Raw genomic sequence first — 461373 nt, 5'->3', positions numbered from 1 at the left:
GGGCAGGGATGGCACCGGTGGCAACTTGCAGGTCGAGGATGTGGTCGTAGAAAGTGAAATCGCCTACGGCAACGTAATCAGCGTTGGCCGCGGCTTGGTGTTTCCAGTTTTTCTCGCGCAAGTCTTTAGCAACAGCCAGCAATTCTTGCTCGCTGATTTCTTTGCGCCAGTATTTTTCTTGTGCGAATTTCAATTCGCGGAAGGCACCGACGCGCGGGAAGCCTGAAAAATGCAATGTTGTCATGTTAACTCTCCTGGTTGGAATTTTGAATCAGGCCGGTATGGCCTGAATGTTCGATATTGTAAATCAGAATGGGGAGGCCGTCTGTTTTATTAACGCGGACGCACGCCCAAAATATGGCAGATGGCGTAAGTCAGTTCGCTGCGGTTGAGGGTGTAGAAGTGGAAGTCTTTGACACCTTCGCGCGAGAGGACTTTGACCATGTCGATGGCGATGCTGGCGGCAACAAGGTTGCGCGTGCCTTGGTCGTCATCCAAACCTTCGTACATTTTAGACAGCCAGCTTGGGATTTTGACGTTGGTCACTTGGGCCATTTTGGTCAATTGTTTGAAATTGGTTACGGGCAGGATGCCGGGAACGATTTCAACGTCGATGCCCATCATCACGCAACGGTCACGAAAGCGCAGATAGCTTTCCACGTCGAAGAAGAATTGGGTAATAACGTTGTTTGCACCCGCATCGATTTTGCGTTTCAGATTGATTAAGTCGGCTTGTGCGGATTTGGCTTCCGGGTGCACCTCTGGATAGGCCGCTACGGAAATATCAAAGTCGGCAACGGAGCGCAACAGTTTGACCAAATCTTCGGCATAGAAAGGTTTTTTCTCATAGCCGGGCGGCTCGTCGCCACGCAGGGCGACAATGCGGCGGATACCGCTGTCCCAATAATCTTTGGCGATTTGGCGCAACTCGTCAGGGCTGGCATCGATACCGGTCAGGTGGGGGGCGGCGTCAAGGCCGGTTTCTTGTTTGATGCGTTTAACGATACTGTGTGTGCGGTCGCGTTCGCCGGAGTTTGCGCCGTAGGTTACGGAAACGAATTTCGGATGCAAGGTTTGCAGGCGATGGATGGAATCCCACAGCATGGTTTCCATTTGTTCGTTTTTCGGCGGGAAAAATTCGAACGAAACGTTGATGTCGCCTTTTAAATCAGAAAGGCTGTTGTTTAAAGCGGCGATTTCTCGAGCGTGATTCATGGTTATGCACCTTCTGCATATCTTTTATTTGTTGTCAGACTGCATAATAAATTTGAGGTTGGTATGAGTCAATTTCGAAATTTTCCGAAATTGTATGAATAGATTTAATAAAGACCTCAGGCCGTCTGAAAAACAGCCTGAGGTCTTGTTTGATGAAAAGGGAAAAGGTTATTCCGCTTCATCTATCCAGGCTTGTTGTACAGCTTCGAGAATGCGCTCGCCGCAACGCGCCGGATCATCGTCAAATTCAGGCAGAGCCATAATCAAATCACGCAGTTGGGTGAAACGAACGGTTTTCGGGTCGATGCTGTCACCGTGTAAATCGTAGAGTTCTTCGGCGATGCGTTGGGTGTCTGTCCATTTCATGATGTGTTCCTTTATTGGGTTTCGATTATTGCCAATTATTTTAATCAAGAAGAAGTCGGACTGCCAGATTGTTTTACGGAAGAAGGGCAGATAAATGATGACGCTATTTTTTAACAAAATAGCATAGTTGCGTTAAAATACGGCAAGACACTTAAAACTCACGGCAATCTGCCGTTTTATACTTTCTATTCCGTTTTGAATGATTTGGTTTCCATGCAAAATTTACATTTCGCTCTGCAACCAAATTTTTTGGAACGGCTCTTAAGACAATCCATCGCTTAAAAATAAAAGGAAAAAAGATGAATAACGCACTCAACGCCAAGCTGTCCAAACTGATTTACGCGCTCGCTTCCGATGATCCGGAGTATATGTCCAAAGCAGGTGCATTTGACCGTTTGCTGTTGTTGGTTCGCGAATTTTATCGGATGCTGGATGAAACAGAAGGTTTGAAGCAGCTGGTGTTTCGTCTGTATTACGGCAAACACTATGGCTTGATTAAACTGGATGCTGCTTCACACAATGACGATGCAGGTGCATTGAGGTTGAAACGTTGGATGGTTTATTCGCGCATCGCAGAACGTATCGAAAATTGCGGCAAGCATTTGTCGGTCGTGCTTGAAGATACGGTGTTGGAAAATGGCGCGGACAAATCGCGTTATATAGATGAAGCCAATGCCATTATCGAGCGTTTCGGTTTGGTAAGGGATGAGGCAGCACTTTCGGCGATTGAGGCAGAGGAAGCTTTGAAGGCTGAGGCTGAACTGCAGACAGTCAACAAATCTCAGAACGCTGCTCCCCGTTATAACGGCAATCTACATCAAATCAGAATGCAAGAAAAAATTGAGAATTACTCCGCTACGCAGAAAGTGGCTTCCATGCAAATTTCGCGTATGCGTTTTATTTTTCCTCATATCAAATAGTTTGCCGCATAAGCAACAGGCCGTCTGAAAACCATGAATTTGTGGTTTCAGACGGCCTTTTTCATTAAGCCTTGTTCTAGTGGTCTTCACGTGCATGGTTGATCGTATATTTGGGAATTTCTACGACCAAATCTTCATCGGCAACAACTGCCTGACAGCTCAAGCGTGAATCGGCTTCCAAACCCCATGCCTGGTCGAGCAGGTCTTCTTCCAGTTCACTCGGCTCTTCCAAGCTGTCAAAACCTTTGCGGATAATCACGTGGCAGGTTGTGCAGGCACAGGATTTTTCACAGGCGTGATCGACTTCGATATCGTGGTCGAGCAGTACGTCAAGGACGGTTTGGCCTTCCGGTGCGTCTTCGATAACCGCGCCTTCGGGGCATAATGTCGCGTGTGGGAGTACGGTAATTTTTGGCATTTTTATTGTCTCGGTTGTTTAAGAGTGGTTGTGGTTAAAGTGGTTTCAGACGGCCTTGGGTATTCAATATTCAGGCCGTCTGAAAAATGGGTTTATAACATGATGCCTTTACTTTTTAAATTTTCCAGACATTCGTCCAAGTAAGCATCATCATGTTCGGCATAAATCGGCGAAGTGGCTGTTTCAGCCGCGTGCGAATGGTATGGGGCAACGGCTTTGCCGCGATATAGCGGATCTTTCCATAAAACATCCGGTTTGTAACCGCGCTTTTCCATCTCTTCCATAATCAACGCGTGATACAGATAGAGTTTGTAGGGTGAGTGGATAAAAACGTAATTAACCGTCGCATGCGGCCTGCCCCAGCCCGCTCCGCGTAAAGCAGCGCATTCGCGGTGTTGCCCCAAAAGCTGGGCGCGGGGGAGTAGGGGGATAAGGGTTTGGTGCCAGAGTCGCATAGAAGTAATCAGGTCGTTTGGGATATTAGATTTTCAGACGGCCTCTTTATACAAGGCCGTCTGAAACCATTTGCCGTCAAATATTATCAACGCTTTGCCCTGTCAACGCGCGTTGGATGTTGCGGTTCATGCGCTTGGCGGCGAAGTTGTCGGTGCTGTGGCTGAGTTTGGCGACGGCGGCGCGGATGTCTTCGGCTTTACCGTCTTTCAGATAGCTTTGCAAAGCGGCGATGTCTTGTTGAATCTGTTGCAATTCTTCGGCTTCCAATAAATCGCTGTCCAACTCAAGGGCGGCATTGACGGCGTCGGTCAGGCTTTCGGCTTCGACTACGGCTTCGGCGCGTGCGCGTGCAGCCATGTCTTCGGCGGCGTTGCTCATGCTGTCTTTGAGCATTTGGGTAATGGTGCCGTCGTCTAAGCCGTAGGAGGGTTTGACTTCGATTTGCGCCTGTACGCCGGTGCTTTGTTCTTGTGCGGAAACAGACAGCAAACCGTCGGCGTCAACTTGGAAGGTTACGCGGATACGCGCTGCGCCTGCGGCCATCGGCGGAATGCCGCGCAGGGTAAATTTGGCCAGGCTGCGGCAGTCGGAAACGAGTTCACGCTCGCCTTGTACGACGTGTATCGTCATGGCAGTTTGACCGTCTTTGAAAGTGGTGAAGTCCTGCGCGCGCGCGGTGGGAATGGTGGAGTTGCGCGGGATGATTTTTTCGGCAAGGCCGCCGTAGGTCTCCAGGCCGAGTGATAAAGGTGTAACGTCCAGCAGCAGCCATTCGCCGTCGGTTTTGTTACCGGCAAGGACATTTGCCTGTATGGCGGCACCGAGTGCAACCACTTCGTCTGGGTTGAGGTTGTTCAGCGGAGTTTGACCAAAGAATGTGGCGACCGCTTGTTGAACATGCAACATGCGGGTTGAACCGCCGACCATAATCACGCCTTTAATGTCGGCTTTGGTCACGCCTGCGTCTTTCAGTGCTTGTTTGACCGGCACTATGGTTTTTTGCACCAGATTTTGGGTCAGATTGTGAAACTCTTGGCGGGTAATGACAGTATGGACTTTATGGCCGTCTGAAAGTGTGGTTTTGATGACGGCTTCGGTTTGAGTGGTCAGTTTTTCTTTGGCGGCACGGACAAGGGAAAGCAGAAGCTGGCTGTCTTGTTCGTTGAGTTTGGAAAGGTCGTTTTGTTCCAGCAGGTGGCAGAACAAGCGATGGTCGAAGTCATCGCCGCCCAATGCGCTGTTGCCGCCGGTGGCTTTAACTTCAAACAGACCTTTGGTCAGTTGCAATACGGATACGTCGAATGTACCGCCGCCCAAGTCGTAAACGACAAACGTGCCTTCCGAGGCGTTATCCAGCCCGTAGGCGATTGCGGCGGCGGTCGGCTCGTTGAGGAGGCGCAATACATTCAAGCCTGCCAAACGCGCGGCGTCTTTGGTGGCTTGGCGTTGAGCATCGTCGAAATAGGCGGGTACGGTAATGACGGCGCCGACCAAATCGCCGCCCAATGTTTCTTCGGCACGCGATTTGAGGGCTTTGAGGATTTCTGCCGATACTTCGATAGGCGTTTTCGCACCTTGACGGGTGTTTAATTCGACCACGCGCTCATTGGGTGTAAATTGATAGGGCAGGTATTGCGCGTCTTGCGTGAGGTCGGTAAGGGTGCGGCCGATCAGGCGTTTGGCGGAGCTGACGGTATTTAGCGGATCGGTTTTTTGGGCAGAAAGGGCGTTTTTGCCGACTTCTACTCCGCCATCCAAATAACGGACAACCGAAGGCAGGGTGGTACGGCCGTCTGAATCGGGCAGACAGACTGCGCTGCCACTGCGTACGGTGGCCACCAAGCTGTTGGTTGTACCTAAATCAATGCCTACGGCGAGGCGGTGTTGATGGGGGGCGGCGGACATGCCGGGTTCGGAAATCTGCAAAAGAGCCATGATTGTGTGCCTTCTGATGCTGTATTTATTAGGATGGGGCAGATTTTAGCAGATTTTTGGCAGATAGTTGAGTGGTTTGCTAGGAAATAACCCTAAGGCCTAATGTTGTTTTTTAATTGAAAAGAAAGTGGATTTTGAATCCGGACTTGTATTTTTTAAGAAATGCGGATAAAATTCAGCCTCTTTGCCTTGCCTTTTACTTCGCATGGTGAAAGGCTGTTTTTAATCATCCATAAGGAGATAACATGCGTCATTACGAGATCGTGTTTATCGTTCATCCTGATCAAAGCGAGCAAGTGCCTGCTATGGTTGAGCGTTACAAAACCATGATTACCGAAGCCAACGGTAAAATCCACCGTTTGGAAGACTGGGGTCGCCGTCAATTGGCTTACCCGATCAACAAAATCCACAAAGCACACTATGTTTTGATGAATATCGAAACTACTCCTGAAGTGGTTGAAGAGTTGGAAACTGCTTTCCGCTTCAATGATGCCGTACTGCGTCACCTGACCATCAAAACAAAACACGCTGTAACTGAAGCTTCCCCAATGCTGGGCGGCGAAAAAGCAAAAAACTTGCTGAACGGTGCGGCTGAAGAAGTTGCAGCAGCCGAATAAGATTGAATAATCTGATTAAGCTTACCGCACGTATCTTACAGGTTCAGCCTTTGAGATATACGCCGGCAGGAATTCCTGTTTTAGATATTGTGTTGCAACATGAATCTTGGCAGGAAGAAAACGGACAGAAATGTCTGGTCAAGTTTGAAATTCCCGCACGGATTTTAGGTAAGCAGGCTGAGGAATGGCAGTATCGGCAAGATGCCGTCATCGAGTCGGAAGGTTTTTTGGCGCAACGCAGCCAACGCTTCCCCAAGCCGGTACTACGCATACAGAACATTAAAGAATATAAAGGTTAAACGACAATGGCTCGTCAATCATTCAAACGTAGAAAATTCTGCCGCTTTACGGCTGAAAAAATCCAAGAAGTTGATTACAAACAAGTTGATTTGTTGAAAGACTTCATCTCTGAAAACGGCAAAATCATCCCTGCCCGCATTACTGGTACTAAAGCACACTACCAACGTCAGTTGGCTACTGCTGTGAAACGTGCCCGTTTCCTGGCTCTGTTGCCTTACACCGATCAACACAAATAATTTTGGAGTTTAAATCATGCAAATTATTCTGTTAGAAAAAATCGGCGGTCTGGGTAACTTGGGTGATATCGTTACCGTTAAAAACGGTTACGCACGCAACTTCCTGATCCCTGCCGGTAAAGCAAAACGTGCAACCGAAGCCAACATGAAAGAATTCGAAGCACGCCGCGCTGAATTGGAAGCCAAACAAGCTGAAATCTTGGCTGATGCTAAAGCCCGTCAAGAAAAACTGGAAGGCCAAACCATTACTGTTGCTCAAAAAGCCGGTGTTGATGGTCGTCTGTTCGGTTCTGTTACCAATGCTGACATCGCTGAAGCGATTGTTGCTACCGGTATCCAAGCTGCTAAAGCAAACGTACGTCTGCCTAACGGTCCTTTGAAAGCTGTTGGCGAATACGAAGTTGAAGTGGCTCTGCACACCGACGCTGTTGCTAAAATTACCGTTGCTGTTGTTGCAGCCGCTGAGTAATTGATTCATTCAAGGCCGTCTGAAAATCAAGGGTTTCCTTGAATTTCAGACGGCCTTGTTTATCTGCTTGAGCCGAAGTAAGTAAATATCGATTTTTCTATATTTTTTAAGTCTGTCTAGAAATATAGCGGAAGAGATGATGTATTGGCCGAATATTCATTCGTGTTCGGGTTTGTCGTATTATTTAGTAAAGAGATTATTTATGAATAAAATCAAAATCTTTGGGATAGGTCTGACTGCTTTGGCTTTAGCTTCATGCGGCACTCCGCAAAAGCCTGCTGTTGATACGGCAAAACCTGTCGAGCCTGTTTCCTCTGCAAAACGCCCTGTATTTGATGCAGCGGCTGAATCTGTTGCCAGCAGCGGTTTTAATGAAAACGTCAATGTTCAGCAGTTTATCCAATATGAAGTGAAAAACCGTCGTTTCAGTGCGGAAGAATTGCGTAACTTCTTCAATGGCGTGGTGTATAAAGGCAATATTATTACCATTATGTACCGCCCAAGCACTTCGCGTCCTTGGTATGAATTCCGCACCGGTAACTCCGGTGCAGTCAAATTTAACGGCGGCAGACAATTCTATGCGGCAAACCGTGCCGTAATTGATGATGTGGCACGCAAATACGGTGTTCCTGCCGAATTGATCGTGGCGATTCTCGGTATTGAAACCAATTATGGCAAAAATACGGGCAGCTTCCGCGTTGCCGATGCTTTGAGTACATTGGCCTTTGATTATCCACGCCGTGCCGAATTTTTCCAAAACGAATTGAGCGAACTTTTGCTGATGGCAAAAGAAGAAAAAGAAAATATTTTTGATTTCAAAGGCAGCTATGCCGGCGCGATGGGCATGCCGCAATTTATGCCTTCCAGCTACCGTAAATGGGCGGTGGACTATGATGGTGACGGTCATCGCGATATTTGGAATAATGTCGGCGATGTGGCGGCTTCTGTCGCCAATTATATGAAACAGCATGGCTGGCAGACTGGCGGTAAAATGATTGTGCCGGTCAGTCTGACGATTACGCCGCACTTGCAGGCGATTATCGATGAGAAAACTGCTTTGACACGCACTGTCGCAGATTTCAAAGCCTTGGGTGTCGTGCCTCAAGCTGCTGTTGCCGATAATGAAAAAGCTGTGTTGTATGCTTTGGAAACCAGCCCTGGCGTATTTGAATACTATTTGGGCCTGAATAACTTCTACACCGTATGGCAATACAACCACAGCCGTATGTATGTAACAGCGGTACGCGATATTGCGAATGCAATCAATAACAATGGCCTGTAAGCCATAAGAAAACCACCCTTCGGGGTGGTTTTTAAATATCGAGAATTTGTAAAGTGAGTTAAGCCATCAGTCTGATTTTCATGGCGTAACGTTTTTTACTGTGTCCTGAAACAAATTGTCCGCCTCGGGCAGGGGATAAAAATGCATTGCCTTCTGCGGTTGGCTCTGCACAAGTATATTGGCCGTTTCGATCGCTCCAGAGTGCGTACACAGGCAGATTGTGGGTACGGATATCCAGTTTCAAGCCGTCAAATGCAACGTGTGCATCTTGGTCGGAGGAAACAAATTCGGTATGGGAGATATAGTCGGCATCGTATGGCGCGCCGTTGAAATCAAATTGTGTGCCGGCGGCGGTAAAGTAGGGGTGAAATCCTGGAGAAGTGCGGACGGGTGATTCGCCGTAATTGCAGACGGTTAGGATGGCGATGGCTTCATTTTCATTAGGCAGGCTGTAATCGAGCAACCATTCGACGTGTTCATAGCCTTTTTCTGTGCTGATTAATTTCAAGCCGATATCCGATTCATTTTGATGGCGGATTTCCCAGTCTGAGGTTCTGCCGAAACCATGTTGGGCCAGATGATTTTTGCTGTCAGGTCCGAATTGGGGTAAGCAGACGTGCATGCCGCCGCGTAATTTTGTGTCATCGCCCACTTGAACGTTGGTTTTCGGAAATAAGACTTCCCGTCCTTTTAGAATCAGGGAGTCAATATATCCGCCCATTGTATTGATTTGCATGGTGGCTGATTGGTTGCGTAGTATGATTTCAGACATGATATTTTAAACTTCAAATTACTTATTATTTATGTAGTATTCTAACATTGCAATAACATGCTGTCGCCGTCGGCTGTATAGAAAATCCTTAATAAAAATCAAAAAAATGCTAGAATATATGCCATTTTCTGAGGCCGTCTGAAAAGCGGAGAATTCTTTTCAGACGGCCTTCCGATTTATTTCCCGTAGAGAAACAACATGGCTTATCAAGTTCTTGCACGAAAATGGCGTCCGAAAACCTTTGCCGATTTGGTCGGTCAGGAACACGTCGTCAAAGCCCTGCGCAACGCGCTGGACGAAGGCCGTCTGCACCATGCGTATCTGCTGACAGGGACGCGAGGTGTGGGTAAGACTACGATTGCCAGGATTTTAGCCAAGAGCTTGAACTGCGAAAATGCCGTGCATGGCGAGCCGTGCGGTCAGTGTGAAAGCTGTACGCAAATCGACAGTGGCCGTTATGTGGATTTATTGGAAATCGACGCGGCATCGAATACCGGTATCGACAATATCCGCGAAGTGTTGGAAAACGCGCAATACGCGCCGACTGCGGGTAAATACAAAGTCTATATCATCGACGAAGTGCATATGCTTTCCAAAAGCGCGTTCAATGCCATGCTGAAGACTTTGGAAGAGCCGCCTGAACACGTCAAATTTATTTTAGCGACCACCGATCCGCACAAAGTCCCCATTACCGTATTGAGCCGCTGTTTGCAGTTTGTTTTGCGCAACATGACAATCCAGCAGGTTGCCGAGCATTTGGCACATGTTTTGGACCGTGAAAACGTTCCTTATCAGCCGCAGGCCTTGCAGCTTTTAGGACGCGCCGCCGCCGGCTCGATGCGCGATGCGTTGAGCCTTTTGGATCAGGCGATTGCCATGGGTTCGGGTAAAGTGGCCGAACAAGATGTCCGCCAAATGATCGGAGCGGTCGATAAACAATACTTGTTTGAATTGCTTGAAGGAATCATCAATCAAAACGGTGAGGCCTTGCTGGAAAAAGCTCAGGAAATGTCCGCCAGAGCGATTGGTTTTGATAGCGCATTGGCAGAATTGGCCATGCTGTTGCAACGTTTGGCTTTGATTCAAACTATTCCTTCCGCCTTGGCAAATGACGACCCTGAACGTGAAACCTTGCTTCGTTTAAGTCAAGCCTTGAGTGGCGAGCAGATTCAGCTTTATTATCAATGTGCTATTCATGGCAAACAGGATTTGCCGCTGGCTCCGGATGAGTATGCTGGTTTTGTCATGACGCTTTTGCGCATGCTTGCATTTGCGCCGTTGGCCGCTTCGGGTTGCGATACGCAAAGTCAGATTGAACACACGGATTTGCATTCCGACCATCAGAAAGCTGAGGCTGAAAAAAAGCCTTTTCAGCTGCCGAAATCTGAGCCGATAGCAGCACCGGCGGTTGAGGAAGAGGCTGTTTTTGCCAAGCAGGATACCGTTGAAAAGCCGTCTGAAGAAACCGTTCAGTCTGTTCGGCAACAACAGACGGATGTACCGCCTTGGGAGGAAATGCCGAGCCAAGTATCGACTGAGCCGCCTCAAACTCAAACGGCGCAGATGCAAGAAACTGCGGAGCCATTGCCTGTTGCAAAAGTTCAGACGGCCCCTGAGCCGGAAACATATCCGCACATGGATGAGGAAATTCCGCCTCCGTATTTTGATGAAGCATATGTATATGAAGATTCACACCGTGCTGATGTGATGGAAGTACCGCAGCCGGTTGCGTCTGCTGAGTCTGAAGAAGAGGAGGGAGATGAAGAAGAGCTTCAGTTCGCTCCTTTGCCTGAGTTTAAAACAGAGAATTGGCACAGCATTATCGAACGCTTCGCCCGTAAATTAGGCGCGGCGCAGATGTTGGCGCAAAATGCGGCATGGACGAATTATGATGCGGAAGCAGGATTAATCATGCTGTCGTTGACGGATGAGGCCAAAGCCACTGCCAATAAAGAGCGCTTGGATAAAATCTGCCAGACGTTGAGCGAGGCCTATCATCTTGGCAATTTAAGGCTGCAAACCGAGCCTTGGCAAGATGATAAAGGCTGGGAAACGCCGGTGATGCGCCGCAAACGTATTCAAGAAGAAGGGCGGCAGCAGGCGCAAGATTTGCTGGAAGCGGATACGACGGCGCAGAAAATCTTGCAAACCTTTGAGGCGCAATGGCTGCCGGATTCTTTAGAGTTGGCAGGACATTCTTAACATACTGATATACAAGGCCGTCTGAAAGGCAATAGCGTTTTCAGACGGCATGAGTAAAACCCATTTATTCAAACCCATAGGAGTAAAACATGTTTGGAAAAGCCGGATTAGGCGGCCTGATGAAACAGGCCCAACAAATGCAGGAAAACATGAAAAAGGCACAAGCCAAGCTGGCTGAAACCGAAGTTGAAGGTGAGGCAGGCAATGGTTTGGTGAAAGTCGTGATGACCTGTTCCCACGTTGTCCGCAAACTTGAAATCAGCCCTGATTTGATTCAAGAGGCTGCTGACGATAAAGAAATGCTGGAAGATTTGGTATTGGCCGCCATCAATGCCGCTTCTGAAAAAGCCGAAGAAACCACCAACAAAACCATGGGCGCATTCACCCAAGGCCTGCCTGCAGGCATGGGAGATTTCTTCCGCTAAACCCGCGCCGCAAAGCAAACAAAGGTCGTCTGAAACACCAAAAATCAGTTTCAGACGGCCTTTGGATTATCTGTTCTGCAGATTGAAATCAACATATCGGCAGTTATTCCGCTTATTGCATTCAAATCAGCTCAATCAATATTAAAACCAACCGATACACTAAACAAAATGAAACCGTCCCTTCCCATCCGCTCACTTCTTTTAAGCTGTATACTCGCCGCAGCAAGCGCAAACAGCCTTGCCGCTGAAACTGTCATTACTTCTCCGGATAAGCAGTTCAGCGTCAGAAAAATCTGCAACCACAAAACCCAAGAATGCTCTTTCTTTGCAGGCAAAAAAGCCATCGAAAAAAATCTCCCTGAAGACAGGATAAGCCATGAATGGCTTGGCAATACTTTCGCATTAAGAATCAGCTTCGGGTCGTATGATTCCTACACCACCTTCGCCGACCGCACCCATAAGCCCCATACGCTTTCCTCCGTCATTGCCGCCGACGGCAAAACGCAATGCGCAGTGACCGCAGATAATAAAGGCGTTTCTTTCTATTCGTTATTTCATGAAAAACCGGTCAAATTCATTGCCGCAAACGACAAAAAATTCGGCTTCACCCGAGATGTTGCCACGCTGGAATCCGTTGTCAAAGCAGAATTCAAAGGCAAGAAAGTCCACATGACGTATATGAACAAAGCCGAACGCAATGTCTCGGTCGTTTTGGACAATCCGTGTGTGAAATGATGTGTCAAGTTTAAGGCCGTCTGAAAAGACGCTGTCCATTTCAAAACGAAACAGCCCGAAACCTGACTGAAAAAGGTTTCGGGCTGTTTGCATTTGTTCGCCAGACGAAGCGGGTAAGGCGTAAGGCGTGCCAGTTTTGGGGATAGAGACCTTTGCAAAGGTTTCATGAGGGTTCAGGGCTTTTTTGGAAAAGAACAATCGTTCCTTATTGATGTAAAAAAGCCTGAACAGAAGTTCAGGCTTTTAAAATTTGGCTCCCCGACCTGGGCTCGAACCAGGGACCTGCGGATTAACAGTCCGTCGCTCTACCGACTGAGCTATCGGGGAATGGGGCGTATTATAATGGCTGGAAAAAATGTGTCAATCCATATTTTCAAGAAAATGGTGCAAAATATTTCAAATGTTTGAATGTTAAAAATATTTTGTAATCAAGTTTCACAGGCTTCCAGCCGTTTCAGACGGCCTTTAGTATTTGGCGTTAACCAATTTGCCGTTTTGGAATACTTGCTGCTGCATCAGGGTGCCGTTGTAGGCGTAAGTGGTCAGCGAGCCGTTGCTTGGTGTGGCGCGGAACTGCATCAGCTGGTTGCGGCTGAGGACATAGGGGTCCGTGCGTTTTTGGCTGTTGTCGCTGTAAAAGTCTTGGACGACGTATTCGTTGTTGCGTTTGCTGATCAGTTGACGATGGAAGCCGCCTTTGACTGCGCTGTTGCTGGGCGTACCGTGTGCATCAAAATAGGTCACGATTTGTTCTTCTGAGATACGGATGCCGTCTGAATCCGTGCCTTTGGTGGTTTTGGTTTTGTCCAATCCGACAGGGATGTTGATGGATGTACCCAGGCCGACATGGCGGCCGATGCCGGTACCGACGCCTAAGCCGACGGAAACGCCGGGTGTGCCGACTGTACATGCGCTGAGTGAAGCGGCCAAAAGGGCAGGTAAGAGAACTTTTTTCATAATGTGTATCCTTGTAATAAGAAATGTTTGTAATGTTGGAAGTATAGTATTTTTGCGGGGTGGCTGGTGTTAGTATTGGTAAAAGGGCGCAAGGCCGTCTGAAAAACAAGATAGAAACGGATATATCATTCTGGTGTAGAATGTGCCGGAATAATGATTTAATAAGAATGTGAATGAATAATGAAAACTTTAAAATTTACGAAGATGCACGGCTTGGGCAATGATTTTATGGTGGTCAATGCCATCGAGCAGGATTTTGATCCGTTGGCTGCGCCGTTGGCCCAATGGGCAGACCGCTATCGCGGCGTGGGGTTTGATCAGTTTTTGGTGGTGGAGAAGCCTTCTTCTGATGCGGTCGATTTTCGGTATCGTATTTTCAATGCGGATGGTCGGGAAGTAGAGCAGTGCGGCAATGGTGCGCGTTGTTTTGCGCGTTTTGTCGCGGATAAGGGTTTGACGGATAAAACGGAAATTTTGGTCGAAACGGCCAAAGGGATTATTGTGCCGAAGCTGTTGGATAACGGTTTGGTTACCGTCAACATGGGTAAACCGCGTTTCATGCCGTCTGAAATTCCGTTTGTGCCTGCGCATAGCGAAACGGAAGATGCGCTGACACATATTGTCTTGGTCGGTTTGGAATCTGTACCGGTAAGCTGCGTGAATATGGGTAATCCTCATGCAGTGATTTTGGTTGACGATGTTGAGGCTGCGCCGGTGGAGCATTGGGGCAGTGCCATTGAATCGCACGAGCAGTTTCCTGAACGGGTCAATGTCGGTTTTATGCAGATTGAAGATGAGTTGTCCGTCCGCCTGCGTGTGTTTGAGCGCGGGGTGGGGGAAACTCAGGCTTGCGGCACTGGAGCTTGTGCGGCCGTGGTGGCCGGCGTGCGCAATGGCCTGCTGAAAGCAGGTGCGCCTGTGCGTGTTACTCTGCCTGGGGGCGAACTGTTTATCAGTTGGGAAGAAGGCGGCGATGTGCAAATGACCGGCCCTGCTGAAACCGTTTTTGAAGGCGAGTTGCAGTATTCATGATGGTTTCTTGGGATTTTTGGTTTGCCGTTGCGTATGCTGCGGTATCGTTGGCGTTTATTTTTCGCGCGCAGCGGTTTCAATGGTTGTGGGCTGCGGTGTTGTTGTGGCTGGGGATTTCGGTACTGGGTGCGCGCCTGTTGCCCGGAATGTGGGGCTTTACGCATACAGGCCCTTTGTTCATCCCTCATTTTTACCTGACCGCCGCCAGTGTTTTCTTCTTTATTGACGATTGCAGTAAAACGGAAGACGGAAAGTTTTGGTCGGCAGGCGAATATGCCGGTTTAACCTTATTTGCCGTTTCCAATGTCGTCATGACTTTGGCTTTTGTTTTCCTGGCTTGCGCGGTTTATTTCATCTTGCCGCTGGCAGGCTCGGTTTTTGCATGGGCGGCCTTGCTGAAAATTTATGCTTTGAAACCCATTTATTGGTTTGCATTGCAGGGCGTCCTGATGCTGGTGTTTTATCTGCACAGAGTGGTTGTTTGCAAGCAGTCTGCCTCTCTTTTCAGTATGCGGCAGATGTGGGCAGGCTGGATGGTTGCCGTCGTGATGCAGGCTGTGGTTGTCGTTGCATTGATTTTTGAGCGAAGTGGATATTGACCGCGCTTGAACCAAAAGTTATAAAGAAAGAAATTTTCGATATTGGTTTTTCAGACGGCCTGAGTTTAATATGCAGGCTGTATTACATCTAAATCAGGAGCAGGAAATGAAAATTGCAAATAATATTACCGAGCTGATCGGCAACACACCTCTGGTGAAACTGAACCGCCTGACCGAAGGTTTAAAAGCGCAAATCGCCGTTAAACTTGAATTCTTTAATCCGGGCAGCAGTGTGAAAGACCGTATTGCTGAATCTATGATTGAAGCGGCCGAGAAAGCCGGTAAAATCAATAAAGATACCGTTATCGTCGAGGCAACCAGTGGCAATACCGGTATCGGTTTGGCCATGGTGTGCGCGGCCCGCGGTTATAAATTGGCCATCACCATGCCTGAAAGCATGAGTAAAGAACGCAAAATGCTGCTGCGTGCGTTTGGTGCAGAATTGATTCTGACCCCTGCTGCCGAAGGCATGGCAGGCGCTATCGCCAAAGCCCAATCTTTAGTGGACGAACATCCGAGCACTTATTTCATGCCGCGCCAATTTGATAATGAGGCCAATCCTGAAGTTCACCGCAAAACCACTGCCGAAGAAATTTGGCGTGATACAGACGGCCAAGTTGATATTTTCGTGGCCGGTGTGGGTACTGGCGGTACGATTACCGGCGTGGGCGAAGTATTGAAAAAACACAAACCCGAAGTTCAAATCGTGGCTGTCGAGCCTGAAGCTTCCCCGGTATTGAGTGGTGGCGAAAAAGGCCCTCATCCGATTCAAGGTTTGGGTGCAGGCTTTATCCCCAGCGTTTTGAATACGACTGTTTACGACAGCATTTCCAAAGTACCTAACGAGGCAGCGTTTGAAACTGCACGCGCTATGGCCGAAAAAGAAGGCATTTTGGTGGGTATTTCTTCAGGTGCGGCAGTATGGAGCGCTTTGCAACTGGCCAAAAAACCTGAAAACGAAGGCAAGCTGATCGTTGTCTTGTTGCCATCATATGGCGAACGCTATCTTTCTACACCTCTGTTTGCCGATTTGGCATAATATAGGATTGTTGTTAAAAGGCCGTTTTCAGACGGCCTTTTTTGCGTATGGGCTTGAGATATCGTATGAAATCTGTTGTAATTCAGTTAATCTGTTTTGAATACCGTTATTCAAAAGTTGGTTTCTTCAACGAATCATGCTTATAATGCGCATTATGAAAAAATACATTCTTCCTATCCTTGCTGTAGCGGCACTTGCCGGTTGTGAATCGATTTATGTTCCGACTTTGAAAGAAGTGCCAGTTCGACCAACCAACGTCAAAAAACCTAAGGCTGATTCACAAGTTTCAGCTACCGGTTATCATTTGGCTCCTTCGCATTGGGCAGATGTTTCCAAGATTCATGATGAAGCACGCCGCTTGAGTACCCAAGTGAGCCAAGGCAACCTGACCAAAGTTCAGGCCGCCCAATATTTGAACCGCTTCCGTATCCAACAAGTGGGACGCAACTCCGTTGATGACAGTATGTATGAAGTCTATCTGCGTTCCGCCGTTGACAGCCAACGTGGTGAGATTACTACCGAGCAATCCAAACAGTATATCCAAGGTGCTTTGCGCGGTTGGCAACAACGCTGGAAAAACATGGATACCAAGCCAAGCAATCCTGCGTTTACCAACTTCTTGATGGAAGTTATGGGTATGCAGCCTTTGAAATAAAAAGTCATAAACCGAGAAGGCCGTCTGAATATTCAGACGGCCTTCTTTTTGCATTTTATATCGGTATTGTTGAACTCTATCTAATCAAGAGCCAAACAGCTTGTCAGCCGCTTGACGGGCTTTTTCTTTGATGTCTTCGGTCAGGTAGTTTTTCATTTGGGAATAAACCAACGCAATGACGGCAATGTCATCACTGAAGCCAAATGGAATCAGAAGGTCGGGAATGCTGTCGATAGGGCTGAGGAAGTAAACCAGTGCGCCGACAATAATCATTTTGGCGCGTTTGGGTGTATGTTCGGATTCCCAGAGATAATAAAGCGCATAAAGCTGGCGGACGACAGGTTTGCCCAAGCGTCCGGCAAAGCGTCCGAGTTTTTTCATGAAGCCGGATGTGTCTAAATTTCGACGGCGGAAGGAGGGGATGTAGTCTTCCGGATCGGGTGTGTTTTGATGAGGGGAGTGTGTCATGATGCAGCTTCCTTATAAGGTATGGAAACATTGTTGGTGTTGCACTGTATTTTAGTCCATCTAGGGATGGATGAAATGTCTTTGAATGTATAACTATGTAAGAGTAGTGGTGATAATGCAATGGTAATAAGTTAAGAATGGCTTATGCCTTTGTAAAGATTAGGTATCAAGAGTGAGAATTTATCTCACAATAGATACAATTCTCAAACAATAATGATGTTATCGTAAGTGCTTTGATGGGGAGATGGCTTAATTGCAGGAAAGTAACAAAAAAGGCTAGCCACGCAAAAAAAAATCTAAGAATGATTGTTTGATTTTATTAGTCTTTTGGTAAAAATCATTAGAGCATTCATAAATTGCACTGTTCAAAATGAGATAAAACAGGTAAATTATGGTTTATGTAGCTTATTGTAGTGCTGAGCTATAGGTTTTGAGCTGATAATAAATCTAGAGGAACTGACCATGTCCGCCAAATCACGCCCGGTATTTTTGGAAATTCCGAATATCCGATTGCCCATACCGGGGATTGTATCTATTCTTCACCGTATCAGCGGCGTCGGCTTGTTTGTGATGCTGCCTGTTCTCTTGTATTTCTTCTCTGGAACGCTGGATCGCGAAGCGTCGTTTGAAGCATATCGTTCTGCTATCTCCAATCCGTTTGTGAAGCTGATCCTTATCGGTCTGTTGTGGGCATATCTGCACCACTTTTTCGCCGGTATCCGCTTTCTGTTTTTGGATGTACATAAAGGCTTGGAATTAAATACTGCCCGTGCTACTGCTAAAGTTGTATTTGCTTCTGCTTTGATTCTGACCGTCGTTTTGGGAGCTTTGTTATGGTAGAACGTAAATTGACAGGTGCGCATTACGGTTTGCGCGATTGGGCAATGCAACGTGCAACTGCGGTCATCATGTTGGTGTACACCGTGGTTCTTTTGGTTGTTTTGTTTACGTTGCCTAAAGAGTATTCGGCATGGCAGGCATTTTTTGATCAAACTTGGGTGAAGGTGTTTACCCAAGTGAGCTTCTTGGCCGTATTTTTGCATGCGTGGGTAGGTATCCGTGATTTGTGGATGGACTACATTAAGCCTTTCGGCGTGCGTTTGTTTTTACAAGTTGCCACCATCGTTTGGTTGGTAGGCTGCTTGGTGTATTCAGTTAAAGTAATTTGGGGGTAAATATGAGTTTTCCTGTTCGTAAGTTTGATGCCGTGATTGTTGGCGGTGGTGGTGCAGGTTTACGCGCAGCCCTCCAATTGTCTAAATCTGGTTTGAATTGTGCTGTTTTGTCTAAAGTGTTCCCGACCCGTTCTCATACTGTAGCGGCTCAGGGCGGTATTTCTGCTTCATTGGGTAATGTGCAGGAAGACCGTTGGGATTGGCACATGTACGATACCGTGAAAGGTTCCGACTGGTTGGGCGACCAAGATGCGATTGAGTTTATGTGTCGCGCCGCGCCTGAAGCGGTGATTGAGTTGGAACACATGGGTATGCCTTTTGACCGCGTGGAAAGCGGCAAAATTTACCAACGTCCTTTCGGCGGCCATACTGCCGAACACGGTAAACGCGCGGTAGAACGTGCTTGCGCGGTTGCCGACCGTACCGGTCATGCGATGTTGCATACGTTGTACCAACAAAACGTCCGTGCCAATACACAATTCTTTGTGGAATGGACGGCGCAAGATTTGATTCGTGATGAAAACGGCGACGTTGTCGGTGTAACTGCCATGGAAATGGAAACCGGCGAAGTTTATATTTTCCACGCTAAAGCTGTAATGTTTGCTACCGGCGGCGGCGGCCGTATTTATGCGTCTTCTACCAATGCCTATATGAATACCGGTGATGGTTTGGGTATTTGTGCCCGTGCAGGTATTCCGTTGGAAGACATGGAATTCTGGCAATTCCATCCGACCGGTGTGGCCGGTGCAGGTGTGTTGATTACCGAGGGTGTACGCGGTGAAGGCGGTATTTTGTTGAACGCCAACGGTGAACGCTTTATGGAACGTTATGCCCCAACCGTAAAAGACTTGGCTTCCCGTGACGTGGTTTCCCGTGCAATGGCAATGGAAATCTACGAAGGTCGCGGTTGCGGTAAAAACAAAGACCACGTATTACTGAAAATCGACCATATCGGTGCAGAAAAAATTATGGAAAAACTGCCGGGCATCCGCGAGATTTCCATTCAGTTTGCCGGTATCGACCCGATTAAAGACCCGATTCCTGTCGTGCCAACTACCCACTACATGATGGGTGGCATTCCGACCAATTATCATGGCGAAGTTGTCGTTCCTCAAGGCGATGAATACGAAGTGCCTGTAAAAGGCCTGTATGCCGCAGGTGAGTGTGCCTGTGCTTCCGTACACGGTGCAAACCGCTTGGGTACCAACTCCTTGTTGGACTTGGTGGTATTCGGTAAAGCTGCCGGCGACAGCATGATTAAATTCATCAAAGAGCAAAACGGTTGGAAACCTCTGCCTGCTAATGCCGGCGAATTGACCCGTCAACGTATCGAGCGTTTGGACAACCAAACCGGCGGTGAAAACGTTGATGCCTTGCGTCGCGAGCTGCAACGTTCTGTTCAGTTGCACGCCGGCGTGTTCCGTACCGATGAGATTCTGAGCAAAGGCGTTCGAGAAATCATGGCGATTGCCGAGCGTGTGAAACGTACTGAAATCAAAGATAAGAGCAAAGTGTGGAATACCGCGCGTATCGAAGCTTTGGAATTGGATAATCTGATTGAAGTAGCGAAAGCGACTTTGGTGTCTGCCGAAGCACGTAAAGAATCGCGCGGCGCGCACGCTTCAGACGACCATCCTGAGCGCGATGACGAAAACTGGATGAAACATACCCTGTATCATTCAGATACCAATACTTTGTCTTACAAACCGGTACATACCAAGCCTTTGAGCGTGGAATACATCAAACCGGCCAAACGCGTTTATTGATGAGTTTTCAGACGGTCTTTATCTTGGAGGCCGTCTGAAACCTAACCATACCCACATTGAACTGCCTGAATCCATAATACAAAATCATTGGGCAGTTTATGAGAAAAGGAACACTTCTCATGGAAAAAATGAGTTTTGAAATTTACCGTTACAACCCGGACGTTGATGCCAAACCGTATATGCAACGTTACGAGTTGGAATTGGAACCAACCGACGTTAAACTTTTGGACGCTTTGGTGCGCCTGAAAGCACAAGACGATACATTGTCTTTCCGCCGTTCTTGCCGCGAAGGTATTTGCGGTTCTGACGGTATGAACATCAACGGCAAAAACGGCTTGGCATGTTTGACTGATTTGCGCAGCCTGAAACAGCCGGTCAAAATCCGTCCTCTGCCGGGTCTGCCTGTTATCCGCGACCTGATTGTGGACATGACCCAATTCTTCAAACAATATCATTCCATCAAACCTTATGTTGTCAACGACAATCCGATTGATGCGGACAAAGAGCGTTTGCAAACTCAGGAAGAGCGTAAAGAGTTGGACGGTTTGTACGAATGTATTTTGTGTGCCTGCTGCTCGACTGCTTGCCCGTCATTCTGGTGGAATCCTGATAAATTCGTCGGTCCGTCTGGTTTGCTGAATGCTTACCGCTTCATTGCGGACAGCCGCGATACCATTACTAATGAACGTTTGGATAATCTGAACGACCCATACCGTTTGTTCCGTTGCCACACCATTATGAACTGCGTAGACGTATGTCCTAAACACTTGAATCCGACCCGAGCCATCGGTAAGATTAAAGAGATTATGTTGAAACGAGCCGTTTAAGAAATGATGGTTTTTGACGATATTGCCAAACGGAAAATCCGTTTTCAAACCCGCCGGGGGTTGTTGGAATTAGATTTAATCTTCGGTAGGTTTATGGAAAAAGAATTCGAGCACCTGAGTGATCAGGAATTGTCCGAATTTTCCGAAATCCTCGAATTTCAAGACCAAGAATTGCTTGCCTTGATTAACGGACATTCGGCGACGGACAAGAAGCACCTGATTCCCATGCTTGAAAAAATCAGACAGGCATGATGTGTTATAGAGCTTGTTTGCGATACCGATCCGAACAAGCTCTTTCCATACGGAGGCCGTCTGAAAAAAAGACCGTGCCGCTTAGACGGCAACGAAAGCCCCAACCTACAAAGGAGTTTAAGAATGTCTAAATCAGTCAAGCTCACCACCCCAAATCAAGAGGCTTTGGAGCTGCCAGTATTGGAAGCAAGTATCGGCCATGATGTGGTTGACATCCGTGCGTTGACAAAAAATACAGGTCTGTTTTCATTTGACCCAGGATTCGTATCCACTGCAAGTTGCGAATCCAAAATCACTTATATTGACGGCGATAAAGGTCTGTTGTATTACCGTGGTTATCCTATCGAGCAGCTGGCCGAAAAATCCGATTACTTGGAAGTTTGCTACCTGTTGATCTACGGCGAGCTGCCTACGCCCGAGCAGAAAAAAGAATTTGATGCCACAGTCAGCCACCATACTATGGTGCATGAACAGTTGACTTGGTTCTTCCGCGGTTTCCGCCGTGATGCGCATCCGATGGCGATGATGGTGGGTGTGGTTGGCGCGCTGTCTGCGTTCTATCAAGACAGCTTGGATATTACCAATCCTGAACACCGCAAAATCGCGATTTACCGCTTAATCTCCAAAATTCCGACCATTGCGGCAATGTGTTACCGTTATTCCAACGGTTTGCCGTTCAATTATCCAAAAAATAACCTTTCCTATGCTGAAAACTTCTTGCACATGATGTTTGCCACACCATGTGAAGAATACAAACCTAATCCAGTATTGGCCCGCGCGCTCGACCGCATCTTTATTTTGCATGCCGATCACGAGCAAAATGCGTCAACTTCAACCGTGCGTTTGGCAGGCTCTTCAGGCGCGAACCCGTTTGCCTGTATTGCTGCCGGTATCGCTTGCCTGTGGGGTGCTTCACACGGCGGTGCAAACGAAGCCGTCTTGAAAATGCTGGATGAAATCGGCGATGTTTCGAATGTTGCCGAATACATGGAAGGCGTGAAACAACGCAAATACCGCCTGATGGGCTTCGGTCACCGCGTATACCGCAATATGGACCCGCGCGCCAGCATCATGCGCGAAACCTGCTATGAAGTTTTGAAAGAGTTGGGTTTGGAAGACAGTCCGAAATTCAAACTGGCAATGGAATTGGAACAAATTGCACTGAAAGACCCATTCTTTGTCGAACGCAAACTGTATCCAAACGTCGATTTCTACTCCGGCATCGTCTTGTCCGCGTTAGGTATCCCGACTGAAATGTTTACCGTTATCTTTGCGTTGTCCCGCAGTGTAGGCTGGATTTCACATTGGCATGAAATGATTAGCGATCCGACACTGAAAATCGGCCGCCCACGTCAACTGTATACCGGTGCGGAACGTCGTGATTATGTTCCGGTAGATAAGCGCTAACAGACGATATATTAATATATTGTTGAAAAGTCGTTTGAAAAAATCGAATTGTTGTTTTCAATGAGGTTGACCCGTAATTAATTAAGTTGATAACAGGTAATTTGATTTAAAATAGGGTAGAATAAAGTGTCATTTCAGACGGCCTGAATTCCGTTCGGAGAACACGGGATTCTACCCTTTGTTTATATTTTAAAGAAAAGAGCTCACGCCATGATGGACGAAAAACTCAATTTCTCTTATCTGTTTGGTTCTAATGCGCCATACATCGAGGAGTTGTATGAAAAGTTTCTGGAAAACCCGGAATCTGTCGATGAAAAATGGAAACAGTATTTTACAGATTTGAGTAAACAGCCGGGCGCAGTCGCTGTCGATGTTGCCCACACACCGATTCGTGAATCATTTGCCACTTTGGCTAAAAAGAAAATTGCATCTGCTGTTGCAGGCGGTGTGGATGAGGCAATGATGAAAAAGCAAGTCAGCGTTTTGCGACTGATTTCTGCCTATCGTATTCAAGGCGTGGGTGCGGCCCAACTTGATCCGCTCAAACGTATTCCCCCTCAAAACATCGAAGCACTCGACCCTAAATTCCACGGTCTGTCTGATGCCGACATGGCGCTTCAATTCAATATGGGCGAGGGCGACTTTTCCGGTCAAGGCAAATTGCCCCTTTCCCAAATCATCAGCAATCTGAAACAAACCTACTGCGGCCACATTGCATTGGAATATATCTATATTCCGAATACTGAAGAGCGTCGTTGGGTGCGCAATTATTTTGAAAGCGTATTGTCCACACCGCATTACAATGCCGATCAAAAACGCCGCATTTTGAAAGAAATGACTGCCGCCGAAACTTTGGAACGTTATCTGCATACCAAATATGTCGGTCAAAAACGTTTCGGTGTCGAAGGTGGTGAAAGCGCGATTGCCGGTTTGAACTACCTGATTCAAAACGCCGGTAAAGACGGCGTGGAAGAAGTCATCATCGGTATGGCACACCGTGGCCGTCTGAATGTTTTGGTTAACATTTTGGGCAAAAAACCGGCCGATCTGTTTGCCGAATTTGAAGGCCGTGCCGAAATCAAATTGCCTAGCGGCGACGTGAAATACCACATGGGCTTCAGCTCCGATATCGCCACTCCGCATGGCCCGATGCATGTTTCTTTGGCGTTCAACCCGTCACACTTGGAAATTGTTAACCCGGTAGTGGAAGGTTCTGCGCGCGCCAAACAAAAACGTTTGGGCGAAAACGGCCGCGATAAAGTTTTGCCGGTATTGATTCACGGTGACTCCGCATTTATCGGTTTGGGTGTTAACCAAGCAACATTCAACCTGTCTAAAACACGCGGTTATACCACCGGCGGTACTGTTCACATCGTGATCAACAACCAAATCGGCTTTACCACTTCCGATACCCGCGATACCCGTTCAACCGTACACTGTACCGATATCGCAAAAATGGTTTCCGCTCCGGTTATCCACGTGAACGGCGATGACCCTGAACGCGTTTGCTTTGCCATCCAAGCCGCTTTGGATTACCGCAAAAAATTCCATAAAGACATCGTGATCGACGTTGTCTGCTACCGTAAATGGGGCCACAACGAGGGCGATGATCCGACCCTGACCCAACCGATGATGTACAAAAAAGTATCGCAACACCCAGGTGCGCGTGCTTTGTACACCGAACAACTGATTGCCGAAGGCGTGGTCACCCAAGCTGAGGCTGACGGTTACATCCAAGCCTACCGTGATGCTTTGGACAAAGGCGAACATGTTGAACAAACAACGCTGAGCAACTTCCAACGCACGCAAATCGACTGGAGTAAATACCAAGGCAAAGATTGGCGCGAAAAAATCGAAACCGGTTTGCCTGCCGCCGACATCGAGCGTCTTACCGAGAAATTCACCGCCGTACCGGAAGGCTTTGCCCTGCATCCGACTGCAAAACGTGTGATCGAAGCGCGTAAAGCCATGGCATCCGGCAAACAGCCTATCGACTGGGGTATGGCCGAAACCCTCGCGTACGCAAGCCTGCTGACCAAAGGTCATGGCGTGCGTATCTCCGGTGAGGACTCCGGCCGCGGTACATTCTCACACCGTCATGCCGTTCTGCACGATCAAAAACGCGAAAAATGGGACGACGGTACTTATGTTCCTCTGCGCAACATGGGCGAAGGCTTGGGCGAGTTCCTGGTTATCGACTCTATCTTGAACGAAGAAGCCGTGATGGCGTTCGAGTACGGCTTTGCCTGCTCCGCTCCTGACAAGCTGACCATTTGGGAAGCTCAATTCGGTGACTTCGCCAACGGTGCGCAAGTAACTATCGACCAATTCCTGTCTTCAGGCGAAACCAAATGGGGTCGTTTGTGCGGCCTGACCACCATCCTGCCACACGGCTACGACGGTCAAGGCCCCGAGCACTCTTCTGCACGCGTAGAACGTTGGTTGCAACTGTGTTCTGAGAACAATATGCAAGTTATCATGCCGTCTGAAGCGTCGCAAATGTTCCACCTCTTGCAACGCCAAGTTTTGGGTTCATACCGCAAACCGCTGGTGATTTTCATGTCCAAACGCCTGTTGCGCTTCAAAGGTGCAATGAGCCCGCTGGAAAACTTCACCGAAGGTTCGACTTTCCGTCCGGTTATCGGCGATACTGCCGAACGCGCAAGCAACGACAGCGTGAAACGCGTAGTCTTGTGTGCCGGTCAGGTTTACTATGACTTGGAAGCTGGCCGTGCCGAGCGTAAACTGGAAGATGATGTTGCTATCGTCCGCGTTGAGCAGCTGTATCCGTTCCCATATGAAGAGGTTAAAGCTGAACTGGCGAAATATCCGAACGCAAAATCTGTGGTTTGGGCGCAAGAAGAGCCGAAAAACCAAGGCGCGTTCTACCAAATCCGCCACCGCATCGAAGGCGTTATCAGCGAAGAGCAAAAACTGTCTTATGCCGGTCGTCCAAGCAGCGCATCGCCTGCAGTGGGCTACTCAAGCAAACACATTGCTCAATTGAAACAATTGGTTGAAGACGCTTTGGCGTTGTAAGCCTAGCAGCATTCCGTCTGAGGCTGCTCAGGCGGAATGCCCATATGCAGAATTAAAAACACACAACAGGCCGTCTGAAAGGGCCATTGGAGACACAAAATGATTATTGATGTAAAAGTACCTATGCTGTCTGAAAGCGTATCTGAAGGCACGCTCTTGGAATGGAAGAAAAAAGTTGGCGAAGCAGTTGCGCGTGACGAAATCCTGATCGATATCGAAACTGACAAAGTGGTTTTGGAAGTACCTTCTCCGCAAGCCGGCGTATTGGTAGAAATCGTAGCGCAAGACGGTGAAACCGTTGTTGCTGACCAAGTTTTGGCCCGTATCGATACAGCTGCCACTGTCGCCGCTGAAGCACCTGCCGCCGCGCCTGCAGAAGCTGCCCCAGCAGCCGCTCCAGCTGCCGCACAAAACAATGCCGCTATGCCTGCCGCTGCCAAACTGGCTGCCGAGACCGGTGTTGACGTGAACGCATTGCAAGGTTCCGGCCGTGACGGTCGCGTCTTGAAAGAAGACGTACAAAATGCCGCTGCCAAACCTGCCGCAGCCGCTGCTCCTGCTGTTGCACTTCCTGCCGGCGCACGTCCTGAAGAACGCGTACCAATGAGCCGCCTGCGTGCCCGTGTTGCAGAACGCCTCTTGGCTTCTCAACAAGAAAACGCCATTCTGACTACATTCAACGAAGTCAACATGAAACCAATCATGGACTTGCGTGCGAAGTACAAAGAAAAATTCGAGAAAGAACACGGCGTAAAACTGGGCTTCATGTCCTTCTTCGTTAAAGCCGCTGTTGCCGCTCTGAAAAAATATCCGGTTGTGAATGCTTCTGTTGACGGCAAAGACATCGTGTACCACGGCTACTTCGACATCGGTATCGCGATTGGCAGCCCACGCGGTTTGGTTGTGCCTATCTTGCGCGATGCCGACCAAATGAGCATTGCCGACATCGAACAAGCAATTGTTGATTACGCGAAAAAAGCCAAAGACGGCAAAATCGCTATCGAAGATCTGACCGGCGGTACATTCAGTATTACCAACGGCGGTACTTTCGGTTCTATGATGTCTACCCCAATCATCAACCCGCCTCAATCTGCGATTTTGGGTATGCACGCCACTAAAGAGCGCGCTGTGGTTGAAAACGGCCAAGTTGTTGTCCGTCCAATGATGTATCTGGCTCTGTCTTACGACCACCGTATCATCGACGGCCGCGAAGCTGTATTGACCTTGGTAGCCATTAAAGACGCATTGGAAGACCCAGCCCGCCTGCTGTTGGATCTGTAATCGTTTCAGACGGCCTTTTATTTATTAATGAAAAGGCCGTCTGAATTTTTATTTAGATGTAGCGTAATGTAGTATCGTGCTACAATAGGCTCAACGAACGATTGAGGCCGTCTGAAACATTTGATTCGAATGAATCGACAGATATGGACTTTCAGACGGCCTTTTCTTAAAACCATCAAAACGCAGTCATTCAAAATAAAAAAGAAACAAAAAGTATCGTTTTTATTTTGAGATACTGCGAAAAGCAAAGGATGACACGATGTCTCAATATGATGTAGTAGTGATTGGTGCAGGCCCGGGCGGATACGTTGCCGCCATCCGTGCCGCGCAACTGGGTTTCAAAACCGCTTGCGTTGATGCAGGCGTCAACAAAGCTGGCGATGCCCCTGCCTTGGGCGGTACTTGTTTGAACGTAGGCTGTATCCCTTCTAAAGCCCTGTTGCAATCCAGCGAACATTTCCACGCAGCGCAACACGAGTTTGCCGAACACGGTATCACTGTCGGCGACGTAAAATTCGACGCGGCCAAAATGATTGAGCGCAAAGATGCCATCGTGACCAAACTGACCGGCGGCGTGAAATTCCTGTTCCAAAAAAACAAAGTAACCAGCTTGTTCGGTACAGCTTCCTTTGCCGGTAAAAATGGCGATGCTTACCAAATCGAAGTCGATAACAAAGGCGAGAAAACCGTTATCGAAGCCAAGCACGTCATCGTAGCCACCGGTTCCGTACCGCGTCCGCTGCCACAAGTCGCCATCGACAATGTGAACGTATTGGACAACGAAGGCGCATTAAACCTGACCGAAGTGCCTGCCAAACTCGGCGTGATCGGTTCCGGCGTGATTGGTTTGGAAATGGGTTCCGTATGGAACCGCGTGGGTGCAGAAGTTACCATTCTTGAAGCTGCTCCGACCTTCCTGGCTGCCGCAGACCAACAAATCGCCAAAGAAGCCTTCAAATACTTTACCAAAGAGCAAGGTTTGAACATCGAATTGGGCGTGAAAATCGGCGACATCAAATCTGAAGGCAAAGGCGTTTCCGTTGCTTACGAAACTGCTGCCGGCGAAGCCAAAACCGAAGTATTCGACAAACTGATCGTTGCCATCGGCCGTATTCCAAACACCAAAGGCCTGAACGCCGAAGCCGTAGGCTTGGAAAAAGACGAACGCGGCTTTATCAAAGTGGACGGCGAATGCCGTACCAACCTGCCTAACGTATGGGCAATCGGCGACGTGGTCCGCGGCCCGATGTTGGCACACAAAGCCAGCGATGAAGGCGTTGCCGTTGCCGAGCGCATTGCCGGTCAAAAACCGCATATCGACTTCAACAACGTACCGTTTGTTATTTACACCGACCCTGAAATCGCTTGGGTAGGTAAAACCGAAGAGCAGCTCAAAGCCGAAGGCGTGGAGTACAAAAAAGGTACTTCAGGTTTCGGCGCAAACGGTCGCGCATTGGCCATGGGCAAAGCCAAAGGTACGGTTAAAGTGTTGGCAGATGCCAAAACCGACCGTATCTTGGGCGTACACATGATCGGCCCGGTTGTCAGCGAATTGGTTACCGAAGGCGTGACTGCGCTCGAATTTTTCGCCAGCAGCGAAGACATCGCCCGCATTATCCATGCCCACCCAACCTTGTCCGAAGTGGTTCACGAAGCTGCCTTGGCGGCCGACAAACGCGCTTTGCACGGTTGATAGACATTAAGGCCGTCTGAAACTTTTCAGACGGCCTTAAGGCCTTCGACAAATTGAATGTTTCGATAGCTTCGTTTTCTGATTTATAATTCCGTCAGACAAACACACAGCATTTACATTCATTATGAACAAAGAAATAGTCGGTATTTTCTTTATACCGGCGGGCATCATCAGCATGTGTATGGCTGCATTGTGGCAGATGTATGTGATGATGACCGAAACTTATACGCTCAACCGTTTCAAAGATAAAGAATTGGTTTGGCGCGTGGCATTGTTGTTTATCAGTTTCAGCCTTGCCGTTTATCTGCTCTGCCCGAATTCGCGTAAAAAAGGCATTGTCTTTTTTATTCTCGGAGGAGGCGGTGCAACCATGTATCTGCTGGCGCGGATGTGGTTGCCCTTCAGTAAATAGTAGGGCCGTCTGAAAATATGGGATTGGCCGCAGGGCGATTCCTAAAACCCACTCACCTTAAGGAGAAATCCATGAATTTACACGAGTATCAGGCTAAAGAACTGCTGGCTAGCTACGGTTTGCCCGTACAAGGCGGTATTTTGGCACACAACGGCGAAGAAGCCGCTGCAGCTTACGACAAATTGGGCGGCAAATTCGCTGTTGTCAAAGCACAAGTACACGCCGGCGGCCGCGGTAAAGCGGGCGGCGTAAAAGTCGTTAAAAGCCGCGAAGAAGCTAAAGAAGTGGCTGAAAGCCTGATTGGTACCAACTTGGTAACTTACCAAACCGATGCCAACGGCCAACCTGTCAACAGCGTTTTGGTTTGCGAAGACATGTATCCGGTTCAAACCGAGCTGTACTTGGGCGCAGTGGTTGACCGTTCTACCCGCCGCGTTACATTCATGGCTTCTACCGAAGGCGGCGTGGAAATCGAAAAAGTTGCTGCCGAAACTCCAGAAAAAATCTTCAAAGTAACCGTTGATCCGCTGGTCGGCCTGCAACCTTGCCAAGCTCGCGAAGTTGCCTTCCAACTGGGCTTGAAAGACAAACAAATCAACGAGTTCGTCAAACTGATGACCGGCGCGTACAAAGCGTTTGTCGAAAACGACTTCGCCCTGTTTGAAGTAAACCCATTGGCAGTCCGTGAAAACGGCGACTTGGCCTGTGTGGACGGCAAAATCGGTATCGACAGCAACGCGCTCTACCGCCTGCCGAAAATTGCCGCTTTGCGCGACAAATCTCAAGAAAACGAACGTGAGCTGAAAGCTTCTGAATTCGACCTGAACTATGTTGCCCTGGAAGGCAACATCGGCTGTATGGTTAACGGCGCAGGTTTAGCGATGGCCACTATGGACATCATCAAACTGAAAGGCGGCCAACCTGCCAACTTCTTGGACGTTGGCGGCGGCGCAACCAAAGACCGCGTGGTTGAAGCGTTCAAACTGATTCTAGAAGACAAATCCGTTAAAGGCGTATTGATCAACATCTTCGGCGGTATTGTACGTTGCGACATGATTGCGGAAGCCATCGTGGCAGCCGTTAAAGAAATCAACGTCAACGTGCCTGTCGTTGTTCGTTTGGAAGGTAACAACGCCGAACTCGGCGCGAAAATCCTGAACGAATCAGGTCTGAAACTGACTTCTGCAGACGGCCTGAATGACGCAGCCGAAAAAATTGTTGCAGCCGTAAACGCCTAAGGAGAAAAGAATGAGCGTATTGATTAATAAAGACACTAAAGTATTGGTTCAAGGTTTCACCGGTAAAAACGGTACTTTCCACTCCGAACAAGCTCTGGCTTACGGCACTAAAGTTGTCGGCGGCGTTACCCCGGGTAAAGGCGGTCAAACCCACCTGAACCTGCCTGTGTTCAACACCATGAAAGAAGCCGTTAAAGAAACCGGCGCGGACGCATCTGTAATTTACGTTCCCGCTCCGTTTGTGTTGGATTCTATCGTTGAAGCCGTTGATTCCGGCGTAGGCTTGGTCGTTGTGATTACCGAGGGCGTTCCGACTCTGGACATGCTCAAAGCCAAACGCTACTTGGAAACCAATGGCAATGGCACCCGCTTGGTCGGCCCTAACTGCCCTGGCGTGATTACTCCGGGTGAGTGCAAAATCGGTATTATGCCGGGCCACATTCACCAACCTGGCCGCATCGGTATTATTTCCCGTTCCGGTACATTGACTTATGAAGCCGTGGCACAAACCACCAAACTGGGCTTGGGTCAATCAACCTGTATCGGTATCGGCGGCGACCCGATTCCGGGCATGAACCAAATCGACGCGCTGAAACTCTTCCAAGAAGACCCAGATACCGACGCCATCATCATGATCGGTGAAATCGGCGGTACTGCGGAAGAAGAAGCAGCCGAATACATCCAATCCAACGTAACCAAACCTGTTGTCGGCTACATCGCAGGTGTGACCGCTCCTAAAGGCAAACGCATGGGCCACGCCGGTGCGATTATTTCCGGCGGTAAAGGTACTGCCGAAGAGAAATTTGCCGCTTTCGAAAAGGCCGGCATCGCCTACACCCGCAGCCCTGCCGAATTGGGCACTACCATGCTGGAAGTGTTGAAAGTAAAAGGTTTGGCATAAGACTTAAGTCTTTAAGCTGAATGGAAAAGGCCGTCTGAAGTTTTCAGACGGCCTTTTTTAATTTCATTTGGTTGTTTTTACATATTTGATACTTAATTTGATTGGAATTAATGCGATAACCGGAGAGAAATGTTTATAATTGATTAACAGATAAACAGTCTGTAACCATATCAACCTATCTCAAGGAGAAAAACATGAAAAAACACGATTTTGAAGCACGTCGCGAGGCTTTGCTGAAAGACATCCGAGAAGTGATGGATGATGTGGAAGAGTTGTACCGTGACGGTGTGGAAGCCGGTTCGGAAGAGGGCGGCAAAGCCCGGGCCAAATTGGAAGAGAAATTGGCCGCGGCCAAAGAACGTTTGAGCCGTTTTGAAGAAGAGGCCGGCGAACGTTTGCGCCATCATGCCGAGCGTGCGCGTGAGAAATACGAGCGGTTTGAAGAGGCGGCCCAGGAGCGTTTTAAAGAAGGCAAAGAGCGCTTTGCCGAATTTGAAGCCGATGCGGGCGAGCGCTTGAAACGCGGTGCCAAACACGCTGATGAAGTGGTGCATGAGAAACCATACTATGCGATGGGTTTTGCCGCATTGGCCGGTTTGGTTGTCGGTGTGTTGTTGAACCGCCGTTAATGTGAATATGTTAAGGCCGTCTGAACAGGCGTACACATGAAATCTTGGATTTCATTGCGCCGTACAGACGGCCTTAGCCTTATGTTTCCTGAGAAAAAGGATAATCGAGATGGGAATTCGCCAGCGTTTTGAACATGGCAAGGCTTTGTTGAATCAGGGCGCGGATTTGCTGCTGCTGCGTTTGCAGGTATTGAGCTTGGATTTGACGCGTCAGGCGGAGAATGTGTTCCGTTTGGCGGTTTGGCTGGTGTTGTCCGGCGCGCTGTTGATGGTGGGCTTGGTCGGTTTGCTGTTCGGCTTGAACCGCGTGCTGTCGGATGTGGCGGCGTTATGGGTGTTTTTTGGCATTTTCTTCGTGAGCCTGCTGATTATTGCTGTATTGTTCCGCAAAGTATCGGCAGATTATCGCGAGCAGGGCAGTCGTGTGGCTGAGACCTTGCAGGATATTCGGACGGACATTGCGTATTTGCGCGGTGAGATAGACAAGGGGGCGGACGATGAAGCAACAGGTGCATAGAGTTTTTTAAGAATATTAGAGCATGTTAATTTTATTGCAAATGCAGTTATAGATAGACATAAAAATATTCTCGTAGCTTTTAAGATACTCTTGAAACCTTAGTTAGGCACTTGCTATCTAATGATAAGGGATTGTCCTCGAATAATCAGTAAAGAGAGATTTGTTCTGGTTATCTATAGCAGGGTAGTTCCAGTAATATTAATTTTGGGATAGAGTTTTATCAGTATATGAAGGTTGTTAGAAAATTTAAATGATAGGCAATCACCATTTTCATCCAAATATAGCTCCGACAGATCTTCTAGATAAAGATCAATGACAATATAATCTTTTCTGTAAAACAAGAGTCTGACAGAATTTACTGTCAGATCAAAGCTTAAAGTAACTCGTTCATCACCGTTAACAAACTTAACGGTCTGAATAACATCGTCTATTTCGCAATCAAACCCATAAATAGACATAAACTCATTACAATTTGGAATCACTAATTTAGCATTATTCATTTTGGTTCCCTTCTTTGAGTATTATGGTAGCAGAAGATTTCGAGTTGTTATTTATTATTGGAAAAAGGCTCTCAAATTTTTAACTTTTAAGGGCAGTTACATCTTCTTTTGTTTAATCATTTTGTTTTCCTGAAAAGAGATAATTGAGATAACGTTGTCAAATCTGGTGGCTTTGAGGATATTTTTAGGTATTTTTTATGAAGCTGTTGATTATACTGTATCATTTTAAACAGTATCGGCAGATTATCGGGAGCAGGGCAGTCGTGTGGCTGAGACCTTGCAGGATATTCGGACGGACATTGCGTATTTGCGCGGTGAGATAGACAAGGGGGCGGACGATGAAGCAACAGGAGTATGAAGAAGCGCGCGAGCTGCTGATTTTGGAAGCCAAGCTGGTGCGGTTGCGGATTGAGGCGGAAAATTTGAAACTGCGTAAAGTGGAAGAACGGGAGGCGTGGCAGTCTGATCGTTTGATGATGTTGGCCGATGTGGCGTTTCAGTTGAGCCAAACGCGTTTGCTGTCTCAACGCGCTTTGTTGTCTACATCACGCCGGCGGCATTGGATTTGGCTGGTATTGGCGGTCGTATTAGGCTTGTCGAGATAATCGAGGGCAGAGGGGTAGTCTAAACATTGTCTGTGATGAGGTGTCGGATTGTGTGAGCCGCTTGTTGAGGACGCTGTGTTGTTGTGTTGCCGAGATTTAAACTTTATCTATGTTGAGTATTTTTTACAAAAGACACCGGCCGTCTGAACATTTCAGACGGCCTCAATGTTTGGAGTTTCAGATATAATGGCGGCAATTTTGAAATTGTTAAATGAAGGATAAGTGATGAACCGTTTGTATCCCCACCCGATTATCGCCCGCGAGGGCTGGCCGATTATCGGCGGCGGTTTGGCTTTGAGCCTGTTGGTGTCGATGTGTTGCGGCTGGTGGTCTTTGCCGTTTTGGGTGTTTACTGTATTTGCCCTGCAGTTTTTCCGCGACCCTGCGCGTGAGATTCCGCAAAATCCTGAAGCGGTGTTGAGTCCGGTTGACGGCCGTATCGTGGTGGTCGAGCGCGCACGCGATCCGTATCGTGATGTCGATGCTTTGAAAATCAGTATTTTTATGAACGTGTTCAACGTGCATTCGCAAAAATCGCCTGCCGATTGTACAGTAACGAAAGTGGTTTATAACAAAGGCAAATTCGTGAATGCGGATTTGGACAAAGCCAGCACGGAAAATGAACGTAACGCGGTGTTGGCGACTACGGCCTCTGGTCGTGAAATTACTTTTGTTCAAGTGGCCGGTTTGGTGGCGCGCCGTATTTTGTGCTACACCCAAGCCGGTGCGAAACTGTCCCGTGGCGAACGCTATGGCTTTATCCGCTTCGGTTCGCGCGTGGATATGTATCTGCCTGTCGATGCGCAGGCGCAAGTGGCGATTGGCGATAAAGTAACCGGCGTCAGCACTGTATTGGCGCGTTTGCCGCTGACTGCGCCGCAAACTGAATCTGAGCCTAAAGCCGCAGCTTCTCAAGCTGCCCCGGTTGAAACAGTGGCAAACCCATCTACCGAACAGCAGCAAATCGAAGCAGCGGCGGCCAAGATTCAAGCGGCTGCGCAAGATGTGTTGAAAGATTAATGGCCGATTTTAAAATTGGTTTAAAGTAAGAAAAAGGTTTTCAGACGGCCGTCTGAAAACCTTTTTTGTTTATCTATCTGATTTTAAAACTTCACGTTTACACCGCCGGTAAAGCTGCGGCCCATTTGCGGCGTATCAGAGAGGAAGCTGCTGTGGGCGTAAACGGATTGGTTGAGCAGGTTGTCGGCTTTGACGTACCAATTCCACTCGCCATAGTGCGTATTGCGGCGGTAGTTTGCGCCGAGGTTGAGCATATGGTGTCCGGGCGTGCGCGTTTCGTAGCGGGCGAGTTTGTTTTGGGCGAACACGCGGTAGTAGTCCAAATTGGCATCGATGCGGTCGGTCAGCGCGGCTTTCAGGTGGACGCCGAGGCGCGCAGCTGGAACGCGGGGTGCGTTTTGGTCGTCCTGTGCGATGAAAGGACGGTTGCCGTAGGCATCTTCCCTGCCGGGTAGGGACGGTAGGTTTTTCAGACGGCCTCGTACATAGTCGCCGGAAAGTCCGATGCGGTAGCGCGGCGTGGGCTTGAAGTAAATTTCGCCTTCCGCGCCGTAGAAGTCGGCGCCGGATTGGTTATAGCGTACGAGCTTCATTTCGCTGTCGTCTTCGATGGATTTGGGGCCGCGCCCGTCGTTTAAGGTTTGGGCATAGATGTAGTTGCCGAAGCGGTTGCGGTAGAGTGCCAGATTGTATTGCCAGCGGTCGCCTTCGTAGCCCAGCGCGAGTTCGATGTTGTTGGAACGCTCTTTGTTGAGGTGTTTGTTGCCGACTTCAAAGGTATTGGTGGCGACGTGTTTGCCGTGTGCGTACAGTTCTTGCGTTGACGGCAGGCGTTCCTGATGGGAGGCGGTCAGGCTGAGTTTGTGATGTGGCGTGAAATACCAGTTGCCCGAAAGCGCGAACGAGCGGGCGGTTTGGCGGTGTGCGCCGAGGTCGGGCAGGGGTTGGTTGTAGTAGTTTTCCCGATCAATCAGGGCTTTGTCGTATTGGATGGAGGCTTTTTGTTTTTCCACGCGTACGCCGCCTTCAAGCGAGAAGTTGTCCCAGTTCGCCTGTTCTACGCCGAAAAAGCTGTAATGGCGGACATTGTTGTCAATCAGCATCGGTTGTTGGACGGTTTCGGGAATGGCGGAGAGCGCGCTGGATTTTTGTCCCAAATATTGCACGCCCCAGCTGCCTTTCAGACGGCCTATGGGTTGGTGGCGCAACTCGATGCGGGCGTTGTGTGTTTTGTTGTTGAAGAAGTTTTCTACTGCATCGCCTGCTTTTTCGTCGTGGTGGTAGTCGTTGCGGTTCAGGTGTACGCGCAGGGCTTCAAAACCGGGGAATGGCTGCTTCCATTCGGCGCGGAGTTCGTAGCGTTTGTTGCGCAGGTCTATCCACGGTTTGCCGTTGTGGGCATGGGCGTGTGCATTATCGTCGTCATGAAAGCCGCAGCTCAAGCCCGGGTTGTCGTAATCGATGTCTTCTTCGGTCAACAGGTGCGGATAAAGCTGCAAATAGCGTTTGTTAATCAAACTCTTCTGCCAGATGATGTCGGCGTGGCAGTCGTCGTAGAGATGGCTGTGGGCAGGCAGGCCGTATTGGTCGCGACGGTCGCTGTACGCTACGCCGAGGAAACCTTTATCCCCAACCCAAGACAGCCCGATGCTGCTGGTTTTTGAATCGGCATGGCTGTCTGGCAGTCGTTTCAGACGGCCTTCTTCTTTGTAATAGCGCGGTACGGCGTAATCGCCCGATTTTCGATACAAGCCTTCGGTATGCAGCACAAAGTTTTTGCCCAAGCCGATATTGATGCCTGCGGACGTCAGTTTTTCCAAATTGCCGCTGCTCAAACGTAATCCGGCTTCACCCGATACGCCGTTTTCAGGCATTTTTTCGGGGATTTTGCCATCGGCAACGTCGACCAAACCGGCCACATTGCCCGAGCTGTACAAGAGCGTAACCGGGCCGCGCAGGATTTCGACCTGTTGCGACAAGGCGCTGTCCACCATCAGGGCATGGTCTGGCGAGAAGTCCGCCATGTCGCCCGTTTCGCCGTGATGGTTCAACACTTTAATCCGTCTGCCTGTTTGACCGCGTATCACAGGCGCGGACGCGCCGCCGCCGTATTGCGAGGCATGAATGCCCGGTACGCCGTCCAAAGCATCGCCCAAGTTGACGGCTTTTTGGCGCAAGGTATCGCCGGAGATGATTTTGTCGGAGGCGGTCGAAGCGTGCAGCAGCCCCGAAGTGGCGCGCGGACGGCTTTTACCGACGACGGTAACCTCGTCCAAGTCAACCGACTGCTCGGTTTCATGCGCTTGGGAGAGGATAGGGGCGCTGATTAAAAGAATAGATAAAACAATGGGTTTGAGTGTGGTTTGTGTCATTTTAGTTTCTCATCATATTTCGAAAGGCTGTTATTATATAACATTTCATTATTAATATGATAAGATTTTTGAGAAAAAAGGCCGTTTGAAAACGAAGCGTGGTTTTCAGACGGCCTTTGGCTTGTATGCAGGTTTAAATGAAAACGGAACAATCTCTCTGCTGCCTAGTTCTAGTAAGACAGAAAATCACGGCAGATAGTTTGCTTCCATTGGAAGTATTACTTGGTTTCGGCGGCTTTAGCGCCAGCGGTCTCTGCAATCAAATCCAAGAATACCAACGGCTTTTTGCCGATATTTTTCAATGCATGGGACTGGCCGGGGCGGGCGATGGTAATGTCCCCTGCGCCGACTTCGGTTTGTTTGCCTTCGCTGTCGGTAAACAGACCTTTGCCGGATACGATGATGTAAACATCTTCATTGCCGGTGTGTTTGTGTTGGCCGATAGAAGCACCCGGCGGTAATGTAAGCCAGCCGATTTCTTTAAATGCGTCTTGGTCGGCGGTTTGATGGCGCGTGAAGGCAAAGCTGCCGAGCAACGGGCCTTGGCCTCCGGCTGCGTTTTCGCGGTTCCATTCTGCTAAGTCGGCTTTTTTGTACACTTGGATGCTGCGGTCGGTGGGGGTGGTTTGTTCGGCGGCTTGAGCGTTTAGAGATGTGCCGAGCAGAAGGGCGGCAGATAATGCGGCAAATAGCGGTTTCATGGCGGTTCTCCGTTTGTCAGGTTGAGTCAGATAATGCGGATTCCGTTTTCAGACGGCCTGCGGGGTTGAAACGATTAACCCCGCAGGCTTCCCCCAAGATTTATTTCACGTTGCGCAGATAGTTCAGCAATAAAGGAACAGGGCGGCCGGTCGCGCCTTTTTCACCGCCGGATTTCCATGCCGTACCCGCGATGTCGAGGTGTGCCCATGGATAGTCTTCGGTAAAGTAAGACAGGAAGGTAGCGGCGGTAATCGTGCCTGCACCGGGCGTGCCGATGTTTGGAATGTCGGCGAAGTTGGATTTGAGTTGGTCTTTGTAGGTTTCAAAGAGCGGCAGTTGCCATGCTTTGTCGTCCACGTTGCGGGAAGCGGCCAGCAGGCTGTCGACCAAATCCTGGTTGTTGCCCATCACGCCGCTGACGTCATGACCCAAGGCGATGATGCACGCGCCGGTCAGGGTGGCGACATCGATGACGGCTTTGGGTTTGAATTGTTCGGCGTAAGTGAGCGCGTCGCACAAAATCAGACGGCCTTCGGCATCGGTGTTCAACACTTCGATGGTCAAGCCTTTCATGCTTTTCACGACGTCGCCCGGTTTGTTGGCTGCGCCGGAAGGCATGTTTTCGCAGGTGGCGACGACGGCAATCAGGTTGATCGGCAGTTGTAGTTTGACGGCGGCGCAGAAGGTACTGATGACGGTTGCCGCGCCACACATGTCGAACTTCATTTCGTCCATGTTCAGGCCGGGTTTGAGGGAAATGCCGCCGGTGTCGAAGGTAATGCCTTTGCCGACCAATACCACAGGCGCGGCTTCTTTGTCGGCCGCGCCGAAATAGCTCAGTTCGACCAAATATGGGTCTTCGACGCTGCCTTTGGCGACAGACCAGAACGAACCCATGTTTTCTTTGATGTAGTCTTTTTCAATGATTTTGGCGTGTGCGCCCAGTTTTTCGGCTTCGGCTTTGGCGGTACGCGCTAAAAATTCGGGCGTGCATTCGTTGGGGGCAGCATTGCCCAAGTCTCGGCAGAGGCTTTGTCCGTAAACCTGCGCTTCGGCGACGCGCAGGGCTTCTTTGACGGCGGCTTCGTGTGCGGTGTGGAACACGGCTTGCGAGAATTTGGCGGGCTTGGCTTCTTTTTTATAGCGATCGAAACGGTAGGCGGCGTTGCCGAACGCGATGGCAAAAGCTTCGGCAACGGCGGCGGCTTGCGCTTCATCGAAGGCATGGATGTCCGCATTGACCGTTTCTTGGTTTTGCGCCCATTTGGCGGCTTCGGCTGCGGCTTTGTTCAATGCGGCGCGGTCGGTTTTTTCGAGGCGGGCGACGGCAATGGCTTGCAAACCGTTGTCCGTCGGGATTTTGGTGTCGGCGAAATTTTGACCTTCTTCAAGGGAAGCGAAGAGGGCGAGGGCAGTCGGGTTGCTCAGTTGCGATGCTTCGGCGCAGACAAATAATTGCGCACCTGCCTGTTGAGCCTGCAAAGTTTCGGCTTTTGTGCTAAATTTCACGTTTATTCTCCTGATTGGAACGGTTGTCGGTTATTCAGACGGCCTGTTGACCAACCGTCCGAACAGATGAAAATCATTGTACTCCATTTGTGTCATGCCGTCTGAAGCCTTATGAATAAATATGGGTTTCCCATAAACCGTATACCACGCTCAATCTTATGATTTACCAAAGAAACTTTATTAAAGAACTTTCCTTTACCGCCGTCGGCATCTTTGTCGTCCTCTTGGCGGTATTGGTGTCCACGCAGGCGATCAACCTGCTTGGCCGCGCAGCCGACGGGCGTGTCGCCATCGATGCTGTGTTGGCCTTGGTCGGCTTCTGGGTCATCGGCATGACGCCGCTTTTGCTGGTGTTGACCGCATTTATCAGTACGTTGACCGTATTGACCCGCTACTGGCGCGACAGCGAAATGTTGGTCTGGCTCTCCTGCGGATTGGCGTTGAAACAATGGATACGCCCGGTCATGCAGTTTGCCGTGCCGTTTGCCATTTTGATTGCCGTCATGCAGCTTTGGGTGATGCCGTGGGCAGAGTTGCGCAGTCGTGAATATGCCGAAATTTTGAAGCAGAAGCAGGAATTGTCTTTGGTGGAAGCCGGCGAGTTTAATAACTTGGGCAAGCGCAACGGCAGGGTTTATTTTGTCGAAACCTTCGATACCGAATCCGGCATCATGAAAAACCTGTTCCTGCGCGAGCAGGATAAAAACGGCAACGACAACATCGTTTTTGCCAAAGAGGGCAATTTTTCGCTGACCGACAACAAACGCACGCTTGAATTGCGCGACGGCTACCGTTACAGCGGTACGCCCGGCAAAGCCGACTACAACCGCGTTTCCTTCCAAAACCTCAGCCTGATTGTCAGCACCACGCCCAAACTTATCGACCCTGTTTCACACCGCCGTACCATTCCGACCGCCCAACTGATTGGTAGCAGCAATCCCCAACACCAAGCAGAATTGATGTGGCGCATTTCGCTGACCGTCAGCGTTTTGTTGCTGTGCCTGCTTGCTGTGCCGCTTTCCTATTTCAATCCGCGCAGCGGCCATACTTACAATATCTTGATTGCCATCGGTTTGTTTTTGGTTTACCAAAACGGGCTGACCTTCCTGCGCAATGCCGTGGAAGACGGCAAAATCCATTTCTGGCTCGGACTGCTGCCCATGCACATCATCATGTTTGTGATTGCCGTCGTCCTGCTGCGCGTGCGCAGTATGCCTAGCCAACCCTTCTGGCAGGCGGTTGGCAAAAGTCTGACATTGAAAGGCGGAAAATGAACCTGATTTCACGTTACATCATCCGTCAAATGGCGGTTATGGCGGTTTACGCCCTCCTTGCCTTCCTCGCTTTGTACAGCTTTTTTGAAATCATCAACGAAGTCGGTGATCTTGGAAAAGGCAGCTATAACGGCGCAAAATTGGGGCAGTATGTTTTAATGCAGATGCCTGCGCGCGCCTATGAATTGATGCCGCTTGCCGTTTTGATCGGCGGCCTGATTTCCCTCAGCCAACTGGCTTCCGGCAGCGAACTGACCGTTATCAAAGCCAGTGGCATGAGCACCAAAAAGTTGCTGTTGATTCTGTCGCAGTTCGGTTTGATTTTCGCCATTGCCACCGTTGCACTTGGCGAATGGGTTGCCCCCACGCTGAGCCAAAAAGCCGAAAACATTAAAGCCGCTGCCATCAACGGCAAAATCAGCACCGGCAATACCGGCCTTTGGCTGAAAGAAAAAAACAGCATCATCAACGTGCGCGAAATGTTGCCCGACCATACGCTTTTGGGCATCAAAATTTGGGAGCGCAACGATAAAAACGAACTGACCCAAGCGGCAGAAGCAGAATCCGCCGTTTTGAATCCTGATGGCAGCTGGCAGTTGAAAAATATCCGCCGCAGCATATTGGGCGAAGATAAAGTCGAGGTTTCCACCGCCGCCGAAGAAAACTGGCCGATTTCCGTCAAACGCAACCTGATGGACGTATTGCTCGTCAAGCCCGACCAAATGTCTGTCGGCGAATTGACCACTTATATCGACCATCTGGAAAAAAACAACCAAAATACCCAAGTCTATGCCATCGCATGGTGGCGCAAGCTGGTGTATCCTATTGCCGCATGGGTGATGGCGCTTGTTGCCTTCGCCTTTACGCCGCAAACCACGCGCCATGGCAATATGGGCTTGAAACTCTTCGGCGGTATCTGCCTCGGTTTGTTGTTCCACTTTGCCGGACGGCTCTTCGGCTTTACCAGCCAGTTGTACGGCGTGCCGCCGTTTTTGGCCGGTGCATTGCCGACGGTTTTGTTTGCACTGTTGGCGGTGTATCTGATACGCCGTCAGGAAAAAAGATAAGGCAAAATCAACTTCAGGCCGTCTGAAAGGCAATCTTCAGACGGCCTGAGTATTTTGTGTGCAAAAAACAAGATGCTAAAGTAAAATAATACCTTTCCAAACCAATACGGCTATTGAAAATGTCCCAAACCATCTGCTTGAATATGATTGTCAAAAACGAAGCGGCAATCATCGAAGAAACACTGGCCAACATCACCGACCACATCAAACTTGACTACTATGTCATCAGCGATACCGGCTCGACCGATGATACCGTCGGCGTGATCCGCCGCTTTTTCGATGCAAAGGGCATCGCGGGCGAGATTCATCATGATGGTTGGCAAAATTTTGCATACAACCGCAATCAGGCTTTGAAACACGCAAAAGGTAAAACCGATTACGTGTTGATTTTTGATGCGGACGACCGCTTTGAAGGCAAATTGGAATTGCCCGAGCTGACCGCCGACCGCTACCGCCTCCGCATGAGAAATGCTACGGGCAGCGTGATTTATTACCGTCCGCTGTTGTTGCGCAATGACGGCACATTCTACTGGCGCGGCGTGTTGCACGAATTTATTGAAACCGATAAACAAGATACCAGCGAAGCCACGCTTCATGGCGACTATATGGTTCTCAGCGGCCGTTTCGGCGCGCGCAGCAACATGGCGAACAAATACCTGCTTGACGCCGTTTCTTTGGAAAAAGCGTTTTACAGCCCCGAAGATGAAGACCTGAAACCGCGTTACGCCTTTTATGCGGCGCGTTCTTATTGGGATTCCGATATGCCCGAGCGCGCGAGCGAATGGTTTAAAAAACGCATCGAGTTGGGCGGTTGGATCGAGGAAGTGACGGTTTCTTACCAACAGCTGGGCGAGTGCTACAAATTAATGGGCAAACGCGATGAAGCCTTGGCGACTTGGCTGGCAGGCTACGATTACAACCCGCGCCGTGCCGAGTGTCTCTATCTTGCGCAAACCATGCTGCGTCAGGAAGGGAAATACCGTATTTCCCATGCAATCGGCCTGATGGCGAAACGCATTCCGTTCCCGACAGACGATATTCTTTTTGTCCAAAACAATGTTTATCATTTGGACATCGACTATGAATTGTCGGTTACCGCCTATGCGGCCGGCGATTTGCGTCAAGGCTATGAGTCTTGCCGTCACTTGCTCTTGCTGAATGTGCGCGAGGCATTGACCACGGTGACCATGCAAAATATGTGGCTCTACCGCGAACACGCGCAAACCGAAACGCGCGAAGTGTTGGAGCAGCTGGTGGCCGTCATGCAGCCTTATGCCGTGCAGGGCGGACGTTTGGCGGAAGTAACCGAATATTTTGCCGATATTTTGAAAAACCGTTAATCAGGACTTTGACCCAGCTGTCAGGCCGTCTGAAAGGAAATTTTTTGAGCAAGCGCAATCTGTTTTCCGTCGATAAATCTTTGGAAAAGCCCGAACGCGTCCTCTTGGTCGGCGTGATGTTGACGGCGGACTATTCCGGCGCAAACGAAACGCGCGAGCGCGGCTTTCAGACGGCCTTGACCGAAGCGGCAGAATTGGTGGGCGCGGCCGGCGGCGATTTGGTTTCTATCGAAACTTCACGCCGCGACAAACCGCATCCGGCTTTGTTTGTCGGTACGGGCAAGGCGGAAGAATTGGCGGCAGCGGTTAAGCAGTATGATGTCGGGCTGGTTGTGTTCAACCACGAACTCACGCCGACACAAGAGCGTAATCTGGAAAAAGAGCTTCAATGCCGCGTCCTCGACAGAGTGGGTTTGATTTTGGCGATTTTTGCCAAACGCGCCCAATCGCAGGAAGGTAAGTTGCAGGTAGAGCTGGCTCAGTTGAACCACTTGAGCGGACGGCTGGTGCGCGGTTATGGACACCTGCAAAGTCAGAAGGGCGGTATCGGCTTGAAAGGGCCGGGCGAAACCCAGTTGGAAACCGACCGCCGTTTAATCGGACAAAAAATTACGGCATTGAAAAAACAGCTTACCGATGTCCGCAAACAACGTGCCACGCGCCGCAAATCGCGCATGAGCGGCCGTCTGAAAACCTTTGCCATCGTCGGCTATACCAATGCCGGAAAATCCAGCCTGTTTAACCGTTTGACTAAAGCAGACGTATTGGCGAAAGACCAGTTGTTCGCCACCTTGGATACCACTGCACGCCGGCTTTTTCTGTCGCACGAGGCGAGCGTGATTTTGACCGATACCGTCGGCTTCGTCCGCGATTTGCCGCACAAGCTGGTGTCGGCGTTTTCCGCTACTTTGGAAGAGACGGCGATGGCGGATGTGCTGCTGCACGTCGTTGATGCGTCCAATCCCGATTTTGAACGGCAGATGGATGATGTCAACGACGTCTTAGAAGAAATCGGCGCGCATGAAATTCCGCAATTGGTGGTGTACAACAAAATCGATTTACTGCCGTCGGGTATGCGTGAAGCAGGCATTTTGCGCGACAATTCCGGACAGGCAGTCGGCGTGAATGTTTCCGTTGCCGAAAGTTTGGGCTTGGACGGTTTGCGCGAAGCGATGATTGAATTGGCCGTACAGCCGAATGCTTGATAGTATGGAATGAAACAAGGCCGTCTGAATCTTCAGACGGCCTTACCGTAAAATTCTAAATCTGAGGATTATGCCGACAGAGGGCTTTTCTTTTTGAACACGCTTTCGTAAAGCATCCAAGCGGCGAGGCTCAGGTATACGGTGCTGGACAAAATGCCGATAACGGCAAAAATAGGCATAAGGCGATCAATCATGGTGAGGTTTCCCAATAAGTTAGTTTTATAAGTAAATGTGTGTTTTTTGATTTCCGTCTTCGCGGAATGCCTAAAGTATGCTGCTTAAATGGATTGAGGTCAACAAAGAATGTATCGGGATTTTTAAAAAAGTTCCATTTTTACATTAAAATAATCGGAAGTTTTTAAAGATAAACGGTATTTATATATTACCGTTCATCGTTTGATGAACGGTCAATACTTTGTTTTCCATATTTTTTATAAAATCCGACAGCCTGTTAATTCAAAATTGAATGAAAAGAGGCGGAAAAACGCTTTTTGCTAAAATGTAACACCCAGGGACGGTTGTTTCAGGCCGTCTGAAAAATAAATCGAACACATGATGACATCTCCCACACACTCCCAAAAAAACTGCTTTCATTGCGGACTTGAAGTCCCCGAGCATCTGCATCTGACGGTTCGTTTTGAAGACGAAGAACACGAAACCTGCTGCGCCGGCTGCCAAGCAGTGGCGCAGAGCATTATTGATGCCGGTTTGGGCAATTATTACAAACAGCGTACCGCCGACGCGGAAAAATCCGAATTGCCGCCGCCGGAAGTGTTGTCGCAATTAAAGCTGTACGATTTGCCTGAAGTGCAGGCGGATTTTGTCGAGGTAGGCGTTGGGGATGAACGCGAGGCGGTGTTGATGCTGGGCGGCATTACCTGCGCCGCGTGTGTGTGGCTGATTGAGCAGCAGTTGTTGCGCATGAAGGGCGTGGTGCGTGTGGATTTGAATTACAGTACCCACCGCTGCCGCGTGGTGTGGGACAGCGCCCACATCGAATTGTCGGATATTTTGCTGAAAATCCGCCAAACCGGTTATACCGCCGCGCCTTATGATGCACAAAAAATCGAAGCGCAGGCGCAGAAAGAGCGCAAGCAGTTTATCGTCAGATTGGCCGTGGCCGGTCTGGGCATGATGCAGACGATGATGTTTGCCCTGCCGACTTATTTTTACGGCGGCGACATCGAGCCGCTTTATTTGGAAATCCTGCATTGGGGCGGCTTTTTGATGGTGTTGCCCGTTGTGTTTTACAGCGCGTTGCCGTTTTACCGCGGCGCATGGCGCGACTGGAAAAACCGCCGTGTCGGCATGGATACGCCGATTGCCATTGCCATTGTGATGACCTTTATCGCCGGTATTTACAGCCTGGCCACCAACGCAGGGCAAGGCATGTATTTTGAATCCATCGCCATGCTGCTGTTTTTCCTGTTGGGCGGGCGTTTTATGGAACAGATTGCCCGACGCAAAGCAGGCGATGCGGCGGAGCGGTTGGTCAAACTGGTTCCGGCATTTTGCCACCGTTTGCCGGCTTATCCGGAAAGCGAAGCCATCGAGGAAGCCGCAGTCGTCCGCCTCAATATCGGCGATACGATTGTTGTGAAGCCCGGCGAAGTCATTCCGGTGGACGGTACGGTTTTGTCCGGCGAGAGCGAAGTCAACGAAGCCATGTTGACCGGTGAAAGTTTGCCTATCGTGAAAAGGCCGTCTGAAAAAGTAACCGCCGGCACGCTCAACACCAGCAGCCCTTTAATCATCCGCACCGACCATACCGGCGGCAACACGCGCCTGTCCCATATCGTCAAACTGCTCGACCGTGCGCTGGCGCAAAAACCGCGTGCCGCCGAGTTGGCCGAAAAATACGCGTCCAGTTTTGTGTTTGGCGAACTCTTGCTTGCTATTCCCGTTTTTATCGGCTGGGCTTGGTATGCCGACGCGCACACCGCCTTGTGGATTACCGTCGCCCTGCTGGTCATTACCTGCCCGTGCGCCTTGTCGCTCGCGACTCCGACCGCGCTGGCCGCTTCGACCGGTGCGCTGGCCAAAGACGGCATTCTCATCAGCGGCAAACAAAGTTTGGAAACCCTTGCCCAAATTGACGATGTCGTGTTCGACAAAACCGGTACGCTGACCAAAGGGCAGCTTTCCGTCAGCCGGATGTTGTCCGCAGGCCGTCCGAACGAAGCCCAAGCCCTTGCCGTTGCCCAAGCATTGGAGCAGCAATCCGAACACCCCATCGCCCGTGCCATTTTGAACCATATGCTTTCAGACGGCCCTGTATCCGCGCTTGATGTGAAAGTGCAGCAACGGGTCAACCGCATTGGACACGGTGTCAGCGCGCAAATCGAATTGGATGGCGAAACCCAAGTTTGGGCTTTGGGCAAAGCAGCGTTTGTTTCGGAAATCGCCGGTAATCTGCCCGAAACATTTGCCCATATCGACCACACGGGCGGCATTATTTTCTTGGGCAATCAAAGAGGTTTTCAGACGGCCTTTTTGCTGGAAGACCAAATCAAAGACAGCGCCGCCGAAATGTTGCAAAACCTGAAACAGCACGGCATCCGTCTGCACCTTTTAAGCGGCGACCGACAGGCTGCCGTCGCCCAAGTTGCGCAAGAGCTAGGCTTGGATGCCTATCGTGCCGAAGCCACGCCTGAAGACAAGTTGGCCTATGTGGAAAATCTGCAAAAACAAGGGCGTAAAGTTATGATGATCGGCGACGGTATCAACGACGCCCCCGTCCTCGCCCAAGCCGACGTGTCGGCCGCCGTGGCCACGAGTGCCGATGTGGCGCGAGACGGTGCCGATGTGGTTTTGCTCAATGACGATTTGAATGTTTTGCCCGTGATGATGGAACAGGCACGCCGCACCCATCAAATCATCCGCCAAAACCTGACTTGGGCGAGCGCATACAATCTGGTTGCCGTTCCGCTGGCCGTATTTGGTTACGTGACCCCTTGGATCGCCGCGCTCGGCATGAGTTTCAGCTCGCTGCTGGTGTTGGGTAATGCCTTGAGATTGTTGAAAACCAAAAAGGCCGTCTGAAAACGGCAAATCCATTGCCTAAACGAAAGAATACGCCATGCCTAAAGCCACTTTTTATACACACGTCGCCCGACCGGCCGCCTTTGCCTGCCGCCTGATTGCGCGCGCTATACGCGATGGCGGGCAGATTTTGGTGTGGTCGGATTCTGCCGCGGCAGTGCAGCAACTCGACATTGATTTGTGGCAGCAGATTCCCGAAAGCTTTATTCCGCATGAAGTCTGGCTGCCTACCGACCCCATGCCGTCTGAAACGCCGGTATTGCTTGCGTTTGGAAATGCACTGCCGAATATTCCGAAAGATTGCACGGTTTTAAACCTGTCTGCCGATTTCTGGAGCCAAGCCCCGGCCATTCCAAACCGTATCCTTGAAATTGTGGGCAACAGCTTAGAAGATTTGGCCGAAGCCCGAGACCGTTTCCGAGCTTATCGTCAGAGCGGATTTGAGATTGAGCATTTTTCGAGAGAAGGAAAGGATTGAGTTTTGAAGATATTCAAGGCCGTCTGAATATAAACAAAGGGACATTTTGATGATGTCCCTTTGTTTTTTAGATTGATTATCGGAAGGCTTCATGCCATATGCCATAAAATATGAGGCAACAGCAGAAAGCGTAGAAATAGTGGAAAAAGCGTTCGAAAAGGGAAGTATTGGCAAGATACCATTGAACAGACTGATGGTGGTGTTGGGGATTTTTGAGGATTAAGTTAGGGAAACGGACAATCAAAGGTACGGTAAGCAAGTCAAACAGATTGAGGAAGATAGTAACCAATAATGAAAAACCGATTGTCTCATGAAATACGTCGAATGGCTGCAATGACAGGGTGTGTGCAAATAGGGAGGTTAGGGCAGATTTGTTGGACATCCATAAATAAAACAGCCCACCGATAGACAGGTAAAGCGCAAGACGGACCCATATGGATAGTTTGCGTGGCAAATAAAGGATGAAGAATAAGTTGAGCAGGATAAAGAAAATAGGAAAACCGGATTTCATGGGTTTGTTTGCTTACAGTTTGGTATTTAAAGCTGCTAAGAGAAACGCATTATTGATTGTATGAAAGGCCGTCTGCCATTCTATTTTATGGCTTTCTGAAAAAGATTTGCGTAAGGGCAAGGGTTTCAGACGGCCTTAAGTTTTTTGAAGTCAAAATCCCATGGTTCAGAATTAGGTTTTTGCGGCCGCGCTGGCGAAATAGCGGTTGGATACCGGATTGAAGATGAGGAGCAGCAAAACAAGGTGGAGTATGGATTGAATAATGATTTGTTGGGAACTATAGCTCGCCATATCGCTATACACCATGATCAACGAAGCGGCCGCCAACACAACAGCCAGCCAACGGGCAGAACGGTTGCCTGAAAGCAGACCGACGGCAATAAATACCGGCAAGGAAAGGAGTATGAAGTATAGGGGCATAGACAGCCACCAAGGCAGGAAAGGGAATGCTAAGGCTGCACCCTCTATCAGTAAATCGCCCGAATAAATTGCAAGAGCAACGGTGGTAAAGCAAGTAAGGGCAGTTAGGATGAAATAGAGAACGGTGGCGATGGTAACAGGGATTGGACGTTTCATGTAATAAAAGCCTTGGATAGAATATCGGGGATAAGGATTAAAATCGGTATCGGCCAAACCTTGTCATTGAAGGTAATGGCCGTCTGAAAGCAGGCTATTCGTCTTTCTCAAATGAAGAAAGCTTGATAATGGCAGGCTGGAAGACTGCAACCAAATAGATCATGATAGGGAGGATAAGATACGTAAAAGGAATATCTGCGCGCAATAGTGCAATTAGAAAGGCAAGGTATAATGTCAGCAGGGCAAGGAAAATAACGCTCTTTTTCCATGTCGCTTGGCGGATTTCTTTTGCAGTCGGCTGCTTATAGCGGACTTTTTTGTGGCAGGTCGGGCACTCTTTAATGCTTTTCAGTCCTTTGAATGCACTACCCCGAATCGGATTGGAACAATGAGGACAAGAGAATGGGGACGGTTTCATTATTTTTTTATCGGGCTGTATAAGGCATTGCCCATCCGGAAAAGCGGGTCGGATGGGCAAAGTATATGTTTATTCGTCTTTTTCAAAAGATGAAAGTTTGTTTTGAATCGGGATAATATAGTAGACAAGAAAGCCTATAACTAATGCCGTACTGATATATGGGGGGAATGTACCAAACAGGCTGATCAGTATTGCCGCTACGATACAGACAACTACTACAAAAATAGCGAAAGGTTTCAGCAAAGCTTTGAAATATTCGCCAACAGGCGGCTTTTTGAATTTGACTTTTTTATGGCAGGAAGGGCATTCTTTGACTGCGGCCAAACCTTTAACCAATCCGCCTTGGATCGGGGCATGGCAGTGTGGGCAGGGGAGTGAAGGATTAAGATTGTTCATTGTGTTCAACCTGACTTAGGGTTTGGAAAGGTGGTATCGATATTGCCGATACCACCGCTATTTATCGGAAACAATAGGCTTATTGGGCGTATTTTTTGCTTAAAGCTTCGGCTGCTTTTTGTAATTCTTGATTGGCTGTACGCAGGGTTTCTTGCAATTTTTGAGATTTGTCTTGGAAATCTTTGGCAAATTTGACTGCTTCTTTATCTTTACTATCGATAGTCAGTTCAGAAGCATACTTGCTTCCATAAATCATAAACTCATTAATTGTACTGTTGACTTGCACAGTTCGATCTAAAACTGCTTTGATTTCAGGATCTTTGATATCAATAGCAGCTGCACTTTGATGGAATTGTTCCAGTGCGGCAGTCAGTTTTTTTATCTGCTCGATAGTCTCGGCTTCTTTATTCTGTCTAGCCAACTGTTGCAATTCTTGACCTATTCGACCAATTTTTTGAGCTTCCTCACCAGTAATGAAGTTATTGAATTTTTGCAATTCGGCAAGACCGTCTGGAGATTTTTTATCGGAAATAACGATAGGCTCGGCCAGTTTAGGATCTGCTTCCGGGAATTCACTCAGGGCTTTTTCGTATTTGTTGGCCGGGCTAGATTCGCTTTGGGCAACTTGTTCTGCCGGTTTGTCGCTGCTGCCTTTATTGCTGGAGTCGCCGCAGGCTGCCAGTAGGGAAGCGGTCAAGATCAGCATACCGAATTTGTTTAATACGTTCATATTAGGATTCCTTCTTAAGTTAGGGGAAACGGGAAAATTTGTTTTTATTGATGAGTGTAGATAATTATTTGTACTTTTGTTCTATTTTATTACAAATTTGTTCTATTTTATTACAAATTTGTTTATTTTTCATAAATTAGGTTAAGTGGTATGTTTTTGGAATTAAACGGCAAAGATGGATGGTTATAAATTTTTGAATGTATAATGAAATTAACAAGGGTAATAAGGTTGGCTATGCTGTTTTGAACTAAAGTAGATTTTTTTATTAGGATATTGTTGGTTGATGCGATAGGAATAAAAAAAGGCCGTCTGAAACAATAAGTTTCAGACGGCCTTTTGATTGGCTGGAATTAGTTGCCCAAGTCGAATGCTTTATGCAGAACGCGGGTGGCCAGTTCCATGTATTTTTCGTCAATCAGGACGGATACTTTGATTTCGGAAGTTGAAATCATTTGGATGTTGATGCCTTCTTCTGCGAGGGTGCGGAAGATTTTGGCGGCTACGCCGACGTGTGAACGCATGCCCAAGCCGACTGCGGAGACTTTGCATACGGTGTCGTCGCCGTCGATGTAGGCTGCGCCGATGCTGTCTTGACGTTGTTGCAGGATTTCGATGGTTTGTTTGTAGTCGCTGCGCGGTACGGTGAAGGAGAAGTCGGTTGTGCCTTCGCTGCCGACATTTTGGATGATCATGTCGACTTCGATGTTGGCATCGGCAACTGCGCCGAGGATTTGGTAGGCAACGCCGGGTTTGTCGGGTACGCCGCGTACGTTGATACGGGCTTGGTTTTTGTCGAATGCGATACCGGTTACGGCTGCTCTTTCCATGTTGTCGTCCTCTTCAAAGGTAATCAGGGTGCCGTCGCCGCCTTCTTGCAGGCTGCTGAGTACGCGCAGGCGCACTTTGTATTTTCCGGCGAATTCTACGGAGCGGATTTGTAAAACTTTTGAGCCGAGGCTGGCCAATTCGATCATTTCTTCGAATGTGATCGTGTCCATGCGGCGTGCTTCGGGTACGACGCGCGGATCGGTAGTGTAAACGCCGTCTACGTCGGTATAAATTTGGCATTCGTCGGCTTTGAGGGCTGCGGCAAGTGCAACGGCGGAGGTGTCGGAGCCACCGCGGCCGAGGGTTGAGATATTGCCTTCGCTGCTGATGCCTTGGAAACCGGCTACGATAACGACTTTGCCCTCGGCGAGGTCGGCACGCATTTTTTCGTCATCGATGCTTTCGATGCGGGCTTTGGTGTGGGAAGTGTCGGTTTTGAGGGCAACCTGCCAGCCGGTGTAGCTCTTGGCGTCAACGCCGATGTCTTTCAGGGCCATGGCCAGCAGGCCGATGGTTACTTGTTCGCCGGTGGCAAGGACGACGTCCAGCTCGCGCGGATCGGGATGTTCTTGCATTTCGTGCGCCAGGGCGACCAGTCGGTTGGTTTCGCCGCTCATGGCGGATACGACGACTACGATGTCGTGTCCTTCGGCGCGGGCTTTGGCGACACGTTTGGCTACGTTTTTGATGCGTTCGGGCGAGCCTACTGATGTGCCGCCGTATTTATGTACGATTAACGCCATGTTTCGTGCTTTCTTGTGGGGTTTGTCGGGCAGCTTGGTTTGCTGGGAAAAGGGTTATTATTACTATTTTTTACATGAAATTCAAGGATGGGACGCGCTTTTTTGAGTAAATGCGCATAAATGGACGGGGTTAAAAAAGGCCGTCTGAAATCTTTCAGACGGCCTTGCTGCTTATCGGGACAAAAGGGCGGCCTTTTGGTGTTGGACCAATTCGGCAATGCCTTTATGGGCGAGGGCAATGAGTTTGCCCAATTCTTCGATGCTGAACGGCGCGCCTTCGGCCGTACCTTGGATTTCGATGATTTTGCCGGATGCGGTCATGATGATGTTGACGTCGCTGTCGCAGCCTGAGTCTTCGGGATAGTCTAAGTCCAGAAGCGGTACGCCGCCCACCGCGCCGGCGGAAACGGCGGCAACGGCTTCGCGGATGGGGTTTTCGCTGATGAGGCCGTCTGAAAGGAGTTTGTCCACGGCGATTTGCAGGGCAACGTAGGCGCCGGTAATAGAGGCGGTACGCGTGCCGCCGTCTGCTTGGATGACGTCGCAGTCAATCAGGATTTGGCGTTCGCCGAGTTTTTCCATATCGACGACGGCGCGCAGCGAGCGACCGATCAGGCGTTGGATTTCTTGTGTGCGGCCGGACTGTTTGCCTGCGGCGGCCTCGCGGCGCATACGGGAGGCAGTGGAAGCAGGCAGCATACCGTATTCGGCCGTTACCCAGCCTTGTTCTTTACCACGCAGGAACGGTGGGACATTTTCGTCGATGGAGGCGGTGCAAATCACTTTGGTGTTGCCGCACTCGATGATGCAGGAGCCGTCGGCGTGGGGAAGAAAGTTTGGGGTGATTTTGATGTTGCGCAGGCTGTCGGCGGCGCGGTCGGTGCGTGTGTAGTCGCTCATGATGGTCCTTTGGGGAAATAAAAAACAGGTTGCCTTGAATTATAGAGGAATTTGGCGGCAAAGGCCGTCTGAAAATCGGCGGTCGGGTGTGTTATAGTATCCGTACTTTCACTCGTATTTGGAAACGGAGTAAAACCATGGCTACAAGACGAAATATTCAAATCCACAGCATGACCGGCTTTGCCAATGCCGCAGGCGAATGTGGCGGTAAGCGGATTAATTTGGAAATCCGCGCGGTCAACCATCGTTATTTGGATGTCCAATTCCGTATGCCGGAAGAGTTGCGCTATTTGGAAGGCGCGTTGCGCGAGCAGATTGCCGCGGCCGTGGCGCGCGGTAAATTGGAATGCCGCATCCAGCTGCAGGATGCCTCTTCGGGCGGACAGACTTTGGAGGTCAATCAGGATTTGGTTGCCCAACTGGCGCATTTGAACAAAACTTGGCGTAAGGAGCATGATTTTGCCAAATTGAGCGTGGCCGATGTTTTGCGTTTTCCCGGCGTTTTGGCGGGTCAGGGCGAAGATGCCGAAGCTTTGGCCAAAGGCGTTAAAGATTTATTGACCAGCGCTTTGAAAGAGTTTGCAGCCGCCCGCAAACGCGAAGGCAAAAAACTGGGCGAGCACCTGCTGCAACGTCTGGACGGCATGGAAGAGATTGTGGATGCTTTGAACGAATTGTTCCCCAGCCTGCTGCAGGCGCATATGGACAAAGTCAAAACCCGTTTGGCCGAAGCCGTCGGCAATATCGACAACGACCGCTTGCAACAGGAATTTGCTTTATTCATCCAAAAATCCGATGTGGATGAGGAATTCAGCCGTTTGCGCACCCATATCGCCGAAGTGCGCCGCATCGTTACCGAAGGCAAGGGCAGCGTAGGCAAACGTTTGGATTTTCTGATGCAGGAGCTCAACCGCGAAGCCAACACTTTGGGCAGCAAAGCCATCGCCGCCGAGTGCACGCAAGCGTCGGTTGAACTGAAAGTCTTAATCGAACAAATGCGCGAACAGGTTCAAAATATCGAATAAATCGATAACGAACAGATAAAACAAGGCCGTCTGAAAAGTTTCAGACGGCCTTTGTGTCGATATGAGGCGGAATAGGTTTGGTTTGTTTTTAAACACTATTGGAGTCGGGTTTCCTGTTTCGTGACTATCATTGCGCAAAAGAGTTAACATGTGTTAAATTATGGCAATTATTGTCATGATAAGAACATACAAAGGAGTAAAAACATGAACTTTCTGACCGCTATCAGTCGGCAAATGACCCGCTTCACCGCCCTGATCATCATTCTTGCCTCCATCATCGCCTTTATCGAACCTGCCACTTTTTCGTGGGTAAAAGGCGATACGCAAGTCGTCGTACTCGGCATCATCATGCTCGGCATGGGCATGACTTTGGGCAAAGAAGATTATCAAATTCTGGCGCAGCGTCCGCTCGATATTTTTATCGGCGCAATCGCCCAATACACGATTATGCCCCTGCTTGCCATCGGTATTGCCAAAGCCTTCAATCTTTCGCCCGGATTGACGCTGGGTTTGGTTTTGGTCGGTACCTGCCCGGGCGGCGTTTCGTCCAATATCATGAGTTTTTTGGCTAAAGGCGATGTTGCTTTTTCAGTCGGCATGACCACGGTTTCCACCGTCCTCGCGCCTGTGATGACACCGCTGTGGATGACTTATTTGGTCGGACAAACCGTTGAAATGGACGGCTGGGGCATGTTCAAATTTATGCTGCTTGTAACGCTTTTGCCTGTTGTCATTGGTTCGGTGGCCAATATTTTGCTGCACAAAAAACACTGGTTTGAAGACGTGCGCGCGATTATGCCTGCTGTTGCCGTTGCCGCATTCGCGTGTATTGTCGGCGGCGTTGCGGCCGTCCACGGCCACCGCTTCGCCGAATCCGCCTTGGTCATGATACTCGCCATCGCCGCACACAACATCGGCGGCTATATCCTCGGCTATTACAGCGGCGCGTTAACCGGCATGAATACTGCTAAAAAACGCACCCTTGCCATCGAAGTCGGCGTACAAAATGCCGGACTTGCCACTGGTTTGAGCGCCAAATTTTTCCCCGGTAATGCCGAGTCTGCCGTTGCCGCCGCCGTTGCCTGCGTTTGGCACTCCGTATCGGGAACGATTTTGGGCAATTTGTTTGCCTGGTGGGACAAGCGTCAGCAATAAGCTGGTAAACATTGCCAAATAATAAAAGGCCGTCTGAAAAGGTTTCAGACGGCCTTTTGATTGTTTTTGAAATCAATGCGCTTTATGTGTCGTGCTGTACACGATTTTGTCTGTTAACGCCATGGCGAGGGCGGAAATCAGGAAACAGATGTGGGTAATGCACTGCCACATCATTTGTTTTTCGGTCAGGTTGGCGGCGTTGAGGAAGGTTTGCAGCAGATGGATGGAGGAAATGCTGATGATAGACATTGACAGCTTAACCTTCAAAACCGATGCGTTGACATGGCTGAGCCATTCGGGCTGGTCGGGGTGTTCGTTAACGTGGAGGCGGGAAACGAAGGTTTCGTAGCCGCCGACAATGACCATGGTCAGCAGATTGGCAATCATCACAACGTCAATCAGGTTTAACACGGCCATCATGATGGTGTTTTCATCCATGATGCCGAGATTGGTGACCAAATGCCATAAGGATTTGAGGAATTTGTAGGCGTAAATGCCTTGGGCGACAATCAAGCCCAGATAAATCGGCAGTTGCAGCCAGCGGCTGGCGAAGATGAAATGCGCGAAGATGCCCATTCGGTCGCGGGGCGTGTGTTTGGTCGGGGTAGGATGTTCCATAATATGTTGTGTTCGGGAAAGACAGGGGGCGGCATTTTAATGGAAAAATTTTCAAGCTGCAATCTTATTAGTGGCTGAATTTAAAAAGAAAGGCCGTCTGAAAACAGGATGTCGGCTTCTTGTTTTCAGACGGCCTTGTAGGTTGTCAGGTCGGGCAAACACGCGCAAAATCGCTTTGCTTTTTAGAGATGGACATTATGCTTGCAGATTCGTTTTTTTATTATCTGGTGTTGGTCGGTTTTGCCGCAGGGCTGATGGACGCGGCGGTTGGCGGCGGCGGGCTGTTGCAGATTCCTGGCTTGTTCAACCTATTGCCAAATACCACGCCTGTAGCTTCAGTGATGGGCATCAATAAATTCGCTTCCTGCTGCGGCACGTTGACCGCGACGGGGCAATACCTGCGCCGAATCCCCGTGCCGTGGAAAATGCTGCTGCCTGCCGCGGCGTTGGCGTTTGCCGCTTCCTATCTGGGCGCGAAAACGGTGGTGTATTTCCCCGTGCAATACATGAAGCCGGCAATGTTGGTCATCATGATTGCCATGTGTCTGTACACTTTTTTGAAAAAAGACTTGGGGCAGACGGTGCGTACTGAAAAGCTGACGCGCCGCGAAACTTTATGGGGCTTGTTTTTCGGTGCGTTAATTGGGTTTTACGACGGCATTTTCGGGCCGGGAACGGGCAGCCTGCTGGCTTTCGTGTTCGTCCGCTTTTACGGCTATGATTTTTTAGCGGCGAACGCTTCGGCGAAAGTCATCAATTCGACCACCAATCTTGCCGCGCTGACGTTTTTTATCCCCCAAGGCCATGTTGTGTGGGCATGGGCGATACCGTTGGCGGTAGCGAATTTGTGCGGCGGCGTGGTTGGCGCGCGCTTGGCAATACGCGGCGGAACTAAGCTGCTGCGTTACGGGTTTATGTTGCTGCTGTGTCTGACCATTGGGAAGTTTGCTTTGGATTTATTGGGTTGATATCGAATGAAAAAAGGCCGTCTGAAAGTTTCAGACGGCCTTTGCGTTTTACAGTTTAACCGAATGCTCGCGCGTTTCGTGGAACACGATGTCCGGCCAGCGTTCCTGCGTCAGATTTAAGTTGACGCGGTTAGGGGCGAGGTAGGCGAGGTTGCCGCCTGCGTCTATCGCCAGATTGCCTGCGTTGGCTTTTTCAAACTCCGCCAGCTTTTTCTTGTCTTCGCACGATACCCAGCGCGCCGACCAGATGGATGCGTTGTCGAACACGGCTTCTACGCCGTATTCGTTGGCCAGCCGCGAGGTAACGACTTCAAACTGCAACACGCCGACCGCGCCCAAAATCAAATCTGCGCCGCTCATGGGTTTGAAGACCTGCACCGCGCCTTCTTCGCCGAGCTGTTGCAAACCTTTTTGCAGTTGCTTGATTTTCAGCGGGTTTTTGATGCGGACGCTGCGGAACAGTTCGGGCGCGAAGAATGGGATGCCGGTGAACGCCAGTTGTTCGCCTTCGGAGAAGCTGTCGCCGATTTGGATGTTGCCGTGGTTTGGGATACCGATGATGTCACCGGCGTAGGCTTCTTCCACCAGCTCGCGGTCGTGCGACATGAAGGTTACCACGCTGGAGGCGGCGATTTCGCGGTTGATGCGCAGGTGTTTCATCTTCATGCCGCGCTCGAATTTACCGGAGCAGACGCGCAAGAAGGCGATGCGGTCGCGGTGTTTTGGGTCCATATTGGCTTGGATTTTAAAGATAAATCCGGAAAACTTCGGCTCGTCCGGCTCGACCATGCGCACGGTCGCATCGCGCGGTTTCGGCGCAGGCGCCCATTCAATCAATGAATTGAGGATTTCCTGAATACCGAAGTTGTTAATTGCCGAACCGAAGAATACGGGCGTGAGCTCACCGGCGAGAAATTCGTCGAGATTGAACTCGTTGGAAGCGGCCTGCACCAATTCGATTTCGTCGCGCAACTGTTGGATTTCCAACGGAAAGCGTTGTTCCAATTCAGGATTGTCGATGCCTTTGATGATGTCAAACTCGTGCGGCAGGCGCTCGCCGCCCGCTTCAAAGAGATAGATTTCATCGTTCAGGATGTGGTACACGCCTTTGAAGTTTTTGCCCATGCCGATTGGCCAGGTGACGGGCGCGCAGCGGATTTGCAGGATGTTTTCCACTTCGTCCAGCAATTCCAAAGAGTCGCGCACTTCGCGGTCGTATTTGTTCATGAACGTCACAATCGGCGTGTTGCGCAGGCGGCAGACGTTCAAGAGTTTGATGGTTTGCGCTTCCACGCCTTTGGCCGCGTCGATGACCATCAAGGCGCTGTCAACGGCGGTCAATACGCGGTAGGTGTCTTCGGAGAAGTCTTGGTGTCCCGGCGTGTCCAAGAGGTTGACGGTGTGGTCTTTGTAGTCGAACTGCATCACGCTTGATGCCACGGAAATGCCGCGCTGCTTCTCGATTTCCATCCAGTCGGAAGTGGCGAATTTGCCGGTTTTCTTGCCTTTTACCGTACCCGCGCTTTGAATCGCACCTGAAAACAGCAACAGTTTTTCGGTCAGCGTGGTTTTACCTGCGTCAGGGTGGGAGATGATGGCAAACGTGCGGCGGCGGCGCACTTGGTCGAGGATTTCTTGGGACATGGTTTTCTTTGCAAAAAGTTTCAGGCCGCTTTTTCAGACGGCCTGAAGGATATGGGTGTTGGGAAACAGGCTAAAATAAGGGCGTGTGCAACACGCCCTGCAATAGATTGAAAGATGCGGAATTGTACAAAAAAATGCTTGATAATTCAATGTTTGCACCAAACCAAAGGCCGTCTGAAAAGTTTCAGACGGCCTTCGGTTATGAATCGATGATTAAATATCCATCGGTTTCCATTCCGCGCCTTTTACCGGCGGCAGCCATGATTGCGTACCGCTGGAGGCAAATCCCCACAAGGTGTCGGGGAGGCCGTAATGGTCGGCGCGTGTCGGGTCGAGTTGCGTTTCAATTTCAGCTTCGCGGCCTTCGCGGATTTGCGTGGCGATGTGCGGATTAATCATCACGGTTTTGCCCAAGGCGATAAATTCTGCCCAGCCGGTTTCATAGGCGGCCAAAATTTGGTCGGCGGTAAACAGGTTGCCCACGCCGATAAGCGGCAGTTTGCCGTTGATGCGTTCGTGGATAAACTGCATACGGGTTTGGGCGGTATCGCCGCCGCGACGGATTTTTTTATCAAATTCCCACAGGGAAACGTGCAGATATTGCAGCGGTTTTTGTACCAATGCGTCAATCAGTGCGCCGGTTTCGGTCATGGTTAAGCCGTCATCGCCCGGTTCTTCGGGGGAGAAGCGGTAGCCGATAATGAAGTCGTCGCGCTGGTGTTTTTCACGGACGGCAACCACGGCATCGACAACGGCCAGTGGGAAGCGCATTCTGTTTTCCAAGCTGCCGCCCCATTGGTCGTTGCGGCGGTTGCTTTGGGCAGAGTAAAACTGTTGGATTAAATAGCCGTTCGCGCCGTGGATTTCCACGCCGTCAAAACCGGCGCGAAGCGCCAAATCGGCGGCTTGGGCGAAGGAAGCGATGAGTTCTTCCACTTCTGCGGCACTCGCTTCACGCGCACCTTCTTCCTCGCTGGCGGACGCGCTGATTTTGTCGAGACCGTCCAAAAGGTCATCAATGGCTTTGGAACCGCCGTGATGGATTTGCAAAATCGCTTTTGTACCTTGTTGTCGCAGGATTTGTGCGGTTTCTTTCAGGCTGTCGAGGCAGTGTTCACCTGTGGCTTCAGGTTGGCCGTGAAAGGCTTTGCCGTCTTTTTGAACCAAAGTGGCGGCAGTGATAAACAGGCCCATATCGCCTGCGCGGTTGCTGAGGAAGGTGCGCTCTTGGTCGCTGATCAAACCGTCGGCTTGTGAGCCGAAATGGGTCATGGGGGCGACGACAAGGCGGTTTTTGATGGTTACGCCGTTATTGAGGGTGTATGTTTGAAAGAGTGGGGCATATTTTGGATTCATGAGATTTTGCTCTTGATAAGTGAATAGTTGGCAGAGAGTTGGGCCATTCGGGAAATTATCAAGTAAACAGGCCGTCTGAAAAGTTTCAGACGGCCTGTTTATTCTTTAAGCCTTAGGATTAAAGATTAGGATTAACAATGATTTTTACTGCGGATTCGTTGTTGTGGATCAAGCGCTCGAAGCCTTCGGAAATCAATTCGTCCAGTTTGATGCGTTGGGTGATGAAAGGCTCAAGGTTGATTTTGCCTTCTTCAACCAATTTGATGGTTTCGGCGTGGTCGTTGCAGTAGGCGATGGTACCGCGTACGTCCAGCTCTTTCATCACAACGCTGTGGACGTTGATGGTAGCGGGGTGGCTCCAAATGGATACGATGACGACTTTCGCAGTCGGACGGCAGGCTTCGACCATGGTGTCCAGCACTTTGTTCACGCTGGTGCATTCGAATGCGACATCTACGCCTTCGCCGTTGGTCAGTTTTTTCACTTCTTCAACGACATCGACTTCGGACGGGTCAAGGATGTAGTCGGCCACACCGGCTTCGCGTGCTTTGTCTTTGCGCGCTTTGCTCAATTCGGTGATGATGACTTTGATGCCTTTGGCTTTCAGTACGGCAGCCAACAGCAAACCGATTGGGCCTGCACCGCCGACCAATGCGACGTCGCCTTCTTTCGCGCCACTGCGTACATAAGCATGGTGGCCGACAGACAGAGGCTCAATCAAAGCAGCTTGGTCTAATGGGATTTTGTCGGAAATAGGGTGCACCCAACGGCGTTTGACGGCGATTTTTTCAGACAAGCCGCCACCGCAGCCGCCCAAGCCGATGAAGTTCATGTCTTTGGAGAGGTGGTAGTTGCTGCCTTCGCCGGTCGGTACGTCGTCGCGGATGATGTAGGGTTCGACCACAACGTGTTGGCCGACTTTGATGTCGTCCACGCCTTCGCCTACGGCATAAACCACGCCGGAGAACTCGTGACCCATAGTTACTGGCGCAGACTCGCCGGAGATTGGGTGCGGATGGCCGCAAGGCGGAATGAAAATCGGGCCTTCCATGAATTCGTGCAGGTCGGTACCGCAGATACCGCACCAAGCAACATTGATGCCGACAGTACCCGGAGCGACGGTTGGCTCGGGAATGTCTTCGATACGGATGTCGCCTTTGTTGTAAAAACGTGCTGCTTTCATTGTAACGCTCCTTTTTTAAAGTGGAGGCCGTCTGAAAAAGACGGTCAATTGGGGAAAGGGAAGCAGTGTGGCGTGTGAAGTATTTTTATTGATATGTTTTATGTTTGTTATTTTACTACTGATAATATGGAAATGGTTTGTCTTTGCTCAAATTAAAGTTTGTAAATGAAAAAAAGGCCGTCTGAAATGGATGATCTGTTTTCAGACGGTCTGGGGTCAATGGTTTGAATGCGTTATGGTGTAGGATTGTTACTTTTGCCGCGCTTCAAATGTTTTTGGTAGGCGATGACGTAGTCGGCCTTGCTCAAGCCCGCCAATACGCGGATGTGGGCGGCGGCGGATTTAGACATGGATTCCAAGGTATAGCCGCCCTCCAGTACGGAAACGACGCGTCCCTGGCAGCTTGCCGTTGCTTGGACGATTTTGTGCGTCAGCCAGGCAAAGTCGGCTTCATGCAGGTTCAGACGGCCTGTTTCGTCTTGTTTATGCCCGTCAAAACCTGCCGAAAGCAACACCAACTCGGGGCGGAAGGCCGTGAGCTTGGGCAGCCATTGTTCGCGGATGGTCGTACGGAAGATACGGCTGCCTGTGCCCGGTTTTAGGGGCGTATGCAGCATATTCTTATTGCCGGCGTATTGTTCCGCCTGAGGGAAGGGGAAGATGTCGGTTTCAAACAGGTTGAAAAACATCACGCGCGGATCGTCTTGGAGAATCTCCGCCGTACCGTCGCCGAAGTGGACGTCAAAATCGATGACGGCGATGCGTTGCAGGCGGTATTGGGCAATGGCGTGCATCACGCCGGCGGCAACGTTGTTGATCAGGCAAAAGCCGCCGGCGCTGTTGCTGTGGGCATGGTGGCCTGGCGGGCGGATGGCGCAAAAAGCATGCCAGGCCTTTTTGTTCATCACCATATCGACTGCCTTGACGACGGCGCCGGCCGCAAAACGGGCGGCTTGGAGGGAGTCGTGGCAGATGACGGTATCGTCGTCGATACGGTGGATTTTACCGGGGAGCGGCTGGGCGGCTTCCAACTCGTGCAGATAGTTGCGCGAGTGGACCAATGCCAGCTGCGCATCTTTGATTTCCGGTGCTTCGGCGGTTTGCAGGCGACGCCAAATGCCTTCTTGTTTTAAGGCGGTTTGAATGGCGCTGATGCGTTCGGGCCTGTCGGGATGGTTGGGCCCCGGCTGGTGCTGTAGGAATATCGGATGCGAAATCCATACGGTGCGGGCGTTTTTGCCAAACAAACGGCGCAGGCGAGTACTGATGCGCCAAAGGATTTTTTTGAACATGGAACAGTATGTGTCGGACAAGTCGTAAAGACTGCTAAATATGGTTAATAAATACGGAAATACTTGGAAATTTTTCAGACGGCCTTTAGAATAGCTCAATTTTGCAGTCCAACCAATGTGTTTGATTGCAGTGTGCAGTTTTTTACTTAATCTAAAACTTGAAAGAACGGATATATTATGAATCAAGCAGTGGCTCAATTTGCCCCTTTAGTGCTGATCATGGTGGTGTTTTACTTCCTGATTATGCGTCCTCAACAAAAGAAATTCAAAGCGCACCAAGCGATGTTGGCCGCTTTGAAAGTCGGCGATAAAGTCGTTTTGGCGGCAGGTTTCAAAGGTCGCGTGACCAAAGTCGGCGAGCAATTCTACACTGTCGACATCGGCCAAGGTGCGAAAATCGAAGTGGAAGTTGAGCGCAACGCGATTGCCGCGAAAGCCGAATAATCCGTTTTTTTGCAAAAAGCCGCCTCATTTTCCGAGCGCGGCTGTTTGCCTTTATAAATAAAGCAAAGGTTTACCATGAACCGTTATCCTTTATGGAAATACCTGCTGATTGCGTTCACGATTGTGGTTGCGGCTGTTTACTCGCTGCCCAACCTTTTCGGTGAAACGCCTGCTGTACAGGTATCGACCAACCGACAAGCCATCGTGATCAACGATCAAACCCAGTCTAAAGTGGATGCCGCGCTGAAACAGGCGGGTATTCAGACTGATGGTATGTTCATCGTCGACAACTCGCTGAAAGTGCGTTTCAAAGATACCGAAACGCAATTGAAAGCGCGCGACGTCATCGAAAATACTTTGGGCGAGGGCTATATTACCGCGCTCAACCTGTTGGCAGACAGCCCTGAGTGGATGGCGAAAATCAAAGCCAATCCGATGTTCCTGGGTCTGGACTTGCGCGGCGGCGTGCATTTCACCATGCAGGTGGACATGAAAGCCGCGATGCAGAAAACGTTTGAACGTTATTCCGGCGACATCCGCCGCGAATTGCGCCGCGAAAAAATCCGTACCGGCACGGTGCATCAGACTGAAAACGGTCTGACCGTGCCTCTGCAAGATGCTGCCGATGTACAAAAAGCCTTGCCTCAGTTGCAAAAATTGTTCCCTGAAGCCACGCTGCTGCCGGACGGCAACAATATCGTGCTGACTTTGTCTGAAGAGGCAATCAATAAAGTACGTTCTGATGCGGTTAAACAAAACATCAATACGTTGCACAACCGTGTGAACGAATTGGGCGTAGCCGAACCGGTTATCCAACAATCCGGCCTTGACCGTATTGTCGTACAGCTGCCGGGCGTGCAAGATACTGCCAAAGCCAAAGACATTATCGGCCGTACCGCAACTTTGGAAGTGCGTATGGTGGAAGACGATCCGATCAAATTGCAAGAAGCTTTAAACGGCAATGTGCCGACCGGTTACGAATTGCTGTCAAGCGGTGGCGATCATCCGGAAACTATCTTGGTCAACAAACAAGTTGAACTGACCGGCGACAACATCAACGACGCGCAACCTAGCTTTGACCAAATGGGCGCGCCTGCCGTGAGCCTGAGCCTAGATAGTGCGGGCGGTAGCATTTTTGGCGAATTGACTTCGGCCAATGTGGGTAAACGTATGGCTATGGTGTTGATCGACCAAGGTAAATCCGAAGTCGTTACCGCGCCTGTCATCCGTGCCGCCATTACCGGCGGCCGCGTGGAGATTTCCGGCAGCATGACGACAGCCGAAGCCAACGATACTTCATTGTTGCTGCGTGCCGGTTCGCTGGCCGCGCCGATGCAGATTGTCGAAGAACGTACCATCGGCCCGTCTTTGGGTAAAGAAAACATTGAAAAAGGTTTCCACTCTACCTTGTGGGGCTTTGCCGCTGTTGCTGCATTCATGGTGATTTACTACCGCTTGATGGGTTTCTTCTCTACCATTGCCTTGAGTACCAATATCTTGTTTTTGGTGGGTATTTTGTCTGCCATGCAGGCAACGCTGACCTTGCCGGGTATTGCCGCCTTGGCCTTGACCTTGGGTATGGCGATTGACTCCAACGTGTTGATTAATGAACGTATCCGTGAGGAATTGCGTGCCGGTGTCGCACCGCAGCAGGCCATCAACCTCGGTTTCCAACACGCTTGGGCAACCATTGTCGACTCCAACTTGACCTCTCTGATTGCCGGTATCGCTTTGTTGGTATTCGGTTCCGGCCCGGTACGCGGTTTTGCGGTTGTACACTGTATCGGTATTCTGACTTCGATGTATTCATCCGTGGTCGTGTTCCGTGCTTTGGTCAACCTGTGGTACGGCCGCCGTCGCAAATTGCAAAATATTTCCATCGGTTCGGTATGGAAGCCGAAAGCTGAAATGGCAGAAGGCAAGGAGTAAAACATGGAATTATTTAAAATCAAACGCGATATTCCGTTTATGAGCTACGGCAAACTGACGACTTTTATTTCGTTGGTTACGTTTATTGCCGCCGTGTTCTTTTTGGTAACCAAAGGCCTGAATTTCTCCGTCGAATTTACCGGCGGTACGGTGATGGAAGTCCAATATCAGCAGGGTGTTGATGTGAATAAAACACGCGAACGCCTCGATACGCTGAAAATGGGCGATGTACAGGTTCAGGCATTGGGTACGAACAAGCACATCATGATCCGCCTGCCGAACAAAGAAGGAGTAACCTCCGCCCAGTTGTCCAACCAAGTGATGGATTTGCTGAAAAAAGACAATCCTGACGTTACCTTGCGCCAAGTCGAATTCATCGGTCCTCAAGTCGGCGAAGAATTGGTCACTAACGGTTTGATGGCATTAGGTTTCGTGGTGGCAGGTATTATTATTTACTTGTCCATGCGTTTTGAGTGGCGTTTTGCAGTATCGGCGATTATTGCGAATATGCACGATATCGTGATCATTCTCGGCTGTTTCGCCTTCTTCCAATGGGAATTCTCATTGACTGTCTTGGCAGGTATTTTGGCAGTTTTGGGTTATTCCGTGAACGAATCCGTGGTGGTGTTTGACCGTATTCGTGAAAACTTCCGTAAGCCGCATATGCGCGGTCATACTGTGCCGGAGGTCATCGACAACGCGATTACCGCCACCATGAGCCGTACCATCATTACCCACGGTTCGACCGAGGCAATGGTTGTTTCTATGCTGGTGTTCGGCGGAGCGGCCTTGCACGGTTTCTCTATGGCGCTGACCATCGGTATCGTGTTCGGTATTTACTCTTCCGTATTGGTTGCCAGCCCGCTCTTGCTAATGTTTGGTTTGAGCCGTGAGAACATTGCCAAAGAAGTGAAGAAAAAAGAAGAGGTTGTAGTCTAAACACTGCAATAATTCAGTAAAGGCCGTCTGAAAATTGATTGAATCAGTTTTCAGACGGCCTTTTGTATTTAAATTTCAGAATGTTTTATTTTGATGAAATCAGAGGGGATAAATGTGAAAGAAAAAGAAAAAAATATGGACGATATAATTTTGTGATGAATCAAGTTTATTGTCTGATATGCCCTTAATTGCTTGTCAGTGCCAATATTTTAAAACATAATACTTTTGCCCCCAGTACTGGAGTTTTACTACAAGTACATGATTTAAAAAAATCTGTCGGGTGTGCAGACCCTGCCAATCAACCTCAAATAAGGAAGGTTAAGAATGAAAGTAACCAGTTTCGGCGAAGTGCTGTGGGACGATTTTCCAAACGGAAAAGTATTGGGTGGCGCGCCCTTGAATGTTGCTGTCCGTTTGCAGTCTTTAGGTATCGATGCTGCCATCATCAGCCGTCGCGGTGATGATGCCGACGGCGAGGAATTGCTGCGCCAGGTCCAAAGCAAAAACGTCAATACTGATTATTTGCAGGTTTGCCACGAATGCGCGACCAGTTTGGTAAAAGTGCATTTGGACAAGTGCGGCAGTGCGTCTTATGAGATTGTTTATCCTTGCGCGTGGGACAGAATTGCGAATAATAATGCGGCAATCAAGCGAGTGGCGGAATCCGATGCGTTCGTTTTCGGCAGCTTGGCAACCCGTGACGAGGTTTCGCGTAAAAGCTTGGACGCTTTATTGAAAGAAGCCAAATTCAAAATTTTTGACGTTAATCTGCGTAAGCCGCATTACGATATTGACCGCTTGTTGGAGACCATGAAACAGTCAGATATGGTCAAACTCAATGACGATGAGCTGTATGAGTTGGCTGCGGCTTACGGCTCTCCTTATCACAGTATCGAACAAAATATCGGCTATCTTGTTAAGCTGACCGGTGTCAAAATCTTGTGTGTGACTTTGGGCAGCTATGGTGCGGTTTTGTATAAGGACGGCGAGATGTACCGTCATTGCGGTTTCCGCGTTAAAGTGGTGGATACTGTCGGCTCGGGCGACAGCTTTCTTGGCGGTTTGACTTACAAATTGTTGAACAATGCGCCTCCTCAAGAAGCCATTACTTTTGCTTGTGCGTTGGGCGCGTTGGTTGCTTCGCGTCATGGTGCAACGGCGGATATTTCTTTGGAAGAAATTGAAGCATTTATGAATCCGGCTTGATGCTTCGATAATAGATATAAAAAGGCCGTCTGAAAAAACATTAAATCAGGTTTTCAGACGGCCTGAGTGTTTTTAGGCTTTACCAATAAGTGGTAAAGCATTCCAGGTTGGTATTTTTCGGGCCGCTGCCTTCTTCGGTCGGCGAACCAATCATCATCAGACCGATGATTTTGTCTTTGTCGGTACACTCAAATGCTTCGCGCAACAATGGGCTGTTGACCCACATGCCAGTAATCCAAACATTGTCGAAGCCCTGGGCTGATGCGGCCAGTTGCAATGCGTAGGCGGCGCATCCGGCGGTCAGCATTTGCTCCCATTCGGGTTTGGGTTTTGCCACTTCACGGTTTGGCACGAATGTAACGCCGATAATCATGGGCGCCATGTTGCCGACGCGTTCGGCTTTTTTCATGGCGTCATCGCCGAAGTTGAGTTCGGTAACGGTCTTGCTCAAAAGCCCGCGGAAACGTTCCAAGCCGGCCTCGCTTTGAATAACGGTAAAGCGGTAGGGGCGCATATTGCCGTGATCGGGCACTTGGGTTGCCGCTTGCAGCATTTGTTCCAGTTGCTCGGCATTGGGTGCCGGAGCCGTCAGTTTTTTGGAAGAGCGACGTGTGGTCAGGAGATTTAAGGCATCCATGTTTTATTCTTTCTTGTGAACTTGAATGAGAATAATTATATAGCGGAAAGATAAATAAATCAGCAAAAGACTGAGGCCGTCTGAATTCAGGTTCCAGACGGCCTTTTGGTTTTACAGGATACCGTTGTTTTGCGTATTTTCAGTAATCAGTGCTTTGCTGAGTTCGTCGGCGGTGTAGCTCTTACCGCTTTCAAATACAAAGCTGTCGATATTATTGTTGGCAATATCATGGATGGTCAGGGTTTCGCCTGTATCTTTGATGGTTAAGACCCAATCATCGCCGGTTTTCAACTGTAAATCTTTCAGCGTCAGCCCTTCTTTAAAACGGACTTGGGTATCGCTGCCTCCATACGGATTAAAGGTGTCGTTGCCGCTGTTTCTGCCAAACATGATAACGGTGTTGTCGGCACCAGGATCGGTAATGGTGTCGTTGCCGCCGGCCGTATCAACGATGTTGATGCCTCGGCCCAAAGTAATGGTTTCATCGCTGCGGTTGCCCCTGTATTCGACAACAGAAGTGTAACGCGACAAATCTAAATCGCTGTTGTCGCTATCGGCATGGATGGTGTGGTTGAAGTTGTTGTACACATCCCGGTTGAGTTCTTCAACGGGTTGGCCGGTGTATTGGACGATGTTTTTGTTGCCGATCATGTGCGGGATAGACAGTTTGAAGTGGTTGATCAGCTCGCCCGTGCTGTATGAGGTATTGCCGTCAAACTGAAACTCGGAAATCGCCCCATAGATACCGCTTTGGTTTTTGATGGTCAAAACATCGTCTGTGCCTTTGATGCGGATATGCCAAGTGTCGCCATCCAGCAGGGGAGGAGATACAAATTGGTTGCTGTCGGGCAGGTCGGCAATCCCGGTTTTGTCGTAACCTTTTTCAACGGTAATTTCAAGGTCGTCAATGGTAATGCCGCCGCTAAATTTCACGGTGTTGGCGTTGAGCGTGTGCAGGCCGGCCTCGTTGTCGAAACCGAAGTTGTAGTCGAAAATGGTGTCGTGTCCGTAACCTTTTCCGAAAACATAGGTGTCGTTGTGTTCGCCGCCTTCCAGATAATCATTGCCTGCGCCGCCGTCGAGTAAGTCGGCACCTACATGGGCATAAAGTTTGTCGTTACCGTTGCCGCCGTAGAGTTTATCGTCGGAAGCGGGTTCGTTGCCGTAATAGGTTTCGCTGTGTTCGCGCAAGATGTCATCGCCGTCGTGGCCATAGAGGATGTCGCGGCCGTCATTGCCGCCGTCGATTTCATTGTTGCCTGCATCGCCATGCAAGGTATCGTCGCTGTTTGTACCGACAAATTTGATGGCTTCGGCCTTCAGCGCTTGGAAGGCTTGTTGGAACTGCGTGGCAGTGTAGGTTTGGTCGCTGAACTGGAAACGGTCGATGGAAATGCTGCCATCTGCGCCGATTTGGTTTTGAATCAGGGCTGAACCTTGCTCCGACGTAATTTCCCAGCTTTGGCTGCCGTCGTCGTTATGAATGGTCTTCAGGTTGAGCTTGGCATTGTTCAGGCCGTCTGAAAACTTGAGGGTATTGATGCCTTGGTTGTCAATAATGGTATCGTTGTCGCCGTAGATATAGGTATCGTTTCCGGCGCCGCCTTTCAGGATGTCTTTGCCGTTGCCGCCCACCAAAACATCATCGCCAGCATCGCCATTGATGGCATCATTGCCGTCGCCGCCATCCAGATAATCGTTGCCGTCGCCGCCATTGAGGTTGTCGTTGCCGCCCATGCCGTAAACGGTATCATCACCGCGTCCGCTATTGAGGCGGTTGCGGCCTTCGTTGCCGGTCAGGATGTTATTGCTGTTGTTGCCGGCGGCAAAAATATTGGCTGTGCCGGTCAAGGTAACATTTTCAACGTGGGTGGCGGCAGTATATGAAATGCTGCTGAATACGGTGTCTTCGCCGCCACCAGCTTGTTCAATCACCACGTCTTTTGCGTTATCAACATAGTAAGTGTCATTGCCGTCCCTGCCTTCCATGGTGTCGGCACCGGCTTTGCCGTCGATAATATCGTCGCCGGATGTGCCGATTAGGTGGTCATTACCGTCGCTGCCATCGATGGTCCGGCCGCTTTCGGTATGACCTGCTAGGGAAAGGTCAAAATATTTGGCAAAGCTGTTCACATCCAGTTTTTGTGTGCCGATGATGAATTGGGAGACTGCCGGCGTTGTACCGTTTTGCGTGTATTGGTTTTGGATGGTTAAAACGGCATTGCTGTTTTTCACGGCAATCAGCCAGTCTTGACCGCCGGTTTCGTTGTTTCGGACTTCGACGGTTAAATCGTTAAGGCTCAGGTCGGTATGGAAGCGGATACTGTTGTGACCTTGGTCGTCGATGACGGTGTCTTGTTCGCTTTTGGCAGAGAAAAGGTAGGTATCGTCGCCTTCGCCACCTTCAAGCACATCGTTGCCTGCTTCGCCGTTGAGGGTGTCATTGCCTGCTTCGCCGAAAAGACGGTCGTTGCCTTCGCCGCCGTTGATGAAATCGTTGCCGCCGCCGCCGTAAACGATGTCGTCGCCGCGCCCGCTGTTGAGTCGGTTGCGGCCTTCATTGCCGATGAGGATGTTGTTGCTGTTGTTGCCTGCGCCGAAGATGTTGGCCGAACCGGTCAAAACAAGGTTTTCAACGTAGTTGGGGAGGGTATAGCTGACGTTGCTGTAAACCGTATCATCGCCGCCGTTTGGGTCTTCAATGATTGTATCGTCGCTGCGGGTGACATAATAAACGTCATCCCCGGGCGTGCCTGTGGTTGTTTGGGCAAGGGGGGGAGGTTGTAATTGCTCTGCATGTCGTAATTCAAATTGCGCATTGCAGATGCGGGTTGCTTTTTCGGTTGTCATGATATTTTCTTTAGATATTGATGAGAGTAACAAGGAAGTAAACGTATCCGGCATATGTCCGGTATTGCTTAATTTGTATTGTGTTTAGGCTATATATACTAGTGCCGAAATTTGATAAAAACAACAAAAACATTAAGATATGACAATAATTAGAGAGCCTTGTCGGGCCGTGTTTGCCGTCCCTTCTTTTACTAAATGGTTTTGCCCTGTTTGATTGTTTTGTGCCTTCTATACCACACATTGATTTCTATAGTTTCAAACTATGAAGAGTGTAAAAAGGCCGTCTGAAAAAAAGAAGCAGGTTTCGCATTGCAAAACCTGCTTCTGATTTTTCAGACGGCCTGTCTGATTACAGCGTACGGGCAACTTCGACGATGTCGAAACATTCGAGTTGGTCGCCTTCCATAATCTCGTTGTAGCCTTTGATCATCAGACCACATTCGAAGCCCATGCGGACTTCTTTGACGTCGTCTTTGTAGCGTTTCAAAGAAGACAGTTCGCCGGTATGGATGACCACGTTGTTGCGGATGAGGCGGACATGGGAATCGCGTTTGACCACGCCGTCGGTAACCATACAGCCTGCAATATTGCCGACTTTGGAAACGGAGATAACCTGACGGATTTCAACCGTACCGGTGACTTGCTCTTTCTCTTCCGGAGAGAGCATACCGCTCATGGCGGCTTTCACGTCGTCGATGGCATCGTAAATGATGTTGTAGTAACGGATTTCCACGTTTTCATTTTCAGCCAGTTTGCGTGCGGAAGCATCTGCACGGACGTTAAAGCCGATGATGAATGCGCCGGAAGCGATGGCCAAGTTGACATCTGATTCGGTAATGCCGCCCACGCCGCTGTGCAACACGTTCACTTTCACTTCGTCGGTGGACAGTTTTTTCAGGCTGCCCGCCAAAGCTTCGTAAGAACCTTGTACGTCTGCTTTGATGATGACGGACAAGGATTGGGCTTGGTTTTCGCCCATGTTGTTGAACATGTTTTCCAGTTTCGCGGCCTGTTGTTTGGCCAAGCGCACGTCGCGGTATTTGCCTTGACGGAAGAGGGCGATTTCGCGCGCTTTTTTCTCATCGGCCAATACCATTGCATCTTCGCCTGCATTCGGTACGTCGGACAAGCCGAGGATTTCGACAGGGATAGACGGTCCGGCTTCATTGATGGCTTTGCCGTTTTCGTCAACCATTGCACGGATTTTACCGAATGCAGTACCGGCCAGCAGCATATCGCCTTTTTTCAGCGTACCGCTTTGCACCAAGAGGGTGGCAACCGCGCCGCGGCCTTTGTCCAAACGTGCCTCAACGATGATACCTTTGGCTGGTGCATCGACAGGGGCAGTCAGTTCCAATACCTCGGCTTCGAGCAAGACGGCTTCGAGCAAGGCATCGATATTGATGCCTTTTTTGGCGGAAACGTCGATAAATTGTACATCGCCGCCCCATTCGTCTGGCACGACTTCGTGCGCGGTCAACTCTTGGCGGATGCGCTCTGGATTGGCGGCTTCTTTATCGATTTTGTTGACGGCAACTACTATCGGCACGCCTGCGGCTTTGGCGTGGGCAATCGCCTCGATGGTTTGCGGCATCACGCCATCGTCGGCTGCGACCACAAGAATCACGATGTCGGTTGCTTTCGCACCGCGCGCACGCATGGCGGTAAACGCTTCGTGACCCGGAGTATCCAAGAAGGTAATCACGCCGCGCGGGGTTTCAACGTGGTATGCACCGATGTGTTGGGTAATGCCGCCCGCTTCGCCTTGTACCACTTTGGCACGGCGGATGTAGTCCAGCAGGGAAGTTTTACCGTGGTCAACGTGACCCATGACGGTAACCACCGGCGGACGCGGCAATGCTTCGGCTTCCACGGCTTCCACGCCTTCATCCAAGAATGCTTCGGGATCGTCGGCGGCGGCAGGTTTACCGATGTGGCCGAGTTCTTCTACCACAATCAGGGCGGTGTCTTGGTCGATGGATTGGTTGATGGTGACCATCATGCCCATTTTCATCAGGGCCTTGACCACTTCGACGCCTTTAACGGCCATTTTGTGCGCCAAATCGGCAACGGTAATGGTTTCGGGAACCAAGACTTCGTGTACGACAGGTTCGGTCGGTGCTTGGAAGGCGTGTTGGTTCGGCTCGAGTTTGAGTTTCTTGCCTTTTTTACCGCTGCGTACGCGCTCGTCGTCGCCGTTGCGCGCATTGTTGCGGTCACGACCGCCTTTGCCGCCTTTGCCTTTGGCGTTGCGGCCTTGGTTCTCTTCGTCACGATCACGGCGGTCGTCTTTTTTATTGCGCACGTTGTGTTCGGATTTGCCTTCACCGGATGGGGCTTTGGTTTTCTCGGCAGATTTGTTGCGTTCGCCTGATTTGGATTTGGCTTCTTTGGCAGATTTTGCTTCTTGCTCGGCCTGTTGTTTCATGGCTTCGCGGCGTGCTTGACGCTCTTGTTTTTCTTTCAACAAAGCCTCTTGATGCGCACGCAGTGCGGCGGCACGGCGGGCTTCTTCATCGCGTTGAGCCTGTTCTTCCTCGCTGACGACAGGTTGCGGTACGGCAGGCGCGGCAGGTTTGGCTGCCTTTTTCGCTTCTTTGCCTTTACCGCCTTTGTCTTGTTTGGCTTTGGCAGGTTTTTTGGCTTCGGCCGGTTTTTCAGCTTCAACGGATTTTTCAGACGGCTTGTTGTCTGCTTTGGCTTCTACTTTAGCTTCTGCGGCTTCAACCGGTTCGGCTTCTTCTTTTTTGGCTTCGGCAGGCTTGCTTTCTGCTTTTGGTGCGGCTTTGGCTGCTTTCAGTCTGGCTGCTTCGGCCTCTGCTTTGGCGCGGGCTTCGGCTTTTGCGGCTGCTTCTGCTTCAGCTTTGGCTTTTTCTTCGGCAGCTTTTGCGGCTGCTTTTTCTGCTTCGGCTTTTTGGTTTTCAGCCGCTACTTTGGCTTTGGCTTCCGCGGCCAATTCTTCGGAAGAAGGAATGGTAACGGCACGGCTGCGGCGGCGTGTTTCCACTTTTACGCCGTCAACGGTGCTAACTTCGGTTTTTTTGCGGCGGATGCTGATGGTGCCGCTGTTGCTGCCGTTTTTCTTTTGCAGGTAAGCGGTCAGCAATTGTTTGTCGTCAGTGGTCAGGCTGTCATTACCGCTGTTTTTGTTGACGCCGGCTTCTTTCAATTGTTTAAGCAAATCATCGACGGGGCGGTTTAGTTCGGCGGCAAATTGTGCTACGGTTGTATTACTCATTCAGTACCCCCTTAGTTGTTTTCTTCAGTAAACCAGTGTTCGCGTGCAGCCAAAATCACTTTTTTGGCTTCTTCTTCGTCAACACCGGTAATTTCGACCAATTCGTCAACAGACAATTCGGCCAGATCATCGCGTTGGGTCACGCCTGCTTCGGCAAGCTTGCGCAACATATCGGAATCTATGCCGTCCAGATTGCGCATGTCTTCAGACACTTCGCCCAGTTTTTCTTCTGCCGCGATGGTCATGGTCAGGATGGCGTCGCGTGCGCGGTTGCGCAGGGTTTCAACGATTTCTTCGTCAAAGCCTTCGATGGCGAGCAATTCTGCCGCCGGAACGTAAGCCACTTCTTCCAATGTGGCAAAACCTTCTTCAACCAAAATATCGGCGGTTTCGTCGTCGATGTTCAAGTGGGTGGTGAAGAGGTTGCGGATAACCGCGTCTTCGGCGGCATTGCGCTCGTCGGCTTCTTCAACGGTCATGATGTTCAGCTGCCAGCCGGTCAGGATGGAAGCCAGGCGGACGTTTTGACCGCCGCGGCCGATGGCCAGCGCCAGTTGGTTTTCATCAACAATCACGTCAACGGCGTGTTTGTCTTCGTCAATCACGATGCGGCTCACTTCGGCAGGAGACAGCGCGTTCATCACGAATTGGGCTGGCTCTGGAGACCACAAAACGATGTCGATGCGTTCGCCGGACAATTCGTTGCTCACGGCGTTAACACGGGAACCGCGCACGCCGATACAAGTACCTTGTGGGTCGATGCGTTGGTCGTTGGCTTTAACGGCAACTTTAGCGCGTTGGCCGGGGTCGCGTGCTACTTCGCGGATTTCCAACAGGCCGTCTGCAATTTCAGGCACTTCGTTGGCGTAGAGTTTGGCCAAGAAGTCGCCGCTGGTACGGCTCAAAATGACTTGTTTGCGGCCGGTATTGCCGATTTCGTCCACACGCAGGAAGAGGGCGCGGATACGGTCGCCGCTGCGGAAGTTTTCGCGCGGAATCATTTCTTCGCGTGGAATCAGTGCGTCAAGTTTGCCTGCTACGACTTCAACGATGATGCCGTGGCGCTCGACGCGTTTTACCGTACCGGAAACGATGTCTTCTTTAGAAGCGAGGAACTCGTTCAGGTTTTGCTCGCGCTCCGCATCACGGATGCGTTGCAGGATGATTTGTTTGGCAGTTTGCGCGGCTTGGCGGCCGAAGCCTTCGTTTGGCAGCTGCTCTTCGTAGTATTCGCCGATTTGGATGGTGGTGCCGGGAATTTCTTCTTGGATTTCCTCGATGGTTTTTTCTACGTCGGGGTAGGTATAGTCTTCATCGGCAACAATCAGCCAGCGGCGGAAGGTTTGGTATTCGCCGGTATCGCGGTCGATTTCGACGCGCACGTCCATGTGCTCGCGGTCGGCTTTTTTCTTGGCGGCAGTAGAGAGGGCGAATTCAAGGGCTTTGAATACGACTTCCGTTTCAACGTTTTTTTCACTTGCCAGCGCTTCGGCCAGCTGTAACATTTCGCGACTCATTTTCTAGAATCTCCAAGTAATCGGTTTTTAAAATTTAAATTCGGGGCGCAAACGGGCTTTGTCGATGTTGCTCAATTCGATTTGGGCAGTTTTGCCGTCGAAAGAGACGGTAACGATGTCGTTTTCGCAAGATTCGATGCGGCCGATGAAGTTTTTCTGACCATCAATCGGCAGGCGTGTTTTGATTTTGGCGTTTTGGCCGGCAAAGCGCACGAAATCGGCGGCTTTTTTCAACGGTCGGTCAAGGCCAGGGCTGGAGATTTCCAAGCGTTTGTAGTCGATGTCTTCAACCATGAACACGCGGCTCAGATGGTTGCTGACAGTGGCGCAGTCTTCGACGGTGATGCCGCCTTCTTTATCAATGAAAATGCGCAAATCGCCTTGCGCGGTCAGTTCAAAATCGACCAGCTCGTAGCCCAAGCCGGGCAGGGTTTTATCAAGAATGCTTTGAATATCCATGCTTCTCCAGAAGTACATAAACAAAAAAATGGCCGCGCGGCCATTTTTCGTGTGATTTGAAAAATTGGCCTATTATAACTGTTTTCCAGATAAAAGAAAAGCATTGATTTGGTGTGGATTTTTTGAAGTGATTGCTTAAATGGAAGAGATTGGGATGAGGCCGTCTGAAAAGGAAATTGTTGACAAGTTTTGATGTGGTGTTTCCGAAATTATTTTGGAAAACAAAGAATTGGTATTGCTTTGTTTTCAGACGGCCTTGGATTTCCTGATTTTTCGTGCTTGCACAATGTGCAAGGCGGTTCTACAATTTCTTCATACCCTCCGAATAAGAAAGATGGCCGCTATGTCCGCACACCCGATTTATAATTTTTCCGCAGGTCCTGCCGTATTGCCGGAAGCCGTATTGCGTACCGCGCAACAGGAAATGCTCGACTACAACGGTACGGGTTTCCCCGTGATGGCGATGAGCCACCGTTCGGATATGTTTTTGAGTATTCTGCATCATGCCGAACAAGACTTGCGCCAGCTTTTGAATATTCCGTCCAACTATAAAATCCTGTTTTTACAGGGCGGTGCGACCACACAATTCAATATGGTGGCCATGAATTTGGCGCACGGTTTTGCGACTGCCGACGCGGTGGTAACGGGCAACTGGAGCCGTATTGCCTATGAACAGATGAGTCGGTTGAGCAATGCCGAAATCCGTTTGGCCGCGCATGGCGGCGAGCAATATGCCTATAAAAACCTGCCTGCGGTTGAGGATTGGGATGTCAACCCGAATTCTGCGTTTGTTCATTTTGCGATTAATGAAACCGTAAACGGCTTGCAGTATCAAAACGTCCCCAAACTTTCAGACGGCCTGCCGCCGCTGGTGTGCGATATGTCGAGCGAGATTTTGTCGCGTGAGTTTAATGTATCCGATTACGGCCTGATTTATGCCGGCGCGCAAAAAAATATCGGCCCTGCCGGTGCGACCGTGGTCATTATCCGCGAGGATTTGCTGGAGCGTTGTCCGAACGATATTCCCGATGTGTTCAACTACCGTTCGCACATCAACCGCGACGGTATGTACAACACGCCGTCCACCTATGCGATTTATATGTCGGGCTTGGTGTTCCGCTGGCTGCAAACGCAGGGCGGTGTGAAAAAAATTGAAGCGGTCAATCGAATGAAAGCGCAAACCTTGTATGAGGCGATAGACGGCAGCGGCGGTTTTTACATCAATGATATTCATCCTGATGCGCGTTCCAAAATGAACGTGGTCTTCAAAACCGCAAGCGAAGATCTGGACCGCCGCTTTGTGTTGGAAGCCGAGTTGCAGGGCTTGTGCCTGCTCAAGGGTTATAAAACCGTCGGCGGTATGCGCGCCAGCATTTACAATGCGATGCCGCTTGAAGGTGTGAATGCGTTGGCCGAATTTATGAAAGAATTCCAACGACGTTACGGTTAAGATGAAGATATAAAAAGGCCGTCTGAAACTGGGTTTCAGACGGCCTTTTGATTTAAACAAGCCTTATTCGGTCACTTCTTCAGTAATGCTGTCGCGGTAGATGGTGCTGTCGTAAGTCGGCACGGGAGGCGGCAGCAGGTTGTCAAGTGTCAGCGCGGACGGGTTCAGCGTCGGGTAGCCGCTGAAGGTTACGGAATAACCGCCGTTGCCGGTACTGCGGACTTTGGCATGTGCGCCCAATGGGAAAGTGGTTTTGTTGGTGATGTGGCCGAATGGGAAACCGGTCAACACAGGAATCTTGGCGGTGCGCGAAATGTGGTTGACGACGGCGGAGAAGTCGTAGCTGGAATCGTACGCGTCACGGATGGTGCCCATGCGGAAATCGCCGAAGATGATGGCGCGTTGTTTTTGCAAAACACCTGACAAATAAAGCGTATTGAGCATACGCTCGATGCGGTAAGGCTGCTCGCTGACGTCTTCGATAAAGAGGATGCCGCCTTGAATATCGGGCATGTAAGGCGTACCGGCGAGGGAAGCGAGAACGCTGAGGTTGCCGCCCCACAATGTGCCTTCGACGTTGACATCGGCGCGTTGGATGGTCGGAACATCAACGATGTTGACGTTGTTGGTCGTGCCGCGGATGAATGAATCCATGGTAAAGACGCTGGGGTCTGCTTTGCCGAATTCGCTGTACACCATCGGGCCTGCAAAGCTCATCATATTGCCTTTGGCCAACAGGGCGAGTTGGACGGCGCAAACGTCGCTGAAACCGAAGAACAATGTGCCGCGTTCGCGCATTCTGGCACCGAGTGAGGCGAAGTCGATTTGTGGCAGGATGCGTGCCGCGCCATAGCCGCCGCGTAGGCCCATCAAGACTTTAGGCGTTTCGACACGGCCGACGGCAACGTCTTGGAAGTCGGCGGCGCGTTGGGTGTCGCTGCCGGCAAAGCGTTGGTAACGGCGGCTGCCTGCTTGTTGGTTGGTCACGGTAAAGCCTGCATTGTAGAGGCGGGTCAGGCCGGTGGTTACGCGGTTGGGGTCTTCGGCGAAGCCTGACGGCGCAACAACGCGCAGGAGGTTGTCGCCGGAACGTGGCGGATGGGGTTGCTTAGGTTGCACGGTTTGGGCTTTCGCGGTGGTGGAAGTGGTTTTGGTTTGCGGTGTGGTGGTCGTGCCTGTACCGCAGGCTTGCAACAACCCTGCGCCTGCCGCGGCAGAGCAGGTGCGCAGGAAATGGCGGCGCGTGGTGGAAGTCATTGAGGTTTTCCTTTCGTTATATGTTCAGATGGCCTGAAGCTTGGCATGTCGGGCCTTGCAGGCCGTCTGAAAGTTTAAGCGATTAAGTTTTTGATTTGTTGCGGCCAATTTTCGGGCAGGGTCATGCCGTGTTCGCGTACGGGTGCGGCCCAAATCGGCGCGGGGAAGTTAGCGTCGTTTTCAAAGCGGGCGATGACGTGCCAATGCAGATGGGGTACAACATTGCCGAGGCTGGCCAAATTGATTTTGGCCGGGCGGAAGACTTGGCGCATTGCGGCTTCAACCTGATACACCATTTCCATGATTTCGTTGCGTTCGGCAGGGGAAAGGTCGGTCATCTCGGAAACATGGTTATTCCAAATAACGCGGCAGAATGCCGGTGCGCCGGCTTCGTTGTGAACGGCGATGACGCGCAGGTTTGGCGTTTGCAGCAAAATATCTTCGTTGTCGGCAGTGCAGATAGGGCAGGTCATGGGTTTTTCTTTCTCAGTCTGAATAGGAATCGGATGATTTCAATCAGGATTTTTAGAATGAGGTAAATAGCAGTCAGCGTGATGAATGCGAAAAGCCACGGTTTGGGTATAAACCACCAAAATAAATAGGAAGGCGTGATTAAGTCGTCACATTCTTCGGCACTCTCAATGTGATCGCACAATCCAAAGTTAAAATAATCATTGACATCATGAAAGGGCGAATAGGCGAACATAAGTGCTTTTGGCGTCACATAAATCAATGCAATGATAGCAATCCAAAAGAATGGTTTGAGATATTTGAGTACAGTCATGGGTGAAGTGTTATAAAAATTTTGCTGCGCCTCGGTTGGCAAGCTCGTCGGCTTTTTCGTTTTCTGGGTGTCCGGCATGGCCTTTTACCCACGTCCAGCGGACATCGTGCTGTTGAACCAAACTATCCAGCTCTTTCCATAAATCATCGTTTTTAACCGGTTTTTTGGCGGCGGTTTTCCAGCCGTTTTTTTTCCAACCGTGTATCCAGCTTTCCATGCCGTTTTTGACGTATTGCGAGTCGGTGCAGATGATGACTTGGCAGCGGCGTTTTAAGGATTTCAGGCCTTCGATGACGGCGGTCAGCTCCATGCGGTTGTTGGTGGTTTCGGCCTCGCCGCCGAACAGTTCTTTTTCGTGCGTGCCGTAGCGCATAAACACTCCCCAGCCGCCTGCGCCGGGATTGCCTTTGCATGCGCCGTCTGTGTAGAGGTAAACGGGTTTATCCATGGGCATGTCTTTGTCGAATAAGGCGGTATCATAACATAAGGCCGTCTGAAATATCGGCAAATACGGTTTGCGCGTGTAAAATACCCTGCACTTTATCACTCGTATAGAAAGCAGGCAGATATGGGATTGTTCAGCGGCCTTTTGGGCAATGCTTCGCAAAAAGACACCGATGCGGTGGAACGCGATTTGGCGAATATCCTGATTGATGGCGAACAGGTAAGAATGGCATTCAGCCTGGTGCGCGATTTGATTGTGTTTACCGAATATCGGCTGGTGTTGGTGGACAAGCAGGGTTTGACCGGCAAGAAAGTGTCTTACCGTTCGATTCCGTATCGTTCCGTATCGCGCTTTTCTGTGGAAACCTCGGGTCATTTCGATTTGGATGCCGAGCTGAAGATTTGGATTTCTTCTAGCGAGGCGCCAACCGAAACCTTGCAGTTTAAAAGCGACAAGAGCGTGATTGCCATTCAAAAAGCTTTGGCAGAAGCTGTGTTGAAACCGTCAAAATAGAAAGGAAATATGATGAGCGAACAGCAAGAATTGTTTTGTTACAAACAGATGCCGGTGTGGACGGCGGACGAGATTCCCGAAGCCTTGTTGTCCAAACACAATACCGCCGCTGGTACCTGGGGCTGTCTCAATGTCCTCCAAGGCCGTCTGAACTTCAATGAATTGGACGAAGCGGGCAATATTACGGCCACACATGAGCTGACGCCTGAGAGCGGCGATTGGATTATTCATCCGCAAGCATGGCACTTTATTGCGCCGCAAACGCAAGACACGGAAATCCAACTGTCGTTTTACTGCGAGGCGGCGGACTATTTCAATAAGAAATACGGCATGAGCGCGACACATTCGGCCGTCCGCGCCGCCGAAGGCATCGTGCCCGTCGGCAAGGTTTTGGATATGGGCTGCGGCCAGGGGCGCAATGCGCTGTATCTGGGTTTGAAAGGTTTTGACGTTACCGCTGTCGATAATAATCCCCATGCGGTTCAAAACGTGGAAGAGCTGGCGCGTATTGAAGAGTTGAATGTCCGTGCGTTTGAATACGACCTCAACGCCGCCAATATTCAGGAAAACTTTGATTATATGGTGGCGACCGTGGTGTTTATGTTCCTGATGCCGCATTATGTTCCTGACGTGATTGCCAATATGAAGGAACATACCAACCCCGGCGGCTACAACCTGATTGTTTCTGCGATGGATACGGAAGATTTCCCTTGCCCGATGCCGTTCCCGTTCAAGTTTGGCGAGGGCGAGTTGCGCGAATACTATAAGGATTGGGAATTGGTGGAATACAAGGAAGAGCTGGGCTCGATGCACGCGAAAGACGAATTCGGCAATCCGATTCAGTTTAAATTCGTTACCATGCTGGCGAAGAAACCGCAATAAAGGTTTTGCCGTCAAAAGGCCGTTTGAATTCAGTTTTCAGACGGCCTTTGCCGTAATCAATCCACAATCCTTTTACCCAAAATCACCACGTCTGCCAACATGGTTTCCAAATCGCAGACTTGCGGCAGCCGCCCCCATTCTTCAAAACCGAAACGGTGAAACAGGTTCAGGCTCGGATAGTTGTGGCCGAACACAAGCGCGATGACGTTGCGGATGCCTAAGGACGGCGCGCGTTCGAGCATATGGCGCAACAGGATTTTGCCCACACCTGCGCCGCGCATATCGTGGCGGACATAAATGCTGACTTCCGCGCTGATGTGGTAGGCGTAGCGCGGATGGTAGTCGCTGAAACTGCCCCAGGCCAATACGGTGCCGTCGGTATCGTAAAGGGCGTAGATCGGGCGTTTGTCCGTGTGCGCGGCAAACCACATTTCGCGTTCGGCAACCGTGGTCGGCGACAAATCGGCCGTGGATTGGCGCGTGGCCACGGTGCTGTTGTAAATATCGACGATGGCGGGCAAGTCTTGGCGCAGGGCAGGGCGGATGGTGTATTGCATTTCAGACGGCCTTTTATTGAATCAATTTGGAGATGGTCTTAAAGGCCGGATGTTTGGCATCGCCGAGCAGTTGGAACAAAATACTTTCGACATTGGAAACGGTAATGCCTTGACGGCTCATTTGCGCCAAACCATTGTCGCGGTTGGCTGTTGTGCGCGAGGCGGTGCATTCGAAAGGCAGGGATATGGCGTAACCTTGCGCTTTCAAATCCAAGGCCGTCTGAAGCATACAGATATGCGCTTCTGCGCCCACTAAAATAACGTGTTTAATGTCGTTTTTGCGTAAGATTTCCTGAATTTCGGGCAAAAACGCCGAAAATCGGGTTTTCTCGACAACAGGCGTGCCTTCGGGCAACAGCAGCGATACGGCGGACACGGTGTTGCCCAAACCTTTCGGATATTGTTCGGTTACGGCAAAGGGTACGTCCAAAGCCGTCAAGCCCTGAATCAGCAGGCGGCAGCGTTCCAACATTTCGTCCGCTCCGGAAAGGGCGGGCAGCAGGCGTTCTTGAATATCGACAATCAGACAAAGCGTATTTTTGGGGTTCATGGCTTTTCCTTTCAGACAGCCTTTACAGCAAAATCGTTGAATCAGAATGCAATCATATAACAAGCCGCTGGAAAAGTATTGCAGCTTGCCCTGTTTTAAAGCCCGAAATTCTTTTAAAATACCGCCTGATTTGAATTGATAGAGACCGACAACATGAATTTATACCAAACCGTCGAACGCGAAGCCGCCGCCGCCTTTGCCGCCGCAGGCATCGCCGACAGCCCCGTTGTTTTGCAGCCGACCAAAAACGCCGAACACGGCGATTTCCAAATCAACGGCGTGATGGGTGCGGCGAAAAAAGCCAAACAAAATCCGCGCGAATTGGCGCAAAAAGTGGCCGAAGCATTGGCCGACAACGCCGTAATTGAAAGCGCGGAAGTCGCCGGCCCGGGCTTTATCAACCTGCGCCTGCGCCCCGAATTTCTTGCCCAAAACATTCACGCGGCCTTGAACGACGCGCGTTTTGGCATAGCGAAAACCGACAAACCGCAAACCGTCGTTATCGACTACTCTTCGCCCAATCTGGCCAAAGAAATGCACGTCGGCCACTTGCGTTCCAGCATCATCGGCGACAGCATTTCACGCGTGTTGGAATTTATGGGCAACACCGTCATCCGCCAAAACCACGTCGGCGACTGGGGTACGCAGTTCGGTATGTTGGTCGCTTATTTGGTCGAGCAGCAAAAAGACAATGCCGCGTTCGAGCTGGCGGATTTGGAGCAGTTTTACCGCGCCGCCAAAGTACGTTTTGACGAAGATCCAGCCTTTGCCGACACCGCGCGCGAATATGTTGTGAAGCTGCAAGGCGGCGATGAAACCGTGTTGGCGTTGTGGAAACAGTTTGTCGATATTTCGCTCTCGCACGCCCAAGCCGTTTATGACACACTGGGCCTGAAACTGCGCCCCGAAGACGTGGCGGGCGAATCAAAATACAACGACGATTTACAGCCCGTGGTCGATGATTTGGTCGAAAAAGGCTTGGCAGTCGAAGACGATGGCGCGAAAGTCGTGTTTTTGGACGAGTTTAAAAATAAAGAGGGCGAACCTGCCGCATTTATCGTGCAAAAACAAGGTGGCGGCTTCCTTTATGCTTCCACCGATTTGGCGTGCCTGCGCTACCGCATAGGCCGTCTGAAAGCCGACCGCCTGCTGTACGTCGTCGACCACCGCCAAGCCCTGCACTTTGAGCAACTCTTTACCACCTCCCGCAAAGCAGGCTATCTGCCGGAAAATGCAAAAGCCGAGTTTATCGGCTTCGGCACGATGATGGGCAAAGACGGCAAGCCGTTCAAAACGCGCAGCGGCGACACTGTAAAACTGGTTGACCTGCTGACCGAAGCCGTCGAGCGCGCCACCACTTTGGTAAAAGAGAAAAATCCTGAATTGGGCGCAGACGAAGCCGCTAAAATCGGCAAAACCGTCGGCATCGGCGCAGTCAAATACGCCGATTTGAGCAAAAACCGCACCAGCGATTATGTGTTCGACTGGGACGCCATGCTTTCGTTTGAAGGCAATACCGCTCCTTACCTGCAATACGCCTACACACGCGTGCAAAGCGTATTCCGCAAAGCCGGCGAATGGGACGCAACCACGCCAACCGTTTTGACCGAACCTTTGGAAAAACAACTGGCCGCCGAGCTGCTGAAATTCGAAGACGTACTGCAAAGCGTGGCAGATACCGTGTATCCGCACTACCTCGCCGCCTACCTCTATCAAATCGCCACCTTGTTCAGCCGCTTCTACGAAGCCTGCCCGATTTTGAAATCAGAGGGCGCAACCCGCAACAGCCGCCTGCAACTGGCGAAGCTGACCGGCGACACGCTGAAACAAGGCTTGGAGTTGTTGGGTATTGATGTGTTGGATGTGATGTAAGTTTTTGAATGAAAACGATGAAAGGCCGTCTGAAACTTTGCGGATTGCAAGGTTTCAGACGGCCTTTTTTATGCTTTGAAAAATATTGTGATACCGTTGTTTGAACCTAAGCGGTTTTGAATTTGCTCAGGTAATGCGCTTAGACGGCCTTATCTTTATTTCAAATTGCTTGCTAACAACCAAGCCTGTGCTTCAGTGGCGTCGCTGAAATATTTGGGATGTTGGTTGGTCAAGAGGCTGGAAAGGCGCGCGCCGAGTTTGATCCAGATGTCGTCGGTAATGACGGCAACGCGGCCGAAGTCGGTTTCATGTTGGTTGAGGAATTTGATTTGTTCGACTGCCATATCGATGGTGAAGTCTTTCAACATGGACAAGTCCAACAGGATGTCGGGCAGATGGACTTTTTGTTTTGCGGCCAACAAGGCTTCTTCCAATTGGCGGAAATCGTCCAAAGTGAACTCGTTGTACAGCGCTACGTTTAAGCCGTAAGATTGTTCGCGGATGGAAATCATGGTGTTCTCCTTGTTAAATTATTGCTTCATCAGAAATTTTTTGATTGAGGCCGGAGTAAAGCTGCTGAACACGCCGCCTGCAACAATGATAACCATGCCGGCGGCTTCCTGCCAAGTGATTTTATCGCCGAAAAGCAGTACGCCGGACAGGGCGGAGAAAACGACGGTCAGGTAGGAAAGCGAGGCAACGGTAAATTTCTTGCCGACCTTGTAGGCGCGGGTCATAGCCAGTTGGGCAATCATGGCGGAGATGCCGATGCCGGCCAGATAGGGCAGGGAAGAGACGGTCAGCGGATGCCAGCCTGTGATGGTGCTCCAGACTGCGCCCATAATCAGGCCGGTAAGCGAGAGGTAAAACACCACGCGCCAGCCCGGTTCGCCCAAAAGCGAGAGTTCGCGTACCTGCAAATACGCCCAGCCCGACATGGCGCCGCCTGCCAAACTGACCAGCGCGGCAAACTCCTGTCCGCCTTGAAAAGAGGGGTTGAGCAAGAGGATAACGCCGATAAAGCCCATAACCAAAATGGCTTGGGTATAAAGCGTAATCCGTTCTTTTAAAATGAAGAATGAAAAAATGGCCAGCCAGATGGAGGAGGTGTAGTTGAGCGTGACGCCTGTTGCCAGCGGCAGATGCATGACGGAATAAAACGTGCACATCATGGCAAGAGTGCCGATGACGCTGCGGTTGAGATGGGTTTTCCAATACGGCGTGGAAAACGTGTTGCCTTGCGCTTTGGCCATGATGCCTAAGAACAGGGTGGAGACCAGCATGCGCCAAAAGACCAGCTCGCCGCTGGAAAAGCCGAATTGCGTTGAGGCGGCTTTGATGGAGAGGTTCATGACGGTAAAGCCTAGCGCGGCGATAACCATCCATGCCGAGCCGAGCGGATCTTTTCTGACGGTTTCCATTTGATGGTATGTAAAGCGGTTTTATTAATAAGAGAATATTATACAGGCCAATCAGGCCGTCTGAAAAATATCGTTGGGTTTCAGACGGCCTGTAGATTAAGAAATGAGAATTATTATTGAACAATATAGTGGGTTTTTGTAGAATGGAGACCCTGTTTTCAAGAAAGGCTTGTTATGAAAGTTGCCAATATTGCTGCCGTATTGCTGTCCGCTTTGTTTTCCGTTGCCGTTTCTGCCGCGCCTTTGGGAGAGGTTTCTTCTGAAAACGGTAAGATTTTCAGCGGTGAAAATTACATGGTCGTTAAGAAAGACATGAAAAAAGGGGAGCAGATTAAGCCGCACGATCATCCGGGTTTTAAAACGTTGATTTTTGCCGTTGGAAAAGGAAGCTTTGACGTAACCTTGAATCAGAAGGAAAAACATACGGTCGGCGCAGGCTCGGTGTTGCGGTTTGGCGGCGATGTCGTGATTGAGGCCGTTGCAACGGAAAATGCGGATGTGGCGATTACGTTGATTAAGTAAGCCGATAGATGATAAAAGGCCGTCTGAAAAATGATGTTTCAGACGGCCTTGTTTATTCAGTCAACCGTTGCCATTAAGCGCAAATCAAATAGATGAAGCCGGAGCCGAAGATATCTGCCAAGGCGTGAATCAGGAAAAACGGCAGCAGGTTTTTGACTTTGTATTTGTAGAAGAAGTAGTACATCAAGCCGAAAACGACGCCGATAACGGTTGCCCAAAGCATGCCTTGGTAAGTATGGAAGGAGATGCGCACCAAGGTCGAATAGGCTAATGCCTGCCATTTGTATTTGTCTTCCACGCAGGTCAAGAGGCCGAGAAAACAGAATTCCTCATAAAATCCGTTTAAAAGGCCGTAGAGGATGGCCATCGGCGCAAGGGCGGCAAATTTATCGAAGATGGATAATGGTTTGATGTATTGGAAGATTTCAGTGGTAAAGTAATTGTAGCCGCCGCTTAATGAAGTTACCGCATCGGCGGTTAAGCCCATCAGGATAAAAATCACAGGCGTCCAAAACAACACGCCTAAATTAAAACGAATCGGCAATTGTTTGAAGTCGAAACGGCGGATAATGAGGTAAATCAAAGCAATAGCAAGCAGTGTCAACTGCAGGCTCATGTTTTCCGAATAAGCCACGCCGGTTACCGCAGTATCGCGTGCCTCTTCGGCAACGGCGGCCGTTTCCACTTGCGGCATCAGGCTGGCGATATAAAGTTGGGTGGAGCGGTAGGCAAATTGACCGAACAGGATAGTGGTTACAATCAGCATATCAAACCAGCGCAGATGGCGCAAAGGCTCTTTGGGGCGTATGGTGGCGAGTATGCTCATATTCTCCTCTTTAATCTAATAAATAGCGGTGCGCAATAGTTACATAAATATACAAAAATCGTCAACAATTATCACAATAAAACATGAATTAAAAATCAGGCTGTTTCAGACGGCCTGAAGTGCTTCCAAAATGCCGTATTTTCTAAAGGGTTTGTCTTCAAAAATATGGCATAATCACTTTATTGCAAACCAAGGAATCTTATCGTGAGTATTTCTCTGTCCCAATATCTGCTCTACCTGCAATATATGTTGGTAGGTATCGCCATGACTGTTGTTTTTGCTGCCGTATATCTGCGGATTACACCCGTTGAAGAATTGCGCCTGATTAAAAACGGCAACCTTGCCTGCGCCTTATCATTTGGCGGCGCGTTGGTCGGTTTCTGTCTGACACTGGCGTCAAGCATTGCCCACAGCGTCAGCTTCATCGATTTTATCCTGTGGGCCCTTGCCGCAGCCGTAATTCAGATTTTTGTCTATTTCGCCGCCACCATGATGATTAAAGGAGCTACCGCAGAACTCATCGGCAACAATGTCGCCGTCGGCGCGTTATTTGGCGCAGTGTCCATTTCGATTGGCATTTTGAACGCTGCTTGTTTGACTTAATTTTGGGCTTGATCGCAAAAGATGTACTCATCTCAAATCTTGTCTGGAAAAAACAGCGGTAGATTTTTTTGACGGATAATGTCTTATGTCTGATGGTATTAGGGAATGATGAGATTTGGGAGGCATCAAAAAATTCAGACGGCCTGTTATATACAAGGCCGTCTGAAACGTTTTAACTACTTCGTTAAATTAGAATGAGTATTGCAATCTTACACCTGTTTCTCGGGTGCGGTTTTTAGGTTCGATCGCGCCCAATTGAACGAAGCCATAGTCTTCTGTAATGGTGAAGTTTGAATCTTTGACTTTCCAGCCGCGATAGAACGGGGTTAGGGTGATTTTAGAACCGTTAGCGAATTTTTTAGATACAGGTACTTCAACCTCAATACCTTGTCCGCCACCTTGTTTCATTCTGGTTTCTTCTCGATCTGGCTCGTAAGAATACTGGCGGCCCTTAACGGCACGATTGTAGGCAATACGAGGAGAAATCTCAAAGTTTGCAGGAAGGGCAACATTCACACCGGCATTGATTTGCGCATATGTAGTTCGGTTTTTGCGGTCATAATCATCAGGATCGACACGTCGGCTCAAATCTCTCAGAACACGGTGTCCCAAGCCTGCACCTGCAGTCAGGCTGAAGCGATCATTAATCGGATGTGTATATTCATATAAGGCACGGATATCGTATGCACGACGTGGGGCATCTTTGAGTGTGGCAGAACCATAACCTGTGGATTCACCAAATCCATTTTGGAAACTTCCTGTGTAATCTGATTTACCACGGGAATAACGGCCTTCCAATTTTGCCGCATGGCGATCGTTGAAACGGTATTTAACCCCCGCATTAATAGACCAAAGATTGCCTTTTTGTTGCATTAAGCGACTGCCATCTTTTTCATATTCACGATAGGTTTCGTTGTAATATTCGCTACCAACGGTAAATTCAACAGGGCGGGCAGCCTGTGCGCTTACTGCAGCAGACAGTGCCAATACAGCAAGACAGAAATGAGCAGAATTTTTCATGTAAATTCCTTTTAGTTTGGAAAAATCAGTGTGATAATTTAGTACCATTGCATGGCAAAGTTTATAATATTTAATGAATATTAACAATGCCGATGGGGTAATATATTTGCTCTTATTATATTTTTTAATGATTTATCGTAAATATTTGTCTTTTTTATGAGACAGTATGGATAAAAAAACCTGGAAAACGTGTAAAACTGAGTCGCAAGAGGTTTAATTTCGAATTTTCAATAAGTTAATATTTCTATAGTTATTATTCGGTTTGCGATAAAAGTATATGCAGCCACCCACTCTATTCCCATGCATAAAGACATTTTGAATGTTAATATCGTATGACATTCTATTTATATAAAATAAGTGATATAACCGACCAGGCAAATTGACCTGGCTGCCCATAAGTTATCCCTTCTTCTTAAAATAAGGAACTGCGATGTTCAACTTTATCAAGAAACAGTTTATCGACGTCATCCAATGGCCGAATCCTGACGACAGCCTGCTGATGTGGCGTTTTCCGATTGCCGATGAGGAGATCCAAAACGGTGCGAGCCTGACTGTGCGTGAGGCGCAGATGGCGATGTTTGTCGATGAGGGCGTAACCGCCGACGTGTTCAGTCCGGGGCGTTACACGCTTAATACGCAAACGCTGCCGGTGTTGACCAACTTGAAAAACTGGGACAAGCTCTTTGAATCTCCGTTTAAATCTGACGTTTACTTTTTCAATACCAAACAACAGCTTGCACGAAAATGGGGTACGTCCCAACCTGTTACCGTACGCGATGCCGAGTTTGGCGCGGTGCAACTGCGTTCGTTCGGTATGTATTCTTACCGCATCAGCGATCCGGCAAAATTTTTCAAAGAAGTCAGCGGTGTGGCGGCGCAATACAGCGGCGTAGATTTGGAAAACCAGCTGCGCAATATTGCAGTCACCCAATTGGCGGCTGCATTTGGCAGCTCCGGTATTCCGTTTTTGGATATGGCTGCGAACCAAGTTTTGCTGTCGCAAAAAATTGGCGAATTGCTCGGTGCGGAATTTGCCAAGCTGGGTTTGGCGCTGGAAAACTTTACGGTTGAAAGCATTTCCTTGCCTGCTTCTATCCAGGCTGCGTTGGATAAGAAAATTTCGATAGGCGTTATCGGCGATTTGGGACGCTACACCCAATATCAAACCGCCGAATCCATCCCGCTTGCGGCACAAAATGAAGGCGGACTTGCCGGAATCGGTGCAGGTTTGGGCGTGGGTGCCGGTATTGGTCAGGCGATGGCGGGTGCCATGTTTGGCATGATGCAGCCGAATGCGCAACAGGCTCAGCAAAATGTTCAGCCGGCTGCCGAAGATCCGCAGGCGAAATTGTTAAAACTCAAGTCTTTGCTCGATGGCGGTTTGATTTCGCAAGAAGATTTTGACAAAGCCAAGGCTGAAGTGTTGAAACAGCTGATTGGTTGATCAATTGAAGGCCGTCTGAAAAATATCATTCAAAAGAAGCGTTGAGCTGCTTCTGTGAAAAGGTTTCAGACGGCCTTTCAAATGATTTGATTAAGCCTGTCCGACTTCAAAAACGTTAAGGCCGTCTGAAACATCCCAACTCATCCTGAAAAAGCAAACTCATGTCTCAAACTCCTTTCTTCAAAACCGACTGCCCAAGCTGCGGCGCGCCTGTCGAAGCGCATTCTGCTTCTGCCGTGACGCTGGTGTGCGGCTATTGCAACAGCATGCTGGTGCGGAAAGATAACGGCGTTGTCGACTCCGGCCGCGATTCCGCGTTGCTGGAAGATTTTAGTCCGCTGCAAATCGGAACCAGCGGTACATTTGTCGCACAACGCTTTACCTTGGTCGGACGGCTTCAGGTGCAATACGACGATGGCGCGTGGAACGAATGGTATGCGCTGTTTGACGACGGCAGGGCCGGTTGGCTTTCTGAGGCGGGCGATTTGTATGTGATGACCATGCCGGTCGAAATCGATAGTCCACCGAGATTTGAAGACACGCAAGCCGGGTTTAGCGAGCTGATTTTTCAAGATAAACGCTATATTGCCTCCGATGTCCGCAACATCAGCTTGAAACATGCGGCCGCGCAGGGTGAGTTGCCGTTTGTTTTGAAAGAGGATACAGAAAATCGGGTTTCCGACTGGCGTTGCGAAAACCTTTTCATCACGCTCGATTACAGCAGCGAAACACCTGAAGCCTTCTTCGGGCGGATGGTAAACCTAGATGATTTGAAGCTGGAAAACACGCGCCACGAAGATGAAATTAAAGAAAGCGCAGGCCGTCTGAAAGGCAGTATTACTTCAGAAAATTGTCCTAACTGCGGCTCGTCCATTCATTGGGTGAACGGTCTGACTTCTCATCTGAACTGTCAAAGTTGCGGCAGTGAATTGGCAGTCGGCAAAGATAAAGCGGAGCTTATTACCGCCAATAATCTGCGTTTGTCACAAAATACGATGTTTACTTTGCCTGTCGGCTCGACAGGCCGTCTGAAAAATAAAGAATTTCATGTTATCGGCGCAATCCGATATTTAGAAACAGATGCGCAGGAAACATTTGATAACTTGTTCAAAAATGCCAAGCATACACTGACACCGGAAGGGCAATGGACGGAGTATCTGCTTTACAACCCTACACAGGGTTTCTTATGGTTGGTTGAATCTGATGAAGGTTGGAATATTTCCGAAACCTTGAACGATTGGCCGCGCCTCGACCGCAACCGCCAACCGCAAGGCTATGGCAAACTTTATGACTATGGCGGACAGGTTAAGGTTGCCAGCGGGGCGTTTTATTGGCGTGTCCGAAACGGTGATTTGAACTATTACAGCGATTACCGAGACGGACAAAGCCGTAAGCTTGGCTCCGAACTAAACAATCACGAAATGGCATGGACTAGAAGTGCCCCAATTGCTTATCGGGAAATTGCAGATGCGTTTAATCTGACCAGCCAAGCTCCGCATTACACTGCAAACATGGCGGCGGACGGCATTGATAAATCATTAAGAATGATAATGACCGCCATCTTGGTTGTCGTCAACCTCCCTGCGCTTTTGACCGGCGACAGTTCTGCCGCACTTACCGTCATCTTTGTAGGATGCTGGTTGTTGTGGAGCATGGGTAAAAAAGACGAGGACGAGGATTAATATGTCAAGAATCACTTACATCATTTTCAGCACCATCATCATCGTCATCTCCATGATCATCAGCTACGGCTCTTCCGACTCCGACGGCTCGCGTATGCACTCCGGCGGCTATTACGGCGGCAGCGGTTATTCCGGAGGCCATAAATGACCCATGCGCCCGGTAATCATGGCCTATTGGACTTATATGGCTGCGATGAAGCCATCTTAAAAGATGAAGGCCGTCTGAAAACCGCTTTGACAGCTGCTGCACAAGCCGCAGAAGCCACCATATTGACCGAACATTTCCATACCTTCGGCGGCGCAGGCGGCGTAACCGGCGTTTTACTGCTTGCCGAGTCTCATATCAGTATCCATACTTGGCCTGAACACCGCTTTGCCGCCATAGACGCATTTATCTGCGGCGGTATGAAATTGGAAAAAGTGAAGGAAGTGTTGTGCAGGGGGTTGGCGGCGGAAAGGGCGGTTTGGACGGTTGCACAACGTGGCGAAAGTATATTGGACGATATACAACCATCGGTTGAACAATAAAATCTGTCAGGCCGTCTGAAAAAAATTGGCTGATAGTAAATTAGATAACAAATTTTGTATAAAAAGGCTTTTAAACAAAATGCTTAAAATAAAAGATTGGAAGAGAAACAGAAGTTTACCATTGGTTATTTACTTGCTTGCAGGTTTGTTTTTGCTAGGAGTAGAAAGTGCCGAAGCAAAAAAATTAACACATGATCGTACCGAGTATTGCCGTAATCAAGTTTATGTCAGTAATAACCAAGGCGCATCCCTGCAAGCTCAACCGGACGATAAGGCATCTTCAATCGCTAAATTGCACCATATGCAATACCTTTGCGTTGTCGGTAATGACAACAAAAATACCGAAGAAGGATACTCTTGGATAAAAGTAAAAAAAGTACCTTTGGCAATCAAAGAAAACCAAATCAGTTGCCATGATATGAGCCTACCTGACAACTGCACCAAACCTACCGATTTCCCGACTGAATGGAAAATCAAACCGCCCAAAGGCAAAAAATGTCGTCTTTCCACTCATGTTGATGATGAAGGTCAGTTGCTTATTGTCGCAAAAGGCGTTTGCCCGACCGGATGGGCAAAAGAGAGAGATGTACAATTTTTTGCCGATCAGTAAACTTGGCTTTAGTTAAAGAAAACAAAGTTCATCATATGGCAGAACAATCAAGAAAAAAGATTTAACTTATTCTTTATTAAAAGACAGGCCGTCTGAAAGCATATTCAATCCGTTTTCAGACGGCCTTAAACCTTGTGCTGATTAAACTGAAATATTGACGTTATATGGAAAAAACGCCTTTTTTTAAAACCGATTGCCCAAGCTGTGGTGCGCCTGTAGAGGCATATTCCGCTACTGCCGTGACGCTGGTGTGTGGCCATTGTCACAGTATGCTGGTTGCTAGAAGCGGTAAGGGGAGGAGCGGATATTTTGTTGCCAATTCTGGGCGTGATTCTGCGTTGCTGGAGGATTTTAGTCCGTTACAGATTGGAACGAGAGGCGTTTTTGATGATCGGAAATTTACGCTGATTGGGCGATTGCAGGTGCATTACGATGTCGGCGCATGGAATGAATGGTATGTTTTGTTTGATGACGGGCAGACCGGCTGGCTTTCCGAGGTTGGCGATTTATATGCGATGACATGTTTGCTTGCCCAGAAGAGGAAACGGGGGCCGAAAAATTTTAAGTCGGTGAAAGCCGGTTCCAGTTCGTTGATCTTTAATGGCCAAACTTTTATTGCGTCAGACGTCCGCACCATACATTACCGTAATACTGATGCGCAAGGCGAGTTGCCGTTTAACCTATCTGGGAATCAAGCGACAGGCGAGGTTTGCGACTGGCGACGGGGCAATTTGTTTTTGACCTTGGATTATTCGACTTTTCCAATGGACTCCTACTTCGGACGCATAGTCAGTTTGGACAGTTTGAAGCTGGAAAATAAGCGTAGTGATGATGAAATCCGTGAAAGTGCAGGCCGTCTGAAAGGAGAGATTCTTTCTGAAAACTGTCCTCATTGCGGCGCTCCTGTCCATTGGCCAAGTGGTGTTACTTCTTTCCTTTTGTGTCAGTCTTGCGGCAGCAGTTTGAACACGACAAAAGATACTGTTGCGTTGATGAAGGCAAATGTCCAAAGGAAAGAACAAGAAAACCTGTTTACGCTTTCCATTGGTACGAAAGGCCGTCTGAACGATACAGAATATCTGATTATCGGGGCTGTAAGATTTGCCGAAATATCGTCCTATAACCAAAATCAGTCCGAATACTGGACGGAATATCTGCTTTATAACACTCAACGAGGGTTTGCCTGGCTGATTGAGTCTGGAAAACGCTGGCGGCTGTCAGAAACCTTACACACATGGCCGGACTTTGATTCAAGTGGCAATCCTGCCGGTGAAATGTTGATTGATCATTACCGCGGTCAGGTCGAGGCAGCGGCTGGCGCTTTTTATTGGAAAGTCAAACAAGGCGATTTGCTTCATTACAAGGAATATAGCGGCAAGAAAAGTTATGGCCGGAATGTCATTCTGTGTTCCGAGCAGAGCAAGGATGAAATTGTCTGGAGTAAAAGCAGTCCTGTGTCTTACCGTCAAATGAGAAAGGCATTCGGCCTGTCTTTTGATACTAAGGAGATGCTCTCTTACTGGCTAAAGGGCGACAATAGAAATGTTGGGAGTAGAGATAATGTAGCCCGTATCATTGCTATGCTGATTCTTATCATTGTCAACCTTCCGGCCTGGCTGTCGCCGCACCTACGTAGCCCTGTCGGCATAGTGGTCAGTCTGTGTGCGTTGGTATGGATATGGATTTCTGACAGATATAAAAACGATCGTGATTACGAAGAAGAACGGGTGGGGACGATTATTTTCTTTGCTTTCATCATTTTCCTTACCGTCTTGTTCAACTATGTCAAAACGGAAGACAGCGACTCATCGCATTCCGGCAGCTCCTATCATGGTTATTCGGCAGGGCATAAATAACGTGAGATCTGTTTAGCTTCATTGTACCGTTTTACTTTTATTTTTCAGACGACCTTTTTATAAAACATGCTAACTCGCCGTCAATTTCTCAGCTATACCGCCGCGCTTGGCGCTGCCTCTGCTTTTTCTTGGCAAACTTACCAATATCTCAACCGCAAACCGCCGGTTTCTATTAACCGTGTCGGCTTACCGTTGGGGCATTTGTTGCGCGATGGGGAATTGCTCAGTCCGCCGACCCGTCGTTATGAATGCAATACGTTGATACTCGGCGGCGGTGCGGCGGGTTTGGGGGCGTTGTGGTATTTGGCGAAGCATAATCACCGCGATGTATTGTTGGCAGAAGGGTTTGAGCGTAATGGCAACAATGCCGCCTATACGTCTTCAGACGGCCTGAAAGCGCCGAGTGGTGCACATTATTTGGCTTTGCCGTCGAAAGAAAGCGTGTATGTGCGCGAGATGTTGGCGGATTTCGGTATTTTGCAGTCGGATGGCAGCTTTAGGGAAACCGATTTGGTCTATGCGCCCGAATCGCGCCTCTTATATCAGGATAAATGGGTGGAACATTTATTGCCGAAAGAAGATGCGGATTCCAAACGGTTTTTTGATTTGATAGGCCGTCTGAAACAGGCTTACGGCGATGACGGTAAGAAAATTTTTGCTATTCCGATTGCGCTGTCATCGGCAGATGAGACATGGCGAAAGCTCGATCATCTGACGTTTCAACAATGGCTTGAGCAAGAAGGTTACCACTCGCCCGAGCTTTTTTGGTATCTCGATTATTGTTGCCGCGACGATTACGGACAGGGCATCGCGCAAGTGTCTGCCTTTGCCGGACTGCATTATTTTGCCGCCCGCAACAATGCAGAAACCGTCCTCACTTGGCCCGAAGGTTTGGCACATCTTTCTGAAAGCCTGCGCCGTCATGCCGGTTTGCAGGAAGGCTGGCAATGGCTGTCTGAAAATAGTATCCGTTTGGAGAAACCTGCTTCAATTAATGCTTCCGCCGTCAAAATCAAACCGCTTTCAGACGGCTGGATTGAAGTGTGGCTGCGTGAAAATGCAAAAGGGGAAACCGTTGCCGTTACCTCGCAACACGTTATCTCCGCCATGCCGCTGATGGTTGCCGCCCGTGTTATTGAATCTCCTGAACAATTTGGTCTGGACATCCCCGAATACGCGCCATGGCTGGTTTCCAATTTTGAACTGCACAGTTTCCCGAAAGAAAAAAACAACAGCGAACTTGCGTGGGACAATGTGGTTTACGGCAGTCAAGGGCTAGGCTATGTTGTTGCGACCAACCAGTTTATCCGGGTTGCCCGTCCTGAACGTACGATTTTTACCGCCTACGCCGCGCTCAATCACGATACGCCACAAGCCGTCCGCCGCCAGCTGCTTGAAGCAAGCGACGAAGAGCTGCTCCAGCTTGCCGCTCAAGATCTGCTTACCGCTTACGGCGAAGGCTTTTGGCGGCACGTTTCCCATGTTGACATTACCGTCCGCGGGCATGGCATGAGCGTGCCGAAACCCGGCTATTTAAGCGATGAGGCTTTATTAAAAATCAGAAACCGAAATGGAGGATTGCTGTTCGCACACAGTGATTTAAGCAGTTATTCGGTATTTGAAGAGGCTTTGTATTGGGGTGTGGAAGCGGCACGGAAAGTGTTGGGAAAAGGATAATTAGAATGAGGCGTATATTCGGCTAAATTTCTGTTTACATTCAAATTTCAATTTTAAAAGGAAACTATATGAAATATTTGAGCTTTTCTCTGATTGTTGCCTTAGGGTTAGGGAGCGCGGCATTTGCCTCTGCTGAAAAAATGCTGCCTCTGAACGAAACAGGCTGCATTGACCAACCCTTACAGGTTAAACGTGGCCAAGTGTATGGTTTTAATAGTTCGGCAGATGCCGGTTTAGTGCTTTCATTCGCGCCTGTCAGTCCCGGTGTCGTTGTGAAAGACCCGAAAGGCAAACGGATTGCTTTGGAAGTAGGGGCTGATGGTGATGCGCCTGAAAACCGCTTCAGCTTTGCCGAAATCGATCAAAAAGGACGTTACACCATCCGCTTCCCGAGAGCAGGTAAGATTGAATCTTTGTGTGTTAATGCTGCCAGTTAGGATAAATATTAAGCCGAATAATGCTTGATTCGTATGCTTGCAGTAAAAAAAGGCCGTCTGAAATCATATTCAGACGGCCTTTCTTTTTTAACCTTATAACCTAATTAGGCTTTTGGTTTCAAAGCGGCAGCTTCGCGAGCCAGACGGGCGATGGTATCCCAGTCTTTGTTTTTGATGGCTTCTTTCGGAGTCAGCCATGAGCCGCCGACGCACAAGACATTAGGCAGTGCCAAGTATTCGGGAGCAGTTGCCAGGCTGATGCCGCCGGTCGGGCAGAAGCGCACGTCGGCGTAAGGGCCGTAGAGGGCTTTGAGCATGGCTTTGCCGCCAACGACTTCGGCAGGAAAGAGTTTGAGTGTGTCGATGCCGTGTTCCAAAGCCAGTTGGACTTCGCCCGGAGTGGCAACGCCGGGAATCAGGGGGATGCCGCTGTCGTGGCTGGCTTTGGCGAGGGATTCGTGCAAACCTGGGCTGATGGCGAAAACCGCACCTGCGTCTTCGACGGCTTTGAGCTGCTCGGGATTGGTTACCGTACCTGCGCCGACGATGGCGTTGGGCACTTCTTTGGCAATCAGACGGATGGCGTCGAGGCCAACAGGGGTGCGCAGGGTGATTTCGAGGGTGGGAATGCCGCCTTCGACAAGGGCGTGGGACAAATCGACGGCAGTACTCAAGTCGTCAATCGCCATTACCGGCACAACTGCGCCGGCAGTCAGAATTTCACGAGGGGTCAGTTTAGACATTTTAGGTCTCCGTTGGGGACTGTATCGTAATAGGGTCGTTAACATGGTTTCAGACGACCTGATTGTTTTAAGAGGCCGTCTGAAAAGGGTTTAGGCAAATTCGCCGCCGAAGCTCATGGCACCGGTTTCTGCGCTGCTGGTCATGCTGCGGAAGTTGGCGAAGAGTTCGCGGCCGCAGCCTTGTTGGTTGGCGCTTAAGTCGATGCGTTCAACTTCGCGGGCGTTCCATTCGGCTTCGTTAATCAGGACGTTGAGTTCGCCGGTAACGGAGTCGAAGCGGATCAAGTCGCCGGTACGGATTTTGGCGATGTTGCCGCCCATCAAGGCTTCGGGCGTCATGTGGATGGAGGCCGGAACTTTGCCGGACGCGCCGGACATACGGCCGTCAGTCAGCAGCGCCACTTTGAAGCCGCGGTCTTGCAGAATGCCCAAAGGCGGGGTCAGTTTGTGCAATTCGGGCATACCGTTGGCACGCGGGCCTTGGTAGCGGACAACACAGACGAAATCACGTTCCAACTCGCCGCGTTCAAATGCAGCCAATACTTCGCGCTGGTCGTTGAACACGATGGCAGGCGCTTCAATAATGCGGCAGCCTTCGCGCACGGCGGATACTTTAATCACGCCGCGACCGATGTTGCCTTTCATCAGGCGCAAACCGCCGTCTGGGGAGAATGGGTTGTCGGCTTTGCGAAGGATGTCTTCATTACCGCTGGTTTCAGGGGCTTCGCGCCATTCGAGTTTGCCGTCGATGAGGAAAGGCTCTTTGGTGTAGTGGCGCATACCGTGTCCGACAACGGTATCAACATCGTCGTGCAACAGGCCTGCGTCCAGCAATTCGCGGATAACGAAAGGCAGGCCGCCGGCAGCAGTAAAGTGGTTTACGTCGGCTTTGCCGTTTGGATACACACGGATCAGCAATGGGATGATGGAGGAAATTTCGTCGAAGTCGTCCCAGTTCAAAATCACGCCTGCGGCACGCGCCATGGCGACAAGGTGCATGGTGTGGTTGGTCGAGCCGCCGGTCGCCATCAGACCGATCAGGGCGTTGATGAAGGATTTTTCGGTCAACATTTCGCCCAAAGGTTTGATGGTGCCGTTTTTGATGCCGCGCGCGAGGTGTCCGGCAGCGTAGCGGGTCAGTGCTTCGCGCAGGTCGGTATAAGGGTGGACGAAGGCGGCAGCAGGCAGGTGTACGCCCATCATTTCCATCATCATTTGGTTGGAGTTGGCGGTGCCGTAGAAGGTACAAGTACCCGGGCTGTGGTAGGAACCCATTTCGCTTTCAAGCAGGGCATCACGGCCGACTTTGCCTTCGGCGAAAAGCTGGCGGGTACGGGCTTTTTCCTTATTGCCGATACCGCTGGACATCGGGCCTGCAGGGACGAAGATGCCTGGGATATGGCCAAACGACAACGCACCGATCATCAAACCCGGTACGATTTTGTCACATACGCCCATAAACAGGCCGCCGTCAAACATTTGGTGCGACAGACCGATGGCGGTACTCATGGCAATCACGTCGCGGGAAAACAACGACAATTCCATGCCGGCGTAGCCTTGTGTGATGCCGTCGCACATGGCGGGCGTGCCGCCGGCGACCTGGGCAGTCGCACCGTTTTTCTGTGCTTCGTCTTTGATTTGGTCAGGGAAGTCTTTAAACGGCTGGTGTGCGGAAACCATGTCGTTATAGGCGGTGATGATGCCTAAGTTGGGGACGGTTTCCTGAAGCATTTCGATTTTGATGCTTTGGGGCATGGAGGCGTAGCCGTGTGCCAAGTTGCTGCAGCCGAGCTGGTTGCGCTCTAAGCGTCCCATCTGTTTGGCGCTACGGATTTTCGCCAAATATTTCTCACGCGTCGGGCGGCTGCGCTCGATGATGCGCTCGGTAATTTCGGCGAGTTTCGGGTGAATAGGAGTGGGGTTCATGTGCGGTCTCCTGGCTAAACGATATGATAGGGATTTTGTTTGCGCGTTTCTGATTTTTGTATTGGGTATGTTTCAGACGGCCTTGAGCTGTGGGAATGAATAATAAGGGCCGTCTGAATATTTGAAGATTTCTCTTCGAAGCGTCCGCATATTATAGTACAAAATCTGTAATTTTGTTACAAAATAATTTGCTAAATGTAAGAAATTTGATTTAAATCGAGGTATGGTCAATTCGTAAAACGATAGGCTGCAAAAGTCATCAAACTTTTATGTTAAATCAAACAATTTGTAAAAATGAGAATAGACAAAATGTGTAGCCATGTGTAGTATTACTACTCATTAGCCCGCTTGTTTGAAATTTTGGTGCAGGCGATTGGTTTTTTACTGCTTATTGCTTAAAGGCTTTTGATTCTAATCGATTTTTATGGATGACGACAGTCCAAAAGTTTTGAAGCAAGCTTCCTCAACGAGAGATGAAACAATGAGTACACAGACAAATTTTGATTTGGTGTTGTTTGGCGCGACCGGCGATTTGGCAATGCGTAAACTTTTGCCTTGCCTGTATCAGGCGCATGTAGCCGGTTTGCTTCATCCCGAAGGTCGTATTTTGGGCGTAAGCCGCAGCGAATTGGATACCGCCGGTTTTTTGGCCAAAGTGGAAACGAATTCTAAAATCCATGTCAAACAAAACTTTTCAGAAGAAGCGTGGGCATCGTTTATCCAACGTCTCGAGTATTTGAAAGTCGATGTGACAAAGAAAGACGACTTTATTGCTTTGGGCGACTTGGTAAAAGCGCGCAAGAATACTGAAAATGTCGTGATCTACCTCTCAACTGCGCCGAAGTTCTTTGCACAAGCCTGTGAAAACCTTGCCGAAATCGGTTTGAATGCCGATAACGTGCGCGTGGTTTTGGAAAAACCGCTGGGTACAGACCTGGCCTCTTCCCAACAAATCAATACGGATGTGGCCCGTTATTTCAAAGAAGAACAAATCTACCGCATCGACCATTATTTGGGCAAAGAAAGCCTGCAAAACCTGCTGGCCCTGCGTTTTGCCAATGTGATGTTCGAGCCTTTGTGGAACAATAAATACATTGAAAGCGTACAGCTGACCATTGCCGAGCAGTTGGGCGTGGAAGAGCGCGGCGAGTTTTACGACATTACCGGCGCATTGCGCGATATGGTGCAAAACCACTTGATGCAAATGCTTTGTATGACTGCCATGGAAGCACCCGCCAGCTTGGATGCCGATGCCGTGCGCGATGAAAAAGTGAAAGTCATCAAGGCGTTGAAACCGCTGACCATCGAATCCGTCAATGAAAATGTTATTCGCGGCCAATATGTTGCGTCAAACGGCATGAACGGCTATCTGGAAGAAGTCGATGTGCCGAAAGACAGTTTCACTGAAACCTATGTCGCCATCAAAGCCGAAATCGAAAACGAACGTTGGAAAGGCGTACCTTTCTACCTGCGTACCGGCAAACGCATGGCAGGCAAAGTAGCGGAAATTGTGTTGAACTTCCGTCCGCTGCAAAACCATATTTTCGACAACAGCCAAGCCGCGCCGAATCGTTTGGTTATTGAGCTACAACCGACCGAATCCGTCCGCCTTTACACGCAAGTGAAAACCCCGGGTGCAGGCAATAAAGTGGAAGTAACGTCTTTGGGCGTGGATTTGGGCAAAGCCGTAGAAGGCCGCCGCGCCGAGGCTTATGAGCGTCTGCTGCTGGATGTGATTAACGGCAAACTCGCTTTGTTCAACCGCCGCGACGAACTCGAAGCCGCTTGGGAATATGTGATGCCGATTTTGGAAAACTGGGCGAGCAATACAACGCCTCCGCATGCTTATGAAGCCCATTCTTGGGGCCCAGAAGCTGCGCGCGCGCTGTTGGCGCGCGACGGCAACAAGTGGCACGAAGAGCAATAATATTTCTTTCAGACGGCCTTGTTTTCCAACAAAAGGCCGTCTGAAACCATGAAAGGACGAAACATGTTTGTTTGGCACGAACAAGAAAACGCTGCAACTGCCGCGCAAGCTTTGGCCGATGCCGTTGCTGCCGCACTGCAAACCGCATTGAATGAGAAAGGCCATGCGGTTTTGGCCGTTTCCGGCGGTCGTTCGCCGATTGCGTTTTTCGAGGCTTTGTCGCAAAAAGATTTAAATTGGCAAAACATCGGCATTACTTTGGTGGACGAGCGTATTGTCCCGACCACGCATGCCGACAGCAATACGGGCCTGGTGCGCGAATATCTGCTCAAAAATAACGCAGCCCTTGCCACATGGATCCCGGTTGTTGAAGACGGAAAATCTGAAACTGAATTACAACCTGAAGTTGTCGTTGCTTACGCATTGAAACATTACAAGCAACCTGACGTGCTGGTGTTGGGCATGGGTTCAGACGGACATACGGCGTCGTTGTTCCCTCAAGCGCCTCAATTACAGGCTGCAATCAATGAAGCCGATGACCCGACATTGATTCATACTACGCCGGTTACCGCGCCGCATGAGCGCGTGAGCATGACTTTGGGTGCGATTGCCAAAACGCCGAATGTGTTTTTGGCTATTCAAGGCGCAGAGAAAAAAGCAGTATTTGATAAAGCTGCCGCAAGGGCCGATACCGAATATCCGACCAGCCTGATTCTCAATCATCAAGGAATTAACTGCCATGTCTACTATGCACACTGAAGCTTATCCCCGCCTGGTCGCCGACATCGGCGGTACGAATGCCCGTTTTGCGCTTGAAACTGCCCCGCAAGTGATTGAGAAGGCTGAAGTTTTATCATGCAAAGATTACGATACCGTCGTTGATGCCGCCAAAACTTATTTGGAACGTGCAGGTAGCCCGAAAGTTTTGCACGCCGCCTTTGCGATTGCCAATCCGATTTTGGGCGACTGGGTGCAAATGACCAACCACCATTGGGCGTTTTCCATCGAGACCACCCGTCAGGCGTTGGGTTTGGAAACGTTGATTCTGTTGAACGACTTTACCGCCCAAGCTTTGGCAGTGACCAAAACCGAAAAGAAAGACTTGGTACAAATCGGCGGGCAAAAGCCCATCGAATTTGCGCCTAAAGCCGTTATCGGCCCGGGTACAGGTTTGGGTGTCAGCGGTTTGGTGCACAGCGCCGCAGGCTGGGTGGCTTTGTCAGGCGAGGGCGGCCATACCAGCTTTCCGCCGTTTGACGATATGGAAGTGTTGATTTGGCAATACGCTAAAAACAAATACGGCCATGTTTCTGCCGAGCGTTTCTTGAGCGGCGCAGGTTTGAGCCTGATTTACGAAGCATTGGCCAAACGCGACAACATCAAGCAATACCGTCTGAAGCCGTCTGAAATTACCGATAAGGCATTAAGCGGGACTTCTCCGCTTTGCCGTCAGACTTTGGATATTTTCTGCGCCATGCTGGGTACGGTTGCTTCCAATTTGGCTTTGTCATTGGGTGCGCGCGGCGGCGTGTATTTGTGCGGCGGCATTATCCCGCGCGTGCTGGATTACTTTAAAACGTCCCCGTTCCGCAGCCGCTTTGAAAATAAAGGCCGCTTTGAGGCTTATCTTGCCGCTATTCCCGTGTATGTCGTATTAAGCGAGTTTCCGGGCATCGTCGGCGCAGCGGCGGCATTAGACAATCATTTAAATAACGTTTAAACACACAAACGGCGGTGCAGGGCAGGGGTGGAGAAAACCCTTGTCCCGAACGTCAAAAAATCAAAGGGTAGAGTATATGTTAAGCAAAATCAGCGAATCATTGTCCAACCTCTCCGGCGCAGAACGCAAAGTTGCCGAATCTGCGCTGGCCGAGCCGAAATGGTTCGTTCATGCCGCTGTGGCGGAAATTGCCGAGCGTGCGTCCGTCAGTCAGCCGACAGTAATCCGTTTCTGCCGCAGCTTGGGTTACAAAGGTTTGCCTGAGTTTAAACTCGCTTTGTCTGCCAGCATCGGCCACGAAGGCATGCCTTACGTTCATGAAGAATTAAACGCCGATGACAACATGGGCAGCGTGGTTGAAAAAGTATTGGGCAATGCCGCAGCCTCCCTCTTGGGCGAGCGCCGCTTCCTGAAAGAATCCGAGCTGGAAAACGCGATTGCCATTCTGATGCACGCGCGACGCGTTGAGTTTTATGGTGTCGGCAACTCCGGCATCGTAGCCCAAGACGCGCAACACAAATTTTTCCGCTTCGGCATGTCCACTGTTGCTTATGTCGATACGCATACCCAGCTGATGGCGGCTTCCGTATTGACCGAGCAGGATGTGCTGGTGGCGATTTCCAATACCGGCTCGTCTATCGAATTGTTGGACGCAGCCAGTATCGCCAAAGAAAACGGCGCATCCGTTATCGCGCTGACCCGCAATGATTCGCCGTTGGCCCAAATGGCTGACTGCGTATTGAGCATTGCCACTCAGGAAAATGCCGAGCTTTATACGCCTATGGTGTCCCGCCTTCTGCAATTGGCCGTTATCGACATTCTTGCCATCGGCTTGGCCTTACGCTTGGGCGATACCGCCAGCACGCAACTGCAAAAAAGTAAAAAAAGCATACACAACAAACATATCGAATACGATAAAGATTGATTCTTCACTGACATTTTCAGACGGCCTCGTCCCATATCCAGGCCGTCTGAAACCTCAAAAAACGGAAACCATCCCGTTCCCGTTTCAGACGACCTCACGGCCGTTTTCTCAACAAAACTGTCCATTATCCAGGAGAGCATCCGATGAAACACCTTCACGATTTACCGGCTTGGTCAAAATTATGGATACATTTTGACGAAACCAAAGAACAACACATGCGCGAAATGTTCGATCAAGATCCCGAACGTGCCGAGCGTTACTGGCTGCAAGTCGGCGGCCTGACTTTGGATTATTCCAAAAACCGCATCAACGACGAAACCATGGCACTGTTGTTCGAGCTGGCGCGTGAAGCAGGCGTGCCGGAACGGATGCAGCAAATGTTCCACGGTGAAAAAATCAATACGACGGAAAACCGCGCCGTTCTCCACGTCGCCCTGCGTAACCGCACCAACGCCCCCATCGTCGTGGACGGCGAGGATGTGATGCCTAAAGTCAACCATGTCCTGCAACGCATGGGCGAGTTCGCGCATGAAGTCCGCAGCGGCAGCTGGTTGGGCTATACCAACCAAGTCATCACCGATGTCGTCAACATCGGTATCGGCGGCTCCGACCTCGGTCCGCTGATGATGTGTACCGCGCTCAAACAATTCGGCCATCCGCGTTTGAACATGCACTTCGTCTCCAATGTGGACGGCTCCCAACTGCGCGACGTATTGTCCAAAGTTCACCCCGAGACAACCCTCTTCATCATCGCCTCCAAAACCTTCACCACCCAAGAAACCCTGACCAACGCCCTGACCGCGCGTAAATGGTTCTTGGATCATGCAGGCGATGAAAGCGCCGTGGCCAAACACTTCGTTGCCGTATCGACCAACCAAAAAGCCGTAGCCGAATTCGGTATCGATACCGCCAATATGTTTGAATTTTGGGACTGGGTCGGCGGACGATACAGCCTCTGGTCGGCCATCGGCCTGCCGATTATGCTGTATCTCGGCGAAGAGAACTTCATCGAAATGCTCAACGGCGCGCACCTGATGGACCAACACTTCATCAATACGCCGCTCGAACGCAACATGCCCGTCATCCTCGCCCTCATCGGCATCTGGTACATCAACTACTACGGCGGCGGCAGCCACGTTATCGCCCCTTACGACCAACACCTACACCGCCTGCCCAAATTCATCCAGCAGCTCGACATGGAGAGCAACGGCAAACAAGTTACCCTTGACGGCAAACCGGTCGGTTACGAAACTTCCCCGATTATTTGGGGCGAAACCGGTATCAACGGCCAGCACGCATTCTTCCAACTGCTGCACCAAGGTACGCACATCACGCCGATTGATCTCATCGCCTCGCTTGAAAAACGCAGCAATTTACAAGGCCATCACGAAATCCTGTTGGCCAACGTTTTTGCCCAAGCCGAAGCCTTTATGCGCGGCAAAACCCCAGACGAAGTCCGCGCCGAACTCAAAGCCCAAGGCATGGAAGCAGAGCGCATCGAAGAGCTGGTTCCGCACAAAACCTTCTCCGGCAACCGCCCGACCAACCTCATCCTCATGGATAAAATCAACCCGCGCAATATGGGTAGCCTGATTGCCATGTACGAACACAAAACCTTCGTTCAAGGCATTATTTGGGGCATCAACAGCTTTGACCAATGGGGCGTAGAACTCGGCAAACAATTGGCCAAAACCATTCTTGCCGAATTGAACGGCGAGACTGAAGTGCAAAAACACGACAGCTCGACTACACGTCTGATTAATCTTTATTTGAACGCCAACAAATAAAGCATTTAGTTAAATGCCAAGGCCGTCTGAAACTTTCAGACGGCCTTTTGTTTTATTCCGGATCATCCGTAAACGCATTTTCCTGAAATATCGGTACAAACGTGAAAAGATAGAGTACGAATACGGCGACGGTTAGAATCGAGGGGACGGTAATGAAGAATATCGGGTGCACGTTCATCAAGAAAGCACGCGAGACGGCGGCCATAAAGAGCAGGGGGACTGCAATGCGGCAGAGCTTGGGGTAGTCGAGTTTGGTAAAACCGCTGTGCCACAGTCCGGCGGTCAGCCACACCATCATCACGCCGCCCATCATGCCGCCGAGGGTAATCAGGTGCAGAGGGGCGGAGGAAGGCAGATTTTGCAGTTTCGCCGCGCCTGTCCACAGATAGCCTGCAGCGGCAAAAAGCTGGAGCAGGTAATAAGTGCGGACGTAGTGTTTGTGCAGGAGTTCGTGATGGTGAAGCTCACGCAGCTTAGCGAGCAGGATAAAGCCGACGGCAAGCGCGGTAAAACCGGCGGTTTGCGCGGGCAGCCAAAGTTCGGCGGCGGCGTGCAGCAGCAAGAAAGTAATAGCGATGTTTTTATAAACAATATTTGGAATAAAAACAGGGTCTTTCAGACGGCATTCTCTCAGGGCTTCCGCACCCAAAAGGACGCTGACGCGGACGGATACAAACATGACTGCCGCCATGTTCAGATGCACTTGCGCGCGCAACAGGTTTAAATCGCCAGTTGCGGCATAGGCTGTCTGAAAAACGGTAAACGCGGCAAGCAGCATTAAGAGGGCGAAGTTGTCAGTGTTGCGGTCGAGCCAAATCAGCCAGGCGCAAAACAGCAGCAACACCAGCCAATAGGCGGCAACGAAAAACGAGGCAGCTTGCGGCGAAAAGGGCAGTATGGCGGATGCGGCAAGCAACAATGCCGCCATCAAAGTAGCGACAGGTTTCAGACGGCCTTGATAGCCCGTCCATTCGAGCATGGCGGCAGTCAGGAAGCCGCCATATGCCGCAGGCAGCATGAGTTCCAAGAAGATTTGGCGGTGCAAAATGACGGCGCCGGGGCTGATGAAAAACACCAACGCGCCGAGTATGGCAAGTACCGCCGCGCCGACGAAAAACGGCCGCATAGGGTGGGTGAAAAATTTATTCATGGCTTGGCTTGATTCTGCATGAAGATGCTTTCGGATATGGATTTATTGGGCGGACAGGGCTGTATCTTTTGTCAAAGAGGCAAGCCTGCGGCTTGCTTGCCCTCTCCCTAACCCTCTCCCCGTGGGAGAGGGTTAGGGAGAGGGCAACGAACCGCAAGGTTTGTCAGATACTCAAATGCCCGTATCATTCATATTATTGATATTATTGTTCGAATTGTATTATTTTCAATAATAATAAATAACCCTAAACCAATATAAATAACAGCCATTATCCAACGACTAAACTTCTCTATAATTTCACCAACACCTGAAATATTAGCCAATCTTTGTGCTGTATATACTAAAACAAAAATCAATATTAAAAATACAAGAAGAGTAACTAATAAGTCGACAAGATCTAAAGTCACAAAGTAAGGAACAAAAAGTCCAATATTATCTGCACCACAACTAGCAACTGTAACCAAAGCAACAATACCGACTAATTTTGACAACCCTTTTTCATCCAATTCTTTTTTAGCTCTTTTTTCGCCCTCACAATCGTCGTAAATAGCAACTTTAATACCTAAGTAAATCGGTATTAAACCTAATAAACCCAACACCCATTTTTCCGGAACATAATTCAAAACAAAAGCTAGAAATAAACTAACTAATATTAAAATTACAGAACCTAAATATTGTCCGATATAAATATCTCGATATTCTTTTCTAGTATTTGCTCTAGCAAAAAATATTAATAGTATTACCAACAAATCTACTGCTGTAGCAATATATAAAACAGCAGCAGTAATCACAGTCGAAAACATAAAGCACCTCATAATGAATCCCCTGCCTCCTTGGCACCACGGCTTTTTCAAAAACCGAATCGCGTTCGGATAACAGATTCGTATCTTTCGCTAAAGAGGCAAGCCTGCGGCTTGCTTACCCTCTCCCTGGCCCTCGCCCCGTGGGAGAGGGTTAGGGAGAGGGCAACGAACCGCAAGGTTCATCAGACACTCAGATTCCCTCATCACTCATAATAATGAATCCCCTGAAACTCCCTAGCCACCACGGCTTCTTCAAAAGCCGAATCGCGTTCGGACAGCGGCGTGGGCAGGGTTATCACGTTTTGCACGTTCATGCCCTTAGCGGAAAGCAGTATGATTTCATGGCTTAGGCGCGTGGCTTCGAAGCGGTCGTGCGTTACCAGCATACACGCCATGCCTTGCCGCTCGATTTTTTCCACCAACATGGCGACCAAAATATCGCGCAAATCGCGGTCCAAACCGACAAACGGTTCGTCCAGCAAGGCAAGGTCGCAGCCGCACAACAGCAGGCGCAGAAACGCTACCCGTTTCGCCATGCCGCCGGACAATTCGGTCGGATATTTGTTCAAATCGCCAGCAGTCAGCCCGACTTTCGCCGCCAGCGCGATGATTTCGCCTTCATCGGGTTTGTCCATAAAAATAGCGATATTCTGCATCGCGGTCAAGTTTCCCGGCAGGCGGTTTTCCTGAAACAGAAAACCCGTTTTGCGGAAAGTATTGCGTATCGTGCCCGATTTCGGCGTTTCCAAGCCCGCAATCAAACGCAAAACCGTCGTCTTGCCACAGCCGCTCGGCCCGAACAAAGCTTTCACTTCGCCATGTTGCAGGTTCAAACTGAAATCGCGCACGATGGGGTCGCGGAGAATTTCAAAACGCACGTTTTCAAGACAGAGCATCATCTCCTCCACGGCATAAACAAAATTTCCAAAGGCTTGGTAATCAGGTATTCAAACAGCGACACAAACACGATAACCAACACCACATAAGCCATTACCGTCGAAGTCTCCAGCATCGCCCTCGCGTCCGCAATCCGCGCGCCCACGCCTTCGCTCGCGCCCAAGAGTTCCGCCATAATCACCACTTTCACCCCCATCGCCACCGCCACGCCGATGCTGGAAATCACATAGCCCGTCAGATGCGGGATATACAGATAACGGATTTTTTTCAGACGGCCTAACTTATAAGCGTCAAACAATTCCTCATGCTGCTTGTTCACGCTCGCCATCCCGACCGCCGCACTCGCAAACGTCAGCGGCGCAACCAACACAATGATGGTAAACAGCACGCTCGGATTGCCGAAACCGAACCAAAACAACGCCATCACCACCCAAATAATCGGCGGCATCGCCAACAAAACCGTAATCACAGGCTTGAGCAACGCCATCGCCGTCTTAAAACTGCCCGCCACCAGCCCCGCCGCCAAGCCCGCTACCAACGCAACCAAAATGCCCACCACCGACCGCCACAGCGAAATCCCGATTTCGTTTTCCTGAAAATGTTGCAATAAATCCAAAGACTTTTGAAACACCTCCACCGGCGCAGGCAGCATAAACTCACCGAACACGGCACTGCCCCACGCCCACAACGCCACCCCCCCCATCGCCACGCTCAGACCGGCAAAGCCGCTCCAAAGGTAGTCAATGATGTAAAACACCGCAGGCTGCGGTTTGCGGATTTTGTCGGTTTTAATCATGGTTTGTTTTTTTGGTGGTTATGGTTTTGGGGAATAGGTCGTCTGAAAAAAAGCTGGTTATATTGTTTTAGATTTATGAGGCATGAATATTTAACTGAGACCTCCAGACGAATCTAATCCAAGCCTTTTTCTTTAAGCCAATTCTCCAGCACATCAGCGATTTCCACGTTATTTGCTTCGGCAAAGGCAAAATGGCTGTTGCCGCGTATGCCGATTTCAGGCAGGCGCACAACGCTGGCATCGCCACCGTGTCGGTTGACACAGTCGGCGAAAGCTTGCGCCATATGGATGCGCTCAATCCACCGTTGTGATGCCCAATGCGGGTTGTCTGCCGAGATGTAGTCGCCGTAGTAGATGACGATAGGCATTTTGGTCAGCAGGGTGAAACGTTCGGCACTGATAGGCTGCGAGAGTGAAATGTTGGCTGCGTCGTTAGCGGGTGTGGCTACACTCGGCATTTCGTTTTCGGGGAAAACAAACTCGGTGCCGGGTTCGTAGGAAACCACGGCTTTCACTTTTTCAGGGTTTTTCAGCACAGTTTGCCAGCCTGGGCCGCCGCCTTGCGAGTGGGTAATCAGTACGCCTTCGCCAATGCGGTCGAACACGGCAGCAACGGCATCGGACACAACGTTCAGGTCATACGCGCCAGTGTTGGGTGTGATTTGGCGTAAAAACTGGTTCAGGCTGGCGGCATCTTTGGGAAATTGCCCGTCCACAAACAGGTTTGGGAAGATGCCCATGCGGAAGTTTTCAAACCAGAACTGGTCGTTGGGCAACACGGGGGCGTTGTCGGCGATGGTGCTGTTGCCTGCGCGTCCGCGTCGGGGTTGGTCTAAAAGATAGGTGGTAAAACCGCGCCGCAAAAATAACGTGCCGAAGCCCTCTCGCCCGTCGGGTGTGGATTCCCAGGTTTTGCCTGATTGTCCTGCGCCGTGCAGGAAAACGAGCGGCAGGCGACGGGCGTTTACGGGAATTTGGTAGGAAACGTAGGCATGGTCGCCGTGAAAGGTTTGTCCTGTGTGGCTCATCGGGTTTTCGGTGCTGTATGTGCCGTCTGCCTGAATTACTGTACCTCCTACGAAAAAGCTGCCTTGCTCGGCAATGGTCAGGGGCTGTTTGTTCATAAAAATTCCTTGTCTTAACAATTAAATAGCAAGTGTAGATTAGGTCATATCCCAATATTTCAGGTAATGCAACGGCTTTTTGTGTACTTTTCTAGCTATTGTTTTAATAGGCCGTCTGAAAAATAGAAGATTGAATACTCACAACTATTCTACACTTTCAGACGGCCTCTTTCCCTTTAAGCCAAGAAGAACCCGTTATCCGGCAGCTTGCCGCCCAAAAGTTTCGGGTTGAACTGCATCAGGATTTCGTAAAACTTCAAAATCTCGTTCTTCACTTCGCTGCCTTTGGTTACCGTCAGCCGCGCGCCGTCCAAGCCCATGACTAGGGCGGGTTCGGGGGCGGGGAGGTAGTTTTTGCCGATTTTCGCCGCGCTTTGGCGGTTGGCGAGTATCCAGTTGAGCGCGTTTTTCAAATCCTGATGGAAGATGTCGAACTGCGCTTTGTGTGCGTGGAAATATTCTTCGTTGGCGATGATGCCCGCCATCGGAATCAGCGGTTTGGTGTCAAACGCCTGCCCCCATGCTTTTACCAAATCAAAGCCGCGCACGACGTTTACGCCCATGGTTTTGCCTTTCAGTAGGCTGGCGGTTGCCATCGGTTCAGGCAGGATGGCGGCGTGGTAGTCTTTGCTTAAAAACAGTCCCACCGCTTCGGGCGGCGTGGCGGTGTAAGTGATGCCGACTTTGTGTGCGTCGATTTTCAGTTTTTTCAACAAAGCTTGCAGCACGATGTCGGGCATGTCGTTTTTAAACGGCACAAGGATTTTTTTGCCGACCAAATCCTGCGGCGAGGTAATCGCGCCGCCTTTGCACATCAGCTGCGTGATGCCGTTGGTCAAAATATTGACCATGCCGACTTTCTGCCCTTGGTTGCGCAGGTTTACGCCGACATTGCTCGGGCTCATCATCACTTTAAATTGTCCGCTCGCTACGCCTGCGCGCAACTGGTCGGGCGAACGCCAAATTTTTAGCGACACATCTGCCTGTTTCGCCAGCTTGCCTTGCAACGCCGCTACGGCAATGGTAACGCTGGGCATTGCCGGCGCGCCGTACACGGTAAATTGTTCTTTACCGGCTGCCAACAATGAAGGCGAAACGCCTGCGGCTGCCAGCGCGGCGGTCATTTTTAAGAAATCGCGTCTTTTCATATCCATTTTTTATCTCCTAATTCTTAAATAAGCCAGTGTAGGCATTCTTTCAGACGGCCTGATTTTAAAAAGCCGCGTGCAAACTCAACCAATATGTCCTGCCCGGTGCGTACACGACACTGGGCGACAGGGCGAGGACGTGGTCGCCGCTGATGTGTTCGGCGTATTTTTTGTTGAACACGTTGTTCACGCCCAGGCGCAAGCCGTATTTGTCTTTGAAGTTTACGCCTGCGTATACGTCGGCAACGGTAAAGCCTTTGGCGGCTTCGCGTTTGTCTATGCCCAGACCGCTTGCCGCGTCAAAATCGCCGCGTGTTTGTTTGGCGACAAAGCGTGTTGCAGCGCCGATGTTGTAGCTGCCGTGGGCAAAGTAGTTTTTGTAGTCGGCTTGGACGGCGGCTTCAAACGGGCGGATTTGATAGAGCGGCCTGCCGTCGGTTTCGTTGTGTCCGTAGTTGTAGGTGGCTTTGATGCCTGCCGCCCAATGCGGATTGAAGTTGTAACGTGCGTAGGCCTGCGCGGTAAACAATCGTGCGTCCACGTTGCGTGTGATGATGCCGCCGCCTTTGGAAACCGTGCCGCTTTGTCCGTGGGCGCGGTCAAAAATAATCAGGTCTTTGACTTTATCCGCTACAAGCGTGCCGCCCACGTTCCAGCCCGCGCCTGCGAGCGAGTTCATGTAGCCGTTGTAGTAGTCGTTGCGGCTGTCGGCGGTGAGCTTGATGCGGTTGTGTTTTTCGGTTTTCAGCAGGGGATTGCCTGCGATGGCGGCGGCCGGTTTGGAATTTGTTAACGCGCCGTTCGTACGGTCTTGCATGATGGCGGCAAGCGAGTTGAAGCGTTCGGTGTTGTCGCCGATGCGTTCCAAATGCGCGAGGGAGACGCTGTATTTTTGCGTTTCAGACGGCGTGAAATCGTATTTGAGTTCGCCTGAGAAGGCATGACGGCGCACTTTGCCGTTGAAGTCGTAGCCGTAATGGGTTTTCCAGATTTGTTGCGATGAGGCGAAGGGGAAACCGGGTTTTATTGGGTTTTCAGGCTGTGTCGTATTTTTGCGAATGTCCGCTTCGTTGAGTTCGTAGCTTAAGCCCAAGCCCAGTTTGTGTTGGTCGTTGAACTTGTAAGACAGGGTATCGGCGATGCGCCAGCGGTCGATATGCACATCGGCGAAACGGTAGCCGTTGAGGAAGTCGCGCATGGCGGTGTGGGCGTTGCGCTCGCCGTTTTGGCTGTCGTTGCGGTAGCTGACGGCGGCGGTGTTGTGAAATTTGCCGAAGTCCGCGTCGTGTTTGAGCGAGAAGTCGTAAACTTTGCGGTCAAGCTCTACGAATACTTGCTGCTGCGTGTTGTTTGGACGCAGTGAGTAATTGTCGGCATGGCGTTTGAGTTTGATGACGCCCGCTTCCGCGCTGACCGTATTGCTCAAATCGGCATTGCCCCAACGTGCGTTGAGTTTGGCGATGTGGCGTTCGGTGTCCAATGCATCGTTGACGAACTGCGGTTGGCGGTCGTTGTTGATGTCATCGTGTAGATAGGTGAGGCGGTATTCTTGATTTTCAGACGGCACGAAACCGAGTACCAAAGCTTGATTAAAACGGCTGTATTTCCAATCGGTCTGATTGCCGTCTCCGTCTTTATAGCCGTTGGCCTTGGTGTGATTGAGGTTGGCCACGCCATACACTTTTGCCCCACGCGCTTGTGCGGTAACGGAGTTGTAAAAGCTTTTGCCGTAGAAGCCGCTGTTTGCTTTCAACGGACGGAAGGCTTGGTCTATGTTTTCGGTAACAAAGTAATGATCGCTGAGGTCGGTGCGGTCGAATTGGTTTTCGGGGAAATAGCCTTGTGCGGCGGTCGGCGCAATCGGTTTGGGAGGGGAGAAGGTTTTGACAGGCTGGATTTCATCAGGGTCTGCCAAGGTTTCGGCAAAGCCGTTTGCAGCGGCAAAACTGCTCATTAACAGGTAAACCAAATGTTTTCGTTTCATCTTCATCTCCTGATAATCATTTTTATTCATTATGCTCTTGGAGAAAAACAAAGTAAAGAAACGATAAGGTATTTATTGTCGATAAATACCTAGCGTAGAACACAAATCGGCAAGGAGGAAAATTTTTAGAAGAGGGGAGCGGCGGCGCAGGTTGTATTTGCTCCGAAATCGGGTTTTATCTTCTATTAATATTTCAGGTTAATAAAGCAAAAGGCCGTCTGAAAACCCCTCTCTTTTCAGACGGCCTTTTGCTGGGTATAATAAATTTACGAATCATTATTATTTCTGTTTGAATATAGGAGAAACGCATGAGTACCCGTACCGAACACGACACCATGGGCAATGTCGAAGTCCCATCCGAAGCCTATTGGGGCGCGCAGACCCAGCGCAGCCGCAACAATTTCAAAATCGGCGGCGAAACCCTGCCGCAGCCGTTGATTTATGCTTTGGCGCTGGTGAAAAAAGCCGCAGCTGCCACCAATGTTTCCCTCGGCAGGATTAAGCCCGAACAGGCGGATTTGATTACGCAGGCGGCGGACGATGTGTTGAACGGCAAGCTCGACGGGCAGTTCCCATTGGTAGTGTGGCAGACCGGCTCCGGCACGCAGTCCAATATGAACATGAACGAAGTGTTGGCAAACCGCGCCAACGAAATCGCCGGTACGGGTTTGGCGGCGTATCAGCCCGTCCATCCCAACGACCATGTGAACCACGCGCAATCGACCAACGACGCGTTTCCGACCGCCATCCACGTCGCCGCCGCGATTGAAATCAACCGCCACCTTATTCCGGCGGTAAAAGCCCTGCGCGATACATTGGACAAAAAAGCCAAAGAATTCGCCCCCATTGTCAAAATCGGCCGCACCCATTTGCAGGACGCGACGCCGCTGACTTTGGGACAAGAGTTTTCCGGCTACGTTTCCCAGCTTGATCACGGCTTAGGCCGTCTGAACGATGCGCTCAAAGGTTTGTACGAACTCGCCTTAGGCGGCACGGCAGTCGGTACGGGTTTGAACAGCCATCCCGAATACGCCGAAAAAGCCGCCGCCAAACTCGCCGAACTGTCCGGCCTGCCGTTTGTCAGCGCGCCGAACAAATTTGAAGCCTTGGGCGGACGCGATGCCGCCGTTGCCGCTTCGGGCGCATTGAAAACGTTGGCGGCAAGCCTGAACAAAATCGCCAACGACATCCGCTGGCTGGCAAGCGGCCCGCGTTGCGGTTTGGGTGAAATCAAAATCCCCGAAAACGAGCCGGGTTCGTCCATCATGCCGGGCAAAGTCAACCCAACCCAATGCGAAGCGATGACCATGGTGTGCTGCCAAGTGTTCGGCAACGACGTTACCATCGGCATGGCGGGCGCGTCGGGCAATTTCGAGCTGAACGTCTATATGCCCGTCATCGCCTACAACCTCTTGCAATCCATCCGCCTGTTGGGCGATGCGTGCAACAGCTTCAACGAAAACTGCGCCGTCGGCATCGAACCCGTACCGGAAAAAATCGACTATTTCCTGCACCATTCCCTGATGCTGGTTACTGCGTTAAACCGCAAAATCGGCTACGAAAACGCCGCGAAAGTCGCCAAAACCGCCTACAAAAACGACAAATCGTTGCGCGAAACCGCCATCGAATTAGGCTTGTTGACAGGCGAAGAGTTTGACGAATTGGTCGTTCCTGCCGATATGGTTCATCCGCGTTAAGCTTTAATAATGAAACATGCCGTCTGAAAATGTGTTCAGACGGCATGTTTTTATGCTTCGCTTGTCTTTTCTTCGAATAGGGCAAAAATCATTGGCGTCAGATTGATGACCATTAGAAACATTATTGAGCTCAAAAATGTACGCCAGGCGTAATGCCACGCTTCCGTTCTGTCTGCTTGGGGGAGGAGCGATGCAGAATAGCGGTTGTGTAGGGTTTTGGCGGTGTCATTGTTTTCTAAATAGTCCAACGAAAGTACCAATAATTTGCCCGTGTCCTTGTGTTGTAAGAATTTTGCATGCTCAACCCAGATGCCTGGCTTGGCTTGTTCGCATAAAGATTCAATGCCGACGCAAGAGGCTAAGCTGTTTTGGTTGTTTTGCAAAATCGACAGCTCGTTTTTTTCAGCCTGCATGGTGGCGGCGGAGGTTTGATGAAGGTATGCGCTCATGCCGTTGCGCTCTATTGCTTGGAAATCATGGAGCTGGCTGAATCCGCCATTTTCCCAGGCGACGAATACGGCATAGCAGCCGCTGAATAGGCAGATCATAGCCAATTTTAAGACAATGTTTTTCATCCTCGCTCCTTTTTTGAAGATGGCGGCAAAGTCAGGAGGCGTGTTTTCTCGTTTGAAGGTAAGTTTAGGTTTTATCAGTTTTTATTGTGAGGTTGAGTGTAACACAGGTAATCAAAAGGCCGTCTGAAAATTTTCAGACGGCCTTTTATTATGTGTTTAGATGGGTTTAAGCCAATAATTCACGCCAGCGTTTGACTTGGAAACGGACTTGTTCAGGCGCGGTGCCGCTCAAGTGGTTACGCGCGTTTAAGCTGCCTTCGGGTGTCAGCACAGTGTACACATCTTCGGCAATCAAACCGCTGAACCCTTGCAGGACTTCAAGCGGCAATTCGCTCAAATCAACGCCAGCTTCATCGGCATGGCGTACGGCTTGGGCAACAACTTCGTGGCTGTCGCGGAAAGGCATGCCTTTTTTCACCAAGTAATCCGCCAAGTCGGTAGCCGTTGCAAAACCCTGCATTACGGCGGCGCGCATGTTGTCGGGTTTGACGGTTACGCCGCGCATCATGTCGGCGTAAATCCGCAGCGTGTCGATAAGCGTGTCGGCAGTGTCAAACAGCGGCTCTTTGTCTTCCTGATTGTCTTTGTTGTATGCCAAAGGTTGCGATTTCATCAGGGTAACTAGGCCGATCAGGTGGCCAATCACGCGACCGGATTTGCCGCGCACGAGTTCGGGTACGTCAGGGTTTTTCTTTTGCGGCATGATGGACGAGCCGGTGCAGAAACGGTCGGCAATATCGATAAAGCCGAAACGCGGGCTCATCCACAAAATCAATTCTTCGGAAAGGCGGCTTAGGTGAACCATAATCAGAGAAGCGGCAGCCGTGAACTCAATGGCAAAATCGCGGTCAGATACGGCATCGAGCGAGTTTTGGCAGATTTGTTCAAAGCCCAACAGCTCGGCGGTAATTTCGCGTTGAATCGGGTAGGTGGTACCGGCCAGTGCGGCGGCGCCGAGCGGCATACGGTTGACGCGTTTGCGGCAGTCGGCCATGCGCTCGAAATCGCGGCCGAGCATTTCAACGTAGGCGAGCATGTGATGCCCGAAGCTGACCGGCTGGGCAACTTGCAGGTGGGTAAAGCCGGGCATGACGGTTTCGGCGTTTTGTTCCGCCAAATCGACTAAGGCCGTCTGAAGGTTTTGAATCAGGCTTTGGATAACGGTAATTTGATCGCGCAGCCACAGGCGGATGTCGGTAGCGACTTGGTCGTTGCGGCTGCGGCCGGTATGCAGACGCTTGCCCGCATCGCCGATTTTGTCGGTGAGGCGGCGTTCGATGTTCATGTGGACATCTTCCAAATCCAGCGACCAGGAAATCGTTCCTTCTTTGATTTCTGCTATAATCTCGGCCATACCCTGACGGATGGCCGAGAGGTCGTCTTCGCTCAAAACGCCCGACTGTGTCAGCATTTGCGCGTGTGCCAGCGAGCCTTGGATGTCCCATTCTGCCAGCCGTTTGTCAAAATCAATCGAGCCGGTATATTTTTTGACCAGCTCGGAAACAGGTTCGTTAAAACGGCCTGACCAGGTTTTGTCCTTGCTCATATCAGCATCCTTAAAATATAAATAAAAAAACAGGGTCTACGTCTTCAATATAGCAGACCCGTCTATACATTATGAAAGAAAACGGTTGAAATCATGTCTATTATACGTCAAATAAACCAGAATTTCGCAGTGCCGGATTTGCGCAATTCCGCAACTTTGGTGCGCCTGCTTATTGTTCTATTAATCAGTTTGTTTATCTTTCCGTTGATGACGGTATCAGGCGTGCCTTATCCGGAACAGATTTTCCAACATTTTTCATGGGCTTGCCCCGTCATCCTCTTAATTTTACTTAAGGTCTATTTTTTACAGGCATTTGCGCCGTCCCTGCTTCGCTCGCAGTATAGTGTCGTGATTTCCTACGTCTCCAACCTGCTGATTTTCTTGTTTGTCGATGTAGTGATTTTGAAGACAGAGATGTGGCCGCTGATTCAACACTTCTTTTTGCTGACCTTTTTTTGTTTCAGTTTCATGTACATCGAAGCCGCCCGCCGCAACAGCCTTGTGCCTTCCATTTCCGAAGCCAGGCTGAGCGCGTTGACGGCGCGTATCCGTCCGCATTTCTTGTTTAACAGCCTGAATGCCGCCATCAGCTTAATCCGTCTGCGCCCGTATGATGCGGAAACTTTGCTGGAAAATCTGGCCAACCTGTTCCGTGCACAGCTGCGCGACGGCAGTCAAAACAGTACCTTGGGGCAGGAAATTGAGTGGGCGCAGGAATATATTGCCATCGAGCAAATCCGCATGGGGCATATGCGCGTACAGGTTATGTGGCAACACCATGCGCCCGACGATGCGGAAACGCCGCATCTGCTGCTGCAGCCGCTTTTGGAAAATGCCGTCTTTCATGGTGTCGAATCCACCCACCGCCCAGGGATAATTACGGTATTAACAAAATTGGAAAAATCCTCTATTTTCATCAGTATCGAGAATCCGTGCGGAACGGAACCTAATGAAAATACCAAGCCGCATAAAGGCAATTCTATGGCCTTACGCAACCTGAAAGAGCGCCTGACTTTGATGTATGACACCGATGCAAAAATCAGAAGCATCCAATCAGACGGCCTGTTCCGCGTTGAAATCATTTTGCCGTACCGTAAAAAATCAGCCGAAGTTTCCCGTTTGTTTGGCTAAAACGCGTAGAAGAGGGCGGCTTGAGATAAATTAGGCTATTAATACATTAAATAAAATAGTTTAAATTTATTACATTCAGTAACATAACTGTTCCCATTTTTTGAAAACTGGTCTATGATGCTCAAAAGGATTGTTTACAATCTTTAACTGCAAATCATTTGCAACTGCCCAGAAGAAAAAACAGAAAAAGGAACAAAGAGATGTTAGAAGCCTATCGTAAAGCCGCCGCCGAGCGCGCTGCCCTTGGTATTCCCGCCCTTCCTCTGACTGCTCAGCAAACTGCTGATTTGGTTGAGCTGCTGAAAAATCCGCCTGCCGGTGAAGGTGAATTCTTGGTTGAGCTGTTGGCTCACCGCGTACCGCCCGGTGTGGACGATGCCGCCAAAGTCAAAGCTTCATTTTTGGCTGCCGTTGCCGAAGGCAGCGCATCCAGCCCGTTGATTTCCCCCGAATATGCGACCGAACTGTTGGGTACCATGCTCGGCGGTTACAACATCCACGCCTTAATCGAACTCTTAGACAACGACAAACTTGCGCCTATTGCTGCAAATGGTTTGAAACACACTTTGCTGATGTTCGACTCTTTCCACGATGTTCAAGAAAAAGCCGAAAAAGGCAACAAATACGCGCAAGAAGTATTGCAATCTTGGGCAGATGCCGAATGGTTTACTTCTCGTGCCAAAGTTCCTGAAAAAATCACCGTTACCGTCTTCAAAGTTGACGGCGAAACCAATACAGACGACCTCTCTCCTGCACCTGATGCATGGAGTCGCCCCGATATTCCGCTGCATGCGCTGGCCATGCTGAAAAACCCGCGCGACGGCATCACACCTGACAAACCGGGCGAAGTCGGTCCGATTAAATTGTTGGAAGAACTCAAAGCCAAAGGTCATCCGGTTGCCTACGTCGGCGACGTAGTCGGTACCGGTTCTTCACGCAAATCCGCAACCAATTCCGTTATTTGGCATACCGGCGAAGACATCCCGTTCGTACCGAACAAACGCTTCGGCGGCGTCTGCTTGGGCGGCAAAATCGCACCGATTTTCTTCAATACTCAAGAAGACTCCGGCGCGCTGCCGATTGAAGTCGATGTTTCCGCGCTGAAAATGGGTGATGTCGTCGATATTCTGCCTTATGAAGGCAAAATCGTGAAAAACGGTGAAACCGTTGCCGAGTTCAGCCTGAAATCCCAAGTATTGCTGGACGAAGTGCAAGCCGGCGGCCGTATCAACCTGATTATCGGTCGCGGTCTGACCGCCAAAGCGCGCGAAGCCCTGAAACTGCCTGCTTCCACCGAATTCCGCCTGCCTCAAGCGCCTGCCGAAAGCAAAGCCGGTTTCACGTTGGCGCAAAAAATGGTCGGTCGCGCCTGCGGTCTGCCAGAAGGACAAGGCGTACGTCCGGGAACTTACTGCGAACCGCGCATGACGACAGTCGGCTCGCAAGATACTACCGGCCCGATGACCCGCGATGAGTTGAAAGACTTGGCTTGTTTGGGCTTCTCCGCCGATATGGTGATGCAGTCTTTCTGTCACACCGCTGCTTATCCAAAACCTGTCGATGTCAGAACCCATAAAGAACTGCCCGCCTTTATTTCTACCCGTGGCGGCGTGGCTCTGCGTCCGGGCGACGGCGTGATCCACTCATGGCTCAACCGCCTGCTGCTGCCCGATACCGTCGGCACTGGCGGCGACAGCCACACCCGTTTTCCTATCGGTATTTCCTTCCCTGCCGGTTCCGGCTTGGTTGCTTTCGCAGCAGCCACCGGCGTGATGCCGCTCGATATGCCTGAGTCCGTATTGGTACGCTTCAGCGGCAAACTGCAACCGGGCGTAACCCTGCGCGATTTGGTGAACGCCATTCCGCTTTACGCGATTAAACAAGGTTTGCTGACCGTGGCCAAAGCCGGTAAGAAAAACATCTTCTCCGGCCGCATCCTCGAAATCGAAGGCCTGCCTGATTTGAAAGTGGAACAAGCTTTTGAATTGACTGACGCATCCGCCGAACGCTCCGCAGCAGGCTGTACTGTGAAGCTCAACAAAGAGCCGATTATCGAGTACATGAAATCCAACATCGTGTTGATGAAAAACATGATTGCCGACGGCTATCAAGACCCGCGCACTTTGGAACGCCGCATCAAAGCCATGGAAAAATGGTTGGCAAATCCTGAGCTGCTCGAAGCGGATAAAGATGCCGAATACGCTGCCGTGATTGAAATCAACATGGACGACATCAAAGAGCCGATTATCGCCTGCCCGAACGACCCGGACGACGTATGCTTCATGTCCGAACGTTCCGGCACCAAAATCGACGAAGTGTTCATCGGTTCGTGCATGACCAACATCGGTCACTTCCGCGCCGCTTCCAAACTTTTGGAAGGCAAGTCCGACATCCCCGTCCGCCTGTGGATGGCGCCGCCGACCAAAATGGACGCGAAAGAGTTGTCCGACGAAGGCCACTACGGCGTACTCGGCCGTGCAGGCGCGCGTATGGAAATGCCGGGTTGCTCATTGTGTATGGGTAACCAAGCACAAGTACACGAAGGCGCGACCGTCATGTCCACTTCCACCCGCAACTTCCCGAACCGCTTGGGTAAAAACACCTTCGTTTACCTCGGCTCGGCTGAGTTGGCAGCAATCTGCTCCAAACTGGGTAAAATCCCGACCGTTGAAGAATACCAAGCCAACATCGGCATCATCAACGAACAGGGCGACCAAATCTACCGCTACATGAACTTCAATGAAATCGACAGCTACAACGAAGTAGCCGAGAAAGTAAATGTTTAATGTAACAAGGTAAACCGATTTTCAGACGGCCTTAAATAATAAAGGCCGTCTGAAAAGGATAAATAAAGGACGTGTTCATCACGTCCTTTATTTTAGGTTTAATAAAAGGCCGTCTGAAAGATATATTTCAGACGGCCTTTTAGTACAAAACAGCGTGGTTTATTTTACGCCAAAACCAGGTTGGAGCAGGGCGCAAGGCTGACGCTCGTGACGGCTGCGGCGTGTTCTGCCGGCAATTTTGCCGCAGGCAATACCCGGGTCATTTTTGTCTTCTGTTTTTTTCGAGTTTTTGTCCGACGTGCTCGCATATTCGCTGCGTTTGTTTCTGTCATCACGGCGGGAGCGGCTGTCGTTGTGTTGATTCTGGTGTGTTTCAGATTCATCTTGGTTGCCGTTGCCCCACCAATGCGGCTCGAAGCCTTCGATGCGTTCTACTTTCAAATTGCTGCCGGTCAGCTCTTTAATGGCTTCAAACATTTTTTGTTCGGTTTTATCCATCAATGAAATGGCAACGCCGTCAGCACCGGCCCGGCCGGTACGTCCGATGCGGTGGACGTAGTCTTCGGGTTGGGTCGGCAACTCGTAGTTGATGACGAAAGGCAACTCGGCAATATCCAGGCCGCGCGCGGCAACGTCAGTGGCAACTAAAACGCGTAATGTGCCTTCTTTAAAGGCATTGAGGGTTTCCAGTCGGCTTTGTTGGGATTTGTCGCCGTGGATGGATTGCGCGGCAATGTTGCGGCGGACGAGGTCACGGGTAACTTGATCGACGCTTTGTTTGGTTTTGCAGAATACAATGACTTGATTCATATGCAAATCAACAATCAGGCGTTCGAGCAGGTTGCGTTTTTTGAGTGCATCAACGGCAATGATGTGTTGCTCGACATTGGCGTTGGTGGTGTTTTGCGCAGCCACTTCAACCATTTCAGGCGTGTGCATAAAATCTTGCGCAAGCTTGCGGATAGGCGGTGAGAAAGTGGCGGAGAAAAGCAGGGTTTGTCGTTGTTTGGGCAACATCTGCATGATTTTGCGGATATCGTCGATGAAACCCATATCAAGCATACGGTCGGCTTCGTCGAGTACAACGATTTCAACTTTGTTTAAATTGATGTTTTTTTGTTTGACGTGGTCGAGCAGTCGGCCAACCGTAGCGACAACGATTTCACAACCGGCACGCAAGTCGGCAGTTTGTTTGTCCATATTGACGCCACCGAAGAGGACGGTATGGCGCAAAGGAAGATTTTTAATGTATGCCTGCACGTTTTGATCGATTTGATCGGCCAGTTCGCGGGTCGGGGTCAATACCAACATGCGGACAGGGTGCATGGCCGGGGAAGTGCTGGATGTGGCGTAGCGTTTCAGGCGTTCGAGGCTGGGCAGCATAAAGGCGGCGGTTTTGCCTGTGCCGGTTTGGGCGGCGGCTAAAAGGTCGTGTCCGGCCAACGCCTTAGGAATGGCTGCGGCTTGGATAGGCGTCGGGTTTTCATAACCCTGATCAGTCAGGGCAGAGACCAATTCGCTGCCTAAACCGAGTGAAGAGAAAGGATTCATGATAGCGGCTTTCTGTTCAGACGGCCTTTTGCATAAATAAGGCCGTCTGAAAAAAATCTGATTCTGAAATGGACAAACCGCAGTATGGTGTCGATTCTGCGGTTTGAAAAAATGGGGTACGGAAAATCCGTCAAGTAGTCCATTATGCCATAAAACGAAGGACTCCCCAAATGATGGCGACAGCTTTGATTGGCCTGATTTTGATATTTTTACAGTCTAAGAGAAGAAAAATAAATTGATCGGCAAGGTTTTGAGTTTATTGAGGATTAAGCATTTGTCTTAACGTCAATAGGATTAATTTATCAAAAACTTACAGGCTAAAATGAAACTAAATTGGAATTGGGTACTCAATATTGAGGTGCAGGGCTGGTTGACAGCCTGTATCTCCCGTTTAACGGTAAACCATAAAATTAAAATTTAGGAATATACAATTATGAAAACTTTATTGATCGCTCTTGCAACCGGTAGCCTGATGTTGGCAGCTTGTTCTTCTTCCAAACCTGCTGAAGAAGCGGCAGCGCCACGCGTCACTGTTGAAGAAGCAATGACCCAATGCCAACAGGCATCTGGTGAAAATGCTGACCGTGCTGTGTTTGATGCCTGCATGAAAGACAAAGGCTATCAACGTACCGCTGAATCAGCTGCTTCCGAGCCTGCTGCCTCTGAACCGGTAGCAGCGCCTGAGGCTGTTGCTCCTGAAGCTGCCGCTTCCGAGCCTGCTGCTAAAGCTGTTCCTGCTAAAGCCGCTCCTGTAAAAAAAGCTGCTAAAAAAGTGAAAAAATAAGCTTCATAAAATTCAAGGCAGTCCCGCTCATCAATACTCCGGATGAAAGCAGGCTGTAGAGCAACTTGAAGACAAAGGCCGTCTGAATATGTTTCAGACGGCCTTTGTTTCGTATATGGAATTGTTCGGCAATATGGTTTAATTCAAAAAAAGACGTGTACGGTTACACGTCTTTTTCAAAGAATCAGTTTTACTGTTTGTATTCGCTGCCGTCTTTGCGGAAAAGTTTTGGCTGTTCGCCTTTTTCCACGACCTCTTTATTGATGACGACTTTGGCTACGTCTTTCAAATCAGGCAGGGCATACATGGTGTCTAAGAGGCAGCGTTCGACGATAGAGCGCAGGCCGCGCGCACCGGTTTTGCGTTCCATTGCCAGTTTGGCGATGCTGCGCAAAGCGTCTTCTTCAAATTCAAGGCTGACATCTTCCATTTCAAACAAGGTTTGATATTGTTTGACCAAAGCATTTTTCGGTTCGGTCAAAATGTTGACCAAAGCGTCTTCGTCCAATTCCGCCAATGTGGCAATCACGGGCAGACGGCCGATCAACTCGGGAATCAAACCGAATTTAATCAAGTCTTCAGGCTCGACGGTTTCAAACAGGGCTGAAATATCGGCGTTTTCATCTTTGCTGTGCACTGCCGCACCAAAGCCGATACCGCCTTTTTCAGTACGTTGGCGGATGACTTTTTCCAAGCCGGCAAATGCGCCGCCGCAGATAAAGAGGATGTTGGTGGTATCAACATTGATGAATTCTTGGTTCGGATGTTTGCGGCCGCCTTGAGGAGGAACGCTGGCCACCGTACCTTCAATCAGTTTCAGCAAGGCTTGTTGCACACCTTCGCCGGATACGTCGCGCGTGATGGACGGATTGTCGCTTTTGCGTGAAATTTTATCGATTTCATCGATATAGACGATGCCGCGCTGGGCTTTTTCAACGTCAAAATCACATTTGCCCAAAAGTTTGGTGATGATTTGTTCGACGTCTTCACCGACATAACCGGCTTCGGTCAAAGTTGTGGCATCTGCCATGACGAAAGGTACATCCAGTTTGCGCGCCAAAGATTGCGCCAACAGGGTTTTACCTGAGCCGGTCGGACCGATAAGCAGAATGTTGGATTTGGACAATTCGACTTTGCCGTCTGCTTTCGGGTGGCGCAGGCGTTTGTAGTGGTTGTAAACCGATACCGCCAACGCTTTTTTTGCGTGTTCCTGGCCGATAACGTGGTCGTTGAGGTTGGCAACGATTTCGGCAGGAGTAGGCAGTTTTTTCTCGGCGTTTTCTTCTTTTACTTTGGCAAATTCGTTTTCAATCTCGCCGGACTCGTTGTCTTGCAGCATCAGGCCGCAAGTTTCCACGCATTCGTTGCAGATGAAGGCGTGTTCGCCTTCAATCAGATTTTTAACGTCGTTTTCAGACTTTCCGCAGAATGAACAGGTGCGTTTTTCTTCAGACATAATAATTTCTTCGTATGGTTGTATGGAGGCTGTGTTGTAAAGGGGAAACAGATATTTCGGGCGTATTGCCGGATTGAGGGAATGTCTCTGACAAAGGTGCCTAAGTATAATGACTATCTTGTGTTTTTTCAAATCAGAGCAGGTATCGCGCCGTATCGTCCGAGAAACAGATGAGGGCGTGGGATTTGAATATCTCGCAAACAAACGCAAAGTTTTTTCAACTCGCTTTACAATTGCCGAAAAATTTAACAGAATGTTGAATTAAATGTATTTTTTTGAATTGGCAGATATGAAATTCTATAAAACTTTAGGAATGGTATGGACAGGTGTGGCATTGGCCTTTGCTTCTGCGCCTGCCGTTGCCGATGATATGGATGTATTGGGACAATTTTTGGAGCAAAATTTCCCAGTTCAAAATGACCCGATGGAAGCTTTTGCGTTGAGCCATGCCGACCAAGTCGAAGCTCAGGCTGCTTTGGCCGGTCCTCTGCTTTCTTCGCAATCTGCTTTGATTTTCAATAATAAAACCGGTGAAGTGCTGTATCAGAAAAATCCAGACCGCGTCATGCCGATTGCCTCTATTTCCAAATTGATGAGCGCAATGGTGGTTTTGGATGCGCATCTCGATATGAACGAGCCGATTACGATTACCGAGGCTGAAATCGACCGTTTGAAAGGTACGGGTAGCCGCTTGAGCATCGGCACGACGCTGACGCGCGGCGAGTTGTTGCATTTGAGCCTGATGAGCAGTGAAAACCGTGCCACTCATGCATTGGGCCGTACCTATCCGGGCGGTATGAGTGCGTTTGTTGCGGCCATGAATGCCAAAGCACAAAGCCTGGGCATGACCAGCAGCCGTTTCTATGAACCTACCGGTCTGAATTTCCAAAACGTTTCCACTGCACGTGATTTGAACCGTATGGTTGCGGCAGCCAGCAAATATCCGCTGATCCGTAAAAATTCGACTTCAAATTATGGCTCGGTGTTGACGGCAAATGGCCGCCAAAACTATAAAAACTCCAACGCCTTGGTGCGTGAGGGCAGCTGGAATATCGAATTGCAGAAAACCGGCTATATCCGTGAAGCCGGACGTTCTATGGTGGTTAAGGCCAATGTACAGAATCAGCCGATTACCATCGTATTGCTCAACTCTCCGTCTTCTACAACCCGCGTAAACGATGCGCGTAAGATTGAGTCTTGGATGTTGCAGCGCCGTTCTTAAATATTACGCTTAAAGGCCGTCTGAAACCGTTCAGACGGCCTTTTGTGTCAAATGTATTAAATTTGGTTACAATGTCGTTACATTAATTTTAAAACACAGAGAGAAAACATGTTGAAAAAATGGAATAAAAAATATTGGGCTGGCATGGGCGTGATTTTGGCGTTGACCGGCTGTACTTCCGTAGCGGATATGGTTGGCTACGATACCGCGACTTTAAATGAAGACGCGGCTAAAAGTTACTCACAAGTCATTCAAAAAGCGCGTGGTCAAAAAGCTTTGGATGTTTCATCGCCAACTGCTCAACGCGTTCAACGCGTGTTTGCACGTCTGCGTCCTCATGCTGAGCGCGCCAACAAAACCGGCGTGCCTTTCAATTGGCAGATGAACGTTATCCGCAGTGATGAAATGAACGCATGGGCCATGCCGGGCGGTAAAATGGCCGTGTACACTGGCATAGTAGAAAAATTGAAGCTGACGGATGCTGAAATTGCCGCTGTTGTCGGCCATGAAATGACCCATGCTTTGTTGGAACACAGTAAAAAAGCTTTGGGTGGACAAGTATTGACCGGCTTGGGCGGTTCGATTTTGGCCAGCTCAACCGGCGTGGATGGCGATTTGGTTGGCTTGGGTGCAGATTTGTTGGCAACCAAACCGTTCTCACGCCATCAGGAGAGCGAGGCGGATGCCGGCGGTGTGCGTTTGATGGCTGAAGCAGGCTACAACCCTGAGGCTGCGGTAAGCGTGTGGGAAAAAATGAATAAAGTACAGGGCGGCAGCTCATTGTCTATTTTGTCGACCCACCCGACTAATCAGGCGCGTATCAATGCAATCCGCAAAATGTTGCCTGAAGTGATGCCGATTTATCAGAAAAACAAACGTTAATTCGATGTATTGATGATTTTGCCGGTTTGAACAGATGATTCAAACCGGCAAAGTTTTATGGTTTCAGTCTGACAGTTTGGCAAATTTATCCCAATTTGCTTGAACGTACGCTGCCGCAGTTTCCAAGTCTTCGTCGGCAACGTCATAATAATCGCCATCAAGCTCTTCAAAATCGGGAAAAGTTTTGCGGATTTCATCGAAATCCCTTTGTTCGTCTGCCATTTTTTCAATGGCTTCGCCGTGTTTTTCATACAGGGCTTTGGCTTTGTCTAAGATTTTCGGTATCGGCTTGATGCGCCAGCGGCGCAGGCTGTCGGCAACCGGATTGCCGAAGATGTATTCTCCGTATCCTGAAGCGATAAGCTGTACGAAGCCGCCTTCTTGAACCTGGCTGTCGAGATAGCAAAGGGCGGTTAATGTATGCTGTTCGTCGTTGATACCGGACATGTCTTCATCGCCTGCCTGTTCAGTGTGATCCAAATAGGCTGCGCTGAGTGTATAAAGAAATGAAGCGGAATCGGAAGTATCGAAATCTTGAATGCTAAGCAGGGTGGTCATCATCATCAAAGGCCGTCTGAAAAAAGTGATTATATAATGTTTTCAGTCTGAACCTAGCGGCCGTTTTGCTTTACAATATCGGAAGATAAGAAAACATAGTGAGGAACCAAACCATGAGTACACAATCTGAAAAAAACGTTGTAGTCATCAAGCCGCAGGATTTGCCGCTGCATTGCTCCGGCCCTAATCATGAAACATGGAACGGCCATCCGCGTGTGTTCCTGCCGATTCAGTCCAACAGTGAGATTGAATGCCCGTATTGCGGCACTTATTACCGTCTTGATGGCGAGATTCCGCATCATCATTACTAATCTATGCCTATGTTGAACAAAATCATCTGCGCCTTGTGTCTGGGTTTGTGCGCTGCGTGCGGCTCGTATAAGGCCGTGCGCCCTGATGCGCCGTTACCGGTCATTGCACAGGCGCAGACGTATTCTGTCCGTTATCAATCCGCACAAGGTCGGACGATTACTGCAATTTATATCAACAGCCACAGCCCGATGATGGTTGAGCTGCGTGAAGGCAATACGGTTGAGAAACTGGTGCAAGTCCGCTTGCGCAGTCAGGGTGTCGAGTACGCCAATCCAAGCTCGCGTTGGCAGATTGGTGATGGTTTTGCTGTATTGATTCGCGGTGGGAAAGAAGTTGTATTTAAAGAGATTGTGGAATAGGGCGGTTTAGCCTTTAGCCAAAAATTTGATTAAAGGTTTGGGCAAACCATAATCTGCCAAATGTTCCGATGATACCCAAAGGCCGTCTGAAAGATGTTCAGACGGCCTTTGTTGTGTCTGAAAAGGGGTAATCATCAATAAGCGGTGGGTCAGGCGGTGGGTAAACGTGGTTTGTTCTTCGAGGCCGTCTGAAACAATGCCGAAGCGTTCGGCGTAAGCATACAAATCGTCTAATTTTTCAAAACAGGGTACGCAATACAGACCGCCCCAAATGCCTTTGGCAGGGCGTTTTTCAAGCAATAATGCGCCGTCAGTGTTATGAATAATCAGCCAATAAAGTGGGAGGGTTTGCACTTCGGGAGCAGTTTTTTTACGGGGCAGCTCGTCAATGCGGTTTTGTTTTTTTGCTTCGCAAATGTCTGCCATAGGACATTGATGGCAAAAAGGTTTTGTCCGTTTGCACACGGTTGCACCCAAGTCCATCAAGCCTTGCGTGTAGGCAGGCATATCGGCGTTTTCAGGCGGCAGTAGGCTTTCGGCGAGCGACCAGAGCGAGTTTTCAAATTTTTTGTCTTGCGGATTGCCGTCGCGGGCGAACACGCGGCAGAGAACGCGTTTGACGTTTCCGTCCAAGATGGTTTCGCGGCGGTTGAAAGCAAAGGCAGAAATGGCAGCGGCGGTACTTCTACCTACGCCGCAGAGCGTTTCCAAGTCTTTGCGCTCGGATGGAAAGACACCACCGAATTGTTCGACGACTTGTTGTGCGGCTTTGTGCAGATTGCGTGCGCGGCTGTAATAGCCCAAGCCTGCCCATAAAGATAAAACCTCGTCTTGCGGCGCGGCGGCAAGTGATTGTACGGTTGGGAATTTGGCTAAGAAACGCGGATAGTAGTCCAATACGGTAGCAACCTGCGTTTGCTGGAGCATGATTTCTGAAAGCCAGACGGAATAAGGATCTTTGACCTGCCAAGGCAAATCGTGACGGCCGTGTTGCCGTTGCCAATCAATGAGTCGTCGCGCGAAGGATGTGGGTGTGTTCATTAATATTTTCTTTTTAATTATTTATTTTTAAAACAGTATGTTACACTATAACATACAAAATAATAATCAGGATTGACTTATCTGACGGAGGGGTATATAAATATAGTTAATGTGGATTTACGTTGTATTGTTAAAGTTTATTAACCGCTCAAGGAGATTCACATGAAAGCAATGGTTTATCATGGCGCAAACGACATCCGTTTTGAAGAAAAGCCCCGCCCTCAAATTATCGATCCGACCGATGCAGTCGTCAAAATCGTTAAAACCACGATTTGCGGTACTGACTTGGGTATTTGGAAGGGTAAAAACCCTGAAGTTGCCGACGGTCGTATTCTCGGTCATGAGGGCATCGGTATTGTAGAAGAAGTCGGCGATGCTGTAAAAAACATCAAAGTCGGTGATAAAGTCATTATTTCATGTGTCAGCAAATGCTGTACTTGCGACAACTGTAAAATCCAACTTTATTCACACTGCCGCAACGGCGGTTGGATCTTGGGTTATATGATTGACGGTACTCAGGCCGAATACGTCCGTACGCCTTATGCCGACAACAGCTTGGTTCCGCTGCCTGACAACGTCAACGAAGAAGTTGCCTTGCTGTTGAGCGATGCTTTGCCGACAGCCCACGAAATCGGCGTGCAATATGGCGATGTGAAACCCGGCGATACCGTACTTATCGCCGGTGCCGGCCCTGTCGGTATGTCTGCGTTGTTGACTGCGCAACTGTATAGCCCTGCCGCCATCATCGTTTGCGATATGGACGAAAATCGTTTGAAACTGGCGAAAGAATTGGGCGCAACCCATACCATCAACCCTGCTTCCGGCGATGTGAGCAAGCAAGTTGCCGCTATCGTCGGCGAAGACGGCGTAGATTGCGCCATCGAAGCGGTCGGTATCCCTGCGACTTGGAATATGTGCCAAGACATCGTGAAACCTGGCGGCCATATTGCTGTGGTCGGTGTGCATGGTCAATCCGTTGATTTCAAACTGGAAAAACTGTGGATTAAAAACCTTGCCATCACAACAGGCCTGGTTAACGCGAATACCACCGAAATGCTGATGAAAGCCATTTCCAGCAGTTCAGTGGATTACACCAAAATGATGACCCACCGTTTCAAATTCAGCGAATTGGAAAAAGCTTACGATGTATTCAAACATGCTGCTGAAAACCAAGCCATGAAAGTGGTTTTGGAAGCGGATTGATTTGAAAATCGCTTAATATGCTGTTAATTAAAGGCCGTCTGAACATTCAGACGGCCTTTTTGTATGGTTTTATTTTTTCTTTAACCAAACGCCGCTTTCGATATGGTGGGTAAATGGGAATTGGTCGAACAGGGCGGCACGTTCGATGGTATGGGTTTGACAGAGTGTGTCGAGGTTGGCGCGCAGGGTCTCAGGGTTGCAGGAAATATAGAGGACGTTGTCGAATCGGGCAACCAATTTGAGCGTCTCATCATCGACACCGGCGCGCGGAGGATCAACGAAAATAGTTGAAAAATCATAGTTTTTCAAATCGATGCCTTGTTCTTGCAGACGGCGGAATTCACGGTTTTGCGTGTAGGCTTCGGTAAACTCTTCCGCAGAAAGGCGGGCGATTTTGAGATTGGTAATTTGGTTGGCTTCAATATTCCATTGGGCGGCGTTGACGGAAGTTTTGGAAACTTCGGTTGCCAGCACTTGATTGAAATGTTGCGAAAGCGGCAGGGTAAAATTGCCGTTGCCGCAATATAGCTCAAGCAGGTCTTTGCCTAGGTTTTGTGCTGCATCACACGCCCACGTCAGCATTTTTTGGCACACTTGGGCATTGGGTTGGGTAAAGCTGCCTTCGATTTGACGGTAGCGGAAGGTTTTGCCGTTGACTGCCAATGCTTCGGTTACGAAATCTTGGCTCAATACGATTTTTTGTCCGCGGCTGCGGCCGATGATGCGGATGCCCAAATTGTGCGCCAGCTCTTGCGCGGCTTGTTGCCATGCTTCGTTCAGCTTCTTGTGGTAAATCATGGTAACCAGCATTTCGCCGCTTAAAGTGGATAAAAATTCGACGGCGTACCAGCGGTTTTTCAGCTTGGGATGATTGGATGCGGCTTCAATCAGTTTCGGCATCAAGGCATTGATGGATTCGGATGCGGCAGGAAATTGGTCGCAACGGATCAGGCTTGCCCCGCTTGCCTTTTGCCCGCGCTCAAACATGGCGTAAAACATTTCGCCGCCTTCATGCCAGATGCGGAACTCGGCACGCATTCTGTAATGCTGTTCCGGAGATTCAAAGACTTCGATTTCTGGAAAATCCAGTCCTTGAAAAAGTTGCTGAAGATATTGCTTTTTGTCGGCTAGTTGTTGCTGGTAGGCAGTCATCGGGGCAGTCTTTCAGAAAATAATGGCGAATTATAATATAGTTGGCGCAAAGATACGAAAGGCCGTCTGAAACATCGGTTTCAGACGGCCTTTGATTTCAAAGCATCAGCTTGTCAATCAGCCTTGCATTTGTTTGGCTTGAACGGCAGTCAGGGCGATGGTGAAGACGATGTCTTCAATCAATGCGCCGCGGGACAAGTCGTTAACCGGTTTGCGCAAACCTTGCAACAACGGGCCTACGCTCAGGACGTTGGCGCTGCGTTGTACGGCTTTGTAAGTACAGTTGCCGGTATTGAGGTCTGGGAAAACCAAAACGGTTGCTTGACCGGCAACAGCGCTACCCGGAGCTTTGGATTTGCCGATAGATGGAACGGTAGCTGCATCGTATTGCAACGGACCTTCGATAGCCAAATCAGGGCGTTTCTCTTTCGCCAGTTTGGTGGCTTCGATCACAGCATCGACATCAGGGCCGCTGCCTGAGTTGATGGTAGAGTAGGAAATCATGGCCACTTTGGGATCGATACCGAAGGCTTTGGCACTGTTGGCAGATTGAATGGCGATGTCGGCCAGTTGTTCAGGCGTTGGGTTCGGATTAACCGCGCAGTCGGCAAATGCCAATACTTGGTTAGGCAGCAACATGAAGAATACGCTGGATACGAGGCTTGCACCTGGAGCGGTTTTAATCAGTTGCAGGGCAGGGCGGATGGTGTTGGCAGTGGTGTGGACTGCACCGGAAACCAAACCATCCACGTCGTTTTGAGCCATCATCATGGTACCCAGTACGACGGTATCTTGCAGCTGTTTGCGGGCATCTTCCGGAGTTAGGCCTTTGGATTTGCGCAATTCGCACATAGGTTCGACGTATTGCTCAACCAAAGAGGCAGGATCGATGATTTCCAAAGAATCAGGCAGGGAGATGCCGCGCTCTTTGGCCACGGCTTCAACTTCTTCGCGGGTAGCCAACAGTACGCAACGGGCGATGCCTTTTTCGTGACAGATAGCGGCAGCGGCGACGGTGCGCGGTTCGGCGCCTTCAGGCAGAACGATGCGCATATTGGCTTTTTGTGCGAAATCGATCAGGTTATAACGGAATTGGGCTGGAGACAGGCGTTTGGCTTCGCGTTTGGCCAAAGCGGATACATCTTGCAGTTTGTCGCTGGAGCCGAAGAAAGTCAGGCCGGTTTGCTCGGCAACTTGTGCGCCTAAAGCAGCGGCTGCGCCGTCAATGATAAAGCCTTCCAATAAGCCTGGGGAGTTGGTGTAGAGCTGTTTGGCGAGGTTTAATTGTTGGGCGATGGCGGCTGCGTCGGTGTTGTCGGATTTCAGCGCCAATACAACGCCTGCGTCCAAAGACAACGCCAATTCGACGTTTTTGCCTGCCAAGAACAATTTGTCCGCATCAGGAGTGATGCCTTCGATAACGAGGTTATCTGCGTTCAATGCTGCAACTTTACCGACAAGTGCGTCAAACCAGTCGTCGCTCTTGCCTTGAGCCAACAGGGTTTCGGCAGCAGGGTCAACGGCTTGGAAAACTTGCGCATTCAATGCCGCTGCAAATGCTTTTGCGGCTGCATTGGCGCTCAGGCCGGTAGATACCGGTACGATCAGGATTTTTGCCATTTTGTGTCCTCTCTTTCGGTGATTGTAGAAGGGTGTTGCTGTTGTGCAGCTGGTGCTGCATTTTATCACTTTGGGATAACATATACACGGTCATATTGACATATGTCATCAGGCCGTCTGAAAAGTATAAACGTAATGGGCCAAATCCATCAATCCCCCATTGCCGCCAAAAGCTCGGCTTGATGCTCGGCAATCAGGGCATCATGATTTTCTCTAAAAGTGTCAGTTTATATATTTACTCAAAATAAATATTTTTTAATTTTAAAAAAGATCGCACTATTTTAAATATACTGTTCATAGGGGAAATTCTGGTATTCAGGTAATTTAGAAATGGAGATCAGTGATTGAAGGTTAAGTCATAATTTTTGGAAGTATTAGAGTATCAGTAAAATAGAAATGAGTAAGACAAAGTTTGATTAATTCATTGGGAAAGGCCATCTGAAATTTTTGTTTCAGATGGCCTTACTCTAGAAGGTTAGTTTTCAGGCATACTACCCCATTGATTATCCCCATTGAAGGATGGTTGGCACATCAAAACAATTAGCCAGATTGGGCCAATAATAGGAATAAGTATAATGAGAAACCACCAACCTGATTTTCCTATATCATGGAGACGTCGAATAACGACAGATAAAGATGGAATAATTACAGCTAGAGCAAATAGGTAATATAGGAGGAAGAAAATATCTCCAAGACTTCTGCTAATTTCAGACATTATTATTGCGACAATAAAAATGGAAAAATCTGCAATTATTCTAAAGAGTGTATATCCCCAAAATTCTCGTTTGGATGCTCTCCCTGAAAATTGTGCATAACGTTTAGATAGCGTTTCCAAAAATAAGGCAAACAGTGATAATTGTCCATTTTCATTTCTGGATTGCGCCACAGTATTGAATGCATTTACGACATTATTAGATGAACTGCTATTTAGTGCCTTGTAAATACCAATAGCCTGACCATCTCCATTAATATCAAAATCAACATTCATGCCTCGAGTAGGAATGTTTTGTTCTTTCCATTCTTCGCTTTTAAATGGATAACGCTTACCATCCTCCCCGTTGATCAGACCACCACCGTTTTGAATTGAAAAGTCTAAAATTTGTCCCTTCATTTGTATCACTCCTAATATTTAATTGATTTCTAAGTAGAAACTACTTTTATCTTTATTCTGCCATTTGATTGAGTAAGTGATGTTTTCACTTCCTTTTGTTGTGGTCAATTTGGCAGAACATACTCTTATTTCGGCATCATGATTAACGGCAGTTTCTTCCACATCATCCAATGAAACAAATTGACCTAAAAGAAATGAGCGTTGGTTAATGATTTTTTTAACCAAATCTTCTGCATCACTTGAACCGCATGAAGGTAAGCCCCCCATACAACCAGTTAATAACATCACTGGTAAAATCCCAGCAAAGAGATAGTGTTTAATTTTCATTTGGTCACCTCAAGATTTAAAGTTTCATAAAAATGGAAAAGTACAGTAAAACTGTATGAAGTATTGCATTTAAGTATTTTTATGTCAAGAAGTACAGCAATACAATTTCAATTGAATCTATTTCTCTCTAATATCTTTTGCATGAATATAAGTCGTGCAATTAGATTTTTGAGAAAACAAAAAGGTTGGACACAGCAGCAACTTGCTGATTTTGCAAATACTTCGAAAAGTAATATCTCCAATCTTGAGAATGGTAATCAAGGATACAGTGAGGCTATCTTAAAATATCTTGCTGATGCATTGGGATGCCGTGTTTCGTCTATTTTTCTGCTAGCAGAATACTTGGAAAGACAGCAAAACAATACATTAAAGGATTTAGAAGAAATGCCGGTCGAACTGATTTTTTTACAACTTCCTGAACCTTTACAACAGTCTTTTAAATTATTGATGATCCAGACCTTGGAGCAAATCTCAAAATAAATACTGTTTTATAGGTTTGTTTGTTTTTAAATAAAAGCCGTCTGAAATTTACATTTCAGACGGCTTTTATATTGGTAATGATGATCAGAGTGAGGCAAATATCAATCCCCCATTGCCGCCAAAAGCTCGGCTTGATGCTCGGCAATCAGGGCATTGGTGATTTCTTCCAAGTCGCCGTCCATCACAAAATCCAGTTTGTGCAGGGTAAGGTTGATGCGGTGGTCGGTCACGCGACCTTGTGGGTAGTTGTAGGTGCGGATGCGTTCGCTGCGGTCGCCACTGCCGATTAGGGATTTGCGTTCGGCGGCCTCTTTGGCTTGGGCTTCGCGTTTTTGTGCGTCGTTTAAGCGGGCAGCGAGGACTTTCATCGCCTGTGCTTTATTGGCGTGTTGGCTGCGGCCGTCTTGGCATTCGACCACCATGCCGGTGGGCAAGTGGGTGATGCGGACAGCGGAGTCGGTTTTGTTGATGTGCTGACCGCCGGCGCCGGATGCGCGGAAGGTATCGATGCGCAGGTCGGCAGGGTTCAACTCGATGTCTTCCAGTTCGTCCGCTTCGGGCATGACGGCGACGGTACAGGCTGAGGTGTGGATACGGCCTTGGCTTTCGGTAGCAGGGACGCGTTGCACGCGGTGGCCGCCGGATTCAAATTTCAGACGGCTGTACGCGCCTAAGCCGATAATGCGGGCGATGACTTCTTTATAGCCGCCCAACTCGCTTTCGTTAGCGGAAACAATTTCGACCTGCCAGCGGTTGCGTTCGGCGTAGCGGCTGTACATGCGCAGCAAATCGCCTGCAAACAGCGCGGCTTCGTCGCCGCCTGTTCCGGCGCGCACCTCGATGAAAATGTTTTTGTCGTCGTCGGCATCTTTGGGCAGCAAGAGTTTTTGCAATTCGGTATCGAGTGTGTCGATTTTGGCTTTGGCCACTTCGATTTCTTCGGCGGCAAAGTCTTTCATTTCAGGGTCGGACAGCATTTCTTCGGCATCCGCCAAGTCGCTTTGCGCCAGCTGATAGTTTTGGAACACTTCGACCACGGGCGTCAATTCGGCGTGTTCGCGTGTGAGTTTGCGGTAATTGTCCATGTCGGACGTGGCTTCGGGCTGTCCGAGCAAATGCGTGACTTCTTCCAGTCGGTCGCTGAGTTGTTGTAGTTTTTCTAAAATAGACGGCTTCATAAATTTTCCAAAATACGGATGCCGTCGAGTGGTCTGCAACGGCGAAATAAGGCGTTATTATAATGGGTTTGAATGAAAATTCAAAAAGATATGATGGATTGGAAAGGCCGTCTGAAACCTGTTTTGAAGTTTCAGACGGCCTTTTTTCATATGTGCTTATTTAGGCGCAGCCAAGATGCCTGTTTGGTTCAGCAGGAACAAAACGGTAAAGCCGGTCAAATAAATCAAACCGATAATGGCGAGGAAGTTCATGCCCATGGTCAGTTTGTGTCGTTTGTCGCCTTTGACGAGGCGGTAGTTCAACCAAGCGAACACTGGGGCGGCAACGAAAGCGGTAATCATGGCGAATTTGAGCAGCTCGGCCATTGCGCTGTTGAACCAGAAAATCACGGCCAAGCCTGAGCCTGCGACCCAAATGTTCCAAGCAAACAATTCGGCATTGCCGGTTTTGTCTTTGCCGCGCAGCAGGCGTACCGGTTCGGCAATCGCGCGCGCGTAGCCGTCCACTACGGTAATCGTCGTGCCGTACATACAGGCGAAGGCGATAAATGCCACCAGCGGACGCGACCAGTCGCCGATGGTCACGGCGTACATATTAATCAGTTGGCCGACATATTTGCCGCCCGCCATTTGCACTTCTTCGCCGTTGCCATATTGGACATATGCACCCAAGGCGAGGAAGACAACCGCCAAAATCGCGCTGGTAATGTAGCCGACGTTGAAGTCAAAAATGCCGTCGCGGTAGCTGGAAGGGTTGATGCGTTGTTTTTCGGTAACCCACAAAGAGTTGATGGCGGAAATTTCAATCGGCGCAGGCATCCAGCCCATCAGCGCGATGAGAAAGCCCAAGCCTGCCAGTGTCCATGGGGTAGGCTCGATAAAGTCGGGTTTCATCTGCATGCCGCGAGACATGGCCACGGCGGCTGCGGCGACGGTGGCGATGGTCAGGCTGACGATGATGATTTTGGAAACGTTGTCCAATGCTTTATAGCGACCGCTTGCCAAAATCAGCAGGCAGGAAACCATAATCATGACGGATACCATGCCGGCATCGAAAGTCAGCGACGGGATCGCCATTTTGACGATGGCGGCGGTAACAATGGCGACCGCACCGGCATTAATCGTTGCCGATGCAATACATAAAATCAAAAATACCCACAAATAAACGCGGCTTTTTTCGGCATAGCCCTCAATCAGGCTTTTGCCCGTGTCTAGAGTGTAATGTGCGCTGAAGCGGAAAAACGGGTATTTGAACAGGTTGGTCAGAATAATAATCAGCGCAAGCTGCCAGCCGTAAAGTGCGCCTGCCTGCGTGGAGGCAATCAGGTGCGAGCCGCCGACTGCCGCCGAAGCCATCATGATACCCGGGCCGAGAGCATTGATTTTGCTCTTCCAGGTGGAAGCGTGTGTATGTTGTTCAGCCATAATTAGTTTCCGCCTTTTTCAGACGGCCTTATTATCAAAAAAAAAGCATATTTTAACGTAAATAAAAAGTTTGCCCAATAATATGCGTAATACTTTTTATCAATCAAAAGGAAAATACGGTGTTAAAAAGCCGAGATGACGGAGTGAACGATATTTTGTGCCAAAAACATTTTTTCAGACGGCCTTGTATCGCTTTTTATTCATGAACATGGGGTAGGGAGGGCAGAGTGTGTCGGTTTGGAAACGGAACGGCCGGGCGAGGCTTTTTGATGCCTTGAGGCCGGCATATTAAGGGGAAGTATGGAGCAGGGAATCCACGTTTTGCTCGGTTATCTCGGCCAGTTGTGCCAGCGGTACGCCGCGCAGTTCGGCGGCAATTTCGGCGATACGGCGGATGTTGGCCGGGGTATTGGTTTCGTGGCCGAGCATAAAGGGGCTGTCGGTTTCGAGAACAAAATCCGTGTCGTCTAAGGCTTGTAAGGCGGTACGGACTTTTTTGGCATTGGGATTGAGCAACAGCGAGCCTATGCCGATTTTAAAGTTGAGTTTTACCAAAATCCGCGCTTCTTCTACGCTGCCGGAGAAAGCGTGGACAATACCGCCTTGTGTGAAACCGGCGGTTTTAACGGCGGCGGCAATGGTGGCGGTGGCTTTCAGATTATGGATGATGACGCGGCGGTTGAGGTGTTGGGCGAGGATGAGTTGGCGGATAAAGACGTCGGTCTGCGTGTCGCGTTGCGCTTGGGTTTGCTCTTTGCCATAAAAATCTAAACCGATTTCGCCAACCCATGCTTGCGGATGTCGGATTAATTCTTTCTCTAACTCTTGGAATGCCGCTTCGTTGAGGCCGTCTGAAAACCACGGATGAATGCCCAAAGCAATATGGATGTTTTCAGACGGCCTTTCCAACTGCGCAACGGAATGCCAATCATTGGGGGACGTAGCCGGTACGATGAAACGCGCTACGCCGGCGGCTTGCGCTTCGGCAAGCACAGCAGGCAGCGTGCTGGCAAGTTTGGGGTCGGCAAGATGGCAGTGGGTGTCGGTGAAAGTCATATTAAATAGCGGTTTACAGCAGATTTAATTGTTGCAATTCTTGTTGCACCTTATCCGCATTCCAGTCATGAGATACGGCGAGGGTCATCAGCGCGGTAGCCGTTTCGAGATTGCATTTGCCGCCGTTGATGATGCCTGCCTGACGCAAAGCATCGCCTTGGGCATAGACGGCGGCGGCGCAACCTTGCGGCACTTGGCTAATGTTGAGCAACAACTTGCCTTGTTGCGTAAAGGCTTGAACGGCTCGGACAAACGCATCGTTACTCGGCGCATTGCCGTGTCCGTAGCTTTGCAGGATTAGGGCTTGGGCGCAAAGGTGGGGCAGGCCGTCTGAAAGTTCTTGCGCAGCATAACCGGGAGTCAGCGTGCGGACGGAAACTTTGGCTTCAGGATTGGGAAGACGCGGTTTGAGGCCGTCTGAATGTTGGGTCGGGACGGTACGGATATTGTGCCAACCTTTGTTTTCCTCCCATTCGGCGAGCGCGCCAAAATGCAGGTTGTCAAAACCAGCGGCGGTCTCGGTGCTGACCTTGCTGCTGCCGACGGCGGGGAAGAGCTTGCCGTCAAAGGCAATCGCCACTTGTTTGAGCTTGAGCGAGAAAGCGGAAACGGCGGTGGCCAGGTTGCGCGGCGCATCGCTGTTGGCGGCATCGTAAGGCCATTGCGAGCCGGTCAGGATAACGGGTTTGTCCAAACCTTGCAGCGAGAGGACGAAGAGGTTGGCGGTGTATGCCATGGTATCCGTGCCGTGCAACACCAAAATGCCGTCATAGTCAGGCAGCTTGGCGATAATAAGCTCCAACCAGTCGCGTTGGTTTTGCAGCGTTACCGCGGAAGAATCGATGAGCGGCTGGCAAACGTGCCATACGAAATCAAGGCCGTCTGAAAAGGGGGCAAGGGCTTTATCGACGAGAGCGGTATCGGGACGCAGGCCGGCGCTGCTTTGGGTCATGCCGATGGTGCCGCCGGTGTAGAGGACAAAGATTTTTTGTTTCATGGTGTTTCTGATGAATGATTGAGGCCGTCTGAAAGAGGGGAAGCGTTTCAGACGGCCTGGAATGGGGTTTATTGATTGGTTTGTTTTTTGGCTTTTGCCGCGCGTTTTTCGTGCAGTTTCTCGCGGAAGAAGGTGTGGCGGCGGTGTTTTTTCCACCAAATCCAGCCGACAATGACTGCGCCGATGCCCAGTACGATAAAGATACCGGATTGCAGGCTGTGCATTTTTTTCATCAGCCAGTCGGTATTGCGTGCGCCGTATTCACCCAAATAAATCCAAACCGGAACGGAAATCAGCGCGGCCAAACCGTCCATCAGGATGAAGCGCAGGTAGGAAACCTTGCGGCTGATGCCTGCGGTCACGAAAACTGCGGTACGCAGGCCGGGCAGGAAACGGGCGACGAATAAAACCCAGTTTCCGTATTTGTCGAATTTTTCCTGTACTTGGGCATAGCGTTTGGGCGTCATCACGCGCGCGATCGGTTTGAATTTAAGGATTTTTTGTCCCCAAATCCGGCCGGCCGCAAACATAAAGCCGTCGCCTACCAATACGCCGAGCATGCCGACGGCAAACATAATATGCGAGTTGGTATAACCCAGGCCGGAAATCACACCGCCGGTTACCAGCGTCAAATCCTCAGGAATCGGTACGCCGAAGCCGCAAATAACCAAAACGAAAAACACGGCCGCATAGCCGTATTCAACGAAAAAAGATTCTAAAAATGCAAACATGGCCGCCGTCCCACGATAGATATTGATTGATGACTGGATTAAGTTGGAATTCTACCAAAGATAAGGCCGTCTGAAAGCAATCACAAGCAGATATTGTTCAAATTTGACGGTAGTTTGCAAAAAATATGGAAATTCGGACGCGGAAAGTTGGGATATGGACGGATTTGGCAGGTACAATAGCCGCTGGTTTATCTTTCAAACCCGAAATGGCGGTCTGCTTTCAGACAGCCTGTTCAGGAAAATGAAATCATGAAATACAGAGATTTGCGAGAATTTATCGCCGGATTGGAAGCCGATGGCAAACTCAAGCGCATTCAGCATCCGGTGTCGCCGCATTTGGAAATGACCGAAATTGCCGACCGCGTGCTGCGCGCCGAAGGACCGGCGTTGCTGTTTGAAAACCCGATTAAGCCCGACGGCACGCGCTACGATTATCCCGTGTTGGCGAACCTGTTCGGCACGCCCGAACGCGTGGCGCTGGGCATGGGCGCGGACAGTGTGTCCAAGCTGCGCGAAATCGGGCAGACGCTGGCGTATTTGAAAGAACCCGAACCGCCTAAAGGCATTAAAGACGCGTTTTCCAAATTGCCGCTGCTGAAAGATATTTGGAGCATGGCGCCGAACGTGGTAAAAAACGCGCCGTGTCAGGAAATCGTGTGGGAAGGTGAAGACGTTGATTTATATAAACTTCCGATTCAGCATTGCTGGCCGGAAGACGTTGCGCCACTGGTCACATGGGGCTTGACCGTCACGCGCGGACCGTACAAAAAACGCCAAAATCTCGGCATTTACCGCCAGCAATTAATCGGCAAAAACAAGCTGATTATGCGCTGGCTGTCGCATCGCGGCGGCGCGCTGGATTATCAGGAATTCCGCAAACTCAATCCTGATACGCCGTATCCCGTCGCCGTTGTCCTCGGTTGCGACCCTGCCACCATTTTGGGCGCGGTAACGCCTGTTCCCGATACCTTGAGCGAATACCAGTTTGCCGGACTGCTGCGTGGTTCGCGGACGGAACTGGTGAAATGTATCGGCAATGATTTGCAAGTGCCTGCCCGTGCCGAAATTGTATTGGAAGGCGTGATTCATCCGAACGAAACCGCGCTGGAAGGCCCATACGGCGACCACACGGGCTATTACAACGAGCAGGACCATTTCCCCGTGTTTACGGTCGAACGCATCACCATGCGAGAAAACCCGATTTACCACTCCACCTACACGGGCAAACCGCCCGATGAGCCTGCCGTTTTGGGCGTGGCGTTGAACGAAGTGTTCGTTCCGCTTTTGCAAAAGCAGTTCCCCGAAATCACCGATTTCTACCTGCCGCCCGAAGGCTGCTCCTACCGCATGGCGGTGGTCAGCATGAAAAAACAGTACGCCGGACACGCCAAGCGCGTGATGATGGGCTGCTGGTCGTTCCTGCGCCAGTTTATGTACACCAAATTCATCATCGTGGTCGATGACGATGTGAACGTGCGTGACTGGAAAGAAGTCATCTGGGCAGTCACCACGCGCATGGATCCCGTACGCGACACTGTTTTAATGGAAAATACGCCCATCGACTACCTCGACTTCGCCAGCCCCGTCAGCGGACTCGGCGGCAAAATGGGTTTGGATGCGACTAACAAGTGGCCGGGTGAAACCAACCGCGAATGGGGACGGGTGATCAAAAAAGACCCTGCCGTTACGGCCAAGATTGATGAGATTTGGGAGCGTTTGGGTTTGTAGATGTCATTTCTATTGGAATTTATACTTCAAATCGTGATGGAAATGATTGGGGCGATGTTTGAGGGTACGGTAGAAATATTGTGGCTCGATTGGAGGGAAAGAAAACTCTCCAAAGAAGGCTTGATAATGTTGACCGTATGGTCTGCCGTCATTGTTGCACTGATTGTGTATATGGTCATTCCTAAGTAAACATCTTTATCTGACAATACATCTGTTAAAAGGCCGTCTGAAACTTTTTGGGTTTCAGACGGCCTTTGATTTGAAAATTTAGCGTGGTTTGAGCCACTTCCATTGTTCTTGTATGGTTTCTTGCAGGGCTTTTTGTTTTTCTGCAGGTGTGTTCATGCCATTGGTCAAACGGCTGTAATCAAGGGTAATGGAAGGGTTTTGTACGGTTCCGCCGATTTTGAGGGGAATCGGTTTGTTTTTGGGTTGCAGTACGTTGCTGATAAGCAGGTTTTCGGACAGCTTTTGGGTATTCAAATCGGTATAGCCGCTGCTGACAACGTGCAGACTGTCGGAAAACAGTTCGGTGTTGATATGATGGCTGATGCCTTTCTCGATTTCGCTATTGAGGATGAAATGATGGAAAGGGGTTTTGAGGTTGCTGTTGTCGATTTTTTCCGAAGAGATGCCGTTTTTCAGAATGCTGTCCATATCGATGCCGTGCCATGCGCCGTTGGTAATATCGAGGAGCAGGCTGCCGTTTAGGGCTTGTATCATTTGGGTGCGGTCGTTGCCGGAAGTTTGAATGTCGATAACGGCGTCGCCGCTGCCGCTGAAGCTGTGGAAGCCGAACAAGTCCTGCAGCAGCGGTTGAATTTGTATGCCTTTTGCGTTTTGCTGAAGGTGGTAGGAAGCGGGTTGGGTGGCCGCAATACTCAGTCCGCCTTCTGTTTTGCCACCATAAAGCCCGGCTTTGAAACGGTGCAGGGCGATATGTTCTTTATCTGCGGTAAGCAGGGATTCGACGTTTTCAAGTTGCAGGCCGGCAGTTTGAATGGTGCCGATTTGAAGGTTGACCTCAATGTCGGGCAGCCAGGATTTGGCCAGCAGGGAAGGAAGACTGAGCGACGGCTGGGTTTTCAGGTCTTCTAAATAAGGGGTCAGATTAAGTTTTTGTAAGGCGATACCGGCGTCAAGGTGCGGACGCGGTTGGGCATCGCGTTGGTATTTAAAGGCCAAGGCGAGGGCCTGCCTGTCAAATGCGCCTTTCAGACGGCCTTCCCATGTATTCAGGCTGAAGTTGGCCTGTCCTTCGAGTGTGCTGATGAAGCGTGGACGAGGAAGGCGGTTGATGGTGTCTTGCAGGGTACTGAGGTGCAGTTTGGGCGCATCGATGCCTTTGCCTTTTTGCCAAACCAACGGGCTGGAAAAGGTAAAGTTGGTTTGGAGGCGGTCGTTTTTATGGCTGCCTTTGAGTTCAAAATTGGCGGCGGTCAAAACGGTTGCGTAGAGGTTGGCTTTGTCCAGTTTGAATGAGCCGTCCCATTGGTTGTTTTCGCTGCCGGCGGTCAATGCGCCGTTGAGTGTATTAAGGTGTAAATAGCCGTTTTTGAATTGCAATAAGGGCGAACGTGCGTTGATATGCAAGTTTTGAAAGCCGCTTTCGGCTTGCAGATTGAAGTCGCGGAGTAGGGCGGTTTGGTTTTGCCAATTAAGGCTGCCTGCGATTTGGGCATCCAGCTTGTTTTTGAGTAATACGGTTTGCAGGTTCAGCTTAAGGGCGGGAACACTCCAACCGGTATTGTTGGGTACCAAATAGCCTGCACCCTGCCAACTGATGGGGTTGCCGATGTTTTGCAGTGTGCCGCTGATGTCGAAGGGACGGCCGTCTGAATCGACTTGCTGCAGGGAAAATTGCAGGTTGTTTAAGGCAATATTTTGCTCTTTAGTGTGATAACGGATGCTGCCGTTATTGATGATGATGCGGTTGAGCTGAAAACTTTCTTTTGACGATGGGTCTTGTTGCAGGCAGGCGGGCAGATGGTGTTTTGAGTCCAGTGTCAGTGTCGGGTTTAAAAGAATCCATTTTTCAAGAATGGGGGCATCCGACCATAGGCTGCTCCAGCCAAAGCCCATTTTTGACTCGGCGATGTTCAACGTCGGCGTGTCAGGTTCGGAAGAGGAAAGACTGAGGTCTTTTAAAATCAGCGTGGGGCGTGGCAGCCATTTTCTGTCGATAGTGGCGTTGTATTTGATTTGGCAGCCATGGGCGGAAAAGTTTTTTTGTATGAATGCGTCGATGTTTTCTGTGTTGAATATGCGGAACATTAAGGCACTCAATACCGCCGCGAGGCATAAAAGCGCGGTAATGCCGAAAACCAGGGTTTTCAGCCAAAATTTTCCTGAGTGCAACATGGAATGAACAGACAATTCAGATTCTCGCTTTGATGGGATCTTTAAGGAGTGATTGGGAGTTTAAGCCTTGCTGCTTAAGCGTGTGGAAGTATAACACAGAGTGAGCCTGTGTTTCAGACGGCATGGGCATATGAATAAAAACACCGCCCAAAGGCGGTGTTGATTTTAAGCATAAATTATTTACGCAGACCCAGGCGGGTAATCAGTGAACGGTAAGTATCAGGCTGAGTACGGCGCAGGTAAGACAGCAGGCGACGACGTTGGCTAACCATTTTCAACAGGCCGCGACGGCTGTGGTGGTCTTTAGGGTTGGCTTTGAAGTGAGGAGTCAGGTCGTTGATGCGGAAAGTCAACAGAGCGACTTGTACTTCAGAAGAACCGGTATCGCCTTCTTTGCGTTGGAAATCTTTAACAATTTGTGCTTTTTGTTCTACGGTCAATGCCATGATGGATAACTCCGAAAATAAAAGAACCAATTCAGGTTCGGACAAGTTTGCCAAGCCAAACGACCTAAGCAAACTCCTAAGTGTCTTTTTATAAAGACGGGCGGATTATGCCACAATTTGTCTTTGTGTGCCATATCTTTTCGGACGGCCAAAAAAAGCGGCGATACCTTCCAGTACCGCCAAAGCTGCTTTGGTGATAAAACTAAACTTTATTTGCTTGCGCAGCGGAAGCCTAAGTTATTTAAAACATATTTGGATTGCAGGCTGGTACGGATGCCGTAGCGCAAGAAAGCCGCATAGTTGGATGGGTCGCTTGAGCCTACGGATGCGCCGCTACAGAACATTTGGGTGTTGGACGAGCCGGCTGAGAGTTGGCTGCTGTTGAAGTCTTCAGTCCATTCCCAAATCAGGCCGTGCATATCGTATACGCCCCAGTAGTTGGGTTTGTTTTTACCGATGTCGTGCAGGCCGTTGCGGCCGCCGTCTGCATACCAATCCAAGATGGTGCGGTTGTAGCCGGGTTCGGCAGAGCCGTCTTTTTGAGTGGCAGAGGCCAAGCCTGCAAATTCCCATTCGTCAATAGTCGGCAGGCGTTTGCCTTTGGAAACGCAGTAGGCATTGGCGGCAAACCATGAAACATTGGTTACCGGATGTTTGAGTTCGCTGGCCTTAGGCGCATAACTGTTGCTGCCGTTTTTTACCCAATGTTTCAGGTAAGCCTTTTCAGCTTGTTTAGAGCTGATTTTGTCTTTTTGCCATTGTGGATGTGTTTTCAAAAATTCGGCAAATTCGGCATTGGTTACAGGATATTTATCAAGTTGGAAGGGCTTGACTTTAATAAGGGAAGTCTCTTTTTTGAGATAGAGAGGGCGATAGCTGCCTCCTTCGATTTTTACCATTTCAGCTGCAAATGTATTGCCGCAGATTAAGGCACTGCCTAAGAGGAGGAGTCGTATGAGTTTCATGGTACGCCCTTATTATCGTTTGAAAACAGAAAATTTATTTTTGAGATAGCCTAATCATAACAAGGCCGTCTGAAAAATCAATCTGTCTGATTGAAATTGAATGGGAAGATTAATTGTGATGGAAGCCACTGCGACTCTAAGAGCAGAGTAGCAGTGGCTTGGCGTATTAAACCGAGGGATTATTTAGCGGCTTCAGAAGCAGCAGGTGCGGCAGATGCAGCGGCTGGGGCAGAAGCGGCAGCACCGGCAGGTTGGTAAGCGGTGTCGCTCAGTTTTTTGGTCATGATTTCAGGGTTTTCGTCACCCTCAACTTTCAATTGACCCAAAGCACCTTTGTTGAACGCACGGAAGATAGAGTGGTCAACCAAAGTGTAGCTACCTGGAATATCGACTTTGAATTCGATCATGGCGGCGCCACCGGCAGGAATCACAGTACTTTGTACGTTTTCGTTAATCAGTTTACCACCTTCAACATATACTTTGTCGAAGATTTCGCCGATAACGTGGAAAGAAGATACCAAGTTAGGACCACCGTTACCAACGTACAAACGAACAGTTTCACCAGCTTTAGCTTTCAGGGCATTGTCGCCGGCGATAGAGCCCACGTGGCCGTTGAATACAACGTATTCAGGTTGTTCAGCAATCGCTTTATCCATATCGAAAGGTTGCAGGCCTTGAGCACCTTTTTTACCTTTAGTATAGAAGTCACCTTGTACGATGTAGAACTCTTTGTCCACTTTAGGCAGACCTTCTTTAGGTTCAACCAAGATCAAACCGTACATACCGTTGGCGATGTGCATACCGACAGGAGCAACGGCACAGTGGTAAATGTACAAACCGGCTTGCAGAGCTTTAAAGCTGAAAGTAGAAGTGTGGCCTGGGGCAGTGAAAGAAGCTTCTGCACCACCGCCTTGACCGGTAGCAGCGTGGAAGTCAACGTTGTGAGGAACGGTAGAAGAAGGATTGTTAGAGAATTCTACTTCTACGGTATCGCCTTCGCGTACACGGATCATTTGGCCCGGAACGTCGCCGTTGAATGTCCAGTAGTGGTATTCAACACCGTCTTCCATAGTCATGGTTTTTTCGACGGTTTCCATTTTAACGCGTACTTTAGCCGGATGATCGCGATCGATTGCAGGTGGAACTTCCGGAGCGTGAGTCATGATGGCATCGACTACAGGCAATTCTGAAGAAGGAGTCTCGGCAGCAGCTTGTGAGTCAGAAGCAGCAGCAGGAGCTTCGGCAGAAGCGGTGGCAGCCGGAGTTTCAGCTGGTTTAGCAGCTTGTTCGCCGCATGCGGCCAGTGCAAATACAGAAGCGATAAGTGCAGCTAAGGTTTGGCGTTTCATGTTTAAAGTTTCCTTATTGTAAGAAAAGTTAAGTATCCTGATAGGATGGTTTGAAATTTTGTATGATTATGTAGGCGCTTGTTTGGGTGTATTTTGATATAAATCAAATTGTTCAATGAATATGAATCTTTTAATCCTTAAATACTCCTTTAGTAGTATAAAAAACTAAACCGAAAAGTTTATTTTTGTGTGAAAATGTTAGTGTGGGCTTAACACAAAATATAACAAAGGAGGAGTTATACAGGATAATAGGAATCAATATCATGTAAGTTAATGGTTTTAAAGGAATATTATTGACAAAATATTTCTTTACTTTTAAAACCGTGATACAATCTTTAACATTCATATTTGATGAATTAATACCCAACCACTTTTTACCAAAATCAAGGAGTACTCAAAATGGGACAGTACAAGAAGCTTTGGTACTTGCTGTTTGCCGTACTGGCAGTATGCTTTACCATTCTTGGTTATATGGGTAGCGAGGTCTATAAAAAGGCTCCGCCATACCCTGAACAAGTCGTTTCTGCATCCGGCAAAGTCCTGATGACCAAAGACGATATTTTGGCAGGTCAATCTGCATGGCAAACTACCGGCGGTATGGAAGTTGGCTCTGTATTGGGTCACGGTGCATACCAAGCTCCGGACTGGACTGCCGACTGGCTGCACCGTGAGCTGGTTGCATGGTTGGATCTGACTGCGCAAGAAACTTACGGCAAAAAATTTGACGAAGTTTCTCCTGAGGAACAAGCTGTTCTGAAAACCCGTTTGGCTGACGAATACCGCAACCAAAGCCGTATTAAGGAAGACGGTTCTGTCGTTATCAGCGATACTCGCGTGAAAGCGATCGAAAGCATTCTGCCTTACTACCACGGTGTGTACAGCGACGATCCTAAGTTCCAAACCACTCGCGAACACTTTGCAATGAAAAACAACACATTGCCAAGCCAAGAAGCGCGTGAAAAACTGTTCAACTTCTTCTTCTGGACTTCTTGGTCTGCTTCGACCAACCGTCCTGACGAGAACTTCACTTACACCAACAACTGGCCGCACGAGCCTTTGATCAACAACGTACCGACTACTGAAAACTACATGTGGTCCTTCACCAGCGTGGTATTGTTGCTGATGGGTATCGGCTTGCTGATGTGGGGTTACTCTTTCTTGACCAAACACGAAGAGGTTGAAGTACCTACTGAGGATCCTATTTCCAAAGTACAACTGACTCCTTCTCAAAAAGCGTTGGGCAAATATGTATTCCTGACTGTTGCGCTGTTTGTCGTACAAGTACTGTTGGGTGGTTTGACTGCTCACTATACTGTCGAAGGTCAAGGCTTCTACGGTATCGATACCGCACTGGGCTTTGAAATGGCCGACTGGTTCCCATATGCGTTGACCCGTACTTGGCACATCCAATCCGCTATTTTCTGGATTGCAACCGGCTTCCTGACAGCAGGTCTGTTCTTGGCTCCGATTGTGAACGGCGGTAAAGATCCTAAATTCCAACGTGCCGGTGTGAACTTCCTGTACATCGCCCTGTTCATCGTAGTCGGCGGTTCTTATGCAGGTAACTTCTTTGCTTTGACCCACATCATTCCGCCTGAGCTGAACTTCTGGTTCGGTCACCAAGGTTACGAATACTTGGATCTGGGTCGCTTCTGGCAACTGTTGCTGATGGTCGGCTTGCTGTTGTGGCTGTTCCTGATGCTGCGTTGTACTGTCTCTGCCTTTAAAGAAAAAGGTACAGACAAAAACCTGTTGGCTATCTTCGTAGCTTCTATGGTCGGTGTGGGTGTGTTCTATGCTCCTGGCCTGTTCTACGGTGAAAAATCTCCAATCGCTGTGATGGAATACTGGCGTTGGTGGGTGGTTCACCTGTGGGTAGAAGGTTTCTTCGAAGTGTTCGCTACTGCCGCCTTCGCATTCATCTTCTACAACATGGGCTTTGTCCGCCGTAGTACTGCTACTGCTTCTACTTTGGCTGCTGCTGCCATCTTCATGTTGGGCGGTATTCCAGGTACATTGCACCACTTGTACTTCTCCGGCTCTACCTCTGCTTCTATGGCAATCGGTGCATGTTTCTCCGCTTTGGAAGTTGTACCTTTGGTTCTGCTGGGTCGTGAAGCTTACGAACACTGGTCTTACCAACATCTGTCCGACTGGGCGAAACGTCTGCGTTGGCCTTTGATGTGCTTCGTAGCAGTTGCCTTCTGGAACATGATCGGTGCCGGCGTATTCGGCTTCCTGATTAACCCGCCGATTTCCCTGTTCTACATCCAAGGTCTGAACACTACTGCAGTTCACGCTCACGCGGCTCTGTTCGGTGTGTACGGTTTCTTGGCTCTGGGCTTCGTATTGCTGGTTGCACGTTACCTGAAACCTAATGCTCAATTTGACGACAAACTGATGACTTGGGCATTCTGGCTGTTGAACGGCGGCCTGGTGGGTATGATTGCCATCAGCCTGTTGCCGGTTGGCGTGATTCAAGCTTACGCTTCTATCACTCACGGTCTGTGGTATGCACGTAGCGAAGAATTCCTGCAAATGGAAATTCTGGATACCCTGCGTTGGGTTCGTACCGCTGCTGACTTGATCTTTATCGGTGGTGCTGTCTGCGTTGCTATCCAAGCTACCAAAATCGTATTTAGCCGCGATAAATAATCTTAAGCTGAATTAAATCAAAGGCCGTCTGAAAAGTTTTCAGACGGCCTTTCTGTTATAATTTCAATATTCTTAAATCGACAAGACAAAACATTATGTTTAACCAAGCTGCTCAAGAGCTGACCACTGTTCGCGATTTGCTGCGTTTCGCCGTCAGCCGTTTTAACGATGCCGGACTGTTTTTCGGACACGGAAGCGATAATGCCCATGACGAGGCAGCCTATCTGATTTTGCACACTTTGAATCTGCCGTTGGATACGTTGGAGCCTTATTTGGATGCCAAATTGTTGCAAAGTGAGAAGGAAGAGGTATTGTCCATTCTCGAACGCCGCGCAGTGGAGCATATTCCTGCCGCGTATCTGACACATCAAGCATGGCAGGGCGAGTTTGATTTTTATGTCGATGAGCGCGTCATCGTGCCCCGTTCTTTTATTTATGAATTGCTTGGCGACGGTATCCGTCCTTGGATTGAACATGATGAGTTGGTGCATCGAGCTTTGGATTTGTGTACCGGTAGCGGCTGTTTGGCCATTCAAATGGCACACCACTATCCTGATGCACAAATCGATGCCGTTGATTTGAGCTTGGATGCGCTGGAAGTGGCTGCCATCAATATCGAAGATTATGGCTTGGAAGACCGTATCAGCTTGGTGCATACCGATTTGTTTGAAGGTTTGGATGAAACCTACGACTTAATTGTTTCCAATCCGCCTTATGTTGATGCGGAATCTGTGGAAGCATTGCCCGATGAGTACCTGCATGAGCCGGAATTGGCTTTGGGTAGCGGAGAAGATGGTTTGGATGCTACACGCCAAATCATTTTGCAGGCTGCGAAATATTTGAATCCGAAAGGTGTGTTGCTGGTTGAAATCGGCCACAACCGCGAAGTATTGGAGGCGGCTTATCCGGAATTGCCGTTTACTTGGTTGGAAACCAGCGGTGGCGACGGGTTCGTATTCTTGTTGACCCGTGAGCAATTGTTGGGTGAAGAATAAATTGTTTTAATGTAATTGAAACAGAGGCCGTCTGAAAAAAATTCAGACGGCCTCTATTTTGTAATGTCTTTGATGTTTTAAGAAAATACAAACGCCTATGATATGTCGATTGTGAAATCCAAGCAGGGTTTGAAACTATGGCTTATAATATTTGTCATAGATTTAAATGCCGGTAGATTTTTATTACTGACTTTTTGTAGAACATATACTGCCAAACCCAATATTATGAATAATTATTTAAAATCAGGCCTGTTGGCTGCTGTTTTATTCAGTACGCCCGTTGTCGCTTTTGCCCAGCAATATACCGTTTATTTCAATCAAAACGGTAAACTGACGGCAACCATGCCTTCGGTTGCTTATGTCCGCCAATATAAAATTGCGGCAGGCAAGGCGCAGGTTCAGGATTTTTACTATCCATCAATGAAAAAATATTCTGATCCGTACGAGATACCTGCAGGTCAGATTAAGGTTTTTGTGCCGGCTCTGGACAATGGCACGCTGACCCTGTGGCATTTTAACGGGCAGAAAAAGATGGTTGGCAGCTATCGCAACGGCAAGCCGCACGGCGAGTGGATTAACTGGTATCCAAACGGCAAAAAATCTGCGGTCATGCCTTATCAAAACGGCTTGAGTGAGGGCGTAGGCTCTCGTTATTACCGCAACGGCGTTAAAGAAAGCGAAATCCAATTCAAGCACGATAAGGCCAATGGTCATTGGAAACAATGGTATTCAGACGGCAGCCCGAAAACCGAAATGATGATGAGCAATGATAAACCGACGGAGATTATCAGTTGGGATGAAAATGGCCGCATTGTGTCTGAATTGAGTATTCGCAACGGCAAACGCAGCGGCATTATTTTGGATTGGTATGATGATGGTGCGAAGAAATCCGAGTTGGTTTATAAAGACGACCAGTTGGTGAAAAAAACCTTTTGGGATACAGACGGATACGTTCTCGAATAATTTTGACAATAAAAAACCGCAGGCTGATCGGCTTGCGGTTTTTTGTGTGTTACATACAGCCTTTGTTTTGGCACAGGGTAAATAACGGCGCGCCGCTTTCGCGGATTTTTTTGCCGCCGTCCAAGTCGGTAAACTCCAAAATAGCAGCCGTTTCGATTACTTCGCCGCCCAGTTTGCGGATCAGCTCGACGCCTGCCAGCATGGTGCCGCCGGTCGCCACCAAATCATCTACCAACAAAACGCGTGCGCCCGGTTTGATGGCATCGGTATGGATTTCTACCGTTGCTTCGCCATATTCCAAAGCGTAACTTTGAGAAACCGTATCAAACGGCAGTTTGCCTTTTTTACGAATGGGAACGAAGCCGACATTCAGTTGATAGGCCAAAGCCGCACCAATGATGAAACCGCGCGCGTCCAAGCCTGCCACAACGTCAACTTTTTGCCCCATATAGCGGTAAACCAGCAAATCAACCAGCAGGCGGAAATATTCTGCGCTTTGCAAAACGGGAGTAATGTCATGAAACAAAATCCCTTTTTGCGGCCAGTTTTCAATTTTACGGATTTTGTCCGCCAAAGCTTCTACGCCCATTACTTCAGGATGAATCAACATTTCGACATTCCGAAATCAAAAAGTTTTTAACACGACATTGTAGCGGTCATATGCAAACTTGCCAAATTAATCGATACAATAGCCAAATTTTGCAACTGGCCGTCTGAAATTCCGAGAAACATTGTGTTGTGTTATAATTTACAGATACATACCATCGGCTGAATTACCATGCAAAATCACAAAAAAGGCAATATTTTCATCATTTCCGCCGCTTCGGGCACAGGCAAAACGACTTTGGTGTCGCGCCTGTTGAAAAATCATGACGATATCCGTGTTTCCGTTTCTCACACCACGCGCCAGCCGCGCGAAGGAGAGGTGCATGGTGTGCATTACCACTTTGTTCCCAAAGACGAATTTGAATCACTGATTGAGCAAAGAGCCTTTTTGGAACACGCCAATGTGTTCGGTAACTATTACGGCACCAGCATCGCCGGCGTAAATTCGTTGAGCGAAGAGGGCTATGATGTGATTTTGGAAATCGATGTGCAAGGTGCGGCGCAAGTGCGTAAATCGTTGCCTGAAGCCAGCAGTATTTTCATTCTGCCGCCTTCCTTTGAGGTATTGGCGCAACGTTTGATCGGCCGTGGTACGGATAGCGAAGAAGTCATTCAAACACGCCTGTCCAAAGCCCGTCATGAGATTGAACAATCCGTTTTGTTCGATTACGTCGTCGTGAATGACGATTTGGATCGTGCCGAAGCCGATTTGTTCCACATTATTAAAGCAGGCCGTCTGAAAAAATCCGCCCAGCAGGGATTTATCTCAAACCTGTTGGAAAATTCGTAAAAAACAGCGAAAATAACCGTTTATTTGAAACATAGAAAGAAAGCAAGCAAACATGGCCCGTATTACTACTGAAGACTGCACAGGTAAAATCCCTAACCACTTCGACCTCACACTCGTCGCCGCCCGTCGCGCACGCCAACTGGAAAACGGCAATACGCCTTTGGTTGACGACATCCGCAACAACAAACCAACCGTAACCGCCCTGCGCGAAATCGCAGCCGGACAAATCGGAACCGAGCTTTTGACACGCAACAAATAAACCAACCGGCAAACCGATAAAACCGCCGTGCGGACTGTATCGGTGCAATATAACAACCGATACAGTCTGACGGCTTAAAAAAATAGCCATAAAAGGCCGTCTGAAAATGCCAGCTCCACTGCCTACCGCTCCTTATGACCCGTTGACAGCAGAAGCGCGCGATCTTCTGTTTCGCACCGCATCCTATCTCAATGAGAATGAACAGGCCGAGCTTGAAAAAGCCATTGCCTACGCTTTTCATGCCCATGACGGACAAACCCGTAAGAGCGGCGAACCCTACATCACCCATCCCCTTGCCGTTGCCACGCAGCTTGCGATTTGGCACATGGATGTTCAGGGCCTTTGCGCAGGCGTTATGCACGATGTATTGGAAGACACGGGCGTAACCAAAGTCGAAATGGCGGCGGAATTCGGCGATACCATTGCCGAAATGGTAGACGGCCTCTCCAAACTGGAAAAACTCAAATTTGAAGATCATGCCGAACATCAGGCGGAAAGTTTCCGCAAACTGATCCTCGCCATGACTAAAGACGTGCGCGTCATCGTCGTCAAACTGGCCGACCGATTGCACAATATGCGCACGCTCGGTTCTATGCGTCCGGACAAGCGCCGTCGTATCGCCAAAGAAACCCTCGAAATTTATGCTCAAATCGCCAACCGCATCGGTCTGAACAACGCGTATCAAGAGCTTCAAGACTTATCGTTCCAAAACCTTCACCCAAGCCGCTACGAAACCCTGAAAAAAGCCATGGACAACAGCCGCAAAAACCGTCGCGATGTTGTCGGCAAAGTGCTGCGTGCATTCAGTCAGCGTTTGGTCGGTGTCAATATTGAAGCCAAAATCAAAGGCCGCGAGAAAAACCTATACAGCATCCATCAAAAAATGCTGGCTAAAAAACTGCGTTTTGCCGAAGTAATGGATATTTACGGCTTTCGGGTCATCGTCAACAGCATTCCTGCCTGTTATGCCGCATTGGGTGCATTGCATAATTTATACCAACCCAAGCCCGGCCGTTTCAAAGACTATATTGCCATCCCGAAAAGCAACGGTTATCAAAGCCTGCACACGACCTTGGTCGGTCCTTACGGTTTGCCGATCGAAGTGCAAATCCGGACGCGTGAAATGGATGCCGTAGCCGAGGGCGGTATTGCCGGCCATTGGATTTATAAATCCGGCGAAAACACTCCGGATCAGGCCGTCCTCCATATGAACCGATGGTTGAAAAATATTCTTGACCTGCAAGCCAGCAGCTCAAATGCCATCGAGTTTTTGGAACATGTCAAAGTCGATTTGTTCCCCAATGAAGTCTATATCGTTACTCCGAAAGGCGATATTTTGACCTTGCCTAAGGGTGCAACGCCGATTGACTTTGCCTATGCCGTGCACACCAACATCGGCCATAAAACCGTTGCCGCGCGCATTAACAATGTCATGATGCCGTTGCGCACCAAGCTGAAAACCGGCGATACGGTCGAAATCATTACTTCCGAACATGCCAAGCCCAATGTGGCATGGTTGAATTTTGCCGTTTCCAGCCGTGCGCGCAGCGCCATCCGCCAATACGTTAAAAATCTGAATCGTCACGATGCCGTTGTTTTGGGTGAAAACCTGCTGCAAAAAGCTTTATCCAGCCTGCTGCCTAAAGATGTTTTGCTTTCAGACGACCTCAAAGAAAAATACCTTGCCGATTTGAATACCAAACAAACTTCGTTTGAAGAAGTTCTCTACAAAGTCGGTATGGGGCATACTTTGCCGATTCACGTTGCCATGCATATTGCCGAGTTGGCTGGCCAACATTTCGGCAGTGAGGTCAAACTCAGCCCGATTAAAGTCAACGATCAAGAGACCGGCCGGATTCATTTTGCCGAGTGTTGCCATCCGATCCCCGGCGATCCGATTCGCGCCTTATTGGTCAAAGACAAGGGCATGATTATTCACCGTGATACCTGTCAAACTTTAGTCAAAGCCGATCCGGAAGAGCAGTTGGATGCCGGTTGGGACAGTATGCGTAATCAAACGTATCGCACCATTCTCAACGTCAAATCCGAGGATGCCCATGGCTTGCTGGCTTCAATGGCGCAAGCGATTTCCAACTCGGGTGCGGACATCGAATCTGTCGATACGCCGACCAAAGCACAAGCAGGAACGGAAGGTTTTGTGGAATTTAAATTCACGATTAAAGTCAAGGACTTGGATCAGGTTAATCAGATTGTTCATGAGATGCATGCTAATCCGAATATCCGCAAAGTAATCCGAGGATAATCTGTAATAAGTATGCTAAGAAAAGGCCGTCTGAAAGTATGTTCAGACGGCCTTTTGAGTATGTACAAACAAACTTTGTCAGTTTGTTTTGAAGAAAAATAATGCTTCAGCTTGGATTTAACTTAACCAAAAACGGAAAACCAAGAAGAAAACCAAGACCAAAACGCCGGCCCAAACCAGCAACATGAATCCGGCCACTGCCTGACCCAAGCGGTAAACAGGGTTTTTGCGTTCGTCTTCGAGTAGGGGGTTGGATGTATCGTGTGGTTTGTCGGACATGATGAAGCTCTGATTGGATTATTGAATGAAAGCGTAAGGGTACGCCGATAGCCGTAAAGATTCAAGTAGGAATGATTATTGATAGAAGTCTTCTTCTTCATTCCATGCGGTTTTTAAGGCCGTCTGAATGGTGTCTGCACCAAAGCCGCGATACGCAAGGAAACGCGCTTGTTTTTGTTTTTCTTTCAAATCTTCAGCTTCTTGCTTGAATTTTTTACGCAAAACAGAAATGGCGGTTTGCAGCTCGTCCTCCCTGTCGGGTAGTAATTCCCGACAGTCATCCGCATCAATACCTTGTTGAGCCAAGGCTTGTTTGAGGCGGAGCGTGCCGTAACGGTTACTCTTGCTGTGAATATAGGCTTCAGCGTAACGTTGGTCGGATTGCCAATTTCGTTCGGCGAATTCGTCCAAAACCTTTTCCAATTCTTCTTCGCTTTCAGCGTGCGGAGCCAGTTTGCGTTTCAAACCGACGCGGCTGACTTCTTGACGGGAAAGAATATCCAAGGCGCGGGCACGTAAGGTTTTAGGGGGTCTCATGGGATGTGGCGGAGGTGAAGTGACTACATTGAATTACATTTTCAGACGGCCTGATTGGGAAAATGGCCGAAAAGGCCGTCTGAAAATAAAGCCGAATTATTCTTCGTATTTATTTTTTTGCGGTTGCAGATTTTCGTAGATTTCAGGCAGGGCGCGAATCAACAAATCAGGTTTGGTTGCTTTGTCTTGGGAGAGCAAAGTCATGTCACCGTAGCCGAAGGTTACGCCGATGCTGAAGTAACCGGCCGCCTTGGCGGCAAGAATGTCATTTTTAGAGTCGCCCACCATCAGCATATTGGCAACATCGATGCCCAATACTTCGGCCGCATGCTGAAGCGGCAATGGGCTGGGTTTTTTCTCCGTCAGGCTGTCGCCGCCGAGAATCAGGCTGAAATAGCCGTCGAGATTGAGCTGTTTCAGCAGCTCGGCAGCCAGCACTTCATTTTTGTTGGTAATGACAACCAGCGGGATGCCCAAGGATTTGAGCAGGCCGAGGCCGGCTTCGGTTTCAGGGTAGGGGCGGGTAAAGTCGCTCAAGTGCTCGCGATAATATTTCATAAAGAACACAAAGCCTTTTTCCCAGATTTCAAGATCGGCTTCTTTTTCACGATCATGGGTAATGACGCGATGAACCAATTTGCCGATACCGTCGCCGACATAACTTTCAACCGTTTGAGTGGGTAAAACAGGTAAACCCAGGTATTCGCACATGGCTTGGGCGGTGGCGGTCAAATCCGGGATGGAATCGCATAAAGTGCCGTCCAAATCAAAAGCAACGGCTTGAACGTGTTCTAGAGTAGCAGCGGTCATTAAATAGCTTTCTGTCATATCGTTTAAGGCGTTATTTTAGCATTATTTCCCCGATTTGCCGATGTTTTGCTGATTTTTCAATGGCTGCTTGTTTAAATTGTTAACAATTTTTGCAGGCGTAGGATTGGTTGTCTGTCGGGAAGGGCGGAAGTGATTTTGTCAACAAAAAGGGAGCTTGGGTAGGTATTGAAAAACAAAGGGTTTGTATCGTTTTTGGAAAGGGTCTGAGAAATGTTGGGGCCGGGCCGTCTGAAAATTTTGAGTCAAGGCGTCTATATTTTCAGACGGCCTCAAACTAAATTCATATATAAATGAATGGATTTGCTTTTTATTGACTACATGCTATTACATTTTTTCCCGTTTTTGTATATAGTAACAAGTATGGCTCTCGTCTAATCATGTGTATGAAAAGGAAAAATACATGTCCGCATCTGCTGTTAAAGAAACACTGAATCCGTTTGAAATTGCACAAAAACAAGTAAAAATTGCCTGCGATCGCCTGAATGCCGACCCGGCAGTATTTGAAATCTTGAAAAAGCCGCAACGTGTTTTGGAAGTGAACTTCCCTGTCAAACTCGACAACGGTACAGTAGAAAATTTCACCGGTTACCGTTCCCAACACAATAACGCCGTCGGCCCTTACAAAGGCGGCGTGCGCTTCCATCCCAATGTGAATCTGGACGAAGTCAAAGCCCTGTCTATTTGGATGACCATCAAATGCTGCGTAGCCGGTATTCCTTACGGCGGCGGCAAAGGCGGCATCACTTTGGATCCGCGCAATTATTCCGAAGCAGAATTGGAACGCATCGCCCGCGCTTATTCCGAAGCTATTTCTCCGCTGATCGGCGAGAAAATCGATATTCCTGCCCCTGATGTGAACACCAACGGCAAAATCATGTCTTGGATGGTTGATGCTTATGAAAATGTAGTGAAACATTCTGCACCGGGCGTGTTTACCGGCAAACCGGTTGAGTTTGGCGGTTCTTTGGCACGTACTGAAGCCACCGGTTACGGCGTAAACTTCGCCGCCGTCCAAGCTTTGGAAAAACTGGGCAAAGACGTGAAGGGTGCCACTTACGCCATTCAAGGTTTCGGTAACGTGGGCTATCATACCGGTTACTATGCACACAAAGCCGGTGCGAAAATCGTTGCCGTATCTACTGTTGACGTTGCCATTTACAACGAAAACGGCTTGGATATGGAAGCAATCATCAAAGAATTCCAAACCAAAGGTTTCATCACCAATGAAGCCGGCTACGGCAAAGAAATCAGCAATGCCGAACTTTTGGCTTTGGAAGTGGACGTACTCGCCCCGTGCGCGCTGGAAAACCAACTGACTTCCGAAAATGCAGGCAAAGTCCGCGCGAAAATCGTGGTTGAAGGCGCAAACGGCCCGACTACTCCTGAAGCCGACGTTATCCTGCGTCAAAACGGCGTATTGGTTGTTCCTGATATTTTGGCAAACTGCGGCGGCGTGGTTGTATCTTATTTCGAATGGGTACAAAACCTGCAAGGCTACTACTGGGAGTTTGACGAAGTTCAAGAGAAAGAAACTGTGGTTCTGCGCCGTGCGTTCCGCGATATTTGGAACTTGGCTAAAGAATACGATGTTGACCTGCGTACCGCTTCTTACATGATGAGTATCCGTCGTGTTGAAAAAGCAATGAAACTGCGCGGTTGGTATTAATCGGTTGACCGATAGCTAAGACAAGGCCGTCTGAAACTTGTTTTCAGACGGCCTTGATGTTTTTGATAAGAGCCTTTACAAATTTTAATCCACCTTGATTCCATTTCAATCAAACTCAGCTATAATCCCCTTTTTTGACCTTTCCGGAAAAGACATAATCATGAACAAAACTTTCAAATTCAGCGCATTGGCTTTGTCTGCTCTGTTGGCGATGACTGCTTGCAACCAACAAAAAGACACTGCCGCCAAAGATGCTCCTGCTGCTTCCGCAGCTTCAAATGCGACTGCAGATGCTTCCGCCATCGGTTCTACTGCCCAACAAGCCAGCTACGCAATGGGTGTGGACATCGGCCGTTCATTGAAACAAATGAAAGACCAAGGCACAGAAATCGATTTGAAAGTCTTCACCGAAGCCATGGAAGCCATGTTTGAAGGCAAAGAAGTCAAAATGACTGAAGCCCAAGCTCAGGAAGTGATGATGAAATTCCTGCAAGAGCAACAAGAAAAAGCGGCTGCCAAACGTGCTGAAGATGCCAAAGCAAACTTGGAAAAAGGCGAAGCGTTCTTGAAAGAAAACGCGACTAAAGAAGGCGTGAAAACCAGCGCTTCCGGTCTGCAATACAAAATCACCAAAGAAGGCGAAGGTAAAAAACCAACTAAAGACGATATGGTTACCGTTGAATACGAAGGCCGTCTGATTGATGGTACCGTATTTGACAGCAGCAAAGCCAACGGCGGCCCAGTCAGCTTCCCTGTAAGCCAAGTGATTCCAGGTTGGACTGAAGGTATCCAACTCTTGAAAGAAGGCGGCGAAGCAACATTCTACATCCCGGCTAAATTGGCTTACCGCGAAGTGGGTGCCGGCGATAAAATCGGCCCGAACGCCACTTTGGTATTCGACGTGAAACTGGTTAAAGTCGGCGCGCCTGATGCTGCCGCACAACAACCAGTACAAGTTGACGTACAAAAAGTTCAATAATCCGAATCAAGGCTTACGCCCTTAAACAACGGATAAAAGGCCGTCTGAAAAAATTCCGTTTCAGACGGCCTTTGTTCCAAACTAACAAGGAATTATGATGAAAAATATCGTCATCCTTATTTCCGGACGCGGCAGCAATATGCAGGCGATTGTGAATGCCGATATTCCCAATGCCAACATTGCAGCCGTATTGAGTAACAACGAGACCGCAGCCGGATTGGCATGGGCGGCAGAGCGCGGTATAGCCACCGACAGTTTGAACCATAAAAACTTCGACTCGCGTCTGGCATTTGATCAGGCCATGATGGAGAAAATCGATGCCTATCAGCCCGATTTAGTCGTATTAGCGGGCTTCATGCGCATTTTGACTCCGGAGTTCTGCGCCCATTATGAAAACCGCCTGATCAATATCCATCCGTCCATCCTGCCTTCCTTTACCGGTTTGCATACCCATGAACGCGCATTGGAAGCAGGTTGCCGAGTGGCAGGCTGCACCATCCATTTCGTAACCCCTGAGCTGGATTGCGGCCCGATTATTTCGCAAGGCATTGTGCCGATTTTGGACGGCGATACCGCCGACGACGTTGCCGCACGCGTGCTGACGGTTGAACACCAGCTGTTTCCGCAAGCCGTTGCCGATTTTGTTGCAGGCCGTCTGAAAATCGAAGGCAACCGCGTTTTGAATGCACAACGCAATGCCGCCGGTCAAAGCCTGCTGGCTTGATTGAAACACCATACACACAAGGAAAACATCATGAATCCGATTAAAACAACCCTGCTGACACTTTCCCTGCTTACAGCCTCCATCGGCGCACAAGCCGCTGAATTGCCGCAATCTGCCGTTTTACAATACTCAGGCAGCTACGGTATTCCTGCGACCATGACCTTCACACGCAGCGGCAACCAATACAAAATCGTCTCTACCATCAAAGTACCGCTTTACAATATCCGCTTTGAATCCGGCGGCAGCATCAACGGCACGACCTTGCATCCGTCTTACTACAAAGATGTACGCGGCGGCAAAGTGTATGCCGAGGCCAAATTCTCCGGCGGCAACATCACTTACGGCAAAGCAGGTGATTTGAAAACCGAAAAATCCGGCCCGGCCATGGACTTGTTCACTTTGGCATGGCAACTGGCCGCCAATGACGTACGCCTGCCGTCAGGTTTGAAAATTACCAACGGTAAAAAACTGTACACCGTCGGCAGCATGAACAAAATCGGCAACGAAAGCTATAAACTGAACGGCGGTACAACGCCTGTGAGCAAATATCGCGTCCGCCGCGGCGACGATACCGTTACTTACTCGTTTGCTTCCGATATCGACAATATCCCTGCGCAAATCAGCTATACCGATGACGGCAAAACCTACAACCTGAAACTGACTTCCGTCAAAATCAACGGTAAAGTAGTGAAACCGTAATCTTTATTTGCTCAAACAAGAAGGCCGTCTGAAAAGTTTTCAGACGGCCTTTTATCTTTACAGCAACACAATATCGTATTGTTCCTGCGTGTAGGCAGTTTCGACAGCCAGTGAAATCGGTTTGCCGATAAAGTCTATCAACATCGCCAACGATTGTGATTCTTCGTCTAGGAACAAGTCGATGACATTCGGAGCGGCCAAGATGCGAAAGGCTTGGACATCGTAGCGGCGCGCTTCGCGGACGATTTCGCGCTGAATTTCGTAGCACACGGTTTGCGGCGTTTTCAGACGGCCCCGGCCTTGGCAGGAAGGGCAGGGTTCGCAGAGGATTTGGCTTAAGTTTTCACGCGAACGTTTGCGCGTCAGCTCGACCAAACCCAAACTGGTGAAACCGTTGAGGGTAACGCGGGTGCGGTCGAAGGCGAGGGCTTTGGCAAGCTCTTGCAGGACGGCTTCGCGGTGGGCTTCTTGCGCCATATCGATGAAGTCGATGATGATGATGCCGCCGAGATTGCGCAGGCGAAGTTCGCGGGCGATGGTGTGGCAGGCTTCGAGGTTGGTGCGGAAGATGGTTTCATCAAAATTGCGCGCGCCGACAAAGCCGCCGGTGTTGACGTCGATGGTGGTCATGGCTTCGGTGGACTCGATGATGAGGTAGCTGCCGAAGTTGAGGTTGACGCGCGGTTGCAGGGCGCGGGCGATTTCCTGCTCGATATTGTGGGTTTCAAATAGGGGGCGTTCGCCTTTGAACAGCTCAATTCTGCCCAATGCACCTTGAACGTATTGCTCGGCAAACTGGGTCATGCGGCGGTGGTTTTCCGTGGAGTCAACTAGGATTTTGTGCGTATCGAGGCTGAACATATCGCGCAAAACGCGTAGGCTCAAAGGCAAATCTTGATAGAGCAGGGTTTCGGGCGGCTGGATTTTTGCCTGTTTTTGAATGTGTTCCCACACTTTGGTCAGATAGTTGATGTCTGATTGCAGCTGGGCATCGGAAGCGTTTTCGGCGTTGGTGCGGATGATGTAGCCGTGGCAGGCGTTTTCTGGCAGCAGGTTGTTGAGGCGCTCCCTCAGACTGCTGCGTTCGGCATCATCTTCAATGCGTTGGGAAATGCCGATGTGGTCTTCTTGCGGAAGATGGACGAGGAAACGGCCGGCCAGTGAGATTTGGGTGGAAAGCCGCGCGCCTTTGGTATTGATGGGGTCTTTGATAACCTGAACCAAGACGGACTGGCCTTCAAAGAGCATGTGTTCGATGCGTTGGGTTTCGTCCGGATTGCGGCGTTGTTCGAGGACATCGACGATATGCAAAAACGCGGCGCGCTCCAAGCCGATATCGATGAACGCGCTTTGCATGCCGGGGAGGACGCGTTTGACGACGCCCAAATAAATATTGCCGACCAAGCTATGGCCGCTGTTGCGCTCGATGTGCAGCTCGCAGATATTGTTCTCTTCCAAAACGGCCACACGCGTTTCTTGCGGCGTGATGTTGACGAGGACGGTTTCGGGTGGACGCACTGCGTCCTTGGGGATGGGGATTCCTGAAAGCATGGGGATACCTGATTTTGAATAGAAAAACTTTTGCGATGTGTTCTTCTCCAAAAAACAAATGGCAAAAATCATTCTGTGAAAGCGCTTATCATACTTTAATTATGGTTTTTCCGCATCTGCACAAATGTTTATGGCTAAGAGGCCGTCTGAATGTTTTTTACAACCGTACGGCGGGAACACTTGTAAAATAGCACCTATGCCCATATAGTCATGAACATTGGTATTTTGGAAGAAATCATGCAAACCGTTACTGTTTATACTGGTCCATATTGCCCATACTGCACCATGGCGAAAAGGCTGTTGCAGGCGGTGGGTGTGAAAGAAATCAACGAAATCCGCATCGACGGCAATCCGGAAGTTTTTGCCGAAATGCAGCAGCTTTCCGGCCAGCGCAGCGTGCCGCAGATTTTTATCGGCGACACCCATGTCGGTGGCTTTACCGATTTGTACCGCTTGCAGCAGGAAGGCAAGTTGGACGAATTATTAAATCCTTAACCCTTAACTTAGGAAAATAAAATGAGCGAAGAATTGCAACCCGTATTCAGCGTTGAGCGTCTGTATGTAAAAGACTTGTCTTTAGAAGTGCCTCACGCACCACAAATCTTCTTGGAACAAGGTGAGCCTGAAGTGGATATGCGCGTTTCTACCGGCAACACCAAACTGGAAGACGGCTTCTACAGCGTTGACGTTACCGTGACCGTAACTGCCAAACTGAACGAAGAGCGCACCATGTTCTTGAACGAAGTTACCCAAAGCGGCATCTTCCGTCTGGAAAACATTCCTGAAGAAGACGTACAACTGCTGTTGGGCGTTGCTTGTCCGAACATCCTGTTCCCTTACGCACGCGAAGCCATTTCCAACAGCGTAACCCGCGCCGGCTTCCCACCTGTACTGCTTGCTCCGATCAACTTCGAAGCAATCTACCAAGAACAACAGGGAGCTAACGCTTAATCGCGTTATACCTAAATTAAGGCCGTCTGAAACATTGCGTTCAGACGGCCTTTTTGTTTTCGGATAAAATACAGCAAACTTTAAATCAGCTGCCTTTAAAGATGACGCCCGAAACCCAAAAACAGCTCAAAATTACCGATGTTTCCGCCAAGAAACTCGACAAACTCAACCTCCATACCGCATGGGATTTGGTGTTGCACCTGCCGTTGCGTTACGAGGACGAGACGCACATCATGCCGATTAAGGATGCACCAATCGGCGTGCCGTGTCAGGTCGAGGGAGAAGTCATCCATCAGGAAGTGACATTTAAACCGCGCAAACAGCTGATTGTCCAAATCGCTGACGGTTCCGGCAGCGTCCTTTTTCTGCGCTTCATCCACTTTTACGCCAGCAACCAGAAACAGATGGCGGTCGGCAAACGCATTCGCGCCGTGGGCGAAATCAAACACGGGTTTCACGGCGACGAGATGATTCACCCTAAAATCCGCGATGCCGAGAGCAGCGGTTTGGCGGAAAGCCTCACGCCGATTTATCCGACCGTAAACGGTTTGAACCAGCCCACTTTGCGCCGTATTATTCAGACGGCCTTGGACGTTACACCGCTACACGATACCTTACCCGATGCTTTATTAGGCCGTCTGAAACTGCCACACCTTGCCGAAAGCCTACGCCTTTTGCATTCGCCGCCGCCGAGTTTCACCATTCATCAACTTTCAGACGGCACGCTGCCCGCATGGCAACGGCTCAAATTTGACGAACTTTTGGCACAACAACTTTCCATGCGGCTGGCGCGGCAGAAGCGTGTCAGCGGCACGGCGGTGGCATTGGGCGGCGACGGTACGTTGACTAATGCACTGCGCCACGCCTTGCCGTTTGCCCTGACCGATGCGCAAGAAAAAGTTGTTTCCGAAATCTGCCGCGATATGGCGCAAACCCATCCCATGCACCGCCTGTTGCAAGGCGATGTCGGCAGCGGCAAAACCATTGTGGCTGCTTTGTCTGCACTGACCGCCATTGAATCCGGCGCGCAGGTGGCTGTAATGGCGCCGACCGAAATCCTTGCCGAACAGCACTTCATCAAGTTCAAACAATGGCTTGAGCCTTTAGGCCTTGAAGTCGTTTGGCTTTCCGGTAGTCAGCGCAAAAAAGCCAAAGACGAAGCCAAAGCCAAACTTGCCGAAGGCAGTGTCAAAATTGCCGTCGGTACGCACGCCCTGTTTTCAGACGACGTCGAGTTTCAAAATCTGGGCTTGGTGATTGTAGACGAACAACACCGCTTCGGCGTTGCCCAACGCCTCGCCCTTAAAAACAAAGGGCGCGACGTCCACCAACTGATGATGTCCGCCACGCCCATTCCGCGTACGCTTGCCATGAGTTTCTTCGCCGACTTAGACGTGTCTGTTATCGACGAGTTGCCGCCCGGGCGCACCCCGATTAAAACCCGCCTCGTCAACAACGTTCGCCGCGCCGAAGTTGAAGGCTTCGTCCTTAATATTTGTCGCAAAGGGCAGCAGGCATACTGGGTTTGTCCGCTGATTGAAGAGAGCGAAACCTTGCAACTGCAAACCGCTACCGAAACCCTCGAGCAGCTTCAGACGGCCTTACCCGAACTCAGCATTGGCTTAGTACACGGACGCATGAAAGCCGCCGAAAAAGCCGAAGTCATGGCGGAATTTGCCGCAGGCCGTCTGAACGTATTGGTAGCCACTACCGTTATCGAAGTCGGCGTAGATGTGCCCAACGCCGCCCTGATGGTCATCGAACACGCCGAGCGCATGGGCTTGGCGCAGCTGCACCAATTACGCGGTCGGGTAGGGCGCGGCGCGGCAGAAAGCGTGTGCGTCCTTCTGTTTGCCGAACCCTTGAGCGAACTCGCCAAAGCGCGGTTGAAAGTTATCTACGAACACACCGACGGCTTTGAAATCGCCCGCCAAGACCTCAACATCCGCGGCCCCGGCGAATTTCTTGGCGCGCGCCAAAGCGGCGTTCCCATGCTGCGTTTTGCCAACCTCGAAGAAGACTTACACCTTTTAGAACAAGCGCGCGAAATTGCCCCTTTGCTGATTGAACAAAACTCTGAAATCGTCGAAGCGCATTTGGCGAGGTGGCTTTCCAGCAGGGAAGGTTATTTGGGCGTATAAAATTTGCTTTAAAAGAAAAAGGCCGTCTGAAATCTTTCAGACGGCCTTTTGATTTACGTTGATGCGGCTTTTAGAAACCTTGCGCCAACATGGCATCGGCAACTTTGACGAAACCGGCAATGTTCGCACCATTAACATAGTTCACTTTATCGCCGACTTTGCCGTATTTCAGGCAGGATTCGTGGATATTGTGCATGATGTCAAACAGGCGGCTGTCCACTTCTTCGCGTGTCCAAGACAAGCGGATGGCGTTTTGGCTCATTTCCAAACCTGAAGTTGCTACGCCGCCGGCGTTGGAGGCTTTGCCCGGAGCGTAGAGGATACCGGCTTTGATAAATTGTTCGACCGCGCCCAAAGTTGAAGGCATGTTCGCACCTTCGGCAACGACGTAGCAACCGTTTGCCAGCAGGATTTTGGCAGCGTCTGCGTCCAATTCGTTTTGGGTGGCGCAAGGCAGGGCGACTTCGGCTGCGATATTCCACGGTTTTTGGTTTTCAAAGTATTGCAGGCCTTGTTCTTTGGCGTAAGTGGCCACGCGTTCGCGGCGTACTTCTTTCAGCTCGATCAAAGCAGCCAGTTGTGCTTCGGTCATACCGCTATCAGGGAAGAGGACAAAGCCGTTGGAGTCGGAGACGGTCAATACTTTTGCACCCAGTTGGATGGCTTTTTCGGCAGCGTATTGCGCCACATTGCCGGAGCCGGAAATCAATACGCGTTTGCCTTCAATGCTGTCGTTGCGGGTTTCCAACATGGCTTGGGCAAAATACACGCAGCCGTAGCCGGTGGCTTCAGGGCGAATCAGGCTGCCGCCCCATTCGAGGCCTTTGCCGGTCAGGACGGAAGCAAATTCGTTACGGATTTTTTTGTATTGGCCGAACAGATAGCCGATTTCGCGGCCGCCTACGCCGATATCGCCGGCAGGAACGTCGGTGTCGGCGCCGATGTGGCGGTAGAGTTCGGTCATAAAGGCTTGGCAGAAGCGCATTACTTCGGCATCGGATTTGCCTTTAGGATCAAAGTCGGAACCGCCTTTGCCGCCGCCCATAGGCAGGGTGGTCAGCGCGTTTTTGAAGACTTGTTCAAAGGCGAGGAATTTCAACACGCCCAAATCGACGGTAGGGTGGAAGCGCAAACCGCCTTTATAAGGACCGATGGCGGAGCTCATTTGAATGCGGTAGCCGCGGTTGACTTGAACTTGGCCTTTGTCGTCCATCCAAGTGACGCGGAACATAATCACGCGCTCCGGTTCAACAATACGCTCAAGCAGGCTTTGTTGGGTGTATTTCGGGTTTTTCGCCAAAAACGGATCCAAACTCATGAACACTTCTTCAACGGCTTGGTGGAAGGGTTCTTGGTTGGGGTTGCGTTGTTTAAGATTGGTAAACAGGGTGTTCAGGTCAGTCATTTTTCAACTCCTATCGAGTGAGATGTTTCAATATTTATGTTTCGAAATATAACTGTAAAAAATTTACTTGCCAAGAAAAATTTTGACCAGATTGTTGACATTATTTTTTTACCAATTTGTAAAATTAGAATTATATTTTTAGAATTATTGAAAATTATGTATTATATTTCATATATTAAAAATAATAAGCTGTAAAGTTCTAAGTAATTAAACTAGAAAATTTTAAAATTTTTTTTGTAAAAATTTTATTTGGCTCAAATTTTCATGTAAATAAATGCTAAATTGTCAACACTATTAATGGATATACGCTAAGCCTAGAGGAAGGGTTGGCCCATTGCAGACAGAGAGGCAGGCCGTCTGAAAATTCGGTACAATACGCATCAAATTCCCACAACACATACATTAAGGAAACCCATGAAAGCCTATCACGACCTTATGCGCCATGTCCTCGACAATGGTATCGACAAATCCGACCGTACCGGCACCGGCACGCGTTCCGTGTTCGGTTACCAAATGCGTTTTGATTTGAGTGAAGGCTTTCCGCTGTTGACCACCAAAAAATTGCATCTTCGCTCGATTATTCATGAGCTGCTTTGGTTTCTCAAAGGCGATACCAACATCAAATACCTGAAAGACAACAACGTTTCCATTTGGGACGAATGGGCGGACGAAAACGGCGATTTAGGCCCGGTTTACGGCTACCAATGGCGTAGCTGGCCCGCACCCGACGGTCGCCATATCGACCAAATTGCCAATGTGGTGGAACAAATCAAGAAAAATCCAGACTCGCGCCGCCTGATTGTATCGGCATGGAATCCGGCTTTGGTCGACGAAATGGCCTTGCCGCCTTGCCACGCGCTGTTTCAGTTTTACGTTGCCAACGGCAAACTGTCCTGCCAGCTTTACCAACGCAGCGCCGATATCTTCCTTGGCGTACCGTTCAACATCGCCAGCTACGCATTGTTGACCATGATGATGGCGCAAGTGTGCGGACTGGAAGCCGGTGAGTTTATCCATACGTTTGGCGATGCCCATTTGTACAGCAACCATATCGAGCAGGCCCAACTGCAATTAAGCCGCGATTTCCGAAGCCTGCCGACCATGAAAATCAACCCTGAAGTCAAAGACTTGTTTGCCTTCAAATTTGAAGACTTCGAGTTGGAAGGCTATGATCCGCATCCGCACATCAAAGCCGCCGTGTCGGTGTAATCCAAGCTAAAAAACAAAAGGCCGTCTGAAAGTTCAGACGGCCTTTTGTTTAGGCAAGTTTATTGACGTTTCGCGCCATAGCCACCGATTAAGTGTTCGGTTGCATCTTTGTTTTTCAAGCCGTAAGTGCCGCCAATTTCTGCAGCATTGGGGCCGTAGAATTTGCCGTTCAGGTTGCCACTTAACTTGTCATCGGCCGTGCTGACTTTGCCGGAGAAGAGGTTGCCGTCTTTCCAGCTTGCCGTACCTTTGAAATCGTAGTTTTTATCTGCTTGGGATACACGCTTACCATTTTCCAAAGTATGGAAGTGTGAGTTTGACGTTTCAAAACGGACACCTTTGAGGCCGAAATCAACGATAGCCATGACATTGGAAGTCAACTGACGATTGTTCTTGTCGTTAACCACATAGGCAGTGGAAATACCTTTGTAGGTGGCTGTACCTTTAGCAGGCAGGGTAGTGAAGACAGTTTCATCGCCCAGGCTTTGGTAGCCTTGGTATACATGTCCTTTAGGATCGGTGTAATGCGCGAAGGTTTGATATGTCCAGCCGGCTGCAGAAGGATCATGCAACACAATTTTGGTACCGTCATCAAAATTGATGACATAAACACCATCGAATTGTTTGTCAAAAACTAAGCCGTTTTTATCGGTGCGGAAGTAGGCTAAATTATCGCTGTCAATTTTATTAAAGGTTGCCAGATTAGTGCGATGTTGCAGATTTTTTTTGTATAAAGCGTCTAAGTCTCTAATTTTAGCTTCAATTTCCTTTATTTTGTCATGATCAATTTGGCCAGACTCTGAGTTTTGTTCTTTTTTTAGATTTTCTTTTTCAGCTTCTAACTTCTTATAAAGTTCAACAATACGTTCATCCAAAGTTGATTTACCGTATGCAAATTCGGTATTTTTCTCTTTGCCCGTTTGTTCGCTGACATCAGTTTGAGTATTGCCTTTTGAATATACTTTGGCAATAACAGAAGCGTAGCTTGTCCATGTAGGTTGGGTTGCGTTGCCATCAGTGGTCTTGTTAAATAACACAACGCCGTCCATTTTGACTTCATCATTGCTGTTAAAGTCAATAGAACTGATCAGACCATTTTGGTTGCGGTCTTGATTGTCCGTTTGGAACATTTTGCCTGCGGTATCTCTGCGGATTTGTACGTTAGGGTTGGATTGCTGTGCACCTTTGGAGGAGATGAAATGTGTGTGCAAAGGCTGGGTAATGTTGGCCGGATCGATTGGAGCTTCATCGGTCAGTTTGGCAAGATTGTCGGCACTGTTGGTGAGCGTAGTAGACGGCTCTTTTGGAGTGTTGGCATTGCTGTTGTTGGCAGGATTGCCATTATTGCCAGCAGAGTTGCCGGTATTATTGGTAGGAGTCGCGCCGGTGCTTAAAGCAGATGAACCGCCGCCTCCGCCACCGCCGCATGCGGACAAGATGGCTGCGCTGATGGCTGTAAAAACGATGGTTTTAAGTTTGGTTTGGATGTTTGACATGAGATTCCCTGTATAGTTATTCGCTTGATGAAAAGGTCGGAGAGATCGTTTATCTGATTTTTAAACCTTTAATGCCCGATAATAACCATAAATCATAAAAAAATAAACAGTTTGTTTTCATTTCTGTACAAAAATTAATCAAAGGGGAGGTGGTTGGGTGGATATTTTTTTAGTTAATTGTTTTATATGAATTTATTTTGAATATTTTAGTGAGTTCGATAGCTGGTCTGTTTCTTTTTAACAAACTTTTCAGACGGCCTTTTGAAGATAAAAGAGCAGTCGGACTTTATGAGTGCTTTTCTCTCAACGGATAAGCGTATTTCCGTTAAAATACGCCTTCTTTTCCGATTCGAAACATTGCCATGCGCCTGACCCACATCAAACTCTCCGGCTTCAAATCTTTTACCGACCCGACCACGATTCATGTGCCGGGGCAGCTTGTTGCGGTTATCGGGCCGAACGGCTGCGGCAAGTCGAATGTGATTGACGCGGTGCGCTGGGTGTTGGGCGAGGCTTCGGCGAAGCAGCTTCGCGGCGAGAGTATGCAGGACGTGATTTTTAACGGTGCGGCGACGCGCCGTCCTGCGCCGAGGGCTTCGGTGGAGCTGGTGTTTGACAACAGCGACCATAGTTTGCAGGGGGCGTGGGGGCAGTATGCCGAGGTGAGCATCAAGCGGCAGCTGACGCGGCAGGGCGAATCGACTTATTTCATCAACAATCAGACTGTGCGCCGCCGCGACATTACCGATTTGTTTCTGGGGACGGGTGTGGGCGCGCGCGGTTATGCCGTTATCGAGCAGGGGATGATTTCGCGCATCATTGAAGCGCGGCCGGAGGAGTTGCGCGCCTATATCGAGGAGGCGGCAGGCGTGTCCAAATATAAGGAACGCCGCAAGGAGACGGAAGGTCGTCTGAAAGATACGCGCGAGCATTTGCAGCGTTTGGGCGATTTGCAGAACGAGTTGGCGCGTCAGGTGGAAAAGCTGGAGAAACAGGCGGAAACCGCCGAACGCTACAAATCCCTGACCGCGCAGTTGAACCAACAACAGGATTTGCTCGATTACGCCCAATGGCAGCAATCGCTTGCCGCCGCCGACAAGGCAACTGCACAACATCAGTCTTTACAGGCGCAGCAGGACGAAACCGCCGCGCAGATTCAGGCGTTAAATGACGAAGTACACGCCTTGCAGACCGCCGAACAGTCGCAGCAGCAGGCGGTACACGAATTGAGCAACAAACGCGGTGTGTTGCGCGAGCAGATTGCCCGTTTGGAAGAACAAATCCGCCATCAGCAAAACCTGCACCAACGCATCGAACGCGATAAGCAGGCGGCTCAGGCGCAGTTGCAACGTATCCATCAGGAGCAGCAGCAAATCCGCGTGCAGCTTGAAGAAAACGAGTTGCAGGCCGAAGAAAAGCAAACCGAATTGGCGGAATGGGCGATGCAGGTTGCCGAACACGAAGAGCGTCTGCCCGAATTGGAAGAAGCCCAAGCCACGCTCAACGCCGCCTTCCAAACCCAGCAGGACGAGGCAAACCGCATCCGTCGCGAACTGGCGTTGAAGCAGCAGCAGCTTGCCCATGCCGAACAAACCGTTGCCAAGCACGAAGAGCGCAAAGGTCGTCTGAAACAGGAAAACCAAGCCCTGAACCTGCCCGACGAAGCCGAAACCACCGCCGCGCAGGAAGCCGCCGCCTTGTTGCAAAGCCAGCAAGAGCATTACGAAGAACAAATCATTGCCGCCGAAGAAGCCTTACACGCCGCCCGCGAGGCGTTTCAGACGGCCTCAAACCGCTTCCAAAGCCTGAAGCAGCAACACATCACCTTGCAGGCGCAGCAGCAGGCGTTGTCGCAAATCCTGTCGCAACAGCAGGAAGCAGCCGACTTCTGGCAGGCAACCGACCACGCCGCCGCGCCGCAACTGTGGCAACACATCACCGCCCCCGCCGAGTGGCAACACGCCTTGTCCGTCATCCTTGCCGAACGCCTGCACGCCCGCGCCGTGCCGCACGGCTTCATGCCGCCCGCGCCTTTGCCACAGGGGCAGGCAGCATGGCTTTCAGACGACCTCTCCGGAGGCATCAAAAAATCCCTGCCCGTACAGGCATTACTGAACCAAATCCAAGCGCAGCCGCCGTTTCAGACGGCATTGCACCACTGGCTCGACGGCGTATTGTGCGCGCCCGATTTGAGCTACGCCCTCGCGCATCAAAACGATTTGGGCGCACACCAAATCTGGCTCACGCCCGAAGGCCATCAGGTCGACAAAGTCAGCGTCCTGCTCTATGCCAAACCCGCGCAGGAAAGCCTGATTGCCCAAAAAGCGCGCCTCGACGGCATCGCTTCCGAACTGGAAAACCTCGCCCCCGAACTTTCCGCCGCCGAAGCTGCGTTCAAACAGGCGGAAGCCGCCGTGCGCTCGTCCGAAGTGCAACACAAAAACCTGATGCAGCAACAACAGCAGCACACGCGCCAATACAGCCAGGCGCAGCAACGTGCCGCCGAACTTCTGGCGCGCACCAACCAAGGGCAAATCCGCCGCGAACACATCGAGCGCGAACTGGCGCAGTTGGCGGAAGAGCAGACCGTGTTGCAACACACGTCCGACGGGCTTTCAGACGACATCGCTACTTTGCAGGAAGCCGCCGCCGAACTTGAACACCAGCAGCAAACCACCGCGCACAGCCGCCAAGAGCAGCAAGGTCGTCTGAAACAAGCACAGCTTGCCCTGTTGGAAGCCAACCGCCAATACGGGTTAGCGGAAGTTGCCGTCCACAAGCTCAACCAGCAAAAACAAAACTATCAACAGCAAATTGCCCGGCTCGAACAGCAAACCCTGGACTGGCAGGAACGCCAGCAAGAGCTTGCCCTCGCTTATGAAACCGAGTTCCAAAACGACGAGCAGCACATCAAGCTCGACGAGCTGACCGAAGCCGTGCATACGCTGGACGAAGAATACATCGCCGCGCAGGAAAAACTCGCGCAGATTCAGGAGCAGGGCAGGGAGCAATACGCCCGCGTACAAACCTTGCAAACCAAGCTGCCGCAGCTTCAGGCCGCTACCCAAACCGCCCTGTTGCAGCAGCAGGAAGCCCTGATCAACGCCAAACGCTACTATCAAAACCTGACCGAACGCGCCGCCGATTTGGACGCGCTCGAAGCGTTGGCGAAAGAATCGCCGAAAGTATTGAACACCAGCATCGGCAGCCTCACCCAGCAAATCGAAGCCCTCGGCGCCGTCAACCTCGCCGCCCTGCAAGAACTCGAAGAAGCGCGCGAACGCGACGGCTACTACCGCAGCCAGAGCGAAGACGTGCAGGCCGCCATCACCCTTTTGGAAGAAGCCATCGCCCAAATCGACGACAAGACCAAAGAGCGATTCAAAGAAACCTTCGACGCCGTCAACAGCAAAGTCCAAACCTTCTTCCCGACCCTCTTCGGCGGCGGCGAAGCCACCCTCAAAATGATAGGCGATGACCTCCTAACCGCCGGCGTGTCCATCATGGCGCGCCCGCCCGGCAAGAAAAACAGCACCATCCACCTCCTCTCCGGCGGCGAAAAAGCCCTTACCGCCATGAGCCTCGTGTTCGCCCTGTTCAGCCTCAACCCCGCCCCCTTCTGCCTTTTGGACGAAGTCGACGCCCCGCTGGACGACGCCAACACCTCGCGTTTCTGCAACCTGGTCAAAGAAATGTCGGCGCAAACCCAGTTCCTCTACATCTCCCACAACCGCCTGACCATGGAAATGGCAGAGCAGCTCGTCGGCGTAACCATGCAGGAAAAAGGCGTATCGCGCGTCGTCGCCGTAGACATCAAGCAGGCGTTGGAAATGGCTGAGCCGAATTGAGGTAAGAATGAAGGCTGTAGATTAAGAAATTCTGATGGTTGGTTATAAAATTAAGTGGATCTGAATGGGGGGGCTTTAATCTTTCCTTGAAGCAATAAAAAGGTCGTCTGAAAACTATATCCAAAGTTTTCAGACGACCTTTTATTCGCTTTCACTTTAAAACTGTTTGGAAATGTCGATAAACAAGCGATGCTGGTTTTGACGGTAGTAGAAATGATTGCTGTGGACATGTGTCCAACCCCAGTTCAGGCGTGGAGTGAAGCCTTTCCAGGACAACTTTTTATGGCCTGCTGACAAATGGACGTAGGTTTCACGGTCATTTCGTTTAATATTGAAAATATCTTCTGCCTGATAACGACGGTACTGCACGGTAGTATTGAGAGAAGTGACAAGTTTGCCTGACTTACCCCATGCTTTTGTCCAGCCAGCACGCAGATTTTCGTATTTATAGGCATCAGAGCGGTCACGCGCACTGTTGTATCCTTTGCCTACACCAAATACGAAATATTCACCACCTCGACGATAATAGAGGGCTGATATAGAGGCAATATGGTTTGCACCGTTTAAGAATTTTCTTTCCTTATGTTTACGGTAGCCGGATTGCCATGCGCCAAATATTTGCCATTTGGGTGATAATATACGTGAATAGCGCAAAATACCGCCTGATGTATTGGAGTAGGGCTCTGTACCATACCAGCGCCTCTCATAAAATGGCGATAAGGAGATTTCCTGAGCATGATTACGCCAGCCAGCACCGGTTTCAGCGCGTGCAGTCAAATCATCATAATCGTGTGCATCCCAATAAAATTTACCGCCGGCAGAAAGGTTGTTTTTCCAGACCCAATGCCCATTGAGCGGAGTATTTTTTTGTGCAGAAACATCGTAGGCAATACCGTTTGCTGTACGAGGCGCTTCAAACTCAAAACCTCCGTACACACGTTCGCGCGGCGTTCGGGCAATATTATTGTCGCGAACGTAGGAAATGTTACCGTCAAAATTCCAAGATTTATCTTTCTTCAGAAATTTATCAAATTCATTCAAGTATTGCAGTGTTGGTTCAGGTAGGTCGGGAGTTTTGCGGACTTCTTGTAACTCTTTTGCTGCGTCACGCATTTTTCCGTCTTGTGAAAGGGTTAATGCCAATTGTAGGCGTACAGGAGAGTAGTCAGGATGATTGGCAAGGATATTCCGCAAATCCTGTTCTGCTGCTTTATACTTTCCATCTGCACGTGAAAGAATCGCATCTGCATAGGAAGCCATTGTTTCATCGTGTCCGGTCAAGCGACGGTAGAGTGGCAATAGGAAACGGATGTTGTCAATATTTTGGCGTGCAAGGGCGGTATCCATTGCATCGGTTAAAATTTCAGGTTGTTGGAGCAATTCTTCTGATGACATAGAAAATTGTTGTTGTTCAACCTGATTGTCTTCTTGCAGAGTTTGTTTTTCAGCCTGGCGGATTTGATTATGGTTTAGGTCGGGCTGAATTTCATCGTGTGGTGTGGGCGCAGCTGAGGCATAATGTACCGCAGCGCATAAAATTAAAGCCAAAGTTGGATAGCGCATATTTTTTATTTCGTTTTGGGGCGTTTGAATATGGTAAAAATTCTTTCAGACGGCCTCTTGGTAAAACAAACCGCCCGGCAGATGCCGGACGGTTGAAAACGGCAGATTATTGTTTTTTCGCGCCGAAAGAGCCTTGGTAAACATTACCGTCATGCTCAGCACTAAAGACACCGCCTAATTCTGCAGCTTTAGGGCCAAAGAAATTACCCTGCATGCGGATACCGTCTTGCTCGCCGCTGAAGGATGAGCCAGAAATTTTACCGGAAACAGGAATGCCATATGTATTATCAATCAGTCCTGAGATAGTTTTACGACCGAAATCAACATTAAATTTAGATGCGCCTGTTGTATAAGCTCCACCTTGAAGCAGAATGGCATCACCGACATAAGATGCTTTACCAGAAGTTGGCATAGCATCTGCACCACTAGTTGGCGTAATATTACCAATAGCAAAAGAATCATGATGAAGTGTTGGTTGATAAGTAGGGCTAATACTGCCCACAGTTTGTGCACCGAATTGAACATGGCTGTATTTACGTCCGCTCAAAACAGTCATACGGGTCGACATATTATCTCCGGCAGGGTTAATTTCTCTGTAGAAGAGAAATGCTGCATTAGCTTTGGATAAATCAATTTTACGACCGTCAATGGTAACACTAGCATTCATCTTGCCTTGAGGAGTTACGTATTTTGCAGTGTTATAGGATGCATTGGTTGAAGTCATTGCATTACCGCCAACAGCTGCACTAGGTGTTGGTTGAGACGGAGTAGTCGGTTTAGCCGGAGTTGTAGGAGTAGTCGGCTTAGCCGGAGTTTCAGGAGTAGTCGGTTTAGCCGGAGTTTCAGGATTAGTCGGTTTAGCCGGAGTTTCAGGAGTGGTCGGTTTAGCCGGAGTTTCAGGAGTGGTCGGTTTAGCCGGAGTTTCAGGAGTGGTCGGTTTAGCCGGAGTTTCAGGAGTGGTCGGTTTAGCCGGAGTTTCAGGAGTGGTCGGTTTAGTTGGAGTAATTGGATTTGTTGGGTTGATATCTGGACCGCTCTCGCCACCGCTACTACATGCGGTTACCGCGAACAAAGCGGCGCAAACCAAAGCTGTCGTTTTGATTTTTGTATTTATAAGTTTGAATCCTTAAATAATTGAATATCAGTTAAATTTGGTTAATGACTTTTACGGTCGGAAAAATTTTACAATAAATACATAAATAAACAAACAGATTAAGATCGAAAGTGTAGAGAGAAACTATTAGGTGAATAATGAAATTTACATATTTCTTTTATGAAATCAATATATTATTTGTTTTAATATTTTTAAAAATTTTTTTGATGTTGTAGGAAAGATACAGAATATAAAACAAAGTGTTATCAAAATTTAAGGGGTATTCAATTAAGGTAATATGTGCTCTTAAATTCGAATTTTTTTTTCATTTTCACTGAAAAAACTGCCTCCGTGCATTACATATGCAGAAGGCAGTTTTTTAAATTTGGTTTGTTATATTGGGATCTTTGATAATAGGGGACTAATATAAACAGATCTTAATCTACTGTTAATATTATTGTTTCGACACATCATCTTGGGCGCGTTGAGGTTGCTTTGTGCGTTGGTTGCTGCGGTTGACGGCATCGCGCCATGCTTTGCGTTCGGCTTCGATTTTGGCGGCTACTTCGTGAACCATGGTTTCTTGTTTTTTGACGGCCGGCTCTTTTGGTGTGTTGTCGGAAAAGTGGAGGCCGTACCACAAGGCGGCGAAAATGCTGCAGACGAAGATCACGGCAATCAGGCCGACGATGGCTTGTTTGCCGGCGAGGGGTTTTTCGGGGGGAGGGACGAGGACATCGAAGCAGTCGGCGCAATCGAGGGCGAAGCAGACATTTTCAGCTTCTTTGCGGCCGCGCCGGCCTTCTGTGATGTTGAAGGAGATGTGTTGCCCTTCGGCCGGAAGGCGGGTAAGGGTGGTGAAGGCGGCAAGGGCAAGAAAGATTTCTTGGCCTGTGTCTTCTATGGTAGCGGCGCCGAAGCCGCGCTTGCTGTTCCAGCGAGTAATCGTTCCGTAATAGCGCATAATGTATGTGGGGATATTATTATAGGTAACAGTTTTTCTTTTGACTGATTTTAAATCAAAAAGTTTAGTTATTGTCTTAATTTTACACTAGATTTGTCTTATTGGAAGAAGGCGGGCCGTCTGAAGGATTTCAGACGGCCTGCATGGTTTATGCCTATTTGTTAAGCACTTTTTGGAAGGTGTCGATCAGGTGTTGCGCTATGGCTCGGCTGCCGAATTGTTGCAGGCAATCTTGGCGCAAACGGACGGGATCGTAGTGCGCGTGGTTTTCGTAGAGGGTGAGCAATGCTTTGGTCAGTTCCGGTATGTTTTCGATTGGCACCAGCAGGCCGTTGTCGGAAGTAACGATGGATTCGGGGCCGCCGCAGCGTGTGGCGATAACGGGCAAACCTTGCGACAGTGCTTCGATATAGACGACGCCGAAAGTCTCGGTACGGCTGGCGAGGACGAATGCGTTGCTGTGGCGCATGAGGTCTAGGGTTTGGTCGGTGGTTAATGCGCCGGTAAAGGTAACGGCGTGGTTGATGCCCAAGTCGCTTGCCAGTTGTTTCAGACGGCCTTCTTCTGCGCCACCGCCGCCGATTTTGAGTTTGAGTTGCGGATAGGTTTTGAGTGCTTCGGCAAAGGCAGGCAGAAGCAGGTCGTGGCCTTTGAGGTGGCGCAGGTGGGAGACGCTGCAGAAGGTGAAGTCTTGATGGTTTTTTTCGGGGAACTCGAAATCCTGTTCAAAATTGCCACCCAGCATATTGGGCAGATATTGCCAGTCTGTACCGGCGTAGGTTTTTTCGAGAATGCGGCAGAAATCACGGCTGACGGCGAACCGGGCCGCGCTGTGGCGCACGGCTTCGTGCATGGACGGCCATTGGTTTTTGCGGACAAGGCCGCGTGAAATGGCGCTGCTGTGTTCGGTAATGACGTAGGGAATGCCGTATTTTTTGAAGATGGCGCAGGCCAAAATGGCGGCGTAGTTGACGCAATGGGCGTGAATTACGTCGGGTTTGCCGTTGTCGGCGATATAGGCTTCAAAAGCTTTCATGCCTGCGTTGACCCAGCGGATGCGGTCGATGTCGACAACCGGGCAGCGCGGGAAGAAATACATGCTGTCGTAGGCGTAAGTGTTGAGTCCGCCTTGCTGATGGCGGCGCAGGCCGTAGAAGCGCGAGAAAATGGTTTTCGGCTGGCTTCTCAAGTAGCGGAACATGGGCACGACCATGCCGATTTTCATGCCTTCGCGTTGCAGGGCTTGGGCTTGAAGGCGGAAAAAGATTCCGTCCACGTCGGTTTCGGAAGAGGGGTACCAAGAGGGGATGACGACAATATGCATGATGTGTTTTTTATGGAAGTAGATAACGGCGAGGCCGTCTGAAAAGAAAAGATATCTTTCAGACGGCCTTTTGTATATTTAGTTCAATCAGTTGCCGGCAACCGTCATTTTGGAAACCAAGACGGAGCCGATTTGATTGGACGAACGGCGTAATGCGTCGTCTGCCACGCCAATGATGTCGCGGTACATATCCTGCAAACGTCCGGCAATGGTGATTTCCTGAACCGGATAGGCAATGACGCCGTTTTCCACCCAAAATCCGGCCGCACCGCGCGAGTAGTCACCGGTAATGGTGTTGACGCCTTGTCCCATCAATTCGGTAACCAGCAAACCTGTCCCCATTTCTTTCAACAGGTCAGCCTGCGTGGCATGGGTGTGGTTCAGATACAGATTGTGCGCGCCGCCGGCGTTGCCTGTCGTCTGCATACCGAGTTTTTTCGCGCTGTAACTGCTGAGGAAATAGCCTTCGATTATGCCGTTTTTCACCACAAAACGCGGCTGTGTGGCCACGCCTTCGGCATCGAAATAAGTGCTGCGGAACGAGCGCAGGATATGCGGTTCTTCACGAAGGCTGAGAAACTCGGGCAGCACCTGTTTGCCGATGCTGTCAATCAGGAAGCTGCTTTGGCGGTAGAGCGCGCCGCCGCTGAGTGCGCCGATAAGGTGGCCGATTAAGCCGACGGCGACAGTGGTGTCGAACAGTACGGGATAGCTGCCGGTCGGAACGCTGCGGCTGTTCAGACGGCGTAAAGTCCGTTCGGCTGCGGTTTTGCCGATGAGTTTGGGCGCGTCCATGTCTTCGTGACGGCAGGAAGAATCGTACCAATAGTCGCGCTGCATGCCGTGTTCGTCGCTGGCGACCACGCTGCAAGAAATGCTGTGGTGCGTGCTTTGCTGGTGTGCGGCAAAGCCGTGGGTGTTGCCGTAAACGTATTGGTAATGGCCGGTATGAACCGATGCGCCTTCGGAGTTTTCAATGCGTTTGTCCGTTGACAGCGCGGCCTGTTCGCATTGCTTGGCCAAATCGATGGCGGATTCGGTACTCAAATCCCATTCGTGGTAGCGGTCGAGGTCGCCGATATGGGTTGCCATCAAGGCAGCGTCGGCAAGGCCGGCGCAATCGTCTTCGGCGGTATAGCGTGCAATATCGATGGCGGCTTTGACCGTATCTTGCAGGGCGCGTTCAGAGAAGTCGGCAGTGCTGGCGCGGCCTTTGCGTTGACCGACATAGACCGTAATGTCTAAAGATTTGTCTTGTTGGAACTCGATTTGTTCGATTTCGCCCAGGCGCACGCTGACGCTTTGGCCGAGCGACTCGCTGAAATCGGCTTCGGCCGAGGTAGCGCCGGATTGTTTGGCCAAATCTAGCGTGTGTTCGCACAAGCGCAACAGCTCGTCCGGTGTGTGGTTAAACAGCATAAAAAGGTTTCCTGACAGGGTTTTGCGGCATTTTAACCGTTTCAGACGGCCTCTGCAAAAATCGCACGGAAAGGCCGTCTGAAAACTGATAAAATAGGCAGATTCAGAAAATCAGGTAAACACAATGTTTGAACAAGAAGACGAATGGGTCAGCAAAACCCAAATGAAAAAGCAGATGAACGATTTGCAGGCTTTGGGTATGGAATTGACCAAGCTCTCCAGCGATACGTTGAAAAAAATCGGCTTGGACGAAGAGCTGTTCGAGGCCATCGCCACCTATAAAAAAATCACGTCCAACAGCGCGCTCAAACGCCAAGCCCAATTTATCGGCCGCCTGATGCGCGATACCGACCCCGCGCCCATCGAAGCCTATTTGGCCAAACTGCGCGGCGACAATGCAGCACACAATGCCTTTTTGCAACGCGTCGAGCAGGCGCGTACCCGACTGTTGGCAAACGATGGCGCGATTACCCAATTTATGGCCGATTTTCCGCAAGCCGACGCCGGTAAATTGCGCACCTTAATCCGCAACACTAAAAAAGAGCAGGAACAAAACAAACCGCCGAAAAACTTCCGCGCGCTGTTCCAAGAAATTAAAGCAGTGATGGAAGCCGGTCAATCCGATGCTTCAGAAGAAGGGCAGGATTGGGAGGAATAAACCTTAAGGCCGTCTGAAAACGGATTGCGGTTTTCAGACGGCCTGTATCGTAATACCGAAGGAGGATGACCATGAAATTTCGCCGCTCTTCAACCGCCTTGCTGGTTGGTGTATTGACCCTGAATGGTTGTACTACCGATCTTTGGGAAAGAAATAGCCCGTTCCATAAAACCACGACTGAAAAAACCGTTGCCAAAGACAATATTCACGCATTTGGCGTGGTTGCCAAAGACAATACGCAACTGGAAACAGGCAGCTTGGTCATGATGGGTGGAAAATATTGGTTTGTCGTTAATTCTAAAGATTCGGCCAAGTTGAAGGCGATCTTGGATGCTAAGCTGAGCAAACGGTTTCAAATGGTTCGGCAAAACCCAAAACAGGTGTATGAGGCTTTGCCGGTTGAATTAAAATCCCCTGAAGCGCAAACTTTCCGCTCGAATTTCTGCCTGCGTTACGATACTCAAAAAGTTGCCGAGATTGCCAAGTTGAAACAGTTGGCGTTCAAGCCGGCCGAAATCGATGGTAAAACTGTCTACACACGCTGTATTTCTGCCGAAGGTCATTATTACGCAACGCCGAAAAATGTTGCCGAAGACCGCCGTTTTGACACTGCCGTTCCGGTCAGAATTTATTATGTGGAAACCAAAACAAGCACCGATGTTTGGAAGTTGACGGGTAATATTCTGAAAACGCCATTTACATTGGCTTTGGACGCAGTCGGCGCAGTGATAGCAGGCTCCTATGCCGTAATCGGTGAAATTGTCGATGATTCACGCAAATAATATCCAAGGCAGTCTGAAAACGGATTGCAGGTTTCAGACGGCCTCCTCCTTAAAATAAATGCTTCAAAAATATTAATTTCTCTCTATTTAATCCCACACACCATGTCCGTCAAAATCCAAACACGTTCCATTAATCCGACTGTTTTCAACGACTTGCTCACTGCCGGTACCGATCCTTTGATTGCAAGGCTGTGTGCTGCGCGTGATGTGCAAAGTCCGGCCGAGTTGGACGACAAGCTTGCTGCGCTTTTGCCGTATCAAACGCTGACAAACTGCGAAGCCGCCGCCGGCCGTTTGGCAGATGCGGTCGAGCGCAAGGAAAAAATCCTGATTGTTGCCGACTACGATGCCGACGGAGCGACGGCGTGTGCCGTCGGTATGAGCGGTTTGGCGGCGATGGGGGCGAAAGTGGATTTTCTTGTGCCCAACCGATTTGAACACGGCTACGGTTTAACGCCCGAGCTGGCTGAAATCGCGGCAGAACAAGGTGTGGATTTATTGGTAACGGTGGATAACGGTATCGCCAGCATTGCAGGCGTGGCGCGTGCGCAGGAGTTGGGTTTGGATGTGATTGTGACCGACCACCATCTGCCTGCCGAGACCGTACCCGACTGCATCATCGTCAATCCGAACCAAAAAGGCTGCGGCTTCCCCAGCAAAAGTCTGGCGGGCGTGGGCGTGATTTTTTATGTGTTGATGGCGTTGCGTGCCGAACTGCGCCGCCGCAATTATTTTTCAGACGGCCTAAAAGAGCCGAATCTGGGCGACCTTTTGGATTTGGTCGCACTCGGTACCGTCGCCGATGTCGTCTCCCTCGACCACAACAACCGTATCCTCGTGTCGCAAGGTTTGAAACGGATGCGTTCGGGCAAAATGCGCCCGGGTATCCGCGCTTTGTTTGAAGTGGCGCGGCGCGATTGGCGCAAGGCGCAGCCGTTTGATATGGGCTTTGCGTTGGGGCCGCGTATCAATGCGGCCGGACGGCTGGACGACATGTCGGTCGGCATTGCCTGCCTGTTGGCGCGAGATGATGCCGAAGCACAGGAACTGGCGGCCCAGTTAAATAATCTCAATATCGAACGCCGCGAAATCGAGCAGTCTATGCTGCAAGACGCGCTGAATGATTTTCCTGAAACCTTGCCTCCAGGGCAGACGACTTTGGTGGCGTATCGCGACGACTTCCATCAAGGCGTGGTCGGCATTGTTGCCAGCCGTCTCAAAGACCGTTTTTATCGCCCGACCATCGTGTTTGCGCCTGCCGACAACGGCGAAGTGCGCGGTTCGGGACGCTCCATTCCCAATTTGCACCTGCGCGATGCTTTGGATTTGGTGTCCAAACGCCACCCCGATTTGATTTTGAAATTCGGCGGACACGCAATGGCGGCGGGTTTGAGCATACTTGAACACAATATTCCCGCATTTCAGACGGCCTTTGAAGAAGCCGTGCGCGAGATGGTGTGCGAAGACGATTTGTCGCAAACTTTCATCACCGACGGCAGCCTGCCAGCCCGCGATATTACGCTGGAACAGGCGCAGAACCTTGCCCGCCACGTTTGGGGACAAGGCTTCGCGCCGCCGAGCTTTACCGACGAGTTTCACGTTATCCGCCAGCAGCCTTTAGGCGCGGAAGGCAAACACAAAAAAGTCTGGCTGCAAAAAGACGGCTACGAATTTGAAGCCATGTTTTGGCGTTGCAGTGAAGACATTCCCGAATACATCCGCACGGTGTACCGCCCCGTTGCCAACGAATGGCGGAATAATCTCGAATTGCAGCTTTATATCGACTACTGGGAAGCCGCGTAAATAAAGGCCGTCTGAAGATGAAGAAACAAAAAACTTGGCTCGGCTTTTCATTGGCGCTGCTTGCCACCATGACTTGGGGTTCGCTGCCGGTAGCGGCGCAACAAGCTCTAAAAGCCGTCGATGCGCCTACGCTGGTGTGGATACGCTTTTTAGTGGCTTCGCTGGTGTTGTTTGCGTTGTTGGGACTGACTGGCAAGCTGCCGAGGCCGTCTGAATTTTCCAAGCAAACCTTGTTTTTATTGGTACTGGGTATTATCGGCATTTCCGCCAACTTTGTGCTCGTTGCCATGGGTTTGCACTATATTTCGCCGACAACCACGCAGGTGTTGTGGCAGCTCTCGCCCTTTACCATGATTTTGGTCGGCGTAGGCGCGTTTAAAGAAGCCTTTACGCGCTGGCAAAAAATCGGCTTGATGCTTTTGCTGACGGGTTTGGTCATGTTTTTCAACGACAAATTCGGCGAACTTCTCAGCTTGGGCAGCTACGCGGTCGGGGTAATCATGGCGGCTTCGGGCAGCATGATTTGGGTGTGCTACGGCGTGGCGCAAAAACTTTTGTCCAAACATTTCAATTCGCAACAAATCCTGTTGATGATTTATTTTTGCAGCAGCTTTGTTTTCCTGCCGTTTGCCGAACCGTCGCAAATCGCCCATATCGGCAATCCGTTTTTATGGGGCTGCTTTATTTATTGTTGCTTGAACACGCTGATCGGCTACGGTTCATTCGGCGAAGCGCTCAACCATTGGGACGCTTCAAAAGTCAGTATTGTTACCACGCTGATACCCGTATTTACCATGATATTTTCCACCATCGGTCATTACCTTGCCCCTGATTATTTTGCCGCTTCGGATATGAATATCGTCAGCTATGTGGGTGCCATGGTGGTTGTGGCCGGGGCATTGCTGGCTGTGGCCGGAGAGAAAGTGATGGGGCTTTTTTTGAGAAAGATATGAAGCATTTATTGCGAAACAGAATAAAACAAGGCCGTCTGAACCAGGTTTCAGACGGCCTTTGATATTTTCTAAATCAGATTAATGTGAATCGCCGAATCAATAGAAGCCTTCGCGTTCTTCACGGGTGCTGATGTAGATGTTTTTCACTTGGGTGTAGGCGGCGAGCATCATTTTGTGGGTTTCGCGGCCGATACCTGAAGTTTTGTAGCCGCCAAACGGCGCGCCGGCAGGCAGGCGGTTGTAGCAGTTTACCCAAACGCGGCCGGTTTCCAAGGCGTTGGAAACGCGCAGGCAGCGGTTGATATCGGTACTCCAAACTGCGCCGCCTAAGCCGTATTCGCTGTCGTTGGCCATTTTGATGACTTCTTCTTCGGTTTTGAATTTAATCACGGTGGCAACCGGGCCGAAGATTTCTTCTTGGGCAATACGGGCTTCGTTGCTGCTGGCCTCAATCAAAGTAGGCTCGACAAATTCGCCTTTGCCCAATTCGCCTTCGATTTTTTTACCGCCGGTAATGATGCGGCAGCCTTCTTGTTCGCCGATTTTGACGTATTTCAAAATGGTCTCGAGTTGACCGGCATTGACTTGCGAACCCATTTGGGTGTCGTCTTCCCAAGGCAGGCCGACTTTGATTTTTTTGAATTCTTCAGCCAAAGCATTGACGAATTTGTCGTAAATGCCTTCTTGTACAAAAATGCGCGAACCGGCGCAGCACACTTGGCCTTGGTTGAACAAGATACCTTTTTGTGCGCCTTCGAGGGCTTTGTCGAAAGGCATATCGTCGAAGAAGATGTTGGCGGATTTGCCGCCCAATTCCAAAGTGGACGGAATCAGCAATTCGGCGGCGGCGATGCCGACGCGGCGGCCGACTTCGGTTGAGCCGGTAAAGGCCAGTTTGTTGAAGCCTTTGTGGTGGAGCATGTATTCGCCGGATTTAGAACCGCGGCCGGTAATCACGTTCAACACGCCTTTAGGCAGCAAGTGGTTGATTTTTTGAGCGAAGGACAACAGGCTCAATGAAGTGCTGGAAGAAGGGTGGATGACGATGGTGCAACCTGCGGCCAATGCCGGCGCGATTTTCCATGCGGCCATCAAGAATGGGAAGTTCCAAGGAATGATTTGGCCGACAACGCCGATCGGTTCGCGCAAAACGATGGACAGGTCTTCGGCATCAAGTTGGGTTGCCGTGCCTTCTTCGCCGCGGATAACGCTGGCGAAATAGCGGAAATGATCGGAAGCCAAAGGCACGTCGGCGGCGCGGGTTTCGCGGATGGGTTTGCCGTTGTCCAAGGTTTCTTGCAGGGCGAACAATTCGGCGTTTTCGTCAATCACATCGGCGATTTTGTTCAAAATGGCCGCGCGTTCGGCAGTCGTGGTTTTACGCCATGTTTTGAACGCTTCTTGCGCAGCGGCCACGGCAGCATCGACATCGGCGTCGGTTGCGTCTGTGAACTTGGCCAATTCATCGCCATTGGCAGGGTTGTAAGAGGATAAAAGTTTGCCTTCGCTACCTTTCGTCCATTCGCCGTTGATCAAAAGGCCGTATTCTTTATCAAACACATTTAAATCTTTTGCCATAATGCTCTCTCCTTAATGAATGGGAAGGCGTGTTTCTGCGCCATAAAAACAGCTTATGCTTTTTTCTTTTTAGGTTCAAGTACTAAAAATGAGAATGTTCTCAAAATTTACGTTTGCAATGTTGTTTCATGTAGCAGGCCGTCTGAAAAATAAAGGATTTGATTGAAATGAAAGTATATTTGTTAATATATTTAAAGATTCAGACGGCCTGAATAAGATTTGTTATGGTATAACATCATAACTTGTTGTTTTGAAAAAGATTATGGGTTGACAGCTTCGAACATGGGGAGTATTCTCATTTATAGCTAAACAGTTTTTTCGACACTCTAGGAGACTCTCTCATGAAAATGCATGCTGTGGTAGTAAATAAAGATGTAGCAGGTGATGTAGAAGTTGTTGAACGCGAACTGCGTCCGCTGGAATACGGCGAGGCGTTGGTGGAAGTCGAGTATTGCGGCGTGTGCCACACCGACTTGCACGTTGCGGCAGGCGATTACGGCGACAAACCGGGTCGCGTGTTGGGACACGAAGGCATCGGTTTGGTTAAAGAAGTTGCCGACGGTGTGAAAAATCTGAAAGTCGGCGACCGTGTCAGCATCGCATGGCTGTTCCAAAGCTGCGGTTCGTGCGAATACTGCAATACCGGCCGTGAAACCTTGTGCCGCTCTGTATTGAACGCAGGCTATACTGCCGACGGCGGCATGGCGACCCACTGTATCGTGAGTGCCGATTATGCGGTTAAAGTTCCTGAAGGTTTGGATCCTGCGCAAGCTTCCAGCATTACTTGTGCCGGTGTAACCACTTATAAAGCCATTAAAGTTTCCGGCGTCCGTCCGGGCCAATGGATTGCGATTTACGGCGCAGGCGGTTTGGGTAACTTGGCAGTTCAATACGCGAAAAAAGTATTTGGTGCGCACGTTGTTGCCATTGACGTCAACGATGACAAACTGGCTTTTGCCAAAGAAACCGGTGCAGATTTGGTAATCAATGCCGCCAAAGAAGATGCAGCTCAAGTCATCCAAGAGAAAACCGGCGGCGCACACGCAGCCGTTGTCACAGCCGTATCCGCTGCGGCCTTCAATTCAGGTGTTAACTGCGTCCGCGCCGGCGGTCGTGTCGTTGCAGTCGGCTTGCCACCTGAGTCTATGGACTTGTCTATCCCACGTTTGGTATTGGACGGCATCGAAGTGGTCGGCTCTCTGGTCGGCACCCGCAAAGATTTGGAAGAAGCATTCCAATTCGGCGCAGAAGGTTTGGTTGTGCCTAAAGTCGAATTGCGTGCTTTGGATGAAGCGCCTGCCATCTTCCAAGAAATGCGCGAAGGTAAAATTACCGGCCGTATGGTGATTGATATGAACAAAGAGTGCAGCTGCATTCATCACTAATCAAATGATTCTGTGATAAAAAGGCCGTCTGAAACTTTTCAGACGGCCTTTTTTATTGGACTGGATAACTTAAAGCGCAAAACCGCTTTCAAATGCGCGGATTTCTCCGCTGACAGGATCGGTGAACTCTATTCTTTTGGCCAAGAGTTTTAAAGGTTTGTCGTAGTCTTCCTCGCCGGCTGCCAATGGGGTAGGGTAAAGCGCATCGTTCATCAGCGGTATGTTCAAACTCATCATATGCACGCGCAGCTGGTGTTTCTTCCCGGTATGCGGCGTGAGGCGGTAGAGGCTGAATGCGCCGCGGTTTTCGATAAGTTCGATGGTCGTGTGGGCGTTGGGTTCGCCTTCCGTTTCACGCGTGAGGAAGAATTTTTCGCCGCGTTCCATTCGGGATGAAATATGCAGCGGATAGTCCAAATCCGTCCGCGTCGGCGCCATCGCTTCATAGGTTTTTCGGACGGTTTTTTCTTGGAACATGGTCTGATAATCGCGACGCGTGGCAGGGTTGAGCGAAAGCAGCATAACGCCTGCTGTATCTTTATCCAAGCGATGAATCGGCGTAATGTCTTCAACATTCAAATGCTGCAATTCAGGCCGCAAACGCAGGCGCGTGAGCAGGGTTTCCCGCAAAAACCTGCCGCTGGGGATGACGGGCAGAAAATGCGGTTTGTCCACCACAAGCAAATGCTCATCAATATGTAAAATCTTTTCTTCAAACGGAATACGCGGCTCGCTCTCACGGCTGGTTTCACGGTAATAAAACATCGCCTTGCCGGGCTCGAATAAAGTATTTTCATCAAACGGTACGCCATCCGCGCCCACCACAAAACCGCTGTTCAGCCGTCGCCGCCAGTTTTCTTCGCCGACAAAGGGAAAATGAGTGCATAAAAAATGCAGCAGCGGCAAGCCGTAAAACTGCTTTTCATGCGGCAAAACCAAGTAGCTGGGTTTGACACCGTCTAAAAGGGGGAGGGGATTGGTATGTTTTTTCATGCGGCGGATTGTACTCGGTTTTAAGGATTTTTTCAGACGGCCTTGTTTATATGGAAAATAAACTTCTAATAATAGATATGTATTGATGCAGGTTTTGTGCTTAAATAGATTCTTCAAATGACCAAAGAAACTGGTTTCTTTGGAACTTGCTTTTGTGGCATGAATTAAAGAAATGATAAAGAAGCAATATTTGAGAAAAGGAGAATATTATGAAGAAAGAAATCAGCATAATCATTATGTTATCCGCATTTTCCGTATCCGCTATGGCGGGAGGGGAAGTTCGGCTCGGTAAGAGTGAGACATACGATAATGAGTATGAGCTTATGGTAGAGCATGAAGTAAATGAAGAAGTTTCACAATTAAATCAAGACGAGTATGCCGCACATCCAATACGTAACGATAGCGGCGTCATGCAGTCAGGGAAAGCTGCTTCAGGCAGACAAGCTGTTTCCCAATACGGAAAACCTAATTTGCCGCCTGTCCGCTTAAATCCGCATCCTTCACGACCTTGATTGCAAAATCAAAGGGCTGCTCCATTTGTTTGGACAGCCCTTTTGTTTTGTTGGCTCACTCACATTTTTGTTTGCGCAAAACAAGTTTGTAATCAGTTTTGATGCTGGTTTGATCGCCAATCATCTTAAAATCATCTATCAAACAACGGTTTTCTGTACATTTTAACGTGAAATCTGCACCGACCCTGTGGCCGTCAAATTGTTTAAATGTTGCCCGGACGGTATGGGGAGAAGTGACCTTGACTTGCAAGGTTTTATGGAAGTTGTCAGGATGATCCTGACCAAAGCCCAAGTAGTAATATATCGGCATGTCACATCCCATCTCCATATCGGGTTGATTACGGATATTAGTGTCAAAATTATTAAATTGTCGGATGATTTTTTGTAATTCAGGCGTGGTAACATGATTGTGTTCAGAGCCTAAATCCACTTTAGACAGATAAACCTTTTTGACTAAATCTATTTTGGCTTGATTATTTGTGGCGTTATTTGCAGCCATCGCTTGGTAGGGTAAACTGGTGGTTAACAAGCCGATAACAAAAAGAGATCGTAGTGTTTTCATGATGTGCATAGGGACGGGATGAAAAGAATCCAAGTATAACGACATTGAATCTATATTGAATATATTTTTAAGAAATTTAAGTTGAAAAGAAGGGGAAGGATGGGAACCATTGAATATGATTCTGCAATCTGCTTTACAGGCCGTCTGAATGCGAAAACCGATTTTCAGACGGCCTTTTGATTTGTTCTCAACCTCACAAACCCTTAAAAATCAGCTATAATGCCCAACTATTTGATTTTCGCTTATCCCATATTGAAATGGCACAAAAAATTCAATCTGTAAAAGGTATGAACGACCTTTTACCTGTCGAACAAAAAGATTTCAAACTGACGGCTGCGTTTTGGCAGGCGTTTGAAGATACGGTTAGTCGTTGGACACGCGCTTACGGCTATCAGCAAATCCGTACGCCGATTGTCGAGCAAACCGGTTTGTTTGTCCGCTCCATCGGCGAGGAAACCGATGTGGTCGGCAAGGAAATGTACACCTTCTCCGATTCAAACGATTCTTTGAGTTTGAGCCTGCGTCCTGAAGGTACGGCTTCTTGTCTGCGTGCGGTGGTCGAACACAACCTTCTGTACAACAGCCCGCAAAAGCTGTGGTATATGGGGCCGATGTTCCGCCGCGAGCGTCCGCAAAAAGGCCGTTATCGTCAGTTCCATCAGGTCGGTATCGAGGCTTTGGGTTTTGAAGGGCCGGATATTGATGCGGAAATCATCGCGATGTCTGCCGACTTATGGGAAAAATTGGGTATTCGCGAATACCTGACTTTGGAAATCAACAGTTTGGGCAACCGTGAGGAACGTGCGGCGCACCGTGCGGCATTGGTTGAATATCTGACCCGTTATGAAGATAAGTTGGATGAAGACAGCAAACGCCGTCTGAAAACCAATCCTTTGCGCGTTTTGGATACGAAAAACCCTGATTTGCAGGAAATCTGCAATGCGGCACCGCGTTTGGTGGATTACTTGGGCGAGGCTTCGCAAAACCACTATGCACGCTTCAAGGCGATGTTGGATGGTTTGGGTATTCAATATGTTGAAAATCCACGCTTGGTCCGCGGTTTGGATTACTACAATCAGACGGTTTTTGAGTGGACGACCGACAAACTCGGCGCGCAGGCGACTGTGTGCGGTGGCGGCCGTTACGACGGTTTGATTGAAGAGCTTGGCGGCAAGCCTGCGCCGTCTATTGGCTTTGCGATGGGTATTGAGCGCCTGCTGCTTTTGGTGAGCGAATACGGCTCGTTGGAAGTGAACGCTGCGCCTGATGTCTATGCAATGCACCAAGGCGAAGGTGCGGATTTGCAGGTGATGAAATACGCGCAAGCCTTGCGCGCACAAGGTTTTAATGTAATGCAGCATTCCGGCTATCAAAGCTTGAAAGCGCAAATGAAAAAAGCAGACAACAGTGGCGCACGCTTTGCCCTGATTGTGGCTCAGGATGAGCTGGCAAACGGTACGGTTACCCTGAAAGATATGCAGGGCAAACACGAACAGAAAACCGTTGCCGCCGCTGATTTGACAGACACTTTACAACAATGGAAGAACGCATAAATGGCAGCCCATTTGGAAGAACAACAAGAGTTAGACAACTTTAAATATTTTTGGAAACGCACCGGCCGTTGGATCTTTGCCTTGCTGATCGTGGCGGCTTTGGGATATTTGGGTTACACCATTTACCAAGGCCAAAAAGCTTCAAAAGATCAGGAAGCAGCAGCCGTATTGGCGCAAATGGTGGAAAAGGCACAGCAAAAAACCGACCCCAAAGCCATCAACGCCGATTTGGCTGAATTGCAAAAAAACTATCCTGATTCTATTTCGACAGCCCAAGCTACCTTGATGGTAGCGGCGACCGAGTTTGATGCCGGCCGTTATGATGTGGCGGAAGGTCATTTGAATTGGGTGCTGAAAAACCAAAACGCACCGCTGGTTCAAGCTTTGGCGGCGCAGCGTTTGGGCGTTGTCCTGTTGCAGCAGAAAAAATACGATGCCGCCATCAATGCACTGAATACTCAGGTTGAGGCTGATTTCGAGCCTTTGATGCTGGAAACCAAAGGCGATGTTTACGTTGCCCAAAATAAAACCAAAGAAGCCGTACAAAGTTACGAAGCTGCTTTGAGCAAATTGCCGCAAACCGCAGTAGGCCGCGAATTGCTGCAAATGAAAATCGACAGCTTGAAATAAGTTTGTTTGAAATCAAGGCCGTCTGAAGTTGCCATGACTTTTCAGACGGCCTACACTTATCCTTATCAACCGTGTTTTTTAAAACACCTGCTTGTGTTCCGCTCCCGTTTTTAGGCGGCACTTGACACAGAAAGACTCCATCATGAAACCAACCATCGCGCTTGTCGGCCGCCCCAATGTCGGCAAATCTACCTTATTCAACCGTTTGACGCGCACCAAAGATGCGCTCGTGCATGACTTGCCCGGCCTGACGCGTGACCGACATTACGGTCATGGCAAGGTCGGCAGCAAACCTTATTTGGTCATCGATACCGGCGGTTTTGAGCCGGTTGTGGACAGCGGCATTTTGCACGAAATGGCAAAACAAACCTTGCAGGCTGTCGATGAAGCCGATGCGGTTGTGTTTTTGGTGGACGGCCGTACCGGTTTGACGCCGCAAGATAAAATCATTGCCGACCGTTTGCGTCAAAGCCCACGTCCTGTTTATTTGGCCGTGAATAAAGGCGAGGGCGGCAATAGGGCCGTGCTTGCCGCCGAGTTCTACGAGCTTGCCCTGGGCGACCCTTATGTTATTTCAGGTGCGCACGGCGATGGCGTGTATTATCTGATTGAGGATATTTTGGAAACCTTCCCCGAGCCTAAAAAGGAAGAGGAAGAAGCGAAACATCCTGTTTTTGCTGTAATCGGCCGTCCAAATGTCGGTAAATCAACCTTGGTAAACGCCATTCTTGGCGAAGAGCGCGTGATTGCCTTTGATATGGCAGGCACGACGCGCGACAGTATCCATATCGATTTTGAACGTGAAGGCAAACCGTTTACCATCATCGATACCGCAGGTGTGCGCCGTCGCGGCAAAGTGGATGAAGCAGTGGAAAAGTTCTCCGTTATCAAAGCCATGCAGGCGGTTGAGGCGGCAAACGTTGCTGTTTTGGTGTTGGATGCGCAACAAGATATCGCCGATCAAGATGCGACGATTGCGGGTTTTGCTTTGGAAGCAGGCCGTGCCTTGGTGGTGGCGGTCAATAAATGGGACGGCATCAGCGAAGAGCGCCGCGAGCAAGTGAAACGCGATATCAACCGCAAACTGTATTTCCTTGATTTTGCTAAGTTTCACTTTATTTCCGCGTTGAAAGAGCGTGGTATAGACGGTTTGTTTGAAAGCATTCAGGCTGCCTACAATGCGGCGATGATTAAGATGCCGACGCCGAAAATCACACGCGTCCTGCAAAGTGCTATCGAGCGCCAACAGCCGCCGCGCGCAGGTTTGGTGCGTCCGAAAATGCGCTATGCCCACCAAGGCGGCATGAATCCGCCGGTGATTGTGGTACACGGTAATTCGCTGCACGCCATTTCTGACAGCTACACGCGCTATCTGACACAAACGTTCCGCAAAGCCTTCAATCTGCAAGGTACGCCGCTCAGAATTCAATACAATGTTTCGGAAAACCCGTATGAAAATGCGGAAGACAAACCGAAGAAAAAACCGCTGCGCCGCGTCAGCCTGAGCAACCGCATTGAGAAACGCGAAGGCCGCAAGGAAGAGAAAAACCGCTTCAAGAAAAAAACCAAAGTCAGCGTGAAAAAACAATTCAGCAAATAAGCATAAAGGCCGTCTGAACGATTTCAGACCGCCTTTTATGATGGAATGTAAGTTATTCATGTTTCATGATATTTATCGATTAGATTTGCTGGAGTCAAAATACATAAAATCGGGATTGGGAAGGGGCGTGAAGATGAAAATGAAACAGTCGGTTTGTCGGGAATTTCCCTTATTGCTGGATTCCTAAACGGTGTGATAGAAAAAAATAGTTGGTAATTTATTCTATTCGGGGCTACAATCCCATCAAACGCCGATTTTGGCGTCTTTACAATCATAATAATGGAGCTCAAGAATATGACAGCTAAAGGACAAATGTTACAAGATCCTTTTTTGAATGCGTTGCGTAAAGAGCACGTTCCGGTTTCAATCTACTTGGTAAACGGCATCAAGCTGCAAGGCCAAGTGGAGTCATTCGACCAGTACGTTGTTCTGCTGCGTAATACTTCCGTCACTCAAATGGTTTACAAACACGCTATCTCAACAATCGTTCCTGCACGCGCAGTCAGCCTGCAACACGAAAACAAACAACCTCAAGCCGCTGCCGCAGCTGCTCCGGTTCAAGTTGAGACTGTGCAACAACCTGCCGAATAAATGATGTAACGCATTCCTGTTTTTCAATACCTTACCGCTTTTGCGGTAGGGTATTTTTATTTTCAGACGACCTTTATCATGCTGCTTGAAAACATTCTTCCCTTTGCCCACTCCCTGTTACGACAAGCCTTAAAAGCAGGCGGCCGCGCTTTGGATGCGACGGCTGGAAACGGGCATGATACTTTGCTGTTGGCGCAATTGGTTGGCGAAACGGGTAGGGTGTGGGCGTTTGATGTGCAATCTAAAGCACTGGCGCAGACTCAAGGCCGTCTGAAAGAAAACGGCGTAGATGGTCGGGTAGTCCTGATACATGACGGCCATGAAAACCTTTTATCTTATATCGACGAGCCTTTAGATGCCGCGGTATTTAATTTCGGTTGGCTGCCGGGCGGCGATAAAAGCTGTACAACTGAAGCAGCAAGCAGTATTCGTGCGCTGACGGATACTTTGGGTTTGCTGAAAGAAGGCGGCCTTGCCGTGGCGGTATTGTATCCGGGGCATGAAGCCGGCCGAATAGAGGCTGAGGCGATTGTGCAATGGGCGGAGGCTTTGCCACAGGAAGCCTTTGCCGTGTTGCGCTATGGCTTTGTCAACCGCCGCAATACGCCGCCCTATCTGCTGGCGGTTGAAAAGTTGCGTCAGAAATAGATGTTTGCGGTAAAATAGCCGCTTTCATTCCCTCTACCGACAAGAAACTGTTATGCAATACCTGTTCGTCAAATACAGCCACCAGATTTTTGTAACCATTACCATTTTGCTGTTTAATATCCGCTTTTTCATGCTTTGGCGTCATCCTGAAAAACCGTTGGCAGGCATTTGGAAAGCCATGCCGCATTTGAACGACACCATGTTGCTGTTTACCGGCTTGTGGCTGATGAAGATTACCCATTTTTCACCGTTCAATGCGCCGTGGCTCGGCATGAAAATCCTGCTGTTGCTGGTTTATATTGTGTTGGGCATGATTATGATGCGTTCGCGTCCGCGTTCGCCGAAATTTTATATCGTCTATATTTTGGCCATGTCGTGTGTTGCCACGATTGTTTTTCTTGCCAAAACCAAAACGCTGCCGTTTTAAAAGAGGCCGTCTGAAATGTATCCGCATTTTGCCGTTGTCGCTTTGGGTAGCAATCTTGCCAATCCTGCCGAACAGGTTCGCGCCGCTTTGGCCGAATTGGCCGAGCATCCGTATATCCGGCTTGAAAAGGCTTCTTCCCTGTATTTGACTGCGCCGGTCGGCTATGACAATCAGCCCGATTTTGTGAACGCCGTGTGTGCCGTGAAAACTTCATTGGACGGCGTGGCGCTGTTGGCAGAGTTAAACCGCATCGAGGCGGAATTTGGGCGCGAGCGTACCTTCCGTAATGCGCCACGCACCTTGGATTTGGACATCATCGATTTTGACGGTATCCGCAGCGATGACCCGCATCTGACCTTGCCGCATCCGCGCGCGCATGAGCGCAGTTTCGTGATGTTGCCGCTGGCTGAAATTCTTCCGGATTTCGAGTTGGGCGAGCATGGCCGTGCGGCTGATTTGGCTCAGGCTTTGGGCGGGCAGGGGATTCGCCTGTTGAAAGAATAAAGGCCGTCTGAAAAACAGGCTGAAACAAGAAAGGGCGTGTTGGACACGCCTTTTTTGCTATAAAATATTGTTGGGAAACACATTACAAAGAGTTACTATGAATCCTCGTTATATTGTTGTCGAAGGCGCCATCGGTAGCGGCAAGACTGCTTTGAGCCGCCGCTTGGCAGAGCATTTCAGTGCGTTGCTGTTGTCGGAAAATCCGGATCACAATCCGTTTCTCATGAAGTTTTACAGCAATGTTTCCAATAATGGCTTGGCCGCCGAGCTTTTCTTCCTGACGCGCCGCGCTGAAAGCGTGAATATTATTGAAGACCATTGTGCGCAAGGTGGAATGGTTGTGGCTGATTTTCTGCCGGAAAAAGACCGCATTTTTACGCCCATCGTTTTGAATGATGACGAGCGGCAGCTTTTTGCCGATATAAAGCAACGCATTTTGCCGCAATACGCGGAACCAGATGTGGTGATTTATCTGCAAACCGCCGTCGAAAACAACCGCAAACGCCTGCAAAAACGTCAAGAGGGTATCATCAGCTTGTTTCCCGAAGGCTATTTGGGACGGGTGCATGACGAATACAGCCATTTCTTCCATTTGTATCAAAGCGCGCCTTTGCTGACCGTCAATGCCGATGAGTTAGATTTGGCTGGCAATGACGACCACTTCCAGCTTTTGTTGCGCGCATTGGAAGATTTTCAAGGTACGCGCAGTTATTTGAATTTAAGCGAAAAATAAACGCAGGCTAGGTTTAGGCCGTCTGAAAGGAATAATATGTCAAAATATCAATTCACACTCCCATCTTCTTCCGGCAGCGATTTTAACTCCGCCGAACATTTGCCGTTGGTTGTCTATTTTTATCCTAAAGACAGCACGCCCGGATGTACCACCGAAGGCTTGGATTTCAATGCCCGATTGGAACAATTCAAAGCATTGGGCTATACCGTTGTCGGCATTTCGCGCGACGGCGTGAAATCGCATCAAAATTTCTGCGCCAAACAAGGCTTCCAGTTTGAATTGTTGAGCGACAAAGAAGAAACCGTCTGCAAACTGTTTGATGTGATCAAGCTGAAAAAGCTTTACGGCAAAGAATCCCTCGGCATTGAGCGCAGCACGTTTGTGCTGGACAAAAACGGCGAAATCGCCCATGAGTGGCGCAAAGTCAAAGTGGCCGGACACGCGCAGGAAGTTTTGGATACAATCTCTCAAGCCTCTTAATAGGGCTTTGAAAACCTAAGGCCGTCTGAGCGGATGTAAAGTCATGCCGTTCAGACGGCCTTTCAATCAGTTTGATGAATATGGACGATTTAATAGACAAGTTGCTTGAATCTCTTTGGCTGCAAGACCGACTCAGCCACAATACGCTGCAAAGTTACCGCCGTGATTTGGTCAAAATCGCTGCGCGTTTGTCTGAGGTTGGACAGGATTGGTTGAGTGCCGATGAGTTTGCCCTGTCTGATGCCGTGTATGCGGAGGGGGAAAAAAACACGTCCCAAGCGCGGGCATTGTCGGCTTGCAAGCGCATGTACGGCTGGTTGGAAGAAACGGGCCAAAGGGCAGACAATCCCACCCGTTTTCTCAAAGCGCCGAAATCGGAACGTAAACTGCCCAAGCTGATTACCGAAGCTCAAATCGACGCGCTGCTGGCTGCGCCGGATGTGGAAACGCCACATGGCCTACGCGACAAAGCCTTGCTTGAAGTCATGTATGCAACAGGTTTGCGCGTGACCGAGGCCGTCAAATTGACGCTCAGCGATATCGATTTACATCGCGGCAGTATCCGCACCATAGGCAAGGGCGACAAATTGCGTCTGGTTCCGCTGGGGCAGGAAGCGGTATATTGGGTGGAACGCTATTACAACGAATCGCGCCCGGTGTTGCTGAAAAACAAAATTTGCGACGAAGTGTTTGTCAGCCAGAAACGCAGCGGCATCAGCCGTCAGCTTGCATGGATGATAGTCAAAGAATATGCCGAAGCGGCCGGTATTGCTTCGCTCAGTCCGCATGGTTTGCGCCATGCTTTTGCCACGCATTTGGTCAATCACGGCGTCGATTTGCGCTCGGTCCAGATGATGTTGGGACATTCCGACATCAATACCACGCAGATTTATACCCATGTGGCCAATATCCGTTTGAAAAACATGGTTGATGAACACCATTCCCGTTCATAAATAAAGGCGGCATTTCGAAGATGCCGCCTTTTGTTATCGTGGCCGTCTGAACGGTTATAAAGTTTACTATTTATAAAATAACAATCAAAATACAAATTTACATAGAAAAATTTCAAAACAAAAGGATGGTGCCAATATTGCAATGCAAACCGTTTTTATTTATATTTACGTTCAAGAATAAATCCTACTCTCAATTACAGAGGGTAACAAAATTATTGGAGCACATCATGTTTGTCTGCATCTGCAATGCCATTACTGACCACGACATCAAAGAGACCATCGCCGCCGGTGCAACCACCATGAGCGATTTGCAGGCTCAATTGGGCGTGGCGACTTGTTGCGGTTGCTGCGGCGAATTGGCTGCATCGTTTTTGACTGCAAGCAGTGCCCAAAATACCGTGACTGCCGGTATCAACGTTCAGTCTTAATTCAGAATACACATAAAGGCCGTCTGAAGGCGTTATCTCGCGCCTGTTCAGACGGCCTTTGTCATGCCTGTATGGTTTGGCGGCATTTTGCTATACAATGGCCGCTTTTGTCCCTCCGAGAGTAACCGCGATGAAACTGACCTTGATGTTTCGGGAATATTGCAGTCTGTGCCACAAAATGCGCGAACAATTAAAGCCTTATCAGGAGCAGTTTGGATTTGAGCTGGATATTGTCGATGTTGATGAAGATCCGGTTTTAGAAGAAAAGTACAATGAGCTGGTGCCTGTTTTGCTGGATGGCGATACCGAAATCTGCCATTGGTTTTTGGACGAAGAAAAACTAAAAGCGCATTTGAGCGCATAATAAACCGTTGACCATATTATCTTTCAGACGGCCTTTGGCTGTTTATGCCGTCTGAACATTGATTTTATTATGACTGAAAAACTTTCTCCCGATGCGCTGATTGAAGCGGCGCTGTTGACGCAAGTCGAACCCTTAAACGAAAAAGCCATGCGCGAATTGTGCGTGCCGCCGTTGTCGCAAGACAAGCTGATTGACGTGTTGGCGCAACTGAAAGCCCGTTGGCAGGATAGGGCTTTGCAATTGGTGCATACCCATGAGGGCTGGCGCTTTCAAATTGCCCAAGCCGCATTTGAACGACTGGGCAGCCTGCAAGAGCAGTGCGCGCCGCGTTATTCCCGTGCCGTGATGGAGACGCTGGCGATTATTGCCTATCAGCAACCGGTAACGCGTGGCGATATAGAAGGCATACGCGGCGTGGCGGTGTCGCAAAATGTGATGCAAACCTTGCAGGATAGGGGCTGGATTGAAGTCATCGGCCACCGTGATTCTGTCGGCCGTCCAGCTTTGTGGGCGACCACGGCAACATTCTTAAGCGATTTGCGTTTGGAAAGTTTGGAAGAATTGCCGCCGCTGACTGAATTGGGTGAGCTGGTGTTGCCTGATTTAATGGAAACGCCGCCGACAGGCGATGAGGAAGCTGAAGAAGCAGTAGAGCCTGAAAGCAGGCTGATTAATTGATTTAAATGTAAAGGCCGTCTGAAACAATCGTGTTTCAGACGGCCTTTGTGTTGGTTATTCTAGCGTTTTATGGCATTAAATGAACGCTCTATATCATTGAATACGTCAGCCGGGGTAACAATATAGCGTGGTGTATTGGGTAGTTTCTTAAAAAAATAATTTGTTTAAAATAAATATCTTAGATAAATCATAAGAAAAATCTGATTCAAACTATAAAAAATCTTAGTTATAATCAGCTTATCTAAAGCTATTCCGCATAAGCGCGGGTGATTTACTAAGGAATACTGCAATGCTGTTGGCACTTTCTTTGCGTGATTTTGTCATTGTTGAAAACCTGAATCTTGATTTTCAAAACGGCTTTACCGTTTTAACGGGCGAAACCGGCGCAGGCAAATCGATTACTCTGGATGCGATTGGCCTGTTGTTGGGCGATAAAGCCGATTACAGCCAAGTGCGCAACGGCGCCAAAGAGGCGCAGTTGTCGGCTTTGTTTGACATCAGCGGTTTGCCCGAACTGAAAGTGCAGCTGCAGGAGCAAGGCCTTTTGGAAGAAGATGCGGAAGAGCTCAGCATCCGCCGTATTATCGATGCCAAGGGCAAAAGCCGCAGTTATATCAATAACCAAGCGGCAACGCTGGCGCAGTTGAAAGCCATCGGCGAGCAGTTAATCGATATTCACGGACAAAATGCCCATCATTCGTTGAATCAAGAATCTGCGCAACGCGAGTTGTTGGACGCATTTGCCGGCAGCAAAGAGCAGGCAGAGACGGTCAAACAGCTTTATCAAAACTGGGTCAATGCGAAAAAGGCACTGCAAGAAGCGCAAGAGCAGGCAGAAACCATGGCCATCGAACGCGAGCGTTTGGAATGGCAGTTTAATGAATTAAACCAATTGGAGCTCAAACCCAACGAATGGGAAACCTTAAGCCAAAGCCACGATAGCCTGGCGCATTCGGCCGAGTTGCTGCAAACCGCCGAGCAGGTGGGCGAAAGCATAGACGGCGACAACGGCATCCAACGTCAAATCTACCAATGCCAAAAATTGCTGGGCAATCTGCAAAACATTGAACCGCGCTTTGCCGAAAGCCTGAATATGTTGGCAAGTATTGAAGCCGAGTTGGGGGAAATCAGTGCCAATATGCGCGATGTGGCCGGCCGCAGCGATATCGATCCGAATGAATTGGCCGCACAAGAAAGCCGGATGGGCGAATTGATGAGCATGGCGCGCAAATACCGCATTGAGCCGGAAGAGTTACCGCAAAAGTTGGCGGAAATTGACGAGCGCCTGCAAAACCTGCAAGCAGCTGCCGATTTGGAAGCCTTGGAAAATGCAGTCGCACGCAATCTTGCCGAATACCATGAAGCCGCTCACGTTCTCTCCGCCATGCGCCATCAGGCGGCCGGCCGTTTGGGCGAAGAGACCACCGAGCATATGCAGCATTTGGCCATGAAGGGCGCACGTTTTGACATCGTCTTGTTGCCGTCTTCGCCGACTGCACATGGCCTGGAACAAGTGCAATTCCAAGTGGCGGCGAATAAAGGCAATCCGTCCCGTCCTTTGAACAAAGTGGCTTCCGGCGGCGAATTGGCGCGTATCAGCTTGGCTTTGCAAGTGGTTGCCAGCCAATACACGCAAGTGCCGACATTGATTTTTGACGAAGTGGATACCGGTATCGGTGGCGGCGTCGCCGAAATGGTCGGTAAAGCTTTGCGTGCCTTGGGTAAAAAACATCAAGTCTTGGCGGTAACCCATCTTCCCCAAGTCGCCTCTTGCGGTGAAAACCATTGGCAAGTGCGCAAACATAGCGAAGGCGAACAAACCGTCAGCGAAATCAGCGTATTGGATCATCATCAGCGCATTGAGGAAATCGCGCGTATGTTGGGCGGCGAAATCATTACCGATACCACACGCAGCCATGCTGCCGAACTCTTACATCTGGCCACCGCCTAAAAGCCTTAAGGCCGTCTGAAAATGAAATTCAGACGGCCTTTCCCGTATTTTGCGCCCTTTCAGACAAGCAGAATACAAGGTATGATTATAGCGTCTGTTTATAAGGAAATTTTGATGAAAGTCCTGTTTATCGCCGATCCGATGGCAAGTTTTAAAACCTATAAAGACACTACTTACGCCATGATGCGTGAAATGGCAAAGCGCGGTTGGCAGCTTTTTCATACCTTGAGCGGAGAATTGTCCGTCCGTGAAGGCTGGGTGGTGGCTCAGGCGGCGGCATTTGAGTTTGTCGGTGCGAAGAACGATGACGATCACGAATGGTTTAAAGCAGAGGCAAAAGTTCAGACTGCCTTAAAAGATTTTGATGCGGTCATTATGCGCACTGATCCGCCGTTTGATATGCAATATCTATACGCGACCCAGTTTTTAACTTTAGCACAGCAGCAGGGCGCAAAAGTATTTAACAGCGGGCAGGCAATGCGCGATTTCAATGAGAAATTGGCGATTTTGAACTTCAGCCAGTTTACCGCGCCGACTTTGGTTACCACACGTTCCGCCGATGTCCGTGCCTTTTTGAAAGAACACGGCGACATCATCATCAAACCTTTGGACGGCATGGGCGGTATGGGCATTTTCCGCTTGACCGAATCAGACCCCAATATCGGCAGTATTTTGGAAACCTTGATGCAGCTTGATTCACGCACCATCATGGCACAACGTTATATTCCTGAAATCGTACATGGCGACAAGCGTATTCTGATTATCGGTGGGGAAGTTGTTCCGTATGCTTTGGCGCGCATTCCGCAAAATGGCGAAACACGCGGCAACTTGGCTGCCGGCGGCCGCGGCGTGGCGCAGGAATTGAGCGAGCGCGACCGTGAGATTGCAGAAACCCTTGCGCCGGAATTGAAGCGCCGCGGTATTTTGCTTGCCGGTTTGGATGTCATCGGCAGCAATCTGACCGAAGTCAACGTAACCAGCCCGACCGGCTTCCAAGAAATCATGAAGCAAAAAGATTTCGACGTTGCCGCCATGTTCGCAGATGCCGTGGAATCTTGGGCAAAACAATAAATCCAAAGGCCGTCTGAACATTGACCCGACCGTTTTTTTCAGACGGCCTTTTTATGTTGAGTATATGATGAAACCATCTTCCTACGCTTCCGAGAAAAAAGGTAAAAACGGCATCAAGCGCATCATTAATGCGTTTGGTTATTCCAAAGATGGACTGGCTGCCGCATATCGTTATGAAAGCGCATTTCGCCAAGTTTTTTGGTTGAATCTGATTTTAATTTTCTTGGCGTTGTTTCTTGATTTCGCCCCGGTCACCAAAATGGTGCTTGTTGTCGCATCGTTTATTTCACTGATTACCGAATTGTTTAATACCGCGATCGAGGCGGCTGTTGACCATACCTCTACTGAAAAACACGAGCTGGCCAAGCGTGCCAAAGATGCCGGTTCGGCCGCGCAACTGATGGCTTTGTTCATGTTGTTTATTGTTTGGATTGTTGCATTAACTGCTTAGAAATGTGGTAATATGGTAATTCATTAGGATTAGATAGTATTAGTTAATCTATATCAAAGTTTTCAGACGGCCTTCGGTTGTAAGATGAAGGCCGTATATCCCAGCCATTTGGCAAACATAAGGAGCAAAAGATGAAAAAATTAATGGCAACCCTGATTCTGGCAGGCTTGGCAACTTCCGTATCTGCAGCCGGTATCCATATTGAAGACGGTTGGGCACGTTCTACCGTTGAAGGTATGAAAATGGGTGGCGCATTCATGAAAATCCAAAACGATGAAGCCAAACAAGACTTCTTGGTAGGCGGCAGCAGCCCTGTTGCCGAACGTGTTGAAGTACACACTCACGTGAACGACAACGGCGTTATGCGTATGCGCGAAGTTAAAGGCGGCGTGCCTTTGGCTGCGAAAGGCGTAACCGAGCTGAAACCAGGCAGCTACCACGTTATGTTCATGGGTTTGAAAAAACAATTGAAAGAAGGCGAAAAAGTACCTGTAACCCTGAAATTCAAAAACGCGAAACCTCAAACTGTCGAGCTGGAAGTTAAAACCGCACCTAAAGCCGACATGAACCACGACCACGGTGCTCACGGTGGCGCGCATCAGCACTAATTGCTTGAATTTGCATATAAAGGCCGTCTGAAAGCCATTGGGCTTTCAGACGGCCTTTTCTGTCGTTAAATCAAAATGTGCTAAAATTACGCTTTAAAAAATGCATTTAAAACCCACATTCCCCTCATGAATACTACCAACACACCAACAAACATCATCGTCGGTCTTTCCGGCGGCGTCGATTCATCCGTTACCGCGGCCCTGCTCAAACAGCAAGGCCATCAAATCAGCGGCGTGTTCATGCAGAACTGGGAAGATGACGACAACGACGAATATTGCAGCATCAAACAAGACTCCTTTGATGCCATTGCTGTTGCCGATATCATCGGAATCGATATCGACATCGTCAATTTTGCCGCGCAATATAAAGACAATGTATTTGCCTATTTCCTCAAAGAATACAGCGCAGGCCGTACGCCAAACCCGGACGTCTTGTGCAATGCCGAAATCAAATTCAAATGCTTTTTGGACTACGCCATAGAGCAGGGCGCCGATACCATTGCTACCGGACACTATGCCCGCAAAGAAGTGCGCAACGGCGTGCATTACCTGCTCAAAGGCTTGGATCAAAACAAAGATCAAAGCTATTTCCTGTACCGTCTCAAGCCTTTCCAACTCGAACGCGCGATTTTCCCATTGGGCGAATTGGAGAAGCCTGAAGTCCGCCGTCTTGCCGAAGAATTCAAATTACCGACTGCAACCAAAAAAGACAGTACCGGTATTTGCTTTATTGGCGAACGCCCGTTCCGCGAATTTCTGCAAAAATACTTGCCGACCAATAATGGCAAAATAGTTACCCCCGAAGGCAAAGTAGTCGGTGAACACGTCGGTTTGATGTTTTACACACTGGGCCAACGCAAAGGCTTGGGTATTGGCGGCGCAGGCGAGCCATGGTTTGTCGCGGCCAAGGATTTGACCAAAAACGAACTGATTGTCGTCCAAGGCCATGACCATCCTTTGCTTTATACACAAAGCCTGATTATGAACGATTTGAGTTTCACATTGCCCGAACGTCCGAAAGAAGGCCGCTATACCTGCAAAACGCGCTACCGCATGGCTGACGCGCCTTGTACGTTGCGTTACTTGGATGATGAAAACATCGAGCTTGTCTTTGACGAGCCGCAATGGGCAGTAACACCCGGACAATCTGCGGTACTGTATGACGGCGATGTGTGCTTGGGCGGCGGTATCATCATGTCCACCGACAAGCCTGTCATTATTACTGCTTAATAAGAGGGCCGTCTGAAAACAAAGTAGCAGATTGAATAAAGCCTTCAGACGGTCTTGATTCCAAAAAACGATTCAATAAAAGACTGATCAATATGGAAAAACTCTGGCTCAAAAGCTACGAACAAGGCGTAAGCCCTGAAATCGATATCTCTCAATACAGCTCCATCAGCGACGTATTCCGTCAAAGTGTCGAGAAATTTGCGGATAAACCTGCTTTTCAAAACATGGGCAAAACGCTTACTTATGCCGAAGTGGGCAAGTTGGCTACCGATTTTGCGTCTTACCTGCAAAACGTATTGGAACTGCCGCGCGGTGAGCGCGTGGCGATTATGATGCCGAACGTTTTGCAATATCCGATTGCGCTTTTCGGTATTCTGCAGGCCGGTTTGGTGGCAGTGAACACCAATCCGCTTTATACGCCGCGTGAGTTGGAGCATCAGTTGAAAGACAGCGGCGCGACAACGATTGTCGTGTTGGAGAACTTTGCCAATACGTTGGAGTTGGTGTTGCCGCGTACGCAAATCAAACATGTGATTGTCGCGTCGGTCGGCGAGATGTTCGGCATGATTAAAGGCGCGTTGATGAATTTCGTCATCCGAAAAGTGAAAAAAATGGTGCCGGAATACCGTATTCCCAATACCGTGACTTTTCAGACGGCCTTGAAGCAAGGTGCAGAAAATACGTTCAAGCCAGTCGAATTGACGCGCGATGATACTGCACTGCTGCAATATACTGGCGGCACGACCGGCGTGGCGAAAGGCGCCGTCCTCAGCCACGGCAACATCTGCGCCAATATGTTGCAGGCAAAAGAATGGATTAGAAACAGTCTGCGCGAAGGCGAAGAAACGGTTATTGCCGCGTTGCCGCTTTATCATATCTTTGCCTTGACGGTAAACCTGATGATTTTTGCGAATACCGGTTCCAAAATCATCCTGATTACCAACCCCCGCGATATGAAAGGGTTTATCGGTGAATTGAAAAAAGAGCCGATCAGCGTGTTCATCGGTGTGAATACCCTGTTTAATGCGATGGTCAACCGTCCGGATTTCGCCGAAGTCGATTTTTCCCGTTTGAAGCTGACTTTGGGCGGCGGTATGGCAACGCAAAAAGCCGTAGCGGAAAAATGGAAAAAAATTACCGGTACGCCGATTGTGGAAGCTTACGGTTTGACCGAAGCCAGCCCGGGCGTATGTTGCAATCCTTTGAATATCGAGGCTTACAGCGGCGGTATCGGTTTGCCGGTTCCTTCGACCGAAGTCGAATTGCGCGATGCGGACGGCAAAGAAGTGCCTATCGGACAGCCGGGCGAATTGTGGGTACGCGGTCCGCAAGTGATGAAAGGCTATTGGAACCGTCCTGAAGAAACCGCCAAAGCAATCGATGCACGCGGCTTTTTAGAGACCGGCGACATTGCCGTGATGGATGAAAAAGGCTGGCTGAAGCTGGTGGACCGCAAAAAAGATTTGATTGTGGTATCCGGTTTCAATGTATATCCGAACGAAATCGAAGAAGTGGTGGCCAGCAACGACAAAGTCTTGGAAGTCGCCTGTATCGGCGTGGCAAGCGAGAAAACCGGTGAAGCGATTAAGGTCTTCGTCGTACGCAAAGACCCGTCTTTGACCAAGGAAGAACTGATCGATTTCTGCCGCAAAGAACTGACGGCGTATAAAGTGCCGAAAGACATCGAATTCCGCGACGAGTTGCCAAAATCCAACGTTGGCAAAATCCTGCGCCGCGAGCTGCGCTGATATACAGAATCAGTATGATAAGGCCGTCTGAAAACGCTGTTTTCAGACGGCCTGAAGCTTTTGCCGTTTGCCAGAATATGCTGCTTCAAGTTAAAATCACACATTCCAACATGGGTATCACATCATGACTAAATTTATTTTCGTAACCGGCGGCGTTGTATCTTCTTTGGGTAAAGGTATCGCCGCCGCTTCTATTGCTACTATTCTCGAGTCGCGTGGCTTGAACGTGACCATGCTTAAACTCGACCCGTATATCAACGTTGACCCGGGTACCATGAGCCCGTTTCAACACGGTGAAGTATTCGTGACCGATGACGGCGCGGAAACCGACCTCGACCTCGGTCACTACGAGCGTTTCATTAACGCCACCATGACCCGCCGCAACAGCTTCAGTACCGGCCAAGTCTATGAAAACGTGATTGCTAAAGAGCGTCGTGGCGACTATTTGGGCGGTACTGTACAAGTGATTCCGCACATTACCGATGAAATCAAACGCCGTATCCATGAAGGCGCGGCCGGTTATGATGTGGCGATTGTCGAAATCGGCGGTACAGTCGGCGATATCGAATCGTTGCCTTTCTTGGAAGCCATCCGTCAAATGCGCAGCCAGCTCGGCCGCAACAATACATTGTTTGCCCACCTGAGCTATGTTCCTTACATTGCCGCCGCCGGCGAAATCAAAACCAAACCGACCCAGCATACCGTTAAAGAAATGTTGAGCATTGGTTTGCAACCGGACATCCTGATCTGCCGTATGGACAGAGAAATGCCTGCGGACGAGCGCCGTAAGATTGCATTGTTCTGTAACGTTGAAGAACGTGCCATCGTGGGCAGCTACGATGTGGAAAGCATTTACGAATGCCCTGAAATGCTGCACAACCAAGGCATCGACAACATCATTACCGAGCAGCTCCAACTGAATGTCAAACAAGCTGATTTGACCGAATGGAAGAAAATCGTTCACGCGATTCAAAATCCGAAACACACCGTCAAAATCGCAATGGTCGGCAAATACGTTGATTTGACCGAGTCCTACAAATCATTGATCGAAGCCCTGAAACACGCCGGTATTCATACTGAAACCGATGTACAAATTACCTTTGTCGACAGCGAAAGCATCGAGAAGAGCAATGGCGACGTTTCCATGCTCAAAGACATGGATGCGATTTTGGTGCCGGGCGGCTTCGGTTCACGCGGCGTAGAAGGCAAAATTGCCGCCGTACGCTATGCGCGTGAAAACAACGTACCATACTTGGGCATCTGCCTGGGCATGCAAATCGCCCTGATCGAATACGCCCGCGACGTTGCAGGCTTGAAAGGTGCGAACTCTACCGAGTTTGACTTGAAATGCGCCGCGCCTGTCGTTGCCCTCATTGACGAATGGCAAACTGCCGACGGCAGCGTAGAAACCCGTGACGAATCTGCCGATTTGGGCGGCACCATGCGTTTGGGCGCTCAAGAAGTTGACCTCAAACCGGGCAGCCTTGCCGCAAAAATCTACGGCAGCGAACATATCCGTGAACGTCATCGCCACCGCTACGAGGTCAACAACAACTATGTTCCTCAGTTGGAAAAAGCCGGTTTGGTCATCGGTGGTGTATCCGCAGGTCGCGAGCGTTTGGTTGAAACCATCGAATTGCCAAATCATCCTTGGTTCTTCGCGTGTCAGTTCCATCCGGAATTTACTTCCAATCCGCGCAAAGGCCATCCTTTGTTCAGCGCGTTTGTGAAAGCTGCGTTGGGTAACAAAAAAGCCTGATTGATGTGATTGAAAAAGCACCCGTTATCCGGGTGCTTTTTTGTTTTCAGACGGCCTTAGAAGTTATTTGTCTTCATTGACTTCGCGGTCGTTCAAAGGTTGTACGGGACGGTTGTTTTCGCCGCCGATAATGTCGCGCATGGCTTTGAACTGTGCCGCATCAGCTTGAACCGGAGTTTTTAAGACAACCCAAGTCACGTTTTCGCTGCAAGGCGGCGTTGTTAGCGAGCCTTTTAGTTGGAAGGACTTGCTATCTTTAGGCAGCAGGGCTTGGATATTCAAGTTTTTCAAGGTTACGGATTCGCCCGCTTTCAGTTTTTTGGCAGTGAGTGCGGACAAGGCAGGATTGTTTTTGCCCGGTTTAAATACAGAGCCGATGACCGCCAAAGTGCCGTCTTCGGCTTGATGGACGAAATGCGCTTCCATCGGGAAATGTTTGCCTTTGAAAGTATGTTCGCTCGGCGTATGGAAGTGGAATTGCTTGAAGGTATAGGTTTTACCGTTAATCACGATGGTTTGTGCCTTGCCTTGCGGCGTAGCTTGAAGGGTATGGCCGTTATTTTCTACTTTGTAGTCGGCGACGTTGTAACGGTATGCCGGTTGTTTGCCTTTTACTGTTTTTGTCGTGGAGAAGTCCACTGGAGATTGCTGTTTGCCTGTTTTGCAGACAGCAAAGTCTTCACTCAAATCGCCCCAGTGTGCAGCATCGTTTTCACCTGTGTAAGACCAATGTGCATGATGGGTTTCGGCGGATACCGTTGCAGTAGAGACAGCCATTAGCAAAGATAAAAAGAGATGTTTGTTCAACATAAGGGCTCCTATTTATTTACATTAGGTAAAAGGAAAAATTTATACCATATAAATTATTGATATAAAAAAACTTCTTCATAAGAAGAAAGTTAATGATAGTGGCAATTTGGGAATGTTGGGTTGATATATGGCAAACATTTATCAAGCAATCATTTTTGATTAAATAATTGCAATAGGAGGGTTGGTTGTCCTTGTCGTGACTTTGAATAGGAGAGGCCGTCTGAAATTTCTTTCAGACGGCCTGTTTTATTTGAAAATGTTGTAAAAAGTCTAAACTCTAATGAATAAAAGTGTTTCTCAAGATGAAAGTAGTTGTTTGTAGCGCTGGAAAACATTAATATTGCTAAACGTGTTTTCACGAGATTTTAACTTTGTTTTGGAGAGAATAATGAAAAAATCGATTATCGCTTTGGTTATTGCCGGTTTGCCGCTGGCTGCATCTGCAGAAGTGATTCTGTATGGTCAAATCAAAAGCAGCGTGACCGTCGGTCAAGTAAAAATCAAAGGTGATGCAGGTTCTGAAACCAGCTCTACCGCAACCAGCATCAATGACAATACTTCCCGTATCGGTTTCAAAGGCAGCGAGAACTTGGGCGGCGATTTGAAAGCCATTTGGCAGGTAGAACAAAAAACGGCCATTACCGGTGGTTCCCAAGGTTTTGCCACTCGGGACTCCTTCATCGGCCTGCAAGGTAACTTCGGTAAGATTCGCGCCGGTAAACTCAGCAATATGCTGAATGAAATGGACACCATCGATCCATGGATGTACAAAACCAATGCCGCAGGCTTGGGCATCTTTACCCGTACCGGCAACCGTAACGCCGCTGTACGCTACGACAGCCCGGATTTCGGTGGATTCAAATTCAACGTGTCTTACGCACCGCGCGACAACCGCAATCCTTCAGACAAATACACGCACACCAAACCGGCTAAAGACCAATACACCGGCGGCGTGAGCTTCTCTAAAAACGGCTTTACCGCCAATGCGGCTTACGGCCACTACAACGGCGCGTACACCGACAAATCAGGCAAAGTCAAAGCGGCGCAAATCGCCAAAGTTGAAACTTACTACAATAAAGACAATCTCTTTGTCGGCGGTGGTGTACACTATGCCAAAGGCCATGAGACAGCCAACAAATATTTAGGCTATTTCACCGATGATTTTAATAAGTACAAGGGTAGTGACATCACTACCGACTTAGGCAAAGAGGAAGCCGTGAAAGTGGTTGATGCAGCGGTAACTGTCGGCTACAAATTGGGCAATGTGACCCCACGCATTACTTACGCGCACGGCTGGCCTGCCAAGGGCGTGAACAGCGGCGAGAAATTGGTGGATAAATTCGACCAAGTTGTTGTCGGCGGCCAATACACCTTCAGCAAACGCACCGGCGTCAATGCCCAACTGGCGTATTTGAAAGTCGGCAACAAAACCCGTCTGACTGCAGCCAACAAAGGCGGCGTTGAACAAAAAGCCGCTTCTGTGGGTCTGTATCACAAATTCTAAGCTGTCTCTAAAGACAAGGCCGTCTGAAAAATTTCAGACGGCCTTTTTGTTGATTAAAGCTGTTTATTTGTCGTGGTTGCTCAGCGTGGTACCGTGACGGCCGCCGCGTTCTTTCAAACGTTGTACCAAACCTTCGACCGTTGTCGGCATACCGTCGACACAGAATGCCTGATACAGGGCGGTGTGCAGGGCATCGTTGCGGCTGAACGCATTGCCGATCAGCTTCCAATCGCCTTTGCGCGGCTCGATCCAGCGGCGGTTTACTGTATCGCCGTAAGCGAATACTTTGTAAGACGAACGCTTGTCGTTGCTGTAAGTAAAGGACGTGCGGGCGCAATAGAGGCCTTCGACGGAGAGGTTGTCGTAGCCTTTGTCGGAGCGAACGTTCAAGACGTAGCGGATGCTGTTGTCCGGCGCAGGCATGATTTGCAGGCTGCTGAGCAGGATTTTGGGCTGCTTGCCGTAGGTTTCGTTGACATAGAGGTCGAACCAATCGCCCGATTGGGTATCGGGCAGGGGCGGCAACTCGGCTTTGTGTTCTTTAAATTCGCGTGCGGCAACTTCTTCAGGGCTTTCCTGATAACGCGTGTTGGTCAGCGTATCTTTTTGGCTGAAACCCAAAGCAAATGCTTGAGTCGCGGCAAGGCTGAGAGCGAGAAGGGCAAAACGGCGCATAGACAGCTCCAAAGTGAAAAACGGCTTTATTTTATGGGCTTGCAGGGTGGGGTGCAAGTAAGTGCGGTATAATTGACGTTAATTCTGATTAATATGACGAATTTTTATACTAAGGACGTAGCGGTAAAAATACAGGAAGGTTAATCGATCGCAAAGCAGCTTTGAAACAACGATTAAATCGATAACAAGATAAATGCTAAGGGGAAAATATGAAATTAGACAATGTACTAAGTGAGTTAGTAGAACTATATTCAAGAACAACCCCATTTCCTTCAAATAAATTAGAATTTTCATTTGAAGAGCTGGATATTTCATCCTCATCTTTTCAAGGGGAGCTTTTATATTATTATCAGCATGTCCAAATGAAGGGGGATTGTTATTTTGGAAATAGTAATTTCAATTTAATATTGCTGCCTTTACATTCTGAATTTACAACAGTCGAACATTGGGCTTTGCAAGATTATGAAGAATTTATAGATGGGAAATATCAAATTTTTGCTTGTACAGATAGTGATGCCATTATTTTTTGCGATGTAACTCATTTAATGTCTCCTGTATATGCAAGGAAGACCAGGAGACCCGAATTTTTATCAGTTGAGTAATAGTCTGACAGAATTTTTTATGTTTTACATTGCTTTCACAAAGATGCAACAAACAAGAGAATTTGAAACATCTACTGAGTATTTTGCAGAAACATCCATATTGATTGAAAAATATATTTCTAAAAATTCACAAAATACCGCAAAAAAATTTCTTTTACATTAAAAATGCTGAATTCCCTAAAATAGTTAAAAGTTAAATTTATCATTGCGTTAGTTATAGCTGAATAGTTGTGCCGCTGTTGGTAACGCGGCAATAAAACCTAACCCCAATACACCTATGGAGCCTTATGAATACACAAACTCTGGATGTCATCGGTTTGAAATGCCCGCTGCCGATTTTGCGTGCTAAAAAAGCTTTGGCGCAAATGCAGGAGGGCGAAGTGCTGACCGTATTGGCTACCGATGGCGGCGCGCCCGGCGATTTTGAAGCGTTTTGCCGTCAGACCGGACATGTCTTGTTGGAATCGAGCGAAGCCGACGGCGTGTTCAAGCTGGTGTTGAAACACAAATAAGGCCGTCTGAAATGTCTAAAGCCGTCGCGTTGTGTGCCGCCGTATTGGCCGTCTGCCTGAGTGCATGCGGCAAGGAAGGCGTTTCGCCGCAGAACGCTGCCGATTATGCCCAAAATGTCACTGACTTGTTCCGCCAAAGCTGCGTGGCCTCAGACGGCGATGCCGCCCTTGTCGGCGAGTTTGCCAATGCCAACAAACTGGTTTTATTGTCGAAAAAAGATATTGCCGATTTGCCTGCCGGAATGATGGATTTGGAGGCATTAAGCATTTGGAAGAAAACGGAAAACGGCGTAGATTATTATTTGAGCCTGACTGAAGACAGTTGCAGCGTGCGCACGGCTAAAGCCGACGACCATCTGATTTTCAAACAATTTTTAGCTTTGGCAGAAAATCCGCCGCAAGGTTTGAACGCTGAGTTGCGTGCCGATAATTTGGCGGAAGCCCCGTTGCCTATGCGTCAGATTTCCTACGCATGGCGCGCGTCCGGCAGTCCGAAAGAAACCTTGCTGACCGTCAAAACAACGTCGTCCGAGCATTTTCCGGTACAGGCTGTTTTTTATTTGACCCATCATTCTTACGACAATAAGGCCGCCGTTTTGCCTTAGGCCGGTTGACGATTGAAACATCAAATCGATAGAAACCGTTACCGCCGAATAAAGGCCGTCTGAAACATTATCAAACCAAACCACTCGAAAGTAAGCTATGCAAACCCTGACCATCATCCGCCCCGACGATATGCACTTACACCTGCGCGACGGCGACGCGCTCAAAGCCGTTGCCCCCTACACCGCCCGACAAATGGGTCGCGCGGTTATCATGCCCAACCTGAAGCCGCCCGTTGTCAGCATTGCCGATGCCCAAGCATACAAAGAGCGCATTATGGCCGCCCTGCCAGAAGGCAGTGCCTTTCAGCCGTTGATGACGCTTTATTTGACCGACAACGCTACTCCCGAACTCGTGCGTGAAGCCAAGGCTGCCGGTATCGTGGCTTTCAAACTCTATCCAGCAGGCGCGACCACCAATTCCGATTCCGGCGTGACCGACTTGTTTAAGCTAATTCCCGTGTTGGAAGAAATGGCGAAACAGGGTATTTTGTTCTTGGTTCACGGCGAAGTAACCGACCCCGAAATCGATATTTTCGACCGCGAGGCCGCCTTTATCGAGCGCGTGATGAAGCCGGTTCTGGCGCAAGTGCCCAACCTCAAGGTCGTGTTTGAACACATCACCACTGCCGAAGCAGCCCGACTGGTATTGGAAGCTGGCGATAATGTGGCCGCGTCCGTGACGCCGCAACACTTGCTGCTCAACCGCAACGACCTTTTGGTCGGCGGCGTGCGCCCTCATCATTTCTGCCTGCCGGTTCTCAAACGCGAAACCCACCGTCAGGCTTTGGTTGCCGCCGTTACCGGTGATAAGGCGCACAAATTCTTCCTCGGCACGGATTCTGCACCACATGCCAAAACTGCCAAAGAAAATGCTTGCGGTTGTGCCGGTATGTTCAGCGCGATGACTGCCATTGAGCTTTATGCTGAAGTGTTTGAGAAAGCAGGCGCGTTGGACAAACTGGAAGCCTTTGCTTCTAGAAACGGTTCGCACTTCTACGGTCTGCCTGAAAATACCGATACCATCACATTGGTCAAACAAACACAAACCGTACCTATCAGCGTACCTTACGGCGATGGCGAGCTTGTACCGATGAGGGCCGGCGGTGAGATTGAATGGACGGTGCAATATTAAATTTGCTGTCAATAAGGCATAAAAAGAAACAACCTGCTTGAAAGGGCAGGTTGTTTTTTTATTGTCGTTCAGACGGCCTGTCGTGGGGAGGGGAGACAGACAAGGCCGTCTGAAAACCAAATTATATTGCGTGTTTATTCGGTCAACATGGGTTTCAGTGCTTCCCAAGCCTGCGGCAGTTGGGTAAAGCCGTCCGAAGCCATCAAATGGCCGCCTTCGGGAATATGGGTAACAGGACTTTTGAGTTTGGCCGCCATGTCCAAAGTCAGTTCGGGCGGAACATGGGTGTCGTTGTCGGAAACCAGACAGTGTTTGGGCATGTCGATTTTGCGCAGGATGTCGAAATCGGGCGACGCTGCTTTAATGTAGGCATCAAGCGCAGGCAGGGGTGGCAGCGTATCGGCAAAACCGGCGGCAAGCAACAGACCGCCGATTTTTTGGGGCTGTTGGCGGCTGAGAAAGTGAAGGAGGGTAATGCAGCCGAGACTGTGGCCGACTAGGAAGGTATGGGCATCGGGCTTGCCGATGTGCTGGTCAAGGGTAAACTGCCACGCGGTCGTGCTTGGTTTGTCGGGATTGGGCATGGCGAGGGAGATTGCTTGTGCGCCGGTGCTTTTGATTTGGGCGCAAAGCCAGTCAAACCAGTTGCCGTGCGGATTGCCTTCAAAGCCATGTACGATATAAACGCGTCGGTTCATGTTTCTCCTCCTTCAGACGGCCTGAGACTTTTGTCTAAATCTCTGCCTGCAAGTGTTTATTATACCATGTTTGTTTATGTTTTATTGTTTGTCGCTGTATCAGGATTTTTGATTAAGTTTTTGTTGTTAAATGATATTTGCAAGAATAATAAAGCAAACAACACGGCAGGGGCGGAAGGCTTTGCCGTGTTGTTCGGGTTTGAAATATATAGGGGCCGTCTGAAAAAACGGTTTAGAAATAGCCTTGTTTTTTGCGCTCTTCCATTGCCGCTTCCGATACGCGGTCGTCCATGCGTGTGGCACTGCGTTCGGAAATAGTCGCGGCGGCGGTTTCAGCAATGATGTCTTCAGGTGTGGCGGCGGTGCTGGCAACCGGGCAGGTGCAGGAAATATCGCCGACGGTACGGAAGCGGACATCGCGGATTTGGGCAACTTCGCCTTCGCGTTTTGGGGTCAACGGGGTAACGGGAACGAGCAGGCCGTTGCGTTCGACAACTTCGCGCTTGTGGGTGTAATAAATCGGCGGCAGGGCGAGTTTTTCGCGTGCGATGTATTGCCAGATGTCCAATTCCGTCCAGTTGGAAATCGGGAATACGCGCATGTTTTCACCTTGGAACAGGCGCGTATTGTAGAGCGACCATAATTCAGGTCGTTGGTTTTTAGGATCCCATTGGCCGAACTCGTCGCGGAAAGAGAAGATGCGTTCTTTGGCGCGCGCTTTTTCTTCATCGCGGCGCGCGCCGCCCATCAGCGCATCAAAGCCTTGTTCTTCAATGGTTTCAACCAGTGTAACGGCTTGGGCGGCGTTGCGCGAATCGGTTTCGCGGCGCAAGACGACGCTGCCTTTGCGGATGGATTCTTCTACGCTGCCGACCACAAGTTGTACGCCGGTGCGGGCGACCGTATCGTCGCGGAACTGGATGACTTCGGGGTAGTTGTGGCCGGTATCGACGTGCAGGAGTTTGAACGGCAGTTTCAGCGGGCGGCCTTCGATTTGGAAGGCTTTGACGGCAAGCGCCAGCAAGACGACGGAGTCTTTGCCGCCGGAAAACAGCAGGGCCGGGTTTTGGGCGTTGGCAATCACTTCGCGGATGATGTAGATGGACTCGGCTTCGAGCCAGTCGAGGTGGTGGTTTTGGATGGACATTTTTTCTCTCTTTGCAATCTTGGCGATAGCCGATACTTTAGTGAGGCCGTCTGAAAAAGGGAAAGAATGGTTTGTTTGTTGCAAAGATGTTTTTGTTATATTGCCCGAGTGTGTTTTCAGACGGCCTTTGCGCTTTAACTTATTTTTAACCCGATTTCTCTGACGAAGCGCCTGTCTTCGCGTACACTTTGGTTTTTTAGAAATGAGAATGGTTTATGTATCACGGCGAGAGATTTAATGCGTACAGCCATTTGGCCGGTTTCTTATTGGCAGTGGCGGCGTTGGTGCTGATGCTGGTGAAAGCGGTGGAATCGGCGGACGGCTATCGGATTGCCGGTGCACTGACTTACGGAATCTGCCTGCTGCTCCTGTATTTGGGTTCAACCTTATACCACAGTATTCCGCAGCCGAAGGCCAAGGCGATTTTGCAAAAGGTCGATCATTGCATGATTTATCTTTTGATTGCAGGCAGTTATACGCCGTTTACGCTGATTACCCTTCACGGCGGCTGGGGTTGGTCGCTTTTCGGCGTATCGTGGGGGCTGGCTTTGCTGGGCATTGTTCAGGAGCTGACGATCGGGCGCAAAAGCGAGAAGCGGCTGCTGTCGATGGTGATTTATGTGTTAATGGGCTGGCTGATTGTGGTGGCGGTGTGGCCGCTGATAAAATCGCTTTCGGCGGGCGGATTATTTTGGCTGGTGTTGGGCGGTGTGTTGTATAGCGCGGGAATTTATTGGTTTATCAACGATACGAAAATCCGCCACGGCCACGGTATCTGGCACTTGTTTGTCTTGGCAGGCAGTTTGACGCAATTTATCAGCATTTATTTTTATGTGTTGTAGATTCAGACGGCCTGAAATAAAAAACCTCTCAGTTTGACTGAGAGGTTTTTGTTTGTCGTTAATCAGGGTTTTTGTCGTGGAATTCGTGGAATTCATAGTTGTAGGTCAGCTCTTTGCCGGCTTTGGTTTGTGCCAGATAATCGTCGTAAACCGCACGGATTTCCTTACGCAGCAGGAAGAGGGCGATTAAGTTCGGCAAGACCATAAAGCCGTTGAACATATCGGACATGCTCCAAACCAAATCCACTTTGCCCAATGTACCCAATACGATGGCCACCAAAACCAGTGTGCGGTAGATGCCCAAGTGTTTGCCGCGGAACAGGAAGCGGATATTGGATTCGCCGAAGTAGTACCAGCCGATGATGGTGGTAAAGGCGAAGAAGGTCAGACAGACGGCGAGCAGTTGCGAACCGAAACCCGGAAAGGCTTTGTTAAAAGCCAGTTGGGTAACCGCCGCGCCGGTTTCGCCGGAGAGGTTGGCGTCGGTCAGCAGGATAATCAGCGCGGTTGCCGTGCAGACCATCAGCGTATCGATAAAGATACCGATAAACGCAGCCATACCTTGTTGCACAGGATGTTTGACGTTGGCGGTTGCATGAGCGTGCGGGGTCGAACCCATACCGGCTTCGTTAGAAAACAGGCCGCGTGCCACGCCGAAACGGACGGCCTCGCGCATACCGATACCGGCCGCACCGCCCAATACCGCTTCAGGATTAAAAGCGGCAACAAAAATATGGCTGAACATCGGAATGATGTGGTCGGAGAATTTGAACAAGATAATCACGGCACATAAGATGTAAATTACCGCCATAAACGGCACGACAAATTGCGCGATACCGGCAATGCGGTTGATGCCGCCGATGATAATCAGGCCGGCGAGTACGGCCACGGCAATACCGACTGCCATCGGCGGAATATTAAAAGCCAAATTCATGGCCGAAGCGATGGAGTTGGATTGGGTCGCGTTGCCGATGAAGCCCAGCGCGATAATCAAGGCGATGGAGAAAAAGCCGGACAGGAAACGCGCCGCGCCCCGGCCGATTTTCGGGGTCAGGCCGTGCGTGATGTAAAACGCAGGACCGCCGATGTATTTGCCGTGGCTGACCACGCGGTATTTTTGCGCCAAAACGGCTTCTGCAAAAATGGTAGACATGCCCAAAATGGCAGACAACCACATCCAAAAAATGGCACCCGGGCCGCCGGCGGTAATCGCAGTGGCCACACCGGCAACGTTACCGGTACCTATTTGCGCGGAAATCGCCACGGCAAGCGCTTGGAATTGAGACAGGGATTTGCCTTCGTGGTCTTTGTCTTTTTTACTGAACAAGCCGCCGAAAACGGATTTGAAACCCGTTCCTAATTTGGTAATTTGCGGTGCGCCCAAGTACAGGGTAAAAAACAGGCCGATGCCGATTAAGGCATAAATCAGCAGGTAGTCCCAAAGAACCAGATTGACTGCACCCACCAGAGCAGACAATATTTCTTCCATAATATAACCTTTAAGAAAAACAAATAAAAAGAAAATGATACGGGCAACTACTCCCGTTCATTTTCGCGGTTGGCAACAAGGGCGAGCAGGCCGTTTTGCCGTTTAATACCGGTTAAGTTGTTAACAATCCTGACCGATTTTGTCATCATACCGTAAACCTTCGTGAATTAAAACGGAAAACTGACAAAGGTTTGCCGTAAATATGCATCTTTAAAAAAGATTCTTTGTTTTTCAGACGGCCTGTTTTTGCAAATATTCGGGCCGTCTGAATATTTTGGGTAAAGGCAACTTATGATAAAATGCACGCCTTACAAATAAAGCACATCCCGCCTCAGCGCGTGAAAAAACGAAAGGAATCAATATGGCAGGTCATAGTAAGTGGGCAAATATCCAACACAAAAAAGCCCGACAAGATGCCAAACGCGGCAAAATCTTCACCCGTCTGATTAAAGAAATTACCGTTGCTGCCCGCATGGGCGGCGGCGACCCCGGCGCAAACCCACGCCTGCGCCTGGCTTTGGAAAAAGCCGCCGAAAACAATATGCCTAAAGACAACGTGCAACGTGCCATCGATAAAGGTACGGGCAATCTGGAAGGCGTGGAATACATCGAGTTGCGTTACGAAGGCTATGGCATCGGCGGCGCGGCTTTGATGGTAGACTGTCTGACCGACAACAAAACCCGTACCGTTGCCGACGTGCGCCATGCGTTCACTAAAAACGGCGGTAACTTGGGTACAGACGGTTGCGTAGCGTTCAACTTCGTGCATCAAGGCTATTTGGTGTTTGAACCGGGCGTTGACGAAGATGCGCTGATGGAAGCGGCTTTGGAAGCCGGTGCGGAAGACGTCATCACCAATGACGACGGTTCCATCGAAGTGATTACCGCGCCAAACGACTGGGCAGGCGTGAAAGCGGCTTTGGAAGCGGCAGGTTACAAATCTGTTGACGGCGACGTTACCATGCGCGCCCAAAACGAAACCGAGTTGAGTGGCGAAGATGCGGTTAAAATGCAAAAACTGATTGACGCATTGGAAGATTTGGACGACGTACAAGACGTTTACACTTCTGCCGTGTTGAATTTGGACTAATAGTTTAAAGAACAAAAGGCCGTCTGAAATTTCAGACGGCCTTTTTATATCGAAACCAATTAGATTTTTCTGGTTTTCAACCAAGCCCAAAGCAGCAGCAATACCACGAAGCTGAAATACAAAATACTCCACACCGGCAGGGCGACGCCGAATAGATAGTCCGGCTCGGCGCAGTTGCCAAAGCCGCGGACGATGGGTTCAAACCAATCGAACAAAGGCCAGTCGCGTAGGCGGAAGGTCCAAGGTGCGCCGCAAGAAGGGGCGGTGCCGGGCGGCAGGCTTTGCAACCAAATTTGATAGGCGGCGACACCGGCGCCGTAGACGGCCGGAGCGGCAATCAACAATGCCGAGAGCGAACGGGCAAATTTGGAAGATTGCGAGCTGAACGCCGTAACAATGGCCAACAGTCCGACAGCCAATACGCACAAGCGTTGCAGGATACATAATACGCACGGGTTCATGCCCAAAACGTATTGGGAAATAAAGGAGCCGCAGGCGGCAAATATGGAGAGGACGACTAAAAATAAAACAGTCTTGCGGAAAAAGTTCATCACATAAAACCTTTCAGACGGCCTAGACGCAAAACAGCCGATAAATAATGTTTACTTTAACACAAAACGCATATGCTTTTTTTGGGTTTGACGGTTTTTTGCGTATGTTTGTTGATGTTGCATAACCATATACATAGAAACAAAATGTGTCGTACAGAAAAGGCCGTCTGAAATGTTCAGACGGCCTTTAGGGGAGAGACGTTTTATTTTTTCCCGTGAGATTTTTTGACGTCTGCTTCAGTAATCGTACCGCCGCCATTATTAAAGGAGTTCATGATGTAAGTGGCAACGGCGGCGACATCGGCATCATTGATGGCGGTAGAAGGCATGAAGCCGTTGTAGGGTTTGCCGTTCACTTTAATCGGGCCGTTGATGCCCTTGGTCATGCTTTGCAACAGAACTTGCGGTTTTTTATTGATATAGTCGGACTGGAACAGTGGCGGGAACATGGCACCCCGGCCTTCGCCCTTTTTGCCGTGGCAGGCGGCGCAGTTGGTTTCGTAAATCTTTTGTCCTTTGCTCATCAGCGTGGCATCAGCGGCAAAAGTGGTTGGGATGCTGAGTGCGGTCAGGAGGAGCAGGATAGGGCGGAGTGCAGTCATGATGTGTTCCTTTTTGAGTCGTGTTTTTGATGGCTACACGCTTGGTTTGCGTTTGAATAACTTGATGATAACGCTAAAGGCCATCTGAAAGTGGATTTTTCAGACGGCCTTTGGTTTAGGTCAAATCCAGCCTTGCAGATTGGCCCGGCTTAATTGGGCAAGTGCGGCAATCCAGTCGGCGGAATCGTTGAGGCAGGGGATGTAACGGTATTCTTTGCCGCCGGCGGCGTGGAATTGTTCGCGTCCCATAATGGCGATTTCTTCCATGGTTTCGAGGCAGTCGGCCATGAAACCGGGGCAGAAGACGTCGAGTTTGGTCGTGCCTTGTTTTGGCAGCTGATCAAACAAGGCTTGCGTGCTGGGCTTGACCCATTGGGATTTGCCAAACTGGCTTTGGAAAGAAACGATGTATTCTTGTTCGGACAAGCCCAATGCCTGCGCCAACAGTTTGGCAGTATGGTGGCACTCGTCAGGATAGGGGTCGCCGTCGTCGTGATGCTTTTGCGGAATGCCGTGGAAACTCAACATCAGTTTTTCGCCGCGTCCGTTTTGGGCCCAATAGGCTTCAATGTGCTGCTTCATGGCTTGGATATAAGCAACATCGTCGTAATAACGGGAAACGGTGCGGACACTCATTTGGTTACGTTGCAGCAATAATTCTTGGAACACTTTGTCCAAGGCCGCGCCGGTAGAAGAGCCGGCATATTGCGGATAAAGCGGGATGACCAGCAATTTGCCCACGCCTTGGGCTTTGAGTTCCGCCAAAACGTCGGCAACGCTCGGGTTGCCGTAAGTCATGGCATGACGGACGATGACATCGGGCAAATGTTTGGCCAGGGCTTCTGCTTGGCGGTGTGTGTAAACCTCAAGCGGCGAACCTTCTTTAAACCAAACTTTTTCATAGGCATGCGCGCTTTTTTTCGGGCGAAAAGTTAATACCAAGCCGCGCAATATCGGTTGCCATAAGAGCTTGGGTAGTTCGACAACGCGTTGATCGGACAGAAATTCTTTCAAGTAAGGCTTGACTGCGGCAGCAGTGGGCGCGTCAGGCGTGCCGAGGTTGAGCAGCAGAACGGCAGTGCGGTTTTGTGCGGTGTAGGCTAGGGCCGGTTCGGTATGGAAACGGGACATGATTGTACTTTATTAATGATGAATATTGAGGCCGTCTGAAAAGCAGTTTGAATCAAAACCTGGTTTCAGACGGCCTTTAAAAGGATTAATCCACACCGCGGGCGCGGTTTTCATGGAATTGCGCCTGCCAATCGGCAAATTTGCCTTGTTCGATGGCTTCGCGCATTTCTGCCATGATGACTTGGTAGAAGTGCAGATTGTGGATGGTGTTGAGCTGTGCGCCCAAGATTTCGCCGACTCGGTGTAGATGGTGCAGGTAGGAGCGGCTGAAATTCTGACAGGCGTAGCAGGTGCAGCTTTCATCAATCGGACGCTTGTCGAGTTTGTGTTTGGCGTTTTTGATTTTCAAATCGCCAAAACGGGTAAACAGCCAGCCGTTACGCGCATTGCGGGTGGGCATAACGCAGTCGAACATATCCACACCGTGTGCCACGCCGTACACCAAGTCTTCAGGCGTGCCGACGCCCATCAAATAATGTGGCTTGTGTTCCGGCAGGATAGGGCCAACAGCGCGCAACATACGGTACATTTCAGGCTTGGGTTCACCAACGGACAAGCCGCCGATGGCCAAGCCGGGGAAGTCGAGTTCTTCCAAACCTTTCAGCGATTCTTCGCGCAAATCTTCATACATCGCGCCTTGTACAATGCCAAACAACGCATTCGGGTTTTTCAGGTCTTCAAAAGCCTTTTTGCTGCGTTCCGCCCAGCGCAGGCTCATTTGCAGCGATTTTTGCGCTTGGCTGTGTGTTGCTTCGCCAGGAGTGCACTCGTCCAACTGCATCACGATGTCGGAATTCAACACAGTTTGGATTTTCATCGACACTTCGGGCGAGAGGAACAGTTTGTCGCCGTTGATCGGGCTTTGGAATGTACAGCCTTCTTCGGTCAGCTTGCGCATATCGGACAACGAAAATACTTGAAAACCGCCCGAGTCGGTCAAAATCGGCTTGTCCCAACCGATAAATTCGTGCAGGCCGCCGAATTGTTCGATGACTTCCAAGCCTGGGCGCAGCCACAGATGGTAAGTGTTGCCTAAGATGATTTGTGCTTTGATGTCATGCAGGTTTTGCGGGTTCATCGCTTTGACCGAACCGTAAGTGCCGACCGGCATAAATACCGGCGTTTCGATTTTGCCGTGGTTCAGTTCCAAAGTACCGCGTCGGGCATGACCGTCTTTTTTGTGTAAGGTAAATTTGAGCATAATAATAAGAGATTGGACGTTCGCGTGTGTGCGAAATGAAAGGGCAGATTATAAAGGATTTTTCGTTGGTTGACGGCTGGATTTTATCTTTGTCAAAACAATGCTTCAGACGGCCTGAATAATAGAAGAAATAAAAAATGAGGCATAAATCAAACAAAAATATCCAGGCCGTCTGAAAAGTATTTACAGATGCTTGCAAAAGGGAACACGCTTCGTTACAATAAGCGACTTAGATGAAGGCACATAGCTCAGTTGGTTAGAGCACCACCTTGACATGGTGGGGGTCGTTGGTTCGAGTCCAATTGTGCCTACCAAATTTCCATAACGGCTTTATGCCGTTATTTTTTAATGTTTTGGAGCTTTCTGATGTTGAACATTACCTTGCCGGACGGTTCGGTCCGCCAATATGAATCACCCGTTACCGTGGCGCAAATTGCAGCGTCTATCGGTGCAGGTTTGGCAAAGGCAACGGTAGCGGGCAAGGTTAACGGTAAATTGGTGGATGCTTGCGATCCGATTACCGAAGATGCCCACGTTCAAATTATTACGCCTAAAGACAAAGAAGGCGTGGAAATTATCCGCCACTCCTGCGCGCACTTGGTCGGTCATGCGGTCAAGCAGCTCTACCCTGATGCCAAAATGGTTATCGGCCCGGTGATTGAAGACGGGTTCTATTACGATATTGCAACTGAAAAACCATTTACGCCTGATGATGTAGCCGCCATCGAAGCGCGCATGAAAGAATTGATTGCACAAGACTATGACGTTGTTAAAGTGATGACGCCCCGTGCAGAAACCATCAAAATTTTCCAAGATCGCGGCGAAGAGTACAAATTGCGTCTGATTGAAGACATGCCTGAAGTGGAAGCAATGGGTATGTATCATCATCAAGAGTACGTCGATATGTGCCGCGGTCCTCACGTTCCCAATACCCGTTTCTTGAAAAACTTCAAGCTGACCAAACTGGCAGGCGCATACTGGCGCGGCGACAGCAACAATGAAATGTTGCAACGTATTTACGGTACAGCCTGGGCAAGTAAAGACGAATTAAAAGCCTATATCCAACGCATCGAGGAAGCGGAAAAACGCGATCATCGTAAGCTGGGTAAACAATTGGATTTGTTCCACCTGCAAGATGAAGCGCCGGGCATGGTGTTCTGGCATCCTAAAGGCTGGGCTTTGTGGCAAGTGATTGAGCAGCATATGCGCAAAGAGCTGAATGCTGCCGGTTATAAAGAGGTGAAAACGCCTCAGATTATGGATAAAACCTTCTGGGAAAAATCCGGCCACTGGGAAAACTATAAAGACAATATGTTTGTGACCAGTTCAGAAAAACGCGAATACGCGGTTAAACCGATGAACTGTCCGGGTCATGTGCAAATTTTCAATAACGGCTTGCGTTCATATCGCGATTTGCCAATGCGTTTGGCTGAGTTCGGTTCTTGCCACCGCAATGAACCAAGCGGTGCGTTGCATGGTTTGATGCGTGTTCGCGGTTTTGTGCAGGATGATGCGCATATCTTCTGTACTGAAGATCAAATCGTTGATGAAGCACGTGCATTCAATGAATTGCTGGTTCGCATTTACAAACAATTCGGCTTCCATGATGTTGCTGTGAAGTTGTCCCTCCGCCCTGAGCAACGTGCAGGTTCTGACGAAGTCTGGGATAAAGCCGAACAAGGCCTGCGTGATGCGTTGACCGCTTGCGGCGTAGAGTGGGAAGAATTGCCTGGCGAAGGCGCATTCTATGGTCCTAAGATTGAGTACCATGTCAAAGATGCCTTGGGTCGTTCTTGGCAGTGTGGTACCTTGCAGTTGGACTTCGTATTGCCGGAGCGTTTGAATGCCGAATATGTAACTGAAAACAACGACCGTGCGCGTCCTGTAATGTTGCACCGTGCAATTTTGGGTTCATTGGAGCGCTTCATCGGTATTCTGATTGAAAACCATGCAGGCTCATTCCCATTGTGGCTTGCGCCGGTTCAAATGGTGATTATGAATATCACCGAGAACCAAGCAGATTATTGTCGAGAAGTGGCTGCCAAGTTGCAGGCGGCAGGCTTCCGTGTCGAATTGGATTTGCGTAACGAAAAAATCGGTTACAAAATCCGCGACAACAGCCAATACCGTTTCCCTTATCAAATCGTTGTCGGCGATAAAGAGAAACAAGAAAACAAAGTTGCGGTACGCCGCAAAGCAGAAGACTTGGGTTCTTTGAATGTCGATGATTTCATTGCACAATTGCAGCAAGAAATCACTGACGCCCTCGTCAATCATTAATTTTTATAGGAGTATTCATCATCGCTCAAGAACGCGAAGCACGAATCAATGGTGAAATTACCGCCAAAGAAGTGCGATTAATCAGTGAGTCAGGCGATCAGCTTGGTGTCGTTTCAGTTCGTGAAGCTCTGGCTATGGCCGAAGAGCAAGATGTCGATTTGGTAGAAATTTCCCCGACTGCCAAACCGCCTGTATGCAAACTGATGGATTACGGTAAATACAAATACCAACAAGCCAAGAAGCGCGACGAAGCCAAGAAAAACCAAAAGCAGGTACAAATTAAGGAAATTAAATTCCGTCCGGGTACAGATGAAGGCGACTATCAAATCAAGATGCGCAACATCAACCGCTTCCTTGCCGATGGTGACAAAGTTAAAGTAACATTGCGTTTCCGCGGTCGTGAGATGGCCCATCAACAATTGGGTGCCCAACTGCTTGAGCGCGTAAAAGAAGATTTGGCAGAAGTAGCGCAAATCGAGTCCTTCCCTAAAATGGAAGGTCGTCAAATGGTGATGATGATTGCGCCTAAGAAAAAATAAAGCTATAATCCAAGGCTTATTTCGATTGCCGCTCGAAATAAGGTTTAATTAGCGGCAAAAACCGTGGTATTTTGGGTTTCAAGCGTTTGAAATTTATTTCAAAACCCCCTTATACCTTATCTAATAACGAATGGAGTTTTCCAATGCCTAAAATGAAAACCAAGTCTAGCGCGAAAAAACGCTTTAAAGTACTGGGTAACGGTGGTGTAAAACGCGGTCATGCGTTCAAAAGTCACATCCTGACCAAAAAAACCACTAAAACTAAACGTCAATTGCGCGGCACCGCTATGGTGGATTCACGCGATTTGGCTTCTGTTGCTAAAATGTTGCCCTACGCTTAAGGAGTTTAGAATATGCCACGCGTAAAACGCGGTGTTACCGCTCGTGCTCGTCACCAAAAAGTCTTCGCGTTAGCCAAAGGCTACCGCGGTCGTCGTAAAAACGTTTACCGTGTTGCCAAACAAGCGGTAATGAAAGCCGGTCAATACGCATACCGTGACCGTCGCCAACGCAAACGTCAATTCCGTCAACTGTGGATCGTTCGTATCAACGCAGGTGCTCGTGAAAATGGTCTGTCTTACAGCAAATTCATGAACGGCCTGAAACGCGCTGCTATCGAAATCGACCGCAAAGTATTGGCTGATTTGGCTGTATTCGACAAAGCTGCATTTGCACAATTGGTTGAAAAAGCTAAAGCTGCTTTGGCTGCTTAATTCGATAAGATTATTTAAAAAGGAAGCTTATGCTTCCTTTTTTCTTTTCCAGAAGAAACTCTATGTAGTTGATTTTCTTTCTTTAAACTCTATTTTTTTATACTGATTTGCGATAAAATAGGCCCCTCTTATCAAACGGATTGGCCGCACTAATACAAAAGGCCGTCTGAACAGGTTTGAAATCAAACCCAACAGACGGCTTTGTTGTTTCAGACGGCCTGCCATCAACAAACAGACGATAAACTACTATGGAAAATGTAAACCGTATCGTTGCAGAAGGTATTGCCGCTATTGAAGCCGCGCAAGACTTCAATGCCTTAGAACAAATTAAAGCACGCTATCTTGGTAAAACCGGCGAATTGACCGGTCTTTTGAAAACTTTGGGTCAAATGTCTCCTGAAGAGCGTAAAACCATAGGCGCGCACATCAACGAATGCAAAAATCAGTTTCAGACGGCCTTTAATGCCAAACGCGATGCTCTGAATGAAGCCAAGCTGCAAGCCCAATTGGCTGCAGAAGCCTTGGATATTACTTTGCCGGGCCGTGCGCAAGAATCTGGCGGTTTGCATCCGGTTACTTTGACTTTGCAACGTGTGGTTGAGCTGTTTCATGGTATGGGTTTTGAAGTGGCGGACGGCCCTGAAATCGAAGACGATTTCCATAATTTCCAAGCCTTGAATATTCCTGCAAATCACCCAGCGCGCGCGATGCAAGATACCTTCTACGTTGAAAACGGCGACGTTTTGCGTACACACACTTCGCCTATTCAAATCCGCTATATGCTCGACAAAAAAGAGCCGCCTATCCGAATTATTGCTCCCGGCCGCGTTTACCGTGTGGACAGTGATGCCACTCACTCGCCTATGTTCCATCAAGCCGAAGGTTTGTGGGTAGAAGAGGGTGTCACTTTTGCCGACTTAAAAGCAGTGTTCACTGACTTTATCCGTCGCTTCTTTGAACGCGATGACCTGCAAGTGCGTTTCCGTCCGTCTTTCTTCCCGTTTACCGAGCCTTCTGCCGAAATCGACATCATGGGCGAAAACGGCAAATGGTTGGAAGTAGGCGGTTGCGGTATGGTACATCCTAACGTATTGAAAAACGTCAATATCGACCCTGAAAAATATACCGGTTTCGCTTTCGGTATCGGTCTCGACCGCTTTGCCATGTTGCGCTACAACGTCAATGACCTGCGCTTGTTCTTCGATAACGATTTGAACTTCTTGAAGCAGTTTAAATAAATTTCAGATGGTCTTTTGATAGGCCGTCTGAAAAAGTGAATAGATATTACTGATTTCGTCTGATAAAAATTTGTTTCAGACGGCCTGATAGTAGAGAAAATAATATGCAATTTCCTTATTCATGGCTGAAAACCCAAGCCAATTCTGATCTTTCTGCCGATAAACTGGAACATCTTTTGACCATGGCCGGTTTGGAAGTGGAAGAAATCGATACTGCCGCCCCTGCTTTCAGTGGCGTGGTTGTTGCCGAAGTAAAATCCGTTGAGAAACATCCTGATGCAGACCGTTTGAACGTTACCCAAGTTGATGTCGGTACGGGCGAGTTGGTTCAGATTGTTTGTGGTGCGCCGAATGTCAAGCCGGGCATTAAAGTGCCGTGTTCGTTGCCGGGTGCCGTTTTGCCGGGCAATTTCAAAATTAAGCCGACTAAAATGCGCGGCGTACCATCAAACGGTATGCTGTGTTCGACCAATGAATTGGGTTTGCCTGATGATGGTGTAGACGGTCTGCATATTCTGCCCGAAGATGCGCCCGTCGGTACCAATATCCGCGAATACTTGGATTTGGACGATACGCTGTTTACGCTGAAAATTACGCCTAACCGCGCTGATTGCTTGAGTGTTAAAGGTATTGCGCGTGAAGTTTCTGCGTTGACGCAATGTGCGTTTACGCCTGTCGAAATTCAGACGGCCTCTATCGGCAGTAAGAAAAAACAGGCTGTCCGTATTGACGCACCGGAAGACTGCGGCCGTTTTATCAGCCGCGTTATTGAAAATGTCAATGCGAAAGCGGCTACTCCCGATTGGATGAAACAACGTTTGGAACGCAGCGGTATCCGCAGCATTTCCGCATTAGTGGACATTGGTAACTATGTCATGCTGGAAATTGGTCAGCCGATGCATGTTTTCGATGCCGATAAGCTGTCGGGCAGTTTGATTGTCCGCCGTGCTCAAAATGGTGAGACTTTGGCGTGCCTGAATGAGAAGACGGTTACTTTGGCTGACAATACACTGGTGGTCGCTGATGAAAAAGGTGTGTTGAGCTTGGCCGGTCTGATGGGCGGCGAAGCAAGTGCGGTTTCTGATGAGACGCAAAATATTGTATTGGAAGCTGCTTGGTTTGCTCCTGAGATTATTGCCGGTAAATCCCGTCAATACGGTTTTGGTTCGGATTCTTCTTTCCGCTTTGAACGCGGTGTGGATTACCGCTTGCAAGCTGATGCCATTGAGCGTGCTACCGAATTGGTGTTGCAGATTTGCGGTGGCGCGGCCGGTGAAATGGTTGAGGCACAAGGCAAATTGCCTGAGGCAAAACAGGTCGAATTGCGTTTGGGCCGTCTGAAAACGGTATTGGGCGTTGAAATTTCTGCCGAGCAAGTCGAAATTATCTTGCAACACTTGGGTTTGCAGCCTGAGAAAACCGTAGAAGGCTTCCGTGTCACTTCTCCTAGCTTCCGTTTCGATATCGAAATCGAAGCCGATTTGATTGAAGAAATCGGCCGTGTTTACGGTTATGAAAATATCCCTGACGACTATACTTCAGGCCGTCTGAAAATGTTGGCTCTGCCTGAAACCAAACGCCCGCGTTTTGCGGTTTATAACGAAATGGCGGCTCGTGGTTACCGCGAAGTGGTCAGCTATGCGTTTGTGGATGAGCAATGGGAGCAAGACTTTGCTGCCAATACCCATCCTATCCGCCTGCAAAATCCGTTGGCGGCGCAGTATGCCGTCATGCGTTCTACGCTTATCGGCGGTTTGGTGGAAGTTTTGCAAAACAATTTGAACCGTAAGCAAAACCGTGTACGCGTATTTGAAATTGCCCGCGTGTTCCGCAAAGATTCAGCTGATCAATTTGTTCAAAACGAACGGATCGGCGGTTTGTGGTATGGCTCCGTGTTGCCCGAGCAATGGGGCGAGAAAACACGCAACGTAGATTTCTACGATATGAAAGCCGATGTTGAGAGCCTCTTGAAAAACAAAGAGGTATCCTTTGTGAAGACCGAACATCCGGCATTGCATCCTGGACGTGCCGCCAATATTGTTTCAGACGGCAAAGTAGTTGGTTTTGTTGGCGAGTTGCATCCGAAATGGCTGCAAAAATATGATTTGCCACAAGCGCCGCTGGTGTTTGAAATCGATATGGATGCGGTATTTGGTCGTGAGAAAACCCGTTATCAGACCGTATCCAAATTCCAGCCTGCACGCCGAGATTTGGCATTTGTAATGCCTGAAGCTGTAACGCATGATGATTTGTTAAATGCCCTGAAAGCGGCGGCGAACAAGCTGGTTCAAGAAATCAGCGTGTTTGACGTTTACCGCGGTACGGGCGTGCCTGAAGGCATGAAGAGCGTTGCCGTCAAAATTATTTTGCAGGATATGGAAAGTACGCTGACAGATGAAGTCATCGAGCCTTTGGTTGCGAAAATGATTAAAGCCGCGGCCGAAAAAGATGCGCAACTTCGTGCTTAAAATGAAGATAAAAGTTGTCGCCAAAAATCGCCAATCATATTTGATTTTTTGGTGAGGACTTGATTTTTAAAAGAATTTTGGTAATAATTGCACCAGTTTGAATGAAGGTAAACACATGACACTAACTAAAGCAGAATTGGCCGATATTTTGGTCGACAAAGTCAGCAACGTCACCAAAAATGATGCCAAAGAAATCGTCGAGCTCTTTTTTGAAGAAATCCGCAGCACTTTGGCGCGTGGCGAAGAAATTAAGATTTCCGGTTTCGGCAATTTCCAATTGCGCGACAAACCTCAACGCCCGGGTCGTAACCCTAAAACCGGCGAAGAAGTGCCGATTACCGCACGCCGTGTGGTAACTTTCCATGCCAGCCAAAAACTTAAAGGCATGGTGGAGCATTACTATGACAAACAACAATAACCCGGTTATTCCTGCCAAGCGTTATTTTACGTTGGATGAGATGTGCCAATTGGTGCAAATCAGTCCGGCTCAGTTTGCCCAATGGCAACATGAAAATAATGTTGTGATTGGATACGGTGGCGATCGATATACGCGCTCAGATGTCGTTAAGTTGTTGAAACTGAAAGATACGTTTGAACCGTATATCGATACGTTCAGCCGTGGCGCTTTGGATGCAAACGGCAACCCTGCCGCCAATGCGGAAGAAGTCTGTCATGGTCTGGTGCAGATTTTGTCTGATTTGGAGCGTCATCTGGGTTCTGAACAACAAAACCACCATGTCGAGCCGTAATCGATAAGGAAATTGTGATCAAAAGTGCGAAGGCATACAAAGATTTGCATGATTGATTATTGTAAAGGCTGTTTGAATTGTTTTCAGACGGCCTTTATTGTTTTATATTGCTTTCAAAATATCAGAATCTTGATTGCAAATGATTCTATGAAATAGCCGTAAATGTTATACTTAGCCTCTTGTTTGCCGATTGAGAAAAGTGGTCATTTGTTTTTGCGGTAGACTAAGTTTTTTACAATAAATGTAACGGCAGAATAGATTAGGCTGTCGGACAACATTCAAATCGATGAAATGGATAGCAGAAAATGAGCAGAATCCAACAAACTTTCTCAGCGCTCAATGGCGCAAAAGCACTGATTCCTTATATTACGGTGGGTGATCCCAACCTTGAGACGACCTTGGCATTGATGCACAGCCTAGTGGCTAACGGTGCCGATATTTTGGAACTGGGTGTGCCGTTTTCTGACCCGATGGCGGATGGTCCGACTATTCAGCGTGCGGCCGAAAGGGCGTTGGCAAATCATGTTTCTTTGCACGACGTATTGGAAACAGTACGTTTGTTTCGTCAAACCAATGATAAAACGCCGATTGTGTTAATGGGCTATTTGAACCCAGTACATAAAATGGGTTATCAAGCGTTTGCACAAGCGGCTGCCGACGCGGGCGTAGATGGCGTGTTGACTGTGGATTCCCCGGTAGAAACCATTACCCCGCTGCATGACTCGTTGAAAGCGCAAGGCATTGATTGTATTTTCCTTATTGCGCCGACAACAACTGAAGAGCGTATTCAAACGATTGCCAAAGTAGCCGGTGGCTTTGTGTATTATGTATCGCTCAAAGGTGTAACCGGTGCGGCAAGTTTGGATACTGAAGAAGTTTCGCGTAAAATAGAGCTTTTGCGCAAATATATTGATATTCCGATCGGTGTCGGCTTCGGCATTAATAATGCGGAGAGTGCGCGTAAAATTGGCGCGGTAGCGGATGCCGTTATTGTCGGCAGCCGTATCGTCAAAGAGATTGAAAGCCACGCAGGTAGCGAGGCTGAAGCGGTAGGCGTGTTGGTTAAAGAGTTGAAAGACGCGATTCGCTAAATTTTTTATTCCATTGTTTCAGACGGCCTTACATTCAACAGGCCGTCTGAATTCTGAATTCTGAATTCCAAGGAGTCATTCATGAGCTGGCTAGATAAAATTCTTCCTCCGAAAATTAAAAACCGAAGCAGTTCGTCCAGCGTCCCTGAAGGCCTGTGGCACAAATGTCCGTCTTGTTCGGCAACGGTTTATTCAACCGAGTTGAAGCAAAACAGTGAAGTCTGCCCGAAATGTAATCATCACAATCCGCTTTCTGCACGCGAACGTTTGAATCTGCTTTTGGATGAAGAAGGCCGTGAAGAGATTGCAGCCAATATTAAACCGACCGACCCGCTGAAATTCAAAGACAGTAAAAAATATCCCGACCGCCTCGCGGCTGCACGTAAAGCAACCGGCGAAGACGATGCATTGGTCGTTATGAAAGGCACCATGAACGGCCTGCCTGTCGTGGTGGCTGCGTTTGAATTCCGTTTTATCGGCGGCTCTATGGGCTCGGTTGTGGGCGAGCGTTTCGTTCAGGGTGTACGTCGTGCCGTTGCGGATAATTGTTCGTTTATTTGCGTGGCGGCTTCCGGTGGTGCACGTATGCAGGAAGGGGTCAATTCTTTGATGCAGATGACGAAGACCAGCGCGGCTTTGCATTTGTTGACTGAAAAACGTCTGCCGTTTATTTCCGTATTGACTGACCCGACCATGGGCGGCGTGTCTGCCAGTTTTGCCTTCTTGGGTGATGTGGTTTTGGCAGAACCGAATGCGCTGATCGGTTTTGCCGGTCCGCGCGTTATCGAGCAGACTGTACGCGAAACCTTGCCGGAAGGTTTTCAACGTGCAGAATTCTTGTTAGAGAAGGGTGCTATCGACCAAATCGTCGATCGCCGTTCCATGAAAAAACGTATCAGCGATTTGATTACTTTGTTGCGTCATGAGGACAAAGTAACCACTGCTTGATGGGCCTATTAAAAAAGGCCGTCTGAAAATCATATTTCAGACGGCCTTTTGTTTGACGATTAGGCAGTCAATGCGGCTTTCAAAACCTTGTTAACTTCACCCATATCGGCTTTGCCGGCCAGACGGGTTTTCAATACGCCCATGACTTTGCCCATATCGGCCATGCCTGATGCACCGGTTTCTGCAACAGCTGCTTCCACGGCAGTTTTGATTTCTTCTGCGGACATCATTTGCGGCAGGTAGCGGTTGAGGATTTCGATTTCTGCGTTTTCTTTGTCAGCCAAATCTTGACGGCTGGCTTCGGTATAAATTTTGGCGCTGTCTTTGCGCTGTTTCACCATTTTGGTCAGAATGGAGATGACTTTGGCATCATCGGCCTCAGTACGCTCGTCTACTTCAAATTGTTTGATGGCGGCATTAATCAGGCGGATGGTGCTTAAAGATACTTGGTCTTTGGCACGCATGGCGGTTTTCATGTCTTCGGTTAATTGTGTTTTTAGGCTCATAATGTTCTCACTTTATATCAATAAAAAGATGCCGTCTGAAAAACAAAACACACCGCAAAGCTGCCCTTGCGGTGTGTCGTTTATCACAGGGCAGGCCTGTAATTAGTACATTTTAGGAGGCAGTTGTTGGCTGCGCAGACGTTTTTGCAGACGTTTTGCTGCAGCAGCTTTTTTGCGTTTGCGTTCGGTAGTTGGTTTTTCGTACGCTTCACGGGCGCGCAGTTCGGTCAACAGACCGGTTTTTTCTACGGCACGTTTGAAACGACGCATGGCAACTTCAAATGGTTCATTCTCTTTAACACGAATAGCTGGCATTTTATTTCCTTTAAATTTTGTTCAATCAAACCGTTTTAAGAAATAGGGAACGGCTTGTCATAATGGGGTAGTTGTTGTATCGCTGGTTTGCCGAGGGCAGGGCGGGATACGCGCCGTGATGTAAACATCACCTCCTAACAAGTCGGCTTTTGCCGTGCAAGTGACCTTTTCGGTCAGAAACAATCGGGCGATTATCTTATAAACCCGATAGTCTGTCAAGATTGCAGGCCGTCTGAATGTTTGATTCTGTCTCACTTTTCAGACGGCCTATCGGGTATTAATAGCGGCCGGGAACCGTACCCATGCGTTGTTTCAACGAAGTTTGCGGTTCGTTGAACAATGACGCGTAATAAGTTGCATTGGTCATGACTTTTTTCACGTAATCACGGGTTTCGGTGAATGGGATGGTCTCGGCGTAAATCGCGCCTTCCAAAGGCGAAGAAGCCTGCCAGTTGCGGGCGCGGCCTGGGCCGGCATTGTAGCCTGCGGTGGCCATCACTTCGTTATTTTGCAGGCGGCGTTTGGCATCTGCCATGTACCAAGTACCCATGCGGATGTTGCCGTCCATGGTGTAGAGTTCGCTGCTGCTCATGCCGATTTTGCCGGCGATTTCTCGGGCGGTTGCAGGCATGACCTGCATCAGGCCTTGTGCGCCGACGCTGGATTGCGCGCCCATGACAAAGCGGCTTTCTTGGCGAATCAAACCGTAAACCCATGCCGGGTCAATGCCTGCCTGTGCGGCATAGCGGACGGTCAGGTCTTTAAACGGAGAGATATAGCGCAGTTTGTAGTTGAGTTTGTAGTCGGTACGGTCGGCGCTGTTGATTGCCATGTCGTAGAACTGGTTGTCAAAAGCGACTTGCGCGGCAGTCAGCAGGTTGTCTTCGTTGAAGTCGCGGGTGGCAAAACGCCATTCTGCCTGTGCCTGACGGCGCATTTTGGAGTCGCCGTTGCTTTGGCTGTTTTTAAACAAAACCAATGCGCGTTTGATGGCGCCGTCTTCGCTCATGCGGCGGACGTCTCTGGTATCGGCATCGGCAACGTTGTTGCGTGTATTGATGCGGCGGCCCAGTTCTTCACCAGCCAATACGGCGTAGAAATTGCGGCCGGAAGCAGCGGCTTTTTCATACATTTCTTTGGCTTGGCTGCTTTTGCCTTGTGCGGCAAAGCTGCGGCCCAGCCAATATTGCCATGTCGGGTCTTTTTGCAGTTTTTCAGGCATATGCTGAATCACGCTTGCCAATTCGTCCCAACGTTGCAGGCGCAAGGCGGCGCGTGCGTACCATTCCAATTGCTCGTCGGTCAGTTGCTTGCGGTCGGAAACGCGGCCGTAGTAGCTCAAAGCAGTCGGCATGTTTTGGCTTTGTGCATGGTAGTGGCCCAATACGCCCCATGCGAAGCTGCGTTGTTCGCGGCTGAGGCCGGATTCCATGTCGGACAGGGTAGCGGCGGCAGAAGCGGATTTGCGTGCATCTTTGCCGATTACGCTCAACAGGCTGTATTCGGTCGCACCTTGCGCACCACCTTCAAACGGGCTGCCCAATGCGGCGGCGAGATTGCGTGCATCCGTGGTTTGGCTGTTGCTCAACAAGCCGCGCACGCGACGCCATGCGTCGTTGGTGTTCAGACGGCCTGAAGCTGCCGCGCTTTCGACCAAGCGGGTACAGCCGGCAGGCAGTTTGCCGGTCACGCGAACCAGTTCGGCGGCTTTGCTGTCATTGCCGCTGCTCAAATCGGCATAACATTGCACTTCTTGTGCGACGCCGGCGGCGTTCAGTTTACTGAATTCTTGACGGAACAAATCCCACTGGCCGCGCGCGCCCAAGGTTTTCAGCCATTCGTTGCGGACGTTTTCAGCCATTGCGCTGTCGCTGGCTTGGGATAAAAATTGTTGTACCCAAGCATCGTCGCCGCGTTTGGCGGCATCGACGGCGCTTTGGTATTGGCTGTAATCGGACAGGACTTTGGACTCGCTGTCGGCGCGGCGTGAAGGAATAGAAGTGGATTTAGGCTGAACGACGCTTTCGGTTTTCGAAGCAGTCGGTGTGTTTTGGGTGGCGCACGCCGATAAAACAGCGGCGGTAATCAAGCTGAGGGAGAGAGGGAAAAGACGTTGAACGTTCATTGGATACCGTGTCGTTTTTAGAATCAAAATAGCTGCTTATTTTAAATGATTTATGCGGAATAACCGAATTACAAACCGATATTTACATTTTCAAAGCCCGGAAAAGACTAAGGCCGTCTGAAATATGAAACACTTTTGAGGTATTCCTAATTCAGACGGCCTGTTATGAAGGAAGTCGTCAATCGGGTTTGTGCTCGATATAGTCTTGCGGTTTGTCGGCTTTGCCGGTGCGCGTAACCGTGTATTCGCCTTCGATAATGTCTTCATCATCTTTGGCAGAGCCGTAAGTTTGGCGGCTTTGGAAAGACTGTGCAGAAGAAACCGGCGTATTGCCTTTAAACGGAATCAGCAAGAGCAGGGCGACGGCGGTTGAAATAAAGCCTGGGCTGAGCAGGAAAACCGCGGCGGCAGTATAGCGAATCGGCCACAGCATTTGATAGAGGGAAATGTTTTGGCCGCTGCGGACGGCTGCACCTGCGAGCAAAAGGCCGGAAATGCCGGTATGGCGCAGCATAAAGATACCGCTGATAAAGCTGACGGCCATCACAAACAGCGTCCAGCCGCCGCCTATCCAGTCGGCAACCCAGACGATGGACATGATTTCCAAAAAGATTAAAACCAAAAAACCGATTCCAAAATACTGCATAAGTGTTTGTTCCTTCATTCAACGGATAGTGTCGATTGTGTTTTATCTAGATAAAGATAAACCTTATTTTTTCAAGCAAATGCTGTGTGAAAAAGGGTAAACGGGCGATGAGGCCGTCTGAACGGAGATAAAAAGAAGACAGATGTTTCAGACGGCCTTTAGATATTCTATCGCATCACATTGTTCCAATCGCTTTCAAAATAGCTGACGAGGATTTGGTTGTTCAAATAATTTGCTTCAACCTTGCGCCTTGCCATATCGGGCGGAAAACGGAACATTTCGGCGGCGGTTTGGGCGTTCAGATAACGCGTGGGGACGTCGAATTTTTGCGGGACGGGGAATTGCTTATCAAATCCTGCCAGCACAAATCCCCATTCGCCGAAGGAGGGGACGTAGACATGATAGGGCGCGGTGTTCAACTTGGCCGCTTCGAGGGTGGCGACGACCGACCAGTAGGCGTTGGGGGCGAAGTAGGGCGAGGTGGATTGGACGACGATTTTGCCCTGCGGCTCAAGATGGCGGGCAACGAGGCGGTACATGGGGACGGAGTAGAGTTTGCCCAGCGAGAAATTGGAAGGGTCGGGCAGGTCGATGATGATGACGTCGAATTTTTCAGACGACCCCTCCAGCCATTTGGCGGCATCGTCGTTGACGACGTGCATTTTGGGATGGGACAGTGAGCCTTGATTGAGCGCGCTTAAGGTGGCGGAGGTTTTAAAAGTAGCAGTCATGTCGGGGTCGAGATCGACCAAAGTAACATTTTTGACCTGCGGATATTTCAAGACTTCGCGTGCCGCCAAGCCGTCGCCGCCGCCGAGAATCAGGACGCGTTCGGCATTGGGAACCATCTGCATGGCGGGCAGAACGAGTGCTTCGTGGTAACGGGCTTCGTCGCGTGAGGAAAATTGCAGGTTGCCGTTGATGTAGAGGCGGGTGTCGTCTTTCCAGCGGGTCACGACCAGCCTTTGGTAGGGCGAGTGGCTTTGATAGACGACGGGATCGCCGAAATAGCTTTGTTCGGCTTTGAAGGAAATGCGGTCGGCGTAGGCGAAGATGACGGCGAGGATGGACAAGACAATCAGCACACGCAGGCGGATGGCGCGGTAGCGTGGCAGTTCGGCTTTAAACACGCGCGCGGTCAGGTAGGCGACGGCGGCGTTGAGGATGCCGAACAATAAGGCGGAACGCGCCATGCCGAGTTTGGGGGCGAGCAGGAGCGGAAATAATAACGAGACGGCAAGTGCGCCCAAGTAGTCGAAGGTCAATACTTTGGAAACGAGTTCTTTAAACTCCGCGCCTTTTTGGTTTAACACGCGCATAACCAACGGGATTTCCATGCCGACAACCATGCCGACAATCAGCACAAAAGCGTAGAGCAGGGTGCGGAACGGTGCGGCGGATAAACCGAAGGCCACAAATAATGCCAGCGCGGAAATGCCGCCGATGACGCCGACCAGAAGTTCGATTTCGATAAAGCGGTGCAATACGTCTTTATCTTTGATGTATTGGGTTAGGTGCGCACCTATGCCCATCGAGAAAAGGTAAAGTCCGATTACGGAGGAAAACTGCAAAATACTGTCGCCCAAAAGATAGCTTGCGAGCGCGGCGATGATGAGCTCGTAAGCGAGGCCGCAGCTGGCGACGATGAAGACGGAGATAATGAGGGTGCGGTGGGCATTCATGATGACGTTTTTGTAGCTTGAGTGTGGGCAATGTAATGATTTTTAAGGTGGGCTGCAAGTTTATTTATAGGATGTAGAAAAGGCCGTCTGAACGAATTGTTTCAGACGGCCTTTAATCTGTCAGGCATTAATAGCGGTGTTTGAATACCATGCCCACTGCGTAAGAAGATTTTTTCGGCAAATCTTCGTCGTATTTCGGATTGACGTTTTCTTTCAACCAGCCGGCGCCGAGTGTGGCGGTTGTCCGTTTGGAGAAGCTGTAATCGGTGCTGACGGCGACGTGTTTGTAGTTTTCGCCGACAGAGCTTTTACCGTAGGCGAAGCCGATTTGAGGTTTGAAATTGCCTACTTTGTATGAGCCGGACACCATAAATTCTTTGGTGTTGTTAATTTCTTTGTCGTAAGAACCGGCTACGTTGCCTGCCGCATCTTTCCATACGCCCCAGCAGCTGAAGCCGTCGCAAGTGTTTTTGGCGTATTGGAACGCGGCATCGACGGAGATTTTGTCTTTGCTGTATCCGGCCATGAAAGCGTGGGCTTGGAAGTCTTTGGTTTCGGTTGGAGAGTCGTTGGGTGCGTATTCGGCAGCGTAGTGGGCGTTAAAGCCGTTGTTGGGGTGGTAGTAGTCCACGCCCCAGCCGAAGACCCAGTCGCCGTCACGTTTTTTGTCCGGATTCCAGTCGTTGTTGTTGCGCGCGGCATTGGAGCCGGGGGAGACGTTGAATTTGAATTGGAAACCGTTTTTCCAAGGTGACTCATAAGCCATAGAAACGCGGCGTTGGCCGAAACGGGAAATTTTGCCGAATTCCAAAATCGGGCTGTTGGTGTCGAAAGGGTTCAGATAGATGCTGTTCATAGGGGTACTGATGTAACCCATTTTGACGGTGCCGAGGTTTTTGTAGCTGTTGAGCGCAACGTATGAGTCAGCAGTACCCCAGCCGCCCCAGCGGTCGGAATCGAAGTAAATAAAGGAGCCAAGTTGCCATTTCAACCATAAGTCGTTGTTGAGCGGTACTTCATCGGAGAGATAAAGACTGGAACTTTTATCGGAAATGGTTGTAGAGGTTACACCGGTTTTATTGTTGTGTTCGACCTCGGTCATGATGTAGATGGTACCGCTCATTTTAGGTTCGGCGTGGGCGATGCTAATGGAAGAACCGATGAGGGTAGTGGCAACAAAACAAGATAACTTGTTCATTTTGTTCTCCTTTTATGTCTTTTTCTTAATTGGGGACGGGAAATTCGGATAATCTTATTTGACAAATTATAAAAAATCAATACATTTGTAACTTATCGTAGGATAAATTGAAAAATAGTTTTCAGTTACGTATTTTTGTGTTAATTTGCCAACAATCTTGGACGGCTGCTTTTATTTCGATGGTATAGGTAGTTTTAAACACTATTTTTATATCTGGAAATAGAGGATTTAACTGGGTTTAAAAACCTCAAATATTTGTAGTTAAGTGTAGTTTGAATAATCAGGCCGTCTGAAAAAGAAGAATACCCAAAAGAAGGAATGAAATATGGCCGGAAAAACCTATCCGCTGTTGGCTGCATCATTGGCCGCCGTATTTGCGTTGTCGGCGTGCAGCCGCGATGTCAAACCCGCCCCTGAGTTTAAGCGTACTGATTATGAGCGCGTGGTGGTCAGCAACGGCGTCGAGCCGGGTACACTGGACCCGCAGATGAGCGGCGATATGGCGGCGGGTGCGATTATCCGCCAGCTGATGGATGGTTTGGTCGGTACGGATGCCGAAGGCAAAACCATTCCTGCTTTGGCGGAAAGATGGGAAAGCAAGGGCGAGCGTGTCTGGACTTTCCATCTGCGTGATGCCAAATGGAGCAATGGCGATCCGATTACCGCCGAGGATTTTGTGTACAGCTTCCGTCGTCTTGCCGATCCGGCCACGGGCGCACCTTTCGGCAGCTATTTGGTCGATGCCCAAGTGGAAAATGCGGAAGATATATTAAACGGCAAAGCCAAGCCTGAGACATTGGGCGTCAAGGCGTTGGACGCAAAAAACCTGCAATTTACGCTGATTGCACCCGTACCTTATTTCCCCGATATGCTGATTCAGCAATTCACATTTCCGGTGCACCGCGCCACTGTCGAAAAATACGGCAATAAGTGGACGCAGCCCGGTCATTATGTTTCCAGTGGCGCTTATCTGTTAACGGATTGGAAAGTCAACAGCCACATCAATATGGAACGCAACCCCAATTATTACGATAAAGACAAAGTGGCCATTCCGAAGGCGGTTTTCTTGTCAGGCAGCGGCGAGTACAACCGTTATCGCGCCAATGAAATTGATGTAACTTACGGTATTCCCAGCGATCAGGTTAAAGTGGCGGATATTGAGTTTCCGGGCCAAGTGAAACGTACAACTTCCTTGTGCAGCTGGTATTTGGAGCCGAACCACGAAGCGGCGCCGTTTAATGATCCGCGCGTCCGCAAGGCGCTTAATATGCTGACGCGCCGAGACATCGTCGTCAAAGTGGGCGGCCGTGGCGATACGCCTGCGTTCCAGTTGACACCGCCGCAAATGCAGGGCGTGATTCCTGTTTATCCGGAGTGGAAAGAGTGGACGCCTGAAAAACGCATCGAAACCGCACGCAAACTGTTGAACGAAGCAGGCTACAACGATGACCATCCGCTTGAGTTTGATATTTTGTACAGCACCAGCGAAGCGTCTAAAAAACAAATCACTGCCGTGCAGTCGGTGTGGAAGGCCGCCATTCCGTTCATCCGTCCGACTTTGTCCAACGAGGAATGGAAAACTTATTTGGATACGCGCGCGCAAGGCAATTTCAAGGTTTCGTTCAGCGGCTGGTGTTCCGATTTCAACGATCCGGCAGGTATGCTCAATATCTTGAAATCCAACAACTCAAACAATGCATTCCGCTACAAAAGCGCGGCGTTTGACGCATTTATGAACAATACGCTGAAAGATGGCGTCAGCAAGGAAGCGCGCAGCCAGCTCTATGCCGATGCGGAGAAGCAGCTTCAAGAAGACGCTGCGCTGATTCCGCTGTATCATCAGGTTGAAGTGCGTATGGTCAAACCTGATATTATCGGCTATTCCGACAAAGACCCTTTGCGGAACTACACGGTCAAGAGCTGGTCGTTCGCACCGAAAAAATAGATTGATGATAGACAGCACAAATTTTCAGACGGCCTTGATGACAGGGGCCGTCTGAAACAATAGGAGACATAACACATGAAATCTGTACAACAACGTTTGTCCGCTTTACGCGAAGCCATGAAAAAACATGGCGTGGACGCGTTTGTCATTCCTTCCGCCGATCCGCACCTTTCCGAATACCTGCCCGAGCATTGGCAGGCACGCCGCGATTTTTCCGGCTTTACCGGTTCGGCAGGCACTTTGGTGGTGACCGCCGATAAAGCTGGCGTGTGGACGGACAGCCGCTATTGGGAACAGGCCGGCCAACAGCTTGCGCCAAACGGCATCGAGCTGCAAAAAATGGGCGTTGATGCGCCTTATACCGAGTGGCTGGCACAAAATCTGCCCGAGGGCGCAGTAGTCGGCGCGCCTGCCGATATGTTCGCACTCAGCGGCGAGCGCGGTTTGAAACAGGCACTTTCCGCCAAAAACATCCGCCTCGAATACCCTGAAACCTTGTTGAACGAAGTGTGGGACGACCGTCCTGCATTGCCGACTCAGGAAATCTACGTTCACCATCCCGATTACGTTTCCGAAACCGCGGCCGAAAAACTGGCCCGTATCCGTGCGGCCATGAAAGAGCAGGGCGCAGATGCGCATTTGGTTTCTTCTTTGGACGACATCGCTTGGATTACCAATCTGCGCGGCGATGATGTGCCGTTTAACCCCGTGTTCTTGTCCCATTTGTTTATCAGCCAAGAAAAAGCCGTATTGTTTACCGATGCAGGCCGTCTGAAAGCCGAATCTGCCGAAGCCTTGAAAGCGGCAGGTTTTGAAGTGTTGCCTTATGCGCAAGCGGCGGACTATTTGGCAGGCGTTAAGGGTGCATTGTTGATTGATCCGAATAAAACCGCCGTCGGCACTTTGCGCCGCCTGCCTGAAGACGTTCGTTTGATTGAAGCCATCCACCCCAGCACATTCTTCAAATCGGTTAAATCCGATGCCGACATCGCCCATATCCGCAATACCATGGCGGAAGACGGCGCGGCATTGTGCGGCTTCTTTGCCGAGTTTGAACAAATCTTGGCAGACGGCGGCGAATTGAGCGAGCTGGACATCGACGGCATGCTCTATAAACACCGCAGCCAACGTCCAGGCTTTATTTCGCCAAGTTTCGACACCATCGCCGGCTACAATGCCAATGCCGCCTTGCCGCATTACAGCGCGACACCGGAAAACAACAGCAAAATCAAAGGCGACGGTATGTTGCTGATTGATTCCGGCGGCCAATACTGGGGCGGTACGACCGACATCACGCGCGTGGTGCCTGTCGGTAATCCGAGTGCGGCCATGAAGCGCGACTACACTTTGGTGTTGAAAGCGCATATTTCTCTGGCGGAAACCATTTTCCCTGAAAACATCAAAGGCCCGATGATTGATGCTATCTGCCGCAAATCACTCTGGCAGGCGCAATGCGATTACGGTCACGGTACAGGTCATGGCGTGGGCTATTTCCTCAATGTGCACGAAGGCCCACAAAGCATTGCCGTTGCCGCCGTACCGCAACCGCATCACGCAATGAAATCAGGTATGCTGACGTCCAACGAGCCGGGTCTTTACCGTCCGGGCAAATGGGGTATCCGTATCGAAAGCCTGGTCATCAACCGTCCGGTTGAAAACCCAGAGGAAACCGAGTTCGGCAAATTCCTGTATTTTGAAACTGTTACCCTCTGCCCAATCGATACGCGCCTCATCGATACCAAACTGATGACCGGCAGCGAAATCGAATGGCTGAACCAATATCACGCCGAAGTGCGCCGCCGTCTCGAGCCTTTGACAGAGGGCGCGGCCAAAGCATGGCTGATCGAACGCACCGAACCTTTGGCGCGTTAACGTGAAAGGCCGTCTGAAACGGCGGATACCAAGTTTCAGACGGCCTGATAACAACAATTATCTACAAACTACAAAACCTTACCCGACTCCGAATAAAAACAATAACCCGGTCGGAATAGAGAGAGAAACCGGCGCGGCGACGTTACAGATGCCTGCTGCCATTCATCCGATTTCCGCTTCAGGTCAGCTTTGTTTTCACGAGTCCGGTATGTTCAGACAGGACAGCCTGATTATGTTGAAATTCATCATCAAACGGATATGTGCTTCCATCCCGACCATGCTGGTGTTGATTACCGTATCGTTTTTCCTGATGCGGCTCGCACCGGGCAGCCCGTTCACAGGCGAACGCAATTTGCCGCCTGCGGTCATGGCCAACATCGAAGCCAAATACCACCTCAATGATCCGATGTACCTCCAATATTTCCACTACCTCAAGCAGTTGGCGCAGGGGGATTTGGGGCCGTCGTTCAAATATAAAGATTTCAGCGTTAATGAGTTGCTTGCCCAATCCCTGCCGGTATCGGCGGAACTCGGCTTCTACGCCTTTTTGATTGCCGCTATCTTCGGCATGTTTATCGGCATTATCGCCGCCTTAAAACAAAACAGTTGGCTGGATTATGCGCTGATGAGCGGTGCGATGACCGGTATCGTCGTTCCCAGCTTTGTGATGGCACCGGTATTGGTGCTGGTGTTTGCCGTCAGACTGCAATGGCTGCCTGCCGGCGGCTGGAACGATGGCGCACTGATGAACTTGATTCTGCCCGTCGTTACTTTGTCCATCGGTTATGTATCCAGTATCGCGCGGATTACGCGCGGCGCGATGATCGAAGTATTGAACAGCCCCTTTATCCGCACGGCACGCGCCAAAGGCCTGCCCATGAGCCGCATCATCCTGCGCCATGCGCTGCGTCCCGCCATGCTGCCGATTGTTTCTTTCTTAGGCCCGGCATTCGTCGGCATCATCACCGGCTCCATTGTGATTGAAAACGTGTTCGGTATTCCCGGCGTCGGACAATTGTTTGTCAACGGCGCGCTCAACCGCGACTACGGCATGATTTTGGGTTTGACGATTTTGGTGGGCATCATGACCATTTTGTTTAACGCCATCCTTGATATCCTGTATGCCATTATTGACCCGAAAATCCGTTATTAATCCCATTTGCGCAAAGGCCGTCTGAAACGTTCAGACGGCCTGAAGAAAGAAGAAAAAGCGAGAGAGAACATTATGTTATTCAAAAAGAAGCAGACTCAGGCCCTTGCAGAGGCAGCAGAATACGCCCAAGTACACGGCAAAAGCCTGTGGAGCGACGCATGGCGGCGTTTTAAACAGAACAAAGCGGCGGTGTACAGCATTATCATCCTGTTGCTGATCAGCATTTTTGTGATTGTGGCGCCATGGATTGTCCGCTACACCTACGACTTCACCGACTGGGACAATATGCAGATTCCGCCGTCCTTTTCTACCCATCACTATCTGGGTACGGATTTGCTCGGCCGCGATTTGCTGTCGCGCGCGGCAACCGGCGGACGTATTTCCTTGTTGGTCGGTGTGGCCGGCGCATTGGTGGCCGTTGTCATCGGTACGCTTTACGGCGCGATTGCCGGCTTTATCGGCGGTAAGCTTGATTCGCTGATGATGCGCTTTTTGGAAATTTTGAACGCGTTTCCGTTTATGTTTTTCGTCATTCTGCTGACCACATTCTTCGGCCGCAACCTGCTTTTGATTTTTGCCGCCGTGGGTTTGGTGTCTTGGTTGGACGTGGCGCGTATCGTGCGCGGCCAAACCTTGAGTTTGAAGCATAAAGAGTTTGTCGAAGCGGCGCGTGTGAGCGGCGTGGCAAAACGTAAAATCGTAACGCGCCACATTATTCCGAATGTTTTGGGCGTGGTGATGGTGTATGCCTCTTTGCTGGTGCCGGGCATGATTATGTTTGAATCCTTCTTGAGCTTCTTGGGCTTGGGTGTGCAAGAGCCGATGACCAGTTGGGGTTCGATGCTGCAAGAAGGCGCGATTTCGATGGAAGCCGCACCATGGCAGCTGCTCGTACCGAGTTTCTTCCTGGTAACCACTTTGTTCTGTTTCAACTTTATCGGCGACGGCCTGCGCGATGCGCTTGACCCGAAAGACCGCTAAACCGCAACCAAAAGGATAATCAAAATGACAAAACAGTTACTGGTTGTAGAAAATCTGGACATCAATTTCGAACTGCATGAGAAAACCGTGCACGCCGTGCGTAATGTCAGCTTTAAAGTGGCAGAGGGCGAAACATTGGCTTTGGTCGGCGAATCCGGTTCGGGCAAGTCGGTAACGTCCATGTCCATTATGCGCCTGCTGCCTGAAAAATTTGCCCGATACAGCAAAGATTCGCGCATTACTTTTGACGGCATTTCCATTTTGGACGCCGATGAGAAAACCCTGCGCGATTTGCGCGGCAAGCGCATCAGCGTGATTTTCCAAGAGCCGATGACTTCGCTCAATCCGTTTATGCGTATCGGTACGCAGCTGATTGAAGCGGCGCGGGTACACAATAAAAAGCTCGGCAAAAAAGAGGCAGGACAAAAAGCATTGGCATTGTTGCAGCGGGTTGGCATCAAAGAAGCCGAACGCCGCATGAAGCAATATCCGCACGAATTTTCCGGCGGTCAGCTGCAACGCATCATGATTGCCATGGCGCTCATCAATGAACCCGACCTGCTGATTGCCGATGAGCCGACCACCGCTTTGGATGTAACCATTCAAGCCGAGATTCTCGATTTGCTCCACGATTTGCAACAGCAAATGGGCATGGCGATTATCTTCATTACCCACGATTTGGGTTTGGCGGAACACTATTCCAAAACCGTCTGCGTCATGCGAAATGGCGAAATTGTCGAGCGCGGCAAAATCAAAGAAGTATTTGCCCATCCGAAACATGAATATACTGCCGAACTCATCAATGCCATTCCCAAAGGCATGAAAGAGCCGGAAGAAAACAACGCCGGTGTGTTAATCGATGCTGATAATGTCCATGTTTCTTTCGTATTGAAGCAAAACTTTTTCGGCAAACCGCTCAAAACTTTTGACGCCGTCAAAGGCATCAGCCTCAAAATTAAAGAAGGCGAAACATTGGGCGTCGTCGGCGAGTCCGGTTCCGGCAAATCCACGCTGGGCAAAGCCGTCATGCAGATGCTGCCTTATACCGGCAATATTTCCTTTGAAGGCAAAGACCTGAAAAACTATACCGCCGAAGAAGCACGCCGTCTGAAATCGCAACGGCAAATTGTGTTCCAAGACCCCTTCGGTTCACTTTCACCGCGCTTGACCGTTGGCGAAATTATCGGCGAAGGTTTGACGGTTCATCATCCTGAAATGACCAAAAAAGAACGTATCCAGCGCGTTTTAGAAGTCATGAAGGAAGTGTCCCTGCCGCTTGATGCGCTCAACCGTTATCCGCATGAGTTCTCCGGTGGCCAGCGTCAGCGTATCGCCATTGCACGCGCCGTTATCCTGCGCCCGAAATTCATCCTTTTGGACGAGCCGACCTCTGCACTTGACCGTTCCGTACAATCCAAAGTGGTCGAACTTTTGCGCGATTTGCAAAAGAAATACGGCCTGACTTATATGTTCATCAGTCATGATTTGTCTGTCGTGCGCGCCGTCAGCGACAACGTGATTGTGATGAAGCAGGGCGAAATGGTCGAGTACGGCAGCGCGGATCAGATTTTCCACTATCCGCAAAACGACTACACTAAACGTTTGATTAACGCCGCGTTTGATTTGTAGAAAAGGAAAAGGCCGTCTGAAAAGAAGTTTTCAGACGGCCTTTTTAAGCGGGGGCTTTTTTCATCTAATTAGCGCTATTGCCTATACTTTAGCGGCATCCAATGCCTGTGCCAAGTCGGCAAGCAAATCGTCGATATGCTCGATACCCACGCTCAGGCGTACCATGTCGGGGCTGACGCCTGCTGCGGCGAGTTCTGCATCGTCAAGCTGACGGTGAGTCGTTGTAGCAGGATGGGTAGCCAGCGATTTGGCATCGCCGATATTCACCAAACGCAGGAAGAGTTGCAGCGCGTCAATGAACTTCGCGCCGGCTTCACGACCGCCTTTAATACCGAAACTCAGCAAACCTGAGGCTTTTCCGCCGTAGTCTCGGTCAATCAAGGCTTTATACGGACTGTCGGGCAGGGCAGGATAGTTCACCCATTCGACCTGCGGATGTTTCTTTAAGAATTCGGCTACTTTTAGGGCGTTTTCGCAATGACGTTCCATACGCAGGGCAAGGGTTTCCAAACCTTGAAGCAGTAAAAATGCGCTGTGCGGAGACAGGGCGGCACCGGTGTTACGCAATGGAACGACACGGGCACGGGCGATATAGGCTGCCGCACCAAAATGTTCGCAGTAGTTTATGCCGTGGTAAGACGGATCAGGCTGATTGAAGGTTTTTTCAAAACGCGGATTGCCTGCCCATTGGAATTTGCCACCGTCGATAATGGCACCGCCAATCGTTGTGCCGTGACCGCCGATGTATTTGGTCAGGGATTGGATAACGATGTCGGCGCCATGCTCGATGGGGCGGAACAATGTGGGAGTAGCGACTGTGTTGTCCACCATCAGTGGCAGCCCTTGAGCGTGCGCGGCTTGGGCGAATGCTGGAATATCAACGACATTGATGGCGGGATTGCCGATAGATTCGCAATACACCAGTTTGGTACGGCTGTCGGTATTGGCGGCGATTTCTTCGGGTTTGGCCGGATCGATAAAGCGTACTTCTATGCCTTGGCGCGGCAGGCTGTGGGCAAAGAAATTGTATGTGCCGCCGTAGAGGGTTTTGGTTGCAATGATGTTGTCGCCTGCTTCAACCAAGGTTTGAACGGCATAGGTAATTGCAGCCATACCGCTGGCGACAGCCAATGCGGCGATACCGCCTTCCAAACGGGCAACGCGTTCTTCCAAAACGGCAGTGGTCGGATTCATGATACGGGTGTAGATATTGCCCGCTACATCAAGGTTGAACAAGTCTGCGCCGTGTTGCGTGTTGTCGAAAGTGTAGGAAGTGGTTTGGTAAATAGGGACGGCAGCGGATTTGGTAGTCGGTTCGGATTGATAGCCTGCATGCAGGGCAATGGTTTCCCGTTTCATTTAAATATCCTTGTAGCGATTAAATAATGATAAATGGAGGCCAGTAGTAACGGATTTGAAGGGCAAACTTTACATAACGGAAAAAGTCCAGGATGCAGCAGCATACGGCCTTTCCTACAAGAAAGATTACCCTGAGCGACACGCAACTGACCCAAGAAGAACGATACCACATTCAAGACCTGTCCTGCCACCACACCATCATCGAATGACACCCCATCACAATACCGTTTACCGCGACCTTCTCCAAGATAAAAGCAACGGCGGTACTCTGTGGCAATATCTCGAAATATGCAGCAAACCCTACCGCAAACGATACGGCGGCACACAGACCTGAAGCAAAATGCACAATTGCGTCGGCATAGGAAAAGCCCAGCATGGTTGAGAGAAAATTCCGCATTGGTGATGGGTAGGCTGATGCCATTGACGGCAAAGATTAGAAAAGCGGAGACCTTCGCAAAAGTCCCCCAAGTCTCTAAATGTCTGGGTAGGGCTTTAGGAATTTGGGGGAATTTTAAAAGGTATTAGGCCGTCTGAAACTGCGTCATAGAAAGTTTCAGACGGCCTTTACGGGATTCTTTGGATTTGAAAATAAAAAAAGACTTGAATCATCAAGTCTCGCATTTCATTTTCACTAGATAAAAAAATATCAAGAATGGCGGAAGCGGTGAGATTCGAACTCACGGAGGGCTATCAACCCTCGACGGTTTTCAAGACCGTTGCATTAAACCGCTCTGCCACGCTTCCGTTCTTGAAGCCGTAATATTAATAGAACTTACGGCCTTTGCCAAGTGGTATTTTAGGGAAAATATCTAGTATTTTGTTTTTATTTAGATTGTTTTTCACGCATGAATACCCATTCGGCTTCGTTTGAAGCTGCTTCATTAAATGAATAGCCCTCGTAGTCGAAATTTTTGAGCATTTCAGGCTCGGTAATGCCGTGTTCTGCCGCGTAGCGCACCATCAAACCGCGCGCACGTTTGGCGTAGAAGCTGATGATTTTGTATTTGCCGTTTTTCTCGTCTTTAAAAATCGGCGTAATCAGGCGTGCGTTGAGTTTTTTGGTGTTGACGGATTTGAAATATTCTTGTGAGGCGAGGTTGATTAAAACATCGCTGCCGGCCTGCTTCAGTGTTTGGTTGAGCAGGTCGGTAATTTTATCGCCCCAAAATTCGTAGAGGTTTTTACCGCGCGAGTTGGCAAAGGCCGTGCCCATTTCCAAGCGGTAGGGCTGCATCAAGTCGAGCGGGCGCAGTACGCCGTATAGGCCGGAGAGCAGGCGGACGTGTTGTTGCAGGTAGTCGATTTGCTCCGGTTTGAGCGTATCGGCGGCGATGCCTTCATAGACGTCGCCGTTGAACATAAATACGGCCTGCTTGGCGTTTTCAGGTGTAAACGGCGTGTGCCATACGGCATTGCGTTCGGCGTTGAGCAGAGCGATTTTGTCGGAAACGTGCATCAGCTCGGCGATTTGTTGGGGGGCAAGCTGGCGCAATTCCTGCATCAGGATTTCCGCTTCGGGCAGAAGGTCGGGCTGGGTAAAGCTGCTGACGGGGGAGGGGTCTTTTTCGTTGAGGTTTTTGGCTGGGGATAAGACAAAAAACATAATGATTTCGGCTTTGAAATGAATAATGTGTGGGATTGTAGGTTTAAAATCGAGGAAGAACAAGACGGGCTAAACGCATTAATTGAATGCTTTTATTGAAACGTATTTCTGTTGAAAGTAAAATTCGAAGCTTCCACCTGTTTCTGACATTTCTACTTGAGGAGAATATCATGTCTAAAACCATTATCCATACCGACAAAGCCCCTGCCGCAATTGGCGCATACAGCCAAGCAGTCCGCGCAGGCGATACGGTTTATATGAGCGGTCAGATTCCTTTGGATCCGGCTACGATGACTGTGGTCGGCAATGGCGACTTCCGCGCCGAAGCAGTGCAAGTATTTAAAAACCTGCAAGCCGTAGCCGAAGCGGCCGGCGGTTCTTTGAACGATATCGTCAAACTCAATGCTTATTTGACCGATTTGGCTAACTTTGCCGTGTTCAATGAAGTGATGGCTGAATTTATCGAGCAACCTTTTCCTGCGCGTGCGGCGGTTGGCGTGGCCAGCCTGCCTAAAGGCGTCCAGGTTGAAGCGGAAGCAGTATTGGTTTTAAACGCATAATTGATGTTTCAGACGGCCTGGGCTGGGCTTGAGGCCGTCTGAAAAGAATAACAACGGAAAACAATAATAATGGCACATTACGCAATCGGAGACATTCAAGGCTGTTTTGACGAGCTGACTTTGTTGCTTGCCAAAATCGGCTTTAATCATGGTACGGACACCCTTTGGCTGGTCGGCGATATTGTCAATCGCGGCCCGAAGTCCTTGGAAACCCTGAAATTTGCCAAAGAGCATGACAGCAGCGTGCAAATGGTTTTGGGCAATCATGATTTACATCTTTTAGCAGTCGGTTGCGGTGAAGGAACGCTCAAGCGCAGTGATACGGTTGAGACGATTTTGACCCATCCCGATAGTCATGCCATGCTTGACTGGCTGCGTCATCAGCCGCTGTTGGTGCGCGGCGACAGGCATGTGATGGTGCATGCCGGCATTTTGCCGCAATGGTCGGTTGATAAAGCCGAAAGCCTTGCTCGTGAAGCTGAGGATGAATTGCAAGGTAAAAAGTACAGGAAATTTTTTGGCAAAATGTACGGCAACAAGCCGACCGAGTGGACAGACGATTTGACAGGCTATGAGCGTCTACGCATGATTATCAACGTCTTTACCCGTATGCGTGCGCTGACGTACAAAGGCGAATTGGATTACGAATATAAATCCACTTTGAAAAAAATGCCGCTTTACCTGCGCCCTTGGTTTAAAGCGCCTGATAGACAAAATTTGGATTATATTACCGTGTTTGGGCATTGGTCATCATTGGGCTACGTTAATACCGATCAGGTTATCGCTTTGGATACTGGCGCGTTGTGGGGCGGAGAGCTGACAGCGATCAATTTGGATACCAATGAAGTGATACAGGTACCGTCGTTGGGCGGATTGGATTGGAAAACGGCATTGAAATAGTTTGGATAAGATAAAAGGCCGTCTGAAATGTTTCAGACGGCCTTTTGTATTGGTTAATCCAAAGAAGGCAGGAGTTTGTCCGGATTCATAATGCCATAAGGGTCAAGCTGATTTTTGATGGCATGCATCAGAACGAGTTCGGCCTGTGTACGTACGCGGGGCAGCCAATGTTTTTTGATGATGCCTACGCCGTGTTCTGCGGCAATCGTACCGTGGCAGGCAAGGATGTTTTCATAAACAATGGTATTGACGGCGTCTTCGTATTGGTAGGCTTCGTTGCTCAATACGTTGGGCAGGAATGTATTGTAATGCAGGCTGCCGTCACCTAAATGTCCGAAGCAAACAATTTGTATGCCGGGAAAGCGGGTTTCCAAGGCAGGGGCGCATTGGCGGACAAAGGCGGCCACTTGGGCGATAGGGACGGCGATATCGTGTTTGATGCTGGTGCCGAGTTTGCGTTGGGAAGCAGAAATATTTTCACGCAAGGTCCATAAGTCGGAACGCTCTTGCTCGGATTGTGCCAAGATGCTGTTTTCCCATCCGTTTTGATAGAGAAATTCGGCAAGTTTTTCATCCAGTCCGGCATCGGGAACGGAATCTGCAAGTTCAATCAAAATATGCCATTCCGCGTCGGCAGGCTTTTTGAGTTGGCTGAATTCCGAGGATAAATCGAGGGCAAAGCGGCTGATCAGCTCGAAGCTGGTCAAGCGCTCGGCAAAATGGCCTTGTACCGCAGTCAAAAGCGAGACGGCGGATTCAATATCGTCTAAACCTACCCATGCTGTCGCTTTGGTTTTGGGCTGGGCAAAGAGTTTGAGTGTGGCGGCGGTAATAATGCCCAATGTTCCTTCGCTGCCGATAAAAAGATGGCGCAAATCGTAGCCGGTCGTGTTTTTGTGCAGGGGCTGAAGGTGGGAAACCAGTTCGCCGTTTGGTAAAACGACTTCCAAACCCAATACCAAATCACGCATGCTGCCGTAACGCAAGACATTCAAACCGCCGGCATTACAGGCGATATTGCCGCCGATTTGGCAAGAGCCTTCGCTGGCAAGGCTGAGCGGAAACAGTCGACCGGCTTCGGCTGCCGCCTTTTGAGCATTCTGCAAAATCACGCCTGCTTCAACCGTCATGCTGTTGTCGGCAAGGTTGATATCGCGGATGCGGTTGAGCTTGGAGAGATTGAGCAGTACACCTTTGGTGATTACCGTTGCGCCGCATAATCCGGTATTGCCGCCCTGCGGGGTGACGCGGATACGGTTCTCAAAGCAGAAACGCATGATTTTCTGCACGCTTTCGACAGAGTTCGGCTGTAAGACAATATCCGGCGAAGAAACAAAGCGGCGGCGTTGGTCGTTTAACAAGGCCGGAGTGGCTTCGATGATTTCAGAGGCGGAAAGAAACTCAGCAAAACGGTCGTGAAGGTGCATGGCAGTCAGGCGGAAAAGTCGGGAAGTGGAGTGTGAGGAATGTAAAAAAGCAGGATACGCAATGGTATCCTGCTTTTCTTATATTCAAAAGAATATTATTTAGCAGCTTCAGAAGCAGCAGAAGCAGCGGCTTCAGTAGCAGATGCAGCAGCTTCAGTAGCAGAAGCAGCAGCTTCAGTAGCTTCGGTAGCAGCAGAAGCGGTAGCTTCAGTAGCAGATGCAGCAGCTTCAGTAGCAGAAGCAGCGGCTTCGGAAGCAGCAGAAGCGGCAGAAGCAGCAGTTTCAGCAGCTTTATCAGCACCGCCACAAGCGGCCAAAGCTAAAGACAACAAAGCAGCAGCGAACAGAGATTTTTTCATTTTTAAGAACCTTTTTTAAATCGATTTAAACTAAAAATAGCCGTCAGACGGCCTATACAGTAGAAATTCATTGCTGAATTTTTCGATATTATGCCCCACGGGATAGGTCAATGCAACGTTGCGTAACCGTTTGTTGGCTAAAATCAATACGAAAATAGTGAAAATAATGTAAATCATATTGGCGCGCGAAAAATCATCTGAAAATATTCATTATTAATGAAGATTTTAAAAATAAATTGTATTCAATGAGTTGTGTATTTTTATTTGTTATAGGTTTTAAGGGTTTGGAATGTTTTTGCGTTTAGGGAAATTTTTGTAATTTAGCAACTTTGTGTTGTGAAAAAGCAACTTTTATGGATTGGAATCATTCAATTTTGTTTTTTTATATGGACTTTTTCGGTTTTGTTGTATTCGCCAAAAGGATTTGTTTAAGGTAAACCGATTGTTTAGTTACAGCTGTGATAGAATAGCCTGAACTTGACTTTATAAATATTGATTAAGGACGACATGATGTCTATTGTTAAAAATTCCGTAGTTTCCCTGCATTATGAAATGTACGATGCCAACAACCAGTTGTTGGACAAAACCGAAGAGCCGATTGCTTACTTGCATGGGGGTTATGACGGTATTTTCCCTTTGGTGGAAGAAGCGTTGCACGGCAAAAATGTAGGCGATACCGTCGAAGTGGCTTTGTCGCCCGATGATGCTTTCGGCGAACAAGATCCTGAGCTGGTGCGCATTGAAGATGTCAGCGTGTTCCCTGTTGAAGTTGAAGTCGGCATGATGTTTGAAGCCGATGATCCGGAAACCGGCGATGTATTGATTTATCGTGTAACCGATGTTGCCGACGGCAAAGCCGTGGTGGACGGCAACCATCCTTTGGCCGGTATGAAAGTATTGTTCAAAGCGACTGTTGAGGGCGTGCGCGATGCGACTGAGGAAGAAATTGCCCACGGTCACGTACACGGTCCGCACGGTCATCACCACCACTAATCAGGCTTGAAGCATGATAAAGGCCGTCTGAAAAGGAATGAAACCTTCCTTTTCAGACGGCCTTTAAGTTTTTACAAGACAGATAAATAGGAAATTTTGGCTCAGGTCAAATCAAGCGGGGAAATATGGATTTTGTTAGAGACTACAATGAATTACATATCACGGTGCGACAAAATCTGTATTAAGATTCAGATATTGGTAAAACAGGCAGAATGCAATGAGTGAAACATTGGAGCAGCAGGCTGTAGAGGCCGGTATTGATTTAGGCTACCACGACATCAACGGTACATATCATGCGACCAAACCTGAAGTTTTGGAATCGATCGTTGCTGTTTTGGACAAAAGCAAACCGGATTCAGACGGCCTTTATCTGAATACGATGGTTGCGCATGAAAACGGCGAAGAATCTTTACAGATGCCGTCTGAATTTCATGGTGCGGAAGCGGTCGTATTGATTGATGAGGCGAATGAGTGCCAGACCTTGACTTTGTATCCGGGCGACAACGATACGCTTTGGATTAAGCTGCCCCAACTGGCTTGCGGTTATTACACCTTGTCGGCCGAGACCGGTGGCAAATGTTGCCTTGTACGCCTGATTGTTGCGCCTGAATCGGTTTATCAGCCTAAACTGCTTGCCAATGGCGGACGGATGAATGGTTTAACCATGCATTTGTACAGCCTGCGTTCTGAGCGCAACTGGGGCATAGGCGACTTTACTGATTTGCTGAACCTGATGAAATATGCGGCGGAAAAAAAGCTGGATTTTGTCGGTATCAACCCTTTGCACGCCTTGTTTACCAGCAAGCCTGCCTTTGCCAGCCCGTATAGCCCTTCTTCGCGCGAATGGCTCAATCTGATTTATTTGGATGTTGAGAAAGTCGGTGCGTTCACTTATAACGAGCAACTGAAAAACTGGCTGGCACAACCGAAAATCCGTCAGCGCATCGCTGCTTTGCGTATCACGGAAACGGTGACTTATACCGCGGTTTGGGCGTGCAAGCGTGATGCGCTGCACATGGCGTTTAACGCGTTTGAACAGGATACTTGCGAGGCTGCAGAAAATGAACGCGCTGCATTTGAAGCGTTTGTATTAGAAAAAGGCAAAGCTTTGCAGGGCTTCGGTTTGTTTGAGGCTTTGGACCAGTATTACAGCCGACCCGGGCAAGTAGGTTGGCAGTCATGGCCGTCTGAATTTCATCAGCCTGATGGCGAAGCGGTAGAAAAATTCGCGCGCAGCCATGAACGTGAAATCCGTTTTTATATGTGGCTGCAATGGCTTTGTGCGGAGCAGTTGCGCGAAGTCAACCAAGCCGCTGTCGAATACGGTGTCAAACTCGGCATTTACGGCGATTTGGCAGTCGGCGTGGCGCGCGGCAGCGCGGATACTTGGTTAAACCGCCAAGATTATTGTATGGATTTGTCAGTCGGCGCGCCGCCCGATCCTTTGGGGCCGACAGGGCAGAATTGGGATTTGCCGCCGCTTAATCCGTTGATGTTGAAGCATACGGGCTATGAAAAATTTGCCCATCTGTTGCGCGAAAACATGCGCCTGTATGGCGTATTGCGGATCGACCATGTAATGGCATTGTGTCGTTTGTGGTGGGTGTTAAACGGTAAAACAGCGGATTTCGGCGCATATGTGCATTACGATGCCGAAGTGATGTTTGCTATTTTGGCATTAGAAAGCCGGCGCAACCGCTGCGTCATCATCGGCGAAGATTTGGGGACGGTACCCGATCAAGCCCGCCATCTGCTCAACCGCTATCAGGTGTTCTCTTACAAAGTAATGTATTTCAGCAAGGGCTGGAACGGTTTCCAATTGCCGGAAGAATACCCCGAGCAGGCGATTACGGTCATCAGCACCCACGATGTTGCGCCTTTGGCAGGCTATTGGACAGGCAAAGATTTGGATACGATGTTCAAACTCGGTACTCTGCCCGATGCAGCCGCTTTTCAGACAGCCTTGGACGAGCGCGAACACGATAAAGCCGATTTGCTGGATAAATTGAAAGAAACCGGCTGTCTGGGTGCAGACGTACAAATGCCGGCAAAAGCCGATGAAACCTTGCTGGAGGCTTTGCATAAATACGGCGCATTGAGCCGCAGCAAGCTTTACGCCGTACAACTGGAAAACCTGCTGGGCGTCATTGACAATCTGAATGTCCCGGGTGTAACCGAAGGCTATCCGAACTGGGCGCAAAAAATGCCGGTTTCTTTGGAAGATTTCCTACAACACCGCCTCATGGGCGGCCAACTTGCCATTATTGACGAGGTACGCATGAAAACAAACAGCCAAATCAAGACTTATCATGAACTTGACCAAATCGAGCGCGATACGGTCGAAAGCCTGTTTCTTGCCACCCATAGCGATGTGTTCGCTTATCTGGGACGACACCGCCTTGCAGAGGGCGATGAAGTGGTACGCGTTTTGATTCCCGGTGCAGTAAGCGTGGATATCGTGAACCGCCGCAGCGGCGAACTCATTGTGCCGTCTGAAAAAATTGATGAACGCGGTTTCTTTGTGGCCGTCTTGCCCGATGATGCGCCCGATTACGCTTTGCGTATCCGTTACACCGAAGACACTGAGCCTGTGATTGAAGAAGACCCTTATCATTTCAGCTCTGCGTTGCAAGACATGGATTCCTGGCTGTTGGCCGAAGGCAAACACCTGCGTCCTTATGAGACTTTAGGCGCGCATTTTGCCGAGTTGGACGGCGTGAAGGGCGTACGCTTTGCCGTCTGGGCGCCAAATGCGCAACGCGTTTCCGTTATCGGCGAGTTCAACAACTGGGACGGCCGCCGCCATGTGATGCGTTTCCACCGCGACAACGGCATTTGGGACATCTTCATCCCTGCCGTCAAACTCAACGCCCTCTACAAATTTGAAATCCGCGATGCCAACGGTAATGTACGTGAAAAAGCCGACCCGTATGCTTTCGGTGCGGAACTGCGCCCGACCACGGCATCTATCGTGCGCGGTTTGCCTGACGAAGTGGAAGAACCGGCCTTCCGCGCCCGCGCCAATGCCATTGATGCGCCGATCAGCATTTATGAAGTGCATTTGGGTTCGTGGAAGCGCAATCCGGAAAACAATTACTGGCTGACTTACGAACAGCTCGCCAAAGAGCTGGTGGCATACGTCAAAGACATGGGCTTTACCCATATCGAGTTTTTGCCTGTTTCCGAATATCCGTTTGACGGCTCATGGGGCTATCAGGCAACCGGTTTGTATGCGCCGACCAGCCGTTTCGGTTCGCCGGAAGAATTGCGCGCATTGATTAAAGCCGCGCACGACGAAGGCATCAGCGTTATCCTCGACTGGGTGGTCGGCCACTTCCCGACCGATGATCACGGCCTGGCCAAGTTTGACGGCACCGCGCTGTACGAACACGCCGATCCGCGCGAAGGCTACCATCAAGACTGGAACACCCTGATTTACAACTTCGGCAGAAATGAAGTGAAAAACTTCCTGCAAGGCAGCGCCCTGTATTGGATAGAACGTTTCGGTTTCGACGGTATCCGCGTTGACGCGGTTGCTTCGATGATTTACCGCAACTACTCGCGCAAAGACGGCGAGTGGATTCCGAACCAATACGGCGGCCATGAAAACCTTGAAGCCATCGCTTTCCTGCGCGATACCAACACCATGTTGAAAGAAGAAGTTCCGGCTGCGACCGAAATTGCCGAAGAATCTACTTCATTCGCCAATGTAACCCGTCAAGAAGGTTTGAACTTCAGCTTCAAATGGAATATGGGCTGGATGAATGATACTTTACGTTACATGATGGAAGACCCTATCAACCGCAAATACCATCACAACAAAATGACTTTCGGCATGATGTACCAGTACAGCGAAAACTTTGTTCTGCCGCTTTCACACGATGAAGTCGTGCACGGCAAACGTTCGTTGCTCGGACGTATGCCCGGCGACTGCTGGCAGCAATTTGCCAACCTGCGCGCCTACTACGGCTTTATGTACGGTTTCCCTGGCAAAAAACTCTTGTTTATGGGCAGCGAGTTTGCACAAGGCCGCGAGTGGAACTACAACGAAGGACTGGATTGGTTCCTGCTGGAGCAAGAGGGCGGCTGGCACAAAGGCGTGCAAGACTTTGTGCGCGAATTGAACCATGTCTATAAAGACACCGCACCGCTTTACCAATTGGACCAATGGCCTGAAGGCTTTGAGTGGTTGGTTGCCGATGACGGCAATAATTCCGTATTTGTCTTCGAGAGACGCGACCGCGAAGGCAACCGCGTTATCGTCATCAGCAACTTCACGCCAGTAGTACGCGAAGGCTACCGCTTCGGCGTGAATTCTGCCGGCGAATACCGCGAAATTCTCAATTCAGACGACCTGCATTACAAAGGCAGCGGCGTTTCTGCCGGTGCAACGGTGGAGACAGAAGAAGTTTGGTCGCATGGTAAACCAAATTCCCTGTCTGTGACCGTACCGCCGTTGGCAACCGTTTACCTGTATCAGGCGGCAGTCAAAGAAGAAGCGTAAATCAACTTTGAGGGTGGGCATCCTGCCTGCCCAATCAGCTGAAAATTAAAAGATAGTGACATCAATATGACTCAAGGCCGTCTGAAAGGTTTTCAGACGGCCTTATATTGGACACGAAACCAAATACATACCAAGGAATCATTCTATGTCTGCCAAATCATGGCATATCGAGGAAGGCAAGCCTTATCCCATGGGCGCAACCCTGACAAGCAAGGGCGCGAATTTCACCTTGTTTTCCATCAATGCCGAAAAGGTCGAATTGTGTCTGTTTGATAAGGATAAAGAAACCCGTTTGGAGATGCCTTCGCGGCGCGGTTCGGTATTTTACGGATTTGTGCCGGATGTTAAGGCGGGGCAGCGATACGGTTTCCGCGTGTATGGACGTGAAAACGCAGAATACGGCTCATGTTTCAATCCCAACAAATTGCTGATTGATCCGTATTCCAAAAAAATTGACGGCAAACCAAGCTACCGTAACGCCGAAGAAATGGCATGGTTCAGGCCGGAAGATGAACGCGACAATGCCGCCGTTGCGCCGAAAAGCATCGTGGTCGGACGCAGCCGATTCAATTGGGCCAAAGATTGCCGTCCGGAAATACCGTGGGGCAAAACCGTTATTTATGAAGCTCATGTCAAAGGGTTGACCAAGCAATTCCCCGATTTGAAGTACGCAGGCACTTATAAAGCCTTGTGCGATAAACGGGTTTTGGCCTATTTACAAGAATTGGGGGTAACGACGGTCGAGCTGCTGCCGATTCATTTTCATCTGGATGAATACCATCTTCAGCAAATGGGCTTGAGCAATTATTGGGGCTACAACACTTATTCCCATTTTGCCGTCGAGCCGTCTTATGCCGACAATCCCGAACGTGCGGCGGCAGAATTTAAACAAGCGGTCAAAGCACTGCATCAGGCAGGTTTGGAAGTGATTTTGGATGTCGTGTACAACCACACGGCCGAGCAGGACGACAAAGGCCCGATGCTGTGTCAGCGCGGTATCGACAACACCTTATGGTATTGGCACACCCCTTACGGCAATTATGAAAACTGGTCGGGTTGCGGCAATACGCTCAATATTGTCCGGCGTGACGTTACCCGTTGGGCGGCAGACAGCCTGCGCTATTGGGCGGAAGAGTTTCATGTCGACGGCTTCCGTTTCGACTTGGGAACCGTATTGGGACGCGAGCCCGATTTCCAATCGTATGGCCGTTTTTTCCAAGTCTTGTATCAAGACCCGGTTTTGGCCGGTTTGAAGCTGATTGTCGAAGCATGGGACATCGGCGAGGGTGGCTATCACTTGGGTAATTTCCCTCAACCTTTTGCCGAATGGAACGGCCGTTTCCGCGATGATATGCGCGCGTTTTGGTCGTGGGAAAGCGGCAATTTGGGCGCATTTGCCGAACGTTTGGCCGGGTCGTCCGATATTTTCAACCACAGCGGCCGCCACCCGTCCGCCAGCATTAACTTCATCACTGCACACGACGGCTTCACTCTGCGCGATTTGGTCAGCTATAACGAAAAACACAACGAAGCCAACGGCGAAAACAACCGCGACGGGCATAATGAAAACATCAGCTACAACCACGGCGTAGAAGGCGAAACCGATGATGAAGAGGTGTTGCTCAACCGCGAATACACCTCCAAAGCGCTGCTTGCCTCCTTGTTTTTATCCAACGGTACGCCCATGCTTTTGGCAGGCGATGAGTTCGGCAACAGTCAGCAAGGCAACAACAACAGCTACTGCCAAGATAATCCGATTACATGGTTGGATTGGCAAAATGAGCCTCATGAGTTGCAAAATTACACTCAAGCGCTGATACGCGTACGCAGCCGAATCAAGCTGCTGACAGATGATTGCTGGTGGGAAAAAGAGCGTGTGCAATGGCTCAATGCCGACGGTAGCCCGATGACCGAATATTGTTGGCACAACAGGGGCAGCAAGGCGATTCAGGTTGTTTTGGATGATGAATGGCTGCTGTTGGTCAATGCCAAACGTAGTCGTCAGTTATTTAACCTGCCTCAAGGCAATTGGGAAATTTCTTGCGTACCATCTGGGAAATTTAATTACGAAGAGGCTGGGAAATGTGTTGTCGAACACATGGGGATTTGGGTTTTACATAAAACGAATTAAATGAAAACTAAGCCGTTATATTGTTAACTCTTTGATATTTTGTCTGTATCCGTTAGGCCGAAGCTTGCATGGCATAAATGGAAATGCCGATGAGATGATGAGTGGTTTAATTTGTAATTAAATGTTTTATAAAGAAAAAATAATACGGAGTTGAATCCTTCAGGTATAATCCGTATCAAACCTGAAACAAACCTACCTATAAATTTTTCAGACGGCATTTATACTTCTTCAGGCCGTCTGAAAACTGAATAACGTTGTTTCTATAAACCATCAGGCGCGTTGTCCAAGTGCCTCAAATGAAAGAAAGGCTTCCATGGCTAAGCAAAAACTCCCCATCTCCGGCTACGATTACGTTATGCCCAAACCAGATGCAGAAACCATCCGCAAGTCCATTGTTTACAAGTTGATTTTCATCTTGGGCGTCGATCCTAAAGAAGCAACTTCACACCAATGGCTCAACGCCGCCATGTTGGCCGCACGCGACCTGATTGCCGAGGATTTCCTCAAAACACGCCGCGCCCACATCGACAACAGCAAACGCATGGTTTATTACCTGTCTATGGAATTCCTGCTCGGCCGTGCGTTTGTCAACGCGTTGATTAACGAAGGCGTTTATGCCGAGTTTGAAGAAGCCTTCAAACAACTGGGCAAAGAATTTGCCGATGTCTGCGAACAAGAAGAAGATCCGGGTTTGGGTAACGGCGGTTTGGGCCGTCTGGCCGCCTGCTTCCTCGACTCTTTGGCAACCCTGCGCATTCCTGCCATGGGCTACGGTATCCGTTACCAATACGGTATGTTCAAACAAGAAATCGTGGACGGCCAACAAGTTGAAAAACCCGATTTGTGGCTCGACCAAGATTTGGCATGGCAGTTTGCCCGTCCGAACAAACAATATTCCGTCCGTTTCGGCGGCCAAGTATTGAACTTGGGTAACAAAAAAGAATGGCAGCCGAGCGAAGAAATCTCCGCTTGGGCATACGATGAAATTATTCCGGGCTATGGCGGCGAATGTGCCAACCCATTGCGCTTGTGGACTGCGCACGCAGGCAACCTGTTCGACCTTGCCGACTTCAACCGAGGCGACTATGCCTCTGCCGTTCGCGCACAAAACAGCGACGAAAACATCTCGCGCGTCCTCTATCCGAACGACTCTACCGATTCCGGCCGCGAATTGCGCCTGAAGCAAGAATACTTCTTGGTTTCCGCTTCCGTTCAAGATATTGTTGCACGCCACAAATGCCGTTTCCCAAGCATCCGCACGCTGGCGGACGAAGTCGCCATCCACTTGAACGACACCCATCCGGTACTCGCCATTCCAGAATTGATGCGTATCCTGATTGACGAAGAAGGCATCGAATGGACTGAAGCATGGAATATGTGCTGTAAGATTTTCTCTTACACCAACCACACATTGATGAGCGAAGCCTTGGAAACCTGGCAGGTTGACCTGATGGGCCGTCTGCTGCCGCGCCATTTGGACATCATCTTTGAAATCAACGCCTACTTCCTCAATGCCTTACGCGCCATCGGCAACTTCGACGACGACTTTGTCCGCCGCGTATCCATCATTGACGAAACCCACGGCCGTCGCGTCCGCATGGCATGGCTTGCCGTGATCGGTTCGCACAAAGTCAACGGCGTGGCTAAAATCCACTCCGATTTGATGACCACATCCATCTTCGCTGACTTTGCCAAAGTATTCCCGGAACGCTTTACCAACGTAACCAACGGCGTAACCCCGCGCCGCTGGATCAACATCGCCAACCCAGGCCTGACCAAATTCTTGGACAAACATCTGGGCAACGAAGACTGGCGCCTGCATTTGGACAACCTGACCAAGCTCAACGACAAAGTGGACGATGCCTCCGTACAGGCAGAGTTCGGCGCAGTGAAAAAAGCCGCCAAAGAGCGCCTTGCCAAATACATCGAAACCGAGCTGGGCATCAAGGTCAATACCGATGCACTTTTCGACATCCAAATCAAACGTATCCACGAGTACAAACGTCAAGCGTTGAACGTGATGCACATCGTCGACCGCTACAACAAAATCCTGGAAAACCCGGATTTCGATTGGCAGCCGCGCGTGTTCATCTTTGCCGGTAAAGCCGCTTCCGCCTATTACATGGCGAAGAAAATCATCCGACTGATTAACGACGTTGCCAAAGTCATCAACAACGACACCCGTATCCGCGACCTGATTAAAGTTGTGTTCATCCCGAACTACAGCGTCAGCCTCGCCCAAATCATCATCCCGGCCGCCGATTTGCACGAACAAATCTCACTGGCGGGTACGGAAGCATCCGGCACCAGTAACATGAAATTTGCCCTCAACGGCGCGCTCTGCATGGGTACGCTGGACGGCGCGAACGTCGAAATTTTGGAAAAAGTCGGCGCGGACAACTGCTTTATCTTCGGTAACACCGTCGAGCAAGTCGAAGAACTCCGCCGTAACGGTTACGACCCGTTAAGCTATATCGAACGAGACAGCGACCTGCGCCGCGTCGTCAACCAAATCAGCCAAGGCACTTTCTCTTCGGAAGAGCCAAACCGCTACAACGACGTGTTGCAACCATACGGCGATTTCTATCAACTGATGGCCGATTTCCGCAGCTATATCGACACGCAATACAAAGCGGACGAACACTACCGCAACGTATCCGCATGGCGCAAATCAGCCTTGATCAACATCGCCAACATGGGCTTCTTCTCATCCGACCGCTCCATCGCCGACTACTGCCGCGATATTTGGTACATCAAACCATTGAGCGAAAAAGAACTGCCCGGCAAAAATTAAGCGTTGAGCAGATAGCGAAAGCCGATACATCGGAAAGGTGTATCGGCTTTTTTTATATTCGCTGTTTTGAATTGGATAACAAACTTAAAAGGCCGTCTGAAAGCTTTCAGACGGCCTTATATATTGCGCCCTATCACAGGGGCATTTTTAACATAAAAAAGCCCCTTTAACAAAGGGGCTTTTTTATGTGCATCGTCTTCTACACAGTCAACCTAGAACCTCCAACATTCCCAAAATCTTTTATTGTGCGCATCTTCAAAGATGATGAAGACCGCACACAATGTCTTAAAACCATCAATTTCCCTATTTCTTCTCCAGATCACCTTTTTCATGCACAAAACGCCGCTAACGAATATGGTCGTTTATATGTAAGTGGAATCATGAATAAGGAGCATCTCCAATGAAAAAGGAACTGAATACAAAAGCGCGTATAGCCGCCTTTGGCGGTGGCAGCGTAAGCGACACGCCAAAGGCGGATTCACGCGCGCCCATGGCGCCCCCCTCATCTAACAGGGGGGGTACAGAATCAGAAGACGCCGGAGCATTCCAAGAATCCTTTGAATGTTACGAAACCTACATCTTGGACGGCAAAGGCAATCTGTTAGGTGTTCCGCTCCGTCGCGGTGTATCCGATTCCGCCTTTATCGACCAAATCAGCTTTTCATTTCATGAAAAAACCTTTTTCGACAAATACGGCGTCCGTGTAAGTCTGTTGGAAGATGAAGATTTCATCCGTGCCGCATCCATGCTTTCTGAAGAAGTTTTCGGTTTCGGCATCTACAAAGAATCCAAAGGCTCGGGCGGTCGTTTTTATGAGCGTTGCTGGTTGATGGGTTCAGAAGACGCCCTGTACGGTCGCGTCCATTTTGGCGGCCAACAAAATACCATTCTTTTCGAACTGACCGGCACAGGTTGCGGCGTCGCAAAAGAAGGCTGGGAATCCCGACTTTTCGCATTTCTGACTAACGCAATACGCCCAAAAATTACCCGCGTTGACGTAGCCAAAGACTTTTTCAACGGCGAATACAGCCCGAACCAAGCCCGTGAAGACCGCAATAAAGGTCTGTTTACCTGCCATCATGTCAAACCCAAAGGCGAATGTTTGGGATCTGACTGGGAAGAAGACGATGAATCCAAAATGACAAAAGGCAAGACTTACGGTATCGGCTCACGTGAATCGTCCAAATACGTCCGCGTCTATGAAAAAGGCAAGCAGTTGGGCGATAAAACAAGTACATGGACGCGCTTTGAAATTGAATTCAAAGCAAAAGACATCGTTATCCCTTTCGAAGTTTTACAGAATCCGGGCGAATATTTCGGCGGCGCATATCCGATTTGCGAACGCTTCGCTCAAAAGGCAACGCGCATACATGCGGTTAAAGAAGACAAAGTCATTTCAGCTGACCGTTATCTTGAATGGGTTAAGAAACAGTTTGGACGTGCGGCCAACGGTCTGAAATTCATCTTTCCCGAATTGGACAAAGCCAAACTGTTTGAACTGATTGAGCCGAATCATCACAAGTTGCCCAAGTCTTTAGCTCCCGAAGCATATGACTGCGCGTTTTTGAAAGCACAAGCCATTCATAATCAGCCAGCATTCAAACCGTATAAAGACCCTTACGACATGTACGAATATTACGTAAGTTTGGAAAAGCAGCTTGAACAGCAAAAACAAGTCAATGATGAAGAAAGCTATAACAACTTCATTTACGAAAATTTTGCAAGATTACCGATTTCATGGGCTTAAATCGTCTGCCCGCAAAGACGTATCACAAAAGGAAATTAAAAATGAACATCCAACTTCAAGGCCACATCGTCGGCGTTAAAAAATTCAACGGACAAATCGAAGGCAAGAACTTCGACTATTGCCGCCTGATTGTCGCCACACCCTTAGACAGCTCTCAAGGCAACGCACTGGGCAGCTCTACCACTGAATACGATTTTGGCGGCTCTGCCAACTTCGAGCAGTTCAGAAACGCCCAATTTCCGATCGAAGCAAACCTCAACGTAGAAATCGTCACTACGGGCAAGACTCAAAAACTGAAAGTAATCGGTTTCCAACCCGTTAAGAAAGGCTGATTGAATGCAGAAAGTCTATGTTGTCCAGTCCGTATCAACAGGGGACTTTCTGTATCTCTCCCCTGAAACGGGCGATATCGGACATACCAAATTAATAACCAATGCTGATTATTTCTACGACTTCGAAGAAGCGATTAACGCAGGCTTGGAAGAAATCGGCAACCAATACGAATTTGTCGTATTCGGATTTTTGAAAGACTGATTTTCAGCGTTCGGCGGTCGCTGGAAAAAACATCATCATTTCCGCCAAACACTTTTAAAAGGAAAAACATTATGAAAATTATGAATGCCTGCCGTAAATACGGCGCAAAACTGGCCGTTGTTGCCGCTGCTCCCCTGGCTTTGGCTACACAAGCCTATGCCGCTCTTGATGAAGGTGCAAAATCATCCATTGAAGCCGCAAAAACTGACGGCCTTGAAGCAGGATGGCTGGTAGTCGGCGTATTTGCCGCTTTGTTCGTAATTGCCATTGTCAAACGCTTGTTGCGCTAATAGGTAATTAAGATGTACTACCAAGTCGGGAATAAATGTCTTGAGCAAAGCCAAGCTGAAAACGTCTATTTCAGCTTGGTAGTACCTCAAATAACCCAAGACGGAAAAATCATCAAACCTGAGTACAACGGCACATTATGGAAACTCAACGGACAGACGATTAAAGCCGATTTGCCCAAATGCGATCCAAGTGAAAATCTGAAAAGCGGTTTGGATACAGGATGGCTCTTGTTCGGCGTAATGGCAGCGGTGTATTTCGTATCCGTCCTAAAAAGGGTCTTGAGATGATGGATTACTACTTTTACTTGGGGCTTGTAGTACCTGTTTTGATAGGGGCGATTTTATTCAAGGATTGATACCCTATTCGGGTAATGGCAAAATCTAACTTTCAGCAACCATTACGAAAGTTAGGATTATGTTAGAAAAGAATGAAAAGGATTTTTTCTATATAACTGAATTTGAATTAGATGAATTATCTAAATTCTATTTAGAAAAACCTTTATCTTTTGTATTTTATTCATATTTAGAAGAAACTGGATATTTGAAAAAATTCTCTTTAGATAAATGTCAGAATTTTTTCAATAGAATAAATTTCAATAAGGCATGTTTTGAAGTTTTATTTAAAGATAATTCAGTTTTCACTATTGGAAATGGTGAAATAAATGTTACGGGTTTTGACAATAATTTTTCTATTAGGTTTGAGCTTTGAATCTTTTGCTGGTGATTTGCAAGTTAGAAACGGTAAATTAGCCTATCCTTTGACTGAAAAATTTAATGAAAATGGTTTCAGACCTTGGAAAATTATTGGTGGTGGAATTGATCAAGAGTATCAGTCTAGATTCGACAAATCACTTCATGTCCGTGAAGCCTCCACCGGTCTCCGCTCTGCCTCAACTGTCCCCGTAACGTTAGAAGCCAGAGTATCCCGCAAAGCCGTCCTTTCGGGCGCATTTCAACTGGTAAAAAGAGGCGCGGCATTAGGAACACGTTTAAGTGGTTGGGGTACGGCTGCCTATTTTGCCTACGAAGCATATCAGGCCGTTAATCCGTCTCTTGAATCTGCTGGATATGAATACAATGATGTAAGCAACGAGTATTTAAAAGTTTATAAAGATGCTTTATGTACGACTGATAAAGATTCCTGTGTAGGCGTTGATACATCTGTTATGCGTGCATTAAGTAAAGGCGGCATTAGTGAAAAACAAGCTCAACAATTATTAGTAATGCAAGTTGAATCAGAATTTAAAAAGTATTTTGATAATGTCATAAAACCTAATGAACCAGATATTTATTTTAAAAATTGTTTTTGGCTCGATGGCGTAGCTTGTGAAACCAGTAAACCATCTAGGTATGGTTATTATTTTCAAAATAGAGCTTTAACAAAAATTTTAGAAGAGGATGAATTTTTAAATATTGCCACTTCTATTATTGACGGAAATCCAACACCCTTTGTAGAAGGTGCGGGCAAACCTGAATATAAAGAAAAAATTAAAGTACCTGCCGGTACAGTTGTAACCATTGGCCCTGTTACCCCCGAAAACGGCAAACCGGTTCAAATTACTATTACATTCGGCCAAGATTCAAACGGCAATACAACGGCAGAAGTCGCAACTACTCAACGTCCTGATTTAACACCGGGCGGATCTGAAGCACCAAATACAAAGCCTGATCCAGATCCTGCGCCTAATCCTGATGGAAAGCCCGATAAAAAACCTGATGATAATCCTGATTCAGATGATAAGCCTGATAAACGTCCGGATGATAAACCTGATCCAGATGATGATCCATCTGATAAAGATAAAAGAAAAGAAAATAAAAAAAATGACAAGAAAGAAGAATCAAAAGGCTTACTTTGTGATTTTTTTCCAGACATTTTAGCTTGTGACAAAATGGGTAAACCTGAAGAAGGTATGTTTGATGCCATTAACATTCCTCAAGTAACCGATGAAAGCACATGGAACAGTGACAATTTCTTGCCGCCAAATGGCGTTTGTCCTCAGCCAAAAAGTTTCAACATTTGGGGAAAGCCGGTACAAATCAGCTATGAACCGCTCTGCGTTTTCATGGAAAAAGTCCGTTTTGCAGTTCTGCTCGGATTCATCATCATGTCCGCGTTTATTGTTTTCGGGTCTTTAAGGAAATAAGAGGTACTTATGCCATTACTTGCAGGTCTTATACCTTTATTGGCAATTTTGCTCAAAATGCTAATTGTCAGAATAATTATTGCTACTGGCATGACGTTTGTAACATATGCAGGCTATATTATTGCGCTAAATAAATTTAAAGATTACACCCTAAATGCAATCAATTCCATGCCGTCTGATATTCTTAATTTACTTTTAATCGGTGGTTTTGGCCAAGGTCTTGGTTATTTATTCGGCGCATTCAGCTTTTATATTGGAATGAATACATTAAATAAATTAACTTTTATTATGCCAAGGTAGCTTTATGATTTATTTGTTTACAGGGAATATGGGTACTGGCAAAACATCACGCGTAGTATCCATGATTCTGAACAACGAAGACGGCTTATTTAAAATGAAGCTTGAAGACGGTACGGAAGTAGATCGTCCGCTTTATTTCTGCCATATTGACGGTTTGGATAAACGAAAATTTAACGCGCATGAACTTACTGAAGAAGAAATCATGTCTGCACCGTTGCGAGATATTATTCCGCAAGGCGCCGTCTTGATTGTTGATGAAGCACACTATACCTATCCTGTACGCGCTGCTGGTCGCCCTGTTCCGCCTTATATTCAAGAATTAACCGAACTTCGCCATTACGGCCATACGGTTATTTTAATGACCCAACACCCTAGTCAGCTTGACGTATTTGTCCGTAATCTTGTGTCAAAACATACGCACCTTGAGCGTAAAGCAGTAGGTATGAAGCAGTATTCTTGGTACAAATGCGTTACCAGCCTCGATAATCCCGCCGGTGTCAGCGGTGTTGAATCAGCTAGTTGGAAACCGCCTAAAGATGCTTTCAAATATTACAAATCATCCAGCCAGCATCAGAAGTTTAAAAAGCAAATTCCGCTTGCTGTTTGGGCTTTAGTAGCTATTTTGGGTTTTATGGCTTGGAAAGGCTATAACGTTTATCAAATCTATCAGCAAGGCACTGGCCAACAAGAACAGGTCGAACCACAGGAAGCAGCCGCCAGTCAGTCGCAAATGGAATTACCAAAGGAAACCGAGCCAACGGCCAAAATTGATAATAGTCTAAACCCGACAGACTTTATTCCAAAGTTGGCCGAAAAACCAGAATCCAAACCGCTTTATGACAATGTACGCCAAGTCAAAACATTTGAGTATATTGCCGGTTGCGTCGAAGGTGGTAATAGTGGCTGTACTTGTTACAGTGACCAAGGTACACCGCTGAAAGAAATCACAAAAACAATGTGCAAAGACTACGTGCGTAACGGTTTGCCATTTAACCCTTACAAAGATAAAACCCAAACTACCCAGGCAACACAGCCCCAAAACCAAGCTAAATCCAATGACAATAGTCAAGTTTTAGCACTTGGCGGAAAATCTCCGCAAAATCTCATGTATGACGGCTATGTAGAGGCAGGAGAACAATTCCAGCAACGTGGAGGGACTGTCGGATCTAATTAATCAAGCTGCTTTTTACTGTGTTGATGTAGCCCTAAAGGCGGAATCAATATGGTAAAAAGTAGCACGGGGTGCGGGAACTCCCGCTATTGTCCGCATTTTCTCTATAAGCTAAAACCTGTAAACCGTTTGATTTAGACGGCTTACAGGTTTTTGTTTAGCGCAAAACAAAGCCTGGGCGGTTTAGGCAGTAAAACGGCCAAAGCAAAAAGCTGCACAAAAGAAATGCCGAATCGCCCATTTATCCTAAAGATTGAATACCATCATAGCCGTGCAAACAGGCTGAATCATAAGGAAAATGCAATGAATGTAATAGGATTCGATATTTCCAAAGACACCATAGACGTAACTTTGCTTAGAAACAGCGGCCAAGTAGACTATATTAAAATAGCCAATGCCTGCGAAGGTTTCGAAAAACTAAATGACTGGATACGATCCAAACGTATCCGCAAAATCAGTATCAGCATGGAAGCAACCGGCATTTATTACGAAGAAGCTGCTGACTATTTCAGTGCAATTTATCAAGTCTTCGTTATAAATCCTCTGAAAATTAAAGAATACTCAAAAAGCCAGTTCAGCCATACAAAAACCGACAAAGCCGATTCAAGGCTGATAGCAGAATACACAAAACGCCATTTAGACAAACTTACGCCGTTCAAGCCGTCTGAAAACCCAACTCTGTATAAACTGATAAGCCTGCTCCAGCAACTCAAACAACAGCAAAACGAAAGTCAAAACAGACTGCACGCCGCAAAAGATACTTTTATTCGTGCCACACACGAAGCAATCATATTGCTCTTGGCCAAACAGATAGACCAAACGGCCAAGCGAATAGACCTCATGATTCAGCAACAAGATAGCCTGAATACGCATTACAAAAATCTGCAAACAATTCCCGGTATAGGCAAAGATACCGCTGCAATCCTGCTCAATCATCTCACAGACAAACAATTTAAGACGGCCAACAAATTCGTATCATTCGCCGGATTAAGTCCGCGCATTGAACAATCAGGAACCAGCGTAAATAAAAAAGGCAGATTAAGCCGCTACGGTCACCGCCGGCTTAAACGCGCCTTGTTTATGCCCGCGCTTGTCGCCTATCGAATTAAAGCCTTTCCTAAGTTAGTTCAAAACTTATCTAAAAAGCCTAAAATGATCGTAATTGTTGCTTTGATGCGCAAACTCGCCAAAATCGCCTACTACATCCATAAAACACAAAAGCCGTTCGAAAAAATGCGCTATCAAATAGCTTAACAAAAACAAACAAAAAAACGGCTGCCGTAAAAGCAGCCGTGACTTGTTGCATTCGATGGAAAAGCAATAACTAAATATTAAGTAAAAACAATTAAATATAAAATAAATCGAAATTCATATTTGACAATGCTATATACCATCTTTTGTTTCATTTGTTTTGAAAATCAATCAAGCAAGATTATTTTTCAGCTTCTTCAAAGCCGACGACTTCGAGGCCGAAGCCGGTGAGGCCGGTGAAGGATGACGGCTGGCCGAGGACGCGCAGTTTTTTGACGTTGAGGCCGGCGAGGATTTGTGCGCCTATGCCGTAGCTTTTGCTGTCCCATTTGTAGGCTTGGTTGGCGCCTTTGGGCAGGGTGCGGTCGAGCAGGGTGGCGCCGTCTTCGGTGCGGTGCAGGAGGATGACGACGCCGCTTTCGGCTTGTTGGATGCGCTCAAGGGCTTTGGGCAGTGACCATGAGTGGCGCGGGTTGGTTTGGATGAAGTCCATGACGCTGAAGGGTTCGTGGACGCGGACGAGGGTTTCTTCTTCGGCGGAAGGTGTGCCTTTGACAAGGGCGAGGTGGGTTTCGCCGGAGAGTTTGTCGACGTAAACGTGTTGTTGGAACTCGCCCCATGGGGTTTGTACGGGCGCGTTGCCCATGTCTTCAAGCAGGCTTTCGGTACGGCTGCGGTATTCGATGAGGTCGGCAATGGTGCCGATTTTGAGGTTGTGTTCTTCGGCGAACTTCATCAGTTCGGGCATACGCGCCATGGTGCCGTCGTCGTTGATGATTTCGCAGATGACGGCGGCGGGAATCAGGCCGTTCATTTGTGCCAGATCGACACCGGCTTCGGTGTGTCCGGCGCGGACGAGTACGCCGCCTTTTTGGGCGCGCAGTGGGAAGATGTGGCCGGGTTGGACGATGTCTTCGGGTTTGGCGGATGGGGAAACGGCGGTTTGAATGGTCAGGGCGCGGTCGGCGGCGGAAATGCCGGTGGTGATGCCGTGGGCGGCTTCGATGGAGACGGTGAAGTTGGTGCCGTATTGTGCGCCGTTTTTCTGGGTCATCATGGGCAGGCCGAGTTTTTCGACCATTTCGCCGTCCATCGGCAGGCAGACCAGGCCGCGTGCGTTTTTGATCATGAAGTTGATGGCTTCGGGGGTAACGAATTGGGCGGCCATCAGCAAGTCGCCTTCGTTTTCGCGGTCTTCGGCATCGGTGATGATGACCATTTTGCCGGCTTTGATGTCTGCTAGGATTTCGGGGATGGTGGAGATGTGGGACATGGTATTTCTTTCTTGGCTGATGGTGGGGGCGTGGCGGTCTTGATGGTCTTGATCCAGCCACATGTCGGGCATATTGGCTGCCTGCTCGATTTTTCGGGCTTTTTTCTCACCGAAAGATTTGTTTTTCAGCAGGGCGGACAGCTCGCCTTGGTTGATGGCGATGGCTTGGGCAAACTTGGTTTGCTGGCCGTTGTGGTGTTGTGTTATCCATTGCCGCAGGTTGTGGCGGCGCAGGTCGGTGGTATTCATAATGGGATGAAGTTGAATTGTGTGTAATGGATTGTAGTCTTGTCTTTACCAAAAGGCAAACTTTGTTTGTGGGGATTTTTTTATTACTTTTTGGTAATGAAATTTATTGTTTCAGACGGCCTGAATATGGCTTGAAATTGATGGTTTTGGGAGAATATGGGGAATGTTTTGATGATTATTTTAATGGGGGATGTTTGAAATGAAAATGTTTGGGCGCGGATTGGCCGTGCTGGTGTTGTGTGCGTTGACGGCTGTGGGCGGCTGGTTTTATGCCCTGCATGGTCAGAACGAAGAACATCAGGTTTTGTCCCGCGAAGGGGTTTTGATGCAGATTAAGCAGATGAACCGCTTGGAAAGTACGGCGTTTTATATCGATACGATTATCCGTACGGAGAAAAAAGGGGATTGGCGCAGGCTGTGGCAGGATTCTCAAAGCGGTATTTTTATTGTGCGCGGCAAGGTGTTGGCCGGTTTGGATTTGGACAAATTAGGCGCGGACAATGTCAATATTGTAGACGACAAGGTCTTAATCAGCTTGCCGGCGGTGGAAATTTTGAGCGTGGATTTGGAAAATATCGAAGTGTACGATATTCAGACCGGCTCGTTTAATTTGCTGCCTATGGATAAGTCAGTATTTAAGACGGTGCAGGAGGAGGCGAGACGGCAGGTGTTGCAAAGCGCGTGTAAGGCTGAGATTTTGGAACATGCCAACCGTCAGGCGCAAATGCAATTGGAAAACCTGTTTGCATTGACGCAGACGAAGGTATCCGTCTATCCGGCTGCGGTAGGGAAGTGCGGTTAAATAGATTGCTTGAAAAGATAAGGCCGTCTGAAAATTTTTCAGACGGCCTTTGTTTCATCAAGCCATTATCCGCGTCGTAAAACGGCGGTATTGATGTATTTTTGAATGCCTGATGCAATGGCTTGGGCGCATTGTTGGCGGAATGATTCGCTGCCGAGCAGCCGCTCTTCGGTAGGGTTGGAGAGGAAGGCGGTTTCCACCAAAATGGACGGAACATCCGGCGCGCGGAGGACGGCGAAGTTGGCTTCGTCAACGCGACCTTTGTGCAGTTGGTTGAGCTTACCCAATTCGGTCAGCACCAAATGTCCGAGTTTGCGGCTGTCGCGCAGGGTTGCGGTTTGGGTCATGTCTAAAATCGTGTTGTCAACGTTGCGGTTGCCGCTGGTCTGAATACCGCCGATGGCGTCGGCGTTGTTTTGAGTTTGGGCCAGGAATTTCGCCGCCGAGCTGGTCGCGCCTTTGGTATTGAGCATATACACGCCGGTACCGCGTGCGGACGGGCTGGTAAAGGCATCGGCGTGAATGGAAACAAATACGTCGGCATTGCGCGCGCGGCCTTTGGCGACGCGGATGCCCAAGGGAATGAAGATGTCTTCGTTGCGCGTCATGAATACGTTGTAACCCAAGGCTTCGAGGCGTTTTTTGGTTTCGCGTGCGATGGAGAGTACGACGTTTTTTTCTTTGAGGCCGCTCGGTCCGATGGCCCCGGGGTCTTCGCCGCCGTGGCCGGGGTCGAGCATGATCACGGGGCGGCGGTTGCCGCTGCCGCGGTTGCTTTTAGGGGCTGGGGTGTCGTATGCGGTGTTGGTATTGGGACGTTGTTTAGGGACGCTGCCGTTGAGCAAGGCCATCATCGGGTCGTTGGCATCTGCGCCGTGCGGATAAAGGTCGATAACCAGGCGGTTTCTGAAGTTGCCGACGGGGGCGAGCGCAAAGACTTGCGGATGGGTGCTTTGTTTGAGGTCGATGACGATACGCACGGTATTGGGCGTATTTTGACCGGCGCGGATGCTGCGGATGAAAGGGTCGTCAGACAGCACTTTGCTGGAAATGCCTTGCAGGACACTGTTGATTTCCGCACCTTGAATATCCACGACCAACCGTCTGGGGTTGTCCAACATAAAATGTTGGTATTTCATCGGGTGGTTGCTCTCAAGGGTAACGCGTGTGTAGGCGTTCGCCGGCCAAATGCGGACGGCAAGGAATTGCGCAGGAGAGGCCGGTTTGGCCAATGCAGCCCCCACGGGCGTGAGGGTGAGAAATAGTCCTGTGCCTTGACGGAGAATGTGTCTTCTAGTTAATTTGACCATGATTCTAAACTTTTTCGGCCTTGGTTTGTGTGGGCGGAAAAGGTGCAGGTTCTGCCCTTATCGGTGTACGTCAATGTAATGGTAATGTCTGCCGGAGGCGTGAATTCCCCACCTTGCTGCGGCCATTCGATGAGGCAGATGCTGTCGGGCGCAAACAATTCGTCCAAACCGGCATCTTCCCATTCCTCGGGCATGGTAAAGCGGTAGAGGTCGAAATGGTGGAGGGTGAATGTATCCAGCGGATAAGATTCGACAATGGTGTAAGTCGGGCTTTTGACTGCGCCCGTATGCCCCAGTCCGCGCAAAATCCCGCGTGTCAGCGTGGTTTTGCCTGCACCCAGCCCGCCTTCAAGGTAGATAGTCAGCGGAGCGGAAAGCTGCTTGCTCCATTCTTCACCCAGTTTCAGGGTTGCTTCTTCATCGGGCAGAAAACGGGTGTACAGTCCGTCTGAGTGCATGGAATAGGCCTTGTCGTTTAAAAGGCTTAATTATGATGGAATTGGAGGCGTTTGCAAACCTGATAGACGATAAAGTTAGATAAAGATAGTGTTGAGGCCGTCTGAAAACGGAATTCAGACGGCCTTTAATGTTAAAATCAAAATATCCCCCACAAAATTGCGAGACAGCTTATGCTTTCATCCATAGACGAACAATTATTGCCGCACCGCAATGCCATCGACAGCATTGATGCGGAAATCCTCCGTTTGCTCAACGAGCGCGCCGGTCATGCGCATGCTATCGGCGAATTGAAAGGGACAGGCGCGGTGTACCGTCCTGAACGGGAAGTAGCCGTTTTGCGCCGGATTCAGGATTTGAACCGCGGCCCCTTGCCGGATGAATCGGTCACCCGGCTGTTTCGCGAGATTATGAGCGAATGTTTGGCGGTAGAGCGTCCGCTGACGATTGCCTATTTGGGCCCGAAGGGGACATTTACCCAGCAAGCCGCCATCAAACATTTCGGCCACGCCGCACACACCATGGCGTGTACCACCATCGACAACTGCTTCAAACAAGTCGAAACGCGCCAAGCCGATTATTTGGTGGCACCGGTGGAAAACTCGACCGAAGGCTCGGTGGGCCGTACTTTGGACTTGCTGGCCGTAACCGCGTTGAAAGCCTGCGGCGAAGTGGTTGTCCGCATTCATCACAACCTGCTGCGTAAAGATAACCACGAAATCAGCGGCATTACCAAAGTTTTCGCCCATGCCCAAGCCTTGGCGCAATGCAACGACTGGCTCGGCCGCAATCTGCCCAATGCCGAGCGTATCGCCGTGGCCAGCAATGCCGAAGCGGCGCGTTTGGTTGCCGAATCTGACAGCCCGAATGTGGCCGCCATTGCCGGACGTATCGCGGCGGAAATTTATCAGTTGAGCTTTGCCGCCGAGTGTATCGAAGACGAGCCGAACAACACCACGCGCTTCTTGGTGATGGGCCATCAAGACACAGGCCGCAGCGGCAACGACAAAACCTCTTTGGTCGTATCCGCGCCGAACCGTGCCGGTGCCGTTACTGCTTTGCTGCAACCTTTCACCGAGTTAGGCATTTCCATGACCAAATTTGAAAGCCGCCCAAGCAAATCGGTTTTGTGGGAATACCTGTTCTTCATCGACATCGAAGGCCACCAAAGCGATGAAAATGTCCAAAAAGCCTTGCAGCTTTTGGGCGAACGCGCTTCCTTCGTGAAAGTTGTCGGCTCTTATCCGACCGTTGTTTTGTAAGGATTATTGGGTATCAAAGGCCGTCTGAAAATTTTTCAGACGGCCTAAATTATGTTCTCAATAGTTGCCATTTATGCAACATTATTGGCAGATTAATGTCAGTAAGTTTGCATGATTGGAAATGAACCCTCTATAATCCGAACGTTTTTAATATTTTCATGCAAAGAAAGGAGCAAGCCATGACACGCAATACTTCAATCCGCTCAATCACATTCTTTGCAGCCCAAGCGTCGGTCTGATTTTCGGATAACGCTTTTCGCATTCCATGTCGCCCGCTTCGGGCTGCTTTCCCTACGATTATCGGCTAGAAACCAGGCCGTCTGAACATTTCGCAGACGGTGGATATTTATTGTCATCTGCTGACGGTTTCTATCCGTTTTAAAGAAAGCATAAACACATGGGCAATTATCCCCATCATATTCAAATTATTGCCGATTCAAATACATGGATTGAAGGCAACGCTGTCGCACAGCTTGAAACCACCGCCCGATTACCGCATATGCTGCGCGTTGCCGGAATGCCGGATTTACACGCAGGGCGTGGTTATCCGGTTGGCGCGGCATTTTTCAGCAACCGTCATTTTTATCCTGCCCTGATTGGGAACGACATCGGTTGCGGCATGGCATTTTGGCAGACCGATTTACGCGCGGCCAAACTCAAACCGGCCAAACTCGCCAAACAGCTCGGCAACATCGATACGCCGCTAGACAAAGACGAACAGATCGATTTATTAGGCGATGCTGTCGATATGCGCCAATTTTCAGACGGCCTTGCCGTCGGTACGATTGGCGGCGGCAACCATTTTGCCGAGTTGCAAACTGTTGATACTGTTTATCGTGCCGATCTGCTTCCGCCCGATTTTGATGAAAACCATCTGCAACTGTTGGTACATAGCGGTTCGCGCGGATTGGGCCAGCAGATTTTGCAACGCCATATTGCTGCCTTTGGGCATGAAGGTTTGGCGGAAGAGGGCGAAGCGGCGGTAGCTTATCTAGCCGAACACCAAGCAGCCCCGGAATTTGCCAGCCTTAACCGCCGTTTGATTGCGGCCAGAATGCTCGACCGTTGGCGCGCAGAAGGAACATGCCTGCTCGATGTCCACCATAATTTTTTGGAACAAACCGAGATTGACGGCACAATCGGTTGGCTGCACCGAAAAGGCGCAACGCCCACCGATAAAGGTTTGGTCATGATACCCGGCTCGCGTGGCGATTACAGCTATCTGGTCCGACCTGCCGAAGATTGCCAAATTTCGTTGAATACCTTGGCTCACGGCGCAGGTCGGAAGTGGCAGCGCGGCGAATGCAAAGGCAGGCTGTCGCACAAATACACTGCCGACAGCCTGCGCCAGACCGAATTCGGCAGCGTAGTCGTTTGTCAGGATAAGGCCTTGATTTTTGAAGAAGCGCCGCAGGCTTATAAAAGCATCGACAGCGTTATTGCTGCTATGAAAAATGCAGGTTTGATTGAATTGGTCGCACGGTTTAAGCCTGTTTTGACTTATAAAACCGGCGGCGAGTGTGGAGCGTAAAGATGAAACAGAATACACCATTGATTTATCTGCAAATTTCCACCGCGCAAGGGCCGGCAGAGTGCCGTATATTTGCCCGTTTCATCTTGGGCAAGCTGCTTGCCGAAGCCCAAGCAAAAGGCATTGACATCGAACTTGTTACCGAAACCGCCGATAAGCACGGCATTTTGTCGGCGACGCTCAAATTGGCAGGGCAGAAAGCCGAAAGTTTGGCGCAAACTTGGCAGGGGACGCTCCAATGGGTATGCCCCAGCCCCGTCCGCCCGAAACATCCGCGCAAAAATTGGTATATAGGCGTTTTCCGCTTGCCCGATATACCGCAGATGTATGAAATGCCGTCTGAAAACGGAATCGAGTTTCAAACCTGCCGTTCGGGCGGTAAAGGCGGGCAACACGTCAATAAAACCGAGAGTGCCGTCCGCGCTACCCATAAAGAAAGCGGCATTTCCGTGCGGGTCGAGAGCGAACGCAGCCAGCATGCCAATAAAAAATTGGCAGTAATGTTATTGGCGCAAAAGCTGGCGGAACATCATGCCGGACAGGCTGGAAATTTTGCGCAGGAGCAGCATGCGCAACTCTATCAAGTTGAGCGCGGCAATCCGAAAAGAATGTTTGTCGGTACTGCTTTTAAGGAGAAGTAATTTGCCTGCCGGATAAGGAGGTATTTAAAACATAAATAAAAGGCCGTCTGAAAATTTTCAGACGGCCTTTTATTGGTTTATCGATTAGCGTTCGCTTAACGCTTGTTTCATGCGCGTAATCGGCTTGATCAGGTATTGGAAGATGGTTTTCTCGCCGGTTTTGATGTCCACCGTTGCGACCATGCCCGGAATAATCGGCATAGGTTTGCCGTTTTTGTCTTTCAGGGAGTTGTTTTCGGTTTGGACGAGAACGCGGTAATAGACTTGGTTCGGGTCGAGTTTCAGGTCATTGGCACGGTTTTGCATGGAATTGCTGACGGTATCGGCGCCAACGAGGGTAACTTTGCCTTCCAAGCCGCCGTAGATGGAGTAGTCGTATGCGCTGACTTTAACCAATGCAGGTTGGCCTGTGCGGATAAAGGCGATGTCTTGCGGGCGGATATAGGCTTCGACCAGCAGTTTGTCGTCAACCGGGACGATTTGCATAATGTCTTCGCCTGCGTTCACAACGCCGCCGATGGTGGTGACTTTTATGCCTTTGACGATGCCGCGCATAGGTGCGCGGATTTGCGAGCGTTCAACCGGGTCGGCGCGCATGGCAACGTTTTCTTTGGATTGCGCCAGCTCGGATTCGGCTTGCAAAAGTTCGTTGTTGGCATCGGCTTTGTAGCGGTTGCGGCGCTCGGAAATTTGGGTGGCCAAGTCGGCAGACTCACGGCGCATTCTTAAGAGTTCGACTTCGGAAACCACACCTTCGGCAACCATGGGGGCGGTAATAGCGATTTCGCGGTCAAGCGCAGCCTTGCTTTGGGAAAGGCCGCTGACGGCATCGGTCATGGCTTGACGGCGTGCTTTGTAGGCGGCGATTTCGCGACGGCGAAGCTCGGGACCCACGCTGTCAGGGAAGGAGAGCTTGGTGCCGTAGGCCTCGGCTTTCAGGCGGGCAACGGTGGCTTCGAGGTTTTCGACTTTGGCTTCGCTTTCACGCAAAACGGCGGAGCTGCGCGTGTCGTCGAGTTTCATCAGAATCTGATCTTTCTCGACCATATCGCCTTCTTTAACCATGATTTCGGTTACGATGCCGGGGTCAAGGCTTTGAATCACTTGCTCACGGCTGCTGGGAATGATATTGCCGTTGCCGCGGGTCACTTCTTCGACCGGGCTGTTGTAAGCCCAAATAACGAAGACAACCAGGAAAATGAAGAAAAGGATGATGACCCAAAATTGACCGCTGTGTTTTTCTTTTTGAAGGGCGGCGTTGAGGTCGTTGATGAGGTGTAGGTCTTTGGATTTGACGTTGTTTTCGCGGCTCATAATCGTGTGTCTTTATTGTGTTTGGTGGATTTTAACCATTAGGGCAGGCCGTCTGAAAGGGTAAGCAGGTTTCAGACGGCCTTTTGCTTTATTGTGCTGCCGATTGAGGGGGGGCGGCTTGTTGTTGCTGTTTGGCGTTGACAGCTTGTTGCTGTTGTTGTTTGACGTTGGCTGCTTTGGCCTGTTCGTTTTGCATGAGTTTTTGCAATACCAGGTCACGCGGGCCGTCCATCACGACTTTACCATTGTCCATGACAATGATGCGGTTGACGATTTGCAGCACTTGCGGACGGTGGGTTACCAAAAGCATGGTGCGGTTGCGACCCCATTGGGCGATGGCATTGAGCGCCATGCGTTCGGTAGCCTGGTCCAGGCTGGTGGTCGGCTCGTCCAGCAGGACGACTTTCGGATTGCGCAAGGTCATGCGTGCCAGGGCGATGATTTGTTTTTGACCGCCGGACAAGCCCAAGCCGTCTTCACCTAAAGGCATATCCAAACCGCGCGGATGGTTGCGGATGATTTTGTCAAGGCCGAAGCGGTTGAGCGCAATCAGCAGGTCTTGGTCGGTAGAGTAGCTGCCGGTACGCGCCAAATCCATGTTTTCACGCAATGTGCCGAGGAACAGGCGTGGCGATTGGCTCAACAGTAGGACTTGATCGCGCAGGAAGTTGGGGTCAAGTTGGCGCATATCGACGCCGTCAAGGGTAACGTTGCCTTTTTCAGTGTCGTACAGACCGCTGGCCAGTTTGAGCATGGTGCTTTTACCGCTGCCGATACGGCCCAAAATACCGACTTTTTCACCCGGTTTGATGGTCAGGCGCAAATCTTCGACGGCGCTGTTGTTGTCGGCTTGATATTTGAACGATACGTTTTCAAAGGTAATATTGCCTTGAACGTTGTCCAAAGTAATGTATTTGCGTTCCGGATTGCGCTCGATAGGGCGGGTAACGATGTCGTTTACGCCTTTGAGGGCAAGTTTGGCTTGTTGGAAGCGGGTGGCCAAACCGGCGATTTGTGCCAATGGCGCCAAAGCGCGGCCGGACAGAATCACGGAGGCAATCAATGCACCCATGGTGATGCGTTCTGCATGATTGTCGGCATGAATCAGATAGGTGCCGACGACGACCAAAAAGACGGTATTGAGCTGCTGCATGGCGACGGCGAAGTTGACCATGAAGTTGCTGGTGTCTTTGACTTTGATGGAGGAAGCGGAAGTTTTGGCAGTGTATTCGTCCCAACGTTGTTGCGCCCAAGATGTGGCGTTGTTGGTTTTCAGGGTTTCGATGCCTTCGATGGCTTCAACGGCAAGGCCGGAGCGTTGCGAACCTTCTTTCATCGATTCGTTGATGTGGCGCGAGAGCGGGCGTTGTACGACAAAACCGACAATCACGACAATCGGAATGATGGTCAGGGGAACAAGTGCCAGTTTGCCGCCAACCATGGAAATCACGAAGATAAACAGCAACAGGAAAGGCAAATCGACGATGGTCAACAAGCTGGCACTAGTCATGAATTCGCGCACGGCTTCAAATTCGCGCAGGTTGCTGGCGTATGAACCGGAAGAAGCGGGACGGTCTGCCAGACGCAATGCCATCACGCGGCGAAATAGGGCGGAGCTGATGATCAGGTCGGCTTTTTTACCGGCAATATCGGTTAAGTGGCCGCGAATCATCTTGGCGGCAAACTCAAACAAAATCGCCAATACCACGCCGATACTCAATACCCATAAGGTTTCATAGGCTTGGTTGGGAATCACGCGGTCGTACACGTTCATCACATACAGGGAGCTGACGAGCGCAAGGAAGTTAATGATGATGGTGGCCAAGATGACCTGGTAGTAGTAGCTGCGGAAGCGCCAAATGACTTTCCAAAACCATGCTTTGGGCAAATGGTATTCAGGCAGCTCCGAGCGCATATCGGTAGCCATTTTGGGTTTGATAAACCAGCAGTAGCCCAAATACAGACCGGAGAGCTGCTCGTGGCTGAGTTCCTGTTCCAAACCGTCAACCTGGCGGATATGGTATTTGCGCTCTTGTCCTGAGCCTTCGATTTTGGTGATGACCGCGGCCTCTTCGTTGTGCAGGATAATCATGACCGGCACGGCGAGCGAGGGGATGTCTTCCAGATTGCGTTTGGACAAGGTGTTTTCAAAGCCGTGGCTGCGCAGGACTTCGACCAGCGAGTGATAGTTGACCTTGAGCTTTTTGTCGCGCACGACTTCGGCGGACAAAGCGGCTTCGGATACGGGCGCACCCAAAAGGCGGGTCACTAAAACGATGTGTTCAATGATGGCTTTCATATTTTTTCGCGTAATGTTTTTGGTTTAACCGGCGGATATGGCTTTATTTTTGCGCCAAACCGACCCAAGCGGAGATTTTGGCCTGGGTATTTAAATAGTCGAGCGCCGCATCGCGGAAATCGTTGCGTGCGGCAACGTAATCCTGTTCGATGGAGGATAACTCGCTGTATGCGCTCAAAACGTCGGTCAGCGTGCGTCGGGCAATTTTAAACTGCAATTCGTACACTTTGATGACTTCTTTTTGGGCGGCGATGTGTTGCGCCGTCAGTGCGGCACGCTGCTCGCTTTCCTGCATATCGATGGCCGACGTTTGGATACGTTCGTTCATATCGCGCAGGATTTGTTCGGATTTGGCTTCTGCGGCAATCAATGATTTGGCATTACGCTCTACATTGTGTCGGGCGGCAATATCCAGCACATTCCATGCAACATTTAAATAAAGCTGTTTGGTGTTGCGCGTTGCACTGCCTTCCAAATTGAGGGCAGGCAGCCGTTCGGCTTTGGAGGCGTCCAAGTCGGCACGGACGCTGTCGCGCTCGGCCAACTGCGCCTGATAGGACGGATTATTGTTGCGATTGGGGCTGCTGAAGCGTTCGCTGATGGATTTTGCCGTGTCGTTTTTAAACGGATCTTCCAAATCGTTAGCAGTCAGTTGGCGCGAGGTGTAGCGGGACAGACGGCTCAGAGCCAAATCCATGGTGCGGCGTTGTTGGGCAATGATGTTGGCCACTTGTAGTTGGCGCGCGCGCGCTTCAATCAACTCGGAACGGCGGCCGGCATCATATTTGACGATGGTATTTAAGTCTTTTAAGAGGTTGTTGTGGCGCGCCAAAGTCTGCTCGTTAAGAATCAGGGTTTCTTTTGCACGCAATGCGCTCAGATAGAGGCGGCCGATATCGCTTCCCAGCTGCTCTTGGCTTTCGGTGTATTTGTGTTGATAGTATTCTTCGCGGCTGCGGTCGCGGCGGACGGCGGCTTCAATCGCGCCCCATGAATAGATGTTCAGGCTGCCGCGTACGCCGACGCCGTCTTCCATATCGTTGCTGGTGTATTTATTGTGTTGTGCCAGTACTTTGGTACCGGTCAGGGTAACAACGGGGTAATGGCGCGCACGCGTGGCTTTGGTTGTGCTTTGCGCTGCTTCTTGGGTAGCCTTGGCTTCTCGCACAATCGGGTCGCTGATTAAAGCATCCCTGAGGATGTCTTGCAGGCTGTATGCAGAGGCCGTCTGAAACGGCAGCAGACAGCAGGCGACGGCAACAGCCGATGACAATAAACGGGGCTTTGTGGGGGAAGAATAAATATGCGACATGATTTTTAACCAAATGATTTATATATTATCGTTGTCCGTATCGGGTATCGCTTGAGGCATGGCCGGGCGAATTTTGAACGAGAACACATACATTTACAAAGCATAAAGCATTTTTTCCAGCTTTTCACAATATTCTGATAAAAGGTCGAGATACAGGCCTCAAAGTATATTATTGCAAAGCGCGACTATCGTAATTTATGGTTTTAATGTAAGAAAGCTATCGATAAGGCCGTCTGAAAGGAATTCAGACGGCCTTTTTCAACCTTAATCCTTACGTTGCAATACGGCGGCGAAGAAGCCGTCGGTTTGGTGTTCTCCGGAGTTGAGGCGCAGGTATTTGCCGGTATCCAAATCGACCTTCAGGCTTTGCAGCAGCTCGGCGCAATTGACGAGTTCAAACTCGGGATGTTCGGACAGGAAACGTTCGACCTGTTGCTCGTTTTCTTCCGGCAATACGCTGCAGGTGGCGTACACCAAGCGGCCTTGTGGTTTCACCAGTTTGGAGGCGGCATCGAGGATGCTGTGTTGCTGTTCCAAAAGGTTGGCTACGGTCTCGGCGGATTGGCGGTATTTGAGGTCGGGATTGCGGCGTAAAGTACCCAAACCGGAGCAGGGCGCGTCCACCAACACGCGGTCGGCTTTGCCTGCCAGTCGGGCGATACGGGTATCGTGTTCGCTGCTGATGCGTTCGGGGTGGATGTTGGTCAGTCCGGCACGGGTCATGCGCGGTTTGAGGTTGGCAAGGCGTTTTTCGGCGATGTCGAAGGCGTAGATTCTCCCTTTGTTGGCCATTTGCGCGCCGACAGCCAAGGTTTTACCGCCGGCGCCGGCACAGAAATCGACAATGATTTCGCCGCGTTTTGCACCCACCAATAAGGCAAGCAGCTGGCTGCCTTCGTCTTGGACTTCCAGCGTGCCGTCCAAAAAAAGTTCGTGTTTGTTAAGCGCGATTTTGTTTTTTAGGCGGATGCCCCAAGGCGAATAAGGCGTTGCCTCTGCATCGGCACTTTCAGCCTGCAACAATGGTAATATTTTATCTCGTTTGCCTTTCAAGGTATTGACGCGGATGTCGAGCGGGGCAGGTTGGTTGATGCTGCGGCCGAAGGCGAGAATTTCTTCTTTGCTCCAATGCTGTTGTAGTTGTTCCACCAGCCATTGCGGCAATTCTGCGGCGGTATTCAGGCCGTCTGAAAACTCGGTTTTACGGGCTTTCAAATTGCCGAGGAACGCTGTTTCTTCTTCATCAAGCAGGTCTTTGATTTGGCTGATGTTGGTGCTTCTGCCGAGAACCAGTGCGGCGAGTGCGGCTTTGCGCGGCTGCGCGTGCGGACGGCGCAGGGCGGTGCTGATTTTTTGATAGTGGCGCAGCGCGGCGAAGGCAGTTTCGGCGATTTCGTGGCGGTCTTGGCGGCCGAGTTTTTTGTGTTCGCGGAAGTAGGCGGAGAGGACGGCATCGGAAGGCTGTTTGAAAGTCAGCATTTCAGCCAAAACTTTGGCGGTATGGTCGAGTTGTGCGGCGTTCATGATGTAATGGGTTTCTCTTAAAGTTAGTAAAGGGTTTCAGACGGCCTTCATGATGCGTTCGATTTCGTGCCAAAAGCCGTCCGGCCGTAATTCCAAAACGGCAATCAAGCCTTGGTCGATACGGCGGATTTCGGTTTCGTTCAATGTTTCGGTTTCGGCAACACGCGCAGGTGCAAGATAGGCCATGCGGTTGAGCAGGTGGTAGCGCGCTTCTTGGCGTTCAAACCCGTATTCCGCCCAGTCTTGAATATAGACGCCGCGCCAGCCGTATGGATTAAGCGGCGGCTCAAAAGCATGGAAACCTTGTGGAAAAAATCCGATGCCGCGCACAATGGAAGCAGGGAGCGGATTTCCCGGCAGGTCTTGTGCAGTTAAGGTCGCTTTGCCTTGCGGCGTATGCAGCAGCTGGGATTGTTGCACCAATTTGGCGGCTTTGTCCGTCAGCGTGTCTTTAGGATTGAGGCCGCGCAGGTTTTGCACTTGGTCTCCGCCGTAGTATTTACACGCCAGCTCGATATGGTAGGGCTGTTGGTTGAGGGAAACGACAAAATCCGCGGCGCCTAAAGTTTGGCCGTCTGAAAAAACGGGCAGATTGTATGCGTGCAGTTTGGCGTGCAGCGCGTTGGCAAACCAAAATGCCAGCAACTCTTCGGCATAAATGCCGAGACGGTGGCCGAACGGGGCGCGTTGGTCAAGATAATCCGTCAACGGCGCGGGATCGGCGTCCAATGCTAAAAGGTAACGGAAACCGTGTTCCCCCAATAGTTCGCGCACGCTCAATTCGCAACCGCTTTGCCACAAAGGCGGCGCAGTCAGCAGCGAGGCTAGGTCGCGGACGGGTTGGCTGGTGAGTTTCCACCATAATGCGTCTAGGGCGTAATTCATGCTTATCCGAATATCAGTCATGCCGTCTGAAAAGCTGTAAATGTTTTCAGACGGCCTTAATCAGTCTTTTTTATGGATACGGTGGCTGACGGTATTGAAAAAACCGCGCAGGATGTCGATGTCTTCGGTTTGTGTATTGGCGCGGCCGAACAGGCTCTGCATACGGCGCATCAGGCGTTCGCCGTTGCGGCGGTTGAAAAAGCCGATGTCGTTCATCACGCTTTCCATGTGGGCGACCATGCCTTTGATTTGCTCATGGGTCGCGGCGTGGTCTTCCTGTTGAAGATGGGTCATGGGCGAATCGGTTTGGCTGAAGATTTCGTAGCACACGACCTGCACGGCTTGGGCGAGGTTGAGCGAGAAATAGTCGGGGTTGCCGTTGATGGTCATCAGTCGGTTGCAGGCTTGGACTTCTTCGATGCTCAAACCGAACGTTTCGTTGCCGAAGACCAGCGCCACTTTCTCGCCGCGGTTGGCGGCCTGCAGTAATTCGGGTACTAACTCGCGCGGGGTTTGCAGCGGCGCAGTAATTTCGCGGCGGCGGCTGGTCAGGGCGCAGGCGATGGTGGTGTCGGCAAGGGCTTCGTCCAAAGAAGCGGCAATGGTGGCATTTTCCAAAACGTCTGCCGCGCCGGAAGCGAGGATGAAACTTTCCTCCGGTAATTTAAACGATTGCGGATGATCCGGGTCGAACACGGGCGGATTTTCCGTCATCGGCGTTGCCATCAGATTAGGGGCGACGATGGTCAGTTTGTGCAGGCCCATTGTTTTCATGGCGCGCGCGGCGGAGCCGATATTGGAAGGATGGCTGGTGCGCGTGAGGATGATGCGGATGTTGTCCAGATAAGCGGGCAGGGCGGGTTTTTCGGAAGTCATGTTTTGTTTTCTGTTTGTACGGGAATCAGGTATAATGCGCCATCTTTTTGTTTTCAGACGGCCTTTTTCCATGCCGTCTGAAATGTTCTTTAACAGCATCGGAAACGATTAACAGCCTCTTGTGTGCCTTGTTCGGCGCATTAGGGCGTATTTTACCTGAATTAGGAAGAAAACCATGAATCCGTTTTTAAATACCGCTTTCAAAGCCGCCCGTAAAGCAGGGCAAATGATGATTCGCGCCGCCGGCAATCTGGATGCCGTCAAAGTAGACAGTAAAGCATTCAACGACTTCGTTTCCGATGTTGACCGCAGCTCTGAAATGATTTTGGTAGAAGCGCTCAAAGAAGCCTATCCGCATCACAAAATCACTTGCGAAGAAGGCAGCTCCCACGGTAAAGCCACCGCCGAGTACGAATGGATTATCGATCCGCTCGACGGCACAACCAACTTCCTCCACGGCCATCCTCAATACGCTATCTCTATGGCACTCCTGCACAAAGGCGTGTTGCAAGAAGCTTTGGTGTACGCACCTGAGCGCAACGACGTATATATGGCTTCCCGTGGCAAAGGCGCGTTGCTCAACGACCGCCGCATCCGCGTTTCCAACCGCATCGAATTGAACCGCTGCCTGATCGGCACCGGCTTCCCTGTTGTCGATCAAAGCATGATGGACAAGTATCTGGCGATTTTGAAAGACTTCTTGGCAAAAACCGCCGGCGGCCGTCGTGAAGGCGCGGCTTCTTTGGATTTGTGTGCCGTTGCGGCCGGCCGTTTGGACGGTTTCTTTGAGTTTAATCTCAAACCTTGGGATATTGCCGCCGGTGCATTGATTGTCCAAGAAGCAGGCGGTATCGTTACCGATATGTCCGGCGATGAAGGCTGGTTGGAAAGCGGCGACATCGTTGCGGCCAATCCTAAAGTATTGGCGCAAATGCTGAAAATTATTTCCGACCATCAATAAGCGATTGTAGGGAACGGTCTGTATTTATCTTTGCAGACTAGAGTTTCAATAATCGGTAAAAGGCCGTCTGAAACCTGAAATAGGGTTTCAGACGGCCTTTTGTTTTGTTGTTAACGGATTCGTGTAAAAGCTGAAAATATGGCTTTTGAAGGGGGCACTTTTTAATTTTGTCTGTATTTTCTATTGCTTCGCAGTTATGATGTGGATTGGCTTGGCTGAAATAATGCCGCGTGCAATCATAAAAATAGAAAGCAGAGGAGAATAATGAAACGAGATTTTGAAGCAGTAAAACGCATTGTCATTAAGATTGGAACCAGCTCTTTGGTGTTGCCAAACGGTAAAATCAATTTGGCAAAAATCGACCAACTGGCCTTTGTCATTTCCAGCTTGGTTGGAAAGGGCAAAGAAATTGTGCTGGTGTCTTCCGGCGCGATGGGCTTTGGGCTGAATGTCCTTAACATGGAAAAACGTCCGGCGGAAATGGCGCAGCAGCAGGCTGTTTCCAGCGTCGGCCAAGTGGCCATGATGAGCCTTTACTCGCAGATTTTTTCCCATTATCGGATGACGGTATCGCAAATCCTGCTGACGCGCGATGTGGTCGAATATCCGGAAAGTTTGGCAAACGTTACCAATGCTTTTGAATCCCTGCTTTCCATCGGTGTCATCCCTATTGTCAATGAGAATGACGCGGTCAGCGTGGACGAGATGGATCATGCGACCAAATTTGGCGATAACGACCGTTTGTCGGCAGTCGTGGCGAAAATCGTTAAAGCCGATTTGCTGATTATGTTGTCCGATATCGACGGTTTGTTTGATAAAAATCCGGCCGTTCACGCCGATGCCAAGCTGCTCAGCCATGTGGCCGATATTACCGAAGAAATTATTGCTTCTGCCGGCGGCTCGGGCAGTAAGTTTGGTACGGGCGGCATGCTCAGTAAGATTAAGAGCGCGCAGATGATGTTTGAACATCACGGCCAGATGGTGTTGATGAACAGCGCCAATCCGCGCGATATTCTTCAGGTTTTAGATGGCGCGCCTATCGGAACGTGGTTTGCACAAGAGAAATAGGGAGGTTTGATGAGCTATATCGAACAGTTGGGCAAGAATGCCCAAAAAGCCAGCAAAACGTTAATCAGCTTGGGAAGCGTAGAAAAAAACAATCTGCTGCGTCAGGTCGCAACGGCGTTGGTTGAACAGGCTGAGGTGATTTTGGCAGAAAATGCCCGCGATTTGGCCGCTGCAAAAGAAAACGGCATTTCGGACATTATGCTTGACAGGCTGCGTTTGAATCACGAACGCATCAAAGGCATTGCGGAAGGCGTTGGGCAGGTTGCCGATTTGCAGGACCCGATTGGGCAGGTTGTCCGCGGCTATACCAATTTGGACGGTTTGAAGATAGTTCAAAAACGCGTGCCTTTGGGTGTGGTCGCCATGATTTTTGAAAGCCGCCCGAATGTTTCGGTCGATGCGTTTTCTTTGGCCTTTAAAACCGGCAATGCCATTATTTTGCGCGGCGGCCGCGATGCCATTTATTCCAATACCGCATTGATTGCCGTCATCAGGCAGACTTTGGTACAAGCGGGAATGGATGCCGATGTGGTGCAGCTGGTTGAAGATACCAGTCATGCCGCTGCCGAGGAATTGATGCAGGCGGTTGATTATATTGATGTACTGATTCCGCGCGGCGGCGCGCGCTTGATTCAGACGGTGAAAGAGAAATCGAAAGTTCCCGTCATTGAAACTGGAGTCGGCAATTGCCATATTTATGTCGATGACAGCGCCGATTTGGAGATGGCGGTCGATATTGTCGTGAACGCCAAAACGCAGCGTCCGAGCGTGTGTAATGCCGCGGAGTCTTTGGTTGTTCATGAAAAGATAGCGGAAGCGTTTTTGCCCAAATTGGAAGAAGCCGTTTCCAAAGTGCATCCGGTCGAATTTAGAGCCGATCAGGAGGCATTGCGTATGTTTCAAAATGCTGTTTTGGCAACCGAGGAAGATTACAGTACCGAGTTTCTTGACTATATTATGTCGGTCAAAACAGTGAAATCAGTGGAAGAAGCCGTCGATTGGATTAACGACCATACGACGCATCACTCGGAAGCGATTGTGACCCAAAGCATTGCCCATGCCGAGTTTTTCCAAGAAAGCATTGATGCGGCGGCGGTTTATGTCAATGCGTCCACTCGGTTTACCGACGGCTTTGTGTTCGGATTGGGTGCGGAAATCGGGATTTCCACCCAAAAGATGCACGCCCGCGGCCCGATGGGTTTGGAAGCGCTGACTTCGACCAAGTTCTACATTAACGGCAACGGTCAGATCCGACGTTGATAAACGCCCCTCAACTTCATCAATTTGCGTATAATGGCGGGAAATTTGATTTTCCCCGAACAACCGATTTAGTAAAAAGGAACACACCATGTCCTCTATCCACGATCAAATCAAAGAAGTCGTTACCACACACCGCGTCGTATTGTTCATGAAAGGCACGAAGCAATTCCCGCAATGCGGCTTCTCTTCCCGTGCCGTACAAATCCTGAATGCGGCAGGTTGTACCGACTATGTAACCGTCAACGTATTGGAAAACGATGCCGTACGCCAAGGCATTAAAGAATACAGCGACTGGCCGACCATTCCTCAACTGTACGTTAACGGCGAATTTGTCGGCGGCTCTGACATTTTGATGGAAATGTACGAAGCCGGCGAACTGCAAGAATTGTTGAAAGCTTAAGCATTTTAAATATTCCCGCAATGTAAAATTGTTGACAAAGGCCGTCTGAAACCCTGATTCAGACGGCCTTTCGCATGAATACGCACTTTGCGCGCCATGCGAAAAAAAGTATAATCCCCCTCCATCAACGCAATTCGGAAAATCAACATGAACGTTACCGTTATCAACCACCCTTTAGTCCGCCACAAACTCACGCTGATGCGTGAAGCGGATTGCAGCACTTACAAATTCCGCACGCTTACCACCGAGTTGGCACGTCTGATGGCATATGAAGCCAGCCGTGACTTTGAAATTGAAAAATACATTATTGACGGCTGGTGCGGCTCCATCGAAGGCGACCGCATCAAAGGCAAAACGCTGACCGTCGTCCCGATTTTGCGTGCCGGTTTGGGTATGCTCGACGGCGTACTCGACCTGATTCCGACTGCCAAAATCAGCGTTGTCGGCTTGCAGCGCGATGAAGAAACTTTGAAACCGGTTTCTTATTTTGAAAAATTTGTCGACAGCATGGACGAACGTCCCGCGCTGATTATCGATCCAATGTTGGCGACCGGCGGCTCTATGGTTGCCACTATCGACCTTTTGAAAGCCAAAGGTTGCCGCAACATCAAAGCATTGGTATTGGTTGCCGCACCGGAAGGCGTGAAAGCCGTCAACGAGGCGCATCCTGATGTAACCATCTACACTGCCGCGCTCGACAGTCACTTGAACGAACACGGCTACATCATCCCCGGTTTGGGCGATGCCGGCGATAAGATTTTCGGTACACGTTAATTGAAATGTTTAAGGCCGTCTGAAAAGTGTCAAACCTAAACTTTCAGACGGCCTTGTTATATGGTTTGCTTTAAAACCCACATCAGAAAGGACAATCATGAGCTTCCAAGATAATCTTGCCGCCATGCCTGCCATCGATCATTTGAGCGGCTTGGATATTCTCGACAAAGAGGGTAATGTGGTTCATCACATTCCCAATGCACCCGGCAAACAAGGCTCGCTCAAGCTTTACCATGCTTTGGCGCAAGAGTTTGGCGGTAAACTTGACGCAGCGGCGGCAGAACGTGGCCTGGCATGGTTCGCCGAACATGTTGCCGATGCCGAAGCCAATCCGGGCAAACATCCGAATATTGATTTGCTGTTTAAAGTGAAAGCTGAAAATGCCAGCCTGACTTTGAAACCATTGGCTGCTTAATGAATACAAAAAAGGCCGTCTGAAAACAATATTCAGACGGCCTTTTTATATGCTTAAAGCCTTAAGCGATAGAGGCTTCAACGAATGCAGTCAGTTGGCCTTTAGCCAATGCGCCGACTTTAGTGGCAACGTTTTCGCCGTTCTTGAACACCATCAGGGTAGGGATGCCGCGAACGCCGAATTTGGCAGGAGTGGCTTCATTGTCGTCGATGTTGATTTTAACGACTTTCAGACGACCTTGGAACTCGGAGGCGATGTCGTCCAAGATTGGGGCAATCATTTTGCAAGGGCCGCACCATGGTGCCCAAAAGTCCAGCAATACAGGTACATCGGATTTCAAAACGTCTTGTTCGAAGCTGGCATCGCTAGCGTGGATAATCAATTCGCTGCTCATGTTTGTTTCCTTTTGAATCGGGATTAATAAATATGTTGTTCAGGATAGTGGCAGACAGGGAAAATTTCAAGTGCCGCCACTCGGTAATAGTTTTTTTGAAATGCGCCTATCGTAATCCTTAAAGATTCAGACGGCCTCTTGGACCATGTGGCCGGAGTGGGCAATCAAATGGCGCGTGTAGTCGCTGCTTGGATTGGCAAATACGCTTTCGCATTCGCCCTCTTCAACGACTTGACCGTCTTTCAATACCATTACGCGGTGGGAAATGGCGCGGATGACGGCGAGGTCGTGGCTGATGATGATGAAGGCGAGGCCGTATTCTTTTTGCAGGCCGCTGAGCAATTCAAGGATTTGTTGTTGCCATTGGACATCGAGCGCGCTGGTTGGTTCGTCCAATACGAGGATTTTCGGGCGGACAATGATGGCGCGGGCGATGGCGAGGCGTTGGCGTTGGCCGCCGGAGAATGCGTGCGGATAGCGTTCGAGTGCGTCTTCGGGCAGGCCGACTTGTTTGAGGACTTCTTCGACGCGGCGGCGCATTTCTTCGCGCGGCATTTCAGGTTCGTGCACGCGTAAGGCTTCGGAAACGGTATCAAAGACATTCATGCGCGGATTGAATGCGCCGAACGGGTCTTGGAACACCATTTGGATTTCGCGTCTCAATTCGCGTTTCCATGGCTCGCCGTTGACAATCAGGCTGCCTTCGGAATCGATAAGGTGCATAACGGCTTTGGCCAGTGTGGTTTTGCCGCTGCCGCTTTCGCCGATGATGCCTAAGGTTTCGCCGGATTTGAGGTCGAAAGAAATGGGGTTGAGGATGGTTTTGTCGCGTTTTTTAAACCAGCCGTCCGATTCTTTAACGGAAAAGGCGACGTGTTCGGCCTTGAGTACGGTGGCCGGGTTTTCAGGCAAGGGGGCGACGCGGCGCGTTGTGCCGGCGTTGAGCAGCATTTTGGTGTATTCGTGTTGCGGATTGGCGAAGACTTCGGCTGCTTTGCCGGTTTCAAGGATGCGGCCGTTACGCATAACGGCGACATCGTCGGCAAAACGGCGCACGAGGTTTAAGTCGTGCGTAATGTAGAGCATGGTCATGCCGTGGTCTTCCTGCAGGCGCGAGAGCAGGTCGAGAATTTGGGCTTGGACGGCAACGTCTAATGCGGTGGTCGGTTCGTCGGCAATCAGGAGCTTGGGCTGGGCGGATACGGCCATGGCAATCATGGCGCGCTGGCGTTGGCCGCCGGAAAGTTGGAACGGATAAGCCTGGGCTTTTTGCTCGGGCTGGTGGATGCCGGTTTCGTCTAGGAGTTCGATGGCGCGCGCCCATGCCTGTTTTTTATCCAAACCCAAATGCAGGGTCAGGACTTCGGCGATTTGTTCGCCGACGCGCATAACGGGGTTGAGGGCGGTCATGGGTTCTTGAAACACCATGCCGATTTCGCAGCCGCGCAGCTTTTGCAGGGCGCGTTCGGACTGGGTCAGCAGATCGGTTCCGCAATATTTCAGACGGCCTTCAAAGGTAACCATCGGGTTGAGGCGCATAATGCCTTGCGACAATACGGTTTTGCCGCTGCCGCTCTCGCCGACCAATGCCAGCTTGCGGCCGGGTTGCAAGGTCAGGTTGATATTGTGCAGGACTTGCTTGCTCGGAAAGGAGCCGTTTAGGTTTTCGATTTCGAGTATAGGTGTCGTCATGGTCGTGGCCGTCTGAAAAGGTTTGTGGAATACAGGTTGTTTTCAGACGGCCTGCATGAATCAAGAGGCCGTCTGAAACAGCGGTTTAGTCTTGAAACTGTTCTTTGAGTTTGCGTTTTAACACTTTGCCGGTGGCATTGCGCGGCAGCTCGTCTTGGAAGATGATTTGTTTGGGGATTTTAAAGTTTGCCAACAGGCCGCGCAGGTGGCTGCGGACTTCGGCTTCTTCCAGCTTCATGCCTTCTTTGAGTTGGATAAAGGCAATGATTTCTTCATCGGCGTATTGGTCTTTCACACCGATGACAGCGGCGGCTTCCACGGCATCGAGTTTGTAAATGGCTTCTTCGATTTCGCGCGGATAGACGTTTTGGCCTTTGGAAATAATCAGGTCTTTTTTGCGGTCGACGATGAAGATGAAGCCGTCTTCGTCTATGGTGACGAAGTCGCCGGTTTTCAGCCAACCGTTGACGATGGTTTCATCAGTGGCGTCAGGCATATTGAGGTAGCCTTGCATGACCGAGCCGCCTTTGATGATGAGTTCGCCCACTTCGCCGCGCGGCACTTCGACCAATTCGTCATCGACGGCTTTCACGGTCAGGCCGGGCAGGGCGACGCCGACGCTGGCGGTTTTTTGGCGTTCGGGCGTATTGACGGCCACGACGGGCGAGCATTCGCTCAAGCCGTAGCCTTCCAGCAATTTGGCGCGTGGGAATTTGGCTTTGAAGTCGTCAATGGTTTGTCCGGCCAAAGGCGCCCCGCCGCTGATAAACAGACGGACGCGGTTGAACCATCTGAAATACCAAGGAATTTTGGCTTTGCTCATGGCAGTGTAAATAGCCGGTACGCCGAGGAAAATGGTAGCGCGTTTGAGCAAAACCTGTTTCAACACGTTGGAGAACGGGAAGACAGATTTAACCAAAATAATCGAGCAGGCTTGATATATCGGCAGCAAAACCATGGCGGTCAGCGTAAAGCTGTGGAACATGGGCAAGAAGACGACAAAGCGGTCTTTGCTTGAAATTTGGAAAATTTGTTCGATGCCCGAAAGGTTGGAAAACAGGTTGCTGTAACTGATTAATGCGCCTTTGGGGTGGCCGGTTGTACCGGAGGTGTAGATAATGTGTGCCAAATCGTTGACGGACGGCTGACGGCTTAGATTCGGCTTGCCGGGGAATGTACGCGCGGCATCGAAATAGCTGTCTTCGCCACTGGCGGCTTTGGTTTCGCCAATCCAGATGATTTTACGGACTTTGGTTTTGGCTTTGATGTTTTTGAGTTCTTTAGCCAACGGCGCGGAGGCGAACATAAAGCGTGCGTCGCAGTCATTGAGGATGTAAGAGAACTCTTCGCTTTTCAAAAAGACGTTGAGTGGGACGGCTACTGCGCCGATGGAAGTAATGGCGAAATAGGCGGCAATAAATTCGGGAGAGTTGGAAACGACAAGGGCGACCTTGTCGCCATATTGTACACCTTCGTGTTGCAGATAGGCGGCGACGGTTTCTACTTCGTTTTTGAGGGAGGAATAGCTGATTTTTTCTTTGTCGCTGAAAATGACCGTGCCTTTACCGTTTTTTTGGCAGGCGGCTGTCAGCATGGCGTAAAAATTAGAGTGGGTGTGCATTTCGGAGTTTGTGTCCATATTGTGTCGATTGATGTACGGTTTCGATGAGCCGTTTATTTCGAAGGATAGGTTTTACATCCTATCGGTAAAATAAGCAAGAGGCCGTCTGAAAATACTTTCAGACGGCCTTGAGCTTTGCTGGGCTTAGGAAAGCAATATTTTGAATTTAAATTTATTTATTGTGTTGATGGAAATATTCCCATTCTTTAAAGGTCCGGCCGTTCGGAAGATAGCACAAGCCGATTTTGTTGTCGTTTCTGTCTTGAGCCATTTTAAGTTTGCCGTTGCATTTGAGGCAGAACTAGTGGTAGAAGCCTTAGAACTAGTCGTTGTTCAGACGGCTGTCGGGTACTTTCTTAAACAGGCGATAGAAATTGTCGCTGGTGTTTTGTGCCAATGTTTCCAAGCTCTCGCCGCGCAGATTGGCTACGAATTCGGCTGTATAGCGGACGTAGGACGGCTCGTTTTGTTTGCCGCGTTTGGGAACCGGTGCGAGGAAGGGGGCATCGGTTTCTATCAAGATTCTATCGGCAGGGACGTATTTGGCGGCTTCCTGAATCAGCGGCGCATTTTTAAACGTCACAATGCCGGAGAAGGAAATGTAGAAGCCCAAATCTAAAGCGGCTTTGGCGAAGGCAACGTCTTCGGAGAAGCAGTGAATCACGCCGGAGTTGGTATGGCACTCTTTCAAAATCCGCAAAGTGTCTTCGGCCGCATCGCGCGTGTGGACGATAACGGGCAGGCCGCTTTCGTTGGCGGCTTGGATGTGGTCGGCAAAGCGTTGATGCTGCCATGACAAATCGCCTTTGCACCAGTAATAGTCCAAACCGGTTTCGCCGATGCCGACGATTTTCGGATGTTTGGCCGCTTCTGCCATTTCGGCGATGGTAAATTCTTCCGCTTCTTGGCTGTCGGGATGTACGCCGATGGTGCAGTAGATGTGGTCGTGCGCCTGGGCAATGTCGAAGACTTCGGCAAAACTTTGTTTGCTGACGCTGATGGCAAGCGCCTGTTTGACGCTTTGCGCTTCCATATTGGCAAAGACTTCGGGCAGGCGGTCTTTTAGGCCGTCAAAGTTGAGATGGCAATGTGAATCGATTAAATGCATGGTATTACAGGGTAAAAGTAGTGCGGTCGCTGCGCAGGCGCGGGCCAAGCTCGGCTTCGATCAGGTTTTTTGCCTGCAGGCAGCTTTCGTGTTCGGAGAATGCAAGGCCTACGCCTTTGGGACGGTGGGCTGAAGTGCGCGCCGGATTGATCCAAACGACTTTGGTTGGCAGGAAGCGTTTGGGATAGTCGGCGATTTCCACGGCCAAGAGAATGTCTTCGCCTAGGGAGAATACGTCATCTGTCGGTACGAACAGGCCGCCGTGTTCTAAAAACGGCATATAGCAGTTGTACAACAGATTGGGGTCTTTGAGTTGCAAAGCCAACATCTTCGCCGGAATGTCTTTTTTATTCATCATTTATTACCTGTTAGGGTTTGTTTTGCCAAAAATCTAAATATTCGATAAGCAGATACTCAAGCTGCATTTTAACACTCAAGGTATGGTATCCGTAAGGGTTGAGCGCGTTCAGACGGCCCAATAGGGCAAACAGCCTGCGTGAATCGGTTTTGGAGGCCGTCTGAAGCAGGGCTTGGGCATGGTGCGGATAATAAAGCGGCGCCATGCTTTGTTGTGCCAAACCGACATCCGTCAGCCACTTTTGCAGCCAGTCGATGAAAACGGCCAGCGGTTGTTTTTGTTTGTCGAACGCGGCGGCGTAGTCGAGTATGGCCAACAGACGCGGGGCAGCCAGCAGCGTCAGCAACTCTTCGCGCAATGCGTCCAATTCGGGAGTCGGTGTGAATAAAGGTGCGCCGCTGTGGAATGCCAACAAGGCTTCGGCATTTTCCACGCCCTGTTGACGCAGATATGCCGCAGCCTGCTCATGGGTCGGCGAGGGCAGCACCATCTGGCGGCAACGGCTTTTAATGGTGGGCAGGAGTTTGTCGCGCGCGTGGGTAACGAGCAGGAAAACAACGTGTTGCGGCGGCTCTTCCAAAGCTTTCAACAAACCGTTTGCCGCCTGTGTATTCATGCTTTCCGCCGGATGTACCAATACCACGCGCAGGCCGCCTCGGACAGCGGTCAGGTAAATGTTTTCCACAATATCGCGCACGGCATCGATTTTGATTTGCAGGAGTTTGCGTCCTATTGCCTCGCCTTCGGGAATTTCCGGCGTGAGTTCGTAAAAGTCGGGATGCGTGTTTTGGCTGAACAAATGGCACGAAGCACACTCACCGCAGGGTTCATGACCGGACTTGGGCGATTCGCACAGCAATGCCTGCGCGACAAAGCGGGCAAACTCGGTTTTGCCGGTATTTTCTTTGCCGGTAAACAGCCAGGCGTTGGGACGGTTTTGCCAATGGGCGGCGAGCTGTTGCCATTGGGTTTCATGCCATGGATAAATCATATCGTTTGGGAACTATAAGGTAGGTGGTTATTATACGCTCAGGCCGTCTGAAAAAGTTTTCAGACGGCCTTTAATAAGCTGCCTAAAAATTAATCAAATATCGTTTTGTTTTGAAATATCAAACATTAAGCCGACTTATTCACAGCCTTTGCACACGCTTGTTTGGGGAAAATGTGCATTTTGTCCGGCGGTAAAGTTGTGCTTAAAATCTAGGCATTCCTGTTTTTTAGTTTTAAATCAGACAGTAATCTGATTTATGCACAAGCTGTCCACGCGATTGAACAGTGAAAATGTGCATGGTGGGGATACATTTCAGACGGCCTTATTTGCTGATTTTCAACAAAGCAGTCAAATCCCCGATAAATTTTGGTTCCCGTTTGATGAGGTAAACAATCAACGGAAGATTACCCACGGCAACAATCAAATACAGCAGGGTAATGCTGTTGAACAACATCAGCAAAACCGCGCTCAAAATAGCAGCCGACACCATAAATACGCCGTTGATGATGTTGTTGGCGGCGACGGCGTGGGCGCGGAAGGTTTCGCTGCTGGCGGTTTGTAGCCAAGTGTAGAGCGGTACGGAGAAAAAGCCGCCGAAAAAGCCGATGGCCGACATGACGAGCATAATCGGATACGCCTTGGCTTGCGATAAGAACCAAATAATGCCGTTTAATTCGGTAAAGCGTTGGCCGTGGGTCAGCCACACCAACAATAATCCACAGACCGTCAGCCCCAGAGTGCCGATGGTGACCAAGCCCAAAATCAGTCGCTCATGGCTGAGTTTGGCGCATAACACCGAGCCGATGGCGATGCCGATGGAGAACAGCGCCAACATCAGGTTGAACACATTATCGTTGCCGCCCAAATGGATTTGCGTGAACGTCGGCAGTTGGGTGGTATAAACCGAGCCGACAAACCAAAACCATGAAATACCGATAATGGAGGTGAATACAGGGCGGTCGGCCACCGCTTCACGAATCAGCGAATTCGTGCCTTTGATGATGTTCCATTCGATTTTTGTGTCCGGAATTTTAGCGGCTACAGACGGCATAAACAGGCTGGTCATCGTGCCGCCGATGGCGACCAATAACACCAAACCGCCAACAATATACGGCGGAACGCCTGCGACTGCGGTGCCCAAAATCTGGCCGAGCAAGATGGCAATAAACGTACCCGATTCAATCAGGCTGTTGCCCATAATCAGCTCTTTGTCGTTGAGGTAATCGGGCAAAATGGCGTATTTCAGCGGGCCGAACAAGGTTGATTGCGTGCCCATGCAAAACAGGCAGATTAAAAGCAAAGGCGCGGATTGGATGTAGAAGCCATATGCCGCCACTGCCATAATGATGATTTCCAACAGCTTGATCCAGCGCGCCAAAACGGCTTTGTCGAATTTGTTGCTCAGTTGCCCTGAAAGCGCGGAAAACAGGAAATAGGGCAGGATAAACAGCATCGCGCCCAAGTTCAGCATTTGGCTGGATGGCAGAAAGTCGTTTTTGCCCAAACCGTAAAAACTGATCATCACGAATAATGCGGTTTTGAACACATTATCGTTAAACGCGCCCAAAAACTGCGTCCCAAAGAGCGGCGCAAAACGGCGGGTTGTGTGGAAATTCAGATTGTCTTTTTTAAGGCTCATTGTTCGGATTCTTTGTTTTCGTCTTTTTCGATCAGTTTTTCAGTGGAGTCGTCGTCCATCAAAATGCGGTGTGCAGGTCCTTCAAGGTCGTCAAACTGTCCGTTTTTACCCGACCACCAGAAAAACCAGCCGATGATAAAGGCCAAAATAATGCTGATGGGGACAAGGATAAACATACTTTCCATTACATCGCTCCGGTCAAATCGGTCAGGATAAAGGTTTTGCCGCTGACGGTCAGGTATTCGTTGCGCAGCGCGCCGATGTTTTTATCGTCAAAAAACAATTCGATACGGTCTTTAACCACGCGCCAGTATTGCGGAATATCGGTTTGCTCGAAAGGCGACAATACCGCCGCTGCGGCTGCGTCTTCACTTTGCAGCTTGATTGCGAAGCGTCCGCTTTGCGGCGGATTTTGCGACTCATCGTCTGCCAACATAATAAAAAATCCGGCATGCTCGCCGTCTTGAGTGTGGATACTGAAATAATGCATATTGAAAATTCTTCAAAACCGCCGTCATTTTTCAGACGGCCTAAAATAAAATTCCGTCCATTTTACATCAAATATTAAGTCAAGCAGCCGATTACATTTTTTGTTAGAATACGGCGTTTACTTTGTTAATCTGTTCAGACCGCTACCCACTACGTCCCACAAGGGGTGCAACATAGCCGGAGCCGCAGTAAGGTCCCGACAAAAATGCCGTCTGAAACCTCAAGGAGCATAAAATGACACAAAAATTAATCTTGGTTTTGAACTGCGGCAGCTCTTCCCTCAAAGGTGCCGTATTGGACAACGACAGCGGCGAAGTATTGCTGAGCTGCCTGGCAGAAAAACTCAATCTGCCTGATGCCTTCATTACCTTCAAATTCAACGGTGAAAAACGCAAAGTCGATCTTTCTGCCAAACCTGACCATACCGGTGCTGTTGAAGCCCTGATGGAAGAACTGAAAACGCATGACCTCGACAGCCGTATCGGCGCCATCGGCCACCGTGTCGTCAGCGGTGGCGAATTGTACAAAGAATCTATTTTGGTTGACGACGAAGTCATTGCCGGTATTGAAAAATGCATTCCGCTCGCTCCTTTGCACAACCCTGCCCACCTTTTGGGCCTGCGTGCCGCACAGACCATTTTCAAAGGTCTGCCGAACGTTGTCGTATTCGATACCGCCTTCCATCAAACCATGCCTGAACACGCTTACAAATACGCTGTTCCACATGAATTGTATGAAAAATACGGCTTGCGCCGCTACGGCGCGCACGGTACCAGCTACCGCTTCGTTGCCGACGAAACCGCACGTTTCCTCGGTAAAGACAAAAAAGATTTGCGCATGGTTATTGCCCACTTGGGTAACGGCGCATCCATTACCGCCGTTGCCAACGGCCAATCTCAAGACACCAGCATGGGCCTGACTCCGTTGGAAGGCTTGGTAATGGGTACCCGCAGCGGCGATATCGACCCTGCCGTTTTCAGTTTCTTGGCAGAAAACGCCAACATGACCATTTCCCAAATTACCGAAATGCTGAACAAAAAATCCGGCCTGCTCGGTATTTCCGGTTTGTCCAACGACTGCCGTACCATTGAAGAAGAAGCTGCCAAAGGTCATCCGGGCGCCAAACTGGCTCTGGAAATGTTCATCTACCGCTTGGCTAAATACATCGGCAGCATGACAGTAGCGGCAGGCGGTTTGGACGCATTGGTCTTCACCGGCGGTATCGGTGAAAACTCCGACATCATCCGCGAACGTGTATTGGGCTACTTGGGCTTCCTCGGTCTGCACATTGACCAAGAAGCCAACCTGAAAGCCCGCTTCGGTAATGCCGGTGTGATTACCACTGCCGACAGCAAAGCCGTTGCCGTTGTGATTCCTACCAACGAAGAATTGATGATTGCACACGATACTGCCCGTCTGAGCGGCCTGTAATCCATCATCATTGAAAACCTGTCCGCAAGGGCAGGTTTTTTTATTGTGTATAGATGAAGAAAATTTTGAGGATATATCGAAAGAAGCCGGCAAATATTGTGTTTGTCGGCTTTTGAGTCAGTGTTGTATCAAGAATGCTGATAGATAGAGATAGGTTTAGAACTTATAACTGATGGTAAACAGCAAAGTCCTGCCTCGTGCGTAGTTGTTCAATACGGAGCGTGTCGTGCCGCCATATTTGCCGTTGCATAAACCGTTGGCATCGCATTCGACCTCTTCGTCATCTAAACCGCCTTTTCTTTCAAATACGCTGAAATAGCGCTGAGTTGCGGCATCGTTTGCGGCATCCAAAGGATCGATATAGCGTTTATTGAACGCATTTTGAATGTCAAAACGAAGGATAAGGTTTTTCTTCGGTTCATAATTGGCATAGAAATCAAAAATCAGCGGCTGTCTGTTGATGCTTTCTGTTTTTTTGATCGCCCTTCTGCCCATTTGGTGTGAAGAGTAGGTGTTGGCACCGGTTGTACCGTCAACAAATTCTTCCTCAGTCGTCGCCCGTGTACTTTTGCCGTAATAGCGCATAATGCCGCCGATGGTCAATTTGTTGCCCAACCAGCGTGAGCCCAATTCAAACCGACCGTAATCTCGGGGCAGGCGGGAAATTTTGCTTAAGCCGTAGCCTTGTTTGATTTGGTCTTCTTTAGAAGAGTTGCGGGGCGATTCGCTGGCATCGCTATAGTTGGTCGGCTGGTTGGTTTTTTGATAGGCGTAAGACAGGGTGGTAAAAAAGCGGCCGAAATCATAGTTCATTTCCACTTCCAAACCATTTTTATGGACAGGTTTGGCGTAGTTTCGATGCTGGATAGAGTATTGCAGGCCGGTGCTGGTTACCCAGCTGGGTGCTTTATCCAAATCCCACCATTTGCCATAAACATTGTGAATATAGTTGTTTATCCTACTGCGATAGGCGACCAGTTTGAAACCCAATACATCATCCGGCTTGAAAATCCCTTTTTTGAATGTATTGAAGCCTATTTGGTAAGTATTGGCCTGTTCCGGCTTGAGGGCGGTATTGACGCCGGAGTCGCCGATTTGTGAAAAATACATTTCTTGAATATTCGGCATTCTATGCGTACGCGAATAGCTGATAAACGGCATAAAGTAGTCGTTGACATTGATATTTAATGCCACCGAATGGTTTACCGCATGCTTTTTACCGGATTTGGTATAAACCGGTTCGTAAAGGTCGCAGCTTGGTGTGCAATGCTGTTTATAAATTTCAGAATCTTCTCCAAATGCTTTTTTAAAGTCTTCTTGGGTATTGAAGTAGTCGGTATATTCGCCTTTGTAGCGGTAGTTGACCATATTGGCGCTGTAATTCAATTGATAAATGCCTTTTTTCAAGGAAGTATCAAAATAGAACGTATTGAATTTTTGCTGGCCGGAAGGTTGCAATATGGTTGATTTCTGAGGAAATATTCCTTTGTCTCCTTTGAAGCGGCCTAAAAAGCTGTACAGGCCGGCATCTTGATCCGGGCCGTCGTAAAACAGGCTCAGCTCTTCCGGAAAACGGTTTTTACTGTATTGGTTTTTAAAGAAATTGAAACCGACAGTAGCTTTTAAATCTGTTTTGTTGGGAAGTTTGAAAGAAAAGCTGTTGTTGATATCCAAAAGATTGGCTGTGTTTTTGGTTTCCAAATAATCCAACAGCCCCCATCCTGAAAAACGTGAGTTTTTCGGATATTTTTGTTTACCCAGATTATGGGCGGCCAACACGTTTAAATCGACATAATCGCCAATGTTTAAATTGTAATTGGCTTGGTAGTTGCGGTTTTCTACTTTGCGGCTGCCGATACGGTTGTTCATGGTACGAAGCTGAAGGTCCAGCTTGTTGTTGTCGTTTTCGTATTCCACTTTGACCAAATGGCTGTTTGAGCGTTGTTGCAGGCTGGTAGGATCGATTGGAGTCAGGTCCCATTGCGGTGCTAAATTCTCTTTCCAGCTTCTTTCCAAATCATCGACATAATCTCTTTGCAAAACCTCAGGATCGTTATATTTTTTGGAGAAAGGGTAGTCCCAATAGCTTTTACCGACTGCGTTACGCTTGGAAAAGTCGCGAACCCAGAGATTTTGTTCGTGGTCGAATTTCAATAAGTTGCTCTCAAAATATTCTTGTTTTTTACGGTCCAGATATTCCTCGCCAAAATTGCCGATACGCTGACCGCCGCCGCCCACTTTATAGTTTTGCTCGACATTACGGTGGCTGTAACCATATAACGCGCCAAGGCGTGCTCCGCTGTCAAACCATTTTTGTACCGCTCCGGTTGCCATAAAGTTGCTTTTGGTGCTGTTTGTGCCGGTCAATCCTTTGGTCAAGAAGCCGAAGGTGTTGTTTCCGTGTACCACATCGTCTACCCGTAAAGTACGGAAATTGGCTGTACCGGATAAGGTATTGATGCCGTTGGCACCCGAGAAACTGCCTTTGGTTACATCGACGCCGGCAATAAAATTGGGATCCAGTGCCGTACCGAATTGCGAAGAGCTGCCGCTGCGCCCGGCATCGGCGGAAGTGGAATAGAAGGTTTGGGTAACGCCGTCAACCATCGTATTGACGCGTCCCAAACCGCTATCACCACGGATATTGACCGCCAATACCCCCGATCCTTTGTCTTGTTGGGTGAAAACGCCGGGCATGCTCCGAACGATGGTATCGATGTTTTCGCTGGATTGATAAATGCGTTCGCGCGAACTTTTGGCTTGGCCTTCGGTAAAAACTTTTTTCTCTTTGGCAATGTGTTTGCCTTTGACTTGAATTTCATCAAGCTCTTGAGTTGAAACCTCTTCTTCTGCGTGTGCGATACTTGTTATAGCCAGTAAAGATAATGTTAGTAGATTTAATTTGAAATTCGGATTCATGATAGTTACCTCAGAAACGAAGTCGCTACTTTATAACATATTATTAAACTTTACAAATATTTTGATAATGGTTTTTATTTGTTAAAAAATAAAGTAGATTCTTGTTTCAGGAGATAATCCACCCGCATATGATTCATCTGGCTGAAAAGATAAAGCAGGTCTGAATTTGAATTTGGTTGGTTGAGAAGAAGGGAGATTTAATTGAATTTAAACAGCCGGAAGAAGAAAATTTGATTGCGATATGTGAATTGAGCCGTCGGTTTCAAATGAAACCGGTAAAAACGTGAAATGCAAAATATAAAGTCGATAGGGAAAGGTTTGAATTCAGTTGAAAAAAGGCCGTCTGAAAATGATGTTTCAGACGGCCTTTATTGATTTAAGCCTTATTCCGGACCGCGGAATGTATCGTGGCAAGATTTGCAGCTTGCACCGGTTTCGCCGTAAGCGGCTTTGATTTCTTCTAATTTGCCGGTTTGTGCGGCGGCGTTGAGTTTCTCAACTGCAGCGGCAAATTTTTCTTCTTCTGCTTTGAAGGTTGCCTTGTCTGTCCAGATGGCAGGCAGGGCGCGGCCGTTGCCTTGAGGGTCGGATTCAAACAGGGTGAACGGTTTTTTGCTGTTTTCAGCGAAGGTTGTGGCGGCTTGTTTGAATTTTTCTACGTCGTAAGGCTCTTCGTCTTTGACCATTTTGCCCATGCGGGTAAACTCGGGCATCATGGATTTGAACGCGGCCGTACGGTCTTCGGAAATTGGGCCTTTAGGCTGGGAAGGTGCGCCGCTGCCGCCGCAGGCGGTCAGGGTAAGCGCCACTGCCGCCAAAGCGACAGGGAGAAAACGGGTTTTCATATGGAGTGTGTCCTATTGTGATGATATGATTATCGTTAAATTTAGAATCGGCCGGCCAAACACTCAGGCCGTCTGATAAGGCGTTATCATACCTTAAACCCAAGTCTGAAACGAGTATAGAAAGGAAACGATATGGCAATTTTGATTACCGGGGCATCGGCAGGGTTCGGCGCAGCAATGTGCCGTACTTTTGTTGCGGCAGGCTATCATGTCATCGGCGCGGCACGGCGCGAAGACAAATTGCAGCAGTTGGCAGAGGAATTGGGCGAGCAGTTTTACCCTTTGGAAATGGATGTTTCGCGCACGGAGTCGATTCAAAACGCTTTGAACAGCCTGCCCGAGCATTTGTCCGAAATCGATTGCCTGATCAACAACGCCGGTTTGGCTTTGGGTTTGGATACTGCCGATAAAGCCGATTTTGGCGATTGGGAAACCATGATTCAAACCAATATCATCGGCCTGACTTTTCTGACTCGTCAGATTTTGCCGCAAATGGTCGCGCGCAAACAAGGCTACATCATCAATTTGGGTTCGATTGCCGGCAGTTATGCTTATTCCGGCAGTAATGTCTATGGCGCGACCAAGGCTTTTGTGCGCCAATTCAGCATGAACCTGCGCGCCGAATTGGCAGACAAAAATATCCGCATTACCAATATCGAACCGGGCTTGTGCGGCGATACCGAGTTTTCCAACGTCCGTTTCAAAGGCGACGACCAGCGTGCGGCCGAGGTTTATGAGAATGTCGAGTTTATCCAGCCGCAAGATATTGCCGATACCGCTTTGTGGCTCTATCAGCGTCCGGCGCGGATGAACGTCAATTCCATCGAAATCATGCCGGTTGCCCAGACCTTTGCAGGCATGAAAGTTTACCGTGATGCGCCTGCTCCGGCGAAGGAAGAAACGTTTGAAAAACAAAGTATGTCTTTGTTTGGAAAAATTAAATCTTGGTTTAAGTAATCGGCATCAGGCCGTCTGAACGTTTCAGACGGCCTCTTTGTTATCTGAAATTGAGTAAACACGCTATAATGTAATTTTTTATTAACAAGGCCGTCTGAAAGGCTGTTTCAGTTATGAACGCAATCAAACAAAAAATCTTAGAACAAGCGCAGCGCGATGGCGTGCAGGTAACCGCATTGCGCGAGCAAGTGCTTGATATTGTTTTGAAACAAAGCGGCGTGATTAAAGCCTACAACGTTCTGTCGCAGATGCAGCAGCAAAGCGAGGGCGTGGTTGCGCCGCCGACGGCCTACCGCGCCCTTGATTTTTGGGCGGAACAGGGCGTTTTGCACAAAGTGGCGGCGGTCAACGGCTATATTTTGTGCAGCCACGCGCAGCACGAGTGCAACGACCATTGCCACGACCACGAAGAAACAGAGGCGCACCACAGCGCGTTTATTTTGGTCTGCACCGAATGCGGTACGGCGGATGAGCAGACCTTGAGCCAAGAATGGGCGGCCTTGCGTGCAGGCGTGGCTGAAACCGGTTTCTCATTAAAAGAAGAACATGTTGTTTTAACAGGAATTTGTAAAAAATGTCAGAAGTAAAAAAGACCAAAGTCCACCTGATTTCAGGCTTTCTCGGAACAGGTAAAACCACCGCACTCAAAAGTCTGATGGCGCAAAAAGACCCGAATGAAAAATGGGTCATCATCGTCAACGAATTTGGCGAAATCGGCATTGACGGCGCCGTCTTGAGCGACAACGGCATTCCCGTGGCCGAAATCGCCGGCGGCTGTTTGTGCTGTACCGCCGGTGCGCAAATGGGGACGACCGTACAAAAAATGCTGCGCGATGCCCAACCCGACCGCTTGATGATTGAAGCCAGCGGCCTGGCACACGCCGCCAGCGTTATTGACGAACTGAAAGCCAAACCGCTCGACAGCATGCTGGAAATCGGCGCCGTCTTTACCGTTGTTGACCCTCGCCAATTCATTAATCCCGATTACGCGCAACAAGCCTTGTATAAAGACCAAATCGGCATTTGCGACGTATTGGTTGCCAGCAAAACCGATTTATGCACCCCCGAACAGCTTGCCGAATTTCATGACAAAGCGGCCAAACTGTTCCCGCCTAAAGCCAAAGTGGTTGAAGTCCAAAATGCGCAACTCGACATCCAGTGGCTTGATATTCCCGTGGTCGAAAAATCGCGCTACCGCCTCAAAGCCTTGCCGGACAACACCATGGGCTTCCAGTCGCAAGGCTTTACTTTCCCTGCCGGACGCGATTTCGACGGCGAAAAATTGACTGATTTCTTCAACGATCTGCCCAAATTCACAGACGGCCTCGTCCGTGCCAAAGGCGTGTTCCAAGTGCTCGGTACTTGGGTATGGCTCAACTGGGTGGACGGACAATGGGGCGCAAACCAAGTTTCATGGCGCCGCGACTCGCGCTTCGAGCTGATTGCCAAATCCTTTGACGCGGATTTGATTGAGAAAAAATTGCTGGAGGCTTTGGAGAAGTAAATCATCGTCCAAACGTTTATTAATCCGTTACGATAATGCCGTCTGAAGCAAGCGGTTTCAGACGGCCTTCAAATCAAAAAAATAGAGGAACACTTAACCATGTGGCGTTATATCTTTCATCGTTTGCTCCTTTTGATTCCCACGCTGTTGGGGATTTTGGCGATTACTTTCGCCGTGATTCAGTTTGTTCCCGGCGGTCCGGTGGAGCAGATGGTTCAGCAGCTGACTCAGGGCGCGGTTGGCGGCGAGACGGCGGGACACAGTATGCCCGGAACTTTGGCCAAAAACGGCAACCGCATCAGTGCGGAAGATTTGGCTGCGCTGAATGCTTTATACGGTTTCGACAAGCCGCCTTTGACGCGTTTTGCCGATATGGTATGGAAATTCGCCCGTTTCGATTTGGGTGAGAGCTTTTTCCATCACCAAACTGTGTTTGAATTGGTGAAAGAGAAAATGCCGGTATCGATGAGTTTGGGTTTGTGGACGTTTTTCCTGACTTATTTGATATGTATTCCGTTGGGTATTGCCAAGGCGGTCAGGGATGGCAGCCGTTTCGATACGATTACGGGTATGATCATTTTGGTCGGCTATACCGTACCGCCGTTTGTATTGGGTTTGGTGTTGCTGGTGTTGTTTGGCGGCGGCAGCTTTTTTGCCTGGTTTCCGCAGGGCGGTTTGGTCGGCGATGATTTCGATACGCTCTCTTGGGCCGGTAAAGTCAAAGATTATTTGTGGCATATGGCCTTGCCGATTACCGCTTCGGTGGCAGGCAATTTGGCGGTGATGACCGTATTGACGAAAAACGTGTTCCTTGAAGAAATCCGTCGCCAATATGTTTATACCGCGCGGGCCAAGGGCTTGCCTGAGAAACAGATTTTGTGGAAACATATTTTCCGCAACGCTATGATTCCTCTGATTACCGGTTTCCCGGCCGCATTTATCGGCGCATTCTTTACCGGAAGCCTGTTGATTGAAACGCTGTTTTCGCTGGATGGTTTGGGTTTGCTGTCTTACGAGGCAGTGATGAAACGCGATTATCCTGTCGTAATGGGTACGCTGTATGTGTTCACGCTGATGGGGTTGTTGGCTAAATTGGTGTCGGATATTTCTTATTCATGGGTCGATCCGCGCATTCACTTTGGCGGACAGAAATAAGGCCGTCTGAAAATATCTTCAATCCATTATTAAAGAATGTTTCGAACCATGAAAAAGAAAAAATCTACTTCAAACCCTACTTGGCAAGCCTTTAAGCAGCATAAGCGCGGTTGGTTGGCTTTGCGGATTTTGGCCGTTTTGTTTGTCGTTACCTTGCTTGCGCCTTTGTGGAGCAACGACAAACCTTTGTGGATACGCTATCAGGGCGAGTATTTCTTCCCTTTGGTAACTGAATACAACGAAACCACATTTGGCGGCGATTTCGATACGCCTGCGGATTATTTGGATCCGCTTATCCGCCACAACATCACTTCAGACGGCAATTTTGCCCTGTATCTGCCCAATCCTTACGATGCCGATACCTTGAATGATTTCGATACGGCCCCCGATCCTGCCAAGCCGTCCGAACGGCATATCTTGGGAACGGACGACCGTGGCCGCGACCTGTTGGCGCGCTTGGTTTACGGTTTCCGCGATTCGCTGCTGTTTGCCTTGGTGTTGACCGTGGTGACTACTGTAATCGGCGTGGTTGCAGGCGCGGTGCAGGGTTATTTCGGCGGCAAAACCGACCTTTTGATGCAGCGTTTTATCGAGGTTTGGGGCGGTATGCCGGAGCTGTACCTCCTGATTATCCTGTCTTCGTTTTTTAATCCGGGGCTGTTGATTTTGCTGGTGTTGCTGTCGCTTTTCGGCTGGATGGGCTTGTCCGACTATGTCCGCGCCGAGTTTTTGAAAAACCGTCAGACCGATTACGTTTTGGCGGCGCGCGCGATGGGCGTGAGTAACCGTGAAATCATGTGGCGCCATATCCTGCCCAACAGCTTGACGCCGGTATTGGCCTTTTTGCCTTTCCGTATTTCCGGTGCCGTACTCGCCCTGACCAGTTTGGACTTCTTGGGTTTGGGCGTACCTGCCTCACAGGCGAGCTTGGGCGAGTTGCTGGCGCAAGGCAAAGACAACTTGGACGCGTGGTGGATCGGTCTGTCTGCGGTCGCTACGCTGACGGTGATGTTGCTTTTGCTGGTTATGATCGGCGAAGGTTTGCGTCAGGCATTTGACGTACGCGCACGCAGTTAATTGCTTTTCTAAAGCGTGAAGAGGGTGGGCGGAAAAGCTTATCCTTCATGCTCAAGGCCGTCTGAAAAGTTTCAGACGGCCTCATCCATTCGTTTGAATCATTAAAAACCATGAATCAAGAAATCACATTTCTTACGCTTTTTTTGCTCGGCTTTTTTGGCGGAACGCATTGTGTCGGCATGTGCGGCGGATTGAGCAGCGCATTCGCTTTGCAGCTGCCGCCACATTTAAACCGAATCGGGCTGATTGTATTGTTGAACTTGGGGCGTATCAGCAGCTATGTCGTCATTGGCCTTCTGGTCGGCTTGGTCGGGCAGGTCGGCATTTCTTTGGACGATACGCGTGCGGTTCAAAACGGTTTGTATATTGCCGCCAATGTCTTGCTGCTTTTGCTCGGTCTGTATCTTGCCGGTATTTCGACTGCCGCAACCAAAATCGAAGGCATCGGCAAACCGATATGGAAACGCCTGAATCCTTTACTGAACAAATTGCTGCCGATTAAATCAGTGTCTGCCTGTTTCGGCGTGGGCGTGCTTTGGGGCTGGCTGCCGTGCGGTTTGGTGTACAGCGCGTCTTTGTATGCTTTGGGCAGTGGTAATGCCTTGCATGGCGGACTGTATATGCTGGCGTTTGCGTTGGGAACCTTGCCGAACCTGCTCGCGATGGGCATATTTGCAGCGCAGTTGAAAACCTTTTTGCAAAAACGCATGGTTCGTTTGTGCGCCGGATTGTTGGTGGCAGGATGGGCGATATGGCGCTTGGCCGTCTTTGCGATGGGGCAAATCGGGTAGGGAAAAAGGTTTAATTTAGTTTGTTTTTATTGTCATGAAACAGGCCGTCTGAAAGATTTTCAGACGGCCTGTTTCACAAGAAAGATTTAATGTATCAAATTCCAAGTCATTTTGGCGGCAATCAGCAGCAACATAATACCGAAGGCGATTTTGAGTTTTCGGGCGGGCAGCTTGTGCGCCGTTTTAACGCCGAGCGGGGCAAAGAGGATGGTGGCAACGCTCAAAATGGCTACGGCCGGAAGATAGATAAAGCCTGCCGCACCTTCAGGCAGGTTGGCAATAGGCAAACCGTTGGCAAAATAGCCGATGGTGCCGGCAACTGCAATCGGCCACGCCAGGCCTGAAGATGTGCCGATGGCGCGGTGCGCCGGAAAGTTGCAATACAGTAGGAATGGAACGGATAGCGAACCGCCGCCGATACCGACCCAGCTTGAAGCCGCACCAAAAAGCGTGCCCGCGGCTGTCAGGCTGGGGAGGGCGGGCAGGGTGCGTGAAGGCGTGGGTTTGGAATCGCGTAGGGTTTTGAGTGCGATAAGGGTAAGAAATGCAATAAAGAAAACCTGCAAAGCCAGCGTCGGCATATATTTTGCCGTTACTGCGCCGAGGATGACGCCGAGTATCATGCCCGGCGTCATCCGGCGGACGGTTGCCCAATCGATGGCGTGTTTTTTATGCTGGGCATACATACTGGAGAAGGTGGTAAACACCATGACGGCAAAGGAAGTGCCGATGGCGATATGCTGGGCATAGGGATGGCTGCCTACGCCTTGCAGTTGCAATGCCCATAAGACAACGGGGACAACCAGCGTGCCGCCGCCTACGCCGAACAGCCCGGCAATAAAGCCCGCCGCGCTGCCGACGGCGAGCAGGGCAAGGATGATGTCCCAAGACCACATTTCAGACGGCCTTGTCGTGTTTGTGTGATTTATGGCGTTTTTTAAACCAACGGATGATTGCCATCACATAACCGGACAAGCTGTAACCGAGGAAAAACAGGAAGAGGACGAGCGAAGGCTCCCAATTGATCAAAAGCAGAATCAATACGGCCAACACCATGCCCATAAACGGCACTTGGCGGCGGATGTTGATTTCTTTGAAGCTCCAAAACGGAATCTGCACAATCATGGAAATGCCGGCAAACAGGGTGATACCCAATGCCCACCAATGCACGTTGGGGAAGCGTTCGACGCTGTGGTTGACCCAAATCAGGCCGACAATCAACGCAGCGGCGGTCGGGCTGGGCACGCCGATAAACCAGCGTTTGTCGACTTTGCCGATAAGCGTGTTGAACAGTGCCAAACGCAGGGCGGCGCAGGCGCAGTAGATAAAGGCGACGGAATAGCCGATTTTGCCAAACTGCCAAAGTTGCCATTTGTAGGCAATCAGGGCAGGCGCGACGCCGAAGCTGACCATATCTGCAAGGCTGTCGAGCTGTTCGCCGAACGCGCTTTGGCTGTTGGTCAGCCGCGCCACGCGTCCGTCCATGCCGTCGAGCAGCATGGAAAGGAAAACTGCAATCGCCGCTGTTTCATAACGTCCGTGCATGGACTGGGTGATGGCGAAGAACGCGCAAAACAGTGCGGCGATGGTAAAGGAATTGGGCAGCAGGTAAATGCTGTTTTTGCGGATGGAGTTACGCGGAGGAATCGGATTTTCTGTATTTTGTGAGTTGTCCATAATGTTTCCGTATATGCTGCGTGTGCAGATGAGGCATTATACCGCATTGGCAGGTTAAGGATTTTTAAAAGGCAGACATAGTTTCACTTCAATCGCATAAAGTTTCAGACGGCCTTTATTTTGTCAGTCAAACAACTCGCCCTGCGCCTGCTCTTTGGTCACGCGTACATCGGTTTCGCCGTCGGCAAAAGTGATGTGCAGTTTCTGCCCTTGTTTCAACGTATCGGCATTGCGGATGACTTGTCCGCGTGTGTTTTTGACGACCGAGAAGCCGCGCTCCAGAATATGTTGCGGCGAGACGGCTTCGAGCAATGCGGCTTGGGCGGTCAGGCTTTGGCGGCGGTGGGCAAGCAGCTGGCGGAAGGAATGCGACAAGGCCGTCTGAAAGCGGTCGATGTTGTGTTTGTAAACGGAAACATCAGGACGGTAATGTTTCAGGGTTTGGGTTTGGCGTTCGAAACGGGCGGTGTGGGTACGGAGGTTTTGCGTCATCGAGTAAGACAGCGTTTGCGCCAGCTTGCTGATTGAAGCGCGTTGCTCGTCAAGTTTTTGGCGCGGATGACGGATTTGCCGCGCGAGCCAGTCGAGTTTTTGGCTGGCATCGAAATAGCGTTGTTCCAAAACAGTTTTCAGACGGCCTTGCGCTTGGGCGAGGCGGTGGAGCGATTCTTGGCGGTTGGGGCTGACCAATTCTGCCGCGCCGGTCGGCGTGGGCGCGCGCACGTCGGCAACAAAATCGGCGAGCGTGAAATCGGTTTCGTGGCCTACGCCGCTGACAACCGGAATTGCGCAGGCTTCGATGGCGCGCACGACCGGCTCTTCATTAAACGCCCACAAGTCTTCAATACTGCCGCCGCCGCGACAGACAATCAACACATCGCATTCGGCGCGTTGCGAAGCGGTTTTAATCGCTTGGGCAATTTGCAATTCGCTGCCTGTGCCTTGTACGGGCGTCGGATAAACGATAACGGGGATTTCGGGCGCTCGGCGGTTTAAGGTGGTCACGACATCGCGCAAAGCCGCCGCCGCCAGGCTGGTGACGATACCGATACATTGCGGGCGGGCGGGCAATGGTTTTTTGCGTTCCGCCGAAAACGCGCCTTCTGCCTGCAACTGCGCCTTTAACCGCTCGTAGGCTTCGTAAAGCTGCCCCAAGCCTTTGAGCCGAACCTCGTTCACGGTAATTTGAAATTCGCCCCGCGCTTCATAAATACTGATTTTTCCTGATACTTCGATATGGTCGCCTTCTTTCAAAGGCTTCGCCAAACGCGCCACCGCACCTTTAAACATCGCGCAACGCACCTGCGCGCGGCTGTCTTTGAGCGAGAAATAATAATGTCCGCTGGCGGCACGGGTCAGATTGGATACTTCGCCGGCAATCCATAAGCCTGCGAGATGGTCTTCCAGCAAGGCTTTGGCGAGGGCGTTGAGTTCGGATACGGAAATGGAGGAGGGTGCGAAGAGTTCGGACATTGCGAAACAGAAAAATTGGGGAAAGTTGAATTATAAGGGTTTTAGGGCGATTCGTTGTATTTGTTTTTATGAAACTTGCGTCCTTTGTTTTAATATTATCAAAGCCGCATGTTCAGACAGCCTTGTCCGGGCGGGCTTGTGTTATATTATCGTTTGATTTTCGCTTCAAAAGCCGTGCGTATGCCCAAACTCCACCAAATTATCGAGCGCCATTGGCAATCCCCCAATCCGTTTTTGTCTTTGCTGCTCAAACCATTGTCCAAGCTGTTTGCCAAAATTGCGGCGAAACGGCGCGATGATTTTGTTTCAGGCTGTCTGAAAAGCGAAAAATTGCCTGTGCCAGTGGTGGTGGTCGGCAATATCCATGCAGGCGGAACAGGGAAAACGCCGATTGTTGCCGCGCTGGTGTCGGGTTTGCAGGAAAAGGGCGTTAAGGTCGGTATCATCAGCCGAGGTTACGGGCGCAAGAGCAAGGCGGTTCATGTATTGAATACAGCCAGCAGCGCGGCAGATGCAGGCGACGAGCCTTTATTATTATTTCGTCAAACCGGTGCGCCGACGGCGGTAGGCAGCAGCCGTTCAGAAGCAGGCAGGGCATTGCTTGCGGCGCATCCGGAGCTTAAATTGATTGTGGCCGACGACGGCTTGCAACATTATGCCTTGCAGCGCGATATGGAAATTGCCGTATTTCCTGCGGCAGATACAGGGCGCACCAATTTGGATTTACTGCCCAACGGCAGTTTGCGCGAACCTTTGTCTCGGTTGGCTTCCGTTGATGCGGTTGTCGTCAGCGGCGGGAAAGCAGATAAGGCATTCAGGCCGTCTGAAAATATGTTTGCCAGCCATATTGAAACAGGGCGGATTTACCGTTTGAACAGGCCGTCTGAAAAATTGGATTTGGCGGGTTTGGGAAATCAAACCGTCGCCGCCGTCGCCGGTATCGCCAAGCCGGAGCGTTTTTTCGATTCGTTGCGGAACATGGGCATTACCTTGAACCAAACCGTTGCACTGCCCGACCATGCCGACATCGCAGCAGCAGACTTGCCCAATGCGGATGTGGTCATTATTACGGAGAAAGATGCAGTCAAGTTTTCAGACGGCCTTAATCTGAATCATGTATGGGTGTTGCCTGTTTGTGCGATAATTGAACCTAATTTGGCGGTGTTCGTGTTGGAGCAGCTGGAAAATTCCTAATGGGTCTCCTGAAATCAATGGATGCTTTGTTGTGGTTTGCCTTTAATAATAAGGAAATTTATGAACCTGAAAAAATTGCTGCTTACTATTGTTGCTATTTCCCCTAAGCCTTAAAAAGGAGAAAAAATGAAATTGAAAACTTTATTGTTGCCTTTGGCTGCTTTGGCCTTGTGTGCCAATGCATTTGCCGCTACACCTAGCGATGAGTCGCTGGAGCGTTTGTATCGAGTACAGAAGATGGATGCTCTGTTGGATCAGACTTTCCAAAGTGTCGAGGGTATTGTGCTCTCTGATCCAAAGATACAGGATTTTTTGAAAAATGCGCCGGAAGACAAACGTCCTCAGTTGGAAGCGGTCTTAAAGAAATATACAACTCAATTGATTGCTGAAATTAATACACCGCAAGTGCGTGCCCAGTTACATAAAGCGACGTTGGATGGCATAAAGACGGTTTATACTCAGGAAGAAGTCAACGCATTGATTGACTTTTACGGTACGACAGTGGGGCAATCGATACTTAATAAAATGCCGCGCTATCTTGAGACAACGATGGGCCCGATGATAAACATCATTAATGAAAAATATGAAAGATCAGGTTATAACAAAGACTTAATTCGAGAAATTCATCAGATTATGTGTGGCGGCAAAAATCCTGACCAAGTCTGTACACGGCAAACAAAGAAAACGGCACGGAAAAAATGATGCCTCTTGAGGCCGTCTGAAAACGAGCGAAGCGAGTTTCGCTAAAACCACCAAACCCGAAAGTAACCCCATGGAAAAAAAATTCTTAGACATCCTTGTTTGTCCTGTTACCAAAGGCAAACTCGAATACCATCAAGACAAACAGGAATTGTGGAGCCGTCAGGCGAAGCTGGCTTATCCGATTAAAGACGGCATTCCCTATATGCTGGAAAACGAAGCACGAGCGTTGAGCGAAGAGGAACTGAAAGCATGACCGAATTTGTCGTATTGATTCCGGCGCGGTTGGATTCTTCACGTCTGCCGGGCAAGGCTTTGGCTGATATTCACGGTAAACCGATGGTTGTACGTGTTGCCGAACAAGCAGCAAAAAGCGAGGCTGCGCGTGTTGTCGTTGCCACCGACCATCCCGATATTCAGACGGCCTGTCAGGCGCACGGTGTCGAAGTGGTCATGACTTCCAATCAACACGAAAGCGGTACAACGCGCCTTGCCGAAGCGGCCAATACGCTGAAACTACCGCAGCATCTGATTGTCGTGAACGTACAAGGCGACGAGCCTTTAATCGATCCCGAACTCATCAACCGTACGGCTGAAGTTTTGGTTGAAAACAATGTGCAAATGGCGACGGCCGCCCATGAATTGCACGATTTTGACGAGTTTATGAATCCTAACGTTGTCAAAGCCGTCCTTGATAAAAACCGCAACGCCATCTATTTCAGCCGCGCCCCGATTCCTTATCCGCGCGACACCATGCGCGCCGAAAAACGCGAATTGCCTTCCGAAACAGCCGTTTTACGTCATATCGGCATTTATGCCTACCGCGCAGGCTTCCTACAACGCTATTCCGAAATGGAAGTTTCTCCTTTGGAAACCATCGAATCGCTGGAACAATTGCGCGTCTTGTGGCACGGCTATCCGATTGCCGTTGAAATTGCCCAAGAAGCACCAGCCGCCGGCGTGGATACGCAGGAAGATTTGGACAGGGTAAGGGCTGTGTTCGAGGCCGTCTGAAAGGAAAAAACATGAATGATTTACGCCATTTGAGCCGTGACGAACAAAAACTGCTTGCCGATGTCGCTTTGCTGGTCAAAGACGACGATCAAGAGTTCAACTACGAAATGTTGAAAGTGGCCGCGCCCGATGAAGCCAGCGGCGAATTTTGGTTTCGCATGGCAGAAATGCTCAGCACCCTGCCGCCCAACCAGTCTTTAGATTTGCGCATGACCGGCGGACGGTTGGCGGTTGCCGTATCGATTTTATCGGTGTTGTTGCAGGAAAGCCCCGATATTCCCCAGCTTTGGGCGCAAAAAGTGATTGCGCTCAACTATCTGGCACACGGCCATCGGACACGCGCCCTCGGTTTGGCGCAGCAGCCGGACAAAGCGGCAGAAGCCAACGAGGAAGAATATTTGGCAAAAGCCTTGTCCCAAAATCTACTTTCCACGTTGAAAGACGCGTTGGAACGCTTCCCCGAAGACAGCTGGTTTATCGAAATGCGCGATGATGCGTGGCAGCACTTTGGCGCAGAGCAGGCCGTCTGAAGTTTTGAACGATAAACGCAAGGCGTGTAGAATTAAACAAACATCAAATCCATAAACCAAGAAGGACTCATCATGAAAGTATTATTGTTGGGCGCACCCGGCGCAGGCAAAGGCACTCAAGCCCAATTCATCACCGCTGCATTCGGCATTCCTCAAATTTCTACCGGCGACATGCTCCGCGCAGCCATCAAAGCAGGCACCCCGCTGGGTTTGGAAGCAAAAAAAATTATTGATGAAGGCGGTTTGGTGCGCGACGACATCATCATCGGTATGGTGAAAGAACGCATCGCCCAAGACGACTGCAAAAACGGTTTCCTGTTTGACGGTTTCCCACGCACATTGGCACAAGCCGAAGCGATGGTTGAAGCAGGCGTGGATTTGGACGCGGTTGTTGAAATCGATGTACCCGACAGCGTGATTGTCGACCGCATGAGCGGCCGCCGCGTGCATTTGGCTTCCGGCCGTACTTACCACGTTACCTACAATCCGCCTAAAGTCGAAGGCAAAGACGACGTAACCGGCGAAGATTTGATTCAACGCGATGACGACAAAGAAGAAACCGTGAAAAAACGCCTTGCCGTTTACCACGAGCAGACCGAAGTTTTGGTTGATTTTTACAGCAAACTGGAAGGCGAACACGCGCCTAAATACATTAAAGTTGACGGCACTCAGCCGGTAGAAGCCGTGAAAGCCGAAGTATTGAAAGGTTTGGGCAAATAAGTTTTGCCAAAGTAAAATCATAAGGCCGTCTGAAAAAATATTTTCAGACGGCCTTATGTGTACAAAAGCTGTTAAAATCGAAGCTATAACCGTTTATCCGCAGGCATCTTATGAATCCCTTAATCTCCGACTTCCAAACCCAGCAACACCGCACTCCCGTCATCGTCGCCCTTGATTTTGCCAACGAAAAAGACACACTCGGATTTGTCCGCAATCTTGACCCGACATTGTGTCAAATCAAAATCGGCAAAGAGCTGTTTACCGCGACCGGCCGCAATTTAGCGGAAAGCTTAATTAATCAAGGTTTCAAACTTTTCCTCGATTTGAAATACCACGATATTCCCCACACCGTTGCGCAGGCATGCAAAGTTGCCGCCGATATGGGCGTTTGGATGGTTGATATGCACGCATCGGGCGGCCGCCGCATGATGGAAGCCGCCGTAGAAGCCGTTGCCGGATATCACACCAAGCCGCTTTTGATCGGTGTAACCGTGTTGACCAGCATGGAACAAAGCGACTTGGCAGAAATCGGTTTGAACATCGCCCCTGAAGAACAAGTCATCCGCTTGGCGAAACTGGCGCAAAGTTCAGGCTTGGACGGCGTGGTATGTTCCGCTCAAGAAGCGGCACCGTTGCGCCGCGAATTGGGACAAGATTTCGTCTTGGTCACACCGGGTATCCGCTTGGACGTTGCCGGTAATAATGACGATCAACGCCGCATCATGACACCGGCCGAAGCATTGGCGGCAGGCTCGACTTATCTGGTAATGGGCCGTCCGGTAACCAAAGCTGCCGATCCGGTAGCCGTATTGCGCGAAGTGAACCGCGTGGCGAATGCTTAAGTATAATAATTTTGATGTTGTTCAAAGAAGCTACCTTACTTTGATACGGTAGATAAATAGCCAGAAAATTTCAGCTTGGAAAGGAATTTATCCGATGTCTCAATGTAGTCCAGATGTGAGTAATATTTTTGATCTTGATGCATTCCCGGAAGATGATTTGCTTGTAACGGATGCACCTGTTGGATGGTATGCAATCGTATCGCATAAAATTGTCAAAGAAGGGCTTCCTGTTAGATTCATGTATCGGGAGCATCAAGGAAATTTACCATTTGACAGCGGATGGCGAGTATTTTCCGGAACAGAAGATAATGAATACACGAATAATCCTGAAAATTTCTCTTTTCATAGTTTAACGCGGCTTACTCATTATCAAGCAGATGTTGGAGAGCTGTTTTGGGCGGATATTGGTAGTGTTTTTGAAAAAAAAGAAGGAGAGGATTGTTTTTCTCCTGTTGCCGATTGGTCTCCTTTCGACTTTGAAGAATAATAAAAAGTCAGATTTTATTTTTAATCAGTAAATCTGCCAGATAAGTGCTGAGAATACATTGAAGTTTTCACACATATAAAATAACTTATTTTGGAGTGCATAAAATGCCCACCAAGTTCCAACAAGAAACCCTCAAATCCCGTTTTGCACAAGCCAAAGTCCTGGTTGTCGGCGATGTGATGCTCGACCGTTATTGGTTTGGCGATGTGTCCCGTATTTCGCCCGAAGCGCCCGTGCCGGTGGCGAAAATTTCCCGTATCGACCAACGCGCGGGTGGGGCGGCAAACGTTGCGCGCAATATCGCCTCATTGGGTGGTAAAGCAGGGCTGTTGTCCGTAACCGGCGATGATGAAGCTGCAGATGCACTGGATGCGTTGATGGCGCAAGACGGTGTTTCTTCCTATCTGATGCGCGACAAGCAGATTGCGACTACTGTCAAACTGCGCGTTGTTGCTCGCAACCAGCAGCTTATCCGACTTGATTTTGAAGAGCCGCCTCATCGTGAGGTATTGGAACAAATCAAGCAGCAATACCGCGAAGTGTTGCCCGAATATGATGCCATTATTTTTTCAGATTACGGCAAGGGCGGCCTGTCGCATATTTCCGATATGATCGATTGGGCGAAACAGGCCGGTAAACAGGTTTTAATCGATCCTAAAGGCGACGATTACGAAAAATATGCCGGTGCTACGCTGATTACGCCGAATCGTGCAGAATTGAAAGAAGTGGTAGGCAGTTGGAAAAACGAAAACGATTTGACCGAAAAAGCCCAAAACCTGCGCCGTCATCTTGATTTGAACGCGATTTTGCTGACCCGAAGCGAAGAGGGCATGACCCTGTTCAATGAGGGTGAGCCGATTTATCAGCCTACACGGGCTCAAGAAGTTTATGATGTATCCGGTGCGGGCGATACCGTTATTGCCGGAGTGGGCTTGGGTTTGGCGGCAGGTTATACCATGCCCGAAGCCATGCACCTTGCCAATACGGCGGCAGGCGTTGTCGTGGCAAAACTTGGTACGGCGGTGTGCTCGTTTGCCGAATTGACCAAGGCATTGGAAGAGCAATAATGATTGTTTCAGACGGCCTTAAAATTCTAAATGCCGTCTGAAAATAAGAGTTGGAAAATAATCCAGACAGAAAAGTTTTTATTTTCAGACGGCATGATTACTTCAAGGCCGTCTGAAAAATCAAAATAAAGGAAACTCATTATGACCATTATCGTAACAGGAGCGGTCGGCTTTATTGGCAGCAACATCGTCAAAGCACTTAACCAGCGCGGTATTACCGACATTGTTGCCGTTGATAATTTGAGCAAAGGCGAAAAATTTAAAAACCTTGCCGAGTGTGAAATTGCCCATTATCTCGATAAACACGAATTCATCCGTCAAGTGCGCGGCCATCTTTTGCCTTACGACAATATTGAAGCCGTCTTCCACCAAGGCGCGTGTTCCGACACCATGAACCACGATGGCCTCTACATGATGGACAACAACTATCAGTACACGCTTGATCTCTTGGACTGGTGTCAGGACGAACGTATTCCGTTCCTTTATGCTTCCAGCGCCGCCGTGTACGGCAAAGGCGAAATCTTCCGCGAAGAGCGCGAACTGGAAAAACCACTCAATGTTTACGGCTACTCTAAATTCTTGTTTGACCAAGTATTGCGCCGTCGTATGAAAGAAGGCCTGACCGCCCAAGTCGTCGGCTTCCGCTACTTCAACGTATATGGACAGCAGGAGCAACACAAAGGCCGTATGGCATCCGTCGCCTTCCATCATTTCCACCAATACCGAGAACACGGCTATGTTAACCTGTTTGGTGCCAATGACGGCTATGGTAACGGCGAACAAACCCGCGACTTTGTCAGCGTAGAAGACGTTGCCAAAGTTAACCTTTACTTCTTCGATCATCCTGAGCTTTCAGGCATCTTTAACCTCGGTACAGGCCGCAGCCAACAGTTTAACGAACTTGCCGCCGCAACTGTCAACGCCTGCCGTGCAGCCGAAGGCAAGCCTGAAATGAGTTTGAAAGAGCTGGTTGAAGAAGAACTTATTCGCTATATCCCATTCCCAGATGCACTTAAAGGCAAATATCAGAGCTTCACTCAAGCGGACATCACCAAGCTGCGCGAAGCCGGGTATAAAGAAGAATTCTTGGATGTAAAACAAGGCGTCAGCCGTTACGTGAAATGGATGCTGGAGAATTTGGTTTAAGTCCTTCTGATTTGAATGATAAGGCCGTCTGAAAAAGATTTTCAGACGGCCTCATCATTTTGAGAAATTTTAAAATGAGAAATTTACTTTTCTTCGATGGAAATTGGAATAGTATTTTCAAAACTCATGTTTTATAAAAGATTTAGCTTATCAGGGGGATATCTGATGGGGTATTGGTTGATTACTTTTCTAAAAGAGGTTGGGATAATTAGATGTGAATAGGTATAAATAGGCTAAGGTTATGGTCTTAAAAATAACTGAAAGTTCTTGTTTTGTAGATTGTAATAGACAAAAAAATAACCGCTTAAAAGCGGTAAATGGTGCCCGGAGCCGGAATCGAACCGGCACGGCCGGTTTAGGGCCGACGGATTTTAAGTCCGTTGTGTCTACCTATTTCACCACCCGGGCGTAGACAGTAAATTGAGAAATTGGAGGCGGGGGCGCGGATTTGAACCGGCCTGTATAAGGGTTGCACCCCTTATAGCATAAACACTCTGCCACCCCGCCATGAAAGGGATGGAGGCGAGAGTCGGAATCGAACCGGCGTAGACGGATTTGCAATCCGCTGCATAACCACTTTGCTATCTCGCCAAAACTACGTTTGAGTGTTGTAGTATGAAACTGGAGCGGGAAACGAGTCTCGAACTCGCGACCTCAACCTTGGCAAGGTTGCGCTCTACCAACTGAGCTATTCCCGCATATTCGGATGCATGATTTGATGGAGCGGGAAACGAGTCTCGAACTCGCGACCTCAACCTTGGCAAGGTTGCGCTCTACCAACTGAGCTATTCCCGCATTTGAGTGCATCTGAAATTAAACTGGAGCGGGAAACGAGTCTCGAACTCGCGACCTCAACCTTGGCAAGGTTGCGCTCTACCAACTGAGCTATTCCCGCATATTGAAAAAGAACAATCAACAAGTAATCGGAATGGAGCGGGAAACGAGTCTCGAACTCGCGACCTCAACCTTGGCAAGGTTGCGCTCTACCAACTGAGCTATTCCCGCTCTGATATTTGTTGCTTCGTATATCGAAGAAGACGCAATTATTATGGATTTAATCGCGTGCGTCAAGTGTTTTGTTTTTATTTTTTTAAAAAATTTATTTGAATTCTTTCCATGCCATTTTCAGGTAGTAGCACATTGACCAAATGGTCAATACAGATGCTATAAACATCAATATGTTACCAATGAGATAGAAAGGATCGTTATATTTGTCTGTGCCGATAAGCAAAAGGAAGATGGCGATCATTTGGGCAGTGGTTTTGAATTTACCGATGGTTGCCACGGCAACGCTGCCGCGTTTGCCCATTTGCGCCATCCATTCGCGCAAGGCGGAAATGGTAATTTCCCGGCCGATAATAATCATGGCGAAGATGGCGTATGTCCTGCCAAGGCTGACGAGAAGGAGCAGGGCAACTGCGACCATGAGTTTGTCGGCAACGGGGTCGAGGAATGCGCCAAAGTCGGAAGTTTGTTTCCAGCGGCGTGCCAAAAAGCCGTCGAACCAGTCTGTAATAGCGGCAAGTGCAAAGATAATAGCGGCTGTCCAGTTGACGGTTTGCGGTTGAATCCATGTGTTCGGTAAATAGAATAGGATGGTGAACACGGGGATTAATAGGACGCGCATCCAGGTAAGTAAAATAGGTATGTTCCAAGGCATGGTTTGGGACCTTTGGGATGATGTGTCGGGTTGTTCATTATAGCTTATTTGTTCACTCTGCTTTTTGAAGTGTTGTTTTTTTGCCGATAAGTATCTCGGGCATAGGTTTTTATCGTGTGGGTTGTGAAGAAAATCTGCTAAGGCCGTCTGAAAAATAGGCTGTTGTGGGGTGTAAATGTTTTTGGGTAGAAAAGTAGCTGCGAAATAGTGGGCAATAAGGTCTGCCTGCTGTTCGATATTTAATTGGTTGATGTGGGGTAAGGGGATGGGATAGGCGTAAGCTTTGCGTTTTCTGTATCCGCCTTTGAGCATGATGAATAGGCCGGAAAGCCAAACTTTGTGACCGCGCTGGTGTTGCCAGACATGTGTCAGCTCATGAATCAGCCAAATTTTGTAGGCTATGCCGGCTTGAGTGAAATCTTCGGGGCAGTGTTTACGCGGAAAGTATATGTTTCCATTGGGCGCAATGGCGGTATTGGCGTTGGGTATAAGTGGAATGCCGCGATATATTTTGATGCGGTGGAAGTCTATGCTGTCCGCAAAAACTTGTTTTGCCATACGGACTTCATTTTCGGTCAGTCTGCGCCAATCGGAAAAAATCATATTTGGAAGAGAATAAATATAAGAGGGTATGAAGATTTCAGGCCGTCTGAAAGGTTTCAGACGGCCTGGGTCGGGATTTATTGTTCTGTTGAAGCAGCTTGTTTGCCGTTGTCGAACAATTTGTCCATGGGTGTCAGGTTGACTGCATTGCCTTGGCTGACTATCCATTTGTTTTCAACACGCCATACGCCTGAAGCATCTTCAACGCGTAAGTACCAATGGTTGGTTGGGCGTAAAGGCTTAAAGACGGCTTCGTATTCCATGCGGCCGTTTTGTGGTTCGGCTGTTACGGCGCGCAGCTTGACGGTTTGGTCATCGGCTTTGCGCGTCGGGTGCATCAACAATAGGTTTAATAGCTGTTTGGTATCGAATTGTCCGCTGACGAATACTTTGGCGGCATTCATATCCGGACTGATTAAGACCTGCACCTGAATTTGCCGTTTAACGGCTTCTTCATCGCGGTGAAGTTGGATTTCGATGTGTTTGCCGTCTTTGTAGTAATCGTCAGACACCAAATCTGTCGTGTGTTCTTTTGCGACGAAGAACATGGAAACGCTGGCGATAACGACGAAGATGGGGCCGGCCATCAGCACCCAGGGCCAAATATGTTTGTACCAAGGTTTGATTTGGGGTTGTGGGGACACCGTTTATTCTCCGATAAAGGTTGCTTTTTCTTCTAAAGTAGTCGGTTTGGAGTCGGCAGAGCCGGTCTCACGATAGGTAAAGGTAAATTCGATCGGATGGCTGCCTTTGTCGGCGTATTCGGGAATGGTAGATACCTGTACCGGGATGGTAACGGTTTCCCGCGGCGCAATTTTAATACCGTTTTCAGGCAGGCCGGTCAGCGCGATTTCATCAAAGCCTTTGACGGTTGCGGTCATCAGTTGTTCGTTTTCACTATTGTTGATAATGCGCAGGTTATAGGCATTTTCCAACCAGCCTTGGCTGTTTTCGCGAACCATGACGCCACGGTCTTTCAGGATATCGACTTCGACCATTTTTCGGGTGGAAATGCCGACCAGGAAGGCAATGATGACCACCAAGAGTACTGCGCCATAACCGGCTACGCGCGGACGTTTCAAGCGTTTTTTGATGTCGCTTTCAGGGTATTCGTGTTCCAACGCGCCTTCGGTCGTATAACGGATCAAGCCACGCTCGTAGCCCATTTTGTCCATGATTTCGTCACAGGCATCGATACACGCCGCACAGCCGATACATTGGTATTGCAAACCGTTGCGGATGTCGATACCGACGGGGCAGACTTGCACGCACATGGTGCAGTTGATGCAGTCGCCCAAGCCGCTGTCTTCTTTGTTGGCGGTTTTCTTGCGTGCGCCGCGCGGTTCGCCGCGTTCGGCATCGTAAGAAATAATTAGCGTGTCTTTGTCAAACATTGCACTTTGGAAACGTGCATACGGACACATATGCAGACAAACTTTTTCGCGCATGATGTGGGCGAAGAAGAAGGTTATGAATCCATAAAATGCTGCGGCAAACATCGCGCCGCCGCCTGCTGCTCCGGCAAACAAATCAGGAACAAACTGGCGGATCGGGACAAACCAGCCTGCAAAAGTAATGCCTGTCCACGCGCAGACAAGGAAAATCAGCAGGTATTTGGTGGCTTTGATGCGAATTTTAGTAAAGTTCCAAGGCGATTTTTCCAGTTTCAGGCGTTTGTTTCTATCGCCTTCGACCAAGTTGTCGATCCACAGCATAATTTCGGTGTAAACCGTTTGCGGGCATGAATAGCCGCACCACAAACGACCGGCAATGGTTGTCCACCAAAACAATCCGAATGCGCAAATCATCAGCAGCAAGGCAAGGTAGATCAAATCGCCCATGCCCAGCGACAGTCCGAAAATGAAGAAATGACGGTCAGGGATATTGAATAAAACCGCCTGACGGCCGCTCCAGTTGAACCATGGAATAACGTAAAATACAAACTGGGTCGCCAATACGGCGGCGATACGCAGTTTGGCAAAGCGTCCTTCCGCCTTTTTAGGATGGATGCGTTCGCCTTCGGGATGGATTTGAATCACGCTGGATTTGGGTTTGGAAGGTTTGGGCGGAGTGGCTTTTGCTGTTTTTTCTGTTGAGGGTGTGGTGTTTTCAGCTTGGTTTTCTGGTGACATTTCAGTGTTCCTTGATGAAGTGCACACAAGCCTGTTGTCATGGTAGTAGTTTGATGTGAATATTTTCAGACGGCCTTTCGCGTGCATACAAATCATAACATTTGACTCTATTCAAAGCAAAAGAGGGACTTCGTCTTAACGATGGATTCCTTGCGGCCGTTTGATGTAGGGCCGTCTGAAAAGGGCAGTATTCAAAGGTTTATGGTTCGGCCTGTGTGCAAACTTATAGTGATTTGCTATTTACACGATAAAAATATATAAAGCACTGTTTCAAAACGAAATAACAGTTAATATCATCTGTCCCGTCCGTTTCGGGCAACCGAGTGGAAACAGGCCGTCTGACAAAGCGAATATCAAAAGCTATCCTTGAAAGCACGGCTGATTCAGGCGATAATCGGTACACCTTTTTTCATATTTCCAATCTTGTCCAAGGAAGGTCAAACCATGTCTCAACTGGCAAACGCAATCCGTTTCCTCTCAGTCGATGCCGTACAGAAAGCAAACTCCGGCCACCCCGGCGCACCTATGGGTATGGCGGAAATGGCGGAAGTATTGTGGACGAAGTTCCTCAACCATAACCCTGCCAACCCTAAATTCTACAACCGTGACCGCTTCATCCTCTCCAACGGCCACGCGTCTATGCTGCTGTACAGCCTGTTGCACCTGACCGGCTACAACGTATCCATCGAAGACTTGAAAAACTTCCGCCAATTGCACAGCAAAACCCCCGGCCACCCCGAATACGGTTACACCGACGGCGTGGAAACCACGACCGGCCCGTTGGGACAAGGTATTGCCAACGCAGTGGGCATGGCTTTGGCCGAAAAAATCTTGGCTGCCGAATTCAATAAAGACGATTTGAACATCGTTGACCACCACACCTACGTCTTCATGGGCGACGGCTGCATGATGGAAGGCGTGTCGCACGAAGCCTGTTCGCTTGCCGGCACTTTGGGCTTGGGCAAGCTGATTGTTTTATATGATGACAACAATATTTCCATTGACGGTAAAGTGGACGGCTGGTTTACTGAAAACATCCCGCAACGCTTTGAAAGCTACGGCTGGAATGTGATTCCAAATGTAAACGGTCATGATACCGATGCCATTCAGACGGCCATTGAAGCAGCCAAAGCCGAAACCGGCAAACCTTCCCTCATCTGCTGCAAAACCTTAATCGGCAAAGGCAGCGCCAACAAAGAGGGCAGCCACAAAACCCACGGCGCACCTTTGGGCACGGACGAAATCGAAGCTACGCGCAAACATTTGGGTTGGACATATCCTGCGTTTGAAATTCCGCAAGAAATCTATGCCGCATGGAATGCAAAAGAAAAAGGCGCAAAACTTGAGGCCGAATGGAACGAGCTATTCGCTCAATATCAAGCCAAATACCCTGCCGAAGCTGCAGAATTCGTGCGCCGCATGGATAAAAAACTGCCTGATAACTTCGATGCATACGTTCAAGCAGCATTGAAAGAAGTGTGCGCCAAAGCCGAAACCATCGCCACCCGTAAAGCCAGCCAAAACAGCATCGAAATTCTGGCCAAAGAGCTGCCCGAATTGGTGGGCGGTTCAGCCGACCTGACCCCGTCCAACCTGACCGACTGGTCGGGCAGCGTCTCCGTTACCCGTGAACACGGCGGCAACTATATTCACTACGGCGTACGCGAGTTCGGCATGGGCGCCATCATGAACGGCCTTGCCTTGCACGGCGGTGTGAAACCCTTTGGCGCGACTTTCCTGATGTTCAGCGAATACGAGCGTAATGCTTTGCGTATGGCATCGCTGATGAAAATCAACCCTGTATTTGTGTTCACTCACGATTCCATCGGTTTGGGTGAAGACGGTCCAACCCACCAACCTGTCGAGCAAACTGCCACTCTGCGCCTGATTCCAAATATGGATGTATGGCGTCCATGTGATACCGTTGAATCTTTGGTAGCGTGGTCTGAGGCCGTTAAAGCGGCCGATCATCCGTCCAGCTTGATTTTCAGCCGTCAAAACCTGAAATTCCAAGCACGCAACGAACAACAACTGAACGACATCAAACGTGGCGGCTACGTCATCAGCGAAGCCCAAGGCAACGCCCAAGCCGTCATCATTGCCACCGGTTCTGAAGTTGAATTGGCTCTTGAAGCGCAAAAAGTATTGGCAGAACAAGGTATTGCCGTGCGCGTTGTTTCCATGCCTTCTACCAATGTATTTGACCGCCAAGATGCCGCCTATAAAGCCGCCGTTCTGCCGGAAGGCTTGCCGCGCGTAGCCGTAGAAGCCGGACACGCTGACGGTTGGTATAAATACGTTGGTTTGAACGGCGCCGTGGTCGGTATCAACCGCTTCGGCGAGTCTGCACCTGCTGACTTGCTGTTCAAAGAATTCGGCTTTACCGTAGACAATGTGGTTGCTACTGTGAAATCCGTTTTGTAAATCAGATTTTTGATTGAGATAAAAAGGCCGTCTGAAATTTCAGACGGCCTTTTATTTTTCAACTGGTTAAACAGTTTCTGCTTCAGGTTTGACCTTGTTTTTCTTAAACTTCAACATGGCTTCTTCTTTTGCAGCATCCCAGTCTATGCGCACGAAGCCGCCCTCGGCGAGTTTGCCGAACAGGAGTTCGTCGGCGAGCGGTTTGCGGATTTTTTCCTGAATCAGGCGGTGCATCGGGCGCGCGCCCATTTGTGGGTCGAAACCTTTTTCCGCCAGATATTTGCGCAATGCTGGCGTGAACTCGGCTTCGACTTTTTTGTCGAGGAGCTGGTGTTCGAGCTGGAGCAGGAATTTGTCCACGACTTTGACGATAATGGGTTCGGACAAGGGCGCAAATGGGATAATCGCGTCCAAGCGGTTGCGGAACTCGGGCGTGAAGAGTTTGTTGATTGCCTGCATTTCGTCGCCGCGTTCGCGTTTGGCGGTAAAGCCGAGGCTGGGGCGGCTGAGGCTTTCCGCGCCTGCGTTGGTGGTCATAATCAGGATGACGTTGCGGAAATCGGCACTCTTGCCGTTGTTGTCGGTCAGTTTGCCTGCGTCCATGACTTGCAGGAGGACGTTGAAAATGTCGGGGTGGGCTTTTTCGATTTCGTCCAAGAGCAACACACAATGCGGCTGTTTGTTGACGGCTTCGGTCAAAAGGCCGCCCTGTTCGAAACCGACGTAGCCCGGCGGCGCTCCGATGAGGCGCGATACGGCATGGCGTTCCATGTATTCGGACATATCGAAGCGTTGCAGCGGTACGCCCATCGAGTAGGCAAGCTGTTTGGCGACTTCGGTTTTGCCGACGCCGGTCGGGCCGGAGAAGAGGAAGCTGCCTATCGGTTTGTCGGGCAGGGCGAGGCCGGAGCGCGACATTTTGACGGCGGCAACCAGCGCGTCGATGGCGTTTTCCTGACCGTAAACCATGTTTTTCAAATCGCGGCTGAGGAATTGCAGCACTTGTTTGTCGTCGTGGGATACGGTTTTTTCAGGAATCCGCGCGACTTTGGCGATGACAGTTTCGATTTGCGCTTTGCCTATGACTTTTTTCTGTTTGGATTTGGGCAAAATCCGTTGCGCCGCGCCTGCTTCGTCCATTACGTCGATGGCTTTGTCGGGCAGGAAACGTTCGTTGATGTAACGGGCGGAAAGTTCGGCTGCGGCTTCAAGTGCGCCTTGCGTATAGCGGACTTGGTGGAAATCTTCAAACATCGGTTTCAAGCCGCGCAGGATTTGCACGGTTTCGGCGACGGTGGGTTCGACCACGTCGATTTTTTGGAAGCGGCGGCTTAAGGCGTGGTCTTTGTCGAAAATGGTGCGGTATTCATCGTAGGTGGTCGCACCGATGCAGCGCAGCGAACCTTTCGCTAGTGCGGGTTTGAGCAGGTTGGACGCGTCCATCGTGCCGCCGCTGGTGCTGCCCGCGCCGATGATGGTGTGGATTTCGTCGATAAACAAAATGGCGTGCGGGATTTTTTCGAGCTGTTTCAAGACGGATTTGACCCGCGCTTCAAAGTCGCCGCGGTATTTCGTGCCCGCCAAAAGTGAACCCATATCCAGCGCGTACACTTCGGCTTCTTTCAGCGCGTCGGGAATGTCGCCGTTGACGATTTGATGTGCCAAACCTTCCGCCAGCGCAGTTTTGCCCACGCCTGCTTCGCCGACTAAAAGCGGATTGTTTTTGCGGCGGCGGCACAGGATTTGCACCAACCGTTCCATTTCGTGTTTGCGACCAATCAAAGGGTCGATACGGCCGGCTTTGACTTCGGCGTTGAGGTTGACGGTGTAGTCGGAAAGTGAGCCGGTTTTTTGTTCTGCTTCTTCGCCCTCACGTTCCAGGCCGTCTGAATCATTGCCGTCTTCGTCATCGGGTGAGCCATGGGCAATGCAACGCAAGACTTCAAAGCGCGTAATGGATTGCAATTTGAGGAAATAAACCGCATGGCTTTCGGATTCGCTCATCATGGCAACCAAAATATCCAAAGGCTCTACTGCGGCTTTGCCGGCAGACTGGGTATGTACCATCGCCCGCTGGATGACGCGTTGGAAGCCCAATGTCGGCTGGGTTTCGACCGTATCCAGAAGATGATCGGGAATTTGCGGCGTATTTTCGGCAACACTGGCGGCCAGCTGCTCGGACAGGACTTTCAAATCCGCACCACACAGTTTCAAGACGTTTGGCACAGCCGCATCTTCTTCTATCAGCACCAAAAGCAGGTGTTCCAAGCTGATAAACTCATAACGCGCGTTGCGTGCTTCACGGTAGAGCAGTTGCAGGATGTGTTCCAATTCGGGTGAAAGCATGGTTTAAACCTCTTCGACTATACATTTGAGCGGATGCCCTTCAGCTTTGGCGCGTTCCATGACCTGATGCTGCTTGGTTTGTGCAATATCGTGCGTGTAGGTGCCGCACAGGCCTTTGCCTTCGTGGTGCACCAGCAACATAACGGCCACGGCCTGTTCTTGTGCAAGCATAAAGACTTCGGTCAGGATTTCGACGACAAATTCCATGGTGGTGTAATCGTCGTTCAATAAAAATACGCCGTAACGTTTTGGCGGCTGTGTGTTGATATCGCTGAGCAGGGTATCGGATTGGTGGTCGGTATTCGGATGGTTCATGATCTTAGATTTCAGTTTTCAGACGGCCTGTTTTAGAGTGCAAACCGTTTTCTGTTGTATTTCGGCCAATTTTTTCTATTTTCCCACTTTTTTGAAAACATAGCTTGACGTTTTGTCTTAACAAATGTAAAAAGACGGTTAAGCAGAAGTTGGCACTCGACCGCGTAATAAAAACGGGGGAGAAACGCTGAACGTTTTAGTTTGCTGTATGCCTTGTTTTGCTGATTTTGTTAATTTTTAAGTATAGGAAGTTTCTAATGGCAACCGGTATCGTAAAATGGTTTAACGACGCTAAAGGTTTTGGTTTCATCACTCCTGACGAAGGCGGCGAAGATCTGTTCGCTCACTTCTCAGCGATCAACATGGAAGGTTTCAAAACCCTGAAAGAAGGCCAACGCGTGTCTTTCGACGTAACCACCGGCCCTAAAGGCAAACAAGCTGCTAATATTCAAGCTGCTTAATCAAATGCGCGGCATAAGCCGTAAAATCATGGCGGGGTTTCCCGCCATTTTTTATGGGCGTTCGAGTCAAAAATTATGAATCAAAATTCATCTTATCAAAATGCTTTAAACCAGTTGGACGAGCTTATCCGTCATTTTCGCAGCGAAGGCGAGGTTAGCTGCGCCGTTGCCGAGCGTGAAGACCAAATCTTGATCCGCCTTGCCGATTTGAAACTGGATTTGCGCCCTGAAGATGAAAAAGCGATTGCCGATATAGACTGCTTTTACCGCCGCCATGTTTTAAGCAAATAAACGTTTCAAAACCGTTTGCCGTTTTATTTTTTAAGCATGCCTGATAAAATAGGCCGTCTGAAAAGTTTGTAAAGAATCAGCACAATGAGTATTGCCAATAATAAAAAAGCCTTTCACGATTTCTTTATCGAAGACCAAATCGAAGCCGGTATAGTATTGGAGGGATGGGAAGTCAAAGCCATCCGCGCTGCACGCGTGCAATTAAAAGAAAGCTATATCTACTGGAAAAAAGACGCATTCTATTTGGTGGGCTGCCACATTACCGCATTGCCCACTGCCTCGACACACGTCAAACCCGATCCTGTCCGTCCGCGTAAGTTGTTGTTGAAACAATCGGAAATCAATAAGTTAATCGGCAAAACCGAACGCGCCGGTTATACGATTGTGCCCTTAAACCTGCATTACACCCGCGGTAGAATCAAAGTGGAAATCGGTTTGGCCAAGGGTAAGAAACAGCATGACAAACGTCAGAGCCTGAAAGAAGCGGATTGGAAGCGTGAGAAGCAGCGTTTGATGAAAAACGTACGTTGATTTTTTCAGACGGCCTTTTTATAAAGGCCGTCTGAATATTTATTGTTTGAAAATTTTAAAAAGGAAAACAGATGAAAACCATGATTTTAGTGGCGGCTTCAGCCGTATTGTTGCTGGGCGCGTGTTCCACTACGGAACAAAGAGTATTGAAACCTGAAGAGCTGACCAGCATCAAACATGTCTGCATCATTCAAAATGCAAAAGTAAGGCCGCATGATTTGGATCGTGCTTTGTCTAAAGCGTTGGCAAAACGCGGTATTGGCAGCACTATTGTGACAGCGGACAACCGCGGCAAACTGTATGATTCTTCTTGCCCGTATAACCTGCGTTACAAAACCAAAGGCAATGACGAAATCTTGCGTAAAGGCGTATTTGTGTTGCGAAGCACGAAGTATGCGGTTTCTACTGTCAGCTACTCTTTAAATGATGAAAATCACTTCCGAACCAACCCTGATTTGGTGAAACAGGCTGAAGGCGTTGTAGCCAAGTTGTTGGAAAAAAACAGCAAATAAAAGCCAGAATAAAAAACCGGCTTGCCGTGATATGGAGAATATCGGGCAAGCCGGTTTTATTTTCAGACGGCCTTAAATGGATTTGATTTTTTCCCAAAGGGTTTTGACCGTACCTTGATAGTAGGTTTCGGAAGTGCAATAGACTGTTTCTAAAGCGCATTGTCCTTGTGAGCCGTATTTTTTGATACACTGGTTCAAGGCAATTTGATGCACGGTTTTGAAACGTGGGGAGGTAATGGCCACTACATTTTGAGCAGTCAATTTGCCCATGGCTTTAGGATAGGCAACAGCGATACAGGTGTTGTGCAGAGGGACAACAGTTTTACAGCCTGTTGCTTGGCCTGCGCTGATACCGGCTAAGGCATCTTGGCCTTTGCAGAATGTTTCGAGTTCGGCTGTCGCATCCAGTTGGGTGGCATTTTCTTTGGTGGTTTTGATTTGCAGAGCTTCATTGCTGTCGGCAGGGTTTTGCCACATGGCCAAGTAGCCGTAAGTATCGGCAGCCAGGGCGGCAGGAGTCAGTGCGCAAAGGATAAGTGTCATTAGTGTTTTTTTCATGTTTGTTCCCTGTTTGTTGGGTATTTGTCGTTATTATAAAGCAAAAGTACTTATTTGATATAAATTTGCTTTTAAAATGAATATTTGAGTGTGGTAGATAGATTATAGGCCGTCTGAAATTTCAGACGGCCTTTTGATTATGTTTTAAAGAATAGGGCGTAGCTTAGAGGCTTATACGCCGTGGCGGTCGAGCCAACGTTCGGCATCAAGCGCGGCTTGGCAGCCGGAAGCTGCGCTGGTGATGGCTTGACGGTAGGTGTGGTCTTTGACGTCGCCTGCCGCCCATACGCCTTCGATATTGGTTGCGCCGACATTGTCACCGGTACCGCCTTTGGTTTTTAGGTAGCCGGTTTCATCCATATCGAGTTGGCCTTTGAAGATATCGGTGTTGGGTTTGTGGCCGATGGCGATGAAAACGCCTTTTACAGCGATTTCTTCAGTGCTGCCGTCATCATGTTTCAGGCGTGCACCAGTAACGCCGCTTTCGTCGCCCAAGATTTCATCAACCGAGCTGTTGAGCTTGAGGATGATTTTACCTTCTTCAACCCGTTGCATGAGTTTGTCCACCATGATTTTTTCGGCGCGGAAGCTGTCGCGGCGGTGAATCAGGGTAACGGTGTTGGCGATATTGGCAAGGTAGAGGGCTTCCTCCACAGCGGTATTGCCACCGCCGACTACGGCAACATCTTGTTTTTTATAGAAGAAACCATCACAAGTTGCACAGGCGGAAACGCCTTTGCCGGCAAAGGTTTCTTCGCTTGGCAAACCTAAATATTTGGCGGATGCGCCGGTGGCAACGATGAGCGCATCGCAGGTGTATTCGCCCATATCGCCTTTGAGGGTAAACGGACGGTTTTGCAAATCAACGGTGTGGATTTGGTCGAAAATCATTTCAGTGCCGAAGCGTTCGGCATGAGCTTGGAAACGGGCCATCAGTTCCGGACCTTGTACGCCTTCTGCGTCGGCAGGCCAGTTGTCCACTTCGGTGGTGGTCATCAGTTGTCCGCCTTGCTCAACGCCGGTAATGATCACAGGGTTAAGGTTGGCGCGGGCGGCATAGACAGCGGCAGTATAGCCGGCAGGGCCGGAGCCGAGGATGATGAGTTTGTGATGGTTGCTCATGATGGTTTCCTTGCTGATAAATGATTGAATTTTGTCGTATCTACGCTTTCAGATGGCCTAAATTCTACTTGAATCTGCCGCCGTCTGAAATATGTTTGTCGTTTGGGTTTAGTGGCTGTCTTTCCATTGATAGTATTTTGAACCAAGGTAAGAGCCGAGTTTGCGTAGGAACGGCTGGGTAATAATGTTGCTGTGGCGCAGTTGCTCGAAAGGTTTCAGACGGCCGTCATCACCCATGATGGCTTCGGCAATCGCTAAACCGGCAATGCCGGTAATTGCCATGCCGTGTCCGGAGTAGCCTTGTGCAAAAAAAACGGTAGGGGCGAGGCGGCCGAAATGTGGGGCGAGGTTGCGCGTAATGTCGCATTCGCCGCCCCAAGAATGCTCGATTCTGACATCGGCAAGTTGCGGGAAAACTTTCAGCATGTCTTGGCGGACGAGTTCGGTCATGCGGTCTGGATCGTCGATAAATTCGTTGTCTTTGCCGCCAAAGAGCAGGCGGCCGTCGGCGCTGAGACGGTAGTAGTCGAGGACGTGGCGGTTGTCGCAGATGGCCATATTGTTGCGGATCAGGTCTTTAGCACGCTCGCCCAGAGGCTCGGTGGCGATGATAAAGGTGCTGACGGCAATGGCTTTTTGTTCCAATACTTTGAATTTCGGGTGTAAACCGGCATAAGTATTGACGGCATAAACGAGGTTTTTGCACTTAACGCTGCCATTGGGTGTATGAACCAACCAGCCGTTATCGCATGGCTCGATACGTGTCATCGGGGACTGCTCAAAAAGTTGTGCACCTGCATCGGCTGCCGCTTTGGCAATGCCTAGGGTGTAATTGAGCGGGTGCAAGTGGCCGGATAAAGGATCAAATTGCGCGCCTTGATACCTATCGCTGGCTAGTTGTTGCTTCAGCGTGGCTTTATCCCAAAGCTGGTAATGGCTTGCGCCATAATGTTTTTGGGCGTGTTCGTGCCATTGCTGCAATTCTTCCCAATGCTGAGGACGGACGGCGACGGTCGCATAGCCGCGTTGCCAATCGCATTGGATATTGTGTTTTTGAATGCGCGAGTCAACCAGTTCAACGGCTTGCAGGGATTGCTGCCAGAACCATTGGGCCTGTTCTAAGCCGACTTGTTTTTCGATCTCTTCCATGCCGCAGGCAAAGTCGCTGATGACTTGTCCGCCGCTGCGGCCTGATGCGCCGAAACCGATACGGGCGGCTTCAAGCACGATGACTTCATGGCCGTTTTCGGCAAGCGGTAGGGCGGTGCATAAACCGGTCAAGCCGCCGCCGATAACGCAGGTTTCAGTTTTCAGACGGCCTTCGAGCGTCGGATAAGACGGATGGGGATTGGCTGTGCTGACATAGTAGGAAGGAAGGTATTCTTTGAAGCTGGGATTGATCATGATTTGGGCTTTAGGTTGGTTTTCACTTTATTGAAAACAGGTTTTCAGACGGCCAGGAATATGGGCTTAAGTTTAGGCCGTCTGAAAGGATAAAATGCGGTTAATAAAACAGGCTGTTCCGACGCTTTATCGGACAGCCTGTCTGCATATTAGGCGGCTTTTTCGGCTGCCAATTTTTCTTGGCGGTAGGCTTCGGCAGCCTCGCGTTCCCGTTTGGTTGCCTGACGCATCATCCAGTAGTTGACGACAATCACTAGCGTACCGATGATACCGATCAGAATGGTTGCCAAAACGTTCATCTGAGGGTCAAGACCGAGTTTGATTTTGGAGAAAATCACTTGCGGCAATGTCGATGAACCCGGGCCTGATAGGAAGGAGGTAATGACCAAGTCGTCCAAAGACAGGGTAATGCCCAAGAGGAAGCCGGAAGCAATCGCAGGGGCAATCAGCGGCAGGGTAATCACGAAGAAAATCTTCAGTGGACGGGCGCCCAAGTCCATAGCTGCTTCTTCCAAGGATTGATCCAATTCCACCAGGCGCGAGCGGATGACGACGGTAATGTACGCCATGCAAAGCGTGGTGTGGCCGAGGAAGATGGTGAAGAAACCGCGATCGAAGTAGAGCGATTGCAGCAATTCGCTGCCTTGCAGGAACATTTGCACCTGAATAATCAGCAGCAGCATGGACAAACCGGTAATCACATCAGGCATCACCATAGGCGCGGAAATCATACCGGCAAACAGGGTGCTGCCACGGAAGCGTTTAATCCGCGCCATAGCGTAGCCTGCCAATGTGCCGAGTGCTACGGCGGCAAGCGAGGAAACGATGGCGATACGCAATGACAGCCAAGCTGCTTCCAAGATGGTGTCGTTTTCCATCAATGCGCCGTACCATTTGGTTGAGAAACCGCCCCAAACGGTAACCAGCTTGGATTCATTGAAAGAATAAATGACCAAAACCACCAGCGGAATATAGAGGAATGCCAGCGAGAGCAGGAGCATCAGTTTCAAGAACCAGGATAATTTGGTTTTCTGCATTATTTGCCTCCTTCTTCCAATTCGCGGTTTTCATAGTGTTGGAACAGGGCAATCGGTACAACCAGCAGGGCAACCATGACGACGGCAACGGCAGAAGCCAGCGGCCAGTTGTTTTGGTCGAAGAATGCCTGCCACAATACTTTACCGATCATCAGGTTTTCAGAACCGCCCACCAATTCAGGAATCACAAATTCACCGACAGCCGGAACGAAGACCAACATAGAGCCTGCGATGATGCCGGTTTTGGACAAAGGCAGGGTAATGGTAAAGAACGATTTGATCGGACCTGCGCCCAAGTCAGAAGCGGCTTCGAGCAGACGGTTGTCCAGTTTTACCAATTGTGTGTACAGCGGCAAAATCATAAACGGCAAATAAGCGTAAACCATCACCAAATTCAGCGAAAACGCATTATAGAATAAGTCTAAAGGCTCGCTGATGATTCCGTATTTGATTAAGAAATTGTTGATGATGCCGTTGTGTCCCAATAAGCCCATCCATGCGTAAACACGCAACAGGAAAGAGGTCCAGAAAGGCAGCATGATTGCCAACAGCAGGCCGTTGCGCGCAGCCGGATTGGCGCGTGAAATGGCATAAGCAGTCGGATAACCGATCAACAGGCAGATGATGGTTGTCGTCAGCGCCGTCTTAATCGAAGACCAGTAGGTCATCAGATAGATATTGCTGTTTTCACTGTCGCCAAACGGATTGAGCGTATTCCAAAAGTTTTGGAAGATGTCGGCGTAGTTCTGATAGCTGATGGCAATGTTCAGACGGCCTAAGTCTTCATCAATCGTTGTCAGCGGCGTAAATGGCGGAATGGCAATTTCTTGTTCGGCAAAGCTGATTTTCAATACGATGGCGAACGGAATCAGAAACAGAATCAAAAGCCAAATATACGGCACGGCAATCACTGCACGCTGGCCGGGGCGGCGGAACAGTTTGTTTTTCAGTTTTTTAAGGTTCATTGCATTTCCCTCAAATTAACTGAACAGAGGTGTCGGTTGGTTTTCAGGCCAGCTGATATAGACAGTCTCATCCCAGGTCGGCGGCGTAATGTTGCGCACATACCAATAAGGGGCGGGAACTTGGCTTTTGACGACACGGCCGTTGGCAAGTTTGATGTGGTAAATCGCAAAGCTGCCCAGATAGGCAATTTCTTTAACCGTACCTTGGGCCCAGTTGTGCGCGCCCAAGTGTTCCGGTTTTTCTTTATGCAAATCAATGTCTTCAGGGCGGATGCTGATCCAGATTTCATGGTCGTTTGGAACGCCCAAGCCGTGGTCGATGCGGACGTGGTTTTCCAAGCCGTCACATTTGACGATGGAGAAATCGGCGCGGTCGTCAATAACGACGCCGTCAAAAATATTGGTTTCGCCGATAAATTCAGCGGTAAAGCGGCTGTTAGGGTAGTCGTACACGTCGCTAGGCGTGCCGACTTGGCGCAATTGGCCGTCGGACATAATGGCGATACGGGTAGCCATCGTCATCGCTTCTTCTTGGTCGTGGGTAACCATGATACAGGTTACGCCGACTTGTTCCAGCGTATTGACCAATTCCAGTTGGGTTTGTTGGCGCAGTTTTTTATCGAGTGCGCCCAAAGGTTCGTCAAGCAGCAGGATTTTCGGACGTTTTGCCAGGCTGCGCGCCAAAGCGATACGTTGTTGCTGGCCGCCGGAAAGTTGGTGCGGCTTGCGTTTGGCGTATTTGGTCATTTGCACCAGGCGCAACATTTCTTCGACGCGGGCGTCGATTTCGCCTTTAGGCATTTTGTCTTGTTTCAGGCCGAAAGCGATGTTTTGTTCAACGCTCATGTGCGGGAACAGGGCATAGCTTTGGAACATCATGTTGATTGGGCGCTCATACGGGGCAAGCTTGGTAATGTCTTGACCGTCGAGAATGATTTTGCCCTGATTGGGGCTTTCCATGCCTGCCAACATGCGCAGCAGTGTGGATTTGCCACTGCCTGAGCTGCCCAAAAGGGCAAAGATTTCGTGTTGATAGATGTCCAAGTCGATGTTATCGACAGCGTAATTGTCACCAAACTTTTTCACCAAGCCTTGGATTTGCAAATAAGGTTTGGCTGAAGACGCAGTGGTTGCGGTCATAATGGCAATACTCCAAAAAGAAAGACGAGTACCGGCAAAACGGATTTTCGAATGGGTGATAAAAAGCTGTTTGATTGCTGGCGGGAGTCGGACGGAGGCCGTCTGAAACTCTTGTAAAGCGCACGGGCAGCGTGGATAGAAAGCAGTTTAAGCCTAAGCTTTTGCTCTCGGCAAACTCAATATTATATTAGCCTAAGCCTGTTAGGGGCAATATGAAATTGCTTGTATCGGCTGATTTGAAACAAATAGGAAAGGAAAGGCAGGCAGGGGAACAGGATAGTAAAAATGGGTAACGTTGTTTTTCTGCACAAAAGGGTTTAATTGTTATACGAATGTCTTAAACAATTATTCAAAATAGAATAAAATACGCAAATTGCATTAATTTTAATAAAGTCGTGCGGATTGCGTTTTATGCGGGCAAGATGGTTTTGTTCTAAATAAAAACCAAATCCGCTATATGAATAAAAAGGGAAAACATGAGCATTAAAGAATGGCCCGAGGGGGAGCGGCCGCGCGAGAAGCTCTTGGCGCACGGTGCGGCGGCGTTGAGTGATGCGGAGTTGCTGGCGATTTTGCTGCGTGTCGGAACGCGCGGTATGAGCGCGGTTGATTTAGCGCGTTATTTGTTGAGTGAGTTTGGCAGCTTGGGGAAGCTGATGAGTGCGGATGCCAAAACACTCGCTGCTTATAAGGGCATGGGCTTGGCGAGTTATACTCAATTTGCCGTGGTCAAAGAAATCGGACGGCGGATTTTGGGTGAGGATTTGCAGGAGCAGATTGTTTTGTCAAACCCGAAATCGGTTGCGGATTATCTGCGCCTGCATCTTGGGCATGAAAAAATCGAGGTCAGCGTTGCTTTGCTGCTCAACCGTCAAAATCAATTGATTGCGGTACGGGAATTGTCGCGCGGTACGGTGGCGGAAAATACGGTTTATATTCGTGAAATCGTCAAATTGGCATTGGATGAATATGCCGACAGTTTGATTTTGGCACACAATCATCCGGGCGGTTCGGCAAGGCCGTCTGAATCTGATGTGCAGTTTACAGAGCGTTTGAAACAGGCTTTAAGTTTGGTCGATATTACGCTGTTGGACCATTTTATCGTGACGGCAAAAGAAACCTGTTCTTTGCGCCAACAGGGCTATATGTAAGGATGAATGTTCAGACGGCCTCAGTAGGATTAGGTTACCTTACTGAGGCCGTCTGAAGGATTATTGCGTTACTTCGTCGGAGGACTCTTCTTTATAGATGATTTCTTCCGATTTTGGCTTTTCTTTGCTCTTTTCCTTTTCCTTCTCTTTTTCTTTATCCTTGTCTTTTTTACCGTCAGGAATGGCGGCATCAATCACTGCCCCCGTTCCTTTGACAACCAATTTTCCGGCAGTCAGGACGGTTGTAGCAGCCAAATCAACAGCCGCACCTACAACGCAGCAGTTAAGCGTCAAGCAAAGGGCAAGTGCCGGAAGTAGACGTTTTGTGCATCTCAATGATTGCATCCGCAGTGTCCTTCATGATGATGGTCGCATCCGAGTGCTTCTTGCCAAGCATCATCATCGCCGTCAAATTCTTCGACTTCGTCAAATTCACCGTTTTCTACCATGCTTACCAGCTCTTCCAAGTTTTCTGCGCCTTCTACCCAAAAGCAGGGAATATCGGGCGGCGTGTCGGGGGCAAGCAGGGCGGCTTGTTGATCGTGCCAAGCAATCCAATAGCCGTTTTGCGTTTTTACGAATACGGCATCGGGGTGGATGGTTTCATTTTCGGTATTGACCAGCATTCTGTCAGCGATATCTGTTTGAAAAGGTAAGGTTTGCATGATGGTTTGAGAATGTGAGAAAAGAAAGTATTGTAACATGGCAAAAACAAACGCACCGTCTGAGTCAGGCGGTGCGTTTGTGTCTCGGCAACTTGGGTGCGGTCAGTTTAGAAGTGTCAGCCGCACCGGGAATGTCATTCCGTCAAGATTATTTGTCGTCGTTAGCCAAAACGAAGCGGTAAATAGCCGCGCCCACTGCTGCGCCGGCAATAGGAGCCAACCAGAACAACCACAGTTGTTCAACAGCCCAGCCGCCTTGGAACAAGGCAACACCGGTAGAGCGTGCAGGGTTAACGGAAGTATTGGTCACAGGAATGCTGATCAAGTGAATCAGGGTCAGACCCAGGCCGATAGCAATAGGGGCAAAACCGGCCGGAGCCAGTTTGTCGGTAGAACCCATGATGATGATCAGGAAGAATGCGGTCAGTACGAATTCGATCAGCAAAGCAGCCATCATGTCGTAACCGTTAGGAGAGTGTTCGCCGAAACCGTTGCTGGCAAAGCCGGAAGCAACAGCATCAAAACCGGTTTTACCGGAAGCAATCAGATACAGAACGCCTGCTGCGGCAATCGCACCGATGACTTGGGATACGATGTAAGGCAACAAGTCTTTACCGTTGAAACGGCCGCCGATGAAAAGGCCGACGGAAACGGCAGGGTTGAAGTGACCACCGGAAATATGGCCGACGGCGTAAGCCATGGTCAGTACGGTCAAGCCGAATGCCAAGGCGACACCGGCAAAGCCAATGCCGAGTTCAGGGTAGGCTGCTGCCAATACTGCGCTGCCGCAGCCGCCGAATACCAGCCAGAAAGTGCCGAAAAATTCTGCAAAATATTTTTTCATTTGTTTTTCCTCGTAAAGGGTGGGGGTGTTGCCGAAGGCATGAATCATAATAATATTGTTTCTAATCGAAAAATGGATTTACCTGTTTTTTCCGGTCTTGACAAAAGGCCGTCTGAAAATGGTGACAAACGGGTAGAAATATGCATTTTGCAGGTAGAGTTTGGTTGATTGAACTTTGTTTATTTATGAAGCAAATACCGTCAATGTAAAAGCATTTAGATTTGTAAGAAATGTTGTTTATAGATTACTTATTTGCTTGTTTATTTGATTGGAATTGCTGAACCATATCTGATTTAAAAAGGCCGTCTGAAAAGTTTTCAGACGGCCTTAATTTTAAGCAAGGATAAATTAATCCAGATGGTCGCTGCTTTGCGCCAAGATGGTGCGGTTGCCGTTGTTTTCCGCCGGGGAAACAATACCATCGGCTTCCATTTGTTCAATCAGGCGGGCGGCGCGGTTGTAGCCGATGCGCAGTTGGCGTTGGATATTGGAAATGCTGGCCTTACGCGATTTCAAGACAACGGAAACGGCTTCGTCATACATGGGGTCGAGGTCGCTGTCGTTGCTGCGGCTGGTGCCGGTAAAGTCTTCGGTGGAACCGTTGCTCAAAATATCGTCGATATAGTCGGGTGCGCCAAATTGTTTCAGGTATTCCACTACGCGGTGAACTTCATTGTCGGAGGCGAATGCGCCGTGTACACGTTGCGGATAGTTGGTACCGGGTAGCTGGAACAGCATATCGCCTTGGCCGAGCAGGTTTTCCGCGCCCATTTGGTCAAGAATCGTGCGGCTGTCGATTTTGCTGGACACTTGGAAGGCAATGCGTGTCGGAATATTAGCTTTAATCAGACCGGTAATGACATCCACGCTTGGGCGTTGGGTGGCAAGAATCAAATGGATGCCGGCTGCGCGTGCTTTTTGGGCGAGGCGGGCAATCAGTTCTTCAATTTTCTTACCGGCGGTCATCATCAGGTCGGCAAATTCATCTACGATGACTACGATAAACGGCAGTTTTTCCAATGGCTCAGGGTCTTCAGGCGTGAGGCTGAACGGGCTGCCGATTTTTTCGCCACGAGCGGCGGCTTCGGCAATTTTTTGGTTGAAACCGGCAAGGTTGCGCACGCCCATAAAGCTCATCAGGCGGTAGCGTTTTTCCATTTCGTTGACGCACCAGTTCAGTGCGTTTGCGGCCAGCTTCATATCGGTCACGACGGGGGCGAGCAGGTGCGGAATGCCTTCGTAAATGCTCAACTCCAGCATTTTCGGGTCAATCATAATCATGCGCACGTCTTCAGGCGTTGCTTTGAAGAGCATGGACAGAATCATGGCGTTCACGCCTACGGATTTACCCGAACCTGTCGTACCGGCAACCAGCAGATGCGGCGCTTTGGCCAAGTCGGTAACAACAGGCTGGCCGGTGATGTCTTGTCCGAGCGCAAGGGTCAGTTTGGATTTTGATTCGGTAAACGCAGGCGAATTGAAGATTTCGCTCAGGCGGATCATTTGGCGTTTCGGATTAGGCAATTCCAAGCCCATGCAGGTTTTGCCGGGGATGGTTTCCACCACGCGGATGGAAGCCACGCCAAGCGAGCGCGCCAAGTCTTTTTCAAGGTTCAAAACAGCACTGCCGCGCACGCCGACATCAGGCTCAATCTCGTAGCGCGTAATGACCGGGCCGGAATAGGAGTCCATCACTTTGACTTTAACTTTGAACTCGGCCAGTTTTTCTTCGATGGTAATGCTGTTTTCCAGCAGCTGTTCTTCAGTTTGCGAGGCGCTTGGGTCAAACTGCGGCGGCAGGAGCAGGGCAGTGGTCGGTAGAAGCGCATCGGTCAGTGTTGCCGAAGTTGGAATAGCTATGCTTGGCGTACTCTCTTGAACGCTTGGTTCTACGGTTTGAACAGGCGTTTCAACGACTGTCTGTGTATATTCAGAAGGCCTTGCGATCGTTTCAATAGATTCAATGGGTTCAATGGTTTCAACCGCTTGAATAGCTTCTGCTTCCGCTTGTATAGGCGCTTCCGGCTCAGCATCGAATTCTGTTTCTTCGACGACAGATTCGCTGATTAAATAATCGCGGATACTGCGTTCAGGTTGGTTGCTGACGTGCGCATTGACTTGCGAATCAAAAATCGGCACTTGGATTTTATGTTCAAAAGCAGGTGGCACGGGGATGTCAATCGGCGCAATCGAGTTTTGGAAAACGGGCGGCTCGGGAATATCGGTTTTAGCCATAGGGACAACCGGTACGGCAGGCGGCTCGACTACGGTTGTGTTTGGTGCGGCAGGTCGGGAAATATAAGGGGATTTTTTCACAGGCGCAGTCGGTTTTTGACGGGACGGTGTTGCCGGTGTTGCCGGTTGTGGTGCAACAGCTTCCGTGGCAGCTTGTTTACGCGCCCATCTTTCGGCGGCCGCTTCGGTATGGCGAACTTGACGGCGCAGGCTGGCAGGACGGCTGATTTGTCCTAAGTTGGCCAGAATTTCGTCATTTTCGATGGTGCGCGGAAAGTAGTCGCGCAATGGGGCAACGGCTGCGGCCAGTTTGTGGCGTGCGGCGGTACGGCGGGCAAGGTTGTCGTGAATATCTTCTGCTTGGATTTCAGATGGGAATGCCTGCATGGAAGTATAGGGGAGGATGGCTTCCTTTTCGGCAGTTCTTAAGGCCGTCTGAACGGTTTCGATATGCGGCGCATTGGCTTCTGCCACGCGGACATTATTGGCACGCGCCAAGGCACGTTCGCGTGTGCGGCGCAAGATAGGGTCGTTGTAGTCGATGATTTCCATGCCGGTCATCGGCAGGGATGAAGCACGTAACAATGGGGTTTCAACTTCGTCTTTGTAAATCGGCGCATTTTTTTCGGCCAAATGCTCGTTCCATTCTTCAACCGCAGCTTCATGCAGGGAACGAGTGGCTTCTTCTAATGTTATTTCTTCAAAATTGCTGTTTTGCACCAAAGACGGGCTGTATTCGGGCGTTTCCATTTGTGCAAACGGCGTGATTTTAGGAATACGTTCCGGTTTGGCAGATTTGCGGGTTTTAGGCGCAACTTTGATTTCTTCTTCGGTCGTTGCGATGTGTTCCAGCTCTTCGGCAACTGGCTCTGCTGCGTGCTCTTTGTCTGTTTCAGCGCGTTGCGTTTTATTGTGTTCGAGCGCGGAAAGCAGGCGGATGCGGGCGATTTTATGATTGTCGGCAGTGCGCTTGTTCATGCTGAACAAACGTTTCAGACTGTCAAGTTGGTCGGAAAAACCGACCGATCTGTCTTCTTCGTTTATTTCTTGTTCGTCGCCACTGAGTCGGGCCAATTCTTGGCGCCACTTTTGCTCTTGTTTCTGGCGCCACCAGAACAAGCCGGCTATGACAGCCAGCAGAATTAAAGCCAATATTGTCCAAAGCATGCGTCCATCCCCTTAATTAAACGGCAAAGTCCGTTATTCTAACGCTTTTTTCGGGTAAACAAAACCAGCCGAAACAAGCTTTAACGGCAAAGGCAGACAGGATTGTCAAAGCTGTGGCTTGAGACGCGTATAATAGGCCGTCTGAACATTTTGCGGATGAGATGATGATTTTTCAAAACGGATGGTTTCCCGTTGGTGTCGTGATGGCGGCATGGCCTGTGTTGCTGGTGATTTTTGCTTTGTGTGCAAAGCAGGCATGGGTGTCGGTATCGCAGCATCGTTCCGCATTCTTGGTGGCTGCCGTGATGTTGCCGCTGGCTTGGAGTTTGAATGCCTCCCCAGAAAGCGGACAACTGGCCGGCATGAGCTATCATTTGCTCGCCTTGAACCTGACGGCTTTAATGCTGGGCACCTCTGCCGCATTCTGCCTTGGCGTTTTACTGTTTTTTCCGTATTTGTGGCTTTGGGGCGATTGGCATATGTTCCCCATCAATGCCTTGTCCGTATTGCTTCCGCCTTTGTTGGTGAACTTGGGTTTCCGCCATTGGGTATCGCGATTGCCTGCCAATATCTTTATCTTTATTTTTCTGAATGGTTTTTGGGCTGCGGCGGTCGGTATGGTGTTTACCGGCGTAATTTTGGTCGGTTTGTTGGACTGGGCGGATGTATTTGATACGTCGGTATTGTGGAAAACCGCTTTTCCTGTTTTCTTCTTAATCGCTTGGGCAGAGGCATTTTTGAGCGGTATTTCAACAGCCATTTTTATTGCGCTCAAGCCGCAATGGATTTGTACTTTCGATGACGGCAGATATTTGAAATCTGCGCCTAAGATTTGGCAATAAGATATGAAGGCATCCTTGCTTGGTTTTCAGACGGCCTAATGACCGGATGGCCTGTTTTTGAATTGAATTTTTAACGTGTTATGTTTGCTTATATTTTTCCCATTGTTTGCGGTGCCGCTGTCGGGGCTGTATTGCGTTGGCTGTTTGGCTTGGTGCTGGTGCCTTCTACGCCTTTTTCTATTGGTACATTGGCGGCAAACTGGCTGGGCGCGCTGTTGATCGGCGTATTGGCAGAACTCTTAACCGATCCGCAATGGCGTTTGCTTTGGATTACCGGATTTCTCGGCAGCTTGACCACATTTTCAGGTTTTTCAGTGGAGATGGTGGGTTTGATGCAGGCGCAACGCTGGGGCATGGCTTTGATGGCAACCTGTCTGCATGTTTTCGGTTCGTTTGGTTTGACGGCGCTGGGGATTAAATTGGTGCAGATTTGGAAGTAAGTTGCTATTTTTTAATTGAAATAAAAACTAAAGGCCGTCTGAAAATCTGTTTTCAGACGGCCTTCGGCTTTATCAATTAGGGGTGTACATAGCTTTTTGTACGCGCTAAATCGGTAATCAACAGCGGATTGTCTTTGCGCATCATATCGATCAGCTCTTGGCAACGTTTGGTTGTTGGATCTTGCCAGAGCCAGTCAAGCTCGGGCTGGGTAAGGCCGACTATCTGCAGAAATTGAACTTCACCGTTTGGCGTTTTGATAGCGGGCAGCTTGGGATCTGGTGCGAAGGCTACGCCGACGATGGCGGTTTCTGTATCCATTCGGATAGGGCCGTTAGTTGAAGTAAAGTGGTAGGCTTCAAACCAGTTGCCGCTTTCAAAAACGTAACGGCCAAGGTTATTCATCATGTTGACTGCCCAATAAGGCTCGTGTTTGGTGTTGTAGTCAGAATCCGGATCCTGATCGTAAGGAGGAGTACGGAAGGTAAATTCAAATCCCCATTTACTGTAATCTGCACCGGCAAGTTTTGGATTAAAGTAAAGTTCGCTCATGCCGTAGGAAACAATATGGCGATGGAAGGTTTGCTCTTCGCAATCAAAAATATCGCTATTGTCCAGTGGATCGGTGCCTCCCAACCAATATTTGATTATAGGGCCATAGGAGCGTGGTTTGACATCACCATAAAGTGCTTTAAGCGCAGCATCGATGGCTTCCCAGCCGACGGCTTGATCTTCTTTAAAAGTTTGGCGGTATTCTTGTTCGTTCATTGTCTGTTTCCGTGTCGTTGATAATTGGGTTGTAAATTAATTCGCGTGTTTTTTTTAGAATGTGTTGTTTCTAAAAATAAAGCGATTTAAATATGACATCTTATTTGCTTTTTTAATCAATGCCAATAGGTAAACAGACGGTTTCTTGACAATAGGGTTTGCCGGATTCGCTTAAATGCGCCGGTTTGTAGGCGCCAAAGGTGTAGGTCAGGTCTGCGCGGAATGTGTCGGGATCGGCTTCGGCGGTGTCGCAGTTGAGGCCGGTGGGAATATCGAGGGCGACTTTCAGGCCGTCTGAATGATTGAGTTGGCGGCAGAGGGCGGCGATTTCGGTTGGAAGTGCGCCGCTGAAGCCTGTGCCGAATATGCCTTCGATAATGATGTCGTAACCTTTTTTCAGACGGCCTTCCAGTTCTTGTGCGGATATCAATTCAATATGGGGCAAACCCTTGAGGCGTTCTCGATTGGTTTGAGCCAAAGGGGAGAGGTTTTCTCCGAGTGAAAACAGAATATCGATGTGCCAACCTTGCGCCTGCATATATCTTGCCATGACTAGGCCGTCGCCGCCGTTGTTGCCTTTGCCGCAAACAATCAGGGCGCGTCCGGCTTGAGGATGACGCTGCATGAGGTCTCGGGCGGCAGAGCTGCCGGCGTTTTCCATCAGTTGGTCGAAGCTCGTACCTTTATCGACGGCTGCTTGTTCGCGTTCGCGCATTTGGGCGGCAGTATAGACTTTCATGATCGGCTCTCTTTGCAGGAAGTTATTGGTCGGCGGTATTCATCAGGCGCAAGGCTTTCAGACGGCCTATTTCTTTTTGATATTCCACCAGCCCGATAAATGTGCCGTCTTGGCTGTACACACGGATGGGCTGCTCGGCGGAAATGTTTTCGGTGAACTGGGGACGTTGGCCGTGTTTGAGCATGGTAACGGCGTAGTCGTTTAGCTCAAGTTTGGGGAAATGTTGCACCAAGACATCGCAAGGCAGTAGCAGGGTATCGCGTTCGGCTTCGTCTAATTCTGCCAAGGCTTCGAGCGTGTGGCTTTGGGCAATGGTAAAGCCGGCGGTTTCAGTACGGCGCAGGGCGGTCAGGTGGGCAAATGTGCCGATGTGTTTGGCGATGTCTTCGCTGAGGGTGCGGATATAAGTACCCTTGCTGCAACGTACGTCTATCACGGCTTTGGGTGCATCAAATTCAGTGATATCAATGGAGTAAATCGTAATATCGCGTGCTTTGCGTTCGATAACGATGCCTTTGCGTGCGTATTCGTACAGCGGCTTGCCTTCGTGTTTGAGGGCGGAAAACATGGGCGGAACTTGGCGGATATCGCCCGTTAAGGCGTGGCAGGCCGTCTGAAATTCGGACAATGAAATATCGGCGCGTGCGGTGGCGATGATTTCGCCTTCGGCATCGCCCGTGCTGCTGGCTTCGCCGAGTTTCAGCGTGGCGGTGTAGGCTTTGTCGGCATCCAGCAGATATTGGGCAAACTTGGTCGCTTCGCCGAAACAAACAGGCAAAAGCCCTGTGGCCAAAGGATCGAGTACGCCTGTATGCCCGGCTTTTTCGGCACAGAACAAGCGCCGTGCTTTTTGCAGGGCGGTGTTGCTGGAAAGTCCTTCGGGTTTGTCGAGAAGAAGAACGCCGTTGACCGGGCGTTTGGTGGGTTTATTGGTCATATTAATTAGGGAATATTAATGTTCAGGCCGTCTGAAAGGGTTCAGACGGCCTGCGTGTTAGCTTAATTCTTCATTCAATAATTCACGAACAGAGTGTTTTTCATCAATTAGATCAATGCTGATTGCATCAAAGCCATTTCGTTTTAATGAGTCAAAACTAATAATGCGGCCATCAATTAAGGGGACTTGTCCTTCAGAATTGACGAAATCTTCATATTCATCTTCGTAGTCTATATTGTAATAAAGATGAATCAGAACTTGGTAAGTATACTCATCCAAATCAGTTAACATTCTGTTTTGCTTTTGATTTGGGCTATATTTGTCGCAAAACATAGCGTTATAGCCATGTTCCGTTCCATCAAACAATACAATTTCATTGCCGCTTACAGCTTCTACCGCCACAATTTTTACCGGAGCCTTATCAGTATCGGTAATCAATCCATCAAAAGGCTCTCCATAGTAACGGATGTGGAAAGTATCTCTACCTTGGCAGGATAATGAAAAGCAACGGTGCTCGCCTTCAATTTGCAGGCTATCACTATGTGCATAGGCGGCTAAATGTTCGGGAATCAGATTGTTCATTCTAGCAGTATCAGTCTTCAACCGGTTTTTCCGCCGCCACTTGATCGATCAGGCTGGAAATGCTCATGCCGCGTTCGAGTGATTCGTCGTATTTGAAGTGCAGCTCGGGCGTTTTGAAGAGTTTGATGCGTTTGGCCAATTCGCTGCGCAAATGGCCTTTGGCGTGTTCCAAAGCTTCTTCGGTGATGTCGCGTGTGCTGTCGTCGAGGACGGTGTAGAACACGGTCGCGTGGCTGTAATCGCGGGTAACTTCGACTTCGTTGATGGTGATGAAGCCTGCGCGCGGATCTTTCAGGCCGGTGCGGACGAGTTCGGCCAGTTCGCGCATGATTTGTTCTTTGACACGGTCTTGGCGGGCGTAGCCGCGTTGGGGTTTTCTCATGGTTTTCCTTGATGTATGGCAGGCTGTCGTTTCAGACGACCTGCGGTTTGGATTTTGAACAGCTGCCTATTATAACGGAGCGCGGTTTATTGTGCTTGAACCGAGAAAGGCATATCGATTTTTTGCCATTGCGCGCTTTCGTAGTCCAGCGCATCGGCGATGAGGGGGTGTTGCTCCAGCCATTGGGCGTTGATGCGCAAGATGAAGCTGTGGTTGTTTTCATCGATGCGAAGCTGGGTTTGCGGCGGCAAATCGAGCGGCAGGCGCGAGCGGCAGAAGAGGGCGGCCAAACGCAGGGACAATACGGCACACCACATGATTTCGTTGTCGCCGATAATGTCCGCCATTTTCTTGAGGTCGCCGCGATGGCCGATAACCAGTTGCGCCAAAATGGTTTGCTCTTTGCGTGAGAAGCCCGGCATATCGGCGTTTTCGAGAATGTAGGCGGAGTGTTTATGATAACCGGTATGGGCAATATCCAAACCGATTTCATGCAGACGGCCTGCGCGGCTGAGGTATTGGTTCCACAGGGCAAGCTCTTGAACGGTTACGTTTTTGACGTGGCACAGGCTATTCATGAAGGCTTGCGCGGTATCGGCAACACGTTTGGCTTGGTTGAGGCTGACGTGGTAGCGTTTTTGGAACTCTGCCGTTGTCTGCTCGCGCATATCGACATTGAGGCTGCGGCCGATTAAGTCGTAGAACACGCCGTCGCGGAGGGCGGCTTCGGTAACGGTCATTTTGGTCAGTGAGAGTTCGTCGAAAGCGGCCATCATCACGGCCAATCCGCCCGCAAAAACTTCGACGCGTTCGGGTTTGAGGTTTTCAAATTTGGCTTTTTTAACCGAACCGGCTTCGATAACCCTATCGGCAAGATAACGCATGCCTTGGGCGGTAATATCGGCTTCCTGCGGCAATTCGGCCGCCAAAACGTCGCGTATGGATTTGGCCGAACCGGACGTGCCGATGGCGAAATCCCAACCGGTGCGCTTCATCAGTTTGCTGATGCGCTGGATTTCGATACGCGCGGCGGAAACGGCGGCTTGGAAATCTTTGGCGGTCACTTTGTTTTGGAAGAAGCGCATGCTGTATGTTACGCAGCCCAAAGGCAGGCTTTCTGTGGTCAGCGGTTGCAAATCAGAGCCGATGACAAATTCGGTCGAGCCACCACCAATGTCGATAACCAGCATTTTATCGCCTTTGGGCGGCAGGGTATGCACAACGCCGGTGTAAATCAGACGCGCTTCTTCACGGCCGGCAATGACTTCGATGGGGAAACCCAGCGCCGCTTCGGCACGGGGCAGGAATTGGGCGATGTTTTTGGCGACGCGGAAAGTGTTGGTGGCCACCACGCGCACGTTTTCAGGTTGGAATCCGCGCAGGCGTTCGCCGAATTTTGCCAAACATTCCAAGGCTTGTTCTTGAGAGGCTTCGCTCAGGTTTTTTTGTTCGTCCAAGCCGGCAGCAAAGCGTACCATTTGTTTGAACGAGTCGATGACTTTCAGCTGGCCGTTGTTGTTTTCACAAATTTGCAGGCGGAAACTGTTGGAACCCAAATCGACGGAGGCTAAAACGTTGGCGGGAGTGGTGGTCATAAAAAATACCGCTTGATTAGAAAAACCTAAATGTTACTTGAGGCGGTATCACTTGACAATAAAAGGAATACAGCTCTTTGATTCTGCTCATAGATGTATTTTATAATGCCGATTTTAAGCAAATATATCAAAGGCCGTCTGAACTTTTCAGACGGCCTAAAAAGAGAAACGCATGAAATCGGAAAACCAAGATTCCTTATTTTTATCACGCCGCCGCCTGTTGCAAGTCGGCGGAGCCATGCTTTTGACGCCTGCGGCCGCATGGGCGGGAGCGCAACGTGAAGAAACGCTAGCTGATGATGTGGCGTCCGTGATGCGCAGTTCGATCAATAGCGCCAGCCCTGCGCGGCTGGTGTTTACCGATGCAAGGGAAGGGGAGCGTTGGTTGGCAGCGATGTCTTCCCGATTGGCACGCTTTATTCCCGATGAAGGCGAGCGCCGCCGCCTGCTGATCAATATCCAATACGAAAGCAGCCGGGCCGGACTCAATACTCAAGTGATTTTGGGTTTGATTGAAGTGGAAAGCGCGTTTCGCCAATATGCCATCAGCGGCGTGGGTGCGCGCGGTTTGATGCAGGTGATGCCGTTTTGGAAAAACTATATCGGCAATCCGTCACACAACCTTTTCGACATCCGCACCAATCTGCGCTACGGCTGCACCATTCTGCGCCATTACAACAATATCGAAAAAGGCAATATTGTCCGCGCCTTGGCAAGGTTTAACGGCAGCTTGGGCAGCAACAAATATCCGAATGCCGTATTGGGCGCGTGGCGGAATAGATGGCAGTGGGGTTGAGCGGCTTGCGATTTGCCCCATGCAATTCCTTTGAATCCTGTATAATCAGAAAATCTGTTAATTCACACTTTCAGACGGCCTTTCGCAAATTTAAGGCCGTCTGAAACATTATTTATGGCAAGAGATAACCGCATTCAAATGTTTCCGCACGAATGGCGTGCCAGTACCACACTCTCCGGCGTTTACGCACTGCGTATGCTGGGGATGTTTTTGGTGCTGCCTGTTTTGGCGATGTATGCCGCTTCGTTGCCCGGTGCGGAAGATAATAAAGCATTGGTCGGTATGGCAATGGGCATTTACGGGCTGACACAGGCCTTGTTGCAGCTGCCATTGGGCATCGCTTCCGACAAGTTCGGCCGTAAAAAAGTGATTTATATCGGCTTGATTGTGTTTGCCGCCGGTAGTTTTTTAGCCGCAGTTGCCGACAGCCTGCAAATGTTGGTCGCCGCGCGTGCCATTCAAGGCGCGGGTGCCGTCAGCGCGGCGGTAACGGCTTTGCTGGCGGATTTGACCCGCAGCGAAGTGCGGACGCGTGCGATGGCGATGATCGGTCTCAGTATCGGCTTGACCTTCTCCGTCAGCCTGGTGCTCGCGCCGATGATTGCTAGCTTTATCGGCGTATCCGGCCTGTTTGCGCTGACCGGTATCCTGACGGTAATCAGTATCGGCGTGGTTGCGTGGATGACGCCGGAGCCGGAAGAATCAAAATTGCACGAAGACACGCAGGCGCAGCCTTCGCGTATGGGCGAAGTATTGAAAAACCGCCAGCTGCTCAATCTCGATTTCGGCATTTTTGCCTTGCATGCGGCGCAAATGGCATTATTTACCGCATTGCCGTTTGCCATGACGCAGCTGGGTTTGGAAAAAATCCATCACTGGCAAGTCTATCTGCCGTCAACCATTACCGGCCTGATTATTATGGTGCCGCTGATTATCGTCGGCGAAACGCGCAACAAACTCAAGCAAGTGTTTATCCTCGGTATTGTCTGCATTGCCGCGGCACAAATCGGCTTGCTGTTTGGCATGCACTCGATATGGTTGATTACCGCCTATTTGATTGTTTATTTTATTGGTTTCAATGTATTGGAAGCCAGCCTGCCGTCTATGGTATCGAAAATCGCCCCGTCCGATTTGAAAGGAACGGCGATGGGCGTGTATAACACATTACAGTCGGTCGGCTTGTTTGTCGGCGGCGCGACCGGTGGCTTATTGTTCCAAAAATATGGGTTTTCAGGCGTTTTTACCTTTTGTAGCGTATTGATGTTGCTATGGCTGGTATTGGCAGTCATCTCGCCGGCACCGAAACCCGTTAAAAACCTCAGTTATCTGCTTAACGCCGAATGGCAACAAAATCCGGATTTGCTCTACCAAAAACTGACCGAAATTGAAGGCGTCGAAAGCATCAGCTTCAGCGCAGACAAACAAACCATTTATATCAAGGCCTTGCAAAAAGGATTCGACCAAGAGGCCGCCGAAAAAATCATCACAGGAGTGTAAAATGTCATTGAATAAAGTTATCCTCATCGGCCGTCTCGGCCGCGACCCGGAGGTCCGCTATATGCCCAACGGCGAGGCCGTCTGTAACTTCAGCGTTGCCACCAGCGAAACTTGGAACGACCGCAACGGCCAACGCGTAGAACGTACCGAATGGCACAACATCACCATGTACCGCAAACTCGCCGAAATCGCCGGCCAATACCTGCGTAAAGGCAGCCAAGTGTATCTGGAAGGCCGTATCCAAAGCCGTAAATACCAAGGCAAAGACGGTATCGAACGCACCGCTTACGACATCATCGCCAATGAGATGAAAATGCTCGGCAGCCGCAACGACAACAGCGGCGGCGCACCATACGATGACGGCTACAACCAAGGCAGTCATTCAAGCCAAAACAGTTACCAACAAGCGCCTCAACAGCAATATCAATCTGCCCCGGCGCAAGAGCCCCCGGCTGCTCCGGCCCGTCGTCCTACACCGGCACAACCGACCGCTCCGGTTGAGGATATCGACGACGATATTCCGTTCTAATGACTAAATAATAAAAGGCCGTCTGAAAAATAGACTTCAGACGGCCTGAGACCTTTGCAAAATTCCCCAAAATCCCCTAAATTCCTACTAAGACATTTAGGGGATTTTCCATGAGTATCTTCTTCCAGCAAACCGCACAAGCCATGATTGCCAAACACATCGACCGCTTCCCATTATTGAAGTTGGATCAGGTGATTGATTGGCAGCCGATCGAACAGTACCTGAATCGTCAAAGAACCCGTTACCTTAGAGACCACCGCGGCCGTCCCGCCTATCCCCTGTTGTCCATGTTCAAAGCCGTCCTGCTCGGACAATGGCACAGCCTCTCCGACCCCGAACTCGAACACAGCCTCATCACCCGCATTGATTTCAACCTGTTTTGCCGTTTTGACGAACTGAGCATCCCCGATTACAGCACCTTATGCCGCTACCGCAACTGGCTGGCGCAAGACGACACCCTGTCCGAATTATTGGAACTGATCAACCGCCAACTGACCAAAAAAGGCCTAAAAGTAGAGAAAGCATCCGCCGCCGTCATTGACGCCACCATTATTCAAACCGCCGGCAGCAAACAGCGCCAGGCCATAGAAGTCGATGAAGAAGGACAAGTCAGCGGACAAACCACACCGAGTAAGGACAAAGATGCCCGTTGGACAAAGAAAAACGGCCTCTACAAACTCGGTTACAAACAACATACCCGTACCGATGAGGAAGGCTATATCGAGAAACTGCACATCACTCCTGCCAATACCCATGAGTGCAACCATCTGTCCCCTTTGTTGGAAGGCATTGCCGAAGGTACGACCGTCTATGCCGACAAAGGCTACGACAGTAAGGAAAACCGGCAACATCTGAAAGAGCATCAGTTGTTAGACGGCATTATGCGAAAGCCTGCCGCAACCGTCCGCTGACGGAAGCGCAAACCAAACGCAACCGATATTTGTTGAAGACCCGTTATGTGGTCGAACAAAGCTTCGGTACGCTGCACCGTAAATTCCGCTACGCCCGGGCAGCCTATTTCGGACTGATTAAAGTAAGTGCACAAAGCCATCTGAAGACAATGTGTTTGAACCTGTTGAAAGCCGCCAACAGGCTAAGTGCGCCTGTTGCTGCCTAAAAGGCGGTCCGGATGCCTTATTATCAGGTATCCGGGGAGGATTAAGGGGGTATTTGGGTAAAATTAGGAGTGATTGGGGGAGAAAACAGCCGAAAACCTGTTTTTGGGTTTCGGTTGTTGGAGGAAAAGAAATTTTGCAAAGGTCTCTGCCTTTTGCGTTGAAGTTTTCCAACCCCCGCCCGATACGTTTTTCGTTATAATCATCCCGATTCCTGTTTATATATATTTCAAAATGTTCAAACGCTTCCCTGCCGCCGAAGCCGATTTTGACCGCAACAAAATCCTGATTACCACCCACCCGCAGCACCGCGACGTATGGTTTTGGACAATCCCTTTCGGCGACAACACCTGCTCGCTCGGCGTGGTCGGCACACCCGACAAACTGGCGGGCGATTCCGAAGCCGTGTTGAAACAAATAGTGGCAGAATGCCCCAATCTGGTTGAATTTTTTAAACATTCCGAATGGGAAAACGGCTTCCCCTACCGCAGCATCCAAGGCTATTCCGCCAATGTTAAAGCCCTGCACGGCAAACATTTCGCGCTGTTAGGCAACGCCGCCGAGTTTATTGACCCCGTGTTCTCATCGGGCGTAACCATCGCGCTGCATTCCGCCAAACTCGCCGCTGACCTGCTTGCCCGCCAGCTCAAAGGCGAAGCGGCAGACTGGCAGCGCGAGTTCGCCGAGCCGCTGATGGTGGGCGTAAACGCTTTTCGCACCTATGTGGACGGCTGGTACGACAACCGTTCCCAAAACGTGGTGTACGCACCCAACCGCGCGCCCGAAATCAGCCGCATGATTTCCGCCATTCTCGCGGGCTATGCGTGGGATACGGCAAACCCGTTTGTAGAAAAATCGGAACAGCGGCTGAACACGCTGGCGGAACTGGTGGGGGATTTGGCGTTTGAATAGGTGTTGATGTCGTCTGAAAACAGTTGTAGGTCGGGCATTGATGCCCGACAAACACCGACCTGTTTATCTTAAAATGAGACCTTTGCAAAATTCCCCAAAATCCCCTAAATTCCCACCAAGACATTTAGGGGATTTTGGGGAATTTTGCAAAGGTCTCAAAAGGAGAAGAAATATTACAAACAGCTGTTCCGTTAATTGAGCAAATTGATGAGTTATTTTTCGGAAAGTTGGATAACAACGAAGAACAATTTAAGCATTTTCTTGTTAGATTAAACAAAGAATAAGAATATTATTTATGGAGTTGTCAATTTTGATAGCTCCATACTACATTTGAAACTCAAAAATAGAGCATAGCTATAGAACAGAAATTTATTCAAGAGAATTATTTACACCAAAATATAGAAGTCCTCTGTTTTATTTTCAAAAAGTAAAACAGAGAACATAAATGGTTGGCTCTTGAAAGCAATGTGTAAAAATTTTACGTTAATATTTTAAAATATAAAAATATAATTACTCTGTTATCGGGGTTATTTTTACGTATTTTTAAGAAAGTCATCAATATTTGATTGCAACAAGTTGAAATAATTAGAGTTTTATTTTTTCATTCTTTCCTTATATAGAAACAACCGTTCTAATGACTAAATAATAAAAGGCCGTCTGAAAAATAGACTTCAGACGGCCTTTAAAATGATTTAAAAGAAAATCCTACATTTGTACCGAGCCGTTGACGGTCAGGCTAATTTCTTCCGACCCCGGAGAGGCCGGTACGCCATCTTCTATTCCTGCAGCCATCTCTGCGGCAGGGATTGCACGCAGCATTTTGGCGTGTGCAAAGTCGCCGCCAACTTGGCGGTTGCCGATGTGGCCCAGGTTGAGTTTGACGATTTTGTAGCTGGAGAAGCCGAGTGTTTGGGCGAGGTTTTGGGCGCGGTCTTTGAAGCGCAGGATGACGGCTTTGCTCAGTTGATCGACGGTTTCTTCGCGTTTTTCTTTGGATACGGAAAATGAGGAGTTTTCCAAAACGGCGATATTGATGCTGTCGGCAATCAGGCGGTTGAGTGCTTCAAAGTCTTTGCTTTCTACTTTGAAGTAAGCGTGTTCTTCCCAGCCGGTTTGGGTGCGTTTGCCGTTGGTGTATTGATAGCGCGGTGAGGCGTTGCGTTCCATCAGCTCGGCTTTAAATTTGCTGTTTTGGGAGATTTTGTTGAACTGGTTGAATTTCTTCATGAAGGCTTGGTTGACGGCTTGACGGTCTTTGCCTTCTGCATTGACGCTGAAATATGCGGTCATGGTGTCCCGCGGTACTTCCATGTTGGCGGATTCGGAAAATTCAACGATGTTGTAGTTGAGACTTTCTGCTGCTACGGGCAGGGAGGCGGCTAGCAGTAGGGCGGTAAGGGCTGGGCGGAGCATTTTGGTTTCCTTATAAGGGGATTTCAAAAAAGTAATTTAGCATGAAAGATGGAAATGTTGGCTTTGGCAAGCGTAAGGACTTGTATGGGATGAGGCCGTCTGAAAAGAAGTTACTTTGTATCCATCAGGCCGACCTCATGGGGATTGAGGCGGGCGTTTTCTTCTTGGCCTAAGCCGACCAATTTCCGCAAGCGGGTCATGTAGGCATTGACATCTAGGCCCCGTCCGTAGCGTTGTGCTTCCCAGATGGTTTCTGCCAAGGCTTCCATCATATCGTGTTCGGCTTTGACCCAGTCGCCGTTGTAACGGGCGCAAAGTTGTTGGTGGATGGCACGGATGCCCGGCGGTTGGTCAATGGCGCTTTGCTCTTGGAGGGAGAGATGTAGCGACATGTGCAGGAATGGGTTGCTTTCGCCGTCTTCGGGCAGCCATTCTTTATCTAAATATTTTTCGATGTCTTCGAGATAGTGTCCGTATTCGGGATGTGCTTCGATAATGCGCAAAGCTTTTTGTTGCAGGCCGTCCAATTGGAGCGGTGCGAGCCTGTGTTGCCAGACGTGGGCAAAAAATCGGCGGACATCGTGGGTGTTTACGTCATACATGATGGGTGTGATTTGATTTTGGGATATGTGATTATATAGCGATTGCGATAAAAAGGCCGTCTGAAAAGTGTGTTTTCAGACGGCCTTTGTTTGATAGGGTTTAGCGGCGGTCGATGATTCGGTAATACACTTCGCCGTCTTGGACATAACCCAATTCGACGCGGGCAATTTCGGCGATGGCCTCTTGTCCGTGTGCCAAGTCTTCAACTTCCGCATTGAGGAAATTGTTGCGTAAAGTGAGCGTTTGGTTTTTTTCCTCCTGACGGACGAGCTGCTCCTGCAATTCTTCCGTATGCCCGACGCTGCCTTTGCCAAACCAAAGGCTGTACTGACAGCACAACAGTGCGAAGGTTAAAACAAAAGTTACCCACTTCATACAATCAATATCCTATATTTTGCTTATTTGCCCAGTTGGTAAAATGCGGCTTTGCCGGGGTAGTAAGCGGCTTCGGCCAATTCTTCTTCAATGCGCAGCAATTGGTTGTATTTCGCCATGCGGTCGGAGCGGGACAGTGAGCCGGTTTTGATTTGCATACAGTTGGTGGCAACGGCCAAGTCGGCAATGGTGCTGTCTTCTGTTTCGCCGGAACGGTGGCTCATTACGCTGGCGTAGCGGTTGCGTTTGGCCAAGTCGACGGCTTGCAGGGTTTCGCTCAATGTACCGATTTGGTTGACTTTGACCAGCAATGCGTTTGCCACGCCTTTTTCGATGCCTTCGGCCAAGATTTTTGGATTGGTTACGAACAAGTCGTCGCCGACCAATTGAACTTTTTTACCCAATTTTTCGGTCAGCAGTTTCCAGCCTTCCCAGTCATTTTCGTCCATACCGTCTTCGATGGAAATGATTGGGAATTCGTTAACCAGGCCTTCCAGGTATTCGGCAAATTCTGCGCTGGTGTAGGAGCGGCCTTCTGCTTCCAGGTGGTATTGGCCGTCTTTGTAGAACTCGCTGGATGCGCAGTCCAGGGCGAACAATACGTCTTCGCCTGCTTTGTAGCCGGCGGCTTCGGTGGCTTCCACCATCAATTGCAGGGCTTCTTTGTGGCTGTTCAGGTTGGGTGCAAAACCGCCTTCGTCGCCGACAGTAGTCGGGAAGCCTTTGCTATCGCACAGTTTTTTCAGCGCATGGAAAATTTCGGCACCGCAACGCAGGGCTTCGCGGAAAGATTTTGCGCCGACAGGCATGATCATGAATTCTTGGATGTTCAGGCTGTTGTTGGCGTGTTCGCCACCGTTGATTACGTTCATCATCGGAACCGGCAGAGCCATTGGGCCTGCGCCGCCCAAGTAACGGTACAGCGGCAGGCCTGAATCTTCAGCGGCCGCGCGTGCTACGGCCATGGAAACGGCCAAAGTGGCGTTGGCGCCCAAGTTGCCTTTGTTTTCAGTACCGTCCAATTCGATCATGATTTGGTCGATATAAGATTGCTCGCTGGCATCGATGCCGATGAGGGCTTGCGCGATTTGGTTGTTAACGTGGTCAACGGCTTTCAATACGCCTTTGCCCAAGTAACGGGATTTGTCGCCGTCACGCAGTTCCAAAGCTTCTTTTTGACCGGTTGATGCGCCGCTTGGTACGGCTGCACGGCCCATGACGCCGGATTCCAACAATACGTCACACTCTACAGTAGGGTTGCCGCGAGAGTCTAAGATTTCGCGTGCAAAAATATCAACGATTGCGCTCATGAATATCTCCAAATAGTATGGTAAAAGAAAAGTAGCTTTGTTACGCTTCAGACGGCCTTGAGGATGATTGCCGAAGTCTGATGAATGCAGACATTATACCGTCTTTGCCGGGCATGGCATCGGCGTCGGTATGAAACCGACTGTAAGTTTGTTTCACGTCAATATCGGTCAAACAAACATAAGCTGTATAGTGTAACATTTTTTACCCTTTTTAGGGTGAAAAGCTGATTAAATCAGGCATAAGGCCGTCTGAAAACCAGATTAGCCTTCGCCTAAAATCATCGAACCTACGCCGTCATCGGTCAGCACTTCCAAGAGCAGGGCGTTGGGAACGCGGCCGTCTATGATATGCGTGGCTTTGACGCCGCTTTTGGCGGCTTCGACGGCGGAGGCAATTTTAGGCAGCATGCCGCCGTATAGCGTGCCGTCTTCAATCAGTTCGTCAATGCGGCTTGGCGTCAGGGTGGTCAATAATTTGCCTTCTTTATCCAGTACGCCGGGGATATTGGTCATCATCAGCAGTTTTTCGGCTTGAAGTTTTTCCGCCAGTTTGCCGGCAACCAAGTCGGCATTGATGTTGAACGCTTCGCCATTTTGGCCTACGCCGATGGGTGCGATGACCGGAATGCAGCCGCGCTCGACCAAGCCTTCCACCAAACGGGTATCGATGTCGGCCACGGTGCCGACTTGGCCGATGTCCACGCCTTTTTGCTCGGGCGTGTCGATCAGGAGTTTTTCCGCTTTGATGAAGTGGTTGTCCCGGCCGGTAATGCCGACGGCGCGACCACCGAAGGAGGTAATCATGGAAACGATTTCTTTATTGACGTGTCCGCCCAAAACCATTTCTACGATGTCCATGGTTTCGCTGTCGGTCACGCGCATGCCTTGAACAAATTCCCCTTTTTTGCCGACTTTTTCCAGCATTTCATTGATTTGCGGGCCGCCGCCGTGAACGATGACGGGATGCAGGCCGATCAGTTTGAGCAGGACGACATCGCGTGCGAAGTCCTCTTTTAAGGCCGACTCGGTCATGGCGTTGCCGCCGTATTTGATGACGATAATGGAGCCGGAGAAACGGCGTATATAAGGTAAAGATTCGGCAAGGACGCGTGCTTTGATCGCAGAGGAGACAGATTGTTGCTGAGTCATGGTTTCAACCTTGTTTCATGATTTCGGCCTTTATCTTAATCCCAAAGGCCGTCTGAAACAATATTTCCAAGCGCTTGAAATCCTGTTAAATCAGTTAAATGGTTGAAACCAGCCTCATGCAAACGGTAAAATGACGGTTTGCTTCGGCCTCTTTGCCGATTACTAAGGATACCCATGATGAAAATCAGCACCCAATTCGATGCCGGTTCGGTCGTTGTCAAAGATTTGAGCAACCCTGCCGATATCCGTCTCGCCCTGCGTCCCGATAATGCTTCGGAGTTTGCCCAATGGTTTTACTTCCGTTTGCAGGGTGCGGCCTATCAAAACTGCGTGATGCATTTTGAAAATGCGGCGGACGCTGCGTATCCTTTGGGCTGGGAGGACTATCAGGCTTGCGCTTCTTACGACCGCCAAAATTGGTTCCGTGTGCCGACCAGCTATGAAAACGGCGTGTTGACCATCAACCATACGCCTTTGTCCAACAGCGTTTACTACGCTTATTTCGAGCCTTATTCCAACGAGCAGCATTTGAACCTTTTGGGCGATGCGCAGGGTAGCGGCTTGTGCCGTATCGACGACTTGGGCAGTACCGTTCAAGGCCGTGATATTAATCTGTTGACCATCGGCAACCAAGTCGAAAGCGACATGAAAGTCTGGATTATCGCCCGTCAGCATCCGGGCGAAACCATGGCGGAATGGTTTGTCGAAGGTTTGCTGGGCCGCCTGCTTGATCCGCAAGATCCGACCGCGCGCATGTTGCTTGATCGTGCGACTTTCTACATTGTGCCGAATATGAATCCGGACGGTTCGGTATTGGGCAACCTGCGCACCAATGCCGCCGGCGCCAACCTCAACCGCGAATGGGAAAACCCGACTTTGGAGCGAAGCCCCGAAGTCTTTACCGTCCGCGAAAAAATGATGGAAACCGGTGTGGATTTGTTCTTGGATATTCACGGCGATGAAGGTCTGCCGTTTGTCTTTGTGGCCGGTACCGAAGGCGTGCCGAACTACAACGAGCGCATCGAAGCCTTGGAAGACCAATTCAAACTCGCGCTGCTCAATGCCAGCCCCGATTTCCAAGACGATTACGGCTATGACAAAGATGCGCCGGGTCAGGCAAACATGACTTTGGCGACCAACTGGGTCGGCAATCATTTCAACTGCCTTGCCTATACTTTGGAAATGCCGTTTAAAGACAATGCCAATCTGCCGGACGACGATTTCGGCTGGAACGGCCAACGCTCGCTGCGCCTTGGCGAGGCTATGTTGTCTGCTATTTTGAATGTGGTTGGCGATTTGCGTTAAACCGCCTAACACTGCATACAGGCCGTCTGAAAGTTCAGGCTTTCAGACGGCCTTTGAGATAAGGAACACACATTATGATGATACATCCCCAGTTTGATCCGGTGCTGATCAGCATCGGCCCGCTTGCCATCCGCTGGTATGCCTTGAGCTATATTGTCGGCTTTATCCTGTTTACGATTTTGGGCCGCCGCCGTATCGCGCAGGGCAATTCTGTGTTTACCAAAGAAACACTCGACGATTTCCTGACTTGGGGTATCTTGGGCGTCATCTTGGGCGGCCGTATCGGCTACGTTTTGTTTTATAAATTTTCCGACTATCTGGCCAACCCGTTGGATATTTTCAAAGTGTGGGAAGGTGGTATGTCGTTTCACGGCGGCTTCTTGGGCGTGGTCGTTGCCATGTGGCTGTTTGGCCGCAAGCACAACATCAGTATCTTGAAATTGATGGATACCGTTGCGCCACTCGTACCGCTGGGCTTGGCTTCCGGCCGTATCGGCAACTTTATCAACGGCGAACTTTGGGGACGCGTGACCGAACTCAATGCTTTCTGGGCGATGGGTTTCCCGCAAGCGCGTTACGAAGATGCGGAAGCTGCGGCACACAATCCTTTGTGGGCCGAATGGCTGCAACAATACGGCATGCTGCCGCGCCATCCGTCTCAACTTTACCAGTTTGCCCTTGAAGGTATTTGCCTGTTTGTCATTGTTTGGATTTTCTCGAAAAAACCACGTCCGGCCGGACAAACGGCAGCATTGTTCTTGGGCGGTTACGGATTATTCCGCTTTATCGCCGAATTTGCCCGTCAGCCTGACGACTATCTCGGCCTGTTGACTTTGGGCTTGTCCATGGGTCAATGGTTGAGCGTGCCGATGATTGTATTGGGCGTGATTGGTTTTGTTTGGTTTGGCCGTAAAAACAGTGTTGCCAAAGCGTAAATGAAACAAGAATAAAGGCCGTCTGAAAAGGTTTTCAGACGGCCTTTTTATGGCTTCAAGCAAACGGATTTTGGGTTTAACCGAAAAAGCCCATTTTGACTTGAATGAGTTTTTCCAACTCCGGCAGAACGCGGCGGCGTGAGACGAAGAAGATAATGTGGTCGCCGTCTTGGAGGATGGTTTCGGTGTGGTGTCCCATGATGACTTCGCCGGTTGCGCCGCGGACGATGGCGGCGATGTAGCAGTCGCTCGGCCATTTGATGCCGCTGATGCGGCGGCCGACGATGGCGGAAGTGTTTTTGTCGCCGTGTACCACCACTTCGATGGCTTCGGCCGTGCCGCGGCGCAGGGGGTGGACGGCAACGATGTCGCCGCGGCGGATGTGGGCGAGGATGGAGCCGATGGTGATCAGATGAGGGGAAACGACGATATCGATTTTGTTGCCTTCGAGCAAATCGACGTAACTTGAGCGGTTGACAATGGTAATTACTCGTTTGGCACCAAGGTTTTTCGCCAACAGGCTGGACATGATGTTGTTTTCGTCATCATTGGTCAGCGCGCAGAAGACGTCGATTTCGTCGATGTATTCTTCGTCCAGCAGGGTTTCGTCGGTGGCGGAACCTTGCAGGACGAGGGTGTTGTCCAGATTTTCGGCCAGCCATTCGGCGCGGTGGGGTTTGTATTCGATGATTTTGATGTCGTATTTGGATTCGAGCTGCTTGGCGAGGCGGTAGCCGATGTTGCCGCCGCCGGCGATCATGATGCGGCGGGTACGCGCTTCTTTCGGACGCAATTCGCGCATGATGGCTTCAACGCTGTTGATGTCGGCGGCAAACAGGACTTCATCGCCTTCGATGATGACGGTTTGCGGGGTGGGGACGATCAGGCGGTTGTTGCGGTAGATGGCGCAGATTTGGCAGTCCACGCCTTCAAGCAGGTGTTGGTTGATGTCGGCAATTTCACGGCCGATCAGCAAACCGCCTTTGCGTGCTTGAACAATCACCATGCGCACTTTATCGTTGGCAAAACTGAGTACCTGCAATGAGCTGGTGTAGTTGAGCAGGCCGACGAGTTGTTCGGTAACCAGTTGTTCGGGGCTGATGGTTTCGGTAATGCCGAAGATGTTGAGGCTGCCTTCTTCGGGGTTGTCGCTGCCGTCAACCGGATATTCGAGGTATTCGCTTGAGCGCACGCGTGCGATGCGGCTGGGGATGTTGAATAGGTCGGCGGCGATTTTGGAGGCGACAATGTTGGTTTCGTCGCTGCGTGTCAGGGCAAGCAGGAGGTCGGAGTCTGCCGCGCCTGCCTGTTCGAGGGTAAAGGGCGATGCGCCGTTGCCGACGATGGTTTGGACATCGAGGCGGCTGCTGATGCGGTTGAGCGCTTTTTCGTCGATGTCGATGATGGTAACGTCGTTGCTGGGAACGGAGGCAAGGTTTTGGGCGACGGTCGAACCGACTTGGCCGCTGCCGAGAATGAGTATTTTCACGGTAATCGAGTGTGTTCGGTAAAAGTGAAATTGTAACAAAAGGCCGTCTGAAATTGGAGTTTCAGACGGCCTGATTTTTCAATCGGCTAAAGGATTACCAATAGCCCAAGACTTTCCACCATAAGATGCCGACAGTGCTGAAAATCAGGATTTCGACCACGCTCATGATGAAGCCGGCTTTCCACCATTCGGTCATGTTGACGTAGTTCGAGCCGTAAATGACAGGTGCGGAACCGGTGGCGTAGTGGGTCAGCGACATCATGATGCCGGTAGCGGCTGCCATAATCAGGGCAAACAGCATCGGTGGTGCGCCCAAGGCCAAGCCTGCGCCGTAGAATGCGCCGAACATGGCGGTAACGTGTGCCGTACCGCTGGCGAAAACGTAGTGGGCGTAGAGGTAGGCCAGCATCAACAGGGCGCAACCGGCTTCCCAACCCAAGCCCATGTGGGCGATACCGCTTTGCATGGAGTCGGACAACCAGCTGATGAGGCCCAGTTTGTTGAGAAAGTTTGCCATCATCACCAAGGCAGCAAACCAAACAATGGTATCCCACGCGCTTTTTTCTTTTAGCGCGTCGTCCCAAGTCAGTACGCCGGTCAACAGGCACAGGCTCAAGCCGAGGAAGGTGGTGGCGGTAGCGTCCACTTTCACGCCGAACAGCATCTCGGGAATACCCGCCCACAACAGCAGCAGAACCAGGAAAATACCGAGCATGATTTTTTCTTCTCGCTTCATCGGTCCCATGGCAGCCAAATGCTCTTTTGCCAATGCAGTGGCGTTGGGGGTTTGTTTGATTTCAGGCGGATACAGGAAATACAGCACCAGCGGCATCAGCAACATAGCAAGCAGGCCGGGTACAACCATCGCCAAGAACCAAGTACCCCAAGAGAGTTGGATTTGTGAATTGGTGGCTTTGGCAACCAATTCGACCACCAGCGGATTAGGTGCGGTGGCGGTGATAAAAATCAGACAGGTAATCACGTTGGAGTGGAAGTTGACCAGTGAAAGGTATTTACCGATTTTGCCTTCCGTACCTTTTTCAGGATCGGAGTCGAAGCTTAAGGCAATGGATTTCATAATCGGATGCACGATGGCGCCGCCGCGCGCGGTGTTGCTCGGCGTTACCGGACCGATGACCAAGTCAGCCAAAGCCAAGCTGTAACCTACGCCCAGCGTGCGTTTGCCGAAGAGGGAGATCAGCAGGTAGCCGATACGCATACCCAAGCCGGTTTTCAACAGGCCGCGCGAGATGATGATGGCGATACCGATCATCCAGATGAGTGAGTTGTTGAGGCTGCTCAGTGCGTCTTTGGTCGCGTCGGCGGCTTTTGCGTTGGTCACGCCGGTCAGTGCAACCAAGGTAATGCCCAAAATCGCCATTGCGCCGATAGGCATGGCTTTGCCGATGATGCCGGCAATGATGCCGACAAACAATGCCAAAAGATGCCATGCGTCAGGCGATACGCCTTGAGGAACGGGGATAACGAACCAGATAAGCAGCGTCAGCACAAGTGCGACCGCAGCAGGAATTGGCTTGAAGCCCATGTTGAATCTCCTAATTTGAGGATTGAAGTATTGGGAAATCGGTTTTCAGACGGCCTGAGTGTTGCTTAAGCTTGTCTGAACCTATTTTGGTAGGTTCGGAAGGTATTTTTCTTATTGGGTTTCTCTTCAATTTTAGAAAGAAGAGAATGGGAGGCGGGTATCGTTTTTCAGACGGCCTTTAACAGTATCAGGCCGTCTGAAAACAACGCCGTTTTACTCCTGTTCTTGCGGCAGGCCGTATTCTTCGGGGAAGGTGCGCAGCGAGCTTTGCAACACGGTAACCGCGCCGTCAATCAAACCGCAACGGCCGCTTCGTGGCAACAGTTGGCACAGGCTTTGCAGGGCGCGCAGGTCGTCGGGAGTACCGATACCGGTATCCACGCGGTTGAGCAGGCGGGAAAGCTGGAATGTGCCGCCTTTGCATGGCGGGCATTGTCCGCATGAGTTGGAAGCGAAAAATTCCACATACTCGGCCACTTTGCGCACCACGCTGGTGCCCTCGGAAATCACAATCATCGCGCCGGTACCGAGGCTGGATTTGCGTTCACGTACGGAAACGAAGTCCAAAGGCACATCTAAATCTTTTACGGTCAAAAGCGTGTTTGACGGGCCACCGGTAAATACGGCTTTAAACGTACGGCCTTCGAGCATACCACCGCCGTGATCGTAAATCAGCGATTGCAGGGTCGTGCCCATCGGCAGTTCGTAAAGACCCGGATTCAATACGTCGCCGGAGAGAGAGTAGAGTTTTGTACCGGCCGCATCGCCCAAACCCAAAGATTTGTACCATTCCGCGCCTTTGGCAAGGATTTGCGGAATATTGGCGAAGGTTTCGGTGTTGTTGATTAAGGTCGGTTCACCGTTGACACCGCTTTCGGCAGGGAACGGCGGCTTGCGGCGCGGGAAGGGGAAACCGCCTTCCAGCCATGAAATCACGGCAGTTTCTTCGCCGCCGATATAACGGCCTGAGGTTTCAACCAGTTGCAAGTCCAAAGGTTTACCCAAGTAGTTTTCAATACGGATAAACAAATCGCTGTTTTTCCATTGCTCAATGGCCGGTGTGATGGAAGCGATGGAGTCGGTTTGATGCGGATTGACGTACAAAATCGCTTTGTTGGCACGGCAGGCAACGGCGGCAATCAGGACGCCTTCGATAACTTGGTGCGGCGTTTTTGCCAGCAAAACGCGGTCTTTGAATGTGCCCGGTTCGTCTTCGTTGGCATTGCAGACGACGTATTTGTCGCCATTTTTGCTTTGGGCGGCAACGGCAGCCTCCCATTTGCGCCAGGTCGGGAAACCTGCGCCGCCCATACCGCAAAGATTGGCTTCTTGCAGTTTGGAAACAATGCTTTGAGGATCGGCAAGCGCCGCCAACAGGCCTTCGCCGCCGCCAACTTTGCGCCAAGCGGCTAAATCTGCTCCGACTTGGCGGGAAGGGTGCAGTAAGTTTTGATTGGCTTGATTCATGATTGTTGCTCCTGCAAACCGGCGTGTTCGCGCAAATCGAATTTGCCGTAGTCGGGATATAAAACGGGGGCTTTGATGTCGCTGGTCAGACCGGCGCGGGTCATTTCGCGTTGCAGGTCGTGGACGTGTCCGACACCGCCGCGTACTTTTTTCAGCGGTAGGCCGCAAGTTGCCGCGGCTTTACCGGCACGGCGGCCGAAGCTGATGATGTCCAAAAGCGCATTGCCCATCAGACGGTTGCGGCCGTGAATACCGCCGGTTACTTCGCCGGCGCAATAGAGGCCTTCAACGCAGGTTGCGCCGTCGCCGTTGATTTCGATACCGCCGTTTTGATAGTGCAGGGTCGGATGAATCATGACCGGCTCAACGGCAGGGTTAATGCCGCATTTGTGGGCAACGTGGCCGAGTGTTACCAAACGGTTCAACACATCAGGATCGTTTTCAATCAGGCGCGGTGTGTCGAGGAATACGCCGACCTGTCCGTCGCGTACCACGCCGCGGCCTTCGCGGCATTCGCGCAAGATGGCGGCAGCAACGACATCGCGCGGCTGTAATTCGTCAACGAAACGTTCGCCCAAACCGTTGACCAGTTTGGTGCCTGCGGAGCGCACGGCTTCGGAAATCAGCGCGCCTGCCAAGTGTGGAGGGTGGGCAACGCCGGTTGGGTGATATTGGAAAGAATCAACATCGCGCAGTTTGGCGCCGATACGGTAAGCCATTACCAGGCCGTCTGCAGTCGCGCCATAGTGGTTGGAAGTGGCAAAACCTTGCAAATGCAGGCGTCCGCTGCCGCCGGTTGCCAATACCACGGCTTTGGCGTGAACCAACACCAAAGAGCGTTTTTCCAAATCGTACAAAATCGCACCAACACAGCGGCCGTGTTCGTCTGACAATAATTCGATGGCGGGGTGGCGGTTGAGCTGGGTGATGTTTTCGTCGAGCTCGACTGCCTCGCGCAGTACGCGCATCATTTCGAGGCCGGTAAAGTCGCGGTAGCTCAAAATACGCGGTACGGTCGTACCGCCTGCGCGTTTGCGGCTCAACATGCCGTTGCTGTCCGCACCTTTGGCAAGGTCGAAAGTCATGCCCAAACCGATCAGCCAGCGGATGGCGGACGGCGCGTCGGTAACCATTTGCGCCACCAATTCTTTTTTGCCTGCGTTGTGGCCGCCTTTGATGGTGTCGTCAAAGTGTTGTTGCAGGCTGTCTTCCGCGCCGACCGCTGCCTGAATGCCGCCTTCGGCCATCACGGTATTGCTGTCGCCGATACGCAGCTTGTTCGCCATAATGACGCGTGCGCCTGCTTCAGTCGCAGACAATGCCGCAGCCGCGCCTGCACCACCTCCACCAATGACCAATACGTCAGTGTTCAAGTGTTCTGCGCCTGATAAATTATAGTCGTCAATCAGAGGCTGACTGATTAAGAGTTTGGCCAAATCAGGATGGCAGTAATCGCCTTGGTTTGGGCCGATAGGCAGTTTCACACGGGCATTTGCCTGATAGTCAGGGTGAAATTGGCTCAGTAATTCGTTCTTTTCAGGTAAATCACCACGAAGCTCCAATGAGGACGCACGCAGGTTGGCAAGGGCAGTTTCGTAGTCTATACCTTGGATTTTGTTAACCATTACACTGACTCCTCTTCAAATTCGACTTTCATTTTGCCGCTGTCGATTTCGCGCAGGCGGCGCATCAAATCCACAGGGCGCAACGTACGCGCCGCTTTCATACGGCGGGCGAACAGGCCCAAGTGGTTTGGACGGATGTGTTCGGGGCAGGAGAGGGTGCAGAGGTTGCACATCACACATTGGTCAAAGGTCAGCGCAGCCGCGCCGAAATCGCCGGAAACTACCTGCGCCACGCCGTTTTCCACTTGCAAACCTTTAGGACAGGCACGATTACAGCCGCCGCAATGACGGCAGTTTTGCGCTTCAGGAAAGGCTTTGGCGGTATCGTCCAACCAGTTCCAGCCATCACCAATCTCGCCGACGTCGTAATATTGGATATGCTCGGGAATAAAGTAATCCAAGAAGCTGACCTGCATGCCTTCTTCAACTTTGGTTTCGCATGCCAGTGCAGTGGTGACTTCGCGCTCGCCTTCTTTACGAATCATACAGCGGCAGGAACCGCATACGCCTTGACCCATACAGCCGACATTGGCAGTAATCGCATTGCCTGAACGGGCATAGGCTTGGATGATTGACGAGTCGGCGGAAGCTTTGACTTCATGGCCGTCTATGGTCAGGGTTAACAAATTTTCACTCATGGTTTGTTCCTGTGAAATTGGAAGTTGGGATAGTGGGTATTTGATTAATTGTATTTTTATTACATATATTGTACGTGAGGAAATATCCAAGTCATTTACTCAGAAATTCTTTTAAAATCAATATCTACCTGTATGGATAGAAGTGTATCAGAATTTAGAGGTTTTGATGATAGGGGTAATCTAAGGTTTTATAGAGGAGGGATTACAAACAAAATATGCCTATTATTTAGACAAATTAATCATAATTATTTGATTTAAAAAGTAAAATAAAATTACTTTTTTAGTATAAATTTTAAAATATTTGTCTATTTGCTAGTAAAAATCATTATTGTATATTAGGTAATTTTACATAGCTTGTTGTATATATTGAATAATATTTAGGTATGTGGGCGAGTGAAAAGACTGTTATAAAATTTCAGAAAATCAAACAAGTTTGATATCAGTCAAGAAGGTTGAGGGAGAAAATGACACAGGTTTTACAATTGTGTATTGTATTGGAAGATAAGAAAGGCCGTCTGAAATTTAGGTAGTTTCCTTTTAAATACAAGCTACTAAATTTCTTTCTCAGATGCTTAAGGTAAATATTTTCAGACGGCCTTGAAATAAGATTATCATTTAAAAACAATGTAATTTTATTTCTATGTGAGTGAATGGTTAGTGGATATAGATTATCAATAACCAAGTAATTTAATGCGATATTAAATTTCATTTAAATCAATAGGGTATGAAAATGATATTGTCTGGGTCATTCATTTGAAAGCACTATTACACTATTGAAGGCCGTCTGAAAAAATCGGTCTCTTAAGAAATAAACAAATCCTCCCTACCATGACTCCGAAAAGGAACACAATCATGACCGTCATCAAGCAAGAAGACTTTATCCAAAGTATTTTCGATGCTTTCCAATTCATCAGCTACTACCATCCTAAAGACTACATTCAGGCTTTGTATAAGGCTTATCAAAAAGAAGAAAACCCTGCGGCCAAAGATGCGATGGCGCAGATTTTGGTCAATAGCCGTATGTGTGCCGAAGGCCATCGTCCGATTTGTCAGGATACCGGTATTGCGACCGTATTCTTGAAAGTGGGCATGGATGTACAGTGGGACGCCGAGATGAGCGTACAGGAAATGGTTAACGAAGGCGTACGCCGTGCATACACCTATCCTGACAACAAACTGCGCGCCTCTGTATTGGCCGACCCGGCTGGCAAACGTCAAAATACCAAAGACAACACGCCTGCCGTTGTACATATGGAAATCATGAAAGGCGACAAAGTCGAAGTCACTTGCGCAGCCAAAGGCGGCGGTTCTGAAAACAAAACCAAAGTGGCCATGCTCAACCCTTCAGACAATATCGTTGATTGGGTATTGAAAACCGTTCCTCAAATGGGTGCAGGCTGGTGTCCTCCGGGCATCTTGGGTATCGGTATCGGCGGTACGCCTGAAAAAGCAGTGTTGATGGCCAAAGAAAGCCTGATGAGCCATATCGATATTCAGGAACTCAAAGAAAAAGCCGATTCAGGTGCAGAATTGTCTACAACCGAAGCCCTGCGCTTGGAACTCTACAAAAAAGTAAATGCCTTGGGCATCGGCGCACAAGGTTTGGGCGGTTTGAGTACCGTGCTGGATGTCAAGATCCTTGATTACCCAACCCACGCGGCTTCCAAACCGATTGCCATGATTCCAAACTGCGCAGCTACCCGTCACATCGAATTTGAATTGGACGGCTCAGGCCCGGCCAAACTGGAAGCCCCATCTTTGGAAGACTGGCCGGATCTGACTTACAGCCCGGACAACGGTAAACGTGTCGATGTCAACAATCTGACCAAAGAAGAAGTGGCTACATGGAAAACCGGCGACGTATTGTTGCTGAACGGTAAAATCCTGACCGGCCGAGATGCCGCGCACAAACGTTTGGTTGATATGCTCAACAAAGGCGAAGAATTGCCGGTAGATTTCACCAACAAACTGATTTACTACGTCGGCCCGGTTGATCCAGTCCGTGACGAAGTTGTTGGCCCGGCCGGTCCGACGACTTCCACCCGTATGGATAAATTTACCCGCCAAATGCTGGAACAAACCGGCCTTTTGGGTATGATCGGTAAATCCGAACGCGGCGCAGCAACTTGCCAAGCCATTGCCGATAACAAAGCCGTTTACCTAATGGCTGTTGGCGGCGCGGCATATCTGGTTGCCAAAGCCATTAAAGCATCTAAAGTATTGGCGTTCCCAGAGTTGGGTATGGAAGCGATTTACGAGTTTGAAGTCAAAGACATGCCTGTGACTGTTGCGGTGGATAGCAACGGTGAATCGGTTCACGCCATTGCGCCAAAACAATGGCAGGCCAAAATTGGTATTATTCCGGTCGAAGCTTGATATTTGACTGAATAATCAAAGGCCGTCTGAACGATTTCAGACGGCTTTTTTTCTTGCAAATAATTCAAATGTTTTCAAACGAGTAAATTTCCCTTTCTAAAAAGCACTTGTCAAAATCAGCGTTTGAAACTAGAATTCACAGCTTATCGAGTCGGAGTGTGGCGCAGTCTGGTAGCGCACTTGCATGGGGTGCAAGGGGTCGAAGGTTCGAATCCTTTCACTCCGACCAAAGAATTGGAAAGAGCCGTTTTAAAAACGGCTCTTTTTTCGTTTGAATGATTTATCTGGATAATGTGTCCGAATAGATTTTAAAACTGGATACCAATGCTGTCTGAAACAAAACCTGCTTTCTCAAAGCAGATTTTGTTGTTTTCAAAGCAGAACTATTCGGCACTATCTTTCAGCGTGTCTTTATAAGTATAAAGATAAGACGCGCCGACAAAGGATGCGCCACCGACGACATTGCCCAGGAATACGGGAATCATGTTGAAGAAAAACTGCCCCCAAGTGATGTTTGCGCCTGCCAAAATTCCGGCGGGGATAACGAACATATTAGCGACAAGGTGTTGGAAGCCGTTTAATACGAAAATCATGACGGGGAACCAAATGGCCAGCATTCGTCCGGTTGTGTTTTTAGCGGCAAAGTGCAACCACGCGCCCATGCAGACCATCCAGTTACATGCTACTGCTGATACAAAAGCACGGCCGAAATCCATATGGACTTTTGCTTCCGCCACGGCAATGGTTTTTTCTGCCACGCTGCCTTCAATCATACCGACATAGTATCCGAGGAAAAAAGCCATCGCCAGCGTGCCCACCAAATTGCCCATGCAGACGATAACCCAGTTGCGTAGCAGCATTTTGGAGGAAATCCGTCCGGCCAATCTGCCTAAAGACATAATCATCATGTTGCTGGTTACCAGCTCGCCGCCGCCAAGCAGGATGCAAATCAAAGCGATTGGGAACACGGCTGCGCCGAGTAAAGTTGCAACTCCACCCCATTCGTGCGGAATGCCGCTGACTACTTTTAAATAGGCAAGATATCCGAAGCCGATGTATCCGCCGGCTAAAACGCTCAAGATTGCCAGTGTGAGTATGCTGGATTGTGCTTTAGCGCAGCTTTTGTCGAGAACAACCTGTAAAATTTCCTGTGGGTATAAATCGCGCGAAGCCATGATGTTCCTTAAAGTAGGTTGAGGAGGAAACGCCGTTTCAAAAGTGGCGCAAACTGTCGCGGTAGGGCAGTGTTATAGGAAGCCGGTGTACGGTCTTTGTTTTATCAATCAGCCTGAATTAAACCTAAAAAACAGATACTTCGCCTTGCTTTAGCTCAAAAGAAATATTATTACATTTTGCTTCTGTATTAAAAAAGGCCGTCTGAACGTTGAGGTTTCAGACGGCCTTGTTTTGATTTTTTAAACTTACAAATGTGCCAGCTTTGCATTGCCTTCACGAGGAATAGGGCGCGGATTGCCTTGTGAATCGATGGCGACGTAAGTGAACACGGCTTCGGTGACCAGTTGGCGGTCTTCCGTTACCATATCGTTCATCAAAGTCTTCACCCACACTTCGATTTTCAGTTGCAAAGAAGTATTGCCTACACGGACGCAATGCCCGTAGCAGCACACGACGTTGCCGACCTTTACCGGTCTGATGAAATTCATTTCTTGAACAGCCACGGTTACAATTCGTCCCTGTGCGATTTCTGCTGCCAAAATACCGCCGCCCAGATCCATTTGCGACATAATCCAGCCGCCGAAGATATCCTGATTAGGATTGGTATCGCGCGGCATGGCGACCGTACGCAATAAAAGTTGCCCTTCGGGTGCTGCATGGGTTTTTTTGTTGTCAGCCATAAATAATCCTGTCAAAAAAGTGCTATTTTACGCCATTTGTCGCGATAAACCTATGTAGGCCGTCTGAAAAATCAGCAGGTAAAGTGTTACAATCAACATATTCATCAGACAAAGGAGAAAGCTCATGCATCCAATTCAAGAACCACGAAATAGCGGCCTTTTGCGCGTATCAGAAATCCACGAAATCTACTGGGAAGAATCAGGCAATCCTGATGGCCACCCTGTGATTTTCCTGCATGGCGGCCCCGGAGCAGGCGCATCACCGGCCTGTCGCGGCTTTTTCAATCCAGAGCATTTCCGAATCGTTATTATCGACCAACGCGGTTGCGGACGCTCCAAACCGTATGCCTGTATCGAAGACAACACTACATGGGATTTGGTTGCCGATATTGAAAAAGTGCGCGAAATGCTCGGTATTCAAAAATGGCTGGTTTTCGGCGGCTCATGGGGCAGCACCTTGTCGCTGACTTATGCCGAAACCCATCCCGAGCGCGTCAGCGGCTTAGTTTTGCGCGGTATTTTCCTGTGCAGGCCGTCTGAAATGGCATGGCTGAACGAAGCAGGCGGCGTAAGCCAAATTTATCCGGCTCAATGGCAAAAATTCATTGCCCCCGTAGCTGAAAACAAACGCCACGCCCTAATTAAAGCCTACCATGAAATGCTGTTCAGCGAAGATGAAGCCACGCGCCTCAAAGCGGCCAAATCATGGGCAGACTGGGAAAGCTACCTTATTCAGTTTGAACCAAAAGACGTGGATGAAGACCCGCAAGCCTCCCTTGCCATCGCAAGAATGGAAAACCATTACTTCGTGAACGAAGGCTGGCTGCAGGGCGATAAGGCTATTTTGGCAAACATCGACAAAATCCGCCATATCCCAACCATCATCGTCCAAGGCCGCTACGACCTGTGCACCCCGATGCAAAGCGCGTGGGAACTCTCGCAAGCCTTCCCTGAAGCAGAATTGAGAATTGTCCAAGCAGGCCACTCTTCTTTTGATCCCTCGCTTTCTGAAGCATTAGTGAAAGCAGTGGAGGATATTAGAAGCAAGTTATAAAGGGTAATTAATAACAATGCCGTCTGAAAAAGTTTCAGACGGCATTTTTTCTATTTACATATTAAATTTAATATCATATTATCATTGCATCTGTATCAATTTGAATTTTTTTAGAATTTCAATATGAACCCCCTCATTTACTACGCCCATTCCGCCCAAGACAAACTTGGTAATCTCTTGCCTTACGAACATTGGCAAACCTTGCAAAGCCATTCTGTCAATGTTGGGGAAATGGCGGCGGAGTTTGCTCGGGTATTTGGTGTACAGAAAATTGCCTGCCAGCCCTTCAGCCGATCATGCTACTGCCGGAGTCAAAATTGCAAAAATGCTTGCTTCAGGGTAGGTTCCAAAGTATAAACTGTAGTTATCTTTCTTAGGCTAGATAACTTTATTAATGAATTAAAAGGCAAAAATAATGGAAACGAAACAAACCAATTCAACCATCAAATCGCGTGCGGCGGTGGCATTCGCTCCAAATCAACCCTTACAAATTGTGGAAATCGACGTAGAAATGCCACGCAAAGGCGAGGTGTTAATCCGCAATACTCACACGGGCGTGTGCCATACTGATGCGTTTACGTTATCAGGAAGCGATCCTGAGGGCGTATTCCCTGTGGTGCTTGGGCATGAAGGTGCGGGTGTAGTTGTTGCTGTGGGCGAAGGTGTGTCAAGCGTAAAACCGGGTGATCACGTTATTCCGCTTTACACTGCTGAATGTGGCGAATGTGAGTTTTGTCGTTCAGGTAAAACCAACTTATGCGTCTCAGTGCGTGATACGCAAGGTAAAGGCTTAATGCCGGACGGCACGACGCGTTTTTCTTATCAAGGTCAACCGATCTATCACTATATGGGCTGTTCGACCTTTAGTGAATACTCAGTTGTTGCCGAAGTTTCACTGGCGAAAATCAACCCAGAAGCGAACCACGAACAAGTATGTCTGCTCGGCTGCGGCGTTACTACAGGTATTGGTGCGGTGCATAACACAGCAAAAGTGCAAGAAGGCGACTCTGTGGCCGTGTTTGGCTTGGGGGCGATTGGTTTGGCTGTGGTGCAAGGTGCGCGTCAAGCCAAAGCGGGTCGCATTATTGCTATTGATACCAATCCCTCAAAATTTGAGTTGGCAAAACAGTTTGGAGCAACTGACTGTTTGAACCCGAACGATTACGATAAACCGATCAAAGACGTGTTGTTAGACATCAATAAATGGGGCATTGACCACACCTTTGAATGTATTGGCAATGTAAATGTAATGCGTCAAGCATTAGAAAGTGCACACCGTGGCTGGGGGCAATCCATTATCATCGGCGTAGCGGGTGCAGGACAAGAAATTTCAACGCGTCCGTTCCAGTTGGTGACCGGTCGTGTTTGGAAAGGCACGGCATTTGGTGGCGTGAAAGGTCGCTCTGAACTGCCGAAAATGGTGGAAGATTCAATGAAAGGCGACATTCAGTTAGAACCGTTTGTGACCCACACAATGACACTTGATCAAATCAATGAAGCCTTTGAGTTAATGCACGAAGGTAAATCGATCCGCGCTGTTATTCATTACTAAGGTACGCGATGAAACTGATTGAACAACATCAAATTTTTGGTGGTTCGCAACAAGTTTGGGCACACCATGCCCAAACTCTGCAATGCGAAATGAAATTTGCCGTCTATTTGCCGGATAATCAGGAGAATCGACCGCTTGGTGTGATTTATTGGCTTTCCGGCTTAACGTGTACGGAACAAAATTTCATTACCAAATCAGGCTTTCAGCGTTATGCGGCAGAACATCAAGTGATTGTGGTTGCTCCCGATACCAGCCCTCGCGGAGAACAAGTGCCGAATGATGATGCTTACGATTTAGGGCAGGGTGCGGGCTTCTATCTGAATGCGACCGAGCAGCCTTGGGCGACGAATTATCAAATGTATGATTATATTTTGAATGAGTTGCCTAGTCTGATTGAGGAAAAATTTCCTACCAGCGGCAAACGTTCGATTATGGGACATTCAATGGGCGGACATGGCGCATTGGTATTGGCATTGCGAAACCGAGAACGTTATCAAAGTGTTTCTTCCTTTTCGCCCATTTTGTCGCCAAGCCTCGTGCCTTGGGGAGAAAAAGCTTTTTCTGCCTATTTAGGAAAAGATCGCGAGAAATGGCAGCAATATGATGCCAGCTCGCTCATTCAACAAGGCTATAAAGTGCAAGGTATGCGCATTGATCAGGGCTTGGAAGATGAGTTTTTGCCAACACAATTGCGTACCGAAGATTTTATCGAAACCTGTCGTGTGGCAAATCAACCAGCCGATGTGCGCTTCCACAAAGGCTATGATCATAGCTATTACTTCATCGCCAGTTTTATTGGCGAGCATATTGCCTATCATGCGGCATTTTTGAAGTAAACCAAAGAAGTGATTCGTGAATCGACCAAACGTTGGTATGAACGTTAATTTTTCATGTTAACGAAAATAAAAGGCATCAGATTGATGCCGTTTATTTTTTATAAATGATGAAAAAATAATGCGATTAAAATGAGCTAGCTTGCCCACTTTATTTAAATATCCCCCCATTCCAGTCCAAACCGTTGCAAATACTTTCTCAATCGGTCGCTGTCATTGACTTTTGCTCTTTCTGTTCGGGAGACGTTGAACAATGCACGGCCGGCGGCGGCCATGTTGGGATGTTTGCGGCATTCGTCGATGACGTGTTGCAGTTGTAGTTTGTCGAACAAATCCAATGTGTCCCAATCGACTTTATCGGGGTAGTCTTGTTCTTTTTCAGACGGCCTGTTATGTAGGAGGCCGTCTGAAAAGGATTCTTCCGACCATAACCATTTGAGGCGCTCGATTTCGGCTTGGACTTGTTCTACCTGTATCCTGCCTTGCGGCGCGAGTGTGGCCAGGCGCATGATGCTGGCGGCGAGATCGCGGAAGTTACCGCGCCATGGGGCTTGGTTGGAGTGGGCGAAGTCGAGGTAGGCGGCCAGGGCTTCTTTGTTGAAGCGGGTGGTTCGGCCGAGTTCTTGCGAAGCTAGGGCGAGCTGGTGTTCGACGTTGGGCTCGATGTCTTCGCGGCGGTTAGCGAGTGCGGGCAGCGGATAGTTCCAAATATTGATGCGGGCGAACAGGTCTTCGCGGAAGCGTCCGGCGCGGATTTCGTGGCGTAGGTCGCGGTTGGTGCCGGCGATGAGCTGGAAGTCGCTTTTGACTTCGCTGTCGCTGCCGACGGGATAAAAGTGTTTCTCTTCAATGGCTTTGAGTAACATGGCTTGTTCGTCCAAGCCTAATTCGCCGATTTCATCTAAAAACAATACGCCGCCGTCGGCAGTTTTTAGGTAACCTTCACGTTTTTCCGCCGCGCCGGTAAAGGCGCCTTTTTTGTGGCCGAACAGGGCAGATGCTGCGCCGTCGCCGCGAAGGGTGGCGCAGTTTACATCGACAAATGTGCCTTTAATCAGGTGGCGCGCTTTTTTCAATTCAAAAATCCTGCGTGCCAGCATAGATTTGCCCGCGCCTGTCGGACCAGAAAGCAGAATGGGGGAAGGAGAGTTGAGCGCGACTTGTTCGATTTCGGCAATCATGCGGTTGAAGACGGCGTTTTGGGTGGAAATGCCGCTTTTTAGGTAGCGCACTGCGTCATCGCGTACGGCGGCAAGGCGTTCGGCCAGTACGTCGTAACGAGCCAAGTCTAAATCGATGATTTCATAACTGCCGACATTGCCGTTCTCCATACTGCGTCTTTGGTTTTTGGGCGGAGCGGTTTGTAACAGAACGCCGGGGATTTGACGAGATTCCACCAATAAAAACAGGCAGATTTGGGCAACGTGCGTACCCGTGGTGATGTGGGTGAGATAAGTTTCTTCTTCCGTATCAAATGGATAGCTCGCCGCCCAATCGTGCAGTTTGGTATAAACCTCGGAGAAATCCCACGGGTTTGCCAGCTCCATAGGCACGAGATTGACGACCGTGTGCGGCGACACCTGCTGAATATCGGCTTTTACATGATCCGCCAGCTCGCGGTATTTTTCCGCATAAAACAGTTCCATGCGGTCGAGATGAAAATCTTGACGCTGATTCATGGCGACATTCGGCCGCCATTTCAACCAACGCCCTTGACCGAAACCACTGTCTAATACCGTGCCGAGAAAACTGACGGCGACTTGTTTTTTAGGATGGGTATTCATGTTTCAGACGGCCTTTAAATTATTTTTCCCAAGACAAATTTGCCGTTTACTTAACCGCAGGCGTTTGTCCAAATCATCGAATCGCATCATATATCCTTTTATATTTTATTTTCTATATAACTATCTATAAATATATTTTTTAGCATTCTACGCTTCTTGCCGATAAAAGCTACTTTAAAATATATTTTATTTATATTCAATCAATTAAAAATTATTTTTATAAAAATTTTATTCTTGGCACACTGTTGGCTATGTTGTGAATGTAACGATACAGCAGATGCTTCGGGAAATACAGTTACCGGAGAAAAATTTTCCGTAAATTTAGTTGCGGTGTGGTTACAGGGCGAATGCCGACAAGACTACATTTGGATTAACAGGTTCGAGTCCTGTCTCGTCTGATAGACGTTGAACGTCTTGTTTATTTAGTCGCCCACCCTTTTTCAATATGGCAGGCAAATGCCTGGGGAAACTACAACATGGATACCCTTGTGTCGCAGGTTCGAGTCCTGCCTCTGTTATCCAAAATAGCAGAGTAGCTCAGTTGGTAGAGTAAAGGCATGTTTCCCTGAAAAACTTGTTGCGTGCCATATTATTTTTACGGCAGCAGGCGGATGCCCGGAAGAGAGTACATTAGCTTTCAGTTAAAACCGTTTCTCTTCATCTTTAGCCGCTATGCTGCCACCTATTCAAGGCCGTCTGAAATATTCAGGCGGGCCGATATAAAAACCGTTTTCGGTACAAACGGCAAATGCCGGAGGAATTACAGCCTGCTAAGCTCGAGGTCGCGGGTTCGAGTCCCGTCTCTGCCGCCAACTATGGCAGAGTAGCTCAGTGGATAGAGCGCGTAAAAATTTCTCCATTCTTTGTTGCCCAATGTACCACCCCTTATGGGTGAATGCCATTAGGATTACATTCCTTCCTTGCTACAAACCTGAATGATCCTAATTAAACTAGTCGCCCTACGGCAGTAGGCGGATGCCCGGAAGAGAATACATTAGCTTTCAGTTAAAAACGCTTCTCTTCATCTTTAGCCGCTATGCTGCCACCTATTCAAGGCCGTCTGAAAAACAAAGCTAAAACAAGTTCAGACGGCCTCAAACCAACAATATGAAAGAAAATGAAAATGGCTAATACTACCTTGTTTCAATCTATTAAAAACCGTTTGACTAAAACCGACACTTATAACGAAGCCGGCGGCATCGCCTACACACTGACACACAAACAACAGCTGGCCCAGCTTGCCGCTACCGGTTGTCTGAACAATACCTACTATGCCGATGCCCAAAGCCAGCTTGACCAAGTGTTGAAATTGGCAGAAAACCTGGATGCCGAGTTTATCGCCAAAACTGCCGTGTATTCCCGTCAAAAAGGTTTCATGAAAGACATGCCAGCGCTTTTGCTTGCCGTGTTGGCACAAAAAGACGTGAACATGCTCGCCCGCGTATTCGACCAAGTAGTGGACAACGGTAAAATGTTGCGTAACTTCGCACAAATTATCCGCAGCGGCGCAGTTGGCAGAAAATCTTTCGGCAATCGTCCGAAAAAACTGATGCAGACCTGGCTTTTGACCGCCACCGAAAAACAACTGCTTAACGCCGCCGTCGGCAATTCGCCGTCGCTGGCAGACGTGGTCAAAATGGTGCACCCCAAACCGCGTGAAGCATGGCGTGCCGCCTGGTTTGCATGGCTGATCGGTAAACCGTACGACCGCGAAGCATTGCCACCCATTACCCGTGCTTTTGAAGACTACAAACAAAGCCGAGAAGGCGCATTGCCCAATGTTCCCTTCCAAATGCTCACCGCTTTAGACTTGAACAGCGGCGACTGGGCAGAGATTGCCCGCAACGGTTCATGGCAGCAGGTTCGTCAAAATCTGAATACTTTCCTGCGCCACGAAGTGTTTGCCAAAAGCAAAAACATCAAAATGGTGGCAGAAAAACTGCGTGACGAAACCGCCATTGCCCGCGCCCGCGTCCTGCCTTACCAATTGCTGACCGCGTATCAGGCAACATCTAATCAAATGCCGTTTGAAATCCGCGAAGCGCTGCAAGACGCAATGGAAACCGCCGTACAAAACGTACCGGCCATCCGAGGCAAAGTCGTGGTTTGTCCGGACGTCTCCGGTTCTATGCATAGCTCGGTTACCGGCCATCGCGGCAGCGCAACCAGCAAAACCCGCTGCATCGACATTGCCGCACTCGTATCCGCCGCCATGTTGCGTACCAACCCGCAAGCCCGCGTGATACCGTTTGAACAAATCACAGTAAACGTGAAGCTCAATCCGCGCGACAGCATCATGACCAACGCCGAAAAACTCGCCAATATCGGCGGCGGCGGAACGGCTTGCAGCGCACCGCTCGCCATGCTGAACCGTGAAAAAGCCGATGTGGATTTGGTCGTCATCGTGTCAGACAACGAAAGTTGGGCAGATGACAACCAAGGATGGGGCGCAACAACCAGCCTGATGAAAGAGTGGGATATTCTGAAAAGACGTTGTCCGGAAGCCAAACTCGTTTGTCTGGATATCCAGCCCTACGTCCAGGCTCAAGCACGAAACCGTCACGATATCTTGAACATCGGCGGCTTCTCCGATCAAGTGTTCACGCTCATCGGTTCCTTTGCCGAACGAGGCATGGGTACAGATTTCTGGGTAGAAGAGATTGAGAAAACGCCGTTGGCAGTTGTGAACTGAAGCTAAGGCCGTCTGAAAAAAGGGGGGAAATATTTTTCAGACGGCCTATTTATTCAGGACAAGCTGAGAAAAAGAATAAGGAAACAAAATGCAAAAATTCATCTTAATCCGCGGTCATCAAGGTTCGGGAAAATCGACTTTCGCCGAACAAAAAGCCGCCGAATTTAAAGCGCAGTATCCGGATGCGGAAGTGGTCCGTATTGAAAACGATTTGTTCATTACCGATGAATATGGTGAATATCGTTGGTCGGGCGAAGCGGTGGATAAGGCGCAAAAACGCGGCAATGCTTTGATGACTGAAACTTTGAGACTTGGACGTCAAAATCCGAATCGAAATATTTTGATCATTCATTCCAATACCAACCAAAAAGCTTCGCGTTGCCGTCATTTATTGGATCAGGCAGAGAAAAGCGGTTTTGAAACAGAAGTTTATCGACTACACAATTTCTATCCCAACCTGCACGGCGTAAAAGAGCATGACGTGTTGGCGGCGTATATCAAGTTGAACCAAAACCGAGTGGCAAACGAAATCCACATCGAGGCCGTGCAGCCGGCAAATGCGGAGCAGTTAGAAAAAATTGAACAGATGCAGGCTATCGAGCATAAGCCGCTGGTGTTTGATGAGGCGCAGCAAACCTTCGTTACCGAAAATTATCTGCAACACGGCAGCCGTAACTTTACTGCCAAAGCATCCAAACGTTATCCTGAATTGCGCGTGTTGAAATACGCACGCAGCGTGTTCTATAACAACCGCTTTGATGATGCTTTGCTGGAAATGCGCGGTTTGATTATCGACGCGCACAACCGCATCATCGTGCGCCCGTTTAAAAAAGTGTTCAATTATTCGGAACGTATTGCCAAGGGCAGCCGTTATCCGATTCGAATCAGCGACGATAGATTGGTGGATGCGGTCGTAAAAGTAAACGGTTTCCTCGGCTGCTGCACTTTCGTCTCGCTTTCAGACGACCACCCGTCCCACGGCGCGGCGTTTGACGGCAAAGTGCTGTATTCGACCACCGGCTCGCTTGATAGCGCGTTCGCGGACATGACCGCCGCACACTGCGCGCAATACGAAACCCTGTTCCGCGCTTATCCGAACCACACTTTTTTGTTTGAAATCACAGACGCGAAAGACGTGCACATCATCCGCGAAGAATTGGGCGAAACCTTAATCGGCTGCATCGATGTGGCGACAGGCCGTCAGTTTACTGAAGCCGAATTGGACGAAATCGGCAAGCAATACGGCATCCGCCGCCCTGAAACGCTGAAAAACATCACGTTCGGCGAGCTGAAAGGTCGTCTGAAAAACGTGGAACACGAAGGCTTTATGGTATTTGATGCGCAAAACGGCGAAATGCTGTTCAAACTCAAATCGCCGTATTACTTGATTTCCAAGTTTCTGGGACGAAGCAACGAAGGCAACATCGGACGCAAGCTCGACAAACGCCATGTCGATGAAGAATTTTATCCTTTAATCGACTACATCCACGAGCATCAGGAAGCGTTCAACGCTATGCCGGAATTGGATAGGATCGCGTTTATCCAAGCATTTTTGAGACAGTTGTAAGGCCGTCTGAAAATATAGGGAGCAATGCGTATTTATTTTTCGCGCTCATACGCTTCGATTTCGCCGACTTTAGGAGCATAGCTGCTGCTTGTGTCGTGGCGCAAATCCAACCAGATATCGACCAATGCCCAAGCGGCCGGGGCGGCGATGACGTTTTGCCCCATACATAAAACCTGCGCGTTATAGTTTTCCACCGATCCGCGGAGGGTGAGTAAATCATGCGCCGTTGCCGCCCGTATGCCGCGCACCTTATTGGCGGCGATTGCCGTGCCCACGCCTGTACCGCAAATCAGCAACGCACGGTCGGCGCGTCCTGCCGCGACTTCTTCGGCCGCGGCAAACGAGAGTTGTGGATAGGTTCCTTCGGGCGAGGATAAATCGACCAAGCTGCTGACGCGCGGGTCGTTTTGCAGATGCGCTTTGAGCGCGTCCTTCAATATTGCGCCGTTGGCCGGCGCGGCAATAACCAAACGCATACGAACTCCTTGAAGCACATAAAAACATTACTCAGCATACGCCCGAGCGTGATACGATTCAAGCCTGCAACGCAGAAAGCACGGTATGAGCAAAATCTACTTCACATCAGACCTACATTTCTCACATAAAAACATCGCCAAATTTTGCCCGCAATTTCGACCGTTCGATAACGTGGAGCAGATGGATGAATTTTTAATTCAGACATGGAATGAAACCGTTACGCCTGAAGATACGGTATACAACTTGGGCGATTTTTCCTTTGCCCACGACCATAAGCAGATAGAGCGCGTTTTGTCGCGTTTAAACGGGCAACATCACTTGATTTACGGCAATCATGATCACGTGATTCGGCAGCATGCCGATTTTTTCCGCAGCCAAACCAAGCATGACGGCCATCCGCTGCTGTCGTCCATACGGCCGTATTTGAAACTCAAATTGCCGGAAATTAAGAATACGCTGATTCTCTTTCACTATCCGATTCGGGAATGGGACGGCTGCTATCAAGGCTGGTATCACTTGTACGGCCATTTGCATGACAGGATGGCGGAAATCAAAGGGCGTGCTTTAAATGTCGGATTTGATTTGCACGGCCGTTTTTTGACGGCAGAAGACATCGATAAGTTTTTGTGTGATTTGCCTAAAATTTCGTATTTTGGCGAAGCAGGATTGAAGGCCAACTCGCCGGAAGAAGCAGCAGAGCTAGTGTCTTGGAAACTGGCGCAGTTAAATCAGGTATAATTTCAGACGGCCTTTGCGGATTTCTAGCAAAGGCCGTCTGAATATCAATTCCCATTTTTGAGTGAGACATGGAAAACCTTTCGGCTTACTTACTACAAAAAATCAGCTTCCCCAATCAATCCGGCAAGGATAAGTCATGAGCGGCAAGCCTTTGAAGTATCCCGTTTCCGCTTTGGTCGTTTTGCATGATGAAGACGGCAATATCCTGCTGATTGAACGCACGGCGCCGCAAGGTTTTTGGCAGTCGGTTACCGGCAGCTTGGAAGAAGGCGAGCGTATTGAAGAAACCGCATGGCGCGAAGTGTGGGAAGAAACCGGTATTCGCCTTGCAGACGGACAGTTGGAAAACTGGCATGACAGCACTGTTTACGAAATATATCATCATTGGCGCCATCGCTATCCCAAAGGCGTTTTTGAAAACCGCGAACACATCTTCTCCGCCCAAATTCCACGCGATACGCCCATCGTCCTGCAACCGGACGAACACGTTGCCTACGGTTGGTTTGGTGCAGAAGAAGCGGCGGAAAAAGTGTTTTCCCCTTCCAATAAACGCGCAATTTTAGAACTGGTCAAAAGGCTGAATGCCAAAAAGGCCGTCTGAATACGACGGTTTCACATTTTCAGACGGCCTTGGGTTTGCTATACTTTCGCCGTTTGACTCTCTTTAAAATCAAAGGAAACCATCATGGCAGACTTCAACAAAATCCTGACCCCGGGCGACGTGGACGGCGGCATCATCAACGTTGTCAACGAAATCCCAGCAGGCAGCAACCACAAAATCGAATGGAACCGCAAACTGGCCGCTTTCCAACTCGACCGCGTTGAACCGGCAATTTTCGCCAAACCGACCAACTACGGCTTCATTCCGCAAACTTTGGACGAAGACGGCGACGAATTGGACGTATTGCTGGTTACCGAGCAGCCTTTGGCAACCGGTATTTTCCTGGAAGCACGCGTTATCGGCGTGATGAAATTCGTTGACGACGGCGAAGTGGACGACAAAATCGTCTGCGTTCCGGCCGACGACCGCAACAACGGCAATGCCTACAAAACTTTGGCCGATTTGCCGCAACAACTGATCAAACAAATCGAGTTCCACTTCAACCACTACAAAGACCTGAAAAAAGCAGGTACCACTAAAGTTGAATCTTGGGGCGATGTGGAAGAAGCGAAACAAGTCATCAAAGAATCTATCGAACGTTGGAACAAACAAGCCTAATCAGTTTGTCCCGTCCAATATCAAGGCCGTCTGAAAGCAAAGTTCAGACGGCCTTTTTATGTTCCAAACCAATATAACAAAATCGTCTTTAAAACAAACAAACCATTCTTTCCCATTTTCAGACGGCCTCATTAAAGTAACGCCTATACCAAAAATAAGGAGTACTTCAATGACTGCTACCACGACCGACCCGCGCGCCAAGCTGCCTGATACACCGCTTTCCGGCAACGAAGCCTTGAAAGAACGCAGCGATTATCTGCACGGCACCATTAAAGAAGAGTTGAAAGACGACTTTACCGGCGGCTTTACCGCCGACAACTTTCAACTTATCCGCTTCCACGGCATGTACGAACAGGACAACCGCGATATCCGTGCCGAGCGTACCGAACAAAAGCTTGAGCCTTTAAAAAATATGATGTTGCGTTGCCGTTTGCCCGGCGGCATCATTACGCCGAAACAGTGGCTGGGTATCGACAAATTTGCCGGTGAAAATACGATTTACGGCTCTATCCGCCTGACCAACCGCCAAACCTTCCAATACCACGGCATTCTGAAAACCGATTTAAAACAGGCACATCAGGCATTACACAAACTGGGTCTGGATTCCATTGCCACAGCCAGCGATGTCAACCGTAATGTGTTGTGCACCAGCAATCCTGTACAAAGCACTTTGCACCAAGAAGCCTATGAATGGGCGGCGCGCATCAGTATGCACCTCCTGCCGCGTACCATGGCATATGCCGATGTATGGTTGGACGGTGAAAAAGTGTTCACGACCGAGCCGACCGAACCGCGCAATAAAGAAATTGCCGATGATGTAGAGCCGATTTTGGGTAAAACCTATCTGCCGCGCAAATTCAAAACCGCCGTTGTGATTCCGCCTGATAATGATGTGGACATTCATTCCAACGATTTGGGTTTTGTAGCGATTGCAGAAAACGGCAAGTTGGTGGGTTTCAATGTATTGGTCGGCGGCGGTTTATCCAGCGAACACGGCAATACCAAAACTTATCCCAATATTTCCTATGAATTCGGTTTCGTTCCGCTGGAATACACCCTCAATGCCGCTGAAGCCGTCGTCAGCACCCAGCGCGACTGGGGTAACCGCAGCGACCGCAAAGCAGCGCGTACACGCTATACGCTGCAACGCGTCGGCGTGGATGTGTTCAAAGAAGAAGTCGAAAGACGCATGGGCATTAAGTTTGAACCCATCCGCCCTTACGAATTCACCCATCGCGGCGACCACATAGGCTGGGTACAAGGGCATGAAGGCAACTGGCATTTGACTTTGTTTATTGAAAACGGCCGCCTGCTCGATTATCCCGGCAGACCTTTGAAAACCGGCGTACGTGAAATTGCCAAAATCCATCCCGGCGACTTCCGTCTGACGGCCAACCAAAATCTGGTGGTTGCCAATGTACCGCCCGAATTGAAAGACACGATTGATAAAATCGCCAAAGATCATGGCCTTATCAGCAAATCGATTACCATCCAGCGTGAAAACTCCATGGCTTGCGTTGCCTTGCCGACTTGCCCGCTGGCGATGGCTGAGGCCGAACGCTTCCTGCCGACATTCTCCGATAAAATCGACGAAATGTTCGCCAAATACGGCTTGGAAGACGAATACATCGTTTTGCGCGTAACCGGTTGTCCGAATGGTTGCGGCCGCGCCATGCTGGCGGAAATCGGTTTGGTCGGCAAAGCCGTCGGCCGCTACAACCTTTACGCAGGCGGCAACCGAGAAGGCACACGCATCCCGCGCCTGTTTAAAGAAAATATTACCGAACCTGAAATCCTTGAAATTGTCGAAGGCTGGGTGGCCGATTGGGCGCAAAACCGACTCGATGATGAAGGTTTCGGCGATTTTGCCGTCCGCACCGGTATCGTCAAACCCGTATTGGACGCACCTCGCGATTTCTGGGCATAACGCATACAGACAGACCCACAAGTCTGCAATAAGAAAATAGAGAAGGGCTAAAGGCCGTCTGAAAAATCAGGATAACTGGTTTTCAGACGGCCTTTTATATTAGGGATGTTTATATGAAAGATAGGATATAAACCGAATCAGCGGCGACGGCCAAAGCCTCGGCCCATGCTGGGGCGGCGGTAGTTGGAAGGCTGACGCGTAGTTTCGCGGTATCGTTGTTGCTGCTGGGCGTTTTGTTGCTGGGCACGCAGGGTGCGTGTATTCAGCTGTTGGCTGGTGCGTCCGTTTGGACGTGCGCTTTGATAATAGTTGGCACGGGCTTGACGGGCAATCGGGCTGTTTTGATTGCGCGCCTGTGTGAATTTATTGGCCAATGCGTTGCCGATAAATGCACCGGCTGCCGTACCCACCAAGCTTTGCAGCAGCCAGCTTCCGGTGGATTGGTCGTAGATGTATTGTTGGCCGTCTGTACCGGTTACCGGTTGGCCGTTGTTACCGTTGGCTTGTGCCTCGGCAGGAATGGTGTCTTTCACGGCTTCAGGCGTGAGCTGGTAAACCGTATTATCTTCTTGTTGGCCTGCTTGTTGTGCCAACTGTTGTTGCAATGCTTCGATTTGTTTTTGTTGCTGCTCAAGTTGCGCCTGGGTATTGTCTTTGCAGGCAGCAAGGGCGAAAGTGGAAAGGGCGGCTAAGGCAATCAGTTTTTTCATTGTTTTTCCTGAGAGAAGTTTGTCTTTGCCGAGATTTCGGCGGAGTGTGTTTGCCTAATATTAAACCATTTCCCTGTTTTTCAAGTGGTTTTACAAAATAATATTGGAAAGTTGCGCGGCAAATGCACGGCTGTTGGCGGCCAGATTGCCCAGTGCAGGCATTTCGTGTTCGGTTTCGATAATCAGCAGGTTGGCAGGGCGGCGGGTGTGCAGGGACATTTGCATTTCAGCGGGAGAGAAGGGCATGTGATGGCGTTTGGCAAAGGCTTCGGCGCGTTTGTTGGCGGTTTTGAGCATGGGCAGCAGGGTAATGTCCAAATGGAAACGGCGTACACCCAAAACCAAAATACGCGCCGCGAAGAAATCTGCTTCATCAGTAAAAACGCTGGGGCTGCTTTGATTGAAATCGTGACGTTCTGCGGCAATCAAAGTCGCGATGGTGCGTACTTGCGGAATTAAGGCTTCGCTGATGAGGCTGTCGGGCGTATCAGGCAAAGTGAGCGTGTTGGGCATGCTGTGGTGGCTGTTGCTGTCAACGACCATGCGGCAGGTGTGTAACATTTGAGTTTGGCTGTGGATTTTAGTTGAAGCGGTCATGGCTGTATTCCTTATTTCTTAAAAATGGATGGATTTAAGCGGCCATGGTGGGTATAAAAAAAGCCGCTCAATTGAGGCGGCTCTGATTTGCGTATTTTCAATTTGGTCTGTTTCAGACAAGCGCAAAAAAGTACCGCACGTTTGTGTGGTACCAATAGAAGAAAGTAGCGGAGCATTGCGCGGTCTGCATGATGAAAATACGTCTTTAATGTAAAAAGTATGGAACGTAGTTTAAAACAAGAAGGCCAGTAATTTCAATATCCAATCGACAAAACCCACCAATAAATCTACAAGTTGTTGTAATCCTTCCAATTTATTTTCTTTCGAGTGGGTCAAATTTGCACAATTATAATGCAAGACAAGATAAATTGATAACAATCCGAGCAAGTTCCTTAAAAAGGCCGTCTGAAATTCAGCTTTCAGACGGCCTTTATTTTTGTTTATTCAATCAATAAACGTCGCGTTGGTAGCGTTTGTCTTCGCGCAGGTCGTTGAGGTAGTCTTCGGCTTCGTCGCGGCTGAGTTTGCCTTGGGTTTCGATGACTTCGATCAGGGCGTTTTCGACATCGCGTGCCATGCGTGCGGCGTCGCCGCAGACGTAGATGTGTGCGCCTTGTTGCAGCCAGTTCCAAACTTCGGCGGCGCGTTCGGCGATTTTGTGTTGGACATAGACTTTGTGTTCACCTTGGCGGCTCCATGCGAGGTCGGCGCGGGTGAGGAGGCCGTCTTTGCGCCAATCGCTCCATTCGAGTTGGTAGAGGAAGTCATCGGCCAGGCGTTGGTTGCCGAAGAAGAGCCAGTTTTTGCCGCTGTCGCCATTGGCGGCGCGTTGTTGCATGAAGGAGCGGAAGGGGGCGACGCCTGTGCCTGCGCCGATCATGATGATGGGGGTGTCGCCGTTTTGTGGCAGGCGGAAGTTGGGGTTGGGTTCGACAAAGACGCGGACTTCGCTGCCTTCTTCGAGGCGTTCGCCCAAGTAGCCGGATGCTGCGCCGGTGTAGGTGTGGTCGTGGTGGTCGAAACGGACGACGCCGATGGTGAGGTGGACTTCTTCGCCGACTTCGTCTTGTGCGGAGGCGATGGAATAGAGGCGCGGGGTTTGTGGGCGGAAGAGGCTGTATAGGGTTTGTGCGTCCAGTGGGTGCGGATAGGCTGCGAATACGCCGACGGGCGGTGTGGCGGCGAGATAGGCATCCAGTTGGGCTTTATCTGCGGCTATGGTTTTGAGTTCTTCGTTGTTTGTTAATTCGGCGTATTGTTGGACGAATGCCGGTGTGTTTTGGGTGATGTCTGCGGATTCAGTCAGGGCGGTGCGGATGTCAGTTTCGCGGCCGTCTGAAAGTTGGACGGTTTCGCTGCCGGTCAGTTGGTTGAGGTCGAGGATTTCTTGAACGAGGCCGGCGGCATTCAGCGGCCATACGCCGAGTGCGTCGCCGGCTTGGTAGCGCAGGTCTGATCCGCTGAGGTCGATTTCGATGTGTTCGACGTCTTTTTCTGCGGTGCGTGAGGTGATTTTTTGGCGCACGGAGAGGGTGGCTGTGTAGGGGTTTTCTTTGGTGTATGCGGTGCCGCTGCTTGGGGTTGCCGGGCTGTGTGCTGCGGTGGTTGTGCTTGGGCTTGCTGCTTGGGTGGTCAATTCGGCTACTTTGGGTACGACGGCGGCTACCCATGCGTCGGCATTTGCTTGGAACTCTAAGTCGCAAATGCCCAAGTCGTTCAGACGGCCTGCACCCAGTTCGGCAAATTTGGCATCAAAGTCTTTGCCTGCTTGGCAGAAGTTGGGATAGGAGGAGTCGCCAAGTCCTAAGACGGCAAAGGTGAGTTTGCTGAGGTCGGGTTTCTTTTTGCCGTAGATGAATTTGTACAGGGGTAGGGCTTCTTCGGGCGGTTCGCCTTCGCCTTGGGTGGAGGTAACCAAAAGGACGATGTCTTCGTCGGGCAGGGTTTTGCTTTTGAAATCGCCTGCGCTGCTGAGGCGGGTTTCTACGCCGGCGGCTTGAAGTTTGGCGTGTAAGGATTCGGCAACGCTGCGTGCGTTGCCGGTTTGGGAGGCGGAAAGGACTAACACGCGGCGGCTGACTGTCGGGGCAGCTGCTTGCAGGATGGTCGGTTCGGCCGCTGCGCCGGATACGCCTTGGCTTTGCGCCCAGCAATAGCCGGAGAGCCAGGCAAGTTGGGTGGGGGATAGGGCGGAGAGTTGGGCGGAGAGTTCGGCAGGCAGTGGATTGGCTTGGCTCATTTTGTTTCCTTTGTTGGGACGGCTATAGCCGATTGTTTGAATAATGAACAGTCGCTACTTTAAACAGGCCGTCTGAAAAAAGGAAAGAATGCTTGGTTTTAATTTAAGATGATTTCGTTATATTCGGAATATAAGAAGGCCGTCTTGGTTTCAGACGGCCTTTGCGGTTTTTTAATGGCTGGAAAGTTTCATGACGATTACGCCTGAAATAATTAAGAATGCGCCGAGCCAGCGGCCGAAGTTGGCGGCATCCTACGCCTACTAAAAATGCGCCTGCCGCGCCTATGCCTGTCCAAACGGCATAGGCCGTCCCCATCGGTATGTTTTTTTGGGCGAGGAATAGAAAAAATCCGCTGCCGACAATGCAGGCCAGGGCGACAGCGATGCCCTGCCAACGGTAGCCTTCTTGTTGTGCCAATTTCAGCCCCAATGGCCAGCCGATTTCCAGCATGCCGGCTAAGATTAAATAAAACCAACTCATAATATGTCCTGATAGTGTGTTAAGGTTTCAGACGGCCTTGGAAAGATTATTTTCTTCCGAGAGTTCAACGCGTTGTCCGATGTCTTTTAAATTGGAGTATTGTTCGACTAAGCGCGGTACATCGTCCAAGCTCATTGCAAACATCCATAAATAAGTGCTGACGGAATAGATATGGCCGGCGCTTCCGTAGCCTTTAAGCGTCATGTGTATAAAGGCAAAGCCGAACAATACGCTCATCGCCATGCCGATACTGAGATAGCCTAAGGCTTCGCGGTTGGAAATCAGCACGCGTAGTTTGGCAACCCAGCCGTAGTGGCGGTAGAGCTGATGCTCGTTGCCGTCGCGGATAAGGTGGTTGTCGCGTTCAAGCCGGTTGTTTAAACGGAAATATAGGTTTTCGCTGATGGCGGCAAAACGCGGCAGCAACCATAAAAACAGGGCAAGTATCGCGACAGCCAATACGCCCACCCAAAATTCCAATATCAGCAACATCATACATGCACCAAAGATGGAGACCAGCGAAGTAGCAGCGATGGGCAGGTGTTCTTCAAAAAAACTGACGAACTCACGCGATAGGGCGACGCGTGCGGTAATGGCGGAATGCGGTACTTCTCGCTTACGCTGTTCCAAGACGACCGGGACGGCTATTTCAGTATAGATCTGGGTAAATGTGCGCGTATCGGCTATCCTGCGGGCGGCACCGATTATCCACATTAATAAAACCACCACACCATACAACATTGCCTGCCAGACTTTGCCTTCCATAACGGCATTAATCGCCCAGCCGCCAAATACGGGATATACCAGCAAGAGCAGATTATCCAAGCCGACGAGAGAGAAGGTTGTGATGAGTTTGCGGCGGTGTGTTTGACCGATGTGTTTCAACATTTTCCACATGGTTGCCCTCCTTATTTAGTACTGAGGGTTTGCGCCATTAATTCGGCCAACGCGTCCAAATCGGCAAACAGTCGGGCTGCACGTTTTTCACCGAAGGCGGTAAAAATTCGTTTGCTGAATTCTTGCATGTTTTGCACCAATGGTGCGGCGGATTTTTTTCCTTGCTCGGTCAACGACAATAAGCGTTCGCGTTTGTCTTGTTCGCTTTCTTGAAATGTCAGCAAGCCTTGTTCCGCCAGCGTTTTGCATGTGCCGGAAACGGTTTGCTTGGGCAGGCTCCATTCTTCGCCTATGTATTTTTGAGTGCGGCTGCCTTCGGTGGCCAAGGTATAGAGAACGGCAAAGGTATTGTAGTTGGTGTTTTGCTGTTTAATCCATTGGTCAAACGCGCTGTCTATGTGGCTGATGCGCATACCAAGTTGGTCGATCTGATTCATAAATTGGTCTCAATATTGACTAATTGGGTGCGGATTATAGTCATGTTTAGGACTAATTGCAAATAGAGGGCCGTCTGAAACAATCATTTTCAGACGGCCTTGAAACCGTTAAAATAATTAATGTAGAAACGATATATTCAAACTACGATAAACCTAATAAAACCATCTTCAACACATACGCCATGATTCATTTCTTATCTCAAAACATCTCCTCCAAACAAGCCACTGCCATTGGGCTGCTTGCCGTTGCTTTGTGGAGCTTTGTCATTTCTCTGATACGCTCTTTGAGCCTGCATATGGGGGCAGTGGGCGGCGCGGCAATGATGTACACCCTGTCCACCGTATTGATTTGGCTGATTTTCGGCCGGCCGCATTTGCGTAATTACAACCGCAGCTATTTGCTTTGGGCGAGCATTTTTTTTGTCGGTTGCGAACTGTGTTTGTCGTTGTCGGTCGGTTTTGCCCAAAATGCCCGACAGACGGTTGAGATCGGCATGGTCAATTATTTGTGGCCGACGTTTACTATTTTAGGCGCGGTCTGTTTCAACGGGCAGCCGGCAAAATGGTGGATAGGCATAGGCTTTGTATTGTCGTTTTTCGGGATTGCCACGGTATTGGGCGGCGACGGCGGATTGTCGCTTTCGGGGATTTATCACAATGTCCGCACCAATCCTGCCGGTTATCTGATGGCATTGGCCGATGCACTTTTTTGGGCGGCATATTGCACGCTGACGGCGCGCGTGAAGGCGGAAAGAAGCAGCGTGGGCTTTTTCTTTATGCTGGTGTCGCTGCTTTTGTGGGCGGAATATTTTATCGGTGGGACACACAGTCTGAATTTTGATGCGGAATCCGTCGGCTATGCACTGGCCGCCGCATCTTGCATGGGTTTGGGCTATGCGGTTTGGAATATCGGTATTTCGCGCGGGAACATGACGGTATTGGCGGGCGCATCTTATTTTATCCCTGTGTTTTCCGCGCTGGTGTCTTCGTTTGTCATCAGTGCGCCGCTGTCTGTACAGTTTTGGCAGGGGGCAGGGATGGTGTGCGCAGGTTCGGTTGTTTGTTGGTTGGCCACGCGCAGAAAATCGATATAACAAAAATATCTTTTTTAACAACCAAACATTCTTTCCCATTTTCAGACGGCCTGTTTAAAGTAGAGTCCAGTTTGAGAAATCACGAGAAATAGGAAAGAACCATGACCGCAACCACCGCCCCGCTTTTGCGCTTCATCACCGCCGGCAGCGTCGATGACGGCAAATCCACCCTCATCGGTCGCCTGCTCTACGACAGCAAAACCTTGCTGACCGACCAACTCGACAAGCTCAACCGCGCCGCCGAAAACGGCGAAACGCCCGACTTTGCCAGCCTGACAGACGGCCTTGCCGCTGAGCGCGAACAAGGCATTACCATTGACGTGGCCTACCGTTATTTTGCCACGCCCAAACGCAAATTCATTATTGCCGACACGCCGGGACACGAGCAATACACGCGCAATATGGTTACAGGTGCATCGACTGCCGATGCCGCCATTATTTTGGTTGATGCCACACGCGTCGATTTTTCCGGCAGCGAACCTGTCCTCCTGCCGCAAACCAAACGGCACAGCGCGATTTTGAAGCTCTTGGGCTGCCCTAACATTATCGTCGCTGTCAACAAACTCGACCTGCTCGACTTCGACGAAACCAAATATCAAGCCATCACCGCAGCCTACCGCAAACTGGCGGAACAAATCGGCCTCCAAGCCCAAATCCACTTCCTGCCCATCAGCGCCTTAAAAGGCGACAATATCGTCAATGCCAGCAGCCAAACCCCGTGGTATCAAGGTTTGCCGCTTTTGCCTTTGCTCGAAAGCCTGCCCGTCAACCGTCAAAATGCCGCCGACCAAGCCGCGCATTTTCCCGTACAGCGTGTGGCGCGCCAAGACGGCAGCAGCAGCGACGACTTCCGCGGCTATCAAGGCAGATTGGAAGCGGGCCGTCTGAAAGTGGGCGATGAAGTCAAAGTCCTGCCCAGCGGCCATGTTGCCAAAGTTGCCGAAATCTACAATGCCAACGGTAAAACCGAATCTGCCGAGGCAGGGGAAGTGTTGACCGTTGTTTTGGATACGGACATCGATATTTCACGCGGCAACAACATTGTTTCAGCCGACAGCGCCATTGTTCCCGAGCAACAATTCCAAGCCGCGCTTTGCTGGTTTGATGATATTCCGCTCAATCTGCGCCGTAAATATTTGCTGAAACACACGACCCAAACCACGCCCGTAAAAATCAGCGAAATTGCCTACGTTTGGGACGTCAATACCCTCAGCCGGGTCGAATCCGCCGAAACGCTCAAGCTCAATGACATCGGCAGCGTCAGCTTCAAAACCCAGCAGCCGCTCGCCGCTGCCGCATACGAAGACAACCATGCTCAAGGCGCGTTTATTTTGATTGACGAAGCCACCAACCATACTGTCGCGGCAGGCATGATACGCAAAGTCAGCGAAACAAACAGTTTTGAAATTTAAAAGAAAAGTTGCAATAAAAAAGGCCGTCTGAAGTTTCAGACGGCCTGTTATTTTATCCAAGGCGAAATGCTTATGCGCCGTAAACCGGATATTTATTGCACAAAGCAGTCACTTGTTCGCGGACTTTGGCAAGGTTGGCTTCGTCTTCAGGGTTGGCCAATACGTCGGCAACCAAGTTCGCCAATACGCGCGCGTCGGCTTCGTTAAAGCCGCGTGTGGTCATGGCGGCGGAGCCGATGCGGATGCCGGAGGTAACGAACGGTTTTTCCGGATCATTCGGGATGGCGTTTTTGTTGACGGTAATGTGTGCTTTGCCCAAAGCGGCTTCGGCGGCTTTGCCGGTGATTTTCATCGGTTGCAGGTCAACGAGGAAAACATGGCTTTCGGTACGGCCAGAAACGATGCGCAAACCGCGTTTAACCAACTCTTCCGCCATTGCTGCGGCATTGATTTTCACTTGTTTTGCGTATTGTTTGAACTCAGGTTGCAACGCTTCTTTAAACGCCACAGCTTTGGCAGCGATGACGTGCATCAACGGGCCGCCTTGCAGGCTTGGGAAGATGGCGGAATTCAACGCTTTTTCGTGGGTATTGTCACGGCACAAAATCACGCCGCCGCGAGGGCCGCGCAGGGTTTTGTGGGTAGTGGTGGTCACAAAGTCGCAGAATGGCACGGGGTTGGGATATTCGCCACCGGCAATCAGGCCGGCATAGTGCGCCATATCGACAAAGAGGTAGGCACCGACTTTATCGGCGATTTCGCGGAATTTCGCCCAGTCGATTTGCAGTGCGTAGGCAGATGCGCCGGCCACAATCATTTTGGGTTTGTGTTCGAGCGCCAAGCGTTCGACTTCGGCATAATCGAGAACTTCGTTTTCATCCAAACCATAAGTAATGGCGTTGTAGAGTTTGCCGGAGATGTTGACGCTGGCGCCGTGGGTCAAATGGCCGCCATGTGCCAGAGACATGCCCAAAATGGTGTCGCCCGGTTTCAAAACAGAAGCATATACGGCTTGGTTGGCTTGCGAGCCGGAGTGTGGTTGGACGTTGACATATTCTGCGCCAAACAACTCTTTAGCGCGGTCAATCGCCAATTGTTCGACAATATCAACGTATTCGCAGCCGCCGTAGTAGCGTTTGCCCGGATAGCCCTCGGCGTATTTGTTGGTCAATTGCGAACCTTGGGCTTCCATTACGGCGCAGCTGACGTAGTTTTCTGAAGCAATCAGCTCGACATGGTCTTGCTGGCGTTGGTCTTCTTGGGCGATGGCGGCTGCCAGATCGGGGTCATATTGTGCGAGGGTAACGCTTTTTGAAAACATGTTCTCGGTTCCTTTGTGTTGGGCTGAAAATAAGGGATGGAGTACTGCGGATTGGTTCAAGATGAACTATTTTTCTTACATTGTCAACAATTTCATCAGGCGTTTGGTTTCAGACGGCCTGGAGCTGAAGGATTCATTTGAAAATATCATCTTGTTTTAAATGAAAATCCATTTTCTCCAAAAGCGCGGCCAAATCGGCTTCGGCTTGGGCGGCTTGAAGATTTTTTGCCAGCTCGGCCATGGCCGCCGCATTTAAACGCTCTTTCTCCAGCCGCAAGGCTTCTTCGCTGAAGATTTTGATATTGTCTGCCGATTCGGCGGCATCTATTTTTTCAAATGGATAAAATGATTCTTCGTGCACGGCCAAACCGTCGGGCAGGGGCGCGGCATGGTTGAAATCGGCATCGTTGACCGGCATCCATGAAGGATGGTTTTCAAGCAGGATAAATTGTCCGTCCATGCCGTTGATATGACGGAATAGGGTGGTTCGGCCATTGTGTAAACGCATAAGCCCGATTGTATGCCCAAGTCGGCAAATCGTCTATAAACCCGTTTCTTTCCATTGGGACGATGGCTGATGGTGATATTATTAATTTTGACATAAAACAGTTTCGGCTTAAAAAAGACTGGATAAAACGCTCGTGTTTGTTATAATGAAGCTAAAGATTAATTCGTCCTAGTTTTTGGCAGCAGTACTTTTTTATTTAATTAACAAGAGAGGAAAACAAAATGTTTCCAGAATATCGCGATCTGATTTCTAAACTGAAACAAGAGGATGCACACTTTGCCCGTTTGTTTGAGGAGCATAACGAGCTGGACGATAAAATTACCGGTTTGGTGAATAACGTGGTAACCAGCGGCTCCGAAGAAATCGAGGAGCTGAAAAAAGCCAAACTCAAACTCAAAGACGAATTGTATGCCCTTTTGCAAAAAGCAGCAGGCAAATAATTAAAATTTGAATAAGGCCGTCTGACCGGTATGATGGAAATCTCAGATTCCCTTTCATGCCGGTTCAGACGGCCTTTTTAATTATTAGGCATTTGGTTATTTTTATTGGCTTAATTTAACGAATAATTGTAAATCACTCTTAATTGCATTGAAAACTCTGTTAAGTTTATTTAAAATCCCGAATAATTTTTATTTTGATTTTAATAAACAAAGTTAAAGAGAAACGATGCAATGAAAACATTCACACTCGCCATTTTGCCTTTGGCATTAATCAGCGCATTCTCTCACGCTGCTGAAGAGAAAGCTGCCGAACAGGCTGAAGTCGATACCGTTTACGTTACTGCCGAGAAGCAACTGCAACAGTCGCTGGGCGTATCTCGTATTTCAAAAGACGACATCGACAAGCGTCCGGCCGTCAACGATATTTCCGAATTTGTCCGTACCATGCCGGGCGTCAACCTGACCGGCAATACAGCGACGGGTCAGCGTGGCAACAAACGCCAAATCGACCTGCGCGGTATGGGTCCTGAAAACACATTGATTCTGATTGACGGCAAGCCTGTAAACTCGCGCCAATCCGAGCGTATCAGTATGCGCGGTGAACGCAATACGCGCGGCGACAGCAACTGGGTGCCGGTTGAAGAAATTGAATCCATCACCGTTTTGCGCGGTCCGGCGGCAACGCGTTACGGCTCCGGCGCGATGGGCGGCGTGGTCAATATCGTTACCAAAAAAGTGTCTAAGGAATTTAAAGGTCAGGTCAATCTTTACGCCAATCAACCGCAAGACAGCAAAGAAGGCGCAACCCGCCGTATCGGCTTCAATTTGAGCGGTCCGATTATTCAAGATACTTTGGGCTTCCGCATTTACGGCAACCTGAATAAAACGGATGCAGATGCGGCCGATATCAATGCAGGACACGGCAACGACAGCGCGGCTGGTGTCGAAGGCGTACGCAATAAAGACATTGCAGGCCGTCTGCAATGGAAAATCAGCCCTGCGCAAACATTGATTTTAGACAGCAGCTACAGCCGTCAGGGCAATATCTACAACGGCGATACGCAAAACAGCAATCCACGTTCCGCTTTGGTTAATTCTTTAGCTGACGGCAAAGCCGAAACTGCCCGTTTATATCGTTCCGCTTATTCTTTAACGCATGACGGCGCATGGGAATGGGGCGATACCAAAAACGTGATCAGTTATGAGCGTACAGTCAACAGCCACTTGCCGGAAGGTTTGGCCGGCGGTCCCGAAGGCAGCTATACAGGCTTGGATTTTGTTCAAAGCCGTCTGAAAAACCTGCGTTTCAGCAGCGAAGCGAATATTCCGTTTAAACTCGGTGTTGATAATGTGTTGACGGTCGGCGCAGAATTTACGGACAGTAAGTTGGATGATCCTGCTTCCAATAGTCAGGGATTTAAAGACCAAGGTAAAACTGATGTGTTTGACGGTATTTCAGCGGTACGCGGCGGTAAGGCATCGCAACGTAACTGGGCAGCTTACGTTGAAGACAATATTTCGTTGACCGACAAAACCCATCTGATTCCGGCCATCCGTTTCGACCACAACAGTGACAGCGGCAGCAACTGGAGTCCGGCGTTGAACTTCTCGCATCAAATCGGCGAAAACTGGTTGGTCAAAGGCGGTATTGCCCGTGCGTATAAAGCGCCAAATCTGTATCAAACCAATCCTGACTTTATCCTGTACACGCGCGGTCAAGGTTGTCCGATTGATGCGCCGGGCAGTGTCCGTTGCTACTACATGGGTAATAATAATTTGAAACCCGAAACCAGTATCAATAAAGAGATTGGCCTTGAGTTCAATAAAAACGGCTGGCAGGCTTCTGCGACCTATTTCCACAACGCGTACCGCAACAAAATCGTGATTGGTGAAAATATCATTGCCACCAGCAATATCGGCAACTGGCTTTTGCAATGGGAAAATACGCCGAAAGCGACTATTTCGGGTATCGAAGGCAACTTGGTGATTCCGTTGCATGACACACTCAAATGGAGCAACAATTTCACTTACATGCACAAATCCGAAGATTATCAAGGCAATCCATTGTCTTTGGTACCGAAACACACCATCAACAGCACGCTGTCTTGGACACCAAACGAACGTTTTGATGCCAACCTTACCTTTACCCACTACGGCCGTACCAAACCGCGTGGCGTGGCGATTAATAGACTGGAACGAGACGGTAATCCTCGTGCAGGGGTTACTCCTTTGACTTCCAAACATAACCAAACCCAAGTCGGCTCTTACGGTATTTGGGGCATCAATGCCGGCTACAACTGGAACAAACGCGTGGCCGTCCGTGGCGGTGTCAGCAACCTGTTCAATAAAAAACTGTACCGCACAACTGCCGGCGCACAAACATACAACGAACATGGCCGTGCCTTCTACGGCAGTTTGAAAGTATCGTTTTAAGCAGTAGCGTATTAAACAAGGCCGTCTGAAACGGTGTGAGATGAAATCTAGGATTTCTGACACATGGTTTCAGACGGCCTTTTTATTTGGATTTGTAGCAGTCTTTGTTGTTACGGAATTTGCTTCTCTTTTAGAAAAATAAAAGGGCGGCATGGGCCGCCCTGAAAATCCAAACCGCTTATTCAACCCAAGTTACCATTTCTTCAATTGGTTTGCGTGCTTTTTTGGTAATTTCTTTGGCGCGATAGCCGAATGTTGCCGCTACGGACACGCCCCATTCGTTGGCATCAAACAGGCCTTCTGCCGCCAATACTTCATTCATTTTGTCGTAGTTGAAGCCTTCGATTGGGCAGGAATCGATGCCGATGGCGGCTGCGCCAGTGAGCATATTGGCCAAAGCAATATAGGTTTGCTTGCCGCTCCAGTCAAAGAGCGCGCGTTGGTCGTCGGCAATTTTTATGTCGGTTTCCTGAAAACTTTTATATTTTGCCAACGCTTTTTCCAGCTGTTTGCCTTGCAAGCCCCTTCGTTCGGCAACGCTGCGGAAGAACGGGGTATCGTAACGGGCATTTTTCTTGGCAAGGATAATGACCAGATGGCTGCAGTCGTCCAGTTGCGATTGCATACCCCAGCTGAAAGGTTTGAGCTTTTCTCTCAATGCTTTGTTTTGGATAACCAAAAATTTCCATGGCTCGGAGCCGACGGAGCTGGGCGAGAGGCGGGCAAATTCTAAAATCGCTGCAAAATCTTCTTGGCTGATTTTTTTTTCGGGATCGTAATAACGGGTGGAGCAGCGATTTTCGAATACTTGCAGCATTTGTTCGCGTGTAATTTTACTCATTGGTTTTTCCTAATAAATGAAGATGTTATTTTGACCGTTTTGCCGAATCCGGTTTGCGTGAATTGGAGAAGGAAACAGGATAGGGCAGCACCATGTTAAATCAAACCCTGCGGTTAGGCTATCTTTTAATTTTGAATTTCACAGAAAAAATCGATTAGGTATCAATATGAATGTGAAAAGGCCGTCTGAAATTTTAAAAGTAAAGTTTCAGACGGCCTTTGATTTTAAACCCTGATTACAGATGCGGATTCATCAGGTTTTCTGGGGAGAGGATGCGGTTGAGCTCTTCTTCGCTCAACAGGCCTCGCTCCAGTACGACTTCGCGCACGCCTTTGCCGGTTTGGGCGCAGATTTTGCCGACCAAATCGCCGTTGTGGTGGCCGATGTATGGGTTCAGGTAAGTAACCAAACCGATGGAGTTGAAAACATAGCGTTCGCAGATTTCGCGGTTGACCGTAATGCCTTTGACGCATTTTTCGGACAAGTTGACCGCGGCATTGCCCAAGAGGGAAATGGTTTCAAACATACATTGGGCGATGACCGGTTCCATAACGTTCAGCTGCAACTGACCTGCTTCGGCTGCGAAAGTGATGGTGGTGTCGTTGCCGATGACTTTGAAGCAGACTTGGTTGACGACTTCGGGAATCACGGGATTAACTTTGGCAGGCATGATGGAAGAACCGGCTTGCAATTCAGGCAGGTTGATTTCTTTCAAACCGGCGCGCGGGCCGGAAGAGAGCAGGCGTAAGTCGTTACAGATTTTGGACAGTTTGACGGCTGTGCGTTTCAATGCGCCGTGTACCATCACATATGCGCCGCAGTCGGAGGTCGCTTCGATCAGGTTTTCAGTCAGTTTGCAAGGCAGGCCGCTGACTTCGGAGAGTTTCTCAACGACTAAAGCCGCATAGCCTTTGGGTGTATTCACGCCTGTGCCGATGGCGGTGGCGCCGAGGTTGACTTCAAGCAGCAGGGAGCGGGTGCGGTCAAGGTTGAGGATTTCTTCTTCCAACAACACTTGGAACGATTGAAATTCTTGTCCGGCCGTCATCGGCACGGCGTCTTGAAGCTGGGTGCGGCCCATTTTCAAAACGTCTTTAAACTCTTCGGCTTTGGCGGCAAAGGCGTTTTTCAGGATAGCCAGTTTGTCGAGCAATTCGCCGATGCTGTAATACACGGCAAGGCGGAAGCCGGTAGGATAGGCGTCGTTGGTAGATTGGCTGGCGTTGACATGGTCCATTGGATTGACGATGTCGTAGCGGCCTTTTTCGTATCCCAACACTTCCAGTGCAAGGTTGGCAATGACTTCGTTTGTGTTCATATTGACCGAAGTACCCGCGCCGCCTTGATAAACGTCGGATGGGAATTGGTCGAGGCAGCGGCCTTTGATCAATACTTCGTCGCAGGCTTTTTCGATGGCGGCCGCGATTTCCGGCTTGATGGCACCCAATGCGCCATTGGCTTGCGCAGTGGCTTTTTTAACCATGACCATGCTGCGGACAAATTGCGGTACGTCGGAAATTTTTTGCGTGGAAATTTTAAAGTTTTCAATGGCGCGCAGCGTGTGGATACCCCAATAAACATCAGCGGGAATTTCGCGGTCGCCCAATAAATCATGTTCGATTCGTACAGTCATTTCTCTTACCTTCTCGTATAGTTGTGTTGGTGTGCGTTATGCGTTTGGAACATTAGCCCAGTTCGGCAAGATTGTCCAGTCGGTAAGGCTTAATCGTCAGGGTGAAAACGTGCCGCTTCGCGTTCCTTAGCAACCGTATCTTTATCTTTCAGCTTCGCGCCCAGGCCCAACATTTTTTCATATTCGGATTGCGGCGTACCATCCTCTTCCATGCCGAATGCGCTGGCATTGACCCAAAGGGAAAGCAGGGAAACAATGAAGGCGAAAAAACCAACGATATACCAAAACATTTTTTTCTTCCTTGTGTGTCTGCGTGTGCAGATTGTTGTGGTTTGTAAAGATATGAATGTAGCACAAACACGGCAAGGTTTAAATTCCCTTACTTCGTCCTTTCATTCATTTACCTGTTATTGTTTAGAAAAGAAAAGGCCGTCTGAAAAGTAAGACTTTTCAGACGGCCTTGGGGGCTTTGTCGGGAAGATTAGCCGCCGCATGCGCCGCAGCAACCGCCTTCGCCATGGCCGCCGCGTTTTTCTTCGTTGTTGACAACGGGCAGTTCGGTTTCTTCGGTTTGCTCTTTTTTATCTTCAGGCAAATCGTTTACTTTGATTTTGTTTTCTTCAGCCATGATATATCCTTTCAATGGATTAGGGAGTGGAAAGATTCATAAAGATAGCATCTTTAAAGCGATAAACCAAGTAGTGCAAAACGGTCTTGTGATAATGCCATGACTTGGAACAATAAATTTGATTGCAAAAGCGTGAAGGCCGTCTGAAGGAATCTTTAGGATGTGTGTCAGTTTCTATGGTTTGGAATGATGGCCGTAAGATTTGTGAATGTTTGGGTTTCAGGGTTGAACTGACATGGATTTCAAAAAACAATACAATGTTATTCATCATCTGGACACCGCCAATTGATCGGAGCATATATGTATTCACACCACAGCGAACGCCATTTCAGCAACCGCAACAACTGGCTTCGGGCAAGCGTATTAGGGGCCAATGACGGGCTGATTTCCACTGCCTCGCTGTTGACGGGCGTAGCCGCCGCCGTGCCCGATTTCCAAACCCTGCTATTGACCGGTGTTTCGGCGCTGATCGGGGCGCGGTGTCGATGGCGGCGGGGGAGTACGTTTCCGTATCCAGCCAATCGGATACGGAAAAAGCCGATTTGCACAAAGAACGCCACGAATTGGCAAACAATCCTGACGCAGAGTTGGAGGAGCTGATTGAAATTTACCGCCGCCGCGGTTTGTCTGACGCGCTTGCCGCCGAAGTCGCGCAAGCCTTGATGGAACACGATGCACTCGCCGCCCACGCGCGCGACGAAATCGGCATTACCGAAACCTCGGCAGCCCGTCCCATGCAGGCCGCGCTGGCTTCTGCCGCTTCATTTTGTGCCGGCGCGATTTTGCCTTTACTGGTCGCGTTGACAGCTTCTAGTGCTATTGTCCCTGCATTGGCCGTCTCCACTTTGTTCGGCCTAGCATTACTGGGTTATGTCTCCGCCAAACTGGGCGGCGCGCCTGTTGTTCCTGCCGTTTTGCGCGTGTGCCTTTGGGGCGTGGCAGCATTGGTGATAACCGGGTTTATTGGAAAATTGGCCGGCGTGGCGGTTTAAATGTAAGGCCTTGTATTCTTTTAAACCTGTATCCAGTAAAATTGAAAATTAATTTGCTCACTAAAGGCCGTCTGAAAAATTTTCAGACGGCCTGCGGTGCTTGTATTGACTTATTGCACACTGTTTTTTTGTCATGACCTATCCGATTCCCAAACTCCGTGAAAAATCCCGTTGGCTCAATCTTTCGCAAGGCTCGCTGCCTTTGGCTTTGGCGCGTTATCTGCCGCATAAGCAGCTCAAGGTTGTCTTGACCCAGGATGCGGAACAGGCGCTACGTCTTCAGACGGCCTGGCTGTTTTTCCGTCCGCATGATACGGCGGTGTTCCTGCCGGACTGGGAAACGCTGCCTTACGAGCGTTTTTCGCCTCATCAGGATTTGGTATCGGAGCGCTTGTCGGCGTTGTGGCAGATTAATAGCGGCGCGGCGGACGTGTTGTTTGTGCCGGTTGCCACGGCGATGCAGAAGCTGCCGCCCGTGCCGTTTTTGATGGGGCGCACGTTTTGGCTGAAAACGGGGCAGACTTTGGATATAGGCCGTCTGAAAACCGATTTGGTAGATGCGGGCTACAACCATGTTTCCCATGTTGTCGCGGCGGGCGAATTTGCCGTGCGCGGCGGTATTGTCGATTTGTTCCCGATGGGCAGCGAGATGCCGTACCGCATCGATTTGTTCGACGATGAAATCGACAGCATCAAAACCTTTGACACCGAAACGCAGCGCACCATTTCCCCCGTTTCCGAAATCCGCCTGCTGCCGGCGCACGAGTTCCCCACCGACAGCGAGGCGCAAAAAATCTTCCGCAGCCGCTTCCGTGAGGAAGTCGATGGCAATCCGAACGATGCCGCCGTGTACAAAGCCGTCAGCAACGGCCACTTCGGCGCGGGCGTGGAATATTACCTGCCGCTGTTTTTTGAAAACGAGCTGGAAACGCTGTTTGACTATATCGGAGAAGATGCGCTATTTGTCTCTTTGGGCGACGTTCACGCCGAGGCAAACCGTTTTTGGAGCGACGTCAAATCGCGTTACGCCATGGCGCAGGGCGACGAAACCTATCCGCCTTTGCTTCCACAGCATTTGTATCTCTCTGCCGATGTATTCGCAGGCCGTCTGAAAAACTACGGACAAGTGCTGCCCGATGTTTCCAGCAAAGAACACACCTTGCCCGATCTTGCCGTCAACCGCCAGTCCGACGAGCCGTTGCAGGCATTGAAGGATTTTCAGACGGCCTTTGATGGGCGGATTTTGCTGTGCGCTGAAAGTTTGGGACGACGCGAAACCATGCTCGGCTTCTTGCAGCAAAACGGTTTGAAAGCCAAACCTGTGTCCGACTGGCAGGGCTTTTTATCGGCGCACGAGCCGCTGATGATTACGGTCGCGCCGTTGGCATACGGGTTTAAATTAGAAGATCAAAACATCGCCGTCATCACCGAATCCGAGCTCTACCAATACGTCGCCCGTTCGCGCAAACATCATCGCAAGAAACACGCCGCCGTTTCAGACGGCCTGTTGCGCGACCTTGCCGAAATCAACATCGGCGACCCCGTCGTTCACGAAGAACACGGCATCGGCCGGTATATGGGCTTGGTAACGATGGATTTGGGCGGCGAAACCAACGAAATGATGTTGCTCGAATACGCGGGCGAAGCGCAGCTTTATGTGCCTGTTTCGCAACTGCATTTAATCAGCCGCTACTCCGGCCAGGCGCATGAAAACGTCACCTTGCACAAGCTCGGCAGCGGCGCGTGGAACAAAGCGAAGCGCAAAGCCGCCGAAAAAGCGCGCGACACCGCCGCCGAATTGCTCAACCTCTACGCCCAACGTGCCGCCCAATCGGGACACAAGTTTGAAATCAACGAGTTGGACTATCAGGCGTTTGCCGACGGCTTCGGCTACGAAGAAACCGAAGATCAGGCCGCCGCCATCGCCGCCGTGATTAAAGATTTGACGCAGGCGAAGCCGATGGACCGCCTTGTGTGCGGCGATGTCGGCTTCGGCAAAACCGAAGTCGCCCTGCGCGCCGCGTTTGTGGCGGTAATGGGCGGCAAACAGGTCGCCGTACTCGCCCCGACCACGCTTCTGGTCGAGCAGCACGCGCAAAATTTCGCCGACCGCTTCGCCGATTTTCCCGTGAAAGTCGCCAGCCTTTCGCGTTTCAACAACAGCAAAGCCACCAAAGCCGCACTGGAAGGCATGGCGGACGGCACAGTCGATATCGTTATCGGTACGCACAAATTGGTGCAGGACGATATAAAATTCAAAAACTTAGGTTTAGTGATTATTGATGAAGAACACCGCTTCGGCGTGCGTCAGAAAGAGCAACTCAAACGCCTGCGCGCCAATGTCGATATCCTCACCATGACCGCCACGCCGATTCCACGCACTCTCAGCATGGCGCTTGAAGGCCTGCGCGACTTCTCGCTGATTACTACCGCACCGAGCCGCCGCCTCGCCGTCAAAACCTTTGTTAAACCCTTCAGCGAAGGCAGCGTGCGCGAAGCCGTATTGCGCGAACTCAAACGCGGCGGGCAGGTATTTTTCCTGCACAATGAAGTGGATACCATCGAAAATATGCGCGAGCGGCTAGAAACCCTATTGCCCGAAGCCCGCATCGGCGTGGCGCACGGACAACTGCGCGAGCGCGAGCTGGAACAAGTCATGCGCGACTTTTTGCAACAAAGATTCAACGTGTTGCTCTGTTCCACCATCATCGAAACCGGCATCGACATCCCCAACGCCAACACCATCATCATCAACCGCGCCGACAAATTCGGACTGGCGCAACTGCACCAACTTCGTGGGCGCGTTGGTCGCAGCCACCACCAAGCCTACGCCTACCTGCTTACGCCTGAATACATCACCAAAGACGCAGAAAAACGCCTCGATGCCATCGCGGCGGCAGACGAACTCGGCGCAGGTTTCACCCTCGCCATGCAGGATTTGGAAATCCGCGGCGCAGGCGAAATCCTCGGCGAAGGACAATCCGGCGAAATGATACAGGTCGGCTTCACGCTCTACACCGAAATGCTCAAACAAGCCGTGCGAGACCTCAAAAAAGGCCGCCAGCCCGACCTCGACGCGCCATTGGGCATTACCACAGAAATCAAACTGCACAGCCCGGCATTACTGCCTGAAGACTACTGCCCCGACATTCACGAGCGCCTCGTCCTCTACAAACGCCTCGCCGTCTGCGAAACCATTCAGCAAATCAACGCCATACACGAAGAACTCGTCGACCGCTTCGGCCTGCCCAAACAACCCGTCAAAACCCTCATTGAAAGCCACCACCTGCGGCTTGCAGCAAAAGAATTGGGTATAGACGCCATTGATGCGACCAGCGAAGCGGTAACGGTAACCTTTGGCAAAAACAATAATGTCGATCCAACCGAAATCATCCTGCTGATTCAGACAGATAAAAAATACCGGTTGGCCGGGGCGGATAAGTTGAAGTTTACGGCTCAGATGGAGGATGTGGGGACGCGGATTAAGACGGTGAAGAGTGTGTTGAAGACTTTGAAAGAAAGAGTGATAGCAAATTAGGGGCTAGTGAAAAGAGGTCGTCTGAAATTTTGCAGACGACCTGCAATACCATTTATACAGAAAACAGAATATCATTGGTGATGTCTAGAACAAGTTTAGCCTGTATAAGTATAGTATGCACCATGAAGTATACATATAGTTTAAAAATTTCACACAACTATTTTTTTAGCAATCTATACTACCAAATTGTCAATCAATTTCAAAATAATTAGCATATAAAATATTAAATTAAAAAGGATACGCAATGCTTCATGCTGTTATACATGGTAAAAGCAGTCGCTGGTTAAAAGATGCTAAAAAGAAATTTTCTACTCAATCTGAAGGTAACCATCAACGCATACCACGAGAAGATGAAATTACATCTACTATTTTTGGAGTCATGAAATATCTTGATTCTAAAGCCATATACCGTTTTTTTCGTCTTTTATCTAGGCAAGATATTCCAAACAATATTCATATTACTCATGAAATTGTTTTTTGGAGCCGCAAACAACATAAATGGAAGGATAAATCAATAAAGATTACTGAGCCAGATTTGTTAGTATCTTTTTGTGTTGATGGAAAAAAGGAAAACTATATTGTTGAACTAAAATGGGGAATCAACTCTCATTTTATGGAAGATCAATTAGAGAGAGAGTGGGAGAATTTCCAAGAGGAGAAAACATGTTTAATTTATATAGCCAGTAGTATTCACCCTAATTTTTATGAAAAAAAGAAAAATTATCCTTGGTATGCAGTTACTTGGTTGCAGTTTTTAGAGATAGTGTTAGCAGAATGCAATAATACTGAATTAAAAAATTATCATATTTATATGAATGATCTAAAATTATTTTTAGAAAAGCTGAATATTAAACGATTTAATTTCTTTCCTTTACTTCGTATCCCAAGTTATTTAGTATGGGATAATAAAACATTTGAATTAGTAAATTTTACTAGGATCAATGTTCCTCAATTGAAAAACCAATGGAAGGTTAACAATGGATAATTATTTAGAACAAGGCAGGAACATTACAACTGCATTAAACGAATTGGATAAATTTTTTATAGAAATTAATGCACTAAAGTATCTACTAATCAATACGTTAGATAAATTTCTTGATAGTAGTACAAAATTTAAAGCTTCGAATCATAAAGAAAGTCATCATCTTTCAAATAGCGAGTATTTAGTACCTTGGTGTAATATAAGTATCGCCATATTTGATAAGAAAAGAAGAAAATTAACTGATGATCTAGCTTATAGGTTTATTAACTTCCAATTTTCATTTAGTGATGAAAGTGTTGCAATTCCTAATCAAATAGATAGGCCTTTAATTCATATTAGTTCATCAGGTATAAGGCATGATAGCGAATGGTTTATTAAATATCCAATAGAAGAAATTTTATATTTTGATGAAGAGCCTGGATCATTTTCATTAGAAAATAATGCGATTATTTGGTCAAACTATGACTATGGAGATAAATTTTGGCATTATAGTATCGACTTATTGAAAATAAATTCCCATAACTTCCAAGAACTCTTAATTAACCCCGTATACCGTCTTTTACATGAAGAACCATTGCAGATAGTACCAAACTCCGCCTTGGATAATGCTCTAATTAGATACGAAAACTTGGAAAGCATCATAAAATAATAATGTGAACCTAACTCATTAAAATTATTACCAACAATAAGCCGTAGCCCGCATGAAATCTGCAGGCAGGGTGTGTGCGGTACGCACGCGGGCTTTGAGTGTGATAAAAAAGATCATCTGAAAAAAGTTTCCGTCTTTCAGACGACCTTTTGTCAAATTATTATCGGCAGAGGCTCAATACCAACCTTAAGCCTGATCCGATTTCTTCAGGGCTGTTATCCAATGATAAAATTACATCGTCTGCATCAATGGCATCCTACGTTTCCAGTTTGACATGGCGGCTCGGGCTGATTTTCAGGCAGCCGTTGTGCAGCCAAATATCCCCGCTCATCATGTTTTTAAATAGTGCACTTCAAACCTACATACAGGGGAGTGTGCGGCACGCATACATGCTTTAAGTGTGAATACAGAAGCAGTATAAAAAGGCCGTCTGAAAATACTGAAACTGTCGGCGATTGAAAATTGAGTCTAAGGCTGCTAAATCGATCAGGGAGTTATTATGAAAATGAGGGTAATGATGCTGGGAGTAACAGGCTTGATATTATCCGGCTGCTTTTTTGCCAATGATGAAATCAAGTTGGACGATATTGGGAATTTCAAAATTACAGTCAATGAAGCTAAGGGTTATAGGCGGGTTCATTTGACAGGCTTATTAGGCAATAGTGCAATGGGTATTTCAGATATCAAAACAACTAGCCGCAACGATGAGCTGAATATTACTTTATTTCAAAAATTAGCAGGTTCGGAATACTCAGGAACATTAGATAAAGAAATTGCTCTTGAAAGCAATATCAAGAAGATTACTTATGGTTCTAAACACGAGATGATATGGCAAGACTAAAAATACAATAAAGGGCGTCTGAAAAAGATTCAGACGGCCTTTAAAATTATAAATAGGATAGATTTTTTGACTATCCTATTTCGATAACATTTTAAGATTTTTCTGCACAAAAAAAGGAATACAGCAACTGTATCATCTCGGTTACCCTCGGGTCGGCAATGTAATATTGCCGTTCCCGATGGTTCACCTCAAACGATACCAAACCGGCTTCACGTAGTAGGGCTAATTGGCTGGACATTGCCGCTTGCGGCAGTCCGGATGATTCAGCCAACTCAGTTACATTGTGCGGCCTTTCATGTAGTTTGCACAATACGGCGAGGCGGTTGGGATTGGCCAGCAGTTTGAGAAAAGCGCTGGCTTCTTCGTAGGGCGGTTGATTGTCGGCAGTGGTCATTTTTCACGCTTGTCGGCAAATGAGGAGGTCGAATTATCAGTCATAATGGCCTCAGCAGCAACTTTCAGACGGCCTTTGCTTAATGGTTCCATGGCATTTTGGCCAGTAGGCGTGCCATGCCGCAGAATCCGGTTAGTCCGGCCGTCAACAGGCCTGCGCCGACCATCACGTCTATCAGATAAAACCAAGGCGATACCAGCCAACCTGCCAGCACGCCCAACAGAATCAAACTGCCCGCTATGGTTTGCACCTGCCGCATAATATCCGGTGCGGTACGGTCGGCAACAATAGGAAGCCCTGCAGCTTTCCATGCCAGTAAGCCGCCTTCTAGAATATAACATTCGCGACCTTGGCCAAGCGCTGACAATATTATTTCTGCCCGTGTTGTACGTTTACCGCTCAGGCAATAAAAAATCAGGCATGGGGCTGTATCATCGGGCAGTCTGTCTCGCTGCTGTTCAGGCGGAAGGGATAATGCACCGCCAATATGCCCGCCCCGATATTCGGCTTGGCTTCGGATGTCCACTGCCAACGCGCCCTCACGGATTTTTGCCATTGCTTCGGAAGGCGTAATTCGCGGGAGTTGTCCGACCGTACTCATGTTTTGCCTTCGTTATTTTTTGTTGATGCGGCAGGTGTTGATGCCCAATAAGCTGTACAGCGCGCAGTTGCCAATCAGTGCTGTGCCCAGAGGGACGATACCCAGCCAACCCCACCAGCCAATTTGTCCGGTAGCGGCTGCAGCAATCAGCGCTACACCGATAACAATACGGATTACGCGATCCAAAGTACCCAAGTTTCGTTTCATTTTATTGCTCCTTGTTTCAGAATGAATTGTCTATAAATAAACATATATAACAAAAATCATATATGAGAAATATTATATTCCTAAAAATGACTTTGTCAAATGGTTTACAGCAAAAGTGTAATTAATATTTGCATTGTATTTTTTAAACACACAAATGGAATCAATCTCCAACGGCATGGTTAAATGTAAAAATACAGCCTTTATTTTTTCAGACGGCATTGGAGATGATCTTATTTATATTGGAAGAATAAGTAGTCAGTTTTCAGAAGGAATCAAATCATGACCGATTTGGAAAAGAAGCCCAATGGAGAAGATTTGAAGACTGGATAATCCGTTGTGTAACTAGCAAGGGAGAGGAGATACTTTATAATCAAATTGTCTACGAATTATAAAAGGCCGTCTGAAAATTGAATTTCAGACGGCCTTTGGTTTCTTTATAACGTCGTTCGTATCATCAGAAACGATAGTTCACACCCAAGGCAAACTCGCGGCCGCGTTCGTAGAAGGGCACGCGTCCGTTGCCGTCGGGGAAGCGTTGGCTGTGCGAACGGTATTGCTTGTTGCCGATGTTGTTGACGGCGAAGTTGACGTTCAGGTTGTCTTTTTTCAGCGGCTGCCAGTTGGCGTAGATGTCGTGTACGCCGTAACCGGCTTTCTTGCCGTGTATCGTGCCTTGTCCGCGGGCGACGTCGGTGTATTTCACGCTTTGGGCGTAGCGACCGCGCCAGCCGATTTCGAGTTTGGGATTTTCAAACTGGTAAGACAGTCCGGTCAGCCATTGGCGGCCGGTGTTCCAAAAGGTGAACGAGCTTTCATGGTCTTCTGCTTGAATCGGGCTTTCGCCGTAGTACATTTCGCCGTTCAGACGGGGTTTGACGTAGGATACGCCGGTACGCGCGGTCAGGCCGCCCCAGCGGTAGGATGCGTCAAGTTCGTAGCCGTAGGTTTTGAGCGTGCCGCCGTTGTAAATCTTGCCGCGTTCGGTGATGGAGGCGGTGTTGTTGTTGATTTTTGCCCAACGATAGACGATGAGGTCTTTGATGCGTTGGTGGAACACGCTGCCACTGACGTTGAAATTGTCGTTGCGCCATTTGAAGCCAATTTCAGCACGGCGGGCAGTTTCAGCTTTGAGGTTGCTGTCCAAATCGGCGGCGGCGCCTGCGCGTTCGTTAGCCAACAGGGCTTCGTTCAGGCGGGGCGCGCGGCTTGCCTGATTGAGGTTTGCCAAGAGCGAGAAGTTGTCGTTGATGTCCCAAATCGCGCCAATGCTGGGGTTGAGCTGGCCGTGGGACGCGTTTTGTCTGCTGGCGGCGTTGTATTTGAAATGGTCGTAACGCAGGCCGGTGGTCAGGGTAACGGGGTGCAAATTCCAAATGCCTTCCGCGTACACGCCGTATTCGGATTTCTTCTCTTTGTCGCGGTCATATAGGCCGAGAATCTTCAACCACGCGCCTTTGTCGGACGGCTCGGAGGTTTCGTGGCGGTAGTTGACGCCGTATTTCACCATGTGTCCGTCGCCGAAAGAGCTGGCGAGGTTCAGATTCGCGCCGGTCGCTTTGATTTTGCTCAACTCAAGCTGGCTGATGGGAACGCCGCCTTGCGCCGTGCCGGAGGCGTGGGCTTTCGGGGAAGGCGCGCCTTTAGGCGGCTTGGTGTCGTCGGTGTTGATTTGGAAGACGTTGGCGTCGATTTTGTCGAGGAAGCCGACATTGCGGCCGCGGTATTCCAGATTGTAGGATTGCTCTTTTTGATAAGTGCCGTCCACGCCGACGTAGCTGTCAACGTTTTGGAACTCGGCTTTGTCGGTGCGGTTGCCTTTTTGGTATTCCTGACGGTAGGTCAGGCGGATGCCGTGGTCGTCGTTGAAGTCGTAGCCGAGTTTGGCGAGGTAGCTGTGCTGTTTCAGACGGCTGCCGCGGTTGACATCGCCGTTGCCGTCTTTGTAGTCGCGGTTATTGAGGAAGTTGCCCGCAAACAGGGCATCGAAACCGTTTTGATAGCCGTAAACCGCCGCGTTGCCGGTTGAGCCTTTATTGCTGCTCAAGCCCGCGCCGAGTTTGAAACCGAAAGGTTTGCCGTCGGTCAGCAGGTCTTTCGTGTCAACCGTCGTTACGCGGATGGTACCGCCGACCGCGCCCAAGCCCGCGCTCGCCGCGCCTGTGCCTTTTTCGACGTTGATGCTTTTCACCAAAGCGGGGTCAAGCTGGAATCGGCTTTGGTGGTGGAAGATTTTGGTGGATTGGCTGGTGCCGTCCACTTCCAGATTAATCTTGTCTTCGCCGACGCCGCGGATGCTGTAAAACTGCGCCACGCCGTTGCCGCCGCCGACATCCATACCGATTTGGTCTTTCATGACTTGTTTCAAATCGGTCGAAGTTTCGCGGTCAAGCTGGTTGCGGGTTACGCGGGTCGGTACGGCAGTACCGGTAACCTTAATTTCATTCAGTTCGGCAGTTTCTGCGGGGTGCGTATTTTCGGCATGGGCGAAGCCTGTTGATAGTGCGAGTGTAATGAGACTAAGGCGGAATACAGGAAAAGAGGTTTTATTCATGATTTTTCCCAAGGAATGAAAAATTGACCGTTTATTCTAATTATTTTAATAATGATTATCAAACTACAAATAAATGTAAAATAATATATTGGTCTCATTTTGATTTGTAGTTTGAATATTTTTATAAATATCAATTGGTTTATTTATGGTTAAATTTTGTAAAACTATTTTGAGAGAAAATATGTTGAGGCTTATTTTTCTGAAACGAAAGAGAAGGGATGAGTTGAATATTTATCGATGATAAATATTGTGTATAAGTGTTTTAAAAGGCCGTCTGAAAAGTGTTTTTCAGACGGCCTCACTACTTTTTTACAGCAAAGGACTCATCAGGCGGACGGCATTTTCTACGAGGCCGCGGAGTTTGGAGCGTTGTTGCCATGATTTGATGGCAATGTAGCTGCTGTTTTTGAGGTAGTCACGTTGGAGGTTGCAGATTTGTTTGGTGGTGTCGCGATCGTAGATGGCGAGGCTGATTTCGAGGTTGAGGAAGAAGCTGCGCATGTCCATATTAACCGTACCGAAGAGGGAGTAGTCTTCGTCTATGGTCAAGGTTTTGGCATGCAGAAGGCCGCCTTCAAACATGGCGATTTTGACGCCGGCTTCCAGCAGCATAGGGTAGTAGGCGCGTGAGGCGTAACGTACCATCAGTGAATCGACTTTGGCGGGCAGTATCAGGGTTACTTTGACGCCGCGTTTGGCGGCGACGGTTAATGCCATCAGAAGCGGCTCGTCGGGGACGAAGTAGGGGGTGGTAATTGTGATTTGTTTGGTAGCGGCATAGATGGCGCTGATGATGGTTTCGTAGATGACGAAGCTGCTTTGCTCGGGGGCGGAGGGAATGATTTGGGCAACAATATTGCCTTGCTGCATTTTTTCGGGAAGGATTTGGGGCAGCAGGTTTTTTGCTTGGTTGAGGTATGTTTGTACGTTTTGGAGGTTTTTATCGGTTTCGACGGCAAGGTCGGCGAAAAAGACGGCTGACAGCTCCAGTACCATAGGCCCTGTGCAACGCATCATGGCATCTATCCATTCGCCGACGCCTGAGTTTTGTTTGAAGTAGCGCGGATCGACGAGGTTGAAGCTGCCGGTGTAACCGATTTTGCTGTCGGTAACGAGGATTTTACGGTGGTTGCGCAGGTCGGTGCGTGTGAATAATGTACGCCAGATGCCGACAGGCAAGGAGGTATGTACTTCTACGCCTGCTTGGCGCAGTATCTCTATCCAATCGCTTTCAAAAAAACTCCTGCTGCCGACGGCATCGGCCAGAATGGCGCAGTCAACGCCTCGATCTGCGGCGGCAAGAATTTCATTTAAAATTTCTTCGATGCGGCCTTTGGGCTCGATAATGTAAAAAGCCAGCAGGCAGGAATGGGTTGCAGCGCGTATGTCTGTAAGCATACTATCGATGATGGCATCGGTGGTCGAGAGCAGGCTCATGGCATTGCCTTTGGTTGCACCCAGCCCCGTTCCTTTTTCGGCAACTTTACTGATGCCGTGGTAACGTGATTTCACTTGGTCGGCAATATCGAGATAGATATCGGCAAGATGGGTGGCGGCAAAGTTGCGGTAGAAACGGTTCATTTCGCCGGTACGTTTGGCGCGGGCCGTACCGAGACGCGGCTCGCCGATGAGGATGTAGGCGATGGTTCCGAATACGGGGAAAAGGAAGAGGATAATCAGCCAGGCAAAGGTTGAGCCGATGTTTTTTTGTTTGTACAACACGCGCAGCATGCAGGCGAGTGCGGCGCAGGTATGGGCGAAGATAAAAATCTCGGTCCAGGTGATGTCTTTTAAGAAATTCATATTCGGTGGGGAGTGGTTGGGTTTTTCAATTTGAAGGTTGGGGCCGACAAGCTTCAAATATTAAGTATATAGAAAAACCGTCTGAAAACAAATTTACACGATAATTGTGTTTTTGTTTTCAGACGGCCTTTGCGTTATTTCATTAACGGTGATACTGACGGGACAGTTCGTGTACGGTATCGACTAAGATTTTGGCGTGTTCGGGGTCGGCGTGTTGGTTGATGCCGTGGCCGAGGTTGAATACATGGCCGCTGCCGTGTCCGTAGTCGGCAAGGATGCGCGCGACTTCGGTGCGGATAGATTCCGGTGTGCCGAAGAGGGCAAACGGGTCGAAGTTGCCTTGCAGGGCGACTTGTTCGCCGACGCGACGGCGGGCTTCGCCGATGTTGCAGGTCCAGTCCAAGCCTAATGCGTCTGCACCGATTTCTGCCATGCTTTCCAGCCATAAGCCGCCGCCTTTGGCAAACACGATAACAGGCACGCGGCGGCCTTCGTTTTCGCGTTTGAGTCCGGCTACGATTTGACGGATATATTTCAGGCTGAACTCTTTAAACGCCGCATCGCTCAGGACGCCACCCCAAGTGTCGAAAATTTGTACGGCTTGTGCGCCGGCATCGATTTGGGCATTGAGATAAGCGGTAACGGCTTGGGCATTGGTGTCGAGGATTTTATGCAGCAAATCAGGGCGCGAATACATCATGGTTTTGATGGTGCGGAATTCTTTGCTGCTGCCACCTTCGACCATGTAGCAGGCGAGTGTGAACGGGCTGCCGGAGAAGCCGATGAGTGGAACGCGGCCGTCCAGTGCTTTACGGATGGAAGTTACCGCGTCAAAGACGTATTGCAGTTTTTCCATATCGGGAACTTGCAGTTTTGCAATGTCGGCTTCGTGTTGCAAAGCGCGTTCAAATTTCGGGCCTTCGCCTTCGGCAAAATACAGACCCAAACCCATGGCGTCGGGGACGGTCAGAATGTCGGAAAACAGAATTGCCGCGTCCAGATCGAAGCGGTCTAAAGGCTGGATGGTGACTTCGGTCGCCAGCTCGGTGTTTTTGCACAAATCGAGAAAGCTGCCTGCGCGTGCGCGCGTAGCTTTGTATTCAGGCAGATAGCGTCCGGCTTGGCGCATCATCCAGATGGGCGTGTATTCGACAGGCTGTTTGAGCAGGGCGCGGAGGAAAGTATCGTTTTTCAGAGCAGTCATGATAAATAGGCTTTCTGATTTGGTATGTTGGAACAAAGTTCAGACGGCCTTAGTTGTTTATTCAGGCCGTCTGAAATGATTAAATAGAAGCTGGTATGAAAGATTTCATGAGTTGTTAATGTGAAGCCGGCACATCAATTTGGTTGAGGAAGGGCTGCCGGATGTTCTTCCTCGGCCACGCTTTCCAAAACCAGATTGCGTTGTTCTTGCGCTTTTTGCGGTTGGTCGGTTTCATCAAACACGCGCGCTAGGACCAAATGTGCGGATACGCTGGGTTGCAGGGCGATGCTGGCTTCGAGGTAGCCTTGGGCTTTGCCCCAAAGTTTGCGGCCGTAGGCCAGTTGCCCAAGATACATCAACAGCGGTGCATTGTCGGGTTGTTCCTGCAGCCAAGAATCTGCCAAGTCGATGGCTTTTTGTTGCTCGCGCTCGCTTAGGAAACGTACGGATTCGACAAATGCTTCCAAAAGCTCGGGCTGGCGGTTTTGCGGATAATGGGTTTTTACCCATTTGACCGCTTCGGCATACAAGCCCAAACGCTCGTATTTTTCGGCAATCGCGACACACAATTCGCCTGATTTCAAGCTTTCTGGAATGTGTTTCAAACAAGCTTTCAGACTGCCTGCATCGGTTACTTCGCTTAAGAGGCGGCGATATGCCCAATTTTGATACTGTTCGGCTTCGTAATCGTTGATGGCGCCGGCTTTGACCAGTTTTTCCGCTTTTGCCAAGACATCTGAAGCATCGCCATGATCAAAGGCATAACGCAATTGCAGGCGGACCAAGCGGCTTAAGTTGCTATTGATTTTTGCTGCGGCTTCAAGGTTTTGTGCGGCAGTCGGATAATCGCGGCGGCTCAGTGCAGATTCAGCCAGCAAAAGATGACGGGAAAGCTGTTGTTTTTGTGGCAGGTGTTCGATTTCGTGCAGATAGCGGTCGCGTAATTCAAAGTTTTCCATTTGGTCGGCTGCATGCGCGCCCAACATCAAAGCCAGGGTGCGGTTGTCGCCTGCTTCTTTGTTTTGCAAGACTTTGGCGGCTTCTTGTTCGGCTTTTTCAAAACGGCCTTCAAAATATGCCAAACCTGCGCTGTTCAACGAGGCAGAAGCCTGACGGCCTTTGCGGGCGATGCCGAAGCGTTGCATACGCGCTGGAATATTTAAGAGGCCGAACACAAATTTAATCAGGAAATACAAGACGAATACGCTCAACAGCAGGCCTAAAACAAAGGCATGCAGATTGATACGCAGCATGGTTTGCTCAACCACGACATACACGTTGCCGGTATAAATGCCGGAAGCCAAGGCTAAACCGACGGCGGCGGCAAACAGAATGACAATCCAAACGACGGTTTTCATGCTTGCTCTCCTTTAATTTTGGCAGCAGGCTTGGTTTGGTTTTGTGGTTTGGCAGCTTCGGCGGCCGGTTCTTTTTTGTTTTCAGACGGCAATGCAGGTGCTTCCAGAGATTGAGGGGCAGAAGCGGCAGCCGGTGCGGCAGTTGTGGCTTGCTCGGTAGTTGCAGCCGGAGCGGAAGCGGTTTGCTCGGCAGCTTGGGTTTGTGCAGTTTCTTCAGCTGTCATTTGTGTACGCGAACCTTCTTGATAAGCACGAACTGCGCTCAAGCTGGCTTTCAGGCTGTCGTCTAAAATCATGCGGACATCAAGGGCTTTGAGTTCGGCCAACTCTTTCAACCATGACTGCGTAGCAGGGGATTTGCTGTCGAAGTATTGTTTTACAGTTGCTTCAACGTTGTTCAAATCGCTTTGATACACTTCACCGTTGTGTTGCAACAGGGCAATGCGCGCATCCAAAAGGCGCAGGCGCAGATTTTCACGGATGAAGTAGGTTTGATCGGGTGAAATCAACATGGCGTCGTTGCTGTCCAGATGACGGACTTCAACCAATCCTTTGAGGGCATTGAGGGATTTCTCCCATGTGTTTTCCCACCAAGTTCCTGAATTGGCGGCTTCGACAGGCGCGGCACCTGGTTTCAATACGCCGTCCAAGACTAAAGGCAGTCCGGAAATACCAGTTTCCAAACGGTCGATACGCAAGGCAGTGGCGGAAATATCGACATAAGGACGGTTTTTCAGCGTGGCCAAATCATTGCTGATGGCTTGCTTGATGGGGATAAGCTCAGGCTGTTCAAAACGGCTTAAGCGGCTGTCAATGTGTTCCAATACGCTGACCGCGCCTTGAAGGTTGCCTGACAGCATCAATTGTTGCGAAGCAGTGTTCAACATGGATTCAGCTTCGTCAACCAGCCAGTTGATACGGCCTTTGAGCAGCTCTTGATAAGCTTTCTGCGTTTGCAGGATTTGATCGCTATTGTTTTTTTGACCGTTGTTCAAGCGGTCTAACTCGGCCTGAATAGCGGTTTGACGGTTGAGGTTGTCTTTTAAAAGGCTGGCATTTTCAGATTCGCCCAACGCGGCTTTGTCGATTTTTTGGTTGAATTCGAGCTCTTGGTTTTTTAAAACATTTTGACCCTGTACAAACAGGAATCCGCTCGCGCCCAAGCTAAGCAGTGCTAAGACGGTTGCACCTGCGGCCAAGGCTTTGCCGCCGGATTGTTTGATGATAACAGGGGCGTTGTTTTGTGGGAGATTGTTGGACTCGGGCATGCTCGCCTCCACTTGCTGAGGTTGGGTAGGTTTGATTGGTTCAGACGGCCTGGTGTTTTCAGAACGTTCAGGCGCCGGCGCTGCCGTATTGGCAACTTGTCGGGTATCTTTATTGTCTTCGACTTGGGTCACTGCTTGGCTCCTTTGTGGCATGGATGAAAGTGCTGCGGATAAAGAAGTGACGGTTTCTACGTGTTTAGCGCCGACGATGCGAAGTGCATCGGCAATGCGCGGATGATGGGTAAAGTATAGCAAGGATTCGAAGAATCGGGAAAATTGCGGCGGAATCTGATGGAAAAATTCGCGTGCAAGTTCGCCGGATGTAACGTAGGCGGCGGCGATGTCTTCGGTTTTAAAGTGCTGCCAATCGATGGCGTGTGGCCGTCTGAAATAGATTTCGGCGAAGTCGATTTGAAAACCCAGTGCGCTTAGTTTGTCTGCCAAATAATCGCGGCCGCCATGACCTCGAATAATGAGAACTCGGGAGTTGGGTGGCAGGTTTTTCCAAATAGGCATTCTCAAGACGGCTTCGCTGTCGTTGCCGTCTTCGGGGGAGAATACGGGATAGGGGGAGAATTGCGCCAAAGTATGTTGACTGGTTTGGCCGACGGTAATGTGTGCTTTGGGGCCGTCTGAAAAGTTCAGGTGCGGCGCTGCGGTTTCAATAGCGGTCGGGCTGACCCAAAACACGGCATCAGCTTGCTTGAATTGTTCGGGAAGTTTGTTTAGTGCCGAACGGTCTGCCTCTATTTCGATCGGACTCAATACTTGAGCCTGCCAACCGGCTGCATGGCAGGTTTGGATATCTTGTTGCGGACGGTTGGACGGACGGATGATGAGTAGAGTAGGCATAATGTGGGATAAATTATTAAGGTTTTAGGCCGTCTGAAAGAAGGGTTTCAGACGGCCTGTTGCCGGAGATACGTTATTGATCGACGAATGCGCGCTCAATCAGGTAGTCGCCGCGGACACCGGTTTTCGGAGAAACGGTCAGGCCGAATTCGTCCAAGACGTTGCAGGTGTCTTTCAACATGGCAGGGCTGCCGCACAACATGGCGCGGTCGTCTTGCGGATTGATTTTGGGCAGGCCGATGTCTTCGAAGAGTTTGCCGCTGCGCATTAAATCGGTCAGACGGCCGTGGTGTACATAGTCTTCGCGTGAAACAATCGGGTAGTAAATCAATTTTTCTTTAACCAAATCGCCCAAGTATTCGTGTTCGGGTAATTCTTTGGTGAAGCGGTCGTAGTATGCCAAGTCTTTTTTGTAGCGTACACCGTGAACCAAGATGATTTTTTCGAATTGCTCGTAAATTTCAGGGTCTTTGGTAATGCTCAAGAAAGGGGCGATGCCGGTACCGGTGCTCAAGAGGTAGAGGTGTTTGCCCGGATTCAGGTCGCCGGCAACCAGTGTGCCGGTCGGTTTTTTACTGATGAGGACATCGTCGCCGACTTTAAGGTGTTGCAGGCGGCTGGTCAATGGGCCGTCTTGTACTTTAATGCTGAAAAATTCCAGATGCTCTTCCCAGTTGGCGGAAGCCACGCTGTATGCGCGCATCAGCGGTTTGCCGTCAACCATCAGGCCGACCATGACGAACTGGCCGTTTTCAAAGCGTAAGGATTCGTCACGGGTGCAGGTGAAAGTGAAGTAAGCGTCGGTCCAGTGGTGTACGGACAAGACTTTCTGGGTATTGAATGCTGCCATTGATATTTCCTGTCGGATGGGGCCGTCTGAATAGGATAAGTCGGGGCGGCCGAGGTTAATAAAAAGAGTGGAATACGGCTTCAGCTACTTGCTCGCCGGTACGGCTGATTTTTCGCTGAGGCTGTGCAGGTCGGCATAGCGTCCGCCTGCGCTGATTAATTCTTGGTGTGTGCCTTGTTCGACGACATTGCCTTCATGCATGACAACGATGTTGTCGGCTTTTTCGATGGTAGAAAGTCGGTGGGCAATCACCAAAGTGGTACGGTTTTGCATCAGGTTTTCCAATGCGGTTTGTACCAAACGTTCGGATTCATTATCCAATGCGCTGGTGGCTTCGTCCAAAATTAAAATCGGCGCGTTTTTCAAAAGCGCACGCGCAATGGCGAGACGTTGACGTTGGCCGCCGGACAGTTTTAAACCGTTTTCGCCGACTTCAGTGTGCAGGCCTTGCGGCATTTTTTGGATAAATTCCCAAGCATTCGCGGCTTTTGCAGCATTGATAATTTCTTCCTCACTGAATTTGTCAGCTTGTGCATAGGCAATGTTTTCAGCAATCGTACCATTAAACAGGACAACGTTTTGGCCGACGAATGCCATGCGGCTGCGCAGGCTTTCGAGTGTATATTTATTGATGTTGACGCCGCCGATCAAAACTTCGCCTTCATTGGGATTAAGGAAGCGCGGCAACATATTGGCCAAGGTGGTTTTGCCGCAACCCGATGCTCCGACCAAGGCAGTCACTTTGCCTTGTGGGACAAGCAGGTTGATGTGGTTTAAGCTGTTGCGTTCGGCTTCGGGATAACGGTGTACAACATCGCAAAATTCGATATCGCCAGGGTTTGGGCTGAGGGTTTGTTTGCCTTCGTTGCTTTCTTCGGGTTGGTCCAAAAAGGTGAAGACGCTTTCTGCCGCCGCCAAACCGCGCTGCAGGGATTGCATCACGCCGGTCATACGTTTGATGGGGTCAAACATCATGATCATGCTGGACAAAAACGACATAAAATCGCCTGCGCTGAAGCCGGAAAGCCCTGCTTGGCGGGCTGCTGCGTAAATAATTGCGGCCAGAGCGACCGAAGCCATCAATTGCGTAATACCGGTACCGGCAGAGCTGGCGGAAACCTGTTTGAGTAGGTTGCGGCGAACATCATTGGCAATGCGGTCGAAACGGCGGTTTTCATAATCTTGACCGCCGTAGATTTTTACAACGCGTTCACCATTAATGCTTTCGCCCAAGACCTGCATCAGCTGGCCAAGATAAATTTGGTTGTTGGCAGACAGTTTGCGCAGGCGTTTGCTGACTGTTTGGATACATACAGCAACAACCGGCAAGATGATAAAAGTAATCAGGGTCAAACGCCAGTTCAGATAAGTCAGCAAGCCCAACAGGCCGACTACGCTCACGCCGTCTTTGGCAATCACGGTAATGACGTTAAACCCTGCATCGGTAATTTGATTGACGTCGTTCAAGATACGAGACATCAAACGGCCGCCGGTATTGCTGCTGAAATACGAAGTCGGCAGGTGCATCATTTTGTTGAACATTTCACCGCGCAAGCGCTGCACCAAGTGGCTGGACAGATACGTCGTGCAATATTCGTTGATGAAGTTAAACAGGCCGCGAACGAAAAACAGCGCCACAATTGCCAGCGGCAACCATGACATGCTTTTCATGTTTTTATCGACAAAACCTTCATTGATTAAAGGTTTGAGCAAGTAACCGAAAGCCGGCATCGTACCGGCGACAATCAGCATGGCCACTACGGAGACGATAAACATCTTCCAATAGCTTTTCAAATATCCAAGCAAGCGCTTGTATAGCTCCCAGTTGGATGTGGCTTGTGTTGTCTGCATATCAATCCAAATTTAGAGCAAACATGCAATTCTAAACGAAAATATCTGTCATTACAATGTTTGCAATTGAAAGTCAAAAGGAGTCGGTATTGTTTTAACGCCTTGATTTTATATTGGGAACGACTGTGGTTTGGTGGGTTTGGCAATAATGTTGCCCACTTCTCAAATATCGGTTGCGGCCGTCTGAAAAAGTTTCAGACGGCCTCATCAGTCGTCAAGGACGGCCGGTTAAGCCAGAGCTTCCTTAATGATGTCTTTCACTGCCGTCGCATTATTAGGGACAACACGGACCCGTTGTGGCAGATTTTCCAAGCCTTCCAATGCGGCAGGGCGGGGGATGGAAACTTCGCCGACAGCTTCATGGATGGTGGCTTCAAATTTGGCGGCCAGTGCGGTTTCGAGGCAGACGATGGTTTCGCCAGCTTCGCGGACTTCACGGGCAACTTTGACGCCATCGGCTGTATGCGGATCAATCAATTCATGATCTTGCTCGTAAACCTGTTTGATGGTGGCAAGGCGGTTGGCATGGGTCGATTTTCCGGAAACAAAGCCATATTGTTGATGTACTTTGTTTAAGGCAAATTCCAAATTGAAGCCTTTGCCGGAGGCTACTTCCGCCCATAAGGTTTGGATTTCGTCCGCATCGCGGTCCATCAGGTCAAATACAAAACGCTCGAAGTTGGAGGCTTTGGAAATGTCCATGGACGGGCTGGAAGTAACATGGGTATGTTCGCTATTGCGCGGACGGTATGCGCCGGTTTTGAAAAATTCGTCCAATACGTCGTTTTCGTTGGTGGCGACAATCAAGCGGTGGATGGGCAAGCCCATTTGGCGGGCGATATGGCCGGCGCAGACATTGCCGAAGTTGCCGCTTGGTACGCAGAAGCTGACTTTTTCGTCATTGCTTGATGTGGCGTTGAAATAACCGGCGAAGTAGTACACGACTTGGGCGACGATACGGCCCCAGTTGATGGAATTGACTGTGCCGATATGATATTTGGCTTTGAATTCGGCATCGTTTTGTACGGCTTTGACGATGTCTTGGCAGTCGTCAAACATGCCTTCAACAGCGATGTTGTGGATGTTGGCATCTTGCAGGCTGAACATTTGTGCGCGTTGGAATGCGCTCATTTTGCCTTCCGGAGACAGCATGAAGACGTTGACGCCTTTTTTACCGCGCAGGGCGTATTCGGCGGCAGAGCCGGTATCTCCGCTGGTGGCACCCAAGATATTGAGTTCTTTGCCTTCTTTATTCAATACATATTCAAACGCATTACCCAAGAATTGCATGGCCATGTCTTTGAATGCCAAAGTCGGGCCGTTGGAAAGGGCTTGGATTTTGATGCCGTCTGAAAGTGTGCGCACCGGCGTGATGGCTTTGGTACCGAATACTTCTTCGGTGTAGGTGCGGTTGATGATGTCGCGTAAATCATCAGCAGGGATGTCGGTGGCAAACAGACTCATGACTTCAAACGCCAGCTCGGGGTAGCTGAGTGTGCGCCATTGGTCTAAAGTAGCACGGTCGATTTGAGGGTATTGCTCAGGCAGCATCAAACCGCCGTCAGGAGCCAAGCCCATCAATAAAACTTCGCTAAATTGCTTGCGTGCGGTCGCACCGCGGGTGCTGATGTATTTCATGGTTTCTTCTCTATGTATTTAAAATTCAAATAGAAAGTCAAAACGAATTCAGACGGCCTTGATGTGAAAAAAGGCCGTCTGAATGATTATTTGTAGAGTCGTTTGAAGCAGGCGGTAACCGTTTTTGCGGTAACGGAAGCAATGGCCTGTTCGCGGGTTGCTGGACTCAATACCTGCATCATTTCGGTTGCAGTCAATTGGTTTGGCGCTTCTTCGCTGGCGCAGCCGCAGATTTTATTTTCCCATTCGGCTTGTTTTTCCGCGCTCATGGCCAAAGCAATGACGCGCCATTCGTTACGTTTGTTCAATTCGGTACGGCATTGGCTGTCTACCGCCATTTTCACTACGCTGCTGCCGATACCCGTACCGCTGCCCAAACCGCCGAAAGATTCGCCGCCGGTAGCGCATGCACCCAATAAGAAAGCTGATGTAACAGCTGCCAAAAGAGCTTTTGAAGTCATGATGTTTCCTGTAAACAAGGCCGTCTGAAACGTCCGAAGAATTCTCAAAATAGCATGTATTATACCGTAATGCGGCCCGATATGTGTGTTTGCGAAACTACCGTATAATGCTAGCGAGTTTTCTTTTCAATCAATCAGCACGAAAGCCGCTATGTCCGACCTTTTTGCACGTCAACCCGAAGCCCCTTTAGCCGAACGCCTGCGCCCGCATTCTTTAGATGATGTCATCGGGCAGCAGCACTTAATCGGCGAGGGCAAACCTTTGCGCGTGGCGGTGGAAGGTGGAAAGCCGCATTCTATGTTGCTGTGGGGGCCGCCGGGTGTAGGCAAAACCACGCTGGCACGGATTTTGGCGCAGAGTTTCAATGCGCAGTTTCTGCCTGTTTCCGCCGTATTTTCAGGTGTGAAAGACATACGCGAGGCTATTGAAAAGGCTGAAATTGCCCTGCAACAAGGGCGAGCGACGATTTTGTTTGTTGACGAGGTACACCGCTTCAACAAAGCGCAACAAGACGCATTTTTGCCTTATGTCGAAAGCGGCTTATTAACCTTTATCGGCGCGACCACGGAAAACCCGTCATTTGAAGTCAATCCGGCATTGCTCAGCAGGGCGCAGGTTTATGTCTTGCAATCCTTGTCTTCAGACGACCTGAAAAAGCTGATTGCCAAAGTATTGGCTTTGCCCGAATACCAAGAGTTTACGATTGAAGCCGATGCGCAAGAATTACTTGTGAATACCGCCGATGGCGATGCGCGCAGATTGTTGAATTTATTGGAACAACTTTTACGCGCTGCCGATACACGCCGTCTGAAAACCTTAACCGCCGAATTTCTTGCCGATAGTTTGGGTGCGCAAATCCGCCGTTTCGACAAAGGCGGCGAGAGTTTTTACAACCAAATTTCCGCGTTGCACAAATCCGTGCGCGGTTCGCATCCGAATGCCGCGCTGTATTGGTTTTGCCGTATGCTCGACGGCGGCACCGACCCGCGCTATCTCGCCCGCCGCATTGTCCGCATGGCATGGGAAGACATCGGCTTGGCTGATCCGCGTGCCTTAACGATTGCCAATGATGCCGCCGCGACTTATGAGCGCTTAGGCTCGCCGGAAGGGGAGCTTGCTTTGGCTCAAGCCGTGTTGTACCTTGCCGCCGCCGCCAAATCCAATGCAGGCTATAAGGCATACAACCAAATGCGCCGTTTCGTCAAAGAAAATGCCAGCGACGAAGTGCCTGTCCACCTGCGCAATGCACCGACCAAGTTGATGAAAGAATTGGGTTACGGACGCGAATACCGCTACGCCCACGACGAACCGAACGCCTACGCCGCCGGCGAAAGCTATATGCCCGACGGCTTGGACGAACCCGATTTCTACCAACCCGTCCCGCGCGGATTGGAAATCAAAATTGGCGAAAAGCTGAAGTGGCTGAAATCCTTGGATGAAGATGCTTTAGATGGTTGAAGCGATAAATACACATAATATTAATCACAGAATAAATTAAATTTTTCAGACGGTCTTTGATGTCTGAATGTTTTTAACCTATACCACACATAATTTTTCATGAATATTCTCGAAGCCTTACTATTATTGTGCCTGCTGATTGTCATTAGCGCGTTTGTGTCCTGTTCCGAACTCGCGCTTGCTTCGGCGCGCAAAATCAAATTGCAGGTCATGGCGAAAGACGGTGGCGATACACGCGCGCTGGATGTGCTCAATATGCAGCAGCAACCGGGCAGTTTTATTACCGTCGTCCAAATCGGTTTGAACGCCGTCGCCATTCTTGCCGGTATCGTCGGAGAGGCGGCGGTGCGCCCCTATTTTGACGGCTTGTTGGCAAACGCTGGCAGTTGGGGCAGTACCGTTGCGTCGCTGCTGACATTTACGTTGGTAACAGGCAGCTTTATCCTGATTGCCGACCTGATGCCCAAGCGCGTAGCGATGACCTACCCTGAAGCGGTGGCGGTACGCATTGTACGGCCGATGATGTTTTTAATTTTTATCTTAAAGCCGTTTATTTTGATTTTTGACGGATTGGCAAACGCAATATTCAAGCTCTTCAAAATTTCCACCGTTCGTCAGGAGCAACTGACCTCGGAAGACATTTACGCCGTCGTCGATGCCGGTGCGCAGGCTGGTGTGTTGAAAGAACAAGAACACTATCTGATTGAAAACATTTTCGATATGCAAGAGCGCAAGGTAACTTCCACCATGAGCACGCGCGAATACATTGTCTATTTTGATAAAAACGACAACAGCGATACCGTGTTGGAAATGATGTCGGACAAACCGCACAACAAATTCCTCGTATGCGACGGCGATTTGGAACGCGTCATCGGCTATATCGAATCGCACACGCTGCTGACTTTATTTTTAAAAGAAAAAGACGTCCGACTGACCGACAAGCGCGTGTTGCGCAAAGCCTTGTTCATCCCTGACACGCTATCGCTTTACGATGTCTTGGAAACCTTCAAAACTTCCGGCGAAGACTTTGCCGTAGTGGTGAACGAATACGCGCTGGTGGTCGGTGTGGTAACGCTGAAAGACGTGATGAGCATCGTCATGGGCGAGTTGGTTAATACCGAAGAAGAGCCGCAAATCATCCGCCGCACCGAAGACACCTGGCTGGTAGATGGCGCGACCCCGCTCGCCGACGTGATGCGCGCGCTGGATATCGAAGAGTTTCCCGATTCGGAAAACTACGAAACCATCGCCGGCTTTATGATGTATTCCCTGCGCAAAATCCCGAAGCGCACGGATTTTCTGGTTTATGCCGGTTATAAGTTTGAAATCATCGACACTGAGAATCTAAAAGTTGACCAACTATTGGTTTCCAAACAAGAAAATGTAGTGGGGAAAATGTAACCAGTCTCTGGGAACACTTGAAAAGAAAATTAAAAAATAAATAAAAAGGAAAAAATATTATGACAAATAACGAACCTCAAAAATACGCCCGCAGCCTGCATGCGCCCATCAGCCTCGGTACAACCTCTGACGACCGTTTTATGCCGCGCGGCTTCCTTTCATATTTTGCCGAGCTGCCGAAATTGGTTTTAACCGAAAAATTAGATGGGCAAAACAACTGCTTTGCTGCACACGGCCTCTATGCCCGTAGTCATACTGCACCTACCCAGCATCCGTGGGATAAACCTTTGCTGCAACGATGGCAGCAAATCAAAGATGATTTGGGCGATCTCGAACTTTTTGGCGAGAATATGTACGGCATTCATTCGATTGCCTATTCTCAACTGGAAAGCTATTTTTATCTATTCGCCGTCCGTCGTGGCGGACATTGGCTTTCATGGGAAGAGGTTAAATTTTATGCGCAGCTGTTTGATTTTCCGACTGTGCCAGAAATTCCCATTTTTCAGCCGCTTGTAGATTTCACTCAAAAATACGCCAATGAAGATATTGCTTTAGCGCAATGGCTGGCCGCTAATCTGGGAGAGTCGTGGACGGAGAGCGTACAAACTGCCGGCAAACTTGGCGGCTACGATCCGAATACAGGAGCAGCATGCAGCGAAGGTTTTGTTATCCGTAACGCCGCTGATTTTGCCACCAACAACGGCAACCTATCTGTTCAATCCAATGAATTCGACAACCTTTTCAAATTGGTACGAGCCAAGCACGTTAAAACCGATGTTCATTGGACGAAAACTTGGAAGCCTGCCCGTCTTATCGACTACGACAAATACCATTGGCAAAGCTGGCAGTTTCAGACGGCCTAAAGTCCAATTATCCAATAATAAGAAAGACAACCATGTGGACATTCCCATATTACATACCCGGCCAACTTCCTGATTGGCAAGCTTTAGAACGTCGTTTCAGCTGGTTTGCCGATATGAAAAACGTTCCCCAAGATCCTGAATGGCATGCCGAAGGCGATGTATTTACGCATACCAAAATGGTGTGCGAAGCCCTGCTGCAACTGCCCGAATTCCAAGCACTCGGCGAGCAGGAGCAACACATCTTGTTTGCCGCCGCCATGCTGCACGACGTAGAAAAACGCAGTACGACCAAGCGTGAAATTGAAAACGGTAAAGAGCGTATCGTTTCGCCGCATCACGCAAAAAAAGGCGAACATACCGCCCGTACTTTGCTGTATACCGAACTTGCCGCTCCGTTTGCCGTAAGAGAAGCCATCGCCAAACTTGTGCGTTTGCACGGATTACCCTTATGGGCAATTAACAAGCCTGATCCTGAGCGAGCCGTCATAGCGGCCAGTTTGCAGGTTAACACTGCGTATCTTGCTATGCTTGCTAAAGCCGATGTTTTAGGCCGTATATGTTGCGACCAACAGGATATTTTGCTGCGCATTGATTTGTTTCGTGAACTCTGTGAAGAAAATGCTTGTTGGGGCAAGGCGCGTACTTTTGCCAGCGACTACGGACGCTATCTCTATCTTAACGGCCGTAGCGAAATGCCGGATTATCAGCCGTTTGATGACCGGACCTTTGATGTGTACGCCATGTGCGCCATAGCAGGCAGCGGCAAAGACAGTTACATCAGGCAACATCTTGCCCATCTGCCCATGCTGTCGCTGGATGAGATTCGCCGTGAGCGCAAACTTGATCCCGCAGATTCCAAACATACCGCCGAAGCCGTGCGTTTGGGTAAGGAGCAGGCAAAAGAATACCTACGCGCCCGTACGTCATTTGTCTTTAATGCGACCAATCTTAACCGCGACCTGCGCAGCAAATGGCTGCCGATGTTTGCCGATTACGGCGCGCGCGTGCATCTTATTTATTTGGAAGTGCCTTACACGCGATTGCTATCGCAAAACCGTAACCGCGAACATTCTGTGCCGAATGATGTGTTGCACCGCATGATAGAAAAGCTAGAAATTCCTGATTACAGTGAGGCGCATACAGTGGATTTTGTGGTTTCTTCTTAATAGGTAAGAACCTTGTAATCAGGCCGTCTGAAACAATCCAATGTTTCAGACGGCCTTTTTATGAAATCAAAAATTGCTAGAGCTAAGACAGAGGTCTTTATTCGCAATTTAAGCCTTTTGTTTTTTCAGCGAATGTATCCATGGCAATTTGGCACATGCGTTCACGTTGGCCTACGTCGGCGGCGGGCAGGATTTGGCGCAGGTATTTTGTGTTGTCGCGTTGGAACGATGCTTTATCACCTGCTTTTTGGTAACATGCATCTGCACGGGTAAAGTATTGCTGGCAGATTTTCGGCAATTCTTCAAAGGACAAGGGTTTGCTTTTGTGCATGCCGTGTGCGGAGACGGAGAGGGAGGAAAGGGCGCACAGCGCGATGATTAAGGTTTGGGAAATGGTTTTCATGGTCAGCCTATTTATTGAAGTGGTGTTTAAATCAATTGTTCGCCCCAATGCAGCTTTTGGCGCAGGGTTTTGAAGTATTGGTAATCGGTGGGATGGAGGACGCGCAAGGGGTTGTGATAGCGGCGGATGATGATACGGTCGAAGTTTTGTACGTCGATATGGGATTGTCCGTCAAAATGTGCGCGTGCGTCGCCGCTTTTGGTAATGAGGATTTCGATCACGCTGGTGTCGGAGATGGCAATCGGGCGGTTGGTCATGGATTGCGGGCAGATAGGCACAAGCGTGAAGGCGTGCAGGTCGGCCTGCATGATGGGGCCGCCGGCGGCAAGAGCGTAGGCGGTCGAACCTGTCGGTGTGGAAATAATCAGGCCGTCCGAGCGTTGGGTATAGACAAATTCTTGATTGATAAAGACTTCAAATTCGATCATTTGGCCTGCGCCGCCACGAGACAGTACGGTGTCGTTGAGGGCGAGGGCGCGTTCGATGGTTTCGCCGTCACGAATGATGCTGGCTTCGATGAGGATGCGTTCTTCGGGCAGATATTTGCCTTCCAGTACGGGGCGGATGCCTTCAACCATGGTGTCGCGTGAGATTTGGGTGAGAAAGCCCAAGTGGCCTTGATTGATGCCGATGATGGGGACGGCGCGCGGGGCGACTTCGCGGGCGGCGGAGAGGAAGGTACCGTCGCCGCCGAGCACAATGACGAGGTCGCAGTATTTGCCCAGTTGGGCTTTGTTGACGGTTTCGCAGTAGGCGGAATCTTGGATATAGACGCAGTGTTCTTCTACGCTCAATTCATCCAGATAGATGGTGAAGCCGTTTTCGCGCAGAAAAGAAACCAATGTGTGGACGGTATCTTGAATCTCGGGCGTATTGGGACGCGTAACGATACCGATGTTTTTAAATGGGCTTTTCATGGTAGTAGGCCGTCTGAAATTAAGTATTTAATCTATCCAGATATCGCGCTCGAGGCGGTCGAGGCGTTCGTTTAGGCGGGCAACGTCGTCACGCAGTTTGTCCACTTCTTCCAGCCATGCGGCAAGCGTGGCTTGGTCGATAACAGGGGATTCGGGTTCGCGTGAAAAGTCGCTGATTTGCTCGGCAATGCTTTTGCCGATTTTTTTCATGGTGCGGCCGATGTCGCCGGCACGCGAGCTGATGCTTTCTGCGGCCACATGACCGAATACACGCGCCAAATCTTCGCTCGGATAATAGCGCAATCCGCCTAAAATAGGAAGGACGGACATGCCCAATACCAAGTCGCCTTCGAGGCTGATGTCGCCCACGCCGGGCTGGCCGCCTTGGAGGATTTTTTGGATGGCGCTGTTGTGGAATGTGATGTTGGTGTCGGCAGTGTCGTTTGCGGTTTCAAGAAAACCTTGTTCGCTGATACGTCCGGTCAGTCTGAAACCGGTCAGGCTGATGCAGATGATGCTGCCTGCAAATTCAGACAGCTCGCGCTGTTGCTCCGGATTTTGCTGTATCAGGTGGTTGATAATGGGAAATAGGGCGGACATGGTTTACTCTAAATGCCGTCTGAAACGGATGAATGGGTTGAGTCGCAATTTTACAGGCTTAGTCCGTCTGCGCAAACGGTATTTACAATTTTGCCATTGCTTTCATCATCAACGATGAAATCAGGAGCAGGCAGGCCGAGTTTGGCCGCTTCTGCAGTATAAAATTCGGCCCGGCTTGGGTGGCGGGGTTCGACAATATTGCGGATACGTTTGCCGTCGGCTTGGCAGGCCGTCTGAAAAAGGATTTGGACGGCTAAGTCTTTATGAAGGATATTGACGGGTTGGTTGCCGCCTTGAATGCGTGTTTTTTGAACCAGCTTGGTAACAGGATGACGGTCGGCAGAATAAAGTCCGCCCAGTCGCAATATGTCGATATGGGGGACGGCACTTTCCAGCAAGGCTTGCTCAACCGCGAGGATTTGACGGGCGGATTCGGTTTGCGGATCGGGCGGCGTGGTTTCATCACATATGCGCGCCTGGTCGCCATATACGCTGGTGCTGCCGGTAAAGATGATGTGTTGTACCTTGCATCGCTCGGCAAGCTGAATCCATTTTTTCAGGGTATCGTCGTAATGGTTTAATGACGAAGGCGGAAGCAGGCAGAACCATGTCGGCTTGTTGATATGGTTTTGCCACAATGCCGAATTATGAAAAATATCTTCTTGATTTAAATCGAGGATGTCGAGTTCAATCGGCAGATTGATGTCGTCGGAGGTCAGGTTGCGTTTGACGGCGGCTACCTGACTACCTTGCTCATAACATTTTTGTGCCAGCGGAAGGCCGAGATAGCCTAAGCCGAGAATGGAAATATCGGGAAGGTGCATAAATAAAGCATCCGAAAATTAACAGGCCGTCTGAAAATAGCTTTAACTTGGTTAAAGCCACGTTTTCAGACGGCCTTTGTATGGAAAATTTAATGGTTGCTGCCGATTTTTTGGTCGAATTCGGCACGGTGTTCCGGCAGGAGGTAAGGGCGCAACAGGCTGAGTGTGCGGCTGATGCCCCGTACTTTGGAATCTTCGGTCAACTTGGCGCGGCCGCGCAGGGAGCTGTCGAAGTCGAACCAGTATTTCGTCACCATCCACATATTGACGGCAAGGTCGTTCATGGCGGTTTGGTCTGCGCTGATGATGTTCAAGCCGTTGAGCTGGGTCAGCAGGTTGACCAACAGCGGGGATACTTTGGCTTGGGTAAAGGTATTGTGTTCGCCCAATAATTCGGCACTGCGGGCAAGCAGGGTGTTCACATCGCTGAAAAGGAAACGGTATTCCCACATCACATTATAAATACCGGCCATGTAGTTGATGGAGTCTTCCACATTGGACGGCAACACGGCTTCGTTAAGATAGGCAAGCAGGGCTTCGCTGTAACGTTTGAACAATTGGACGATGATTTCGTCTTTGTTGCGGAAATGGTAGTAGAGGTTGCCTGGGCTGATGCCCAAGTGGGCGGCAATGTGGTTGGTGCTGATATTGCGCTCGCCTTCTTCGTTGAACAAGGCGAGGCTGGCATTGATGATTCGTGTGTAAGTGTTGACTTTAGCAATGCGCGGCATGGGATACACTCCTTTGTTTTATAGGCTGTATGAAGTCGGCAGCCAGTTGGGTTCTGCGTGTAATTCTACCTGAAATTGAGTAAATACTGTATTACAAACATATTGTGCCAGCTGGTGGACATCTTGCGCGGATGCGTTGTTTTTATTCACCAAAACCAAAGCCTGCCTGTCATGCACGGCCGCACCGCCGATCTGATGGCCTTTCAGACGGCATTGGTCAATCAGCCAGCCGGCCGCGAGTTTGACCGAACCGTCAGGCTGCGGATAGCGTGGCATATTTGGGTATTGCTGCAACAAATCGGCCACTTTTTCAGCGCTGACAACTGGGTTTTTAAAGAAACTTCCGACATTGCCAAGTACGTTAGGATTAGGCAGTTTACTGTTGCGGATTGCACACACTGCATCGGAAACATCTTTGGCAGTTGCTTCCCGGCCTTGGCTCAGTTCGGCAACCGCTGCCGCCAAATCGCCATAGCCCAAGTTCGGCACAAAATGCTCTTTCAACGCAAATACAACCGAAACAATCACATAACGGCCTTTGCCTTCCTGTTTGAACAGGCTTTCACGATAAGCAAAATCGCAATCGGCATTGGAAAGCTCGACAAAAGTTTCCGTATTCAAATCAAAGCAGCGGACGCTATGGATAACATCTTTGACTTCAACGCCGTATGCGCCGATGTTTTGTACCGGAGACGCGCCGACCGTACCCGGAATCAGGCTGAGGTTTTCCAGCCCGCTCAAACCCAGTCCAACCGTATGCAAAACAAAATCATGCCAAATTTCCCCGGCCTGCGCTTCGATATAAACCAGGCCGTCTGAACGCTCAATTTCGCGTATTCCCTTGTTTTCCATATGCACAACCAGACCGGCGTAGTCTTCCATCAAAAGGATATTGCTGCCGCCGCCGAGCCATAAAACAGTATCTCGGTCGAACTCGGGCAGCCGGACGATGTCGCGCAATTCGTCGGCGTGTTTGAGCGCGATAAAGGCTTGGGCTTGGGCTTTGAGGCCGAAAGTGTTGTAAGGGGTAAGGTCGGTTTGGTATTGGATGGGTTGCATGATGATTTGTGATTTTGTGGATTCAGGTCGTCTGAAAACTTACTATTTAACAATTACGATAGGTAATGGGGTTTTGGGGCGCTTTATAATTTTCTTGGGAAGAATAGGTCAGCTTATTCACGATTTCTTCATAAATGTCGGAGCCTTCTGGTAACGACTTGCCTTCAAACATCCAACGGCCTTGAATAATATCGTCGGCAGAAATCCATCTTTCGATTTCATACACTGCCAATGTCCAGCCGCGATAGACTGCAACTGCATATTTTGCTTTTTCACGTCGGCTTCCGATTTTCCAATATTTCCGTGTGCGTTCGTAAATTTCCTTATCCCTATTGGCTTCAGGAATATTTCCGGATCTAATGCCTTTTTTTAGTTTCTCATATTCGTTATTAATCGTAATTAAAACAATGGGTTTATCAGTTTTTAATTCTTGAGCATCATACTTTCGTTTTAATTCCGACAAACTCATTAATCCTACTTCTGAAGAATGCGCACCCCCTTGAATATTAGTCAGCGGCTGCTGGCTCGGCTTGACTAGGGAGAGTAGGTCTATTGCCATTGCTTCATATTCAAAAGCCTGTTTGTCTGTTTGGATGTTGTGCCGCAGAATGTAATACACGGGCTGGTTTCCGCTTTTATGTATTTCCCTAATCAAAGCAATTTTATCACTTGGCTTTTCTGTTTCTTGTAATGAACCTAGGGCATGATGGAAAACGCGATTGCCCACGCCTTTACCTACATAGAAAATATTGCCGTCTCTAGGGTCAATCAAGCAATAAACATAGTAAGCAAGTTTTTCTATAATGGAAGTTGAAAACATTTTTTTCCTTAAGAGTGAATAAGCCGTAAATGAAATATCAATGAAGGTCGTCTGAAAGAAATTTCAGACGGCCTTATGCGATTTGACCCTCTCTTTACTGCAAAGCTCCAAGCACCATACCAATGCAATGGCGGCAATCGTCAGCGAAACGGTCAGCGCGGTCCAGAAGCCGTAAATACCCATATCGACATGATAGGCAAGCAGGTAGCCGGGCAACAGGCCGCAACCCCAGAAAGCCACGGCATGGATGAACATCGGCATTTTGGTCACTTTATAGCCGCGCAGCGCATATGAAGCGATACATTGGGTGGCATCTGCCAGTTGGAATAGGGAGGCGAAAAATAAAACGGTCGCGGCAATGCCTAATACGGCCGCATCGTTGGTGTACATACCGGCCAACTGAAAGCGAAAGATGACCAAGAGCAGCGCGGTGCAGGCAGCAAGCATCCAGCCCAACACCAGCGACACGCCTGAAATATAACGCGCCCGCAAAAAATCGCGCCGCCCGAGCGAAAAGCCAACGCGTACCGTGCTTGCCGAGCCAACGCTTTGCGGAACCATATACAAAATACCCGACAGGCTGATGACGACTTGTTGTGCGGCGACATAATCCTCGCCGAATGGCGCCACCAAAAAGACGATAAACGAAAATGCGCTGGCTTCTAGAAAATAAGACAAGCCGATGGGGGCGCCGATTTTCCAAATCTGTTTGAAAGCCGTCAAATCGGGTTTGCCGATTTTTGCTGTCAAGCCAAACGGACGGAAGAATTTTTCTTTGGCGATATAAAGCCACAAAGCCAATGCGCTGAACCAAAATACCGCCGCCGTTGCCACGCCGCAACCTGCACCACCCAAAGCAGGCATACCGAATTTGCCGTAAACAAACACATAGTTCAGCGGCACATTCAACACAAATGCCGCGAAGCTGACCAACATAATCACGCGCGGACGGTTCAAGCTGGAGGCATAAGCGTGCAGGGCGCGGTGTATCATGGCGGCCGGCATTGCCAAGCTGGTGAAGAACATATATTGCGCCATCGTGTCTTCAACATAATCGCTCAATGTCAGCCAATGACGGAACGGCGTAATCATCGCCCACATCAACAGCATACCAAATACGCCCAAACACAAACCAAACCAAATGCCCTGCATTCCTGTTTTGCCGACTTCTTCGGTTTTACCTGCGCCGTACAACTGGGCAATCATCGGGTTCAACGCCGCCATCACGCCCATAAAGGTAATGTAAATCGTAGAAAACGCGCTGCTACCCAAAGCCACCGCGGCCAAATCTTCCTTGCCTGCGCCACCGGCCATCACCGTATCGACAAAACCAATGCCCACTTGCGCCACTTGCGCCAACAGCATAGGCAGGGCGAGGGCGGTAAGCAGGCGGGTTTCTTTTAAGAAAACAGGAAAGGCAAAGCGGTTGAGGTTCAGTAGCATAATGTGTGCGGTTTGAGGACAAAGGCCGTCTGAAAACGGAAATTTAAAATTATAAAGGGTAATGTTTGTACGCAGACAAAGATTGGTTTAATCGTTAAATTTTTCAGACGGCCTTAAATGTCGGATGTCTTTTGACGGCTTCCAACCAGCTGTCCGGCGTTTGAAATTGCATCAGGCCGTCTGAAAGCGAAACTGCGGCTTGGGTAGTCGAAGCGCGGGTCAGCTTTTCATTGGTTTCAGCATCGTAAATGGTGTAATCGATACGCAGGCAGCTTTCGATCTCGACGATGTCCATATCAACGCGGATTTTTTGGCCGAAACGGGCAGGGCGGATGTATTTGAGGTTCATCTGCACAATCGGCCAGCTGTACCCCTGCCGTCCCATTTCGTTGTAGTCATAACCGATGGAAGACAGAAAAGCGCAACGTGCGGTTTCAAGGTATTTGACATAGTTGCCGTGCCACACGATGTGCATGGCATCTACGTCAAAAAAAGGAACTTCGGTTTCAAAGCTGTGTTGGCAGTAGATGTGTTTTTTCATGGTTTAAAAGAGTAAGTGTGTTGGTTTCAGACGGCGTCTTCGCCCCAAAAATCATAAAAATTGAACCATTGTAGCGGATTTTGTGCACATTCTTGCGCCAAAATGTCGGCAAAACCCTGCATCGCGTCTTTGACGGCTGCCTCGCGGTTGCCGCGTTTCCAGCTGGAAGTATCGGTAAAGCGGCGCAGTTTCAAATGATGGCGGCCGTTTTGTTTGACGCAAAACAGCGTGTTTACTTGCGTTTTTAAAAGCGAAGCCAATAGCCATGCGCCTTGCGGCATAGGGGCGGTGTGGCCTAAGAAATTAATGTCGGCGGTTTTCTCGCCGCGTACAGGTACGCGGTCGGCCGCGATGGCAATCCATTCGCCGTCTTCGATACGGCGGTTCAATTCCATCATCAGGGTGGTGTCCAAATCTGTCACCTGAATCAGGCGGATATGATCTGCGCCGGCTTTTTGCAATGCCTCGTTAAATGCCTGCGCGTGTTTGCTGTGCACCAATACGTTGAGTCTGAAATCTTTATGGTGCGACACCAGCGCACGGCAAACTTCGGTATTGCCCAAGTGCGAACAGGCAAAAATCTGGCCGCGTTCGTTACGCTTGACTTGCGAATAGATGTCGTCCGGATCTTCAATCACCAAATCTTCATAACGGATTTTGCGTTGCCACACGGCAAAACGGTCGCAAACTGCTTCGCCAAATGCGACGAATTGTTTGAATACGCTGTGTTTCGGCAGGACGATATGGGGAAAGGCCGTCTGAAGACGGGTTTGATAGCGTAAGACATGACGGCGCGGTTTGGGCGCAGTTGCATAAAAATACAGCACCACAAACCAAATGCACGGCCTCATCAAAAAGGCCGGCAGATAGCGCACCATCAGCGTGGTCAGGGCGAGAAACAGGCGGCTGCCGCGTTCGGGTTGCGCCGCCCAATGGGTTTGTTTATTGTCGGTCATGGTTTCAGACGGCCTTTCCAAAAACTTTACCCAATCGGTGTTTCAACATGCCGAAAAACAGCCGTGTGTGCATTTTGCTGATGCGGACATTGTCGGCAAAGGCGTCGAAGTGGGACACGCCGTCGGCGGCGTATTGGACGGGCGTTTTAATCCAAACCGGTTTGACGTCGCGCCAGTACAGGCGGATAAGGATTTCCGTATCGAAGTCCATACGGTCGCCTACGGTTTCTTCGCGGACGACCGAAAGCGCAGGTGCAAGCGGATAGAGGCGGAAGCCGCACATGCCGTCTTTGATGTCGCATGACCAAGTGTGCAGCATATTCCAAAAGTCGGTAATTTTGCGTCCGTAAAGCCGTGCTTTGGGCGCGTCGTTGCCGTATTGCGGCCAACCGCAAACAACGGCTTCTGGATTTTGTTCCGCAGCGGCAAGGAGTTTGGGTGTGTCGTTTAAACAGTGTTGGCCGTCTGCATCAACCTGCAAGACGTGGGTATAACCATGCTCTTCGGCGTATTCCAAACCGGTTTTGACCGCTGCGCCTTTGCCGCCGTTGATGGGGCGGTAAAGGACATCGATGCCGTCTGAAACCAAAGCCTGCAATACAGGTTTGCATTCTTCGCGTGAACCGTCGTCCACAATTAAAACGTTTAAACCGAAGCCGCGCATGGTTTCGGCAACGTGGCTGATGGTGGTCGGGTGGTTGTAATGTGGAATGAGGGCCAGGGTTTTCATCAATATTCTTTAGGCGACGTTAACACAATGCAGAGTATAGCAAATAAACATGCCATGGCGTTTGAAAAGGCCGTCTGAAACGGCACTGACAAAATCGTTTGATTTCGTTTTTCACTGTTTCAGACGGCCTTTGGTATGCTCTTAATTCAGCATTGTACATAACCGACATCAAGGCATAAATCATGGAATTCGTTGAGCGTGCTGCGGTGTCCGATGCTGATGATGATGGTGTCGGGCAGTTTTTGTTTTAAAGCACGGTAGAGCATGGCTTCGGTCGGTTCGTCCAAGGCGGCGGTGGCTTCGTCGAGCAGGATGACTTTAGGCTGCGAGAGCAGGGCGCGGACGAAGGCGACGCGTTGCAGTTCACCCGGGGAGAGTTTGTGTTGCCAGTCATCGGTTTTATCTAATTTATCGACCAGATAACCTAATCGACAAGTATTCATGGCTTCGGCTAACTCGGGATGTTGTTTGTCGATGTCGGGATAACAAATCGCATCGCGCAGGCTGCCTTGCGCTGTGTATGGGCGTTGCGGCAGGAAGAGGATGTCTTGATGCGGCGGATGGCTGACTTTACCGCTGCTGCCAAAAGGCCAAAGCCCTGCCAGCGTGCGCAGCAACGAAGTTTTGCCGCAACCGCTCGGGCCGCGTATCAACAGGGAATCGCCGCTTTTAAGGTTGATGTTGATGCTGTCCAATAAAACTTCGCCGTTGTGGCGGTATAGGGCAACGTTTTCTAAGATCAGGCCGTCTGAAACTTCGGTAAGGTCGGGTTGCTGCGCGCTGTGTTTTTCTTCCGTGCTCAGCAAAAAGCCGTACAGACGCTCCAATCGGGCGCGGTAGGCGGTGAATTTATTGTAGAACATCCGGAAGAAAGACAGCGCGTTTTGCAGTCGTGCGAAGGCTTGGACGGTTTGCTGGATGTCGCCGATTTTGATTTGTCCGGCAAACAGGCGCGGAGCTTGCAAAATAATGGGGAAGAGTTTGATGCCGTTAGTGAACATATCGTTGAAGCCGCTCAGGCAAACGCTTTGTCGCGCAATGCGCCAACGGTTGCGGATAATGGCTTTAAAGCGGTCGGAAAGCTGGTCGTGTTCGTGTTTTTCGCCGCTGTAAAACGCCACGCTTTCGGCGTGGTCGCGTACGCGGATGAGGGAATAACGATAGTCGCCGTTGAGCTTTTCGTTTTCATAGTTGTAACGAATCAAAGGGTTGCCTATCCACATGGCGATAAAGGTCGCCAAAATCACAAACATATAGACAAACCAAACGATGCCGTGCGGAATGTCGACGCCGAACACGGTCAGGATGCCTGCCAAGCCCCACAAAACAACGGCAAATTCCAGCGAGGTAACGACCGAATTGACCATGCCGCGCACAAATTCTATGGTCGAGGCGATGAAATCCTGTGCGTCCTGTTGGATACGCTGGTCGATGTTGTCCGGCGCGTGGTGGCGCATTTGCAGGCGGTAGTAGTTTTTGTCGGCAAGCCAGCGTGAAGTCAAAACTTCATTGAGCCGCTCCGACCATTTAATCGCCAAGCCTTGATCGAGAAAGTCGTTGACGACGTTGTTAAACGCCCGTATCAACACCACGCCTGCATTCATCGCTGCAAACATCCAAAACGCGGAGGCGTTCAAATCCTGCATCGAGTCGTAAAGCCCTTTGGACATAAAGGTACTCAACACATTCAGCCGTACTTCGGTCAGCAGCAGCGTAATCATCGCCGTAATCAGCAGCAAGACTTTGACCGCGCTTTTCGGTGTTAGGCACAGCCGCAGGATATAGCTAAACTCGCGCCCGAAGCGTGTATTGCGTGCAAAAAACAGAATGACCGCCGAGGCTGAGGCGACCATCAATAAGGTCTGCAACAGCCAAGACGGCGTGGAATAAAGCTCGATTTGCCATTTTTGCATGGGGTGTTCTCTGAAAGGATGTAAAGGCCGTCTGAAAGGACGGCAAATTTATTTGGCTATGGTAACTGTAATAATAGTTTTCTGAACTGTTGTATTTTTGTATTTACAAACGGTTCTTATTTGTTTTTGTGGAAAGCAGAAATCTTATCAAATATAATCATAAAACTAAATTACTTTGTAATTTTTTACTCGATATAAGAATTATTAATATTTCAAACCAGAAGGTATTTTTATGAACAGCAAATTAGCCCTGATGCCGCTTTTGATTATGAGCGCATTCGCTTACGCCGCCGATGAAGCGACACCCGAAACCCCTGTGCAACAGCAGTTGCAGGAAGTCAATGTCCGCGCCGACGCCAAACGCGTCAAAGCCGCCCGTTCTTACTCCATCGCCAGCGACGGCGACTTGCGCGACCGCGTAAACTTGGGCGTATTGGGCAAAGCCAACGCCTTTACCGTGCCGATTACCGTCGTCAATTACGACGAACAAGCCCTCAACAACACCGAAGCGCGTACTTTGGTGGATGCTGTAGCGAAAAAAGACGCTTCCGTTTGGCAGTTCGGCGGCGAAAGCAACACATTGACCGGCCTGTATTTCCGCGGTTACCAACTTGATGCGCGCCAATTCAGCGTCAACGGTTTGGCAGGTATGTACGGCACACAAGGCACGGCCAGCGTGCAAGTCGGTTCTGCGCAACTGATTAAAGGCGCCTCCACCGCCGTAAACGGCATGGACCCTGAAGGCGCGGTATCCGGTTCCGTCAATATCGAAACCAAAAAAGCCGCCGATGAAGGCAACCGCAAAATCGGTTTGGGCTGGTTCAGCAACAACCGTGCCCAAGGTACGTTCGATTTAGGTCAACGCTTCGGAGAAAACAAAGAATTCGGCGTGCGCGCCAACGGCAAACTGCGCCATGGCGACACTCCGCGTCACGGTTACAGCGAAGACAACAAAGAATTTGCATTGAATGCTGATTATCGCGGCGAAAAAGTGCGTGTGGCGTTCGATTCCATCTACGCCAAACGCAAAACCAACGGCGGCCGCGCGCGTATGCAGGACATTCAAAACGCCAACGGCCACTTGTTTGACGCACCTGAAGGCAAAGTGAATTTGGCGCCGAGCTGGCAGGCTCAAAACACGCGCGGTCAGACCAATATGCTGACTTTTGAATGGGATGCGTTTGAAAATGCCCAAATTACAGGCGGCATCGGCTACAACAATGCGCGCTATTATGGCAATTTCGCCTCTCCTACCGTTACAAGCAGCGGTTTGACCTATAATTCCGGTCGCGCGCGTTTGACCGACCAGCGTTTTAAAACGCTCAGTATGAATCTGACTGCGCGTGGAGAATTTGAAACCGGTCCGGTAAGCCACAACTGGAGTACCGCATTTGACCGCATCGACCGCAAACGCACTACTTATCAAGGCGCACGTCAAACAAGAAGCAGCGTTATCGATCCGAGCATCGACATTCCTACTCAATTGGCAAAATTGGATTCCAACTTAGGCAGCGCATGGAATACAACCCCTTCATTGGATACCGTGATCAAAGTAAACAGTTTGGCGGTATCTGACACGCTTGGTTTTGCCGACAACAAATACCGCCTCACTTTAGGCGGGCGTTTCCAAGCCGTCGAGCAGAAAAACAAATTAAACGGCCGCAAAGCGGATGCGAACCGTTTCAGCCCGATGTTGATGGCGGCATGGGTTCCGCAGCCTGATTTGGTGGTTTACGGAAACTATATGGAAGATTTGGAGCCGTCCGACATCCGTACCGATGACGACGGTCATGTAACGATGGCAGATCCGCGCGTCAGCCGCCAATTTGAAGTCGGCGTACGCAAAAACTGGGGCGACTTTGTCACCACTTTAAACGCGTTCCAAATCAAACGCCCGGGCTACTGGCGCGGCAACACGACTTCAGGAACTGATTTCGCAGCGCGCAAAAATGCGGGCTTGGCTTATAGCGGTTCGGAGCAAGGCATAGAACGCAGCCGCGGTATCGAGTTCAATACCTATGCCAACTTGTTGAACAAAACCCTGCGTCCGACTTTCGGTCTGATGTATCTGCAATCAACCGTAAAAGATTATCCGAATTTCGCCGACAATTTGGTTAACGGCGTACAAGTCGCCAATCCGCGCGTGATTGCCAAAGCAGGCGTTGAATGGGACACCCCGTTTGCCAAAGGTCTGACCTTGAACGGAAACGTTTCGTATTTCGGTAAGTCTTACCAAGACACGCAAAAACAATACGCCTTCCCATCCTACACTTTGGTTGACGTAGGCGCGCGCTACAAAACCAAGCTCGGCAAAAATACTTTAACCGTCAGCAGCTCGGTAGAAAACCTGTTCAACAAAAACTACTGGCAGGTACAGCGCGGCCAATACGACCGCAGCTTCGCCGTCGTCGGTATGCCGCGCACTTATTGGCTGAAAGCGGAATTGGATTTCTAATCTGATTTCGGTTTGACCGTAATAACAGGCCGTCTGAAATGGAATGATAAAGAGCAAGAATTTGGCTTTTATCCCTTTTCAGACGGCCTGATTTGATTGCCTTATGTTTTTTGCTTGAAAAATCTTACATGTTTTTTATGGATTTCACGCGAAACAAGGTTAATATTCCATTTTCACAATACATCATTCGAGAAGACATATGAAAAAATCCATCAAACTGACCCTGTGCGCCCTCGCACTCTCACTTTCCGTGCAAGCGCAAGCGGTTACCCATGCCGTGATTGAAACCAATATGGGCAACATCCAACTGGAGCTGGATGAAGTCAAAGCGCCGAAAACTGTGGCAAACTTTGTCAATTACGCCAAAAAAGGTTTTTACGACAACACGATTTTCCACCGCGTTATCGACAATTTTATGATTCAAGGCGGCGGATTTACCGAGAATATGGTTCAAAAATCCACCGATAAAGCCATCAACAATGAAGCATACAACGGCTTGAAAAATAACGTCGGCACCATCGCCATGGCGCGTACCGGCGATCCGAATTCAGCAACCAGCCAGTTCTTTATCAATACGGCCGACAACGACTTTTTGAATTTCAAAAGCAAAACCCCTCAAGGCTACGGCTATGCCGTTTTCGGTAAAGTCACTTCCGGCATGGACGTGGTTCGTAAAATCAGCAAAGTGAAAACAGCGACACGTGGCTATCATCAAGATGTTCCAACCGAAGCCGTGATTATCCGCAAAGTCAGCATCAAATAATTTTGATTGTTTGAACCCAAACAACAGGCCGTCTGAAACATTCAGACGGTCTGAATTTATTTATTTGATAATAAGCGGCAATTTGGGCGATAATTCAGCATCTACAAGTTTAAGGAGTCGATTATGCAAACCCGCCTGCCTTTTTTCGGCGTTGTCCGTGTCAGCGGTGAAGACAGAGCTTCATTTCTTCATGGCCAATTATCCAACGATATTAATAATTTAGCTATCAGTCAGGCATGTTACGCCACATACAATACGCCTAAAGGCCGTGTGTTGGCGAATATGTTGGTCGTCAATCGCGGAGAAGATTTACTGTTGGTCATGGCGCAAGATTTGACCGAGGCCATCGTCAAACGCCTGAGAATGTTTGTCTTGCGTGCAAAAGTCGTCTTCGAGCTGATGCCTGATTTAGTAGTCAGCGGCGAGTTGGCAGACGATGCAGAACCTCATCCTGCTGCCGAACCGCAACTGTCTTTCCCGGCCCAAATTCAAGAAAACACCGTAGAAATTACCTTGCCGCACACAGGCCGTCTGAAAATTTCAGCAGCCGAAAACGCAGCCGAATATCAAGCAGGAGCCGAAAACGCGTGGAACTTGCACGAAATCCGCAGCGGCTATCCGTGGATTTGCGCCGCAACCAAAGAAGCGGCTGTTGCCCAAATGCTCAACCAACATATCATCGGCGCAATCCATTTCCGTAAAGGCTGCTACCCCGGCCAAGAAATCATCGCCCGCGCCCAATACCGGGGCCAAGTCAAACGCGGTCTGGCCGTATTAAGCGGCGATTCTTTAGAAGCCGCCGGTATTGCCATCAAAGTCGGCGAAGAAGAAGCAGGCGTCATCCTCAATACTGCACTCACAGAGCAAGGCAGCCTCAGCCTAGCCGTTATCAAGTTTTCTGCAGTAGAAGCAGCATTAACCGATGCAGACGGTAATGCTTTGAAACAGGAAGAACTGTTTTTTACAGTTGAGAAAGATTGATTGTCAGATGATTGAATAAAAAGCTTAAATATTAGCTTGAAATGAAAACAGAAAGGCCGTCTGAAATTCAGACGGCCTTTGATATTGAGTTTTGTTGGTACATGACCCAAGCTGCGTTTGCTGCTGACTGGATTACGGCATGGTTTGGAATCATTCGGTAGCAACAAAAACCGCGTGCGTGCGTACCGCACACACCCTACACCTTAATCTTAAGGTTTGCGTCGCCCGCAGGTAGGGTGTGTGGCGTAGCCACGCACGCGGTTGGTGGGAATGCAGGCTACGGCTTACTCAAAACCACACTTGCTGTGAGTTCGTTGATTTTGCAAAACAATCTTATGCACAATTATGAAGAGCTTTTAACAAAAATGTCTTTTATCTCCCCATGAGCGAGATAAAAGCTAATTGCAACAATTGATAAAACTAGCACGCCGCAACAAAAAGCTATTGTATGCAATGCCGTCTTTTGATAAGTTACTGCGGAAATAATACATATTATTAACGAAGATACCGCATAAATAAAGCCAACATAAAAACATATTTTTAATTTTTTATATTCTTCTAAGTGAACCAATATTTTTGCATACTCTGTATCACGAAGGAGAAATTTTCCCCCATCCTTAAAAATCCAGCAGAATATTGCAACTGGAATGGGCAAAATATATTTAAGCATATCTTCGTTTAATGCTATCGTTTTTAACAAATTCTCTAAGACTTCTCCAAAAAATATATATACAAATATACTGAATAAAATTGTAAGAAATTCAAAACTAATAAAAAATGTTCTAATAAATTCTTTCAAATTTAATGCTCCATTTTTCTTTCTTCACTAACTTTTATAAATTCTTCATTAGCTTTTCGTGCTAAGAAATCTGGGGATGGATCTTTTTCAAATAGAAAACTTTTTTGTACATCTCTAGTCCTTACTTCTATTATTTCTCCATTATTATCTTCCCCTGCAACTTTTCCTGTACCGTAACCATCTGCTGCCATAAGAATAGCAGCATCAGGCAATGCAACTTCTTGCTTGTAATTAGATATATTATTTTTCTCAATACTATTAACCAAGTCGTGAAGATTTGTTTTTAATCCTTCTCTTTTTTCGCTTTCCTCATTAATTCTAAGTGTGCTTGTATTCCTTTTTTCCAAGGTCTCTTTTAAAGATTTCCAAATTCTGCCAAACAGAGGATTAGGGGGAGATACGGTAGCTTCAATTTGAGTAATTTTTTTAATCATTATGATTTTATTACGGAAAGAAGCGTAGTCAGAAATTGCATCTACATCGCACTCTATCAATAAATCGTTATATTTTAAATTACGAGCATCCTCTATAATTTTCTTAAACCTACGGGGAAACGTTTCGGATTCTATACCGTTATATACATGCAAGAAACACAATCCAGAAAATCTAGGTAAATAAACAAATGGGGAAGATGCTTTGACAAGGTTTGCTGTCATCGACTGGTCTTGTGTGTGATTATATTCATCCACTACGTCCTGAGTATCATCAGCGTACTTAACCAATCTACCATAGATAAAAGGTAAAGATTCATCATCCCTTTTGTCTATCATATCCGTTATTGTCCAGTTATATTTTCCAACTTTGATAATTGCAGGATTACAAATTGCATCTATCAAATTTTCCTGAGAAAGATTGATTTTTACAACTCGGCTGAGGAAATAACGGCCTTTTCTAATACGCATTTATTTACCTTCAAACAATTTATAACAGAGGTCGTCTGAAATAATTCAGACGACCTTTCTTATTTAATCAAAGAATTAAGCTAACTTCTCTCTAACCCAGCCTTCTGCTGAATTCAGCATCGCGCCGACTTGGGAAACATCCGCCCCTCCCGCCTGTGCCAAATCCGGTCGGCCGCCGCCTTTGCCGCCGACTTGTTCGGCTGCAAATTTAACCAGATCGCCTGCTTTGACTTTGCCAGTCAACGGTTTGGATACGCCTGCACACAGGGAGACTTTGCCGTCGTTGACTGCGGCGAGCAATACGATGGCTTGTTCTGATTTGCCGGTCAAGTCGGTCACGATTTCGCGCAGGGCTGCGGCATCGGCTTCGATTTGTGCGGCAACGAGTTTGGCTGCGCCCAAATCTTTTGCGTTGTCCAAGAGTTTGGCGCCTGCGTGGACGGCGAGTTCGGCTTTGGCTTTTGCCAACTCTTTTTCCAATGCTTTGGCGTGTGCTGCGCCTGCTTGGATTTTTGCCAGTACGTCTTTTTCAGTTTGGGCTTTGGTTTCGGCAATAATGTCTTTAACCAAGCGTTCTTGTTCTTGCGCCCATTTGAGTGCGTTCAGGCCGGTGATGGCTTCGATACGGCGCACGCCTGCGGCAATACCGCCTTCGCCGATGATTTTGAAGAGGCCGATGTCGCCGGTGCGTGAAACGTGTGTACCGCCGCACAATTCGGTAGAGAAACCGCCCATTTGCAGTACGCGGACTTCGTCGCCGTATTTTTCGCCGAAGAGCATCATGGCGCCGGTTTTTTGTGCGTCTTCCATGCTCATAATGGCGGCGTTGACGGCAACATTGGCTAAAATGGCTTCGTTGACGCGGCGTTCTACTTCGGCGATTTCTTCGGCAGTTACCGCTTGAGGATGGGAAATGTCGAAACGGGTGGATTCGGCGGTAACCAAAGAGCCTTTTTGTTCAACGTGTTCGCCCAATACATCGCGCAGGGCTTTGTGCATTAAGTGGGTCGCGCTGTGGTTGCGCATATTGGCATTGCGGATTTCGTCATCCACTTTGGCGGTAACGCTGTCGCCGACTTTCAGACGGCCTGAAGTTTGTACGCCGAATTGACCGAATACGGCCGCTTTGATTTTTTGGGTATCGCGTACTTCAAAGCGGTTTTCGCCTGCGAAGATATAGCCGACATCGCCGACTTGACCGCCGGATTCTGCATAGAACGGGGTAAAGTCGATAACGACGGCACCTTCGTCGCCTTCGTTCAATTCGTTGACTTGCTCGCCGTTTTTGTAGAGGGCGAGGACTTTGGATTCGGTTTGGCGTTCGCTATAACCTTTAAACTCGGTGTCCTGACCTTCGTAAGGCAGTTGGGCGTTGGCTTTGAAGCTTTGTGCGGCGCGTGCGCGTGCGCGTTGGGCTTCCATCTCACGCTCGAAGCCTGCTTCGTCCAGTTCGATATTGCGTTCGCGGCAGATGTCGGCAGTCAAGTCGTATGGGAAACCGTAGGTATCGTAGAGTTTGAAGATGATTTCGCCGTCGAGTTTTTTACTGCCTTTAGCTAATGCGTTTTCCAACAAAGCCATACCGGTTTCCAGAGTTTGGGCAAAACGGCTTTCTTCGTTTTTCAACGCTTCTTCGATTTGAGCTTGTTTTTCTTTCAATTCAGGGTAGGCATCGCCCATCTCTTTGACCAAATCGGCCACCAGTTTGTGGAAGAATGGTTTGTTTTGACCCAGTTTGTAACCGTGGCGCACGGCACGGCGGATAATGCGGCGCAATACGTAGCCGCGGCCTTCGTTGGAAGGCAATACGCCGTCTGCAATCAGGAATGAGCAGGAGCGGATGTGGTCGGCAATTACTTTCAGGCTCGGCTCGTCCATGCTGAATGGCGCGCCGGTTTCGCGGGCAACGGCTTTGAGCAGGTCTTGGAACAAGTCGATTTCGTAGTTGCTGTGAACATGTTGCATGACGGCGGCCATGCGCTCCAAGCCCATGCCGGTATCGACGGAAGGCTTAGGCAGCGGATTCATATTGCCTTGTTCATCGCGGTTGAACTGCATGAATACGCAGTTCCAAATTTCAATCCAGCGGTCGCCGTCTTCTTCAGGGCTGCCCGGAATGCCGCCCCAGATTTCTTCGCCGTGGTCGTAGAAAATTTCGGAGCAAGGGCCGCAAGGGCCGGTGTCGCCCATTTGCCAGAAGTTGTCGGATGCGTATTTCGCGCCTTTGTTGTCGCCGATGCGGACGATGCGCTCGGCAGACATGCCGATTTCGTTCAGCCAGATGTTGTAGGCTTCATCGTCTTCTGCGTAAACGGTCGCCAACAGTTTTTCTTTAGGGATGTTCAACCATTCGGGGGAAGTCAGGAATTCCCAAGCGAAGTGGATGGCATCGCGTTTGAAGTAGTCGCCGAAGGAGAAGTTGCCCATCATTTCAAAGAAGGTATGGTGGCGGGCGGTGTAGCCGACGTTTTCCAAGTCGTTGTGTTTGCCGCCTGCGCGTACGCATTTTTGCGCGGTAGTGGCGCGGTTGTAGGGGCGTTTGTCAAAGCCGAGGAATACGTCTTTAAATTGGTTCATGCCTGCGTTGGTAAACAGCAGGGTCGGGTCGTCGTGTGGCACGAGCGAGGAAGAGCGGACGATGGTGTGGCCTTTAGATTCGAAAAATTTCAGGAATTTTTGGCGTAGTTCGGTGGTTTTCATAATGTCTCGATAAAATTTTGTACAAAGATTTCAGACGGCCCGGACGGCGCGTTGAGATTAAAAACGAATGGGCGTTATCTTACCGCAAAACCATATTTCAAGCTATCGGCAGAAAGGTTTTAAGTTGGCGGCAAGCTGTCTTTCAGACGGCCTCAAGCGGGTCGATATCTTTTAGCAATGAAGCCTATCCGCCCCGGCTTGCCTGCTTTATAATGCCTCTCTATTTTCAACCGGATACGCAAGGAATGATAATGACCAAACATCTGCCCCTCATCGTACTGACTGCGCTGGCGCTGGCCGGCTGCGGCGGCTCGGACAAAACTTCTGCCGACAAGGCGGCGCAAACTGATAATCAAAAGGTATTGAGCATTTACAACTGGTCGGAATATGTCGATCCCGAGACGGTTGCTGCGTTTGAGAAAAAACACGGTATCTCAGTAACTTATGATGTATATGACAGCGATGAAACGCTGGAGAGCAAGGTATTGACCGGCAAGTCGGGTTACGACATCGTGGGTCCTTCCAATGCGTTTGTCGGTAGGCAGATTAAGGCAGGTGCGTATCAGAAAATCGACAAATCCCTGATTCCCAACTATAAAAATCTCAATCCACAATTAATGAAGCTGATGGAAGGCGTTGATCCGAATCACGAATACGCCGTTCCATTTTATTGGGGGACTAATACTTTCGCCATCAATACCGAGCGCGTGAAAAAGGCTTTGGGTACGGACAAACTACCGGACAATCAATGGGATTTGGTGTTTAACCCCGAATACACGTCCAAACTTAAACAATGCGGCATCAGCTATTTGGACAGCGCGGCGGAGATTTATCCTATGGTGTTGAACTATATGGGTAAAAATCCAAACAGTAGCGAAACGGCAGATATTAAGGCGGCTACGGAAGTCTTGAAGAAAAACCGTCCGTACATCAAGCGTTTTACTTCGTCCGGTTTTATCGATGATTTAGCGCGCGGCGATACTTGCGTAACGATTGGCTTTGGCGGCGATTTGAACATTGCCAAACGTCGTGCCGAAGAAGCGGGCGGCAAGGAAAAAATCCGTGTGATGATGCCGAAAGAGGGCGTGGGGATCTGGGTGGATTCGTTTGTGATTCCGAAAGATGCCAAACATGTGGCCAATGCCCATGCATATATCAATGATTTCTTAGATCCTGAAGTTGCGGCGAAAAACGGCAATTTTGTTACTTATGCGCCGTCCAGCAAACCGGCTCAGGAGCTGATGGATGAAGAGTTTAGAAACGACAATACGATTTTCCCGACTGACGAGGATTTGAAAAACAGCTTTATCATGGTGCCTATTCAACCGGCGGCGTTGAAATTTATGGTCCGCCAATGGCAAAGCGTGAAAGCAGGAAAATAAGCTGATTTGAACATATTAAGGCCGTCTGAATGGTGTAACCGAAATCCTTGATTTCGTTTTACGGCTGTTCAGACGGCCTTTGGTTTGTGTCAGATTGGCTTGGGTAAGGTTTAAAAACAAAGGGCGTGTCTATCAATCACGCCCTTTGTGTTTGTTTCAGACGGCCTTAGAATTTCACGCCTTTATGCAGGGCGACGATGCCTGCGCTCATGTTGTGGTAATCCACGCTGTCGAAGCCTGCATCCAGCATCATTTGTTTCAAGGTTTCTTGGTCGGGGTGCATACGGATGGACTCGGCGAGGTATTGGTAGCTGTCGGCATCTTTGGCAATCAGTTTGCCCATAATCGGCAACAGTTTGAAAGAGTAGAGGTCGTACACGCCTTCCAAAGGTTTGTACACTTTGGAGAATTCCAACACCAGCAGGGTGCCGCCCGGTTTCAATACGCGGTACATTTCTTTCAGCGCGGCATCTTTGTGCGTCATGTTGCGCAGGCCGAATGCGACGGAAACCAGATTGAAATAGTTGTCGGGGAACGGCAATTTTTCAGCGTCTGCCAACGATACGGGCAGAATCATGCCTTCGTTGAGCAGGCGGTCGCGGCCGACCGTCAGCATGGAGGAGTTGATGTCTGTCAGCCAAACTTCGCCTTCTTTGCCCACGCGTTTTGCCCAGCCTCGGGACAAATCGCCAGTACCGCCGGCGATATCCAATACTTTGTCGCCTTTTTTCAGGCGGGCGGTATTGATGGTGAAATGTTTCCAAACACGGTGCAGACCGCCGGACATTACGTCATTCATAATGTCGTAGTTTTTTGCCACGGAGTGGAAGACTTCGGCAACTTTGCCTGCTTTTTCGTCTTCGTCAACGGTAGTGAAGCCGAAATGGGTTTTGTGGTCGCTCATAGTGTCTGCCTTCTTAAAATAATACGGATTCAGATATCGAATACGTCGAAATCGCCAACCACTTTCGACGCGGGAAATATAGTTTGTGCCTGCCGTTCCAGCATCAGGCGTTGTTCTTCTTCGGTATAACGTGCGCTGATGTGGGTCAGGTAAAGTTGTTGCACATTGGCCTGCAAAGCCAGCTTGGCGGCATCGGCTACGGTTGAATGGAACACTCGTTCCGCTGTCTCTTCATCGCCTGCCGTAAAGGTTGCTTCATGCGCCAAAACGTCTGCGTTTTGCGCGACGCACACTGCCTGCGGACGGGCTTGGGTATCGCCGAAGATGGCCACTTTTCGGCCTTTTTTGGGCGGAGAGAGGAACGCTTTGCCGTCAATAGTCCTTCCGTCATCCAAGCTTACGGTCTCGCCTTTTTTCAGACGGCCTTTCCGCCGCAACCGCCGCTACCGCAGGAATGCGTGTGCTTGGGTTTTAAATCTTCGGCACTTGGCGTTCTAGACGCACCGGCTTTTTCGAGGCGGTCGAGATAGTCTTGCCAAAGCGCATCTTGATTGTGCGCCAGTCGGTAGAGATAGTCCCAGTCGTAAAGGCCGCTGTCGTGGCCGTCTGAAAAAGTAATTTTCAATGCGTATTGACCAACGGGGTCTAAATCGGTAATGCTGACTTCGGCTTTGCCTGTTTGCAATACATCTTGACCGGCACCGTGTCCGCGCACTTCCGCGCTGGGCGAGTACACGCGCAGGTATTCGGCAGGAAGGCTCTTGGCACCGTCAACATAGACCAAAGTCAGTACGCGCCGTTCTTTTTGGAGGCGGATTTCTTGTGGAATTTTATCGGCTTGGGTCATGTCATGCTCCGTTCTTTTTACGCAAATAGGCAACGCGTACAGAAAAAATACCGCCAAGTACAGCAAACAGCACGATTGCGTAGAGTGAAAACCGTATCAGGCTCACTTGTGTGTCCGCCGTCAGCCCCAAGGGCAGCAACATCACGGCAACGAACAGTAAAAACGCGGCCAACATGGCGGCAATGCTGGCAAAGGCATAGCGGGTATTGGCTGCTGTTTGCGGATGTTTGGTCATATTGGATGGCTTGCCGTAGGGTGATGAGGCGGTATTTTATCAGTTTTTTGGTGCTTCATGCCGTCTGAAAACGGCTTTATTTCCATAAATAAAGCGTAATGGCGCGCCTGTCTTCGCCTTCGGGCATTAAGCGGATGCTGCTGCCTTTGCTTCCGTTGACACGGATAATGATACCGCCGGCCTGCCGCTCGATAATGTCGAGTTGGGTGTCGCGGTTCATGCGGTAGTTGTAGCGTTCGCATTGTTTCAAGCACCAAAAATCCTGCCAATGGATAAAATATTTTTGTCCGGATTCGATGGCCAGCGTTTCGCCGCCTTTGACGATGAAGTAAGGATAATCGGGTTTTTGCGTGCTGAATGTCCATTCGGTCGTTCTGTTTTTTCCGTTTTGACGGTATTCGAACACGGCACGGTAGTCGGTATCGTATTCCAAGGGCTGTAAAGGAAACAGCGCAAATTGGCGGTCGGTCAGGAGGCGGTTTGGGTCATTATCTTTATCTAAGATTTTGACGTCTCTGATTTCTTTTTTGTCCTGATACAGTTTGAACGAACGCATTTTGACCGGGGGCGATTGTTCTGAGAACGCGATGCTGACCGGATTGCCTGTCATTTCATAATGCGGCATAGGGTCGGGACGCTCGCCGTGGAAAACCGGCAAGGCGAAGTTGCCTTGCGGATAGGTGATGTAAGGCCGGAATTTGCGGTTGGAAATTTCGTCCGCATAAACAATGGCATGACCATGACAGGCATCTTGATAAAACGAACGGCTGAGGTCGGATAATGGGCGGTTTTTTTGGCAGAGGCTGTTGAATCTGCTGTCGCCCTGATTGATGCTCAACGCGATTTGTTTGCCTTGAGATTCAAATGCTGCACCGGCTTCGTCGATATTTTGATCGAGCAAGGAGAAACGGTGGTAAATCGCCGTCATCAGATTGTCCAGCTGATGTTGGGCAGGCAGGTGGTCGTTGATTTTTTCGTTTGGCTGGTGCTGGCCGGTACTGACGTTTTCGTGTACGCCTTTATAGGCATAACCGGCTTTGCGCGTGCGGTCTGATGGGCGTGGGCCTGTGTAAAAGGGATTGCGTGTATTGTGTTCGTCATGACCGTCGTCAGGGTTTTGCAGCAGATAGCGGGCATGATTGCGCGCGGCGCGTTCGAGTGTGGCCGAGTGCGCCAGTGCGGGCAGGTTGGCTGAGGCGCGGAGGAAGTTTAAATACGCCAAGGCGTCAAAATCGGCAACGGCAGTACGATTTTGCGGCGGTTGGGCGTAGATGAGCTGGTCTTCGGAATAGCGATGGGTTTCGTAGTATTGGAATATGCCGAGGGCGACGGCAAAACCGCCCAGCCAGTAAAGAATGTGTTTCATTATATATGCTGCGTTCAGACGGCCTTGAGCTGTGGCTCTTTCCTCTTGAGACTCATGCCGCTGAATGATTATTTTGATGGCGGTTTGACTTGGAATGCTTCAGGATGGGATTTGAAATATTCGACAGCGATAAACCCGCCGCCAATAATAATTAGCAGGGCAATGGCCATGCCGATCATCGCTAAAATGAATTTGTCCATATTGGTCCGTTTGAATGAAGGCCGTCTGAAACACTTGAAAGCGTTCAGACGGCCTTAAAGTCAGGTTAATTAACGTTCGATTTGCGATACGTCGCGTACTGCGCCTTTGTCGGCGGAAGTCGCCATCGCGCCGTAGGCACGCAGGGCTGCGGAGACGTAGCGGTCGCGGTTTTCCGGTTTCCATGCTTTGCTGCCGCGTGCTTCCATCTCGGCACGGCGTGCGGCAAGCTCTTCATCGGAAATGACAAGGTGGATGCTGCGGTTTGGAATGTCGATTTCGATGGTGTCGCCTTCGTGTACCAAACCGATGGCGCCGCCTTCTGCCGCTTCAGGCGAAGCATGGCCGATGGACAGGCCGGAAGTACCGCCGGAGAAGCGGCCGTCGGTCAGAAGGGCGCATTCTTTGCCCAAACCTTTGGATTTCAGGTAAGAAGTCGGGTAGAGCATTTCTTGCATGCCCGGGCCGCCTTTAGGGCCTTCGTAGCGGATGATGACGATGTCACCGGCGACGATTTGGTTGCCCAAAATGCCTTCGACTGCGTCTTCTTGGCTTTCAAATACACGGGCGCGGCCGGTAAATTTGAGGATGCTCTCGTCCACGCCTGCGGTTTTTACCACGCAACCGCGCTCGGCGATATTACCGAACAATACTGCCAAACCGCCGTCTTGCGAGTAGGCATGTTCGACATCGCGGATACAGCCTTTTTCTCGGTCGAGGTCGAGGGTTTTCCACATACGGTTTTGCGAGAACGCCTGAGTGGTGCGCACGCCGCCGGGAGCGGCTTTGAAACGCTCGATGGCGTGGGTGTTTTCAGGGTTGGTCACGTCCCATTTTTCAATCGCATCTTTCAGGGTCGGCGCGTGGATGGTATACACGTCGGTGTGCAGTTTACCTGCCTTGTCCAATTCTTTCAGGATGGCGAAAATGCCGCCTGCGCGATGCACGTCTTCCATGTAGTAGTCGTGATTGTTTGGCGCGGTTTTGCAGATGCAAGGTACAACGCGGCTCAGGCGGTCGATGTCGGCCATTTTGAAATCGACACCGGCTTCGTTGGCGACGGCGAGCAAATGCAGGATGGTGTTGGTGGAACCGCCCATGGCGATGTCCATGGTCATGGCGTTTTCAAACGCTTTTTTAGTGGCGATGCTGCGCGGCAGTACGGTTTCGTCGTCTTGCTCGTAGTAGCGTTTGGTGATTTCGACAATCATGCGGCCGGCTTCGAGGAACAATTCTTTGCGGCCTGCGTGGGTAGCCAGATAAGAACCGTTGCCCGGCAGGGAAAGGCCGAGCGCTTCGGTCAGGCAGTTCATGGAGTTGGCGGTAAACATGCCGGAGCAGGAGCCGCAGGTCGGGCAGGCGTTTTGCTCGACTTCTTCGACTTGTTTGTCGCTGATATTGTCGTCAGCCGATTCGATCATGGCGTCAATCAAGTCCAAACGACGCTCGGGCTGAATATTGGCCACACCGATAACTTTACCGGCTTCCATTGGGCCGCCGGAAACAAAGATGGTCGGAATGTTCAGGCGCATGGCGGCAATCAGCATTCCCGGGGTGATTTTGTCGCAGTTGGAAATGCACACCAGTGCGTCAGCGCAGTGGGCGTTGACCATGTATTCGATGGAGTCGGCAATCAGGTCGCGGCTGGGCAGGGAGTAGAGCATACCGCTGTGGCCCATGGCGATACCGTCGTCAATGGCGATGGTGTTGAATTCTTTGGCAATGCCGCCGGCTTTTTCGATTTCACGGGCAACCAGTTGGCCCATATTGTGCAGGTGCACATGGCCTGGGACGAATTGGGTGAAGGAGTTGGCAATGGCGATAATCGGTTTGCCGAAGTCGGTTTCCATGACGCCGGTCGCACGCCACAATGCGCGCGCGCCTGCCATATTGCGGCCGTGGGTAGAGGTTTTGGAGCGGTATTCAGGCATTTTTGTTCCTTTGTTTTATGCTGAGGCCGTCTGAAATAGGCTGGTAGTTTGGCGGCCCGTTGTAGAAATAACTCGGTATTTTATACCAATTACGAGCAATGAAGCACGCTATTTTGTAATAAAACTAAACTGTGTTTGCTTCACCTGAATTTGCTGCTCACTTCTTTAGACGGCCTGAAGTTTTCTTAAGATGAAACGCTGTCTTTCTCAGTTGCAAAAGATGTTGGCATCAAAAAGTGATATGATAGGGAACTTCTCACACTTTTAAGGATAAGACGATGAAAAAAATCATGTTTGCATTGTGTTCGGCCATGTTGGCTTCTGCTGCGTCTGCCGCTGTTTATAAAGTGGACGAATTTCATGCCAATGCCCGCTTTGCCATCGACCATTTCAACACCAGCACCAACGTCGGCGGTATTTATGGTTTGACCGGCAATTTGGAATTTGACCGCGTCAAACGCCAAGGCTCTATCGATATCGTATTGCCTTTGTCCAAACTGCAAACCGGTTCTGACCACTTTACCCAACACTTGAAATCTGCCGATATTTTCAACGCGGACAAATACCCTGAAATCCGTTTTGTATCTACCAAATTCAATTTCAACGGCAAAAAACTGCTTTCCGTTGACGGCAATCTGACCATGAACGGCAAAACTGCGCCGGTGAAACTCAAAGCCGATAAATTCAACTGCTACCAAAGCCCGATGGCAAAAGCAGAAGTGTGCGGCGGCGACTTCAGCACCACCATCGACCGTACCAAATGGGGCTTGGATTATTTGGTAAGTGCCGGTATGAGCAAAAAAGTTAACATCAATATCCAAATCGAAGCAGCCAAACAATAATCCTGCTTGATTTCAAAATAAAGGCCGTCTAAACAGATAAGACAGAAATCGTTGATTTCGTTTATCCCTGTTCAGACGGCCTTATGATTAAAGATGTTTAGGATTCTTTATTTTTATCGGCTTTGGCTGCCCAATAAGTTGCCAGAAGCGAGCCGGAGATATTGTGCCACACGCTGAACAATGCGCTGGGAACGGCAACAACAGGCGCGGCGGCAAAGTGTGCGGCGGCAAGCGCGGCACCTAAGCCTGAGTTTTGCATACCAACTTCGATGGCCAGCGTTTTTTGTGCATCATAAGGCAGGCCGGTCCATTTGGCGGCAAAGAAGCCGAGCAGATAGCCGATACCGTTGTGGAGTACGACAACCGCGAAAATCAGCAGGCCGCTTTCAATAATCTTGCCTTTGCTGGCGCCGACAACCGCGCCGATAATCAGCACGATGGCGGCAACGGAAACCAGTGGCAGTGCGTCGGTCAGTTTTTCAGTTTTGTTGCCCAAGACTTTATGGACAATCAAGCCCAAAACGATGGGGAACAAAACCATTTTGACGATGGACATCAACATACTGCCCGCTTGGATTTCCAGCATTTCACCGGCAAGCATCAGGAATATGGCGGGGGTCAGCAATGGGGAAATCAGGGTGGAAACCGATGTAACGGCAACCGACAAAGCTACATTGCCGCGCGCCAGATAAGTCATTACATTGGAAGCCGTACCGCCAGGGCAGCAGCCGACCAAAATCACACCGACTGCGATTTCGGCAGGCAGGTTCAACAGTTTGGCCAGCAGATAGGCGGTTGCCGGCATGATGGCGAATTGTGCAATCACGCCGATGATGACGGCTTTGGGACGTTTGAACAAAATATCGAAGTCGGAAGGTTTGAGCGTCAAGCCCATGCCGAACATGATGATGCCCAGAAGCCAAGGAATGTAAGGGCCGACCCATTTGAAGGTGTCGGGTGCGAAAAAAGCGATGCCGGCAAAGAGCGCCGCCCAAAGGGAAAATGTTTTTCCAATAAAGTTGCTGATTTTATTGAGGATACTCATGATAATATGTTGTGAAGTTGTTTTTAAGGGAAGTCAAGGATACACGTCTTAACCTTAATTTGCAAAATGACTTAAAAATAAACCAGGCCGTCTGAAAATAGAGATTGATTTTCAGACGGCCTGCAATTTGTATTTATGATATAGACGGTATTACTCTTTTGATAAAATATTGCGCAGCCATCGGGCGGCAGGTGCGATTTCTCCGGCGAGCATGCCGGTTTCGATTTGGCTGCTGTGTTTGATGACATCGGCCGCCGCGCCATGCAGCCAAACGCCGGCACAAGCGGCCTGGAATGCCGGAATGCTTTGTGCCAGCAGGCTGCCGATAATGCCGCTCAAGACATCGCCGCTGCCTGCGGTGGCCAAACCGGCATTGCCACTGGTGTTGGTATAGACCATGCCGTCAGTTGCGGCAACTAATGTATGATGGCCTTTCAATACGATGGTCGCGCCATATTTTTGGCTAATTTCGGTTACGGCTTTCTGTCTGTCGGCTTGAACTGATTGAGTATCGGTACCGAGTAGGCGGGCGGCTTCGGCCGGATGGGGTGTCAGGACGATATGTTTGTACGATTTGAGGCGTTCGGCCAATTCGGGAGAACGGGCCAGCAGTGTCAAGGCATCTGCATCGAGCAATAAAGGCCGGTCATGGTGTGTTGACAGGATTTGGGGCAGCAGCTGCTCTGATAATTCCTCCAAACCGAATCCGCAGCCGATTACCCGTGCGCTGACATCGTTGCGCTCCATCAGTTGGGTCGCAGTGGCAAGCATGATTTCAGGGCGTTCGGGAATGATGGCAAAAGGCAGCGCGGCTTGGTTGAAACCCGCCCAAACCTTGCCGCACCCCTGATACATGGCGACTGTGGCTGCCAAAACCACCGCACCGCTCATTCCCGTTGCACCGCCGATAATGGCAAGCGTGCCGTATGTGCCTTTGTGCGATTCTTGGGCGCGGGGGCGGAATACGTCGGGAAATGCTAAGGCCGTCTGAAAAGCCTGAAGCGATTCGGGAAGCGTGTAGATGGGCTGCATGGCGTAACCTTCCAAGATAAGGAATTTAATTTTAAATCAGAAAGTAAAAGGTAATGAAGCAAAAAATAAAAGTTTGGGACGCACCTACGCGCCTGTTCCATTGGCTCTTGGTGCTATTGATGGGTTTTATGTGGTACAGCGCCACACGAGGCGGCGATATGCTGGTATGGCACTTGCGCGGCGGCTTGTTGATGCTGGCTTTGGTGGTTTTCCGCTTGTGCTGGGGGATATGGGGCAGCGATACGGCAAAATTCAGCCGTTTCGTGCGTCCGTTTTCTGAAATCCGCCGCTACACGCAAGGCCAAATGTCTGAAGACGAATTGGTCGGCCACAATCCTTTGGGCGCGCTGATGGTCATCGCTTTATTGGCCGCCTTGGTTTTTCAGACGGCCACAGGCTTATTTGCCGCCGATGAAAATACGTTTACCAATTCCGGTTTTTTGAATCATTTGGTCAGCGAACACGCCGGTACGCTGGCGCGAAAAATCCATGTCAATTTCTTTAATATTTTGGCTGTTTTGGCGGGCGTACATATAGCGGCTGTTTTGCTGTATCGCTTTGTGAAAAAACAGGATTTGATTACGCCGATGATCAACGGCTTTAAAACCATCGATGCTCGGCAGCCTAAATTGGCCGGAATGGGACAACTGCTTGCCGCTTTGTTGGTAGCGATTGCGTTAGTGTGCGCAGTATGGATGTTGCGCGGCTGATGTTTTAAGGCTGATACCTAAAAACAAACCGACCCCGATGGCTGCAATGGCTGTTGGGGTCGGTTGCTTTTTAAGGTTTATAAAGATGATGTTCAGACGGCCTTAACGCAACGCAAGATGCTGTGTCCGCGGCCGATGCCGTCTGAAATTTCCGCTACTTTCAATCCGGCTTTTTCAACGCAACGGATCAGGTCTTCAGAATGGAAGATTTTGCTGTTGCCATTGGCCATGGCAGTGAAATACAGGCTGGTCATGGTCAGGCAGTAGGCGGCGGTTTCGTAGCGTTGTCTGTCCCAGAAAGGCTCCATGATGTAGAGGCTGGTATTTTCGCTCATGGACGCGGCGGCGCGTTGAAGAATGCTGGTGGCTTGTTCTTCGGTGAAACAGTCCAGGAATTGGCTCATCCAGATCGCGTCAAAACCGGTTGGGAACGGAATTTCAGGATCAAGCAGGTTGGCCGGATGGGCGTGGATACGGTCGGCTCCGTTTTTGCCTTTGGTCGCTTCGCGCATCAAGCCGATTTGTTGCGGCAGATCCATGATGGTTACTTCGACTTCGGCATTGTGGTTGACGCATTGCTCCGCCCAGCGGCCGGTATTGCCGCCGACATCGAGCAGTTTTTTAACCGGTTTGGCGAACACGGTGTTGAGTGCTTCGGCGAAGGAGTTGTCGGAATAATAATGGTCGAATGCAAACCATTTTTCCTGCGCGATGCTTGGTAATGAAGACAATCCTTCGTAAATGGTCGGCCAGTCGCCGAATACTTTCAGGCCTTCAGGCTTGCCGGTTTGCAGGGTTTTTTCCAAATCAAACATGCCTAGGTAGCAGATTTCCTGCGTGAAATCCATATTGACGCGGGCCATTTTGTCTTTGAGGACAAACCAACCGGCCTTGCTGATGAAATAGCGGTTGTCGCGAGTCAAGACAGTGCCGATAGAAAGTGAAGCTTCCAGCAGGACTTGTGCCGCGTAGTTGCTGATTTTCGCTTTTTCAGCGATTTCGGCTTGAGTGAGGCCGTCTGGATGGTCGTTCAGCAGGTCCAAAATGCCAAATTTCACCATCAGGCGGGAAACTTGGAACACAATCGGTGCAAAAGCGATTTCTTGAGCCAGACGTTGAGCCTCGCCTGCGGACTGGTGTTCGTGGGAATAGCGTTGTTCTAGGGCAGGGAAGAGTTGCATATTGTTGGTTTTCCACTAAAAAGTTAATAGGTATATTCAGACGGCTTCAAAGACAATCCGTCCTGATGCACACGGATGCTCTCCGTTGTTAATTTTAAAGCTCAGTTTGTTTTTGCCTTCA

General features: G+C 49.5%; 430 protein-coding genes, 11 tRNA genes and 7 pseudogenes (2 of these 448 running past the window's edge). 225 read left to right on the top strand and 223 right to left on the bottom strand.

The window, feature by feature from the left end; translation table 11 throughout:
- From metE to iscX, 3 genes are all read right to left on the bottom strand, one after another.
- Nucleotides 1-244 carry the beginning of a 5-methyltetrahydropteroyltriglutamate--homocysteine S-methyltransferase gene (gene metE / locus BBP27_RS06620; RefSeq protein WP_003745555.1) on the bottom strand. 2033 nt of this gene lie to the left of the window's left edge, so only the first 244 of its 2277 coding nucleotides appear in the window; the start codon lies at nt 242-244; the stop codon falls past the left edge of the window.
- Between the two features lie 89 nt (nt 245-333).
- Nucleotides 334-1215 carry a methylenetetrahydrofolate reductase gene (metF, locus tag BBP27_RS06615; RefSeq protein WP_003745556.1) on the bottom strand — a complete coding sequence of 294 codons (882 nt, stop codon included), beginning with the start codon at nt 1213-1215 and terminating at the stop codon, nt 334-336.
- Nucleotides 1216-1383: 168 nt separating this feature from the next.
- The gene (iscX, locus tag BBP27_RS06610; RefSeq protein ID WP_003682097.1) at nt 1384-1581 is read right to left on the bottom strand and encodes a Fe-S cluster assembly protein IscX; all 198 of its coding nucleotides are present in this window, start codon (nt 1579-1581) and stop codon (nt 1384-1386) included.
- A 299-nt stretch (nt 1582-1880) separates the two neighbouring features.
- On the opposite strand from iscX, the gene BBP27_RS06605 reads away from it, so the two are divergent.
- Nucleotides 1881-2501 (top strand): hypothetical protein, encoded by a 621-nt coding sequence (locus BBP27_RS06605; RefSeq protein WP_188211521.1) that lies wholly within the window; start codon nt 1881-1883, stop codon nt 2499-2501.
- 76 nt (nt 2502-2577) lie between these two features.
- Here BBP27_RS06605 and fdx read toward each other — a convergent pair whose 3' ends face one another.
- The 3 genes from fdx to hscA form a co-directional block, all read right to left on the bottom strand.
- Complete coding sequence (fdx, locus tag BBP27_RS06600) at nt 2578-2919, bottom strand: ISC system 2Fe-2S type ferredoxin (protein ID WP_003745561.1); 342 nt, start codon at nt 2917-2919, stop codon at nt 2578-2580.
- Nucleotides 2920-3011: 92 nt separating this feature from the next.
- Entirely contained in the window at nt 3012-3374 is a 363-nt protein-coding gene (locus tag BBP27_RS06595) for a TIGR02328 family protein (RefSeq protein WP_070814299.1), read from the bottom strand.
- A gap of 76 nt (nt 3375-3450) precedes the next feature.
- A complete protein-coding gene (hscA, locus tag BBP27_RS06590; protein WP_188211520.1) occupies nt 3451-5310 on the bottom strand; it encodes a Fe-S protein assembly chaperone HscA in 1860 nt (619 codons plus the stop codon).
- A gap of 245 nt (nt 5311-5555) precedes the next feature.
- Here hscA and rpsF point away from each other — a divergent pair, with 245 nt between their 5' ends.
- The 5 genes from rpsF to mltB all read left to right on the top strand — a co-directional run bounded on the left by rpsF (nt 5556) and on the right by mltB (nt 8214).
- Nucleotides 5556-5927, top strand: coding sequence for a 30S ribosomal protein S6 (gene rpsF / locus BBP27_RS06585; protein ID WP_004519252.1), 372 nt, complete (start codon nt 5556-5558; stop codon nt 5925-5927).
- Nucleotides 5924-6226 carry a primosomal replication protein N gene (gene priB / locus BBP27_RS06580; protein ID WP_180947864.1) on the top strand — a complete coding sequence of 101 codons (303 nt, stop codon included), beginning with the start codon at nt 5924-5926 and terminating at the stop codon, nt 6224-6226. Before rpsF ends, priB begins: the two co-directional genes overlap by 4 nt.
- A 6-nt stretch (nt 6227-6232) precedes the next feature.
- A complete protein-coding gene (gene rpsR, locus BBP27_RS06575; RefSeq protein WP_003678863.1) occupies nt 6233-6463 on the top strand; it encodes a 30S ribosomal protein S18 in 231 nt (76 codons plus the stop codon).
- 16 nt (nt 6464-6479) lie between these two features.
- Nucleotides 6480-6932: a 50S ribosomal protein L9 gene (rplI, locus tag BBP27_RS06570; protein ID WP_036490126.1), complete on the top strand. Its 453-nt coding sequence runs from the start codon at nt 6480-6482 to the stop codon at nt 6930-6932.
- 202 nt (nt 6933-7134) lie between these two features.
- On the top strand, nt 7135-8214 hold the full coding sequence (mltB, locus tag BBP27_RS06565; RefSeq protein WP_036490129.1) for a lytic murein transglycosylase B: 1080 nt from the start codon (nt 7135-7137) through the stop codon (nt 8212-8214).
- A gap of 58 nt (nt 8215-8272) precedes the next feature.
- Here mltB and BBP27_RS06560 read toward each other — a convergent pair whose 3' ends face one another.
- A complete protein-coding gene (locus BBP27_RS06560; protein WP_188211519.1) occupies nt 8273-8986 on the bottom strand; it encodes an aldose epimerase family protein in 714 nt (237 codons plus the stop codon).
- 198 nt (nt 8987-9184) lie between these two features.
- Here BBP27_RS06560 and dnaX point away from each other — a divergent pair, with 198 nt between their 5' ends.
- The 3 genes from dnaX to BBP27_RS06545 all read left to right on the top strand — a co-directional run bounded on the left by dnaX (nt 9185) and on the right by BBP27_RS06545 (nt 12348).
- A complete protein-coding gene (gene dnaX, locus BBP27_RS06555) occupies nt 9185-11188 on the top strand; it encodes a DNA polymerase III subunit gamma/tau (RefSeq protein WP_070461318.1) in 2004 nt (667 codons plus the stop codon).
- Between the two features lie 89 nt (nt 11189-11277).
- The gene (locus BBP27_RS06550) at nt 11278-11613 is read left to right on the top strand and encodes a YbaB/EbfC family nucleoid-associated protein (RefSeq protein WP_003678854.1); all 336 of its coding nucleotides are present in this window, start codon (nt 11278-11280) and stop codon (nt 11611-11613) included.
- A 168-nt stretch (nt 11614-11781) separates the two neighbouring features.
- The gene (locus BBP27_RS06545; protein ID WP_070461319.1) at nt 11782-12348 is read left to right on the top strand and encodes a hypothetical protein; all 567 of its coding nucleotides are present in this window, start codon (nt 11782-11784) and stop codon (nt 12346-12348) included.
- A 251-nt stretch (nt 12349-12599) separates the two neighbouring features.
- On the opposite strand, the gene BBP27_RS06540 is transcribed toward BBP27_RS06545, so the two are convergent.
- Both BBP27_RS06540 and BBP27_RS06535 read right to left on the bottom strand, forming a co-directional pair.
- Nucleotides 12600-12675 (bottom strand) — tRNA-Asn (locus BBP27_RS06540).
- 138 nt (nt 12676-12813) lie between these two features.
- Entirely contained in the window at nt 12814-13305 is a 492-nt protein-coding gene (locus BBP27_RS06535; RefSeq protein ID WP_070461320.1) for a NemA protein, read from the bottom strand.
- Between the two features lie 180 nt (nt 13306-13485).
- Here BBP27_RS06535 and dapF point away from each other — a divergent pair, with 180 nt between their 5' ends.
- The 4 genes from dapF (at nt 13486) to BBP27_RS06515 (ending at nt 16630) form a co-directional block, all read left to right on the top strand.
- The gene (dapF, locus tag BBP27_RS06530; protein WP_188211518.1) at nt 13486-14337 is read left to right on the top strand and encodes a diaminopimelate epimerase; all 852 of its coding nucleotides are present in this window, start codon (nt 13486-13488) and stop codon (nt 14335-14337) included.
- The gene (locus BBP27_RS06525; RefSeq protein WP_188211517.1) at nt 14334-14936 is read left to right on the top strand and encodes a hypothetical protein; all 603 of its coding nucleotides are present in this window, start codon (nt 14334-14336) and stop codon (nt 14934-14936) included. Before dapF ends, BBP27_RS06525 begins: the two co-directional genes overlap by 4 nt.
- A 106-nt stretch (nt 14937-15042) precedes the next feature.
- Nucleotides 15043-15975 (top strand): cysteine synthase A, encoded by a 933-nt coding sequence (gene cysK / locus BBP27_RS06520; RefSeq protein ID WP_188211516.1) that lies wholly within the window; start codon nt 15043-15045, stop codon nt 15973-15975.
- Between the two features lie 154 nt (nt 15976-16129).
- Nucleotides 16130-16630, top strand: coding sequence for a membrane lipoprotein lipid attachment site-containing protein (locus tag BBP27_RS06515; protein ID WP_374220795.1), 501 nt, complete (start codon nt 16130-16132; stop codon nt 16628-16630).
- Between the two features lie 84 nt (nt 16631-16714).
- On the opposite strand, the gene BBP27_RS06510 is transcribed toward BBP27_RS06515, so the two are convergent.
- Nucleotides 16715-17098, bottom strand: coding sequence for a YkvA family protein (locus BBP27_RS06510; RefSeq protein WP_070838618.1), 384 nt, complete (start codon nt 17096-17098; stop codon nt 16715-16717).
- 462 nt (nt 17099-17560) lie between these two features.
- Here BBP27_RS06510 and sdhC point away from each other — a divergent pair, with 462 nt between their 5' ends.
- From sdhC to BBP27_RS06440, 14 genes are all read left to right on the top strand, one after another.
- Nucleotides 17561-17938: a succinate dehydrogenase, cytochrome b556 subunit gene (gene sdhC / locus BBP27_RS06505; protein WP_003686156.1), complete on the top strand. Its 378-nt coding sequence runs from the start codon at nt 17561-17563 to the stop codon at nt 17936-17938.
- Nucleotides 17932-18273, top strand: a complete 342-nt coding sequence (gene sdhD, locus BBP27_RS06500; RefSeq protein WP_004519264.1) for a succinate dehydrogenase, hydrophobic membrane anchor protein — start codon at nt 17932-17934, stop codon at nt 18271-18273. Before sdhC ends, sdhD begins: the two co-directional genes overlap by 7 nt.
- Before the next feature lie 2 nt (nt 18274-18275).
- Complete coding sequence (gene sdhA / locus BBP27_RS06495) at nt 18276-20039, top strand: succinate dehydrogenase flavoprotein subunit (protein ID WP_188211515.1); 1764 nt, start codon at nt 18276-18278, stop codon at nt 20037-20039.
- Nucleotides 20040-20158: 119 nt separating this feature from the next.
- Entirely contained in the window at nt 20159-20866 is a 708-nt protein-coding gene (locus BBP27_RS06490) for a succinate dehydrogenase iron-sulfur subunit (RefSeq protein ID WP_003678833.1), read from the top strand.
- A gap of 3 nt (nt 20867-20869) precedes the next feature.
- Complete coding sequence (locus BBP27_RS06485; protein ID WP_003678830.1) at nt 20870-21118, top strand: FAD assembly factor SdhE; 249 nt, start codon at nt 20870-20872, stop codon at nt 21116-21118.
- A 123-nt stretch (nt 21119-21241) separates the two neighbouring features.
- Nucleotides 21242-22525, top strand: a complete 1284-nt coding sequence (gene gltA, locus BBP27_RS06480) for a citrate synthase (RefSeq protein WP_003745599.1) — start codon at nt 21242-21244, stop codon at nt 22523-22525.
- Between the two features lie 210 nt (nt 22526-22735).
- Entirely contained in the window at nt 22736-25564 is a 2829-nt protein-coding gene (locus tag BBP27_RS06475) for a 2-oxoglutarate dehydrogenase E1 component (protein WP_188211514.1), read from the top strand.
- 99 nt (nt 25565-25663) lie between these two features.
- A complete protein-coding gene (gene odhB / locus BBP27_RS06470) occupies nt 25664-26845 on the top strand; it encodes a 2-oxoglutarate dehydrogenase complex dihydrolipoyllysine-residue succinyltransferase (protein ID WP_188211513.1) in 1182 nt (393 codons plus the stop codon).
- 259 nt (nt 26846-27104) lie between these two features.
- Nucleotides 27105-28538 (top strand): dihydrolipoyl dehydrogenase, encoded by a 1434-nt coding sequence (gene lpdA / locus BBP27_RS06465; RefSeq protein WP_003745605.1) that lies wholly within the window; start codon nt 27105-27107, stop codon nt 28536-28538.
- Nucleotides 28539-28662: 124 nt separating this feature from the next.
- Nucleotides 28663-28950 (top strand): hypothetical protein, encoded by a 288-nt coding sequence (locus tag BBP27_RS06460; RefSeq protein WP_002242554.1) that lies wholly within the window; start codon nt 28663-28665, stop codon nt 28948-28950.
- Between the two features lie 71 nt (nt 28951-29021).
- Entirely contained in the window at nt 29022-30188 is a 1167-nt protein-coding gene (gene sucC, locus BBP27_RS06455; RefSeq protein ID WP_049352726.1) for an ADP-forming succinate--CoA ligase subunit beta, read from the top strand.
- 10 nt (nt 30189-30198) lie between these two features.
- Nucleotides 30199-31089 carry a succinate--CoA ligase subunit alpha gene (gene sucD / locus BBP27_RS06450; protein ID WP_188211512.1) on the top strand — a complete coding sequence of 297 codons (891 nt, stop codon included), beginning with the start codon at nt 30199-30201 and terminating at the stop codon, nt 31087-31089.
- Nucleotides 31090-31283: 194 nt separating this feature from the next.
- A complete protein-coding gene (locus BBP27_RS06445) occupies nt 31284-31718 on the top strand; it encodes an ElaB/YgaM/YqjD family protein (protein ID WP_188211511.1) in 435 nt (144 codons plus the stop codon).
- Nucleotides 31719-31827: 109 nt separating this feature from the next.
- Nucleotides 31828-32235 carry a phage holin family protein gene (locus BBP27_RS06440; RefSeq protein WP_188211510.1) on the top strand — a complete coding sequence of 136 codons (408 nt, stop codon included), beginning with the start codon at nt 31828-31830 and terminating at the stop codon, nt 32233-32235.
- Between the two features lie 173 nt (nt 32236-32408).
- Here the strand turns inward: BBP27_RS06440 and BBP27_RS06435 are convergent, their stop codons facing one another.
- Nucleotides 32409-32735: a hypothetical protein gene (locus tag BBP27_RS06435; protein WP_188211362.1), complete on the bottom strand. Its 327-nt coding sequence runs from the start codon at nt 32733-32735 to the stop codon at nt 32409-32411.
- Nucleotides 32736-33073: 338 nt separating this feature from the next.
- Here BBP27_RS06435 and BBP27_RS06430 point away from each other — a divergent pair, with 338 nt between their 5' ends.
- Both BBP27_RS06430 and BBP27_RS06425 read left to right on the top strand, forming a co-directional pair.
- The gene (locus BBP27_RS06430; RefSeq protein WP_188211363.1) at nt 33074-33340 is read left to right on the top strand and encodes a hypothetical protein; all 267 of its coding nucleotides are present in this window, start codon (nt 33074-33076) and stop codon (nt 33338-33340) included.
- 225 nt (nt 33341-33565) lie between these two features.
- Complete coding sequence (locus BBP27_RS06425) at nt 33566-34360, top strand: phosphatidylserine decarboxylase (protein ID WP_188211364.1); 795 nt, start codon at nt 33566-33568, stop codon at nt 34358-34360.
- 83 nt (nt 34361-34443) lie between these two features.
- Here BBP27_RS06425 and znuD read toward each other — a convergent pair whose 3' ends face one another.
- From znuD to BBP27_RS06410, 3 genes are all read right to left on the bottom strand, one after another.
- Nucleotides 34444-36732, bottom strand: coding sequence for a TonB-dependent zinc receptor ZnuD (gene znuD, locus BBP27_RS06420; RefSeq protein ID WP_188211365.1), 2289 nt, complete (start codon nt 36730-36732; stop codon nt 34444-34446).
- A 218-nt stretch (nt 36733-36950) separates the two neighbouring features.
- Nucleotides 36951-37433 carry a cupin domain-containing protein gene (locus BBP27_RS06415; protein ID WP_188211366.1) on the bottom strand — a complete coding sequence of 161 codons (483 nt, stop codon included), beginning with the start codon at nt 37431-37433 and terminating at the stop codon, nt 36951-36953.
- Between the two features lie 100 nt (nt 37434-37533).
- Nucleotides 37534-38943, bottom strand: a complete 1410-nt coding sequence (locus tag BBP27_RS06410) for a leucyl aminopeptidase (protein ID WP_188211367.1) — start codon at nt 38941-38943, stop codon at nt 37534-37536.
- Nucleotides 38944-39101: 158 nt separating this feature from the next.
- Here BBP27_RS06410 and lptF point away from each other — a divergent pair, with 158 nt between their 5' ends.
- The 4 genes from lptF to hflX all read left to right on the top strand — a co-directional run bounded on the left by lptF (nt 39102) and on the right by hflX (nt 43829).
- On the top strand, nt 39102-40217 hold the full coding sequence (gene lptF / locus BBP27_RS06405; protein ID WP_188211368.1) for an LPS export ABC transporter permease LptF: 1116 nt from the start codon (nt 39102-39104) through the stop codon (nt 40215-40217).
- The gene (gene lptG, locus BBP27_RS06400; protein WP_188211369.1) at nt 40214-41284 is read left to right on the top strand and encodes an LPS export ABC transporter permease LptG; all 1071 of its coding nucleotides are present in this window, start codon (nt 40214-40216) and stop codon (nt 41282-41284) included. The genes lptF and lptG overlap by 4 nt, the downstream gene beginning before the upstream one ends.
- Nucleotides 41285-41403: 119 nt before the next feature.
- Entirely contained in the window at nt 41404-42624 is a 1221-nt protein-coding gene (locus BBP27_RS06395; RefSeq protein ID WP_223168894.1) for a glycosyltransferase, read from the top strand.
- A 44-nt stretch (nt 42625-42668) separates the two neighbouring features.
- The gene (gene hflX, locus BBP27_RS06390; protein WP_049344412.1) at nt 42669-43829 is read left to right on the top strand and encodes a GTPase HflX; all 1161 of its coding nucleotides are present in this window, start codon (nt 42669-42671) and stop codon (nt 43827-43829) included.
- Between the two features lie 68 nt (nt 43830-43897).
- Here hflX and BBP27_RS06385 read toward each other — a convergent pair whose 3' ends face one another.
- Entirely contained in the window at nt 43898-44023 is a 126-nt protein-coding gene (locus tag BBP27_RS06385) for a hypothetical protein (RefSeq protein WP_003678791.1), read from the bottom strand.
- A 361-nt stretch (nt 44024-44384) separates the two neighbouring features.
- Here BBP27_RS06385 and BBP27_RS06380 point away from each other — a divergent pair, with 361 nt between their 5' ends.
- Both BBP27_RS06380 and BBP27_RS06375 read left to right on the top strand, forming a co-directional pair.
- The gene (locus BBP27_RS06380; RefSeq protein WP_049344441.1) at nt 44385-46871 is read left to right on the top strand and encodes a heavy metal translocating P-type ATPase; all 2487 of its coding nucleotides are present in this window, start codon (nt 44385-44387) and stop codon (nt 46869-46871) included.
- Nucleotides 46872-46908: 37 nt separating this feature from the next.
- Complete coding sequence (locus BBP27_RS06375) at nt 46909-47349, top strand: DNA polymerase III subunit chi (protein WP_049344410.1); 441 nt, start codon at nt 46909-46911, stop codon at nt 47347-47349.
- 76 nt (nt 47350-47425) lie between these two features.
- On the opposite strand, the gene BBP27_RS06370 is transcribed toward BBP27_RS06375, so the two are convergent.
- The 7 genes from BBP27_RS06370 to rph form a co-directional block, all read right to left on the bottom strand.
- Entirely contained in the window at nt 47426-47860 is a 435-nt protein-coding gene (locus tag BBP27_RS06370; RefSeq protein ID WP_188211370.1) for a hypothetical protein, read from the bottom strand.
- 171 nt (nt 47861-48031) lie between these two features.
- Nucleotides 48032-48436, bottom strand: coding sequence for a hypothetical protein (locus BBP27_RS06365; RefSeq protein WP_188211371.1), 405 nt, complete (start codon nt 48434-48436; stop codon nt 48032-48034).
- Nucleotides 48437-48530: 94 nt separating this feature from the next.
- On the bottom strand, nt 48531-48854 hold the full coding sequence (locus BBP27_RS06360) for a dimethyl sulfoxide reductase (RefSeq protein ID WP_107696962.1): 324 nt from the start codon (nt 48852-48854) through the stop codon (nt 48531-48533).
- A gap of 69 nt (nt 48855-48923) precedes the next feature.
- Nucleotides 48924-49250 (bottom strand): purine permease, encoded by a 327-nt coding sequence (locus BBP27_RS06355; RefSeq protein ID WP_223168895.1) that lies wholly within the window; start codon nt 49248-49250, stop codon nt 48924-48926.
- A 79-nt stretch (nt 49251-49329) separates the two neighbouring features.
- Complete coding sequence (locus BBP27_RS06350; protein ID WP_188211372.1) at nt 49330-49980, bottom strand: PM1805 family lipoprotein; 651 nt, start codon at nt 49978-49980, stop codon at nt 49330-49332.
- Nucleotides 49981-50330: 350 nt separating this feature from the next.
- Complete coding sequence (locus BBP27_RS06345; RefSeq protein WP_003745649.1) at nt 50331-51551, bottom strand: aspartate kinase; 1221 nt, start codon at nt 51549-51551, stop codon at nt 50331-50333.
- A 171-nt stretch (nt 51552-51722) separates the two neighbouring features.
- Nucleotides 51723-52451: a ribonuclease PH gene (gene rph, locus BBP27_RS06340; protein ID WP_188211373.1), complete on the bottom strand. Its 729-nt coding sequence runs from the start codon at nt 52449-52451 to the stop codon at nt 51723-51725.
- Nucleotides 52452-52588: 137 nt separating this feature from the next.
- On the opposite strand from rph, the gene BBP27_RS06335 reads away from it, so the two are divergent.
- Nucleotides 52589-53476: a YicC/YloC family endoribonuclease gene (locus tag BBP27_RS06335; protein ID WP_223168896.1), complete on the top strand. Its 888-nt coding sequence runs from the start codon at nt 52589-52591 to the stop codon at nt 53474-53476.
- A gap of 204 nt (nt 53477-53680) precedes the next feature.
- On the top strand, nt 53681-54631 hold the full coding sequence (locus BBP27_RS06330; RefSeq protein WP_188211374.1) for a bile acid:sodium symporter family protein: 951 nt from the start codon (nt 53681-53683) through the stop codon (nt 54629-54631).
- Between the two features lie 72 nt (nt 54632-54703).
- On the opposite strand, the gene BBP27_RS06325 is transcribed toward BBP27_RS06330, so the two are convergent.
- The gene (locus BBP27_RS06325; RefSeq protein WP_188211375.1) at nt 54704-55249 is read right to left on the bottom strand and encodes a TIGR00645 family protein; all 546 of its coding nucleotides are present in this window, start codon (nt 55247-55249) and stop codon (nt 54704-54706) included.
- Nucleotides 55250-55446: 197 nt separating this feature from the next.
- Between BBP27_RS06325 and BBP27_RS06320 the strand changes: the two genes are divergently transcribed.
- Entirely contained in the window at nt 55447-56217 is a 771-nt protein-coding gene (locus tag BBP27_RS06320; RefSeq protein ID WP_188211376.1) for a sulfite exporter TauE/SafE family protein, read from the top strand.
- Between the two features lie 48 nt (nt 56218-56265).
- Here the strand turns inward: BBP27_RS06320 and BBP27_RS06315 are convergent, their stop codons facing one another.
- The 4 genes from BBP27_RS06315 to BBP27_RS06300 form a co-directional block, all read right to left on the bottom strand.
- Nucleotides 56266-57861, bottom strand: a complete 1596-nt coding sequence (locus BBP27_RS06315) for a peptide chain release factor 3 (protein ID WP_003745662.1) — start codon at nt 57859-57861, stop codon at nt 56266-56268.
- A gap of 213 nt (nt 57862-58074) precedes the next feature.
- Nucleotides 58075-59217: an NADH-dependent flavin oxidoreductase gene (locus tag BBP27_RS06310; RefSeq protein ID WP_188211377.1), complete on the bottom strand. Its 1143-nt coding sequence runs from the start codon at nt 59215-59217 to the stop codon at nt 58075-58077.
- Between the two features lie 118 nt (nt 59218-59335).
- A complete protein-coding gene (locus BBP27_RS06305) occupies nt 59336-60400 on the bottom strand; it encodes a 2,3-butanediol dehydrogenase (RefSeq protein ID WP_003745670.1) in 1065 nt (354 codons plus the stop codon).
- A 233-nt stretch (nt 60401-60633) separates the two neighbouring features.
- Entirely contained in the window at nt 60634-61692 is a 1059-nt protein-coding gene (locus tag BBP27_RS06300; RefSeq protein ID WP_070823211.1) for a histone deacetylase family protein, read from the bottom strand.
- 177 nt (nt 61693-61869) lie between these two features.
- Here BBP27_RS06300 and yajC point away from each other — a divergent pair, with 177 nt between their 5' ends.
- From yajC to BBP27_RS06280, 4 genes are all read left to right on the top strand, one after another.
- Nucleotides 61870-62136: a preprotein translocase subunit YajC gene (yajC, locus tag BBP27_RS06295; RefSeq protein ID WP_003675720.1), complete on the top strand. Its 267-nt coding sequence runs from the start codon at nt 61870-61872 to the stop codon at nt 62134-62136.
- A gap of 75 nt (nt 62137-62211) precedes the next feature.
- Nucleotides 62212-64065 carry a protein translocase subunit SecD gene (gene secD, locus BBP27_RS06290; protein WP_003745673.1) on the top strand — a complete coding sequence of 618 codons (1854 nt, stop codon included), beginning with the start codon at nt 62212-62214 and terminating at the stop codon, nt 64063-64065.
- Between the two features lie 3 nt (nt 64066-64068).
- Nucleotides 64069-65004, top strand: coding sequence for a protein translocase subunit SecF (gene secF, locus BBP27_RS06285; RefSeq protein ID WP_003686183.1), 936 nt, complete (start codon nt 64069-64071; stop codon nt 65002-65004).
- A gap of 324 nt (nt 65005-65328) precedes the next feature.
- Nucleotides 65329-66210, top strand: a complete 882-nt coding sequence (locus tag BBP27_RS06280; RefSeq protein WP_188211378.1) for a carbohydrate kinase family protein — start codon at nt 65329-65331, stop codon at nt 66208-66210.
- A gap of 79 nt (nt 66211-66289) precedes the next feature.
- Here BBP27_RS06280 and BBP27_RS06275 read toward each other — a convergent pair whose 3' ends face one another.
- The 5 genes from BBP27_RS06275 to rimP form a co-directional block, all read right to left on the bottom strand.
- Nucleotides 66290-66847 (bottom strand): nitroreductase family protein, encoded by a 558-nt coding sequence (locus tag BBP27_RS06275; protein ID WP_188211379.1) that lies wholly within the window; start codon nt 66845-66847, stop codon nt 66290-66292.
- Nucleotides 66848-66958: 111 nt separating this feature from the next.
- Nucleotides 66959-69697, bottom strand: a complete 2739-nt coding sequence (locus BBP27_RS06270; protein WP_188211380.1) for a calcium-binding protein — start codon at nt 69695-69697, stop codon at nt 66959-66961.
- Between the two features lie 349 nt (nt 69698-70046).
- Entirely contained in the window at nt 70047-72935 is a 2889-nt protein-coding gene (gene infB / locus BBP27_RS06265) for a translation initiation factor IF-2 (RefSeq protein ID WP_188211381.1), read from the bottom strand.
- A gap of 11 nt (nt 72936-72946) precedes the next feature.
- Nucleotides 72947-74452, bottom strand: coding sequence for a transcription termination factor NusA (gene nusA, locus BBP27_RS06260; protein WP_188211382.1), 1506 nt, complete (start codon nt 74450-74452; stop codon nt 72947-72949).
- Between the two features lie 27 nt (nt 74453-74479).
- Nucleotides 74480-74911 (bottom strand): ribosome maturation factor RimP, encoded by a 432-nt coding sequence (gene rimP, locus BBP27_RS06255; protein ID WP_003745685.1) that lies wholly within the window; start codon nt 74909-74911, stop codon nt 74480-74482.
- Nucleotides 74912-75254: 343 nt separating this feature from the next.
- Here rimP and serC point away from each other — a divergent pair, with 343 nt between their 5' ends.
- On the top strand, nt 75255-76361 hold the full coding sequence (serC, locus tag BBP27_RS06250) for a phosphoserine transaminase (protein ID WP_188211383.1): 1107 nt from the start codon (nt 75255-75257) through the stop codon (nt 76359-76361).
- A 63-nt stretch (nt 76362-76424) separates the two neighbouring features.
- Here the strand turns inward: serC and BBP27_RS06245 are convergent, their stop codons facing one another.
- The 4 genes from BBP27_RS06245 to rnhA form a co-directional block, all read right to left on the bottom strand.
- Nucleotides 76425-77618 (bottom strand): LD-carboxypeptidase, encoded by a 1194-nt coding sequence (locus BBP27_RS06245; protein ID WP_188211384.1) that lies wholly within the window; start codon nt 77616-77618, stop codon nt 76425-76427.
- Between the two features lie 74 nt (nt 77619-77692).
- The gene (locus tag BBP27_RS06240) at nt 77693-78091 is read right to left on the bottom strand and encodes an HIT family protein (RefSeq protein WP_036491586.1); all 399 of its coding nucleotides are present in this window, start codon (nt 78089-78091) and stop codon (nt 77693-77695) included.
- Nucleotides 78088-78402: a hypothetical protein gene (locus BBP27_RS06235; RefSeq protein ID WP_188211385.1), complete on the bottom strand. Its 315-nt coding sequence runs from the start codon at nt 78400-78402 to the stop codon at nt 78088-78090. Before BBP27_RS06235 ends, BBP27_RS06240 begins: the two co-directional genes overlap by 4 nt.
- Before the next feature lie 10 nt (nt 78403-78412).
- Complete coding sequence (gene rnhA / locus BBP27_RS06230; RefSeq protein WP_188211386.1) at nt 78413-78850, bottom strand: ribonuclease HI; 438 nt, start codon at nt 78848-78850, stop codon at nt 78413-78415.
- 120 nt (nt 78851-78970) lie between these two features.
- Here rnhA and BBP27_RS06225 point away from each other — a divergent pair, with 120 nt between their 5' ends.
- Both BBP27_RS06225 and tehB read left to right on the top strand, forming a co-directional pair.
- The gene (locus tag BBP27_RS06225) at nt 78971-79360 is read left to right on the top strand and encodes a PH domain-containing protein (RefSeq protein WP_070849306.1); all 390 of its coding nucleotides are present in this window, start codon (nt 78971-78973) and stop codon (nt 79358-79360) included.
- A 12-nt stretch (nt 79361-79372) separates the two neighbouring features.
- Entirely contained in the window at nt 79373-80242 is an 870-nt protein-coding gene (tehB, locus tag BBP27_RS06220) for an SAM-dependent methyltransferase TehB (RefSeq protein WP_188211387.1), read from the top strand.
- Between the two features lie 56 nt (nt 80243-80298).
- On the opposite strand, the gene BBP27_RS06215 is transcribed toward tehB, so the two are convergent.
- Both BBP27_RS06215 and BBP27_RS06210 read right to left on the bottom strand, forming a co-directional pair.
- Nucleotides 80299-80799, bottom strand: a complete 501-nt coding sequence (locus BBP27_RS06215) for a GNAT family N-acetyltransferase (RefSeq protein WP_188211388.1) — start codon at nt 80797-80799, stop codon at nt 80299-80301.
- A gap of 13 nt (nt 80800-80812) precedes the next feature.
- A complete protein-coding gene (locus BBP27_RS06210; protein WP_188211389.1) occupies nt 80813-81349 on the bottom strand; it encodes an isochorismatase family protein in 537 nt (178 codons plus the stop codon).
- 153 nt (nt 81350-81502) lie between these two features.
- Between BBP27_RS06210 and argS the strand changes: the two genes are divergently transcribed.
- Nucleotides 81503-83221 (top strand): arginine--tRNA ligase, encoded by a 1719-nt coding sequence (gene argS, locus BBP27_RS06205; RefSeq protein ID WP_188211390.1) that lies wholly within the window; start codon nt 81503-81505, stop codon nt 83219-83221.
- Between the two features lie 155 nt (nt 83222-83376).
- Here argS and BBP27_RS06200 read toward each other — a convergent pair whose 3' ends face one another.
- On the bottom strand, nt 83377-83733 hold the full coding sequence (locus BBP27_RS06200; RefSeq protein WP_003686136.1) for a SpoIIAA family protein: 357 nt from the start codon (nt 83731-83733) through the stop codon (nt 83377-83379).
- Nucleotides 83734-83751: 18 nt separating this feature from the next.
- Nucleotides 83752-84642, bottom strand: a complete 891-nt coding sequence (locus BBP27_RS06195; protein WP_188211391.1) for a DMT family transporter — start codon at nt 84640-84642, stop codon at nt 83752-83754.
- A gap of 174 nt (nt 84643-84816) precedes the next feature.
- Here BBP27_RS06195 and BBP27_RS06190 point away from each other — a divergent pair, with 174 nt between their 5' ends.
- Nucleotides 84817-85164 (top strand): cupin domain-containing protein, encoded by a 348-nt coding sequence (locus BBP27_RS06190; RefSeq protein ID WP_188211392.1) that lies wholly within the window; start codon nt 84817-84819, stop codon nt 85162-85164.
- A 73-nt stretch (nt 85165-85237) separates the two neighbouring features.
- Here the strand turns inward: BBP27_RS06190 and BBP27_RS06185 are convergent, their stop codons facing one another.
- On the bottom strand, nt 85238-85990 hold the full coding sequence (locus tag BBP27_RS06185) for a CPBP family glutamic-type intramembrane protease (protein WP_188211393.1): 753 nt from the start codon (nt 85988-85990) through the stop codon (nt 85238-85240).
- 204 nt (nt 85991-86194) lie between these two features.
- Here BBP27_RS06185 and BBP27_RS06180 point away from each other — a divergent pair, with 204 nt between their 5' ends.
- Nucleotides 86195-86593: a DUF350 domain-containing protein gene (locus tag BBP27_RS06180; RefSeq protein ID WP_083324968.1), complete on the top strand. Its 399-nt coding sequence runs from the start codon at nt 86195-86197 to the stop codon at nt 86591-86593.
- Between the two features lie 189 nt (nt 86594-86782).
- On the opposite strand, the gene BBP27_RS06175 is transcribed toward BBP27_RS06180, so the two are convergent.
- Nucleotides 86783-87613, bottom strand: a complete 831-nt coding sequence (locus tag BBP27_RS06175; RefSeq protein ID WP_188211394.1) for an outer membrane beta-barrel protein — start codon at nt 87611-87613, stop codon at nt 86783-86785.
- 430 nt (nt 87614-88043) lie between these two features.
- Here BBP27_RS06175 and BBP27_RS06170 point away from each other — a divergent pair, with 430 nt between their 5' ends.
- From BBP27_RS06170 to BBP27_RS06135, 8 genes and pseudogenes are all read left to right on the top strand, one after another.
- Entirely contained in the window at nt 88044-89057 is a 1014-nt protein-coding gene (locus BBP27_RS06170) for an SPFH domain-containing protein (RefSeq protein ID WP_188211395.1), read from the top strand.
- Nucleotides 89058-89218: 161 nt separating this feature from the next.
- Nucleotides 89219-90736 (top strand): annotated as a pseudogene (locus BBP27_RS06165) (DUF4178 domain-containing protein); the annotation flags it as partial.
- Between the two features lie 4 nt (nt 90737-90740).
- Nucleotides 90741-90887, top strand: coding sequence for a hypothetical protein (locus tag BBP27_RS06160; RefSeq protein ID WP_162837292.1), 147 nt, complete (start codon nt 90741-90743; stop codon nt 90885-90887).
- Nucleotides 90884-91267, top strand: coding sequence for an adenosylmethionine decarboxylase (gene speD / locus BBP27_RS06155; protein ID WP_188211397.1), 384 nt, complete (start codon nt 90884-90886; stop codon nt 91265-91267). The genes BBP27_RS06160 and speD overlap by 4 nt, the downstream gene beginning before the upstream one ends.
- Nucleotides 91268-91292: 25 nt before the next feature.
- Nucleotides 91293-91877 carry a hypothetical protein gene (locus BBP27_RS06150; protein ID WP_223168897.1) on the top strand — a complete coding sequence of 195 codons (585 nt, stop codon included), beginning with the start codon at nt 91293-91295 and terminating at the stop codon, nt 91875-91877.
- 164 nt (nt 91878-92041) lie between these two features.
- Nucleotides 92042-93733 carry a DUF4178 domain-containing protein gene (locus tag BBP27_RS06145; protein WP_188211398.1) on the top strand — a complete coding sequence of 564 codons (1692 nt, stop codon included), beginning with the start codon at nt 92042-92044 and terminating at the stop codon, nt 93731-93733.
- 66 nt (nt 93734-93799) lie between these two features.
- Nucleotides 93800-95410 carry an NAD(P)-binding protein gene (locus BBP27_RS06140; RefSeq protein ID WP_188211399.1) on the top strand — a complete coding sequence of 537 codons (1611 nt, stop codon included), beginning with the start codon at nt 93800-93802 and terminating at the stop codon, nt 95408-95410.
- 68 nt (nt 95411-95478) lie between these two features.
- Complete coding sequence (locus tag BBP27_RS06135; RefSeq protein ID WP_107723591.1) at nt 95479-95847, top strand: hypothetical protein; 369 nt, start codon at nt 95479-95481, stop codon at nt 95845-95847.
- A 104-nt stretch (nt 95848-95951) separates the two neighbouring features.
- On the opposite strand, the gene BBP27_RS06130 is transcribed toward BBP27_RS06135, so the two are convergent.
- Nucleotides 95952-96590: a bifunctional 4-hydroxy-2-oxoglutarate aldolase/2-dehydro-3-deoxy-phosphogluconate aldolase gene (locus BBP27_RS06130; protein WP_188211400.1), complete on the bottom strand. Its 639-nt coding sequence runs from the start codon at nt 96588-96590 to the stop codon at nt 95952-95954.
- 90 nt (nt 96591-96680) lie between these two features.
- On the bottom strand, nt 96681-98516 hold the full coding sequence (gene edd / locus BBP27_RS06125; RefSeq protein ID WP_188211401.1) for a phosphogluconate dehydratase: 1836 nt from the start codon (nt 98514-98516) through the stop codon (nt 96681-96683).
- A 481-nt stretch (nt 98517-98997) separates the two neighbouring features.
- Here edd and zwf point away from each other — a divergent pair, with 481 nt between their 5' ends.
- The 5 genes from zwf (at nt 98998) to pgi (ending at nt 104875) form a co-directional block, all read left to right on the top strand.
- Entirely contained in the window at nt 98998-100443 is a 1446-nt protein-coding gene (gene zwf, locus BBP27_RS06120) for a glucose-6-phosphate dehydrogenase (RefSeq protein WP_188211402.1), read from the top strand.
- A 63-nt stretch (nt 100444-100506) separates the two neighbouring features.
- Nucleotides 100507-101202, top strand: a complete 696-nt coding sequence (pgl, locus tag BBP27_RS06115) for a 6-phosphogluconolactonase (RefSeq protein ID WP_188211403.1) — start codon at nt 100507-100509, stop codon at nt 101200-101202.
- Entirely contained in the window at nt 101183-102163 is a 981-nt protein-coding gene (locus tag BBP27_RS06110; protein ID WP_188211404.1) for a glucokinase, read from the top strand. The genes pgl and BBP27_RS06110 overlap by 20 nt, the downstream gene beginning before the upstream one ends.
- A 76-nt stretch (nt 102164-102239) precedes the next feature.
- Entirely contained in the window at nt 102240-103088 is an 849-nt protein-coding gene (gene hexR, locus BBP27_RS06105; RefSeq protein ID WP_003745745.1) for a DNA-binding transcriptional regulator HexR, read from the top strand.
- Nucleotides 103089-103231: 143 nt separating this feature from the next.
- Nucleotides 103232-104875 carry a glucose-6-phosphate isomerase gene (gene pgi, locus BBP27_RS06100; RefSeq protein ID WP_003745746.1) on the top strand — a complete coding sequence of 548 codons (1644 nt, stop codon included), beginning with the start codon at nt 103232-103234 and terminating at the stop codon, nt 104873-104875.
- 52 nt (nt 104876-104927) lie between these two features.
- On the opposite strand, the gene BBP27_RS06095 is transcribed toward pgi, so the two are convergent.
- From BBP27_RS06095 to BBP27_RS06065, 7 genes are all read right to left on the bottom strand, one after another.
- Complete coding sequence (locus tag BBP27_RS06095; protein WP_188211405.1) at nt 104928-106025, bottom strand: NnrS family protein; 1098 nt, start codon at nt 106023-106025, stop codon at nt 104928-104930.
- A 188-nt stretch (nt 106026-106213) separates the two neighbouring features.
- Nucleotides 106214-106828 (bottom strand): CadD family cadmium resistance transporter, encoded by a 615-nt coding sequence (locus BBP27_RS06090; RefSeq protein WP_167435446.1) that lies wholly within the window; start codon nt 106826-106828, stop codon nt 106214-106216.
- 203 nt (nt 106829-107031) lie between these two features.
- Nucleotides 107032-107724: an ATP-binding cassette domain-containing protein gene (locus BBP27_RS06085; RefSeq protein WP_188211410.1), complete on the bottom strand. Its 693-nt coding sequence runs from the start codon at nt 107722-107724 to the stop codon at nt 107032-107034.
- Complete coding sequence (locus BBP27_RS06080) at nt 107724-108521, bottom strand: ABC transporter permease (RefSeq protein ID WP_265511044.1); 798 nt, start codon at nt 108519-108521, stop codon at nt 107724-107726. The genes BBP27_RS06085 and BBP27_RS06080 overlap by 1 nt, the downstream gene beginning before the upstream one ends.
- A 113-nt stretch (nt 108522-108634) precedes the next feature.
- Nucleotides 108635-109645, bottom strand: coding sequence for an alpha/beta hydrolase (locus BBP27_RS06075; RefSeq protein WP_188211450.1), 1011 nt, complete (start codon nt 109643-109645; stop codon nt 108635-108637).
- A gap of 176 nt (nt 109646-109821) precedes the next feature.
- The gene (locus BBP27_RS06070) at nt 109822-110799 is read right to left on the bottom strand and encodes an ABC transporter substrate-binding protein (RefSeq protein WP_188211451.1); all 978 of its coding nucleotides are present in this window, start codon (nt 110797-110799) and stop codon (nt 109822-109824) included.
- A 58-nt stretch (nt 110800-110857) separates the two neighbouring features.
- Nucleotides 110858-112777 (bottom strand): TonB-dependent receptor, encoded by a 1920-nt coding sequence (locus BBP27_RS06065; protein WP_188211452.1) that lies wholly within the window; start codon nt 112775-112777, stop codon nt 110858-110860.
- Between the two features lie 308 nt (nt 112778-113085).
- On the opposite strand from BBP27_RS06065, the gene fumC reads away from it, so the two are divergent.
- A complete protein-coding gene (gene fumC, locus BBP27_RS06060; RefSeq protein ID WP_049359952.1) occupies nt 113086-114474 on the top strand; it encodes a class II fumarate hydratase in 1389 nt (462 codons plus the stop codon).
- Nucleotides 114475-114524: 50 nt separating this feature from the next.
- On the opposite strand, the gene BBP27_RS06055 is transcribed toward fumC, so the two are convergent.
- Both BBP27_RS06055 and argH read right to left on the bottom strand, forming a co-directional pair.
- On the bottom strand, nt 114525-115049 hold the full coding sequence (locus BBP27_RS06055) for a hypothetical protein (protein ID WP_188211453.1): 525 nt from the start codon (nt 115047-115049) through the stop codon (nt 114525-114527).
- A gap of 166 nt (nt 115050-115215) precedes the next feature.
- Nucleotides 115216-116595 carry an argininosuccinate lyase gene (gene argH / locus BBP27_RS06050; RefSeq protein ID WP_188211454.1) on the bottom strand — a complete coding sequence of 460 codons (1380 nt, stop codon included), beginning with the start codon at nt 116593-116595 and terminating at the stop codon, nt 115216-115218.
- Nucleotides 116596-116688: 93 nt separating this feature from the next.
- Between argH and BBP27_RS06045 the strand changes: the two genes are divergently transcribed.
- On the top strand, nt 116689-117726 hold the full coding sequence (locus BBP27_RS06045; RefSeq protein WP_070814357.1) for a sensor histidine kinase: 1038 nt from the start codon (nt 116689-116691) through the stop codon (nt 117724-117726).
- A gap of 200 nt (nt 117727-117926) precedes the next feature.
- A complete protein-coding gene (gene acnB / locus BBP27_RS06040; protein ID WP_188211455.1) occupies nt 117927-120512 on the top strand; it encodes a bifunctional aconitate hydratase 2/2-methylisocitrate dehydratase in 2586 nt (861 codons plus the stop codon).
- A gap of 159 nt (nt 120513-120671) precedes the next feature.
- Here the strand turns inward: acnB and BBP27_RS06035 are convergent, their stop codons facing one another.
- Nucleotides 120672-122066, bottom strand: coding sequence for a DEAD/DEAH box helicase (locus tag BBP27_RS06035; RefSeq protein ID WP_188211475.1), 1395 nt, complete (start codon nt 122064-122066; stop codon nt 120672-120674).
- Nucleotides 122067-122496: 430 nt separating this feature from the next.
- On the opposite strand from BBP27_RS06035, the gene BBP27_RS06030 reads away from it, so the two are divergent.
- Nucleotides 122497-122847 (top strand): hypothetical protein, encoded by a 351-nt coding sequence (locus tag BBP27_RS06030; RefSeq protein ID WP_188211456.1) that lies wholly within the window; start codon nt 122497-122499, stop codon nt 122845-122847.
- Nucleotides 122848-123037: 190 nt separating this feature from the next.
- On the opposite strand, the gene clpX is transcribed toward BBP27_RS06030, so the two are convergent.
- The gene (gene clpX, locus BBP27_RS06025) at nt 123038-124303 is read right to left on the bottom strand and encodes an ATP-dependent Clp protease ATP-binding subunit ClpX (protein WP_188211457.1); all 1266 of its coding nucleotides are present in this window, start codon (nt 124301-124303) and stop codon (nt 123038-123040) included.
- Nucleotides 124304-124616: 313 nt separating this feature from the next.
- Between clpX and BBP27_RS06020 the strand changes: the two genes are divergently transcribed.
- Both BBP27_RS06020 and BBP27_RS06015 read left to right on the top strand, forming a co-directional pair.
- Nucleotides 124617-125525: a serine hydrolase gene (locus tag BBP27_RS06020; protein ID WP_410505886.1), complete on the top strand. Its 909-nt coding sequence runs from the start codon at nt 124617-124619 to the stop codon at nt 125523-125525.
- 108 nt (nt 125526-125633) lie between these two features.
- Entirely contained in the window at nt 125634-126407 is a 774-nt protein-coding gene (locus tag BBP27_RS06015) for a M48 family metallopeptidase (protein WP_150537636.1), read from the top strand.
- Between the two features lie 63 nt (nt 126408-126470).
- Here the strand turns inward: BBP27_RS06015 and BBP27_RS06010 are convergent, their stop codons facing one another.
- The gene (locus BBP27_RS06010; protein WP_502887255.1) at nt 126471-126965 is read right to left on the bottom strand and encodes a DMP19 family protein; all 495 of its coding nucleotides are present in this window, start codon (nt 126963-126965) and stop codon (nt 126471-126473) included.
- A 113-nt stretch (nt 126966-127078) separates the two neighbouring features.
- On the opposite strand from BBP27_RS06010, the gene BBP27_RS06005 reads away from it, so the two are divergent.
- Together BBP27_RS06005 and BBP27_RS06000 are read left to right on the top strand one after the other, a co-directional pair.
- Entirely contained in the window at nt 127079-127276 is a 198-nt protein-coding gene (locus BBP27_RS06005; RefSeq protein WP_003745781.1) for a zinc-finger domain-containing protein, read from the top strand.
- A 3-nt stretch (nt 127277-127279) separates the two neighbouring features.
- Nucleotides 127280-127636: a hypothetical protein gene (locus BBP27_RS06000; RefSeq protein WP_188211460.1), complete on the top strand. Its 357-nt coding sequence runs from the start codon at nt 127280-127282 to the stop codon at nt 127634-127636.
- 6 nt (nt 127637-127642) lie between these two features.
- On the opposite strand, the gene mutY is transcribed toward BBP27_RS06000, so the two are convergent.
- Nucleotides 127643-128677 carry an A/G-specific adenine glycosylase gene (mutY, locus tag BBP27_RS05995; RefSeq protein WP_188211461.1) on the bottom strand — a complete coding sequence of 345 codons (1035 nt, stop codon included), beginning with the start codon at nt 128675-128677 and terminating at the stop codon, nt 127643-127645.
- A 162-nt stretch (nt 128678-128839) separates the two neighbouring features.
- On the opposite strand from mutY, the gene BBP27_RS05990 reads away from it, so the two are divergent.
- Nucleotides 128840-129880 carry a zinc-dependent alcohol dehydrogenase family protein gene (locus BBP27_RS05990; RefSeq protein WP_188211462.1) on the top strand — a complete coding sequence of 347 codons (1041 nt, stop codon included), beginning with the start codon at nt 128840-128842 and terminating at the stop codon, nt 129878-129880.
- A gap of 69 nt (nt 129881-129949) precedes the next feature.
- Here the strand turns inward: BBP27_RS05990 and trmA are convergent, their stop codons facing one another.
- The 4 genes from trmA to BBP27_RS05970 form a co-directional block, all read right to left on the bottom strand.
- Entirely contained in the window at nt 129950-131032 is a 1083-nt protein-coding gene (trmA, locus tag BBP27_RS05985; RefSeq protein ID WP_188211463.1) for a tRNA (uridine(54)-C5)-methyltransferase TrmA, read from the bottom strand.
- Between the two features lie 117 nt (nt 131033-131149).
- The gene (gene pta, locus BBP27_RS05980) at nt 131150-132652 is read right to left on the bottom strand and encodes a phosphate acetyltransferase (RefSeq protein WP_188211464.1); all 1503 of its coding nucleotides are present in this window, start codon (nt 132650-132652) and stop codon (nt 131150-131152) included.
- A gap of 475 nt (nt 132653-133127) precedes the next feature.
- Entirely contained in the window at nt 133128-133763 is a 636-nt protein-coding gene (locus BBP27_RS05975; protein WP_004519377.1) for a DUF805 domain-containing protein, read from the bottom strand.
- Between the two features lie 18 nt (nt 133764-133781).
- Complete coding sequence (locus tag BBP27_RS05970) at nt 133782-134090, bottom strand: hypothetical protein (protein ID WP_003745794.1); 309 nt, start codon at nt 134088-134090, stop codon at nt 133782-133784.
- 81 nt (nt 134091-134171) lie between these two features.
- On the opposite strand from BBP27_RS05970, the gene BBP27_RS05965 reads away from it, so the two are divergent.
- Nucleotides 134172-134570 carry a helix-turn-helix domain-containing protein gene (locus BBP27_RS05965; protein WP_223168901.1) on the top strand — a complete coding sequence of 133 codons (399 nt, stop codon included), beginning with the start codon at nt 134172-134174 and terminating at the stop codon, nt 134568-134570.
- Nucleotides 134571-134671: 101 nt separating this feature from the next.
- On the opposite strand, the gene prfA is transcribed toward BBP27_RS05965, so the two are convergent.
- From prfA to BBP27_RS05940, 5 genes are all read right to left on the bottom strand, one after another.
- The gene (prfA, locus tag BBP27_RS05960; protein WP_188211465.1) at nt 134672-135748 is read right to left on the bottom strand and encodes a peptide chain release factor 1; all 1077 of its coding nucleotides are present in this window, start codon (nt 135746-135748) and stop codon (nt 134672-134674) included.
- A gap of 156 nt (nt 135749-135904) precedes the next feature.
- Nucleotides 135905-137173, bottom strand: coding sequence for an Nramp family divalent metal transporter (locus BBP27_RS05955; RefSeq protein ID WP_070695340.1), 1269 nt, complete (start codon nt 137171-137173; stop codon nt 135905-135907).
- 288 nt (nt 137174-137461) lie between these two features.
- A complete protein-coding gene (locus tag BBP27_RS05950) occupies nt 137462-138229 on the bottom strand; it encodes a TatD family hydrolase (protein WP_188211466.1) in 768 nt (255 codons plus the stop codon).
- A 13-nt stretch (nt 138230-138242) separates the two neighbouring features.
- A complete protein-coding gene (locus BBP27_RS05945) occupies nt 138243-139226 on the bottom strand; it encodes an asparaginase (RefSeq protein WP_188211467.1) in 984 nt (327 codons plus the stop codon).
- A 68-nt stretch (nt 139227-139294) separates the two neighbouring features.
- Nucleotides 139295-139957 carry a DedA family protein gene (locus BBP27_RS05940; protein ID WP_036491712.1) on the bottom strand — a complete coding sequence of 221 codons (663 nt, stop codon included), beginning with the start codon at nt 139955-139957 and terminating at the stop codon, nt 139295-139297.
- A 249-nt stretch (nt 139958-140206) separates the two neighbouring features.
- Here BBP27_RS05940 and ubiD point away from each other — a divergent pair, with 249 nt between their 5' ends.
- Nucleotides 140207-141685 carry a 4-hydroxy-3-polyprenylbenzoate decarboxylase gene (gene ubiD / locus BBP27_RS05935; RefSeq protein WP_188211468.1) on the top strand — a complete coding sequence of 493 codons (1479 nt, stop codon included), beginning with the start codon at nt 140207-140209 and terminating at the stop codon, nt 141683-141685.
- Nucleotides 141686-141952: 267 nt separating this feature from the next.
- On the opposite strand, the gene BBP27_RS05930 is transcribed toward ubiD, so the two are convergent.
- The 4 genes from BBP27_RS05930 to nirK all read right to left on the bottom strand — a co-directional run bounded on the left by BBP27_RS05930 (nt 141953) and on the right by nirK (nt 146806).
- A complete protein-coding gene (locus tag BBP27_RS05930) occupies nt 141953-144046 on the bottom strand; it encodes an AsmA family protein (protein WP_188211476.1) in 2094 nt (697 codons plus the stop codon).
- 176 nt (nt 144047-144222) lie between these two features.
- A complete protein-coding gene (rpsO, locus tag BBP27_RS05925; RefSeq protein WP_036491726.1) occupies nt 144223-144492 on the bottom strand; it encodes a 30S ribosomal protein S15 in 270 nt (89 codons plus the stop codon).
- Nucleotides 144493-144701: 209 nt separating this feature from the next.
- On the bottom strand, nt 144702-145457 hold the full coding sequence (locus tag BBP27_RS05920) for a formylglycine-generating enzyme family protein (RefSeq protein WP_003745813.1): 756 nt from the start codon (nt 145455-145457) through the stop codon (nt 144702-144704).
- A 179-nt stretch (nt 145458-145636) separates the two neighbouring features.
- Complete coding sequence (gene nirK / locus BBP27_RS05915) at nt 145637-146806, bottom strand: copper-containing nitrite reductase (protein ID WP_049348933.1); 1170 nt, start codon at nt 146804-146806, stop codon at nt 145637-145639.
- Between the two features lie 399 nt (nt 146807-147205).
- Here nirK and BBP27_RS05910 point away from each other — a divergent pair, with 399 nt between their 5' ends.
- The 3 genes from BBP27_RS05910 to BBP27_RS05900 all read left to right on the top strand — a co-directional run bounded on the left by BBP27_RS05910 (nt 147206) and on the right by BBP27_RS05900 (nt 151419).
- Nucleotides 147206-149461 carry a nitric-oxide reductase large subunit gene (locus BBP27_RS05910; protein WP_003745817.1) on the top strand — a complete coding sequence of 752 codons (2256 nt, stop codon included), beginning with the start codon at nt 147206-147208 and terminating at the stop codon, nt 149459-149461.
- Nucleotides 149462-149556: 95 nt separating this feature from the next.
- Entirely contained in the window at nt 149557-150456 is a 900-nt protein-coding gene (gene prmB, locus BBP27_RS05905; protein ID WP_003745819.1) for a 50S ribosomal protein L3 N(5)-glutamine methyltransferase, read from the top strand.
- Nucleotides 150457-150681: 225 nt separating this feature from the next.
- On the top strand, nt 150682-151419 hold the full coding sequence (locus BBP27_RS05900; protein ID WP_188211470.1) for a toxin-antitoxin system YwqK family antitoxin: 738 nt from the start codon (nt 150682-150684) through the stop codon (nt 151417-151419).
- A 49-nt stretch (nt 151420-151468) separates the two neighbouring features.
- On the opposite strand, the gene BBP27_RS05895 is transcribed toward BBP27_RS05900, so the two are convergent.
- Nucleotides 151469-152029, bottom strand: coding sequence for an adenine phosphoribosyltransferase (locus BBP27_RS05895; protein WP_003745823.1), 561 nt, complete (start codon nt 152027-152029; stop codon nt 151469-151471).
- A 168-nt stretch (nt 152030-152197) separates the two neighbouring features.
- Here BBP27_RS05895 and gmk point away from each other — a divergent pair, with 168 nt between their 5' ends.
- The 3 genes from gmk (at nt 152198) to BBP27_RS05880 (ending at nt 155337) form a co-directional block, all read left to right on the top strand.
- Nucleotides 152198-152815, top strand: a complete 618-nt coding sequence (gmk, locus tag BBP27_RS05890) for a guanylate kinase (RefSeq protein ID WP_003745825.1) — start codon at nt 152198-152200, stop codon at nt 152813-152815.
- Between the two features lie 52 nt (nt 152816-152867).
- Complete coding sequence (rpoZ, locus tag BBP27_RS05885; protein WP_003682294.1) at nt 152868-153074, top strand: DNA-directed RNA polymerase subunit omega; 207 nt, start codon at nt 152868-152870, stop codon at nt 153072-153074.
- Between the two features lie 106 nt (nt 153075-153180).
- On the top strand, nt 153181-155337 hold the full coding sequence (locus BBP27_RS05880; protein ID WP_188211471.1) for a RelA/SpoT family protein: 2157 nt from the start codon (nt 153181-153183) through the stop codon (nt 155335-155337).
- A gap of 117 nt (nt 155338-155454) precedes the next feature.
- Here the strand turns inward: BBP27_RS05880 and BBP27_RS05875 are convergent, their stop codons facing one another.
- From BBP27_RS05875 to BBP27_RS05865, 3 genes are all read right to left on the bottom strand, one after another.
- A complete protein-coding gene (locus BBP27_RS05875) occupies nt 155455-155616 on the bottom strand; it encodes a hypothetical protein (RefSeq protein WP_003745829.1) in 162 nt (53 codons plus the stop codon).
- A gap of 75 nt (nt 155617-155691) precedes the next feature.
- Nucleotides 155692-156153, bottom strand: coding sequence for a recombination regulator RecX (recX, locus tag BBP27_RS05870; protein WP_003745830.1), 462 nt, complete (start codon nt 156151-156153; stop codon nt 155692-155694).
- 96 nt (nt 156154-156249) lie between these two features.
- The gene (locus BBP27_RS05865; protein WP_188211472.1) at nt 156250-156963 is read right to left on the bottom strand and encodes a phosphoglycolate phosphatase; all 714 of its coding nucleotides are present in this window, start codon (nt 156961-156963) and stop codon (nt 156250-156252) included.
- Between the two features lie 421 nt (nt 156964-157384).
- Here BBP27_RS05865 and BBP27_RS05860 point away from each other — a divergent pair, with 421 nt between their 5' ends.
- The 4 genes from BBP27_RS05860 to BBP27_RS05845 all read left to right on the top strand — a co-directional run bounded on the left by BBP27_RS05860 (nt 157385) and on the right by BBP27_RS05845 (nt 161052).
- Nucleotides 157385-158650 carry a Glu/Leu/Phe/Val family dehydrogenase gene (locus tag BBP27_RS05860; RefSeq protein ID WP_188211473.1) on the top strand — a complete coding sequence of 422 codons (1266 nt, stop codon included), beginning with the start codon at nt 157385-157387 and terminating at the stop codon, nt 158648-158650.
- A gap of 160 nt (nt 158651-158810) precedes the next feature.
- The gene (locus BBP27_RS05855) at nt 158811-159629 is read left to right on the top strand and encodes an FKBP-type peptidyl-prolyl cis-trans isomerase (RefSeq protein WP_003745836.1); all 819 of its coding nucleotides are present in this window, start codon (nt 158811-158813) and stop codon (nt 159627-159629) included.
- Nucleotides 159630-159726: 97 nt separating this feature from the next.
- Nucleotides 159727-160353, top strand: coding sequence for a phosphoribosylglycinamide formyltransferase (gene purN, locus BBP27_RS05850; protein ID WP_128582831.1), 627 nt, complete (start codon nt 159727-159729; stop codon nt 160351-160353).
- Nucleotides 160354-160383: 30 nt separating this feature from the next.
- Nucleotides 160384-161052 (top strand): DUF3108 domain-containing protein, encoded by a 669-nt coding sequence (locus BBP27_RS05845; RefSeq protein ID WP_049352170.1) that lies wholly within the window; start codon nt 160384-160386, stop codon nt 161050-161052.
- Nucleotides 161053-161109: 57 nt separating this feature from the next.
- Here the strand turns inward: BBP27_RS05845 and BBP27_RS05840 are convergent, their stop codons facing one another.
- Nucleotides 161110-162603 (bottom strand): Rne/Rng family ribonuclease, encoded by a 1494-nt coding sequence (locus tag BBP27_RS05840; protein WP_039861979.1) that lies wholly within the window; start codon nt 162601-162603, stop codon nt 161110-161112.
- Nucleotides 162604-162840: 237 nt separating this feature from the next.
- Between BBP27_RS05840 and grxC the strand changes: the two genes are divergently transcribed.
- From grxC to recG, 3 genes are all read left to right on the top strand, one after another.
- Nucleotides 162841-163098, top strand: coding sequence for a glutaredoxin 3 (gene grxC, locus BBP27_RS05835; protein ID WP_003684090.1), 258 nt, complete (start codon nt 162841-162843; stop codon nt 163096-163098).
- A 21-nt stretch (nt 163099-163119) separates the two neighbouring features.
- Entirely contained in the window at nt 163120-163554 is a 435-nt protein-coding gene (secB, locus tag BBP27_RS05830; RefSeq protein WP_003682271.1) for a protein-export chaperone SecB, read from the top strand.
- Nucleotides 163555-163655: 101 nt separating this feature from the next.
- A complete protein-coding gene (gene recG / locus BBP27_RS05825) occupies nt 163656-165695 on the top strand; it encodes an ATP-dependent DNA helicase RecG (RefSeq protein ID WP_188211474.1) in 2040 nt (679 codons plus the stop codon).
- Between the two features lie 70 nt (nt 165696-165765).
- On the opposite strand, the gene gdhA is transcribed toward recG, so the two are convergent.
- Nucleotides 165766-167100 (bottom strand): NADP-specific glutamate dehydrogenase, encoded by a 1335-nt coding sequence (gene gdhA, locus BBP27_RS05820; RefSeq protein ID WP_049331398.1) that lies wholly within the window; start codon nt 167098-167100, stop codon nt 165766-165768.
- A gap of 414 nt (nt 167101-167514) precedes the next feature.
- On the opposite strand from gdhA, the gene BBP27_RS05815 reads away from it, so the two are divergent.
- Nucleotides 167515-168309, top strand: a complete 795-nt coding sequence (locus tag BBP27_RS05815) for a thymidylate synthase (RefSeq protein WP_049348902.1) — start codon at nt 167515-167517, stop codon at nt 168307-168309.
- Between the two features lie 59 nt (nt 168310-168368).
- On the opposite strand, the gene BBP27_RS05810 is transcribed toward BBP27_RS05815, so the two are convergent.
- Complete coding sequence (locus BBP27_RS05810; RefSeq protein ID WP_188212342.1) at nt 168369-169805, bottom strand: transferrin-binding protein-like solute binding protein; 1437 nt, start codon at nt 169803-169805, stop codon at nt 168369-168371.
- 362 nt (nt 169806-170167) lie between these two features.
- Between BBP27_RS05810 and smc the strand changes: the two genes are divergently transcribed.
- A complete protein-coding gene (gene smc / locus BBP27_RS05805) occupies nt 170168-173653 on the top strand; it encodes a chromosome segregation protein SMC (protein WP_188212343.1) in 3486 nt (1161 codons plus the stop codon).
- Between the two features lie 156 nt (nt 173654-173809).
- On the opposite strand, the gene BBP27_RS05800 is transcribed toward smc, so the two are convergent.
- The 5 genes from BBP27_RS05800 to pmbA form a co-directional block, all read right to left on the bottom strand.
- Nucleotides 173810-175216, bottom strand: a complete 1407-nt coding sequence (locus BBP27_RS05800) for a porin family protein (RefSeq protein ID WP_188212344.1) — start codon at nt 175214-175216, stop codon at nt 173810-173812.
- A gap of 106 nt (nt 175217-175322) precedes the next feature.
- Nucleotides 175323-176303, bottom strand: coding sequence for a transferrin-binding protein-like solute binding protein (locus BBP27_RS05795; RefSeq protein WP_265511043.1), 981 nt, complete (start codon nt 176301-176303; stop codon nt 175323-175325).
- Between the two features lie 460 nt (nt 176304-176763).
- A complete protein-coding gene (locus BBP27_RS05790; RefSeq protein ID WP_188212346.1) occupies nt 176764-177273 on the bottom strand; it encodes a cold-shock protein in 510 nt (169 codons plus the stop codon).
- Between the two features lie 154 nt (nt 177274-177427).
- Nucleotides 177428-178597: a glycosyltransferase gene (locus BBP27_RS05785; RefSeq protein ID WP_070695346.1), complete on the bottom strand. Its 1170-nt coding sequence runs from the start codon at nt 178595-178597 to the stop codon at nt 177428-177430.
- An 87-nt stretch (nt 178598-178684) separates the two neighbouring features.
- On the bottom strand, nt 178685-180016 hold the full coding sequence (gene pmbA, locus BBP27_RS05780; protein WP_188212347.1) for a metalloprotease PmbA: 1332 nt from the start codon (nt 180014-180016) through the stop codon (nt 178685-178687).
- Between the two features lie 124 nt (nt 180017-180140).
- Here pmbA and yjgA point away from each other — a divergent pair, with 124 nt between their 5' ends.
- The 4 genes from yjgA (at nt 180141) to BBP27_RS05760 (ending at nt 184212) form a co-directional block, all read left to right on the top strand.
- A complete protein-coding gene (yjgA, locus tag BBP27_RS05775) occupies nt 180141-180674 on the top strand; it encodes a ribosome biogenesis factor YjgA (RefSeq protein ID WP_188212348.1) in 534 nt (177 codons plus the stop codon).
- Nucleotides 180675-180745: 71 nt separating this feature from the next.
- Nucleotides 180746-181456 (top strand): YidX family protein, encoded by a 711-nt coding sequence (locus BBP27_RS05770; RefSeq protein WP_188212349.1) that lies wholly within the window; start codon nt 180746-180748, stop codon nt 181454-181456.
- 102 nt (nt 181457-181558) lie between these two features.
- Nucleotides 181559-183259, top strand: a complete 1701-nt coding sequence (gene recJ, locus BBP27_RS05765) for a single-stranded-DNA-specific exonuclease RecJ (protein WP_188212350.1) — start codon at nt 181559-181561, stop codon at nt 183257-183259.
- A 17-nt stretch (nt 183260-183276) separates the two neighbouring features.
- Nucleotides 183277-184212, top strand: a complete 936-nt coding sequence (locus BBP27_RS05760) for a DMT family transporter (RefSeq protein ID WP_188212351.1) — start codon at nt 183277-183279, stop codon at nt 184210-184212.
- 96 nt (nt 184213-184308) lie between these two features.
- Here BBP27_RS05760 and BBP27_RS05755 read toward each other — a convergent pair whose 3' ends face one another.
- Entirely contained in the window at nt 184309-185790 is a 1482-nt protein-coding gene (locus BBP27_RS05755) for an aldehyde dehydrogenase family protein (RefSeq protein ID WP_188212352.1), read from the bottom strand.
- A 341-nt stretch (nt 185791-186131) separates the two neighbouring features.
- Between BBP27_RS05755 and adhP the strand changes: the two genes are divergently transcribed.
- A complete protein-coding gene (gene adhP, locus BBP27_RS05750; protein ID WP_003681279.1) occupies nt 186132-187175 on the top strand; it encodes an alcohol dehydrogenase AdhP in 1044 nt (347 codons plus the stop codon).
- Nucleotides 187176-187244: 69 nt separating this feature from the next.
- Here the strand turns inward: adhP and BBP27_RS05745 are convergent, their stop codons facing one another.
- Nucleotides 187245-188168, bottom strand: coding sequence for an RluA family pseudouridine synthase (locus tag BBP27_RS05745; protein ID WP_188212353.1), 924 nt, complete (start codon nt 188166-188168; stop codon nt 187245-187247).
- A gap of 209 nt (nt 188169-188377) precedes the next feature.
- Between BBP27_RS05745 and BBP27_RS05740 the strand changes: the two genes are divergently transcribed.
- A complete protein-coding gene (locus BBP27_RS05740) occupies nt 188378-188680 on the top strand; it encodes a hypothetical protein (protein ID WP_188212354.1) in 303 nt (100 codons plus the stop codon).
- Between the two features lie 55 nt (nt 188681-188735).
- Here the strand turns inward: BBP27_RS05740 and BBP27_RS05735 are convergent, their stop codons facing one another.
- Complete coding sequence (locus BBP27_RS05735; protein ID WP_223168979.1) at nt 188736-189242, bottom strand: hypothetical protein; 507 nt, start codon at nt 189240-189242, stop codon at nt 188736-188738.
- 257 nt (nt 189243-189499) lie between these two features.
- On the opposite strand from BBP27_RS05735, the gene hisS reads away from it, so the two are divergent.
- The 20 genes from hisS to pyrG all read left to right on the top strand — a co-directional run bounded on the left by hisS (nt 189500) and on the right by pyrG (nt 207649).
- Nucleotides 189500-190795, top strand: coding sequence for a histidine--tRNA ligase (gene hisS / locus BBP27_RS05730; RefSeq protein WP_049322756.1), 1296 nt, complete (start codon nt 189500-189502; stop codon nt 190793-190795).
- A complete protein-coding gene (locus tag BBP27_RS05725) occupies nt 190796-191425 on the top strand; it encodes a YfgM family protein (protein ID WP_049322720.1) in 630 nt (209 codons plus the stop codon).
- Nucleotides 191426-191567: 142 nt separating this feature from the next.
- Nucleotides 191568-193025: a ribosome biogenesis GTPase Der gene (der, locus tag BBP27_RS05720; protein WP_188212356.1), complete on the top strand. Its 1458-nt coding sequence runs from the start codon at nt 191568-191570 to the stop codon at nt 193023-193025.
- Between the two features lie 294 nt (nt 193026-193319).
- Nucleotides 193320-193616, top strand: a complete 297-nt coding sequence (gene hfq / locus BBP27_RS05715; RefSeq protein WP_036493792.1) for an RNA chaperone Hfq — start codon at nt 193320-193322, stop codon at nt 193614-193616.
- Between the two features lie 78 nt (nt 193617-193694).
- Entirely contained in the window at nt 193695-194264 is a 570-nt protein-coding gene (gene mnmM / locus BBP27_RS05710; RefSeq protein WP_188212357.1) for a tRNA 5-(aminomethyl)-2-thiouridylate-methyltransferase MnmM, read from the top strand.
- 52 nt (nt 194265-194316) lie between these two features.
- The gene (locus BBP27_RS05705; protein ID WP_036491806.1) at nt 194317-194691 is read left to right on the top strand and encodes a SirB2 family protein; all 375 of its coding nucleotides are present in this window, start codon (nt 194317-194319) and stop codon (nt 194689-194691) included.
- A gap of 15 nt (nt 194692-194706) precedes the next feature.
- Nucleotides 194707-195195 carry a 2-amino-4-hydroxy-6-hydroxymethyldihydropteridine diphosphokinase gene (folK, locus tag BBP27_RS05700; protein WP_188212358.1) on the top strand — a complete coding sequence of 163 codons (489 nt, stop codon included), beginning with the start codon at nt 194707-194709 and terminating at the stop codon, nt 195193-195195.
- Between the two features lie 97 nt (nt 195196-195292).
- A complete protein-coding gene (locus BBP27_RS05695) occupies nt 195293-195928 on the top strand; it encodes a deoxynucleoside kinase (RefSeq protein WP_070838434.1) in 636 nt (211 codons plus the stop codon).
- A gap of 36 nt (nt 195929-195964) precedes the next feature.
- Entirely contained in the window at nt 195965-196408 is a 444-nt protein-coding gene (locus BBP27_RS05690) for a peroxiredoxin (RefSeq protein WP_003745910.1), read from the top strand.
- Between the two features lie 74 nt (nt 196409-196482).
- The gene (gene xerD, locus BBP27_RS05685) at nt 196483-197361 is read left to right on the top strand and encodes a site-specific tyrosine recombinase XerD (protein ID WP_502887190.1); all 879 of its coding nucleotides are present in this window, start codon (nt 196483-196485) and stop codon (nt 197359-197361) included.
- Between the two features lie 227 nt (nt 197362-197588).
- Nucleotides 197589-197789 (top strand): (2Fe-2S)-binding protein, encoded by a 201-nt coding sequence (locus tag BBP27_RS05680; RefSeq protein WP_003681978.1) that lies wholly within the window; start codon nt 197589-197591, stop codon nt 197787-197789.
- A 130-nt stretch (nt 197790-197919) separates the two neighbouring features.
- Nucleotides 197920-198153 carry a glutaredoxin family protein gene (locus BBP27_RS05675; protein ID WP_036472354.1) on the top strand — a complete coding sequence of 78 codons (234 nt, stop codon included), beginning with the start codon at nt 197920-197922 and terminating at the stop codon, nt 198151-198153.
- 69 nt (nt 198154-198222) lie between these two features.
- Entirely contained in the window at nt 198223-198831 is a 609-nt protein-coding gene (gene scpB, locus BBP27_RS05670; protein WP_188212360.1) for an SMC-Scp complex subunit ScpB, read from the top strand.
- A gap of 289 nt (nt 198832-199120) precedes the next feature.
- Nucleotides 199121-200782, top strand: coding sequence for a DNA repair protein RecN (gene recN, locus BBP27_RS05665; RefSeq protein ID WP_188212361.1), 1662 nt, complete (start codon nt 199121-199123; stop codon nt 200780-200782).
- A gap of 114 nt (nt 200783-200896) precedes the next feature.
- Complete coding sequence (gene gshB, locus BBP27_RS05660) at nt 200897-201853, top strand: glutathione synthase (RefSeq protein WP_188212362.1); 957 nt, start codon at nt 200897-200899, stop codon at nt 201851-201853.
- Nucleotides 201854-201920: 67 nt separating this feature from the next.
- The gene (locus BBP27_RS05655; protein WP_188212385.1) at nt 201921-202304 is read left to right on the top strand and encodes a diacylglycerol kinase; all 384 of its coding nucleotides are present in this window, start codon (nt 201921-201923) and stop codon (nt 202302-202304) included.
- 131 nt (nt 202305-202435) lie between these two features.
- A complete protein-coding gene (locus BBP27_RS05650) occupies nt 202436-202912 on the top strand; it encodes a copper chaperone PCu(A)C (protein WP_188212363.1) in 477 nt (158 codons plus the stop codon).
- 126 nt (nt 202913-203038) lie between these two features.
- Nucleotides 203039-204142 carry a tRNA 2-thiouridine(34) synthase MnmA gene (mnmA, locus tag BBP27_RS05645; protein WP_188212364.1) on the top strand — a complete coding sequence of 368 codons (1104 nt, stop codon included), beginning with the start codon at nt 203039-203041 and terminating at the stop codon, nt 204140-204142.
- A gap of 92 nt (nt 204143-204234) precedes the next feature.
- Nucleotides 204235-205890, top strand: coding sequence for an AMP-binding protein (locus tag BBP27_RS05640; RefSeq protein WP_188212365.1), 1656 nt, complete (start codon nt 204235-204237; stop codon nt 205888-205890).
- A 124-nt stretch (nt 205891-206014) separates the two neighbouring features.
- Entirely contained in the window at nt 206015-207649 is a 1635-nt protein-coding gene (gene pyrG / locus BBP27_RS05635; RefSeq protein ID WP_070607863.1) for a CTP synthase, read from the top strand.
- Nucleotides 207650-207712: 63 nt separating this feature from the next.
- Here pyrG and BBP27_RS05630 read toward each other — a convergent pair whose 3' ends face one another.
- Entirely contained in the window at nt 207713-208459 is a 747-nt protein-coding gene (locus BBP27_RS05630) for a carbonic anhydrase (protein WP_070607861.1), read from the bottom strand.
- 388 nt (nt 208460-208847) lie between these two features.
- Between BBP27_RS05630 and BBP27_RS05625 the strand changes: the two genes are divergently transcribed.
- Nucleotides 208848-209963: a porin gene (locus BBP27_RS05625; RefSeq protein WP_070607859.1), complete on the top strand. Its 1116-nt coding sequence runs from the start codon at nt 208848-208850 to the stop codon at nt 209961-209963.
- A 63-nt stretch (nt 209964-210026) separates the two neighbouring features.
- On the opposite strand, the gene BBP27_RS05620 is transcribed toward BBP27_RS05625, so the two are convergent.
- Nucleotides 210027-210638, bottom strand: coding sequence for a CNP1-like family protein (locus tag BBP27_RS05620; protein ID WP_036491852.1), 612 nt, complete (start codon nt 210636-210638; stop codon nt 210027-210029).
- Between the two features lie 209 nt (nt 210639-210847).
- Between BBP27_RS05620 and BBP27_RS05615 the strand changes: the two genes are divergently transcribed.
- From BBP27_RS05615 to pyrC, 4 genes are all read left to right on the top strand, one after another.
- Nucleotides 210848-211240, top strand: coding sequence for a hypothetical protein (locus tag BBP27_RS05615; protein ID WP_223168980.1), 393 nt, complete (start codon nt 210848-210850; stop codon nt 211238-211240).
- Nucleotides 211241-211527: 287 nt separating this feature from the next.
- Nucleotides 211528-211752 (top strand): sulfurtransferase TusA family protein, encoded by a 225-nt coding sequence (locus BBP27_RS05610; RefSeq protein WP_003681929.1) that lies wholly within the window; start codon nt 211528-211530, stop codon nt 211750-211752.
- An 11-nt stretch (nt 211753-211763) separates the two neighbouring features.
- Complete coding sequence (locus tag BBP27_RS05605) at nt 211764-212357, top strand: NMCC_0638 family (lipo)protein (RefSeq protein ID WP_070588346.1); 594 nt, start codon at nt 211764-211766, stop codon at nt 212355-212357.
- Nucleotides 212358-212454: 97 nt separating this feature from the next.
- On the top strand, nt 212455-213489 hold the full coding sequence (gene pyrC, locus BBP27_RS05600) for a dihydroorotase (RefSeq protein ID WP_070504408.1): 1035 nt from the start codon (nt 212455-212457) through the stop codon (nt 213487-213489).
- Nucleotides 213490-213623: 134 nt separating this feature from the next.
- Here pyrC and BBP27_RS05595 read toward each other — a convergent pair whose 3' ends face one another.
- The gene (locus BBP27_RS05595) at nt 213624-214187 is read right to left on the bottom strand and encodes an RBBP9/YdeN family alpha/beta hydrolase (protein ID WP_049322739.1); all 564 of its coding nucleotides are present in this window, start codon (nt 214185-214187) and stop codon (nt 213624-213626) included.
- Nucleotides 214188-214419: 232 nt separating this feature from the next.
- Entirely contained in the window at nt 214420-215334 is a 915-nt protein-coding gene (gene cysD / locus BBP27_RS05590) for a sulfate adenylyltransferase subunit CysD (protein WP_003745946.1), read from the bottom strand.
- Between the two features lie 215 nt (nt 215335-215549).
- Here cysD and trhA point away from each other — a divergent pair, with 215 nt between their 5' ends.
- Complete coding sequence (gene trhA, locus BBP27_RS05585) at nt 215550-216176, top strand: PAQR family membrane homeostasis protein TrhA (RefSeq protein ID WP_107867698.1); 627 nt, start codon at nt 215550-215552, stop codon at nt 216174-216176.
- A 58-nt stretch (nt 216177-216234) separates the two neighbouring features.
- Here the strand turns inward: trhA and BBP27_RS05580 are convergent, their stop codons facing one another.
- Nucleotides 216235-217665, bottom strand: coding sequence for an alanine/glycine:cation symporter family protein (locus BBP27_RS05580; protein ID WP_188212366.1), 1431 nt, complete (start codon nt 217663-217665; stop codon nt 216235-216237).
- 361 nt (nt 217666-218026) lie between these two features.
- Here BBP27_RS05580 and BBP27_RS05575 point away from each other — a divergent pair, with 361 nt between their 5' ends.
- Nucleotides 218027-218755 (top strand): YebC/PmpR family DNA-binding transcriptional regulator, encoded by a 729-nt coding sequence (locus BBP27_RS05575; RefSeq protein WP_003745951.1) that lies wholly within the window; start codon nt 218027-218029, stop codon nt 218753-218755.
- 59 nt (nt 218756-218814) lie between these two features.
- Here BBP27_RS05575 and BBP27_RS05570 read toward each other — a convergent pair whose 3' ends face one another.
- From BBP27_RS05570 to tgt, 4 genes are all read right to left on the bottom strand, one after another.
- On the bottom strand, nt 218815-219306 hold the full coding sequence (locus BBP27_RS05570; protein WP_039864291.1) for a disulfide bond formation protein B: 492 nt from the start codon (nt 219304-219306) through the stop codon (nt 218815-218817).
- Between the two features lie 203 nt (nt 219307-219509).
- A complete protein-coding gene (locus BBP27_RS05565) occupies nt 219510-219908 on the bottom strand; it encodes a c-type cytochrome (protein WP_188212367.1) in 399 nt (132 codons plus the stop codon).
- A gap of 120 nt (nt 219909-220028) precedes the next feature.
- Nucleotides 220029-221039, bottom strand: a complete 1011-nt coding sequence (gene hemH, locus BBP27_RS05560) for a ferrochelatase (RefSeq protein WP_188212368.1) — start codon at nt 221037-221039, stop codon at nt 220029-220031.
- An 85-nt stretch (nt 221040-221124) separates the two neighbouring features.
- Nucleotides 221125-222240 carry a tRNA guanosine(34) transglycosylase Tgt gene (gene tgt / locus BBP27_RS05555; protein WP_003745960.1) on the bottom strand — a complete coding sequence of 372 codons (1116 nt, stop codon included), beginning with the start codon at nt 222238-222240 and terminating at the stop codon, nt 221125-221127.
- 237 nt (nt 222241-222477) lie between these two features.
- Here tgt and BBP27_RS05550 point away from each other — a divergent pair.
- The 11 genes from BBP27_RS05550 (at nt 222478) to accD (ending at nt 232266) form a co-directional block, all read left to right on the top strand.
- A tRNA-Val gene (locus tag BBP27_RS05550) sits at nt 222478-222554 on the top strand.
- A 52-nt stretch (nt 222555-222606) separates the two neighbouring features.
- Nucleotides 222607-224520 (top strand): threonine--tRNA ligase, encoded by a 1914-nt coding sequence (thrS, locus tag BBP27_RS05545; RefSeq protein ID WP_003745962.1) that lies wholly within the window; start codon nt 222607-222609, stop codon nt 224518-224520.
- A 17-nt stretch (nt 224521-224537) separates the two neighbouring features.
- A complete protein-coding gene (gene infC, locus BBP27_RS05540; RefSeq protein ID WP_079453755.1) occupies nt 224538-225059 on the top strand; it encodes a translation initiation factor IF-3 in 522 nt (173 codons plus the stop codon).
- A gap of 143 nt (nt 225060-225202) precedes the next feature.
- Nucleotides 225203-225400 (top strand): 50S ribosomal protein L35, encoded by a 198-nt coding sequence (rpmI, locus tag BBP27_RS05535; RefSeq protein WP_003675505.1) that lies wholly within the window; start codon nt 225203-225205, stop codon nt 225398-225400.
- 12 nt (nt 225401-225412) lie between these two features.
- Complete coding sequence (rplT, locus tag BBP27_RS05530) at nt 225413-225772, top strand: 50S ribosomal protein L20 (protein WP_003675502.1); 360 nt, start codon at nt 225413-225415, stop codon at nt 225770-225772.
- 248 nt (nt 225773-226020) lie between these two features.
- The gene (pheS, locus tag BBP27_RS05525) at nt 226021-227010 is read left to right on the top strand and encodes a phenylalanine--tRNA ligase subunit alpha (RefSeq protein WP_188212369.1); all 990 of its coding nucleotides are present in this window, start codon (nt 226021-226023) and stop codon (nt 227008-227010) included.
- Nucleotides 227011-227114: 104 nt separating this feature from the next.
- Nucleotides 227115-229478 carry a phenylalanine--tRNA ligase subunit beta gene (gene pheT / locus BBP27_RS05520; protein ID WP_188212370.1) on the top strand — a complete coding sequence of 788 codons (2364 nt, stop codon included), beginning with the start codon at nt 227115-227117 and terminating at the stop codon, nt 229476-229478.
- A gap of 115 nt (nt 229479-229593) precedes the next feature.
- On the top strand, nt 229594-229896 hold the full coding sequence (locus BBP27_RS05515; RefSeq protein ID WP_003680933.1) for an integration host factor subunit alpha: 303 nt from the start codon (nt 229594-229596) through the stop codon (nt 229894-229896).
- Entirely contained in the window at nt 229880-230227 is a 348-nt protein-coding gene (locus BBP27_RS05510) for a hypothetical protein (RefSeq protein ID WP_188212371.1), read from the top strand. Before BBP27_RS05515 ends, BBP27_RS05510 begins: the two co-directional genes overlap by 17 nt.
- Nucleotides 230228-230532: 305 nt before the next feature.
- Entirely contained in the window at nt 230533-231318 is a 786-nt protein-coding gene (gene trpA / locus BBP27_RS05505) for a tryptophan synthase subunit alpha (protein WP_003745973.1), read from the top strand.
- Nucleotides 231319-231399: 81 nt separating this feature from the next.
- On the top strand, nt 231400-232266 hold the full coding sequence (gene accD, locus BBP27_RS05500) for an acetyl-CoA carboxylase, carboxyltransferase subunit beta (protein WP_070823469.1): 867 nt from the start codon (nt 231400-231402) through the stop codon (nt 232264-232266).
- A 59-nt stretch (nt 232267-232325) separates the two neighbouring features.
- Here the strand turns inward: accD and BBP27_RS05495 are convergent, their stop codons facing one another.
- The 6 genes from BBP27_RS05495 to BBP27_RS05470 all read right to left on the bottom strand — a co-directional run bounded on the left by BBP27_RS05495 (nt 232326) and on the right by BBP27_RS05470 (nt 238738).
- Entirely contained in the window at nt 232326-232772 is a 447-nt protein-coding gene (locus BBP27_RS05495; protein ID WP_188212372.1) for a GatB/YqeY domain-containing protein, read from the bottom strand.
- 102 nt (nt 232773-232874) lie between these two features.
- Nucleotides 232875-233087 carry a 30S ribosomal protein S21 gene (gene rpsU / locus BBP27_RS05490; RefSeq protein ID WP_003680926.1) on the bottom strand — a complete coding sequence of 71 codons (213 nt, stop codon included), beginning with the start codon at nt 233085-233087 and terminating at the stop codon, nt 232875-232877.
- A gap of 277 nt (nt 233088-233364) precedes the next feature.
- Nucleotides 233365-235212 (bottom strand): lytic transglycosylase domain-containing protein, encoded by a 1848-nt coding sequence (locus BBP27_RS05485; RefSeq protein ID WP_188212373.1) that lies wholly within the window; start codon nt 235210-235212, stop codon nt 233365-233367.
- Between the two features lie 178 nt (nt 235213-235390).
- Nucleotides 235391-235858: an FxsA family protein gene (locus BBP27_RS05480; RefSeq protein WP_003745981.1), complete on the bottom strand. Its 468-nt coding sequence runs from the start codon at nt 235856-235858 to the stop codon at nt 235391-235393.
- A gap of 167 nt (nt 235859-236025) precedes the next feature.
- On the bottom strand, nt 236026-237540 hold the full coding sequence (locus tag BBP27_RS05475) for a polyamine aminopropyltransferase (protein ID WP_188212374.1): 1515 nt from the start codon (nt 237538-237540) through the stop codon (nt 236026-236028).
- Between the two features lie 127 nt (nt 237541-237667).
- On the bottom strand, nt 237668-238738 hold the full coding sequence (locus BBP27_RS05470; RefSeq protein ID WP_070849500.1) for a porin: 1071 nt from the start codon (nt 238736-238738) through the stop codon (nt 237668-237670).
- Nucleotides 238739-239063: 325 nt separating this feature from the next.
- On the opposite strand from BBP27_RS05470, the gene BBP27_RS05465 reads away from it, so the two are divergent.
- From BBP27_RS05465 to BBP27_RS05445, 5 genes are all read left to right on the top strand, one after another.
- The gene (locus BBP27_RS05465) at nt 239064-240683 is read left to right on the top strand and encodes an ABC transporter substrate-binding protein (protein ID WP_070849502.1); all 1620 of its coding nucleotides are present in this window, start codon (nt 239064-239066) and stop codon (nt 240681-240683) included.
- Between the two features lie 75 nt (nt 240684-240758).
- Nucleotides 240759-242555: an aminopeptidase P family protein gene (locus tag BBP27_RS05460; protein ID WP_070849503.1), complete on the top strand. Its 1797-nt coding sequence runs from the start codon at nt 240759-240761 to the stop codon at nt 242553-242555.
- A 232-nt stretch (nt 242556-242787) separates the two neighbouring features.
- Nucleotides 242788-243708 carry an oligopeptide ABC transporter permease OppB gene (oppB, locus tag BBP27_RS05455; RefSeq protein ID WP_036490316.1) on the top strand — a complete coding sequence of 307 codons (921 nt, stop codon included), beginning with the start codon at nt 242788-242790 and terminating at the stop codon, nt 243706-243708.
- 72 nt (nt 243709-243780) lie between these two features.
- A complete protein-coding gene (oppC, locus tag BBP27_RS05450) occupies nt 243781-244689 on the top strand; it encodes an oligopeptide ABC transporter permease OppC (RefSeq protein ID WP_003683112.1) in 909 nt (302 codons plus the stop codon).
- A gap of 24 nt (nt 244690-244713) precedes the next feature.
- Nucleotides 244714-246318, top strand: a complete 1605-nt coding sequence (locus BBP27_RS05445) for an ABC transporter ATP-binding protein (protein WP_188212375.1) — start codon at nt 244714-244716, stop codon at nt 246316-246318.
- A gap of 81 nt (nt 246319-246399) precedes the next feature.
- On the opposite strand, the gene BBP27_RS05440 is transcribed toward BBP27_RS05445, so the two are convergent.
- Nucleotides 246400-247677: an O-acetylhomoserine aminocarboxypropyltransferase/cysteine synthase family protein gene (locus BBP27_RS05440; protein WP_188212376.1), complete on the bottom strand. Its 1278-nt coding sequence runs from the start codon at nt 247675-247677 to the stop codon at nt 246400-246402.
- A gap of 196 nt (nt 247678-247873) precedes the next feature.
- Here BBP27_RS05440 and BBP27_RS05435 point away from each other — a divergent pair.
- Nucleotides 247874-248081 (top strand): annotated as a pseudogene (locus tag BBP27_RS05435) (IS30 family transposase); the annotation flags it as partial.
- Nucleotides 248082-248330: 249 nt separating this feature from the next.
- Here the strand turns inward: BBP27_RS05435 and BBP27_RS05430 are convergent.
- Nucleotides 248331-248421, bottom strand: a tRNA-Ser gene (locus BBP27_RS05430).
- 79 nt (nt 248422-248500) lie between these two features.
- Nucleotides 248501-249280: a peroxide stress protein YaaA gene (yaaA, locus tag BBP27_RS05425; protein WP_188212377.1), complete on the bottom strand. Its 780-nt coding sequence runs from the start codon at nt 249278-249280 to the stop codon at nt 248501-248503.
- 170 nt (nt 249281-249450) lie between these two features.
- Here yaaA and ridA point away from each other — a divergent pair, with 170 nt between their 5' ends.
- Both ridA and BBP27_RS05415 read left to right on the top strand, forming a co-directional pair.
- Entirely contained in the window at nt 249451-249840 is a 390-nt protein-coding gene (ridA, locus tag BBP27_RS05420) for a deaminase RidA (protein WP_003746001.1), read from the top strand.
- A 69-nt stretch (nt 249841-249909) separates the two neighbouring features.
- The gene (locus tag BBP27_RS05415; RefSeq protein ID WP_188212378.1) at nt 249910-250740 is read left to right on the top strand and encodes a symmetrical bis(5'-nucleosyl)-tetraphosphatase; all 831 of its coding nucleotides are present in this window, start codon (nt 249910-249912) and stop codon (nt 250738-250740) included.
- Nucleotides 250741-250793: 53 nt separating this feature from the next.
- Here BBP27_RS05415 and BBP27_RS05410 read toward each other — a convergent pair whose 3' ends face one another.
- A complete protein-coding gene (locus BBP27_RS05410; RefSeq protein WP_188212379.1) occupies nt 250794-252167 on the bottom strand; it encodes an FAD-binding oxidoreductase in 1374 nt (457 codons plus the stop codon).
- 95 nt (nt 252168-252262) lie between these two features.
- Nucleotides 252263-252526, bottom strand: a complete 264-nt coding sequence (locus BBP27_RS05405) for a hypothetical protein (protein ID WP_049333183.1) — start codon at nt 252524-252526, stop codon at nt 252263-252265.
- A 510-nt stretch (nt 252527-253036) separates the two neighbouring features.
- On the opposite strand from BBP27_RS05405, the gene BBP27_RS05400 reads away from it, so the two are divergent.
- The 14 genes from BBP27_RS05400 (at nt 253037) to BBP27_RS05335 (ending at nt 270388) form a co-directional block, all read left to right on the top strand.
- On the top strand, nt 253037-253519 hold the full coding sequence (locus BBP27_RS05400) for an FKBP-type peptidyl-prolyl cis-trans isomerase (protein ID WP_003683125.1): 483 nt from the start codon (nt 253037-253039) through the stop codon (nt 253517-253519).
- A gap of 217 nt (nt 253520-253736) precedes the next feature.
- The gene (gene glgB, locus BBP27_RS05395; protein WP_188212380.1) at nt 253737-258023 is read left to right on the top strand and encodes a 1,4-alpha-glucan branching protein GlgB; all 4287 of its coding nucleotides are present in this window, start codon (nt 253737-253739) and stop codon (nt 258021-258023) included.
- 145 nt (nt 258024-258168) lie between these two features.
- Entirely contained in the window at nt 258169-260154 is a 1986-nt protein-coding gene (glgX, locus tag BBP27_RS05390; protein ID WP_188212381.1) for a glycogen debranching protein GlgX, read from the top strand.
- Between the two features lie 313 nt (nt 260155-260467).
- Nucleotides 260468-262948 carry a glycogen/starch/alpha-glucan phosphorylase gene (locus BBP27_RS05385; protein ID WP_188212382.1) on the top strand — a complete coding sequence of 827 codons (2481 nt, stop codon included), beginning with the start codon at nt 260468-260470 and terminating at the stop codon, nt 262946-262948.
- 400 nt (nt 262949-263348) lie between these two features.
- Nucleotides 263349-264695 (top strand): replication initiation factor domain-containing protein, encoded by a 1347-nt coding sequence (locus BBP27_RS05380; protein ID WP_188212383.1) that lies wholly within the window; start codon nt 263349-263351, stop codon nt 264693-264695.
- A 41-nt stretch (nt 264696-264736) separates the two neighbouring features.
- Complete coding sequence (locus BBP27_RS05375; RefSeq protein WP_016686631.1) at nt 264737-265027, top strand: hypothetical protein; 291 nt, start codon at nt 264737-264739, stop codon at nt 265025-265027.
- A gap of 4 nt (nt 265028-265031) precedes the next feature.
- Entirely contained in the window at nt 265032-265229 is a 198-nt protein-coding gene (locus BBP27_RS05370) for a hypothetical protein (RefSeq protein WP_002215770.1), read from the top strand.
- A gap of 71 nt (nt 265230-265300) precedes the next feature.
- Complete coding sequence (locus tag BBP27_RS05365; RefSeq protein WP_070764920.1) at nt 265301-265519, top strand: major capsid protein; 219 nt, start codon at nt 265301-265303, stop codon at nt 265517-265519.
- A gap of 12 nt (nt 265520-265531) precedes the next feature.
- Complete coding sequence (locus tag BBP27_RS05360) at nt 265532-265807, top strand: hypothetical protein (RefSeq protein WP_188212384.1); 276 nt, start codon at nt 265532-265534, stop codon at nt 265805-265807.
- 127 nt (nt 265808-265934) lie between these two features.
- On the top strand, nt 265935-266228 hold the full coding sequence (locus BBP27_RS05355; protein ID WP_063068744.1) for a hypothetical protein: 294 nt from the start codon (nt 265935-265937) through the stop codon (nt 266226-266228).
- Entirely contained in the window at nt 266182-267663 is a 1482-nt protein-coding gene (locus BBP27_RS05350; protein ID WP_188211269.1) for an IgG-binding virulence factor TspB family protein, read from the top strand. Before BBP27_RS05355 ends, BBP27_RS05350 begins: the two co-directional genes overlap by 47 nt.
- A gap of 9 nt (nt 267664-267672) precedes the next feature.
- Nucleotides 267673-267963 carry a DUF2523 domain-containing protein gene (locus BBP27_RS05345; RefSeq protein WP_063068743.1) on the top strand — a complete coding sequence of 97 codons (291 nt, stop codon included), beginning with the start codon at nt 267673-267675 and terminating at the stop codon, nt 267961-267963.
- 4 nt (nt 267964-267967) lie between these two features.
- Nucleotides 267968-269137 carry a zonular occludens toxin domain-containing protein gene (locus BBP27_RS05340; RefSeq protein ID WP_188211270.1) on the top strand — a complete coding sequence of 390 codons (1170 nt, stop codon included), beginning with the start codon at nt 267968-267970 and terminating at the stop codon, nt 269135-269137.
- 300 nt (nt 269138-269437) lie between these two features.
- A complete protein-coding gene (locus tag BBP27_RS05335) occupies nt 269438-270388 on the top strand; it encodes an IS110 family RNA-guided transposase (protein WP_188211317.1) in 951 nt (316 codons plus the stop codon).
- Nucleotides 270389-270566: 178 nt separating this feature from the next.
- On the opposite strand, the gene ribBA is transcribed toward BBP27_RS05335, so the two are convergent.
- A complete protein-coding gene (ribBA, locus tag BBP27_RS05330; protein ID WP_003746015.1) occupies nt 270567-271907 on the bottom strand; it encodes a bifunctional 3,4-dihydroxy-2-butanone-4-phosphate synthase/GTP cyclohydrolase II in 1341 nt (446 codons plus the stop codon).
- Between the two features lie 190 nt (nt 271908-272097).
- Between ribBA and BBP27_RS05325 the strand changes: the two genes are divergently transcribed.
- Nucleotides 272098-272709 carry a DUF4230 domain-containing protein gene (locus BBP27_RS05325; protein WP_188211271.1) on the top strand — a complete coding sequence of 204 codons (612 nt, stop codon included), beginning with the start codon at nt 272098-272100 and terminating at the stop codon, nt 272707-272709.
- Nucleotides 272710-272774: 65 nt separating this feature from the next.
- On the opposite strand, the gene BBP27_RS05320 is transcribed toward BBP27_RS05325, so the two are convergent.
- Together BBP27_RS05320 and tsaE are read right to left on the bottom strand one after the other, a co-directional pair.
- Entirely contained in the window at nt 272775-274019 is a 1245-nt protein-coding gene (locus BBP27_RS05320) for an N-acetylmuramoyl-L-alanine amidase (protein WP_188211272.1), read from the bottom strand.
- Nucleotides 274007-274477, bottom strand: a complete 471-nt coding sequence (tsaE, locus tag BBP27_RS05315; protein WP_070823504.1) for a tRNA (adenosine(37)-N6)-threonylcarbamoyltransferase complex ATPase subunit type 1 TsaE — start codon at nt 274475-274477, stop codon at nt 274007-274009. The genes BBP27_RS05320 and tsaE overlap by 13 nt, the downstream gene beginning before the upstream one ends.
- 171 nt (nt 274478-274648) lie before the next feature.
- Between tsaE and pheA the strand changes: the two genes are divergently transcribed.
- The 3 genes from pheA to prfH all read left to right on the top strand — a co-directional run bounded on the left by pheA (nt 274649) and on the right by prfH (nt 277909).
- Nucleotides 274649-275737, top strand: a complete 1089-nt coding sequence (gene pheA / locus BBP27_RS05310) for a prephenate dehydratase (RefSeq protein ID WP_188211273.1) — start codon at nt 274649-274651, stop codon at nt 275735-275737.
- Nucleotides 275738-276134: 397 nt separating this feature from the next.
- On the top strand, nt 276135-277268 hold the full coding sequence (locus BBP27_RS05305; protein WP_188211274.1) for an RNA ligase RtcB family protein: 1134 nt from the start codon (nt 276135-276137) through the stop codon (nt 277266-277268).
- A gap of 2 nt (nt 277269-277270) precedes the next feature.
- Entirely contained in the window at nt 277271-277909 is a 639-nt protein-coding gene (gene prfH / locus BBP27_RS05300) for a peptide chain release factor H (RefSeq protein WP_188211275.1), read from the top strand.
- A gap of 84 nt (nt 277910-277993) precedes the next feature.
- Here prfH and BBP27_RS05295 read toward each other — a convergent pair whose 3' ends face one another.
- From BBP27_RS05295 to BBP27_RS05270, 6 genes are all read right to left on the bottom strand, one after another.
- Nucleotides 277994-279223: an HlyD family type I secretion periplasmic adaptor subunit gene (locus BBP27_RS05295; RefSeq protein WP_036490248.1), complete on the bottom strand. Its 1230-nt coding sequence runs from the start codon at nt 279221-279223 to the stop codon at nt 277994-277996.
- Nucleotides 279224-279311: 88 nt separating this feature from the next.
- On the bottom strand, nt 279312-281522 hold the full coding sequence (locus tag BBP27_RS05290; RefSeq protein ID WP_188211276.1) for a type I secretion system permease/ATPase: 2211 nt from the start codon (nt 281520-281522) through the stop codon (nt 279312-279314).
- 43 nt (nt 281523-281565) lie between these two features.
- Nucleotides 281566-282834 carry a TolC family protein gene (locus BBP27_RS05285; RefSeq protein WP_419150070.1) on the bottom strand — a complete coding sequence of 423 codons (1269 nt, stop codon included), beginning with the start codon at nt 282832-282834 and terminating at the stop codon, nt 281566-281568.
- Nucleotides 282835-283098: 264 nt separating this feature from the next.
- Nucleotides 283099-284358: an RsmB/NOP family class I SAM-dependent RNA methyltransferase gene (locus tag BBP27_RS05280; RefSeq protein WP_188211277.1), complete on the bottom strand. Its 1260-nt coding sequence runs from the start codon at nt 284356-284358 to the stop codon at nt 283099-283101.
- Between the two features lie 36 nt (nt 284359-284394).
- Nucleotides 284395-285264: a DUF1853 family protein gene (locus BBP27_RS05275; protein WP_188211278.1), complete on the bottom strand. Its 870-nt coding sequence runs from the start codon at nt 285262-285264 to the stop codon at nt 284395-284397.
- A gap of 39 nt (nt 285265-285303) precedes the next feature.
- Nucleotides 285304-286119, bottom strand: a complete 816-nt coding sequence (locus BBP27_RS05270; RefSeq protein WP_188211279.1) for an RNA methyltransferase — start codon at nt 286117-286119, stop codon at nt 285304-285306.
- A gap of 175 nt (nt 286120-286294) precedes the next feature.
- On the opposite strand from BBP27_RS05270, the gene BBP27_RS05265 reads away from it, so the two are divergent.
- The 6 genes from BBP27_RS05265 (at nt 286295) to BBP27_RS05240 (ending at nt 290997) form a co-directional block, all read left to right on the top strand.
- Nucleotides 286295-287080, top strand: a complete 786-nt coding sequence (locus BBP27_RS05265) for an inositol monophosphatase family protein (protein ID WP_188211280.1) — start codon at nt 286295-286297, stop codon at nt 287078-287080.
- Nucleotides 287081-287344: 264 nt separating this feature from the next.
- Nucleotides 287345-288148, top strand: coding sequence for a glutamate 5-kinase (proB, locus tag BBP27_RS05260; RefSeq protein WP_222570419.1), 804 nt, complete (start codon nt 287345-287347; stop codon nt 288146-288148).
- Between the two features lie 9 nt (nt 288149-288157).
- Nucleotides 288158-289408 (top strand): glutamate-5-semialdehyde dehydrogenase, encoded by a 1251-nt coding sequence (locus tag BBP27_RS05255; RefSeq protein WP_188211281.1) that lies wholly within the window; start codon nt 288158-288160, stop codon nt 289406-289408.
- A gap of 88 nt (nt 289409-289496) precedes the next feature.
- Complete coding sequence (grxD, locus tag BBP27_RS05250) at nt 289497-289808, top strand: Grx4 family monothiol glutaredoxin (RefSeq protein ID WP_003681608.1); 312 nt, start codon at nt 289497-289499, stop codon at nt 289806-289808.
- A 147-nt stretch (nt 289809-289955) separates the two neighbouring features.
- Entirely contained in the window at nt 289956-290582 is a 627-nt protein-coding gene (gene upp / locus BBP27_RS05245; RefSeq protein ID WP_003746048.1) for a uracil phosphoribosyltransferase, read from the top strand.
- 97 nt (nt 290583-290679) lie between these two features.
- Nucleotides 290680-290997, top strand: coding sequence for a DUF2322 family protein (locus tag BBP27_RS05240; RefSeq protein ID WP_049335566.1), 318 nt, complete (start codon nt 290680-290682; stop codon nt 290995-290997).
- 61 nt (nt 290998-291058) lie between these two features.
- Here BBP27_RS05240 and trxA read toward each other — a convergent pair whose 3' ends face one another.
- From trxA to BBP27_RS05195, 10 genes are all read right to left on the bottom strand, one after another.
- Entirely contained in the window at nt 291059-291391 is a 333-nt protein-coding gene (gene trxA / locus BBP27_RS05235) for a thioredoxin TrxA (RefSeq protein WP_003681479.1), read from the bottom strand.
- Nucleotides 291392-291517: 126 nt separating this feature from the next.
- Nucleotides 291518-293083, bottom strand: coding sequence for an ABC transporter ATP-binding protein (locus tag BBP27_RS05230; RefSeq protein ID WP_188211282.1), 1566 nt, complete (start codon nt 293081-293083; stop codon nt 291518-291520).
- A gap of 85 nt (nt 293084-293168) precedes the next feature.
- Nucleotides 293169-294722 (bottom strand): fatty acid--CoA ligase, encoded by a 1554-nt coding sequence (locus tag BBP27_RS05225; protein ID WP_188211283.1) that lies wholly within the window; start codon nt 294720-294722, stop codon nt 293169-293171.
- A 154-nt stretch (nt 294723-294876) separates the two neighbouring features.
- Nucleotides 294877-294975, bottom strand: a complete 99-nt coding sequence (locus tag BBP27_RS10645; RefSeq protein WP_188211284.1) for a DUF333 domain-containing protein — start codon at nt 294973-294975, stop codon at nt 294877-294879.
- Between the two features lie 51 nt (nt 294976-295026).
- The gene (locus tag BBP27_RS05220; protein ID WP_188211285.1) at nt 295027-295812 is read right to left on the bottom strand and encodes a TatD family hydrolase; all 786 of its coding nucleotides are present in this window, start codon (nt 295810-295812) and stop codon (nt 295027-295029) included.
- 4 nt (nt 295813-295816) lie between these two features.
- A complete protein-coding gene (locus BBP27_RS05215; RefSeq protein ID WP_003682949.1) occupies nt 295817-296170 on the bottom strand; it encodes a PilZ domain-containing protein in 354 nt (117 codons plus the stop codon).
- 10 nt (nt 296171-296180) lie between these two features.
- Entirely contained in the window at nt 296181-297161 is a 981-nt protein-coding gene (locus tag BBP27_RS05210; RefSeq protein ID WP_004520841.1) for a DNA polymerase III subunit delta', read from the bottom strand.
- Between the two features lie 322 nt (nt 297162-297483).
- Nucleotides 297484-298800, bottom strand: coding sequence for an MFS transporter (locus BBP27_RS05205; protein WP_070625818.1), 1317 nt, complete (start codon nt 298798-298800; stop codon nt 297484-297486).
- Nucleotides 298797-298985: a cbb3-type cytochrome oxidase assembly protein CcoS gene (gene ccoS, locus BBP27_RS05200; protein WP_004520838.1), complete on the bottom strand. Its 189-nt coding sequence runs from the start codon at nt 298983-298985 to the stop codon at nt 298797-298799. Before ccoS ends, BBP27_RS05205 begins: the two co-directional genes overlap by 4 nt.
- Nucleotides 298985-299290 (bottom strand): HLGFF motif protein, encoded by a 306-nt coding sequence (locus tag BBP27_RS05195; protein WP_070625817.1) that lies wholly within the window; start codon nt 299288-299290, stop codon nt 298985-298987. The genes ccoS and BBP27_RS05195 overlap by 1 nt, the downstream gene beginning before the upstream one ends.
- A gap of 233 nt (nt 299291-299523) precedes the next feature.
- Between BBP27_RS05195 and BBP27_RS05190 the strand changes: the two genes are divergently transcribed.
- Entirely contained in the window at nt 299524-300720 is a 1197-nt protein-coding gene (locus tag BBP27_RS05190) for an acetate kinase (RefSeq protein ID WP_070625816.1), read from the top strand.
- Nucleotides 300721-300876: 156 nt separating this feature from the next.
- Here the strand turns inward: BBP27_RS05190 and BBP27_RS05185 are convergent, their stop codons facing one another.
- Entirely contained in the window at nt 300877-303639 is a 2763-nt protein-coding gene (locus BBP27_RS05185) for a TonB-dependent receptor domain-containing protein (protein WP_188211286.1), read from the bottom strand.
- 383 nt (nt 303640-304022) lie between these two features.
- Nucleotides 304023-304484, bottom strand: a complete 462-nt coding sequence (locus BBP27_RS05180) for a c-type cytochrome (RefSeq protein ID WP_188211287.1) — start codon at nt 304482-304484, stop codon at nt 304023-304025.
- A gap of 132 nt (nt 304485-304616) precedes the next feature.
- On the opposite strand from BBP27_RS05180, the gene BBP27_RS05175 reads away from it, so the two are divergent.
- The 6 genes from BBP27_RS05175 to BBP27_RS05150 all read left to right on the top strand — a co-directional run bounded on the left by BBP27_RS05175 (nt 304617) and on the right by BBP27_RS05150 (nt 309968).
- A complete protein-coding gene (locus tag BBP27_RS05175; RefSeq protein WP_188211288.1) occupies nt 304617-305441 on the top strand; it encodes an SDR family oxidoreductase in 825 nt (274 codons plus the stop codon).
- Between the two features lie 113 nt (nt 305442-305554).
- Entirely contained in the window at nt 305555-306028 is a 474-nt protein-coding gene (locus BBP27_RS05170) for a Fur family transcriptional regulator (protein WP_003746077.1), read from the top strand.
- Nucleotides 306016-306945, top strand: coding sequence for a CobW family GTP-binding protein (locus tag BBP27_RS05165; protein ID WP_070838309.1), 930 nt, complete (start codon nt 306016-306018; stop codon nt 306943-306945). Before BBP27_RS05170 ends, BBP27_RS05165 begins: the two co-directional genes overlap by 13 nt.
- A 99-nt stretch (nt 306946-307044) precedes the next feature.
- Entirely contained in the window at nt 307045-308100 is a 1056-nt protein-coding gene (locus BBP27_RS05160; protein WP_003746080.1) for an ABC transporter permease subunit, read from the top strand.
- 36 nt (nt 308101-308136) lie between these two features.
- Nucleotides 308137-309177 carry an ABC transporter permease gene (locus BBP27_RS05155; RefSeq protein WP_003746082.1) on the top strand — a complete coding sequence of 347 codons (1041 nt, stop codon included), beginning with the start codon at nt 308137-308139 and terminating at the stop codon, nt 309175-309177.
- Between the two features lie 110 nt (nt 309178-309287).
- Nucleotides 309288-309968, top strand: coding sequence for a sulfite exporter TauE/SafE family protein (locus BBP27_RS05150; protein ID WP_188211289.1), 681 nt, complete (start codon nt 309288-309290; stop codon nt 309966-309968).
- A gap of 86 nt (nt 309969-310054) precedes the next feature.
- Here the strand turns inward: BBP27_RS05150 and BBP27_RS05145 are convergent, their stop codons facing one another.
- The 3 genes from BBP27_RS05145 to xseA all read right to left on the bottom strand — a co-directional run bounded on the left by BBP27_RS05145 (nt 310055) and on the right by xseA (nt 313118).
- Nucleotides 310055-310864, bottom strand: coding sequence for a sulfite exporter TauE/SafE family protein (locus BBP27_RS05145; RefSeq protein WP_265511167.1), 810 nt, complete (start codon nt 310862-310864; stop codon nt 310055-310057).
- A 1-nt stretch (nt 310865) separates the two neighbouring features.
- Nucleotides 310866-311645, bottom strand: coding sequence for a CDP-diacylglycerol--serine O-phosphatidyltransferase (pssA, locus tag BBP27_RS05140; RefSeq protein WP_036490182.1), 780 nt, complete (start codon nt 311643-311645; stop codon nt 310866-310868).
- Between the two features lie 123 nt (nt 311646-311768).
- Nucleotides 311769-313118, bottom strand: coding sequence for an exodeoxyribonuclease VII large subunit (gene xseA / locus BBP27_RS05135; protein ID WP_188211291.1), 1350 nt, complete (start codon nt 313116-313118; stop codon nt 311769-311771).
- Between the two features lie 180 nt (nt 313119-313298).
- On the opposite strand from xseA, the gene lpxK reads away from it, so the two are divergent.
- From lpxK to rfaD, 10 genes are all read left to right on the top strand, one after another.
- Nucleotides 313299-314312 (top strand): tetraacyldisaccharide 4'-kinase, encoded by a 1014-nt coding sequence (gene lpxK, locus BBP27_RS05130; RefSeq protein ID WP_188211292.1) that lies wholly within the window; start codon nt 313299-313301, stop codon nt 314310-314312.
- 126 nt (nt 314313-314438) lie between these two features.
- The gene (locus BBP27_RS05125) at nt 314439-315014 is read left to right on the top strand and encodes a DUF2059 domain-containing protein (RefSeq protein WP_188211293.1); all 576 of its coding nucleotides are present in this window, start codon (nt 314439-314441) and stop codon (nt 315012-315014) included.
- A 70-nt stretch (nt 315015-315084) separates the two neighbouring features.
- Nucleotides 315085-315267, top strand: a complete 183-nt coding sequence (locus BBP27_RS05120; RefSeq protein WP_003746098.1) for a Trm112 family protein — start codon at nt 315085-315087, stop codon at nt 315265-315267.
- Nucleotides 315264-316025 (top strand): 3-deoxy-manno-octulosonate cytidylyltransferase, encoded by a 762-nt coding sequence (gene kdsB / locus BBP27_RS05115; RefSeq protein ID WP_049348403.1) that lies wholly within the window; start codon nt 315264-315266, stop codon nt 316023-316025. Before BBP27_RS05120 ends, kdsB begins: the two co-directional genes overlap by 4 nt.
- 11 nt (nt 316026-316036) lie before the next feature.
- Nucleotides 316037-316555 (top strand): hypothetical protein, encoded by a 519-nt coding sequence (locus tag BBP27_RS05110; protein ID WP_003746102.1) that lies wholly within the window; start codon nt 316037-316039, stop codon nt 316553-316555.
- 72 nt (nt 316556-316627) lie between these two features.
- A complete protein-coding gene (gene adk, locus BBP27_RS05105) occupies nt 316628-317275 on the top strand; it encodes an adenylate kinase (RefSeq protein ID WP_003682888.1) in 648 nt (215 codons plus the stop codon).
- Nucleotides 317276-317385: 110 nt separating this feature from the next.
- Nucleotides 317386-318117: an orotidine-5'-phosphate decarboxylase gene (gene pyrF, locus BBP27_RS05100; protein ID WP_188211294.1), complete on the top strand. Its 732-nt coding sequence runs from the start codon at nt 317386-317388 to the stop codon at nt 318115-318117.
- A gap of 94 nt (nt 318118-318211) precedes the next feature.
- On the top strand, nt 318212-318604 hold the full coding sequence (locus BBP27_RS05095; RefSeq protein ID WP_188211295.1) for a DUF2185 domain-containing protein: 393 nt from the start codon (nt 318212-318214) through the stop codon (nt 318602-318604).
- Between the two features lie 104 nt (nt 318605-318708).
- Entirely contained in the window at nt 318709-319671 is a 963-nt protein-coding gene (gene rfaE1 / locus BBP27_RS05090; RefSeq protein WP_188211296.1) for a D-glycero-beta-D-manno-heptose-7-phosphate kinase, read from the top strand.
- Between the two features lie 141 nt (nt 319672-319812).
- Nucleotides 319813-320817 (top strand): ADP-glyceromanno-heptose 6-epimerase, encoded by a 1005-nt coding sequence (gene rfaD, locus BBP27_RS05085; protein WP_188211297.1) that lies wholly within the window; start codon nt 319813-319815, stop codon nt 320815-320817.
- A 318-nt stretch (nt 320818-321135) separates the two neighbouring features.
- On the opposite strand, the gene BBP27_RS05080 is transcribed toward rfaD, so the two are convergent.
- The 10 genes from BBP27_RS05080 to ccoG form a co-directional block, all read right to left on the bottom strand.
- Nucleotides 321136-321225, bottom strand: a tRNA-Leu gene (locus tag BBP27_RS05080).
- 21 nt (nt 321226-321246) lie between these two features.
- Nucleotides 321247-321324: transfer RNA gene (locus tag BBP27_RS05075), tRNA-Cys, on the bottom strand.
- A gap of 10 nt (nt 321325-321334) precedes the next feature.
- A tRNA-Cys gene (locus BBP27_RS05070) sits at nt 321335-321408 on the bottom strand.
- Between the two features lie 31 nt (nt 321409-321439).
- Nucleotides 321440-321515, bottom strand: a tRNA-Gly gene (locus tag BBP27_RS05065).
- Nucleotides 321516-321536: 21 nt separating this feature from the next.
- A tRNA-Gly gene (locus BBP27_RS05060) sits at nt 321537-321612 on the bottom strand.
- A 24-nt stretch (nt 321613-321636) separates the two neighbouring features.
- Nucleotides 321637-321712: transfer RNA gene (locus tag BBP27_RS05055), tRNA-Gly, on the bottom strand.
- A gap of 34 nt (nt 321713-321746) precedes the next feature.
- Nucleotides 321747-321822, bottom strand: a tRNA-Gly gene (locus tag BBP27_RS05050).
- Nucleotides 321823-321916: 94 nt separating this feature from the next.
- Nucleotides 321917-322477: a CDP-diacylglycerol--glycerol-3-phosphate 3-phosphatidyltransferase gene (gene pgsA / locus BBP27_RS05045; protein ID WP_003679552.1), complete on the bottom strand. Its 561-nt coding sequence runs from the start codon at nt 322475-322477 to the stop codon at nt 321917-321919.
- Nucleotides 322478-323157: 680 nt separating this feature from the next.
- Nucleotides 323158-323667, bottom strand: a complete 510-nt coding sequence (locus tag BBP27_RS05040) for a FixH family protein (protein ID WP_265511172.1) — start codon at nt 323665-323667, stop codon at nt 323158-323160.
- Nucleotides 323668-323727: 60 nt separating this feature from the next.
- Entirely contained in the window at nt 323728-325212 is a 1485-nt protein-coding gene (ccoG, locus tag BBP27_RS05035; protein ID WP_188211299.1) for a cytochrome c oxidase accessory protein CcoG, read from the bottom strand.
- A 444-nt stretch (nt 325213-325656) separates the two neighbouring features.
- Here ccoG and tkt point away from each other — a divergent pair, with 444 nt between their 5' ends.
- Complete coding sequence (gene tkt, locus BBP27_RS05030) at nt 325657-327636, top strand: transketolase (protein WP_188211300.1); 1980 nt, start codon at nt 325657-325659, stop codon at nt 327634-327636.
- Between the two features lie 66 nt (nt 327637-327702).
- On the opposite strand, the gene clpA is transcribed toward tkt, so the two are convergent.
- The gene (gene clpA, locus BBP27_RS05025; RefSeq protein WP_188211301.1) at nt 327703-329982 is read right to left on the bottom strand and encodes an ATP-dependent Clp protease ATP-binding subunit ClpA; all 2280 of its coding nucleotides are present in this window, start codon (nt 329980-329982) and stop codon (nt 327703-327705) included.
- A gap of 3 nt (nt 329983-329985) precedes the next feature.
- Nucleotides 329986-330297 carry an ATP-dependent Clp protease adapter ClpS gene (gene clpS / locus BBP27_RS05020; protein ID WP_188211302.1) on the bottom strand — a complete coding sequence of 104 codons (312 nt, stop codon included), beginning with the start codon at nt 330295-330297 and terminating at the stop codon, nt 329986-329988.
- A gap of 257 nt (nt 330298-330554) precedes the next feature.
- Between clpS and BBP27_RS05015 the strand changes: the two genes are divergently transcribed.
- From BBP27_RS05015 to BBP27_RS05000, 4 genes are all read left to right on the top strand, one after another.
- A complete protein-coding gene (locus tag BBP27_RS05015; protein WP_002217533.1) occupies nt 330555-330758 on the top strand; it encodes a cold-shock protein in 204 nt (67 codons plus the stop codon).
- A 75-nt stretch (nt 330759-330833) separates the two neighbouring features.
- On the top strand, nt 330834-331049 hold the full coding sequence (locus tag BBP27_RS05010) for a branched-chain amino acid ABC transporter (protein WP_188211303.1): 216 nt from the start codon (nt 330834-330836) through the stop codon (nt 331047-331049).
- A gap of 84 nt (nt 331050-331133) precedes the next feature.
- Entirely contained in the window at nt 331134-331580 is a 447-nt protein-coding gene (smpB, locus tag BBP27_RS05005) for an SsrA-binding protein SmpB (RefSeq protein WP_003679566.1), read from the top strand.
- 71 nt (nt 331581-331651) lie between these two features.
- Nucleotides 331652-332092 carry a hypothetical protein gene (locus tag BBP27_RS05000; protein ID WP_188211304.1) on the top strand — a complete coding sequence of 147 codons (441 nt, stop codon included), beginning with the start codon at nt 331652-331654 and terminating at the stop codon, nt 332090-332092.
- 72 nt (nt 332093-332164) lie between these two features.
- Here BBP27_RS05000 and BBP27_RS04995 read toward each other — a convergent pair whose 3' ends face one another.
- The 6 genes from BBP27_RS04995 to BBP27_RS04970 form a co-directional block, all read right to left on the bottom strand.
- Nucleotides 332165-332650: a DUF4189 domain-containing protein gene (locus BBP27_RS04995; RefSeq protein ID WP_063067886.1), complete on the bottom strand. Its 486-nt coding sequence runs from the start codon at nt 332648-332650 to the stop codon at nt 332165-332167.
- Nucleotides 332651-332821: 171 nt separating this feature from the next.
- A complete protein-coding gene (gene trxB, locus BBP27_RS04990) occupies nt 332822-333772 on the bottom strand; it encodes a thioredoxin-disulfide reductase (RefSeq protein WP_070625794.1) in 951 nt (316 codons plus the stop codon).
- Between the two features lie 108 nt (nt 333773-333880).
- Entirely contained in the window at nt 333881-335176 is a 1296-nt protein-coding gene (locus tag BBP27_RS04985) for an NAD(P)/FAD-dependent oxidoreductase (RefSeq protein WP_188211305.1), read from the bottom strand.
- 149 nt (nt 335177-335325) lie between these two features.
- Nucleotides 335326-336213, bottom strand: coding sequence for an ABC transporter permease subunit (locus tag BBP27_RS04980; protein WP_003679574.1), 888 nt, complete (start codon nt 336211-336213; stop codon nt 335326-335328).
- Nucleotides 336213-337178, bottom strand: coding sequence for an ABC transporter permease subunit (locus BBP27_RS04975; RefSeq protein WP_003746146.1), 966 nt, complete (start codon nt 337176-337178; stop codon nt 336213-336215). Before BBP27_RS04975 ends, BBP27_RS04980 begins: the two co-directional genes overlap by 1 nt.
- A 15-nt stretch (nt 337179-337193) precedes the next feature.
- Nucleotides 337194-338318, bottom strand: a complete 1125-nt coding sequence (locus tag BBP27_RS04970) for an ABC transporter ATP-binding protein (RefSeq protein WP_003746147.1) — start codon at nt 338316-338318, stop codon at nt 337194-337196.
- 476 nt (nt 338319-338794) lie between these two features.
- Here BBP27_RS04970 and radC point away from each other — a divergent pair, with 476 nt between their 5' ends.
- Entirely contained in the window at nt 338795-339469 is a 675-nt protein-coding gene (radC, locus tag BBP27_RS04965; protein ID WP_188211306.1) for a RadC family protein, read from the top strand.
- 60 nt (nt 339470-339529) lie between these two features.
- Here radC and BBP27_RS04960 read toward each other — a convergent pair whose 3' ends face one another.
- The 4 genes from BBP27_RS04960 to BBP27_RS04945 all read right to left on the bottom strand — a co-directional run bounded on the left by BBP27_RS04960 (nt 339530) and on the right by BBP27_RS04945 (nt 344380).
- Nucleotides 339530-339814 carry an NF038104 family lipoprotein gene (locus BBP27_RS04960; protein ID WP_128580756.1) on the bottom strand — a complete coding sequence of 95 codons (285 nt, stop codon included), beginning with the start codon at nt 339812-339814 and terminating at the stop codon, nt 339530-339532.
- Nucleotides 339802-340134, bottom strand: a complete 333-nt coding sequence (locus tag BBP27_RS04955) for a general secretion pathway protein GspG (RefSeq protein ID WP_188211307.1) — start codon at nt 340132-340134, stop codon at nt 339802-339804. The genes BBP27_RS04960 and BBP27_RS04955 overlap by 13 nt, the downstream gene beginning before the upstream one ends.
- 148 nt (nt 340135-340282) lie before the next feature.
- Nucleotides 340283-340978, bottom strand: coding sequence for an aquaporin Z (gene aqpZ / locus BBP27_RS04950; protein ID WP_063067881.1), 696 nt, complete (start codon nt 340976-340978; stop codon nt 340283-340285).
- A gap of 348 nt (nt 340979-341326) precedes the next feature.
- A complete protein-coding gene (locus BBP27_RS04945; protein WP_188211308.1) occupies nt 341327-344380 on the bottom strand; it encodes a DNA translocase FtsK in 3054 nt (1017 codons plus the stop codon).
- A 164-nt stretch (nt 344381-344544) separates the two neighbouring features.
- Between BBP27_RS04945 and BBP27_RS04940 the strand changes: the two genes are divergently transcribed.
- Both BBP27_RS04940 and BBP27_RS04935 read left to right on the top strand, forming a co-directional pair.
- Entirely contained in the window at nt 344545-345222 is a 678-nt protein-coding gene (locus BBP27_RS04940) for an energy-coupling factor ABC transporter permease (RefSeq protein ID WP_188211319.1), read from the top strand.
- A gap of 80 nt (nt 345223-345302) precedes the next feature.
- On the top strand, nt 345303-345662 hold the full coding sequence (locus BBP27_RS04935; protein WP_188211309.1) for a CrcB family protein: 360 nt from the start codon (nt 345303-345305) through the stop codon (nt 345660-345662).
- 76 nt (nt 345663-345738) lie between these two features.
- Here the strand turns inward: BBP27_RS04935 and BBP27_RS04930 are convergent, their stop codons facing one another.
- From BBP27_RS04930 to ppx, 6 genes are all read right to left on the bottom strand, one after another.
- Nucleotides 345739-346428, bottom strand: a complete 690-nt coding sequence (locus BBP27_RS04930) for a suppressor of fused domain protein (RefSeq protein WP_188211310.1) — start codon at nt 346426-346428, stop codon at nt 345739-345741.
- Between the two features lie 112 nt (nt 346429-346540).
- Nucleotides 346541-347167 (bottom strand): NAD(P)H-hydrate epimerase, encoded by a 627-nt coding sequence (locus BBP27_RS04925; protein WP_188211311.1) that lies wholly within the window; start codon nt 347165-347167, stop codon nt 346541-346543.
- 22 nt (nt 347168-347189) lie between these two features.
- Nucleotides 347190-348104: a tRNA pseudouridine(55) synthase TruB gene (gene truB, locus BBP27_RS04920; protein WP_188211312.1), complete on the bottom strand. Its 915-nt coding sequence runs from the start codon at nt 348102-348104 to the stop codon at nt 347190-347192.
- A 57-nt stretch (nt 348105-348161) separates the two neighbouring features.
- Nucleotides 348162-348686 carry a hypothetical protein gene (locus tag BBP27_RS04915; protein ID WP_188211313.1) on the bottom strand — a complete coding sequence of 175 codons (525 nt, stop codon included), beginning with the start codon at nt 348684-348686 and terminating at the stop codon, nt 348162-348164.
- Nucleotides 348687-348696: 10 nt separating this feature from the next.
- A complete protein-coding gene (gene rbfA / locus BBP27_RS04910) occupies nt 348697-349068 on the bottom strand; it encodes a 30S ribosome-binding factor RbfA (RefSeq protein WP_003685554.1) in 372 nt (123 codons plus the stop codon).
- 86 nt (nt 349069-349154) lie between these two features.
- Nucleotides 349155-350663, bottom strand: a complete 1509-nt coding sequence (ppx, locus tag BBP27_RS04905; RefSeq protein WP_188211314.1) for an exopolyphosphatase — start codon at nt 350661-350663, stop codon at nt 349155-349157.
- Nucleotides 350664-350835: 172 nt separating this feature from the next.
- Between ppx and BBP27_RS04900 the strand changes: the two genes are divergently transcribed.
- From BBP27_RS04900 to BBP27_RS04880, 5 genes and pseudogenes are all read left to right on the top strand, one after another.
- The gene (locus tag BBP27_RS04900; RefSeq protein ID WP_003746174.1) at nt 350836-351459 is read left to right on the top strand and encodes a lytic transglycosylase domain-containing protein; all 624 of its coding nucleotides are present in this window, start codon (nt 350836-350838) and stop codon (nt 351457-351459) included.
- 114 nt (nt 351460-351573) lie between these two features.
- Complete coding sequence (locus tag BBP27_RS04895; protein WP_188211315.1) at nt 351574-352956, top strand: MFS transporter; 1383 nt, start codon at nt 351574-351576, stop codon at nt 352954-352956.
- Between the two features lies 1 nt (nt 352957).
- The gene (locus BBP27_RS04890; RefSeq protein WP_188211316.1) at nt 352958-353485 is read left to right on the top strand and encodes a single-stranded DNA-binding protein; all 528 of its coding nucleotides are present in this window, start codon (nt 352958-352960) and stop codon (nt 353483-353485) included.
- A 110-nt stretch (nt 353486-353595) separates the two neighbouring features.
- Nucleotides 353596-354602 (top strand): annotated as a pseudogene (locus tag BBP27_RS04885) (IS5 family transposase).
- Nucleotides 354603-354867: 265 nt separating this feature from the next.
- Nucleotides 354868-355512 (top strand): annotated as a pseudogene (locus tag BBP27_RS04880) (NAD(P)/FAD-dependent oxidoreductase); the annotation flags it as partial.
- A 705-nt stretch (nt 355513-356217) separates the two neighbouring features.
- On the opposite strand, the gene BBP27_RS04875 reads toward BBP27_RS04880, so the two are convergent.
- From BBP27_RS04875 to argB, 5 genes are all read right to left on the bottom strand, one after another.
- Entirely contained in the window at nt 356218-356925 is a 708-nt protein-coding gene (locus tag BBP27_RS04875; protein ID WP_188211814.1) for an SIMPL domain-containing protein, read from the bottom strand.
- 110 nt (nt 356926-357035) lie between these two features.
- Nucleotides 357036-357527: a DUF1841 family protein gene (locus BBP27_RS04870; protein ID WP_188211815.1), complete on the bottom strand. Its 492-nt coding sequence runs from the start codon at nt 357525-357527 to the stop codon at nt 357036-357038.
- Between the two features lie 100 nt (nt 357528-357627).
- Nucleotides 357628-357903 carry a cell division protein FtsB gene (gene ftsB / locus BBP27_RS04865; RefSeq protein WP_003679613.1) on the bottom strand — a complete coding sequence of 92 codons (276 nt, stop codon included), beginning with the start codon at nt 357901-357903 and terminating at the stop codon, nt 357628-357630.
- A gap of 23 nt (nt 357904-357926) precedes the next feature.
- Nucleotides 357927-359213, bottom strand: coding sequence for a phosphopyruvate hydratase (gene eno, locus BBP27_RS04860; protein ID WP_107736970.1), 1287 nt, complete (start codon nt 359211-359213; stop codon nt 357927-357929).
- Between the two features lie 261 nt (nt 359214-359474).
- Nucleotides 359475-360362, bottom strand: a complete 888-nt coding sequence (gene argB, locus BBP27_RS04855; RefSeq protein ID WP_188211816.1) for an acetylglutamate kinase — start codon at nt 360360-360362, stop codon at nt 359475-359477.
- A 174-nt stretch (nt 360363-360536) separates the two neighbouring features.
- Between argB and BBP27_RS04850 the strand changes: the two genes are divergently transcribed.
- Together BBP27_RS04850 and lgt are read left to right on the top strand one after the other, a co-directional pair.
- Nucleotides 360537-361667, top strand: coding sequence for a M14 family metallopeptidase (locus BBP27_RS04850; RefSeq protein WP_003746205.1), 1131 nt, complete (start codon nt 360537-360539; stop codon nt 361665-361667).
- 74 nt (nt 361668-361741) lie between these two features.
- A complete protein-coding gene (gene lgt / locus BBP27_RS04845) occupies nt 361742-362602 on the top strand; it encodes a prolipoprotein diacylglyceryl transferase (RefSeq protein ID WP_003746206.1) in 861 nt (286 codons plus the stop codon).
- A 76-nt stretch (nt 362603-362678) separates the two neighbouring features.
- Here lgt and trkA read toward each other — a convergent pair whose 3' ends face one another.
- The 5 genes from trkA to BBP27_RS04820 all read right to left on the bottom strand — a co-directional run bounded on the left by trkA (nt 362679) and on the right by BBP27_RS04820 (nt 369367).
- On the bottom strand, nt 362679-364091 hold the full coding sequence (gene trkA / locus BBP27_RS04840; protein WP_003746208.1) for a Trk system potassium transporter TrkA: 1413 nt from the start codon (nt 364089-364091) through the stop codon (nt 362679-362681).
- A gap of 94 nt (nt 364092-364185) precedes the next feature.
- Nucleotides 364186-365637 (bottom strand): DASS family sodium-coupled anion symporter, encoded by a 1452-nt coding sequence (locus BBP27_RS04835; RefSeq protein ID WP_188211817.1) that lies wholly within the window; start codon nt 365635-365637, stop codon nt 364186-364188.
- A gap of 213 nt (nt 365638-365850) precedes the next feature.
- Complete coding sequence (locus BBP27_RS04830; protein WP_188211818.1) at nt 365851-367104, bottom strand: complex I 51 kDa subunit family protein; 1254 nt, start codon at nt 367102-367104, stop codon at nt 365851-365853.
- Nucleotides 367101-368729 (bottom strand): FAD-binding protein, encoded by a 1629-nt coding sequence (locus BBP27_RS04825; protein WP_188211819.1) that lies wholly within the window; start codon nt 368727-368729, stop codon nt 367101-367103. The genes BBP27_RS04830 and BBP27_RS04825 overlap by 4 nt, the downstream gene beginning before the upstream one ends.
- Complete coding sequence (locus tag BBP27_RS04820) at nt 368729-369367, bottom strand: 2Fe-2S iron-sulfur cluster-binding protein (RefSeq protein ID WP_070608671.1); 639 nt, start codon at nt 369365-369367, stop codon at nt 368729-368731. The genes BBP27_RS04825 and BBP27_RS04820 overlap by 1 nt, the downstream gene beginning before the upstream one ends.
- A gap of 852 nt (nt 369368-370219) precedes the next feature.
- Here BBP27_RS04820 and BBP27_RS04815 point away from each other — a divergent pair.
- Nucleotides 370220-371743, top strand: coding sequence for a fumarate hydratase (locus BBP27_RS04815; RefSeq protein WP_188211553.1), 1524 nt, complete (start codon nt 370220-370222; stop codon nt 371741-371743).
- Nucleotides 371744-371895: 152 nt separating this feature from the next.
- Nucleotides 371896-371972: transfer RNA gene (locus BBP27_RS04810), tRNA-Pro, on the top strand.
- A gap of 154 nt (nt 371973-372126) precedes the next feature.
- Here BBP27_RS04810 and BBP27_RS04805 read toward each other — a convergent pair.
- Entirely contained in the window at nt 372127-372918 is a 792-nt protein-coding gene (locus BBP27_RS04805; RefSeq protein WP_188211554.1) for a formate/nitrite transporter family protein, read from the bottom strand.
- 246 nt (nt 372919-373164) lie between these two features.
- The gene (gene yciA / locus BBP27_RS04800) at nt 373165-373599 is read right to left on the bottom strand and encodes an acyl-CoA thioester hydrolase YciA (RefSeq protein WP_188211555.1); all 435 of its coding nucleotides are present in this window, start codon (nt 373597-373599) and stop codon (nt 373165-373167) included.
- A 124-nt stretch (nt 373600-373723) separates the two neighbouring features.
- Between yciA and pip the strand changes: the two genes are divergently transcribed.
- The 3 genes from pip to fghA all read left to right on the top strand — a co-directional run bounded on the left by pip (nt 373724) and on the right by fghA (nt 377041).
- Nucleotides 373724-374653: a prolyl aminopeptidase gene (pip, locus tag BBP27_RS04795; RefSeq protein WP_188211556.1), complete on the top strand. Its 930-nt coding sequence runs from the start codon at nt 373724-373726 to the stop codon at nt 374651-374653.
- 415 nt (nt 374654-375068) lie between these two features.
- The gene (locus tag BBP27_RS04790; RefSeq protein WP_188211557.1) at nt 375069-376205 is read left to right on the top strand and encodes an S-(hydroxymethyl)glutathione dehydrogenase/class III alcohol dehydrogenase; all 1137 of its coding nucleotides are present in this window, start codon (nt 375069-375071) and stop codon (nt 376203-376205) included.
- Nucleotides 376206-376213: 8 nt separating this feature from the next.
- The gene (gene fghA, locus BBP27_RS04785; RefSeq protein ID WP_188211558.1) at nt 376214-377041 is read left to right on the top strand and encodes an S-formylglutathione hydrolase; all 828 of its coding nucleotides are present in this window, start codon (nt 376214-376216) and stop codon (nt 377039-377041) included.
- 152 nt (nt 377042-377193) lie between these two features.
- Here the strand turns inward: fghA and rtcR are convergent, their stop codons facing one another.
- Complete coding sequence (gene rtcR, locus BBP27_RS04780) at nt 377194-378822, bottom strand: RNA repair transcriptional activator RtcR (protein WP_188211559.1); 1629 nt, start codon at nt 378820-378822, stop codon at nt 377194-377196.
- A gap of 1117 nt (nt 378823-379939) precedes the next feature.
- Between rtcR and BBP27_RS04775 the strand changes: the two genes are divergently transcribed.
- Both BBP27_RS04775 and BBP27_RS04770 read left to right on the top strand, forming a co-directional pair.
- Nucleotides 379940-381514, top strand: a complete 1575-nt coding sequence (locus tag BBP27_RS04775; RefSeq protein ID WP_188211560.1) for an RNA-binding protein — start codon at nt 379940-379942, stop codon at nt 381512-381514.
- A gap of 88 nt (nt 381515-381602) precedes the next feature.
- Complete coding sequence (locus BBP27_RS04770) at nt 381603-383081, top strand: RNA ligase (RefSeq protein ID WP_188211561.1); 1479 nt, start codon at nt 381603-381605, stop codon at nt 383079-383081.
- A 32-nt stretch (nt 383082-383113) separates the two neighbouring features.
- Here the strand turns inward: BBP27_RS04770 and BBP27_RS04765 are convergent, their stop codons facing one another.
- Nucleotides 383114-383557: an RpiB/LacA/LacB family sugar-phosphate isomerase gene (locus BBP27_RS04765; RefSeq protein WP_188211562.1), complete on the bottom strand. Its 444-nt coding sequence runs from the start codon at nt 383555-383557 to the stop codon at nt 383114-383116.
- 85 nt (nt 383558-383642) lie between these two features.
- Between BBP27_RS04765 and BBP27_RS04760 the strand changes: the two genes are divergently transcribed.
- The 4 genes from BBP27_RS04760 (at nt 383643) to cysI (ending at nt 387442) form a co-directional block, all read left to right on the top strand.
- Nucleotides 383643-384296, top strand: a complete 654-nt coding sequence (locus tag BBP27_RS04760) for a metallophosphoesterase (protein WP_188211563.1) — start codon at nt 383643-383645, stop codon at nt 384294-384296.
- Between the two features lie 136 nt (nt 384297-384432).
- Nucleotides 384433-384897 (top strand): dihydroneopterin triphosphate diphosphatase, encoded by a 465-nt coding sequence (gene nudB / locus BBP27_RS04755; protein ID WP_070849754.1) that lies wholly within the window; start codon nt 384433-384435, stop codon nt 384895-384897.
- 84 nt (nt 384898-384981) lie between these two features.
- Nucleotides 384982-385515 (top strand): inorganic diphosphatase, encoded by a 534-nt coding sequence (locus tag BBP27_RS04750; protein WP_003678634.1) that lies wholly within the window; start codon nt 384982-384984, stop codon nt 385513-385515.
- Nucleotides 385516-385684: 169 nt separating this feature from the next.
- Nucleotides 385685-387442 carry an assimilatory sulfite reductase (NADPH) hemoprotein subunit gene (gene cysI, locus BBP27_RS04745; RefSeq protein ID WP_036491464.1) on the top strand — a complete coding sequence of 586 codons (1758 nt, stop codon included), beginning with the start codon at nt 385685-385687 and terminating at the stop codon, nt 387440-387442.
- Nucleotides 387443-387579: 137 nt separating this feature from the next.
- On the opposite strand, the gene BBP27_RS04740 is transcribed toward cysI, so the two are convergent.
- The 6 genes from BBP27_RS04740 to BBP27_RS04715 form a co-directional block, all read right to left on the bottom strand.
- A complete protein-coding gene (locus BBP27_RS04740) occupies nt 387580-388152 on the bottom strand; it encodes a hypothetical protein (protein WP_188211564.1) in 573 nt (190 codons plus the stop codon).
- A gap of 90 nt (nt 388153-388242) precedes the next feature.
- Nucleotides 388243-388749 (bottom strand): hypothetical protein, encoded by a 507-nt coding sequence (locus BBP27_RS04735; protein ID WP_036491470.1) that lies wholly within the window; start codon nt 388747-388749, stop codon nt 388243-388245.
- Nucleotides 388750-389197: 448 nt separating this feature from the next.
- A complete protein-coding gene (locus BBP27_RS04730) occupies nt 389198-390988 on the bottom strand; it encodes an assimilatory sulfite reductase (NADPH) flavoprotein subunit (protein WP_188211565.1) in 1791 nt (596 codons plus the stop codon).
- Between the two features lie 103 nt (nt 390989-391091).
- Nucleotides 391092-391469: a DMT family transporter gene (locus BBP27_RS04725; protein ID WP_502887254.1), complete on the bottom strand. Its 378-nt coding sequence runs from the start codon at nt 391467-391469 to the stop codon at nt 391092-391094.
- A 27-nt stretch (nt 391470-391496) separates the two neighbouring features.
- The gene (locus BBP27_RS04720; protein WP_036491476.1) at nt 391497-392366 is read right to left on the bottom strand and encodes an ABC transporter six-transmembrane domain-containing protein; all 870 of its coding nucleotides are present in this window, start codon (nt 392364-392366) and stop codon (nt 391497-391499) included.
- 11 nt (nt 392367-392377) lie between these two features.
- On the bottom strand, nt 392378-392803 hold the full coding sequence (locus tag BBP27_RS04715; protein WP_188211566.1) for a MarR family winged helix-turn-helix transcriptional regulator: 426 nt from the start codon (nt 392801-392803) through the stop codon (nt 392378-392380).
- 182 nt (nt 392804-392985) lie between these two features.
- Between BBP27_RS04715 and yddG the strand changes: the two genes are divergently transcribed.
- Together yddG and BBP27_RS04705 are read left to right on the top strand one after the other, a co-directional pair.
- A complete protein-coding gene (gene yddG, locus BBP27_RS04710) occupies nt 392986-393897 on the top strand; it encodes an aromatic amino acid DMT transporter YddG (RefSeq protein ID WP_223168907.1) in 912 nt (303 codons plus the stop codon).
- Between the two features lie 101 nt (nt 393898-393998).
- A complete protein-coding gene (locus BBP27_RS04705; RefSeq protein ID WP_188211568.1) occupies nt 393999-395309 on the top strand; it encodes a sulfate adenylyltransferase subunit 1 in 1311 nt (436 codons plus the stop codon).
- 70 nt (nt 395310-395379) lie between these two features.
- Here the strand turns inward: BBP27_RS04705 and glyA are convergent, their stop codons facing one another.
- Nucleotides 395380-396630, bottom strand: a complete 1251-nt coding sequence (glyA, locus tag BBP27_RS04700; protein ID WP_070764980.1) for a serine hydroxymethyltransferase — start codon at nt 396628-396630, stop codon at nt 395380-395382.
- Nucleotides 396631-396763: 133 nt separating this feature from the next.
- The gene (locus tag BBP27_RS04695; protein WP_049322337.1) at nt 396764-397138 is read right to left on the bottom strand and encodes a hypothetical protein; all 375 of its coding nucleotides are present in this window, start codon (nt 397136-397138) and stop codon (nt 396764-396766) included.
- A 221-nt stretch (nt 397139-397359) separates the two neighbouring features.
- Between BBP27_RS04695 and BBP27_RS04690 the strand changes: the two genes are divergently transcribed.
- A complete protein-coding gene (locus BBP27_RS04690; RefSeq protein ID WP_036491484.1) occupies nt 397360-397578 on the top strand; it encodes an HP1242/YdcH family protein in 219 nt (72 codons plus the stop codon).
- Between the two features lie 231 nt (nt 397579-397809).
- Entirely contained in the window at nt 397810-400011 is a 2202-nt protein-coding gene (locus BBP27_RS04685; RefSeq protein ID WP_188211569.1) for a FepA family TonB-dependent siderophore receptor, read from the top strand.
- Between the two features lie 178 nt (nt 400012-400189).
- On the opposite strand, the gene BBP27_RS04680 is transcribed toward BBP27_RS04685, so the two are convergent.
- The 4 genes from BBP27_RS04680 to BBP27_RS04665 all read right to left on the bottom strand — a co-directional run bounded on the left by BBP27_RS04680 (nt 400190) and on the right by BBP27_RS04665 (nt 403113).
- A complete protein-coding gene (locus BBP27_RS04680; RefSeq protein WP_188211570.1) occupies nt 400190-400852 on the bottom strand; it encodes an NAD(P)H-dependent oxidoreductase in 663 nt (220 codons plus the stop codon).
- A gap of 235 nt (nt 400853-401087) precedes the next feature.
- On the bottom strand, nt 401088-402485 hold the full coding sequence (aspA, locus tag BBP27_RS04675) for an aspartate ammonia-lyase (protein ID WP_070764984.1): 1398 nt from the start codon (nt 402483-402485) through the stop codon (nt 401088-401090).
- A gap of 89 nt (nt 402486-402574) precedes the next feature.
- A complete protein-coding gene (locus BBP27_RS04670; protein ID WP_070764985.1) occupies nt 402575-402775 on the bottom strand; it encodes a hypothetical protein in 201 nt (66 codons plus the stop codon).
- A 191-nt stretch (nt 402776-402966) separates the two neighbouring features.
- Nucleotides 402967-403113: a hypothetical protein gene (locus BBP27_RS04665; protein ID WP_049322342.1), complete on the bottom strand. Its 147-nt coding sequence runs from the start codon at nt 403111-403113 to the stop codon at nt 402967-402969.
- 300 nt (nt 403114-403413) lie between these two features.
- On the opposite strand from BBP27_RS04665, the pseudogene BBP27_RS04660 reads away from it, so the two are divergent.
- From BBP27_RS04660 to BBP27_RS04645, 4 genes and pseudogenes are all read left to right on the top strand, one after another.
- A pseudogene (locus BBP27_RS04660) lies at nt 403414-404105 on the top strand (VIT1/CCC1 transporter family protein).
- A gap of 133 nt (nt 404106-404238) precedes the next feature.
- Entirely contained in the window at nt 404239-407643 is a 3405-nt protein-coding gene (gene mfd / locus BBP27_RS04655; RefSeq protein WP_188211571.1) for a transcription-repair coupling factor, read from the top strand.
- A 244-nt stretch (nt 407644-407887) separates the two neighbouring features.
- Nucleotides 407888-408628, top strand: coding sequence for a hypothetical protein (locus tag BBP27_RS04650; RefSeq protein WP_265511165.1), 741 nt, complete (start codon nt 407888-407890; stop codon nt 408626-408628).
- Nucleotides 408621-409274: a hypothetical protein gene (locus tag BBP27_RS04645; protein WP_265511164.1), complete on the top strand. Its 654-nt coding sequence runs from the start codon at nt 408621-408623 to the stop codon at nt 409272-409274. The genes BBP27_RS04650 and BBP27_RS04645 overlap by 8 nt, the downstream gene beginning before the upstream one ends.
- A gap of 160 nt (nt 409275-409434) precedes the next feature.
- Here BBP27_RS04645 and BBP27_RS04640 read toward each other — a convergent pair.
- A pseudogene (locus BBP27_RS04640) lies at nt 409435-409623 on the bottom strand (contact-dependent growth inhibition system immunity protein); the annotation flags it as partial.
- A 150-nt stretch (nt 409624-409773) separates the two neighbouring features.
- On the opposite strand from BBP27_RS04640, the gene BBP27_RS04635 reads away from it, so the two are divergent.
- Complete coding sequence (locus BBP27_RS04635; RefSeq protein WP_070631442.1) at nt 409774-410115, top strand: hypothetical protein; 342 nt, start codon at nt 409774-409776, stop codon at nt 410113-410115.
- A 91-nt stretch (nt 410116-410206) separates the two neighbouring features.
- Here BBP27_RS04635 and BBP27_RS04630 read toward each other — a convergent pair whose 3' ends face one another.
- From BBP27_RS04630 to BBP27_RS04570, 13 genes and pseudogenes are all read right to left on the bottom strand, one after another.
- Nucleotides 410207-410509: an ArsR/SmtB family transcription factor gene (locus tag BBP27_RS04630; protein WP_070625688.1), complete on the bottom strand. Its 303-nt coding sequence runs from the start codon at nt 410507-410509 to the stop codon at nt 410207-410209.
- A 79-nt stretch (nt 410510-410588) separates the two neighbouring features.
- On the bottom strand, nt 410589-411110 hold the full coding sequence (locus tag BBP27_RS04625) for a rhodanese-like domain-containing protein (RefSeq protein WP_188211594.1): 522 nt from the start codon (nt 411108-411110) through the stop codon (nt 410589-410591).
- 12 nt (nt 411111-411122) lie between these two features.
- Nucleotides 411123-411317 carry a YgaP family membrane protein gene (locus tag BBP27_RS04620; RefSeq protein ID WP_003746314.1) on the bottom strand — a complete coding sequence of 65 codons (195 nt, stop codon included), beginning with the start codon at nt 411315-411317 and terminating at the stop codon, nt 411123-411125.
- 454 nt (nt 411318-411771) lie between these two features.
- The gene (locus BBP27_RS04615; RefSeq protein WP_188211593.1) at nt 411772-413868 is read right to left on the bottom strand and encodes a TonB-dependent receptor domain-containing protein; all 2097 of its coding nucleotides are present in this window, start codon (nt 413866-413868) and stop codon (nt 411772-411774) included.
- Between the two features lie 309 nt (nt 413869-414177).
- On the bottom strand, nt 414178-415671 hold the full coding sequence (gene cls, locus BBP27_RS04610) for a cardiolipin synthase (RefSeq protein ID WP_188211592.1): 1494 nt from the start codon (nt 415669-415671) through the stop codon (nt 414178-414180).
- 142 nt (nt 415672-415813) lie between these two features.
- Nucleotides 415814-416875: a uroporphyrinogen decarboxylase gene (hemE, locus tag BBP27_RS04605; RefSeq protein ID WP_188211591.1), complete on the bottom strand. Its 1062-nt coding sequence runs from the start codon at nt 416873-416875 to the stop codon at nt 415814-415816.
- A 134-nt stretch (nt 416876-417009) separates the two neighbouring features.
- Nucleotides 417010-418233 (bottom strand): heme biosynthesis protein HemY, encoded by a 1224-nt coding sequence (locus tag BBP27_RS04600; protein WP_188211590.1) that lies wholly within the window; start codon nt 418231-418233, stop codon nt 417010-417012.
- Nucleotides 418230-419501, bottom strand: a complete 1272-nt coding sequence (locus BBP27_RS04595) for a uroporphyrinogen-III C-methyltransferase (protein WP_223168909.1) — start codon at nt 419499-419501, stop codon at nt 418230-418232. Before BBP27_RS04595 ends, BBP27_RS04600 begins: the two co-directional genes overlap by 4 nt.
- A gap of 156 nt (nt 419502-419657) precedes the next feature.
- Nucleotides 419658-420353, bottom strand: a pseudogene (locus BBP27_RS04590) (uroporphyrinogen-III synthase); the annotation flags it as partial.
- Nucleotides 420354-420426: 73 nt separating this feature from the next.
- Nucleotides 420427-421203, bottom strand: coding sequence for a ferredoxin--NADP reductase (locus tag BBP27_RS04585; RefSeq protein ID WP_003746329.1), 777 nt, complete (start codon nt 421201-421203; stop codon nt 420427-420429).
- An 84-nt stretch (nt 421204-421287) separates the two neighbouring features.
- Nucleotides 421288-423054, bottom strand: a complete 1767-nt coding sequence (msbA, locus tag BBP27_RS04580; RefSeq protein ID WP_188211588.1) for a lipid A export permease/ATP-binding protein MsbA — start codon at nt 423052-423054, stop codon at nt 421288-421290.
- A 228-nt stretch (nt 423055-423282) separates the two neighbouring features.
- Nucleotides 423283-424692, bottom strand: coding sequence for a threonine synthase (gene thrC, locus BBP27_RS04575; protein ID WP_003746333.1), 1410 nt, complete (start codon nt 424690-424692; stop codon nt 423283-423285).
- A gap of 86 nt (nt 424693-424778) precedes the next feature.
- A complete protein-coding gene (locus BBP27_RS04570; RefSeq protein WP_188211587.1) occupies nt 424779-425153 on the bottom strand; it encodes a hypothetical protein in 375 nt (124 codons plus the stop codon).
- A 151-nt stretch (nt 425154-425304) separates the two neighbouring features.
- Between BBP27_RS04570 and BBP27_RS04565 the strand changes: the two genes are divergently transcribed.
- From BBP27_RS04565 to BBP27_RS04550, 4 genes are all read left to right on the top strand, one after another.
- Nucleotides 425305-426612 (top strand): replication-associated recombination protein A, encoded by a 1308-nt coding sequence (locus BBP27_RS04565; RefSeq protein ID WP_188211586.1) that lies wholly within the window; start codon nt 425305-425307, stop codon nt 426610-426612.
- A 99-nt stretch (nt 426613-426711) separates the two neighbouring features.
- A complete protein-coding gene (gene paeA, locus BBP27_RS04560; protein ID WP_188211585.1) occupies nt 426712-428013 on the top strand; it encodes a polyamine export protein PaeA in 1302 nt (433 codons plus the stop codon).
- Nucleotides 428014-428072: 59 nt separating this feature from the next.
- The gene (locus BBP27_RS04555) at nt 428073-428876 is read left to right on the top strand and encodes an RNA ligase family protein (protein ID WP_223168908.1); all 804 of its coding nucleotides are present in this window, start codon (nt 428073-428075) and stop codon (nt 428874-428876) included.
- A 32-nt stretch (nt 428877-428908) separates the two neighbouring features.
- Nucleotides 428909-430042: an AAA family ATPase gene (locus tag BBP27_RS04550; protein ID WP_188211584.1), complete on the top strand. Its 1134-nt coding sequence runs from the start codon at nt 428909-428911 to the stop codon at nt 430040-430042.
- Nucleotides 430043-430139: 97 nt separating this feature from the next.
- Here the strand turns inward: BBP27_RS04550 and BBP27_RS04545 are convergent, their stop codons facing one another.
- From BBP27_RS04545 to BBP27_RS04490, 12 genes are all read right to left on the bottom strand, one after another.
- On the bottom strand, nt 430140-430445 hold the full coding sequence (locus BBP27_RS04545) for a hypothetical protein (protein ID WP_003746349.1): 306 nt from the start codon (nt 430443-430445) through the stop codon (nt 430140-430142).
- Nucleotides 430446-430471: 26 nt separating this feature from the next.
- On the bottom strand, nt 430472-431362 hold the full coding sequence (locus BBP27_RS04540; RefSeq protein WP_188211583.1) for an NAD(+) kinase: 891 nt from the start codon (nt 431360-431362) through the stop codon (nt 430472-430474).
- A gap of 27 nt (nt 431363-431389) precedes the next feature.
- On the bottom strand, nt 431390-431962 hold the full coding sequence (locus BBP27_RS04535; protein WP_003746353.1) for a ubiquinone biosynthesis accessory factor UbiJ: 573 nt from the start codon (nt 431960-431962) through the stop codon (nt 431390-431392).
- 50 nt (nt 431963-432012) lie between these two features.
- Nucleotides 432013-432786 (bottom strand): SDR family oxidoreductase, encoded by a 774-nt coding sequence (locus BBP27_RS04530; protein WP_188211582.1) that lies wholly within the window; start codon nt 432784-432786, stop codon nt 432013-432015.
- An 89-nt stretch (nt 432787-432875) separates the two neighbouring features.
- Nucleotides 432876-433517, bottom strand: coding sequence for a TetR/AcrR family transcriptional regulator (locus BBP27_RS04525; protein WP_188211581.1), 642 nt, complete (start codon nt 433515-433517; stop codon nt 432876-432878).
- Between the two features lie 18 nt (nt 433518-433535).
- Nucleotides 433536-434576: a UDP-N-acetylmuramate dehydrogenase gene (gene murB / locus BBP27_RS04520; RefSeq protein ID WP_188211580.1), complete on the bottom strand. Its 1041-nt coding sequence runs from the start codon at nt 434574-434576 to the stop codon at nt 433536-433538.
- A 46-nt stretch (nt 434577-434622) separates the two neighbouring features.
- Entirely contained in the window at nt 434623-435396 is a 774-nt protein-coding gene (locus BBP27_RS04515; RefSeq protein WP_070461730.1) for an LEM-3-like GIY-YIG domain-containing protein, read from the bottom strand.
- A 63-nt stretch (nt 435397-435459) separates the two neighbouring features.
- Nucleotides 435460-436839, bottom strand: coding sequence for an MATE family efflux transporter (locus tag BBP27_RS04510; protein ID WP_188211579.1), 1380 nt, complete (start codon nt 436837-436839; stop codon nt 435460-435462).
- Nucleotides 436840-436942: 103 nt separating this feature from the next.
- Nucleotides 436943-437380 (bottom strand): acyl-CoA thioesterase, encoded by a 438-nt coding sequence (locus tag BBP27_RS04505; protein WP_004519960.1) that lies wholly within the window; start codon nt 437378-437380, stop codon nt 436943-436945.
- A gap of 26 nt (nt 437381-437406) precedes the next feature.
- Complete coding sequence (locus BBP27_RS04500) at nt 437407-438336, bottom strand: lysophospholipid acyltransferase family protein (RefSeq protein ID WP_188211578.1); 930 nt, start codon at nt 438334-438336, stop codon at nt 437407-437409.
- Between the two features lie 4 nt (nt 438337-438340).
- Nucleotides 438341-439066 carry a glycosyltransferase family 2 protein gene (locus tag BBP27_RS04495; RefSeq protein ID WP_188211577.1) on the bottom strand — a complete coding sequence of 242 codons (726 nt, stop codon included), beginning with the start codon at nt 439064-439066 and terminating at the stop codon, nt 438341-438343.
- Nucleotides 439067-439212: 146 nt separating this feature from the next.
- On the bottom strand, nt 439213-440979 hold the full coding sequence (locus tag BBP27_RS04490; protein WP_070849815.1) for an ABC transporter ATP-binding protein/permease: 1767 nt from the start codon (nt 440977-440979) through the stop codon (nt 439213-439215).
- A gap of 232 nt (nt 440980-441211) precedes the next feature.
- Between BBP27_RS04490 and BBP27_RS04485 the strand changes: the two genes are divergently transcribed.
- The 3 genes from BBP27_RS04485 to ygfZ all read left to right on the top strand — a co-directional run bounded on the left by BBP27_RS04485 (nt 441212) and on the right by ygfZ (nt 445178).
- Entirely contained in the window at nt 441212-443434 is a 2223-nt protein-coding gene (locus BBP27_RS04485; protein ID WP_188211576.1) for a TonB-dependent receptor, read from the top strand.
- Between the two features lie 199 nt (nt 443435-443633).
- Complete coding sequence (locus BBP27_RS04480; protein ID WP_188211575.1) at nt 443634-444197, top strand: peptidylprolyl isomerase; 564 nt, start codon at nt 443634-443636, stop codon at nt 444195-444197.
- 123 nt (nt 444198-444320) lie between these two features.
- Nucleotides 444321-445178 (top strand): CAF17-like 4Fe-4S cluster assembly/insertion protein YgfZ, encoded by an 858-nt coding sequence (ygfZ, locus tag BBP27_RS04475; RefSeq protein ID WP_188211574.1) that lies wholly within the window; start codon nt 444321-444323, stop codon nt 445176-445178.
- A 343-nt stretch (nt 445179-445521) separates the two neighbouring features.
- On the opposite strand, the gene BBP27_RS04470 is transcribed toward ygfZ, so the two are convergent.
- The 3 genes from BBP27_RS04470 to alaS all read right to left on the bottom strand — a co-directional run bounded on the left by BBP27_RS04470 (nt 445522) and on the right by alaS (nt 449579).
- Nucleotides 445522-445977, bottom strand: coding sequence for a hypothetical protein (locus BBP27_RS04470; protein ID WP_108700149.1), 456 nt, complete (start codon nt 445975-445977; stop codon nt 445522-445524).
- A 2-nt stretch (nt 445978-445979) separates the two neighbouring features.
- Nucleotides 445980-446879 carry a DUF4747 family protein gene (locus BBP27_RS04465; protein WP_265511163.1) on the bottom strand — a complete coding sequence of 300 codons (900 nt, stop codon included), beginning with the start codon at nt 446877-446879 and terminating at the stop codon, nt 445980-445982.
- A gap of 75 nt (nt 446880-446954) precedes the next feature.
- Nucleotides 446955-449579 carry an alanine--tRNA ligase gene (gene alaS / locus BBP27_RS04460; protein WP_188211936.1) on the bottom strand — a complete coding sequence of 875 codons (2625 nt, stop codon included), beginning with the start codon at nt 449577-449579 and terminating at the stop codon, nt 446955-446957.
- Nucleotides 449580-449830: 251 nt separating this feature from the next.
- On the opposite strand from alaS, the gene BBP27_RS04455 reads away from it, so the two are divergent.
- Nucleotides 449831-450961, top strand: a complete 1131-nt coding sequence (locus tag BBP27_RS04455; protein WP_070849824.1) for a polyamine ABC transporter substrate-binding protein — start codon at nt 449831-449833, stop codon at nt 450959-450961.
- Nucleotides 450962-451127: 166 nt separating this feature from the next.
- Here the strand turns inward: BBP27_RS04455 and ubiE are convergent, their stop codons facing one another.
- The 7 genes from ubiE to ilvD all read right to left on the bottom strand — a co-directional run bounded on the left by ubiE (nt 451128) and on the right by ilvD (nt 456442).
- Nucleotides 451128-451865, bottom strand: coding sequence for a bifunctional demethylmenaquinone methyltransferase/2-methoxy-6-polyprenyl-1,4-benzoquinol methylase UbiE (gene ubiE / locus BBP27_RS04450; protein ID WP_003746386.1), 738 nt, complete (start codon nt 451863-451865; stop codon nt 451128-451130).
- 29 nt (nt 451866-451894) lie between these two features.
- Nucleotides 451895-452260: an MBL fold metallo-hydrolase gene (locus BBP27_RS04445; protein WP_223168946.1), complete on the bottom strand. Its 366-nt coding sequence runs from the start codon at nt 452258-452260 to the stop codon at nt 451895-451897.
- Between the two features lie 20 nt (nt 452261-452280).
- Nucleotides 452281-452712: a gamma-butyrobetaine hydroxylase family protein gene (locus BBP27_RS04440; RefSeq protein ID WP_003746392.1), complete on the bottom strand. Its 432-nt coding sequence runs from the start codon at nt 452710-452712 to the stop codon at nt 452281-452283.
- Between the two features lies 1 nt (nt 452713).
- Nucleotides 452714-452947 carry a hypothetical protein gene (locus BBP27_RS04435; RefSeq protein ID WP_003679719.1) on the bottom strand — a complete coding sequence of 78 codons (234 nt, stop codon included), beginning with the start codon at nt 452945-452947 and terminating at the stop codon, nt 452714-452716.
- 76 nt (nt 452948-453023) lie between these two features.
- Complete coding sequence (locus BBP27_RS04430) at nt 453024-454313, bottom strand: CAP domain-containing protein (RefSeq protein WP_188211937.1); 1290 nt, start codon at nt 454311-454313, stop codon at nt 453024-453026.
- A 68-nt stretch (nt 454314-454381) separates the two neighbouring features.
- The gene (locus tag BBP27_RS04425; protein WP_265511162.1) at nt 454382-454513 is read right to left on the bottom strand and encodes a hypothetical protein; all 132 of its coding nucleotides are present in this window, start codon (nt 454511-454513) and stop codon (nt 454382-454384) included.
- Between the two features lie 69 nt (nt 454514-454582).
- Nucleotides 454583-456442 (bottom strand): dihydroxy-acid dehydratase, encoded by a 1860-nt coding sequence (gene ilvD / locus BBP27_RS04420; protein WP_070615262.1) that lies wholly within the window; start codon nt 456440-456442, stop codon nt 454583-454585.
- Nucleotides 456443-456720: 278 nt separating this feature from the next.
- On the opposite strand from ilvD, the gene BBP27_RS04415 reads away from it, so the two are divergent.
- Complete coding sequence (locus tag BBP27_RS04415; RefSeq protein ID WP_188211938.1) at nt 456721-457284, top strand: YceI family protein; 564 nt, start codon at nt 456721-456723, stop codon at nt 457282-457284.
- A 97-nt stretch (nt 457285-457381) separates the two neighbouring features.
- Here the strand turns inward: BBP27_RS04415 and BBP27_RS04410 are convergent, their stop codons facing one another.
- On the bottom strand, nt 457382-458329 hold the full coding sequence (locus tag BBP27_RS04410) for a bile acid:sodium symporter family protein (protein WP_003746401.1): 948 nt from the start codon (nt 458327-458329) through the stop codon (nt 457382-457384).
- Between the two features lie 150 nt (nt 458330-458479).
- Nucleotides 458480-459361: an NAD(P)H-hydrate dehydratase gene (locus tag BBP27_RS04405; protein WP_188211939.1), complete on the bottom strand. Its 882-nt coding sequence runs from the start codon at nt 459359-459361 to the stop codon at nt 458480-458482.
- A 53-nt stretch (nt 459362-459414) separates the two neighbouring features.
- Here BBP27_RS04405 and BBP27_RS04400 point away from each other — a divergent pair, with 53 nt between their 5' ends.
- Nucleotides 459415-460071 carry a cytochrome b/b6 domain-containing protein gene (locus tag BBP27_RS04400; RefSeq protein ID WP_188211940.1) on the top strand — a complete coding sequence of 219 codons (657 nt, stop codon included), beginning with the start codon at nt 459415-459417 and terminating at the stop codon, nt 460069-460071.
- 92 nt (nt 460072-460163) lie between these two features.
- Here the strand turns inward: BBP27_RS04400 and BBP27_RS04395 are convergent, their stop codons facing one another.
- The gene (locus BBP27_RS04395; RefSeq protein WP_049344231.1) at nt 460164-461252 is read right to left on the bottom strand and encodes a FlxJ family methyltransferase; all 1089 of its coding nucleotides are present in this window, start codon (nt 461250-461252) and stop codon (nt 460164-460166) included.
- 36 nt (nt 461253-461288) lie between these two features.
- A protein-coding gene (locus BBP27_RS04390; RefSeq protein WP_188211941.1) for an ApeI family dehydratase crosses the window boundary here: on the bottom strand, nt 461289-461373 show its 3' end. 1619 nt of this gene lie beyond the right edge of the window; the window shows 85 of its 1704 coding nt (coding positions 1620-1704); the start codon falls outside the window, past its right edge; it ends in the stop codon at nt 461289-461291.

The organism is Neisseria sp. RH3002v2g, assembly GCF_014596425.2.
In the GTDB taxonomy this organism is placed as follows: domain Bacteria; phylum Pseudomonadota; class Gammaproteobacteria; order Burkholderiales; family Neisseriaceae; genus Neisseria.
The sequence above is the reverse complement of the archived record's forward strand: the minus strand, read 5'-3'. Positions and strand labels throughout refer to the sequence as shown.

Coding starts and splice junctions, on each gene's coding strand:
- metF (WP_003745556.1), bottom strand. CDS start 1,215: ATGAATCACGCTCGAGAAATCGCCGCTTTAAACAACAGCCTTTCTGAT.
- iscX (WP_003682097.1), bottom strand. CDS start 1,581: ATGAAATGGACAGACACCCAACGCATCGCCGAAGAACTCTACGATTTA.
- BBP27_RS06605 (WP_188211521.1), top strand. CDS start 1,881: ATGAATAACGCACTCAACGCCAAGCTGTCCAAACTGATTTACGCGCTC.
- fdx (WP_003745561.1), bottom strand. CDS start 2,919: ATGCCAAAAATTACCGTACTCCCACACGCGACATTATGCCCCGAAGGC.
- BBP27_RS06595 (WP_070814299.1), bottom strand. CDS start 3,374: ATGCGACTCTGGCACCAAACCCTTATCCCCCTACTCCCCCGCGCCCAG.
- hscA (WP_188211520.1), bottom strand. CDS start 5,310: ATGGCTCTTTTGCAGATTTCCGAACCCGGCATGTCCGCCGCCCCCCAT.
- rpsF (WP_004519252.1), top strand. CDS start 5,556: ATGCGTCATTACGAGATCGTGTTTATCGTTCATCCTGATCAAAGCGAG.
- rpsR (WP_003678863.1), top strand. CDS start 6,233: ATGGCTCGTCAATCATTCAAACGTAGAAAATTCTGCCGCTTTACGGCT.
- rplI (WP_036490126.1), top strand. CDS start 6,480: ATGCAAATTATTCTGTTAGAAAAAATCGGCGGTCTGGGTAACTTGGGT.
- mltB (WP_036490129.1), top strand. CDS start 7,135: ATGAATAAAATCAAAATCTTTGGGATAGGTCTGACTGCTTTGGCTTTA.
- BBP27_RS06560 (WP_188211519.1), bottom strand. CDS start 8,986: ATGTCTGAAATCATACTACGCAACCAATCAGCCACCATGCAAATCAAT.
- dnaX (WP_070461318.1), top strand. CDS start 9,185: ATGGCTTATCAAGTTCTTGCACGAAAATGGCGTCCGAAAACCTTTGCC.
- BBP27_RS06550 (WP_003678854.1), top strand. CDS start 11,278: ATGTTTGGAAAAGCCGGATTAGGCGGCCTGATGAAACAGGCCCAACAA.
- BBP27_RS06545 (WP_070461319.1), top strand. CDS start 11,782: ATGAAACCGTCCCTTCCCATCCGCTCACTTCTTTTAAGCTGTATACTC.
- BBP27_RS06535 (WP_070461320.1), bottom strand. CDS start 13,305: ATGAAAAAAGTTCTCTTACCTGCCCTTTTGGCCGCTTCACTCAGCGCA.
- dapF (WP_188211518.1), top strand. CDS start 13,486: ATGAAAACTTTAAAATTTACGAAGATGCACGGCTTGGGCAATGATTTT.
- BBP27_RS06525 (WP_188211517.1), top strand. CDS start 14,334: ATGATGGTTTCTTGGGATTTTTGGTTTGCCGTTGCGTATGCTGCGGTA.
- cysK (WP_188211516.1), top strand. CDS start 15,043: ATGAAAATTGCAAATAATATTACCGAGCTGATCGGCAACACACCTCTG.
- BBP27_RS06515 (WP_374220795.1), top strand. CDS start 16,130: ATGAAAAAATACATTCTTCCTATCCTTGCTGTAGCGGCACTTGCCGGT.
- BBP27_RS06510 (WP_070838618.1), bottom strand. CDS start 17,098: ATGACACACTCCCCTCATCAAAACACACCCGATCCGGAAGACTACATC.
- sdhC (WP_003686156.1), top strand. CDS start 17,561: ATGTCCGCCAAATCACGCCCGGTATTTTTGGAAATTCCGAATATCCGA.
- sdhD (WP_004519264.1), top strand. CDS start 17,932: ATGGTAGAACGTAAATTGACAGGTGCGCATTACGGTTTGCGCGATTGG.
- sdhA (WP_188211515.1), top strand. CDS start 18,276: ATGAGTTTTCCTGTTCGTAAGTTTGATGCCGTGATTGTTGGCGGTGGT.
- BBP27_RS06490 (WP_003678833.1), top strand. CDS start 20,159: ATGGAAAAAATGAGTTTTGAAATTTACCGTTACAACCCGGACGTTGAT.
- BBP27_RS06485 (WP_003678830.1), top strand. CDS start 20,870: ATGATGGTTTTTGACGATATTGCCAAACGGAAAATCCGTTTTCAAACC.
- gltA (WP_003745599.1), top strand. CDS start 21,242: ATGTCTAAATCAGTCAAGCTCACCACCCCAAATCAAGAGGCTTTGGAG.
- BBP27_RS06475 (WP_188211514.1), top strand. CDS start 22,736: ATGATGGACGAAAAACTCAATTTCTCTTATCTGTTTGGTTCTAATGCG.
- odhB (WP_188211513.1), top strand. CDS start 25,664: ATGATTATTGATGTAAAAGTACCTATGCTGTCTGAAAGCGTATCTGAA.
- lpdA (WP_003745605.1), top strand. CDS start 27,105: ATGTCTCAATATGATGTAGTAGTGATTGGTGCAGGCCCGGGCGGATAC.
- BBP27_RS06460 (WP_002242554.1), top strand. CDS start 28,663: ATGAACAAAGAAATAGTCGGTATTTTCTTTATACCGGCGGGCATCATC.
- sucC (WP_049352726.1), top strand. CDS start 29,022: ATGAATTTACACGAGTATCAGGCTAAAGAACTGCTGGCTAGCTACGGT.
- sucD (WP_188211512.1), top strand. CDS start 30,199: ATGAGCGTATTGATTAATAAAGACACTAAAGTATTGGTTCAAGGTTTC.
- BBP27_RS06445 (WP_188211511.1), top strand. CDS start 31,284: ATGAAAAAACACGATTTTGAAGCACGTCGCGAGGCTTTGCTGAAAGAC.
- BBP27_RS06440 (WP_188211510.1), top strand. CDS start 31,828: ATGGGAATTCGCCAGCGTTTTGAACATGGCAAGGCTTTGTTGAATCAG.
- BBP27_RS06435 (WP_188211362.1), bottom strand. CDS start 32,735: ATGAATAATGCTAAATTAGTGATTCCAAATTGTAATGAGTTTATGTCT.
- BBP27_RS06430 (WP_188211363.1), top strand. CDS start 33,074: ATGAAGCAACAGGAGTATGAAGAAGCGCGCGAGCTGCTGATTTTGGAA.
- BBP27_RS06425 (WP_188211364.1), top strand. CDS start 33,566: ATGAACCGTTTGTATCCCCACCCGATTATCGCCCGCGAGGGCTGGCCG.
- znuD (WP_188211365.1), bottom strand. CDS start 36,732: ATGACACAAACCACACTCAAACCCATTGTTTTATCTATTCTTTTAATC.
- BBP27_RS06415 (WP_188211366.1), bottom strand. CDS start 37,433: ATGAAACCGCTATTTGCCGCATTATCTGCCGCCCTTCTGCTCGGCACA.
- lptF (WP_188211368.1), top strand. CDS start 39,102: ATGATTTACCAAAGAAACTTTATTAAAGAACTTTCCTTTACCGCCGTC.
- lptG (WP_188211369.1), top strand. CDS start 40,214: ATGAACCTGATTTCACGTTACATCATCCGTCAAATGGCGGTTATGGCG.
- BBP27_RS06395 (WP_223168894.1), top strand. CDS start 41,404: ATGTCCCAAACCATCTGCTTGAATATGATTGTCAAAAACGAAGCGGCA.
- BBP27_RS06385 (WP_003678791.1), bottom strand. CDS start 44,023: ATGATTGATCGCCTTATGCCTATTTTTGCCGTTATCGGCATTTTGTCC.
- BBP27_RS06380 (WP_049344441.1), top strand. CDS start 44,385: ATGACATCTCCCACACACTCCCAAAAAAACTGCTTTCATTGCGGACTT.
- BBP27_RS06375 (WP_049344410.1), top strand. CDS start 46,909: ATGCCTAAAGCCACTTTTTATACACACGTCGCCCGACCGGCCGCCTTT.
- BBP27_RS06370 (WP_188211370.1), bottom strand. CDS start 47,860: ATGAAATCCGGTTTTCCTATTTTCTTTATCCTGCTCAACTTATTCTTC.
- BBP27_RS06365 (WP_188211371.1), bottom strand. CDS start 48,436: ATGAAACGTCCAATCCCTGTTACCATCGCCACCGTTCTCTATTTCATC.
- BBP27_RS06360 (WP_107696962.1), bottom strand. CDS start 48,854: ATGAAACCGTCCCCATTCTCTTGTCCTCATTGTTCCAATCCGATTCGG.
- BBP27_RS06355 (WP_223168895.1), bottom strand. CDS start 49,250: ATGAACAATCTTAATCCTTCACTCCCCTGCCCACACTGCCATGCCCCG.
- BBP27_RS06350 (WP_188211372.1), bottom strand. CDS start 49,980: ATGAACGTATTAAACAAATTCGGTATGCTGATCTTGACCGCTTCCCTA.
- BBP27_RS06345 (WP_003745649.1), bottom strand. CDS start 51,551: ATGGCGTTAATCGTACATAAATACGGCGGCACATCAGTAGGCTCGCCC.
- rph (WP_188211373.1), bottom strand. CDS start 52,451: ATGAGCGACTACACACGCACCGACCGCGCCGCCGACAGCCTGCGCAAC.
- BBP27_RS06335 (WP_223168896.1), top strand. CDS start 52,589: ATGGCTACAAGACGAAATATTCAAATCCACAGCATGACCGGCTTTGCC.
- BBP27_RS06330 (WP_188211374.1), top strand. CDS start 53,681: ATGAACTTTCTGACCGCTATCAGTCGGCAAATGACCCGCTTCACCGCC.
- BBP27_RS06325 (WP_188211375.1), bottom strand. CDS start 55,249: ATGGAACATCCTACCCCGACCAAACACACGCCCCGCGACCGAATGGGC.
- BBP27_RS06320 (WP_188211376.1), top strand. CDS start 55,447: ATGCTTGCAGATTCGTTTTTTTATTATCTGGTGTTGGTCGGTTTTGCC.
- BBP27_RS06315 (WP_003745662.1), bottom strand. CDS start 57,861: ATGTCCCAAGAAATCCTCGACCAAGTGCGCCGCCGCCGCACGTTTGCC.
- BBP27_RS06310 (WP_188211377.1), bottom strand. CDS start 59,217: ATGAATCCAAAATATGCCCCACTCTTTCAAACATACACCCTCAATAAC.
- BBP27_RS06305 (WP_003745670.1), bottom strand. CDS start 60,400: ATGAAAGCAGCACGTTTTTACAACAAAGGCGACATCCGTATCGAAGAC.
- BBP27_RS06300 (WP_070823211.1), bottom strand. CDS start 61,692: ATGTTCAAAAAAATCCTTTGGCGCATCAGTACTCGCCTGCGCCGTTTG.
- yajC (WP_003675720.1), top strand. CDS start 61,870: ATGAATCAAGCAGTGGCTCAATTTGCCCCTTTAGTGCTGATCATGGTG.
- secD (WP_003745673.1), top strand. CDS start 62,212: ATGAACCGTTATCCTTTATGGAAATACCTGCTGATTGCGTTCACGATT.
- secF (WP_003686183.1), top strand. CDS start 64,069: ATGGAATTATTTAAAATCAAACGCGATATTCCGTTTATGAGCTACGGC.
- BBP27_RS06280 (WP_188211378.1), top strand. CDS start 65,329: ATGAAAGTAACCAGTTTCGGCGAAGTGCTGTGGGACGATTTTCCAAAC.
- BBP27_RS06275 (WP_188211379.1), bottom strand. CDS start 66,847: ATGGATGCCTTAAATCTCCTGACCACACGTCGCTCTTCCAAAAAACTG.
- BBP27_RS06270 (WP_188211380.1), bottom strand. CDS start 69,697: ATGACAACCGAAAAAGCAACCCGCATCTGCAATGCGCAATTTGAATTA.
- infB (WP_188211381.1), bottom strand. CDS start 72,935: ATGAGTAATACAACCGTAGCACAATTTGCCGCCGAACTAAACCGCCCC.
- nusA (WP_188211382.1), bottom strand. CDS start 74,452: ATGAGTCGCGAAATGTTACAGCTGGCCGAAGCGCTGGCAAGTGAAAAA.
- rimP (WP_003745685.1), bottom strand. CDS start 74,911: ATGGATATTCAAAGCATTCTTGATAAAACCCTGCCCGGCTTGGGCTAC.
- serC (WP_188211383.1), top strand. CDS start 75,255: ATGTCCGCACACCCGATTTATAATTTTTCCGCAGGTCCTGCCGTATTG.
- BBP27_RS06245 (WP_188211384.1), bottom strand. CDS start 77,618: ATGACTTCCACCACGCGCCGCCATTTCCTGCGCACCTGCTCTGCCGCG.
- BBP27_RS06240 (WP_036491586.1), bottom strand. CDS start 78,091: ATGACCTGCCCTATCTGCACTGCCGACAACGAAGATATTTTGCTGCAA.
- BBP27_RS06235 (WP_188211385.1), bottom strand. CDS start 78,402: ATGACTGTACTCAAATATCTCAAACCATTCTTTTGGATTGCTATCATT.
- rnhA (WP_188211386.1), bottom strand. CDS start 78,850: ATGGATAAACCCGTTTACCTCTACACAGACGGCGCATGCAAAGGCAAT.
- BBP27_RS06225 (WP_070849306.1), top strand. CDS start 78,971: ATGGGATTGTTCAGCGGCCTTTTGGGCAATGCTTCGCAAAAAGACACC.
- tehB (WP_188211387.1), top strand. CDS start 79,373: ATGAGCGAACAGCAAGAATTGTTTTGTTACAAACAGATGCCGGTGTGG.
- BBP27_RS06215 (WP_188211388.1), bottom strand. CDS start 80,799: ATGCAATACACCATCCGCCCTGCCCTGCGCCAAGACTTGCCCGCCATC.
- BBP27_RS06210 (WP_188211389.1), bottom strand. CDS start 81,349: ATGAACCCCAAAAATACGCTTTGTCTGATTGTCGATATTCAAGAACGC.
- argS (WP_188211390.1), top strand. CDS start 81,503: ATGAATTTATACCAAACCGTCGAACGCGAAGCCGCCGCCGCCTTTGCC.
- BBP27_RS06200 (WP_003686136.1), bottom strand. CDS start 83,733: ATGATTTCCATCCGCGAACAATCTTACGGCTTAAACGTAGCGCTGTAC.
- BBP27_RS06195 (WP_188211391.1), bottom strand. CDS start 84,642: ATGGAAACCGTCAGAAAAGATCCGCTCGGCTCGGCATGGATGGTTATC.
- BBP27_RS06190 (WP_188211392.1), top strand. CDS start 84,817: ATGAAAGTTGCCAATATTGCTGCCGTATTGCTGTCCGCTTTGTTTTCC.
- BBP27_RS06185 (WP_188211393.1), bottom strand. CDS start 85,990: ATGAGCATACTCGCCACCATACGCCCCAAAGAGCCTTTGCGCCATCTG.
- BBP27_RS06175 (WP_188211394.1), bottom strand. CDS start 87,613: ATGAAAAATTCTGCTCATTTCTGTCTTGCTGTATTGGCACTGTCTGCT.
- BBP27_RS06170 (WP_188211395.1), top strand. CDS start 88,044: ATGTTCAACTTTATCAAGAAACAGTTTATCGACGTCATCCAATGGCCG.
- BBP27_RS06160 (WP_162837292.1), top strand. CDS start 90,741: ATGTCAAGAATCACTTACATCATTTTCAGCACCATCATCATCGTCATC.
- speD (WP_188211397.1), top strand. CDS start 90,884: ATGACCCATGCGCCCGGTAATCATGGCCTATTGGACTTATATGGCTGC.
- BBP27_RS06145 (WP_188211398.1), top strand. CDS start 92,042: ATGGAAAAAACGCCTTTTTTTAAAACCGATTGCCCAAGCTGTGGTGCG.
- BBP27_RS06140 (WP_188211399.1), top strand. CDS start 93,800: ATGCTAACTCGCCGTCAATTTCTCAGCTATACCGCCGCGCTTGGCGCT.
- BBP27_RS06135 (WP_107723591.1), top strand. CDS start 95,479: ATGAAATATTTGAGCTTTTCTCTGATTGTTGCCTTAGGGTTAGGGAGC.
- BBP27_RS06130 (WP_188211400.1), bottom strand. CDS start 96,590: ATGTCTAAACTGACCCCTCGTGAAATTCTGACTGCCGGCGCAGTTGTG.
- edd (WP_188211401.1), bottom strand. CDS start 98,516: ATGAACCCCACTCCTATTCACCCGAAACTCGCCGAAATTACCGAGCGC.
- zwf (WP_188211402.1), top strand. CDS start 98,998: ATGAGTACACAGACAAATTTTGATTTGGTGTTGTTTGGCGCGACCGGC.
- pgl (WP_188211403.1), top strand. CDS start 100,507: ATGTTTGTTTGGCACGAACAAGAAAACGCTGCAACTGCCGCGCAAGCT.
- BBP27_RS06110 (WP_188211404.1), top strand. CDS start 101,183: ATGTCTACTATGCACACTGAAGCTTATCCCCGCCTGGTCGCCGACATC.
- hexR (WP_003745745.1), top strand. CDS start 102,240: ATGTTAAGCAAAATCAGCGAATCATTGTCCAACCTCTCCGGCGCAGAA.
- pgi (WP_003745746.1), top strand. CDS start 103,232: ATGAAACACCTTCACGATTTACCGGCTTGGTCAAAATTATGGATACAT.
- BBP27_RS06095 (WP_188211405.1), bottom strand. CDS start 106,025: ATGAATAAATTTTTCACCCACCCTATGCGGCCGTTTTTCGTCGGCGCG.
- BBP27_RS06090 (WP_167435446.1), bottom strand. CDS start 106,828: ATGTTTTCGACTGTGATTACTGCTGCTGTTTTATATATTGCTACAGCA.
- BBP27_RS06085 (WP_188211410.1), bottom strand. CDS start 107,724: ATGCTCTGTCTTGAAAACGTGCGTTTTGAAATTCTCCGCGACCCCATC.
- BBP27_RS06080 (WP_265511044.1), bottom strand. CDS start 108,521: ATGATTAAAACCGACAAAATCCGCAAACCGCAGCCTGCGGTGTTTTAC.
- BBP27_RS06075 (WP_188211450.1), bottom strand. CDS start 109,645: ATGAACAAACAGCCCCTGACCATTGCCGAGCAAGGCAGCTTTTTCGTA.
- BBP27_RS06070 (WP_188211451.1), bottom strand. CDS start 110,799: ATGGATATGAAAAGACGCGATTTCTTAAAAATGACCGCCGCGCTGGCA.
- BBP27_RS06065 (WP_188211452.1), bottom strand. CDS start 112,777: ATGAAACGAAAACATTTGGTTTACCTGTTAATGAGCAGTTTTGCCGCT.
- fumC (WP_049359952.1), top strand. CDS start 113,086: ATGAGTACCCGTACCGAACACGACACCATGGGCAATGTCGAAGTCCCA.
- BBP27_RS06055 (WP_188211453.1), bottom strand. CDS start 115,049: ATGAAAAACATTGTCTTAAAATTGGCTATGATCTGCCTATTCAGCGGC.
- argH (WP_188211454.1), bottom strand. CDS start 116,595: ATGAGCAAGGACAAAACCTGGTCAGGCCGTTTTAACGAACCTGTTTCC.
- BBP27_RS06045 (WP_070814357.1), top strand. CDS start 116,689: ATGTCTATTATACGTCAAATAAACCAGAATTTCGCAGTGCCGGATTTG.
- acnB (WP_188211455.1), top strand. CDS start 117,927: ATGTTAGAAGCCTATCGTAAAGCCGCCGCCGAGCGCGCTGCCCTTGGT.
- BBP27_RS06030 (WP_188211456.1), top strand. CDS start 122,497: ATGAAAACTTTATTGATCGCTCTTGCAACCGGTAGCCTGATGTTGGCA.
- clpX (WP_188211457.1), bottom strand. CDS start 124,303: ATGTCTGAAGAAAAACGCACCTGTTCATTCTGCGGAAAGTCTGAAAAC.
- BBP27_RS06020 (WP_410505886.1), top strand. CDS start 124,617: ATGGTATGGACAGGTGTGGCATTGGCCTTTGCTTCTGCGCCTGCCGTT.
- BBP27_RS06015 (WP_150537636.1), top strand. CDS start 125,634: ATGTTGAAAAAATGGAATAAAAAATATTGGGCTGGCATGGGCGTGATT.
- BBP27_RS06010 (WP_502887255.1), bottom strand. CDS start 126,965: ATGACCACCCTGCTTAGCATTCAAGATTTCGATACTTCCGATTCCGCT.
- BBP27_RS06005 (WP_003745781.1), top strand. CDS start 127,079: ATGAGTACACAATCTGAAAAAAACGTTGTAGTCATCAAGCCGCAGGAT.
- BBP27_RS06000 (WP_188211460.1), top strand. CDS start 127,280: ATGCCTATGTTGAACAAAATCATCTGCGCCTTGTGTCTGGGTTTGTGC.
- mutY (WP_188211461.1), bottom strand. CDS start 128,677: ATGAACACACCCACATCCTTCGCGCGACGACTCATTGATTGGCAACGG.
- BBP27_RS05990 (WP_188211462.1), top strand. CDS start 128,840: ATGAAAGCAATGGTTTATCATGGCGCAAACGACATCCGTTTTGAAGAA.
- trmA (WP_188211463.1), bottom strand. CDS start 131,032: ATGACTGCCTACCAGCAACAACTAGCCGACAAAAAGCAATATCTTCAG.
- pta (WP_188211464.1), bottom strand. CDS start 132,652: ATGGCAAAAATCCTGATCGTACCGGTATCTACCGGCCTGAGCGCCAAT.
- BBP27_RS05975 (WP_004519377.1), bottom strand. CDS start 133,763: ATGAAGGGACAAATTTTAGACTTTTCAATTCAAAACGGTGGTGGTCTG.
- BBP27_RS05970 (WP_003745794.1), bottom strand. CDS start 134,090: ATGAAAATTAAACACTATCTCTTTGCTGGGATTTTACCAGTGATGTTA.
- BBP27_RS05965 (WP_223168901.1), top strand. CDS start 134,172: ATGTCAAGAAGTACAGCAATACAATTTCAATTGAATCTATTTCTCTCT.
- prfA (WP_188211465.1), bottom strand. CDS start 135,748: ATGAAGCCGTCTATTTTAGAAAAACTACAACAACTCAGCGACCGACTG.
- BBP27_RS05955 (WP_070695340.1), bottom strand. CDS start 137,173: ATGGCTGAACAACATACACACGCTTCCACCTGGAAGAGCAAAATCAAT.
- BBP27_RS05950 (WP_188211466.1), bottom strand. CDS start 138,229: ATGACTTTCACCGACACCCACTGCCATCTTGCCGACCCCAAACTTGCC.
- BBP27_RS05945 (WP_188211467.1), bottom strand. CDS start 139,226: ATGAAACAAAAAATCTTTGTCCTCTACACCGGCGGCACCATCGGCATG.
- BBP27_RS05940 (WP_036491712.1), bottom strand. CDS start 139,957: ATGTTTGCATTTTTAGAATCTTTTTTCGTTGAATACGGCTATGCGGCC.
- ubiD (WP_188211468.1), top strand. CDS start 140,207: ATGAAATACAGAGATTTGCGAGAATTTATCGCCGGATTGGAAGCCGAT.
- BBP27_RS05930 (WP_188211476.1), bottom strand. CDS start 144,046: ATGTTGCACTCAGGAAAATTTTGGCTGAAAACCCTGGTTTTCGGCATT.
- rpsO (WP_036491726.1), bottom strand. CDS start 144,492: ATGGCATTGACCGTAGAACAAAAAGCACAAATTGTTAAAGATTTCCAA.
- BBP27_RS05920 (WP_003745813.1), bottom strand. CDS start 145,457: ATGAAACTCATACGACTCCTCCTCTTAGGCAGTGCCTTAATCTGCGGC.
- nirK (WP_049348933.1), bottom strand. CDS start 146,806: ATGAAACGCCAAACCTTAGCTGCACTTATCGCTTCTGTATTTGCACTG.
- BBP27_RS05910 (WP_003745817.1), top strand. CDS start 147,206: ATGGGACAGTACAAGAAGCTTTGGTACTTGCTGTTTGCCGTACTGGCA.
- prmB (WP_003745819.1), top strand. CDS start 149,557: ATGTTTAACCAAGCTGCTCAAGAGCTGACCACTGTTCGCGATTTGCTG.
- BBP27_RS05900 (WP_188211470.1), top strand. CDS start 150,682: ATGAATAATTATTTAAAATCAGGCCTGTTGGCTGCTGTTTTATTCAGT.
- BBP27_RS05895 (WP_003745823.1), bottom strand. CDS start 152,029: ATGTTGATTCATCCTGAAGTAATGGGCGTAGAAGCTTTGGCGGACAAA.
- gmk (WP_003745825.1), top strand. CDS start 152,198: ATGCAAAATCACAAAAAAGGCAATATTTTCATCATTTCCGCCGCTTCG.
- rpoZ (WP_003682294.1), top strand. CDS start 152,868: ATGGCCCGTATTACTACTGAAGACTGCACAGGTAAAATCCCTAACCAC.
- BBP27_RS05880 (WP_188211471.1), top strand. CDS start 153,181: ATGCCAGCTCCACTGCCTACCGCTCCTTATGACCCGTTGACAGCAGAA.
- BBP27_RS05875 (WP_003745829.1), bottom strand. CDS start 155,616: ATGTCCGACAAACCACACGATACATCCAACCCCCTACTCGAAGACGAA.
- recX (WP_003745830.1), bottom strand. CDS start 156,153: ATGAGACCCCCTAAAACCTTACGTGCCCGCGCCTTGGATATTCTTTCC.
- BBP27_RS05865 (WP_188211472.1), bottom strand. CDS start 156,963: ATGACCGCTGCTACTCTAGAACACGTTCAAGCCGTTGCTTTTGATTTG.
- BBP27_RS05860 (WP_188211473.1), top strand. CDS start 157,385: ATGTCCGCATCTGCTGTTAAAGAAACACTGAATCCGTTTGAAATTGCA.
- BBP27_RS05855 (WP_003745836.1), top strand. CDS start 158,811: ATGAACAAAACTTTCAAATTCAGCGCATTGGCTTTGTCTGCTCTGTTG.
- purN (WP_128582831.1), top strand. CDS start 159,727: ATGAAAAATATCGTCATCCTTATTTCCGGACGCGGCAGCAATATGCAG.
- BBP27_RS05845 (WP_049352170.1), top strand. CDS start 160,384: ATGAATCCGATTAAAACAACCCTGCTGACACTTTCCCTGCTTACAGCC.
- BBP27_RS05840 (WP_039861979.1), bottom strand. CDS start 162,603: ATGCTTTCAGGAATCCCCATCCCCAAGGACGCAGTGCGTCCACCCGAA.
- grxC (WP_003684090.1), top strand. CDS start 162,841: ATGCAAACCGTTACTGTTTATACTGGTCCATATTGCCCATACTGCACC.
- secB (WP_003682271.1), top strand. CDS start 163,120: ATGAGCGAAGAATTGCAACCCGTATTCAGCGTTGAGCGTCTGTATGTA.
- recG (WP_188211474.1), top strand. CDS start 163,656: ATGACGCCCGAAACCCAAAAACAGCTCAAAATTACCGATGTTTCCGCC.
- gdhA (WP_049331398.1), bottom strand. CDS start 167,100: ATGACTGACCTGAACACCCTGTTTACCAATCTTAAACAACGCAACCCC.
- BBP27_RS05815 (WP_049348902.1), top strand. CDS start 167,515: ATGAAAGCCTATCACGACCTTATGCGCCATGTCCTCGACAATGGTATC.
- BBP27_RS05810 (WP_188212342.1), bottom strand. CDS start 169,805: ATGTCAAACATCCAAACCAAACTTAAAACCATCGTTTTTACAGCCATC.
- smc (WP_188212343.1), top strand. CDS start 170,168: ATGCGCCTGACCCACATCAAACTCTCCGGCTTCAAATCTTTTACCGAC.
- BBP27_RS05800 (WP_188212344.1), bottom strand. CDS start 175,216: ATGCGCTATCCAACTTTGGCTTTAATTTTATGCGCTGCGGTACATTAT.
- BBP27_RS05790 (WP_188212346.1), bottom strand. CDS start 177,273: ATGCGCTATTACGGAACGATTACTCGCTGGAACAGCAAGCGCGGCTTC.
- BBP27_RS05785 (WP_070695346.1), bottom strand. CDS start 178,597: ATGCATATTGTCGTCATCCCCTCTTGGTACCCCTCTTCCGAAACCGAC.
- pmbA (WP_188212347.1), bottom strand. CDS start 180,016: ATGCTGTTTAACCACACACCGGACGAGCTGTTGCGCTTGTGCGAACAC.
- yjgA (WP_188212348.1), top strand. CDS start 180,141: ATGTTTGAACAAGAAGACGAATGGGTCAGCAAAACCCAAATGAAAAAG.
- BBP27_RS05770 (WP_188212349.1), top strand. CDS start 180,746: ATGAAATTTCGCCGCTCTTCAACCGCCTTGCTGGTTGGTGTATTGACC.
- recJ (WP_188212350.1), top strand. CDS start 181,559: ATGTCCGTCAAAATCCAAACACGTTCCATTAATCCGACTGTTTTCAAC.
- BBP27_RS05760 (WP_188212351.1), top strand. CDS start 183,277: ATGAAGAAACAAAAAACTTGGCTCGGCTTTTCATTGGCGCTGCTTGCC.
- BBP27_RS05755 (WP_188212352.1), bottom strand. CDS start 185,790: ATGGCAAAAGATTTAAATGTGTTTGATAAAGAATACGGCCTTTTGATC.
- adhP (WP_003681279.1), top strand. CDS start 186,132: ATGAAAATGCATGCTGTGGTAGTAAATAAAGATGTAGCAGGTGATGTA.
- BBP27_RS05745 (WP_188212353.1), bottom strand. CDS start 188,168: ATGAAAAAACATACCAATCCCCTCCCCCTTTTAGACGGTGTCAAACCC.
- BBP27_RS05740 (WP_188212354.1), top strand. CDS start 188,378: ATGAAGAAAGAAATCAGCATAATCATTATGTTATCCGCATTTTCCGTA.
- BBP27_RS05735 (WP_223168979.1), bottom strand. CDS start 189,242: ATGAAAACACTACGATCTCTTTTTGTTATCGGCTTGTTAACCACCAGT.
- hisS (WP_049322756.1), top strand. CDS start 189,500: ATGGCACAAAAAATTCAATCTGTAAAAGGTATGAACGACCTTTTACCT.
- BBP27_RS05725 (WP_049322720.1), top strand. CDS start 190,796: ATGGCAGCCCATTTGGAAGAACAACAAGAGTTAGACAACTTTAAATAT.
- der (WP_188212356.1), top strand. CDS start 191,568: ATGAAACCAACCATCGCGCTTGTCGGCCGCCCCAATGTCGGCAAATCT.
- hfq (WP_036493792.1), top strand. CDS start 193,320: ATGACAGCTAAAGGACAAATGTTACAAGATCCTTTTTTGAATGCGTTG.
- mnmM (WP_188212357.1), top strand. CDS start 193,695: ATGCTGCTTGAAAACATTCTTCCCTTTGCCCACTCCCTGTTACGACAA.
- BBP27_RS05705 (WP_036491806.1), top strand. CDS start 194,317: ATGCAATACCTGTTCGTCAAATACAGCCACCAGATTTTTGTAACCATT.
- folK (WP_188212358.1), top strand. CDS start 194,707: ATGTATCCGCATTTTGCCGTTGTCGCTTTGGGTAGCAATCTTGCCAAT.
- BBP27_RS05695 (WP_070838434.1), top strand. CDS start 195,293: ATGAATCCTCGTTATATTGTTGTCGAAGGCGCCATCGGTAGCGGCAAG.
- BBP27_RS05690 (WP_003745910.1), top strand. CDS start 195,965: ATGTCAAAATATCAATTCACACTCCCATCTTCTTCCGGCAGCGATTTT.
- xerD (WP_502887190.1), top strand. CDS start 196,483: ATGAATATGGACGATTTAATAGACAAGTTGCTTGAATCTCTTTGGCTG.
- BBP27_RS05680 (WP_003681978.1), top strand. CDS start 197,589: ATGTTTGTCTGCATCTGCAATGCCATTACTGACCACGACATCAAAGAG.
- BBP27_RS05675 (WP_036472354.1), top strand. CDS start 197,920: ATGAAACTGACCTTGATGTTTCGGGAATATTGCAGTCTGTGCCACAAA.
- scpB (WP_188212360.1), top strand. CDS start 198,223: ATGACTGAAAAACTTTCTCCCGATGCGCTGATTGAAGCGGCGCTGTTG.
- recN (WP_188212361.1), top strand. CDS start 199,121: ATGCTGTTGGCACTTTCTTTGCGTGATTTTGTCATTGTTGAAAACCTG.
- gshB (WP_188212362.1), top strand. CDS start 200,897: ATGAAAGTCCTGTTTATCGCCGATCCGATGGCAAGTTTTAAAACCTAT.
- BBP27_RS05655 (WP_188212385.1), top strand. CDS start 201,921: ATGAAACCATCTTCCTACGCTTCCGAGAAAAAAGGTAAAAACGGCATC.
- BBP27_RS05650 (WP_188212363.1), top strand. CDS start 202,436: ATGAAAAAATTAATGGCAACCCTGATTCTGGCAGGCTTGGCAACTTCC.
- mnmA (WP_188212364.1), top strand. CDS start 203,039: ATGAATACTACCAACACACCAACAAACATCATCGTCGGTCTTTCCGGC.
- BBP27_RS05640 (WP_188212365.1), top strand. CDS start 204,235: ATGGAAAAACTCTGGCTCAAAAGCTACGAACAAGGCGTAAGCCCTGAA.
- pyrG (WP_070607863.1), top strand. CDS start 206,015: ATGACTAAATTTATTTTCGTAACCGGCGGCGTTGTATCTTCTTTGGGT.
- BBP27_RS05630 (WP_070607861.1), bottom strand. CDS start 208,459: ATGTTGAACAAACATCTCTTTTTATCTTTGCTAATGGCTGTCTCTACT.
- BBP27_RS05625 (WP_070607859.1), top strand. CDS start 208,848: ATGAAAAAATCGATTATCGCTTTGGTTATTGCCGGTTTGCCGCTGGCT.
- BBP27_RS05620 (WP_036491852.1), bottom strand. CDS start 210,638: ATGCGCCGTTTTGCCCTTCTCGCTCTCAGCCTTGCCGCGACTCAAGCA.
- BBP27_RS05615 (WP_223168980.1), top strand. CDS start 210,848: ATGAAATTAGACAATGTACTAAGTGAGTTAGTAGAACTATATTCAAGA.
- BBP27_RS05610 (WP_003681929.1), top strand. CDS start 211,528: ATGAATACACAAACTCTGGATGTCATCGGTTTGAAATGCCCGCTGCCG.
- BBP27_RS05605 (WP_070588346.1), top strand. CDS start 211,764: ATGTCTAAAGCCGTCGCGTTGTGTGCCGCCGTATTGGCCGTCTGCCTG.
- pyrC (WP_070504408.1), top strand. CDS start 212,455: ATGCAAACCCTGACCATCATCCGCCCCGACGATATGCACTTACACCTG.
- BBP27_RS05595 (WP_049322739.1), bottom strand. CDS start 214,187: ATGAACCGACGCGTTTATATCGTACATGGCTTTGAAGGCAATCCGCAC.
- cysD (WP_003745946.1), bottom strand. CDS start 215,334: ATGTCCATCCAAAACCACCACCTCGACTGGCTCGAAGCCGAGTCCATC.
- trhA (WP_107867698.1), top strand. CDS start 215,550: ATGTATCACGGCGAGAGATTTAATGCGTACAGCCATTTGGCCGGTTTC.
- BBP27_RS05580 (WP_188212366.1), bottom strand. CDS start 217,665: ATGGAAGAAATATTGTCTGCTCTGGTGGGTGCAGTCAATCTGGTTCTT.
- BBP27_RS05575 (WP_003745951.1), top strand. CDS start 218,027: ATGGCAGGTCATAGTAAGTGGGCAAATATCCAACACAAAAAAGCCCGA.
- BBP27_RS05570 (WP_039864291.1), bottom strand. CDS start 219,306: ATGAACTTTTTCCGCAAGACTGTTTTATTTTTAGTCGTCCTCTCCATA.
- BBP27_RS05565 (WP_188212367.1), bottom strand. CDS start 219,908: ATGACTGCACTCCGCCCTATCCTGCTCCTCCTGACCGCACTCAGCATC.
- hemH (WP_188212368.1), bottom strand. CDS start 221,039: ATGTCCCGTTTCCATACCGAACCGGCCCTAGCCTACACCGCACAAAAC.
- tgt (WP_003745960.1), bottom strand. CDS start 222,240: ATGCTCAAATTTACCTTACACAAAAAAGACGGTCATGCCCGACGCGGT.
- thrS (WP_003745962.1), top strand. CDS start 222,607: ATGTTGAACATTACCTTGCCGGACGGTTCGGTCCGCCAATATGAATCA.
- rpmI (WP_003675505.1), top strand. CDS start 225,203: ATGCCTAAAATGAAAACCAAGTCTAGCGCGAAAAAACGCTTTAAAGTA.
- rplT (WP_003675502.1), top strand. CDS start 225,413: ATGCCACGCGTAAAACGCGGTGTTACCGCTCGTGCTCGTCACCAAAAA.
- pheS (WP_188212369.1), top strand. CDS start 226,021: ATGGAAAATGTAAACCGTATCGTTGCAGAAGGTATTGCCGCTATTGAA.
- pheT (WP_188212370.1), top strand. CDS start 227,115: ATGCAATTTCCTTATTCATGGCTGAAAACCCAAGCCAATTCTGATCTT.
- BBP27_RS05515 (WP_003680933.1), top strand. CDS start 229,594: ATGACACTAACTAAAGCAGAATTGGCCGATATTTTGGTCGACAAAGTC.
- BBP27_RS05510 (WP_188212371.1), top strand. CDS start 229,880: ATGACAAACAACAATAACCCGGTTATTCCTGCCAAGCGTTATTTTACG.
- trpA (WP_003745973.1), top strand. CDS start 230,533: ATGAGCAGAATCCAACAAACTTTCTCAGCGCTCAATGGCGCAAAAGCA.
- accD (WP_070823469.1), top strand. CDS start 231,400: ATGAGCTGGCTAGATAAAATTCTTCCTCCGAAAATTAAAAACCGAAGC.
- BBP27_RS05495 (WP_188212372.1), bottom strand. CDS start 232,772: ATGAGCCTAAAAACACAATTAACCGAAGACATGAAAACCGCCATGCGT.
- rpsU (WP_003680926.1), bottom strand. CDS start 233,087: ATGCCAGCTATTCGTGTTAAAGAGAATGAACCATTTGAAGTTGCCATG.
- BBP27_RS05485 (WP_188212373.1), bottom strand. CDS start 235,212: ATGAACGTTCAACGTCTTTTCCCTCTCTCCCTCAGCTTGATTACCGCC.
- BBP27_RS05480 (WP_003745981.1), bottom strand. CDS start 235,858: ATGCAGTATTTTGGAATCGGTTTTTTGGTTTTAATCTTTTTGGAAATC.
- BBP27_RS05475 (WP_188212374.1), bottom strand. CDS start 237,540: ATGAATGCCCACCGCACCCTCATTATCTCCGTCTTCATCGTCGCCAGC.
- BBP27_RS05470 (WP_070849500.1), bottom strand. CDS start 238,738: ATGAACAAGTTATCTTGTTTTGTTGCCACTACCCTCATCGGTTCTTCC.
- BBP27_RS05465 (WP_070849502.1), top strand. CDS start 239,064: ATGGCCGGAAAAACCTATCCGCTGTTGGCTGCATCATTGGCCGCCGTA.
- BBP27_RS05460 (WP_070849503.1), top strand. CDS start 240,759: ATGAAATCTGTACAACAACGTTTGTCCGCTTTACGCGAAGCCATGAAA.
- oppB (WP_036490316.1), top strand. CDS start 242,788: ATGTTGAAATTCATCATCAAACGGATATGTGCTTCCATCCCGACCATG.
- oppC (WP_003683112.1), top strand. CDS start 243,781: ATGTTATTCAAAAAGAAGCAGACTCAGGCCCTTGCAGAGGCAGCAGAA.
- BBP27_RS05445 (WP_188212375.1), top strand. CDS start 244,714: ATGACAAAACAGTTACTGGTTGTAGAAAATCTGGACATCAATTTCGAA.
- BBP27_RS05440 (WP_188212376.1), bottom strand. CDS start 247,677: ATGAAACGGGAAACCATTGCCCTGCATGCAGGCTATCAATCCGAACCG.
- yaaA (WP_188212377.1), bottom strand. CDS start 249,280: ATGTTTTTTGTCTTATCCCCAGCCAAAAACCTCAACGAAAAAGACCCC.
- ridA (WP_003746001.1), top strand. CDS start 249,451: ATGTCTAAAACCATTATCCATACCGACAAAGCCCCTGCCGCAATTGGC.
- BBP27_RS05415 (WP_188212378.1), top strand. CDS start 249,910: ATGGCACATTACGCAATCGGAGACATTCAAGGCTGTTTTGACGAGCTG.
- BBP27_RS05410 (WP_188212379.1), bottom strand. CDS start 252,167: ATGCACCTTCACGACCGTTTTGCTGAGTTTCTTTCCGCCTCTGAAATC.
- BBP27_RS05405 (WP_049333183.1), bottom strand. CDS start 252,526: ATGAAAAAATCTCTGTTCGCTGCTGCTTTGTTGTCTTTAGCTTTGGCC.
- BBP27_RS05400 (WP_003683125.1), top strand. CDS start 253,037: ATGTCTATTGTTAAAAATTCCGTAGTTTCCCTGCATTATGAAATGTAC.
- glgB (WP_188212380.1), top strand. CDS start 253,737: ATGAGTGAAACATTGGAGCAGCAGGCTGTAGAGGCCGGTATTGATTTA.
- glgX (WP_188212381.1), top strand. CDS start 258,169: ATGTCTGCCAAATCATGGCATATCGAGGAAGGCAAGCCTTATCCCATG.
- BBP27_RS05385 (WP_188212382.1), top strand. CDS start 260,468: ATGGCTAAGCAAAAACTCCCCATCTCCGGCTACGATTACGTTATGCCC.
- BBP27_RS05380 (WP_188212383.1), top strand. CDS start 263,349: ATGAAAAAGGAACTGAATACAAAAGCGCGTATAGCCGCCTTTGGCGGT.
- BBP27_RS05375 (WP_016686631.1), top strand. CDS start 264,737: ATGAACATCCAACTTCAAGGCCACATCGTCGGCGTTAAAAAATTCAAC.
- BBP27_RS05370 (WP_002215770.1), top strand. CDS start 265,032: ATGCAGAAAGTCTATGTTGTCCAGTCCGTATCAACAGGGGACTTTCTG.
- BBP27_RS05365 (WP_070764920.1), top strand. CDS start 265,301: ATGAAAATTATGAATGCCTGCCGTAAATACGGCGCAAAACTGGCCGTT.
- BBP27_RS05360 (WP_188212384.1), top strand. CDS start 265,532: ATGTACTACCAAGTCGGGAATAAATGTCTTGAGCAAAGCCAAGCTGAA.
- BBP27_RS05355 (WP_063068744.1), top strand. CDS start 265,935: ATGTTAGAAAAGAATGAAAAGGATTTTTTCTATATAACTGAATTTGAA.
- BBP27_RS05350 (WP_188211269.1), top strand. CDS start 266,182: ATGTTACGGGTTTTGACAATAATTTTTCTATTAGGTTTGAGCTTTGAA.
- BBP27_RS05345 (WP_063068743.1), top strand. CDS start 267,673: ATGCCATTACTTGCAGGTCTTATACCTTTATTGGCAATTTTGCTCAAA.
- BBP27_RS05340 (WP_188211270.1), top strand. CDS start 267,968: ATGATTTATTTGTTTACAGGGAATATGGGTACTGGCAAAACATCACGC.
- BBP27_RS05335 (WP_188211317.1), top strand. CDS start 269,438: ATGAATGTAATAGGATTCGATATTTCCAAAGACACCATAGACGTAACT.
- ribBA (WP_003746015.1), bottom strand. CDS start 271,907: ATGAATACCACCGACCTGCGCCGCCACAACCTGCGGCAATGGATAACA.
- BBP27_RS05325 (WP_188211271.1), top strand. CDS start 272,098: ATGTTTGAAATGAAAATGTTTGGGCGCGGATTGGCCGTGCTGGTGTTG.
- BBP27_RS05320 (WP_188211272.1), bottom strand. CDS start 274,019: ATGGTCAAATTAACTAGAAGACACATTCTCCGTCAAGGCACAGGACTA.
- tsaE (WP_070823504.1), bottom strand. CDS start 274,477: ATGCACTCAGACGGACTGTACACCCGTTTTCTGCCCGATGAAGAAGCA.
- pheA (WP_188211273.1), top strand. CDS start 274,649: ATGCTTTCATCCATAGACGAACAATTATTGCCGCACCGCAATGCCATC.
- BBP27_RS05305 (WP_188211274.1), top strand. CDS start 276,135: ATGGGCAATTATCCCCATCATATTCAAATTATTGCCGATTCAAATACA.
- prfH (WP_188211275.1), top strand. CDS start 277,271: ATGAAACAGAATACACCATTGATTTATCTGCAAATTTCCACCGCGCAA.
- BBP27_RS05295 (WP_036490248.1), bottom strand. CDS start 279,223: ATGAGCCGCGAAAACAACGTCAAATCCAAAGACCTACACCTCATCAAC.
- BBP27_RS05290 (WP_188211276.1), bottom strand. CDS start 281,522: ATGAAAGCCATCATTGAACACATCGTTTTAGTGACCCGCCTTTTGGGT.
- BBP27_RS05285 (WP_419150070.1), bottom strand. CDS start 282,834: ATGTCGCATATTTATTCTTCCCCCACAAAGCCCCGTTTATTGTCATCG.
- BBP27_RS05280 (WP_188211277.1), bottom strand. CDS start 284,358: ATGAACGCCGCACAACTCGACCATACCGCCAAAGTTTTGGCTGAAATG.
- BBP27_RS05275 (WP_188211278.1), bottom strand. CDS start 285,264: ATGACTGATATTCGGATAAGCATGAATTACGCCCTAGACGCATTATGG.
- BBP27_RS05270 (WP_188211279.1), bottom strand. CDS start 286,119: ATGACTTCCGAAAAACCCGCCCTGCCCGCTTATCTGGACAACATCCGC.
- BBP27_RS05265 (WP_188211280.1), top strand. CDS start 286,295: ATGAATCCGTTTTTAAATACCGCTTTCAAAGCCGCCCGTAAAGCAGGG.
- proB (WP_222570419.1), top strand. CDS start 287,345: ATGAAACGAGATTTTGAAGCAGTAAAACGCATTGTCATTAAGATTGGA.
- BBP27_RS05255 (WP_188211281.1), top strand. CDS start 288,158: ATGAGCTATATCGAACAGTTGGGCAAGAATGCCCAAAAAGCCAGCAAA.
- grxD (WP_003681608.1), top strand. CDS start 289,497: ATGTCCTCTATCCACGATCAAATCAAAGAAGTCGTTACCACACACCGC.
- upp (WP_003746048.1), top strand. CDS start 289,956: ATGAACGTTACCGTTATCAACCACCCTTTAGTCCGCCACAAACTCACG.
- BBP27_RS05240 (WP_049335566.1), top strand. CDS start 290,680: ATGAGCTTCCAAGATAATCTTGCCGCCATGCCTGCCATCGATCATTTG.
- trxA (WP_003681479.1), bottom strand. CDS start 291,391: ATGAGCAGCGAATTGATTATCCACGCTAGCGATGCCAGCTTCGAACAA.
- BBP27_RS05230 (WP_188211282.1), bottom strand. CDS start 293,083: ATGACGACACCTATACTCGAAATCGAAAACCTAAACGGCTCCTTTCCG.
- BBP27_RS05225 (WP_188211283.1), bottom strand. CDS start 294,722: ATGGACACAAACTCCGAAATGCACACCCACTCTAATTTTTACGCCATG.
- BBP27_RS10645 (WP_188211284.1), bottom strand. CDS start 294,975: ATGGCTCAAGACAGAAACGACAACAAAATCGGCTTGTGCTATCTTCCG.
- BBP27_RS05220 (WP_188211285.1), bottom strand. CDS start 295,812: ATGCATTTAATCGATTCACATTGCCATCTCAACTTTGACGGCCTAAAA.
- BBP27_RS05215 (WP_003682949.1), bottom strand. CDS start 296,170: ATGATGAATAAAAAAGACATTCCGGCGAAGATGTTGGCTTTGCAACTC.
- BBP27_RS05210 (WP_004520841.1), bottom strand. CDS start 297,161: ATGATTTATCCATGGCATGAAACCCAATGGCAACAGCTCGCCGCCCAT.
- BBP27_RS05205 (WP_070625818.1), bottom strand. CDS start 298,800: ATGAGCCTTAAAAAAGACAATCTGAATTTCCACACAACCCGCCGTTTT.
- ccoS (WP_004520838.1), bottom strand. CDS start 298,985: ATGGAAAGTATGTTTATCCTTGTCCCCATCAGCATTATTTTGGCCTTT.
- BBP27_RS05195 (WP_070625817.1), bottom strand. CDS start 299,290: ATGCATTATTTCAGTATCCACACTCAAGACGGCGAGCATGCCGGATTT.
- BBP27_RS05190 (WP_070625816.1), top strand. CDS start 299,524: ATGACACAAAAATTAATCTTGGTTTTGAACTGCGGCAGCTCTTCCCTC.
- BBP27_RS05185 (WP_188211286.1), bottom strand. CDS start 303,639: ATGAATCCGAATTTCAAATTAAATCTACTAACATTATCTTTACTGGCT.
- BBP27_RS05180 (WP_188211287.1), bottom strand. CDS start 304,484: ATGAAAACCCGTTTTCTCCCTGTCGCTTTGGCGGCAGTGGCGCTTACC.
- BBP27_RS05175 (WP_188211288.1), top strand. CDS start 304,617: ATGGCAATTTTGATTACCGGGGCATCGGCAGGGTTCGGCGCAGCAATG.
- BBP27_RS05170 (WP_003746077.1), top strand. CDS start 305,555: ATGAACGCAATCAAACAAAAAATCTTAGAACAAGCGCAGCGCGATGGC.
- BBP27_RS05165 (WP_070838309.1), top strand. CDS start 306,016: ATGTCAGAAGTAAAAAAGACCAAAGTCCACCTGATTTCAGGCTTTCTC.
- BBP27_RS05160 (WP_003746080.1), top strand. CDS start 307,045: ATGTGGCGTTATATCTTTCATCGTTTGCTCCTTTTGATTCCCACGCTG.
- BBP27_RS05155 (WP_003746082.1), top strand. CDS start 308,137: ATGTTTCGAACCATGAAAAAGAAAAAATCTACTTCAAACCCTACTTGG.
- BBP27_RS05150 (WP_188211289.1), top strand. CDS start 309,288: ATGAATCAAGAAATCACATTTCTTACGCTTTTTTTGCTCGGCTTTTTT.
- BBP27_RS05145 (WP_265511167.1), bottom strand. CDS start 310,864: ATGTGGTCTTGGGACATCATCCTTGCCCTGCTCGCCGTCGGCAGCGCG.
- pssA (WP_036490182.1), bottom strand. CDS start 311,645: ATGGACAACTCACAAAATACAGAAAATCCGATTCCTCCGCGTAACTCC.
- xseA (WP_188211291.1), bottom strand. CDS start 313,118: ATGTCCGAACTCTTCGCACCCTCCTCCATTTCCGTATCCGAACTCAAC.
- lpxK (WP_188211292.1), top strand. CDS start 313,299: ATGCCCAAACTCCACCAAATTATCGAGCGCCATTGGCAATCCCCCAAT.
- BBP27_RS05125 (WP_188211293.1), top strand. CDS start 314,439: ATGAAATTGAAAACTTTATTGTTGCCTTTGGCTGCTTTGGCCTTGTGT.
- BBP27_RS05120 (WP_003746098.1), top strand. CDS start 315,085: ATGGAAAAAAAATTCTTAGACATCCTTGTTTGTCCTGTTACCAAAGGC.
- kdsB (WP_049348403.1), top strand. CDS start 315,264: ATGACCGAATTTGTCGTATTGATTCCGGCGCGGTTGGATTCTTCACGT.
- BBP27_RS05110 (WP_003746102.1), top strand. CDS start 316,037: ATGAATGATTTACGCCATTTGAGCCGTGACGAACAAAAACTGCTTGCC.
- adk (WP_003682888.1), top strand. CDS start 316,628: ATGAAAGTATTATTGTTGGGCGCACCCGGCGCAGGCAAAGGCACTCAA.
- pyrF (WP_188211294.1), top strand. CDS start 317,386: ATGAATCCCTTAATCTCCGACTTCCAAACCCAGCAACACCGCACTCCC.
- BBP27_RS05095 (WP_188211295.1), top strand. CDS start 318,212: ATGTCTCAATGTAGTCCAGATGTGAGTAATATTTTTGATCTTGATGCA.
- rfaE1 (WP_188211296.1), top strand. CDS start 318,709: ATGCCCACCAAGTTCCAACAAGAAACCCTCAAATCCCGTTTTGCACAA.
- rfaD (WP_188211297.1), top strand. CDS start 319,813: ATGACCATTATCGTAACAGGAGCGGTCGGCTTTATTGGCAGCAACATC.
- pgsA (WP_003679552.1), bottom strand. CDS start 322,477: ATGCCTTGGAACATACCTATTTTACTTACCTGGATGCGCGTCCTATTA.
- BBP27_RS05040 (WP_265511172.1), bottom strand. CDS start 323,667: ATGGCCGGCCCCATCTTCGTCGTTATCGCCAGCGTTTCCATGTTCTTC.
- ccoG (WP_188211299.1), bottom strand. CDS start 325,212: ATGTCACCAGAAAACCAAGCTGAAAACACCACACCCTCAACAGAAAAA.
- tkt (WP_188211300.1), top strand. CDS start 325,657: ATGTCTCAACTGGCAAACGCAATCCGTTTCCTCTCAGTCGATGCCGTA.
- clpA (WP_188211301.1), bottom strand. CDS start 329,982: ATGCTTTCACCCGAATTGGAACACATCCTGCAACTGCTCTACCGTGAA.
- clpS (WP_188211302.1), bottom strand. CDS start 330,297: ATGAACCATCCGAATACCGACCACCAATCCGATACCCTGCTCAGCGAT.
- BBP27_RS05015 (WP_002217533.1), top strand. CDS start 330,555: ATGGCAACCGGTATCGTAAAATGGTTTAACGACGCTAAAGGTTTTGGT.
- BBP27_RS05010 (WP_188211303.1), top strand. CDS start 330,834: ATGAATCAAAATTCATCTTATCAAAATGCTTTAAACCAGTTGGACGAG.
- smpB (WP_003679566.1), top strand. CDS start 331,134: ATGAGTATTGCCAATAATAAAAAAGCCTTTCACGATTTCTTTATCGAA.
- BBP27_RS05000 (WP_188211304.1), top strand. CDS start 331,652: ATGAAAACCATGATTTTAGTGGCGGCTTCAGCCGTATTGTTGCTGGGC.
- BBP27_RS04995 (WP_063067886.1), bottom strand. CDS start 332,650: ATGAAAAAAACACTAATGACACTTATCCTTTGCGCACTGACTCCTGCC.
- trxB (WP_070625794.1), bottom strand. CDS start 333,772: ATGAGCAACCATCACAAACTCATCATCCTCGGCTCCGGCCCTGCCGGC.
- BBP27_RS04985 (WP_188211305.1), bottom strand. CDS start 335,176: ATGATCAATCCCAGCTTCAAAGAATACCTTCCTTCCTACTATGTCAGC.
- BBP27_RS04980 (WP_003679574.1), bottom strand. CDS start 336,213: ATGCAGAAAACCAAATTATCCTGGTTCTTGAAACTGATGCTCCTGCTC.
- BBP27_RS04975 (WP_003746146.1), bottom strand. CDS start 337,178: ATGAACCTTAAAAAACTGAAAAACAAACTGTTCCGCCGCCCCGGCCAG.
- BBP27_RS04970 (WP_003746147.1), bottom strand. CDS start 338,318: ATGACCGCAACCACTGCGTCTTCAGCCAAACCTTATTTGCAAATCCAA.
- radC (WP_188211306.1), top strand. CDS start 338,795: ATGAGCATTAAAGAATGGCCCGAGGGGGAGCGGCCGCGCGAGAAGCTC.
- BBP27_RS04960 (WP_128580756.1), bottom strand. CDS start 339,814: ATGCAATCATTGAGATGCACAAAACGTCTACTTCCGGCACTTGCCCTT.
- BBP27_RS04955 (WP_188211307.1), bottom strand. CDS start 340,134: ATGCAAACCTTACCTTTTCAAACAGATATCGCTGACAGAATGCTGGTC.
- aqpZ (WP_063067881.1), bottom strand. CDS start 340,978: ATGAAAAAATATTTTGCAGAATTTTTCGGCACTTTCTGGCTGGTATTC.
- BBP27_RS04945 (WP_188211308.1), bottom strand. CDS start 344,380: ATGCTTTGGACAATATTGGCTTTAATTCTGCTGGCTGTCATAGCCGGC.
- BBP27_RS04940 (WP_188211319.1), top strand. CDS start 344,545: ATGATTTTTCAAAACGGATGGTTTCCCGTTGGTGTCGTGATGGCGGCA.
- BBP27_RS04935 (WP_188211309.1), top strand. CDS start 345,303: ATGTTTGCTTATATTTTTCCCATTGTTTGCGGTGCCGCTGTCGGGGCT.
- BBP27_RS04930 (WP_188211310.1), bottom strand. CDS start 346,428: ATGAACGAACAAGAATACCGCCAAACTTTTAAAGAAGATCAAGCCGTC.
- BBP27_RS04925 (WP_188211311.1), bottom strand. CDS start 347,167: ATGAAAGTCTATACTGCCGCCCAAATGCGCGAACGCGAACAAGCAGCC.
- truB (WP_188211312.1), bottom strand. CDS start 348,104: ATGACCAATAAACCCACCAAACGCCCGGTCAACGGCGTTCTTCTTCTC.
- BBP27_RS04915 (WP_188211313.1), bottom strand. CDS start 348,686: ATGAACAATCTGATTCCCGAACATTTAGCCGCCTATGCACATAGTGAT.
- rbfA (WP_003685554.1), bottom strand. CDS start 349,068: ATGAGAAAACCCCAACGCGGCTACGCCCGCCAAGACCGTGTCAAAGAA.
- ppx (WP_188211314.1), bottom strand. CDS start 350,663: ATGACCACCACTCCCGCCAACGTTTTAGCCTCCGTCGATTTGGGTTCC.
- BBP27_RS04900 (WP_003746174.1), top strand. CDS start 350,836: ATGAAATCGGAAAACCAAGATTCCTTATTTTTATCACGCCGCCGCCTG.
- BBP27_RS04895 (WP_188211315.1), top strand. CDS start 351,574: ATGGCAAGAGATAACCGCATTCAAATGTTTCCGCACGAATGGCGTGCC.
- BBP27_RS04890 (WP_188211316.1), top strand. CDS start 352,958: ATGTCATTGAATAAAGTTATCCTCATCGGCCGTCTCGGCCGCGACCCG.
- BBP27_RS04875 (WP_188211814.1), bottom strand. CDS start 356,925: ATGCTCCGCCCAGCCCTTACCGCCCTACTGCTAGCCGCCTCCCTGCCC.
- BBP27_RS04870 (WP_188211815.1), bottom strand. CDS start 357,527: ATGTATGACGTAAACACCCACGATGTCCGCCGATTTTTTGCCCACGTC.
- ftsB (WP_003679613.1), bottom strand. CDS start 357,903: ATGAAGTGGGTAACTTTTGTTTTAACCTTCGCACTGTTGTGCTGTCAG.
- eno (WP_107736970.1), bottom strand. CDS start 359,213: ATGAGCGCAATCGTTGATATTTTTGCACGCGAAATCTTAGACTCTCGC.
- argB (WP_188211816.1), bottom strand. CDS start 360,362: ATGACTCAGCAACAATCTGTCTCCTCTGCGATCAAAGCACGCGTCCTT.
- BBP27_RS04850 (WP_003746205.1), top strand. CDS start 360,537: ATGATGAAAATCAGCACCCAATTCGATGCCGGTTCGGTCGTTGTCAAA.
- lgt (WP_003746206.1), top strand. CDS start 361,742: ATGATGATACATCCCCAGTTTGATCCGGTGCTGATCAGCATCGGCCCG.
- BBP27_RS04835 (WP_188211817.1), bottom strand. CDS start 365,637: ATGGGCTTCAAGCCAATTCCTGCTGCGGTCGCACTTGTGCTGACGCTG.
- BBP27_RS04830 (WP_188211818.1), bottom strand. CDS start 367,104: ATGAATCAAGCCAATCAAAACTTACTGCACCCTTCCCGCCAAGTCGGA.
- BBP27_RS04825 (WP_188211819.1), bottom strand. CDS start 368,729: ATGGTTAACAAAATCCAAGGTATAGACTACGAAACTGCCCTTGCCAAC.
- BBP27_RS04820 (WP_070608671.1), bottom strand. CDS start 369,367: ATGAGTGAAAATTTGTTAACCCTGACCATAGACGGCCATGAAGTCAAA.
- BBP27_RS04815 (WP_188211553.1), top strand. CDS start 370,220: ATGACCGTCATCAAGCAAGAAGACTTTATCCAAAGTATTTTCGATGCT.
- BBP27_RS04805 (WP_188211554.1), bottom strand. CDS start 372,918: ATGGCTTCGCGCGATTTATACCCACAGGAAATTTTACAGGTTGTTCTC.
- yciA (WP_188211555.1), bottom strand. CDS start 373,599: ATGGCTGACAACAAAAAAACCCATGCAGCACCCGAAGGGCAACTTTTA.
- pip (WP_188211556.1), top strand. CDS start 373,724: ATGCATCCAATTCAAGAACCACGAAATAGCGGCCTTTTGCGCGTATCA.
- BBP27_RS04790 (WP_188211557.1), top strand. CDS start 375,069: ATGGAAACGAAACAAACCAATTCAACCATCAAATCGCGTGCGGCGGTG.
- fghA (WP_188211558.1), top strand. CDS start 376,214: ATGAAACTGATTGAACAACATCAAATTTTTGGTGGTTCGCAACAAGTT.
- rtcR (WP_188211559.1), bottom strand. CDS start 378,822: ATGAATACCCATCCTAAAAAACAAGTCGCCGTCAGTTTTCTCGGCACG.
- BBP27_RS04775 (WP_188211560.1), top strand. CDS start 379,940: ATGAAAATGGCTAATACTACCTTGTTTCAATCTATTAAAAACCGTTTG.
- BBP27_RS04770 (WP_188211561.1), top strand. CDS start 381,603: ATGCAAAAATTCATCTTAATCCGCGGTCATCAAGGTTCGGGAAAATCG.
- BBP27_RS04765 (WP_188211562.1), bottom strand. CDS start 383,557: ATGCGTTTGGTTATTGCCGCGCCGGCCAACGGCGCAATATTGAAGGAC.
- BBP27_RS04760 (WP_188211563.1), top strand. CDS start 383,643: ATGAGCAAAATCTACTTCACATCAGACCTACATTTCTCACATAAAAAC.
- nudB (WP_070849754.1), top strand. CDS start 384,433: ATGAGCGGCAAGCCTTTGAAGTATCCCGTTTCCGCTTTGGTCGTTTTG.
- BBP27_RS04750 (WP_003678634.1), top strand. CDS start 384,982: ATGGCAGACTTCAACAAAATCCTGACCCCGGGCGACGTGGACGGCGGC.
- cysI (WP_036491464.1), top strand. CDS start 385,685: ATGACTGCTACCACGACCGACCCGCGCGCCAAGCTGCCTGATACACCG.
- BBP27_RS04740 (WP_188211564.1), bottom strand. CDS start 388,152: ATGAAAAAACTGATTGCCTTAGCCGCCCTTTCCACTTTCGCCCTTGCT.
- BBP27_RS04735 (WP_036491470.1), bottom strand. CDS start 388,749: ATGACCGCTTCAACTAAAATCCACAGCCAAACTCAAATGTTACACACC.
- BBP27_RS04730 (WP_188211565.1), bottom strand. CDS start 390,988: ATGAGCCAAGCCAATCCACTGCCTGCCGAACTCTCCGCCCAACTCTCC.
- BBP27_RS04725 (WP_502887254.1), bottom strand. CDS start 391,469: ATGAGTTGGTTTTATTTAATCTTAGCCGGCATGCTGGAAATCGGCTGG.
- BBP27_RS04720 (WP_036491476.1), bottom strand. CDS start 392,366: ATGTGGAAAATGTTGAAACACATCGGTCAAACACACCGCCGCAAACTC.
- BBP27_RS04715 (WP_188211566.1), bottom strand. CDS start 392,803: ATGAATCAGATCGACCAACTTGGTATGCGCATCAGCCACATAGACAGC.
- yddG (WP_223168907.1), top strand. CDS start 392,986: ATGATTCATTTCTTATCTCAAAACATCTCCTCCAAACAAGCCACTGCC.
- BBP27_RS04705 (WP_188211568.1), top strand. CDS start 393,999: ATGACCGCAACCACCGCCCCGCTTTTGCGCTTCATCACCGCCGGCAGC.
- glyA (WP_070764980.1), bottom strand. CDS start 396,630: ATGTTTTCAAAAAGCGTTACCCTCGCACAATATGACCCCGATCTGGCA.
- BBP27_RS04695 (WP_049322337.1), bottom strand. CDS start 397,138: ATGCGTTTACACAATGGCCGAACCACCCTATTCCGTCATATCAACGGC.
- BBP27_RS04690 (WP_036491484.1), top strand. CDS start 397,360: ATGTTTCCAGAATATCGCGATCTGATTTCTAAACTGAAACAAGAGGAT.
- BBP27_RS04685 (WP_188211569.1), top strand. CDS start 397,810: ATGAAAACATTCACACTCGCCATTTTGCCTTTGGCATTAATCAGCGCA.
- BBP27_RS04680 (WP_188211570.1), bottom strand. CDS start 400,852: ATGAGTAAAATTACACGCGAACAAATGCTGCAAGTATTCGAAAATCGC.
- aspA (WP_070764984.1), bottom strand. CDS start 402,485: ATGACTGTACGAATCGAACATGATTTATTGGGCGACCGCGAAATTCCC.
- BBP27_RS04670 (WP_070764985.1), bottom strand. CDS start 402,775: ATGTTTTGGTATATCGTTGGTTTTTTCGCCTTCATTGTTTCCCTGCTT.
- BBP27_RS04665 (WP_049322342.1), bottom strand. CDS start 403,113: ATGGCTGAAGAAAACAAAATCAAAGTAAACGATTTGCCTGAAGATAAA.
- mfd (WP_188211571.1), top strand. CDS start 404,239: ATGACCTATCCGATTCCCAAACTCCGTGAAAAATCCCGTTGGCTCAAT.
- BBP27_RS04650 (WP_265511165.1), top strand. CDS start 407,888: ATGCTTCATGCTGTTATACATGGTAAAAGCAGTCGCTGGTTAAAAGAT.
- BBP27_RS04645 (WP_265511164.1), top strand. CDS start 408,621: ATGGATAATTATTTAGAACAAGGCAGGAACATTACAACTGCATTAAAC.
- BBP27_RS04635 (WP_070631442.1), top strand. CDS start 409,774: ATGAAAATGAGGGTAATGATGCTGGGAGTAACAGGCTTGATATTATCC.
- BBP27_RS04630 (WP_070625688.1), bottom strand. CDS start 410,509: ATGACCACTGCCGACAATCAACCGCCCTACGAAGAAGCCAGCGCTTTT.
- BBP27_RS04625 (WP_188211594.1), bottom strand. CDS start 411,110: ATGAGTACGGTCGGACAACTCCCGCGAATTACGCCTTCCGAAGCAATG.
- BBP27_RS04620 (WP_003746314.1), bottom strand. CDS start 411,317: ATGAAACGAAACTTGGGTACTTTGGATCGCGTAATCCGTATTGTTATC.
- BBP27_RS04615 (WP_188211593.1), bottom strand. CDS start 413,868: ATGAATAAAACCTCTTTTCCTGTATTCCGCCTTAGTCTCATTACACTC.
- cls (WP_188211592.1), bottom strand. CDS start 415,671: ATGAATTTCTTAAAAGACATCACCTGGACCGAGATTTTTATCTTCGCC.
- hemE (WP_188211591.1), bottom strand. CDS start 416,875: ATGACTGCTCTGAAAAACGATACTTTCCTCCGCGCCCTGCTCAAACAG.
- BBP27_RS04600 (WP_188211590.1), bottom strand. CDS start 418,233: ATGAAAACCGTCGTTTGGATTGTCATTCTGTTTGCCGCCGCCGTCGGT.
- BBP27_RS04595 (WP_223168909.1), bottom strand. CDS start 419,501: ATGCCCGAGTCCAACAATCTCCCACAAAACAACGCCCCTGTTATCATC.
- BBP27_RS04585 (WP_003746329.1), bottom strand. CDS start 421,203: ATGGCAGCATTCAATACCCAGAAAGTCTTGTCCGTACACCACTGGACC.
- msbA (WP_188211588.1), bottom strand. CDS start 423,054: ATGCAGACAACACAAGCCACATCCAACTGGGAGCTATACAAGCGCTTG.
- thrC (WP_003746333.1), bottom strand. CDS start 424,692: ATGAAATACATCAGCACCCGCGGTGCGACCGCACGCAAGCAATTTAGC.
- BBP27_RS04570 (WP_188211587.1), bottom strand. CDS start 425,153: ATGACTTCAAAAGCTCTTTTGGCAGCTGTTACATCAGCTTTCTTATTG.
- BBP27_RS04565 (WP_188211586.1), top strand. CDS start 425,305: ATGTCCGACCTTTTTGCACGTCAACCCGAAGCCCCTTTAGCCGAACGC.
- paeA (WP_188211585.1), top strand. CDS start 426,712: ATGAATATTCTCGAAGCCTTACTATTATTGTGCCTGCTGATTGTCATT.
- BBP27_RS04555 (WP_223168908.1), top strand. CDS start 428,073: ATGACAAATAACGAACCTCAAAAATACGCCCGCAGCCTGCATGCGCCC.
- BBP27_RS04550 (WP_188211584.1), top strand. CDS start 428,909: ATGTGGACATTCCCATATTACATACCCGGCCAACTTCCTGATTGGCAA.
- BBP27_RS04545 (WP_003746349.1), bottom strand. CDS start 430,445: ATGAAAACCATTTCCCAAACCTTAATCATCGCGCTGTGCGCCCTTTCC.
- BBP27_RS04540 (WP_188211583.1), bottom strand. CDS start 431,362: ATGAAAAGCCCATTTAAAAACATCGGTATCGTTACGCGTCCCAATACG.
- BBP27_RS04535 (WP_003746353.1), bottom strand. CDS start 431,962: ATGTCCGCCCTATTTCCCATTATCAACCACCTGATACAGCAAAATCCG.
- BBP27_RS04530 (WP_188211582.1), bottom strand. CDS start 432,786: ATGCACCTTCCCGATATTTCCATTCTCGGCTTAGGCTATCTCGGCCTT.
- BBP27_RS04525 (WP_188211581.1), bottom strand. CDS start 433,517: ATGCCGCGCATTGCTAAAGTCAACACTTACACACGAATCATCAATGCC.
- murB (WP_188211580.1), bottom strand. CDS start 434,576: ATGCAACCCATCCAATACCAAACCGACCTTACCCCTTACAACACTTTC.
- BBP27_RS04515 (WP_070461730.1), bottom strand. CDS start 435,396: ATGTTTTCAACTTCCATTATAGAAAAACTTGCTTACTATGTTTATTGC.
- BBP27_RS04510 (WP_188211579.1), bottom strand. CDS start 436,839: ATGCTACTGAACCTCAACCGCTTTGCCTTTCCTGTTTTCTTAAAAGAA.
- BBP27_RS04505 (WP_004519960.1), bottom strand. CDS start 437,380: ATGAAAAAACACATCTACTGCCAACACAGCTTTGAAACCGAAGTTCCT.
- BBP27_RS04500 (WP_188211578.1), bottom strand. CDS start 438,336: ATGACCGACAATAAACAAACCCATTGGGCGGCGCAACCCGAACGCGGC.
- BBP27_RS04495 (WP_188211577.1), bottom strand. CDS start 439,066: ATGAAAACCCTGGCCCTCATTCCACATTACAACCACCCGACCACCATC.
- BBP27_RS04490 (WP_070849815.1), bottom strand. CDS start 440,979: ATGCAAAAATGGCAAATCGAGCTTTATTCCACGCCGTCTTGGCTGTTG.
- BBP27_RS04485 (WP_188211576.1), top strand. CDS start 441,212: ATGAACAGCAAATTAGCCCTGATGCCGCTTTTGATTATGAGCGCATTC.
- BBP27_RS04480 (WP_188211575.1), top strand. CDS start 443,634: ATGAAAAAATCCATCAAACTGACCCTGTGCGCCCTCGCACTCTCACTT.
- ygfZ (WP_188211574.1), top strand. CDS start 444,321: ATGCAAACCCGCCTGCCTTTTTTCGGCGTTGTCCGTGTCAGCGGTGAA.
- BBP27_RS04465 (WP_265511163.1), bottom strand. CDS start 446,879: ATGCGTATTAGAAAAGGCCGTTATTTCCTCAGCCGAGTTGTAAAAATC.
- alaS (WP_188211936.1), bottom strand. CDS start 449,579: ATGAAAACCACCGAACTACGCCAAAAATTCCTGAAATTTTTCGAATCT.
- BBP27_RS04455 (WP_070849824.1), top strand. CDS start 449,831: ATGACCAAACATCTGCCCCTCATCGTACTGACTGCGCTGGCGCTGGCC.
- ubiE (WP_003746386.1), bottom strand. CDS start 451,865: ATGAGCGACCACAAAACCCATTTCGGCTTCACTACCGTTGACGAAGAC.
- BBP27_RS04440 (WP_003746392.1), bottom strand. CDS start 452,712: ATGACCCAAGCCGATAAAATTCCACAAGAAATCCGCCTCCAAAAAGAA.
- BBP27_RS04435 (WP_003679719.1), bottom strand. CDS start 452,947: ATGACCAAACATCCGCAAACAGCAGCCAATACCCGCTATGCCTTTGCC.
- BBP27_RS04430 (WP_188211937.1), bottom strand. CDS start 454,313: ATGAAACACATTCTTTACTGGCTGGGCGGTTTTGCCGTCGCCCTCGGC.
- BBP27_RS04425 (WP_265511162.1), bottom strand. CDS start 454,513: ATGGACAAATTCATTTTAGCGATGATCGGCATGGCCATTGCCCTGCTA.
- ilvD (WP_070615262.1), bottom strand. CDS start 456,442: ATGCCTGAATACCGCTCCAAAACCTCTACCCACGGCCGCAATATGGCA.
- BBP27_RS04415 (WP_188211938.1), top strand. CDS start 456,721: ATGAAAAAAATCATGTTTGCATTGTGTTCGGCCATGTTGGCTTCTGCT.
- BBP27_RS04410 (WP_003746401.1), bottom strand. CDS start 458,329: ATGAGTATCCTCAATAAAATCAGCAACTTTATTGGAAAAACATTTTCC.
- BBP27_RS04405 (WP_188211939.1), bottom strand. CDS start 459,361: ATGCAGCCCATCTACACGCTTCCCGAATCGCTTCAGGCTTTTCAGACG.
- BBP27_RS04400 (WP_188211940.1), top strand. CDS start 459,415: ATGAAGCAAAAAATAAAAGTTTGGGACGCACCTACGCGCCTGTTCCAT.
- BBP27_RS04395 (WP_049344231.1), bottom strand. CDS start 461,252: ATGCAACTCTTCCCTGCCCTAGAACAACGCTATTCCCACGAACACCAG.